The organism is Solwaraspora sp. WMMD406, assembly GCF_029626025.1.
Lineage (GTDB): Bacteria > Actinomycetota > Actinomycetes > Mycobacteriales > Micromonosporaceae > Micromonospora_E.
Window position 1 is genome coordinate 3,396,579 of the sequence record NZ_JARUBF010000001.1, and the last position, 461,373, is coordinate 3,857,951.

Consider the following 461,373-nt stretch of genomic DNA (forward strand, 5'->3'; position numbering starts at 1 on the left):
GGGTGGTAGCCGAGAGTGTGGATGCTGGCCAGGACCCGCTGCCGGGTGGTGGCCGAGATCGCCCGTTTGCCACTGAGCACGTAGGACACCGTGCTGACCGCGACCCCGGCGTGTCGGGCGACGTCGGCGATCGTCACCATGTCGGGCCGTTTGCCGGTGCCCGCCACCGTGGCCGACACCGGCGAGGGGAGGTCGTCGGCCGGTGCGTCAGACCGGCCGCCGGCACCGCCCGCCGGTGGGTGCGACCGAGTGGACACTAGGCACCTCCATCCTTGTCCCCGGCCGGACCACCGTCCGTGGCGTCGGCGAAATTCAGGTAGCTCACGGTAGCGCCTGCGGCACCGAACAGCAGATAGAGGTCCCGTACTCCGGACACACCGTGGAGCTCACCGCGCACCGTCGCCCATTCGTGCCGGCCACCGGTCACCGGCACCGGCAGGGTCCCGGCGACCGGTCCGACCAGCGGGTCGTCCAGCCGCAGGGTCAGGGTCGACCCGTCCGGTCCGCAGTCGGCCCGCCGCTGCGCGACCCGGGCGGTGACGGCGGTCGGACCCGAGCCGAAGTCCACGCCGGCGAAGGCGATCCAGCCGCCCGCCTCGGCCGCGCCGACCGCCGATCCGGTCACGCCGTCGGTGTCGGCGTCGGTGTCGCGGGCGGTGCCGTCGACGTCGTCGGTGGGTTCGATGCCGGCGTAGTCGTCGTTGTCCGCCGCCCACAACGGCCCGGCCAGCGGATCGCGCGGGCCGACGCGCTCGCCGCGTACGGTGAGTGTGGTGGTGGCGACCAGATCGGTGCAGGACCGGCCGATCGCGACGGTGTGCCGGGCGCTCTCCACCACCGGGCGGCCCCGGGTCACGTCCCAGCTGGCCAGGTCGGCGGCGGCGAGCCGGAACCGTACGGGCTCCTGCGCCCCCGGCCCGAGCTCGATCCGGTGGAATCCGCGCAGCTGACGCAGCGGCTGCTTGACCCGCGAATGTCGCTGCCGGGTGTAGAGCTGCACCACTTCGGTCCCGGCGCGGGTGCCGGTGTTGCGCACCGTGACACTGACCTCGACCAGTCCGTCGGCGTCCGTGGTGGCGGCCGACAACCTCAGGTCGCGGTAGTCGAAGGTGGTGTAGCTCAGGCCGTGCCCGAACGGGTAGAGGGGGTCGCCCCGGAAGTAGAGGTAGGTGGCGTCCGAGGCGATGATGTCGTAGTCGAGCAGGTCCGGCAGGTCGGCGGTGCGCCGGTACCAGGTCTGGGTGAGCCGGCCGGCGGGGTCGGCGTCGCCGCAGAGCACTTCCGCCAGCGCCGCGCCGTACTCCTGACCGCCGTGCGCCGACCACAGGATCGCCGGGACGTGCTGGTCGGCCCATTCCACGGCGTACGGGTAGCTGCTGGCCAGCACCAGCACCGTCCGGGGGTTGGCGGCGTGCACCGCGCGCAGCAGCGACTCCTGGCCGGCGGGCAGCGCCAGGTCGGTGCGGTCCTCGGTCTCCCGTCCGCACACCATCGGATGGTTGCCCAGCACGACGACGGCGACGTCGGCGTCGCGGGCGAGGGCCGCCGCGTCCCGGGCACCATCGGCGACCAGTTCGACGGTGAACGCGGTCGCCGTGTCGACGCTGGTGGCGTCGGCCCGCAGCACCCCGTCGGGGTCGACGATCACGAACCGGTCCCGGGCCAGGTGGTGCAGGGCCAGCCGGCCGTCGGCGCGGCGGACCAGCCGGAAGGTCTCGTTGACCACCCAGCCGCCCGGTCCGGTGCGATCGTTGCGCAGCACACCGTCGTCGGCGGCGGCCAGATGACGTCCATTGGCGACGCTGCGCAGGGCGATCACGCCGTCACCCCAGCTGAACAGGTCGAACCAGCTTTCGGGCACCGCCTCGGGGGCGCTGGCCGTCAGCGGACCGCCGTCCGGGTCGCCGCTGGCCCGCAGGTACGCCGTACCGGTGCCGACGCGCAGTGCGATCCGGTCGACGCCTTCGTGCGGGGTGACGGTGGCCGTGTCGAAGCGGGCGGCCAGCCCGTCGCGGGCGGTCACCGCGTACGGCAGGGTCCCGCTGTACCAGTCGGTCAGTACGGTGTCGGCGAGCGGGCCGATCACCGCGATCCGCCGGATCCGGCCGCTGTCCAACGGCAGTAGCGGCGGCTCCTGCGGGCCGACGGGTGCGTTGCGCAGCAGGACGATCGACGCTCGGGCGGCGGCGCGGGCGAGTCGTTGATGTGCCGGGCAGTTGATCACGTCGGTGTCGATCGCCGCGTACGGGTTGCGGTCGGCGGGGTCCAGGTCGCCGAGCCGGATCCGGATCGCCAGGATGTGCCGGACCGCCTGGTCGACGTCGGCCTCGTCGAGCAGTCCCCGGTCCAACGCCTCGGTGATCCGCGCGATGGTGGGGGCCGGATCGGCGTCGTTCTCGGTGAAGCTGTCGATACCGGCCCGCAGCGCCGCCGCGTATCCGGTGACGTGATCGGGAAGGTACGCCTGGGAGCCGGCGATGTTGGTGGCCGCCCCCGCGTCGCCGACGACCAGGACGTCCTGGTCGGTCCAGCGCCGTAGCTCGTCGTCGATCAGCGGGCTGAGGTGCGCGGGCCGACCGTTGACCAGGTTGTACGACGCCATCACCGCGACCGCCGCGCCGGCGGCGATCGGGGCGCGGAAGGCGGGCAGTTCGTATTCGTGTAGCACCCGGGGCGGCAGGTTGCTGGAGGTGGTGTCACGATCGGTCTCGTTGTTGTAGCCGAGGAAGTGTTTCAACGTGGGCGCGGTCCGCAGGTAGGTGGGGTGGTCGCCGCGCAGCCCGCCGGCGTACGCGGTGGCCAGTTCCCCGGTCAGCCACGGGTCTTCGGCGTAGCCCTCCTCGTTGCGTCCCCACCGGGGGTCGCGTAGCGGGTTGACCACTGGTGCCCACACGTTGAGTCCGGCGGTGCCCGGATCCTTGTGGTGGAAGGCCCGTGCCTCGGTGCCGACCGCTTCGCCGACCGCGCTCAGCAGTCGCGGATTCCAACTGGACGCGAGCCCGATCGCCTGTGGGAAGACTGTCGCCGGGCCGAGCCAGGCGACCCCGTGCAGTGCTTCGGTGCCGGTGCGGAACGCCGGGAGGCCCAGCCGCCGCACAGCTGGCTGATGCTGGTGCAGCAGGGCGATCTTCTCCGCGCGGGTGAGCCGGCTGAGCAGGTCGGTGACCCGGGCGGTGAGGGGCTGTTCGGGATCGCGGAACGTGCTGTCGCTCATCGTGGATCGCCTTCCGGGATCTGCGGGGCGCCCGGCGTCCGGTTGGTGGGAAACGGTCGGTGGACCCGTTTCCGGCGCCGTGCGCGGGCAGGCGGCGGTGCGGAGTGGAGCCTGGCCGCCAGCCCGGGAAGCGCCGGCTCGAAGCGCTTCGACGACCGTCCGAAAAATGCCCCACCATCGACACGGTTTCACACGTGTTAACCGCAGAGCCCTTTGAGGTTGACATCCACCCCGGCGGCCGGTCAAGGGGCCATCCGCCACGAATTGATGTCGGTCGTGCGACCGCGCGGCGGCGGGGCGGCGGGCGCGGTCGCCTCAGCCGCCGGGCTTGGTCGGTATCGCCGGCATCCGACCGCTGTCGATCGCCGCGATCGCCCGGGTGGCCCCGCCGGTCGCCGCCGCGCCGCCGGCCAGAGTGGACGCGACCAGTCGCGCGCCGCCGGCCTCCGGTGCCACCGTACGGGCTGCCAGCTGCTCCTGCGCGGCCGGCAGCAGCCAAGCGGCCAACGGAACGTAGTAGCCGCCGAGCAGCACCACCTCGGGGTTGACCAGGTTGGCCAGGATCGACACCCCGGTGCCCAGGTGCCGGCCGATCTCGGCGAGTGTGGCCAGGGCGCGCTCGTCACCGGCGCGAGCCAGGGTCCGTACCCGGTCGATCTCCGGCGCGAAGTCGGTCAGCGGCCCGTCGGCCTCGGCGTCGGGCAGGACCCGGCGGATCAGGGCGGGCACGCTGGCGAGCGCCTCCAGACATCCGTTGGCGCCGCACCGGCACACCGGCCCCTCGGGGTCGAGCTGGATGTGTCCGATCTCGCCGGTGAAGCCACGCGCGCCGTGCAGCAGCCGACCATCGACCACCAGGCCGGCGCCGATGCCGGCACCACCGGTGAGGTGCACCAGGTTGGCGGTGCCGGCGTGCGGTCCGTGCCGGTGTTCGGCCAACGCGGCCAGTTGCGCGTCGTTGTCGACCACCACCTCGTACGCCGGCTCGCGCAGCGCCCGGATCAGGTCGGTGCGCAGGTCCACGTCGCGCCAGCCGAGTTCGGGAGACAGGCAGACCCGCCCGTCGCGGTCGACCAGACCGGGTACGCCGACCGTCAGCCCCAACACCTGGCGACCCTGCCGGGACACCCGGGCCACCGCCCGGCCGGCCAGCGCGGCCACCGTACTCGCCGCCTTCCCGGGGGTGGCGGCCAGGCCGGTGAACGCCCGCCGCCAGGACAGCAGCTCGCCGCCCGCGAGGTCGAGCGCGACGGCGGTGAGGTGGTCCGCGCTGATCTCGATGCCGACCGCCGCGTACGCCGCGCCGTCGATGACCAGCATGGTGGCCGGCCGGCCGATCCGGTGCTCGGTCAGCCCGATCTCACGTACCAGCCGCCGGTCGATCAGATCGGCGACGAGGCTGGAGACGGTCGCCTTGTTGAGCCCGGTGGCGGCGGCGATGTCGGCCCGGGAGCACGGTGCGTGGGCGCGGACGTAGCGCAGCACGACCGCGAGGTTGGTGGCGCGTACGTCGGTCAGGTCCGCTGGTTGCGGGCCGCTCTGCATGGTGATCACGTTACGCCTCGCCGACCTGGGTGATCGGCTCGGCCGTCGGCGTACGGGGGTCGGGTTCCGGGGGTGGGCCGCCGCTGGTGGGTCGCGTCATGTCGGCCTCCCTTGTGGCACCTGTCACCGTCGGCTACTTTGTTTAGTCACCAGACGAACTAACTCTAGCGTGCAAACCGTACCCCCACACCCCCATTACGAGCGGCACGTCACCGGCGGCCATACCGGGACAGCCGCTCGCCGATACGAAGGGAGCGCGCCGTGGATCCATCCCTCGCGAGCGCGGCCACCAACCGACGTCGATTCCTTGGCCTGCTCGGTCTGGGTGCCACCGCGGTAGCCGGTGGTGGACTGCTCTCCGGCTGCAGCCGACCGGCCGGGACCCAGGGCACCGCGACCAACGTCGACGCGATCAGCGCGGTCCTGCCCAAGTACCAACCCCTCGACCTGGTCACCCCGGACATCGCCGGGGTCCGGCCGATCGCCGACGGATACCTCGAGTACCCCGCCCAACTGGTCAAGGCGGTCACCGAGACACCCGGCGCCGGCGGCGAGACGATCAGCGCGATGACCCCGTGGTGGGGCCCGACCCCGCCCGGGATCGACCGCAACACCTACCTGCAGGCGGTGAACGAGCAGCTCGGCGTCCCGGTCGACTTCAGCATCCAGGACGGCAACACGTACGCCGACAAGCTCAGCGCCGCCCTCGGCGCCCGCGACGTACCGGACCTGCTCTGCGCGCCCAACTGGGAGATCGACAAGATCCCGCGCTTCGCCGACGCGGTCTCCACCCTGTTCGAGGACCTGACCGACTACCTGGCCGGCGACGCCGCGCTGGCCTACCCCAACCTGGCCTGCTTCCCGACCGGGGCCTGGCAGTACGCGGTCTGGGGCGGCCGGCTCGCCGCCGTCCCGTGGCCCACCGACGGACCGTTCCCGTACGCGCTGTTCTACCGCAAGGACCTGACCGACACCGCCGGTGTCCAGGCCCCGAAGAACATCGAGGAGCTGTACGAGTTCGGCAAGGCGATGACCGATCCGGGCAACAACGTCTGGGCGTTCGGCTCGGTGTTCAACATGGTGCAGATGTTCTACGGTGTACCCGGTTCCCAGGGCGGTTGGCGTCAGACCGACGGCGGTGGGCTGGAGTTCAAGTACGAGACCGAGGAGTACCGCGAAGCCCTCGAATTCACCACCCGACTGTTCGCCGAGGGACTGGTGCACCCGGACATCGCCGAGAGCCGGGGATCGGCCGACGCCAAGCAGTTGTTCAACAGCGGCCGGATGGTCTGCTACGAGGACGGCATCGGCGCCTGGCGCGGCATGTACTCGGAGCAACGACAGATCACCCCGGCGTACGACATGCGGCCGGTGCCGATCTTCTCGGCCGACGGGCAGGGCGACCCGATCGCCTGGGGTGAGGAGAAGCCGGTCTTCTACACCTTCGTCAAAAAGGGCCTCGGCAAGGAACGGGTCGAGGAGATCCTGCGGGTGCTCAACTGGTGCGCCGCGCCGTTCGGCTCGGAGGAATACCACCTGCGCCAGTACGGCGTCGAAGGCCAGCACCACACCGTCAGCGCCGACGGCAGCCCGGAACTGACCGAGCTCGGCCGCCAGGAAATCGCCGACCAGTACACCTTCATCGTCGGCCGCTACCCGGCGATCGTGCAGACCGCCGACGTACCCGGTTACGTGGAGAGCCTGCTCGCCTACTCCAACGAGACGGTGAAGCACCTGGAGCCCAACCCGTGGGCCGGGATCAAGCTGGAGCTGCCGGCCAACTACTCCCGCGTCGGCCAGCCGACCGAGGACAAGATCCTCGACGTGCTGCGGGGGCGCCGACCGACCAGCGACCTCGACCAGATCACCGAGGAGTGGCGCAGCGGCGGTGGTGACGAGGGGCGCGACTTCTTCCGCAAGGCACTCGAAGACAACGGTCGTTGACAATCCTCCCCGCCCCAACCGACGGGGATTCCCTGGGTCGCCCCAGGGGGTTCCTGCTTCACCGACGACCGCCCCGCCCGAGAGGAGGACTCCCGGTGAGGTCTTACACCGCCTCCACAGGCAGTCACGGAGAGCCCCTCCGCGAGAAGGTTGCGGGCCGCGTCGACGTCCCGGTCGTGGGCCTGCCCGCATCGGCAGGTCCACGACCGGACGGGCAACGGCATCCGCTCGGCCAGTGCGCCGCAGGCGGAGCACGGCCGGGTCGACGGGAACGAGCGGTCCACGACCACCAGGTCCTGCCGGGACCAGACGATGTCCAACGGTGCGGTCATCTTCGCCAGGGTCAGGGCCCGTTTCGCCCAGAAGTTGGTGAACGCGGCCGGTACATCATGTCTTGGCCATTCCCCAACGGAGTCCTGAAGACCGGAGTATCCACGGAAGGAATCCGATGACCTCGGTCGAGACGTCCGTGACCGCCGGCTCCGGTGACGACCAGAGCCGGCGGTCGGCGGACCAGCCCACCCCGGCCGGCGACCGCCGCTCCCGCCGTACCCCGAACAGCCGCCGCACCCGCCGACGGACGGTGCCGCTGCGGGCCCGGCTGCGTCGCGACTGGCCGTTGCTGGCGATGGCGGCCCCGGCCGCGGTGCTGCTGCTGGTCTTCCACTACCTGCCGACCCTGGGCAACGTGATCGCGTTCCAGGACTACAACCCGTGGGTCGGCGACAACGCGTTCGAGGCGTTCGTCTACAGCGAGTGGATCGGCTTCGGCAACTTCGAGACGCTGTTCCGGGATCCGGCGTTCTGGGACGCGGTACTCAACACGTTGACCATCACCGCGTTCCAGTTGGTGTTCTTCTTCCCGCTGCCGATCCTGCTCGCCATCCTGTTGCACAGCATCCTCTCCGGCCGGGTGCGTGGCTTGATTCAGAGCGTGGTCTACCTGCCGCACTTCTTCAGCTGGGTGCTGGTCGTCACGTTCTTCATGCAGATGCTCGGCGGGGCCGGCCTGCTCGCCCAACGCATGCGCGACGCCGGGCTGGAACCGCTGACCATCATGAGCAACCCGGACACCTTCATCGTCCTGGTCACCGCCGAATCGGTGTGGAAGGACGTCGGCTGGGGCGCGATCATCTTCCTCGCCGCGCTCTCCGCGATCGACCAGAACCTGTACGAAGCGGCGGCCGCCGACGGCGCCGGCCGGTGGCGGCGGCTGTGGCACATCACCCTGCCCGGTCTGCGGCCGGTGATCGTCCTGCTGCTGATCCTGCGGCTCGGCGACGCGCTCACCGTCGGCTTCGAGCAGTTCATCCTGCAACGGGAAGCGGTCGGACGGCAGGCCGCCGAAGTGCTCGACACCTACGTCTACTACCAGGCGATCATCCCGCAGCAGTGGGGGATGGGCGCCGCCGCCGGCCTGTTCAAGGGCGTCATCGGGCTGGTCCTGATCATCGCCGCGAACAAGTTCGCCCACCGTCTCGGCGAGCAGGGAGTGTATTCCAAGTGAGCATCGCGACCCAGCTGATCCGGGGCCGGCGCCCGAAGCTCGATCCGACCAACCCCCGTACGGGACCGGGCCGTGGCGGCGGGCGGGGGAGATTCGGCGGGCGGGGCCGACCGGCCCGCCCGGTGTGGGAAGAGGCACCGAGCCCGGTGGGTCAGGGCGTCAAGGCACTCGTCCTGAGCGCGATGGTGCTGGCCGTGCTGTTTCCGCTGTGGTCGGTGCTGGTGACCAGTCTGGCCTCCCGGGAAACGATCAACGCCACCGGTGGCATGGTCGTCGTCCCCCGGGAGATCGACCTGTCGGCATACGTGAACATCTTCTCCGGCGGGCAGATCAGCCGCGCCGTGTGGGTCAGCACCATGGTCACCGTGGTCGGCACCCTGTTCAGCCTGGTGCTGACCGTGCTCGCCGCGTACGGGCTGTCCCGCAAGGATTCGCTCGCCCACCGGCCGCTGTTGTTCCTGTTCCTGCTGACGTTCCTCATCTATCCCGGCATGGTGCCGAGCTACCTGGTGGTCACCGGGCTCGGGCTCAAGAACAGCCTCTGGGCGCTGATCCTGCCCACCGCGATCAGCGTGTTCAACCTGGTGGTGATCCGGGCGTTCTTCATGAACGTGCCCGGTGAGCTGATCGACAGCGCCCGCATCGACGGAGCGGGGGAGTTCCGGATCCTCTGGCAGATCATGCTGCCGCTGTCGAAGGCGGTGATCGCGGTGGTCGGCCTGTTCTACGCCGTCGGCTACTGGAACGCCTACTTCAACGCGGTGCTCTACATCGACGACAACGACAAATGGCCCATCCAGCGGGTGCTGCAGAGCTACATCCTGGCCGGGCAGTCGCCGGCGGTGACCGGAGCGCCGGTGAACATCCCCGGCGTGTCGGCGTACCCGCCGACCCTGGCGGTCAAGATGGCCGTCGTGGTGATCACGGTGCTACCAGCGGTGATCATCTTCCCGTTCGTGCAGCGCCACTTCACCAAGGGCGTGATCACCGGCGCGATCAAGGGCTGACCACGGCCCGGCCGGCCCGGCCCGGCTGATCGGACCGGTCCGGCCGCGCCGGCGAATCGCACCGGCCCGGCCGGGCCGCGAACGCTGTCAGCCGCTGGCGAGCACGGCGGTCGGGACACCGTCAACGGTCCCCATCGGTGCCGGTACACCGTCGATCAGCACCCTGACCGGCGGTTCGGCTCCCGTCACCGGCGGGAACGCGATCCGGCGTACCGGCAGCGGGCCGTCGACCGACGCTCGTACCGTGTCCCCGTCGCGGACCAGCAGCACGACGGTGTCACCGTCGACGTCGCGGATCACCGTCTCGGCGGTCAGACCACCCCAACTCTGCACCGTCACGTCGGTGAACGGGCCGTCCCCGACGGTGTCGCCGACCTCGGTGGTGGCGATCAGCGCACCACGCCGGACGAACAGCGGGATCCGCTCCAGCGGCGTCCGCACCCGCAGATGCCGTCCGCCGGGCCGCACCTCGCCGGTCCAGAAGTCGATCCAGTCGTCGCCGGCCGGCAGGTAGACCTGCCGCTGCCCGTCCGGGTTGATCATCGGGGCGACCAGCAGGTCGGTGCCGAGCCGGTACTCCAACTCGGCGTTCCACGCGGCCGGGTCGTCCGGCGAGTCGACCAGCAACGCCCGCAGCATCGGCGCACCGGTACGGGCGGCGGTCACCGCCGCCGAGTACAGGTAGGGCATCAGCCGGTACCGCAGCCGGATCGCCTCGACCGCCTCGCGGGCGGCGTCGTCGGGAAAGTCCCACGGCAGCCGGCTGGTGGTGCCGTGGAACCGCACCAGCGGCGACAGCGCGCCGAACTGCGCCCAGCGTACGTACAGGTCCGGGGTCGGCGTGCCGTGGAACCCGCCGGCGTCGTGACTCCAGAACGGCATGCCGGACAGGCCGTGCGACAGCCCGCCGCGCAGCGTGCTGGCCAGTCCGGGGTACGTGGCGTTGACGTCCCCGCTCCACTGCGCCGGGTGCCGCTGGCCGCCGAGAAACGACGACCGGGCCCAGACCATGCCGTGCCCGGCGACCTCCCGGGTCACCGCCGCCACCGCGTCGTTGAACAGCAGCGTGTAGACGTTGTGCAGTTCCACGCCGGTCATCCCGTTGTGGGCCACCGCGTCGGCCGGCACCCCTTCGGCGAAGTCGGTCTTGAACACCATCGCGCCCTGGCGCAGCAGGTCACGCAGCAGCCCGGTGAACCACTCGGTGGCCGCCGGATTGGTGAAGTCGACGATGCCGCAGACCGGGTAGGAGCCGTGCCAGACGTCGGCGATGTAGGTGCTGCCGTCGGCCCGGCGCAGGAAGTAGCCGGCCGCGTCGGCCTGCGCGAAGACCGGGCTGCCGGTCATGATGTACGGGTTCATCCAGAGGCTGACCTTGAACCCCTGCTCGGTCAACGTGGCCAGCATGCCGGCCGGGTCCGGGAAGTTGGTGGCGTCCCAGGCCAGGTCCGACCAGGCACCGTCGGCCTGCCAGTAGCAGTCCAGGTGCAGCACGTCGCAGGGGATGCCGCCGGCCCGGATGCGCCGCGCCCGCTCCAGCACCAACTCCTGGGTGTCGACGTAGAAGCCGGACGAGATCCAGGTGCCGAACGCCCACTTCGGTGGCAGCACCGGCCGGCTGGTCAGCTGGTCGTAGCGGTCCAGGATCTCCGACGGGGTGGGTCCGGCGATCACGTAGTAGTCGATCAGGTCGTCCGGCACCAGGATCTGCACGCAGCTGTGTGTCGAGGAACAGATGTCGAACTCGACCGGCATGCCGCTGTCGACCAACACGCCGTACCCCCGGTCGGACAGGTAGAGCGGGACGTTCTTGTGCGAGCGGTCCGACTCGGCACCGAAGGCGTCGAAGTTCCACATCAGCGCCCGCTGCCCGCGTTTGTCCAGCCGGGTGAACTTCTCGCCGAGACCGACGAAGCGTTCGTCGCCGGGGGCGTCGAAGCACTCGTGGTAGGCGGCGACCGCGCCGTCGACCAGGGATCGGCCGAAGGGTAGGGTCCGCAGCCGGCCGCTGATGTCGCGCTCACCGCGGTTCTGGGTGACCAGCAACCTGCCGTCGGCGTCGAGGAAGCGGAGCTGCCAGGGGTCGAGCCGCAGCTCGGCGACCACGCCGCCGGCGTCGATCCGGACCAGGTCACCGTCGGTCGTGACGCGCGCCGGGTGCGCCTGCGGGTGGACCAGCGGCAACGCTCGGGCCGAGCGGCTGCGGGCGTCCGGTGCCGCGCTGAGCCGTACCCGGATCACGCCCTCACCGGCGGCGCTGATCGTCACCGTCAGCGAATCGCCGTCCGTGGTGCTGCCCTTGCAGATCACCCCGGAGCCGTCGGTGTTGACCACCTCGCCCCGCGCCAGCGCGGAGAGACCCTGCTCGCCTGGTGCGCGTACCGGCAGGTCGGGCGGGTCGGCCACGAACGTCTCGTGGGGGACCAGGGGCGGACGGTACGGCATGCGGTCTCCTCGGGGCTGCACGGCGAAAGCTCCCGGGTGGAGCTGCCGGATCGCGGGCGGTTCCTTTAGTTTCTTTGGTAACCCAACAAACTGTCAACGGCGCGCGTAAGTCGTGCGGGTAGGGGTGATCGGACTGTGTCGACGGTCGATCCGATTCGACTCGTGGGCCATGAAACCGCGAATGGTCGACGCGATCCATTGCTCGCGGGAAAGCGGTTGCTTAGCATGAAGCGGCACGGGAGCCGACCCCCGCGACCGCCGTCAGGCGGTCGTCGACCAGCACGGATCACCCACGGCGGACCGATGTTCCTCGGCCGGGCAGCCAGGACGGTCGCCACAAGTGCCGTGCCATCTCCTCCCGGAGTGCACCCATGCGCGATCACCGTCCTCCCTCGACCAGCCGTCCGTCCCGTCGGCGCGTGCTCGCCGTCGCCACCGCCGCGGCCACGGCCGCCAGCGCCGGAATCCTCACCACGATCGTCGCCACCTCGGCCTCGGCCGCCGCCGGCTGCGCCGTCGACTACCGGATCAGCAGCCAGTGGCCAGGTGGCTTCGGCGCCGGCGTCCGGGTGACCAACCTCGGTGACCCCCTCACCTCATGGCGGTTGACCTGGACCTTCGGGTCCGGGCAGACCATCACCCAGGCCTGGAACGCGACCGTGTCGCAGAGCGGTGCCCAGGTCACCGCCGACAACGTCGGCTACAACGGCAACCTCGGCACCAACGCCAGCACCGAGTTCGGGTTCAACGGTGCCTGGACCGGCGGCAACCCGGTGCCGGCGAGCTTCGCGCTGAACGGCACCACCTGCACCGGCGGCGTCGCACCGACCACCGGCGTACCGACCACCGCCCCACCACCCACGACGGCACCGCCGCCGACGACGGCCCCACCACCGACCACGGCCCCGCCCACGACCGCCCCACCACCGACGACGGCACCACCGCCGACGACCCCGCCGCCCGGGCCGGGGGCGAAACAAATGGAGAACCTCGACCGTGGCGTGATCAGCGTCCGGTCCGGCTCCGGCAACCTGGTCTCCTGGCGGCTGCTCGGCACCGAAGCCGCCGCCACCGGCTTTCACGTCTACCGGGGTACCACCCGGTTGACGTCCGCGCCGATCACCACCTCGACCAACTACTACGACGCCGGAGCCGCCACCAGCGCCAGCTACACGGTGCGGGCCGTGGTCGACGGCGTCGAGCAGCCGGCGTCACCGGCGTCGCTGACCTTCGCCAACGGCTACCTCGACGTGCCGCTGCAGGTGCCGTCCGGCGGCACCACGCCGTCGGGGGAGTGGTACAGCTACTCGGCCAACGACGCCAGCGTCGGTGACCTCGACGGCGACGGCCGGTACGAGATCGTCCTCAAATGGGACCCGTCCAACGCCAAGGACAACTCCCAGTCCGGCTACACCGGCAACGTCTACGTCGACGCGTACGAACTGACCGGCACCCGGCTGTGGCGGATCGACCTGGGACGCAATATCCGGGCCGGCGCCCACTACACCCAGTTCCAGGTGTACGACTACGACGGTGACGGCCGGGCCGAGGTGGCGATGAAGACCGCCGACGGCACCCGCGACGGCCGGGGTACGGTGATCGGCTCCGCCAGCGCCGACTACCGCAACTCGTCCGGCTACGTGCTGTCCGGGCCGGAATTCCTGACCATGTTCAACGGTCAGACCGGCGCGGCGATGTCCACCGTCAACTACGTACCGGCCCGGGGCACCGTGTCGTCGTGGGGCGACTCGTACGGCAACCGGGTGGACCGCTTCCTGGCCGGTACGGCGTACCTGGACGGTCAGCGTCCGTCGCTGATCATGTCGCGCGGCTACTACACCCGTACCGTCATCGCCGCCTGGGACTTCCGTGGCGGCGGCCTGAGCCAGCGGTGGGTGTTCGACTCCAACTCCGCCGGCAACGGCGGGTACGCCGGGCAGGGCAACCATTCGCTGTCCGTCGCCGACGTCGACCGCGACGGCCGTGACGAGATCGTCTTCGGTGGCGCCACCATCGACGACAACGGCCGTGGTCTGTGGAACACCAGCCTCAACCACGGCGACGCCGGTCACGTCGGCGACCTCGACCCGGCCCGGGCCGGACTGGAGTACTTCAAGATCCAGGAGGACGGCGGCAAGCCGTCGTCGGCGCTGATCGACGCGCGTACCGGCCAGATCATCTGGCAGACCCCGACCGGTGGCGACAACGGCCGGGGCGTGTCGGCGGACATCTGGGCCGGCAGTGCCGGGGCCGAGTCCTGGTCGTCGGCGGTCAACGAGTTGCGCTCGCCATGGGGTGGCAACGTCGGGCGCAAGCCGTCGTCGGCCAACTTCGTCATCTGGTGGGACGGCGACCCGGTCCGGGAGTTGCTCGACCAGACCCGGATCGACAAGTACGGCACCTCCGGCGACACCCGGTTGCTCACTGGTTCCGGGGTGGCGTCCAACAACGGGACCAAGGCGACCCCGGCGTTGTCGGCCGACCTGTTCGGCGACTGGCGCGAGGAGGCGATCTGGCGGACGTCGGACTCGAGCGCGCTGCGCATCCACGCCACCACCCACTCGACGGACCGGCGTATCCACACGCTGATGCACGACGCGCAGTACCGGGTGGCGATCGCCTGGCAGAACACCGCCTACAACCAGCCGCCCCATCCGTCGTTCTTCATCGGCGACAACATGGCGACCCCGCCGCAGCCCAACGTCTATCTGCGCTGATCATCGGCGGCTGCCCGGGGCGGGAAAGACGTTGGCGGGGGACCGGAACCCAGTCCCCCGCCAACGGACGCGACGACATCCACCCCACGCGTGATCTCGTGCGTCGAACCATCACCTGAGTAGACGATATCCGGCGAGCCGTCGCCTACCGGTGACCAGCTGATGAAGCTGTTGTTTCACGCAATTGATCATCGTGGTTGGTTTCAGCTGGTGCCGGGGCCGCCCGTCCCGGTGGTGACACTGCCAGCCGTGGTGTCCCCGCCAGCCGTGGTGTCCCCGGCCATGGCCTCCGCGACGAGCTCGAAGGAACGCACCCGGTCGGCGACGTCGTAGACGAACGTGGTCAGCATCAGCTCGTCGGCGCCGGTGCGCTCGGCAAGCTCGGTCAACGCCCGCCGGACGGTGGCCGGCGAGCCGAGCGCCTGCCCGTCGTGGCGCTGCCGGACGAAATCGCGTTCCAGATCGGTGTACGGGTAGGCCGCCGCCTCCTCCGGGCTGACCAGTGACTCGGGCCGTCCGGCGCGCAGCCGCAGGAACGCCAGTCCGGACGGGCCGGACAACCACTCGGCCCGCGCGTCGGTGTCGGCGCAGATCACGTTGACCGCCACCATCGCGTACGGCTCGTCGAGCCAGACCGAGGGGCGGAAGTGCTGGCGGTAGAGGGCCAGCGCCGGCAGGGTGTTCGCCGGGCTGAAGTGGTGCGCGAACGAGAACGGAAGACCCAGCGTGCCGGCCAGTTGGGCGCTGAACCCGCTGGACCCGAGCAGCCAGATCGCCGGCATCTGCCCGGCGCCCGGAGTGGCCCTGATCGGCCCCGGGTCACCGCGAAAGTAGCTGATCAGGGTGGCCAGCTCCTGCGGGAACGCCTCGGCGTTCAGCCCGGCCATCGTCCGGCGCAGGGCCAGCGCGGTGGCCTGGTCGGTGCCGGGAGCACGGCCGATGCCCAGGTCGATACGGTCCGGGTGCAGCGCCTGCAAGGTGCCGAACTGCTCGGCGACCACCAGCGGCGCGTGGTTGGGCAGCATCACCCCGCCGGAACCGATCCGGATCGTCGAGGTGGCGGCCGCCAGGTGGGCGAGCAGTACGGCCGGCGCGGAGCTGGCGATACCGGGCATGTTGTGGTGCTCGGCCACCCAGAACCGCCGGTAGCCGAGCTGCTCGACCCGGCGGGCCAGGGTGGTGGTGTGCTGGAGCGCCTCACGGGTGGTGCCACTGGCGGCGACCGGGGCGAGGTCGAGGACGGAGAGCGGTACGTCGGTCACACTCCTGCCCAACCCGGCACCCGGTCGCGATCTTCCCGTCCGTACGGGCCGGGTCGAGCTTCCGGTCCGTACGGACGGGTCGAGGTCAGTTTCGCCAGGTGTCGGTGAGGGTGACGGTCCCGCTGGCCGGCGTGGTGCCGGTCCGGTTGCCGCCACTTTCCCAGGTGACGGTGCCGTCGGCGTTCTTGCGCAGGTACTTGTAGCCGAAGGTGGTGCCGGCGGGCAGGCTGACCGTGCCGCGCCACACCGGGTAGCCGGCCGACGACAGCGGCACCGCCCGGGCCGGGTCCCAGCCGCCGAGCGCGCCGTGGTCGCCGACGACGAAGATGTTCTGGCCCCAGACGGTGGTGGCGGTCACCGCGAACGCCGCCGAGCTGGGTCCGGTCGACGGCGCCGGGCTGGTGCCCGGGCCGCCGGCACCGACGTGGACGGCCAGCGCGTCGTTCGGGCCGACGCTGGCGGTGAACCGGCCGGCGGTGTTCACCGTCACCGTCGGCCCGGTGCAGCCGCCGCCGGAGGTGGGGTCACCGTGCTGTACGTCGCAGTAGGTGCCGGCCGGCAGCGACGTCTGGAAGGTCCGGGTCAACGTCGACCCTTCCTTGTTGATCACCACGAACGCCCGGTCACCCCGACCGAAGGCGATCTGGTCGTTGCCGTTGTCCCACCAGTCGACCACGCCGGTGCCGTGCGCGGCGGTGCGGAACTTCACCATGTTGGCGATCTGCCGCCACTTGTGCTGGCAGCGCCAGCCGTCGGCGTAGCAGGCGACGACCGTACCGCCGTTGGGGGGTCCGGCGTCGAAGTCGCTGAACTCGTAGCCGGAGTGCACGTGGGGTGCGCCGTAGTTCCAGGCCAGGGTGAAGACGCTGGCCAGGGTGTAGGTGGCACCGTTCTTGTAGTTGAGGGTGTCGCCGACGCGTTCGGTGTCGTGGTTGTCGACGAAGACCCCGGCCTGGCCACTCGGCAGGTAACCCCAGCTCGGGCCGATGGTGCGCAGATAGGCCAGGCGTTCGTCGAGGAAGATCCGGCGCAGGTCGCGGGCGTAGCGGAACTCCTGCACGTCGCCGGTGCCGGTGTATTCGCCCGGCTGCACCGCCTCGCCCGCGCCGTGGATGACCTCCTGGATCCAGTACGCGTTCGGGTTGCTCATCTTCGACCGGATGGCCGCCAGGTCGGCGGCGGCGATGTGCTTGGCCGCGTCGATCCGGAAGCCGTCGACGCCGAGCGCGAGCAGGTCCGACAGGTACGCGGCGATCCGGTTGCGGACGTACTCGGTGCCGGTGTGCAGGTCGGCGAGGTCGACCAGTTCGCATTCCTGGACGTCGTAGCGGTTGCGGTAGTCGCTGATCCTGGTCCGGCAGGAGTGGAAGTCCTGCGCCTGGTAGACGCCGGGGTAGTGGTACTTGGCGTAGGTGGTGCCGCCGGTGCCGGTGCCCGAGCCGGCGCTCATGTGGTTGATCACCGCGTCGACGATCACCTTGACGCCGGCGGCGTGACAGGTGTCCACCATCGCCTTGAACGCGGTCCGGCCGCCGAGCCGGCCGGCGATGGTGTAGCTGACCGGCTGGTACTGGGTCCACCACTGGCTGCCCTGGATGTGTTCCTGGGGTGGGGAGACCTGGACGTAGCCGTAGCCCAGCGGGCCGAGGGTGTCGCGGCATTCCCGGGCTACGGAGTCGAAGCGCCAGGAGAACAGGACGGCGGTGACGTCCTTGGTGCCCTGTGGTGCGGCCTCGGCGGACGAGGTGCGGGTCACCGCGCCGGCGGTGACCGCGCCGACGCTCAGGACCAGGGTGAGTACGGCGAGCCCGGTGAGCCACCGGCGGGGCCGAGCACGGCCCGGGGTATGGACCATGGCGTTCCTCCTGGGGACGGGGTGATGGTCTTCTCCGTGGGTTTCACTTCTTGCTGTAAAGCTGTTGAAACTTGCTGGAAATCCTTGCGACAAAAGCTAGACATCGACGAACGCCACGTCAAGAGATCGCAACGGCTAGCCTCGGCGGCGGGTGCGCGGCAGCGGGCCGGCGCCGCAGAACGAGGAGACACCGATGCGGATCGTGGACGCCCGGGTGATCGTGACCTGCCCGGGACGCAACTTCGTCACGCTGAAGATCACCACGTCCGACGGCGTGACCGGCATCGGCGACGCGACCCTCAACGGGCGCGAACTCGCCGTCGCCAGCTATCTCACCGACCACGTCGTCCCCACCCTGATCGGCCGGGACGCGGCGCGGATCGAGGACACCTGGCAGTACCTCTACCGTGGGGCGTACTGGCGCCGTGGGCCGGTGACGATGAGCGCCATCGCCGCCGTCGACACCGCACTGTGGGACATCAAAGGCAAGGTCGCCGGGCTACCCGTCTACCAGCTGCTCGGCGGCCGGTGCCGCGACGGCGTGACCGTCTACGGCCACGCCAACGGCGAGACCGTCCCCGACGTGCTCGCCGAGGTGGCCCGCTACGTCGACCTCGGCTACCGCGCCGTACGGGTGCAGACCGCCGTACCCGGCCTACCGGCGACGTACGGGGTCGGCAAGGACCGGATGTTCTACGAGCCGGCCGACGCCGCCATCCCGACCGAGACCACCTGGTCCACCGAGCGCTACCTGGTGCACACCCCGAAGGTCTTCGCGGCGGTACGCGACGAGTTCGGCCCGCACCTGCGACTGCTGCACGACGTCCACCACCGGCTCACCCCGATCGAGGCGGCCCGGCTCGGCAAGGACCTCGAACCGTACCGGCTGACCTGGATGGAGGATCCGGTGCCGGCCGAGCTGCAGGAGGGCTTCCGGCTCATCCGCCAGCACACCACCACGCCGATCGCGGTCGGCGAGGTCTTCAACTCCATCTTCGACTGCCAGCAGCTGATCAAGGAACAGCTGATCGACTACGTCCGGACCACAGTGGTGCGCGCTGGCGGGATCAGCCACCTGCGGCGGATCTTCGACCTGGCCGCGCTGCACCACGTGCGCAGCGGCTCGCACGGTGCCACCGACCTGTCGCCGGTCTGCATGGCCGCCGCGCTGCACGTCGACCTGAGCATTCCCAACTTCGGGCTGCAGGAGTACATGCGGCACACCGAGGCCACCGACGAGGTCTTCCCGCACTCCTACCACTTCGCCGACGGCTACCTGCACCCGGGCGAGGAACCTGGTCTCGGCGTCGACATCGACGAGGAGGCGGCCGCCCGCTACCCGTACACGCCGGCGTCGTTGCCGGTCAACCGGCTCACCGACGGGTCGATGCACAACTGGTGAACAGGCCCGGGCGCGCCGCCGCCGGTTTCGGGACGACTCACCCCGGTACCGGCAGCGGCGGCAGCGGGCTGTGCAGGATCAGGCAGATGGTGCGCAGCAACTCCACCTCCGGCACGGTCGTCAGCCCGTCCTCGCTGATCACCACGACCGCGCCGGCCACCAGCCGGGACTTCTCCGCTGGTCGCAGGCCGTCGAGCTCGGGCCAGACCGACTCCAGTTCCAACACCCCGCCGGCGGGTACGGTGAACCGCGCCTCGGTACCAGGCAGCGTGTGCGCCACGCCGGCGGCGAAGGCCCGTCGCGCCGCCTCCGGATCCGAGTGCCCGACCCGCGCCAGGATGCCGAACAGCGTCAGCACCGACTGTCGCGCGTCGCGCAGCGTGCGTCGGCCGGTGCCGGGCCGTGTCGTCGGCGACGACGACTCCCGGAGTTCGTCGCCGACCAGCCGCGACAGGCAGTACTCGAAGACGCTGATCCGTCCGTCAGCCCGTACCAGGGTGGCCATCGCGTCGGCGACCGCGTCCCGCTCGGCTGCGGAACGGCGGGTCAACGCCGGGAAGGCGACCTCGGCCAGCGGTAGCCGCAGCAGGGGATGCAGATCCGCGACGGCGTGACCGGCCCGCCAGCTGGCGTCGGCCAGCGGCCTGCCGTGTCGTTGGCCGATCTCCGCGTGCTGGCGGGCCCGGACCTGGGGTTGCGTGGAGAGGAGCAACCCGAGGACGAGCGGTACGACGGCGTCCGGGTCGGCGGGCCTGATCGAGCAGGTCGGCGGGGATGCGGGCGAGCAGGTCGGCGGCGTGCGGATACGCGGACGGTGGTGCGGCACCGATCCGGTCGACGACCTCGACCGGGTCGACCGGGACCCGGGCCTCCGGATCGGGCAGGGCCCCGCCGCGCCCCGCCGGGGCGGCTCCAGCGGCTCCGGCCGTACCGTCGATGGTCAGACCGCCATGGGTGAGCCCCAGCGCCCGGTCCTCGGCCAGACCCGACGGCGGGTTCGCCGCCCATCGCCGGGTGAGCGCGGAGAGTTCGGCCGGGTCGAAGCTGGGATCGAGCGCCGTGATCCGGTCCACGATCGGCGGGTGGGTGGCGAACAGCGCGGTGAACCGGGACCCGGAGCCGAACAGCATGTGGCCGACCTCTTCGGTCTTCGGGCTGCCCAGCGCAGAACCGGCCGGCAGGCCGCCGATCTTCTTCAACGCGCCGGCCAGCCCGGCGGTCTGCCGGGTGAACTGCACGGCTGAGGCGTCGGCGAGATACTCGCGCTGCCGGGAGACCGACGCCTTGATCATCCGGCCGACCAGGACACCGACGTAACCGGCGACGATCATGGCCAACCCGACCAGCGCCAGCGGGTTACGGCTGTCGTTGCTGTTGCGGGACCGGCCGCCGGAGACGAGACCGCCGCGCAGCATGCCGCGCCCGATCACGGCCAGGAACAGGATGCCGAACAGCAACCCCATCAGCCGGATGTTGAGCCGCATGTCGCCGTTGACCACGTGGCTGAACTCGTGGGCGATCACCCCTTGCAACTCGTCGCGGTTGAGCCGCTCCAACGCCCCCCGGGTGACCGCGATCGCCGCGTCCGAGGTGGACCAACCGGCGGCGAAGGCGTTGATGCCCTCCTCGCCGGGCAGCAGGTAGACCTCCGGCACCGGAACCCCGGAGGCGATCGAGATCTCCTCCACCACGTTGCGCAGTCGGCGCAGCTGCGGATCGGTGGTGTCCGACGGCACCAGCACACCACCGAGTTCGCGGGCCACCCGGCCACCGCCGCCGCGCAGCGCCACGCTGCGCACCAACGCGGCCAGCCCGATCACCGCGACGGTGACCAGACTGGTCACCGTGAGCAGGCCGGCGAGCCCCGCCGGCGACATCGACAAACCGTCGAATCCGATCAGGACGGCCAGGTCGACCACGGCGACGATGCCGACCACGGCGAGGACGAACAGCGCGACCAACCGGGCCGAGACACGGCGTACCTGGCGTTGGCGTTCGAAGAAGTTCATGCGGTCAGAAGGTCACCCGGGGTGCCTGCCGCTGCTGCGGATCCTCGGCCTCGAACAGTGCCGCCGGCGCGAACGAGAACATGTTCGCCACCATGCTGGCCGGGAAGCGTTCCCGCTTGTTGTTGTAGGACATCACCGCGTCGTTGTACGCCTGGCGGGCGAAGGCCACCCGGTTCTCGGTGGAGGTCAGCTCCTCGGTCAACTGCGCCATGTTCTGGTTGGCCTTGAGATCCGGGTATGCCTCGGCGAGCGCGAACAGGCGCCCCAGACTCTGGGTCAGGACGTTCTCTGCCCCGGCGAGCTGCCCCATGGCCGCCGGGTCGCCCGGCCGACCGGCGGCGGCGGACTGCGCGTCGACCGCGCCGCTGCGCGCCGCGATTACGGCCTCCAGGGTCTCCCGCTCGTGTTTCAGGTAGCCCTTGGCGACTTCGACCAGGTTGGGGACGAGGTCGTGCCGGCGGGTGAGCTGGACGTCGATCTGCGCGAAGGCGTTGCGCAAGGCGTTGCGGGCGGTGACCAACCCGTTGTGGACGGCGACGCCGTACGCCACCAAACCCACCACGACTATAAGAATTAGACAAAAGAGGGCAATGACGACTTCCATCTCTCCTGCTTCCCTGCTTCGGTCGGGCCGCGTAACGCGCTCGGATGCCGCCGCTGACCGGTTCCGAGCCTACGCCACCTGCGCGAATGCTGACCGCCGGTCAGGTCCGGCTCCGACCACGGTCCAGCAGCAGGAGCACGACCGCGACCGCCAGCCCGACGAGGCCGATGACCAGCAGGATCCGCAGTGCCTCCAGCACCGCGCCGAGCAGCAGCAGGACGACGGCGACGACGCCGATCGCGATGAGCAGGGTCCGCATGGACGACCTCCCGGTTGCGGCGGGCGAGTACCCGCTGTCCCATCGTTCCCACATGTGACCAGGCTGAACCCGAGGGCGCATCCGGGCGGTGGCGGTGACCTCTGCCGTGCGGGCGTCGGATGTGGTTACGGGTCGGCTGGGTCAGGGGGTCCGCCGGGGTCAATGGGTCGGCACGGACGGACCGTCGGTGCCCGCGCGGCTGCCGGCCGCCCCACCTCGATCGCCGCCGTCCGTACTCCTCGCACGTCCGTGGAAGAGGCCGGGCCGGTCAGTCAGCTGGCCGTTCGTCGTGGACCACCTCCTGGACGATATCGCGACCAGTCCCGATCTCGGTCCGGCGCTCACCCGCAGCGAACTGCGGACGCTGCTCGTCACCGGTCACGACACCACGGCCGTGGCGGCCGGCTGGTGCCTGGAGCGGCCTGTACGTACGCCGTCGGTCCGCACGGGTGCGGGCGTTCGGCCAGAGCGCGGATTTCCGCCCGGTGATCCGCGAGACGCTACGCCTACGCCCGGTCATTCCGGTCCTGACCCGGACGCTGCCCGTGCCGGTCTCCACCGATCGCTGCCCGTGCCGGTCTCCACCGATCGCGGCGCGCTGCCGACCGGGGCCCGGATCGGTGTGTCCGCGTGGTCGTTGCAGCGTGACCCTCGCCTGTATCCGGACCCGCTCGTCTTCCGACCCACCAGGTTCGCGGTCGGCACGCCGCTGGCCGACCGGTGGCTGCCGTTCGCGGGGGTGACCGTCGCTGCCTCGGGGAGGAGTCCGCCGTCGTCACGGTCGCGGCGGTGCTGCGGGCGGTGTTCGCCCGTTTTCACGTCGTGGCCGGCGACCCCGGCCCGGCGACCCCGGCCCGGCGACCCCGGCCCGGCGACCCCGGCCCGGCGACCCCGGCCCGGCGACCCCGGCCCGGCGACCCCGGCCCGGTCCATCATGGTGGTGCCCGGCGACGGGGTGCCTGCGCACCTGCGCTGACGGTGCCACTTCGCAGGTCAGAGAGCCGGGGCGGCACCGGCAGTCGACGAACGAACGCGTCCCCGGCGACTGGTGCCGCCGGGGACGCGGGAAGGTCCTTAACCTCTTAGGCCGTGCCCCCGGTGGGATTCGAACCCACACTGTCGGAGGTTTGAGCTCCGCCTCTCTACCGGTTGGAGTACGGGGACTTTGTCGGGTCTGGGGCCTGGCTCCGCTTAGCGTACCCACTACGCTGATGGCGGCGACACCCAACCCGGGGGTGTCGGGTGGCAAGCGTTGGGGGTAGGGGTCCGTGGCCGACACGCAGGCGGGTGCCGAGCGCAGGCGAGTGCTGATAGCTGAGGACGAGGCGCTGATCCGGCTCGATCTAGCGGAGATGCTCGTCGAGGAGGGCTACGACGTCGTCGGCGAGGCCGGAGACGGCGAGACCGCCGTCCGGCTCGCCGAGGAACTCAAGCCCGATCTGGTGATCCTCGACATCAAGATGCCGATCATGGATGGGCTGGCGGCGGCCGAACGGATCGCCGGTGGGCGGATCGCCCCAGTGGTGATTCTCACCGCGTTCAGCCAGCGCGACCTGGTCGAGCGGGCCCGGGCGGCCGGCGCGATGGCGTACCTGGTCAAGCCGTTCCAGAAGAGCGATCTGGTTCCCGCGATCGAGATCGCGCTGTCCCGCTACGCCGAGCTGTCCGCGCTGGAGTCCGAGGTGGCCGGGCTGACCGACCGCCTGGAGACCCGCAAGGTCGTCGAACGGGCCAAGGGCATGCTGATGACCTCGTACGGCATGACCGAGCCGCAGGCCTTCAAGTGGATTCAGCGGATGGCCATGGACCACCGGATGACCATGCGCGACGTCGCGGAACGGATCCTCGCCGAGACGCCGGGCGACGCCGCTGGTCAGCCCGACACCCCGCAGAGCTAGCCAGGGCTGTCCCCCGGCGCGGGGCGGCCCACCGAGACCGACCCACCGAGACCGGCCCACCTGCGGGTGCGATCGGCGCGGCCGCGTGTCCGGCGCGGGTCGTGCGCGCCGTCTCCGGCTCCGTCGGGGTGCCCGACGCCGGACAAACGCGGTGTTGGCGCGACGGGTGTTACAGCCAGACGGGCGATCATGCCACGCTACGTAACGTTTTTGTCAACGGCCCATCCCGGACCTTACGGCGTGCCCGGTAGGTGGGATAACGTCCCGCCCCAAGGCCGGGATAGCGGCTGGGTGCGTGCTTCCCGCAAGAGCCAATCGGCAGTGGGTGGTTCGGGCCAATTGGATCTAGGAGGGTTTCGAGCCTTGAAGCGTAGTCTTGTACGCGTGCTCGGCGGCGTCGCCATGATGGCGCTCGTCGCGGGCGGCGCCGCCTGTGGCAACGGCGACGGCGACACCACGGAAGCTGGCGGCGATGCGTGCGGTAACAAGATCGCCTTTTTCGGGGCGCTGACCGGTCCGTCGGCGGCGCTCGGTATCAACGAGAACAACGGTGTCGCGCTCGCCGTCGAGCAGTACAACGAGGCGAACCCGGACTGCACCGTGGAACTGGTCGGCCTGGACTCGCAGGGCAGCCCGGACCAGGCCCCTGGTCTGGCGCAGCGGGCCATCGACGACGAGAAGATGCTCGGCATCGTCGGCCCGGCCTACTCGGGTGAGTCGGAGGCGGCCGGCCCGCTGTTCGCCGAGGCCGGTCTGGTCACCATCACTCCGTCGGCGACCCGGCCGAGCCTGGCCGACCAGGGCTGGCCGACCTTCTTCCGGGGCGTCGGCAACGACCTGAGCCAGGGTCCGGCCGCCGGTGTCTACATCCGTGACGTGCTGGGCGCGCAGCGGGTCTTCGTCATCGACGACCAGTCGGCGTACGGCGCGGGCCTGGCCGACGAGGTCAAGAAGGTCCTCGGCGACCTGGTCGTCGATTCGGACAAGGTGCAGGGCGAGGGCAAGCAGGTCGACTTCTCCGCCACGGTGACCAAGGTGCGTTCCGCCAACGCGGACGCGGTCTTCTTCGGTGGTTACTACCAGGAAGCCGGTCTGATTCGTAAGCAGCTCACCGATGCCGGCATCACCGCGACCATGGTCGCCGGTGACGGTGTCAACGACCCGGCCTTCGTGACCTCCGCCGGTGCGGCGGCGGCCGAGGGCACCATCCTGACCTGCCCGTGCCAGCCGGCGACCGAGGCTCGGGGCAGCTTCGCCGCCGACTTCGAGGCGCTGCACGGCACCGCGCCGGGCACCTACAGCGACACCGCCTACGACGCGGCGAACATCCTGCTCGAGGGCATCAAGGAAGGCAACACCACCCGCGAGGCGCTGCTCGAGTGGGTGAAGAACTACGAGGGCGAGGGCGTCGCCGCCAGCTACAAGTTCGACGACAAGGGCGAGATGGACGCGGCGCAGGTCGTCGTCTGGGCCTTCAAGGTCGTCAACGGCGAGGTCACGCCGGACCAGGAGATCCCCAAGCCCTGATCTTCCGATCGGCGAGATCAGCTCTTAAGCGGGTGCGGCCGGGAGTTCGCGCTCCCGGCCGCACCCGACTCTTTTCCCAGCCCTCGATGGAGCATCCTCCTTGAACGTCAACGGACTGCTCTCGAACTTCGGAGAGCTCACCACGACCGGCTTGACGCAGGGCGCCATCTATGCCCTGGTCGCGCTGGGGTACACGCTGGTCTACGGCGTGCTGCGTCTCATCAACTTCGCCCACTCCGAGGTCTTCATCGCGGGCGCGTTCGCCGCCTTGTGGACCTGGGGAGCCTTCGGCCTGACCCAGAACTCCGTGGTCAGCGGCGTGGGCCCGATCATCTTCTACTTCCTGATCGCGCTGGTCGCCGCCGGGATAGCCTCGGCGGCCACCGCGACGGTCATCGAACGGGTGGCGTACCGGCCGTTGCGTAAGCGCAACGCGCCACCGCTGGCCTTCCTGATCACCGCGATCGGCGCGTCCATCGTGCTGGCCGAAGCCTTCGGTGTCTACACGCGGCGGTTGCCGCAGGGTTTGCCGAGCATCGTCAGCAACAGTCCGCTGTTCGAGGTCGCCGGAGTACCGATCACCACGGTGCAGTTGCTGACCGTCGTCGCGGCTCTGGTGATGATGATCGGCCTCGACTTCTTCATCAACCGCAGCCGGATCGGCCGTGGGGTCCGAGCGGTCGCCCAGGACCCGAACACCGCCGCGCTGATGGGGGTGAACAAGGACCGGATCATCATGATCATTTTCATTCTGGGTGGCGTGATGGCCGGCGTCGCCGGAGTGCTCTACAACATCCGCATCGGTGTGCTCACCTACAGCGTCGGCTTCCTGCTCGGCCTCAAGGCGTTCACGGCGGCCGTACTCGGCGGAATCGGCAACCTGCGCGGCGCGCTGGTCGGCGGCTTCCTGCTCGGCGTCGTGGAGAACTACGCCTCCGGCTTGTTCGGTACGCAGTGGAAGGACTTCGTGGCCTTCGCCGTCCTGGTCGTCCTGCTGATGTTCCGCCCGACCGGTCTGCTCGGCGAGTCGTTGGGGAGGGCACGGGTATGACGAGCGTGCGAGGCAAGCTGCACGACGTGCGCGGCCAGATTTCCGATCGTTGGCACCACATGCCGAAGTGGGCCCGCTGGGCGTTGATCGCCGCGGTGGTGGTCTTCTTCTACGCCCTGCCCAACGAGGGCTTCTACCAGTACCTCGGTCCGATCCCGACCACCGAGTCGAACTTCGCCCAGGTGCTGTTCACCGTCTCGATCTACGTCCTGCTGGCGGTCGGACTGAACATCGTGGTCGGTTTCGCCGGCCTGCTCGACCTCGGCTACTTCGGCTTCTTCGCCGTCGGGGCCTACACCGTGGCGGTGCTCACCTCGCCCAGCAGCGACCTCCAGACGCTGTGGCAGTGGGAGGTGGCGCTACCGTTGGCCATCGGCATCACCATGATCTCCGGCCTGATGCTCGGCATGCCGACCCTGCGGCTACGCGGCGACTACCTGGCGATCGTCACCCTCGGCTTCGCCGAAATGATCCGGATCGCGGCGGTCAGCTCCGAATTCCTCAAGGGACAGCGCGGGCTCAACCAGATCCCGCACCCGCCCGGCGAGTACGCCGACGGCAAGCCGGTCTTCGGCGTCCTGGACGCCCGCCCGTACTACTGGCTGGTACTCACCGTGATCATCGTGGTGGTGATCCTGGTCGGCAACCTCAGCCGTAGCCGGGTCGGCCGGGCCTGGGTCTCGATCCGGGAGGACGAGGACGCCGCCCAGCTGATGGGCGTGCCGACCTTCAAGTTCAAGCTGTGGGCATTCGCCATGGGCGCGGCGATCGGCGGGCTCGCCGGTGCGCTCTTCGCCGGCAAGCAGAACTTCGTCAGCTCGCAGAACTTCGAACTGCTCAACTCGATCATCATCCTGGCGGCGGTGATCCTCGGCGGTTCCGGCAACATCGTCGGCGCGATCGTCGGTGGCGGCCTCGTGGCGTACCTGATCGAACGCTTCCGGGGTATCGAGCTGTTCGGCGTCGAGCTCTACGAGTACCGGTTCCTGGTCTTCGGGCTCACCCTCGTGGTGATGATGATCTTCCGACCACAGGGCCTGATCGCCAGCCGGCGACGAGCCGCCGAGTTCAAGGACCGCCGTAAGGAGGTGGCCGTCGGTGGCTGACATCGAAGCGACCGGGTCCGGCCCGACCGCCGCGACCCGCGAGCCCCTGCTCGAAGTCGATCACGTCACGCTGCAGTTCGGCGGCGTCGTCGCCCTCGACGACGTGGACTTCACCCTCTACAAGGGGGAGATCCTCGGCCTGATCGGGCCGAACGGGGCCGGCAAGACCACCTGCTTCAACGCGATGACCGGCATCTACCGGCCCACCAAGGGCGAGATCCGGTTCCGTGGCCAGGGGATCGTGGGCAGGAAGCGCCACCAGATCACCAAGATGGGGATGGCACGCACCTTCCAGAACATCCGGCTCTTTCCGGAGATGACCGCCCTGGAGAACGTCCAGGTCGGCGCGGACGCCCACCACAAGACCAGCGTCATCTCCGCGATGCTGCGGCTGCCCCGGCACTGGCGGGAGGAACGCGACGGTCGGGAAAAGGCCCGCGACCTGCTGGACTTCGTCGGCATCGGCCACCGGATCAACGAGATGGCCCGCAACCTGTCGTACGGCGAACAGCGGCGCCTGGAGATCGCCCGGGCGTTGGCGACCGACCCGGTACTGCTCTGCCTCGACGAGCCGGCGGCCGGCTTCAACCCGGCGGAGAAGGAAGAGCTGCTCCAACTGATCCGCCAGATCCGCGACCGGGGTGTCACCGTGCTGCTGATCGAGCACGACATGCGCCTGGTCATGGGGGTCACCGACCGGATCGTGGTGCTGGAGTTCGGAAAGAAGATCGCCGAGGGACTGCCCGCCGACGTGCGGGAGGACCACCGGGTGATCGCCGCCTACCTGGGAGTACCCGACGATGCTGCTTGAGATCGAGGACGTCAGCCTGCTGTACGGGCGGATCCAGGCGCTGCACGGCATCAGCCTTACGGTCGACGAGGGCGAGATCGTCGCCCTGATCGGTGCCAACGGCGCCGGCAAGTCCACCACCATGCGGGCCATCTCGGGGATCCGGCCGATCGCGTCGGGCCGGATCACCTTCGACGGCGAGGACATCTCCAAGCTCCGCGCCGACCTGCGGGTCCGCCGCGGGCTCTGCCAGGCGCCGGAGGGTCGGGGCATCTTCCCCGGCATGACGGTGCTGGAGAACCTCGACATGGGGGCGTACACCCGCAGGGACCGGGCGGGTATCGCCGCCGACCTGGACCGGGTGCTCGGCCTGTTCCCCCGGCTGGCCGAGCGGCGCAGGCAGGCCGGCGGCACCCTGTCCGGTGGTGAGCAGCAGATGCTGGCCGTCGGACGGGCGCTGATGAGCCGGCCGAAGCTGCTGCTGCTCGACGAGCCGTCGATGGGGCTCGCGCCGATGCTGATCCAGCAGATCTTCGACATCATCGTGGAGATCAACCAGCAGGGCACCACGGTTCTGCTCGTCGAGCAGAACGCCCAGCAGGCGCTCTCCCGGGCCCACCGGGCGTACGTGTTGGAGACCGGGAGCATCGTCAAGTCCGGCACCGGCAACGATCTGCTGCACGACCCGGCCGTCAAGGAGGCGTACCTCGGTGTCGCCTGACCCGGCACCGGTACGACCCGAAACCCTCGGAGGAATCGTGACAATCACCCACTCCCGAATCCGTCGGACCGTGGTCGGTGCCATCGGCGCGTTCGCTGTCCTGCTGGCCGCGACCGGTTGCGGTGAGCAGGACAGCACCGAGCAGCCGGGCGGTGCCGCGCCGAGCGCCTCGGCCGACGCCGACCTGGCCGCGCTGGTCCCGGACGAGATCAAGGCCGACGGCAAGATCCTGGTCGGCACCGACGCCTCGTACGCGCCGGCGGAGTTCCTGGACACCGACGGTGCCACGGTGATCGGCTTCGACGTCGACCTGTTCAACGCCGTCGCCGGTAAGCTCGGGCTGACCACCGAGTACGTGCCCAGCCAGTTCGACGACATCATCCCCGGGGTGATGTCCGGCAAGTACGAGATCGGGGTCTCCTCGTTCACCATCAACGACGAGCGCAAGGCGCAGGTCAACATGGTGTCCTACTTCGCGGCCGGCACGCAGTGGGCGGCGCCCGCCGGTGCGCCGGTCGACCCGGACGACGCCTGCGGCAAGCGGGTGGCGGTCCAGGCCGGCACCGTCCAGGTGGAGGACATCGAGGCCCGGTCGGCGGCCTGTACCGCCGCCGGCAACCCCGAGATCACCATCGAGCAGTTCCAGGGACAGGACCAGGCGACCGCCTCGGTGGTCTCCGGCAAGAACGACGCGATGCTGGCCGACTCGCCGGTCTGCGCGTACGCGGTCCAGCAAACCAACGGTGAGCTGGAGCTGGCCGGCGACATCTACGATTCGGCCCCGTATGGCTACGTGGTGGCGCAGGAACAGACCGCGTTCGCTGACGCGCTGGCCGAGGCGTTGACGGCGGTGATCGCCGACGGCAGCTACGAGCAGGCGTTGAGCAACTGGGGCGTCGAGGCGGGCGGGATCACCGACCCGGCCGTCAACCCCTGAGCCGCGTCGTCCACCGATGTCGGTGAATCCCTCTTCCGTTTCGGACGACGACGGCGTGGCACCGTCGTCGTCCGAAACGGGCCGGTCCCGGCCCGAGCCGATCAAGGCGGTGCCGGTACGCCATCCGGGGCGCTGGGTGGCGATCGGTGTGCTCGCCGTACTGGCCGCCATGTTCGTGCACCTGCTGGTCACCAACGACCGGTTCCAGTGGACGTTCATGGTCGACAACATGTTCCGGCCGCCGATCGTCGAGGGGGTCCGGACCACCATCACGATGACCGTGCTGGCGATGGTGATCGGCATCGCCGTCGGCGTGCTGGTCGCCGTGATGCGGCTGTCCGGCAACCCGATCCTGGCCGGGGTCGCCTGGCTCTACACCTGGTTCTTCCGGGCCGTGCCCCGGGTGGTGCTGCTGGTGCTCTTCGGCAACCTCGGGATCCTGTGGGAACGGCTGGAGTTCGGTCTGCCGTTCGACCGGCAGCTCGGAGCGCTGTTCGGGGTCACCGACTTCGAGGCCCGGATCTGGGGCTTCGACGCCCGGACGGCGATCAGCGGCTTCGTCGCCGGGCTGCTCGGGCTGGCGCTGTCCGAGGCGGCGTACATGGCGGAGATCGTCCGTGCCGGCATCCAGTCGGTGGATCCCGGTCAGGCCGAGGCGTGCGCCGCGCTCGGCATGAGTCAGGGGTTGACCCTGCGCCGGGTGGTTCTGCCGCAGGCGATGCGGGTGATCGTGCCGCCGACCGGCAACGAGACGATCGCGATGCTCAAGGACACCTCGCTACTGGCGTTCGTACCGGTGACCAACGAGCTGTTCTTCCAGCTGTCGGCGGTCGGATCGCGGACCTTCCAGGTCTTTCCGATGCTGGTCGCCGCCTGCCTGTGGTATCTGGCGCTGACCAGCGTGCTGATGGTCGGGCAGTTCTTCGTCGAACGCTGGTTCTCCCGTGGCTTCGGCTCGGGATCCGGCCAGCCGACCCGGCAGCGTCCCCGACCGGCCGGCGGGCCGGCGGGCACCGCCACCGCGACGGCCACCCCGACGGCCGGCGCCACCGAGCCGGGAGGGCCCTCATGACCGATCCGACCGGCGGCACCACCGATCGCGCGGCCGCCGCCGACCCTGCTGCTGGCACCGGCCCTGCAGTTGGCACCGGCCCGGACGGCACGATGGTGTACGCCGAGAACGTACACAAGTCGTTCGGGTCGCTGGACGTGCTCAACGGTGTCGACCTGGCGGTACGGCCGGGCGAGGTGTGCTGTGTGATCGGCCCCTCCGGGTCCGGCAAGTCGACGTTCCTGCGCTGCGTCAACCATCTGGAGAAGATCGACGGCGGGCGGATCTGGGTCGACGGGTCACTGGTCGGTTACCGGCAGCGGGGCGACAAGCTGCACGAACTGCCGGCCCGGGAGGTGGCCGCCCAGCGCCAGTCGATCGGCATGGTGTTCCAGCGGTTCAACCTCTTCCCGCACATGACCGCCCTGGCCAACGTGATGGAGGCGCCGCTACGGGTCCGCCGCGAATCGAAGCAGCAGGTCCGGGAGCGGGCGGCGGCGCTGCTGGACCGGGTCGGCCTGGCGGACAAGGCGGCGGCCTATCCGGGTCAGCTGTCCGGCGGACAGCAGCAGCGGGTGGCGATCGCCCGGGCGTTGGCCATGCGGCCGAAACTGATGCTCTTCGACGAGCCGACCAGCGCGCTGGATCCGGAGCTGGTCGGTGAGGTGCTCGACGTGATGCGGGACCTGGCCCGGGACGGGATGACCATGATCGTGGTGACCCACGAGATCGGGTTCGCCCGCGAGGTCGGCGACTCACTGGTCTTCATGGACGGCGGCGTGGTGGTCGAGGCCGGCGAACCCCGGCAGGTGCTCGCCGAGCCCCGGCACGAACGAACCCGGGCATTTCTGAGTAAAGTCCTCTGACCAGGCGGGGTGTCGTCGGCCGCGAGCCGCCGGGCGACCTGTCGTACCCCCCGACTAGAGTCGCTTGACGTGACCGACGACGCGCCCCGCCTGTTGCTTCTCGACGGCCATTCCCTGGCCTACCGGGCGTTCTTCGCCCTACCGGTGGAGAACTTCTCCACCAGCACCGGGCAGCCCACCAACGCGGTCTATGGCTTCACCTCCATGTTGATCAACGTCCTGCGCGACGAGCGGCCGACGCACATCGTGGTCGCCTTCGACATCTCCCGCCGCTCGTTCCGTACCGAGCGTTACGCCGACTACAAGGCCGGCCGGTCGGAGAGCCCGGCCGACTTCGCCGGCCAGGTGAGCCTGGTCCAGGAGATCCTCGCCGCGCTGCGCATCCCGTTCGTCACCAAGGACAACTACGAGGCCGACGACATCATCGCCACCCTGGCCGGCCAGGGCCGCGACGCCGGCATGGACGTGCTGATCTGCACCGGTGACCGGGACGCCTTCCAACTGATCGACGACCGGGTCACCGTGCTCTACCCCCGTAAGGGCGTCTCCGACCTGGCCCGGATGGACCCGGCGGCGGTCACCGCCCGCTACGGTGTCGGCCCGGGGCACTACCGGGATCTGGCCGCGCTGGTCGGCGAGTCCAGCGACAACCTGCCCGGAGTGCCGGGCGTCGGGCCGAAGACGGCCGCCAAGTGGATCAGCCAGTACGGCGGGCTGGACGGTGTCATCGCCCACGTCGACCAGATCAAGGGCAAGGCCGGCGAGAGCCTGCGGGAGCGACTCGCCGACGTGATGCGCAACTACGAGATCAACGGCCTGGTCGCCGACTTGGAGCTGCCGGTCACCGTGGCCGACGCCAAGTGGGCCGGCTGGGACCGCGAAGCCGTCCACCAGGTCTTCGACACCCTGCAGTTCCGGATCCTGCGCGACCGGCTCTATCAATACCTCGACGCCGTCGAGCCGGAAGCCGAAGCCGGCTTCGACCTGGCCGGCGAGGTGCTCGGCGCTGGCGCGGTCGCGTCGTGGCTGGCGACCCATGCCCCGGCCGGGACCGCCGTCGGCGTCGCGGTCGCCGGCACCTTCGGCCGGGGCACCGGCACCCTGACGGCGGTCGCGGTGGCCACCGCCGACGGTGCTGCCGCCTGGTGGGACCCGGCCGGGCTGGACGCCGCCGACGAGGCAGCGGTCGCCGACTGGCTCGCCGACGAGCGGCGGCGCAAGGTGCTGCACGACAGCAAGCCGGCCCGGCTGGCGTTCGCCGCGCACGGCTGGTCGCTGGCCGGCATCGACCGGGACACCGCCCTCGCCGCCTACCTGGCCCGCCCCGACCAGCGCTCCTACGACCTGGTCGACCTGGCGCTGCGGTACCTGCACCGGGAGCTTCGGGTCGACGCCCCGGACGACGGCCAGCTCACCCTCGACGGGCTCGGACCGCAGGGCGAGATCGAGCAGAACCTGATGTTGCGGGCCCGCGCCACGCTCGACCTGGCCGCCGCGATCGACACCGAGCTGGCCCGCGACGGGGACGCCTCGACCCGGCTGCTCGCCGAGGTGGAGCTCCCGCTGGTCGAGGTGCTCGCCGGCATGGAGCAGGCCGGCATCGCCGCGGACACCCAATATCTGACCGAGCTGGAGGCGCTGTTCGCCGCCGAGGTCAAGGCGGCCGCGCAGGCGGCGTACGGGGTGATCGGCCGCGAGTTCAACCTGGGCTCCCCCAAGCAGCTGCAGGAGATCCTTTTCACCGACCTGGGCCTGCCCAAGACCAAGAAGATCAAGACGGGCTACACCACCGACGCGGACGCGTTGCAGTGGCTGTTCGTGCAGACCGAGCATCCGCTGCTGGCGCACCTGCTGCGCCACCGTGACGTGGCCCGGCTCAAGTCGACCGTCGACGGCCTGCTCAAGTCGATCTCCGACGACGGGCGGATCCACACCACCTTCCACCAGACGGTGGCCGCCACCGGCCGGCTCTCGTCCACCGACCCCAACCTGCAGAACATCCCGATCCGCACGGAGGAAGGCCGCCGGATCCGCCGGGCGTTCGTGGTCGGCGCCGGCTACGAGTCGTTGCTGACCGCCGACTACAGCCAGATCGAGATGCGGATCATGGCGCATCTGTCCGGTGACGAGGCGTTGATCGAGGCGTTCAACTCCGGCGAGGACTTCCACGCCGTCACCGCGTCGTCGGTGTTCCAGGTGCCGTTAACCGAGGTGGCCCCGGAGCAGCGTCGCCGGATCAAGGCGATGAACTACGGCCTGGCGTACGGGTTGAGTGCCTTCGGCCTGTCCCAGCAGCTCGGCATCGCCACCGACGAGGCCAAAACGCTGATGGAGGAGTACTTCCGCCGGTTCGGTGGGGTCCGCGACTACCTGCAGACGCTGGTCGCCCAGGCCCGCCAGGACGGCTACACCTCCACCGTTCTCGGCCGCCGTCGCTACCTACCCGACCTGGTCAGCGACAACCGGCAGCGGCGCGAGATGGCCGAGCGGATGGCGCTCAACGCCCCGATCCAGGGCTCCGCCGCCGACCTGATCAAGGTGGCGATGTTGCACATCGACGGCGCGCTGCGCGCCTCGACGCTGCGGTCCCGGATGCTGCTGCAGGTCCACGACGAGCTGGTGTTCGAGGTCGCGCCGGGGGAGCGGGCCGACCTGGAGGAGCTGGTCCGCCGGGAGATGGGCGGCGCGTACCCGCTGTCGGTGCCGTTGGAGGTCTCCGTCGGCGTCGGCGACGACTGGCACAGCGCCGAGCACTGAACCTCCGGCGCCGCCGCCGGAGGGGCGCTGGCGTGCGGTTCTGGCGTGTTGGTGGCGGTCAGTGGCCGACTTTGAGCTGGCCGGCGAGGGTGCCGTGGATGCGGGCGCTGGGCTGGTTGAGTTCGATGATCTCGACGGTCTTGCCCCGGGCGGCGTACTTGGTGGTGATGGCGTCGAGCGCGGCCACCGACGAGGCGTCCCAGACGTGAGCGTGCGACATGTCGATGATCACGCGGTCGGGGTCGCCGGTGTAGTCGAACTGGTGCACCAGGTCGTTGCTGGAGGCGAAGAAGAGTTCGCCGTGCACCGAGTAGATCCGGGTGCTGCCGTCGGGGTCGAGGACACTGGTGACCTCCACCATGTGCGCCACCCGGCGGGCGAAGATCACCATCGCGGTGAGTACGCCGACGATGACGCCGATGGCGAGGTTGTGGGTGATCAGCACCGCGCCGACGGTGGAAGCCATCACGACGAGTTCACCCCACGGCATGCGCTTGACGGTGGCGGGGGCGACGCTGTGCCAGTCGAACGTCGAGACCGCGACGATGATCATCACGGCGACGAGGGCGGCCATCGGGATCCGGGCGACGACGTCGCCCAGGGAGACGACCAGGATCAGCAGGAACACCCCGGACAGGAAGGTCGACAGCCGGGTCCGGGCACCGGACACCTTGACGTTGATCATCGTCTGGCCGATCATCGCGCAGCCGCCCATGCCGCCGAAGAACCCGGTGACGATGTTGGCCACGCCCTGCCCCCACGATTCGCGGGTCTTGTTCGAGCCGGTGTCGGTGATGTCGTCGACCAGCTTGGCGGTCATCAGCGACTCCATCAGCCCGACCAGGGCGATCCCCAGCGCGTACGGGGCGATCACCTGCAGTGTCTCCCAGGTGTACGGAATCTGTGGCAGGCCCAGTGTCGGCAGGCTGTCCGGCAGCGCACCCTGGTCGCCGACGGTCGGTACGGCGAACCCGGCGGCGACCGTGACCACGGTCAGCACGACGATCGCGACCAGCGGCGCGGGCACCGCCCTGGTCAGCCGGGGCAGACCGACCATGATCACCAAGGCGACGGCGACCATCGGGTAGACCAGCCACGGCACGCCGATCAGATAGGGCATCTGGGCGGCGAAGATCAGGATGGCGAGCGCGTTGACGAAGCCGACCATCACACTGCGCGGGATGAACCGCATCAGGCGGGCCACGCCGAGCGCGGCGAGCAGCACCTGCAGTACCCCGCCGAGGATCACCGCCGCGACCAGATGATCGAGTCCGTGGTCACGGGCGAGCGGCGCGACGACCAGCGCGATTGCGCCGGTCGCGGCCGAGATCATCGCTGGCCGGCCACCGCAGATCGCGATGGTGACCGCCATCGTGAACGAGGCGAACAGCCCGACCCGGGGGTCGACCCCGGCCAGGATCGAAAACGAGATCGCCTCCGGGATCAGCGCGAGTGCCACCACCAGACCGGCGAGGACCTCGGTCCGGAACACCTTGGGTGACAACCACGACGGGCGGGACGGACGCAGCCGGAACACGGCGGGCGAAGACGCAGACATTCGACCTTTTCCGAGCAGAGAACGCGACGTGCGCGCGGATGAGGGGGAGCGACACCGACGGTGCGCCGAATCGACCGTCGGAACTCTACTGTCTCGTAAGAGTCGAGTGGTGCCGCTCGTGACGATGATCACCGGTACCGCGTTGCGATACCCTGTGCCGGCCCAGGTGCGACAGAAACGGCAGAGAAGGGGCGGAATCGGCGGCATGCCACCGAGCGGACTGATGCAGATCGGCGAGGTGGCCGAGCGTACCGGCCTGAGCCTGCGCACCATCCGCTACTACGAGGAAGTCGGGATCGTCGTACCGGCCGCCCGCAGCCAGGGAGGGTTCCGGCTCTACACCGACGCCGACGTGGCTCGGTTACGGGTGGTCAAGCGGATGAAGCCACTGGACTTCAGCCTGGAGCAGACTCGGGAGCTGCTCGACGTGCTGGACCGCCTCGCCGCCGAGCCGCCGGGAATCGACGCCGAGGAACGCCTCCGGCTGGTCGCGACGCTGCGTGACTTCCACGACGGGGTACGGGCACGCGCCACCGCGCTGGAGGCGCAGCTACGGACGGCTCGCGAGTTCGCCGCCGAACTGACCGAGCATCTGGCTGTGCTCGGCCAGCCCGCTGGAGCCGGCCGTTGACCGACCCCGCAGCCGGCCGCTGACCGAGGCCAGTCTTCCGTTGCGTTAAGGTTCCGGGGTGTCTGTGGTCTCGACGGGAACCAGCGCCATGAGCGACGTGGTCGCCGAGGCGACGCGGCGGCGTACCTTCGCGGTGATCTCCCATCCGGACGCCGGCAAGTCGACGATCACCGAGGCTCTCGCCCTGCACGCCCGGGCGATCACCTCGGCCGGCGCGGTACACGGCAAGGGCGACCGCCGTGGCGTGGTGTCCGACTGGATGGCCATGGAACAGCAGCGCGGGATCTCGATCACCTCGGCGGCGTTGCAGTTCACCTACCGCGACATGGTGATCAACCTGCTCGACACCCCCGGTCACGCCGACTTCTCCGAGGACACCTATCGAGTGCTGACCGCCGTCGACTGCGCGGTGATGCTGCTCGACGCCGCGAAGGGCCTGGAACCGCAGACGTTGAAGCTGTTCGAGGTGTGCCGGCACCGCCGGGTGCCGGTGATCACGTTCATCAACAAGTGGGACCGCCCCGGACGTGAGCCCCTCGAATTGCTTGACGAGATCGAGCAGCGGATCGGGCTGCGCTGCACCCCGCTGACCTGGCCGGTCGGCGTCGCCGGGCAGTTCCACGGGGTCGCCGACCAGCGCACCGGAGGCATGGTCGAGTTCACCCGTACCCCCGGCGGAGCCACCGCCGTCGTGGAGGAGGACCTCACCGCCGACGAGGCCGCCCGCCGGTACGGCGCCGACTGGACCCAGGCGGTCGAGGAGCTGGAGCTGCTCACCGCCACCGGCGCCGTCCACGACCGGGCCGCGTTCGTCGCCGCGTCCACCACCCCGGTGCTGTTCGGCGCGGCGGTCACCAACGCCGGCGTACGGCAGCTGCTCGACGTGCTCGTCGACACCGCGCCGGCCCCGGCGGCCCGGCCGGACACCAGCGGCAGCCCGCGACCGCTGGACGCCCCGTTCGCCGGGTTCGTGTTCAAGACCCAGGCCAACATGAACCCGGCCCACCGCGACCAGGTGGCGTTCGTGCGAGTCTGCTCCGGCCGGTTCGAACGCGGCATGGTGGTCACCCACGCCGGCACCGGCCGCCCGTTCGCCACCAAGTACGCCCAGCAGGTCTTCGGCCGCGACCGGGACACCATCGACGAGGCCTACCCGGGTGACGTCGTCGGCCTGGTCAACGCCACCGCGCTCGGCATCGGCGACAGCCTGTACGCTCCCGGTCCGGCGGTGACGTTCCCGCCGCTGCCGTCGTTCGCCCCGGAGCATTTCGTGGCGATCCGGGCCACCGACTCGTCGAAGTTCAAACGGTTCCGGCGGGGCATCGAACAGCTCGACGGCGAAGGCGTGGTCCAGGTGCTGCGCTCGGACCGCCGGGGCGAGCAGACCCCGGTGCTCGCGGCGGTCGGGCCGATGCAGTTCGAGGTCGCCACCCACCGCCTCGCCGCCGAGTTCGGCGTTCCCACGGCGGTCGACCACCTGCCGTACAGCCTGGCCCGACGCACCGACGCGGGCAGCGCGGCCGCGCTCAACGCCGCACCCGGCGTCGAGGTGATGACCCGGGTCCGCGACGGCGAACTGCTCGCCCTGTTCCCCGACAAGTGGCGACTGTCCACCGTGCGCAACCGCGACCCGGACCTGGTGCTCGAACCCCTGCTCGCCGACGCCCAGTGACGGCCGGCCCTGACCACACCCACCGGGAGGCTGCGATGTCGGCACGGTTCGCGGAACTGGACTGGCGGGTCACCCCGATGGGGGAGATCAGCCTGCGGCGACGGCGGGATCCGACCGTCGACCAGGACGTGTACGAGGTGAAGCTGGGCGCCGATTTCCTGATGTCGAGCCTGTTCACCGTCGCCGAGGTCGCGCTGGCCCGGCTCGCGCTCGACGCACTCACCGTCGACACCGACCTCGACGTGGTCGTCGGCGGTCTCGGCCTCGGCTACACCGCGTCGACCGTCCTGGACCGCCCGTCGGTACGGTCGCTGGTCGTGGTCGACGCGGTGGACGCGGTCATCGACTGGCACCGCCAGGGTCTGGTACCGCTGGGTCTGCGGATCGCTGCCGATCCCCGGTGCCGGCTGCGGCACGGCGACTTCTTCGCCCTGACCACCGGGCCGGGCGGGTTCGACCCGGACCAACCAGGGCGACGGTGGCACGCGATCGTCGTCGACATCGACCATTCGCCGACGCATCTGCTGCATCCGGGGCACGCGGACTTCTACCAGCCGGACGGGCTGCGTCGGCTGGCCGACCACCTGCATCCGGGCGGGGTCTTCGCGCTGTGGTCCGACGACCCGCCGGACGACGCGTTCACCGCCCGGCTCGCGCAGGTGTACGCCACCGCCCGGGCCGTTGTGGTCACGTTCGCCAACCCGCTGCATGGCGGCACCTCGGCCAACACCGTCTACCTGGCGACCCGCCACTGATCCTCACGCGGGTCACCCTTTGAGTGGTCGTGGGGTCACCCGTTGAGCGGGTCGTGGCCCCAGTTCATCAGCGAGTACCGCCACCGGGTGTCGGTGACGTCACCGGCGGGGCGTTGCGCCAGATGGCGGTGCACGTACCCGACGACTTTGCGCATGTGGGCGTAGTCGTCGTCGGACAACGCCTCCCGTTTGGTCTGCAGCAGCGCGACGATCCGCCGGCCGGACGCGTGCCCGACGGACTCGCCGCCGGCGGCCGAATGCTGTCCGGCGTCCTTGGACTCCGGGGTGCGCAGCCACCGCTCCAGCTCACCCGGGCTCATGTTGACCACCTCGACGAAGGCCCGGTACGCCTGGGCCGCGCCGCCGTCACCACTGGATCGGCCGGGCGGCCGTCGGGTCGCCGTACGGTCACGACTCACGGCGCAACGCCTCCGGTTTGTGCACCGCGTCGCGGCCGGACTTGTCGCTGCGGACCCGGTACTGCGGGTGCTGCGGGTCGGCGACCACGGTACGGCCGGCGGCCTGCCGCCGCGAGGTGATCTCCTCCTCGACGGTGCCCGGTACGGTCACCCCATGGCTGCGCCAGTTGACCCGGTCACCGGGCTCGGCGTGCTCGACCGGACGGCCGGGGCGCTGGTCGGGGCGGTCGCCCTCGCGGGGGCGTTTGTTCCTCGCCATGCCGGCCGGGTACCCACCGTTCGTGCGGGCAATCCCGCCCGGTACTCCGCCTACGGGGTGATTTCGTCGATCGGCAGCTTCACCGGGAACGGGGCGTCGAGTTCGAGCAGGTCGGCGCTCTCGGCGACGAGGGCGTACTCCCGCTCGCCGCTGGCGCCCGGCCGGTCGCCGAGCCGGTACGGGTAGATCCGCACCGGGTCCTGTTCGACCCGCCAGTAGTGGCCGATGCCGACGGCGGCATACCCGGCCGGCCGGTGGAACCGATCCCGGCGGCGGGTCGCCGGGGAGACCACCTCGACGACCAGCAGCACCTCGTCGGGGGTCAGGTAGTGCCGGTCGCGGCTGCCTTCGGCCCGGTGCAGCAACACGTCGGGCTCGTAGGTGTCGCGCGGCCCGACCGCGACCCCGACCGCCTGGGCGGCCCGGTAGCCGTCCGGTGCGTGCCGGTGTAGCCAGGCGCAGAGCAGGGACGAGATGTTCTGGTGACTGAGAGTGGGGGACGGGACCACGGTCAGGACTCCGTCGAGGAGTTCGACGCGGGGGGCGTCGGCGGGCAGGGCGAGGACGTCTTCGATGCGGTAGTCGGCCAGCTGCTGCCGGACCGGGTCCGGCTGCCATGGTGCGGTCCACGCCTTGGTGGACGGCGCTGCGACCAGGCGGCTCGGCTCGGCGCTCACCCGGTCAGCGTACCGCCGCCATGGCGCCGGTGCGGGCAACCGGCGGCGCGGTGGCGGGCTTGTCCGCGACGAAGATCGCGGTGCCCGGGAAGAGCCGGCCGCGCAGCGGACTCCACTGTCCCCAGATCTGCTCGTGCCCGTCCGGCCAGGGCGGCTCGACGACGTCGCGTAGGGCGAAGCCGGCGGCGACGAGTTCGCGGACCCGGTCGCCGACCGTACGGTGCTGCTCGACGTAACTGGGGGTGCCGTCGGCGTCGGTCTCGACGTACGGCCGTCGGTCGAAGTAGGAATGCACCGCGACCAGGCCGCGCTCGCCCGGGTCGTCGAGGAAGATCCAGCGCATCGGGTGGGTGACGGCGAAGACCCAGCGCCCGCCGGGGCGCAGCACCCGGTGCACCTCGCGCATCACGGCGGCCGAGTCGGCGACGAACGGCACCGCGCCGAACGCGGTCCAGACGGTGTCGAAGGCGGTGTCGACGAAGGGCAGGGTCAGCGCGTCGGCCTGGACCAGTGGCACCGCGACGCCGCTGCGGTCGGCGCCGGCGACGGCTTGGCGCAGCATGCCCGCCGACAGGTCCAGTCCGACGGCGTGGGCGCCCTGGCCGGCGAGCCACCGGCTGCCGCCGGCGGCCCCGCAGCCGAGTTCGAGCACGCGCCGGCCGGCGACGGCACCGAGTAGTCCGGCCTCGGCCTCCCGCAGTCCTTCCGGGCACCAGCGCAGGTCGACGTCGCCGAGGAAGTCGCCGTGCTCGGCCTGGTACGCGTCGGCGTCGGCGTCCCACCAGCGCCGGTTGGCGTGCCGAGCCTGACTGTCGGTGACCGCAGTTCGGGTCACCCGTGAATCGTCGCCGTCCGGTGCGGTGGTCACCGTGGGTTCGTCGGAATCCGGCACGGTGGTCACGCTACGTTCGTCGACGGCGGGTACGCCGCCGGGCTGGTGTGCTCCTGAGGTCACCCGGAGACCGTACGGCGAGCCGATGGTGGGAGCGTGCCCGGCCTCGCGTGCTACTCTTGATCACCTTCGAGCATAGTGTGATCTGCGTCACACGACGCCGGAGAATGGCCGTCTATCCCCGCCTGTGGGTCCGTTTTCTCCCGACCGTCGAACTGTGCCGTCGGATAGCTCCCGGGAGGGCTTGCACGCTGTGGTAATGCAACCGGTAGGCTAGAGGATGCGCTCGCGGATCGTGTGCCTCGGCAGGGAGCAGGTTCGCGGTCGGCGGTTACATCCCGATGATGGCAGCGGCGGTCGATGATCCCCCGGTCACGTTCGGTGACCTGGACGTCATCGTCGCGATGTGCCCGCCGGCGGATCCGTGAGCCACGCCAGGTCACCGCGACGACAAACCAGCTGTGACACCCATCCGATCCGGAGCAACCGCCCACATGACGAGCAGCATCGAGGCCACCTCGAGCGCCCCCAAGGTCACCGTCGACGACCTCGGCTCCGAGGAAGCATTCCTCGCCGCGATCGACGAGACCATCAAGTACTTCAACGACGGCGACATCGTGGAAGGTACCGTCGTCAAGGTCGACCGGGACGAGGTCCTGCTCGACATCGGCTACAAGACCGAGGGAGTCATTCCCTCGCGTGAGCTGTCGATCAAGCACGATGTCGACCCCGCCGAGGTGGTCTCGGTCGGCGACCACATCGAGGCCCTTGTCCTGCAGAAGGAGGACAAGGAAGGTCGGCTGATCCTGTCGAAGAAGCGGGCCCAGTACGAGCGCGCGTGGGGCACCATCGAGAAGATCAAGGACGAGGACGGCGTCGTCCGCGGCTCGGTCATCGAGGTGGTCAAGGGTGGTCTCATCCTCGACATCGGGCTGCGCGGCTTCCTGCCCGCCTCGCTGGTCGAGATGCGCCGGGTCCGTGACCTGCAGCCGTACGTCGGCCGCGAGCTCGAAGCCAAGATCATCGAGCTGGACAAGAACCGCAACAACGTGGTGCTGTCCCGCCGGGCCTGGCTGGAGCAGACGCAGTCCGAGGTGCGCACCGAGTTCCTCAACAAGCTGCAGAAGGGCCAGGTCCGCAAGGGCGTGGTCTCGTCGATCGTCAACTTCGGCGCCTTCGTCGATCTCGGCGGCGTGGACGGTCTGGTGCACGTCTCCGAGCTGTCCTGGAAGCACATCGACCACCCGTCCGAGGTGGTCGAGGTGGGCCAGGAGGTCGAGGTCGAGGTGCTCGACGTCGACCTCGACCGCGAGCGGGTCTCGCTGTCGCTCAAGGCCACCCAGGAAGACCCGTGGCGTCAGTTCGCCCGTACCCACGCGATCCAGCAGATCGTGCCGGGCAAGGTGACCAAGCTGGTGCCGTTCGGTGCGTTCGTCCGTGTCGACGACGGCATCGAGGGCCTGGTGCACATCTCCGAGCTGGCCGAGCGGCACGTGGAAATCCCGGAGCAGGTCGTCCAGGTCGGCTCCGACGTCATGGTCAAGGTTATCGACATCGACCTGGAGCGTCGTCGGATCTCGCTGTCGCTCAAGCAGGCCAACGAGGGCTTCGTCGAGGGCGAGGAGCACTTCGACCCGACCCTCTACGGCATGGCCGCGACGTACGACAACGAAGGCAACTACATCTACCCGGAGGGCTTCGACCCGGAGACCGGGGAGTGGCTGGAAGGCTTCGACAAGCAGCGGGAGACCTGGGAGACGCAGTACGCCGAGGCGCGTACCCGCTGGGAGGCCCACACCAAGCAGGTCCAGACGGCCCGTGCCGCCGACGCCGACGCCGCTGCCAACCCGGCCCCGGCCCCGGTGGCCGCCACCGGCGGTGGCACCAGCGGTGGTGGCGGGGGAGCGACGTCCAGCTCCACGCCGTCGCGGTCCAGCGAGGAGCCGTCGGGCACGCTCGCCACGGACGAAGCGCTCGCCGCGTTGCGCGAGAAGCTGGCCGGCGGCAAGAGCTGAGCAGCGGCAAGAGCTGACCAGCGGTAACTGAACAGCACCGAGGTCCCGCCGGGCGTACGCCCGGCGGGACCTCGTCTGTGGTGACCCCGCCGTCGCAGGTGTGCGACGGGCGTCCGGCGACGGGCGTCCGGCGTCTGTCACCCCCGGGCGTTCGCCCTCGCCGCCGGTCGGGTTCACTGTCGAGATGCTCAAGGTGGGACTCACCGGTGGGATCGGAGCGGGCAAGAGCGCGGTCGCCACACGACTGGCCGGCCACGGAGCGGTGGTGATCGACGCCGACGTCCTCGCCCGGGAAGTGGTCGCCCCCGGCACCGACGGCCTCGCCGAGGTCGTCGCGGCCTTCGGCCCGGAGATCCTCGACGCCCGAGGTGCCCTGGACCGGCCGGCGCTCGGTGCCCGGGTGTTCGCCGACACGGACCTCCGTCGACGGTTGGAAGCCGTCGTGCACCCCCGGGTCCGGGCCCGTACCGCCGAACTGACCGCCGCCGCCCCCGCCGACGCGATCGTGGTCAACGACGTGCCGCTGCTCGTGGAAACCGGCCTGACCGGGACGTACCACCTGGTGATCGTGGTGTCGGCCGACGCCGAGCTGCGGATCGACCGGCTGATCCGCGACCGGGGGATGACCCGCGACGACGCGCGGGCCCGGGTCCGCGCCCAGGCCGACGACGCCCGGCGTCGGGCCGCCGCCGACGTCCTGCTGGACAACAGCGGAAGCCGCGACGACCTGGCCGCCGCCGTCGACCAGGTCTGGCACGACCGGCTGGTGCCGTACGAGTCCAACGTACGGGCAGGTCGTCCCGCCGCGCGGCAGCCGTTGGCCGTCCTCGCCGAGCCCGACCCGACGTGGCCGACGCAGTTCGACCGGCTGGCCGCCCGGATCCGGCACGCGGTCGGCGCGGACCGCCGCGTCGACCACGTCGGATCCACCTCGGTCCCCGGCCTGCCGGCCAAGGACGTCATCGACATCCAGCTGACCGTCGGCTCCCTCGACGACGCGGATCGGTGCGGCCCGGCACTTGCCGCCGCCGGGTTCCCCCGGCTGCCCGGCGACTGGTGGGACAGCGCGAAACCGGATCCCGGCGAGGTGCCGGCCGCGCGGCGCTGGCCGAAGCGGCTGCACGGCAACGCCGACCCCGGTCGGGCGGTCAACCTGCACGTACGAGTCGGCGGCTCGCCCGGCTGGCGTTATGCCCTGGCGTTCCGCGACCACCTGCGGGCCGACCCGGCGGCCCGGGCCGACTACCTGGCCGTCAAGCGACGGATCGCGGCGACGGCGCCGACCACCCGGGAGTACGCGGCGGCGAAGGAACCCTGGTTCGACGAAGCCTGGCCGCGCCTGCTGCGGTGGATCGAGCAGACCGCCTGGCAGCCGTGACCGGATCAACCGGCGGGAGGTGGGGCGCTCGCGGCGGGCGGGTCACGCGGGGCGTGACGACGTCGGATGCGCTCGCCGGCTGGTGCCGGGGCAGCTACCCTGACGTCCGGACCCCGGCGCGCCGGTGTGGGCGCTGCCGTCGATCCGCGCGGCCGCCGCGAGCGGCCTACCCTGCAACGGTATCGCGGGTGAGGCGACCCACACAATGACAATATCGAAGCCGGTCGGCGACCGGCCGCGTCCTGTCGGACCCACGGCGTAGGTTGGTTGCCATGGCGCTCGACATCCCGCGACTCGACGGCCGGTTCCAGGTCGTCAGCGACTACTCCCCGGCCGGCGACCAGCCGGCAGCCATCGACGAGCTTGAGCGTCGGGTGCGTCGCGGCGACCGCCACACCGTGCTCCTCGGGGCGACCGGCACCGGCAAGAGCGCCACCACCGCCTGGCTGGTCGAGCGGCTGCAGCGGCCGACCCTGGTGATGGCCCCCAACAAGACGCTCTGCGCCCAGCTGGCCAAGGAGTTCCGCGAGCTGATGCCGCACAACGCGGTGGAGTACTTCGTCTCCTACTACGACTACTACCAGCCCGAGGCGTACATCCCGCAGACCGACACCTACATCGAGAAGGACTCCTCGATCAACGAGGAGGTGGAGCGGCTGCGGCACTCGGCGACCATGTCGCTGCTGACCCGCCGCGACGTGATCGTGGTGGCCACCGTGTCGGCGATCTACGGCCTGGGCACCCCGCAGGAATACCTCGAACGCGCGGTCAAGGTCGCCACCGGCGCCGAGCAGGACCGTGACTCGCTGCTGCGCCGCCTGGTCGACATCCAGTACACCCGCAACGACCTGTCGTTCAGCCGGGGCACCTTCCGGGTCCGCGGTGACACACTGGAGATCATTCCGGCGTACGAGGAGTTGGCGGTCCGGATCGAGTTCTTCGGTGACGAGATCGAGCGCCTCTACTACCTGCACCCGTTGACCGGTGACGTGGTCCGCGAGGTCGACCAGTTGCTGATCTTCCCGGCGACGCACTATGCCGCCGGCCCGGAGCGGATGGAGCGGGCGATCCGCGACATCGAGGCCGAGTTGACCGACCGGCTCGCCGAGCTGGACCGGCAGGGCAAGCTCCTCGAGGCGCAGCGGCTGCGGATGCGCACCACCTACGACATCGAGATGATGCGGCAGGTCGGCTTCTGCTCCGGCATCGAGAACTACTCGATGCACATCGACGGGCGCGACTACGGCAGCCCGCCGCACACCCTGCTCGACTACTTCCCGGACGACTTCGTCACCGTCATCGACGAGTCGCACGTGACGATCCCGCAGATCGGCGGCATGTTCGAGGGCGACGCCTCCCGTAAACGGATGCTGATCGACCACGGGTTCCGGCTGCCCAGCGCCGCCGACAACCGGCCGCTGCGCTTCGACGAGTTCCTGGAACGGGTCGGTCAGATGGTGTTCCTGTCGGCCACCCCCGGCACCTGGGAGATGGAGCAGTCGGCCGGCGAGTTCGTCGAGCAGGTGATCCGCCCGACCGGCCTGGTCGACCCGCAGGTCAAGGTCAAGCCGACCAAGGGCCAGATCGACGACCTGATGCACGAGATTCGGCTGCGTACCGACCGCGACGAGCGGGTGCTGGTCACCACGTTGACCAAGAAGATGGCCGAGGACCTCACCGACTACCTACTGGAGCACGGCATCCGGGTGCGCTACCTGCATTCCGAGGTGGACACGTTGCGCCGGGTCGAGCTGCTACGCGAGCTGCGCAAGGGCGACTACGACGTACTGGTCGGCATCAACCTGCTCCGCGAAGGGTTGGACCTGCCGGAGGTGTCCCTCGTCGCGATTCTCGACGCCGACAAGGAAGGCTTCCTGCGTAGTGGCCGGTCGCTGATCCAGACCATCGGCCGGGCCGCCCGTAACGTCTCCGGCGAGGTCCACATGTACGCCGACAAGATGACCCCGTCGATGGCGGACGCGATCGACGAAACCAACCGGCGGCGGGCCAAGCAGGTGGCGTACAACGAGGCCAACGGCATCTCGCCGGAGCCGTTGCGGAAGAAGATCCACGACATCCTCGACGACATCTACCGGGAGGCCGACGACACCGACGGCGCGCTCGCCGGTCGGTCGGTCGGCGGCTCCGGCCGGCAGATGTCGCGCGGCAAGGGCCCGGTGCCGGAGACCCGCAGCAAGGGCCGGGCCGCCGCCACCCCGTCAAGTGCCGGGATGGCCCGCGCCGACCTGGCCCAACTGATCCAGGAGCTCAACGACCAGATGCTCAACGCCGCCCGCGAGCTGCAGTTCGAGCTGGCCGCCCGGATCCGCGACGAAATCTCCGAGCTGAAGAAGGAGCTGCGGGCGATGGACGTCGCCGGCGTCAGCTGAGCCGACCGCCGGGGCGGTAGAGCTGGGCCAGCTCGGCGCCGGGTCGCTGGTAGGCCCGCCACAGCAGCCCCCAGGTCTCGTCGAGTCCTGTCTCGTCGTGGCGCTGCTCCTCGGCAGGATCGTTGTCGGGAGCTGCCTGCCCGAGCGGTGTTGACGGCTGCGCAGGCCAGCCCGGCTCACCGGGGCGGATCAGCTCCAGCTCGCCCCATTGCAGGTAGAAGTCCCAGGCGTCCTCGACGGTACGGAAGACGCCGACCTCACGGATCTCCCGCTGCGGATGCCGGAAGTAGACCAGCGCCTCGTCGGCGTACTCCAGACCCCAGCCGACGGCCGGAAACTCCGGCGCTCCGTCCGCCGGGTCGACCGGCTCGATCAGCAGGAACTGCGCCGGAACCGAAGTATCGCTCACTGTTCCTCCAAGTTGTCTCTCATGGGATTCCCATATTTCTCGAGGTTTGCCAGACATTCAAGGCTTGAAGTTTGGCGATGGCTCGCTTACCCTCTGTCGCGGATGGAGGTGGACAGAAGTGGCGATGCCTGCAAGTCCCACGATCAGACGCCAACGGCTCGGCGGCGAGCTGCGGCGGCTGCGCCGCGCGGCCGCAATGACGCTGGAGCAGGTGTGCGACCAGCTCAGCTGGGCGTCAACCTCGAAGCTGTCCCGGCTGGAGCTCGGCCAGAGCCGACCCGACCTGGCCGACATCCTGGACCTGCTCGACGTCTACCACGTCGTACCGGCCGAACGGGAGAAGCTGATCATCATCGCCCGCGACGCCGCCGCCACCCGAGGGTGGTGGAAGGCGCTCGGGTCGATGGGTCAACGCCAGCGTGGCTACACCGAGCTCGAAGCCAGCGCTGCCACGATCTTCGAGTACCAGCAACTGTTGGTGCCTGGGCTGCTGCAGACCCCGGAGTACGCCCGGCTGAGGGTCCGCTCCGGTCGCGACGTCTACGGAGACCTCGACATCAACGCTGACACCTTGGCGCGCACCGCCCGACAGGAACTGCTGCGTCGCGAACATCCGCCGCACTACGAGGCGGTCATCGACGAGAGCGCCCTGCTGCGGGCCAGCGTGCCGCCGGAGACCCGGCGCGGCCAGCTGCGCCACCTGACCGCGCTCAGCGAGCTGGACAACGTCACCATCCAGGTGCTGCCGCTCGAAGCGGTCGTGCACGACTCGTTCATGCCGCACACCAGCTTCTCGCTCTACTCGTTTCCTGACCCGGCCGATCCCCGCACCGTCGTGCTGGAGACGTTGACCAGCGACATTCACCTCACCGACGACGAGGACGTGGTCCTCTACGCTCGGATCGGCCGCTGGTTGCAGCAGGCGGCGCTGCCGGTCGATGAAAGCCGGGATCTGCTGGCTAAGCTGGTGGCAGAGAGTTGATTGAATCGCCTGCCGAAAGGGGGTGCGGCATGGAGTCGACCCCAACCGAGTGGCTGCGTTGGCGTAAGAGCAGCCGCAGCAACGCCAACGGTAACTGCGTCGAGGTCGCCCCAGCCGGCGGGGTGGTGGCGGTCCGCGACTCCACCGACCCGACCGGTCCACGGCTGGCCTTCCCCGCCACCGCCTGGCGCTCCTTCGTGGACGGCCTGCGCGGCTGACCGAACAGCTCCGGTGCCTTGCGGTCGTCGGTTACGGAGCTTGGATCGGCACGCGTTGAGGGACATGGTTCGCCAGGCAGTTGAGGAGCTACCCCAGATGTATGACCTGACCGGAGCGGTGTGGCGCAAGTCCAGCCGTAGCAACAACAGCAACAACTGCGTCGAGGTCGCGACCGGCGTACCTAGCCGCGACGGGGTTGTTGCCGTACGTGACAGCAAGGAGCAGGACGGTCCGGCGCTGATCTTCGGCCGTGACGAGTGGAGGGAGTTCCTCATCGGCGCTCACGCGGGCCACTTCGACCTCAAGCCGTGACGTGACTCGCCTACCGACTAGGCCGTTGAGGAGCTAGCTGTCGCGGTGGTGTACGAGCAGCCACAGTTAGGCAGCCTGGCGCTCCTTCGTGCACGGCCTGTACGGCTGACGCTACGCGGCGAGACGCGTCGGAAATCGTCGTATCGACGGCGGACGGCCGGAACCCGAACTCCGTTTGGGCGTGATCCCCCTGCGGGATCATGATCCCGCAGGGGGATCACGCCCAAAAATGGTGTCACCCTCCGAGGCCCAGGCGATCCTCTCCGGTCCCGCACTGGACGAGGCTGTGCGGCGCACAGTACTGTGTGGCACATGGTTGGCGACAGGCTGGAGCTTGAGCTGCGCCGGGGCGTTGTCGTCCTGGCGGTGCTGTCACAGCTGGGCGAGTTCCGCTACGGCTACGAGCTGCGCCAGTCGCTGTCCGACAACGGCCTCCCGATCGAGGAGGGGACGCTCTACCCGCTGCTGCGGCGGTTGGAGAGCCAGAGCGTCCTGGTCAGCGAGTGGCGGACCGAAGGGCAGCCACGCCGCTACTACCGCCGCAGCCCTGCCGGGGAGGAGCTGTACGTCCGGCTCCGGGACTCGTGGCATGGGATGAACGAGGCCATGGGCCAGCTGCTGAAGGGCGACAGGTAGATGCTGACCACCGAGGAACTGATCGACGCGTACGTGGCCGACGTGGCGCGGTTGCTGCCCCGCCGGCAGCGTAGGGACGTGGCGCTCGAACTGACGACGCTGCTGCGCGACGAACTGGCCGACAGCGACGATCCGGTGGCCCGGCTGCGGGCCTTCGGCCGCCCCGCCGAGGTGGCCGCCCGGTACGGGCAGCCACCGATCGCCATCGACCCGGCCGACACCCGCCGCTTCGTCCGACTCGGCGTCGCCGGTGTGCTGGTGATCTGGCTGCTCGGCGTGGCCGCCGCGACCGACGTCGTCGATTGGTACTGGACGTACGGGCTGTCGGCGTTCTGGTGGCCCGGATTCCTCGTCGTGGCGTTCGGCCTCGCCGGCTGGGCGCGGCGTCGGTGGCCGGACCGCTTCGCCTGGCGGCCGCGCCGATCGGCCGCCGGCCGGGTCGTCCGGTCCGGCCGGATCGCCGCCTTCGCGTTCTACGTCGCCGGTACGGTCGTGCTGGTCAACGCCGCCTGGCTGCTGGATCAGCTCGGGGCCGCGCCGCAGGCCGTGCGGGCCCTCACCTTCGACGGTGAGTTCGCCCAGTTCCGTGGCCCACTCGTGCTCGCCCTGCTGATCGCCACACTGGCGCACCACCTCGTGGTCACCATCCACGGCCGGTGGCGGCCGGTCACCCGTACCGTCGGGATGCTCCTCGGACTGGCCATCTGCGCGGTGCTGACCTGGGTGCTGTTCGCCGGACCGGTCTACCTGAGCCCCGAAGCCGACCGTACCGCCAAGTTCTGGGTCGCCGTCATCGTCGCGGTGAGCCTCGTCGACCTGCTGATCGAGGCCGGGCGTCTGGTGCGACAGCGGGCCGCCGGACCGATGGCACCGCCGTTGGGCGCGATCTGAGCTGGCGAACCCACGGCACGACAGCGCGGATACGGGCAGCGGGGCGTCGCGGCGGATTGTTATCGTGCCGGGTCCGCAGCCCACCCCGTACCCGGAGCGCCGCCGATGACGATCAACGAGCACATCACCGCCTTCGCCGGACTGCCGGTGGTCGCGTTCGACCCGCAGACGGCGGCGGAGCACGCCGGCACCCCGGTCGCCTGGCGACTCAGCGCGTCGGAGGAGGACGAGGTCGATTTCGCGCAACTCTTCACCACCTGGCTGGACACCGTCGACCCGGCGAGCGTCGACGCGCTGGTCGTCGGCGACTGGGGTGAACCGTGGGACGTCGCGTTCCCGTTGGAGCTGCTGGTCGACGCCGCACCCCGGCTGACCGACCTGCGAGCCGTCTTCCTCGGTGAGATGACCTTCGACGAGTGCGAGATTTCCTGGATCCTGCAGCCCGACGTCACCCCGCTGCTGGCCGCCTACCCGGCGCTGCAGGTGCTGCGGGTACGCGGTGCGATGTCGCTGCTGTTGCAGCCGGTCCGGCACAGCGGGCTGCGGGAGTTCGCCATCGAGTCCGGCGGACTGCCGGCCGCCCTCACCCGTGCCGTCGCCGCCAGCGATCTGCCGGCCTGCACTCATCTGGAACTGTGGCTGGGCACTCCCGACTACGAAGGTGATACCTCGGTGGACGACCTGGCGCCGATCCTCGACGGCACCCGGCTGCCCGCCCTGCGTACCCTCGGGTTGCGTAACGCCGAGATCGCCGACGCGGTCGCGGCGGCGCTGGCCACGGCGGCGGTGGTGCCCAGACTGGACACTGTCGACCTGTCGCTGGGCACCCTCGGTGACGGCGGGGCCACCGCCCTGCTCGCCGGGCAGCCGCTGACCCACCTGCGCCGACTCGATCTGCACCGGCACTACCTGTCCGACGCGATGATGGTCCGACTACCGGCCGCGCTGCCCGGTGTCGACATCGACCTGAGCGACCAACAGGAGGTCGACGCGCACCGGGGGCGGTACGTGGCGGTCGGCGAATGACCGGTTGTTAACCTCCCCCGATGAGCCACCCCACGCCGCTGGTCGTGGTCGGCAACCCGGACAACCGGCGGGTCGTGGCCTTCCGGGCCGCCGCACACGCCGTTGGCCTGCGGGTAGAGGTGCTGCCGTGGCGGGTGCTCGCGGCCGGCGACGTCGATCTGCCCGACGCCGCCCAGGTGCGCGTCGACTCACCCGGCGAGGACACCGAGGTCGACCGGCTGCTGCGCGGCGCGGACCAACCGTTGGCCCACGGCGAGATCGGCGGCGGTGCCGCCTGGTACGCCGGACTGCGTGCCGCCCTCGGCCGACTGGCGGCGGCCGCCCGGCGCGCCGGAGCGACGCTGCTCAGCGAGCCAGCCGACATCGCCACGATGTTCGACAAACGGGCCTGCCAGCGGCGGCTCGCCGCCGGCCAGGTGGCGCAACCGGCGGCGCTGGACGTCGCGCCGGCCGACTGGGCGGCGCTACGGGCGGCGTTGACGCAGGCCGGCTGGGCCCGGGTGTTCGTCAAACCGGTGCACGGCTCGTCGGCATCCGGGGTTCTGGCCCTGCACGTCGGTGCCGCCCGGGTGCAGGCGGTCACCTCGGTCGAACTCACCGACGACGGCCGGCTGTTCAACTCGCTGCGGGTCCGGACCTACCGCACCGAACGCGAGGTGGCGTCTATCGTGGACCGCTTGGCACCGGACGGGCTGCTGGTGCAGCGCTGGTTCCCCAAGGCCGGACTGCACGGTCGGGTCTTCGACCTGCGCGTGCTGGTGATCGCCGGCGGACCGGGGCACGTGGTGGTGCGCAGCGGCGACGGCCCGTTGACCAACCTGCACCTGGGCAACCGGCGCGGCGATCCGGCGGCGGTCCGGGCGGCGCTCGGCCCGCGGCGGTGGTCGGCGGCGCTCGCCGAGTGCGTGCGCGCGGCCGGCTGCTTCACCGGCAGCCCGCACGTCGGCGTCGACCTGATGATCGGCAGCGACTGGCGACGGCACGCCGTGGCGGAGGTCAACGCCTTCGGCGACCTGCTTCCCGGGGTGTACGACGCCGCCGGGCGGGACAGTTACGCTGCCCAACTGCACGCGATGCGTACCGGCCGGTTCGCCGTCTGGCGGGCCACCGCCGCGCTGGGGAGGGCCGCATGAAGGATCTGATCGGCAGCCACGACCTGCTGTTCGTCACGCTCGACACACTGCGCTACGACGTGGCGGCCGAGTTGCTGGCCGCCGGTCGGACCCCGCACCTGGCCCGCGCGCTGCCCGCCGGGCAGTGGCAGCGCCGGCACAGCCCGGCCAGCTTCACCTACGCCGCACACCAGGCGTTCTTCGCCGGCTTCCTGCCCACACCGGTCGAGCCGGGCAGCCACCCCCGGCTGTTCGCCGCGACCTTCCCCGGTACGACCACCACCGACGAGCAGACCTGGGTGTTCGACGCCCCCGACGTGGTGACCGCGCTCCGCAAGGAGGGCTACCACACGGTCTGCGTCGGCGGGGTCGGCTTCTTCAACCGGGCCTCCCCGCTCGGCGCGACACTGCCCGGACTGTTCACCGAGGCGCACTGGGAGTCGGGTTTCGGGGTCACCGCACCCGGCTGCTTCGAGGCGCAGCTGGACCGGATCGCCGAGATCGTGCCGGCGGTCCCGGCCGATCAGCCGCTGTTCCTGTTCGTCAACGTGGCCGCGATGCACCAGCCGAACCGGCACTACCTGCCCGGCACCGAACGCGACAACCGGGACAGCCACGCCGCCGCCCTGGAGTACGTCGACCGGCACATCGGCCGGCTGTTCGCGCTGGCCAGCTCGCGGGGCCGGCCCTGCCTGACGATCATCTGCGCCGACCACGGCACCGCGTACGGCGAGGACGGCCACACCGGGCATCGGATCGGCCACGAGGTGGTGTGGACCGTCCCGTACGCCGATTTCGTGCTCGCCCCCGGATCGTGGGCCGACGCGGACGTCGTATCGTGACGGCCGCGTCGCTGGACGGTACGCCGTACCAGGACTACTTGTACGGCTACCCGCACAAGACGGCGTACCGGCCGCTGCGCCCGCGCCCGGCGTTGGGTGAGGTCTGGGCGGGGCAGTCCCGCGACGCGCTCATGCTCTATCTGCACCTGCCGTTCTGCGAGATGCGCTGCGGCTTCTGCAACCTGTTCACCCGGTCGAATCCGCCCGCCGACCAGGTCCGCGCCTATCTGGCTCAGCTGCACCGCCAGGCGGCCCGGGTGGCCGCCGCGCTCGGCGACGACGCCCGGTACGCCCGGTTCGCCGTCGGCGGCGGCACCCCGACCTATCTGGCCGCCGACGAGCTGTCGTCGATGTTCGACCTGATCGACCGGTTCCGGCCGGCCGGTACGCCGACGGCGGTGGAGACCTCCCCGGCGACGGCGACCCCGGACCGGTTGGCGGTGCTGCGCGACCGGGGTACCACCCGGATCAGCATCGGCGTACAGAGCTTCCTCGACACCGAGGCGCGGGCTGCCGGCCGCCCGCAGCGGCGGACCGAGGTGGAGCGGGCCCTGGCCGCGATCCGCGACCAGGCGTTCGACGAACTCAACATCGACCTGATCTACGGCATCCCCGGCCAGAGCCGGCACACCTGGGAGCAGTCCCTGGCGGCGGCGCTGCGCTGGACGCCGGAGGAGCTGTTCCTCTATCCGCTGTACGTCCGACCGCTCACGGGTCTGTCCCGACGCGCCGCCGGGCGCGACCAGTCCGCCGACGCGCCGACCGACGTGCCGGATCCAGCGTGGGACACCCAGCGGCAGGCGCTGTACCGGCAGGGTGTCGACCGACTGCGGGCCGCCGGCTACCGGCAGCTGTCCATGCGGCACTTCCGCCGCGCGGACCTGCCGGTCGACGCCGTCCCAGAGTACTCCTGCCAGTCCGACGGCATGGTCGGCCTCGGCTGCGGCGCCCGGTCCTACACCGCCGACCTGCACTACTCGTTCGAGTACGCGGTCGCGGTCGGCCAGGTCCGAGCGATCATCGACGACTACCTACGCCGCCCGGAGTCGGATTTCGACCACGCCGAGGTGGGCTACCGGCTCGACCTCGACGAGCAGCGGCGACGCTGGCTGATCACGTCGCTGCTGCGGGCCGACGGCTGTGACCAGGCGGCGTACGGGGCCAGGTTCGGCAGCCGGGCCGTCGACGACTTCCCGCAGCTGACGGTGCTGCGCGACCGGGGCTGGTTGACGGCGACCCCGGACCGGCTGGTGTTGACCGAGGCCGGCCTGGCCCGCTCCGACCTGATCGGCCCGTGGCTGGTCTCGCGGCGGGTACGGGCGGCGATGAGCAGCCGGGCGGCCCGATGACCGGCCGGTCGTACCTGCCGCTGGTGTCGCCGCGCCCGCCGGGCGGGCGGCTGGACCTGAGCGTCCTCTACCGGGGGCGACTAGCCAGCTGCAACTACGACTGCCCGTACTGCCCGTTCGCCAAGCGCCGCGACGACCCGGCGGCGTTGCGGGCCGACCGGGTCCAATTGGACCGGTTCGTCGACTGGGTCGTGCACAACCCGCACGACGACCGGATCTCGGTGCTGTTCACCCCGTGGGGGGAGGCGCTGACCCGGTCCTGGTACCGCCGGGCGCTGCTGCGGCTGGCCGGGTTGCCGCAGGTGGGCCGAGTGGCGATCCAGACCAACCTGGCCGCCCGACTGGACTTCCTGGCCGACGCCGACGCCGACCAGCGCCGCCGGCTGGCGTTCTGGGCCACCTACCACCCGGGTCAGGTGGACCAGGAGACCTTCCTGCGGCGGTGCACGACGCTGCGTACCGTCGGGGTGCGGTTCTCGGTCGGGATCGTCGGCCTGCCGGAGCACCTGGCGTCGGCGCGGTCGCTGCGGGCCGCGCTGCCCGACGATGTCTACCTGTGGGTCAACGCCGCCGACGGCCATCGCTACGACCCGGTCCAGGAGCAGGCGTGGACCGGCATCGACCCGCTGTTCGGCTACAGCGTGCGGCCGCACGCCTCGGCCGGCCGGTCCTGCCGTACCGGCGAATCGGTGATCTCGGTGGCCGGTGACGGTACCGTCCGGCGTTGCCATTTCGTCGCCGAGCCGCTGGGCAACCTCTACGACGGCTCGTACCGGGCCGCGTTGCGTCCCCGACCGTGCCCGCAGGCGGTCTGCGACTGTCACATCGGCTACGTCCACCTGCGGACCCTGCCGCTGTACGACGTCTTCGCCGGCGGCGTCCTCGAACGGATCCCGGCGGCCGGCTCGGGCCGGGGGAGCACGGTCAGCGGAGCCGTCGGGTGACGGTCAGCGGGATTGTCGGCCAGACGGTCAGCGGGATCGTCGGCTGACGCGGTCGATCGCGGCGAGCACGTCGGCGTACCCGTCCTCGGCGGCGATCCGGTGGGCCAGCCGCCGGGCGCGTTCGGCGTACGCCGGTTGGTCGAGCACCGTGCGGATCGCGTCGGCCAGCCGGTCGGCGGTGAGCCGCCGGGCGGGTATCGGCCCGGCGCCGACACCGAGCGCCGCCAGCCGGGCCGCCCAGAACGGTTGGTCGGCGATGGCCGGCACGGTGACCGCCGGCACCCCGGCGCGCAGCCCGGCCGCGGTCGTGCCGGCCCCGGCGTGGTGCACGACGGCGGCGACCCGGGGCATCAGCCAGTCATGCGGCACCTCGTCGGCGCCGAGCACGTCGTCGCTGACGACGCGCAGGCCGCCCCAGCCGGCCTGGACAACCGCCCGGACCCCGGCTCGCCGCACGGCCGCACCGATCATCGGCCCGATCCGCTCGTCGAGTACCGCCATGCTGCCGAACGTGATCAACACCGGCGGCGGTCCGGCGCGTAGGAACCCGGTCAGTTCCGGCGGCGGCCGCCAGCGGGGATCGCTGGCGGGCCACCAGTAGCCGACCACCTCCAGTCCGCGACGCCAGTCCGCCGGTCGCGGCAGCACCGCCGGGCTGACCCCGTGCAGCACCGGCCAGTGGGTCCGCTCGGCCTGCGCGAGCAGCCGTGCCAGGCTGACCGGCGGCAGGCCGAGCCGTCGTCGCAAACGCCGGGACGAGCGGTCGTACGCCCGGGCGCTGACCGCCGCGCCGGCCCGTCCGAGCAGCCGGTTGCCCTGTCGACCCCACGAGCGGTCACCGAGCAGTACGGGCGGGAAGTCACCGGTCGGTGCCACCGGCTGCAGGAACACGCCGACGCTGGGGATGCCGTGGCGTTGCGCCACCGAATAGCCCAGCGGCGCGGTGGTGGTGGCCAGCAGCAGCACGTCGGCGTCGACGCCGACGTCGAGCAGGCCGTCGCCGAGGTCGTCGAGGTAGCGCCGGCCCTGGCGGGCGAACTCGACGGTGCCGCGTACACCGCCGCCGAGGCGGTGCAGCCGCCGGCCACCGGGTGTGCGTTGCGCCGCGTACGGGTCCCCGGGCAGGGGGCGGAAGTCGAGTCCGGCGTCGGTCACCAGGTCGGTGAACATGTCGTGGGTGGTGAGGGTGACCTGGTGGCCGGCGGCGAGCAGCGCCTGGCCCAGGCCGGTGTAGGGGGCGACGTCGCCTCGGCTGCCGGCGGTGACGATCTCCACCCGCATCTGTCGCCCGCCCGTCAGGCCGGTACGTCGACGAAGTGCTCGACCACGGGTGGCGCGGCGAAGTAGGGGCCGATCAGCTCCCGCCAGCGGGGGAACCGGTCGCTGGCGCGGAAGTTTTCTTCGTGTGCGGCGATCGAGTCCCATTCGACGAGGAGCACGAACCGGTTCGGCGTCTCCACGCCTCGGGTCATCCGTACCGAGCGGCAACCGGGGGTGGCGGCCAGCAGCGGGTGACCGGCCGCGTAGGCGGTGGCGAAGTCGGCTTCCTGACCGGGTTGGACGTCGATGAGAGCGATTTCAAGCACCATGCGGGGAAGGGTCGCACACCGGGTGGTGTCGGCGGCGTCGCCGGTCCGACCTGGGACTTGTCTCTTACCTCGAAGTGGGACAAGACCGGGTGATCTGCTAAACGGCTAGTCTCCTAGGATGATCTAGGAGAGGTGTAAGTCGTCACTCAGGTGCCGGTCGGTGTGTTCAAGACCCGACGGGTACGCCACAATGGCGGCAAAGGGAGGGGAGTATTCCTTCGCGCTGGTGTCGTCAGCACGGTTGACCGGATTCGTCCGACCAACCCGGCACCTGCGGTTCCTGCGCGCCCGGCTCGTCCGGTGCGGTCAGGGGCGGGAGAGACCTCCGTCAGTCACTGCTGTGCGCATCTCCACAGGACCGGGTCGCCGTGACGGCCTGGTCCAGGTCGGTGGTGTCGTGTGTCTGCCGGAGGTCCGAGTTGAATATTCCATCCTGGGTCTGGATGGTCACCCTGGTCGTGATGACCGCAGTGCTGATCGCCGACCTTTTGATCATCGTCCGCCGGCCGCATGAGCCCAGCATGCGGGAATCCGCGCTCTGGACGACGTTCTACATCGTGCTCGCGGTGATCTTCGGCCTCGGGGTCTGGGCGACCTCGGGTGGCCGGTACGCCGGGGAGTTCTTCGCCGGCTACGTCACGGAGAAGAGTCTCTCCGTCGACAACCTGTTCGTCTTCGTGATCATCATGAGCCGGTTCGTGGTGCCCCGGAAGTATCAGCAGAAGGTGCTGCTGGTGGGGGTGGTCCTGGCGCTGATCCTCCGGGGCGGGTTCATCGCCGCCGGTGCCGCGCTGATCTCCCAGTTCTCGTGGGTGTTCTACATCTTCGGCGCGTTCCTGATCTACACGGCGGTCGGGCTGATCCGCCAGGGCGAGCCGGTCGACGAGTTCTCCGAGAACGCCCTGATCCGCTGGAGCCGACGGGTGCTGCCGATCTCGGGCGCCTACGACGGCGGCCGGCTCACCACGATGACGGAAGCCGGTCGGCGGATGTTCACCCCGATGCTGATCGTGATGATCGCTATCGGCACCACCGACGTGATCTTCGCGTTGGACTCCATCCCGGCGATCTTCGGGATCACCCAGGAGCCCTATCTGGTCTTCACCGCGAACGTGTTCGCGTTGATGGGGCTGCGTCAGCTCTACTTCCTCCTCGGCGGGCTGCTGGACCGGCTCGTCTACCTCAGCTACGGCCTGGCGATCGTGCTCGGCTTCATCGGCGTCAAGCTGGTCCTGGAAGCGCTCGCCGACAACTCGCTGTCGTTCCTGAACGGGGGAGAGCCGATCGGCTGGGCTCCGCACGTGCCGATCTGGTTCTCACTCAGCTTCATCTTCATCACCCTGACGGTCACCACCGTGGTGAGCCTGCTCAAGTCCAGCCGGGACCGTAAACGCGAACTCGCCGACATCATGAAGTGACCGCGTGCGGCGACAGCGTGCGCTGACGTGACGCGAGAGGAGGGCCGGCAGGCAGCCGGCCCTCCTCTCGTCGTACGGGTGGTGGTGCCCGCGTCAGCCCTGGTGCTTGCGGCGCGCCGCCGACCGGGCCCGGGCCGTCTGGTCGAGCACCACCTTGCGCAGCCGTACCGCCTCCGGGGTGACCTCCACGCACTCGTCCTCGCGGCAGAACTCCAGCGCCTGCTCCAGCGACAGCTTGCGGGGCGGCACCAAGCGTTCCAGCTCGTCGGCGGTGGACGAGCGCATGTTGGTGAGCTTCTTCTCCTTGGTGATGTTGACGTCCATGTCGTCGGCCCGCGAGTTCTCGCCGACCAGCATGCCCTCGTAGACCGGGGTGCCCGGTTCGACGAACAGGGAGCCGCGTTCCTGCAGGTTGAACATGGCGAAGCTGGTCGCCACGCCGGTCCGGTCGGCGACCAGCGACCCGGTCGGCCGGGTCCGCAGCTCGCCGAACCACGGCTCGTAGGACTCGAAGACGTGGTGCAGGATGCCGGTGCCCCGGGTCTCGGTGAGGAACTCGGTCCGGAAGCCGATCAGCGCGCGCGCCGGCACCAGCCACTCCATCCGGATCCAGCCGGTGCCGTGGTTGACCAGCTGCTCCATCCGGCCCTTGCGGGTGGCCAGCAGCTGGGTGATGGCCCCGAGGTATTCCTCGGGTGCGTCGATGGTCAGCCGCTCCACCGGCTCGCAGGTCCGTCCGTCGATCTCGCGGGTCACCACCTGCGGCTTGCCGACGGTCAGTTCGTACTGCTCGCGGCGCATCTGCTCGACCAGGATGGCGAGCGCCAGCTCGCCACGGCCCTGGACCTCCCAGGCGTCCGGGCGTTCGGTGGGCAGCACCCGTAGCGAGACGTTGCCGATCAGTTCGCGATCCAGCCGGTCCTTGACCAGCCGGGCGGTGACCTTCGAGCCTTTGACCTTGCCGGCCAGCGGCGAGGTGTTGGTGCCGATGGTCATTGAGATCGCCGGCTCGTCCACGGTGATCAGCGGCAGCGGCCGGGGGTCGTCGGCGTCGGCGAGGGTTTCGCCGATCATGATGTCGGGGATGCCGGCGACCGCCATGATGTCGCCCGGCCCGGCGGACTCGGCGGGCTTGCGTTCCAGGCCCTCGGTCATCAGCAGCTCGGAGATGCGCACCTTCTGCAGGCTGCCGTCGGTGCGGCACCAGGCGACGGTCTGGCCCTTGCGGATGGTGCCCTGCCGGACCCGGCACAGCGCCAGCCGGCCGAGGAACGGCGAGGCGTCGAGGTTGGTGACGTGTGCCTGCAGCGGAGCCTCGGGGTCGAACGCGGGCGCGGGGATCGTTTCCAGCAGGGTCCGGAACAGCGGTTCGAGGTTGTCGCTGTCGTCGGGCACCGATCCGTCGGCGGGCTGGGTCAGGGAGGCGATGCCGTCGCGGGCACAGGCGTACACGATCGGGAAGTCGATCTGTTCCTCGTCGGCGTCCAGGTCGAGGAAGAGTTCGTAGGTGTCGTCGACGACCTCTTTGATCCGGGCGTCCGGTCGGTCCACCTTGTTGATCACCAGGATGATCGGAAGGCGGGCCCGCAACGCCTTGCGGAGCACGAACCGGGTCTGGGGGAGTGGACCTTCGCTGGCGTCGACCAGGAGTACGACGCCGTCGACCATGGTCAGGCCGCGTTCCACCTCGCCGCCGAAGTCGGCGTGTCCCGGGGTGTCGATGATGTTGATCACCACGGGTTCGCCCTGGTCCGACACGTACGTGATCGCGGTGTTCTTCGCCAGGATCGTGATGCCCTTTTCCCGTTCCAGGTCCATCGAGTCCATGGCCCGGTCGGGCAGCTCCGCACGGGCGTGCAGTTGGCCGCCCTGGCGCAGCATCGCGTCGACCAGGGTGGTTTTGCCGTGGTCGACATGCGCGATGATGGCCACGTTGCGGAGATCGGAGCGGGTCTGCATGACCCTATCCTCCCGCCTGCGGTTGCCGGCGCGGCATCGGGGGACCAATCCCGGGTGTCGGGTTCACCACGGGCGGGTGTGTCGGGTTCACCACGGGCGGGTCACGCGCGGACCGTGTCGGCGTCGGTCAGCGTCGGTGGGCGGTGGTCGTGCCCGACTTCGTCGACGGGTTCGGGCTGGCGGGCGAGGCGGCTCGGCCACCAGAACCGGCGGCCGATGACCATGGCGATCGCCGGCACCAGCAGGGTCCGGACCAGCAGGGTGTCGAGCAGGACGCCGAAGCCGACGATGATCCCGATCTCGGTCAGAGTGACCAGCGGGAGTACGCCGAGGACGGCGAAGACGGCGGCGAGCAGGATCCCGGCGCTGGTGATCACTCCGCCGGTGACGGCCAGGGCGGTGCGCATCCCCTGCCGGGTGCCGGCGGTCGGGGTCTCTTCCCGGGCGCGGGTGGTCAGGAAGATGTTGTAGTCCACGCCGAGCGCCACGAGGAACAGGAAGGCCAGCAACGGCACGTTGGTGTCGAGTGCCGGATAGCCCAGGACCTGGGTGAACAGGGTGGTGGCGGCGCCGAGGGCGGCGAAGAAGGTGGCGACGACGGTGCCGACCAGGATCAGCGGGGCGACCAGCGACCGCAGCAGCAGGATCAGCACCAGCAGGACCACGATCAGCACCAGCGGGACGACGACCCGCAGGTCCCGCAGGGCGGCCTCGCGGGTGTCCAGGTTCGTCGCGACCGTTCCGCCGACCAGGGCGTCGGCGTCGGGTACGGCGCCGACGGCGGCCCGTAGGTCACGGATCGCCTGGTAGCTCTGTGCGCTGTCCGGTTCGGCGGTGAGGACCACCTCGATGACGGCCAGGTCTTCGCTGCCGTCGGCGGGCCGGGCACCGGCCACGCCGTCGACGCCGGTTGCCGCGTCGAGCACCGCGTCGGCGCGGGCCGGGTCGGTGACGACGACGACCGGGTCGGCGGTGCCGGGCGGGAAGGAGCGGGACAGGGTGGCCAGGCCGTCGATGGATTCGGCGCTGACCCGGAACTGTTCGGTCCTGCTGAGTCCGATCCGGGCGTCGAACAGTCCGGTGGCGAGGACCGCCAGCAGCAGCAGTGATCCGGCCAGGACGGTGCGGGGGCGGCGGGACACCAGGGTGCCGGCTCTGGCCCAGATCCCGGTACGGGTGGGGTCGGGTTGTCCGGGGCGGGGCACGAACGGCCAGAACAGGCCGCGGCCGCAGACCGACAGCGCGGCGGGCAGGACGATCAGGCCGTACAGCATGGCGGTGGTGATGCCGACGGCGCCGGCGACGCCGATGGCGCGGTCGTTGGCGAGTACGGCGGCGAGCAGGGTCAGCAGGCTCAGCACGACGGTGAGCGCGCTGGCGGTGATCGCCGGTCCGGCGGAGCCGAGTGCGCGGCGCAGGGCCAGTCGCCGGTCGGGTTCGCGGCGGAGTTCCTCGCGGTAGCGGGCGATGAGCAGCAGGGCGTAGTTGGTGCCGGCACCGAAGACGAGGACGTCGACGATGCCGGTGGTGGACGGGTCGATGCGCAGGTCGATGGCGCGACTGACGATGGCGATCAGTCCGTTGCTGACGACGTCGGCGGTCCCGACGACGGCCAGTGGCACCAGCCAGAGCCAGGGGCTGCGGTAGGTGATCAGCAGCAGGGTGGCGACGACGGCGACGGTCACCGCGAGCAGGGTGACGTTGGCGCCGTCGAACGCGGCGGCGACGTCGGCCGTGAAGCCCGCGCCGCCGGTGACCTGGGCGGTGAGTCCGGCCGGCAGGTCGGCGCGGGCGTCGGCGCGGAGTTGGTCGACGATGTCGCCGAGCGCTACCGGATCGATTTCGGCGGGGAGCGGTACGGCGACCAGGGCGGCGGTCCGATCGGGGGCGAAGACGGTGGGGCCGACGTCGCCGCCGACGGCTTGGTCGGCGAACGTGGCGCGGGAGGTGTCGATCACGTCTTCGTCGTCGGCGGTGAGTGGCTGGCCGTCGCGGGAGTAGACCACCAGGGCCGGGTTCAGTTGTCCGTCGGGGAGTTGCCGGCGCAGCTCGGCGACCTGGACGGATTCGGCCGTGTCGGGGAGGGCTCCGGTGGGTTCGTTGCCAGTGCGTGGCTCGTCGGCGAAGGTGACGACCAGGCCGGAGAAGGCGACCGCCGCGAGCAGCATCGCCCAGGCGCTCCATCTGCCGCAGATGATCGCGGTCAGGCGGGATCCGATCGATGTGGCCATCGTTACCTCGTTCATCGTGGGCGGCGGCGAAACTACGACGGTCAAGTATTTCGTTCATCGAGACTATAGCGGGGTTGGGATAGGGTTTCGCCAGCGGACGACGGGAGGATCACGGGGTGAGTGCCGGCGTGTGGGGGGCCGGGCCGACCGGCCGGCGGGCTGTGGTGGCGGAGATCATCCGTCGGCTGCGCGGCTACACCGTCGAGGCCGGCCAGGTGGGGCATGCCTTCGCCGGGCTGCATGGTCTGCATGCCACCGACCTGCAGGCGCTGATCGCGGTGATGGACGCCGAGAACACGGGGACGCCGATCACGCCGGGCGGGCTGGCCGTCCAGCTCAGCCTCACCTCCAGTTCCGTGACGGCGCTGGTCGACCGCCTGGAGCGGGCCGGACACCTGCGTCGCGATCGGGATCCGGACGATCGACGGAAGGTGCGGTTGCGCTACGCCGAGCCGGGTGCCCGGCTCGCGACGGAGTTCTTCGCTCCGCTCGGTCGGCGTACGGACGCGGTGATGGCCCAGTTCAGCGATGCCGAGTTGGCGACGATCCGTCGGTTTCTCGACGCGATCGGGGAGACCACCCGGGCGCACCGCGACGAGGTCCGCGCGGCACCGGGCTCGGGCTCGCGTACCGTCGCCGGCCCGCCGGGGGCGGATGTCGACGGTGACGTCGAGGCGGACGTCGACGAGGCCGACGACCCGTCGTGAGGTGTCTCGCCGTACCACATATGTTGGTGACTTTCTGAATACTCTCAGTTATTTCCCCTGGTCAGAGCGTCTCTTGTGACGGTACTCTCGCAGTAAGGCACCGTTGGCGAGGAATCGTCGACCGCCACGGCGACGAGAGGTTTCGTGTCCGCCGGTGGTCTCGCCGCACGGCGGTGCCGGGCGCGGTGATCCCGGTGGCCCGACTGCGCGGGAACACAGTGGACTAATCTCGCCGACATCTTCCGACGACATCGCCCCGGTCGACGACGAGTCGGCCGGCCGATCCCACCTGCGCCGGGGCGGCCCGATCGGTGCGTCCCGGTTGGATCCGAAACGGCTGGAGGGCCTCGGCCCCGTTGTTCGGTGACCCGTCGAACAACGGCGAGCCCGAGCGGCCAGCCGGGGAAGGAGGTACGACCACATGGGAATCTGGACCGATCTCGCCACCTGGCGGGGTCCCACCGTCAACAGCGGAAACGGCACCGGTGCCCTGAACGAACCGGCCGACCGACTCGACGAACACCGGGGCATCGTGGTGCACATCGCCGCCGGCTACTTCGAAGGCACCATCGCCTGGCAGCGTAACCCGACGTCACGGGTGTCGTCGCACTTCGTGGTCGCCAAGGACGGCCGGATCGCGCAGATGGTGGACACCGAGATTCGGGCATGGACCCAACGTGCCGGTAACCGCGCCTGGCTGAGCATCGAGAACGAGGGGTTCCTGCCCGACCGGCTGACCCCGCAGCAGCTGGAGGCGAACGCGCAGCTGCTGGCCCGCTCGCACCGCGAGCACGGCATCCCGATCCGTAACGCGAGCAGTCCCGACGAGCGTGGACTCGGTCACCACAGCATGGGTGCCGAGCACGGCTTCGACTGGGGTCACAGCCAGTGTCCCGGCCCGGCGATCGTCGCGCAGAAGCCGGCCATCGTCGCTCGCGCCCAGCAACTCAACCCGCCGCCGACGCCACAGCGTCCGCGGTGGATCATCGACGACCTCGACGACCCGGGAGACACCGTCATGTACCTCGTGCAGTGCACCACCCAGACCCCGAACCCGATCTTCGTCGTCCACGACAGCGGCAAGGTCCGGCACATCGGCCCGGCGGAACTCGCCTACCTGCGGAGCCTGACCGGCGACCAGACGGTGTCGACGATCACCGAGTCCGAGCCGGGTGCGTGCGCGCGGCTGCTCGCCGAGGCCCGGGTGTCCCAGGGCTTCCTGCAGAACTGAACCGTCGCGCCGACCACCGGATCCTCGGCAACGGCGCCGGGTGGTGGCCTACCGGGCTCGCGTCAGGTCCTCCCACCGTAGGCCGGGGTAGTCCCCGGCCGTGGCGAGGAAATCCTCGAACTGCGCCAGCGTCAGATGACCCGGCATCGGGTAACGGGCCGGGATCGCCCGGAGCGACTCGTCATAACGGGCATACAGCGACATCTCGTACGGGAAGCTCGTGAGATCCCGCCCGAGGTAGCCGCCGTGCCGGGTGGCCCGGTCCAGCACCGCCTGCCACCGGTGCGGCGGCGGCCACCCGACCGCGTCCGGCACCCCGTTCTGGAACAGCGCCAGGTGGATGTCGGCGAACGGCTCCCGGGCGTCCAGATAACCCTCCACATCGCGCAGACTCGGCTCCATGCTGAACGTCATCCAGTACGGCACCGACCCGGTACGCAGGGCCCACCACGGGTCCAGCACGATGAACGATTCGACTAGGAGCCGGTTCGCCGGGATGCCGCGCAGCCGATACCACCAGCGGTAGAGATCGGCGACCATTGGCGACGGTGACGAGGGTCGGTCGAAGACGATGCGCCGGACCCGGTAGCCGTTCGCGGTGGCGAACCGGTCGATGTCCTCGGCCAGCTCCCCGGCGAATCCCCATTCCGCCTCCGGGCTGTCGCTGTCCGGCTGCGGTCCGGTCCATCGGCGCACGGGCGAGTCGTAGCGGGCCAGGTAGTCCGACACCCGGTGGCTACCCAGGTGGAACTCTTCCTCGGTGGCGCCTCCGACCGCCCCGTGCTGGAAGACGTGTCGGTCACCGATCACGGTCGTGCGCCACCGCTGGCGGCAGTCGGCCACGATGATGGTCCCGCCGGGTGCGAGTCGTTGCCGCAGGAAATCCTCGTACGCCGCCCCGAGCGTGCGGCGCTTGTACCGGAAGTAGGTCAACGCCCGCACCATCAGCCGGTCCTGGTTGGCGTCGTGCATGTGGTGCAGCTGGATGTCCGGATTGGCGTCCAGCAGCGCCCGGCCCGGTGTGATTCCCTTGCGCATCGCGCCCGTCGGATCGTCGGGGTGCACCCGCTGCGCCACCGGGATGAAGAAGGTCTGCGGCAGCCACGGCACCCCCAGCGCCGCCCAGAGGTGCACCAGGGCGCCGCTGGAGGAGCCGACCGCGACAGCCGGGTAGCGCCGCACCGGGTACTCGCCGGTGACCCATCGCGACACCTCCTCCACGTCGGTGCGCTTCATCCGACCGGCGCGTACCGCCTCGGTCAGGCCACTGACGATGAAGGCCTTCTCCTTGGCCTTGCGGGGCAGCAGGTCGGTCGCTTTGACCAGCGGTTTGAGCAGAGTCGACTGCCCCAGGGCGGGGAAGGACTCGCCCCGCAGGTACGCGGCGGTGGCCATCAGCATGGCCGACGCGGAGTCGAAGCTAGCCAGGAACCTCGGTGGGGACACCGTCGACACCTCCCGTACACCGGGCCACCTGGTCGAGGAAGCCGTGGATCACCCGGGCGAACTCGACCGGATTGTCGTGGCTCATGGCGTGTACCACGCCGGGAAGCCGCCGTAGCCGGGCGTGGTGGGCCAGTGTGCGCAGGTCGCTGGCCCAGGCGTCGCCGACCAGCGGGTCGCGGGTGCCCCTACAGATCAGCACCGGTGCCGCGACCTGCCGGATCCGGTCCTCCGGCCGCTGTCTGAGCGCCGAAGCGAACGTGCGCACGACCCGTCCGAGCCCGGCCCGCCGGTAGTCGACCACCTGGACACGTTTCAGTCGCCATGACTGAGTGGACTGCTCGGCCCGCCAACGCCACAGCTGGTGACGCCACCGCCGCCGGTCCGGATCGACGATCGGGCTCGCCAGCACCACCGCCGACACCCAGTCGGGTGCCGTGGCGGCGGTTTCGACGACCACTTGGCAGCCCAGCGAAACCCCGACCAGCACGGCCGGGGCGGTGACGACCGCCGGCAGCCAGTCGGCCAGCGCGGCGCCGAGCTCGACGACGTCCGGCACCGGCACGGGCTTGCCGCTGTGCCCGTGGCCCGGCAGGTCAGGAGCGAAGACCGGCCCGGTGGCGGCGAGTCGTCGCGCCAACGGAGCGCACATCCCGGCCGCCACCCCGAGCCCGTGTACCAGCACGATCGGCGGTCGGCGGGCCGCGACGTCGCCGGCCAGCTCCGCCGGCCGATCCCAGCGTCGGTCGACGATGGTCCAGGTCGTCCGCGCGGGCGCACCCGCCCGGACTCGCCAGCTCGCCGGAGCCGGTACCTCGACCTCGCCGACGGTCGACCTGGTCGCCGGCACCGTAGCCGGCGCCGGCGCCAGTAGTCGCTTCGTCGCGTGGCCCCTCGCGCGGCTCATCGCGCGGCCTTTCGCGTGGCCTTTCGCGGGTTGCCGGCTCCGGTGGCGGGTGCCGCCAACCAGCCGTCGTCCACGCGGGCCCCGAGTGGAACAGGCCGCCGGAGGTTGCCGGCGGTGTAGGCGACCGCCTCTGGTACGAAGTGCCTGCGGGGCACGGTCAGCGCGCTCACCCGCTCCGTCACCGCCGGCAGCAGCCGGCCGGCGAGCACCCCGAGCCGGGCACCGGCACCGACGGTGACCTCCCGACGTGGGTGACGGGCCAGCCGTACGACGACGCGGGCCACCCGGTCCGCCCCGACCGGGCGGCTCGGCGGCACCACCTGCCGTCCGGTCCAGTTGGCCGCGCTGCGGAACATCGGCGTGTCCACCGGCCCGGACAGCACCGAGCACACGGCGATGCCCGGCACGTCGGACACCTCCTGGCGGGTGCAGGCGCTCAGCGCCCGAATGGCGTGCGCACCGGCCGCGTACGCGCTCTGCTGCGGTGCCGGCACCCAGCTCAGCACCGACGAGACGTTGATCAGCGTGCCGGTGCCCTGTTCCCGCAGCCACGGCAACGCCGCCCGGACGCCGTGATAGGTGCCGAACAGGTTCGTCCGCACCACCTGGTGCCAGAGCTCGGCGGGTGACTCGTCGACCGGTCCGTACAGGTTGACCCCGGCGTTGTTGACCCACACGTCGATCCGCCCGAACCGGGCCACCGCTTCACGGGCCGCGTCGGCGACGGCGTCGGCGTCGGTGACGTCGACCGGTACGACCAGCACCTGCGCGCCGTGGCCACGGCATTCGATGGCCAGTGCCTCCAGCGCCTGTCCGCGCCGGGCGAGCAGCACCAGGGCGGTTCCGGCGGCGGCGAACCGGTGGGCGCAGGCGCGGCCGATGCCGCTGGACGCACCGGTGACGACCGCGATCTGCTGGTCGAGGTGACGGGACACGTGTCCTCCTGATGTCGAGGGCGGGGTCGAGGTCAGCCGGTCGCCGGTACGCCGAACGGCAGCGCCATCGGCCTGCCCCAGGTACGCCACGGCGGGCAGGTCAGGCCGGGCCGGCCGGCGAGGAACCGGTCGACCTCGTGGTAGAAGGCGGGGGTGTCGGGCAGGTATGGGTGGGCCTCGCGGATCGGGCAGGCGTTGCGGGTGACCGGTAGCCGCCAGCCGTCGGGCATCAGTGGCAGGTCGGTCGCCGAGGTCACCGCGAGCGAGCGCACCCGTGGCGGCAGGGAGGTACGGAGGACGGCGGCGCCGCCGTTGGCCGGGGCGAGCAACTCGCGGGCCGCCGGTGCGTCGGGTTCGAAGTGGAAGTCGACCCAGTCGGAGATCGGCACCAGCAGGCGGAGCAGATCGCTGCCGACCCGACCTGGTCCGTTGCGCCCCGCCGGCAGGTAGTGGGCCGGGCTGTCCGGGAACGGGCCGATCAGGATCAGCGTGTCGACCCGGTCCGTCGCGTCGGTGGTCAGCGCCGCCCAGGCCACCCAGACGGCATGCGAATGGCTGGCGACGACCAGCGGACGGGGCAGGTCGCGGACTTGGTCGGCGAAGGTCTCGACCTGTTCGGCGAAGGGCCGTTGGGTGTCCGACCGCTGGTAGGGGGCGCCGGTGCGGATCGGGCAGGTGGCGCGGCCCTGCGGCTGGCCGTCGCCGGTGCCGGCGTAGGAGAAGTAGAAGGTCTGGGCGCAGGTATAGCCGAGCACATCGGTGCGGGTACCGAAGATGGTGCCCCGACCTGAGGCCGAGTTGATGCCGGACATCAGCAGGATCGATCCGGCGCGCGGTGGTGCCGGATCGGTCGGCCGGACCGTCCGGGTGGCGATGAACACCATGGTCGCGACGAGGAAGGCCGCTGTCGCGGCGACGAGTCGCAGCCGGGGATACGCGGGTGCCGGCCGGGACAGCAGCCGGATCGCCGTCGCGGTCAGCAGCCCGGACACCGGGACCGTCGCCACCGTGAGCGCGGGATACCGTTCGGCGAGCACCCCGACACCAACCAGCAGCACGACGTACGGGATGGTGACCCACACGCGCAGGCCGGTCCGCCAGCTCCGTCGCCAGGCGGACCGCAGCCGGGTGCTGCCCTGCCACGGCATCGGGGCGACGATCGCCGCGACCAGCGCCAGCACCCCGACGCCGGGCCAGAACAGCCGGGAGTAGAGCACCGCGGCGGCGATATAGGTGACCTCGGCGGCGAGCAGCAGGACCGGCAGCACCGCGAGGTAGATGGTGGCGGCCAGCCGGAGCCGTCGCCAGGTGAGCCCACCGAGCATCAGCGCGAGCACGCCGACCCGTACCGCGACGGCGCCGACCAGGCCGGCGGCGAACCACGGTACGGACGGTGCCCTGGTGAGCAGGAGCCGCAGGTCGGTGTAGAGGTCGATCGGGGGCATGGCGACCAGGTGTGCCAGTCCCGGCCATCGGGGCAGCACGCCGGTGACGGCCAGTACGGTCACCGTGCCGGTCGTCACGATCAGGGGCCAGAGACGCGGCGGTTCGTCCTGGCGGTCCGCCCGCCGTTCGTCGCCGCTCCCCGGCCGGTCCCCGCCCATCGCGCCCCTTCGACTTCCGCCGTTTCCGCCGCCGCCCATGCCCGCTCGGCCGGCACGTCGGCCCGTTGACGTCGGCCCGTTGACGTCGGCCCGTTGACGTCGGCCCGTTGACGTCGGCCCGTTGACGTCGGCCCGTCCGCGTCGGGCGACTGCCCGGTGTACCCGGTGGCAAACCCCCGTCTGCCCGGGGATCTGATCGCCGTCCGTGCCGGTTTTCGTCCCCGCTGGTACGGGTACGGGGTTTATCGACTCCGCCCGTCCGTACCGCGAGGTGAGAAGACCATGACCGACTCCCAGCACACCCGACAGGACCCGACGGAGCAGTACGGCCAGCGGCAGGGCCAGCCGACGCAGCAGCAGAACCCGCCCGGGACCAGCGCGAAGATGGACCCACGGCCCGACCACGGCGAAGAGAGCTACCAGGGCACCGGAAAGCTGACCGACCGGCGTGCCCTGATCACCGGCGGTGATTCCGGCATCGGCCGGGCGGTGGCGCTGGCGTTCGCCCGGGAAGGCGCGGACGTGGCCATCTCCTACCTGCCGCAGGAGGAGTCCGACGCCCGGGAGACGATCCGGCTGATCGAATCCGCCGGGCGTCGGGCCGTACCGCTGCCCGGTGACATCACCGACGAGCACCAGTGTCTCGACCTGGTGCGTCGGACGGTGGAGGAACTCGGCGGGATCGACATCCTGGTCAACAACGCGGCGTACCAGATGGCGCAGGAGAAGGGGATCGCGGAGATCTCCACCGAGCAGTTCGACCGCGTGCTCAAAACCAATCTGTACGCCATGTTCTGGATCTGCAAGGCGGCGATCCCGCACATGCCGGCGGGTTCCAGCATCATCAACACGTCGTCGATCCAGGCGTTCGACCCGTCGCCGCCGCTGCTGGACTACGCCACCACCAAGGCGGGGATCGTCAACTTCACCAAGGGTCTCGCCGCCAACCTGATCGATCAGGGCATCCGGGTCAACTCGGTGGCGCCCGGCCCGGTGTGGACGCCGCTGATCCCGGCGACCATGCCACCGGACGCGGTGGAGAAGTTCGGCACCCAGTCACCGATCGGCCGTCCGGCGCAGCCGGCCGAGCTGGCACCGTCGTTCGTCTTCTTCGCCTCGTCGGAGTCCAGCTACACCACGGGCGAGGTGCTGGCGGTCACCGGCGGCCGACGGACGGTTTAGGTCAATAGGAACAAAAGCCGCACCTGTCGAGTCGGCTCACCAGCCGCGCGCCCGCCACTGCGGCAGCGACGGCCGTTCGGTGCCGAGGGTCGAGTCCCGGCCGTGGCCGGGATAGAACCAGGTGTCGTCGGGGAGCCGGTCGAACAGTTTGCGTTGCACGTCGCCGATCAGCGATTCGAACGCCTGCCGGTCGCCCCGGGTGTTGCCGACGCCGCCGGGGAAAAGGGCATCTCCGGTGAAAAGGTGCGGGATTCCGCCCGGATCGCGGTAGAGCAGCGCGACCGAACCCGGCGTGTGCCCGACGAGGTGGACGACCTCCAGGTCGCTTTCGCCGACCCGGACCCGGTCGCCCTCGTCGATCGTGGCGGTGACCACCGGCAGCCCGTCGGCGTCGGCCGGATGGGCCAGGGACCCGGCGCCGGTGGCCGCCACCGTCTCCTCCAACGCCACCCAGTGGTCCATGTGCTGGTGGGTGGTGACGACGGTGGTCAGCCCGGCCGGGCCGATCAGTTCCAACAGCCGGGGCGCCTCGTTCGCGGCGTCGACGAGCACCTGCTCGCCGGTACGGCGGCAGCGCAGCAGATAGGCGTTGTTCGCCATCGGCCCGACCGCCACCTTGGTGATCGTCAACGCGTCCAGTTCCCGTACGTCGGGCGGTCCGCCGGGTGTGACGTCTCCCTGGTAGGACACGCGTCCTCCTGTGCTTCGCGGCCGGTCCGGAAATGGGTTTTCCGGGATGCCGGATGAAGGCTACCGTTGCCGTCAGACGCGTCAGGCAGGACTCAGGAAGGAGGTGGCGGCGGCCATGACGGTGCCCTGCGGTTCGCCCGCCGATCCTTTCACCCGGTGCCCACTCCGCCTCACCGGAGAGCACCCCTCAACCTGACAAGGGTTCTAATGAACTTCGATCTATCGTCCCTTGGCTGGGACGCCTTTTACCGTCATGCCCTCACCCCGTCCGACAGCCGCGATCAACCCGGCCGGGTGGCCCGGGTGGACCGCGGGGTCTGCACCGTACTCGTCGCCGACGGTCCGGTGCGGGCCAGTGTCGCCGGCGCCGTCCTCACCGCCGCCGCCAACGATCCGGTCGCCCTGCCCTGTGCCGGCGACTGGGTGACCGTGCGGACCTGGCCCGATCAGCGGATCACGGTGGAGCGGGTGTTGCCGCGCCGGACCGCGCTGGTACGCCGGACCGCCGACAAGGACTCCACCGGGCAGGTGCTGGCCGCCAACGTCGACGCCGCGGCGGTCGTCGAGCCGATGCATCCCTCGCCCGACGTCGGCCGGATCGAACGGTTCCTCGCCCTGGCCTGGGAATCCGGTGCCCAGCCGCTGGTGGTGTTGACCAAGTGTGACGCCGTCGTCGATCCGGACGTCGTGGTCCGGCAGGTCGCGGCGTCCGCGCCGGGAGTGCCGGTGCTGGCGGTGAGCGCCCAGCGCGGTGACGGTCTGGAGCAGGTGCGCCCGTACGTCGCCGCCGGCCGGACACTGGGGCTGCTCGGGCCGTCCGGTGCGGGCAAGTCGACCCTGGTGAACGCGTTGGCGCAGGCCGAGGTGATGGTCACCCAGACCATCCGGCGGGTGGACGGCAAGGGCCGACACACCACGACGTACCGCGCGTTGATCCCGATCCCCGGCGGTGGCACGGTCCTCGACACCCCGGGCGTCCGGGCGGTGGGGCTGCTGGCCGCCGCCGACGGGCTCGACGAGGCGTTCGCTGATGTCACCGAGCTCGCCGCCGCGTGCCGGTTCGGCGACTGCGGGCACGGCACCGAACCGGGTTGCGCGGTACGGGCCGCGCTGGAGTCCGGTGAGCTGCCGCCGCGCCGGTGGGAGAACTGGCAGCGGCTGCAGCGGGAGGTGGCCTACGAGATGCGCCGGCGTGACGTCCGGTTGGCCGCCGCCGAGCGGGCCAAGTGGAAGCGGATCACCAAGGAGCACCGGGGGCGTGGCCGGCCGGGGTGAGCGCTCCGTCCGGCCGACCCGCTGTCCGGTCAGCTGCCGGCGTCAGGGTTCTCCCGCAGCCACTCGTCCAGGTCGTCGTCGCGGATTGCCTGGTAGAGCGCGGCAACGCCGGACTCGTCCGGCAGGACGACGCTCTGGCCCCCGCGTTGGTCGGTGCCCGCCGACGGCGAGGTGAGCATCGTCAGGTCGCCGCTGCGCAGCTGCCGCAGCGCCCACACGGTGTCGAAGACGGAGGTGCTCTCGTCCACGCTCACCGCGTCGGCGGTGGCCCGCAAAAACGCGTTGAGTCGGCCGGGATCGGTGAGCAGTCCGCTGCTGCCGGCCCGGTCGACCACGGCCGCGATGATCTCCTGTTGGTGGCGCATCCGGGTGAAGTCGCCGTCGGCGAACTGCTTGCGCTGACGGGCGTAGTCCAGCGCGGTGTCGCCGTCCATCTGCCGCAGGCCGGCGTCGAACCGTCGATAGGGCGGATGCACCGAGGTGAACGCCTCGTCGACGGCGATCTCGATCCCACCGACGGCATCGACGATCTCGGCGAAACCGGCGAAGTCGATGAGGACCACGTGGTCGATCCGTACCCCGGTGAAGTCCTCGACGGTGCGGACCAGCAGGGGGGTGCCGCCCGTCGCGAAGGCCGCGTTGATCTTGTCTTCGCGCCCGGCGTCCGGCGTGTCGGGGTCGGGCACGGTGACCCAGGTGTCCCGGGGGATCGACACCATCTGCACGCTGTGCCGGTCGGCGGGCAGGTGAGCCAGGATGATGGTGTCGGTGCGTGACCCGGACGGATCTGGATCGCGGGAGTCGCTGCCGACGATCAGGAAGTTGGTCGCCTCGGTGACGGCCTTGGTCGGCCGTTGCGCCTCCGGCAGCGCGGAGAAGATCTCCACCTTGTCGACCCGCGACTCGACCGACCGGGCGTACAGCCAGCCGCCGGCGGCGACCCCGCCGATCACCAGCAGCAACACCAGTCCGACGATCAACAGGACGAGGCGCAGCCAGCGGGTGCCCCGGCGGGTGGCCGGCGGCCCGGTAGAGGGCCGGGGCGCGCCGGGTTGCGCGGGTGCGGGCGGGTCGACCTCGGTGGTGGCTGCCGGTTCGGACATGAGATCAGACGGTACGTCGCGATCGGCCGGGTCGACACCGCCGGCTCGGATGATTCCCGCCCGGTCCGGTACGGCAGCGGGGGGCCGACCCGTCCCACCCCCCGATCGGACGGGCCGGCCCGCTGACGCGTGGAGAACCCCCTGCTCCACGCGGGGTCGATGACAACCGCGACCCGCTACGTGGAGTATCGGCCGTGTGACGCCATCGTGTGGCGATATTTCGTCGGAAACGGCCGAGGATGCCCCGAACGGGCGACCATGGCGGCGGTGGCGGCGGGCGGTGGCGGTGTTCCGGCCGGTACCAGCTGGGACCCGACGCCGGTCGCCGGTCGGTGGGTCGCCCCCTGCGTCGAGGGCTGCGTCGTCGGCCGGGCCGACAGGTGCGTCGCCACCGGGCCGACCCGTCGACGGTGCGTGACGAGAATGTCGGACCCCGGGGCTACAGTTGCCGGGGCATTCGACGCGCCCCTGGACGCGCCCCGGACGCGCCCTGCTGGGGCCGCCCGGTGCCACGAGCTGGTCTCGACCTGGCACGACGCATTTCCATCAGATCGCATATCCATCAGATCGCATACTTCACCCTTCGGGAGCAGGCGGAAGTGGCCGACCGATTGATCATCCGTGGCGCGCGTGAGCACAATCTCCGTGACGTCAGCCTCGACCTGCCACGCGACGCGATGATCGTGTTCACCGGCCTGTCCGGTTCCGGCAAGTCGAGTCTCGCGTTCGACACGATCTTCGCCGAGGGCCAGCGACGATACGTGGAGTCACTGTCGTCGTACGCGCGGCAGTTTCTCGGTCAGATGGACAAGCCGGACGTCGACTTCATCGAAGGTCTGTCGCCGGCGGTCTCCATCGACCAGAAGTCGACCTCGCGCAACCCGCGCTCCACCGTCGGCACCATCACCGAGGTCTACGACTACCTGCGGTTGCTCTTCGCCCGGGTCGGTGAGCCGCACTGCCCGGTCTGCGGCGAGCGGATCTCCCGGCAGAGCCCGCAGCAAATCGTGGACCGGGTCCTGGCGATGGCGGAGGGCACCCGGTTCATGGTGCTCGCGCCGGTCGTCCGGGGCCGCAAGGGCGAATACGTCGACCTCTTCGCCGATCTGCAGGCCAAGGGGTACGCGCGGGCCCGGGTCGACGGGGTGGTCCACCCGCTCACCGAACCGCCCAAGCTCAAGAAGCAGGAGAAGCACACCATCGAGGTGGTGGTCGACCGACTCACTGTCAAGGCGAGCGCCCGACGCCGGCTGACCGACTCGGTGGAGTCCGCGCTCGGCCTGGCCGGCGGCATCGTCCTGCTGGACTTCGTCGACCTCGCCGAGGACGACCCCGGCCGGGAACGGCGCTTCTCCGAGCACCTGGCCTGCCCCAATGACCACCCGCTGGCGATCGAGGACCTGGAGCCGCGGGTCTTCTCCTTCAACGCGCCGTACGGTGCCTGCCCCGAGTGTGTCGGCCTGGGCACCAAGAAGGAAGTCGACGCCGAACTGGTCGTACCCGACCTGGAGCGCACCCTGCGGGACGGGGCGATCCAGCCGTGGTCCGGTGGGCAGACCCAGGAGTACTTCCTGCGGCTGCTCGCCGCGCTCGGCGAGGCCGAGCACTTCGACCTCGACACCCCGTGGCGCAAGCTGCCGACCCGGGCGCAGAAGACGATTCTCTACGGCTCCGACGACCAGGTCCACGTCCGCTACCGCAACAAGTACGGGCGGGAGCGCTCCTACTTCACCGGCTTCGAAGGCGTGGTGCAGTGGATCGAGCGGCGGCACACCGACACCGAGTCGGACTGGTCCCGGGAGAAGTACGAAGGCTACATGCGCGACGTGCCCTGCGGGTCCTGCGGCGGGGCGCGGCTCAAACCGGAGGTCCTGGCGGTCACCGTGGCCGGCAAGAACATCGCCGAGGTGACCGGACTGTCCGTCGGTGACTGCGCCGACCTGCTGGCCGGGTTGACGTTGACCGACCGGCAGAAGCTGATCGCCGAGCGGGTGCTCAAGGAGATCAACGCCCGGCTGCGGTTCCTGGTCGACGTCGGCCTGGACTACCTGTCGCTGGACCGGCCGGCGGGCAGCCTGTCCGGTGGGGAAGCCCAGCGGATCCGGCTCGCCACCCAGATCGGGTCCGGCCTGGTCGGGGTGCTGTACGTGCTCGACGAGCCGTCCATCGGCCTGCACCAGCGCGACAACCACCGGTTGATCGATACGCTGGTCCGGTTGCGGGGGCTCGGCAACACCCTGATCGTGGTGGAGCACGACGAGGACACCATCCGGATCGCCGACTGGATCGTCGACATCGGCCCGGGCGCGGGCGAGCACGGCGGTCGGATCGTGCACAGCGGCTCGGTCGACGAGCTGCTGGCCAACGACGAGTCGCTGACCGGGGCATACCTGTCCGGGCGGCGGGTCATCCCGGTCCCGGCCAGCCGCCGACCGGTGACCCCCGGTCGGGAACTGGTGGTGCACGGGGCGCGGGAACACAACCTGCGCAACCTGACGGTGCCGTTCCCCCTCGGCCAGTTGATCGCGGTCACCGGGGTCAGCGGCTCGGGCAAGTCGACGCTGGTCAACGACATTCTCTACACCGTGCTGGCCAACCAGATCAACAATGCCCGGTTGGTGCCGGGGCGGCACACCCGGATCAGCGGACTGGACCACGTCGACAAGGTCGTCGGGGTCGACCAGTCGCCGATCGGGCGCACCCCGCGGTCCAACCCGGCGACGTACACCGGGGTGTTCGATCACATCCGCCGGTTGTTCGCCGAGACCACCGAGGCCAAGGTCCGTGGCTACGGTCCGGGACGGTTCTCGTTCAACGTCAAGGGCGGCCGGTGCGAGGCGTGTTCCGGTGACGGCACGATCAAGATCGAGATGAACTTCCTGCCGGACGTCTACGTCCCCTGCGAGGTGTGCAAGGGGGCGCGGTACAACCGGGAGACCCTCGAAGTCCACTACAAGGGCCGTACCATCGCCGAGATCCTGCAGATGCCGATCGAGGAGGCGGCCGACTTCTTCGAGCCGATCCCGGCCATCCACCGGCACCTCAAGACCCTGGTCGACGTCGGCCTGGGCTACGTACGGCTGGGTCAGCCCGCGCCGACGCTTTCCGGCGGTGAGGCCCAACGGGTCAAGCTCGCCTCCGAGTTGCAGAAGCGGTCGACCGGACGGACCGTGTACGTCCTCGACGAGCCGACCACCGGGCTGCACTTCGAAGACATCCGCAAACTGTTGACCGTGCTCTCCGGCCTGGTCGACAAGGGCAACACGGTCGTGGTGATCGAGCACAACCTCGATGTCATCAAGACCGCCGACTGGCTGATCGACATGGGTCCCGAAGGCGGCTACCGGGGCGGTACGGTGGTCGCCGCCGGTACCCCGGAGGAGATCGCCGAGGTGCCCGAGAGCCACACCGGGGCGTTTCTCCGTCCGGTGCTCGGGCTCACCGGTGCCGCCGGCGGGGCGTCCGCCGCGTCCGCCCGCGCCGCCACGGCCAACGGCGCGTCCGGCCGTGCGGCCCGTGCAGCGGCCAAGACGTCGGCAACGGCAGCGGCCAAGACGTCGGCCAAGACGTCGGCAACGGCAGCGGCCAAGACGTCGGCCAAGACGTCGGCAACGGCAGCGGCCAAGACGTCGGCCAAGACGTCGGCAACGGCAGCGGCCAAGACGTCGGCAACGGCGAAGCGTGGCTCCGGCGCGCGGCGGGCCACCGGATCGGCTGTACAGCGTTGACACAGCGATCGCACAGCGGGCTCCAGGACTCACCCAGAATCATGGTCCCTGCCGGCATTTCGGGATGAACCGATCGTGACGTGTCCCCGTGTCTACCGGCGTGGCCGCGGACGACCAGCCGTGGCAACTGATCAGAGAGGTTTCCCGTATGACTGAGCACCAGACGACGACCGATCCCCGGATGACCAGCCGCCGCCATGTGCTGCTCGGCGTGGGCGGGGTCGGGGCGACCGTCGCGTTGGCCGCCTGCGGCACCGACACCGACGACGCTTCGGAGACCCCGAATACGCCGATCGACGGCGGTGCGACGACCGGCGGTGCGACGGGCGGTACCACCGACGGCGACGCGTCGGCGTTGACCACCACCAGCGAGGTGCCGGTCGGTGGCGGCGTGATCTTCGCCGCGCAGGGTGTCGTGGTGACCCAGCCCACCGAAGGCGAGTTCAAGGCCTTCAGCAACATCTGTACGCACCAGCAGTGCCCGGTCGCCAATCTCGACGGTGGGACCATCAACTGCACCTGCCACTTCAGCGCCTTCTCCATCTCCGACGGCTCGGTCGTCTCCGGACCGGCACCGGCACCACTGGAGGAGAAGTCGGTCACCGTCGACGGCGAGAACATCTCGGTGGCCTGATACGGGACACGACGCGCGGCCGCCCGCATCCACGGTGTCCGGCGGCCGCGCGGACCGACCGTACTGTCACCGCCCTGCACTACGCTGACGGTGATGGCAGATCCGTCCAGCTACCGTCCCGCCCCCGGCACGATCCCGGACGCCCCGGGGGTCTACCGCTTCCGTGATCCCGGCGGCCGCGTCATCTACGTCGGCAAGGCCAAGAGCCTGCGGAGCCGGCTCAACTCGTACTTCGGCGACCTCTGGCAGCTGCACCAACGGACTCAGCAGATGGTGACCACCGCCGCGTCCGTCGACTGGGTGACCGTCGGCAGCGAGGTCGAGGCGCTGCAGCTCGAATACCTGTGGATCAAGGAGTACGACCCACGGTTCAACGTCCGCTACCGCGACGACAAGTCCTATCCCTACCTGGCCGTGACACTCGACGAGGAGTTCCCCCGGCTGCAGGTGATGCGCGGTGCCAAACGCAAAGGCGTGCGCTACTTCGGACCGTACTCGCACGCCTGGGCCATCCGGGAGACCCTCGACCTGCTGCTGCGGGTGTTCCCGGCCCGGACCTGCTCGGCCGGGGTGTTCCGCAACGCCGCCCAGATCGGCCGGCCGTGCCTGCTCGGTGACATCGGCAAGTGCTCGGCACCGTGCGTCGGCCGGGTCGACGCGGCCGAGCACCGGGGAATCGTCGAGGAGTTCTGCGACTTCATGGCCGGGCGCACCGACAGCATGGTGCGCCGGCTGGAACGCGACATGCGCGCAGCTTCGGACGCCCTGGAGTTCGAGCGGGCCGCCCGGCTGCGCGACGACGTGGCCGCCCTGCGCAAAGCCATGGAGAAACAGACCGTGGTGCTCGGCGACGGCACCGACGCCGACGTGGTCGCCTTCGCCGAGGATCCGCTCGAAGCGGCGGTGCAGGTGTTCCACGTCCGGGGAGGCCGGGTTCGGGGCCAACGCGGCTGGGTGGTGGAGAAGGTCGAGGAGTTGACCACGGCCGACCTCGTGCACCACTTCTGCACCCAGGTGTACGGTGCCGAGCAGGGCGAGACCGACGTTCCCCGCGAGCTGCTGGTGCCCGCGCTTCCGCCCGACGCCGACGCCCTCGCCGACTGGCTCACCACCCGCCGTGGCTCGCGGGTCAGCCTGCGGGTGCCGCGACGCGGCGACAAGCGGGCCCTGATGGAAACCGTCGCCCGCAACGCCGGCGAGGCGTTGACCCGGCACAAGCTGCGCCGGTCCAGCGACCTGACCACCCGTGGCCAGGCCCTCGAAGAGATCGCCGAGGCGCTGGCGCTGTCCGCCGCCCCGTTGCGGATCGAGTGTTTCGACGTCTCCCAGATCCAGGGCACCGACGTGGTGGCCAGTCTCGTGGTCTTCGAAGACGGCCTGCCGCGTAAGGGGGAGTACCGCCGGTTCGCCGTCCGGGGCGCGACCGACGACCTGTCCGCGATGAGCGAGGTGCTGCGCCGCCGGTTCGCCCGCCACCGTGGCGCGGGCGAGCCGGCCCGGCCGGACGGTCCCGCCGGCGTGGACCCGGAGACCGGGCGGCCGCGCCGGTTCGCGTACCCGCCGCAGTTGATCGTGGTGGACGGCGGCGCGCCGCAGGTGCAGGCCGCAGCGCTCGTCCTCGCGGAGCTGGGCGTCGACGACGTCGCGCTGTGCGGGCTGGCCAAGCGGCTGGAGGAGGTCTGGTTGCCCAACGAGGAGTTCCCGGTGATCCTGCCGCGCACCTCGGAAGGGCTCTACCTGCTGCAGCGGATCAGGGACGAGGCGCACCGGTTCGCCATCACCTACCACCGGCAGCGCCGGTCCAAGCGGATGGTCGCTTCCGGGTTGGACCAGGTGCCGGGCCTGGGCGAGGTCCGGCGTAAGGCGTTGCTGCGGCACTTCGGATCCGTCCGCAAACTCGCCGCCGCCAGCGTCGACGAGATCGTCGAGGTACCCGGGATCGGGCGGCGGACCGCGGAGACGATCGTCGCGCTGCTCGCCGGGTCGTCGGATAACGTCGCCAATCGCCCTTAGAATCCGTACGTGGTGCCGGTCGACGCGCGCTCGCGCGTCAGCACCGCAGGGCGGGAGGACCGTGAGGCACAGCAGCCTGAGCTCGGGTGACGACGTGACCCGGCAGACCACCGATGCCGCCCCAGTGCCCGGTGACGACCTGGCCGACGCCGGGGCCGACGCGGACCTGCCCGGTGACGATCTGGCCGGTGACGACCTGGCCGGCAGCGCGATGCACGACGGCGGACCCTCCGTCGTGTCCGGTGAACCGACCGAGGCCCGCCTCGTCGTGGTCACCGGCGTGTCCGGCGGGGGCCGCAGCACCGTCGCCAGGGCGCTGGAGAACGTCGGCTTCTACGTGGTCGACAACCTGCCGCAGGCGTTGATGCTGGACATGGCCGAGTTGGCGATGCGGGCCGGCGGGGCCGCCCGGCACACCGCCATGGTGCTCGACGTCCGCAGCCGGGCGTTCTCCACCGACCTGGCCGGGGCGATCCGGGCCTTGAAGGACCGTGGCTACCAGCCCCGGGTCGTCTTCGTCGACGCCGCCGCCGACGTGCTGATCCGCCGGTTCGAAAGCGTACGGCGCTCGCATCCGTTGCAGGGCGACGGACGCCTGGCCGACGGGATCGCGGCCGAACGTGAACTGCTGGCCGAGGCCCGCGAACAGGCCGACGTGATCATCGACACCAGCCACCTCAACGAGAACCAGCTCCGTCGCCGGGTCGAGGAGCTGTTCGGCGGGGAGGACGCCCGGCGGCTGCGGGTCACCGTGTTGTCCTTCGGCTTCAAGTACGGCCTCCCACCGGACGCCGACTTCGTGATCGACGCCCGGTTCCTACCCAACCCGTACTGGGTGCCCGAACTGCGGGAATACACCGGCCGGGAGGCGTCGGTCAGCGGCTACGTCCTCAGCCAGGCCGGGGCGGACGACTTCGTCCGCGGCTACGCCGAGCTGATCAACGCCACCACCACCGGCTTCGAACGGGAAGGCAAGCGCTACCTGACCGTGGCGGTCGGTTGCACCGGCGGCAAGCACCGCAGCGTGGCGATCGCCGAGGAACTCGCGGTCCGCCTGCGCCAGGCCCGGCTGTCGGTCAACGCCCAGCACCGCGACCTGGGGCGCGAGTGACGGCACTGCGGGTGGTGGCCTTCGGCGGCGGGCACGGCCTGGCGGCGTCGCTCCGCGCGCTGCGCCACGTGACCGGCCAGTTGGAGCTGGAGATCACCGCCGTGGTGACGGTCGGCGACGACGGCGGATCCAGCGGCCGGCTGCGGGCCGACCGGGGCGCGCTGCCCCCGGGTGACCTGCGCCAGGCCCTCGCCGCGCTGGCCGGCCCGGGGGCCGACGACCAGTTGACCGCCGAGCTGTTCCAGCACCGGTTCGTGCCGGTGCCCGGCGAGGCGCCGGCCGGCGACCGCCCCGATCCGCTGACCGGGCACGCCGTCGGCAACCTGGTGCTCTGCGGACTGATGGAACTTCTCGGTGACCCGGTGGCCGCCCTGGACCACGTCGGCCGGCTGCTCGGCGCGACCGGACGGGTGCTGCCGATGTCCTGCGAGCCGGTGTCGATCGAGGCCGACGTGCGTGGCGGTGACCCGTACCGGCCGACCGAGGTGGTCACCATCCGGGGGCAGCACGCCGTCGCGGTCACCCGGGGGCGGGTCGAATCGGTGCGGCTGCTGCCCAAGACGCCCGGCGCCTGCTCGCCGGCGGTCCGGGCCGTGCAGACCGCCGACTGGCTGATTTTCGGACCGGGGAGCTGGTACACGAGCGTGATTCCGCACCTGCTGGTGCCGGACCTCGCCGCCGCGATCGTGGCGAGCCCGGCCCGCCGGCTGGTGACCCTCAACCTCGCCGCCGAGAAGGAGACCCTCGGGTTGTCGGTCGCCGATCACCTCGCCGCGTTGAGCTGGTACCTGCCGGAACTGCGGGTCGACGCGGTTTTGGCGGACGGCAAGGCGGTCGGCGACCCCGAGCCGGTGAGGCGTGCGGCAGAATCGCTGGGTGCGTGTTTGACGCTCGCCCCGCTGGCGGTCGCCGACGGCAGCCCCCGGCACGATCCCGCCGCGCTGGGGGCAGCCCTGGTGCCTGTCCTGGGTTCCGCTCGTTAAGCACGTACGTATCGGCACACGTCGGAACCGGCCCCGTGAGGTGAAGTGACAATGGCGATGACCGCTGCCGTCAAGGACGAGCTCAGCCGGGTCGACGTACCCAAGCCGTGCTGCCGGCGCGCCGAGATGGCGGCGCTGCTGCGGTTCTCCGGCGGGCTGCACATCGTCGCCGGCCGGGTCGTCGTCGAGGCCGAACTCGACACCAACTCGGTGGCCCGCCGGCTGCGTCGGGAAGTGGCCGACGTCTACGGCTATCCGAGCGAGATCCACGTACTCAGCCCCAGTGGTCTGCGGAAAGGGAGCCACTACATCATCCGGGTGGTGTCCGACGGTGAGGCGTTGGCGCGCCAGACCGGGCTGCTCGACGTACGCGGCCGTCCGGTGCGGGGGCTGCCGCCGCACCTGGTGTCGGCCAGCGTGTGCTGCGCGGTGTCCGCCTGGCGGGGGGCGTTCATGTCGCACGGATCACTGACCGAACCGGGGCGCTCCAGTGCGTTGGAGATCACCTGTCCCGGGCCGGAGTCGGCGTTGGCTCTGGTCGGCTCGGCCCGCCGGATCGGCATCACCGCCAAGGCGCGGGAGGTGCGCGGGGTGGACCGGGTCGTGGTCAAGGACGGCGACGCGATCGCCGCGCTGCTCACCCGGATCGGCGCGCACGCCAGCGTGCTGGCCTGGGAGGAGCGGCGGGTACGCCGGGAGGTGCGGGCGACGGCCAACCGGTTGGCCAACTTCGACGACGCCAACCTGCGCAGGTCGGCGCGGGCGGCGGTGGCCGCCGCGGCCCGGGTGACCCGGGCGTTGGAGATCCTCGCCGACGACGCGCCCCGGCACCTGACCTCGGCCGGCCGGCTGCGGCTGGAGCACCGGCAGGCGTCCCTGGAGGAACTGGGCGCGTTGGCCGATCCGCCGCTGACCAAGGACGCGATCGCCGGGCGGATCCGGCGGCTGCTGGCGCTGGCCGACAAGCGGGCCCGCGATCTCGGCATTCCGGACACCGAGGACGCGGTGACGGCGGAGATGCTCGTCGGGTGAACACCTGTCGGGAACCCGGGTGAGCGGACGCCCCGGCGCAACGCGGCACGGGCTTCTCGGATAGGGTCAGCAGTGTACGGCGACGGGGCCGGCACCCGGCCCTCCCGCCGCGACCACCGCCTCGGGTGTTCCGCCCGAGCCGCGTACGGCTGCGGCGTGACCGGCCGAGTTGATCAGATCGGCGCCCGGCCCGCCACGCGGTCGGCGCACACCAATCCGTCCGGCTCCGGCCCGGACGGGCGAGAAGCAAGGAGATGGGACCTGTGACCATCCGGGTTGGCATCAACGGCTTCGGCCGTATCGGCCGTAACTTCACGCGGGCGGTGCTCGCCTCCGGCGCGGACATCCAGATCGTCGCCTTCAACGACCTGGGTGACACCGCGACCACCGCGCACCTGCTCAAGTACGACAGCATCCTGGGCCGGCTGCCGCAGGAGGTGAAGGCCAGCGGTGACGAGATCACCGTCGGTGGCCACACCATCAAGGCGCTCGCCGAGCGGGACCCGGCCAAGCTGCCCTGGGGCGACCTCGGCGCCGACGTGGTGATCGAGTCGACCGGTTTCTTCACCGACGCCACCAAGGCCAAGGCGCACGTCGACGGCGGCGCCAAGAAGGTCATCATCTCGGCCCCGGCCAAGAACGAGGACTTCACCGTCGTGCTCGGTGTCAACGACGACAAGTACGACCCGGCCAACCACACGATCATCTCGAACGCCTCCTGCACCACCAACTGCCTCGCCCCGATGGCCAAGGTGCTGCAGGACACGTTCGGCATCGAGCGCGGTCTGATGACCACGATCCACGCGTACACCCAGGACCAGAACCTGCAGGACGGCCCGCACTCCGACCTGCGTCGGGCCCGTGCCGCCGCGCTGAACATCGTGCCGACCTCGACCGGTGCGGCCAAGGCGATCGGCCTGGTGCTGCCGGAGCTCAAGGGCAAGCTGGACGGCTACGCGCTACGGGTGCCGATCCCGACCGGCTCGGCCACCGACCTGACCGTCACCGTCGGCCGGGAGACCACTGTCGAAGAGGTCAACGCCGCGGTCAAGGCCGCCGCGCAGGGCCCCCTCGCCGGCATCCTCACCTACACCGAGGACCCGATCGTGTCGGCCGACATCGTCACCGACCCGGCGTCGTGCATCTTCGACTCCGGTCTGACCAAGGTGATCGGCGACCAGGTCAAGGTCGTCGGCTGGTACGACAACGAGTGGGGCTACTCCAACCGTCTGGTGGACCTGGTCAAGCTGGTGGGCGCGTCGCTGTGAGCCAGGTATCCACTCTCGACGATCTGCTCGCCGAGGGTGTGTCGGGTCGGCGCGTGCTGCTGCGCGCCGACCTGAACGTCCCCTTCGCGAAGGACGACCTGGGGGTCATCGCCGACGACGGCCGGATCCGGGCGGTGCTGCCCACCTTGACCGCGCTGCGTGACGCCGGCGCGGCCGTGGTGGTCTGCTCCCACCTGGGCCGCCCCAAGGGCGCCCCGGACCCGAAGTACACCCTCGCCCCGGTCGCCGCCCGGCTCGGTGAGCTGCTCGGCACGCCGGTCGCGTTCGCCACCGACACCGTCGGCGAGTCGGCGCGGGCCACCGTCGCCGACCTGGCCGCCGGCCAGGTCGCGCTGCTGGAGAACCTTCGCTTCAACCCGGGGGAGACCAGCAAGGACGCCGACGAGCGGGGCGCGTTCGCCGACCAGTTGGCGGCGTTCGCCGACGCCTACGTCGACGACGCGTTCGGCGCCGTGCACCGCAAGCACGCCAGCGTGTACGACGTACCGGCGCGGCTGCCGCACGTGGCCGGCAAGCTGGTGCACCGCGAGGTCGAGGTGCTCGGCAAGCTGACCGGCGCGCCGGAGCGGCCGTACGTGGTGGTGCTCGGCGGGTCGAAGGTCTCCGACAAGCTCGCCGTCATCGAGGCGCTGCTGCCCACGGTCGACAAGCTGCTGGTCGGCGGCGGCATGTGTTTCACCTTCCTCAAGGCCCAGGGCCACGAGGTCGGCAAGTCGCTGCTGGAGACCGAGATGGTCGACACCTGCCGTGAGCTGCTGGAGCGCGGCGCCGGCAAGATCGTGCTGCCGGTCGACGTGGTGGCCGCCACCGCGTTCGCCGCCGACGCCGACCACGACGTGGTCGACGCCGCCGCGATCCCCGCCGACCGGCTCGGCCTGGACATCGGCCCGCGCAGCGTCGCCGCGTTCGCCGAAGCCCTCGCCGGAGCGCGGACGGTGTTCTGGAACGGCCCGATGGGCGTGTTCGAGCTGGCACCGTTCGCCGCCGGCACCCGGGGCGTCGCCGAGGCGATCACCAAGGTCGACGGCTTCACTGTCGTCGGCGGCGGCGACTCGGCGGCCGCCGTCCGCACCCTCGGTCTCGACGAGTCCGCCTTCGGGCACATCTCGACCGGCGGGGGCGCCTCGCTGGAGTACCTGGAGGGCAAGACCCTTCCCGGCATCGCCGCCTTGGAGAAGTGAGAGCAGTGCCTGAGACCGTTGCCCGCCGGCCGCTGATGGCCGGCAACTGGAAGATGAACCTCAACCACCTGGAAGCCATCGCGCTGGTCCAGAAGTTGGCGTTCAGCCTCAACGAGCAGCAGCTGACCGACGTCGAGGTGGTGGTGCTGCCACCGTTCACCGCGCTGCGTAGTGTGCAGACGCTGATCGACGGCGACAAGCTGGCCATCGGCTACGGCGCGCAGGACCTGTCGCCGCACGCCGGCGGGGCCTACACCGGGGACATCTCCGGGGCGATGCTGGCCAAGCTGGGCTGCCAGTACGTCACCGTCGGCCACTCCGAGCGGCGGGCCTACCACAACGAGGACGACTCGGTGGTCAAGGCCAAGGTCGCGGCGGCGCTGGCCAACGGGATCACCCCGATCCTGTGTGTCGGCGAAGGACTGGACGTGCGGGAGGCCGGCGGCCACGTCGCGCACTGCAACGACCAGCTGGCCGCCGCGCTCGCCGGGTTGACCGCCGAGCAGGTGGTCAAGGTCGTCGTCGCGTACGAGCCGGTCTGGGCGATCGGCACCGGCAAGACCGCCACCCCGGCCGACGCACAGGAGGTCTGCGGCGCGGTCCGGTCCCGGCTGGCCGAGCTGTACGACGAGGCCACCGCCAACCAGACCCGGATCCTGTACGGCGGTTCGGTCAAGGCGGCGAACGTCGCGGCGATCATGGCCGAGGCCGACGTCGACGGTGCCCTGATCGGCGGTGCCAGCCTGGACGCCGAGGAGTTCGCCCAGATCGTCCGGTTCCCGGAGCACATCGCCCGCTAGCCAGACCGGGAGGCGGTCGGCACGCGCGTGTCCGGCCCGCTATCCTTGTCTGGCCCGCGTGCCGCCCCACCCGGGCCCGTCCGGTTCGTCCCCACGACGTCCGGCGACCGTGATGAGAGGACTGACCACTGCCATGCCGATCGAGTTCGCGTACGTGTTGATCGTGTTGCTGGTGATCACGAGCGTGATGCTCACCATGCTCATCCTGCTGCACAAAGGTAAGGGCGGCGGCATGTCCAGCATGTTCGGTGGCGGGGTGAGTAGCAGCCTCGCGGGTTCCTCGGTCGCCGAGAAGAACCTGGACCGCTACACCGTGCTCACCGGCATCGTGTGGTTCGCGTGCATCGTCGGCCTGGGCCTGTGGCTCAAGGTCGCGATGAACTCGGGTGTGTGATTCGTCGCTGTCCGTCGTAAGATTCGCGCGGCCCGTTTGTCGACGGGCCGCGCATTCTTTTCCGCTTGACCCCCACTCAACCCGCTTCACCCCGCTCAACCCCGTCGCGTCACCACGCCCCCGGTGATGACACCCCCCTTCGACGACAGGAGCGATCATCGTGGCAAGTAGCAGTGTGATCCGTGGCAGCCGGATCGGTGCCAGCCCGGCCCGACCGACCGAACGTGCGGAGCCGGCTCCCCGCCGCCAGACCACCTACTGGTGTGCCAACGCGCACGCGGTCGACGTAAGGCTCGCGGCTGACGCGGCGGCACCGGAGACGTGGGAGTGCCCGAGGTGCGGGCTGCCCGCCGGACAGGACCGGCACAACCCGCCGGCCCGGCCGCGTAGCGAGCCGTACAAGTCGCATCTGGCGTACGTGAAGGAGCGGCGGAGCGAGGCCGACGGCGAGGCGATCCTCGCCGAGGCGCTCGCCGCGCTGCGGGCCCGGCGCGGCGAGTCCTGACCCGGCGCTGTTCCTGGCTGCCGGCTGTTTCTGACCTGCGGCTGTTTGTCGACCCGCCGCCGTTTGTCGACCCGCCGCTGCGCGGCCGGCACGACGCGGGGTGGTATTTTCACGTCGAGTCACCAAGTTGACCGGCGCGGTCGGATGCATCATCCTCTCAGACTGAGGTGAGCTTTCCGCCTCGGGCACGGATAGGGGACACGACACTGATCAGTCAGACTTTGACGTTCGCCAAGCATCGCACGCCCAATTCCGTGCGGGTGGCCGCGCGCTGGGCGATGCTGGAGACGCGGAACGCGACGAGCCGACTCACGCTCCCTGTCGTCGAACGGTGCGACTACGACAACGTATACCACTGCACGGTGCGTAAGACGGGCAGCCAGTGGGTGAAATCCCTGCTCAGCGACCCGGTCGTGTATCGCCATTCCGGATTGCTGTTGTTCGACCAGCGCATCAACCGGAAGCGCTGGCCGCACGCCGTCCCCACCAGCCGGGTCGTCTCGTCGCTGTTCATCTCCCGGGACGGCTTCAACGCCATCCCCAAGCCGGACAAATACCGGGCGTTCTTCGTCATGCGCGATCCGCGTGACATCATCGTCTCTGGTTACTTCTCGTGGCGGAACTCGCACACCCCGATGGGTGACGTGCTGCGGCACCGGAAGGTCCTCCAGGAAACGCCCAAGAAGGAAGGTCTGCTCTACGTCGTCAATCACATGGCGAAGAGCAAACTGTTCGCCTCGATCAAATCGTGGGCGGTCGCGCCCAGCGTGGAGACCGTCCGCCTGTTCCGCTACGAGGACCTCGTCGGCGCGCGGCAGACCGACGAGGTGGATCAGCTGCTGCGGCACTGCGGGATCGTCCTTCCGCCAGCGCAGTTGACGGCACTGCTCGACCGCCACGACTTCTCCCGGATGCGCAAGAAGCGGCGCGAGGCCGGCCCGACCGCCCACTACCGCAAGGGCAAGGCCGGCGACTGGCTCAACCATTTCGACGACGACATCTACGAAGCCTTCGCCAAGGCCACCGGTAACCTCGTCGAGCTCTGCGGCTACCCCAGCCGGGAGGAAGCGCTCCGTACGCGCGACGCGGCCGAATAGTCGTTGCCGCTGACCGTCGCCGGGGCGGCGCGCCGTCGCCGATTCGGCGGCGGTCAGTCGGCGGCGGTCAGTCGGCGGCCGGCACCAGCACGGTGGTGCCGGACCAGCTGATGGGCGCGTTGCTGATGTGGTGCCACGGTTCGCCGTTCTCGTCGAGGCCGGTCAGCTCGGCCAGGTAGTGGCCGAAGCCGTACCCGCCGGTCCGCAGGGTGGCGACCGCCCACGGGTGGAGCTGGTCGGCGACGCGGTCGGGGTGGCGCTGGTCGAACGGGACCTCGATGACGCCGAGCAGGTCGTAGCGTTCGTCGGCGGTGCCGGGGTCGACCACCCGGCACAGCGAGAATCCGTACCGCTCGGGCTGCTCACCGTCCACCCAGCTGAGTTGTCCGGCCACAGTGTGTCCTCCTTGATCAACTGCCTAGGGTTCGTGGCGCAAGCATCGCGCTGAAACTCGCTTATATCAACCCCTTGTGTTGTTCATGATCACCTGGTGTGATGTCGTGGTCACCATCCAAACGCGAGGGAGACCACCGATGGCACGTGCACCGAGGACCCGCAAGGCACCCGCCAACCCTGCCATGTCGCCGACCGTGCAGGCCATGGAGCTCGGCATCCGGCTGCGCGAGCGCCGCGAGGAGCTCGGCATGACCGCCGTCGGCGTCGGCCGCAGCAGCGGCATCACCCAGGCGTACGTCTCCGGAGTGGAGATCGGCAAGGTCAAACTCCCCGCCGACCGCCTCGCCCAGCTCGTCAAGATCTACGAGATCGACGACCAGGAGGCCGCCGAGCTGGAAGCGCTGCGAGTCGGCGCGATGGCCCGCGCCTGGTGGCACACGTACAAGCAGCTCTTCCCGGCCGAGTTCCTGCGCTTCCTCGGCTACGAGGCCGGTGCCGACCACGTCCGCACCTACCAGAGCGAGCTGATCGACGGCCTGCTGCAGACCGAGGCGTACGCCCGCGCGATCCTGCGCGGCGGCAACACCTACGTCCGGCTCACCGAGACCGAGCAACGCATCGAGGTACGGATGGCCCGGCAACGCCGGCTCACCGAGGACCCGCCGCTGCGGATCACCGCGATCTTCGGTGAGGGCGCGATCCGCCAGCAGGTGGGCGGCCCGGCGGTGATGCGTGCCCAGCTCGACCACCTGGCCGATCTGATGACCCGGCACCCGGAGCAGATCCAGATTCGAATCATGCCGTTCTCGGCCGGTGCGTACCCGGCGCTCGGTGCGCCGTTCGTGATCCTGTCGTTCCCGTCGGCCCGGGTGCCGGACCTGGTCTGGCAGGAGGTGCTGACCTCCAGCGACATCATCGACCAGTCCACCCGGGTCGCCGACTACACGATCACTTTCGGGGAGACGCTGGAGCGGGCGTTAAGCTTCGAGGAGTCCCTCGCCCTGATCCGCCAGGTCGCCCAGGAGATGAGATGACCGAGCACACCCCCACCCGTGGCTGGTTCACGTCCTCCCGTAGCGCCAGCAACGCCGCCTGTGTCGAGGTCCGCCTCACCGCCGACACCATCGGCGTACGCGACTCCAAGGACCGCGGCGGCCCGGCGCTCGCCTTCGACCCGGCCGCCTGGACCGGTTTCCTCACCACCCTCAAGGCCGCCGCGCCGGGCTCGTAACCTTCGCGGCTATCGCCAGAACATCAACCGCCGACGACGCCACGGAGTCACGGCGTAGGCGGCCAGTCCGACAGCCAGCAGCGTGGCGCTGAGCACGAGGCTGGGCACATCGTCGTACGGCCGTGCGCTGAATTCCAACCACCGGTACTGATCGTTGCCGCCGAACCCCCAGTACCACAGGACGACGGCGATGACCGAGGGCAGCGTCCAGGCCAGCCGCCAGCCAAGGACCGCTCCGGCGACCAGTGCCAGGCCGAACCACGCGATCCACCCCCGCGCCATGATCGCAACGACGGCCGGCTGCATGGCGAGTGCGGAGATGCCCAGGAAGATCACTGCGGAGCCGACACCCGACCCGGCGAGGTAGAACCGTTGCATGGACCGTAGCCGTCGGGTGGCTGCCAGCTCCAGGCCCGCGAGGGGACTGGCCAGCCCGATGACCGGCAGGACAGCGGCACCCATGACGAGCAACCGCCACAACGGAATGATCGCGCTGTCCTGCCCGGCTGCCTGTGGCAGCGGTGTCTTGACCGTGCCGAACCAGGCGGCCAGTGCGCCGAGGAGCACTACAACGCCGAGAATGGAAGCCGCTGGCCGGGCCGAGAGGAACAGTTTGACCGGGACAGTGCCAGCGGGCACCTCAACGTCATGGCTGGCAGTAGCGTCCATGAAGGTCGTTCACCTCTTCGTCCGCCCATCGGAACTGATCGGAAAGGGAGCCGCCGTCGGCGATCTCGCGTCCGTTTGCCCAGGCCTCTTGTAGCTCCGCAGGTGCGTTGGTCTGGTAATCCGGGCTGCTCTGCCCGACCAGGTACGCCTCCAGCCAGGCGCTGACTGCCTCGAACCGCCCTCGGTCGGACGGGATTAGATTTTCCCAGTCGCAGGACTCATATTTGAATGTCGAGGACACGATCGCCGTACCGATGCCGCCCGCGAAGGACCATGTGCTTCCCTCGAAAATGTAGAAGATCGGCGGCGCCCCATCGTAGCCGAGGCGCCACTGCCCGTCGGGCCAGAGAATCCAGACCTTCTGTAGACCGGCCTGATTGATGCGTGGCGGGCGGACGAAGCTTTCTGGCAGCTGATCGATCCGCGCGTTGACCTCCCGCAGTTGGGGCAGGTACTTCTCGTGCTCCGGCCAGATACACAAGGTAGTTGTGCCCTCGACGCACAGAACGTCATCTCCTGGTTGCTTCCGGTCCGTTACCGCGTTCGTGGCGACCACGATCACGAGGAGCGGCAACACCGCAGGGACCAGCAGCAGCGTCCTCGACCGTCGCGGTGCGCGGGAGTTCGGCAGGCAGAGCATCGTCAGCAGTAGGACTGTGACTGATGCCAGCCGTAGGGCGAGCAGTCCGGGGTCAACTGTCATCTCCGGCCGGCCGGAAATCACGACGAATCCAAATCGGTCGAGAAATGCGGTCAAAAACAGGAATCCCATTGCCGCCGTCAGTGCTGCGAACACCGAACCGAGCAACTTCCCGCATACCCAGCCAAGGGCGGTCGAGGTCAAAATAACGAAGACTCCGAGTAGCGCGTAGCCCAGCCAGAGATGCACGCCGGGTGGAAACGTCCGGGCCGTGACCGCGAAGGCGACCGCCTGACCGATCAGGTACGGGACCAACAGGACAACGACGGTAGCGCCCAGCCGGTTCGCTTCCAGCCGGGCCGGGTGGACGTGCGAGGCCGTCAGCTGTTCCTCAATCCTGTGTCGCTTCGGCGCGCTCGCCGCCCAAGCTGCGGCACCGGCACCGACCACACCGAGCAGGTACGCGGGTGCCAGCGCTGCGGCACCGGTCTCCGGCCAGACACCGACCCAGTGGCGGTTGCGCAGGAACAGTGCCGTCAGGTCGATGGCGACGAACACTGGCAGCGCCCACCGGAGCGGAGAGTTCCGGACGTGCAACCACAGCCCGCTCACAGGCTTCGCTCTCCTTCGGGCAGTAGATGCATGTACGCCCGCTCCAGCGGGGAGTGCCCGGGGAGCCCGTCGTGGCCCAGCGTCGACAACTCGGCCACCGATCCGTCGAACCTGGCCACCCCGCCGTGCATCACTATCACCCGGTCACATACCGCCGCGACGTCGTCGATGAGGTGGGTGCTGAGCACCACCACCGTCTCGCCCAGCCCTGCGACGATCTTGCGAAACTGAAGCCGTTGACGCGGGTCCAAGCCGACGGTGGGCTCGTCGAGCAGCACCACCCGGGGACGTCCGACGATTGCCCAAGCGATGCCGGCGCGCTGGCGCATACCGCCGGAGAGACTACGCATCCTCGACCGCCGTCGATCAGTCAGGTCGACCATCTCCAGCGTCTCGCCGACCGCCTCCCGCCACCGGTTCGACGGAATCCCGCGCATCCAGGCCGCATAGGTCACAAAGTCGACGACCTTCATCTGCGGGTCGAATCCGAAGTCCTGCGGCAGATAGCCGATGTGGTCTCTGATCCTGCGGGCTGACCGCTCGCCGTCGATCTCGACGTCGTCGATGAGTATCCGGCCGTTCCGGGGTGGCATGATCGTCGCCAGGGTTCGTAACAAGGTTGTCTTACCCGCTCCGTTGGGGCCCAGTAGCGCGGTGATTCCAGGTCTCAGCGTGACACTGAGGTTTTCGATGATGGTTGAGGTCCCGTAGCCCTGGGCTAGCCCATCGAGCACGATCGTCACTTGGGACTCGCAATCACAGATCCGAGGATTGGCGCAGCAACTATTGCCTTCTTGGACTTGCGCCAGACCAGTCCGGGTTGTCGGAGCCGGCCACAGTAGGCACATCGGCCCTGGCAGAATAGACCCGTTGGGAGGCGATCGTCTCGCCAGGAGGCGACATGGCTGAACGCGGCTTCGTGTCACCCCGGTACGTGTCATCGGGCAGCGCGGACCATGCCGGCGGAGCGGGCCTAAAGGTCCCGGCAGGGCTTGCGGCGTCCCACGCCAGGTACTTCGGCGACGCCGGGCGGGCCTGGATCGCGGCGCTGCCACAGCTGACCACGGCCATCATGGACGGTTGGGGACTGCGTCATGACGGGCCGCCGAGCTGCGGCGCGATCGCCCTGGTGCTGCCCGTCACGCAGGCCGACGGCTCACCCGCGATGCTGAAGCTGCAGCCGATCGACGAGGAGACCGTCGGCGAGCCGGTGGCGCTGCGGACCTGGGCCGGCGACGGCGCGGTACAGCTCCTGCGGCACGACGCACACTCCGGCACGATGCTGCTGGAACGGCTCGACGCCGACCGTACCCTGGCGGTCGTCCCCGACGACCTGGCCGCGTTACGGATCCTCAGCCAGCTGCTCGCCCGGTTGACCTCGGTGGCCGCCCCGCCCGACGTACGCCGCCTCGCCGACGTCGCAGCCGGCATGCTCGACCGGGTGCCGCAGGCGCTGGTACGGCTACCCGCCGCCGCCCATCCGCTGGTCCGGCGGTGCGCGGCGGCCGTCCAGGAGCTGCTGCCGGAGGCCGGGGACCGGCTGCTGCACTGGGATCTGCACTACGACAACGTCCTCGCGTCCCGGACCGACCCGGCCGGGTTCGACTCGGCCGGGTCCGGCGGTCGGGAGCCGTGGCTGGCGATCGACCCGAAACCACTCGCCGGAGACCCCTGCTTCGAGCTGCTTCCCGCCCTGCACAACCGCTGGGACGATGTGGTCGCCACCGGCGACGTGCCGCGTGCGGTCCGCAGACGCTTCGACCTGCTGACCGAGATACTCGGCGTCGACCGGCAACGGGCGATCGGTTGGACGCTGGGTCGCGTACTGCAGAACCTGCTCTGGGAATCGGGAGCCGGCGGCCCGGCATGGCACAGCGCGCCGGATCGCGCCATCGCCCACGCCCTGCTGCGCGCGGGCTGACCGGAGTGTTTCGCCGGCGGCGACCCGCCGATCAGTCGATCGTGGCGATGAGACGTCGCAGCGCGGCGCGGGCAGGCGGACCCCAGGTCGGCTTGCCACCGGGGCGGCTATGGTCCCCGGCGTCGCCGATCAGGATGCCGCTGAGCGCGCGGGCGATCGCCCAGCCACGGGCCCGGCGCATAGTGGAGGTGTCCAGGCTCGGCTGGTACGCTGCGTAGAAGTGGTCGATCGTGTCGTCGGGGAGCAGGATCCACCCGGCGGCGAGGTCGTACGCCGGGTCGCCCGCACAGAGGTCACCGAAGTCGATGACACCGCAGATGGTGCCGTCGGCCGTGAGGACGTTCGCCGGGTGCAGGTCGGTGTGCAGCCACAGCTCCGGGCCTGACCATCCGGGTGCGGTGACCGCGTCCTGCCAGACAGCGTGGACGGTGTCCGGGTCGTCGATCAGCCCGTGCTCGGTGACTTCGGCGAGCCCACTGGCGAACCGGTCGGTGTGGTTGGTCAACGGCCCGCCCCGGCCGCTACCGCTGAGGGTGGGTAGGCCGTCAGGAGCGGGTTGGTGCAGTGAGGTCAGAAAGGTGGCCAGGGACTGTGCCGCGTCGCGGGCACGGGTGACCGGGGCAAGGTCGGCGGGTGTTCCCGGGACCCAGGTGGTGACGAGCCAGGGCCGAGGGAAACGCTCAGATGGCTCGCCGAGCCGCTGCGGTACGGGAACCGGCAGCGGCAGGTGCGGCGCCAGCGTGGGCAGCCAGGCGTACTCCTTGTAAAGCAACATGTCGGCGGTGACGGTCGCCCAGGGCAGCCGGACGGCGAGGTCGTCACCGAGGCGCCACATCTGGTTGTCCCAGCCGCGCGCGACCAGCCGAACCGGCCGGTCGGCGAGATCGGGGCACTGATCGCGGAGCAGACCCCGGACCAGCTCGGCGGTGATCTCGACCTCGACGTGGTCCACGGGAGTAACAGTAGTCGCACCGGCGGTCCGATTTGATGTCTAGCGCAATTTACTTGATCTGTCTATCTGGTTAGGCTAGGCTGCGTGAAGCGGGCTGACCTGATTAAGAAGATCGGCACGGCGGCGGCTGAGGCCGGCAAGGAGTTCGAGCTGCTTCGTGAAGGCGGGAGTCACTCCATCTTTCGCTGTGGCGGTCAGAAGGTTGTGATACCCCGACACCGAGAGATCAACGAATACACGGCACGGGGCATCATGAGCGATCTCGACGATCAACTCGGGGAGGACTGGTGGAAGTGACGACCTACTCCGTGGTCTGCCGGCGGGTCGGCAACTGGTGGGCCATCACCGTGCCTGAACTCAAGGGTGTGCACACCCAGGCCCGGCGACTCGACCAGGTCGCTGCGATGGCTCGAGAAGCGATCGCGTTGCTGTTGGACATCGACCCAGTCATGGTGGAAGTCGATGTGCGTCCCGAGCTTCCCGGTACGGTATCGGTGGCTCTGGACGCCAGGCGGGCAGCCCGGGAGGCGGACGAGAAGGCCGAACGGGCGACCGCCACAGCGGTACTGGCGCTGCTGCGTGACGGCTATACCGTCCGGGATGCAGGCGCGCTTCTCGGACTGTCACCCCAACGTATTTCGCAGATCGCCGCACGGAACACTACAACTCCCACATCATCGGCGGCATAAAGCTGGCCGCTCGGCTTGACGCTGGACCCGTTGGGCGGGCTCGGTACACGTGGTCCATCGTGGGTCGTGCCGCTGGAATTCCAAGAGCCGTGCACCGCTGCTGGTGGTCCGGATGACGTACCCGGCGACGCGGATCCTCACGGTAGGCCCATCTGGAATACCCAGGCGGGTCGTGCGTGCCTGTGGCTGATCGGATGCGCGTGGTCTGACATGGCGTCGGCGTGTCGAGTCGATGGCGGGTAGTGGATCACGCCGGGCGCGGTGCGCCCGGTCAGCAGGTCGAGTGGAACAGGCCGCCCACCGGCTGCGTCGCGGCCAGCTCGTTGTAGTGCTGCACCGCTTGCGTCGTCTCGGCGACGTACGGCGTGATGCCGTGGAGGTCGAGAAGCTCAAGGGTGCGCGGGTCGACCCGAAGCTGGAGCTGCATGCCACGGGACAGGACGATCGCGGTCGCGCCGTTGCGCAGCAGTTCCTCGACGTCGTCGGGTTGAATCCCGGGACTGTGCCGGGTCCCGGTCTCGGACCAGTCCCAGGCCCGGCCGCCGCCGGGGTAGAGCATGAAGTCCTTGCCGGTTCCGAGGCCTTCGACGTCCATCTGTCCCCACGAGATCGCCAACACCCTGGGGGAGCGCTTCGTGGCATCGGTCAACGCAGTCTCCGCTTCATCCGCTGTGGCCACCATCGTGCTGCTGGGCCCTACCGTAACCGTCGCCCCGCCGTCGGCACCGGACCGAACGGGTGCGCCGGTGGCGTGCCGGCGCACCCGGACCGAGGCGGGGGAGGGCTCGGTCAGAACGGGCTGAGCACGACTCCGGCGGAGCGGGGGTCGCCGTCGTGGACGAGCGATTCGAACGCGCCGACGTCGTCGAAGGCAAACGCGTACGCCTTTCCGTCGCGCATGTTGGCGTGGATGATCCGGGCGTACTGGTTGGTCGGGGTGTTGCGGTAGAACTCGGTGGCGTTGGTGCTGGGCTGGGTGTGGATGGTGCCGAGGGTGCCCCGGTTGAGTGCGGCGCACAGCGTACGGGAGATCGGCCCGACCACCTGGTCGTTGGGGGCGGGCAGGTCACCGTCGCAGCCCCACACGCTGGCAGACGAGGGCCGGTTGAACGAGGCGACGACCTGTCCGGCGCTGTTGGTGAAGGTCATCACCCGGCCCGAGGTCCGGCCGTAGTAGCGGATGTCGGGGCGGTCGCCGAACGGTACGACGGTCAGTGTCCGACTGGTGTACGTGTTCCACGCCGAGGCGATGTACGAGTCCAGGTAGGTGGGGCTGAACAGGCCGGCGCCGGTCGCCTTGCCGGGTGCGAGCACCCGCAGCACGGTGCCGTCGCCCCGGGTCTGCACGGTGTTGGCCCAGCCGGACTGGGCGCGGACCCCGTTGATGATCGCGTTGCGGCCGCCCGCGACCACGTCGCCGGTGCGCTTGGTGGCACCGCTCGCGCCGGTCACGGTGACCGCGTGCGGCACCGCGAACATGTCCACTTGGGAGCTGTTGAGCCACAGGCCGGCGTCGTTGTAGGTGAACTCGCTCCAGTCGAACAGGATGTCGCGGTTGGGGTCGCCGCCGGCCCAGGGGGCGGGCTGCACCAGGCCGGTCGGGGTGAGGAAGAACTTCAGCTTCGCGCCGAAGGAGAAGTAGACCCGGCCGGAGAAGCCGCGCGGGAAGCGGATCGTCGTGCTGCCCCCGTTGGTCGGTCCGCCGATCGAGGCGTCGGGGGCGGGTGACGGCGGGATCTGCCCGCCGGTCCAGGGGATGAACGTGCCGGCCTGGTTGACGTAGCCGAGGCGGCCGGAGGAGAGCTGGACACCGATGACGTACAGGTGGACGGAGCCGGCCCGGCCGGTGTTGTTGGTGACGGTGACCGGCAGCAGCGCCGGGCCGATTGCCTGGGCGGGGGTAGCGGCGACGAGGCCGGTCGGAACGGCGGTGATCAGGGCCGCTGCGACGGCCAGCAGTCTTCTTCGGACAACCACGAGGGACTCCTCCGGTCGGATCGGACGGTGATCGGACGGTGATCGGACGGTGATCGGACGGTGATCGGACGGTGATCGGACGGGGTGAGAGAGCGCTCTCCGAGAAGAGTCTTACTGTTAACACTGTTTGTCAATAGATGTACGGCGATGTGGTGACCTGGGTCGTCGACATCGGTTACCCGGTTGCCGGACGAGTCAGTGGTCACCGACGATGACCGTCATGGCGACAGACGAACGGCCGATGGACGCCGTTCGGCGGCGTGAGCTCGCCCGGCGGGTGCTCGACGGCTACCCGAGCGGCCCCGACGCTCCGATCCAGGCGACCGCCCACGCCCTGACGAAGATCGACCGTGCCGTCGCCTTGGTCCTCGTCGAAGGCGTCAGCGACCAGATCGCGGTCGAGACGGCAGCGGTCGGCCGTGGCCGGGACCTCGACGCCGAACGGGTGGTGGTCGTGCCGATCGGCGGCGCACACGCCATCGGCCGGTTCCTGACCAGCGTCGGCCCACAGCTCACGCGGGTACGGCTCGGCGGGCTGTGTGACCTGGCCGAGGTCAACATCGTCCGGCGGGGACTGGCCGCCGCCGGGATCGGTGCGCCCCGAACCCACGGCGACCTCGCCGAACTCGGGTTCTTCGTCTGCGTCGACGACCTGGAGGACGAACTGATCCGGGCGCTCGGAGTCGATGGGGTCGAGCCGATCCTGGCGGCGCAGGGCGACCTCGGGTCGTTTCGCACCATGCAGGGCCAGCCCGTCTGGCGTGACCGGCGACCCGAGGCGCAGCTGCGCCGATTCATGGGCAGCGGCTCGCGTCGCAAGTCACGGTACGCCCGGCTGCTCGTCGAGGCGGCGATCGCCCGAGACGTGCTGCCGCAGCCCCTCGACCGGCTACTCGCCTCGGTCGGCCCGCACTGGAGAGCGCACCAATAAGACGGTGGCCGCCGGACGGGAACGTCCGGCGGCCACCACATCACAGGTTTCCGAGGCTAGCCAGCCGAGGTCGGCGCGGTGACCAACTCGGCGGCCGCTGCCTGGTCGAGCAGCCACCAGGTGCGCCGCACACCGCGTACCCCCGCTGCCGGCACCGTGACCGGGTCGGCGCCGCCGTACGCGCGGCCGACCGCCGCCGCCTTGTCCGCCCCGGCGGCGACCAACCACACCTCGTCGGCGGTGTTGATCGTCGGCAGGGTCAACGTGATCCGGGTCGGCGGCGGCTTCGGGCTGTCCCGGACCGCCGCGACCGGGCGGGTCTCGCCGGTGACCGGATGGTCGGGGAACACCGACGCCACGTGCCCGTCTTCGCCGACGCCGAGCATCAGCACGTCGAAGCGGGGCAGCGGGGCCGTACCCGGGCCGGCGGCCACCCGGTCGAGCACGGCGGCGTACCGGGCGGCGGCGGCCTCCGGGTCGTCACCATCCGGGCCGTCCGACGCCGGCATCGCGTGCACCCGTCGGGGGTCCAGCGGCAGGACGTCGAGCAGCGCCGCGCGGGCCTGGGTCTCGTTGCGGTCCGGGTCACCGGCCGGCAGGAACCGCTCGTCGCCCCACCACAGGTCCACTCGGGACCAGTCGACGGCGAGCCGGGCCGGCGACTCGCCGACCGCGCGCAACACGGCCGCCGCGACCCGCCCGCCGGTCAGCACCACCGAGGCCTCGCCCCGATCGGCCTGGGCGTCGATCAGCCGTACGACGAGCCGGGACGCCACCGCGCTGGCCAGCACGGTGGCGTCCGGGTGCACCACCAGCGTGGAGTCGCTCACGAGCCGCTCCGGGCTGGTTCCGCCGCAGCCGCCACCGGCTCGGCCGGCTTCGCCGGGTCCTTCCAGATGTGCACCCGCTTGCTGGGCCGCGCCGACAGCTCCGGCAACCCGGCGAGGGTGCCGAGCGCCTCCGAGTAGACCTGGTCGGCGTCGAGCCGGCGCAGCTCCTCGGCGAGTTCCTCACCGAGCGGACGCCGGACCAGCGGCATCTGCCGTTCCTGCTGCCCGGTCCGGGTGAACAACGCCGAGCCGTCCTCCCGGACGATGCTGAGCCCGTCGCCGTTGGCGCAGGCCAGCTCTACCGTGCGCATCCGAGGTGACTCGGTGGTTTCCTCCCATCGGGGGGTGATGCCGAGCCGGGCCGCCAGCCAGCTGATCATCAGCGCGGCGGTCGGGTCGGCCCGGGGCGCGGTCACCGTCGCGCCGATGATCTGCGCCTCGGTGGTGTCGAACGCCCCGGCCACCAGGGTGCGCCACGGGGTGATCCGGGTCCAGGCCAGGTCGGTGTCGCCGGGCGCGTAGTCGACCGCCCGCTGCAGCAGCGCCTGCACCGGATTGGGGGCCTGGGCGGAGTCGGTGATCCGCCGGTCGGCGACCACCCCGAGGTAGTCGTTGGCGATCTGCTCCGGCGGTTCGCCGTGCCACCAGGTGACCACCGGGACGTCGGGCACCAGCAGCGGCATCACCACCGACTCGGCGTGCAGCGCCAGCCGACCGGAGGTCCGCATCACCACCGCCTCGCACGGACCCAGCCGGCCACCGACGACGACTTCGGCGTCGAGCCGGCTCTGCTTGCGGTCGATGTCGGAACGCACCACGACCAGCAGCCGGCACGGGTGGGCGGCGGCGGCGATGGTGGCCGCCGCTTCCGCTTCCCGTACCCGCTTCTCGTCGACCACGACGATCAGGGTCAGCGCCATCCCGCTGGCCACGCCGCCGGCGCTGCGTCGCTCGGCGGCCAGTGCCTTGACCACCTCGTTGCCGGTGGTGTCCCACAGGCTGATCATGCTCTCCTCCAGGACCGGCCCTCGCGGGCCAGCATCTCGTCGGCGGCCCGGGGACCCCACTCGCCGGCCCGGTACGGTTCCGGCTGGGTGCCCTGCCAGGCCTCTTCGAGGGGGTCGATGACCCGCCAGCTCTGCTCCACCTCGGCGGCGTCCGGGAACAGCGTGCGGTCGCCGATCAACACGTCGAGCACCAGCCGTTCGTACGCCTCCGGGCTGGCTTCGGTGAACGCCTCGCCGTACTGGAAGTCCATGGCGATGTCGCGGACCTCCATGGTGGTGCCGGGCACCTTGGCGCCGAACTTGAGCACCACGCCTTCGTCCGGCTGGACCCGGATGACCAGCTGGTTGTGACTGAGCATCTCGACGTCGGTGCGGTTGAAGGGCAGGTGCGGTGCTGTCTTGAACATCACCGCGACCTCGGTCACCCGCCTCGGCAAACGCTTTCCAGCGCGCAAATAAAACGGTACCCCCGCCCATCTGCGGTTTTGGATGCCCAGCCGCATCGCCACGTACGTCTCGGTGGTCGAATCGGCCGGCACGTTCGGCTCCTCCAGGTAACCGACGGCCCGTTGCCCGGCCACCCAGCCCTTGAGGTACTGCCCCCGTACGGTGCCGGCGGAGACGTCGGCGGGCAGGCTGATCGCCCGCAGCACCTTGAGCTTCTCGGCCCGGATCTCGGCGGCGTCGAAGCTGGTCGGCTCCTCCATGGTGACCAGGGCCAGCAGCTGCAGCAGATGGTTCTGCACCACGTCACGGGCCGCGCCAGTGTCGTCGTAGAACCCGGCCCGGCTGCCGATGCCGACGTCCTCGGCCATGGTGATCTGCACCGAGTCGACGTACTTGGAGTTCCACAGCGGCTCGAACAGGTTGTTGGCGAACCGCAGCGCCATGATGTTCTGGACTGTCTCCTTGCCCAGATAGTGGTCGATCCGGAACACGTCGTCGCGGGTGAAGACGTCGTCGACCAGGTCGTTGAGCGCCTTGGCCGACGGCAGGTCGTAGCCGAACGGCTTTTCCACCACGACCCGCCGCCAGCCACCGCACCGCTCGTTGTCGGCCATCCCGGTCCGGGCCAGCTGCTTGAGCACCTGCGGGAACGACGACGGCGGGATGGAGAAGTAGAACGCGGCGTTGCCGTGGATGCCGTGCGACTGGCGGAGCCCGTCCAGGCAGGCCGAAAGCTGGTCGAACGCCGCGTCGTCGTCGAACGAACCGCCGACGAACCTGATGTTGCCGGCCAGCCGCGCCCACACCTCTTCCCGCCACGGGGTACGGGCGTGTTCCTTGGCCGAGTCATGCGCCAGCGACTCGAAGTCGCCGTCGCTCCAGTCCCGCCGGGCGAAGCCGACCACCACGAAACCGGGTGGCAGCAGGCCCCGGTTGGCCAGGTCGTAGATGCCGGGGAGTAGTTTCTTGCGGGCCAGATCACCGGTGACGCCGAAGATCACCAGAGCGCAGGGCTCCGGGATGCGCGGCAGCCGCCGATCCTGCGGGTCGCGCAGGGGATTCACGTCGCCTCCTCAGTCCGTTTCTTCCGGACCAATTGTCAGCTGGGCAGGTTTCGAATCGTGTCCAGGAGTTGGGCGACACCGGCGGCCCGATCGGTCAGGTGCAACCGCAGCAGCGGCCGTCCCCGTCCGGCCAGGGCCTCGCGGTCCCCGGCGGCCTGCGCCGCCTGCAGTTCCCCGAAGCTGTACGGGCGGCCGGGCACCGGCAGGTCGTCGGCGACCGCCCCGGTGATCTGCAGGAACGAGCCGACCTGCGGACCCCCCTTGTGGTACTGGCCGGTGGAGTGCAGGAACCGTGGCCCCCAGCCGAAGGTCACCGGCCGGCCGGCCGCCCTGGCCAGCAGCGGGCGGACCGCCGCCGCGTCGGCGTCACCGAAGCGGTCCAGGTAGGCCATCACCGCCAGGTAGCCGTCGTCACCGATCCCGTCGATCAGCCAGCGCAGCGCGCCGGCCAGCTCACCGGGCAGACCGGCCGTCCCGTACACCTCGATCGCCCCGTCCACGTACGCCGGAGCCTCCGACGGGGGTCCGGCGTCCAGGATGCGGTTGGTGTTCTCCTTGGACTCGGTGACGTTCGGCTGGTTGAACGGGTCGATGCCGAGCACCCGTCCGGCGACGGCGGTGGCGTACTCCCAGACCAGGAACTGCGCGCCGAGCGGGCCGTTGACCGCCAGGTCGGGCCGCACCCCACCGCCGGGAACCCCGCCCGGCTGGCCGGAACCGCCGTAGGTGACGGTGAGCACGTCCGACCCGGTGACGCCGGGGGAGTCCGGTGCTTCGACGACCACCGGCAGGATGCCGACGCCGTCCTTGCCGGTGGACTCGGCGATCAGCTGTTCGATCCAGTCGCCGAGTCCGTCGATGCCGGTGCCGTCGGAGACCAGCGCGATCTTGTCCCGGCCGGTGGCGGCGGCGGCACCGAGCGCCGCGCCGAGCGCCAGCCCGGGATTGTCCCGTTCCTGCCCCAGCGCCTCGGCGAGGGCGTCGGCCTGGTCGAGCAGTTCGACCACGTCGACCCCGGCCAGCGCCGACGGGACCAGCCCGAACGCGGTCAGCGCCGAGTAGCGGCCGCCGACCTCCGGATCGGCGAGCACCACGAAGGCACCCATCTCCTCGGCGGTGGTCGCCAACGGCGAACCCGGGTCGGTGACGATGACGAACCGGCGGCCGGCCTCCGCCTCGCTGAGTCCGGCGTCGAGAAACGCCTGCCAGTACGCCCGCCGGTGACTGTCGGTCTCCACCGTCCCGCCGGACTTGCTGGCGACCACCACCACGGTGCGGTCCAGCCGGTCGCCCAGCGCCGCCCGTACCTGGTGCGGGTCGGTGGTGTCGAGCACCGTCACCGGCTTGTCCATGGTGCGGGAGATCACCTCGGGAGCCAGCGACGAGCCGCCCATGCCGGCCAGCACCACGTGGTCGAGGTCACCGAGTTCGGCGCGCAGCTCGGCCAGCTGCGGCAGCAGGTCCCGGCTGCGCCGGAAGGTGTCCAGCCAGCCGAGTCGGATCTTGGCCTCCGCCTCGGCCTCCGGCCCCCACAGCGTCGGGTCCTTCGCCATCAGCAGGCCCGCGACGTCGTCGCCGACCAGTGCCGCCCGGGTGGAGGCCGCCGCGCTGGCGTCGACGGCGTCGGCACCGTAGACACTCAACCCGGCGGCGGCCTCCACCCCGCCGTCGAAGAAATCGCTCATGCGTTGCCTCCGGCCTGCTTGGCGGCGGCGGCGTTGTCCTTCGCCGCCGCGTTCGGTTCCCCGGCACCGGCCGCCGCCGCGTCCAGCGACGACCGCACCCCGTCGAGCAGCTCCTGCCAGCTCGCCTCGAACTTCTGCACGCCCTCGGACTCCAGCACCTTGACGACGTCGTCGAGGTCGACGCCGACGGCGGTCAGGTCGTCGAGGACCTGCCGGGCCGCCGGGTAGGAACCGGTGACCGTGTCACCCCGGGTCTCGCCGTGGTCGGCGTAGGCGTGCACCACCGACTCCGGCATCGTGTTGACGGTGCCGGGGGCGATCAGCTCCTCGACGTAGATGACGTCACGGTAGGCCGGGTTCTTCGTCGAGGTCGACGCCCACAGCGGACGCTGCGGGTGGGCGCCGGCGTCGGCCAGGGCCTGCCAGCGGGCCGACGAGAAGATCTCCGCGTAGCGCTCGTAGGCGAGCTGGGCGTTGGCGATGGCGGCCTTGCCCTTGAGCGCCTTCGCCTGCTCGCTGCCGATCTTGTCGAGCCGCTTGTCGACCTCACTGTCGACCCGGGAGATGAAGAACGACGCCACCGAGCCGATGATGGTCAGGTCGTGCCCGTTGGCCTTGGCCTGCTCCAGCCCGGCGAGGAACGCCTCCATCACCGCGACGTAGCGGTCCAGCGAGAAGATCAGCGTCACGTTCACGCTGATCCCCTCGGCCAGGGTGGCGGTGATCGCCGGCAGCCCGGCCTCGGTCGCCGGGATCTTGATGAACAGGTTCGGCCGGTCCACCAGCCACCACAGGGCCTTGGCCTCGGCGACGGTCTCGGCGGTCCGGTACGCCAGCCGGGGGTCGACCTCGATCGACACCCGGCCGTCGACGCCGCCGCTCGCCTCGTACGCCGGGCGCATCACGTCGCAACCCCACCGTACGTCGTACGTGGTGAGCATGCGGACCGCCTCGTCGACGCTGACGCCCCGGGCGGCCAGGTCCCGCAGCTGCCAGTTGTACTCGTCGGCGTTGGCCAGCGCGGCGGCGAAGATGGTCGGGTTGGTGGTCACGCCGGCGACGTGCTTCTCGCGGCGCAGCTGGTCCAGGTTGCCGGTGCTGAGCCGTTGCCGGGACAGGTCGTCGAGCCAGACCGCCACGCCCGCGGCGGTGAGCTCGCCCAATCGGTCCGTCATCAGGAGCCTCCTCAGTTTCCGGTGGTGGTGCCGGTGATGGCGCCGACCCGGGTCAGCGACGCGTGTGCCGCCGCTACCACCGCGTCGGCGGTGAAGCCGAACTGCTCGAACAGCACCTGGTACGGCGCGCTCGCCCCGTAGTGTTCAATGCTGACCGACTCGCCACAGTCGCCGACCAGACCGCGCCAGGACATGCCGATCCCGGCCTCGACGCTGACCCGGGCCTTGACCCCGCGCGGCAGCACGGACTCGCGGTATGCCTCGTCCTGCTCGGTGAACCACTCCTGGCAGGGCATCGACACGACCCGGGTGGGGGTGCCTTCGGCTTCGAGCCGCTCGCGGGCGGTGAGCAGCAGCTGCACTTCCGAGCCGGAGCCCATCAGGATCACCTCGGGCTGGGCGTTGCCGGCCTCGGCCAGCACGTAGCCGCCCTTGCGGACCCCTTCGGCCGAGGCGTACGTCTCCCGGTCGATCACCGGCACCGCCTGGCGGGTCAACGCCAGCGCGGTCGGCCGGTCGGTGTGCTCCAGCGCGACCCGCCACGCCCAGGCGGTCTCGTTGGCGTCCGCCGGGCGGACCACGTCGAGGCCGGGGATGGCGCGCAGCGCCGACAGGTGCTCGATCGGCTGGTGGGTGGGGCCGTCCTCGCCGAGACCGATCGAGTCGTGCGTCCAGACGTAGACCACCGGCAGCTTCATCAGCGCGGCCAGCCGGACCGCCGGGCGCATGTAGTCGCTGAACACCAGGAACGTGCCGCCGTACGGGCGGGTGCCGCCGTGCAGCGCGATGCCGTTGAGGATCGCCCCCATGGCGTGCTCGCGGATGCCGAAGTGCAGGGTGCGGCCGTACTCGTGGCCGGGGAACTCCTTGGTGGCGTACTCGGCCGGGACGAACGACGGCTCGCCCTTCATCGTGGTGTTGTTGCTCTCCGCCAGGTCGGCCGAGCCGCCCCACAGTTCCGGCAGCTCCGGCGCGAGGGCGCTCAGCACCTTGCCGGAGGCGGCCCGGGTGGCGACCCCTTTGGGGTCCGCCGGCCAGTCCGGCAGCGCGTCGGTCCAGCCGTCCGGCAGGGTACGGGTGGCGAGCCGGTCGTGCAGCGCCTTGTGCTCCGGGTTGGCCTGCGCCCAGGTGTCGTAGGCCTCGGTCCACTTCGCGTGTGCCTGCCGACCCCGGTCGAGCACCTCACGGATGTGGGTGAGCACCTTGTCGTCGACCGCGAAGTGCTGGGCCGGGTCGAAGCCGAGGAGTTCCTTGGTGGCGGCGACCTCGTCGGCGCCGAGCGCCGAGCCGTGGATCTTGCCGGTGTTGCGCTTCTTCGGTGCCGGCCAGCCGATGATCGTGCGCAGCGCGATGAACGACGGGCGGTCGGTCTCGGCACGGGCGGCGGTCAGCGCCGCGTACAGCGCCTCGACGTCCTCGTGGTACTCGCCGTCGCCAGCGGAACCGGCCCGCCAGTCGACGGTCTGCACGTGCCAGCCGTACGCGGCGTAGCGGGCGGCGACGTCCTCGCTGAGCGCGATCCGGGTGTCGTCCTCGATGGAGATCTGGTTGTCGTCGTAGATGACGGTCAGGTTGCCGAGCTTCTGGTGACCGGCGAGCGCGCTGGCCTCGTGGGTGATGCCTTCCTCGATGTCGCCGTCGGAGGCGATCACCCAGATGTTGTGGTCGAACACCGACTCGCCGGCAGCGGTGTCCGGGTCGAGCAGGCCGCGCTCACGGCGGGCCGCCATCGCCATCCCGACGCCGTTGGCCAGGCCCTGGCCGAGTGGTCCGGTGGTGGTCTCGACGCCCCGGGTGTGACCGTGCTCCGGGTGCCCCGGGGTCAGCGAGCCCCACTGCCGCAACGACTTGAGGTCCTCCAGGCTCAGCCCGTACCCGGAGAAGTAGAGCTGGATGTACAGGGTCAGGCTGGAGTGCCCGGCGGAGAGCACGAACCGGTCCCGGCCGGCCCAGTCCGGGTCGCTCGGGTCGTGCCGCATCACCCGGTTGAACAGCAGGTACGCCGCGGGGGCGAGGCTCATCGCGGTGCCGGGGTGACCGTTGCCGGATTTCTCCACGGCGTCGGCGGCCAGCAGCCGGGCGGTGTCGACCGCGCGGCGGTCGAGGTCGGACCAGTTCAGGGGGGCATCGTTCGGTGTAGCGGCCACGGTGGGTGTGCTCCTCGTCCAGCAGGTAGGCGGAACCCTCGGCACGACCCTATCGAGCAGGGTTGAACACGCGCCCGCCGATCTCGACAACCGGATAGCCGTGGGCCCGCCGGTCGGTGGTCGGGTCCGCCGGTCGCTGGTCGTCATGCCCGGTGGATCGGGCCTGGTGAGGTGGCCGCGAGCACCGTTCATGGGTCGGCCGGGCAGGCAAAATGCCTGCGCGTAGGCTGTCGAGGGTGCGCCGGCCGGCAGGTCGCCGCCAGTTGTGAGGTCACCCGCGCCGATGCCGGAAGGTGCAATCCGTGAGCATGGTCACCGAGCGCCCCGCCTACGACCGGGCGCGGGTCGCGTCCGCAGCCGTCACCGCCGATCCCGAGCGGATCGCCGGTGCCGACGCGGGGGTGGCAGACGCGGGGGTGAGAGCGGACACGGGGAGCGCGCTGGCCGTGGCCGGTCCGTCCGGATCCGCCGGCCCGCAGCGGGATCCGGCTGGTGGCCGCCCGACCGACCTGCTGGCGGTGGTGCGTGCCTACGTCTCGCTGACCAAGCCGCGGATCGTCGAACTGCTGCTGATCACGACGGTGCCGGCGATGATGCTGGCGGCCGACGGGCTGCCTTCGCTGGGACTGGTCGCGGTGGTGCTGGTGGGTGGTTCGTTGGCGGCCGGTGCGGCGAACGCCCTCAACTGCTTCATCGACCGTGACATCGACCAGTTGATGCGTCGGACGAAGCGTCGGCCGTTGCCGACGCATGTGGTGACACCTCGGCACGCCCTGGTCTTCGGGCTGACGCTCGGCGCGGTGTCGGTGACGCTGATGGCGGTGTTCACCAACTGGCTCGCCACCGGCCTGACCCTGGCCGCGATTCTGTACTACGACCTGGTCTACACCCTGTGGCTGAAGCGCACGACCCCGCAGAACACCTTCTGGGGTGGCATCTGCGGCGCGGCGCCGGTGCTGATCGGCTGGGCGGCGGTCACCGGGACGCTGTCTCCGGCGGCGTGGGGGTTGTTCGCGGTGGTGTTCTTCTGGCAGTTGCCGCACTTCTACGCGTTGGCCATCAAGTACCGGGCCGACTACGCGCGGGCCGGGATCCCGATGCTGCCGGTCGTCGCCTCGGTGCGGCGGGTCAACCTGGAGATCGTCGGGTTCACCTGGTTGACCGTCGCGTCGTCGCTGGCGGTGTGGCCGCTGGGAATGTCGGCGGTGTACGGCGTACCGGCGGTGGTGGTCGGCGCGGTCTTCCTCGTGGAGGCGCACCGGTTGCACTCGCGGTCCCGGCGTGGGCAGCCGGTGCGGCCGATGCGGTTGTTCCACTGGTCGACCACGTACCTGACGGTGTTGTTCGTCGCGGTCGCGGTGGACGCACTGCTCTGACCGACCTGGCAAATGTCCTTTATGTGTGATTTGTCCGCCGCTGGCCGTAGGTGCCGGAACTCGTTGTTGATCTGTGATCCGGTCGACTATTTGTCTGATTTGCGCCTGTGGTTTGCCCTATTTTGAAGGTCCGAATCGGTATTGGCTACCGGGATGCCGTGCTAAACCTTCAGGTAATTGGAGTCACAAAAAGCCGACATCTGATCGGCGAACCGCCGTTGGTCTGCTTACGCTTCCGCCATGGCAGATGGTTCCGATACGACGCTGACGACCGAGTCCGCTCCCACGGACACGCCCACCGGGCTGGTCGCCGGCATCCGGTCCTTCGCCGCCGGCCACGGCGGCGCGAAGGCGGTCATCGAATATGTCGGCAAACGTGGCGCACGGATCGTCCTGGTGGGTCAGGACGGCGCCTGGGCCGACCAGTTCGCAGACGGCACTGATGTGGCACGTGAGGCCTGTCTCAAGGCCGGAGTCGAGGTCGAAAACGAGTGGGAGCGGGAGCTGATGGACCAGATGCGTCCCAGCAACGACCTCTGGCGGTCCATGTCCCGACGCAGCCTTGCCCGCTGATCCGTACAACGAACCACGACCGGAACCGTGACTGGAGCCGCAGGTCCGTGACTGGCGAACCCCACCACAGCTCCCTGACCGGAGCGACCGAGCCGAAAGAACAGGTGACGAGCGCGACCCGGGCGACCGCCCGGGTCGCGCTCGTCACCTGTGCCGAGTTGCCCGACCTCGACCCGGACGACCGGCTGGTGATCGCACCGCTCGCCGCCGCCGGGATCGCCGTGGACGCGGTGCGGTGGGACCACGACGCCGACTGGGACTCCTACGACCTGACGGTGCTGCGATCCCCGTGGGACTACGTGCCGCGCCACGGTGAGTTCCTCACCTGGGTCCGTCGGGTGCCCCGCCTGGTCAATTCCGCCGACACGGTCGTCTGGAACACCGACAAGGGGTACCTGTCCGAACTGGCGGCGGCCGGCGTCCCCGTCGTGCCGACCCGGTGGCTGGTCCCCGGCGAGTCATGGCAACCAGCCGAGCCCGGCGAGCAACCAGCCGAGCCCGGCGAGTACGTGATCAAACCGGCGGTGGGAGCCGGCAGCGTCGACGCCGGCCGCTACCGGTTCGACCCGGCAGGCCTTGCCGGATCGCACGCCGACCTGGCCCGGGCGCACGTCGCGCGGCTACACGCCGACGGCCGGGTGGTCATGGTCCAGCCGTACCTGCCAGCTGTGCGGACGTACGGCGAAACCGCGTTGATCTTCTTCGGCGGACCCGACGGTCCGCGCTACAGCCACGCCATTCGCAAAGGCCCGATGCTGGACGGCCCGGATCGCCCGGTCGAGCAGCTGTACCGGCCGGAGCGGATCAGCGCGCGGACACCGTCGGCAGCCGAACGCCACGTCGCCGAGCAGGTGCTCGCGGCGATCCCCGGCGGACCGGCGGAACTGCTCTACGCCCGAGTGGACCTCATTCCCGGTCCGGACGGCTCACCACTGCTGGTCGAGCTGGAGCTGACCGAACCGTCGCTGTTCCTGGCCCACGACGCCGGCGCGGCCGACCGCTTCGCCGCCGCCATCGCCCACCGAGTCCGTCGGTCGCCGCGCTGACGCGGGTCCGGCGTCGGGATCCGGCGTTCAGACCCGTGTCGGGATCCGGGGTGGCGCGGCCGGTCGCACCGCCAGCGGCGCGGCGGTGGCGCTGTCGGCACCCCACCCGATCGCCCGGAACGCCTCGGGCCGTCGCGCCCGCAGCCACAGTGCCCAGCCGACCCCCGACAGCGCGGTCAACGCGTAGCCGGCCGGGAACCACCAGCGCAGCGGCGAGTCGGCCGGTAGGCCGAGCAGGTCACCGAAGCTGACCACGGTGGCGGTCAGGATCAGGCCGAGAACGGCGGCGGCCAGGCCCGGCGCCAGCCACCGCCGCCAGGCGGGCTCACCACGATGGTGTCCCAGGAAGTACCCGATCACCGCGAGCGACGCCGCGGTCATCAGGATCAGTACACCGAGGCCGCCGGTCACCGTCATCCAGAAGAACAGGTGGGTGATGGGGTCGAGCCCGGCGAAGGCGTATGTGACGATCACTGTGACCGCCAGGGTGCTCTGCACCAGGGAACCCAGCTTCGGTGCCCCGGTGCGCCGGTTGGTCCGCCCGAGAGCCGCCGGCAGCACCCGCTCGCGTCCGAGCGCGAACAGATATCGGGCGACGGTGTTGTGGAAGGCGAGCAGCGCGGCGAAGAGGCTGGTCAGGAACAACAACCGTCCGGCGTCCACCAACGGCTGGCCGAGGTACGGCCCGACCAGCGCGAACATCAGTTCGGTGCCGTGTTCGCGGGCCCGATCGACAACGGCGTCCGGTCCGGCCGCCACCGACATCGCCCAGGCCGAACCGGCGTAGCAGGCGCCGGTGATCGCCACTGCCAGATAGGTCGCCCGCGCCACGGTCCGGCGCGGATCCCGGGTCTCTTCGGCGAACACGGTGCTCGCCTCTATGCCGACGAAGCCGGCGATGCCGCCGACCAGCATGGCCGCGACGCCGGGATCGAACAGTTGACGCGGGTCGAAGGCGCTGGCCGTGATCGCGCCCTCCGCCGGGTGGGTGACCATCACCGCGCCGTAACCGAGGACCACGGCGAGTTCGGCCAGCAGCAGCCCGGCCAGGACGCGACCGTTGAGATCCACCCGGGCCAGCCCGAGAACGGCCGTCGCCGCCCAGCCGACCAGCGCGCAGACCCACCACGGTACGGCGGTCCCGAAGGTGGCGCAGACCTCGGCGGCGACCACGCCGAACGCCCCGTACAGGCCGATCTGCATCGCGTTGTAGGCGACGAGCGCGACGAACGCGGCGGCGATGCCCGGGATGCGGCCGAGTCCGTGCGCGACGTAGCTGTACATCGCTCCGGCGTTGACCACGTGCCGGCTCATGGCCACGTAGCCGACCGCGAAGATGCCCATCACCACGGCGATGAGCAGGTACGCCATCGGCACGGCGGTGGTGCCGGTGACCGCGAAACCAGTGCTGGCACCGCCGGCCACGACGGTGAGCGGGGCCGCTGCGGCGAGGACGAAGAACAACACCTGCGGTACGCCGAGCCGGGCCCGGGCCAGGGTCGCCGCGACGGTGCCGGATCGAGCGGATCGGAAATCAGACACGCGGAAGCTCCGATGACGAGTCAGGGGAAAGGGGGCATGGCGACAGCGGGCGGCCACGCCGAAGGCAACGATGGTGCGGGCGGCCGGCTACTCGCCGCGGGTCCAGGAGAGGAACCGGTCGAACAGGTCGGCGGGGGAGATGCCCGGCAGGTCGTGGGCGGCCTGTGCCATCCGCTGTGCCGCGTACGTGCCGAGTGCGACCGGGTCGTGTTCGGCGACGAGTTGGCGGCGGGCGCTCGGGCAGGGCCAGTCCAGGGTGCAGCGGGCGCAGATCCAGGACGGCCGGACCGGCAGGTGTGGGTGCTCCTGCGGCACGTCGCCCCCTCGCTGACCAGGGGTGCGGCAGCCACGGCACGGGGGGACCGCGACTACCGCACCCGGATCGTCGTGCCAGCGGTTGTGCCCCGGCACAGGCGTAGCCTCGCCGGTACTCTCCGCGATCGGGACCCGTCGGCGGTCTTCAGCGGTCTTCAATCAGCTGGCCAGGCGACTTCGGTCAGCTGGTGGCGATCAGCGGCCGTCCCTCGCCGGGCGCGCCGCCGACCGCCGCTTCGCCGGTCGCGGGCTCGCCGGTCGCGGGCTCGCCGGTCGCGGGCTCGGCGGTCGACGGGTCGACGTCGCGTCGCCGGGTGGACCAGAGTGCGGCCAGGGTCGCCAGCCAGACCAGACAGGCACCCAGCATGTGTGCGCTGACCAGGGCGACCGGCAGGTTGGTGACGTACTGCACGATTCCGATCAGGCCCTGGGCGAGTTCGACCCCGATGAGTACGCCGGCGGCCCGGACCGCCGTGGCCGGCGCGCCGACCGCGCGCAACGCGAACCACCAGGCCACCGACAGGCCGATGAGCAGGGCGACCGAATCGGCGTGCAGCTGCGACATGGTCTGCGGATCGAGTCCGGTCCGCGTCGCCGTCGCGTCCCCGGCGTGCGGTCCGCTGCCGGTGACCACCGTGCCGAGCACGAGGACGCCGAAGCTGACCGTCGTGATGACGAAGGCGAGGTGCCGCAGCGGTCGCGCGACGGTGTCGTGGGTGGTCGGGCCGCCGGCCCGGGTGCGGCGCCACAAGGCGTACGCGACCGCGAGCGCGACCATCGACAGCATGAAGTGCAGCGCGACCACCCACGGGTTGAGCTGCACCCGGACGCTGATCCCGCCGATGATCCCCTGCAGGATCACCAGCCCCAACACGGCGAGGGTCAGACCCCGCAGATCGCGCCGACGGGGTCGGGCCAGCAGGACGGCGACCAACGTCGCCAAGGCGACCAGGCCGACGACGATGCCCAGTACCCGGTTGCCGAACTCGATCACCCCGAGGATGCCCATCTCGGGGGTGGTGACGTAGGAGTCCTCGGTGCAGCGGGGCCAGGTGGGGCAGCCGAGACCGGACCCGGTGAGCCGTACTCCGCCACCGGTCACCACGATCGCGACGTTGGCCACCAGCGAGGCGAGGGTGAGCCGCCGGAGCAGGGCGGCGGAGGCGGACAATCGGCCGGAACTGGTCACGGCGGCAATCGTACGCAGCGGGCCGGCCAGGGGAATCCGGGGCGGGCACCTCGGGTGCGCCGGATCACCGGAGGGTGCGTTTGCGGGCGGCCGAGGAATTACGTAACGTTGGCGTAGTGAAAAACAGGGCGGCTGGCGCGGACAGCGGGGCGGTGAACGGCGGCGCGGTGACCGGTGCGGTCGCCGTCGGCCCTGACGGCCGTACCCGTGACCGGGTGGTCACCCTGTTGCTCGAGCGCGGCGCGGCGACCGCCGCGCAGCTCGGCGCCGAACTCGGCCTGAGCCCGGCGGCGATCCGACGGCACCTCGACGCGATGCTCTCCGACGGCGACGTGACGGCCCGGGACGCGCCGCCGCGTGACCATCGTCGCCGGGGCCGGCCGGCCAAGGTCTTCCGGCTCACCGACGCCGCTCGATCGCGGCACGGCCACTACCGATACGACAGCATGGCCGCCGCCGCCCTGCGCTGGATCGCCCGGTACGGCGGTGACCAGGCCGTGGACGAGTTCGCCGCGCAGCAGGTCGAGGGACTCGAAGCGCGATGCCGGGCCGCCTTGGAAGGCGCCGGGGAGGACCCGCTGGCCCGCGCCGAGGCACTCGCCGAGGCGCTCAGCGCCGAGGGATACGCTGCCAACGCGTCGACCATCGCGTCCGGCGGACAGTTGTGTCAGCACCACTGTCCCGTGGCGCATGTGGCCGCCGAGTTCCCGCAGTTGTGCGAGGCTGAGACCGCGGTGATCTCACGCCTCGTCGGCACCCACGTGCAACGCCTGGCCACCATCGCCCACGGCGACGGAGTGTGCACCACGCACATCCCCGACCCGCGGCGGTCCGAGACCGGCCCGAGCGCCGCCACCGTGACCATCACCAGCACGACCGATCGTTCACCCGACCACGTCACCAGCACTGTGAGGACAGATAGATGACCGAGCAGACCGTCGCGCCCATCTCCCAGGAGGAGCACCTCGCGGCCCTCGGCCGGTACGAGTACGGCTGGGCCGACCGCGACGTGGCCGGTGCCGCCGCCCAGCGGGGCCTCAACGAGGCGGTGGTGCGCGACATCTCCGCCAAGAAGAGCGAGCCGCAGTGGATGCTCGACCTGCGGCTGAAGGGCTTGCGGCTGTTCGGCCGCAAGCCGATGCCCGCCTGGGGCGCCGACCTGACCGGCATCGACTTCGACAACATCAAGTACTTCGTGCGCTCCACCGAGAAGCAGGCGACCAGCTGGGACGAGCTGCCCGAGGAGATCAAGAACACCTACGACAAGCTGGGCATCCCGGAGGCCGAGAAGCAGCGGCTGATCGCCGGAGTCGCCGCCCAGTACGAGTCCGAGGTGGTCTACCACAAGATTCGTGAGGACCTGGAGGAGCAGGGAGTCCTCTTCCTGGACACCGACACCGCCCTCAAGGAGCACGAGGAGATCTTCAAGGAGTACTTCGGCACCGTCATCCCGGTCGGGGACAACAAGTTCGCCGCCCTGAACACCTCGGTCTGGTCCGGTGGCTCGTTCATCTACGTGCCCAAGGGCGTCCACGTCGAGATCCCGCTGCAGGCCTACTTCCGGATCAACACCGAGAACATGGGCCAGTTCGAGCGGACGCTGATCATCGTCGACGAGGGCGCGTACGTGCACTACGTCGAGGGGTGCACCGCGCCGATCTACTCCTCCGACTCGTTGCACTCGGCAGTGGTGGAGATCGTGGTCAAGAAGAACGCCCGCTGCCGGTACACCACCATCCAGAACTGGTCGAACAACGTCTACAACCTGGTCACCAAGCGGGCCGTCTGCCACGAAGGCGCCACCATGGAGTGGATCGACGGCAACATCGGTTCCAAGGTGACCATGAAGTACCCGGCCGTGTTCATGACCGGCGAGCACGCCAAGGGCGAGGTGCTCTCGGTCGCGATGGCCGGCGAGGGACAGCACCAGGACGCCGGCGCCAAGATGGTGCACGCCGCGCCTAACACCTCCTCGACGATCGTCTCCAAGTCGATCGCCCGGGGCGGTGGCCGCACCTCCTACCGGGGACTGGTCCAGGTGCTGGAGGGGTCGCACCACAGCCGCTCGACGGTCAAGTGCGACGCCCTGCTGGTCGACGCGATCTCCCGGTCGGACACCTACCCGTACGTCGACATCCGTGAGGACGACGTGTCGATGGGGCACGAGGCGACCGTCTCCAAGGTCAGCGAGGACCAGCTGTTCTACCTGATGAGCCGGGGCCTGAGCGAGGACGAGGCGATGGCGATGATCGTCCGTGGCTTCATCGAGCCGATCGCCAAGGAACTCCCGATGGAGTACGCCCTGGAGCTCAACCGTCTCATCGAGCTGCAGATGGAAGGCGCGGTCGGCTGAGCCGGCCGGCTCGCCGTACCCACGCCGTCGTCACCGTACCGGCCCGCCCAGAACAGGAAGAGATGACTATTCAGGCCTCCGCGCCGCCGAAGACCAAGTCGCAGGCGTTGCGCTCCTACGATGTCGCCGACTTCCCGGCCCTCACCGGCCTGGAGGAGGAGTGGCGGTTCACCCCGCTGAAGCGGCTGCGCGGTCTGGCCGCCGGCGCTCCGGCGGCCACCGCGTCGGTCGACCACGAGTACGCCGACCTGCCCGCCGGTGTGGCGGTACGGCGGACCGACCGTACCGACCCCCGGGTCGGCACCGTGCTGACCCCGTTCGACCGGATCAGCGCCCTGGCCTACGAGCAGGCCACCGAGGTCCTGGTGGTGGAGGTCGCACCGGAGGCCACCCCGACCGAGCCGGCGGTGGTCCGGATCGTCGGCACCGGCGCGCACGGCGTCGCCTACGCGCACACCCTGGTCGACGTCGGCCGGTTCGCCGAGGCGACCCTGGTGCTGGACCAGGTCGGGTCGATCACCCTCGCCGACAACGTCGAGGTGATCGTCGGCGACGGAGCGAAGCTGACCCTGGTCACCGTCGCGGACTGGGCACCCGACGCGGTGCAGGCCGAACACCTCAAGTTCCGGCTCGGCCGCGACGCCCGGGTGACCCACGTCCAGGTGACCCTCGGCGGCGACCTCGTCCGCCAGTTCACCAGCGTCGAGTACACCGGTCGCGGCGGCGAAGCCGAGCTGTACGGCCTCTACTTCGCCGACGCCGGCCAGCACCTGGAGCACCGGCAGCTGGTCGACCACACGGTGCCGGACTGCCGCAGCAACGTCGGCTACCGGGGCGCGCTGCAGGGCGACGACGCGCACACCGTCTGGGTCGGCGACGTGTTGATCCGGGCCGGGGCGACCGGCACCGACACCTACGAGATCAACCGGAACCTCCTGCTCACCGACGGGGCACGCGCCGACTCGGTGCCCAACCTGGAGATCGAGACCGGCGAGGTGGCCGGGGCCGGGCACGCCAGCGCCACCGGCCGGTTCGACGACGAGCAGCTGTTCTACCTGATGGCCCGGGGCATCCCGGAGGCCGAGGCACGCAAACTGGTGGTCCGGGGCTTCTTCGCCGAGCTGCTCAACAAGATCCCGGTGGCGGAGCTGCGCGAGCGCCTCGGCGACGCGATCGAACGCCGGCTGCGGCGCGCCGAGGCCGGCGACGCCCCGAACGGCGACGCCCCGAACGGGATCCGGTCGGCCGGCCCGACCGGCGACCCCGCCGGACCGGCCGTCCCGGGCCAACCCGTACCCGGCCAGCCCGGTACGGCGGCGAACGGAATCCGGTGACCATGGTCGATCTGATCCGGGTCTGCGCCACTACGGAGATCCCCAAAGGCACCGCGGTCAGCGCCGACATCGAGGGCGTCCAGGTCGCCGTCGTACACACCGACGAGGGTTCCTTCCACGCCGTACACGACGAGTGCTCGCACGCCGCGGTCGCCCTGTCCGAGGGCGAGGTGGACGGCTGCACCCTCGAATGCTGGCTGCACGGCTCCCGGTTCGACCTGCGGACCGGGGCGCCGACCGGGCTGCCCGCCACCGAACCCGTACCCGTCTTCCCCGTCGAGATCCACGACGGCGACATCTACGTCAGTCTGACGCCGAGCAATGGAGTAGCCGCACCATGAGCGTTCTGGAGATCCGTGACCTGCAGGTGTCGGTCAAGCTGCCGGAGGGCGAGCACAAGCCGATCCTGGCCGGGGTGACGCTGACCGTCCGGGCGGGGGAGACCCACGCCATCATGGGCCCGAACGGCTCGGGCAAGTCGACCCTGGCCTACTCGGTCGCCGGCCACCCCAAGTACGAGATCACCGGCGGTGAGGTGCTGCTCGACGGGGCCGACGTGCTGTCGATGTCGGTCGACGAGCGGGCCCGCGCCGGGCTCTTCCTCGCCATGCAGTACCCGGTGGAGGTGCCGGGCGTCTCGGTGGCCAACTTCCTGCGTACCGCCAAGACCGCGGTCGACGGCACCGCGCCGAAGCTGCGCACCTGGGCCGGCGAGCTGCGCGGCGCCATGGAGCGGCTGCAGATGGACCCGGCGTTCGCCCAGCGCAACGTCAACGAGGGCTTCTCCGGCGGCGAGAAGAAGCGGCACGAGATCATGCAGCTGGAGCTGCTCAACCCCAAGATCGCGATCCTCGACGAAACCGACTCCGGGCTGGACATCGACGCGCTGCGGGTGGTCAGCGAAGGCGTCAACCGGGTACGCGGGTCGGGCCGGACCGGACTGCTGCTGATCACCCACTACACCCGCATCCTGCGCTACATCAAGCCGGACTTCGTGCACGTCTTCGTCGGCGGCCGCATCGTCGAGCAAGGCGGCCCGGAGCTGGCCGACAAGCTCGAGGCCGAAGGCTACGAGCGGTACGTCGCGGGCGCGGGCGCGGCCACGGCCTGACGCCGCGGTCCCTCCCAACCCGCAGAAGGGCGGCCTGACGCCGATGAGCACCATAGCGATCTCCCGGGACACCTCACCGCAGAGCGGCCCGCCGGCCCTCGACGTCGAGGCCGTCCGCGCCGACTTCCCGATCCTCGGCCGGGAGGTCAACGGCCATCCGCTGGTCTACCTGGACAGCGCCAACACCTCGCAGAAACCCCGGCAGGTGCTCGACGCGCTGACCGACTACTACCAGCGGCACAACGCCAACGTGGCCCGCTCGGTGCACACCCTGGGTACCGAGTCCACCGAGGCGTACGAGGGTGCCCGGGCCACGGTCGCCGCGTTCGTCGGCGCGGCCAGCCCGGACGAGGTGGTGTTCACCAAGAACTCCACCGAGGCGATCAACCTGGTGGCGTACGCCTTCTCCAACGCCTCGGCCGCGGGTCTCGCCGGCACCGGCACCGACCCCCGGCTGCGCCTCGGGCCCGGCGACGAGGTGGTGATCTCCGAGATGGAGCACCACTCGAACATCGTGCCGTGGCAGCTGCTCTGCCAACGTTCCGGTGCCACGCTGCGCTGGTTCGGGCTCACCGAGGACGGCCGGCTCGACGAGTCCGACCTGGACCAGATCGTCACCGAGCGGACCAAACTGGTCTCCCTGGTGCACATGTCCAACATCCTCGGTACGGTCAACGACCTCACCGCGATCACCCGCCGGGTCCGCGAGGTCGGCGCGCTGCTGCTACTGGACTGCTCGCAGTCGGTGCCACACCGACCGGTGGACGTCGCCGAGCTCGACGCAGACTTCATCGTCTTCACCGGACACAAGATGTGCGGCCCGACCGGGATCGGCGTGCTGTGGGGGCGGGCCGCCCTGCTGGCGGCGATGCCGCCGGTGCTCGGCGGCGGCTCGATGATCGAGACGGTGGCGATGAGCGGATCGACGTTCGCCCCGCCACCGGCCCGGTTCGAGGCCGGCACCCCGCCGATCGCCCAGGCGATCGGCCTCGGCGCGGCCGTCGACTACCTGTCCGCGCTCGGCATGCCGGCCATCGCCGCGCACGAGGAGCTGATCACCTCGTACGCCCTGGACGCCCTGGCCACCGTACCGGGACTGCGGATCGTCGGACCGGCCGAACCGGTCGGCCGCGGCGGCACGATCTCGTTCGCGCTCGACGGCATCCATCCGCACGACGTGGGTCAGATCCTGGACGCACAGGGGGTCCAGGTACGGGTGGGTCATCACTGTGCCCGGCCGGTCTGCGTCCGCTACGGTCTGCCGGCCACCACCCGGGCGTCGTTCTACCTCTACACCACCATCGGTGAGGTCGATTCGCTGGTGCGTGGGCTGGAACAGGTGCGGAAGGTGTTCGACTGATGGAGCTCGAGCAGCTGTACCAGGAGATCATCCTGGACCACTACAAGCACCCGCAGGGCCGTGGACTACGGGAGCCGTACGCGGGCGAGGCGCACCACGTCAACCCGACCTGCGGTGACGAGGTGACCGTCCGGGTGGCGTTGGACGCCGACACCCACGTCGGGGTGTCGCACGACGGCCAGGGCTGTTCGATCAGCCAGGCCTCGGCGAGCGTGCTCTACGACCTGGTCGACGGCCGGTCGGTCGAGGAGGCGTTCGCCGTGCACGGCGCCTTCGTCGAACTGGTGTCCGGTCGTGGCACGGTCGAACCGGACGAAGATGTGCTGGGCGACGGGGTGGCGTTCGCCGGTGTGGCGCGTTACCCGGCTCGGGTCAAGTGTGCGTTGCTGCCGTGGATGGCGTTCAAGGACGCGGCGGCGCGTGCCGGTGTGGGCGCGAGCCCGGAGGTGAAATGATGAGTTCCGACCAGACCATGACCGAGGCGACGCCTGACGCGGCGGCCACCGGTGGCGGCAGCGCCCCGGAGACCACCGCGAACGGCGGGGCCCCGGCCGGCAAGCCCGCTCTCGCCGACATCGAGGAGGCGATGAAGGACGTCGTCGACCCGGAGCTCGGCATCAACGTGGTCGATCTCGGCTTGGTGTACGGCGTACACGTCGACGACGACAACGTGGCGACTCTGGACATGACGCTGACCAGCGCTGCTTGCCCGCTGACCGACGTGATCGAGGATCAGGCCCGGCAGGCGCTGACCACGGGTCCGGGCGGTGGGCTGGTGTCCGACATCCGGATCAACTGGGTGTGGTTGCCGCCATGGGGCCCGGACAAGATCACCGACGAGGGTCGGGACCAGCTGCGGGCCCTCGGCTTCAACGTGTGATCTCGCCCCGTGACGGTGCTGGTGCCGTACCCGGTCCGGCTAACGCACCAGGCCGACCAGCGCCCGCTTGAGGTGTCCGTCGTGCCGATGGTCGACCCAGCCGACCGCGCTGATCGGCCGACCCTGGCGGCGCGCCTCGTCGCAGTAGTCGAGCACGTCGGTGGCCGGCTGGTAGTCGGTCACCGCCAGGGCGGCGTTGGCCCGTAGCTTGTAGGCCGCGTCCTCGGCGTCGCGGACCGCGACGCGGCCGTCGTCGTCGCGTCGGGCGGCCACGGTGATCCGCCAGCCGAAGATCTGCACCAGCACGATCCCACTCGGGGCGTCGGGCGGAATGCTCACCTCGGCGTTGGCCCGCGCCAGCGCCTCGGCTACCTCGCGCTGGTAGGTGCCGGCCCAGGCCGCCTGGGCGTGCTGGGGCCGCATCACCGCCAGCAGGTCGGCTTGTGCCTCGGCGGGTAGCGCGGTGAGCAGCGCGGCGGTGGTCGCCTGCGGCAGCCGGTCGGCGACCGCCCGGACCTGGTCGGCCGGCAGCCCGGTGAGCAGCCGTACGGCGCCGGCGGTGGGCATGCTCGCCGTCAGCTCGGCGAGCTGTTCGGTGGTGAGCAGTGCTATCAGGCGGGCCCGCAGCTCGTCCCCGGCGGCGGGCAACAGCCGGGTCAGATCGACCGGTTCCATCGCCGCGACCACCACCGGCAGCCGGTCGGCGGGCATCGCCGCCAGCAGCCCGACGGCCTGCCGCGGTGGGGTGCTGCGGACCATCGCGATCAGCTGGGTAACGGGCATCATCCCACCGGGCAGCATGTTGTTTCGCTCCAATGATCAGTTGAACCAAACGCGCCTGATGTGCGTAGCACCCCAGGTAGGGGTGATACATCAACCCGTTGGTGGACTTGCCCCTCGTTCGGCCAGGTCTGCCGGCATCTACGGCTGGCCGGACCACCGCACGACCTGCGAGGGACGCCTCCACCGCTGATCGTCGGCCTCCGGCGGGTCGTCCTCGCGCGGGGTCGGGTCGGCGTCCCGCTCGTGTCGGCACGGAACGCGACACGAGCTCGACTCGGCTACCCTGCGGCCATGATCGCGCGCCTACGCTACCTCGACGAGCAGCTCAAACGGCAACTGTTGACAGTCGTGGGCGTGCTGGTGCTGTTCGGCGTCACGGTCAGCGCGGTGGGTGGGTTGTTCCTGCGGTCGGGGCAGGAACCCGATTTGGCCGCCCGTACGGCCGCCGTGGCGTTTCTCGACCGGCTCACCGACGGGCCGCAGGACGCCGCGTACGACCTGCTCTGTACCACCACACAGGCCGACCTCAGCCGTACCCGGTTCCTGGAGTGGTCGCGGGGGCTGGGGATCGAGGACTACTGGATCGGCGCGGTCCGGCCGATCGAGGCGGCGAGCCGACCGGAGTTGGCGACGGTCGGCGTCCGGATCACCACCACCACCGGCGTCGCGCAGGTGATCATGCTCGAGGTCGCCGTCAACCGGGGAAGCTGGCGGGTCTGCGCGGGTCCGTTCGCCCGCTGACGCGCGGACCGGTGCCGGCCGCTGGTGCGCCAGCCCGGCTCTCAGGTCACCGGGCCCCGGCGAACGTGTCGCAGCTGGTCGGATCTCCACTGGTGAAGCCCCGTCCGAACCACTCCTGGCGTTGGGCAGAGGTGCCATGGGTGAACTGGGACGGTTCCACCGGGTTGCCGGCTCGCCGGGCGATCGCGTCGTCGCCTATCGCCGCGGCGGTGTCCAGCCCTTCCTGGATGTCGCGTTCGGTGACACTGGTGAAGATGCGCTGCCCACTGGCGTCAGCTGTTCCGGTGGCGTTGTGGGCCCAGGCACCGGCGAAGCAGTCGGCCTGCAGCTCCATCAGCACGGACAGCTCGTTGGCCCCGCCCGGGTCACGTTCCTGCTGCCGGCGGACCTCATCGGCGATACCGAGCAGGGTCTGGACGTGGTGGCCGTACTCGTGGGCGACCACGTACGGCTGGGCGAACTCGCCGCCGGCGCCGAGCCGCTCGGCGAGCACCTGGTAGAAGGTCAGATCGAGGTAGACCCGTCGATCGGCGGGGCAGTAAAACGGCCCCACCCCGGAGTCGGCCGATCCGCAACCGGTGTCGACGAACCGCTCGAAGAAGACCGTCTCCGCCGGCTGGTAGGGCCTACCGAAGTGCTCCGGGAGGGCGGTGCGCCAGTACGCCTGCACCGAGTTGACGTACAGCGTGTTGCGGCAGTCGAGCTGGGTCAGCGCGTCGTCGGCCGCGCACCGTTGTTCCAGCGCGGCGTCGCCACCGGTTTCGCCGCCACCGCCGTCACCCGTCAGCGCGTTGAGGCCGAATCCGCCACCCACGAGGGTGATCAGGAGGGCCACCACCACCCCGACCAGCGTGCCGCGACCACCGCCGCCGATCGGGATGCGAAGGGGGACTCCGCCCGATCCGCCGCCGGCACCTCGTTGATCCCGCACCTGACTGGTGTCGATCCGCGCGTTTCGATTGAGCTTCAACACCGACCCCGATCGTCGAGACGTGGCGCATCCGCCGGGCGTGGTACCGGCGGGCGACGGGCAGGTGCCGGGCGGGGTGGCCGACCGGCGTCCGCTTCCTACCCGATGATCTTGTCTGATAATCCGTTGGGAGCGACGTCGGTCGCGACGCTACGATGGGGGACGTGCTGCTCTGCGAAGGCTGAACCGCCCGGCGCCGACGGAGGATTCACCCGTCGGCGCATTGTCGTGTCCGCAAGTCAGCCTTTGACATCGGGGAGCGAAGAACGATGATCACCGCTACGGGCCTGGAACTACGCGCGGGATCGCGGATCCTGCTGTCGGACACCACCCTGCGGGTGCAGCCCGGCGACCGGATCGGTCTGGTCGGCCGCAACGGTGCCGGAAAGACCACCACCCTCAAGGTGCTGGCCGGGGAGGGCCTGCCCTATGCCGGGCAGGTCGAGCGGCGCAGCACGGTCGGATACCTGCCGCAGGATCCCCGTACCGGCGATCTGGGCGTGACCGCCCGCGACCGGGTGCTGTCCGCACGGGGGCTGGACACGTTGATGGCGCAGATGTCCGAGCTGGAGGGCCGCCTCGCCGAGGGCGGCACCGACGACAAGCTGGTACGCCGTTACGGCGTACTGGAGGATCAGTTCGCCTCGCTGGGCGGGTACGCGGCCGAGGCGGAGGCGGCGCGGATCTGCGCCAACCTCGGTCTGCCGGATCGGGTCCTCAACCAGACCATCGGTACGCTCTCCGGCGGCCAGCGCCGACGGATCGAGCTGGCCCGCATCCTGTTTCGTGACGCGGCTGAGAACGGCGGCGGGATCCTGCTGCTGGACGAGCCCACCAACCACCTCGACGCCGACTCGATCACCTGGCTGCGCGGGTTCCTCGCCGGACACAAGGGCGGGCTGATCGTCATCAGCCACGACGTGTCGCTGCTGGAGGCCGTGGTCAACAAGGTCTGGTTCCTCGACGCCACCCGATCAGTGGTCGACGTCTACAACGTCGGGTGGGCGGCGTACCAGCAGCAACGGGAGACCGACGAGCGCCGCCGCCGCCGCGAGCGGGCCAACGCCGAGAAGAAGGCCGGCGCGCTGATGGCGCAGGCCGACAAGATGCGCGCCAAGGCCACCAAGACGGTCGCCGCCCAGAACATGGCCCGGCGGGCGGAGAAGCTGCTCTCCGGTCTGGAGGAGGTGCGGGTCGCGGACAAGGTGGCGAAGGTGCGTTTTCCGAGCCCGGCACCCTGTGGCAAGACACCGTTGACCGCCGCCGGTCTGTCGAAGTCGTACGGGTCGCTGGAGATCTTCTCCGGGGTCGACGTCGCGGTCGACCGGGGTTCCCGGGTGGCGATCCTCGGCCTCAACGGTGCCGGCAAAACAACCCTGTTGCGCATACTCGGTGGTCTGGTGCAGCCCGACTCGGGGGCGGTGGCACCCGGACACGGTCTTCGTATCGGCTACTACGCCCAGGAACACGAGACCCTGGACGTCGAGCGGTCGGTGCTGGACCACATGCGTAGTGCCGCGGTCGAGCAGTCGGATACCGAACTGCGAAAAATTCTCGGAGCCTTCCTGTTCAGTGGTGAGGACGTCAACAAGCCGGCCGGTGTCCTCTCCGGCGGCGAGAAGACACGGCTGGCGTTGGCCACCCTTGTCTGTTCCGGTGCGAACGTTCTGCTCCTCGATGAGCCGACCAACAACCTGGATCCAGTCAGCCGCGAACAGGTTCTCGATGCGATAGCTCGGTATCCGGGCGCGATCGTGCTGGTGACCCACGATCCGGGTGCCGTGCTGGCGCTGAAACCGGACCGGGCGATTCTCCTGCCCGACGGTGACGAGGACACGTGGAGCGACGACCTGCTGGAACTCGTGGAACTTGCATGAACTGCAGCACGGGTGGGCCTTCGGGCTCACCTGCTCCATATCGGTGAACGTCATTTCGGTTAGCGTGAATCGTCATGAACACCGGTATGTGGATCATGCTTGACGCCGGTCGGCGGGACGTCGACGCCATTGGGTTGATGGTCGTATCGGCTAACTGGCACGCTGTGCGTGTCGCTTGGCCAACAGTTCATATCTAGCGCATGATCGGCGGAGGCGGTCTAATAGGTGGGACCGCATCGAACCGCTCAGTCTGGGACGTGAGGAATCAACATGGCAGCCACCGGCACAGCCGCCAGCACCGAGAAGGGTCGCCGGATCGTCGGAGCCGAGCGTCAGACCCTGGCCAAGGACCTGGTCAAGCGGTACACCTCCGGCGAGAGCATCCGCGCCCTGGCGGCCTCCACCGGCCGTTCCTACGGTTTCGTCCACCGGGTGCTCACCGAATCCGGAGTGCAACTGCGCCAGCGTGGTGGCGCCCGGCGTCGTAAGAAGCAGCAGTGAAACACCCGCCCCGTGGCGTCCGCCGTCGCCTCGGTCAGAGCCCCCGCTGACCGTGTCCGACGGCGTACGCCTCGAATACGCCGGGCCGGTCGCGACGGTGACGTTGGACCGGCCCGACGTGCTCAACGCCCAGACTCCCGCCATGTGGCGGGCGCTGTGGGCGATCGGCCGCGAACTACGCGGCGACGTCCGCGTCGTGGTGGTGCGCGGTGCCGGTCGCGCCTTCTCGTCCGGACTCGACCGGTCGTTCATTGTCGCGCCCCCGGTGGCCGTCGGCGAGCCCGAGGAGTGCGCCGCCCAGATCGCCACCTTCCAGGAATCCTTCACCTGGCTGACCCGCCCTGATCTGATCACCGTCGCCGCCGTGCACGGGCCGGCCGTCGGGGCCGGATTCCAACTCGCCCTCGCCTGTGATCTGCGGGTCCTTACCGACGACGCCCGATTCTGCATGGCGGAGGTGACCCTCGGGCTGGTGCCCGACCTCGGCGGCACCCGACGTCTCGTCGATCTGGTCGGCTACAGCCGGGCTTTGGAGATCTGCGTCACAGGTCGGTGGATCGACGCGGGAGAAGCGGATCGGATCGGTCTGGCCAATCTGGTGGTACCGGCCGACCAGCTCACCCCGGCCGTGGCCGATCTGACCGCGGCGGTGCTGGCCGGACCCCGGGACGCGATCGTCGAGATCAAGGCGTTGCTCACCGGGGCGGTGGGCCGTACCCCCGCCGCGCAGCTGCGCGCCGAACGTGAGGCCCAGACCCGGCGCCTGCGTGACCTCGCCGGGCTCGGCGAGTAACGCCGATCCTCCGTCTGTTGTCCGCCGAAGGCCGGATGGTCGTTGTCCGCCGAAGGCCGGATGGTCGTTGCCCGCCGCTGCCGCCGGTAAGGGGTCGTCGGGAAGGTGTCGGTTACCGATGTGGTTGTCGTAGGTGTCCGGGAGACTGACATCCGGGACGCGGACGGCAGGAGGTGGCGGGTGTCGAGTTCGATGGCTGGCGGCGGTGGCATGGGTGCCGGTTGGGGGATGTTGCGCTCCATGCGCGACAGCGACCAGGTGCGTCGGCACCGGGTCAACCGTGGCACCGCCCGCCGGATCGTCGCGTTCGCCCGGCCGTACCGCCGAGATATGGTCGTCTTCCTGATCACCGTCGTGGCGGCCGCCGGCATCGGGGTGGTCACCCCGGTCCTCGCCGGCGACGTGATCAACGCGATCACCGCTGGCGGCGCGGACGCCGGCGGCACCGTCGTCCGTCTCGCGTTGTTCATCGCCGGGCTCGCCGTCGTCGACGCCCTGCTCTCACTCGCGCAGCGCTGGTACTCCGCCCGGATCGGCGAAGGCATCATCCTCGATCTGCGCACCAAGGTCTACGACCACGTCCAGCGCATGCCGCTGCAGTTCTTCACCCGGACCCAGACCGGGGCGCTGGTCAGCCGACTCAACAACGACGTGCTGGGTGCCCAGCGGGCGTTCACCTCCACGCTGTCCGGCGTGGTCAGCAACGTCATCCAACTGGTCCTCACCGCAGCGGTCATGTTCACCCTCTCCTGGCAGATCACCGCGCTGTCACTGGTGCTGTTGCCGATCTTCATCATCCCGGCGCGCCGGGTCGGCCGACGGCTGGCCGAGATCACCCGTGAGTCCTACGATCTCGACGCGAAGATGAACGCCACCATGACCGAGCGGTTCGGGGTCTCCGGGGCCCTGCTGGTGAAGCTCTTCGGCCGGCCCGAGGTCGAAGCACGTCGGTTCGCCGACCGGGCCGACCGGGTCCGCGAGATCGGCATCCAGTCCGCGATGTACTCGCGGACCTTCTTCGTGGCGATGTTGCTGGTCGCCTCGCTCGCCCAGGCACTGACCTACGGTCTCGGTGGTTGGCTGGCCGTCACCGGCGCAGTCAGCGCCGGCACCGTCGTGACCCTGGCGTTGCTGCTGACCCGGCTCTACGGTCCGCTCACCGCGTTGAGCAACGTCCGGGTGGACGTGATGAGCGCGCTGGTCTCCTTCGACCGGGTCTTCGAGGTCCTCGACCTCGCCCCGTCGATCGCCGAGCGGCCCGACGCGGTGCCGGTGCCGCCCGGCTCCGGTCGACTCGAGTTCCGCGACGTCCGGTTCCGCTACCCGAGCGCCGCCGAGGTGTCCCTGGCCTCGCTGGAGGACGTCGCGACCCTCGACCGGACCACCTCCGAACCGGTACTGCGCGGTGTGTCGTTCACCGTCGAACCTGGACAGATGGTCGCGCTGGTCGGTCCGTCCGGAGCAGGCAAGAGCACCACCGCCATGCTGGTCTCCCGGGTGTACGACGTCACCGACGGCGCGATCCGGGTCGGCGGGGTGGACGTCCGCGACGCCACCCTCGACTCGCTGCGCGACACCATCGGCGTGGTCACCCAGGACTCGCACCTGTTCCACGAGACCATCGCCGAGAACCTGCGCTATGCCAGGCCCGACGCCACCGACGACGAGATCTGGGCGGCGCTGCGCGGCGCACAGGTCGCCGACCTGGTCGAGGCGCTGCCCGACGGGCTGGACACGGTCGTCGGTGAGCGGGGATACCGCTTCTCCGGCGGCGAGAAGCAGCGCATCGCCATCGCGCGGCTGCTGCTCAAAGCCCCGTCGATCGTCATCCTCGACGAGGCCACCGCCCACCTCGACTCCGAATCCGAGGCCGCCGTCCAGCGCGCCCTGGCCGTGGCGTTGACCGGTCGTACGGCGATCGTCATCGCCCACCGGCTGTCCACCGTGCGCGACGCCGACCAGATCCTGGTGCTGGACGAGGGCCGGATCGTCGAACGCGGCCGGCACAGCGAGCTGATCGGTGCCAACGGACTCTACGCCGAGCTATACCGCACCCAGTTCGCGGTCACGGACTCACCGGCACCGTACGTCGACGACACCGGTCCGGACCCGGTGACCGCCGCCGCCTCCGGTCGTTCCGTCGGTGTCGAGCCATGACGGTCCGTCAAGCCTGGCCGGGCGTGAGCGCACCCCGCGCGGGTTCACCCCGGCCGGTCCGTCACGGCCCGCCGCAGCATGCCGTACTCGTACGCCAGCCGGTCCAGCTGATAGTGGGCGTTGAGCCCACTGGGATTGGGCAGCACCCACAACCCCGCTCCGGCCAGCGTCTGCGGCTGTGGCCCCACGACCGCCTTCGGTCGGGCGTAGCCGACGCGGTACGCGGTCACCCCGACCACCGCCACCCATCGGGGACGGTACGTGGCGACCAGTTCGGTGAGCCGGGCAGCTCCGGCGATCACCTCGGCGCGGCTCAGTTCGTCGGCGCGCGCGGTGGCCCGAGCGACCAGGTTGGTCACGCCCAGCCCGTACGCGGGCAGCGTCGCATCCTCCGTCGCACGGAGCTGACGGTCGGTGAAGCCGGACCGGTGCAGCACCGGCCAGAAGCGGTTGCCGGGCCGGGCGAAGTGGTGCCCGGTCGCCGCCGAGTACAAGCTCGGGTTGATCCCGCAGAACAGTACGTCGAGGTCCGGGCCGAGCACGTCGGGCACCGTACGTCCGGCGGCCTCGGCCAGCTCGCGGACGGTCGGATTCCTCGTGGTCGGATCGCCGGGCGGCGTCGGCGTGGGCATCTCAGGGGTACGGCAGGGCGCCACCGTCGACCGGCAGCGTGATGCCGGTCAGGTAGCTCGCCGCCGGGGACAGGACGAAGGCGGCCACCCGGCCGAACTCCGCCGGCGTGCCCAGCCGGCCGAGCGGGATCGCGGCCTCCGCCCGCTCGCGGGCCTGCTGCGGATCGTCCGCCGACGCGAACAGTTCGACGTTGCGGTCCGTCATGATCCGGCCGGGTAGCAGACTCACCAGGCGCACGCCGCGTCGGGCGTACCCGTCGGAGAGTTCCTTGGCCACGGCGGCGAGACCGGGTCGCAGCCCGTTGGAGATGCCCAGCCCGGCCAGCGGCATCCGTACCGAGGTCGACAGCACCAGCGCGATCGCGCCGCCAGCGGGCAACTCTGCACCGATCGTGCGCACCGCCCGTACGGTGCCCAGGAAGACGGTGTCGAAGGCGTGCCGCCACTGGTCGTCGCCGGCCGCCGCCGCCACGGCCGGAGCCGGTCCGCCGACCGAGATCAGCGCCCCGTCGAGGCGGCCGTACCGGTGTGCCGCTGTCTCGACCAGGCGGCGGGCGGTGTCCGGTGCCGCTAGGTCGGCGGTGACCCCGACCGCGCGGTCCGGTCCACCCAGTCGGGCCACCGCGTCGTCCAGCCGGTCGGCGTCGCGGGCGGCGAGCACTACCCGGGCGCCCTCGGCGACCAGGCATTCGGCGGTGGCGAAGCCGAGTCCCCGCGATGCGCCGGTGAGCACGTACACCCGGTCGGTGAGGCTCAGATCCATCCCCGGATCCTGCTACACGGGACGTTCTCGACCGCCGCCGCCCCCCGGCGATCCACGCCGATCTGGGGTCAGGACCGGCCGAGTCGCCGGACCTGTCCGGCGATCTGCACCACGAGGCCGCCGGGAACCCGACGCAACGCCGGCAACCGGCGTGTGCGCGGCGCGGAGCGGCCGTCGTAGCGCCATCCGGCTTCCCGTTCGGCGAGCTCTCCCGCCGCGAGGCGAGGCAGCGCGCCGGCGTCGGCCAGGGCGCGGGCGAAGTCCCAACCATCCCGCCAGCCGCCGTCGGGGGATCGGGCAGCGGCCCAGGTGACGAAGTCTGCCGGCCACCGGGGTCCGAGCGCGGCGGCCAGCAGCGGCCAGTGCCGGGCCACCTCACCGGCGCGCTTGCGCAGCAGTGCGGCACGGGCCACGGCCAACCGGGACTGGTCGAAGCCGGCCGGGTCCGCTGCCCCGTGTACCAGGGCGGCCACCAGCGCCCGCTGTGCGGCGGCGAGGTCGTCGGCGGACGTCGGGTCGGTCACGTGATCGGTGCGACGCCCGCCGCGCGGGCGATCGCGTCGAGTTCGTCGCGGAGCGCGTCGGCCGGCGGGTAGTGGCCGTCGCGTTCGAGCAGCACCGCCGGCGGCCGTCGCCGGGCGCAGAGTTCGCCGAGCAGGTCCAGCACCTGCGGGGGTACGGCCTCGGTGTGCGTGTCGTGGTAGATGCCGTCCTGGTCGGCGGCACCACCGGCGACGTGCACGTAGGCGACCCGCTCCAGTGGCAGCCGGTCGAGCACGTCGACCGGGTCGGTGCCCCGGTTGCGGGCGTTGGCGTAGACGTTGGCGACGTCCAGCAGCAGCAGCGCGTCGGACCGTTCGCAGATCTCGGTGACGAAGTCGGGTTCGTCGAACTCGTCGTCGGGCCAGTCGAAGATCGCCGCGATCGGTTCGAGGGCGATCGGGACCGGGAGTTCGTCTCGGACCCTGGCCACGTTGGCGACCATCGCGTCGACCGCCGCGCGGGTCCGGGGCAGCGGGAGCAGGTGTCCGGCTTCCACTCCGGCGGAGCGGACGAACGCGATGTGTTCGCTGACCAGCGGCGCGTCCAGCAGTTCGGCGGCGCGGGCCAGCCGGGTGACCCGGTCCGGCTCGACCGGTTCGGCGCTGCCGAGCGAGAGTCGAACCCCGTGCGGTACGACGGTCACCCCTCGCGCGCGCAGGGCCGCCAGCTCCGCGTCGATCGGCCCGTTCGGTGGGATCGACTCGGCGATCACTTCGGTGAACCGTAGGCCGGGCAGGCCGGCGACGACGCCGGCGATCTCCGGTCGCCAGCCGATGCCGAGTCCGTAGTCGGCGGTCATCCTCCGCAGCCGCCCCCGCAGCCGCCGCCTCCGCAGCCGCCACCTCCGCCGTCGCCCCCGCCGTCCGAGCCGCCTCCGCCGTCGCCGCCGCCGGTGGAGGTGCGTTCGATCTCGGCTTCGGCGGCGAACGCCGGGTCCATCGACCACAGCGCCATCGCGCCGAACAGTCCGACGCCCATGGCGGCACCGTCGGCGCCGTAGGACGAGTACGCCGGCTTGCGTGCTGGGGCGAGATAGCTGTGCAGGTTCCGCATGTTCCGCAGGGCCGACCGGCCGGTCCGGGTCGTCCGGGGGACGGTGAACCACAGCACCAGTCCCACCGGGACGGTGACCGCGAGGAGCAGCAGCAGGTAGCCGATCGGACGTCCGTTGGCGATCCCGGCGACCAGGCGGACCACTCCGACCGCTGCCAGGACGAGCATGGCCGCCGCCAGCCGTCGGGCGGTCCGCCGCTGGGGCCCGGTCACCGCGAGTCCGGCCGTTTCCAGTCCTTCCCGCAGTTGCTGAACGGACTGCGCGACCCAGTGGTCGGTGGCGAGGTCACGGGCGCGGACCTGGTTGGTCGCCGCGTGGTACACCGCCCGGTCGAGGTCGGTGGCGCCGACGGGCAGGGGACCGGCGGTGGCCAGGTGGCCGCTGTGGGCCATCGCGATGGCTCCGGTATTGCGCAGTTTCGCCAACGTGGCGTACCGGGCCAGTCGCTCCCCGCCGTTGAGGAACGCCACCTGCGCCCCGGTCAAGGTCGAGTACACGACGTCGCGTCCGCCGAGGACGGTCCGGCGGAACACCAGGTTGGCCACGAACAGTCCCAGCGCGGCCAGCCCGAACATCTGCAGGAAGAGGGGGCCGGGGATGCCCCAGGTGTCTGCTGCCATCGTGCTGCCTCCGTTGCCCGATGTCGACGAGCTCCGCTGCGCCAAGGGATACGCGGCGGATCGCGGCCTCATTGTGCAGCAGCCGTGCCAGCGGCCGACATCGTGCGGTTAGCCGTGCCAGCGGCCGACGTCAGCCGGCGGGATGCGGGGTGGGCCGGCGGACCGCCTCCTCGACGAGGTCGAGCACGGCACCGAGGTCACCGGCGGGTCGACCCATCGCCAGGTGCAGGACCAGGCCGTCGTAGGCGAGCTCAAGGAAGCGGGCGAGCACGTCGATCGGTACGTCCTCGCGAAGCACTCCGGCGTCGCGTTGCCGGTGCAGCCGGTCCCGGGTGGCTTCGGCGATCGCCGCCGATCGGGCGGCCCAGCGTCGGGCGAAATCCGGATCGGTCCGCAGCCGGCGGGACACCTCGAGTTGACTGCCGAGCCACCCCGCCGTGTCCGGGGACAGCGCCCGCCCGAGTAGGTCCCGCATGACCTGGACGAGGCCGTTGCGGGCGACCGTCTCGACCATCGCGGCGGCGTCGTCCTCGGCGACGGCGAGGAACAGCGAGTCCTTGTCTCGGAAATGGTGGAATATCGCACCCCGGGACAGACCGGTCGCTTCTTCCAGCCGCCGGACCGTGGCACCCTCGTAGCCGTGCCGGGCGAAGCAGACGCGCGCGGCGGCGAGGATCTCCTGGCGGCGCGCGTCGAGCTGGACCTGACTCACCCGAGGCATGGTGTGATCGTGTCAGGTGCGCGGATAGCGTGCAATCCGTACGTACGGCTTGCTAGCTGGGTCAGTTAACACAACAGGACTGTCGGCGGATGCGTACTGTCGCGTAAGGTGCGGCCCGTGCCACTCCTGCTCCTGGATCTGGACAACACCCTGCTCGACCGGGCCGGGCCGTTCCGTGTGTGGGGTCAGGCGTTTCTCGCCTCGATCGGGGCACCGCCCGACGACATCGACTGGCTGGTGTCCGTCGACGCGGACGGACTGACCGACCGGTGGGACCTCGCCGACGCGATCCGGGACCGATACCGCCTGCGGATGTCGGCGATCGACCTCGTCGAGGCACTGCACGACGGCGTGGTCGAACACACCCGCCTCGACCCGCTGGTCGCCTGCACCCTACGGATCGCCCGCGACGCCGGGTGGATTCCGGTCGTGGTCAGCAACGGAGCCGTCCGGCAGCAGGAAACCAAGATTCGCCGTACCGGCCTGGACCGCTACGTCGCGGACTGGGTGATCTCCGAGGCGGCCGGGGTGAGCAAGCCCAATCCTCGGATCTTCGCGCTCGCGGCACAGAGCGTCCGGATGCGGCTGCGCGGGGCCTGGATGATCGGCGACAGCCCGGAGGCCGACATCGGTGGTGCCGCCGCCACCGGCCTGCCGAGCGTGTGGCTGCACCGGGGACGCAGCTGGATGGACGACCGGTTCGCCCCGACCCGGGAGGCAGCCGGGGTGATCCCCGCCGTTGCCACGGTGCTGGCCAGCTGACCAGCCCTCGCCAATCCCGCGCCTACTGCAGGTAGCTTTCCACCTCGCCGGTCGGGCGGGGCGCGACGTAGTCCGGGTCGGTGCCGGCCTGCCGCGCGGCCCGGCGTCGACGCAGCAGATCCCAGCACTGGTCCAGGGCTTCCTCGACGGCGCGGAGCCGGTCGTGTTTCTGGTCGGCCGACAACTCGCCGGCGGTGAACCGGGTGCGCAGCTCGTGCTCCTCGTCGACCAGCTCGTGGATCCGGGCCAGTACCGTCCTGTCGTCCATGCCAAGAGCTTGGCACACGACGGCGGCGGGCGGTGACCGGACCGGTCACCGCCCGCCGCCGTCTCACCTCGGCCGGGAGCTGGTCTCAGCCGGCCAGCATCTTGCGCAACACGTACTGCAGGATGCCGCCGTGCCGGTAGTAGTCGGCCTCGCCCGGGGTGTCGATGCGGACCACCGCCTCGAACTCCACGCCGCTGTCGGTGCGTACCGTGACCGTACGCGGGGTGGTGCCGTCGTTGAGCGCGGTCACGCCGACGATGTCGAACGTCTCGGTGCCGGTCAGCCCGAGCGACGCGGCGTCCTGACCGGCCGGGTACTGCAACGGCAGCACCCCCATGCCGATCAGGTTGGAGCGGTGGATCCGCTCGTACGACTCGGCGATCACCGCCCGTACGCCGAGCAGCATGGTGCCCTTGGCGGCCCAGTCCCGCGACGAACCGGAGCCGTACTCCTTGCCGGCCAGCACGACGAGCGGGACGCCGGCCCGCGCGTACGCCACCGAGGCGTCGTAGATGGTGGTCTGCTCACCGGTCAGGTGGTCGACGGTGAACCCGCCCTCGACGCCCGGCACCAACTGGTTGCGCAGCCGGATGTTGGCGAAGGTGCCCCGGATCATCACCTCGTGGTTGCCGCGCCGCGAGCCGTACGAGTTGAACTCGTGCCGGGGCACCCCGTGTTCGGTGAGGTAGCGACCGGCGGGGGAGTCCGCCTTGATCGACCCGGCCGGCGAGATGTGGTCGGTGGTCACCGAGTCGCCCAGCTTGGCCAGCACCCGGGCCCCGGTGATGTCGGCCACCGGCCGTGGCGTCGGCGCCATGCCCTCGAAGTACGGCGGCTTGCGCACGTAGGTCGACTCGTCGGCCCAGGTGAACGTGTCGCCGGTCGGGGTGGGCAGCGACTGCCAGCGTTCGTCACCGGCGAACACGTCGGCGTACGCGGCTCCGAAGCCGGCCGCGCCGATCGCGCCGGCCCGGACCTGCTCGATCTCGGCGTTGCCGGGCCAGATGTCGCGCAGGTACACCGGCTCGCCGTCGGAACCGGTGCCCAGCGGCTCGGTGGCCAGGTCGATGTCCATCGTGCCGGCGAGGGCGTAGGCGACCACCAGTGGCGGCGAGGCCAGGTAGTTCATCTTGACGTCCGGGTTGATCCGGCCCTCGAAGTTGCGGTTGCCGGACAGCACCGACACGACGGTCAGGTCGTGCTCGTTGACGGCGGCGGAGATCTCCTCGGGCAGCGGCCCGGAGTTGCCGATGCAGGTGGTGCAGCCGTAGCCGACCAGGTGGAAGCCGAGCTTCTCCAGGTACGGGGTGAGCCCGGCCCGCTCGTAGTAGTCCATGACGACCTTCGAGCCCGGCGCCAGGGTCGTCTTGACCCACGGCTTGCGGGCCAGGCCCCGGTCGACGGCGTTGCGGGCCAGCAGCGCGGCACCGAGCATGACCTGCGGGTTGGAGGTGTTGGTGCAGGAGGTGATCGCGGCGATCACCACCGCGCCGTGGTCGAGTTCGAACTCGGTGCCGTCGGCGCCGGTGACCCGGACCGGCTTGCTGGCCCGACCGCCGGCGCCGAGCGAGGCGCTGATCAGCTCGTGCGGCTTGTCCGCCGGGTCGTCGGCGCCGTCGACGGCCGGTGGATCGCTGGCCGGGAACGACTCGACGCTGGCCTCGTCGGCGTGGCCGGCCACGGTCGGCGTCGGCTCGTCGGAGACGTAGTCGGTCAGCGCGGAGCGGAACATGGTCTTGGCGCTGCCCAGCGGCACCCGGTCCTGCGGGCGCTTCGGCCCGGCCAGCGACGGTTCGATCGCCGACAGGTCGAGCTCGAGGCGCTCCGAGTAGTGCGGTTCGGCGGCCGGGTCGTGCCAGAGACCCTGTTCCTTGGCGTACGCCTCGACCAGGGCGACCTGGGCGTCGTCGCGGCCGGTGAGTCGCAGGTAGGTGATGGTTTCGGCGTCGATCGGGAAGATCGCGACGGTCGAGCCGTACTCGGGTGACATGTTGCCGATGGTGGCCCGGTTGGCCAGCGGGACGGCGCTGACACCGGGGCCGTAGAACTCGACGAACTTGCCGACCACGCCGTGCTGGCGCAGCATCTCGGTGATGGTGAGCACCAGGTCAGTGGCGGTGGTGCCGGCCGGTGCCTCGCCGGAGAGCTTGAAGCCGACGACCCGGGGGATCAGCATGCTGACCGGCTGGCCGAGCATGGCGGCCTCGGCTTCGATGCCGCCGACGCCCCAGCCGAGTACGCCGAGTCCGTTGACCATGGTGGTGTGCGAGTCGGTGCCGACGACGGTGTCCGGGTAGGCCTGACCGTTGCGTTCCATGATCGTGCGGGCCAGGTATTCGATGTTGACCTGGTGCACGATGCCGGTGCCGGGCGGCACCACCTTGAACTCGTTGAACGCGGTCTGTCCCCAGCGCAGGAACTGGTAGCGCTCCTTGTTGCGGCCGTACTCCAGCTCGACGTTGCGGGTGAAGGCGTCCTCGCGGCCGAACAGGTCGGCGATGACCGAGTGGTCGATGACCAGTTCGGCCGGCGCGAGCGGGTTGACCTTGGTCGGGTCGCCGCCGAGGTCGCGGACGGCTTCCCGCATGGTGGCCAGGTCGACCACGCAGGGGACGCCGGTGAAGTCCTGCATCAGCACCCGGGCCGGGGTGAACTGGATTTCGACGCTCGGCTCCGCGGTCGGGTCCCAGCCGCCGAGTGCCCGGATCTGTTCGGCGGTGACGTTGGCCCCGTCCTCGGTGCGGAGCAGGTTCTCCAGCAGGATCTTCAGGCTGTACGGCAGGTGTTCGTGACCCGCCACTGTGTTGATCTTGAAAATCTCGTAGCTCGCGTCGGCGACGCGTAGCTGGCTCTTCGCACCGAAGGTGTCGAGGCTCGCCACGTCGGACTCCTTACCGCTGTGTCGCTGGTCGTCCTGGCAGTCTTTCGTACGGATCGCCGCGCTGTCCGGGTGAGGTGACGCTTACCCCGGGAGCGGCCTCGGCTCCGTATCGAAACCGTACGTTATCAAAACCGTACGTCCGTCTTGCTATTGCTGCAACCCCGGTGCCGGGTGCTGGGACACCGGCCGCCCGCCCGCCGCTGTCTGCTCCGGAGCCCGCCGCCCGTTCCGGACGGGACGGGTTTGCCGTCGAGACCGCCCGGGCACCTGGGGTGGCGTGGACACCTCGACCCGACTCGACGCGTTGACCGACTTCTTCGACCGGTACGGCGCGGCGGTGACCGCTGGCGACCTGCCGGCCATCGCCGGCTGCTTCGCGTCGCCGGCGATGGTGGTCGCGGACGGGTACAGCTTCTCGTTCTCCTCGCCGGCGGCGGTGGCACTGTCGTTCGTCGGTGCCGCACCCGACTACCAGCGACAGCGGATCGTCGCCGCGCACGCCCGCTTCGCGGAGGTCCGGCCGGTCAGCGTCGGCCTCGTCGCGGTAGGGGTCGAGTGGGAGTATCTGGATGCCGCCGGTCGATCGGTGCCGGGGCGGCATTTCCACTATCTGTTGCGTCTCGGTCGCGATGGGGTGCGTATCTGTACTGTTACCCCACTCGACTAAGACCGTGTGTCGTTTGGGGTTGTTGAAGTTCAAGGTCATTCGTTGACGTGGTGTGGATGACGTGGAGAAGTACTGCCCCGACGCGTTGTGGCACCTCGCGCGGCCGTTGCTGCCGCCGCACCCGGAAAGGCACCAGGGCGGCGGCCGGCGGCGGACCGATGACCGGGCGATGCTCGCGGCGATCCTGTACGTACTGGAGTCCGGCTGCTCGTGGCGCAAGCTGCCCGCCTCGTTCCCGGTCCACTGGCGCACCGCGCACCGCCGGTTCGCCGAATGGGTCGAGGCCGGGGTGATGACCGCCCTGCACCGGGCGACGCTCGATGTCCTCGGCGCGGCCGGGCGGATCGACTGGTCGAGGGTGAGTGTCGACAGCATGCACGTACGCGCGGTGAAAAGGGGGACCTGACCGGGCCCAGCCCGGTGGACCGGGGCAAGCCCGGCTCCAAGATCCACGCCATGAGCGACCGGGGCGGGTTGCCGCTGCACGTGGGCGTCTCCGCCGCGAACCTCAACGACCACCGGATGCTCGAGGACATGGTCGACGGCGTCACACCAGTGCGTCAACCGGTCGGCCGGCCGCGTCGACGACCGGCCAAACTCCACGGCGACAAGGGCTACGACTACCCCGAATGCCGCGACCTGCTGCGCGCACGCGGCATCGTCGCACGGATCGCGCGCAAGGGCGTCGAGTCGTCGAAGCGGCTGGGCCGGCACCGCTACGTCATCGAACGCTGCCTCGAGTGGATGACCCGGTTCCGACGGCTGGTCCGCCGCTACGACCGCAAGGCTTCCCACTACCTCGGATTCCTCCACCTGGCATGCGCTCTGATCTGCTACCGCCGCGCCGACCGACTCAACCTGTTGACCAGCAACAACCCCTACTGACACACGGTCTAAGCGAGGGTCAACTAACCCTTTTGCGCAGCGGGTCTGAATCGCTACTCTCTCGCGGGACGTCGTTGCGCTAAGGGGGCCATCGTGGACGGCAGACACGTCGCGCGTACCGTGTGGACCCCCGCCAACGTGATTGCTATGGCACCGTGGGTAGTCGTCCTGAGTGGACTCGGGGTGATGGTGCTCATCTTCCTCGTGGCGGCGGGCTGCGTACCGATGCAGTCGCGGGCCACCGGTGAAGTACCGCCGCCGGATCTCGTCACCCCCGCGCCCGAGCCCCGGCCGGCCGCGTCACCGCCGATCAACACCGGTGGGCAGCTCGTCGCCGTCGCGCCGCCGCCGTCCGGCCAGGCGATCCTGGCACCCGCGCCGCCGTCACCGTCGTTGACGCCGTCGGCGCCGGTGATGCCGCCGCCGGCGGCCAGCACGCCACCGGCTGCCTCCGCGCCGGCGCCACCGCCGGCCACCACGGCCGCGCCGCCTCCGCCGCCACCACCGGTCGAACCGAAACCGAATCATGATCTGGTCGGCCGGTACCGGGTGCTCGACCAGTATGGCGACGCCTTCATCGCCGAAGTGCTGGTGGTCAACACGTCGAGTCGAGATCAGGACTGGACGGTGACGTTGCGGTTTCCCCGAAACGTCGGCCGGCTCTACGCCGCGTGGGTCGAGGGGGCACCGCAGGCGTCGATGACTCGATCGGGATCCGACTATGTGTTCCGCGGCGGTGTTCCGGTCGGCGGACGTTCCTCGGTCCCACTGCGATTCCACTTCGAGCGGCACGGTTCCGGAGCGAGACCAGACCGCTGCGCGGTGAACGGCGCCGGCTGCCTGATTCGCTGATCCGTCGGCCTCTCGACCTCTCGACCCATCCGAACGTCGCCCCCCTGGGGTGGGTGCCGGGTGCCCGGTTCGGGGCACCGATTTGCTCGGATCCTGCAATATCCCTGCCGGTTTCGATCAGCTTTGCAAGGCGTTGCAGAATCTTGCAGCAAGGGCTAGCGTGCGGTCATCCTCCACAGGAAGGCCGTCGATGGAAGCCGCACCCTCCCGTCCGCGTACCCCCCGCCTGTCCCTGTTCGCCCTCGCCGCCGTGCTGGTCGCGACGCTCGTCGCCGTTCCCGCCGCCGCCCGTCAGACGGCACCGGCAACCGGACTCAGCCCCACCGGTGCGCCGCAGTGGGCCGGCGAACCGTCGGCGGCGACCCTGGCCGCAGCCGCCGCTGGCGCCGGTGCCGACGACCGGGCCCGCAACGAGCAGTTCTACTTCCTGCTGCCCGACCGGTTCGCCAACGGCAACCGGCGCAACGACCGGGGCGGGCTGCGCGGCGACCGGCTCACCACCGGCTACGACCCGACCGACAAGGGGTTCTACCAGGGTGGCGATCTCAAAGGCGTGATCGACAACCTGGACTACATCGACGGACTCGGTACCACCGCGATCTGGCTCGCCCCGGTCTTCGCCAACCGCCCGGTGCAGGGCAGCGGCGACGACGTCTCGGCCGGCTACCACGGCTACTGGATCACCGACTTCACCCAGGTCGACCCGCACTTCGGCACCGTCGCCGACCTCAAACGCCTGGTCCGGCTGGCCCACCAACGCGACATCAAGATCTATCTCGACGTGATCGTCAACCACACCGCCGACGTCATCTCCTACGCCGAGGACACCTACGGCTACGTCGACAAGGCCACCGCCCCGTACCGTGACGCGCAGGGCCGCCCCTTCGAGGACCGCCACTACGCCGACGGCAGCCGCGCCTTCCCCGACGTCGACACCGACTCGTTCCCGTACACGCCGGTCTTCGCCGACCGGGCGGACGCCCGGGTCAAGGTCCCGGCGTGGCTCAACGACCCGACGATGTACCACAACCGGGGCGACAGCACCTTCGCCGGCGAGAACAGCGAGTACGGCGACTTCTTCGGCCTCGACGACCTGTGGACCGAACGCCCCGAGGTCGTCGCCGGCATGACCGAGATCTTCGCCGACTGGATTCGCGACACCGGCGTCGACGGCTACCGCCTGGACACCGTCAAGCACGTCAACCTGGACTTCTGGCCGCAGTTCAGCCAAGGCGTCACCGCCGCCGCGCAGCGGGCCGGTAAATCCGACTTCTTCATGTTCGGCGAGGTCTACTCCGCCGACGCCGACGTCACCTCCACCTACGTCCGCCAGGGCGGACTGCCCGCCACCCTCGACTTCGGCTTCCAGGAAGCCGCCCGCGCCTACGTCGCGGCCGGCGAATCCGCCGGCACCCTCGCCGACCTGTACGCCCGCGACCCGCTCTACACCGCCCGGGACACCGACGCCGGCCGGCTGCCGACCTTCCTCGGCAACCACGACATGGGCCGGATCGGCACCTTCATCGCCGACGGCGACACCGACCCGGCCAGCCATCTGCGCCGGGACCTGCTCGCCCACGAGCTGATGTTCCTCACCCGTGGCCAGCCGGTGATCTACTCCGGCGACGAACAGGGCTTCACCGGAGCCGGCGGCGACAAAGACGCCCGGCAGACCATGTTCGGCTCCCGGGTCGCCGACTACCTCGACGACGACCTGCTCGGCACCGACCGTACCCACGCCGACGACCAGTTCGACCGCGACCACCCGATCTACCGGGGCATTTCCGCTCTCGCCGACCTGCGCGCCGCGCACCCCGCGCTGCGCGACGGCGTCCAGATCACCCGGTACGCCGCCGACGGTCCCGGCGTCTTCGCCTTCTCCCGCATCGACCCGGCCGACCGCGTCGAATACGTCGCCGCCGTCAACAACGCCACCACCGCCCAGCAGGTCACCGTCGACACCTGGTCGGCCGGCGCGCACTTCCGGGGCGTCTACGGCCAGACCGGCGCGGTCGCCGCCGCCGACGACGGCCGGATCACCATCACCGTGCCCGCGCTGTCCGCCGTCGTCTACCGGGCCGGCAACGCCATCGGCGTCCCGCCGGGCAAGCCCGGCGTCAGCCTCACCGCACCGGCTGACGGGGCCGCCGTCGCCACCCGCGCCGAGATCGACGCCACCGTCGTCGGTGACCCGCTCGCCGAGGTCACCGTCGCCGTCCGGGTCGGCACCGGCCCGTGGACACTGCTCGGCCGGGCCGGCCACGCCCCGTACCGGATGCACCACGACCTCACCGGTTTGGCAGCCGGCACCCGGGTCGAGTACAAGGCTGTGGTGCGCGACGACAAGGGCCGGACCGCCACCACGAAGACCACCGCGAGGGTGGGCACCCCGCCGCAGGGTGACTCCCGCGACTGGCTGGTGGTGCACTACCAGCGGCCGGCCGGCGACTACGCCGACTGGGGCCTGTACGCCTGGGGCGACATCGACCCGGACTGGCAGACCCCGTGGCCGACCGGCCAGCCGTTCGTCGGCGAGGACAGCTACGGGCGGTTCGCCTGGGTGAAGCTGGCACCGGGCGCGACGTCGGTCGGTTTCCTGGTGGTCGACGCCGACGGCGTCAAGGACGTCGAGGCGGACCGCGTCGTCGATGTCTCCGCCGCCGGTGAGGTCTGGCTCAAACAGGGCGATCCGACCATCTATCCCAGCCGTCGCGACGCCACCGGGGAGCCGGACCCGCCGGTCGACGACGGTGCCGCCGTCCTGCACTACAGGCGCGCCGACGGCGACTACACCGGCTGGGGCCTGCACGTCTGGGACGGTGCCGCCACCCCGACCGACTGGGCCGACCCGCTGCCGCCGGCCGACCGCGACGACTTCGGCGTCACCTTCCGGGTGCCGCTGGCCGACGGCGCCACCGGACTGAGCTACATCGTCCACCGGGGCGACGACAAGGACCTGCCCACCGACCAACGGCTCGACTTCGCCACCGTCGGCCGGGAGGTGTGGCTGCTCGCCGGCGACCCGCGCCGGCTGCTCCCACCGGCCGCCACCGCCGACCGGGACCTCGACCTGACCGCACGACGGGCGCACTGGATCGACCGGTCCACCATCGCCTGGGTCACCGGCCCGACCGACGGCAAACGCTACGACCTGGCCTGGGCACCGGACGGCGGCCTGGGCGTCGACGGCGACGAGCTGACCGGCGACCACTCCTCGATCCGGCTGACCGCGCAGCGCAACGGGCTCACCGAAGCCCAACGGGCCGCGATGCCGCACCTGTGGGCGCACCGGGCCTTCACTATCGACAGACGCGACCATCCGAAGCTGCGGGGCGCGCTGCGCGGCCAGCTCGCGGTCACCGAACGCGACCACGAGGGCCGATTGCTCGCCGTCACCGGGGTGCAGATCCCCGGCGTCCTCGACGACCTGTACGCCACCGCCACCACCGCCCCGCTCGGCGTCACCTTCACCGGGCGGCGGCCCACCCTGTCGGTCTGGGCGCCCACCGCCCGTACCGTCGCCCTGGAGCTGTTCGACCGACCCGACGTCGCCCCGCGTACGGTGCCGATGCGCCGCCACGAGCAGACCGGCGTCTGGTCGGTACGCGGCGAACCGGACTGGTACGGCCGCTACTACCGCTACCGGGTCGACGCCTGGCAGCCCGCCGCCGGGCGGATGGTCACCGCCTCGGTCACCGACCCGTACGCGGTGGCGCTGGCCGCCGACTCCACCCACAGCCAGATCGTCGACCTGGCCGACCCGGCGTTCGCCCCGCCCGGCTGGGCGCGGCTGCGCAAACCGGCGGCGGTGCCGGCCGGCCGTACCCACATCCAGGAGGTGTCGGTCCGCGACTTCTCCATCGCCGACGACAGCGTTCCCGCCGGGCGGCGCGGCAGCTACCTCGCCTTCACCGATCCGGACACCGCCGGCATGCGGCACCTGACGTCGTTGGCCGACGCCGGCGTCACCCACCTGCACCTGCTGCCCACGTTCGACTTCGCCGCCATTCCGGAGCGCCGCGCCGACCAGGCCAGCCCGGACTGCGACCTGGCCGCGCTGCCGCCGGACTCACCGCGCCAGCAGGAGTGCGTCGCGGCGGTCGCCGACCGCGACGGCTACAACTGGGGCTACGACCCGCTGCACTACACGGTGCCCGAAGGCGGCTACGCCACCGATCCGGACGGCGCGGCGCGGACCAGCGAGTTCCGGCGGATGGTCGCCGGGATCAACGACGCCGGGCTGCGGGTCGTGCTGGACGTGGTCTACAACCACACCTCGGCCGCCGGGGTCGACCGGCACTCGGTGCTCGACCAGATCGTGCCCGGCTACTACCACCGGCTGCTCGACGACGGCAGCGTGGCCACCTCCACCTGCTGCGCCAACACCGCCCCGGAACACGCCATGATGGACCGGCTGGTCGTCGACTCGGTGGTCACCTGGGCCAGGGCGTACAAGGTGGACGGGTTCCGGTTCGACCTGATGGGCCACCACCCCAAGGCCAACATCCTGGCCGTACGGGCGGCGCTGGACACGCTGACGCCTGCCCGCGACGGGGTCGACGGCCGGAAGATCCTGCTCTACGGCGAAGGCTGGGACTTCGGCGAGGTGGCCGGCGACGCCCGGTTCGTCCAGGCCACCCAGCTCAACATGGCTGGCACCGGGGTCGGCACCTTCACCGACCGGCTGCGGGACGCGGTACGCGGCGGCGGTCCGTTCGACGTCAACCCCCGGGTGCAGGGCTTCGCCACCGGCCTGTTCACCGACCCCAACGGTGACCCGGTCAACGGCAGCGCCGCCGAGCAGGAGGCCCGGCTGCGTCAGCGGCAGGACGTGATCAAGGTCGGGCTGACCGGCAACCTGGCCGGGTACGAGTTCACCGGCGCGTCGGGGGACCCGGTCACCGGCGCCGACGTGGACTACAACGGCGCGCCGGCCGGCTACACGGCGGCACCGGGGGAGGCGGTGACCTACGTCGACGCGCACGACAACGAGATCCTCTATGACGCGTTGGCGTACAAGCTGCCGGCCGGCACCTCGGCCGCCGACCGGGCCCGCGCCCAGGTGCTCGCCCTGTCCGCGGTGGTCTTCGCGCAAGGGCCGGGGTTCGTCACCGCCGGCAGTGAGCGGTTGCGGTCGAAGTCGCTGGACCGCAACTCGTACAACTCGGGGGACTGGTTCAACCAGATCCGCTGGGACTGCGCCGCCGGCAACGGGTTCGGCGCCGGACTACCGCCGGCTGCCGACAACGCCGACAAGTGGCCGTACGCCGGCCCGCTGCTCGCCGATCCGGCGCTGGTCCCGGACTGCGCCACGATCGAGGCGACCGCCGCCCGCTACGCCGAACTGCTGCGCGTGCGCCGATCGTCGCCGGTGTTCGCCCTGGAGACCGCGCGGGAGGTGCAGCAGCGGGTCAGCTTCCCGCTGTCCGGCCCGGCCGAAACCCCCGGGGTGATCACCATGCGGCTGCGCTCGGCCGGGCTCGACGAGCGCTGGCAGTCGATCACGGTGATCTTCAACGCCACCCCACGGACGGCGACCCAGCGGCTGCCGGAGCTGCGCCACACCGCGACGCGGCTGCATCCGGTGCTGCGTGACTCGGCCGACCCGGTGACCCGCTCGGCGGCGTTCGACCGGTCGACCGGCACCTTCACCGTGCCGCCCCGTACGGTCGCCGTCTTCGTCCAACCCGGCTGATCCCGGCCCGCCGGCGGGCCGGGCGGGTCGGGTCGGGCTGGCGGATCCGCCAGCCCGACCCGACCCGCAGGCGTGGCCGGTGTCACCTGGTCAGGGCAGCCGGTCTGGGCGCGGGTCAGGGCAGTCGCGGTCCGGCGTCGCGCTGGGCGGCGAGCCAGGCTTCCACCTCGTCGGCCTGCCGGGGCAGCCCGGCCGACAGGTTCACCGCGCCGCCGGCGGTGACCAGCACGTCGTCCTCGATCCGGATGCCGATGCCGCGCAGTTCCGCCGGCACCAGCTCGTCCTCGGGCTGGAAGTAGAGTCCCGGCTCGACCGTCAGCACGTATCCTTCGCCGAGTTCGCCGTCGCGGTAGCGTTCCTTGCGGGCCCGGGAGCAGTCGTGCACGTCGATGCCGAGCATGTGTCCGAAGCCGTGCAACGTCCACCGGCGGTAGACGGTCGACTGTGTGTCGAGCGCCTCGTCGACACTCACCGGCAGCACGCCCAGTTCGGCCAGCCCTTCGGCGAGGACCCGCATGCAGGTCTGGTGGACGTCGCTGAACTTCACTCCCGGCTTGATGAACTCCATGCCGGCCTGCTGGGAGGCGTACACGATGTCGTAGACCTGTCGCTGCAGGGCGGTGAACCGGCCGGAGACCGGCACGGTCCGGGTCACGTCGGCGGTGTAGAGGTGTTCGCCCTCCACACCCATGTCCATCAGCAGCAGCTCACCCGGTCGGGTACGGCCGTCGTTGCGGATCCAGTGCAGGATCGTGGCGTGCGCTCCGGCGCCGACGATCGAGCTGTAGCCGACGTCGTTGCCGTCGTGCCGGGCCCGCAGCGCGAAGACTCCTTCCAGCAGCCGCTCGGCGACCGGCCGGTCCGTCGGCAGCACCCGGGCGACGTCCTCGAAACCCCGGACGGTGGCGTCGATCGCCGCCTGCAGCTGGGCGATCTCCCATTCGTCCTTGACCAGCTTGGCCTCGGAGATCGCCGTCGCCAGCTCCCGGTCGCGGGCCCCGGCGTCGTCGCCGCTGTCGTACGGCAGCACCGCGGCGTCCACCCGCGCGTCGAATCCGCGCAGCACCCGGGCCCGGGCCGGGGCGACGCCGGCGAGCGCCTCCGGCAGCGCGCTCAGCGCCACGGTTTCCAGGCCCAGCTCGGTCGACTTCTCGGCGAGGGTACGGCGGCGGCCGACCCACAGTTCGCCGTCGCGGCTGCGGAAGAACTCGTCGGTGTCGCGCGACGAGCGCTGCCGGGTGTAGAGCACCGCGTCGTGCCCGTCGGCGGTCGGGTGCAGCACCAGGACGCTGTCGGGGTCGTGGTCGCCGGTCAGGTACGCGAAGTCGCTGCCCGGCCGGAACGGGTAGTCGGTGTCGTTGGCCCGTACCTTCTCGGTGCCGGTCGGGATGATCAGGGTCTCGCCGGGGAAGGCCGCCGCCAGCGCGGCCCGGCGCCGGGCGTAGTGGGGTACCTGCGGGTGTGGTCCGACGGGCAGCGGGTCGTCGCTCCAGCCGGTCCGCATGAACTGCAGCAGCTTCTCCGGGTAGTCCGGATCGTGTGACTCCGTGCGGGGCTGCTCGGCGACCACCTCGGCCGCCATCTCCGTCTCCGCGCCAGCGGGGTCGCCGGTCGCGGTGACCTCGATCTGATCTTCGCTCATCTGCCGTCCTCCCACGGTTGGGCGTACTCGACGGTACCGCGTGACCGGCCCGTGGAAAGATGTCTGCCATGTGCGGACTCCTGGCCTTTTTCAGCGCTCGCGGTGACGCCGGCGCGCACCGCGACGCGATCGCCCACGCGTTGGAAAGCCTGCATCACCGTGGCCCGGACGAGACCGGTGTGGAGGTGGTCGGCGACCCGTCCACGGGATGGGCGGACGCGGTCTTCGCGCACAAGCGGCTGGCCATCATCGACGTGGCCTCCAGCCAGGAACCGCTGGCCTACGCCGACGGGCGTTACCTGCTGACCTTCAACGGCGAAATCTACAACTACATCGAGCTGCGGGACCAGTTGGCGCGCGAGTTCGGGGCCCGGTTCGCCACCGCCGGTGACGGCGAGGTGATCGTCGCCGGCTACCACTACTGGGGCGAGAAGGTGCTGCACAAGCTGCGCGGCATGTTCGCCTTCGTGATCTGGGACCGGCAGACCCGCCGGGCCTTCGGCGCCCGCGACTACTTCGGCATCAAGCCGCTGCACTACCTGCAGACCCCGGACGGGATCTACCTCGCCTCGGAGAAGAAGGCGCTGCTGCCGTTCTCGGCCGCCGCGACCGCCGGGGACGCCGGGGTCGACACCGCAAACCTGTCGCACTATCTGACCCTGCAGTACGTTCCCGAACCGCGCACGCTGCACTCCGGGATCAGCCGGATCGGCTCCGGGGAGTGCCTGACCTGGTCGCCGCCGACGTTGGACCCGGCCGGCGGGACGGCACCGGGCCCGGCCGGCGGGGTGCAGGTGCGCCGCTGGTACCAGCCGATTTTCCGGCCCACCCCGACCCCGGACCCGCAGCGGCTCTACGACGAGATCCGCGAGACGCTGCGGGAGAGCGTACGGATGCACATGCGGTCGGATGTCCCAGTCGGCGCGTTCCTGTCCAGCGGGATCGACTCGACCGCCGTGGTGGCCCTGGCCCGGGAGTTCAACCCGAACATCCTGACCTTCACCGTCGGCTACGACGTGCCGGGCTACTCGGAGATCGAGGTCGCTCAGGACTCGGCCCGGCACCTGAACGTCACCACGATCCCGACCAAGATCGGGCCGCAGGACATGATGGAGGCGCTGCCCCGGATCGTCTGGCATCTCGACGACCCGGTGGCCGACCCGGCGCTGGTGCCGTTGTACTTCGTGGCGAAGAAGGCCGCCGAGCACGTGACGGTGGTGCTGTCGGGGGAGGGCGCGGACGAGTTCTTCGGCGGCTACACCATCTACCGGGAGCCGCTGTCGCTCGGTGCCGTGCACGGCTTGCCGGATCCGATGCAGAAGGGACTGCGGGCGGTCTCGAAGGTGATCCCGCAGGGGGTCAAGGGCAAGAGCTTCCTGGAACGGGGCACGACGCCGATCGAGGAGCGCTACTACGGCAACGCGCGGATGTTCACCGAGGAGGAGAAGCGGCATCTGCTGCGCCGCTACGACCCGTCGGTGCGGTACACCGACGTCACCGCGCCGATCTACGCCGAATGCGCGCAGCTCGACGACGTCACCAAGATGCAGTACGTCGACCTCTACACCTGGCTGCGCGGCGACATCCTGGTCAAGGCGGACCGGATCTCGATGGCGCATTCGCTGGAGGTGCGGGTGCCGTTCCTGGACCGCGACGTGTTCGACGTCGCGGCCAAGATCCCGGTGGAGCTGCGGCTGCCGCCGCGCTCGGACGCCACCAAGTACGCGATGCGTCAGGCGTTGGCGACGGTGGTGCCACCGGCGATCGTCAACCGGCGCAAGCTCGGTTTCCCGACCCCGACGCGGGTCTGGTTGCGGGGCGAGATGTACGAGTGGGCCCGGCACGTCTTCGCTACCTCGGGTGCCGGCGAACTGCTCGACCTGTCGTACGCGATGCGCCTGCTCGACGAGCACAAGCGGGAGGAGGCGGACCACTCCCGCAAGGTCTGGACGGTGCTGGTCTTCTGCATCTGGCACGCGATCTTCGTGGAGCGGTCCCTGGATCCGGGCATCCAGCGCAACCAGTCGGCGCTGTTGACCAAGCCGGTGGTCGGGTCGATGGTGTCCTGACGTTCTCGACCCGGAACGCGCCGGTGCCCGGCAGCGCGCGAGCGCTGCCGGGCACCGGCTTGTTTCGTGTTGGCCGTGCGGGTGGCCGCGTGGCGTGGATCAGGAAGCCGTGCAGCTCACCGTGGGTGTACCGGAGGTGCCGTTGGCGGTGAACCCGAACGTCGTCGAGGCGTTCGGCGCGAGCGTGCCGTTCCACGACGCGTTGCGGACGGTGATGCTCGATCCGCTGAGGGTGTGGGTGCCGCTCCAGACGCTGTTGATCGTGACGCCGCTACCCAGGTTCCAGTTGGTGCTCCAGCCACCGATGCTGGCGGTGCCGGTGTTGCGGACGGTCACCTCACCCTGGAAACCACCGCTCCACGAGCCGACGGTCCGGTAGGTGGCGGAGCAGCCGCCGGACGGCGCCGGGGTGGTGGGGGCCACGGTGGTCGGGTTCGGGCCCGGCGTGGTGGGGTTCGGACCCGGGGTGGTCGGGGCCGGGGTCGGCGTCGGGTTCGGGTCGATCGGGGTGCCCCGGATGCCGGTCACCTGGCCGTTGCCGCCGTCGAAGGTCACGTCGGAGCAGCCGTAGAAGTTCTCCTGGCTGTCCGAGCGCACCCAGTGCGAGTAGATGATGTGCCGGCCGCTCTTGTTGCTCGGCAGCCGCCCGCTGAAGTAGTAGTGGCCGTCGTTGGTGCCGACCGCGCCGCGCTGCGGCGGGTTGGTGACGGTCAGGAACGGGGTGGCCTCCAGGTCACTCCAGGCCAGCGGCCGGGTCGGGCTCCAGCTGTCCTTGGTCACGTAGAAGTAGAACGTGCCCGGGTGGTGCGCCCAATTGCTGTACTTGAACTCCATGGTGGCGCCGGCGGTCAGGTGGGTCAGCGGCCAGTCGTTGCGGGCCAGGTTGAAGCCCGAGAAGCCGGTGTTGCCACCGGCGCAGAGCTGGCCGTCCGGGATGAACCCGGTGGTGCGGCCGGCCGCGTCGGAGCGCAGCACGCTGAACCAGTTGTACAGCGAGTTGGAGCCGCTCTGGTTGACGGCCGCGGAACAGGCCGGGTTGGTCGGGCGGATCTGACCGGTCTGGTCGAGGCCGTCCACCCAGCACAGGTACGTACGGCTACCCGGCGTCATCGCAGCACCGTGCGCGGAAGCCGAGTTAGGGGTCACCACCGTCAGTAGACCGGCGGTGAGCGCGGAGGCGGCAGCGACGACCGCCACTCTGCGTAGAACGTTCACCGAGAACTCCTTTGATTGCCCGTTCGCGTGGTCGATCTGATGGCGGACCTGCGGACAAGGCGATGGGTCGGACAATGCGTAAGGTGCCCGAACGCGAGGAGGAACGGCCGTCGACCGGCCTGCGTCGGCAGGCATCAGTGACGGAGCGTCCGATGGGACGGGTGCACGCCCGCGTGGTTCCCGGCTAGACCAATTGCGGTACGTCAGCCCCCGTACCGCGTCGGTAATCGATATCCCATCATATCCGCGCCAGGAACGCAATAGTCGGCCCTCTATGTCCAGGTCAACGGCCGCATCGACGCCGCCAGCTGTCGAACCGACCGCCACCGGGTTGTCCCGCCACCGTCCAGTCCCGCCACCGTCCAGTCCCGCCACCGTCCAGTCCAGGCAGCGGCCGCCGTGGTGCCGGCCAGCGCCGCGTGGTGCCGGCCAGCGCCGGCCGGGCTGGCACACTGCGAGGTGATCAGCTGCTGGAAGGAGGAGACAATGCGGTACGCGGCGGTGCTCGGTGAGGCCCTGATCGACCTGCTCGACAGCGAGTGTGACGGCGCGCCCGTCTACCGGCAGGTGATCGGTGGAGCACCGCTGAACGTGGCGGTCGGCGTGGCCCGGCTCGGTGGCGCGGTCGAGTTCGTCGGTTCGCTCGGCGACGATCCGCTCGCCGAGCGGATCCGGGCTTTCCTGACGGCGGCCGGGGTCGGCGGGCGGGGCGTCGTCACGCTGGGTGTGCCGACGACGCTGGCGGTGGCGACGTTCTCCGGCGCGGAACCGGACTTCCGGTTCTACGGCGATCCGCCGTCGTACGGACTGCTCGCCCCGACCGACGTCGACGAGCGGCTGACCGGCGACGCCGCCGTCCTGTACTGCGGTTCCATCGCGCTGCTGTGCGAACCGATGCTGGCCACCGCCCGCCGGTCCTGGGCCGCCGCCGGTGGTCTGCGGGTCTTCGACCCCAACGTCCGGCCCCGGTTGCTGCCCGACGCGGCCGCCCTGGCGGACTTCCGGTCCGTGGTGGCCGAGTTCGCCGCCACCGCAGACCTGGTCAAGCTCAGCGCCGCCGACGCCGAACTGCTCTACGACGGTGCCGACGCGGCGACCGCCGCCAAGCTGTTGCGCGACCTCGGCGCGGGCGCCGTCGTGGTCACCCGGGGCGCGGTGGGAGCCCTGGTGGACGCGGCCGGGCAGCAGCTGGCCGTACCGGCGCCGACGGTGGCCGCGATCGACGCCACCGGGGCCGGTGATTCGGTGATGGCCGCCCTGATCGCCGAGCTGCTCGCCACCGGGGCGCCGGCCGACGCCGCCGGCTGGGCCACCCACGTGGAGTTCGCCCTGCGCGTGGCCGGCCTGGTGTGCGAGTCGCCAGGGGGAGCGGTCTCCATGCCCACCCGCGAGGCGGTCGCCCGGCGGTTCGCCTGACCGTCCGGGCTCTCGCCGGACCTCCGGGCCCGCCGGACCGTCGCGTGCGTCCGAGGTGGGTCAGGCGCGGTTGGCCAGTTCGGCGTAGCCTCGGGCCACTGCCGGGGCCGCCACCAGCGGGTCGTACGGCGCTTGTGCGGCGACCCGCTCGATCGGGGCGTCGTCGGCGTGTCCGGCCCGGATCAGCCACTCCAGCGCGACCAGTTCGCTGTGCTGGGCGGCGACGAAGTCGCGTCCGACGCGGTCGCCGTGTCCCGGCACCACCACGCTGTCCGGGCCGAGTTCGCGCAGCAGTTCGGCGAGGGTGTCCGGCCACTCCAGCGGGTAGGCGTCGGTGAACGACGGTGGCCCGGACTGCTCCACCAGGTCACCCGCGACCAGCACGTCCGCGTCCGGTATCCGGACCACCAGGTCGCCCACGGTGTGACCGCGTCCGGGGTGCCACAGCTGGACCGTACGGCCGCCGAGGTCGACAGACTCGGTACGGGCGACGGTGTGATCGGGCGGCCGGACCGTCGCGTGCCGCAGCGCCTCGGCCAGCCGGGGATGGGTCGGGGCCATTTCCTGGTACGCCTCGGTGCGAATGGTCTCGACCGGCCGGTGCAGCAACCGGGCGGTCTCCTGGTGGGCCCAGATGGCGGCCGGCGGATCGCCGGCGACGAGCTCGTTGCCGAAGCAGTGGTCGAAGTGGTGGTGGGTGTTCACCACCGACCAGGGCAGGCCGGTGACCTGTCGGGCGGCCCGGATCAGCTCGGTGGCCTCGTCGGGGGTGCTGAGGGTGTCGACGACCAGTGCGGCCGCGTCGCCGACGATCAGGGTGACGTTGACGTCGAGGCCGGGTTGGCGAAGCACGTACACCCGGTCGGCGACCTCGGTGAAGCCGACGCTCACCTGGCCACCGCCCGGTTTCCAGCCGGCGGCGTGCCGCCACCGTCCGGGCCGCCACCGTCCGTGGTCTCCGTGCCTGGCGGGGGCGGGCGGTCGAACGCGCCCTCGACGAACCGGTGCCGGTCGACCAGGACCCGATCAACGGTTCCTTCGGCGACAGTGGTGGATCCCTCGGTGACCACGACGTCGAAGCCGAGCCGCCGGCCGTCCACGGTGGCGAGTTCGGCGTGCGCCGCGACGGTGCGGCCGACCGGAGTGGGTGCCCGGTGGTCCAGTTCGACTCGGGTGCCGACGGTGGTCGTCCCGGTCGGGAGCCGGCTGGCGGTCGCGGCTACGGTCGCCGCCTCGGCGAGCGCCAGGACCCGGGGTGTGCCGAGCACCGGTACGTCGCCGGAGCCGAGGGCCTGGGCGGTGTCGGCATCGGTGACGGTCAGCTCCACTCGGGCGGTCATCCCTGGTACGAGCCCGCTGTCCGGCGTCTGCTCCATGAGCTGTCAGCCTAGGCGCTCGACCCGCGGTGGGCCACGAACACCGACCGCGCGTCGAGCGTGGGCCAGGTTTCGCAGACTCCGCTGTGGGGCGGGGCGGCCCGGTCTTCCGGGCCGCCCCACTACAGCTGTTGTCGCATGCGCGACGAGGTGATTGCGTGCGGCGGCGCGCGGTTGCCATTCTGTGACTCCTACGCAGAAGGGTGTCACAGAATGATCATTTATCCCAAGTGGACCGGTGACACCGACAGCCTCGGGCAGATCAAAGACCGACTGGAGATCGAGGAGACCGTGGCGACCCTGCTCCTCCAGCCGGGGCAGCAGGCCGACGGCTACGACGGTACGGCGGTGCGAGCTTCCCACCCTCCGGTGGACAACTACGTCATCGGTCATGGCGTGGCGGGCCTGCCCCACTGGTTCTCGGGCGACGTCCTGGCCGGCAACCTGGTCGCCCGCGGCCTTCAGACCGGCGACCGGATCTGGCTGGTCTGCTGCTCCGCCGCGGAACCACTCACGGTGGACGACAGCGCCGCGCAAGAGCTAGCCACCGGGCTCGGCAAGCTCAACGTCCCGAACGTCGTCATCTTCGCCTCCCGTGGGTACGTCAACTGGAACGCCGGCGGACCGCTCCTGATCAGGGACTACGTCACCAGTGACGTCGAGGTCAAGAAGGCGGGGAAGGCGTGGACGAGGGCCGAGGACAAGGCGTGGAACGCGTACGTGGCTGACCTGAGAAAAGCCATCACCGGCGCCCTGGCGAAGGTCCCCGCCGATCATCTCGTCACCGTCCACGGCCTGATCGACGCCTTCGCCACATCCGCCACGAGAAACGCCAGCGACCTGTCAGGGCGTGTGGCGAAGGCAGCGCCCAAGGTCGACCCGGAAGCGGCGCGGAAGGTCTACGTCACGGTCGTCAACGATGCGTCGCCGCGCGAGGATCCGAGCCGCGCCGAGCAGCACCGGCGGTGGTCCGAGGCCCTGCGTGGACTGCTCGCGGACGTGCACACGCAGGTGACCGACCTGCTGCGCGGCAAGGCCGCCGCCGGACAGGAGGTCAGCCAGGCGCGCGCCACCCTGTACGCCGCGCTCGGTAAAGCCTGGCCCGCCTACAGCACCGGATACTACGACCGCCTTCGCGCTCTGGCCGCGTCGAGCGGCAAGTCGATGCCCTGGGAACAGTTCACCAGCTGACCGGCGACGTCGTGTCGGGCAGCCGAGGGATATCACTCATCCGGGCTCTCTTGATGAGCGTCGGGACCATGTCGCTGACCCGCCCTGAGCGGCGGTGCCACGAACCTGCGCCGGGGAGACGCCAAAGTACTGTTTGAAGTCCCGGGCGAACTGGTCGGGGCGCAGGTATCCGTGCACGGCCATGATGGTCTTGACTGGTGTGTCAGCCATCGAGGGATCTCGCAGGCTGCGGTGCGACGCCTCGAGGCGTAGCCGTTTGAGCAGCTGCATCGGTGTGGTCCCGGCTTCTTGGAACACCTTGTAGAGGTAGCGCGGTGACACGTTGGCGATCTCGGCGAGCCGATCGGGGTCGAAGGTCGGGTCGTTGAGGTGCCGACGAAGGATGGTGCGGAACGATGCCATGCGCAGTAGTTGTCGGGTGCGTGGAGTGAATCCGAACGGCTGGCTGAGCCGCTGGCGGATCAAGCCGACCGCGCATTCATGGAGGGCGGCTGCGAGAGCTGGTTCGTCTTCCTGATCGACGGAGGTGCCAGCCAGTTCGATGAGGAATTGTGCAACCAGGCTACGTCCGGGCAGGCTTCTCGGCAGGGCTGTGCCGACGAGCGGCGCGACCACGGCGCGGGCCATCGGTATCAGTGCTCGCGGAAACGTCAGCATGACCAGCTGCATCGACGTCGGGCCGGTCGGGTGCGTGGCCTGCCATGGGCGGGACAGGTCGTATAGCGCGATGTCCCGGGCACGGAACAATACTTGTGTGCCTGCCTGATCCATCCGGGCACCGCCGTTGACACTCAGGAAGATTCGGTAGCATTCGGGGTCGCGAACTCTGATCAGACGGTCGGTTCGGTGCCCGGCTAGTTCGGTGTCGGCAGCCCAGGTCACCGCCTCGATCTTGAATTCGCCGATCTCGGTGACTGCCATCACCGCGACCAGCTTGCCTGGCGCGCGGCCGTGGATGGCCACCGGGGCGAGTTCGGCAGCGACACCCGCCTGGACGTGTTCGTACCGGTCGAGCGGGTGCACCGACCTGGTGTCGTACAGTACATACATCGAAATTCCCTGCTGCTTCAGCGTCACGGTATATCCAGTATGGAGCGGACGCGGCGACGCGGAGTTGGCTGTGGATGCACAACCGGTCGTGGACTCTTGATCACGGCAGAGGCTGGCCAGCGCGAACTCCGATCGCACGACCGGTAGCGCCTCCTGAGCCGCGTACGTGTCGTACCGCAGGTGTCGTTGTGCCGCCGGGCATCGTCACCGCAGTGCGGATTGTGGCGCGGCGTCAGAGAGTGAAGAAGTTCTTGAGTAGGGCCGCACGCCGTGTCCGTCGTCCAGGGTTGTTCTGGCCCTGAACAAAACGCCCGTATCAATGCTTTTCGGGCGTCGCACAAATTGTCCGTCGACGACTCGGACAATTTGTGCGACCTTAGTATCGGGTCGTAATGATAACTATTCACGATTGCATATGGTGATAGATCTGGCAGCCGAGAAACCTTGACATTGCAGATGTGGTCCGCCTGAGGATCCACGACGTATCTATGCGTTACCGCTGAAGATCGCATTCGTTTGGACATCGACCGTTGTTGTGCGGTCGGCCGGGCCGCCCGACGTCGAAGGGATGCGAGTTGTCTGGATTTCCCGTGCACCCCGTGATTGAGGCCCAGAAAGCTTTGAAATCGCTCTACCGCCGTGGATTCAGAGGCTATGCGAATCGAATGGATCTAGGGGTAGTGTGCCCCTGTAAGCTCCATGTCAGGTTCCTCGATCCTAGTCCGGAGAATGCCGTACGGTATGCGAATTCGCTTATGAAGTGGGCTGACTCGCTCCCGTGTGGGAGTAGCGCCGCAGATGACGGGGACCGAGAATGGAAGTGGGGACCGCACGGGAAGCAGGGGCAAGGGTGGAGGCCAGAATCGTCCTACGAGTCGTTCCCCGAGGAGGATGGAACGGCGGGGAGCGACGAAGCTGGGCCGACCTGCATGCTGATACGCAACGTATCGGAGCGGAAATCCTTGCTATCAAAGATCCGGCCAAGGTCGCGGACATTTCGACCTCCTGTGACCCTTCCAAGGGCGTCATCGAAGTTGAGGCCTACATTGAGGCGGCAAAGGAGGGTGCTGCGGTCGATTGGCTTGTGAGCGCCTTCGCCGCAGCGATGGAGGCCGTCGAACGCGGTCGGCCTGAAGGTCAGCGGCAGATCGAACTGATCAAGCGCCTTCTATACATAGAGTATTTGGATGATGGCGGATAAATATACATGACCAACTCCCGGTCACCGATGCGGTGACCGGGAGCTCGTGTCAGGTGTCCGTGGGGCGGGGGAGTGGGCTCAGGCGGTGGTCGTGGGGCGCTTCGCGTGCGTGACGAAGGCAGACCAGGCGGCCGGGCCGAACGACAACGTACCGCCGTCGCGGTCCTTGGTGTCGCGGATCAGGACCCGATCGGGAAGGTTGTCGGCGACCTCGACGCAGTTGCCGGTGCCGGTGCTGCGGGTGCTCTTACGCCAGCGTGGCTCACTTGTGTTCATGCAGCGTCCTCAGGATCAGGTCTCGGGACTGGACCACGGGCAGGGCCAGCGCGTCAATCTCCTCCCAGGCTAGTTCCAGGTGTGCCAGATCGCTACGGGCGGCCGCGACGTGGCCGGTCAGCTGGTCATCCATGTAGGCCGTCCGGCGACCGTCCGGCATGCCGGCGATGACGAAGGCACCAGCGAGCCCGACGTGGAGGCCCTCCGACTCGGCCGGGATCACCCGGACGCGCACGTGCGGCCGGTGGCCGACGTCCACCAGATGCCCGAGCTGATCCTTCAGCACCTCGCCCGGCCCCCGCCGCAGCACCACCTCGCCGATGATTGCCGACAGCCCGACCGGGTCCTCCCGGTCGATCGTGGCCGCCTGACGTTCCCGCCGCTTGGCGACCAACGCATCCACCTTCCCGGCGTTCGACGGCACCGCGGCGAAGACCGCGCGCATGTACGACTCGCACTGCAACAACCCGGGCACCAGCATCGGCTCCCAGCTGCGCAGCAAGGTCGCCCGGCGCTCCTGTTCGAACCAGGAGCGCAGCCAGGGCTGCCGGTCCTCCCGCGCGTCCTTGGCCGCCCGCTGGATCTCGTCACCGGTGCCGAAGAACCCGTCCAGCCGCTCCGCCGTGCCCTCCTGCGGAATCAGTTTGCCCGACTCGAACTGCTGCACCAGCGACTTCGACACACCGATCGTCGCCGCGAGTCGATCTTGCGCCATCTTGCGGTCGGTGCGTAACTCGCGTAGTCGCGCCGACAGGGTCGTAAGGTCATTCACGATTATCACCTCAGCTGGTGGAGTGACAGGGGCGCTATCGCTTGTGGATGGCTGCAGAGAGCTTCCCCGAATAGCGTTCGAAAGTCCAGGGTGGAAGGGACCCCGGGGGTTGAGGGCGGCCGCTTCCCCCGCCACGGCACCAACCCTCGGGGTCCCTTCCGCCCAGCTTCCACCAGGGGGATCCCCAATGCGACACGACGACGGCATCGGCAACGCGAACGGATCACGAGTGGTCCGCAACCTCGCGGCAGCCCGACGGCGAAATCTGCCAAACCGAATCCCCGGCCAACACGACACGACCGACGGGCCATGGCGGCTGTCGATGCGGAACATGCCACCGCGTCGACCGGCATCCCCGATGTCCGTACGCGCCGTCGAATTGATCAACAGACACATGCCGTCGCGGATCACGCTCGACTGCCGTACCTGCGGCACCGCCGCGTTCTGCCAGAAGTTCCGACGGGCGTTCGCCGTACTGCATCGGGTCGACGCCGCCAGGGCGCGGCGGGTGCGCGTCGTCCTGGAGTACGCCGGGCTGTGGCCGGTCGGGGCACCCGAACCGCCAACGACCGAATACGCGCCGGTACGGGTCTGCCCCGGCGACATCGTCGACGTCCGGGCCGCCGACCACGTCGACGGCGTACGGCCGATCAAGCTGGAGGTCGGCGAGGTCGGCCCCGACCTTCCGTGGCAGTCCTGGATCGTCCTGATGGGCAAGGAGATCAGCGACGACCCGCAGCACGCCGGTGAACTAATCATGGTCCGGCCGTACAAGGACGCGCTGGCCCGGCCGGGAGTCGTCGTCCGGCGGTGACGCCGGCTACCGTCGCAGGCATGAGCGGTGTACGCGACGACGTCGACATCCGTCAGGTCACCGAATGGGTCGCCGACGCCCGCCGGATCGTGGCGTTGACCGGAGCCGGCATATCCACCGACTCCGGCATACCCGACTTCCGGGGACCCAACGGCGTCTGGACCCGCGACCCCGAGGCGGCCAAACTGTTCACCCTCGACGCGTACGTCGCCGACCCGGCCATCCGCCGACGGGCCTGGCAGGGCCGCCGCGACCACGCCGCCTGGACCGCCGAACCCAACACCGGCCACGCGGCGTTGGTCGAGCTGGAGCGCGCCGGCAGACTGGCCGCCATCGTCACCCAGAACATCGACGGGCTGCACCAACGGGCCGGCAACTCACCGGACACCGTGATCGAAATCCACGGCACGCTGTACGAGGTCGAATGCCTCGGCTGCGCCGACCGTACCGGCATCGGGGAGGTCCTGGACCGGGTGGCCGCCGGCGAGGACGACCCGGCCTGTCGGCACTGCGCCGGCATCCTCAAGACGGCGACGATCTCGTTCGGCCAGTCGCTGCACGGACCGACCCTGCGGCGGGCGGCGCGGGCCGCCGCCGACTGCGACCTGATGCTCGCCGTCGGCACCTCGCTGACGGTGCAGCCGGCCGCCGGGCTGGTCGAGATAGCCGCCGAATCCGGTGCCCGCGTCGTGATCATCAACGCCGCGCCGACACCGTACGACGGAATCGCCGACGCGGTGGTGCGCGAACCGATCGGTACGGTCCTGCCGGCACTCGTCTCGGGCTGACCGGCTCTCGGATTGAGTGACTCTCGGGTTGAGCGACGCGACTCGGTCGGATCGGGACCAACGTCCCTGGTGACCGTCGCCGAACACGCCAGCCCGGGTGAAGCGACTCTGCTGGTGCTGCGGGGCCGGGTCCGGCTGGTCGCCGGAGACCGGTCCTGGCCGGGCGAGACGGGCGACCTGCTGGTCATCCCGGACGCCCGGCACGCGCTGTACGCCGACGAGGACTCGGCGGTGCTGCTCACCGTCGCCCGCTGACCGAACGCGCACCGCCGCCCCGGGTAGTCGTACCGCACGGACGGCGCGAGGGAACCCTCATTGTCGTCACGTCCCCGATTTGACGACAATGAGGGTTCCCTCGCGAAGGTTCCCGCTTGTCGGATCGGTTCAGGACAGACGCGGTCCGGCGTCACCCGACTGGCGACCGGCCGACGGGTCGGCTGTGGTGCGGGCGGCGCGGGCCCGCTCAATCAGCTCGGCGGCCAGCCACCAGGCCTCGGCCACGTCCCGGTCCTTGGCGCTGGCGCTCGGACCGCCCGCCGTGTCGGCGTGCACCGTGGCCAGCCCCAGCATCCGCTGCATCGGACCCCGTACCACCCGGATCGACTGCATCCGGGCGTACGGCACCACCGTCATGTGCCGGGTCAACAGTCCGCTGCGCACGCTGAACACCTGATCGGCCAGACCCGCGCCGAGCTTGGGCTGGGCGAGAGGGTTGAGCCAGCGGGCCCGGCGCGGCGGCGCGGTCAGCGGCAGGGTGTCCAACGCCAGCCCCGACACCACCTCGGTGAGGATGTGGTTGGCGGTGGGCAGGTCGCCGACCGGCAACAACCGGTCGGCCTGTCCGCCCTGCTCGTCGCCGACGGCGTAGCCGGCGACGTGCAGCCGCAGCCGGAGCCACTTCTTGGCCCGCCACAACAGCGGCCAGGTCACGCTGATCGCCTGGACCCGGTGCAGCGGCACCGTCTGCGACCGGGTTTCGGTCAACCCGTGCCGTACCCGCAGGCCGACCTCGTCGCGGGCGAGCCGGAAGTTCCAGTCGCTGAGCACCCGTCGTACCGGCTGCAGGATCACACCGGCCATCGCGGTCAGGGTGCTGGCGACGGCGATGAACGACCACTGGGCGTCGGTCGCGAACTGGGCCACCACGAACGCCACACCGAACGGCAGGAACATGGTCTGCGGCGTGAGCAACTGGCTGATCAGCAGATCCCGGTTGACCACGGTGTGCAGCAACCGGCCCGGCGGTGGGCCGGAGGTGTCCGGCAGCTCCGGTACGGGTTCGCCGTCGACCGGAGCGGGACCGCCGCGCCCGGACAACGCGAGCAGCCGGGCCCGCAGCGCGGCGGCGTCGGCGACGGTCAGGTACGCCAGCGGCGCTTCGGTCTTGCCGCCGCCGACGACTTCGAGCCGCAGCTCGGCCAGCCCGGTCAGCTGGGCCAGCAGCGGACGGACCACCTCGACGGCCTGCAGACGCTCCAGCGGAATGGCACGGGTCCGCCGCCAGATCAGCCCTTCGTAGATCCGCAACTCCCGGCCGACGATGTGGTAGCCGGTGTTGTACCAGCTCACCACCGCCATCGCGAGGTAGCCGAGCAGGCAGAGCGCGACCAGTAGTGCGAAGCGCCCGACCCCGACCCGGCCGAGGGTCTGCCAGGACAGCCCGACGATGATCACGACCAGGGCCTTGCCGCCCTGCAGCACCGGGCTGAGCGGATGCAGCCGCTTTCGGGGCTCCTCCGCCGGCACCGGCGGTGGGTAGGGCTGGCCGGGCATCGGGTACGGCTGCCCCGGCCCGGTGTACGGCGGCATGGCGTACGGCGCCGCCGGGTACGCCTGCGCCGGGTAGGGCGGCGGGCCGTACGGCCCGGCGGTCTGCTGCGGCTCCGGCGGCGGGGAGTCAGCCGGCGTCACCGGCTGGTGCGGCTCGACGGGCTGGTTCACAGCCCCTCCGCGCGAACCTCGCCGAGCGCGGTGAGCCGATCCCGCAGCCGGGACGCTTCCGCCGGCGGCAACCCCGGAACCCGGGCGTCACTGGCCGCAGCCGCCGTGTGCAACTGCACCGTGGCCAGGTCGAAGGCCCGTTCCAGCGGGCCGGCGGTCACGTCGACGAACTGCATCCGGGCGTACGGCACGATCGACAGCCGGCGGATCAGCAGCCCGTGCCGGACCAGCAGATCGTTGTCCCGCTCGGCGTACCCCCAGGCGAGCACGGCCCGGACCGTGGTGATCGTCCGCATCACGGTGAGCAGCACCGCCGCGCCGAAACCGACCCCGACCAGCCAGTAGCCGGTGATCGCCCAGCCGATGCCGAGCCCGGCGAGCAGCAGACCCATGCCGATGGCGAGGCGGATCAGTTCCACCCAGATCAGGTCACGGGACACCGGCTGCCAGTGCACCGTGTCCGGCCAAGGCTCCAACGGGCTGATCGGCGCGTCCGGTACGGCAGAGGGTTCGCTCACCCTTACGAGCGTAGGCGATCAATCGAGTGGTGCCACCTCGCGCAGGAATCCCCGTACCGCCAGGAACTCGCCGAGCCGCTCCCGATGCTGTCCGCACGCCAGCCAGGTCTTGCGGCGCTGCGCGTCGTGCAGCTTGGGGTTGTTCCACCGCAACGCCCAGATCGCCGACGCGCGGCAGCCCTTGGCCGAGCAGACGAGCGGGACATCAGGCCGGTCGGACTGGTCGGGCAGGCCGGCTCCGCCGGCGGTGCCGGCAGAGCCGGAATCATCGTGGTGGCTCACCGGAACCAGTCTAGGAAGCGCCGACGGACATGCCCCGGCGGGCGGCGCGGCGAAGAAGACGGCGGCGCGGCAGAGAAGACGGCCGAGACGACCACAGACTGGTCGGGCCGAAGGTGTAGCGCGCCGGGCGGCCACGGGGGAAGCCGCCCGGCGACGGCTGAATCGTACACACGCCAATCCCCCCTGTGTCTACCCACCCTGCGGTGCTTTCTCGGCCCCTGCCCAGCCTTTCCGGCAGACGTGCGAGGCTTAGTACGGCACGACCCATTCCAGACTGATGACGCCAGATGCTGTGGAGGACCGGTGGCCCAGCCGACCACGCCCGAATCGTCGACATCGACCGACCCGTCGCCGCAGCCCGGCGCTACTCCGGCCGAGGACGCCACGCTGCTCGAACGGGCGATGTTCGAGGTTAAGCGAGTGATCGTCGGGCAGGACCGGATGGTCGAACGGATGTTCGTCGCACTCCTGGCCCGAGGACACTGTCTGCTCGAAGGCGTGCCCGGGGTCGCCAAGACACTGGCCGTGGAAACCCTCGCCACGGTCGTCGGCGGCAGCTTCGCCCGGATCCAGTTCACCCCGGATCTGGTCCCCGCCGACCTGGTCGGCACCCGGATCTACCGGCAGTCCAGCGAGAAGTTCGACGTCGAACTCGGACCGGTGTTCGTCAATTTCCTGCTCGCCGACGAGATCAACCGGGCCCCGGCGAAGGTGCAGTCCGCGCTGCTGGAGGTGATGAGCGAACGCCAGGTCTCCCTCGGCGGCCAGACCCACCTGGTGCCGGAGCCGTTCCTGGTGATGGCCACGCAGAACCCGATCGAGCAGGAAGGCGTCTATCCGCTGCCCGAAGCCCAGCGGGACCGCTTCCTGATGAAGATCGTCGTGGGCTACCCGACGGACGCCGAGGAACGGGAGATCGTCTACCGGATGGGCGTCAGCGCACCCGAACCGAAGGTCGTCTTCCGGCCGACCGACCTCATCGACCTGCAGCGCAAGGCCGACCAGGTGTTCGTCCACAACGCCCTGGTCGACTACACCGTACGGCTGGTGCTGGCCACCCGTACCCCGGCCGAGCACGGCATGCCCGACGTCGCCCAGCTGATCCAGTACGGGGCCAGCCCCCGCGCCTCGCTCGGCATCGTCCGGGCCACCCGGGCGTTGGCGCTGCTGCGCGGCCGTGACTACGCGCTGCCCTCCGACGTGCAGGACATCGCCCCGGACATCCTGCGGCACCGGCTGGTGCTCAGCTACGACGCTCTCGCCGACGACGTACCGGCCGACCACGTCGTGTCGCGCATCATGTCGACCGTACCGTTGCCGTCGGTCGCCCCCCGGCAGAACGCGACGCCGATGCCCGGCCACCCGCACAGCGCGCCAGGTAACGGTCCGGGCGTGCCGGGCGGACCGGTCGGCACCGGCCCGTTCCCACCGCAAGGTGGCACCCACCCGGCGCCGACCGGCGGCGGCCACTGGCCCGGGCAGCTGCCGTGACCGGACCGGCACCCACGACGGCGGGCCGATCCACCGCAGCGCCGACGGCGGGCCGGTCCACCGCAGCGCCGACGGCGGGCCGGTCCGAGGCGGTGCTCTCCCGGCTCTACCTGACCGTCACCCGCAAACTCGACGGCCTGCTGCAAGGCGACTACGTCGGGCTGCTGCCCGGGCCGGGAAGCGAAGCCGGCGAGTCCACCGAGTACCGCCCCGGCGACGACGTCCGGCGGATGGACTGGCCGGTCACCGCCCGCACCACCGTGCCGCACGTTCGCCGTACAGTGGCCGACCGGGAACTGGAGGCGTGGATCGCCGTCGACCTGTCGGCGAGCCTCGACTTCGGCACCGCACGATGTCTCAAACGGGACCTGGTGATCTCGGCGGCGGCGGCGATGGCCCACCTGACCGCGCGCGGCGGCAACCGGATCGGCGCGGTCATCGGCACCGGTGACCCGGCCCGGGGCGGGCTCACCACCCGGCTGCCGGCCCGACCCGGCCGGCGGGAGGCCCACGGCCTGCTGCGGGCGATCGCCAACACGCCGTCGCGGCCCGGTCGCAGCGACCTCGGCGCCCTCATCGACATGCTGAACCGGCCCCCCCGACGCCGGGGCGTGGCGGTGGTGATCTCCGACTTCATGGCCCCGCCCGACCAGTGGGGTCGGCCGCTGCGCAAGCTGGCGGTCCGCCACGACGTACTCGCCGTCGAAGTGGTCGACCCGCGTGAGCTCGAACTGCCCGACGCCGGTGTGCTGGCGTTCACCGACCCGGAGACCGGCGAGGTGCACGAGGTGCAGACCGCCGACCCCCGGCTGCGCCGACGGTACGCCGAGGCCGCCGCCGCCCAGCGGTACGCGATCGCGCACACCCTGCGCGGCGCCGGAGCGGCACATCTGCGCCTGCGCACCGACTCGGACTGGCTGCTGGACATCGTCCGGTTCGTCGCCGGGCAGCGGCACGCCCGTACCCGTGGCGTCGCCCGCCCGGCACCCGCCCCGCGCCCGGAAAGCGAAGCTCGATGATTCGTTTCCTGCAGCCCTGGTGGCTGCTTGCCCTGCTGCCGGTCCTCGCCCTCGCCGGGGCGTACGTGTGGCGACAGTTCCGCCGCAAGACGTACGCGGTCCGGTTCACCAACGTGGAGCTGCTGCGCGCGTTGGCCCCCCGAGGCCTGGGCTGGCGCCGGCATCTGCCCGCCGTGGCGTTCCTGCTCAGCCTGATGGCGTTGGCCTCGGCGATGGCCCGGCCGTCGATCGACGCCGAGGAGTCGTTGGAACGCGCGACCGTCATGCTCGCCATCGACGTGTCACTGTCCATGGAGGCCGACGACGTCGCGCCGAGCCGCATCGAAGCGGCGCAGCTGGCCGCGAAGGAGTTCGTCGCGGAACTGCCGGAGGGTTACAACATCGGACTGGTCGCGTTCGCCAAGTCCGCGAACGTCCTGGTCGCACCGACCAAGGACCGCCCGGCGGTGACCCAGGCGATCGACGGTCTGGTGCTGGCCGAGGCGACCGCGACCGGTGAGGCGGTCTTCACCTCGCTCGAAGCGATCCGGATGGTGCCCACCGACGGCGCGCAGGGTCCGCCACCGGCGCGTATCGTGCTGCTCTCCGACGGATACCGCACCTCGGGCCGGTCGGTGGAGGAAGCGGCAGCGGCCGCCGCCGCGGCCAACGTGCCGGTGTCGACGATCGCGTTCGGCACCGACGCCGGCGAGGTGCAGATCGGCGGCCAGGTGCAGCGGGTGCCGGTGGACCGGTTCGCCCTGGCCGAGCTGGCCGACGCGACCAACGGATACTTCTACGAGGCCGCGTCGGTCACCGAACTCAACGAGGTCTACGCCGACATGGGCAGCTCGATCGGGCAGCGGACCGTGCCGCGTGAGATCACCCAGTGGTACGCCGGAGTGGCGCTGCTGCTGGCACTCGGCTCGGCCGTGCTCAGTCTGCTGTGGACGTCACGGCTGCCCTGACCGGCACCCGGGCTCACCCTGACCGGCACCCGGGCTCACTGGGTGCCGCTGGCCAGCACGAAGATGACGGCGATCCAGACGGCGACGAGGGTGAAACCCAGCGGGGCGACGTAACGGTTCATCGTGGGCGGGCTCCGGCGACGGGCCGACCACCCCCGACGGAGGGTGACCGGCAGGCGGGCTGACGGGCGACACGGGTAGATCGCACGGGCGCACCGGGAGCCGCGCCGAGGTCAGCGCGCTCGACCGGTGACCCGGCGGCGACTCGGAGGATCGCTATCTCGCACAGCGATCACCTCCACATGTCGTCCGGCCGTTGAACCGGGCAAGATCGTACACCCGGACCGGCGCGCCGGCACAATCACGCCACGGAGCCGGCACCCCCAGGTTACTGCTTACCAGGCGGTAGCACCTAGTCTCCAGAATCGGATCCATCACGACGAGGGGGGAACGTGGCCCGCACCGTACTGGTCACCGGCGGTAACCGGGGTATCGGCCTGGCGATCGCGCAGGCGTTCGTGAAGCAGGGCGACCGGGTCGCGATCACCTACCGGTCGAGCTTCGAGGAGCAGGCCGGCCTGTTCGGCGTACGGTGCGACGTCACCGACGCCGACTCCGTCGACCAGGCGTTCGGGGCGGTAGAAGCCGAGCTCGGGCCGGTGGAGGTGTTGGTCGCCAACGCCGGCATCACCGACGACACGCTGCTGATGCGGATGTCCGAGGAACAGTTCACCTCGGTGCTGGACACCAACCTGACCGGCGCGTACCGCTGCGCGAAGCGGGCCTCGACCAAGATGCTGCGGGCCCGCTGGGGCCGGCTGGTCTTCATCTCGTCGGTGGTCGGGCTGCTCGGTTCGCCGGGCCAGGTCAACTACGCCGCCAGCAAGGCCGGCCTGGTCGGGATGGCCCGCTCCATCACCCGGGAGCTCGGCACCCGCAACATCACCGCCAACGTCGTCGCCCCCGGCTACGTCGAGACCGACATGACGGCGGCGCTGCCGGAGGAACGCAAGGCCGAATACCGCAAGGCGATCCCGGCCGGGCGCTTCGCGTCCGTCGACGAGGTCGCCTCGGTGGTGACCTGGCTCGCCGGCGACGGGGCCAGTTACGTCTCCGGGGCGGTCGTCCCGGTCGACGGCGGCCTCGGCATGGGGCACTGACACACCCGACATCGCGACCTTCGACCTTCGACCTTCGAACGGAGAACCCTGTGTCCGCACTGCTGGCCGGCAAACGGCTGCTCGTCACCGGCGTCATCACCGACCAGTCGATCGCCTTCTCGGTGGCCAAGCTGGCCCAGGAGAACGGTGCCACGGTCGTGCTCACCGGCTTCGGCCGGATGTCGCTGGTACAGCGGATCGCCAAGCGTCTGCCGGTCGAGGCCCCGGTGATCGAACTCGACGTCACCAGTCCGCAACACCTCGCCGGCCTCGCCGACCGGGTCCGGGAACACGTCGACGGGCTCGACGGCCTGGTGCACTCCATCGGGTTCGCCCCGCAGAGCTGCCTCGGCGGCGGTTTCCTCGACGCCCCCTGGGAGGACGTGGCGACCGCCCTGCACGTCTCCACCTACTCGTACAAGTCGCTGGCGATGGCGGCGTTGCCGCTGATGGGACCGGGCAGTGCGGTCGTCGGACTCACCTTCGACGGCACCGTGGCCTGGCCGGTCTACGACTGGATGGGGGTGGCAAAGGCCGGCCTGGAGTCCGCCTCCCGCTACCTCGCGGTGCATCTCGGTCCCAAGGGCATCCGGAGCAACCTGGTCTCCGCCGGTCCGCTGCGCACCATGGCGGCGAAGTCGATTCCGGGCTTCGAGGCGTTCGAGAACGCCTGGACCGAGCGGGCTCCACTGGGCTGGCAGCTGACCGACCAGGAACCGGCGGCGCGGGCCTGCCTGGCGCTGCTGTCGGACTGGTTCCCGGCCACCACCGGCGAGATCGTGCACGTCGACGGCGGCTACCACGCCGTCGGCGCCTGACCGCGCGCCACCCGTGATCGGCCGGCCGGGTCGGCCCTGGGGTGGCTGCCGGGCCGCCGGGCCCGACCAGCGACAATGTGAGCATGTCGTACGACGCACTGGTCCTGGTTTCGTTCGGTGGCCCGGAACGCCCCGACGACGTGATGCCGTTCCTGCACAACGTCACCCGGGGACGTAACGTGCCGCCGGAGCGCCTCGCAGAGGTCGCCGAGCACTATCAGCACTTCGGCGGGGTGTCGCCGATCAACCAGCAGTGCCGGGACCTGCTCGCCGCGATCCAGGCCGACTTCGCCGCCAACGGGCTGGACCTGCCGGTCTACTGGGGTAACCGCAACTGGCACCCGATGCTCGCCGACACCGTCGCGCGGATGCGCGACGACGGGGTGCGCCGCGCGCTCGCCTTCGTCACCAGCGCCTACGGCGGCTACTCGTCGTGCCGGCAGTACCAGGAGGACATCGCGGCGGCCCGCGCCGCAGTCGGCCCGGACGCCCCGGTGATCGACAAACTGCGCCAGTTCCACGACCACCCCGGCTTCGTCGAGCCGCACGCCGAGGCGGTGCGCTCCGCGCTGGACACCATCGACCCCGCGCTGCGTGGCCGCACCAGGCTGATCTTCACCGCCCACTCGATCCCGAACTCGATGGCCGCGGCGGCTGGTCCCGATGGCGGCCGGTACGAAGCGCAGCTGGCCGAGACCGCCAGGCTGGTCGCCGCCGCGGCCGCCCCCGATCTGCCGTACGACCTCGTCTGGCAGAGCCGCAGCGGCCCGCCGCAGGTGCCGTGGTTGGAGCCGGACGTCAACGACCACCTGTCCGCCCTCGCCGAGCGCGAGGTGGCCGCCGTGGTGGTCAGCCCGATCGGGTTCGTCTCCGACCACCTGGAGGTGGTCTGGGACCTGGACACCGAAGCGGCGGCGACCGCCAAGGATCTCGGCCTGGTCTTCGTCCGGGCCGGTACGCCCGGTGTGCACCCCAGGTTCGTCAGCATGGTGCGCGAACTCGTCGACGAGCGGATCCATCAGGACGAGCGGATCCATCAGGACGAGCGGATCCACCGGCCGGAAACCGGGTCGCGACAACGGCTGGGTACGCTGCCGATCTGGGACACCTGCCCGGTGAACTGCTGCACCCCCGCCATCTCCGCCCCCGCCACCTCCCCTCGGAGCACCACGTGATGGATCGCAAACCCGTCGAGAGCTGGCTCACCGACATGGACGGTGTGCTGGTGCACGAGGGCCAGCCGGTGCCCGGCGCGCCCGAGTTCATCAACCGGCTCCGGTCCTCGGGTAAACCCTTCCTGGTGTTGACCAACAACTCGATCTACACCCCTCGGGACCTGCAGGCCCGGCTCACCCGGATGGGTTTCGACGTACCCGAGCAGGCGATCTGGACGGCCGCGTTGGCGACCGCGCAGTTCCTGGCCGCGCAGCGGCCGGGCGGCACCGCGTACGTGATCGGTGAGGCCGGGCTGACCACCGCCATGCACGCGGTCGGCTACATCCTGACCGACTACGCCCCGGACTACGTGGTGCTGGGGGAGACCCGGACCTACAGCTTCGAGGCGATCACCAAGGCGGTCCGGCTGATCAACGACGGGGCGCGGTTCATCTGCACCAACCCGGATCCGACCGGGCCGTCCATCGAGGGCGCGTTGCCGGCCGCCGGTTCGGTCGCCGCGATGATCTCCAAGGCGACCGGGGTGGAGCCGTACTTCGTCGGCAAGCCGAACCCGATGATGATGCGGTCGGCGCTGAACACGATCGACGCGCATTCGGAGAGCACCGCGATGATCGGCGACCGGATGGACACCGACGTGCTGTGTGGGCTCGAAGCGGGGCTGCAGACCATCCTGGTGCTGACCGGGATCAGTAGCCGGACGGACATCGACCGATACCCGTACCGGCCGTCCCGGATCGTGCCGTCGGTGGCCGACCTGATCGACGAGATCTGACCCGCCCCGGTCAGGGATCGGATCTGACCCCTCCGGGTCAGGGGCGCAGCGGGGCGTTGCAGGCAGCCACCAGCGCCTGACGGCAGGCGGCGGTGAGCGGGCGGAGCGCGGCGTCGCGCTGCTGGGCCTCGTAGCCGTTGACCGCTCCGCCGGGCGCGACGTGTTCGGCGAGCGCCAGCACCTGGTCGAGCACACTGGCCCGGGCGAACAACCGCCGGGCCCGGGGGTCGAAGCCGGGCGGCAGGTCCATGCCGGCGTCCGGGCGGCGCAACGCCGCGAGCGCACCGGCGAGTTCGGGACGCCAGTGGGCCACGTCCAGCCGGGTCAGCGCGGCGGTGGCTTCGGCGAGCGCGCTGGACAGCTCCGCTTCGGCCTCCGCCGGCCCGGGATCGGCGTACCCGTTCCCGTTGGGCAGGTCGTTCGGCAGCGGGTGGACGCGCCATAGCACCGTTTCGAACGTGACGCCGGAACCGGAGGTGTGCGTGCGGACCTCGGGGATCACGCCGAGACCTCGGGCGACGACGGCCTCGCCGGCCAGCAGCGCGGCACCGGCGAACTCGCCGGGTCCGGGGAGTCCACGGGGATCGCCCGGCGCCGGCAGCACCAGTCGGATCTCGTCCGGGGCCAACTTGGAGAAGCAGGACAGCGCGTCGCGCAACGGCAGATCGGTCCAGGCGCCGGGTGCGTCGGCGACGAGGTGTTCCTCGTCGCCGGCGATCTCGTCGGCGATCTCGTCGTAGGACACCAGGCCCGCGCGCCATGCGCGAACCCAGGTGACGAACCGGCTGGAACGACGCGTCGCGAGGGTCGCCGCGCCTGCTGCGGGGGACATGCACGCTAGGGTACGTGCCACAGTGCCGGTTGTCTCGATGCCCGCTGTGCGACTCCCCGGCCGGGTGCCCGGGCGGCGCTTTCCGGCGCGTCGGCGTCCGGTCGGGCCGGCCCGGCGGTTAGCCTGCCGGGCGTGGGTGGTGATCGGCGGTACGGCGACGACGTGTTGGCGGGCAACTGGCGTCGACGTCGCACGGTGCCCGAGGTGGACGCCGAGCCGGACCTCGTCGTGGAGGACGCCGATTCCGGCTTCTGCGGGGCCGTGGTCGGATTCGAGTCCGGCGCGGTGACGCTGGAGGACCGGCACGGACGCCGACGGCACTTCCCCCTCGCCCCGGCGGCGTTCCTGCTCGACGGGCAGCCGGTGACGCTGCGCCGTCCGGCACCTGCCCCGACCGCGCCGCGTCAGCGGCAACGGACCGCGTCCGGGTCGATCGCCGTGGCCAACCAGCCCGCCCGGGTGGCCCGGGCCAGTCGGATCTGGGTCGAAGGCGTGCACGACGCCGCCCTGGTGGAACGGATCTGGGGTGACGATCTGCGGGTCGAGGGTGTGGTCGTCGAACCGCTCGACGGCATCGACGACCTGGCCACCCGGGTCGCCGAGTTCGCCCCCGGTCCTCGGCGGCGCCTCGGCGTCATGGTCGACCATCTGGTGCCGGGCTCGAAGGAGAGCCGGATCGTCGCGGCGGTCGACTCGCCGTACGTGCTGGTCACCGGCCACCCGTACGTGGACGTGTGGCAGGCGGTCAAACCGGACCGGGTCGGGCTGCGGCAGTGGCCCCGGATCCCGCCGGGTCAGCCGTGGAAGGACGGGGTGTGCGCGGCCGTCGGCGTGGCGGAGCCGGCCGAGATGTGGCGCCGGATCCTCGCCAGGGTGCGCGGCTACCAGGACGTCGAGACACCGTTGATCAACGCCATGGAGCGCATGATCGACTTCGTCACCGTACCGCCGCCGGGTTGACCCGCCGGGACCGGCGCAGCCGTCGCGTCCGGTCGGACCTGCCGGCTCAATCGGACCTGCCGGCTCAGCCGGGCTGGTCGGGCTGGTCGGGGTCGCGGGTCAGGACGAAGGTGGCGATGTCCAGCGCCCTCGGGTGACCGGCCGGATCCCGCCGTACGGCGAGGATCTCCCCGTGCTGGGTGCCGGCGGTGCCCCGCCAGCGGTCCGGGCCGTCCGGCGTGAACCGCGACGTCTGGGCCGGGCCTCGGCCGAGCTGGGTGATCACCAGTTCGCCGGGCCCGGCGTCCCAGCTGGCCTGAAACTCGCGTCCCATCCACCACCAGCGACCGCAGATCGGGGCCACGGGTGGTGCCGGCGGCCGGCCGGGTAGCCACGGTGCGACCGGCTCCGGTTCGCGGTCGAGTACGTCGGCGAGTACCCGCAGGCCGAGTTCGCGGATGCTGCCGTCGGCGAAGCCGTACGAGTTGGCGAAGGCGACGACTCCGGTCCTGGTCGGCCGGTGGACGGCGAGCAGCGCGACGTAGCCGGGCATGGAGCCGCCGTGGCCGGCGAAGACTCGTTCTCCGACCCGGTACAGCTCGGGGCCGAGACCGTGGCCGCCGGTCCACCGCTCCGGGTCGTCGATCGCGACCGGTCGGCACATCTCGGTCATCGTCTCCGGGGCGAGTACGGCCGGATCCGGGTCGGTGAGGAAGGCGGCCCACCGGCTGAGGTCCTCGACGGTCGACCAGAGCTGTCCGGCGGGTGCCATCGCCCCGGTGTCGGTGCGGGGTTCCTCGGCCAGGGTGCCGTGCCAGGGATGCACCACGTAGCCGGGGGCGAACGGCGCGGCCGGGTGGTAGCTGGTCCGGGACATGCCGAGCGGGTCGAGGACGCGGTCGCGGACCAGCTCGCTCCACGGTGTCGACGTGAGCCGCCGCGTCATCGCGCCGAGCAGCCCGTACGCGAGGTTCGAGTAGTGGTAGGCGGTGTGTGGCCGCAACGCCACCTTGTCCGGGGTGAGGGTGGCGAGCAGACCGGCGAGGTCGGTGCCGGTGGTCCGCTCCCACCAGGCGTCGCTGTCCGGTTCGCGTTGCAGGCCGGCGGCGTGTCCGAGGAGTTGACGCAGGGTGATCCGGGTGAACGGGACGTCCGGCAGGTGCGCGCGCAGCGGATCGTCGAGGTCGACGACGCCGGCGTCGCGCAACTGCAGCACCAGGGCGGCGGTCATCGTCTTGGTGATGGAGCCGATCCGGTACTGCAGGTCGCGGTCGGGTACCGGATGACGTCCGGCGCTCGCGACGTGCGCCAGCCGGCCGTGGCGGAGCACACCGAGGACGACCGACGGCGTACGGCCCCGGGCCTGCGCCTGCGCGACCGTGGTGTCGATCATCGTGACGCTCTCGGCGGAGATGGTCGCGGTGGGCACGGTGGGTGACTCCTCTGCGTGATCGAGCTATCGAATCAGAGTGACGGTTCGCGGGGGTGTCGTCGATTGATGTCCGATTTGCCGGGCTGTCGGTCGCCGAGGCGTGCGAGCGCATGTCACGATCGGTACGTGGAACCCGTCCTGTGGATCGTATTGGGCGTCGTACTGGCGATCGCTGAGCTGTTCACCGCGACGCTCTTCCTCATCATGTTCGCCGCCGGCGCGTTCGCGGCGGCGATCGCCGCCGCGCTCGGTGCTCCGGTGCTGGTGCAAGCGCTCGTCTTCGCCGCCGTGTCCGCGTTGAGCGTGCTCGCCGTCCGTCCGATCATCCAGCGGCACCGCCAGTCGGCGCTGAGCACGGGTGATGAACCGTTCGGCGTCGAAGCGATCGAGGGCGCCTCCGCGCTCGTGCTGGAACAGGTCGACGCGGACAGCGGCCGGGTCAAGATCGACGGCGAGTCCTGGAGCGCTCGATCCTACGACGGGACGCAGGTCTTCGCCCCCGGCGAACGGGTACGCGTCATCGAGGTCAAGGGGGTGACCGCCATGGTGTGGCGGGACGACGTCATCGACCGCGAACTGCCGTAGAACACCCAAACCGAAAAGGTGAGCAACGATGGAGCTTGCGATCGCGGTGCTGGTCGGGGCGATCGCCCTGATCACAGTGATCACCCTGATCCGCGCGGTGCGGATCGTTCCGCAACAACGGATGGACGTCGTCGAGCGGCTCGGCCGCTACCAGCGCACCATGACCCCCGGCCTCAACCTGCTCGTACCGTTCGTCGACACCGTCCGCGCCAAGGTCGACATGCGGGAGCAGGTGGTCAGCTTCCCGCCACAACCGGTCATCACCTCCGACAACCTGGTCGTCTCGATCGACACCGTGCTCTACTTCAAGGTCGTCGAGCCCCGGGCGGCCACCTACGAGATCGCCAACTTCCTGCAGGCCATCGAACAGCTGACCGTCACCACCCTGCGGAACGTGATCGGCTCGCTCGACCTGGAACGCGCCCTGACCAGCCGTGAGGAGATCAACCGGCACCTGTCCGGCGTCCTCGACGAGACCACCGGACGCTGGGGGATCAAGGTCACCCGGGTGGAGATCAAGGCGATCGAGCCGCCGCCGAGCATCCGCGACTCGATGGAGAAGCAGATGCGCGCCGAACGGGACCGCCGCGCGGCGATCCTCACCGCCGAGGGGCACAAGCAGTCCCAGATCCTCAGCGCCGAAGGTGAGAAGCAGGCCGCCGTGTTGCGCGCCGACGGTGACCGCCAGGCCCGCATCCTGCAGGCCGAGGGGCAGGCCAAGGCGATCCGTACGGTCTTCGACGCCATCCACCAGGCCAACCCGAGTCAGAAGGTGCTCGCCTACCAGTACCTGCAGGCGCTGCCGCAGATCGCCAACGGCCAGTCCAACAAGATGTGGATCGTGCCGGCCGAGCTGACCAAGGCCCTCGAAGGTCTCGGCGGCGCGCTCGGCGGGTTGAGCCAGATGGTCGGCGACGCACCGTCCCAGCAGGTCGACTCCGGCGCCGTCGAACGCGAGGCGGCCGAAGCGGCCGAGGCGGCCGCCGCCGAAGCGCAGCGGGTCAACGACGAGGTACGTGCCGCCGAGCAGGTCACCCGGGGCGGCAACGCCCGGCCGGCCGGGTTGCCGGCACCCGAGCCGGTGCCCGCCTCTGAACTGTTCGACGGCATGACCGCCGACCGTCACGCCGAACCGGATCGCGGCTGACCTCGCAGCCGACGGGCATAGACCTCGACGAGCCGGGCGAGCTGGTCGCATCGGTCCGCGAAATCTGAAGAATCCCCGCATAACGGTCCCGGTGCCTGTCACGATCAGTCGGTCAGTGACCACAGGCGTCGGGACCGCCGCGTTCCGGCCGTACGGGAAGGCGACGTCGATGACGCGTGCCGTCCGGAACACCCGACCCCGTACCACCGCCGCCGCCACCGCCGGTCGGTCCGGGCCGATGCGGGTCGTTTCGCGCAGCGACGCGGGGATCGCCGTGGTGGCGGCCGCCGCCCCCGAACAAGCCCCCGCTGGCCCGGCCACCAACGCCGCCTGGGCGTGGTCGGTGCGCCGGTTCAGCCGGCTGGCGATCTGGGTGCTGCCGCTGTACGCCGTCGCGTTCGCGGTCAGCAGCCTCAGCGGCCTGCGGGGCGGCAACCCGGCACCCGACCTGGTCGACGGGCGTCCCGTGTACCTGATCGCCTGGGTGATCGCCAGCTGGCTCGGTCTGGTCGCGCTGGTCGCGGTCGCCGGGATCCACGCGGCGGCCCGCAGCCGGGGCACGGCGGTCGCCGCGCTGCTGGTCGGTCTCGCGGGCGCCGCGCTGATGGTGCCGTTCGCCGGACTGCCGGACGGCACGATCGTCTACGGCACCTCGGCGCGCGCACTGGCGTTGGTCGGTGCCGCGCTGTACAGCCTGGGCTGGTTCCTGGCCGGCGGGGCGGTGCTGCGCTCGGACCTGTTCAACCGGCTCGACGGTTGGCTGTTGATCGTCGCCGCGCCGCTGCTGGGCATCGTCGGGCTGTTCTCCGGTCCGCTGCAGACCGTCGGAGCGGTCTTCGCGCTCACCGCCGGGATCGGGCTGGCCTGGTCGGCGGGACGGATGGTGCCGGTGGTGCACGCCCGGGCGAGCACCACCGGCTGACCGAGAGCGCCGGCCGGGCCGTCGGCCGCGTGTGTCAGCCGGCGTGCGTCGGTCGTGTGTGTCAGCCGGCGTCGGTCGCGTGCCTCAATCGCTGTCGTCGTCGCGGGACAGCTCCCAGAACGCGACCGCGGCGGCGGTCGCCACGTTGAGCGAGTCCACCCCTCGGCGCATCGGGATCGACACCCGTACGTCCGCGCCGCGCAGCGCCGCCGCGCTCAGCCCCGGCCCTTCGGCACCCAACAGCAGCGCCGGTCGGCTCCGGTCAGCGGCAGTCAGCCGATGCACCGGTACGGCGTCCGGCGCCGGCGTCAAAGCCAGCAGCCGGAACCCGGCGGACCGGATGGTGTCCAACGCCGCCGGCCAGTCGCCCGCCCGGGCGTACGGGACGGCGAAGACCTCGCCCATGCTGACCCGTACCGACCGGCGGTAGAGCGGGTCCGCGCAGGTGGGGGAGAGCAGCACCGCGTCCATGCCGAGCGCGGCGGCGCTGCGGAACAACGCCCCCAGATTGGTGTGGGTGTTCAGCCCTTCGAGGACGACCAGTCGCCGGGCACCGTCGAGCAGCCGCTCGACGGTGGGCAACGGCCGCCGGTGGAACGAGGCGAGCACGCCCCGGTGGACGTGGAACCCGGTGATCGACTCCAACAGCGGCGGTGTTCCGGCGTAGACCGGCGCCTCGGCGGGCAACTCGGCCAGCTGGTCGACGCGCTTGGCGTCGACCAGCACCGACCGGAGCCGGTAACCGGCCCGCAGCGCGCGGTGGACGACCAGCTCCCCTTCGGCGATGAACAGCCCGTTCGGTGGTTCCCAACGGGTGCGGAGCTCGACGTCGGTCAGCGCACGGTAATCGGCGATCCGCTCGTCGCCCGGGTCGGTGATCTCCACTACTGGCACACGGGGCATTCTGCCTGCCGTACCGGTACCGTCTCCGAGGTGTTCCCAACCGTACGTGAGGTGCTGGCGCTGGAGCCGGTGCGCCATGGCGGGCCCCGGGTTGTCGCCGCCGAACGAGCGCTCGATCAGCCGGTCCGCTGGGTGCATGTCACCGAGGTTCCGGACATCGCCACCCTGCTGCGTGGCGGTGAGTTGGTGCTCACCACCGGGATCGGGCTGCCGGCCGACGACGCGGGGGTTCGCGCGTTCATCGCCGATCTGGCCGAGGTCGGGGTGGCCGGGCTGGTGGTGGAACTCGGCCGCCGCTACGGCACAGCGGTGCCCCGGGTGATGGTCGCCGCCGCCGAACGGCGTGGTCTACCCCTGGTGGAACTACGTCGGGCGACGCCGTTCGTGCTGATCACCGAGGCGGTGCACGCGCTGATCGTGGACGCGCAGATCGGCGAGTTGCGGGCCACCGAGGAGATTCACCAACGGTTCACCGAACTCTCCGTCGAGGGCGCGGAGGCCGCCGAGGTGGTACGCCAGGCGGCCGAGCTGGCCGGTGCGCCGGTGGTGCTGGAGAACCTGTCGCGTCGGGTGCTGGCCTTCCACAGCGCGGGGGAGAACGCCCGGCTGCTGCTCGACGGCTGGGAGCAGCATTCCCGCCGGATCCAGCCGGCCGGGCGGACGGCGTACGATGCCGACTCGGGTTGGTTGGTCACCATGGTCGGCGCGCGCGGGCAGGACTGGGGCCGGCTGCTGCTGCGGTGCCCGGCGCAGGTGCTCACCCCCGCCGGCCGGCCACCGGTGCGGCTGTCGATCCTGGTGGAGCGGGCCGCCTCCACCTTGGCGTTGGGCCGGCTGATCCGCCGGGACGCCGAGGGCTTGGAGCGTCAGATTCACCGTACGTTGCTGACCGCCCTGCTCGACGGGTCGCAGCCGGTGGACGAGGTGGCGCTGCGGGCCCGGGCGCTCGGGGTCCTGCTGGATCGGCGGCGGCTGGTCGGGGTCGTGGTGCGGTTCCGGGAATTGGACGGCGTCGACGACGACGCCCCGGCCGAGGCGGCCCAGGCCCGGTTGCGCGATCTCGCCGAGGCGGTCGGCCTGGCGCTGCGGGAGGCGGGCCTGACCGGCCTGTCCAGCTCGATCGACGACAATTCGGTGGGTGCGCTGGTGGCGGTGCGCGACGCCGCGCCAGCGGGCACTGTGTCGGCGGGCACTGTGTCGGCGGGCAGCATGCCGGTGGACGCTGGCCCGGTAGGTGCCGGGCCGGTGGACGTGGCGCTGGACGCCTTCCGACTGGCGCTGTATCGGGTCCGCCGGTCCGAGCCGTTTGCGGTGGTGGTCGCCGCCGGTAGCGCGGTGGACAGCATCCGGGAGGCGCGGCGGTCGCTGGTCGAGGCGCGGCAGGTGGCCGAGGCCGGGCGGCGGGACCGCCGGACGGACCAGGTGTTGCGGCTGCCCGACGTCGGCCTGGCCGGGTTGTTGCATCTGTTGCGGGAGGAGCCGCGCCTGCAGGTCTTCGTCGAGCGTGAGTTGGGCGCGTTGCTGACCCACGAGGATCGCCACCCGCGCGATCCGCTGCTTCCCACGCTGCGCGCGTACCTGGAGTGCGGCCGCAACAAGTCGGCGGCGGCCGCGGCGGTCCATCTGTCCCGGCCGGCGTTCTACGAGCGGCTGGCCCGGCTGGCCCGGATTCTCGACGCCGATCTGGATTCGGTACAGACCTGCCTGTCGCTGCATGTCGCGTTGCTGGCCCTCGACGCGGTCCGGGCCCGTCCGCCGGTCTGAGTCCGACCCCGGAGCCCGCGTCCGCGCAGTCTGAGTCCGACGGTCGTCCCGACCTGCTCGCCTCGCTCGCCGTCACCGGCGAGCCGGGCCGGATGCTCCACCACAGCGTCCAGCACAAGCTGATGGCGCTGCCCGATCCGGTACGGGTCTTCCCGGCACACGGCACGGATCGGCCTGCGGCAAGAACCTGTCCACCGAGCGTTCCTCGACGGGAGCAGCGGCCACCAACTACGCCTGCGTGCCGATGGACGCGGTGCTCAACCGTCGCGGGCATGTGCGGGGTGCGCTCAACGTCCCGGCCGACGGTCGGTTCGCCGAGACCGCCGGCAGCGCGTGGTCGCTCCCGGCACGCAGGTGCTGGTGGTGGCACCGCAGGACCGCGAGGAGGAGATCGTCGTCCGGCTGGCCCGGTTCGGGTTCGACACCGTCGGCGGCTATCTGCGTGAGCCGGAGCAGGTGTTCCTGCGGATGATCGATCAGCTGGACCGGGGGAGTCGGCTGACCGTGGCGCAGTTGGTCGCCGCGTTGGCCGGCGATCGGCCGCCGGTCGTGCTCGACGTGCGCAACTCCGGCGAGCGCTCCTCCGGCGCGATCGACGGGTCGCTGCACATCCCGCTGGCCGAGTTGTCCCGGCGGAGCACCGAGGTGCCGACCGACCGCCCGGTGGTGGTGCACTGCGCCGGGCTTACCGCTCCTCGGTGGCTGCCAGCCTGCTGCGCGCCAACGGTCATCCGGACGTCTCCGACCTGCTCGGCGGCTACCAGGCGTGGCGAGCCGCCCAGACGCCGGCCGAAGTCGTCTGAGCGCTGCGGCGTCGTCTGAGCGCTGCGGCGACGGCGGTCAGGCGAGGGACAAGAACAGCTTTTCCATCTGTTCCAGGTTGGCCTTGCGGTCGGCGAGGTCCGCGTCGGGGTCCATGCACTGTTCCAGTCCACTGGCGATGACCTTGAATCCGGCACGGTCGAGCGCGCGGGAGACCGCCGCGAGTTGGGTCACCACCTCGGCGCAGTCGCGGCCGGACTCCAGCATGGCGATCACACCTCGGATCTGCCCCTCGGCTCGCCGTAGCCGCTTGACCACATCCGCCGTGGTCTGCTCTTCGACCCGCATCGTCTGCTCCTCCCGCTCAGGTTCGCAGGATACACCTGGGGGTATGTATTGCAGATGTACGGTCATCCGAACATGCTGGGATCACATACCCCCATGGGTATATTGATCCGGGAGGGAGAATCCGTGGAGCTCGTCTCGTTCCGTACCCCAGGGCTGGGCGACCAGTCCTACCTGTTCACCCACGAAGGCAAGGCAATCCTGGTCGACCCGCAACGCGACATCGACCGGTTCCTCGACGCCGCCGCCCAACGCGACGTCGACGTCCGGTTCGTGCTGGAAACACACCTGCACAACGACTACGTCTCCGGTGGGCCGCAGGCGGCGCGCCGCACCGGTGCCGAACTGGTCCTGCCCGCCGGTGCCGCACCCACCTACCGCCACACCCCCGCCTTCCACCTCGAAGACATCAAGGCCGACAACCTCACCCTGCGGCCCGTCCACACCCCCGGGCACACCCCGGAACACACCAGCTACCTGGTGCTGATCGACGGCGAACCGGTAGCCGTCTTCTCCGGCGGCAGCCTGCTGGTCGCCTCCGCCGGCCGGCCCGACCTGCTCGGCCCCGACCGCGCCCGTACCCTGGCCCGGCTCCAGCACGGATCCCTGCACCGACTCGCCGGCCTGCCCCGGGCGGTCGCGCTCTACCCGACCCACGGCGAGGGCTCGTTCTGCGCCACCACCACCGGTGCCGGCCGGCGTACCTCCACCATCGGCGACGAAGTCGACGACAACCCGCTGCTCGGCATCGCCGACCCGGAGGACTTCGCCGACCGGCTGCTCGCCGATCCCATGCCGATCCCGACCTTCTACCAATATCTGGGACCTGCCAACATCCGGGGCGGGAAACCGATGCCGACCATCGCCGTACCCGAGGTCACCGCCGCCGAACTGCCGACCGCCGCCGAACTGCCGGCCGATGACGCCACCCGCCTCGTTGACGACGCCACCCAGCTGGTCGACGTCCGGCCCCGCCACGTCCAGGCCGGCGGCCTCGTACCCGGCTCGGTCGGCATCACGCTCACCGACGACTTCGGCAGCTGGGCCGGCTGGTTGCTGCCGTACGGGGCACCGATCGTGCTGGTCGCCGAACCCGAGCAGGACGTCACCGAGGCCGTCGTCCAACTCGCCCGCATCGGCGTCGACGCCGTCCGCGCCGTCTACCGGCCCGCGTCCGCCGACCACCTCGGTCCCGGTTACGAACTGCTCGACCTGGCCGCCTTCCAGCAGCGGCTGGCCGGGCCCGACGCCCAACTTCTCGACGTACGGATGCCGACCGAACGGGCGAAGGTCAGCTGGCCGGGAGCCGTCGAACGGTTCCTCGCCGACCTGGTCACCGACGGCATCCCCGCCGAACTCGACCCGCGACACCCGGTCCTGGTCGCCTGTGGCAGCGGCCGTCGCGCAGCCATCGCCGCCAGCCTGCTCGTCCGGGCCGGCTACCGGGCCGCCGTGCTCGACGGTGCCGGCGTCGCCGACCTGACCACCGACTGACACCACCACCCCAGGGAGACGACATGCCCCCCACCGCCACCCGTCCGAGCATCGACGTCCCCGCCGCACGGGCGTTGCTGGCGGCCAACGCCGACACCCTCGTCGTCGACGTGCGGACCCCGGCCGAGTTCGAGACCGCCCACATCGACGGGGCGATCAACCTGCCGCTGGACCAGGTCTACGCCCACCTGAACCGGATCGTCGCCGACCGCGGTGGCCGGATCCTGCTGATCTGCCAGTCCGACAACGGGCCGACCCGGCCTACGGCAAGCTCGCCGGTGCCGGCAGCGATCATCGGGAGGTGGTCGGCGGATCAGACATAGCAGGGAACGACCCGGTCGCGGTAGAAGTGGCTCCGCGAACCCCAGTCCTGATCCACCCACACACCGTCGCAGGCACCGTAGACCCACTTGCCGATCTCGGTGGTGTAAGCGCTGGTGGTGTAGAACCTGACCTCGATGAGTGCCCCCACCGGTGGGGATGGGAAGTTGGCCTCAGCGGGGGCGCTGAGTACCAGGCTGGTCGACATCACCGTCACTGCCGCGACGATGGCGTTGCGAAGGAACTTGAGCATGCGCCAGATCCTTCCTGGAAACGTGATTACCTCTCGTGAGAATAGAAATTCCGTTCGCGATCATCAATGCTTTGCAAGATGTGACAAAGCCCCGCACGCGATGAGCTCACAGCAAGGCGGTGAGGACCTTCGCGTACGCGGCCGGCACGAAGTGCGGGCCGCCGGGCAGCAGCACGTCGGAGGCGTCGACCGCCGGCCACGCCTGTTCCGGCACCGCCGCCATCAGCTCACCGACCAGCGGCGCGTCGCGCCACTGCGGCGCCGACGCCAGCATCCGCAACGCGACCAGGGACTCCTCGACCTCGCCGACACACTCGAACGGCTTGTGCCCGTCGACGCCGAGTAACTCCCGGTAGCCCGCCAGCTGGGCCGGGTCGGCCAGCAGGTCGACGCCGAAGATGCCGACCAGTCGGTCGCGCGCCATGAACGGCGCGAACGCCAGGAACACGAACCGGCACTTCGGGCACGCCCCGCACCAGCGTTCACTGCGGTCGCGCAACTTGAACGCCGCGTTGCAGCTGGTCACCACCGGGTCGTAGCCGGTCGACGCCGCGTACAGCTTGGCGATGTGCAGCTCGGAGAGGGTCCGCAGCAGCGAGAAGTACGGCTCGCTCAGCCCGGCGTGGCCCTGCAGGGCGGCCCGCAGCAACCCTTCGGCCTCGACGCCCTTGGACCACTGATGGTTGATCTCGTGTCCGTTCCAGATCAGGTTCGGGTCGGACGCGGAGCGCTCGTTGGACATCACCACCGGGCCGAGGCCGTGCAGGACCGCCGTACCGACCGCGATCAGCGAGTTGATCGCGGTGACCGGGATGTGACCGTTGTACGCCCCGGCCGCGTTGAGGTCGAACAGTCGCAGGTCCAATGCCCGGCGGGCGGCCAGCGCCGGCAACCCGGACGCCGCGTTGACCGCGACGATCACCGGATTGGGGTTGACCGAGAACGGCACCGGGTCGAACCCGGCCCGACACAGCGCCTCCAGGGTGACGATCGAGTCTTTGCCGCCGCCCACCGCCGACAACGGCCGCCGGTCACCGGTGTCCACCGGCGTCGGCGCGCTCGGCACCCCGTCCGGCACCACCGGTGCCAGGTCGAGCACGTGCGGCAGGGCGTTGCGGTACGCGTACTCGGCCAGGCCCTTGGTGTAGACGGCGGTGACCAGCGCCACCGCCTCGCCCCCCAACGGGGCCGGCGCCACCAGCCGCGCCGGTGCCGCCACCTTGTAGTAGCTGACCCCGGCGACCAGGTGCAGCAGTTCCAGCACCCGGCGGAACGTCGACCCGGGCCCGCTCGGCGGCGGGGTGCCGTCGGGCATCGGAAAGGTGATCCGCTCGACGAAGGTCAGCTCCGCGCCGTCGTCGCCGGTGAGCGCGTAGCCCAGCTCGGCCACCCCGGTCGCCGGGTCGAACTCCAACGTGGGAAAGGTGAACGTGGTGAATCGTCCTAGCTCGTCACGGGTCACCCGTACCTCCTCCACTGATCACCGACCAGACATACTAGTCCCGGTTCGCGCCCCCGATCCGGTGCCTGATGAGATGCTTCGTAGTGGAGGAGATGACCGGTGCGCCTGGCTGACCTGCGTGGCCGATCCGTCGCGGTGTGGGGCACCGGCCGCGAGGGACGGGCCGCGGTGACCGCGATCGCCGCCCAGTCCCCGGCGGCGCTGGTCGCCGTCGACGACAGCGCGACGGCAGCCCCGCCCGACTGGGACGCCGACCTCGCTCCGGTGCACACCGGCGAGGACGGCTTCGCCCGGCTGGCCGCCGCCGACGTCGTGGTCCGCTCCCCGGGTGTGCCGCAGACCCACCCATGGGTGATCGAGCTGCGCCGACGCGGTGTGCCGATCACCGGCGGCACCGCGCTGTGGATGGCCGATCACGCCGCCCGGACCGTCGGCGTCACCGGCAGCAAGGGCAAGTCCACCACGTCCAGCCTGATCAGCCACCTGCTGACCGCGCTGGGTCGGCCGAACGCGTTCGGCGGCAACATCGGCGTACCGCTGCTGGCCATGCCCGAGGCCGACCTGTACGTGTTGGAGCTGTCCTCGTACCAGTGCAGCGACCTGACCGACTCGCCCCGGATCGCCGTGCTGACCTCACTGTTCCCGGAGCACCTGGACTCGCACGGCAGCGAGGAACGCTACTACTCCGACAAGCTCAACATCGTCGCTCATGGTCCGGAAACGATCATTTACAACGGTACGGATCCGAGGCTTACCCGGCGGCTGCTCAACGAGGAGGCGATCGCCGCCGGACTGCCCGACGGCTACCACCTCGCACCCGGCCCGGACGGTCGGCCGTACCTGCACCGGCGGGCCGAGCCGCTGTTCGCCCGGGCGGTGCTGCCGCTGGCCGGCCGGCACAACGAAGGCAATTTCTGCGTGGCGTTGGCGGTGCTCGAGGCCCTCGGCGTCGACTGCGTCGCTGACCGGGACGCGGTCGCCGACGCGGTCGCCGGTTTCGCCGGCCTGCCGCACCGGCTCGCCGAGATCGCCGACCCGTCCGGGCTGACCTTCGTCGACGACAGCATCTCCACCAGTCCGTACTCGGCGATGCACGCGATCGACGCGTACGCCGGCCGCCCGTTGACCGTCATTGTCGGCGGTACCGACCGGGGGCTGGACTACACGCCGCTGCGCGAGCACCTCGCCGAGTGTGAGTTGACGGTGATCGGCGTACCGGACAGCGGCCCCCGGATTCTCGACACCCTGGCCGGGCTGCCCGGGGTCCGGACCGCGCGAGCCGACGACCTTCCGACGGCGGTCGCGCTGGCCCGCGAACTCACTCCCGCCGGCGGGGTGGTGCTGCTGTCGCCGGCCGCGCCCAGCTACGGGCACTTCCGCAACTTCGAACACCGCTCCGAGGTCTTCGCCGCCGCTGTCCGCGACACGGCCCCGACCGTCGCGGCTTAGCCCGCTGTCCCTGCCCGGCCCGCCGCCGCCGGAGGCGTGACTCGATCTCCGCGTGATCCCCCAGCGGGATCACGATCCCGCTGGGGGATCACACTGAAACGGAGAGCCGGTCCTGGGCAGGCGCCGACCGCGCCCGCTGGAGGCGGTCCGGCACCCACCATCGACCAGCCAATCGACGGAGTGTCAGGTCAAGCCCGGGCGGCTGCTACACGATGGCAGTTGCTCCTCATCCGGTCACGGTGGGAAGGTTCTCTCATCGACGACCCAGGGAGCGTGGTGCGCCAGATGACCGCCGACGACCTGCTGGCCCGGCACCGGGCGGTCATGCCCGGCTGGATGCCGATCTACTACGCCGAACCCCTGGAGATCGTCGCCGGCTCCGGCAGACGGGTCACCGGTGCCGACGGGCGCAGCTACCTGGACTTCTTCGGCGGCGTGCTGACCAACATGATCGGCTACGACATCCCGGAGATCCGTGACGCGGTGCAGCGCCAGCTCGCCACCGGTGTCGTGCACACCTCCACGCTGTACCTGATCCGCCACCAGGTCGAGCTGGCCGAACGGATCGCCGCGCTGTCCGGCATCGTCGACGCCCGGGTCTTCTTCACCAACTCCGGCACCGAAGCCAACGAAGCGGCGCTGCTGGCCGCCACCAACTTCCGCCGGTCGCACCAGATCCTCGCCGTCCGCAACAGCTACCACGGCCGCTCGTACGCCACGATGGGCATCACCGGGCACCGCAGCTGGTCGGCGAGCGCCCTCAACCCGCTGCAGGTCGCCTGGCTGCACTCGGGTGACCGGCTGCGCGGCCTGCTGGCCCGGCTCGGCCCCGACGCCCACCTCGACGCCGCCGTCGAAGACCTCCGCGAGATCCTCGCCACCCAGACCGCCGGCGACGTCGCCTGCCTGATCGCCGAGCCGATCCAGGGTGTCGGTGGCTTCGTGCACGGCCCCGACGGTCTGCTCGGCGCGTGGAAGAAGGTCCTCGACGAGTCCGGCATCCTGCTCATCTCCGACGAGGTGCAGACCGGCTGGGGGCGTACCGGCGAACACTTCTGGGGCTACCAGGCGCACGGCGTCGTGCCGGACCTGCTCACCTTCGCCAAGGGCATCGGCAACGGGTTCGCCCTGGCCGGTGTGGTCGGCCGCGCCGACGTCATGGACGCCGTACCGGCGATCTCGTTCTCCACGTTCGGCGGCAATCCGGTCAGCACCGCCGCCGGCGTCGCCGTCCTCGACTACCTGCGGGACCACGACCTGCAGGCCAACGCCGCCCGTACGGGCGAAGTGCTGCGCACCGGGCTGACCGAGGCCGCCGCCGCGCATCCGATCGTCGGCGAGGTACGCGGCAAGGGCCTGATGCTGGCCGTGGAGTTCGTCCGCCCCGGCACCCGCGACCCGGACCCGGCCGCGACCACCGCCGTGTTCGAGGCCTGCCGCGCCGGCGGTCTGCTGGTCGGCAAGGGCGGGTTGTACGGCAACGTGCTGCGGATGGGTCCACCGTTGACCCTCACCGAGGACGAGGCCCGGGAAGGCCTGGCGATCCTGGTCGACGCGATCGCGTCGGTCTCAGCCACCGTCGTCGGAGGTATGGCATGAACCGGATCGCGCATTTCGTCGACGGTGTCCGTACCGCCATGGACGTCGGCGGCGATGGTCGGCACGGTGAGGTGTTCGACCCGGCGACCGGGCAGGTCGCCGCCACCGTCGGGTTCGCCTCCGCCGCGCAGGTCGACGAGGTCGTGCGGGTGGCGGCCCGGGCGGCCCGCGACTGGCGGGACGTGTCGCTGTCGCGGCGGGCCAGCGTGCTGTTCGCCTTTCGTGAGATCATCAACGCCCGGCGTGACGAACTCGCCGCCGTGATCACCGCCGAGCACGGCAAGGTCCTCGCCGACGCCGCCGGCGAGGTGCAGCGCGGCCTAGAGGTCGTCGAGTACGCCTGCGGCATCCCGACGCTGCTCACCGGCGGCTTCAGCGAGAACGTCTCCACCGAGGTCGACTCGTACAGCCTGCGTCAGCCGCTCGGCGTGGTCGCGGTGATCTCGCCCTTCAACTTCCCGGCGATGGTGCCGCTGTGGTTCGTGCCGATCGCCGTCGCCTGCGGCAACGCCGTCGTGGTCAAACCGTCCGAGAAGGACCCGTCGGCGGCGGTGCTGCTCGCCGAATGGTTCGCCGAGGCCGGACTGCCGCCCGGGGTCTGCAACGTCGTGCACGGCGACCGCGAGGCCGTCGACGCACTGCTGGACCACCCAGGCGTACGCGCGGCGTCGTTCGTCGGCTCGACCCCGGTGGCCCGGCACGTCTACACCCGGGGCACCGCTGCCGGCAAACGTGTCCAGGCCCTCGGCGGGGCGAAGAACCACATGGTGGTGCTGCCCGACGCCGACCTCGACCTGGCCGCCGACGCGGCGGTCAACGCCGGCTTCGGCTCGGCGGGGGAGCGGTGTATGGCGATCTCCGCCCTGGTGGCGGTGGAGCCGGTCGGCGACGATCTGGTGGCCCGGATCGTCGAACGGCTCGGCCGGATCCGGACCGGTGACGGCCGTCGGCCCGGCTGCGACATGGGGCCGCTGATCACCGCCGCGCACCGCGACCGGGTCGCCGGGTACGTGGCCGCCGGTGCCGCCGAGGGCGCGAAGATCGTGGTCGACGGTCGGGGCGTGCCGGTCGACGGGGACGAGCGCGGGTTCTGGCTCGGTCCGACCCTGTTGGACCAGGTGACCCCGCAGATGTCGGTCTATACCGACGAGATCTTCGGCCCGGTGCTGTCGGTGCTGCGGGTCGACTCCTACGACGCCGCGTTGGAGCTGGTCAACGCCAACTCCTACGGCAACGGTACGGCGATCTTCACCAACGACGGCGGTGCCGCCCGGCGCTTCCAGCACGAGGTGGAGGTCGGGATGGTCGGCATCAACGTGCCGATCCCGGTGCCGATGGCGTACTTCTCGTTCGGCGGCTGGAAGGCGTCGCTGTTCGGCGACAGCCATGCCCACGGCCGCGACGGGGTGCACTTCTTCACCCGCGGCAAGGTGGTGACCAGCCGCTGGCTCGACCCCCGCCACGGCGGCGTCAATCTCGGCTTTCCGACCCAAACCTGAGTATCGCCGGCGCGCCGTCGGATATGTCGGTATGCGGAATTCGGGGATGATGTGTCCGCCGGACGATGCATGCGATATCCGGCGAACCGCACCGTTTGTCGACCGCACCGTTTGTCGACCGCACCGTTTGTCGATGGTGGCTGGATCGACAGTGGGCAGCCGGCGGGATTCCTGATCGACACACATCGTATCGATGTGAATGCGCAAGGTTCCGTTCTTGACTGTGAAACCTGCTGCGCTAACATCGGGGCGGGCCAATTTTGATGGCACGATGTCACTTGTGGACATGTAATCGATCGAGTGTCATCGACGCGTTCCGCCGATTGGGCCAAGTGGACGGGTAGGTATTCGGGTCCGGCGGTATCAGGTGTGTACCGGTCACGTGGGGACGGCATGGCGTACATCGAGTACCACGAGGCGCTGGAAGCTCTGCGCGCCGGGCTCGCACGGGCCTCGGCCGGTCGAGGTGGCACGGTCCTCGTCGTCGGTGGTCTCGGAAGCGGAAAGAGCGCCCTGCTGCACGAGTTCTCCCAATGCGCCGCGATCGACGGCGCACGGGTCGTTCGCGCCTCGGGCGCCTCGCCCGAACGCTCACTTCCGCTGGGTGTCGTGGACCAGCTCGTACAGAGCGCGCAGCTGGGGGAGCCCGCAGACCAGCTGCTTCGGCTGATCGGCGGCTGCGACACCGGCCACGATCACCCCAAGGGCCACGATGTCGGCAGCGACTGTCGATGCGCCCGGACCTCCAGCGAACTCGCGAAGCTGCTCCTGCGCCCGGGTCCGGGACGGTCCACCAAGGATGGACCTGTTGTCGTTTGTGTCGACGACGCCGAGTTCACCGATCCCTGGTCGATGAGAGTGCTCGTCGCGGTCGACCGCCGACTCAGAAACGCCCACGCCATGCTGGTGCTCACGGTTCGAAGCCCAACCCAATTCGCGATCCCGTTCCTGGCCTCGGAGATGAGTCGTCCCCACCGCGAACGCATCGGGCTCGCGCCAATGTCGGTGGAGAGCGTGGAAAACCTGTTCGCCAAGGCTTTCGACGCGGACGTCGCCGCCCGGATCGCGTTGCCGTGTCATCGGCTCAGCGCCGGAAATCCGCTCCTGGTCAACGCGCTGCTCCGCGACCACCAGGAACGAGCGCTCCCGGCCCGGCCCGGTGCCGGCCATCCGAGGGTTCCACCCGACGAGAGCAGAGCGACCGCCCATCCAGATCCGGACCCGTACCAACCGATGGTGGCCGGACCCCATTACCGGCAGGCGGTCGTCGAAAGCGCCCACCGCTGGGAACGCCAACTCCTGGACTGCGTACGCGCGTTGGCCGTCCTCGACGAGCAGTGTCCGCCACCGACACTCGGCCGGCTCCTCGGCCTCGGCACGGTCACGGCGGCGAGTCTGCTCCGGACCGCGACGACAGCCGGTCTGGTGATGAACGACCGCCTGCGGCATCCGGCCGCGATCGAGGCAATCCTGGCCGACATGACGGCGCAGGAGCGCGCCGAACTGCACCGCCGAGTCGCCGAGTCGATGTTCCATCGGGGAGCGCCTGCCGTCGACGTCGCACACCACCTGCTCGCGGCGGACGGCAAGGGTACGCACTGGGTCGCACGGGTGCTGCGCGAAGCGGCCGAACACGCCCTGGCCGCAGAGGACCCGATGCACGCCGTCCGCTGCTTGGAACTGGCACTGGCCTGCGCAGGCGGAGCCGAGGACCGGCTCGCGGTGGCCAGCGTCCTGGTCCGGGCACTGGAACAGGTGAACCCGTCGGCGACCGCCGCCCACCTCGAACCGCTCTGGGCCGCCGCGCACCAGGGCGAATTCCGCGACCGCGATCTGCTGACGATGGCACGCCTCGCGCTCTGGCAGGGCGCCCACGACCGGGTCGGGCAGGTACTCCGGGCCGCCACCGAGACGAACCGGCTGCTGGAGACCAAGACCGAGGCCGAGCTGCGCATCACGTACCAGTGGTTCCACGGTTCCCGACAGGACTGGCCGGCACGCACCCCGGACGAGTCGCACGATCCCTGGCCCGACCTGGCCCGGTCCCTGACGAGGGTCTGGCACGGTAGCGCGGCGAGCGCGGTCGTCGGTGCCCGGCAGCTACTGCAGAGCTACCGCCTCGGCGAAGTCGCGATCGAAGTCGTGGCGACCGCGCTGCTGGCGCTCGCCCACGGCGGCGAGCCCGACCAGGCGACGCTCCGGTGCGACCGGCTGATCGGTCAGGCAGAGCGACGCGCCGCGATCACCTGGGAGGCGCTGCTCCGAGTGGTACGGGCCGAGATCGCCCTGGTGCGCGGTGAGCCGGCGATCTCGGTCGCCCAGGTCGACGCGGCCCTGCACCGGCTGCCGGCCCCGCGCTGGGGGGTGCTGATCGCCTATCCGCTGGCCACTCTCGTGATGGCGCACACCGCCCTCGGCTCGCACGAGACCGCCGCGCGGGTGCTGGCACAGCGGATCCCGGAGGCTGCCGACGACACCGTGTGGGGTCTGCGCTACCGGTACGCGCGGGGACGTCTGAAACTGGCCACCGGCGCGGTCCTGGCAGCCGCCAACGACTTCCACACCTGTGGGCGGCTGATGCGCAGGTGGGGGGTGGACGGCCCGGTGCTGGCCACCTGGCGGCTCGATCTGGCCGAGGCCCAGTTCCGCCTGGGCCGCTCCGACATCGCCCGCGACCTGATCCAGCAGCAACTCGCTCGCAGCGGCGGTGACTCGCGTATCCGAGGACTCGCGCTGCGGGTGCTCGCCACCGGCAGCGAACCGTGGCAGCGAATCGCACTGCTCCGCGAGTCGATCGACCGCCTCCGGGCCGCCGGAGACCGACTCGGGCTCATCGCCGCGCTGACCGACCTCGCCCAGGCACACGAGCAGCTCGGCGACGGCGAGCAGGCCCGGACGACGGCCCGTCAGGCCGACCATGAGCGGCGGGCGGCCGCCGGAGCCAGCAGCGACCAGGAACGACGGGCCAGCAGCGACCAGGAACGACGGGCCAGCAGCGACCAGGAACGACGGGCCAGCAGCGACCAGGAACGACGGGCCGGTCGCGGGCTCACCGGCGACCACGGTGCGGAGCCGGCCGGGACACGGATGGATGTCGGCGGTCCCACGCCAGCCGCCGACACCGTCGTCGGCGCGCGACCGGCTGCCGAGGACGCGTCGGCCGATCCTTCGCCCGCACCACTTTTGTCTGTGTTATCCGACTCCGAACGCCGGGTCGCCGAACTGGCCCGGTTCGGCTACCCGAACCGAGAGATCGCCTGCCGCCTGTTCATCACCGTCAGTACCGTCGAGCAGCATCTGACCAGGATCTACCGCAAGCTCAAAGTCAAGCGCAAGGCCGACCTGCGCGCCCTGCTCACCTCCACCAGCGCCCTGTCGCAGCCCACCGACAACTAGGAGTGCCGTACATGCCCGCGATGTCGACCTGCCGCGTCTGCGCCGGTCCCGTGGAGGAGTTCTTCGACTTCGGGCGGCAACCGCTGTCCGACGCCTTCCTGCCACCGGAACGGACGGAGGACGAGTTCTTTTATCGACTCGCCGTGGGCATCTGCCAGACCTGCACGATGGTACAGCTCATGGAGGAGGTGCCACGCGAGCGGATGTTCCACGAGGACTACCCGTACATCTCCCGTGGATCGGCCGTCATGCGGTCGCACTTCGAGACGCTCGCGCGGCGCTTCCTCGCGGGCGAACTCCACCGGCCCGACCCCTTCATCGTCGAGATCGGTTGCAACGACGGGACGATGCTCGGCACCGTCGCCGACGCCGGGGTACGCCACCTCGGGGTGGAACCGTCCGGCGGCGTGGCCGCCATGGCCGCACAGCGCGGGGTACGGGTCCGCACCGACTTCTTCGAGGCGTCGGTGGCCGCTGACATCCTGGCCAACGACGGGCCGGCCGACGTCATCTACGCGGCCAACACCCTGTGTCACATCCCCTACATCGACTCCATCCTCAAGGGGGTACGGGAACTCCTCGCCCCGGACGGCGTCTTCGTGTTCGAGGACCCCTATTTCGCCGACATCGTCGAACGGGCCTCCTTCGACCAGATCTACGACGAACACTTCTTCCTGTTCGCCGGTGGCTCGGTGCAGGCGATGGCCGCCCGGCACGGGTTGGAACTGGTGGACGTCGAACGGCTTGCGGTACACGGCGGCGAGGTCCGCTACACGCTGGCCCGCCCGGGCACCCGTACGCCGTCGCCGGCCGTCGCCGACCTGCTGGCGGCGGAACGTCGGGAAGGCCTCACCGAGCCGGCCACGCTGCGGCGCTTCGGTACGCGGGTCGAACGGATCCGCCAGCGGCTGACCGAGGTTCTCGACGACTGTCACGCCCGGGGCCAGCGGGTGGTCGGCTACGGCGCCACGGCCAAGAGCGCCACCGTGCTCAACTTCTGCGGGATCGGCCCGGACCGGATCGACTTCATCTGTGACACCACCCCCGCCAAGCAGGGGCGACTGACCCCGGGCTCGCACATCCCGGTGCGCGGGCCGGAAGCCTTCGCCAGCCCCTACCCGCCGTACGCGCTGCTGTTCGCCTGGAACCACGCCGACGAGATCATGGCGAAGGAGACCGCCTTCCGGGCGGCGGGTGGGCAGTGGCTTCGGTACGTCCCCGAGGTTCACCTTGCCTGACGGCGCACCGCCCACCCGTGACGCGCCGTCGGCCGGGTCCGGCGGTTCTCCGCCGGTCGGATCCGGCGGTTCTCCGCCGGTCGGATCCAACGGTTCTCCGCTGGTCGCGATCCTGGGCGCCGGTGGCTTCGTCGGCTCGGCCGTGTCCGCCCTGCTGAGCCGGCGGGACGTACGGTTGCGGCTGGTGTCCCGGCGCCTGCCCGCGTCGCCGCCCGGTCCGGCGCCGGTCGAACGTCTGGCGCGGGATCTGACCGACCCGCGTCAGGTACGCGAGGCCGTCGCCGGGGCCGACGCGGTGCTGCCGCTGGTGCTCTACGCCGGACGGGGCACGTGGCGGCTGACCGATGACGAGCCGGCCGCGCGAGAGGTCAACGTGGGGGTGGTACGGGGTGTGCTCGCCGCGCTGGCCGAGCCGCCCGCCCGGGGGACCCGGCCCGCGCCCGTCGTGGTCTTTCCGGGGTCCACGTCCCAGGTGGGCCCCGGTCCGGAGTGGATCGACGGCTCGGAGCCGGATCGGCCCGTCACCGGCTACGACCGACAGAAGCTCGCGGCGCAGCGGGCCGTGGAGGCGGCCACCGCCGAGGGTGTCGTGCGTGGCGTGACCCTGCGCCTGCCGACCGTCTTCGGGCCGGCGCGGGCACCGGAGGTGGTCGACCGTGGGGTGGTCAGCGCGATGATCCGGCGGGCGCTGGCCGGGCAACCGCTGACCGTCTGGGCGGACGGGGCGGTACGGCGCGATCTGCTGTTCGTCGACGATGTCGCCGAGGCGTTCGTCTTGGCGCTGGACCATCCGGACGCGCTGGCCGGCCGGCACTGGGTGCTCGGCAGCGGGCACGGGACCACCCTGCGGGAGCTCTTCACCGCCGTCGCCGCCTTGGTCGGCGAGCGGACCGGGACGCCGCCGGTGCCGGTCGAGTCGGTACCGCCACCGGCGGGCGCCTCCGAGATGGACCTGCACAGCCTGGTGGTTGACGCGTCGGCCTACCGCGAGGTGACCGGCTGGCAGCCCCGCACCGCGCTGCCGGAGGCGTTGCGTCGCACCCTCGACCATCTGGTAGGCGGCACGCCATGACTCGTCCCTGCGGCACGCCATGACCCGTCCGCACGGCACCCTCGCCGGATCGGACAACCCCTATCGTTGGTCATGTCGCCCCCTATCGCATTGACCTTCCACGTTGCGGTGAAGCATCCTGTCCCAGCGGTCACGGACGGTACGCGGAATTCGCACGGCAGGCGTTTGTCGGACGGTTCGATGAGAGCGCGGTGAATTCGACATCGGCGACGACATGATGCCGAGCACTGACGGACGGTGGCGATCAATGAGACGCGGATCGTGAAAGCGCAACCGCTGGCCGTCGAGGGCGCCTACGTGTTCACTCCACGGAGCTACCCGGACGAGCGTGGCGTGTTCGTCTCGCATTTCCAGGGATCGGTGTTCCAGGAGACGGTCGGGTACCCGCTTTTCGCCGTCGCGCAGGTCAGCCACAGCCGTTCCCGACAGGGCGTGGCCCGAGGCATTCATTACACCCGTACGCCACCCGGTGCCGCCAAGTACGTGCACTGCCCCAACGGTCGGGCGTACGACGTCGTGGTCGATCTGCGGGTCGGCTCCCCGACCTACGGACGGTGGGACGCGGTGGAGCTGGACCCGCTGACCCATCGCGCTGTCTACCTTCCGCCCGGGGTGGGTCATGCCTTCGTCGCGATGGAAGCCGACACGGTGATGACCTATCTGCTGTCCCGGGAGTACGACCCGGACAACGAACTGGCGGTGTCGATCGAGGATCCGACGATCGCGTTGGACCTGCCGGCAGCCGTGCCGCCGGTGTTGTCGGCTCGCGACCAGCGGGCCCGCACCGTGGCCGAGGCACGGGCCGAGGGCCTGCTTCCCGAGTACGCGACCTGCCGCGCGATCGAGCAGACCTTCCACCTGCGGTGACCGACATGACGCGACGAAGCCTGGTGACCGGCAGGACGCGACGAGGTGAGATGCCATGACCAGCCGGGCCGCTACCACGACCGGGACCAGCCTGGTCGAGTCGATGCTCGCGACCAGTGGTCGGTTCGCCCGGATCGGGGACTTCGACCGGTGGCTCGGCGACATGCGCGAGTCGACGTTCATGTCCGTCGAGCAGGTGGCGCTGGAAGACCTGCGCGGTTGGGGACAGGACCCAGCTACCGGCAACCTGCGGCACGAGACCGGCAAGTTCTTCACGGTCGAGTCCCTCGCGGTCGACTTCCCGGCCGGCCCGGTGTCCAACTGGAGCCAGCCGATCATCAACCAGCCCGAGATCGGCATCCTCGGCATCCTGGTCAAGCGGATCGACGGCGTACTGCACTGCCTGATGCAGGCCAAGCGGGAGCCCGGCAACCAGAACGGCATCCAACTCGCGCCGACCGTGCAGGCGACCCGCAGCAACTACACCCGCGTGCACCAGGGTCGACCGGTGCCGTACCTCGACTATTTTCTCCACCCGGTCGGCCACCGGGTGATCACCGACGTCCGCCAGTCGGAGCAGGGCGCCTGGTTCTACCAGAAGCGCAACCGCAACATGGTCGTCGAAGTCAGCGCCGACGTGCCGGTACTCGACGGCTTCTGCTGGTTGACGATGGGACAACTACACGGACTGCTCCGCGTACCCGACCTGGTCGGGATGGACGCGCGGACGGTCCTGGCCTGTCTGCCGCTGGGTGGCCCCGGCTGGGGTGCGATCCTGCCCCACGCCGACGAGTTCGGATCCGCTCTGGCCCACTCCTGTGACCCGGAGAGCGGCTCGCAGCGCTCCCTGACCGACATCCTGAGTTGGGTCACCGGGATGCGCTCCCGGACCGAGATCCAGGCCCGGCTCGGGCCGCTGGTCGCGGCCGAGGGCTGGCGGCGGACCGACGGCCGGATCTCGCACGAGTCGGGCCGGTTCTTCGACGTGATGGGGGTACGGGTCCGGGCTGGCGGACGTGAGGTGGGTCAGTGGATGCAGCCGATGATCCAGCCCCGCAGCGACGGGATCATCGCGTTCCTCGTCCGACCGATCGACGGTGTCCTGCACATGCTGGTCTCCGCCCGCCCCGAGCCCGGCTTCGCCGACGTGATCGAGCTGGCGCCGACCGTACAGTGCCTGCCGGGCAACTACGGGCACCTGCCGGTCGAGCGGCGGCCGCCGTTCCTGTCCGAGGTGCTGGCGGCGCGGCCGGAGCAGGTCAGGTTCGACGCCGTCCTCTCCGAGGAGGGTGGCCGTTTCTACCACGCCCGCAACCGCTACCTGATCGTGGAGACGGACGCGCCGATCCGCCCCGATCGTGACGACTATCGCTGGTTGACCCTGGCGCAGCTCACCGAGCTGCTCCAGCACAGCTTCTATCTCAACGTCCAGGCCCGTAGCCTGGTCGCCTGCCTGCGGAGCCTGCTCACAGGCTCGCCAGCACGTCCCGAACCGCCTCGATGACCTTGTCCTGAAGGCCGGTCGGCAGCGACGGGTACATCGGCAGGGAGAAGATCTCGCCGGCCAGCCGTTCGGTGACCGGCAACTGGCCGGTGCGGTACCCGAGGTGCGCGAAGCCGGTCATCGTGTGCACCGGCCACGGGTAGCTGACGTTGAGCCGGATGTCGAAGGCCGTCAACCGTTCGATGATGTCGTCCCGCCGGGGATGGCGGACCACGTACAGGTAGTAGACGTGGTCGTTGCCGTCGGCCACCGCCGGCAGCACCAGGTCGGTGTCGCCGAGGCCGTCGACGTAGCGTTGGGCCACCATGCGCCGCCGGGCGATGTAGTCGTCGAGCCGACCCAGCTTACGCCGCAGGATCTCGGCCTGGACCTCGTCGAGTCGGCTGTTGTGTCCCGGGGTCTCGACGACATAGTAGGTCTGCTCCATGCCGTAGTAGCGCAGCCGGCGTAGCGCGCCGTCGGCGCTGTCCGCGTCGGTGATGACGGCTCCGCCGTCGCCGTACGCCCCGAGCACCTTGGTCGGGTAGAAGGAGAACGCGGCCGCGTCGCCCATGGAACCGGCCACCTGCCCGTGATGGCGGGCGCCGTGCGCCTGCGCACAGTCCTCGAGGAGCACCAGACCGTGCTCGGCGGCGAGCCGGCGCAGTGGCGCCATGTCGACGCACTGCCCGTAGAGGTGGACGGGCAGCAGGCAGCGGGTACGGGACGTGATGGCGGCCGCCACCTGATCGACGTCCATGAGGTAGGTGTCGGGTGACACGTCGACGAAGACCGGGGTGGCGCCGACCGCGTCGATGGCCACCACTGTCGGCGCGGCGGTGTTGGAGACGGTGACGACCTCGTCGCCCGGTCCGACGTTGAGCGCCTGGAGCGCGAGCTTGAGCGCGTTGGTGCCGTTGTCCACCCCGACGCAATGACCGACGCCGTGGTACGCGGCGAATTCGCGCTCGAAGGAACGGACGCTTTCGCCGAGGACCAGTCGGCCCGAACGGAACACCGTCTCGACGGCGTCGAGAATGTCGTGCTTCTCGCTCTCGTACTCCGGCAGGTAGTCCCAGACGAGCGTGGCCATCGTCGATCCTCCGTCGAGGCGTAGGGGTTGCCGTATGTGATCGACCTGGATGAACGCGCGGGATCGACCTGATCCGAGCGGCATCGTCGCCGGATCGACTGACAACTCGGGCACCTTACCCCGAGGTGCGGAGTGCGCAAAACCCCTACTCGATAGGGGTGGGTAGGGGGTATCGGGTCGTCAGTGGGCTGTTTAGCCTGCATCGACCGGGCTCGGCCTGCTGATCGCCGGTCGGACCTGGGCGGCATGAGGTACGCAGTCGACAGCTTGGGGACACCAGCAAATGTCTGAACACGTGCTTGTCATGAGCCACCCGGATCACGGCCACGTCATTCCCAACGTGGCGGTGGTGACCGAGTTGGTGGACCGGGGACATCGGGTCACCTATCTCACCGGTGCGCAGACGGCGTCGATCGCCGAGTCGGCGGGCGCGACCGTCCTGCGGTACGACTCGCGTTACAAGCGGGCCGACTTCACGAGCGTCGCGAACGATCCCCGCTATCTGTTGAATCTGCTCCTCGACGAGAGCACCGAAATGCTGCGGACCGCCGACAACGAGCTCGGCGCCGATCGGCCGGACCTGGTCGTGTACGACACCTCGATCCTCTACGCCGGCCGGATCCTGGCCCGCAAATGGCAGTTGCCGGCGGTCCAGCTGATCCCGATGTTCGCGTCGAACGAGAGCTTCTCCTACCTCAGCGCGATCTACAGCGGTGACGGTGCCCCGGCCGCCGGTGGGCCGCCGTCGCCTCCGCCGTGGCTGGCCGAGATCATGGGCCGGATCGGGGCGCTGAGCGCGTCACACGGGGTACGCGTCGCACCGCAGGAGCTGTGGTGGGGAGTGCAGGACCTCAGCTTGGTCAACATCCCCCGGGAGTTCCAGTACGCCGGGGACACCTTCGACGACCGGTTCGTGTTCGTCGGCCCGTGCGTCGGACGCCGGGACTTCCTCGGTGACTGGAAACCGCCGACGGACGAGCTGCCGGTGGTCCTGATCTCCCTCGGCGCGGTCTTCAACGGACATCCGGACTTCTTCCGTACCTGCGTGGAGGCGTTCACCGGGGCACCGTGGCACGCCGTGATGACCGTCGCCGACGGGATCGACCCGGACGAGTTGGGGCCACTGCCGTCGAACGTCGAGGTCCATCGGTGGGTCCCGCACCTCACCGTTCTGGAGCACGCCAGCGTCGCGGTCACCCACGGCGGCATGGGTACGGTCATGGAGGCGTTGCTCAGCGGCACGCCGATGGTCGTCGTACCGACCTCCGCCATCGACGCGGTCACCGCTCGTCGCCTCGACGAGCTCGACCTGGGACGCACCCTCGGCCAACAGGAGTTGACCGCGCGCCGGCTGCTGGAGCTGATCGCGGAGGTGACCGCGAGCCCGGCGATCCAGGACGCGACGCGGCGGATGCGCCAGCACGTCCAGGCCGCCGGTGGCGCCCGGCGGGCCGCCGACGAACTCGAGAACCACCTGGCTCGGCAGCGGACATGAACTCGCTGCTGGAGCTGCGGATCCTTGGGCCGTTGACGGTCCGCAAGGGTGACCAGACAATCAAGATCAGTGGCATGCGGGATCAGGCGGTGCTGGCCCGGCTCGCCCTCGACGCCAACCGGGTCGTCAGCGTCAGCCGGCTGATCGCCGCCGTGTGGGACGGCTCGCCACCGCGCAGCGCCCGGTCCCAGATCGCCATCTGCGTGTCCCGGCTGCGTGCCGCGCTGGGCGAGCGGATCGGGGCGGGTGAGGCCGACGACCAGGCGATCGTGACGGTCAGTCCGGGTTACCTGTTGCGGGCGGATCCCGAGCGGATCGATCTGCACCGGTTCAGCGAGTTGGTCGGTCGGGCGCGGGCCAGTGTGGACCGGGAACGGGCGACGCAGCTGCTGGTCCGCGCGTTGGGTCTGTGGCGGGGAACCCCGTTCGAGGGCATGTACGGGCTGCGGGCCGAGGCGGCGGCGTTGGAGGAGGCCCGCCTCGAAGCGACCCACGCGTACGTCGACCTGGAACTCGAACTCGGCAACCACGACCGGGTGATCATGGATCTGATCCCGCTGGTGGCCCAGCATCCGCTGCGGGAACGCTCCCGCGCCCAGCTCATGCTCGCGCAGTATCGGGCCGGGCGGCGGGCGGAGTCGTTGCGGACCTATCAGGAGGCCCGCCGTCACCTCGTCGAGCAGGTGGGCCTGGAACCCGGCCCGGAACTCAAGTACCTGCACGATCAGATCCTGCGTGACGCGCCGACGTTGATGTTGCCCGTGCCCGCGCTCCGGTCTGCGGTCGCACGAACGTCCCGGCCCACCGCCGACCCGCCGGTACGCCAGCTGACCCGCCGGTACGCCAGCTGACCCGCCGGTACGCCAGCTGACCCGCCGGTACGCCAGCTCGGGCGGGCTGCCGCCTCGGGCGGGCTGGTCGGCTCGGCGTCGGCCGGGTCATCGGCCGCTGGTGCCCGTCCGATCCAGGATCCGATCCAGCGCGTTGACCAGGACGGCACTCGACGGTGGGGCGTCCGCGCACCGCCAGGCGACGTGTCCGTCCGGGCGGATCAGGACCGCCCCACGAGAGGACAGACCGTACGCACGCGCCCACTCGGGACCGGACAGCGCCGTGGCGCCGTCCGCCGAGATCTCCACCGTGGTGATCGCTGTCGCGGCGGCGCCGCCCGCCTCCTTGGCGCTCTGTGCCCACCCGCTGCCGGCCGGCGTCATCAGGGTGAACTCCGGGCCGATGAGGTCGAGGGTGGACACCCGCGCGCCGGCCCGGGAGAGCCAGACGTGCGGGGCCCGGTGTCCCGGCCGCGCGGTGGGCACGTAGGTACGGTACGGGTCGGACGGCTGCGGCGGGTCGGTGCCGTCGGGCAGGACCGCCGGTGATTCGTAGCGGTAGCCCAGGATCATGCCTTCGGCCCGCCGCCGGTCGGCCTGCCGCTCGCCGGCCTCCCGCATGCCGAGCCGCCCCTCCATCATCTCCACGGTGATCAGGGCGTTGTTGAGACTCTCGTCGACGGTCCACTCCGCGACGGGTCGGCGTTCCCGGGCGTAGCTGTCGAGCAGGCCGTCGCCGGCCGCGTCGCGCGACACGGCGGCGAGCTTCCAGCCGAGGTTGTGCGCGTCCTGGATGCCGCAGTTCATCCCGAAGCCGCCTTGCGGCGTGGCGACGTGCGCGGCGTCGCCGGCGAGGAAGATCCGGCCCCGGCGGAACTCGTCGGCCACGATCGCCTGCTGCAGCCAGGGCATCGTGCCGATGATCTCCACCGGCAGGTCCGGGATGCCGACCGCCGCCCGGACGAAGGCCAGGCAGACGTCCTCGGTGAAGTCGTCGGCGCTCTGCCCCAGCTCGGGTTCGTAGGCGGTCTGGATGATCCAGCGGCGCTCGTTGTCCACGGCCTCGACCGCGCAGCCGACCTCGCCCCGGACGAAGTAGAGGGCGCCGAGCCGGTCGTGCAGCAGGTCCCGCAGGTCGACGTCGAACATGATGCTGAGCATGTGGCCCAGCGGCGGCGGTCCGGCGACGCCGATCCCGAGCGAGGATCGGATGCCGCTGCGGCCGCCGTCGGCGGCGATCGCGTAGCGGGCCCGCGCCAGGCGTCGGCCGTCGGCGGACTCCACCACGGCCTCGACGCCGTCGGTGACGGTCCGCAGCTCGGTCATGGTCGTCGCGAAGCGGACCTGCGCGGTGCGCTGATCCGTGGCGAGCGCGCGCAGGATGACCTCCAGCCGATCCTGCGAGCAGATGTAGGTGTAGGTCGGGCTCTGCGGCGCGTCGTCGTGGATGGGCGCGACGGCCCGCCGGAAGTCCGGTGCCGTCAGGGCGGAGCCGACGCCCAGCGCGAGGCTGTCCGCGCGCGGCAGTCCGGCCCGCTCCACCGCATCCTGAATTCCCCAGGACCGGAAGATTTCCATGGTGCGCGTCGAAACGAGTCGAGCTTTGGGAAAAATGGAAGTGTCGGCGTGTCTTTCGACGAGAAGAGATGTCACCCCGTGGCGGGACAGTTCGATCGAGGCGGACAGGCCTGCGGGCCCTCCACCGACAATGAGAACCTCGACGTCGACCGTCTCCATGTGTCGCATCTTCTCACGAGATCTGAGCCATCGTCAATGCGACGAAATAGCGATGATATTGACGTAATATTCGTCGCCGATATCCTCAATCTCGTAACAAGGTCGGTTGCGATTCGCAGGACCGTCGGGGGCGGGACTTCGGCCAGGGGTCGCGTTTCATCGTCGGTCACGACAACGCGGGAGACAGCATGCTCTTCGCCGAGGGATCGGTCGCGCTGGTCACCGGCGGCTCACGCGGCATCGGTCGGGCCGTGGCGCTCGACCTGGCCAGGGAGGGTGCCCACGTCCTGGTCAACTACTCCCGGTCCGAGCAGGACGCCAAGGAACTGGTCGCCCGGATCAGCCAGGAGGGCGGCAGCGCGGCGGCCCTGCACGCCGACGTGACCGACGAGTCGAGCGTCCGGGACATGTTCCGTGCCCTGCGGTCCGAACACGGCCGGCTCGACGTCCTGGTCACCAGCGCGGGCATCACCCGCGACAAGCACCTGGTGGCGATGAGCCTCGGCCAGTTCCAGGAGACCATGGACGTCAACGTGCAGGGCACCTTCCTCAGCTGCCGCGAGGCGATGCGGATCATGCAGCACCAACGGCGCGGGGCGATCGTCACGCTCTCCTCGGCGAGCGGACTCGACGGCGGTTTCCCCGGACAGGCCAACTACGTCGCGTCGAAGGGTGCCATCATCGCGTTCACCAAGGCGCTCGCGTACGAGGCCGCGCCGCACGGGGTACGCGCCAACGTCGTGGCGCCCGGATTCGTCGCCACCGACATGACCCGCGTGCTGCCCAGTCAGATCCGCAAGCAGTACGAGTCGCGGATCCGATTGGGCCGGATGGCCCGGCCCGAAGAGATCGCGGGCCTGGTCACGTTTCTCGCATCGGAAAAGGCGTCGTACGTGACAGGTGAGGTTCTGGTCGCCAACGGCGGCGGTCTCGGCTGAGGTCATCGGGTACCTGAGAAAATGGAGGCTATGGATGACTCTGGATGACATCCGGGCGCGCGCGGCCGCACGTCGCGACGCGTGCGCACAGATAAAGAAGATGATCGTCACGCGTCTGGACATTCCGATCGACCCCGAGTGGATCACCGACGACCAGCCGCTGTTCGGCCGTGGCCTGGAGCTGGACAGCCTCGACGTCCTCGAGCTCTACGTGGCGATCGAGGCGGAGTTCGGGGTGGCGCTCTATGACAGCGAGCTGTCGATCTTCGGCTCGGTGTCCCGACTCGCGGAGACGATCAATCCGGATCTGCTGCCCGCCACCGGGTCATGAGGGTCCGTACCCGGGCCACGTCCGCCAACGGGCACGCCACCGCCGCGTCGGTGGCGCTGACCAACGACCAGATCCGGACCCTGATCCCGCACCGCTGGCCGATGTTGCTGCTCGATCGCATCGAGAGCATCGAAGCGGGCGAGCGGGGGGTGGCCATCAAGAACGTCGCCGCGACCGAGCTGTGGTTCCAGGGCCACTTCCCGGAGGAAGCGGTCCTGCCCGGCGTCGTGGTGATCGAGGCGATGGCGCAGCTCGCGGGCGCGGTCTTCGCGCTCGCCGGGGCCGGCCGGATCAGTTACCTGACCGGGGTGCGGTCCATGCGGTTCCGTCGCCGGATCGTTCCCGGTGACCAGATCGTGCTCTCCGCCGAGCGGACCGCCGGCGCGGGGGGCATTGGCGAATACCGGGTCGTCGCACGGGTCGACGACCAGGTCGCGGCGGAAGGGTTGATCACCATCACCGACCCCGCCGCAGGAAAACCAGTTGGAGAGGCTTGATGATGAATTCCGCGCTCACGGACGTCCATCCTGACGGCACGGTCTTCGGCAAGGTCGACGACGCCGAGGTCCCGCTGCGCTATTCCACCCTGGAGACCGAGTACGAGGCGGTCCGGGAACGGGCCGCGGTCATCGACCTGAGCCCGGTGTCGCTCATCGAGGTGCGCGGCGACGCGGCCGTGGACTTCGTCCAGCGGATCCTCGCCCGCGACGTGGAGTACCTGACCGCCGAACGGTGCATGAGCAGCCTGGTGCTCGCAGCTGACGGTCGGATCGTCGACCAGGTGGTGGTCTGGGGCCGCGAGGACGGGATGATCCTGGAAAGCTCCTGCGGCGCCGGATCCCGCCTGCTGGCGTACCTCGAGTCCCAGGACCACGACGGGGTCGAGATCGTCGACCGGTCGGACGATCTCGCGCTCGTCGCCTTCGAGGGCCCGTACTGCTGGGGGGTCATCGGTCGGCTGATCGACGGAGAACTGGCGGCGCTGCCGTTGGAGTCGGTCGCCGACACCACCTGGGACGGCGTGGACGTCGTCTTCGGCCGTACAGGCAGCACCGGTGAGTACGGCTACAAGATCATCGTGCCCCGTGCCGACGCCGCGAAGCTGTGGAGCCTGGCCGTCGAGCACGCCACGCCCGTCGGGCTCGAAGCCCTGGAACTGGCCATGATGGAGGTGCGCCAGCCGGTGCTGCGGCACGAGGACGGCCACCAGGCCAGCGTCCTCGAGCTCGGCGCCAACTGGCTCGTCGACTTCACCAAGGAGTCCTTCGTCGGCAGGGACGCGCTGCTGCGGGAGTTCGAAGGCACGCCGGGAGTGCGTACGGTCGGCTTCCGCTGTGGCAGCGCGCTGCCCGCCGCCGGCACCCGCGTACTGGCCGCCGGCGAGGAGATCGGGCAGGTCGTCTACGCCACGCACAGCATCGGCATCGGCGAGACCCTCGGCCTGGCCCGGGTGGCACCCGAGTTCGCGGCGGCCGGGCTGCACCTGACCGTAGGCGACGCCGAGGCGGTCACCCTCAGCAGCCCGTACGTGACGCCCAAGAGCTGGAGCATCCCGGTCCTCTGAGCCACCGGACCGGATCGCTGGGAGAGAGGACGCACATGGCGCTTCCCACGGTCGTCATCACCGGCCTCGGGGTCATCTGCGCGATCGGCCGGGACCCCGACGAGTTCTGGCTGCGGCTCGCGTCGGGCACCGGCGGCATCAGCCTGATCGGCGACCCCGCCTTCGCCGCGTTCGAGGCGCGCCACGCCGGCCAGGTGCCCGACGAGTGGATCACGTCGCAGCTGGTCGCCGACGAGGCCGGCCTCGACCGGACGGCGCAGCTGGCGATGGTCGCGGCGCGGCAGGCGCTCCGCCAGGCGGGTCTGGACCTGCCGGCGGGTCTGGACCTGTCAGCGGGTCTGAACCTGCCTGCGGGTCCCGACCAGCCGGCGGCCGGGACCGACCGGTTCGGACTGGTCCTCGGCAAGTGCCAGGCCACTCCGGACCCGGCCGACAAGTATCAGCCGATGCATCGGACCGCTGACCTGGTGGCCGACCGGATCGGGGCGTACGGTCCCCGGATCCTGGTCTCGACCGCCTGCGCGGCCGGCGGCAACGCGGTCGGCCTGGCCCGCGACAAGATCATCACCGGTGAGGCGGACCTGGTCCTCGCCGGTGGCGTCGATCCGCTGCTGTTCGGCACCTACGCCGGCTTCGCCGGCCTGCAGGCGCTCAGCTCGGGAGTGTGCGCGCCGTACAGCCGCTCCGACGGCCTGAACCTCGGCGAAGGCGCGGCGTTCGTCCTGGTCGAACCGCTGGAGCGGGCACTGGCCCGAGGCGTCGAACCCCTCGCCGAGGTCGCCGGTTACGGACTGTCCGCCGACGCCTACCACGCGACCGCCCCCGACCCCACCGGCCGGGGCGGCGCCAGCGCGGTCCGGCGGGCGCTGGCCGACGCCGGCGTGGGTATCGACGACGTCGACTACGTCAACGGCCACGGCACCGGTACGCCCGCCAACGACACCATGGAAGCCAAGGTCATGCGGGTCGTCTTCGGCGACCGGGCCGCGCGTGTGCCCACCAGCAGCATCAAGTCGTTCCTCGGGCACACCCTGGGCGCGGCCGGCGCGGTGGAGACGGTCGCCAGCGTGCTGGCGCTGCGCCACGACACCGCCCCGCCGACCATCGGCTTCGACGACGAGGCGGCTGCCCGCGAAGGGCTGGACTTCGTCCCCAACACCGCCCGGAAGATGCCGATCGACGTGGTCGTCTGCAACAACTACGCCTTCGGCGGCAACAACGCCTCACTGGTGCTGACCACCCCCGGCCGGCCCCGCGCCGACCAGCCGGGCTACGACGCCGCCGCCCCGGTCGTGATCAGCGGTCTGGGCCCGGTCACCGGCCTCGGCATCGGGATCGGCGAGATCAGCGAGGCGGTCGGCACCGGCCGGACCGCGGTCGGGCAGGCACCGGACCTGACCAGCCGCACCTACGCCCCCCGCCCGGTCTGGCGGCACATGAACCACCTGTCCCGGATGGCCATCGCCGCGTCCCGGCTGGCCTGGGAGGACGCGGCCCTCAAACTGCCCCGTACGGCGCTCAACGACGTCGGTGTGGTCTTCGCCACCGCCGCCGGATCCGTGGAGAGCACCGACGACTTCGACCAAAGCGTTGCCGTCGACCCGGGCAAGGCGTCGGCGCTAAGCTTCTCCAACGTGGTGCTCAACGCCACCGGCGGCGCGGTCTGTCAGGCGCTGGGCCTGCGCGGCCCGACCACCACGATCTGCAACGGCGGCGCGTCCGCGTCGATCGCGCTCGACTGCGCGGTGGAGATGATCCGGGCCGGCAAGGCCGAGGTGGTGCTGGTCGTCGCCGCCGACGAAACCGCCCGGCCGCCCGCCGAGGGCAGCACGGTCTCGCCGTACGACGTCTCCCGCGACGCCCCGGTGCCGGGCTCGGCGGCGGTCGCCCTCGTGGTGGAGTCCGCCGCGCACTGCGCGGCACGCGGCGGCCGGCCCTACGCGACCGTCGTCCGGACCCGGCACGCCACCGCCGCCGGCGGCACCGAACGCGACAGCGTGCGCCGCAGCCTGGCGACGATGACCCAAGAGCCCGGCATCGGCTTGGTGCTCGGCGCGGCCACCGGCGGAGCGCACGACGCCACCGAGGCGGCCGAACTGCTCGACGCCCTTCCCGGTGCGCTGCTGACCACCTCCGTCGGGCAGACCGGTGACTGCCAGGCGGCGACCGGCGCGATGAACATCGCCCTCGGTGCCCTGGCCATCCGCGATCGGGTCGCCCCCGCTGTGGCCGGGCTGCGGCGTCCGGAGGCCGGTGCGATCGAGTCCTACCTGACCAAGCCGGACATGCCGCCGGCGGTGGACCGGACCCTGGTGCTCACCGCCGCGCCCGGCTCGGTGCGCGGTGCCGTCCTGCTGGGGCCGGCGTGACCGGCGGCCCGTTCAACCCTGCTGCCGGCGCTGGCGTGACCGGCGGCCCGTTCGACTTGGCCGAGACGGACCGGCTGCTGACCACCACCCGCGCGGTCCGGCGTCGGCTCGACCTCGACCGGCCCGTCCCACGGCACCTGGTCGAGGAGGCCCTGGACATCGCCGTCCAGGCGCCGACCGCCAACAACCACCAGAACTGGCGCTGGCTGGTCATCACCGAACCCGACGTCAAGCAGCGGATCTCCGAGATCATCGCGCTGTCCTGGCAGTTCCACCGCGACGAGTCGTGGACCCGCTCCGGGCGGCAACGCAACACCGCGCAGGCGCGACGCAACACCGAATCCGCCGCCGCGTTGCAGGACATCCTGCCCCGCGTACCGGTGATGATCCTGCCCTGCGTGCTCGGCCGACCGCCGGACACGGCGGCGATCGACGCCGAATGGGCCCGGTTCCGGGCCGGCAAACCGGCCGGCGACCCGGCGCACGACGTACAACTCGGGCCGATGCGGCACAGCATCTACTACGGCTCGATCTTCCCGGCGATCTGGTCGCTGCAACTCGCCCTGCGCAGCCGGGGGTTGGGCAGCACCATCACCTGCATGCACCTGCCGTACGAGCGGCAGGTGGGACAACTCCTCGGCATCCCGTCCGGGGTCACGCAGATCTGCCTGCTGCCGGTCGCCTACACGGTCGGCACCGACTTCCGGCCGGCCAAGCGGCGCCCGGCCAAGGAGCGCACCTTCTGGGAGAGGTGGGGAGCGTGACCAACCACAGCGCGGACGTCGTCATCGTCGGCGGTGGCATCGCCGGTGCCGCCGCCGCCTGCGACCTGTCCGCCCACGGACTGTCCGTCGTGCTGCTGGAAAAGCAGATTCGATACCAGGACCTGGTACGCGGTGAGTGGCTCGCCCCGTGGGGTATCGCCGAGGCGCAGCGGCTCGGCGTCGACGATGCCTTCGTGCTGGCCGGAGCCTGGGAGATCCGCGAGTGGGTGCAGTGGGACGAGGTCGTGCACCCCGACGAGGCGCAGGCCGTCGACATGTGCAGCTTCATGCCGGGTGTCGGCGGGCCGTACTCGTTCCCGCACCACCGGGTCTGCGAACTGATGGCCGAGCAGGCGGCGGGGAACGGTGCCCGGGTCGTGATGGGCGCGTCGCGGATCGCGGTCACCGCCGGCACCGAACCGACCGTCGCCTACCGTGACGCCGTCGGCGAACACCGGATCACCACCCGGATGGTCCTCGGCGCGACCGGCCGGGCCTGCACGGTCGGCCGGCAGGTCGGCGTCACCATGAGCAACGCGATCCACCACTGGGGAGCCGGCCTGATGGTCGACGGCCTCGACGACTGGCCGGCCGACGTCCAGGCGATGGGCACGGCCGGTGACGTGATGTTCATGATCTTCCCGCAGGGCTACGGCCGGGCCCGGCTGTATCTCAACTTCGCCACCGGCCAGCAGACCCGCTACCGGGGGCCCGGCGGCGTGGACCGGTTCCTGGCCGCGTTCGAGTTGGACTGCCTGCCCGACAAGGGTGCCGCCGTCGTCGCCGCCAAAGCCGACGGGCCGCTGGTCGCCTGGCCGTCGGTGTCGATCGTGCCGGAGCGCCCGCCGCTGGCCCCGGGCGTGGTACTGATCGGCGACGAAGCCGGCAACGCCGACACGGTGCTCGGCACCGGCCTGTCGTGCAGCCTGCGCGACGCCCGTACGGTGTGCGAGCTGCTGCGCGGCACCGACGACTGGTCACCGGCGACGTTCGACCCGTACGTGGCCGAGCGCGAAGCGCGGATGAAGCGGCTGCACTTCGGCGCCAACATCATGGCGAAACTGCACGTCGAGTTCGGCGAGGCGGCGGTGGAACGCCGCCGGCGGGCGCGGGCGCTGATGAACCAGAACGACGCCCTGCAGGTGACCGGCCTGCTGAACATGGTGCCGCCGGAACAGGTGCCGGACTTCGGGTTCAGTGAGTTCTTCGCCGAACGGCTGCTCAGGGAGACAGTGTGATCAACAAAAAGGTGACGGTGAACGACGTCGAGATCGCCCTCGTCGACGAAGGCGCCGGCGAACCGGTGCTGCTGCTGCACGGCTTCCCCGACTCGTCGTACCTGTGGCGGCACCAGATCCCGGCCCTGGTCGACGCCGGATACCGGGTCATCGCACCCGACCTGCGGGGCTTCGGCGAGTCGAGCAAACCGCAGGAGATCGAGGCGTACGACATGCGTACCGTCCTCAACGACCTGGTCGGCATCACCGGGCAGCTCGGCATCCAGCGGGCCCACGTCGTCGGACACGACTGGGGCGCGGCGCTGGCCTGGATGTACGCGTTCCTCATGCCCCGCCGCGTCGACCACCTGGTGGTGCTGTCGGTCGGACACCCCGGCATGTTCGCCAACCCGAGCATCGAGCAGCGACAGAAGTCCTGGTACATGCTCTACTACCAGTTCCCGGGCGTGACCGAGGAACTGTTGCGCCGCAACGGCTGGCGGCTGTTCAAGCAAATCATGGGCCGGGAGGGTGACTACACCCGCTACCTGCGGGACCTGGCCCGTCCCGGCGCGCTGACCGCCGCACTGAACTGGTACCGGGCCAACCGGTCCCCGGAGGCGGAGCTGCGGACCCAGACCAACTTCCCGCCGGTGCTCGCCCCGACGCTCGGCATCTGGTCCGACGGGGACAAGGCCATGGAGGAAGAGGGCATGGCCAACTCCGGCAAGTACGTCAAGGGGCCGTGGCGCTACGAACGGATCGAGGGTGCCAGCCACTGGATTCCGCTCGACGCGCCGGACAAGACCACCGAGCTGATCCTCGGCTTCCTCGGCACCCACGAGAGTGCCGAGCCGCAGCGGCGTCGCCGCCGGCTCTGACCGCCGGTCGCGTTGGGAGGAGACGTGCTCGCGTTCCTGTTCCCCGGGCAGGGGACCCTGCGGGTCGGCATGGGCGGCTGGCTGCGTCGCCACCCGGCGGCCGCGTCCGTCTTCGAGCAGGCCGACGCGATCCTGGAGATGCCGATCAGCCGGCTCTGCGCACGCGGGCCGGTCGACGACCTCGTCGCCACCGAACACGCCCAGCCGGCGGTGACGGTCTGCAACCTCGCCGCGTTGGCGGTGCTGCGGGCCGAGGGCCACGCCCCGGACATCGTCGCCGGGCACAGCGTCGGCGAACTCAGTGCCTTGTACGCCGCCGACGTACTGGACCTGGCGACGACGCTGCGTCTGGTGCGCGTACGGGCCCGGCTGATGGCCGAGGTCAGTGGCACCGGTGCGATGGCGGCCGTGCTGGGTGTGCCGCTGCCGCAGGTGCAGCGGTTGGTCGAGACCGTCAGCTCCGACGCCGAACCGCTGACCGTCGGCCTGGTCAACGCTCCCGACCACGTGGTGGTTTCCGGCGCGGCGCCGGCCGTCGACCGGTTCCGCCAGTCGTTGGGCGCGACCGGCAAACTGGCACCGCTCAAGGTCAGCAACGCGTTCCACTCGCCGCTGATGGCCGAGGCGCTCGGCGAGTGGGAACGGGTCGTTCGTGACCAGCCGATGCGGACGCCGACCGTGCCGGTGGTGCCCAACGTGACCGCCACCCCGACCACCGATGCCGAGGTGTTGCGGGAATCGGTGATCAGCCAGCTGGTCGGGCGGGTGCGCTGGGCGGAGACGATGCGGCGGCTGCCGGCCGACGCGACCTGCGTCGAGGTCGGGGACAGCCGGGCGTTGGCCGGGTTCGCCCGTGGCGCGGGTCTGCGCTGTCTGAGTTTGAGTGACCCGGCCAGCGTACGGCGTCTCGCCGGGGCGGTGACGGCGTGACGCCGCGGGAGGGTGACGGCGTGACGCGGTGGGGCTGCGCGGTGGTCGACTTCGGCGGGCTCACCCGCCCACAGCAGTTGATCGACGGGATGGACCTGCACGAGGTCTACACCCGGGGGGAACGGATCCGTTCCGGGGCGGGTCGCGGCCTGCGGCACTGGGCCGGGCGGCTGGCCGCGAAGCGGGCGGTCCTGGACGTCCTCGGCGTCACCGCCGGGGCCGCCCACCTGGGCCAGGCCGAGGTGTTGCCCCGACCGACGGCGCTCTGCGACCGGTCGGCCCGCTGCCAGCACGGCCACCCCCCGGCCGTACGGCTGCACGGGATGCTCGCCGACCGCGCCCGGCGGCGGGGGATCGAGCAGATCCGCCTGTCCATCACCCACACCGCCGACACGGCTCTCGCGGTGGCGCTGGTCGGCCCCCGGCTATCCGACGACGACCCGCCGGAGGCCGCCGTGACGACCATGACGGACGCGAGCATGCCGCCGGAGGCGCGATGACGACCAAGCTGGCCCGGATTGCCCGCGCCCATCTCGACGCGTGGCAGTCCGGCGACGCCGACGCGGTGGCCGGCTCGGTCGACTCCTACCAGGACCCGGACACCGCCGACGCGATCGCCGGCGCCGACCTCGCCCGCCACGCGACCGAGTTCCTGCACACGTTCCGCAACGCCCGGTTCGAGGTAGGGCACGCGGTCGCCGACGAGACGGTCGCCGTCCTGGGGTGGACGATGGCCGCCGAGCATCGAGCACCGTACCGTGGGGTGCCGGCGACCAACACGTCGTTGTCGGTCAGTGGCGTGGACACGGTCACCCAGGTAGGCGAGACGGTACGGGTCGCCCGGCGGTTCGACCGGCTCGCCGTGCTCGAGGCGCTGGGCTACCAGGGCCAGGCGTTGCCGGTCGACGAGTCCGACCGGCAGTTCGGCACCAGCTCGCGCACCCTGTCGGGGCGGACCGCCCGGCCCGGAGCCCTGGTCCTGACCTCCCTGCAGGTCCGCGACGACGCCGAGAGCGCCGAGGTGGATCTGCTGGTCACCCCGATCGTGACGGCGCTGCGGGCCTCGCGTGGCTTTCTCGGCATGTCGACCTTCGACGTCGGCGACCGCAAGTTCACGGTGTCCACCTTCGACAGCCCAACGTCGGTACGGGCCGTGCACGCCCGCCCGCACCAGCGGGCCGTCCGGCGGTTCTTCCAGGGCGGACTGTGTCTGCGGTCGATGACCAGCGTCTGGGAAGCGACGTCCGTGCACGACTTCGCCCGCTGTCCGCGATGCGGCGCGGTGGTGGCGGTACACAAGGAACCACTGTGTGAATGCGGTTGGTCCGTCCCCGACGATTCCCTTCTGTGAGCGGAGCCAGAAATGTCGTTCAGCTTCGACTATCAGCCGGCCGGCGACGCCCGACCTCCGGTGGTCTTCATGTCGGCGCTGTTCGCCGGCGGTTGGATCTGGGACCACCCGTACACGGCGTTGGCGCGCTCCGGCCGGGGTGTGCTGCGGACCCGGGAGGCGATCTGCGCCCTCGACAGCAAGATCGCCGGATCGATCGAACGGCTCGGTGAGGAGCTGCTGGCCGCCGTCGACGCGGCCGGGATCGGCGAGTTCGTGCTCTGCGCGAACTCGCTCGGCGGGCTCGTCGCCATCGACATGGCCAGCCGCTACCCGGACCGGGTACGCGGCATCGTGGTCAGCGGGGCACCCGGGCTCACCCCCGACCCGGACGTCGGCCTCAACATCGACCGTCGGGCCAGCGTGCAGCTCGCCGGCGAGGAGTTCCGCGAGCGGATGCTGGACGCGCTGTTCCACCGGGGCCGGCACTTCACCGAGGACCAGATCGAGCAGACCGCGCAGCTGCTGCGCCAGCCGGCCGCGATGGTCAGCATGGCCCGTAGCCTCAAGGCGACCCGGCGGTTCGCCGTCACGCCGGCCGTCGACCAGGTGCCCTGCCCGGCGCTGTACGTGTGGGGCCGCTACGACCGGATGACCCCGATCGACCCGTGGCTGGCGCTGCTGTCCGAGCGGCCGAACACCGAGTTCGTCGTGGTCGAGGAGTGCGGCCACATTCCGATGGCGGAACGCCCCGACGAGTACACGTCGGTGCTGGAAGGCTTCCTGAGCCGGCGGGCGGGGCTGCCGGTATGACGAGGATTCGCGCTATGACCGGGCCTGCGGCATGACGGGTCTGCCGGCGCTGGTCGGCGTGGACATCGCCGAGGTCTCCCGGGTGGCTCGCGCGGTCGCCGACCTCGGTGACAGCTACACCCGGCACGTGATGACCCCCGCCGAGCGGGCCGCCGCCGGTGACGACGCCGTCGCCGTGACGGCCAGCGTGGCCATGAAGGAATGCCTGATCAAGGCCGTCGGCGGCCGGCCGGCCGGGTTCAGCTGGCACGACTTCGACCCGGTCACCGGCCGACGGGACGATTCCGCCCGCCCGGTCACGCGGCTGCTCGACGAAGCCACCGGTCCGGTCGCGCAACTGCTCGACGAAGCCGCCGAACGGCTACGTGCCGTCACCGACTTGCCGCTGCGCCACGAGGTCGTCCACCACGTACGGGGAGCCAGCCGCCGGGCCGCGTTGGCCCGGTTGACCTCGGGCGACGCGGCCACGACACCGGTCGTCGGCGTTGCCAGATGGGGCTGCCACGGCGACGCGGTGATCGCGTTGGCATTACTGGTTGTCGACAATCGAGAAGAACGGTGATGAACATGACCGACGAGGTGCTGGTCGCTGCGGGCGAATCGGTGCAACAGGCGCTCGACGCCGCCGGACCGGGTGCCACCATCCGGCTCGCCGCCGGCGAACACCCCGGCAACCTGTGGATCCGGCACAGCGGTGTCACCCTGATCGGCGCGGGAGCCGGCGCCACCGTCATCACACCCGGCGAGGTCCGGCCGGCGCAGTTGCCGCCGCTGCACGACGCCCCGCCGGACGTGGTCAACGGCATCGGCATCCACGGCGACGGCGTACGGGATGTGCGGGTCCAAGGGCTGACGGTGCGCGGCTTCTCCGGTGCCGGCGTCTACGTCCACTCCGCGCACGACGTGCACCTCGAGGACGTCCACGCCGAGAGCAACGCCGTCTGGGGCATCTACCTGCGGGAAAGCAGCGGGCTGGAGGTGCTGCGCTGCACAGCCTCCGGCAGCCAGTACGCCGGGATCGGCGTCAGCTTCTGCCCGGCCGCGCGGGCCCACATCAACCAGTGCGAGACCTACGCCAACGCGTTCGGCGTCTTCGTCGACAACTCGTCCTTCGTCAAGGTGCTGCGCGGCACCAGCCACGGCAACGCGGCCGGTGTGCTGCTGCTCAACCAGGTCTACGCCGGTGAGCTGCCCGGCGGCGTCAGCGACTGCCTCGTCGCCGACAACGACATCTACGACAACACCCTGGCCAGCGGCGGCAACCCGGAGGGTCTGGGCGCGGCCGGCCCGCCGATCTCCGGCGTCGGCCTGTCGATGATCGGCACCACCCGGGTGACAGCGGTCGGCAACCGGATCCGTGGCCACCACCCGGGCGGCCCGTCGGTGATGGGTGCCGCCGTCGTGGTCGGCTCGTCCAAGGAATGGGGCGGCGACGACCCGTACGACAACTACCTGCTCTGGAACGAGGTGCTGGGCAACGCCCCGCTGGACATCGCGATCGCCGACGGCATCCCGTCCCAGCATCTGGCCAACAACACGGCGTCGCTGACCGCGCCGGAGAAGATCGACGGGTGCACCGCGCCGGAAGTCCCGTGACCGCCACGATCGTCTGCGAAGGGCTGACCAAACGGTACGGCGAGCACCTCGCCGCCGACGACATCAGCTTCTTCATCGAGCCGGGGGAGGCGTACGGCCTGCTCGGCCCGAACGGGGCCGGCAAGACCACGACCATCTCGATGCTGGTCGGACTGTTGCGGATGGACGCCGGCTCGGTCCGGATCGGTGACCACGACTTGGCGGCGGACCCGATCGCCGCCAAGTCGCTGGTCGGCTACGTACCGCAGGAGATCGCGCTGTATCCGGAGCTGACGGCTCGGGAGAACCTGCGCTACTTCGGCCGCCTGTACGGGCTGCCCCGCCGTCGGCTCCACCAGCGCATGGACGACGTCCTGGACTTCGTCGGTCTCGCCGACCGGGCCGGCGACCGGGTGGAAACCTACTCGGGCGGCATGAAACGCCGGCTCAACATCGGCGTCGCCCTGCTGCACGAGCCGACGGTGCTGATCCTCGACGAGCCGACCGTCGGCGTCGACCCGCAGAGCCGCATCGCCATCCTCGACGGCGTCGAGCGGCTCGTCGCCGACGGCATGAGCCTGCTCTACACCTCGCACTACATGGAAGAAGTGGAACGGGTGTGCCGCAGGGTCGGCATCATCGACCACGGTCGGGTCGTCGCCGAAGGGACCCGCCGCGAGCTGGTCTCCCGGGTCGGCGAATCCGACCGGATCGAACTGGTCCTCGACGGCGACGTCGACGGCGCGGCCGACGCCCTCCGTACCGTCGACGGGGTGACCGAAGCCCTGGTCACCGGAGCGACCACCGTCCGGCTACTCGCCACCGGCGGCCGGCACCTGCTACCGGCGATCATCGCCGCCGTCGGCGACACCGCGACCATCACCGGCGTCGAGGTGTCCGAACCCGACCTGGAAGCGGCGTTCCTGCACCTCACCGGCAACAAACTGCGGGACTGAGCATGATCCGCGCCTTGTTGGTGATCGCCGCGCACGAACTGCGTACCCGGCTGCGGGACGGCACCGCCATCCTGATCGCGTTCGTCGCACCGGTCGCCCTCGCCTCGATGTTCGCGCTGGCCCTCGGCGGCGACGACCCACCGCTGCGGGCGACCGTCGGCATCGTCGACCTCGACGGCGGCGAGTTCCCGGCCAGCGTACGACGCGAAGCCCTCGCCGCCGACGAACTCGACGGCATCCTGACCCTGCGGTCGTACGCCGACGAAACCGACGCCCGCCGCGACCTCGACGACGGCGAGATCGGCGCGGCGATCGTCTTCCCCGCCGGGTTCAGCGACAGCGTACGGGCCGGCGACGGCGGCGAGGTCCGGGTGCTGCGTTCACCCGAGGCGCCGCTGGCCGGGGTCGTCGCCAGCAGCATGGTCGACCGCATCTCGGCCCTGGTCGACGCCCGTACCCTCGCCGTCAAAGCGTCGCTCGCGGCCGGCGTACCCGCCGACGAGGTGCAGCTGTTCGTCGAGGAGAACGGCGCCGACGGGCCGGCGTTGAGCCTCGCCGGCGACCCGGTCTCCGGCGGCACCGTCGACCTCGGCGTCTACTACGGCTCCGGCATGGCGGCCCTGTTCGTCTTCTTCGTCGTCGGCACCTGCGCCCGCAGCCTGCTCACCGACCGGCAACTCGGCACCCTCAGCCGCCTGCAGGCCGCGCCGATCCCGGCGTCGGCGATCGTCCTCGGCAAAGGCCTGGTCGGTTTCCTCCTCGCCCTGGCCAGCTTCTGCGCCACCTGGCTGTCTTCGGTGCTGATCTTCGGCACCACCTGGGGCGACCCGGTCGGTGTGCTGGCTATCGGCACCGCCCACGTGCTCGCCGCCACCGCCATCGTCATGCTGGTCGCCGCCGGAGCCCGGACCGACTCGCAGGCCGACGGCTTCGTGCTCGGCATCGCGTTCGTCTTCGCGCTGCTCGGCGGCAGCCTCGTGCCGCTCTACGACCTGCCGGAGCTGCTGCAGGGCCTGGCGATGGTCACCCCCAACGGCTGGACCTCCACCGGGCTCGCCCGGCTGGCCGGCTCCAGCGACGGTGTCACCGCCGTAGCGACCCCGGTCGCCGTCCTGGCCGGTATCGCGTTCGTCGCCGGGGCACTGGCCGTGCTCCGCTTCCGCAAAGGGCTCATCCGATGAGATCACGGCCCGTCAGGGCGCGGCCACGGGCCGTCCGGGCGCTGATCGTCGCCAACCTGCTGCGCCAGTCACGCGACCGGGTCGGCCTGTTCTTCATGGTCGTCATGCCGTTCGTGACGATCGCCTTCGTCGGCCTGGCCCTCGGCGGCAGCGCCTCCGGGCAGGAAAAACTCCCCGTCGGGGTGGTCGCCCAAGACTCCGACCCGGTCGCCGCCGCCGTGCTGCGCGAGCTCACCGCCCGACCCGATCTGGAGGTACGGCGGATCGCCGACCCGGCCCAGGTACGCGCCGACGTACGAGAAGGTGCGCTCGCCGCCGGCCTGGTCATCACCCCCGGTGAATCCGAACTGGAACTGGTCGTCACCCAGACCAACGGCAGCGGCATGGCCGCCCGCAGCGCGCTCGACGTCGCCGTCGGCAAAATCTCGGCGGTACGGGAAGCGGTGCGCGCCGCCGAAGCCGCCGGTGCCAGCCCACAGGAGGCCGAAGCGCTGGTCGAGGCCGCACGGCAGGAGTCGGCGTCGGTGGCCGTACGGACCGCCGACGACGGCGACACCACGCCGCGCGGCTTCGCCTACACGGCACCCGCCAACGTCCTCCTGTTCACCTTCGTCAACTCGATGGCGGTCGCGGCCGCGCTGGTGGAAAGCCGCCGCCTCGGCATGGTCCGCCGCAGCCTCGGCGCCCCGGTCCGCCGTTCGGCGATCCTGCTCGGCGAGGCGCTGAGCCGGTTCATCGTGGCGATCACCCAGGCGATCCTGATCATCGTCGTGAGCGCGCTGCTGTTCGGCGTGTCCTGGGGGGACCCGCTGGCCGTCGCCGTCGTCGTCGGCGCGTTCGCCCTGGTCGCCACCGGTGCCGCCATGCTGGTCGGCAGCCTGGCCAGGTCGGGCGCGCAGGCCCCGGCGATCGGCCCGCCGGTCGGCATCTTCCTCGGCATGCTCGGCGGCTGCCTCTGGCCCCGGGAAGTCGCGGGGGAGACCCTGAACCTGATCGGCTACGTCACCCCGCACGCCTGGGCGTTGGACGCCCTGCTGGCGGTGACGGTCCCCGGTCGCGGCCTCGCTGACGTGACGACCGAGGTCGCGGTGCTGCTCGCCATGGCGGTCGGGCTGCTCGGTGCGGCACTGCTGGTGTTCCACCGCCGCGCCCTGTCCACGACCTGACCACGCCGTACCGGGACAGGACGGGCCGGTTGGGTTGGTCGGCGTCGATAGCATGTGGGCTTCTGGTTGCGGGCTGTACGCAGAGGAGCCGACGCGAGAGGCGATCCGGATGTCCGACGACGAGGTGCGGACCGTCACCACGCGGGAGTTTGTCGATGAGCTGGTGATGGTCACCCGACAACGGGACGCGTCAACCTATCTCTATCTCAACCTGGAAGCCGGCGGCCGGATCTGGGTGCAGTGGGAGCAGCCGGGCGTCGATCATCCTCGCCGATACCGGGTCGTCGACCCGACCGGGCCGGCCTGCCCGCACTGCACGATCCTCGAAGGCGTCGCGCGGCTGGCACCGGTGCTGCCGCTCGACGGGCTGCGCCTCGGGCGGTCGCGACCCCAGTACGAGGCGGTCCTGGCCACCGGACGACTGCCGTCGATGGCGTTCGGCCGGCGAGCGTGGGACCCGTCGGCCAGCTGGGCCGGCGACTGCCACGCCGCCGTCGGTGACCCGCACACCCCTGCTGACTGCGCCGCCCATCGCAGACCTTCCGACACTGCAGACGTCGGCGATCCGCTCACCATGGTCGACCCGCTGCCGCTGGCCGTACAGCAGCGGTATCCCGACCCCGACACGGCCGTCCGGGACGTCGCGGCCCGGCTCAGCGTGGCCCGGGACTGGCGTGACGCCGCCGACGAGGTCGCCGGCCGGCGGGCCGAAACCGAGGCGACCCGGGCGTTCCTGGCGCGCTGCCCACTCGCCCTGCCGCTGTCGGACGCGATGGTCTTCGCGCTGCGTCCCGGTGAGCCGGCCAGCACCAGCACGCTGCTCGACCTGCTGGCCGCTGCCGGTCGCAAGCAGAGCGGTGCCGGCCTGGACGAGTATCGGTATCACCGCTTCGCCTGCCTGATGCCTGAGCCGACGACGGGCCGGCTTCCGACGTTCCGTGGGGCGTTCGACGTGTCGTCCGGTGAACCGGTCCGTACGCTGCGGCTGCCAACCGGGAGCGCACCGTTGAGCCGACGCGGCCGTGGCATCCTGCTGCTGTTCGAGGCCCGGCACACGATGAACGTCCACATCGTACCCGGCCCGGACGCCGCGTCGCCTGGTTACTGGCAGTCCGAGGCCGCGCTGCACGTCTTCGAGTTCGGACTGCTCAGCGCACTTGGCGGCGGCTACGAGGCGGCGGTGGACGCCTTCCTCGCCACGCTGCGCCGTACCGGTGATCTGCTCGACCGCCCGGAGCGGGTGCTCAACCGGCGGCAACGCAAGGCACTGGCCGAGCCGTTCGGCGACATCGACGACTTCGAGCTGCACCTGTGGGCTTTGGTCGCGTACCGCAACGCGATCTACCTCGCGTTGGGCAGCCAGGAGGCGTTCGCCGAGCACCTACGGCTCCAGGACCAGCTCCGGACTCGAGGACGGTAGGCGACTACGCCAGCTTTAGGCGCGCTAAGCGCCATGATCAACCAAGTACGGACTCGATCCTGGACCGAGGTCTGGGTACGCCGCCGGCCACGAGGGTACGCTGACCCGGTCGCGGCTCTCTCGGGAGCTGCGCCCTTTCATTGAGGCATGCCGGTAGGGTCGGCATTGTCGTCGGGGCTGTTGGTCGCAGCTTTCTCGGGAGCTGTCCTTCGTTGAGGTGTGCGCAGGATGGTGCGGGTGACTCTGGACCTCCAGAGTCACCCGTACCAATTGAGCCGGTGAGTTGAGTCAGCAGGGAAGAGCGCCGGTCTGCAGGGCGGTGGTGAGGGTGCCCCGTTGGTCGGCGGCGTTGACTTCGTCAGCGGTCAGCCGAGGTCGTGCTCGTCCGGGCTGGTGTTGAGGACCCAGGCAAGCGGCATCGTCGCGTGCACCGTGAAGCGATCACCGGCCAGGCGATGCATGGTGACGGTCTGGGCCGGATCCTGGTCGACGATCCAGTACTGCGGGATGCCGGCTGCCGCGTACTCATTACGCTTGGTGATCAGATCAATGCCTTCTGAACCCGGCGACATGATTTCGACGACGAGCAGTACGTCTGCGACCGGCAGCCAGACGGCGTCGGACTGCGGCTTGCTCCACACGACCGGGTCGGGGATCCGTCCACCGACCGTGCCACCGCGACCTGGGATGCGCAGTCCGACCGCCTGGGCGATCCGCTCCGCCGGGACACCGGCGGAGGCAAGCCACACCGTGAGCCGGGTCGCGATGATCGCATGAGCGTACCCAGGCGGCGGCATGATCGAGAGTGCTCCCTCGGGGCTGATCTCATATCGATGAGATTCGTCCGCAGCCATCATCGCGGTGAGGTCGTCGAGCGTCACCACCGTAGGCATGTGCCTGCCGACTGCCTCCGAACTCATGCCCGCATAATACGCCGTCCGGCGCTGCTTGACGTGCGCGACCAGCCGCTGTGTGGTCAGCTGACGCTGGCCCAGGCGGTCGTGTCTCGATAGCGATCGTTGGCTCGCATGGGGCCCGTCCGGCGAAGGTCCTGCGGTCGCGGGCCGCGCTCACCGACATGATCAACCAGGGTACGGACTCGATCCTCTTCTGCGACCTCGGTACGCTTCGGGAGCGTGCCGGCCGGTCGCTTGACTTTGTTCGGTCAGGGTCGTCCGATCACCGGGCACGGTCCGGCGATCTTGTAGCCTCTTCGTCCGTCTTGTCGTTGCCCGCCGCGAGGGGTCCGTCGTGACGGCCGTGAGCGTGGACCTCTCGCGGAGCTGTTTTCCCTGTTCAGATGCCGTTCGATAGTGGACGATCGCGGCTTTTTGGTGGTCGGGGAGCCCTCTGTCGGGGGACCTCTCGCGGGGCGGTTGTTCCGCCGCAGGTCAGGAGGGGTAAGATTTGGACCCTGTCGCAGCTCTCTCGGGAGCTGCCCTTCATTGAGGCCCGCCGGTGACGTCGATCGCGTCCTGCATGGTGCCGTTGTCGCAGCTCTCTCGGGAGCTGCCCTTCATTGAGGCGAGGCGGACGCGCTGGTGACCGCCACCTGGCGCGACGGTCGCAGCTCTCTCGGGAGCTGCCCTTCATTGAGGCCTGGCTGCAACCTGGCCACCAACTGGGTGGCCGGATCGGTCGCAGCTCTCTCGGGAGCTGCCCTTCATTGAGGCCTGACACGCCAGCGCTTGCCGCGCCCGTGCTTCGCGTCGCAGCTCTCTCGGGAGCTGCCCTTCATTGAGGCATCGCCGGTACGCCGGGGCCGACGCCGGCGGAAGTCGCAGCTCTCTCGGGAGCTGCCCTTCATTGAGGCTTCATGTCGATCAGGCCATCGGCGTTGATGTCCTGGTCGCAGCTCTCTCGGGAGCTGCCCTTCATTGAGGCACCCGCCTGCTAACCGAGCAGCAGACCGTCAGGGGGTCGCAGCTCTCTCGGGAGCTGCCCTTCATTGAGGCCCAGCTCCGACGGTCCCAGGTGCACCTGCAGGGAGTCGCAGCTCTCTCGGGAGCTGCCCTTCATTGAGGCCAGGTGATCAGTCTGGTGGTGGACGATGGCGCGACCGGGTCGCAGCTCTCTCGGGAGCTGCCCTTCATTGAGGCCTGGCCGGTGGGTGATGGCGGCGGGGCACTGGACCGTCGCAGCTCTCTCGGGAGCTGCCCTTCATTGAGGCGCCACCGGCGACCGACGGCTCACCCGCGCCCGCCGCCGGTCGCAGCTCTCTCGGGAGCTGCCCTTCATTGAGGCCGATTATCCAACATCGAATCAACCGGCAGGTTGTATCAAGTCGCAGCTCTCTCGGGAGCTGCCCTTCATTGAGGCTCGGCGACCAACGCGGCCCCGGCGGTGACGACACCGGTCGCAGCTCTCTCGGGAGCTGCCCTTCATTGAGGCGAGTCGCTCGGGCTCGACGCGCACAAGATGTCCAAGTCGCAGCTCTCTCGGGAGCTGCCCTTCATTGAGGCTACGGAACGATCAGCGCATGGTGGGTGCCGGCCGCCGGTCGCAGCTCTCTCGGGAGCTGCCCTTCATTGAGGCACTAGTGGCATGACGACGACGTACCCCTGGACCTCCCGTCGCAGCTCTCTCGGGAGCTGCCCTTCATTGAGGCTCGTCCGCGTCGACGCCGGCGCTGCTGGCGCAGACCGTCGCAGCTCTCTCGGGAGCTGCCCTTCATTGAGGCGGTGTCCATCGGGTCGCCTCCATGCGGCGATCAAGGTCGCAGCTCTCTCGGGAGCTGCCCTTCATTGAGGCTCGTCGATCAGCTTCACGGCCGGCGCCAGGTCGCTACGTCGCAGCTCTCTCGGGAGCTGCCCTTCATTGAGGCTCGTCGTGTCCGGAGGAGATCACCACGGCGCGGCCGGTCGCAGCTCTCTCGGGAGCTGCCCTTCATTGAGGCTGGGCGCGTGCGTCGGTGTTGGCGAGCACGCCGGCCGTGGTCGCAGCTCTCTCGGGAGCTGCCCTTCATTGAGGCCTCACATCGGATCGGCGGCGGCCGAGGTCGTCTGTCGCAGCTCTCTCGGGAGCTGCCCTTCATTGAGGCCTCACATCGGATCGGCGGCGGCCGAGGTCGTCTGTCGCAGCTCTCTCGGGAGCTGCCCTTCATTGAGGCACCGAACCATGCGAAGGGTGCGAGCTGTGACCGACGCCAGTCGCAGCTCTCTCGGGAGCTGCCCTTCATTGAGGCTTACGCCAGCAACGCCAGCGATATTCGTTATATCCGGTCGCAGCTCTCTCGGGAGCTGCCCTTCATTGAGGCTTCGGCGCCGTCGCCGAGGTACGCGACATCGGATACGAACGTCGCAGCTCTCTCGGGAGCTGCCCTTCATTGAGGCGCAGCCGCACGGAATGCCCTCACTGTGGCGGCGGTCGCAGCTCTCTCGGGAGCTGCCCTTCATTGAGGCATCTCCCGCACCACTACACCAGCTCCGGTCGACCCGGTCGCAGCTCTCTCGGGAGCTGCCCTTCATTGAGGCTGACTTTACGATCATGTTGGAATCGTAATTAAATGTCGCAGCTCTCTCGGGAGCTGCCCTTCATTGAGGCGGCGTTCGGCAGGGTCGCGGCGTACCGGCGGTGCTGGGTCGCAGCTCTCTCGGGAGCTGCCCTTCATTGAGGCCTGTAGCCCCAGTTCGCGTCGTCGCTGTACTTCGTGTCGCAGCTCTCTCGGGAGCTGCCCTTCATTGAGGCCTGGGAGCCGCGTCGCCGTGAGGTGAGGACGAGTCCGTCGCAGCTCTCTCGGGAGCTGCCCTTCATTGAGGCCCCAAGACGGTCGACTTCGGCGACCTCGACCAGCAGGTCGCAGCTCTCTCGGGAGCTGCCCTTCATTGAGGCGAGGTGCGGGAGCAGTCCCCGGCGTCGGGGGTGTGGGAGGTCGCAGCTCTCTCGGGAGCTGCCCTTCATTGAGGCACCTCTACCCGCGCGGGGTGGTGGCGCAGCGCGTTGTCGCAGCTCTCTCGGGAGCTGCCCTTCATTGAGGCTGGTCCTGCCAGTCGTACACAAACCTCGGTACGGGTCGCAGCTCTCTCGGGAGCTGCCCTTCATTGAGGCGCCGAGCGGAATCTGCGGCTGGCGCAGGTGTCGGTCACGTCGCAGCTCTCTCGGGAGCTGCCCTTCATTGAGGCCCGGTGGGCGAGTTCGTGGGCGGTGGTCCGGTCCAACGGTCGCAGCTCTCTCGGGAGCTGCCCTTCATTGAGGCCCGGTGCGCTGGGTGATCGAGACGCAGCAGCATCAGGCGTCGCAGCTCTCTCGGGAGCTGCCCTTCATTGAGGCGAGGCCGCACCATAGCGACGGGCCCGCCGATCTTCTCGCGTCGCAGCTCTCTCGGGAGCTGCCCTTCATTGAGGCTGTCGTTGAGTGCACCACGTGATGCGCACTCGGCGACGAAGTCGCAGCTCTCTCGGGAGCTGCCCTTCATTGAGGCCTGCAGGAGGTCGCCGGCGAACTAGTGCGGGCCGTCGCAGCTCTCTCGGGAGCTGCCCTTCATTGAGGCTACCCCCGGGCCGACGTGGACACGCTGCTCGCCGGGAGTCGCAGCTCTCTCGGGAGCTGCCCTTCATTGAGGCCTACCTGGAGGGTCGGGTCGGGACACTCGCGGAGGCGTCGCAGCTCTCTCGGGAGCTGCCCTTCATTGAGGCCGCTCAGCCGCGATCCGGGTGTCCGATCGAGGGTCGTCGCAGCTCTCTCGGGAGCTGCCCTTCATTGAGGCCGGGCGTCGGATGTCGACGCGTGGGTGGCGACCTGGTCGGTCGCAGCTCTCTCGGGAGCTGCCCTTCATTGAGGCGAGTTGCCGGCAGTGCTGACGTCCAGCTCCATCCGTCGCAGCTCTCTCGGGAGCTGCCCTTCATTGAGGCCAGACCGACTTCAACCCGTACCACGACCAGCCCGCACCCAGTCGCAGCTCTCTCGGGAGCTGCCCTTCATTGAGGCCCCTCCGGGGGTCCGTCTCAGCGCTCCACCGGGGCGCGCTGTCGCAGCTCTCTCGGGAGCTGCCCTTCATTGAGGCCCGGGCCGCTGGCACACCGTGATAGCGCCGACAGGTCGCAGCTCTCTCGGGAGCTGCCCTTCATTGAGGCGGGCACTTGCGCGGGGGCAGGGGCATCAGGACTCCTGCGGTCGCAGCTCTCTCGGGAGCTGCCCTTCATTGAGGCCGCTTGAGGGTGGCGGGCGGCACCACGGCGACCGGCCGTCGCAGCTCTCTCGGGAGCTGCCCTTCATTGAGGCATGACCCTCAACCCGTGCAACCCGGCGCTACTCGCCCTGTCGCAGCTCTCTCGGGAGCTGCCCTTCATCAAGGCAGGGGGATGGTGGCGTGGGTGGGTAGGACCACGCCGGTCGCGGCTCTTGAGAGCTGTCAATCGTTAAGACCGTGTGTCAGTAGGGGTTGTTGCTGGTCAACAGGTTGAGTCGGTCGGCGCGGCGGTAGCAGATCAGAGCGCATGCCAGGTGGAGGAATCCGAGGTAGTGGGAAGCCTTGCGGTCGTAGCGGCGGACCAGCCGTCGGAACCGGGTCATCCACTCGAGGCAGCGTTCGATGACGTAGCGGTGCCGGCCCAGCCGCTTCGACGACTCGACGCCCTTGCGCGCGATCCGTGCGACGATGCCGCGTGCGCGCAGCAGGTCGCGGCATTCGGGGTAGTCGTAGCCCTTGTCGCCGTGGAGTTTGGCCGGTCGTCGACGCGGCCGGCCGACCGGTTGACGCACTGGTGTGACGCCGTCGACCATGTCCTCGAGCATCCGGTGGTCGTTGAGGTTCGCGGCGGAGACGCCCACGTGCAGCGGCAACCCGCCCCGGTCGCTCATGGCGTGGATCTTGGAGCCGGGCTTGCCCCGGTCCACCGGGCTGGGCCCGGTCAGGTCCCCCTTTTCACCGCGCGTACGTGCATGCTGTCGACACTCACCCTCGACCAGTCGATCCGCCCGGCCGCGCCGAGGACATCGAGCGTCGCCCGGTGCAGGGCGGTCATCACCCCGGCCTCGACCCATTCGGCGAACCGGCGGTGCGCGGTGCGCCAGTGGACCGGGAACGAGGCGGGCAGCTTGCGCCACGAGCAGCCGGACTCCAGTACGTACAGGATCGCCGCGAGCATCGCCCGGTCATCGGTCCGCCGCCGGCCGCCGCCCTGGTGCCTTTCCGGGTGCGGCGGCAGCAACGGCCGCGCGAGGTGCCACAACGCGTCGGGGCAGTACTTCTCCACGTCATCCACACCACGTCAACGAATGACCTTGAACTTCAACAACCCCAAACGACACACGGTCTAAGTGCGGACGGGGCGGTGGGGTCGCCTCGGGGTACCCGAGGCGACCCCACCGTCGTGGGTTGGGTCAGTGGGGGAGGGTGCCGGACTGCAGGGCGGTGGTGAAGGTGCCCCACTGGGAAGTGCTGAACGTCAGGGTGGGGCCGGTGCGGTCCTTGCTGTCGCGTACCTCGGCGTGGCCGGCGTGCCGGCGGGCCTCGACGCACGCTCCGCCGTTGCCGCCGCTGCGGCTGGAGGTGAACCAGGGGGTGTCGGGCTTCATCGCAGGTGCTCCTCGATCGGGATCGACTGCTCGCGGACCTCGCGGAAAATTCGACGGTACTCGGCCAACTCGTCCGGACGCTCCAGGTAGCGAGCGCCCACATGGGACTCGACGTAGGCGATGTCGGGGTCGTCGGGGTCGGCGAAGTCGAGCAGAATGAACGGGCTGACCATCGCGGCGTGGGCACCGGCGGACCACGGCAGGACGCGGATCTCCACCCGGACCCGTCGACCCACGCTGGCCAGGTGGGCGCGTTGCTCGGCCATCACCGCCGGGCCGCCGACCTCACGGGCCAACGCGCCAGCACCGAGGACCGCGACGATCCTCGCCGGATCGGCCCGGTCGTAGTAGGAAATCTGCCGATCGAGCCGCAGCGACACCAGCCGCTCGATCTGCTGCTCGGATGCCTGCCGGTCGGCCGCCCGGAACACGGCGCGCATGTAGTCCGGCGTCTGGAGTAGACCGTGGATCAGCTCAGGGTCATACAGATGGATCTCGGTGGCGGCGGCTTCGAGGCCGAGATAGAGCTGAAACCAATCCGGTACGGCGTCACCGTGCGACTCCCACCAACCGTGCTCGTCACACGCGGCGGCCAGGCGGGTCAACGCGTCCGTCGTCTCCGGGTCGGCACCGTAGAACCAGCACAGACCCCGGACCGTGTTCATCTTCACCGGGAACTTGCCGTTCTCGATGCGCCACAACGTCGTACGGGAACAGACCTTGGCCCGCTCCACTTCCTGCTCGGTGCGGGCCGCCTCCTCGCGCAGTCGGCGCAGTCGTCGCCCCAGCTGACGGCGCACCACAGTCGGTCCGGTGACCGGCATCGCTTCACCTTCCTTTCGTCCGACACACCCACCACCCATGCCGATGTTTCAAAATGAAACACCGGACCGGGTTGGCCGCCGAATTCGCACGTCAGAGCTGTGACAGATCGGCGTCCACGATCGAGTGTGCCGTACGCGGGCGGAAAATGTGGTCCGCCACCAGGGTGGAATCGACGCGGGTTCGCTGAGAAAGTTGATCAAAGCTGAGCGGCGGTCGCCAAGCCGGCCGATCATCCGCACCGCTCATTCGATCCTGCCGGTGGGCTGACGTGACGCCCCTTGATCAGGTCACGGCTGGTGCCAGGCGGCGGCGATACACCGACGTTCGGATGATTGCCGATCCGATCACCGCTTCGCCACTATGGGTGCCGACTTCTCACGTTAGGCGGGTCGTTGGTCTATTCGCTCTCGCAGGTCCCAACTGGTCAGGTGGTGTGGATCAGGCACCTACGCGTGAGTGACTGGGAACAGGGATTATTGACAGCAACTGATGCTCCGGCGGTCGTCGTTCACCGTACCGCCGGGTTGTCGGGCCAGCAGGCGACCGTCGCCGCCGTCCTCGACGAGCTGGAGGCGACCGCCGGCCAGCTTTTCCCCGCCTGGCTGCCCGGAGCCGAAGGGATCACGACGTCTGCCGGTGCCGCGCCGGTCGCCGTACGCAGGCTCGCTGTCGCCCACGCCGCCGCGACCGGCCAGTCCGGCCCGTTCCTCGCGGACCTGGCGGCCGCCGCGCTCACCGGGTCGGCGGCCCACACCCGGCGGCATCCGCCGGAGGTACGGGCACGCGGGCTGGCCCGGGTCATCGCGGCCAGCTTCGGCCGGCCGGCGTGCGCGTTGGTGCTACGGCCGCCCGATCATCTTGACGAGGCGGCCACGCTGGCGCTGGCCCAGGCGGCGCAGTGGCTGGTCGACCACGGTCGGCTGACTGTATGGATCGACAGCGATTCGCCGTACGGCATCGAGAGCCAGCCGCGTGCGACGGAGCCTCCGTCGGTGGCCCGGCCGCGTCGTGAACCGCGCGCCGGAACCCGACGGACGAGGGACGTCGTCGGCAGGCCGCATCCGAGCAGTCGCGCCGAGGTGGTGCTCGAAGCCGCCTTGGCCCGCCGGACCTGGGCGGCCGGCCGCGCCTGGAACCACACCATCAGACCGGGTCCGCTGGTCAACCCCGTCCGGGTCGACCTGCTGTGGAAACGGGAACGGTGCGTCGTCGAGATCGACGGAGACGACCACCGTACGCCGGCGAAGTTCACCGAGGACCGGCACCGCGACGTGATGCTCCAGATCAACGGGTACGCCGTACTCCGTTTCACCAACACCCAGGTGCTCGACGACATCGACAACGTGCTCGTGCTCCTGCAGCAGTTCCTCGCCACCCGTCGCCGTATCAGAAAAGGACCCTGACATGTCGGACGAGAAGTTGACCTCGGTGGAGACGGCCGCTCTCTTCATTCTCCTCACCGAGGCCGGCGAAGCGCTGAACGTGAAGCTCGCCCAGGAGCATGGCTGCAAGCTGGAGAAGCGTTCGCGCGAGAAGCTGGAAAAATTGAGACTGATCAAGGTCGGGGGCACCCCTCGCCGGCTCGTCCTGCGGCTGACCGAGGCGGGTCGGGATCGTTGCCGCGCCGAATTCGCCGCCGGATCGCCGCCACCACGGTCGGGGCCTATGGGTGGCGCGCTCTACGCACTCCTGCTGACGGTGGATCGTTTCCTCACCGCCCGGGGGCTCAGCCTCGGTGACTTCGTGACCGCCTCGAACGCGCCGGTCGCCGAGGACCTACCGGCCGTGCCCGCCGCGTCGGCGGCTGCCGAGCCAACAAGCGCCGAGCCGGCGTTGGACGGGCCGGCGTTGGACGGGCCGGCGTTGGACGAGCCTGCCGTCGAGGAGCGGGTACGGGCGGCGTACCACAAACTCGCACCCCGGACCGGCGACCTGGTCAACCTTGCCGACCTGCGCGACCTGGTCGTCGACCTCGACCCGGCCGACGTCGACGCGGCCCTGCGCCGGCTGCACCGCCGACCCGGTGTCACCCTCGTGCCGGAAGCCAACCAGAAGGCCCTCGACGCACGGACCCGGGCCGCCGCCGTCGTGGTCGGTGACCAGCCCAAGCACATGATCACCATGGCGGCATCATGACCGAAGCGGCGCTGAAAGCACTCACCCATCTGCAGTTCAGCTACACCCCGACCATGAACGACGTCTGGCGGCCGGCGGCGTCCCACGTCGACGGGCTGCACACGGACGTGCTCCGGACCATCCTCGACGGCCTGGCACTGGCCAAGAAAAGCCGGGACACCAGCCCTATCGGTGTCGCCGTGCAGGGCCAACGCGGCGCGGGCAAGACCCATCTGCTCAGCCGGGTCCGCGAGCTGACCCAGCTCGACGGCGGCTACTTCTTCCTGATCAACCTGCTCGACGCCAACGCCTTCTGGCGCAGCGCCGCAGTGTCGATCGTCGACGGCCTGCACCAGCCGGTGGACGACGACGGCACCACCCAGCTGCAGATGTTCCTGCACCGACTCGCCGACGGCCTCGAACTGTCCGTGGTGACCCGGATGGCGGTGACCGGCCGGGCCCCGATGACCGTGGACCGGCTCAACGAGTTCGTGGCCGCCCTGACCTGGTCCCACCGCCGGATCGGGATCGGCTGCCGGGACACCGCCCGCGCGCTGACCCTGCTCGCCGGCATCGACCCGCGAGCCCAAGACGTCGCCAACTCGTGGCTGCTCGCCGGCGACGAGGCGGAGCCCGGTGAACGGGCCGCCTGGGGGATCCGGCCGGCCCGGCGGCTGCCGCAGGAGATCGTCTCGGATGTGTCACGCCTGCTGGCGCTGACCGGCCCGTCGGTCATCGCGGTCGACCAGGTCGACGGCCTGATCGCGCAGGTCGCCAACCGCAGCCACGTATCCGGGCCGCCCAGCACCGGTGCGGAGGAGGACGGCTGGCGGGCAGCGGTCTCGATCGACCAGGTCGCCAGCGGTCTGATGGAGCTACGGGAGCTGACCCAACGGACGCTGACGGTGCTGTCGTTGCTGCCCGTTTCCTGGGCGTTGATCAAGAGCCACGCCGTCGACACCGCCCAGGACCGGTTCCGGGAAACCGCACCGCTCGAATCGATCCCGGACGCCGACCTCGGCCGCACCCTGGTCGAACGCCGACTCGCGGCGCACTATGCCGACGTCGGGTTCGTGCCGCCGTACCCGAGTTGGCCGGTGCGACCCGAAGCGTTCGCCGACGCCCCGGATTTCACCCCACGGCAGCTGCTCATCAACGTCGAGAAGCACATTCGCGCGTGCGTACGCGACGGCCAGGTCACCGAGATGACCACGCTCACCACGCTCACTCCGGCCGCCGCCGGGAAGCCGACTGCCGGGAAGCCGACTGCCGGGAAGCCGACTGCCGGGAAGCCGACGTCGTCGACACGTACGCCGACGACACCGACAGCTGACGGCTCGCCGTTGGGCAGGCTCGATCAGCGGTACGCCGAACTGCGCGCGAAGGCAGACACCGCCGGACTGCTCGACCCGGCCAACGAGGACACCCAGGTGCCGCAGCTGCTCGCCGCCGGGCTGCGCGCGTGGACCTGGGAAAGCGCGGACACCGACTTCGACCAGGACACCATCCCGGCCCGCCGGCCGGTGCTGCACGCCCGGCTGCGACGCACCCTCGACGACACGACCGGCGACGAGGCCCACTGGGCGTTTCGGGCCATCGCCGCGCAGCACTACAACGGCGAGCTGGCCCGGCTGCGCAACGCCTGCGTCGCCGCCGGGCTGGCCCACGGGGTCGCCAACCGGCGACTGTTCATCCTGCGCAACGACGAGTGGCCACGAACACCTGCCGTACGCAAGGCGGTGGACGATTTCGTCGCCGCCGGTGGCCGGACGCTGCCGGTCACTGACGACGACCTGCGCAGCCTGGTCGCGCTGCACGCGTTGCTCGCCGAGGAACCGGACGGACTGCAGGCCTGGCTGGCGGACCGGCGTCCCGCCTCCCGTACCGCCTTGTTGTCGACCGCGCTCGCCGACGCCGTCCGCGAACCGGCCGCCGACGAACAACCGACCGTTGAACCGGCCGGCGTCGTACCCGATCGCGAACCGGCCGCCGACGGACCCGGGGTGCGGCTGCGGGTCGGCGTCGACTTCGACAACGGCGATCCCGTACGGGTGGAACTGGCCGCGCTGCGCAAGCACATCGCCGTCTACGCCGGCTCCGGATCCGGCAAGACCGTCCTGATCCGGCGACTGGTCGAGGAGTGCGCGCTGCTCGGCGTATCCGCGATCGTCCTGGACCCCAACAACGACCTGGCGCGGCTCGGCGACCCGTGGCCGGAGCAGCCGGCCGCGTGGGGTGACGGCGACGCGCGGGCCGCCGCCGACTACCTTGACGCAACCGACGTCGTGGTGTGGACGCCGGGCCGCGAGGGTGGCCGACCGTTGACGTTCCAGCCGCTTCCCGACTTTTCTGGCGTCAACGACGATCCGGACGAGTTCACCCAGGCAGTGGACAGCGCCGTCGACGCCCTGGCCCCGCGCGCCAAGGTGGCCGCCAACACCGCCAAGGCGATGCGTGGACAGGCCGTACTGCGGCAGGCGCTGCGCCACTACGGCCGACACGCTGACACGTCGACCCTCACCGGGCTGATCGCGCTGCTCCGCGATCTGCCGGACGGGGTGAGCGAGCTGACCGGAGCGGTAGCGATCGCCGCCGACCTCGCCGAAAACCTGGAGGCGGCGCGGATCAACGACCCGATGTTCGGCGGTACGGGGGAGTCTGCCGACCCCGGAACGCTGCTCACCCCGGCTCCGGGTAAACGCGCCCGCGTCTCCGTGATCAGCTTCATCGGACTGCACGGCGAGGAGAAACGGCAGGGCTTCGTCAACCAGCTGCAGCTGGCGCTGTTCTCCTGGATCAAGCGGAACCCGGCCGGTGACCGACCGCTGGGCGGTCTGCTGGTGATGGACGAGGCGCAGACCCTCGCGCCCTCCGGGCCGATCACGCCCTGCACCCGCAGCACACTGATGCTCGCTTCCCAGGCCCGTAAGTACGGCCTCGGCCTGGTCTTCGCCACCCAGGCACCGAAGGGCCTGCACAGTCAGATCCCCGGTAACGCGGCGACCCAGTTCTTCGGGCTGCTCAACGCTCCGGTGCACATCGAAGCGGCCCGCGAGATGGCCCGCTTCAAAGGCGGTGACGTGCCGGACATATCGCAGCTGACCAGCGGACAGTTCTACGTCGCGGTCGAGGGGCAACCGTTCCGCAAGACCCGTACGCCGCTCTGCCTCACCCACCACCCGGCCAGCCCACTGACCGCCGAAGACGTCCTCACCCGCGCCCAGCAGCCTTCATCTCCAGCGCATAACAAAGAGTCGGCCGAGTGACGTCAAGGGGAGAAGGTGCAGGAGAGAAGGTGCAGGAAGGGATGCAGCGAACTGCTCAGAGGTTGGGCGCATTGCGCGACCAAGCCTTAATGAAGGGCACCCCCACCTGCGTCTACAGTCTGGCCGACTCCAGAGCGATCGGCAACCCGACCTGCACCTGCCAGGCTGTGTCTGGTGGCGTCATGCCACCTGGTGCGCGGTCATCTGCCGAGCCCGACAAGGCTGCGGATGGCGGCCATCGCGGGGATCAGCACCGAAACCAGCTCACCTGCACGGCGTACGTGAGTGCCGTCAGCGTTCGGGCTCTCCGGCGCTTGCGGAGCGGTGGCATCGGCCGGGGTGGTCTGTACGAACACTCCGACGTTCGACCCGTTGATAGAGATCAAGGGCTGCTGGCGCACAGGCGGTACCTCGACTTTCGACGTTGGACTGTACGATGGCGACCGTACCACAGCGCTGAGACTAGGTGATGAGGTCGGGTTGAGCGCTCTACGCTACCAAGTACATTCTTAGTCGCCAGGCTGCTCGCCGCAGGCGCAGCGTCGTCTGTGGAGCCGTACGCTACGAGGTCACTTAGGTGACAGCTATGAAGGGAATTTGAGTGCGTTCGTTGGATCTTGATGTGTTGCTGGCCGCCGGGTCGCCCGGCGGGTCGAGCTGTTTGACGTCGACGACCACGTTGGAGCCGGCCGGTGGCCGGCACACGTCGGTCGCGCCGGCCAAGTTCGCCCCCGAGCGCGGGAAGGGGTCCGTGTACGCGTACGAGCAGCGGTTCCTCGGTGACGAGAGCCGTTACGCCGCGATCATCGACAGCAAGCAATCCCAGCTCAACCGCGCCGAGCAGGCCCTTGCTCAGGCCATCGAGGATGGACATCCGCTGCTGTCGCGGGTGCCGCACGTGCAGGTCACCTACGAGCGGGACGGCGCGGTCGAGCGCTACTACGACCTTACGCTGCCACATAGGATCTTCGACGGTCACATTCGCGCCGGCACGATCGACGGGGTGCCGACGACGCAGACTCCGGCGTACCGGGCGGTGCGCGACGCCAGCCCGGCCAACGCGCGGGCGCTGCTGGAAACCAGCCCGATCACGCTGGTCTTCGGCGGCTGGGATTCGAGCCGGCGCAGCCGGCAGGGCCGCTGGCGTAGCGCCCTGGTCGGGGAGATCGTCGGTTTCGTCGCGGCGAGCCGGGACGACACCGGCGTGTTGAGCGCGCCACGGCCCGCGTTGCGCGGTGGCGCGCGGGTCGACCCGGTCGGCATGCAGATCAACCTCGACAAGAAGACGATGACCGAGACGGCGACCCGGCAGCAGGCCGAGTTGAGCCCCGGCACGTACAGCAAGATCGTCAAAACTGCCAACGCGATCAAGGTCGGCACCGCGGAGTCGGCGTCCGCGCTCGGTCTCGGTGGCATCCCGCCGACCCTGGACCAGCTGGCCGGCGTCGCCTGCGACACCATCATCCGTACGCACGTGTTGTCGTTCGCGACGCTGCGGCAGATGCGCTTCGGGGCCGGCGTCGACGGCGACGCCGCCTGCCGGGCGCTGCTGGCCGCGTTGGCGCTCAACGCGCTCGCCCGCTCCGACGCCGAACTGTGCCTGCGGGCCAACTGCGACCTGGTCGAAGCCGAGCAGCCGAAGGTCCGGCTCGACCAGCGCGGCGGGTCGTTCGCCGACGTCGAGCCGCTGAGCATCGACGCCGCCGACCTGCTGCTCGGCGAGGCCCTCGCGCACGCTGAGAAGGTCGCCGACGTCACCTGGTCGGGCCTGGCGATGCGGGTCGTCGGCAACCCGGACATCGTCTCCGGCGCGCTCGAAACGGGTGACGACGCGTGAGCTTCGCGATCGTCGCCGAACCGGTCCTCGGCGTCTACAAGGGGCACGTCGGCAGCGGTGAGCTCGACCCGCTGCCGTCGCCGGCCCGGCTGCACGCCGCCCTGCTCTGCGCTGCCGCCCAAGGGGTGCGAGCGGTCGCCGACGGCGACAGTCTCCAGCCGTGCGACACCGACCGGGAGGCGCTGCGCTGGCTGGAGGCCAACCCGCCGGACGGCATCGCCGTGCCGCAGACCCTCCCCAACGGCGGCGGCGCGGCGACGGCGTACCGGCAGGAGGGTTTGATCGTCAAGGAAGGTCGCGGCCCGCTGGCGGAGAAGCTGGTCGGCAAGCCGGCGGTGACCGGTGTCGCGGTGACCGGACGGTACGCGTGGACGTGGGAGCAGCCGCCACCGGAGCCGGTGGCCGCCGCGTTGACCGCGCTCTGCCCCGAGGTGCCCTACCTCGGCACGACCGAGTCGCCGGTACGGCTCGTCGTCGCCGACGCCGAGCCGACGCACCGGCTCGACCCCGACGCGGACCTGTTCACCGGCGACGGCCTCGACCTGGCGGTGGCGACCGCCGGCCGGTCCGACGCCCTCGAAGCCGCGCACCGGGAGACGACGGCCGTGCCGCCGGTGAAATCCGACGCGCACCGCTCCAGCGAGAAGACGGTCGCGCCGCCGACCGTGACCGCCGGCGTCGAACTCGGCCGCTACACCCCGCGAACCTCGCCGCCTCCGCTGACGCCGTGGACGTCGGTGCTGCTGTTCCGCATGCGTGAGCCGGTCCCGCCGCAGCTGCGGGTGCGGTACGCGGTCGCCGTACACCGGGCGTTGATCTCGCTCGTCGGCGACGGCGCGCCCGCGATCCTCACCGGTACCTACGCGGACGACGCGCGACAACCGGTCAACCGCTGCGCGATCCAGTTCGTCGGCCCGAACGCGCCGCACGTCGGCGGCACCGCGATGGCGCTGCTGCTGCCCCGCGACGCCGACGACATCGACCTGACCCTGATCCGGATGGCGGCACACCACCTGCGGCAGGTCAAGGTCGCCGCCGGCCCGTTCACCCTCGACCCGCCGGTCGAGGTCGCGGCCGACGAGTTCTGGCCGGAGCCGGCCGCCGGCACCCAGCGGTGGTGGCAGACCGACCCGGTCGCCGTACCCGACAGTCGGCCGCCACGCGGACACGTCCGGAACTGGACGCTGGCCGACGCCGCCGCGTTGTCGGTCGCGCTGGTCTGGCGCGACGAGTTCGAGTCGGTGCCGGAACGGGGCGAAGCGCGCTATCAGGCGTTGGCGCGGGCGGCAGCCGAGCGCGGGGTCCGGGTCGAATCAGCGGTACGGGTGATGGACGGCGACGTCGGCCGGTACGTCCACAAGGTCCACAGTGACACGATCATCCAGCCGTACCGGGCGGTGCTCAACCTCGGCAACCTGACCGGCCCTCGGACGATCGCCGCCATCGGACAGAGCCGCCACCTCGGCGGCGGCCTACTCGTGCCCCGGGACCTGCCGGAGGCCATCGCCCGCCGGCTGGCCCGGTGAGCGTCGGCCGCGCCGACTTCGGCGCCTTCTTCGCCGCCGTCCGCGCCGGACAGCAGCCGTTCCGCTGGCAGGAGCGGCTGCTCGACCACCTGCTGGCCACCGGCCGCTGGCCGGACCAGCTGGTCGCGCCGACCGGCGCCGGCAAGACCAGCGTCATCGACGTACACGTGTTCGCCGTGGCGATGATGGCCGCCGGCCACCCCGTACGGGTGCCGCGCCGGCTCGCCCTCGTCGTCGACCGCCGGGCCCTCGTCGACGACCAGCACCGCCACGCGACGACGATCGCCGACCTGCTGGCGGCCGCCCGAGACGACCGGACCGTGCTGGCTCGGGTCGCCGCCGCACTCGGCGGCCTGCGTACCGGGCAGGTGGATCCGACCGCGAGTCCGCTGACGGTGGCGTTGCTGCGCGGCGGCGCACCACCGTCACGGTCCTGGCTGGACGAGCCGGTTGGTGCCGCCGTGCTCTGCGCCACCCCGGACATGTGGGGTTCGCGGCTGCTGCTCGCCGGCTACGGGTCGCGGGCACAGGCCCGGCCGCGCGAAGCCGGACTGCTCGCCTACGACACCGTCGCCGTCGTCGACGAGGCGCACCTGTCCCGGCAGCTGGTGACCACCGCCCGCCGGGTCGCCGAGCTGGCCGTCGTCGCCGACGAGCAGCTCGGCGTACCGGTGCTGCAGGTCGTCGAGACCACCGCCACGCCGCACGCCGACGCCGGGGTCGCGGTCGGCGTCGAAGCCGACGATCTGGCCGTGGACGCGCCGCTGCGGCAGCGGCTGACCACCCCGAAGCCGGTCACCCTGCTGCCGGTCCCGACCTGGCCGATCCCGCGCAGCGGCCCGGCCGCCAAGGCGGGCGTCGCGGCGCTCGCCGACGAGGCGGTACGGCTGCGCGAGGCGCACGGCGCGACGGTCGGCTGTTTCGTCAACACCGTCGCGGTCGCCGCCGCCGTCGCCGCCGAACTGCGGGCGCGTGACCTCAAGGTCGAGCTGATCTGTGGGCGGCTGCGGCCGTACGACGTGGATCGGCTGCGGCCGCCGGCGTCGAACCTGCTCAGCCTCGGCGGTGACCCGACGGTCGACGTCCTGGTCAGTACGCAGAGCCTCGAAGTCGGTGTCGACCTTGATCTGGCGGCCGCCGTGACCGAGCTCGCTCCCGGTGGGGCGCTCGCCCAGCGGGCCGGCCGGGTCAACCGGCTCGGCGTCCGTCCCGCCACCGAGGTCAGCGTCGTGGTGCCGGCCGGCGAGCTGCCCGACGCGGCCCAGTCCGGGCCGTACCAGCGGGACGACCTGGCGGCCGCCCTCACCTGGCTGGCCGGGCGGGCCGCCGACCCGGCGGGCCTCGCCCCGTGGGCGTTGCGCGACCCACGGCCGCCGGCCCCGGCGCTGCGTCGCGACCTGCTGCAACGGCTGGAGTTGGCCCAGGCGTGGCACCTTGCTCGGACCAGCGACGACCTCGCCGCCGCGCCGGACGACCTCGACCTGTGGCTCTCCGACGACCTCGACGCAGCCGACCACGAGTTCGGCATCGTCGTGCGACGGGCGCTGCCAGCCGACACCTCAGACGCCGTACGGCTGATCGAAGCCCTGCCGCCCCGCCCGCACGAGGTCTTTCCGGTGTCGATCCGGCAGTCGCCGGAGATCAGCAGGCGGATCGACGACATCGCTACGGCAGCTGTCAGGGCCCGCCGGGACCCGCCGCCCACGCCGATACTGGTCCGGCCCGGAGAGTCCGCGCCGCGCCCGTTGACCGCCGGAGAGCGGATCCGCCCTGGTGATCAGCTGGTCATCGACGACACGACCGAGCTGTTCACCTCCGGCGTCGTCGACCCGGCCGGCACCGAACGCGTCGACGACGTGCTCGACGCCCTCGCCGACCCGAAACCCGGCGACATCGTGCTCCGGATCGAACGCGACACCGCCGCGCACCGCCGGTTCCTCGACGCCGTCGCCGCCACCATCGTCGACCAGGACGACCCGGAGAGCCATGGTGCCGTGGAACCCGACCCGGAGGAGGTCGCCCAGCTGCTGCGGATGCACCGCGACGAGCTGACGCCGCGCCCGATGGTGATCGCGGCGGCCGCCCTGCTCGACCGGCCGGAGACCGAACGGGCCGGGGCTCAGGTGATCCCGCACTGGCAGGATTCCGATGACGGCAAGCCGGAACTCGCCCGGCTGATCGTCGTCGACCTGCGCAAGGCCACCGTCGACGACGAGTTGCGCCAGACGTGGACCCCGCGCCGCCGGAAGGTGCTGCTGAGCCAGCACGCCGACGCCGTCGCCGAACGCGCCGAAACGGTCGGCGACCGGCTCGGCCTTCCCGCCGAACTGGTGGCGGTGCTGAGGCTGGCCGGCCTGCACCACGACGACGGTAAATCGGATGAACGCTTCCAAAAGCGGCTCGCCGCCGACCCGACCGAGCTGCTGGCCAAGAGCAAAGTACGGGACGCACGACGGGACCGGAAGCTGCTGAAGGAGTCCCGGCTGCCGACCGGATGGCGCCACGAGCAACTCTCCGTCGTCCGGGCCTGGCCGAACCTGTCCACCCAGGACGATGCCAACCGAGAGCTGATCGCCCGGCTGGTCGGCACCAGCCACGGACACGGCCGGCACGGCTTCCCCCACACCGCCGGGCAGCTCGTCGGCACTGTCGACACCACCGCCATTGACGCTACCGCCGTCAACGCCACCGCCGTCGACCTGTTCGACGAAGGCCGGTGGGACGAACTGATCGAACGCACCCATCGCCGGTGGGGGGTGTGGGGCTGCGCCTACCTGGAAGCGCTGCTCCGCGCCGCCGACGGGCAGGTATCCGCGGAGGGATCGTGACCGACTTCGTACTGCCGCACGCCGACCCGTACACGATGTTGTCGCACATGGCGCTGTACGGGCTCGCGGCCATCGCCGAAGACGCCGGCCTCGACGACGTCCGGCTCTCCTGGACGCCCGGCATGAACCGCCGTCCGGTGCTCAGCGCCCCGCAGGCCACCCCGGAGACGATCGGCGACATCGTCCGCCGGCACGCCGCCCGCCACGACGACCCGGACGCCTGGCCCAGCCGGCAACTGCGCGACGGCGAGCCCCGAGCCCTGATGAGCCCCCGGATCAGCGTCATCACCACCGACGACGGCTGGCGATCACTGCAGGACCGGCGGCACGCCGTCCTCGACCAGCTCACCCAGGCGCGGGCGCTGCTCGACCTGCGGCTGATCGCCGCACTCGGCGAACCGGCCTACTGGAGCCGCAACGGCAAAGGCGACCGGCTGCAGGACGACGGTGCCAGCCGGCTGGAGATGCAGCCCCGCAACCAGGGCTCCGAATTCGTCGGCAACCGGCTCCGGCCACTCGCCGCAGCGGTCGCCGCCCGTACCGCCGACGAGATCGCCGACGGCCTGACCGGCCGCCGGGTCCGCGACGAAATCGGCAAAGACCAACCCGCCAGCCGTACGCCGACCGGCTTCGCCGCCCCCGGCCCGACCGACAACGCCCTCGCCTGGTGCGCGCTCTGGGGCATCTCGCAGTTCCCCATCGCCCAGCGCGTCAACGCCACCGCCACCGCCAGCATCCACCTTGGACGGGCCACCGGCGGCTGGTTCTGCGTACCCGTGTGGACCGGGCGGTGGCGCACGGCCCGGCACCGGACGGTCCTCGCCAGCGGACAGCTCACCAGGTTCGCGGCGGCCGGGCTGTCACCCAAGGCGCTCGGGATGCCGTCGGGCAGCACACCGGTCGACGGTGAACCCGCCCGAGGGTGGCTGGCGGCCCGAGGTGTCACCTCCGTCGTCCGGTTCCCGGTGCAGCGCTTCGGCAGCGACAGCGCCCCCGAACGCCGGGCCATGCGCGGCGAGCTCATCAAGACCGAGCGGCCACTCGTCGTGAGACGCTGACGATGACGACGCCGGAACTGCTCCCGATTAGCCTGGTGGCGCACCAGGCGTTCTGCCCTCGCCGGGCCTGGCTGGAAGCAGCCGGCGAGTCGACCGACACCCACCAGGTGCAGGTCGGCGTCCAAGCCCACACCCCGGCCGACGACCCGACCGGGTCGCGGTCGCGACGCTACCGGGCCGTCGACGTCGTCAGCCACGAGCTCGGCGTGTACGGGCGCTGCGACACCGTCGAACTCGACGACGACGCCGCGATGACCGTCGTCGAACACAAGGCCACCCCGGTGCGCCGAAGGCCGGAAGTCACCGAACCGATGCGGATCCAGGTCGCCCTCCAGGCTCGGGCGCTGGCCGACATGGGCTACCCGGTGGCCGGGCAGGCCGTCTACTTCACCAACCATCGGGTACGGGTCGACATCACCCTGTCGCCGGCGGATGTCGCCGCCGCCCGGGAGATGGTGGCGGCCACCGCGCGTACGCTCGACGCCGAGCAGGCCCCGCCGCCGCTGGAAGACGACCGGCGGTGCTCCCGCTGCTCGCACATCAGCGTCTGCCTGCCCGACGAACGTCCGCTCACGCCGGTGACCCGCCGGATCGTCGTCGCCGACCCGGACACCCAGGTGCTGCACCTGACCACGCCAGGGTCGCGGGCGTACGTCGAGCGTGGCCGGATCGAGGTCAGCAAGAGCGGCGAGAAGATCGGGTCGTTTCCGATCGAACGGGTGCAAGGCTTGGTGGTGCACGGCAACGTCGACCTGTCCAGCGGCCTCATCCGGGAAGTGCTGTGGCGCAGCCTGTCGGTGGTGTGGTGCACCAGCAGCGGCCGGGTCACCGGATGGGCCAGGGCAGCCCAAGGACCCAACGGCAGCCCGCGACTGTTGCAACACGTCGCCTCCCACAACGGGCGCATCGACCTGGCCCGGCAGTTCGTCACCGCGAAGATCGCCAACCAGGCGACGTTGCTGCGCCGGCTCGGCGACGCCCCGGACACGGTGGCCCGCCTGCGTGAGCTGCAACGGCAAACCCTCGACGCGCCGTCGTTGGCTGACCTGTTCGGCATCGAAGGCGAGGCCGCCGCCAGCTACTTCGACCGGTTCCTGACCATGTTCCGGCCGAAGGTCGTCGACACCGAGCAGCTTTCCTTCTCCGTACGGACCCGACGCCCGGCCCGCGACCCGATCAACGCAGCGTTGAACCTCTGCTACGGGCTGCTGACCGCCGACGCCCTCCGGGCGGTCGTCGCCTGCGGGCTCGACCCGCACGCCGGGTTCCTGCACAGCTCCGGCCGCAACAAGCCGGCGCTGGCGCTCGACCTGGTCGAGGAGTTCCGGGCGGTGGTCGCCGACTCGGTCGTCATCACCGCGTTCAACAACGGCGAGATCCGCGCCCGCGACTTCTCCACTGTGCTGGGCACCACCCGGATCAGCGCGAACGGGCGCAAGGCGCTCATCGCCGGCTACGAACGCCGGATCACCAGCACCTTCCGGCATCCGATCTTCGGCTACGAGGTGACCTGGCGACGCGCGATGGAGATCCAGGCGCGCCTGGTGCTCGGCGTGATCGACGGGACGCAGCCCCGGTACGAGGGGATCAAGATCCGATGAGCCTGGACGACGTACGGCGCTACTTGATCGCGTACGACGTCTCCGACGACGTACGGCGGACAAAGGTCGCCAAGAAGCTCGAATCGTACGGCGACCGCGTCCAGTACAGCGTGTTCGTCGTTGACGCCCGTCCGGCGAAGATCCTGCGGCTGCGGGACGCGCTCACCGACATGATCAACCAGGGTACGGATTCGATCCTGTTCTGTGACCTGGGTACGCTTCGGGAGCGTGCCAGCCGATCGCTTGATGTGATCGGCCAGGGTCGCCCGATCACCGGGCACGGTCCGGCGATCCTGTAGTCCCGCCGTCCGTCCTGTCGGTGCCACCTCCGCGAGAGGTCCGTCGTGACGGCCGTGAGCGTGGACCTCTCGCGGAGCTGTTTTGCCTGCTCAGATGCTGCTCTATAGTGGACGGTCGCGGCTTTTGGGCGGTCGGGGAACCCTCTGTCGGCGGACCTCTCGCGGGCCGGTTGTTCCGCCGCAGGTCAGGAGGGGTAAGATTTGGACCCTGTCGCAGCTCTCTCGGGAGCTGCCCTTCATTGAGGCTGAGTGGCTAGACATTATGGAGCGTGTCAGAGGTGAGTCGCAGCTCTCTCGGGAGCTGCCCTTCATTGAGGCGCATCACGTCGATAGCCGACATCACCACTCCATCCAGTCGCAGCTCTCTCGGGAGCTGCCCTTCATTGAGGCACCCGGACATGACGATGGGGCCGGCGTGCGGGCCGAGTCGCAGCTCTCTCGGGAGCTGCCCTTCATTGAGGCTTTCGGTTTGCGTCGTCGAGACTCGCGCCGTGCTGTCGCAGCTCTCTCGGGAGCTGCCCTTCATTGAGGCACGTCATCGTCGGTCGGAGCAGCCGGCCCCCACGTGTCGCAGCTCTCTCGGGAGCTGCCCTTCATTGAGGCTGCACGCTCGGATCGTCCATGGTGCCACCGGTCACCGGTCGCAGCTCTCTCGGGAGCTGCCCTTCATTGAGGCTTGATTCCACCCCACCACACACCGAAAACACGCAGTCGCAGCTCTCTCGGGAGCTGCCCTTCATTGAGGCGATTCTGGTTGACGCCTTCCATTTGGACGGGGTCGTCGCAGCTCTCTCGGGAGCTGCCCTTCATTGAGGCCAGGACGAGACCCGACCGGTCGGGCGAAGGCGTGGTACGTCGCAGCTCTCTCGGGAGCTGCCCTTCATTGAGGCATGAATCGGATTTTGATGAAAAGGGACGAGTCAAGGCAGGTCGCAGCTCTCTCGGGAGCTGCCCTTCATTGAGGCTGGGGCAGCCAGTCGTCGGCCGCGCCGGCGAACCGGAGTCGCAGCTCTCTCGGGAGCTGCCCTTCATTGAGGCATCTCGTCGTCGCCGCGCCGGCGCATGAACTCCGGTCGCAGCTCTCTCGGGAGCTGCCCTTCATTGAGGCATCCAGCAACACACCTCGCCCGTGCTACTAGACGGTCGCAGCTCTCTCGGGAGCTGCCCTTCATTGAGGCGAATTGCCGCCGGTCCTCGGTCGGCGGCAGGACGGTCGCAGCTCTCTCGGGAGCTGCCCTTCATTGAGGCCTTAGTCGGGCTGTCAAGGGCGTGACTCTGCGTGAGGTCGCAGCTCTCTCGGGAGCTGCCCTTCATTGAGGCTCCCACCTGTACCGGTGGTGGCCGGACGTGCTGTTGAGTCGCAGCTCTCTCGGGAGCTGCCCTTCATTGAGGCCTACCACACCAGAACGTACTTCTGCCCCACTATCATAAGTCGCAGCTCTCTCGGGAGCTGCCCTTCATTGAGGCAAGATCACCATCGAGACAGGAGACGGATCATGAAGTCGCAGCTCTCTCGGGAGCTGCCCTTCATTGAGGCTCCGACGCGAACCGCTGTGCGTCTGCGAAGACGAGAGCCACGTCGCAGCTCTCTCGGGAGCTGCCCTTCATTGAGGCGTCTCCCACTCGAACTGCGCCGAGCTGGTCTGGCCGTCGCAGCTCTCTCGGGAGCTGCCCTTCATTGAGGCATCAACACACGTACCGGCGCGATGATTAGAACTCGGTCGCAGCTCTCTCGGGAGCTGCCCTTCATTGAGGCTACAGCAACAGTCGAGAATCTGTTCGACTGTTCAAGTCGCAGCTCTCTCGGGAGCTGCCCTTCATTGAGGCGTCAGCCCGCCGCCCGTCGGGGTGGTCAGCGTCTGTCGCAGCTCTCTCGGGAGCTGCCCTTCATTGAGGCATTCGGCGGTGATCAGGTGGCTTCCAGCACCGGGAGTCGCAGCTCTCTCGGGAGCTGCCCTTCATTGAGGCGCACGCCGCGCCGAGTCTGGCGGAGATCCGGGTGAGTCGCAGCTCTCTCGGGAGCTGCCCTTCATTGAGGCATGACCAGGTCACCCGGACCGACGGACGCCCGGTCGCAGCTCTCTCGGGAGCTGCCCTTCATTGAGGCGGGGCGAGACCCTGCGCGAGTTCTTCGAGTTCATGTCGCAGCTCTCTCGGGAGCTGCCCTTCATTGAGGCGAGACATGCGGCGTTTCAGTGGTGGCCACGACATGTCGCAGCTCTCTCGGGAGCTGCCCTTCATTGAGGCCGCACCGAACAGCCGGCGGGCGGTGGGTCGGATGAGTGTCGCAGCTCTCTCGGGAGCTGCCCTTCATTGAGGCGTGCTGGCGCTGCCGTGCATCGGCGTGGCAGCCCCGGTCTGTCGCAGCTCTCTCGGGAGCTGCCCTTCATTGAGGCGTCGAGCAGATCGACGCCACCGCCGGGCAGCGCGGCGAGGTCGCAGCTCTCTCGGGAGCTGCCCTTCATTGAGGCCGGTCTCCCTCCTGTCGCACCTGAACGCGGGTACCAGTCGCAGCTCTCTCGGGAGCTGCCCTTCATTGAGGCTTGTCTTGGTCGTGTTGGAGATACCCGAACTGAAGTGTCGCAGCTCTCTCGGGAGCTGCCCTTCATTGAGGCGCAAGCCGACGGTGGAGAACGGGGCCGTCAACTTCGTCGCAGCTCTCTCGGGAGCTGCCCTTCATTGAGGCCCGGCCGCCGGCAGACCGTCAGCCGGGGGCGGGGTGTGTCGCAGCTCTCTCGGGAGCTGCCCTTCATTGAGGCTCGACGCAATGGACCTGACGCTCGGCGTGGTCCGGGTGGTCGCAGCTCTCTCGGGAGCTGCCCTTCATTGAGGCCAGCTGTTGGGTCAGCAGGGTGAGGTGGCGCCGTGGTCGCAGCTCTTTCGGGAGCTGCCCTTCATTGAGGCTGGCCATGCAACGACGGCAGCGACGCGGGCGGGTGCGTGGTCGCAGCTCTCTCGGGAGCTGCCCTTCATTGAGGCGTGTTCGCCCCGCCATGGGTGGGTGTCCGGTGGCGGCAGGTGGTCGCAGCTCTCTCGGGAGCTGCCCTTCATTGAGGCCAGGGGTCAGACGGCCGCTGGTACTGCTGGGTCGTCGCAGCTCTCTCGGGAGCTGCCCTTCATTGAGGCCCGGCAGCCCTGCACCACTGTAGATGTGCGTCGATGGTCGCAGCTCTCTCGGGAGCTGCCCTTCATTGAGGCGAGCACGTCCGCGCCGGCTGGCTGCTGCTGCGCCCCTGTTGCAGCCCTCTTGGGAGCTGCCCTTCATTGAGGCGCCCATGCGCTTACACGGACCCTGGGGTTGAGCATGGTCGCAGCTCTCGGGGTGTTGCCCTTCGTTGAGACGTCTCGTGGATTTCGGGGCAGTCGTTTTCGCTGTCCGGCGGCGTTCGACTGCGGAGAATGACATCGATGACGGTATTCGTTGTTGGGTGCCCGCGAGTATGTGATCTGGCCTCACCGAGGTGAGGCTTATCCACGTCACCCGCGAGAATAACGTGGATAAGCCTCACCTCGGTGAGGTCAAAAATCGTGATGGGGTGGCGGTGCCGTCGCTGGCACGTGGACTCGCTGAAGGCGTGGCGGGTCAACCGTGAGCTGGGAAGTTGCAGCGTGGCCAACCGGCGTACGGCGAGCGCGGGTGCCGGTGGAGACCCGATAGCCGGGTTACAGTTCGGGGTCGACGCCGTTGGCATGGCGGCGCTGGGCTTCCCGGACTCCGGTGTGGGTGAGGGCGGACTTGTAGACGGCGATCGACACCATCCGGCCGTCGCGGCCCGCGCCGACGACGGTCGCCAGGATGCCGATCACGGGGGAGTGCGGGTCGTCGTGGCCGTACCGGATGTCGGAAACCCGTACGCGCATGGCGCGGTCGCCGTACACCCAGTCGGCTTTGCCGAGATGCAGCGTCTCGCCGACGCGCAGCGGTTCCTCAGACGGCATCGGGGTCGCCATCCGTCTCGTCTTCCGCGTCGTCCCCGAGGCCGTATTCCATCAGCGGCTCAGGTGAAGACAGGCCGGACAGGTGGAGCACGGCTCGGATTCGTCGCGCCGTGACGCCATCCCAGCGGTCCAAGATCGCCAGCGCGCGCAGAAACGGTCGGCAGGGTGCCGCCACGTCGCATCGCCGACATTCACCGATCCGACTCGGCAGGTGCAGCGTGGCGTCGTCGCGTGCCTGCGCGATCGTCCGCGCCGTCGACGGGCTGTGCGGGCCGCCGGTGCGGGCCTCGGGCGGTGCCGGGGTGACCCCTCGGGCGGCGGCCAGCCGGAAACGTCGGTCCTGGTTGATGTCGGTTGTGCCAGGGGTACGGCGAGGCAGCGGCGGCCGGTTGGGGGTCGGCTCCGACGACCGCGACCTGCCGCCAAACGAGGTGTATCGGGCGAGGCGGGGCGTACCGCCGATCCCGTCGTTTCTGAGCACGGTGATCCTCCCTCGTGGATAGGCAATCACATTCGCTTCCCGATCCACCCTGGACTCCGCAGCGGTCCTGTGGAAGGTTGATTGGCGGCAACGAACTTGAACGTCTCCACACCCGCGAAGGAAGGACCTGTAACCATGAGCACCTACGGTGGCGTGGCGCGAATCCTGAAATTCATTCGTAACCATTCGGGCATGACACAAGACCAGCTGGCCGATCGGATCAACGTATCGTCGTCCTTGATCGCGAAGTTCGAGACCAACCGGGCCATCCCCAAGCCGGACACCGCGCGGCACCTGGACGCCCTGTTCGACGGGGGCGACATGTTCCAGGAGCTGGCCGCCGAGGCGCGGGCCAACCTCGGCAAGCCGATCTGGGTCCGCTCCTGGCTGGAACACGAGAGCAACGCGACGATGGTCCGCTCGTTCCAGCCATTGTTCGTGCCCGGTCTGCTGCAGACCGAGGAGTACGCCCGGGCCATCCTGACCTACGCCGGCACCCGGGTCGCCGACATCGAGGCCGCCGTCGACGCCCGGCTGGGCCGGGCCGGTGTGCTGCACCGCTCCGACATGCCGTGCCGGCTGTTCGCGGTGATCGACGAGGCAGTGTTACGCCGGCCGGTCGGCGGCCCGGAGGTGATGCGCGACCAGCTCCAGGCGATCGTCAAAGCGTGCGCCGGACCGACCGTCGAGGTGGCGGTGGTGCCGTCCACGGTCGGTGCCTACCCCGGCCTCAACGGGCCGCTGGCGATCGCCACCGTCGAGGGCCGCAACGTCGCCTTCCTGGACGGGCCGATGGGCGGCCAGGTGATCGAGGACTCCGACCAGGTCGCGATGCTCGAAGAACTCTGGGAAGGCGTCCGGGGTTACGCTCTGCCGCGACAGCCGTCCCTCGATCTGATCACGGAGGCCGCAGAGGCATGGAACTGACCGACACCCCCCGCTGGCGCACGTCCCGCCGCAGCAACGGCCAGGGCGGCGACTGCGTCGAGGTCGCCGACAACCTGCCCGGTCGGATCCTGGTCCGCGATTCCAAGGACCGGTCCGGGCCGACGCTGACCTTCGGCCCGGCCGCCTGGCGTTCCTTCGTCACCGACGTGTCCGACGTGTCCGACGTGTCCGACGGGCCCGAGCTGCGCGCCGACCACTGACAGTCGAGACCTGACTCCCGCTCGTCGCGGGCCGGCAATCACGCTCGATGTGAGCGCCATTGTTGTCAAAACGCCATCGTGACAACCACAGCGCTCACATTGATCCTGATGCCGGGCGGGGTCTACCGCTGACGCCAGCGGGCCAGGGCGTACAGGGCGAAGCACAGGTGCGGTCGCGGCGAGGCGTGGCGCTGCTCGGTCAGCAGTTCCGGCAGTAGGGTCGGATCGAGCAGGTCGGCCACGGCGTCGCCGTCGAGGCGGGCCAACGCCGCCAACGCCGCCCCGTCCCCGTGGAACGCCGTCTGGTCCACGTAGAAGGGTCCGGTCGGCGGCCGGGGTCCGCGCGTCCAGTAACGGGCGGGTGGCCGCGACGCGGTCCGTCCGCCGTACCCCTGCTCGGGGTAGTCCAGCAGCCGGGGCCAGAGCCGGCTGATGGCGTACCGATGCCAGCGGTCGCCGAGCTGCGCGCGGACCGGCAGCCCCCGCACGGCGTCGGTCCACGTCGGATCGAGGTACGGCACCCGCCACGCGGGGTGCCCGCCGATCGCCGCCAGATTGGTGCCGATCTTGCGGCGACCGTACTGCGTGTGGAAGAAGTCGGCGGTCGCCCGCGCCAGGGTGCCGGTCGTCGGCAGCACCCGGTCGATCCGGGCGCGCAGCGCCGCCGGGCGCAGCGCGTCGGCGAGTTCGGCCGACAGTCGGCGGTGCTCGTCGGCGCGGAACGGGTGGGCGAACCGGCGCAGCAGATGGTCGGTGGCGTGTCCCGCGCCCCGATACGCCAGCCGCAGCGCGGCAGCACCGACCGGCGGCAGATAGTAGCCACGGGCGAATTCGCCGTGGTAGCCGAGCAGCACCGGCGGGTTTGGCGGAGTCGGTGTGCTGAGGTGTGCCATGCCGGCCCAGTTGCTGATCGGCAGTAGACCGCCGGTGGCGCGGGCGGTCCGCTCCGTCCCGGCGTCGAGGTCCCCCGCCGGTACGGCCCGGACGGTGTACGGCAGCCCCAGATCGGTGGCGATAGTGGTCGCCACCTGCCGGTCGAAGGACCCGGCGACGCCGGAGACGAGCAGGTGCGGACGGTGCCCGTCGGCGAGCAGCGCGGCCAGCAGCAGTCGGGCGTCCAACCCGCCGGACATGGACAGCGTGCAGTCGACAGCACTGTGCCCGTCGGTTCCGGCAGGCGCGGAAACGGCCCGCCGTACGCTGTCGCGCAGTGCCCGCACCGCGTCGTCCGGTGTGGTGGGCGACGGCATCCGGATCGCCGGGCCGGCCGACACCCGGGCGCCGTCGCGGTCGAGGGTGACCACCGCGCCGGCCGGGACCCGCCGCACGTGCCGGTCCAGGGTTTCGTCGCCGAGCAGGTGCCCGACGGCGAGGTAGTCGGCGACCGCCTCGTGGTTCCAGCTCAGCGGACGTCGTGCCGCGGCCAGGACGTCGTCGACGGTGCGCCCGTGCGTCAGCGGTGACCGGGTGTCGTAGAAGTGGTCGACGACGCCGGACCGGGAGCTGATCAGGGTCACCTGGTCCGGATCGGTCACCGCGATCACGAAGTCACCGGGCAATACGGTCAGCGCGGCCGCCTGACCGGAGCCGATCAGGTCGGTGATCCGCTGTGGGTTTTCCGCGCAGTGACCGAAGACGGTCACCTCGTCGGTGCCGGCGGTCATGCCGCGCTACTTTCACCTGCCGCCGCGAACTCGTCGGCCGCGTCGGGATCGTCGGCCGGGTCGAGCTGTTCCAGGACGGTGTCGGCGACGGCCAGCACCCCCAGGGTGCAGAAGCGGGTCCGGGTGCTGGTGAAATCGCTGTTCTCGGCCCACTTGTTGGCCGGTGCGCCGCCGCCGCAGAGCGCGAAGTAGCCGCAGGTTCGTGCGCAGGCACGCCGGCCCTGTTCGACCTGGGCGGCCAGCCGGGCGAACCCCGGCCGCCAGCGGTCCAGGGCGAAGCCAGGCTCGGTGACGTTGCCGAGGACGAAGTCGCCGTGGTCGGCGGCGCGCCAGCCGAGCAGCTCGGGGGAGAAGGAGCCGACGTCGCCGTTCGCGCCGACGGTCACGATCGCCAGGGGTTCGCTCTGGGTGTTGCCGATCGGCAGCTGGTGGGACACGATGTGCGTCCGCATGGCGGCCAACTCCCGTACCCGGATGCCGGTCTCGGCCGACCAGGTGGCGACTCGGCGCAGGAAAGCCCGGTAGGCGGCGTCGAAGTCGGCCAGCCGGTGCAGCGTCGACGTGTTGCCGCCTTCGGTCTCCTCCGGGTTGAGCCCGATCGAGCGGGGCCGCAGCTCGGCCAGGTAGTCCAGCCACAGATCCTGGTGACGCAACGTCTGTGGGGTCACCACGGAGATCACGTCGAAGGGTATGCCGGCGGCGTGCAGCCGCCCGGCTCCCCGATGGGCGCGGGCGTGGGTGCCGCGTCCCTGCCGGGTCCGCCGGTGGACGTCGTGGATCACCGCCGGCCCGTCGATGCTGACCCCGACCCGGATCTGTTCGTCGCGCAGCAGCGCGCACCAGGCGTCGTCGATCAGCAGACCGTTGGTCTGCAGCGAAAACCCCACCCGGGTGTACGGGCCCAGTTCGCGGCGCAGGATCTCGTTGGCCTGCCGGTAGAAGTCGCGGGGGGCGGTCAACGGTTCACCGGCGTGCCAGCGGACCTCGACCTGCTCGGCAAGGATGCCGGAGCCGGTCAGGGTGTGGGCGGTCGCTTCGACCACGTCCAGCGGCATCAGGGTGCGCCGCTCCCGGTCCGGCAGGTAGCAGTAGCCGCAGTTGATGTTGCAGTAGCCGGTGGCTTGCAGGACGACCTGCCGGACCGGGCCGAGACGTGGGGCGTGGGCCGGGGCGATGTCCGGGCCGAGAGCCGGGTTGTTGGGTGGGCGCGGCATCCGGTTCACCCCGCCGGGCTCGGTGCCATCGCGCGGGCGCTGAGCGCGTTGGCGGTCAGCATCGACACGTCCGGTAGGCCGACGTCGTTGGTGGCTCCGTCGTGCAACACGTCTTGGGTGTTGACCACGTACGCCTGTCCGGGTCGCAGGCGGATCCGCACCACCGGGTAGCCGCCGAAGGCCGCGAAGAACGCGTTCTTGAGTGCGTGGGTGGTGATCGGCACCGGGTGGCCGGTCTCCCGCAGCAGCCGGATCAGGTCGACGACCCGCAGGTTGACAAAGTGGACGTACCGGTGGGCGAAGCCCAGGTTGACCCCGGCGAGCAGGTACGACAGGTGCCGTTCGGTGAGCGGGTAGTCCTGGTGGTTGTCCAGGTGCAGGCCCATGAAGACCCGTTCGGCGTAGTTGTAGGCGGTGGACAGCTGCTGCGGGGAGTGCACGACGGTGTCGGCCGGGCCGTGGTCGCCGCAGGTGATGCCGGCGCGCTGGTAGAGCGTGTCGAGGAGCAGGTCCCGGGCGGCCCGTACGGTGGCTGTCCGGCGTTCGGCGTCCGCCGGCGTGTCGGCCGGGTCGGCGAGCAGCGGCAGCATCCGCTGCTGGATGTCCGTCAACGCCGCCGGGTCGAGATCGATCAGGGTGAGCATTTCGTGCAGCTGGGTGTCGGGGGTCGGCCGCAGCAGGTCGAATTCGGCGGTGGTGAGGGGCCGCCAGTCGTCGCGGGGAACGATCGCCGACGCCGCCGCCGGCACGTTCGCGCAGTCGGCCAACGAGCGGGTCCCCGAGCTGATCGCGATGTCGGTGGACTCGTGTACGTCGGACAGGACGTTGAGGGTGATGCCGGGAATGAGCACGGTGCCGCTCCAGCTTTCGATCGGTTTCGGGGTGGCTTGCGAAGTGGGCGGTGACGGGGTGGTGGTGGCTTTCGGCGGAGGGCCGGCGCGTGCGGGGCGCCGGCCCTCCGCCGACGCCGGATCAGGCATCGGAGGCGAGGTCAGTCGCCCCAGGTGGAGTAGCCCGACTGGCAGGAGCCACGGCTGCCGGACCGCTCGGCGGTGCGGATGCGCTGGACACGGTCCTCGACGGACCGCAGCTGGCCGGTGTCGCTGGACACCGAGATCGGGACCGTACGGGCGGCGGAGGACGCGAGGACCCGCTCCGCCAGTTCGGCCTGCCACTGGTTGATCGCCACGGTGTTCTCCCTCGGAGGTAGGTGACTGTGGTGCTCCTAGGAAAGCGACGTCTCCGCTTCCGGCGAAAGCACACGGCTGCTGGCCTACCGCTTCCGTACCGCTTCCCTTCTGCTTCCATACCGCTTCCGTTGCCCGCGCGGCCCGTCGAGGTGGGGGCGCGGGGTGGACCGGGTCGAGGTCCTCCGGGCGGCCGCGTTACAGGTAACGGTTTGAAAACTTCGCCCACGGTCTTGACAAGGAGGGGGGTTCAGTAAGAACTTTTACCACTAACAGTTAACACTCTTTCCCGAAAGGTTGGCGCCGATGGCTGACAGCGAGGTGGAGATCCCCGCGCGGACCGCGGTGGTCGACGCCCCGGGGCCGGCCGACTCGGTGCTGGCCCGGGTACGGCTCACCGACTTCACCGGAGCGTTGCGGCGGGTCGCCGACCAGGTGCTCACCGACCCGGCGGCGGCCGCCCGCGCCACCATCGTCGAGCTGGCCGAACGCAGCGGTACGTCACCGGCGACGGTGACCCGCTTCTGCCGGGCGCTCGGCTTCGACGGCTACGCCGACCTGCGGCTCGGCATCGCCGCCGAGACCGGCCGGGCGCGCGCCGCCGGCTGGACCGTCGACATCGGACGCGAGATCCAACCCACCGACCCGCTCGACCGGGTGCTCGGCCAGATCATGGCCGCCGACACCCAGGCCATGAACGACACCGCCGCCCTGCTCGACCTGGCCGAGGTCGACAAGGCCGCCAACGCCGTCGCCGCCGCCAGCCGGGTCAACATATTCGGTGCCAGCGGCAGCGCCCTGGTCGGCGAGGAGATGCAGTTCAGCCTGCACCGCATCGGCGTACCGGCGTGGGCCTGGACCGACCTGCACAACGGGCTGGCCAGCGCGGCGCTGATGCGCGACGGCGATGTGGCCCTCGGCATTTCGCACACCGGCCAGACCCGGGAAACCATCGAGATGGTCGCCGAGGCCGGCAGCCACGGCGCGACGACCGTCGCGCTGACCAGCTTCCCCCGCTCCACCCTGGCCGAGCTGGCCGACATCGTCCTGCTCACCGCCACCCAGGCGACGACCTTCCGGCCGGACGCGTTGTCCGCCCGGCACCCGCAACTCGTCGTGCTCGACCTGCTCTACGTCGCCGTCGCGCAGCGGACCCACGACCGGGCGCACGCCGCGTTCCGCCGGACCGCCCGTGCCGTCGACGGACACAAGGCCGTTGACGGACACAAGGCCGTCGACGGACACAAGGCCGTTGACGGACACAAAGCCGTCGATGGTCAGAAGTCCGTCGACAGTCACAAAGCCATGAACCCGATCATCCACCGCCCCGCCGAAACCCCCAGCTGAGGAGCGCAGATCATGTCCCTTTTCCCGGATTCCGCCCGGATCCCGTCCGCCGTCGCCGGTGCCTCGGTGCGCCGCCGGACCCTGCTGCGTCGGGCAGCCGCCGCCGGTCTGCTGGCCAGCCCGGCCGCCGGCCTGCTCGCCGCCTGCGCGGGCAGCACGCCGGACAGCGGCAGCACCGAGTCCGGCACCAAGAGCCCGGACAACCCGTTCGGCGTCGCCGACAACAGCAGCGTCGACGTCGTCGTGTTCAACGGCGGCCTTGGTGACGAGTACCCGGAGTTCGACAAGACGCTCTTCGTGGCCAAGCACGACAGCGTGACGGTCAACCTCAGCTCCACCCAGAAGATCAAGACCGAGCAGCAGCCGAAGTTCTCCACCACCCCGGCCGACCTGATCAACAACTCGGGCGCCGACCTGATGGCGATCGACACCCTGATCAACGAAGGCGCGCTGACCGAGCTGACCCCGCTGCTGGACGCGCCGAGCTGGGACGACCCGGACGTCAAGGTCCGCGACACGCTGCTGCCCGGCACCGTCGACGACGGTACGTTCGACGGCGAGTACTTCCAGCTCAACTACGCGTACACGGTCTTCGGTCTCTGGTTCGACCAGGCGCTGTTCGACCGCAACGGGTGGGCGTTGCCGACCAGCTTCGACGAGTTCTTCACCCTCGCCCCGAAGATCAAGGCGGCCGGCGTCGCGCCGTTCGCGTTCGCCGGCAAGTACCCGTACTACATGCGGTGGCCGATCATGACCTGGATCTGGTTGGCCGGCGGCCGCCAGGCCGTCGTCGACATCGACAACCTCGCCGAAGGCGCCTGGCAGACCGACGCGGTCACCGCCGCGATGAGCGCCGTCGAGAAGATGGTCAAAGACGGCTACACGCTGACCGGCAGCGACACGCTGACCCACACCGAGTCGCAGCAGGCCTGGCTCGACGGCAAAGCGGCGTTCCTGCCCTGCGGCACCTGGCTGGAGAACGAGATGCGCTCCACCATCCCGACCGGCTTCCAGATGACCATCGCCCCGGTGTGGAGCGTCGGCGCGAACGACGCCGCCCCGTACGGCACCGTGCAGGCCGGCTCCGGCGAAGGCTGGATCGTGCCGAAGAAGGCCGCCAACGCCCCCGGCGGGATGGAGTTCCTGCGGGCCATGCTCTCCAAGGAGGGAGCCAGCAAGTTCGCCGAACTGACCAGCTCGCTTGCCTCGGTCAAGGGCTCCGGCGACAACGTCACCACCTCCACCGCGCTCACCTCGGCCAACGAGATGATGACCAACGCCCCCGGTGACCTGGTGTCGTTCCGCCACCCCGACTGGTACGCCGACGTCGACAAGGTGGAGCAGAACGCGATCGGTGAGCTGATGGCCGGGCGGATGACCGCCGCCCAGTTCCAGGCGGCGCTGCAGGAGGCGTCCGACGCCGTCGCGGCCGACGACTCGATCAACAAGTTCACCCGGTCCTGACCCGGAGACCGCGGCCCGGTAATCGGTCGGTCCAGGAAGGAAGCGACAGGTCATGCGGCACGGGAAGGCCCGGTTCGTCACCGGATTTCTGGCACTGCCGGTAGCGCTGTACGTGTTCTACGTCGTCTGGCCGTACGCGCAGGCGGTTGGCTACTCGATGACCAACTGGGGTGGCTACTCCGACACCCAGGAGTTCGTGGGCCTGGCCAACTACGTCCGGCTCTTCGGCGACGAGCTGATCCGTACGGCGTTCTGGCACAACGTGTTCTTCCTGGTCACCCTGCCGCTGTTCACCATCGCGCTGGCCCTGTTCCTGGCGTTCCTGCTCAACGTGGGCGGACGCGGGGACAGGGCCGGCGTCCGGGGAGTACGCGGATCCGGCACCTACAAGATCATCTTCTTCTTCCCGCAGGTGCTGTCCCTGGTGCTGATCGCCATCATGTGGGGCGCCATCTACCGGGGCGACAGCCAGGGACTGCTCAACGGCATCCTGATCAGGATCGGGCTGGTCGACGCCGAGGCGCCGCTGAAGTTCGTCTCCGACCCGACACCGTTCCTCGGCGTACCGGCGGTGCTGTGGTGGCTGCTGCTGATCGCCGTCTGGGGCGGCGTCGGCTTCTACATGGTGCTCTTCTCCGCCGCAATGCAGTCCATCCCCAAGGACATCTTCGAAGCGGCGATGCTCGACGGCGCCAGCCGGGTCGCCAGCTTCCTGCGGATCACCCTGCCGCTGCTGCGCGACAGCATCTCGGTGGCCTGGGTCTACCTCGGCTTCATCGCCCTCGACATGTACGCCCTGGTCTTCGTGATGACCCCCAACCAGGGCGGCCCCGACCACGCCAGCGAGGTCTTCGCCTCGGTCATCAACTTCACCGCCTTCAGCAAGGGCCAGTTCGGGTACGCCTGCGCGATCGGTGTCTCGCTGGCCATCTTCACGCTGCTGCTCGCCGCCGTGCAGCTGCGGATCACCCGCCGCGAGCGGATCGAATACTAGGGAGGGCCGCGATGAGCACGATCACCAATCCACCGACCGGCGCGGCCACCCCACCGCCCCCCACCGTCACCGGGGGACGCCGTACCGCCAAGCCGTTGCCGCCCCGACGACGGCCCGGCGCGGTCTCCGATACCTTCTTCAACGGCTTCTCCCACCTGTTCCTGCTGGTGTGGGGCGCGATGGTGGTGCTGCCGCTGCTGTGGGTGGTGATGTCGTCGTTCAAGGACGACGCGCAGATCATCCGCGACCCGCTGTCGTTGATCCCCGATCAGCTGCACTGGGACAACTTCGCTCGCGCCTGGGTCGACGGCGGAATCGGCGACTTCTTCGTCAACACCCTCGTCATCGTCGGCGGCGGCGTGTTCCTGACCATGCTGCTCGGCTCGATGGCCGCGTACGTGCTGGCCCGCTACGAGTTCCCCGGCAACCGGTTCATCTACTACATGTTCCTGTCCGGGCTGACCCTGCCGGTGTTCATGGCCGCCGTACCGCTGTACAAAGGCGTGTACAACACCGGGGTCGTGCTGCCGCTGCTCGGCCCGAACAGCCACCTCATGCTGATCCTCGTCTACACCGCTTGGTCGTTGGCGTTCACCGTGTTCTTCATGCACTCGTTCTTCAAAACGCTGCCGGACACCGTCGCCGAAGCGGCGATGGTCGACGGGGCCTCGCACTCCACCCTCTTCTTCCGGATCATGCTGCCGATGGCCCGACCCGGTCTGATCAGCATCGGCATCTTCAACGTCATCGGCCAATGGAACCAGTGGTACCTGCCGTACCTGCTGATGCAGCCCAGCGGCGGCGAGGCCAAGAACCAGGTCATCGCCCAGGGTCTGATCGACCTGTCGGTCAACCAGGGCTACCAGTCCGACTGGTCCGGCCTGTTCGCCGGCGTCACCATGGCCATGCTGCCGGTCCTGATCGTCTACATCATCTTCCAGCGGCAGGTGCAGTCCGGCCTCACCGGCAGCGTCTCCAAGTAGCCGGCACCAGCTGGCAAGCGGCCGGCCACAGATGTCGCAGCCGGCGGTCACAATGGCCGGGTGCTGGTGGCGGTGACGGCGGGACCTGGCGGCGGCGGATCACTGCGCCCGCTGCGGCCCGACGGGCACCCCGCCGGCTCGGTCGAGCTCGTCGCCGACCTGGCAGCCGCGATCACCAGCTATCCCGATCCCGGTACGGCCGGTCCGCCCCGATGGGTGTGGGCCGCCACCGGCGGGATCTACCCCGGCCTGCTACGGGCCGGCGTACGAGTCGACCGCTGCCACGACATCGAGCTGACCGAGGCCCTGCTGCTCGGCCACGCCGGCCGCTGGGGCGAACCCCGGTCGCTGGCCGCCGCGTACGCCCGGCTCACCGGCGCGCCGGTACCCGCCGATCCACCCGCCCACGTGGCCACCCCGCCCGGCCACGACCAGCCGGCGCTCTTCGACGACCTGCCGGCGGTCGCGCCCCGTACCGACCCGCTGCGCACCCTCGCCGAGGTCTACGCCGACCAGCTTCGCCGGATCGCCGAGACCAGCCACCCCGACCGGTTCCGGCTGCTGGTCGCCGCCGAGTCGGCCGGTGCGCTGGTCGCCGCCGAAATGGGCGCGACCGGGCTGCCCTGGCGGGCCGACCTGCACGACGCGCTGCTGACCGAGCTGCTCGGCGCGCCGTCGCCGGTCGGCGGACCGCCCCGGCGGCTGGCCGAACTGTCCGCCCGGATCGCCGTCGCGTTCGGTCTGCGGCACCTGCACGCCGACTCACCAGCCGAGGTGCTGCGGGCCTTCGCCCGCGCCGGCATCAGCGTGCCCAACACCCGGGCCTGGGTGCTGCGCGGCGTCAACCATCCGGCCGTACCGCTGCTGATCCAATACAAGGAACTGCACCGGATCTGGACCGCGCACGGCTGGGCCTGGCGGGAGGCGTGGGTCCGGGACGGCCGCTTCCGACCCGAGTACGTCCCCGCCGGGGTGGTCTCCGGCCGCTGGGCCACCCGGGGCGGCGGCGCCCTGCAGATCCCCAAGGTGATCCGCCGGGCCGTGGTGGCCGACCCCGGCTGGTGTCTCGTCGTCGCCGACGCCGCCCAGCTGGAGCCACGGGTGCTGGCCGCCATGTCGGGCGACGCGCGGCTGGCCGCCGCCGGCAGCGCCGGTGACCTGTACGCCGCGCTGGCCCACGACGCGTTCGGCGGCGACCGGGACCGGGCCAAGGTGGCGCTGCTCGGCGCGATGTACGGCCAGACCGGTGGGGCCGCCGTACCGGCCCTCGCCGTGCTGCGGCGCAACTACCCGGTCGCCTTCGACTACGTTGAGGCGGCCGCCCGTACCGGCGAATCGGGTGGCCTGGTGCGCTCCTGGCTCGGCCGCACCTGCCCGCCGGCCAGCGTCGGCCCACAGTTCGACCAGGGCGCTGAGCCGGCCTTCGTCGAGACGCCGGACGGCCCACCGGCCGCAGGATCCGTCGGCGGGGCCGGCGCGCGGGCCCGTGGCCGGTTCACCCGCAACTTCGTCATCCAGGCGACCGCCGCCGAGTGGGCGCTGATCCTGCTCGCCACCGCCCGACAAGCCATCACCGGCACCCCGGCCGAGCTCGTCTTCTTCCAGCACGACGAGGTGGTGGTGCACTGTCCGGCGGAGCAGGCCGAAGAGGTCGCCGCCGGGCTGCGGCAGGCGGCGGAGCGGGCCACCCGGCTGCTGTTCGGCGACACCCCGGTCCGGGTGCCGCTCGACGTCGACATCGTCACCTGTTACGGCGACGCGCGGTGAGGCCGAGCGCGCCCGGCGACACCTGTTCGGCGCTTGATCGTTGGGATCGTTGTGCGTTCCATCGAGTCGGCGGCGGGCGTGCCGTCTCCGGTCGGTGCGACATGACCGGTCGAGCAGCGTGGCGGGGGTGGCTCAGCTGAGTCGGATCGCGGGGATGATCATTGCCGCTGGTGGTGGTCGTCGAATCGGTGGGCCGGAGGCCCTGCTGTATCGCGGCGACCAGCTGCTGGTCGAGCGGGCGCTGCGCATCGTCCGGGAAACCGGCTGCGATCCGGTGGTGGTGGTCCTCGGGGCCGCCGCCGACCAGGTCCGCGAGGAGGCTGACCTGAGCGGCGCCACCGTTGTGGTGAACCGGGCCTGGGGCACCGGGCTCGGTTCGTCGCTGCGGGTCGGCCTCGACGCGTTGAAGGACGCCGACGTCGAAGCGGTCGTGGTGTTCCCGGTCAACATGCCGGGGATCACCGCCGACGCGTTGCGCCGGGTGGCCGCGCTGCCGTACCCGGAGGTGCTGGTCTGCGCCACCTACGCCGGGCTGCGCAGCTACCCGATGGTGTTCGGACGCCGACACTGGTCGGCGATCGCGACGCTGGCCAACGCCGACGGCGGTGCCCGACCGTACCTGCTCGCCCACAAGGGCGAGGTGGTCGACATCGCCTGCGACGGGATCGCCGTCGGCGGTGCGGTGGACACTCCCGAGTCGGTGGTGGCCTGGGGGCTCGCCGTACCGGTGCAGCGCACGCCTGCCTGATCGGCGGCTCAGCCGAACCTGTCCAGCTGACCGGCGGCTCAGCCGCCGGTGAAGTGTCGGTACAGCGTCGGCATCAGCAGCCCGACGATGGCCAGCACCGAGACGACGGTGAACACGCCGCGCAGCACGACGACCTCGAAGGTGCTGCCCGCCGTGAGGGAATACTTGTTCGGTGGCCCGATCATCTTCCACATCCGCCGGCCGATCGGGATCGGCCACAGGATCGGCACCCCGGCCTTGGTGACCAGGTCGCCGAGTATGTGTACGAAACAACCGACCCCGACCGCCAGACCGAGCATCGGGTAACCCCTGCCGCCGGGCAGGTGCAGGTAGGTGAACCAGGCGGCGGCGAGCGCGACCAGGGTCACGATCACCCAGCCGGCGCGTTTGGCCCATTCGTCGAACAGTCCACGCAGGGCGAGGCCGATCATGAAGAACAGGATGCCGATGACGGCCCACTTGCCGTACGCGGTGCACAGTGCCGTGGTGCCCCAGCCGACCAGCACGGTGAACGGGATGGTGTGGGTGAGGGTCCGGTGTCCGTTGTTGCGATGTGGATCCTTGCTGAGCTTCGTCGCGTGGTAGACGCCCAGGGAGACCTTCTCGATCACCTCCGCGACGAACAAGGACACCACCCCGAAGGTACGGGCGACGGTGGCACCGCCCTGATTGCGGGTGACCTTGCCGGAGAGGTCCAGATCGGGGAAGAGCGCCCCGCCGGCGCAGACGGCGGTGCCCACCGCGATCGCCAGTGGCGACTGTTCGTAGCCGGCGAACTGGTCGAGCGCCCAACAGCCGGCCAGCCAGACGGAGGCACCGGACAGGGCATGGGACGGACCCATCATGGTTGAGCTTCCTCCAAGGTCATCTTCGCAGCGGAGGTCACTCTGTCAGACGCGCACCGGTCGGACAATCACCGCACCCACCACTATGGCCGTGGAGCGTGTCGCGACGATCGGCCACAGCTCGCCACCCGATGCCCATAGTAGACACAAGCGGACCGGACCGCTCAGATCACCCGGGTGACGTTTTCCGTGTCGACGCGGGCGTCGAGTCGGTCCGGGTTGAGGTTGACGCACAGCACCACCGACGCGCCGACCGCGAGTGGCGCGAGCAGCCAGTACAGCGGATGCTCGTGCTGGCCGGCGTCGACGAGCACCCGGTCGCCGGTGGTGATGTCCTGCTGTGCGGCGATCTCCACCGCCAACGATTCCCACTCGGCGTAACTGGTGCCGTCGACGCTCGCCGGGTCACCGGGGCGCACCAGCGTGTAGGCCGGGGCCCGGCCGACGTACCGACCGGCCTCGGTCAGGAAGGCACCGTAGCCGTCCGGCGGGTCGCCACCCGGCGTGGCCTTCGCTCCGACGTCGAGCACGAAACGGTGCCGCGCGGCGGGCACCTCCTCCAGCCAGTCGTCGACCCGGCCGCGCGCGGCGAACACCACGTCCAGCGGCTCGTCGGCCCCGGGTTCGAGCACCGGCAGCCCGGCGGTCGCGGACAGCCGGATCGACACCGAGACACCGATCGACCAGGTGCCCAGGAGCACGGCCGCGCTCTGCCAGTGCGGTGGCAGCAGCACGGCGGCCCGGTCACCGGCGGCCAACCCGCAGCCGTCGCCCAGCAACGCGGCGGTCCGCGCCGCCCAGGCGCCGAGCGCGGTCGCCGACAGCTCGGTCCGTTCGCCGGTCGCGTCGTCGTAGTAGGTCAGCAGCGGTGGGCCCGAACCATTGCCGACGGTGCCCGTACCGGGCCGGCTGGTGACGGCTGACGCGTCCATCGAGACTCCTTCGGCCACGGACGGTGTGACGGGCGGGACCGCCTGCGACCCTACCGGTTCGGGGCGCTGGGAACCCGTAACCGGGTCGCCACGTCGCGCAGTCGCGGCCAGGTCGGTGCCGGAGGACGGTCCCGGGCACGACGACGGTCGCAGATCCGACTCAGCAACCGGTCCACCTCGGCCGCGTCCAGTCGGCGACGAGGATCGCGGCGCAACGGGCCGGCCAGGACCGGGCGCAGCGGCCCGGCCCGCGGCGCCGGATCGGGCGGTACGGTGGCCAACGCGGTCAACGTCGCCATCGGCGTCGACCGGGCGTACGGTGAACGACCCTGCACGGCGGCGTACAGCGTCGCGCCGAGCGACCACAAGTCGGCGGCCACGCTGGACACACCGTCGCGGGCCCGTTCCGGGGCCATGTACTGCGGTGATCCCACCACGGCTCCGGTGACGGTGATCGACCCGTCGCCGTCGAGGGTGGCGAGTCCGAAATCGGTCAACACCACCCGGCCGTGCTCGCCGATCAGGACGTTGTGCGGCTTGACGTCGCGGTGCAGCACACCGGCGCGGTGGGCGGCGCGCAGGGCGGCGAGCACCTGCCGGCCGATCTCGGCGACCCGGACCGGTGCCAGCGGCCCCTCGTCGGCGACGACCTGGTGCAACGATCGGGAACGGACGTGCTCCATGACGATCAGCGGCGAGTCGTCGACGTGCCGTACGTCGTAGATCCGGACCACGTTCGGATGGTTGAGCCGGGCGGCGCTGCGAGCCTCGCGCAGTGTACGGTGCCGCAGTTCGGTGCGTTCGGTGTCGGTCATCCAGCCCGGCGGGAGGACCTCCTTGACGGCGACCTCACGCCCCAGGACCTCGTCGCGGGCCAGCCAGACCCGTCCCATGCCGCCGCTGCCGACCGGCCGGAGCAGTTGGTACCGGTCGGCGATCAGATCCGGTCGCACGATCCGGTCTCCCATCGTCATGTCCCGATCGCACACGGTAATCGCTGGTGTGACGACGACACATCAGCTGGAAACCCGGCGAACCTCCACCGTTCAGCTGTCCCGCGTCCACCAACAGCCGAACGACAGCGCCCGGACGCCGACGGGGGTGCCCCACGGCGCGCGATGCGCGCGGGACACCCCCGGTCGGTTCGGTCGGTCAGGAAGCGCTGCCGACGGCGAGCAGGTTGCCGTCCGGTACGACGATCTTGTGCGCGCCGCCGGCGAGCTGGGCCGCCGCCCGGCGCGTGTTGAAGCTCGGCGCCTCCCGTACCGCCGTCGCGTAGGCCGCCGCCGTCTGGGCGGCGATCGTCGACCAGCCGTACCGTCGGATCACCTGCTGGCGGGCCGCGCGCGCCACCCGCCGCGCGAACACCTCGTCGACCAGCAGCGCGTGCACCGCCTCGGCCAACCCGTGCGAATCCTGCGGCTGGAACCGCATGCCGGTCACACCGGGCTCGACGATCTCGGCCAGGCCGCCGGTCGCCGACACCGCCAACGGCGCTCCCGCCGCCGCCGCTTCGAGAGCCACCATGCCGAACGGCTCGTACAGGCTCGGCACCACGGTCGCGTCGGTGGCCCCCAGCACCGCCGGGAGCTGCGCCTCGGTCATGAACCCGGCGAAGTTGATCAGGTCGGCGACGCCGAGCCGCTCGGCCTGTGCCTGCAGCTCACCCCGGTACGGCCCGTCCCCGGCGATGATCACCCGCAACCCGGCGTGCCGCTGGCGCAGCCACGGCAGGGCGGCGATCAGGTGCTGCACGCCCTTCTCGTAGACCAGCCGGCCGGCGAAGCCGATCAGCGGACCGTCCGCCGCGTACTTCTCCCGTGCCGCCGCGACCGCCCGCGCCGAGGAGCGCCACACCCGGTCGTTCACCCCGTTGGCGATCACGTCCACCCGGGCCGCCGGCAATTCCAGTAGCTGGCTGACCTCCCACCGCATGTACTCCGAGCAGGTGATCACCCGACACGACTCGTGGCCGAGCCAGTGCTCGATGGAGTGGATGGACTTGTTCATCTCGTTGGGCAGCCAGCCCTGGTGGCGGCCGGCTTCGGTGGCGTGGATGGTGGCGACGAGGGGGATGTCGAGGTGTTCCTTGAGGGTGATGGCGGTGTGGGTGACGAGCCAGTCGTGGGCGTGGATGACGTCGTATTCGGCGGACTGGGTGGCGCGTAGGGCGGCGCGGGTGAGGGTGTGGTTGAAGGCCATGGTCCAGGCGAGGAGGCTGGGGGTGGCCAGGGGGAACAGGGGTGGGTCTTCGGCGGCGCGGATGATGCGTACGCCGTCGGCGTATTCCTCGAGGGGTGCGCCGGGGGCGTGGCGGGTGACGACGGTGACCTCGTGGCCGGCGTTGGCCAGGGCGACGGACAGGGCGTGCACGTGCCGGCCCAGCCCACCCACCACCACCGGCGGGTATTCCCAGGACAACATCAACACCCGCTGCGCCCGTGGTGCGCGGATGTCGATCACGTCGGCGGTTGGTGACATCGACAGACCCCCCTCAAAATGTTCTGCGCCTGGGCATGCGCGATCAGACACCATTAGCGGGTGCTGACGCGTCGTTGGGTTGCGGCCAATACTGCCCGCAAAGGGATAACCAGGGAAGACGTTCGCGTTGCGCTGGTGTAACGAGCACGGATCAGACTTGTCGGACCCGTAGTAGTTCGGCCATCGACCACGCCTGGAACGGACAGCCGGTCGCCCCGTGCGGCGGATCTCCGTCAGCCGTTTCGCTGACCGAACCCAGGCCGTACTCGCCCAGGTGCGCGGTCAACCCGGCGAAGACGTCCGCCACCTCCAGCCCGGCCCGGCGGGCCGCCGACACGTACGGGCCGACCAGCCACGGCCACACCGTGCCCTGGTGATAGGCGCCGTCGCGCTTGGCCGGCCCGCCCCGGTGCCGGCCGAGGTAGCCGGCCGAGTCCGCAGCCAGGCTGCGCAGCCCGAGCGGCGTCAGCAGCGCCTGACCAATCGCCCGGATCGTCGCCGGCTCCGGCTTCAACGGGGCGTACGGCAGCGACCAGGCGAGCAGCTGGTTGGGGCGCAACGCGTCGTCGTCGGCGTGCGGATCGCCGCCGAGCGGATACTGCGCCGGAGCGTCCAACACGTCGTAGAGCCACCCGGACGGGGCCGGATAGCGGGTCCGGAACGACTCGTACGCCTGTGGGTAGGTCGTCGCGGCCGGCCCGGAATCGGCGTCGACCAGCGAGGCCAACTCGTTCACCGCCGCCAACCCGTTGACCCACAACGCGTTGACCTCCACCGGCTTGCCCTCCCGGGCGGTGATCGGCACCCCGTACACGCGAGCGTCCATCCAGGTCAGTGCCTCACCGCTGGCGCCGGCGGTGAGTAGCCCGTCGGCCGGATCGACCTGGATGCCGTAGCGGGTACCCCGTAGATGCGCCGCGATCACCTCCCGCAGCGCCGGTAGCAACTCGGCGGCCAGGTCGATGTCGCTGGTCGCGGCGACGTGCCGGTCCACCGCGTGCAGGAACCACAGGGTGCCGTCGACGGTGTTGTACTCGACGTGGCCGGTGTCGGCGGTGTTGGCCAGCATGCCCTCGGACAGCGTCGCCGCGTAGCCGCGCAGCAGCTCCCGGCCCTCGTCGGACCGTCCGGTGGCCAGGAACAGCCCTTCGTAGGAGATCATCGTGTCCCGCGACCAGCTGCCGAACCACGGATAGCCGGCGACGACGTCCGGGCCGGTCGACGTGCGCACCACGAACGTGTCGGCGGCCAGCGCCAGCGTGGCGTCCACCTCGTCGGCCGGCTTGGCGGCGGCCACCACCGTCTGGTTGCGTTTGCGGGCGGCGTCGACGATTGCCGATGCCGGCTCCGGCCGCTGCTCCAGGTGCTCCGCCCAGGCGGTCACCTCGGCCACCGCGCCGGGGCCGTCCAGCACGGCGGTGAAGCTGCCCGCGTACCACAGGTCCTCCTCCGGACGCAGCCCCCGGGCCGCCTCCTCCCGGTGGTAGACCCCGTCCCACCAGGTGCCGGCCGGCACCCAGTCCGGGCCGCTGATCCGGTACGCGCCCTCGATCACCACGCCCCCGTCGACGTTCTCCATCCGGGGTGGGGGAGCGTCGGCGTACCGCTCACCGTGCGCGTCCCGCCACGTGGTCACCGCAGCCAGGGTCAACGTCACCGGGCCGCCGCTGACCAGCCGGTGGGTGACCGCCACGCACGGGCTGCCGTGGCGCATGGCGATCTCGCGTTCGATCACGATGTCGCCGATGCGCCACCGCCAGCGCGGCACGCCGTCGGTCAGGTCGAAGCGTTCCAGCAGGTTGTAGCCAGGTGGGTCCACCGCGCCGGAGGACCACTCGTGCACGCCGAGGCGGATCTGCGCCCCAGTGGGCAACGTCACCGCCGGGTCCAGGCTGACCAGCCCGACCCGCCGGACCGCCGGGGTGGCTCCGGCGACCACCAGCAGGCCGTGGTAACGGCGGGTCCGCAGGCCGCTGACGGTCCCCATCGCGTAGCCGCCACGACCATCCGTGACCAGCCATTCCCGGCTGGCTCCGGCGGTGAGGTCGGCGCAGAGCTGCGGTCCGAAGGTGATACCGGGCAACGTTCCTCCATTGCTGATGAGCCGACGAGCGAGTGCGGGCGGAGCGGGGTGCCGGTGGGGCGACGAGCGGGTTCTACCGGAGCGAGGTGCGGGCGGAGCGGGGTGCGGGGCCGGGGGGACCGACGAGGTGGCGATCCGACAAGTGCCGGAAACACGTCCCAGGGAGAATGTCCGTCATGGTCAACTCCAGGCGAACGTATCGTGATCCGGAACGCACCCGGTTGGCGGAGGCCGACGCGGGTGAGCTGCCGTGGCGGGCATGGGGACCCTATGTCTCAGAACGGGCATGGGGAACGGTACGGGAGGACTACAGCGAGCACGGTACGGCGTGGGACTACTTTCCGCATGATCATGCCCGATCGCGTGCGTACCGCTGGAACGAGGATGGCATGGCCGGCGTCTGCGACGACCGTCAGACATTCTGCTTCGGGTTGGCCCTGTGGAACGGTGTGGATCCCATTCTTAAGGAACGCATGTTCGGCCTCGGCGGCGACGGCGGCAATCACGGTGAGGACGCCAAGGACTACTGGTGGTACGAGGACTCCACGCCCACCCACTCCTGGATGCGCTGGCGCTACCACTATCCGCAAGCCGCCTTCCCCTACGATGACCTCGTCGCCGTCAACGGTATGCGCGGCCGCGAGGAGACCGAGTACGAACTGGTCGACACCGGCGTCTTCGACGACGACCGCTACTGGGCGGTGACTGTCGACTACGCCAAGGCCGGCCCGACCGATCTGTGCATCGAGATCACCGTCGCCAACCGGGGCGACCAACCGGCCCGGTTGCACGTGCTGCCCAGCCTGTGGTTCCGCAACACCTGGGCCTGGGGACTGCCCGGCCGTGACCAGATCCCGGTGCTCACCGGCGACGACTCCCGCCTGGTCGGCCACCACTCGGTGCTCGGGCAGCTGGTGCTGCAGGGCGACGGCCAGCCGACCCCGCTGCTGTGCGACAACGACACCAACGCCGAACGGCTCTGGGGACAACCGTCGCGTACCCCGTACCCGAAGGACGGCATCAACGACCACGTCGTCGACGGCGCCGACACCGTCAACCCCGAGCGCACCGGCACCAAGGGCGCGCTGCACTACGTGCTTGACGTCCTACCCGGCTGCGAGGACCGGATCCGGCTGCGGTTGACGTTGACCGCACCGCCACCGGGCAACGCCCCGCCGCCCCGGCTCAACCTCGGCGCCGGGCACGCCGCCACCCTCGCCGCCCGGCACGCCGAAGCCGACCAGTACTACGACACGGTGATCCCGGCCGCCGCCACCGACGACGAGCGGCTGGTCGCCCGACGCGCCCTGGCCGGGGTGCTCTGGGGCAAACAGTTCTACCACTTCGACGTTGCCCAGTGGCTGTCCGGCGATCCGGCCAGCCCGCCCCCGCCGCCGGGGCGGGCGCACGGACGCAACGCCGCCTGGTGGCACATGAACAGCTTCGACGTCATCTCGATGCCGGACCCCTGGGAATACCCCTGGTACGCGGCCTGGGACCTGGCGTTCCACTGCTCCACCCTGGCCCGGGTCGACCCGCAGTTCGCCAAGGACCAGCTGCTGTTGCTGCTGCGCGAGTGGTACATGCACCCCAACGGGCAGATCCCGGCGTACGAGTGGGCGTTCGCCGACGTCAACCCGCCGGTGCACGCCTGGGCCGCGCTGCGGGTGTTCGAGATCGACGGCCGACGCGACTTCGAGTTCCTCGCCCGGATCATGCACAAGCTGCTGCTCAACTTCACCTGGTGGGTCAACCGCAAGGACATCAACGGCAACAACGTCTTCGAAGGTGGCTTCCTCGGGCTGGACAACGTCGGCCCGTTCGACCGCTCCGCCGCGCTGCCGGTCGCCGGCATCCTGGAGCAGTCCGACGGCACCGGCTGGATGGCCACGTACGCGCTGAACATGCTCGACATGGCACTCACCCTGGCGGTGCACGACCACACCTACACCGACATCGCCACCAAGTTCCTGGAACACTTCGCCTACATCGCCGCCGCCGCCTACGACCAGGGGCTGTGGGACGAGGAGGACTCGTTCTTCTACGACCAGCTGCGGCTGCCCGACGGCGACACCCTGCCGTTGAAGGTCCGCTCGGTGGTCGGACTGCTGCCGCTGGCCGCCACCACCACCTTGCATTCGGGCACCCTGGCCCGGCTGCCGGAGCTGGGCGCGCGGCTGCGCTGGTTCCTGACCAACAAACCGGAGTACGCCGACGTGATCGGTGCCCGCCGGCTGGCCGGCGACGGCCGGCAACACCGGCTGCTGTCGATGGTCGGCCCGGACCAGATCGTGCGGATCCTCGCCCCGATGCTCGACGAGGAGGAGTTCCTTTCCCCGTACGGGCTGCGCACCCTGTCGCGGCGGCACCTCGACGAGCCGTTCACCGTCTCGCTCGGCGGACAGGACTTCACCGTCGGGTACGAACCGGCCGAGTCGACCAGCGGACTGTTCGGCGGCAACTCCAACTGGCGCGGCCCGATCTGGATGCCGACCAACTACCTGCTGGTCTGCGCGCTGCGGGACTTCGCCACCTTCTTCGGCGACGACCTGCTGATCGAATACCCGACCCGGTCCGGCGCGAAGCGCACGCTCAACGCCATCGCCGACGACCTGTCGCACCGGCTGATCTCGCTGTTCCTGCGCGACGAGTACGGTCGGCGGCCGATCTACGGGGCGGCGGAGAAGTTCCAGCAGCATCCCGACTGGCGGGACCTGATCGCGTTCCCGGAGTACTTCCACGGCGACAACGGGGCCGGTTTGGGCGCTTGGCACCAGACCGGCTGGACGGCGCTGGTCGCGGACCTGATCCTGACCACCCGATCCGATGGGAAGGACTGAACGGACCGCCGGGGTCGGCGCGGCCGGTTCGACGGGCCGCGCCGACCCCGGCGGTCCGTTCGGCGGGCCGCGCTGTCAGGCGCCGACGTACGCCGCGAGGTGTTCGCCGGTGAGCGTCGAGCGGGCGGCCACCAGATCGGCCGGGGTGCCCTCGAAGACGATCCGGCCGCCGTCGTGACCGGCGCCCGGTCCCAGATCGATGATCCAGTCGGCGTGGGCCATCACCGCCTGGTGGTGCTCGATGACGATCACCGACTTGCCGGTGTCGACCAGCCGGTCGAGCAGGCCGAGCAACTGCTCCACGTCGGCCAGGTGCAGGCCGGTGGTCGGCTCGTCAAGAACGTAGACGCCGCCGTCAGTCGCCATGTGGGTGGCCAGCTTGAGCCGCTGCCGCTCGCCACCCGAGAGCGTGGTCAGCGGCTGACCGAGACTGAGGTAGCCGAGTCCGACGTCGGCGAGCCGGCGCGCGATGGCGTGCGCGGCCGGCGTCCGGGCCTCGCCGGCGCCGAAGAACGCCTCGGCGTCGGTCACCGACATCGCGAGCACCTCGCTGATGTCCCGACCGCCGAAGTGGTATTCCAGCACCGACGCCTGGAACCGTCTTCCGTCGCACTCCTCGCAGACCGACGCCACGCTGGCCATCATCGCCAGGTCTGTGTAGACCACCCCGGCGCCGTTGCAGGTCGGGCAGGCACCCTCGGAGTTGGCGCTGAACAGTGCCGGCTTCACCCCGTTGGCCTTGGCGAACGCCTTGCGGATCGGTTCGAGCAGCCCGGTGTACGTCGCCGGGTTGCTGCGCCGGGAGCCACGGATCGCCGCCTGGTCGATCGACACCACACCCGCGCCGGCCGGGATCGAGCCGTGGACGAGTGAACTTTTGCCCGAGCCGGCGACCCCGGTGACGACCACCAGCACCCCGAGCGGGATGTCGACGTCGACCGTGCGCAGGTTGTTGGTGCTCGCGCCCCGGATCTCCAGAGCGCCGGTGGGCGTACGGACCTTGTCCTTGAGCGCGACCCGGTCGTCGAGGTGCCGGCCGGTGAGCGTGCCGCTGGCGCGCAGCCCTTCGACGGTGCCTTCGAACACCACCTCGCCGCCGGCCGTACCGGCACCGGGACCGAGATCGACGACGTGGTCGGCGATCGCGATCGCTTCCGGCTTGTGCTCCACGACCAGCACCGTGTTGCCCTTGTCGCGCAGCCGCAGCAGCAGGTGGTTCATCCGGGCGATGTCGTGCGGGTGCAGACCGATCGTCGGCTCGTCGAAGACGTAGGTGACGTCGGTCAGCGACGACCCGAGGTGGCGGATCATCTTGGTCCGCTGCGCCTCGCCACCCGACAGGGTGCCCGACGGACGGTCGAGGCTGAGGTAGCCCAGCCCGATCTCGACGAACGAGTCCAGGGTGTGGGTCAACGCCGTCAACAGCGGCGCGACCGAGGGCTCGTCGAGGCGGCGCACCCACTCGGCCAGGTCGCTGATCTGCATCGCGCACGCGTCGGCGATGTTGATCCCGTCGATCCTCGACGAGCGGGCCGCCTCGGCGAGCCGGGTGCCGTCGCACTCCGGGCAGGTGGCGAAGGTGATCGCCCGCTCCACGAACGCCCGGATGTGCGGCTGCATCGCGTCGACGTCCTTGGACAGGAACGACTTCTGGATCCGGGGGATCAGCCCCTCGTACGTCACGTTGATGTTGTCGACCTTGATCCTGGTCGGCTCCTTGTACAGGAGCGCGTCGAGCTCCTTCTTGGTGAACCTGCCGATCGGCTTGTCCGGATCGAAGAACCCGCAGCCGGCGAAGATCCGGCCGTACCAGCCGTCGACGCTGTAACCGGGGATGGTCAGCGCGCCCTCGTTGAGCGACTTGGTGTCGTCGTACAGGGCGGTCAGGTCGAAATCACTCACCGAACCCCGACCCTCGCAGCGCGGACACATCCCACCGAGCCGGCTGTACGTCGCCTTGACCGCTTTGCTGCCGGCACCGCGCTCGACGGTGATCGCGCCGCTGCCCCGTACCGACGGGACGTTGAACGAGAACGCGCCGGGCGGACCGATCTGCGGCTGCCCGAGCCGGCTGAACAGGATCCGCAGCATCGCGTTGGCGTCGGTGGCGGTGCCGACCGTGGACCGGGCGTCACCGCCCATCCGCTCCTGGTCGACGATGATCGCGGTGGTCAACCCGTCGAGCACGTCGACGTCGGGCCGGGCCAGCGTCGGCATGAACCCCTGCACGAAAGCGCTGTACGTCTCGTTGATCATCCGCTGCGATTCGGCGGCGATCGTGGCGAACACCAGCGAACTCTTGCCCGAACCGGAGACCCCGGTGAACACCGTCAGCCGCCGTTTGGGCAGCTCGACACTGACGTTCTTGAGGTTGTTCTCGCGGGCACCGTGCACCCGGATCAGATCGTGCCGGTCGGCGGCGTGCGTCGGCGGCGAATCCGGGTCGGTCCTCGGGGGCGTACGCATCGGGAGGTCTCCATCAGTCACGCGGGACGGCTACGGCGTCGGGTCACGGTGTCGAGCGGGCGCGAGTCACGGTGCCATCCGGGTAGGACGGAATCCGTCCGCCGGGCGACGACTCAGGCCCGCTGCTGGATGCGGATCATGTTGCCAGCGGGATCACGTACGGCACAGTCACGCACCCCGTACGGCTGCTCGGTCGGCTCCTGGACGATGTCGGCGTCGCCGGCCTGCAACCGGTCGAAGGTGGCGTCGAGATCGGTGGTGGCCAACACGATACCGGCGTAGGTGCCCTTGGCCATCATCTCGGTGATGGTGCGCCGTTCGTCGTCGGTGATCCCGGGATCGGCGGCCGGCGGATGCAGCACGATCGACGTGTCCGGCTGATCGGCGGGACCGACGGTGATCCACCGCATGCCGCTGTAGCCGACGTCGTTGCGGACCTCGAAACCGAGCAGGTCGCGGTAGAAGGCCAAGGCGGCGTCCGGGTCGTCGTGCGGCAGGAAGGACGAGGCAATGGTGACGTTCATGGTGATCACGCTAGTTGCGGCTGCCTGGCCTGCGCTTCTCGATTCCTGATCGGTCTGGTGACCTGTTTGGCGACACACGACGGCATCCCGGCGGCGGCACCGACCGCCTGGCTGCGGTAGACGCTGGGCGGAACCCCGACCAATTCGGTGAAGCGAGTGCTGAAGGTGCCCAGCGACGCACAGCCGACCGCGAAGCAGACGTCGGTGACGCTGAGGTCGCCACGGCGCAGCAGCGCCATCGCGCGCTCGATCCGCCGCGTCATCAGATAGGTGTACGGTGACTCGCCGTACGCGAGGCGGAACTGCCGGCTGAGGTGGCCGGCGGACATGTGCACGCCGCGAGCGAGCGCCTCGACGTCCAGCGGCCGGGCGTACTCCCGGTCGATCCGGTCACGCACCCGGCGGAGCCGGGCGAGGTCACGCAGGCGCCGCGTCTCGTCGGATGTGCTGCTCACCTGGGCGATCGTGCCACGCCGGGCCGCTGTTGCCCAGTGTCACCGGGCGCGGCGGTCGTACCCGGTCAACCGACCAGGGTGCCGACGGCGACCAGCAGGTACAGCCCGCCGCCGCAGGCCACGGCGAGCCCGGCGATCAGCGGCATCCGGGCCATCAGGCGTCGTACGGGTGCCCAGCCGCCGCCCCGGCCGGCGAGGCTGGCCCAGCCCCGGATGGTCAGCGCGCCGACAGCGGTCAACGTCGCCGCCATGCCGATGCCGAAGACCGCGACCAGCACGACGGCGTCGACGGCTCGTCCGGTGAGCAGGCCGCTGACCAGCACCAGGAACGCTGACGGGGAGGGAAGCAGCCCACCGGACAGGCCGATGGCGATCAGGCCACGGCGTGACCACGGGTCGGTCAGCGCGGCATGGTGATGGTGATGGTGTCGGCCGGTCGGGCGGACCCGTACCGCCACGGCACCGGCCTCCTGTCCACCCATCTGGCGATGACCGTCGTGGTCGGCGTGGCTGTGGCCGTCGTGGTGATGGTGGTCGTGGTCGGCGTGGCTGTGGCCATCGTGGTGATGGTGGTCGTGGTCGGCGTGGCTGTGGTCGTGGTGATGGTGATCGGTGCCCCGCAGGTGCCGGTAGGCCAGGTGCAGCCCGACGCCGATCACCACCGTCCCGGCCAGGACCTGCATCCACGCGGTGACCCGCTCGGTGCCGACGCTGGCGAACCCGGTCAGCGCCACCCAGGCGATCGCCAGCACCAGCACGGACAGCGTGTGCATGATCGCCACGATCAACCCGAGGCGCAGCGCGTCACGGTACCGTCCCCGGGTCCCCACCAGGTACGCCGCCGTAATGGACTTGCCGTGCCCCGGGGCCACCGCGTGCGCGGCACCGACGCCGAGCGCGACCAGCAACGCCAACCAGAACACGGCACCGCTGTCGAACATGGCGATCAGGCGTGCCTCGAATCCGTTGATCCCGGTCACCGGGTCCTCCTTCTGCGTGATGCCCGCCGCGCGATCGCCACGGCGAGTCCACCAAGGACGGCGGCGCCGGTACCCAGCGCCAGCGGAGCCGCCGCGCTTCGGTGTCCGTCGTCGGTCAGCGAGACCCGGTGGGTGGTACGGGTGGACGTGAACAGCACCTGCGCCGGGGTCATCGGCCCGGCGGCGGTGAGCATGGTCCGGTACGCGGTGTGCAGGTCGGTCAACGCGGCGAGCCTTACCTCGATCTCGGACACCGGCGCGGGGCAGGCGAACCGTAGCCGGGCACCCTGCCGCAACAGGTCCTCCAGTGGCAGGACGGTCGCCGGGCAGGCCGACCCGGACTGGCGGACCTCGATGTGGTCGGTGAGGTACCGCCGTACGGCGGCCGAGCGGGCCAGCTTCTGCTCGCCGGTCAGCCCGGTGTCGACCGGACCGGCGGTCGGATCCTCGAACGCGCCCAGCGACTGACCGAGTGCCACCCAGTCGTCCTCGGCGGCCTGCCAGGTGATGGCCACCTCAGCGCCGTCGACGTCGACGCGGGCGGTGGCCGGCGGACCGAACGGGTGCGCGGCGACCGGCGCCGGCGTCGTGAGCGCGACGGCGGCGACGGCCAAGGCGGTCGCGGCCACGCCGAGCAGGGCGGATCGAATCCTCACGAGGTTCTCCCTGACCCGGGTACGTCCCCATCGGGGCGAGGTCGACCCCTCGGCGGCGGGGACGTACCCGGGCGGATAGCGGGTGTGGTTACTTGGTGACGGTGATCAGCGGGCTGGTGATCTGCTGGTTCTCGCTGACCAGGTAGATGTGGTGGGTGCTGCCGTTCTTCGCGGTCGCCGGGATGGCGAACCGCTGGTCGATCCGGCCCAGCTCGTCGGCGACCAGGTTCATCACGAAGACACCGTTGCGGCCGTCGGCGGCCTTGGTGTTGCGCAGGTGGACGGCGACCTTCTCGTCCGGGTCGTAGCCGGCGGCCGAGATGGTGACCAGGCCTTCCATCGGGACCGTGGTGCGGTCGACGGTGACCTGCTCGCCGGTGGTGTTCTCCGGGGTGCGGATTTCGTTGACGGTGCGCTCACCGGCGGCGTTCTTGCGGATCAGGAATCCGTCGTGGTGCTCGCCGTTGGCGTAGCGGGCCTCGAACCGGATGCTGTCCGCCTCGACGTCGATCATCTGGTAGAGCTGGGTGTCCTGCGAACTGCTGATCACCTCGGCGCCGTTGCCGGTCCAGTTGGTGCCGCCGTTGAGGGTGTACATCTTGCCGCCGGAGACGGAGACGACGTAGACGGTGCCGTTGTGCACGGCGGCCGACTGGCGGGCGGTGGCCACGTTGCCCCGACCGTACGAGTGGTCGTGGCCCTGTAGCACCAGGTCCACGCCGTAGCGCTCGAACAGCGGACCCCACTGGGCCCGGACGTTGGGGTTGTTGCGGCTACCGGTGGTGGAGTAGACGGGGTGGTGGAAGGTGACGACCGTCCACTTGTGCGGGTTGCTCTCCAGGACCTGCTCCAGCCACGCGGTCTGCGCGGCCATCAGCGTGGCGTTGCTCTGGTGGTTGGAGTCCAGGCCGATGAACCGCACACCCTGGTAGTCCAGGTAGTACGCGGTCTGCTTGAGCTCCTCGTTACCCGGGCCGTTGTCCGGGTACGGGAACTGCGGCCGCCAGAACGTCGACAGGCCACCGCTGTACTCGTGGTTACCGGGGATGGAGATGTTGGGCACCTGCTGGTTGACGAAGCCGTCGGCCTTGTGCCACTGGCCCCACTGCTCTTCGCTGTTGGCGTTGTCGATCAGGTCACCGGCGTTGACGATCAGCTTGGCCTCCGGCCGGTCGGCGAACGCCTGCCGGAACACCCGAGGCACCGCCGAGTCGACGTTGTTCTGCGCGTCGCCGTAGTAGATGAACGAGAACGGGTCGAACCCGTCGGCGGCGGTGGTGAAGTCGATCCACTCGCTCCAGTTCGTGCCGTCGCCGACCCGGTAGGTGTAGCGGGTGTCCGGCTTCAGCCCGGTGAACTCGACCTCGTGGTAGGTCGACGCGTAGCCGAGCGTGGTGTTGACCGCGCTGGTGTTGCTGGCCATCACCTTGCTGACGACGGCGTCGGCGGCGGGCACCCCGCCGACCAGGGCGCGCGGGGCCTCCAGGATCTCGGCCTGCGCCCAGTCGGCGGGCGCGTCGGCCCGCCAGGTCACCTTCTGCGAGGTGGCCGGGGTGGTGGTGGGGATGAGGATGATCCGGTCCGGGACCGGGGTCGGCTTGTGGATCTCGGCGGCCGGGTAGCGGACCGGCGGTGCGTCGCCGATCGCCGGGCTGACCGCGAAGCCGCCGACCAGCGTGGCCGCGGCACCGACAGCGACGAGCTGCGCGGTCCGGGACTTGCTGCTCCAGGCTCTTCTGACGTTCACGGGTGAGGTCCCCCTCAAGGATCTCGACTGACCCGCCGACGGAGATGCGGCGGGACACCCCGCATTCGTTCGTGCCTGGTCAGCCGGCATTCGACGCCGAAGTGGCCGACCGATGAACTCATGATCGACGTGCGTTGGTGGTCACCCCGGCGGTGCCTTCTGGTCATTCGGTGGCCATCCGCCGTTGCGCCGAAGCCGCCGCCGGCCGGTCTACGCTGCGCACCAGTTGTCGTTCGAATACCCAGGTGAAGAGGCAGATGGCCCCGATCACGCGCCGACCCGACCCCGCTCCGGCCGCTCCTGTCACGCCGACGCGACGTCCCCGGACGGCGGCGGTCGCGGCGGTGGCACTCGTCGCGTCGCTGAGCCTGACCGGGGCCGCACCGCCCTCGGCGGCGGTACGCAAGGACGACCGGTTCCTCACCGCGCAGACCCCGGGCGTGCTGCACATCGAGGCTGGCGAATGTTTCAGTGACCCGTTCCACTACGCCCGGGTCGGCGAGGTGGTGGTCGTCTACACCCCGTGCGACCAACCGCCGGTCGACAACCAGGTGTACGGCTTCGTCGAAGCAGCCGACGGGCCGTGGAACCGCGACGCCGTCGCCGACCTCGCCTGGCGGCGGTGCGGTGCGGGGTTCACCCACCACTGGTCCACCCGGGCCGAGTCCGGACTGGACTACTTTCCGGTGCTGCCGACCGAGGAGACCTGGGCGGACGGCGACCGTACCGTGATGTGCGTGGTCTACGACCCGGCCGGCCGGTTGGCCGGCTCCGTGCTACCGTCGGCTCGCTGACCGCCCGAGATGTCCCTCGAAACGGTGTCCTCCAAGGTGGACACATTTCACTCGAAGAAGATCGGCAGCAGCGTGATCGAGTTGACCGCGCCATGCGTCACGATCAGCGCCCAGATGTTGCGGTAGCGGGCCCAGAGGTAGCCGACGAACAGGCCGAATCCACCGTTGAAGACCAGGACGACGGCCACGACCTCGGCCAACGGCCCGTCGCCGATCCGGTGTGTGTGCATCGCCGCGAATGCCACCGCGGTGACGACGATCGCCGGCCAGCGGCCGAGTAGCGCCTCCAAGCGGGTCTGCAGCACCGCCCGGTAGAAGACCTCCTCCACGACGCCGGCGGTCAGGAAGGTGAGCACCATCGCCCCGGCGAGGAACACCGGGTCGTAGTCGCGGTAGCCGGACAGGTCGTCCGGACCCCGCAGCGGGCTGTAGTAGGACAGGTATCCCCAGGCAACCATCGCCGGCAGCGGCCCGAGCCAGTACCACCCGGCCGGGATGGCGCGCCGGTGCTCCACCGCTCCGGGTGACGGTGCCGCCAAGCTCCGCAGCACCCACCACGTCCCACCGATCAGCAGCGCGACCTTGACCGGGCCGTACCAGACACTGGCCGGCCCCAGCCCGAACGCCAGCAGCGGAAACGCGACGGCGATCGCGAGGAGCGCAAGGGTCTGCCGGACGAGGGCGGTCCGGGCGTCGTCGGCGACCAGCGGCAACGTCGGCAGGCGGGCGGGCACCAGCCGGGTCAGCAGCACCCCGACGAGCAGCGGAATCACCACCGCCGAGAGCGGTACCGCGCCGGCTTCGGCGTCCGCCGAGATCCGAATCTCGGTGCGGCCGGTGAGCAGCAGCCAGGCCAGGGCACCGCCGATCGCGGTCAACCCGGCTGCCAGCACACCCAGGGCCACCGGGCCGACAGTTGACGGAATCGCGCCGGCCGGCGGCCGGTCCTCGCCGACCGTGTCCATTGCCGGCAGTCTAGTCGGGGCGGACCACCCGGCCGGACGCGCGCCGCAGGGGTGGGACGCCCGGCCCGTCGGTAGTCTGACGGCATGGCTGTCACCTCGCAGATGGTTCCCCTTGGTACGCCCGCGCCCGACTTCGCGTTGCCGGACACCGGTGGAGTCGTGGTCCGCCGCGACGACTTCGCCGAAGCGCCCGCGCTGCTGGTCGCCTTCGTGTGCAACCACTGCCCGTACGTCCAGCACGTCGAGGCGGCGTTCGGCAAGCTCCTCACGGAATATCCGGCGTTGGCGGTGGTGGGCGTCTGCACCAACGACGCCGAGGCCTACCCCGACGATGCGCCGGAGCGGCTGGCCGCCCAGGCGGACCGGGCGGGCTGGACGTTCCCGTACCTGGTCGACGCGAGCCAGCAGGTCGGCCGGGCGTACCAGGCGGCCTGCACCCCGGACTTCTTCCTCTACGGCGCCGACCGCACCCTCGTTTACCGGGGCGCGTTCGACGGCTCCACGCCCGGCAACGGCAAACCGGTCACGGGTGCGGCGTTGCGGGCCGCGATCGAGCTCGCCCTCGCCGGCGAGGCGGTGCCCGAACCGCACCAGCCCAGCATGGGATGCTCGATCAAGTGGCGGGACTGAGCGAGGTGGCCGGGCCGCGGTAGCCCCCCGAGCGCAGCCGCGGCAGCCCGCCGGGTAAACCGGATCCGACGGTGGCGCGTCCACCTGCCATGACTCGTCTGCGCGTACCGCTGATCGTCTGTCTCGCGGCCCTGCTCGTGGCGACCGGCTGCACATCCTCCGGCGGCGACGGTGCCGGCTCGCAGGGATCCGTCCCCGTCGTCACCGCCACCCAGCCGGCCGGCCCAGGGCTCCAGAACGGCCCTGACCGTGGCGGTCCGCCGGATCCCACCGGCGGCTCCGGCGCGGGTCCGGCAGTCACCCTGGCCGACGGCCGCTACGTGGTGCGGTACGGCTGGGCGGTGCCACGGCATCCGGCCGAAGTGCGTCACGACGTCCGGCCGCCGGTCGCGCACCGACCGCAACCGCCGCTGCCCTACCTGGCGGAGATCCACGCGGCGGACCATCCGGTCGCCGACCCGCCGTACAGCCGCATCTCGTTCTACTTCCGTGCCGGCTTCCCGTCGTACGAGGTGAGCTACGTGCCACGGGTGGTCTTCGCCGGCAGCGGTGACGATGTGCCGCTGCCCGGCAACTGCTATCTGCGGATCCGGTTCGTCAGCGCCCAGGCCCACGACGAACAGGGCCAGGTGACGGTCCGCCGGTCACCCACGCCGTACCTCGGTTGGTCCACCCTGCGCGGGTACGGCTTTGCCGGCGACTTCGAAGGCCAGGTCACCTACGGTCTCGGGATCCAGGTGGCCGGGGACGGCGACCAGGTGCTGCCGATCCGCGTCGGCGAGCTGACCCGCGACGGGTTTCACATCGTCGCGATCGACGTCCAGCGGGAGTGACCATCCGCCCGCGAGGCGCGATGATGTCAACCGGAGGTGGACGCCGTGTTCGACGTCGTGGTGGTCGGTACGGGCATCATCGGACTCACCAGCGCCACCCGGATACGACAACAAGGGCTTCGGGTGTTGCTGGTCGGTGCCGACCCACCGGAGCGGACGGTCTCCGCGATCGCCGCGGCGGTCTGGTATCCCACCCGTACCGAGGGCACGACCGCCGTGCTGGACTGGGCCAGGCGCACCTTCGACGAGTTCGCCGAGCAGGCCCGCCAGGCGGTGCCGGGCGTCGTCATGCGGCCCACCCGGATGCTGCTGCGCTCCACCGTCGACGTCCCACCCTGGTGGGGTGCGGCCGTACCTGACCTGCGGTACTACCCGATCGCCGAGCCGGGATCGGCCGGCTCGGGGCCTGCCGACGGTGGACCTGCTGGTCGGCCGGACGCGGTGGTCGCCGAGTGGCGGTGCACGATGCCGACGGTGGAGATGCGTCCCTATCTGAGATGGTTGGCGGAGCGGTTCCGGGCCGCCGGGGGAGTGACGTCACGCCGTGGCCTGGCCACGCTGGCGCAGGCGGCCGAGACGGCACCGGTGGTGGTCAACGCGACCGGGCTGGCGGCCGGCCGGCTCGCCGACGACCCGGCCGTGCATCCGGTACGCGGCCAGGTGGTGCTGATGGCCAATCCGGGGATCGTCACCTCGGTGCGCGACGAGCGGCATCCGGACGGCCCGACGTACGTGCACCCGCGCGGTCGGGACGTCGTCCTCGGCGGAACCTTCGAGCCGTACGCCGATTCGCTGCTCCCGGACCCGGCGGTGGCCCGGGCGATCGTCGCCCGCTGCACGGCGATGGTGCCCGAACTCGCCGGGGCGCGGGTGCTCGACCACCTCGTCGGGCTGCGTCCGGCCCGGCACGGCGGTGTCCGGTTGGCGGTCGATCCCGCCCCGCCGAGGGGTGTGGCGCGTCTGATCCACTGCTACGGCCACGGCGGTGCCGGGATGACGCTCAGCTGGGGATGTGCCGACGAGGTCGCCGCCCTGGCCACCGCGTGCTGAGGAGACGGCCGACGCGGTCACGGTGCGACCCGTGCCGGTGGGCGGCCGCCGGTTCACGGTGGCCGCGCACCGGCGTCACGGCGGCGTTCCCCGGACGATCGCCACCGCGATCCGGCAGAATTCGGTCATGTCGGGTTGAAAGGCTGCGGCGATGTCCGGGTGCAGGCCGGAGCGGGTCTCGTCGAGCAGTCGTCGACACACCTGCTCCACCGGTTCACCGGCGTAGTCCTGCCGGATCCGGGCGGTCGCTGCCTGCATCGCGGAGGTGAGTTGTTCCTCCAACGGATCGTGCAGATGACGGGTCGCCGCAGGAAGACTGGCAGGGTCGAGTGTGACGTTCGGCTCGGACATCGGAGTTCCTCCCACGCCCGCAACGTACCCGGCGAGGGGCGACCGGCAAACGTGATCGGCGCGGCGCGGATCCGGGCCGTCAATCCAGAACCGCCACCTTGACCAGGTACGACGGCTCGTCCGCAGGCTCCTCGCGGTAGGAGATCTGGCGGATCTGCCGGTCGTCGACGAACAGCGCCACGTCGACCAGAACGCCGAGATGGGCCACGGCGCCACGAGGCACCCGATGCTTGTCCTGCAGGACGTCGCCGATCCCGCCGAGGAAGTTGGTGGCGTCGCCGGACGGAAGCCGTGGCGGGCGGCGGACCACCACCTCCAGGGCCACCGGATCGGTACGCGGGGTCCAGCCGCTGTGTTGAGCGGCGGTGCAGGCCGCGCTGAGCAGGGTCCGGACCCGGGCCGCCTGCCGGTTGCCGGCGGAGAAGATCGACAGCGCCTCGCTCTTGAGCGGCGGCAGACCGGGAACCTCGAATGCCAACGCGAGCGCCGGTTGGTCACTCACCGCGGCACCTCCTCGCTATTGAACTGTGCTGCCCGTACCGGGCAGGGATGAGCTGTGCTGCCCGTACCGGGCAGGGATGAGCTGTGCTGCCCGTACCAGGCAGTGAACGACCGTGCCGTGCCGCCAGTGGCGGCGGCGCCGGAGACAAGCGCGTGTCGGCGTCGACGGCGACCGAGCCGTAACGAAAACTACCGACTCCGTTAACACCCCGCCCAGGGTCCGTTCGTTCACAGTTCCGGATCCAGGGTTGTGAGCACTGAGGATCGACTCAGCCGCGACGAGACCCCGGTGGACACTCCGGCGTCGGGTCGAACGATCGGGTGCCGCCCGGCCGCCGGCGAGCTACCGTACCTGCGTCAGAAGATCTTCGAAGCGTGGCTGGCGACGCTGACCGCGTCGCCGCCGACAACGCGGGAGACGACACCCGGTGGACATTTGGTTCGGCCTGCTCGGGCCGATGGAGGTACGGCGCGACGGCACCACACTGACGATCGTGTCGCGCCGGCAACGCCATCTGCTGGCGGCGCTCCTGCTGGAACCGAACACCGTCGTGCCGCTGGACCGGTTGATGCAGGCGACCTGGGACGACGCCCCACCGTTGACCGCGCGGACCCAGGTCCACCACTGTGTCTCCGTGTTACGTCGGGCGTTGGGGCCCGAGGAGCGAATCGTCACCCATCCGACCGGATACCTGTTACGGGCCGACCCGCACGAGGTCGACGCGGCGTCGTTCGACCTGGCCGTCCAGCAGTCCCGGGAACACGCCGACCGTGGCCGGTCGGTGGAGGCTGCTGCGACGCTGCGACAAGGCTTGTCGTATTGGCGGGGCCGGGCGCTGGCTGGCATGGACAACCCGATGCTCGCCGCTGGTGCTCGGGTCCTCGATGAGCGTCGGATCCTGGCCCGTGAGCGACTCGTGGAGCTCGAACTCGCGCTCGGCCGACATCGGGAGATCGTGCCCGAGCTGCGGTCCTGGCTGCACGAGTCGCCGTTGCGACAACGGCTCGCCGGGCTGTTGATGACCGTGCTGCACCACTGCGGCCAGCAGGAGGAGGCGCTGATGGTGTACCACGATCTGCGCGCGCTGCTGGTGGAGCGGCACGGCCTCGAACCCGGGCCCGAGCTGCAGGCGATCCAACGGGCGATCCTCGTCTCCGATCAACCGCTCGCCGGTGGCGTGGGCACCGGTACCGACCAGCCGGTCGCCGGTGGACCGGTACTGGATCACACCGGTCCGGAGCCGGTCGGTGCCGACCATGCCGATCCGGACCGCCGGGACCGGCTCTGCCAGTTGCCGCCAGCGCCCTCCGACGTCACCGGTCGACGTGACCTGGTCGCCACGATCGCCTCGGCGCTCACCGGTCCCCGCGACGGTCTGCCGATCGTGGTGCTCTCCGGAACTCCCGGGGTCGGTAAGTCGACCCTCGCCCTGTACGCCGCGCACCAGGTCAGGAGTCGGTTTCCCGACGGCCAGATATACCTGGAACTGGGCAGCGACTGCCCGGACGCCGTCGGGCCGTCGGCGCTGCTCGGCCGGTGTCTGCGGGCACTCGGCGTACCGGACTCCGCGCAGCCGCACAGCGTGGCCGAGCGGTCGGCCCTGTATCGGGACCGGCTGGCCGACCGGCAGGTGCTGGTGGTGCTGGACGACGCCGTACGGGCGGCTGACGTCATTCCGCTGCTGCCGGGAGCCCGTGACTGTGCCGTCCTGGTGACCAGCCGTCATCGGATGCCGGAACTGGCCGGGGCGACCCATCTCGCCGTCTCCACGTTCGCCCCCCAGGAAGCGGTGACACTGCTCCGCCGACTCGCGGGGGCCGGCCGGATCGACGCCGAACCGGAGACCGCCGCCGAAATCGTCCAACTCTGCGGCCACCTGCCGCTGGCCGTCCGGGTGGCCGGTGCCCGGCTCGCCGTCCGCCCCGGCTGGCGGCTCGCCCAGCTGGCCCGACGGCTACGTGACGAACTGGCGCGCCTCGACGAGCTGTCGACCGGGGAGCTGCAGGTCCGGGCCAGCTTCGCGGTGGCCTACCGGGAGTTGCCGCAGCCGGCCCGCCGGTTGCTGCGCCGGCTGAGCCTGCTGCGCGTCGTCGACCTGCCGGTGCTCGCCGCCGCCGCCGTGCTGGATTGCCCGATCCGCCCGGCGGAGGCCCTACTGGAACGCCTGGTGGACGCGTCGTTGATGGACGCGGCCGAAGACCGGTCCGGACAGTTGCGGTATCGGATGCACGACCTGATCCGCCTGTACGGGCGGGAGCGGGCCATGGCGGAGGAGAGCCCGGCGCAGCGCGACGCGGCCGTGGCCCGGGTGGTCGCGGCGTGGCTGGCCCGAGCCGAGGAATGCGACGACCAGCTCGCCACCCGTACCCTCGCGCCGATCCGGACCGATGCGATGCGATGGCGGCCGACCGGCGACCGGCTGGCGGCGACGGAATCGGCCCGGAGCTGGTTCGAGGCGGAACGGGCCACCGTACCGGTGCTGATCCGGCACGCCACGGCGCTGCGGCTGACGTCGTCCGCGTGGCAGCTGGCCGCCGCCTGCCAGGCGTACCACGAACTGAGCGGCGCCTACGACGACGCGCTGGACGTCCACCAGATGGCGCTCGCCGCCTGCGCGGCGACCGGGGACCGACTGGGTACTGCGGTGATGTTGCGTAACCGGGCCGACCTGTGGATCGCCCGGCCGGGCGCCGACCGCCAGGACAAACTGCGGGACGCGCGGTCTGCCCTGGAGATCTTCCGTGAACTCGGGGTGGACGCGGGTGCCTGCGACGCGTGGTATCTCTGCGCCGACGTTCATCGGGCCACCGGGGCACACCGCCGGGCCCGCCAGTGTCTCGACGCGGCGCTGACGGCGGCGACCAGAGCCAACTATCTGCTCGGCGAGTGCCACGCGGTGGCCCACCTGGCCGTCGTCTGCCGCGAGCAGGGACGTCCGGAGGAAGCGATCACGCTCGCCGAACGCTATCTGGCCCTGGTCGGCCAGGTGCACGGGCACCGCGAGCGCAGCGTGGCGCTGAACGTGATCGGACTGGTCTGTCGCGATCTCGGGCAGGTCGACCGGGCCGAGACCGCGATCCGCTCGGCCCTGGAGATCTCCCGGTTGGCGGGAGACCCGGCGCAGGAGACCTACACGCTGGTACGTCTCGGCCAGCTGCTGGTCCGCCGGGACCCGCCGCAGGCGGCGGTGGTGCTGCGCGACGGGCTGGCGCGTAGCCGCGCGCAGGGCCTGGGCTTCGGCGAGGCGGTGGCTCTGGCCGGTCTCGGTGAGCTCGCCCTGGTCGAGGGCCGTACCGCGGACGCGATCGCCGAACTGACCCGGGCGGTCGAGATGTTGCACCAGCTCCGGGCGGCTTTCGTCGCGGCGCAGGCGTCGCGGACGCTCGGCCAGGCCTACCACGAGCACGGCGATCCGGCTGGCGCGAGTCGATCCTGGACCGCCGCCCGTGAACTGTTCGACCAGATCGGGAACGAGGACGCCGTCAGGCAACTGGACCGCCAGCTCGGCGCGTCGACGGGTGGCGTCGGCGCCGCCGGCTGACCGCCCGCCTGCCCGCCTGCCCGCGTCTGCGGGGCGAGGCGGGGCCGGACGCCTTTCTCGGCGAATGGTCTGGCAGCTGCGGATCCTGCTGGCCAGACGGCCAGGAGAACCCCCGTCGCCGGCAGCTGGCAGACCGGCTCCACTCGTCGGCGTCGCGCCTCGTCCGCATCGCCAAGGACCACCGTAGCGGCGCCGGCTCGGGTCCCGGTGTCGTCCCGCTGTCGAGCCGCTACCGAGCGGCGGTCGGTTTGCGATGGGAACTCCGGGGTAGCGCAGGTACCAGGGAAGACCCGAGCGGAACTCGAGGAGCACAGGATGGACGACCGGACCAAGGTATCGGTGATCTACTACAGCGCCACCGGAACGACGTACGCGATGGCGCAGGCAGCGGTCGAGGCGGCGGAGAAAGCCGGTGCCGAGGTGCGGTTGCGCAAGGTTCGAGAGCTGGCGCCGGATGAGGCGATCCGGTCCAACTCCGGATGGCACGCCCACCGACTGGAGACCCAGGACGTGATGGAAGCCGAGATCGACGACCTCGACTGGGCCGACGCGGTCGTGTTCGGCACCCCGACCCGGTACGGGGTGATGGCCGCGCAACTCAAGCAGTTCATCGATTCCAGTGGGCCGTTGTGGGCCAAGGGCGCACTTGTCGACAAGGTGTTCTCGGCGTTCTGCTCGACCGCGACCGCGCACGGCGGGCAGGAGGCGACACTGACCTCGCTGTTCAACGTCTTCTACCACTGGGGCGGCATCGTGGTCACACCCGGTTACGTCGAGCCGAGTCAATTCGTCGGTGGGAACCCGTACGGCGGGTCGCACACCAGCAACAACGGCGAGATCCCGCCGGACGAGGCCGCCCTGACCGCGACGTCGTTGACCGCGCGGCGGGCGACCGAGCTCGCGACCGTCCTCAAGCGGGGCCGCGCGGCGAGCTGACGCCAACCGGACTGGCCCCGGCGATCTGGTCCGGCGGACGCGGTGCGCAAGGGAAAGGGGGACCGGCGGTCCGAACGGGGGCTCTCGACCCGCCCGGGACCGCCGGTCCCCCTCCTGCTACCCCGCCGGGCGGCGACTATGCGTACGGGACTCCGCCGACCTCCGGCGCGGGCGTCTCGGTGAGCAGACCGGTCAGCAGGTCACCGAGGATGATCGACCCGTCCGGACTGAGTACGGACTCCGGGTGGAACTGCACACCGGCGAAGCGGTCCGACCGCAGCGCGTGCACGGCACCGTCCGCGCCGTCCCGGCTGCACCGCGTCCGACCGTACGGGGTCGGCACGGTGTCGGCGTCGGCGAACGCGGTGAAGCTGGCGTAGAAGCCGACCCGACGCGGCGTACCAAAGAAGTCGATCTCCCGCTGCAGTCCCTGGTACGGCATCGGCCGGCGGCGTACCGGCAGCCCCAACCGGTCGGCCAGGAGTTGATGACCCAGACAGACGCCGAGCAACGGGTGCCGGTGGCGCAACGCCCGCTCCACCAGCCGACCCAGTTCGCGGATCCGGGCCTCGGTCGGATCGCGGGGATCGCCCGGCCCGGGCCCGACCAGGACCAGTTCGCCGGCGGCCAGGTCCAGCGCACCGGCCTCGGTCCACGGCACCACCACGACCTCGACCCCCAGTGCCCGCAGCAGATGCGTCAACATCCCGGTGAAGCTGTCCTCCCCGTCGACCATCACGATCCGGCGGTCGGCGAGCGCGGGTCGGGTCAGCGCGCCGGGTGCCCGCTGATCAAGCCAGAACCGGGCCAACCGGTCGTTGCGGGCGGCCAGCGCCCGACGTACCGCTGGATGATCGAGCTCGACCACGCCGGTGGTGGCCGCGTCACCGACGGCGGTGATGGTGGAGTGCCTGGCGGTGTCCGCCGCCCGAGGACCGGGGGCCAGACCCAGCGCCGTGAGTACCGCTGCGGCCTTGGCGTACGTCTCCGCGACCTCCCCGGCCGGGGAGGAGTGCCGGACCAGCGTCGCTCCGACCGGGACCGCGATCCGCCCGTCCAGGCTGATCTCGGCGGCCCGGATCAGGATCGGCGCGTCCAACGTCTGTTGCCCGTGCCGGTCGTGGCCGAGCAACGCCAGCACACCCGCGTAGTAGCGGCGTCCCTGCGGCTCGTATCGCGCGATCACCCGGCACGCGTTCTCGATCGGGCTGCCGGTGACCGTCGGGGCGAACATCGTCTGGCGGAGCACCTCCCGTACGTCGTGGCAGTTGCGTCCGGCCAGCAGGTACTCGGTGTGGGTCAGCCGGGACATCCGCTTGAGGTACGGCCCGATCACCTGGCCCCCGTGCTCGGCCACGGTGGCCATCATCTTCAGTTCCTCGTCGAGCACCATGTACAGCTCGTCGACTTCCTTCGGGTCGTCGAGGAAGGCCCGGAGCGTCTCGGCGTCGGGAGGTCCGTCGGGGTGCCGCAGGGTGCCGCTGATCGGGTTCATCATCGCCAGGCCGTCGGTGACGCTGACATGCCGTTCCGGGGTGGCACCGACCAGGATCCGGGTGCCGGTGTAGACCAGGAACGTCCAGTACGCCCCGTGTTCGTCGCGCAGCAGCCGGCGGAGCGCGCACAGGCCGGCGGTCAACGCCGCTGACCGCAGCCGCCCCGCCTCGGCCCTACCGTCGGCGTCGGCACCGTAGTCGTCGTCGCGGCGGCCGTCGTCGGCCAGCCGGGCCTGGAACACCCGACGCAGGACGAAGTTGGCGCCCGCGCCCGCGCCGATCTCCTCCCGCAGAACCCGCCGTACCAGGTCGGCGTAGGCGTCGTCGGCGATGTCGAAGCCGGCGGCGACGGTAGCCGGCGCGGCGGTCGGCAGGGCCGCGACGAGGTCGGCCATCGGCAGCCGACGGTAGCCCTCGACGAGCAGGCACTCCAGCGGAGCGCCGTCGTCGACGTGGGCGAAGCCGCGTTCGCCGATCTGCCGGTAGGGGACCACGGCCAGGGTCGCGGTGGCCGGATGGGGCCCGGTGGGCAGCGGGACGTCGGCGAGCCGATCGACCTGCTGCCGTACGCCGGTCAGCAGTTCGGCCTGTCCCTGGTCCGCGCGGTGCAGCAGCGCGAACGGACCAGGGTCGACTGCCGCGTCGACGCTGGCCAACACGTCGGCGAGGGAGGTGGGAGGAGATGTCAACATGGGTTCCTCGGGACGGGGCGGCCCGACAAAGGGCCGTACGGGGAACCCGGCTGGCCGCCTCGACGGGCGGCCGGTGGATACGCGCTAGACGCGGGGCGGGGCCGCCAGATCGGCGGTCCGCCAGCAACGATTGAGCGCGAGCATGCCGACAGCGTACCGGTCGGGTCGGCCGCTGGGTACCGTGATGCGCGATGAGCATCCTCGCACTCGATCTCGGCACCTCGTCGGTACGTGGCCTGATCCTCGACAACGCGGCGGTGCCGCTGCCGGGAGCCCTGGCCCGGCGGAAGGTGGCGTTGGCCGTCGACCGTGACGGCGCCGCCACCCTGGACCCCGCCGACTACCTGGCCGCGTTGATCGACTGCGTCGACGATCTCGCGCAGGCGGGCCGGCTCGACGGCGTCGAACTGGTCGCCACCGCCGCCCAGTGGCACTCGGTGCTGCCGTTGGACGCCACCGGCGCGCCGATCGGACCGTTGATGACCTGGCTGGACACCCGGCCGACGGTGCTGCCCGGCGCGCCCCGACCGCAGGACGACGCGGACTTCCACCGCCGTACCGGCACGTGGTGGCACCGGTTCTACTGGACCGTACGGCTGCCGTGGCTGCGCCGGCACGGGGCCGACCGCCCGGTGCGCTTCGTCGGTCTGCCCGAGTTCGTCTTCGCCGACCTGCTCGACACGGCACCGATGTCCGTCTCGCAGGCATCCGGTACCGGCCTGCTCGACCTGGTCACCCTGGACTGGGACGCCGAGGCGTGCCAGCTCGCCGGGGTACGCTCGGGTGAGCTGCCCGACCTGGCCGCCGCGGACTGGCGTGGCCGGCTGCGGGACGGGTACGCCCGCCGCTGGCCGGCGCTGGCGGAGGTGCCCTGGACAGCGGCGATCGGTGACGGTGCCGCGTCCAACATCGGGTCCGGGTGCGTCGACGCGAGCAGGGCGGCGGTCACTGTCGGCACCTCCGCCGCCGTACGCCTGGTGCAGGCCGCCCCGGCCGGGGTACCGCTTTCGCCGTTGCCGGACAACCTGTGGCGATACCGGGTCGACCACACCCGCATCGTGACAGGTCGGGCGTACTCGGCCGGTGGCAACCTCTACGGCTGGGCGAACCGGGAGCTGCGGCTGCCGCGCGGCGCCGAGCTGGACCGGGCGTTGGACCTGATCGAACCCGGTGAAGGCGTACCGGCCGACCCCCGTTTCGGCGGTGACCGCCCGCCCGGCCGGGCCCCGGCCGGTGCCGGTGAGCTGCGCGGACTCGGGTTCGGCACGACGGCGGTGGACATCCTCGCCGGCCTGATGGAAGGGGTCTGCAAGCAGGTCGCCGGCGACCTGGACAGCCTGGAGTCTACGGTGGATGGATCGGTCGACGAGGTGATCCTCGGCGGCGGCGCGCTCGCCGCCTCCCGATGGTGGCGGCGAGCCTTCGGAGTGGTCCTCGCGCCCCGGCAGGTGCGGTACATGCCGGATCCCGAGGTGGGAGCCACCGGAGCCGCGCTGGTGGCCCTCGGCCGCCTCGACGGCCCGGGACCGCTCACCGACATCGGCCAGACGGACGATGCCGACTCGGCGACTAAGTCAGCGCCCGGTCAGCCGCTGTATCCTTCGTGAGTCTTCCCGCAGGTCGCCGCGTTGACAGCGCGACAGAGCCTGATTGGATGGACTCCGCTCCTCGGCCCGGCCGGCGTCGAGGACAGCGCGAGGAGGCGTGGTGGTTGCTCCCGGTGGCCCATCCGACAGCATGGTGCCCAACCATCGCCGCCGGCTGACCGACAACGGTGGCGTGGTACCCCACCGGCGCCGACTGCGGTTGCGCCCCCGGGACTGGCGGATGGGCACCAAACTCACCGCCGTGTTGATCATCCCGTCGGTCGCCTTCCTGGTGGTCGCGTCGGTGCAGACCGGATCGCTGGTCGGTCAGGCCACCGTGCTCAACGGATTCGCCAGCCAGGTCGAGGTCGGCAGCCAGATCACCGCGCTGGTCCACGAACTTCAGCAGGAACGTGACCGTTCGGCCGGGGAACTCGCCGCGCGGCAGGACGCGCCCGCCCGGTTCGACCCGGTGGTGAGCGCCGAGACGCTGCAGGCGCACTACGACGCCGTCGACCGCCGGATCACCGACTTCCGGGCCGCCGCCGAGCCGCTGGTCAGCGCGGACGCCGCCTGGCAGGTGGCCTACAGCCGGGTCAGCGAGTCGCTGGACCAACTGCCGTCCCTGCGGGCCTCGGTCTCCGGCGGCGTGGTCGGCGCGGACACCGTCTTCGGCAACTACACCCGGGCGATCGACGCGCTCCTCACCCTGCTCGCCGAGCCGTCCCCCGGGGTGGACCGACCCGATCTGACCCAGGCCGTGCTGCGGTACGTCCAGATCGCCCGGGTGAAGGAGTTCGGATCCCAGATCCGGGCCCGGCTCTACGCCGCCGCCCGCGTCGGCCAGTACGGACCCGAGGACCTGGTGGAGCTGACCGATCTACGGGCCCAGCAGCTGACCGCGCTCGCCGAGTTCCGGGTGACCGCGACCAACACCCAGATCGCCCGCTACCAGCAAGCCACCGCCGACGCACGGTTCGGGGCCGCCGTCGCGCTGGAGGAGACCACGATCGCCGGTGGCGCGGCGAGCCCGGCGGTACTCGAGCCGGACCAGTGGTGGACCGCCAGCCAGGACCGCCACCAACTGCTGCGCGAGGTCGAATCGGCCGTCCTGGACAACGCGATCAGCCAGGCCGACGCGCGGAGCACCCAGCAACTGCGGCAGACCCTGCTGGTCGCCGGCGCGGTGCTCGGCGTCTTGTTCATCGCGCTGCTCACCTCGGTGGCGATCGGTCGGTCCATCGCCCGTTCGCTGCGGACCCTGCGGAGCCAGGCGCTCCAGGTCGCGCAGCTCGACCTGCCGGACGCGCTGCAGCGGCTCCGTTCCGTAGAGGCCGGCGTGCCGCAGATCGAGGTGGCACCCGCCGCGGTCCGTACCCGCGACGAGGTCGGCGAGGTGGCGGAGGCGTTCGTCGCGGTGCACCGCAGCGCGGTCACCGTCGCCGTCGAACAGGCGGTGATGCGGCGCAACGTCAACGCGATGTTCGTCAACCTGGCGCGGCGTAGTCAGGTGCTGGTCGAACGCCAACTCGAACTGCTCGACGAACTCGAACGCGACGAGGGCGACCCGGACCAGTTGGACAACCTCTTCAAGCTCGACCACCTCGCCGCCCGGATGCGCCGTAACGACGAAAGCCTGTTGGTGCTGGCCGGCACCGAGGCCAGCCGCCGCTGGAGCCAGCCGGTGGCCCTGTCTGCTGTCACCCTCGCGGCCGGCGCCGAGATCGAGCACTATCCCCGGATCCGGCACGACGTGGAGGAGCACCTGTACATCGTCGGGCACGCCGTCGGTGACCTCGTCCACCTGCTGGCCGAGTTGCTGGAGAACGCGACCGCATTCTCCCCGCCGTACACCAACGTGCACGTCACCGGATACGAGTACGCCCCGAGCGCGGTCCTGATCGAGGTCACCGACGAAGGCATGGGCATGTCCGCCGAGGCGCTCGAGCAGGCCAACGCGACCCTCGCCGAACCCCCGGCGGCGGACGTGGCCGCCTCGGAACGGATGGGACTGTTCGTGGTCAGCCATCTGGCGGCCCGGCTCGGCGTACAGGTGCGGTTGCGGCCCGCCGAGCGTGGACTCGTCGCCAACGTCTGGCTGCCAGCGTCCGTACTCGCCCCCGCACCGCACACCGACGACCAACCGGGCAGGAATCCCGCCGCCGCCGGTCGCCGGGCCAGCGATTATCCGACCCGGGAGATCCGAGCGGTCGGGGCGGCGCTGCGCGCCAGCGTGGGCGAACCGGTCGCGGGTCGGGCACCCGGGGCACCCGGCGGCTATCCGCCCGCCTTCGCCGCCCCCTCGTTCACCGTGCCCGCTCCACCGCCGGCGAACCGGCCCGAACCCGCCCGGCACCCGGTGTCCGGCGACCACCCGCCGCGCCTGGTGCCGGCACCCCGGGCGGCGCCGGCGTTGCCGGCGGCCCCAGCGGCCGGCCCGGACCGCACCGGCACGGTCCGGCGCGGAAACCGGCGGAACACACCGACCCGGGCCGAGGACATCCTCGCCTCCGCTGCCGGTGGTGCCGCCGCCAGCGGCAGCGTCTGGTGGGAGCGGCAGCGGGGACCCGTCGCCCCACTGCCACCGACTCCGGCCCCGGCCGTGGTGCCGGTCACGGCGGGCACCAGCAGCAAGGGCCTTCCGGTACGGGTGCCGATGGCATCGTTGCCGGTGGCCGCCGAACCCCCCGTCCCCGCGCCACGGGACGAACCGGATCCGGATGCGGTGAGCAGCATGCTCTCCAGCTTCTATGGCGGCATCCGGCGGGCCGAAGCAGAGCAGACCACCGAGATGACCCTGGCGCCGGTCGGCCGCCGGGGCGAGGAGGAACAGCAGTGACGACGCTCAGCCAAGAGGCACGTGACCTGAGCTGGTTGGTGAGCGCGTTCGCCGAACGCGTTCCGGGGGTGGCGCACGCGATCGTCGTGTCCTCCGACGGGCTGCTGGTAGCCGTGTCGGATCATCTGCCCCGAGACCACGCCGACAAGCTCTCTGCGGTCACCTCCGGGTTGATGAGCATCACGACCGGAGCCGCCCAGATGTTCGACAACGACGTGGTCAAGCAGACCGTGGTCGAGATGGGCCGAGGGTACTTCTTGATCATGAACATTCGGGACGGCTCGATCCTCGCCACCCTGGCCGCCAGCGACGCCGACATCGGGGTCGTCGGCTACGAGATGGCCAGGCTCGCCAAGCAGGCGGGCGAGATGTTGACCCCGGCGTTGCGCGCCGAACTGCAGCAGGCGCTGCCACGGTGATCGGCGTGGTACGGTGATCGGCCAGGGCACGGCCGCGTCGGTGGGCCCGTCGCCGGTACGGTCGGCCTGACCGGCACTGCCTCGGTGTGCCGGCCTCGGTGCGCGTCGGCCAGGCCTCGCCGGGGACGTCAGTCGACCAGGTCGGCGACGAGGGACGCCAGCATCAGGTCGAGCTGGATCGACAGCGCGGCCTCGACGGTCCCCTCCTGGCGGTGCCCGGCCAACTGCCGGCGTAGCCGGGCAACGTGATCGCGGATCTCGGCTACGCTGGTCCCCTCGGCGACCGTCGCGCGGAGCCTGTCGGCCGTGTCCCGCAGGTCGGCGGCGGCGTCGGCGCGGATCCGCCCGGTCGTCGACGCGTCCGCGACCAGCAGGTCGAACTCGTCGACGAGCAACGCGGCGTTGGCCAGCAGATCGGGCGTCGCCATGGTGGGGTCCGGTGATCGACCGGCCGACGACGGCGTCGGGGTGACCGCGACGGGGGAGGGCGGACCCGCGAGCTGCTCGTGGGCGGATGGCGGTGACACCAGGAAGGCGGTCGCCACGATCGCGAGCGCCATCACGGCGGCGGCTGCCGCTCCGCAGAGCCCGACCAGGGCCAGCATCGACCGGGGCCTGGCCCCGGTCCGGCCGGGCCACCCGGCGGCCGGGTCGTCGCGTTCCGGGTCGTACCGTTCCGGGTCGTACCGGTACCGGTCGAGATGGACGTCGGCCTCGTCGTACCGGTCCAGATGGACGTCGGCCTCGTCGTTCCGGGCCGAGGCCAGCCCGTGCGGTCCGACCGGCGCCTCGACCAGCGTACGACCGCCTCGCGGCTGACGGGCTGCGGTCGGTCTCGGCAGCGGAAACTCGACCACGACACCGAGCGCGTCGCGCAGCGCCACGGCGACTTCACTGGCGGCCGGCCGGCTGGTCGGCTCCTGACCCAGACAGGACAGACAGAGATCGGTCACCGCGGTCGGCAGGCCGTCGACAGCCGGCCGAGCCGGCAGGTCGTAGCGGCTCAGCCGGGCGGCTGCCTCCTGCCAGTTCCGCACCGCGACCGGCGGCGACCCGGTCAACATCTCGTAGCAGAGCGCGCCCAGGGCGTAGACGTCGGCGGCGGGATGCGCGGGTCCGTGCTGGAGACGCTCCGGGGCGGCGTACGTCGGGGTGCCGAGGAGCCAACCGCCGTCCGGTTCCGGCCTGCCGTCGGCGACCGCTGCGATACCGAAGTCGAGGATCTTGGCGCCGCTGGTGGTCAGCATGATGTTGCCGGGTTTGATGTCGCGGTGCACCACGCCGATCCGGTGCGCGGCGGCAAGACCGCTGGCGACCTGCGCGGTCAGCCAGGCCGCAGCCGGCCAGGGCAACGGGCCTCGGGTGAGCCGGGCGGCGAGATTTTCTCCCTCGACCAGTTCGAGAACGAGGTAGGGCAGCGGTGGATCGCCACCGTCGATGTGCGCTTCGCCGTAGTCGTACACCTGGGTGACGTTCGGGTGGGTGATCCGGGCGGCGGCGCGTGCTTCCCGTCGACACGCCGCTCGCAGACCGGCGGCGATCGGCGGGGTCAACACCTTCACCGCGACGGGCCGGTCCAACAGGTCGTCGCGGGCGCGCCAGACCTCGGACATCCCGCCCAACCCGATCCGTTCGCTCAGCACGTACCGCCGGTCGAGTCGGAGGCCGCAAGGGAGGACCATGGCCCCAGTCTGTCCCTGGCCCGGCGCCCCGCGCGTGGTTTCGCTGTCACCGACCGACAGGTTCCATCCGTCGGCTGACCCGCCCGTCGAGCTGGCTCTCGGGTCGCGTCAGCCGCAGCCTTCGATCCGGTTCAGATCGCGTGTTCGGCGATCACCTGCCGGTACCAGCGGGCGCTGCTCTTGAAGATCCGCCGCTGGCTCGGGTAGTCGACGTAGATCAGTCCCCAGCGCTGGTCGTACCCCTCAGCCCATTCGAAGTTGTCCATCAACGACCAGACGTGATAGCTCTCCACGGGTACCCCGGAGCTCATCGCCCGGTGCACGGCCGCGAGATGGTCGCGGATGAAGTCGATCCGGCCCTGATCGTGCACGGTGCCGTCGTCACTCAACCGATCCGGCGTGGGCAGCCCGTTCTCGGTGATGGTCACCGGCACCTCGCCGTAGTCGCGGTGCACCCGGGTCAGGACGTCGTACATGCCGTCCGGGTGGATCTGCTGCCAGCTCGCCTCCGACGTCGGCCAGCGTCGCACCGTCGTACCGCTGCCGGTGACGTACAGCGGTGTGTAGTACTGGACCGCGAGCAGGTCGATCGGGGCCGAGATGACGGCCAGGTCGCCATCCTTGACGCCTCGGCGCATCCGGCTGTCCGGCCCCAGGTCGTGCAGCACGTCCGCCGGGTAGCTGGCCAGGAAGATCGAGTCGAGGTAGAGCCGGTTCTCGTAGCCGTCGTAAAGCCGGGCCGCCGCGGCGGCCTGCGGGCTGTCGTCGGCCGGGTAGCACGGGTGCAGGTTCAACGCCGGCCCGATCCGGCCGGCCGTGTTCGTCGCGCGTAGTGCCTGTACGGCGAGCCCGTGTGCCAGCTGCAGATGGTGCGCGACCAGGTACGCGGCCTGCGGGTCCGGCAGTCCGGGCGCGTGGTGTCCGGTGAGGTATCCGTTCTGGACCACGGTCTTGGGCTCGTTGATGGTCAACCAGACCGGTACGTCGGTGCCGAGCGCCTCGAACAGGATGGTGGCGTACTCGGCGAAGCGGTAGGCCACGTCGCGCGATTCCCAACCGCCGGCGTCCTGCAGCGCCTGCGGTAGATCCCAGTGGAACAGGGTGGCCATCGGTTCGATGTCGCGTTGCCCGCAGGCCGTCGACCAGTCGTCGGTAGAAGTCCAGGCCACGCTGGTTGGGGCGGCCGGTGCCGTCGGGCTGGATCCGGGGCCAGGCGATGGAGAACCGGTAGCTGTGCAGGCCGAGTTCCCGCATCAGGTCCAGGTCGTCGGCGTACCGGTGGTAATGGTCGGCGCCGACGTCGCCGGTCTCCCCGCCCCGGATCCGCCCCGGGGTGTGGCTGAACGTGTCCCAGACCGACTCGCCACGGCCGTCCTCTTTGGTCGCACCTTCGATCTGGTACGCCGAGGTCGCCGCACCCCAGCGGAACCCGGCGGGGAAACGCAGTCCGAGCTGTCGCTGCGTACCCGCTGTCGGCTCGACGGCCGGATCGTCGGACCCGCCGGCGGTGGCCGACGGCGCTTCTGGCCGAGCGGACCGTTCGGCGGTGGAGGCACCTGCGGTGGAGGCACCTGCGGATCGGTCGCCGGCGGAGCGGGCGGCGGCGGATCGTTCAGCCCGGCGCGACAGATGACGGCGGGTGAGTACGGCCATCGGGCTCTCCTCGAAAGTGGTGGTCCCATCCACTGCTGGTGCTTCAGTGGCGCTTCCGAGGCGGCGGTAGCGTCGCGAATCCGGGGATGGGCTGGGGCGTGCGGGCGACGACATCGGCCGTACGGGTACGGCGATCGTCGCGACCCACGAGCCGCGCCGGCGCGACAAGGGCAGGTGCCGGTATCGCTCGGCGGTCGACCGGTCGGGCGAGATCAGGTGGCGGGTCGACCGATTCCCCGCCGAGGTGGGGAAAGCAATGTGGGGACGGGGAGGGCAACCCCCGTCCCCACCATCAGTTGCTCACACGCACGAGCGGTTTGGCGTCCAGGTCGTGCGTGTCGCGCGGGAGCCGGGCCACGCGAGTGGCTCTGGTTCCACCTCCTCTCGCGGTGGTGTCTCGAGCCGTCGACGAAAGTCCGGGCTGGCCCGTCGACAGCTGTCCGACCGTAGCGGTGTGCCCCCGCCGGGGCGGCGGTCCACCGCAGACATGATGTTGTCCTCTGCCACGTTGCTACTTCCATCGATGGAAGCGCTCCCATCGACGTTGGTTTTGGACTGTAGTCTCCGTCACGGGTTTGTGAAAGACCCAAAACGAGATCGAAACATGTCGTCGTCGGTCGGTGTCGGGTCGCACGGTGGGCCTGTCGGTCATCGTGGCAGGTCAGAGCTGTTCCACCGAGGCTCAGCGGAGATGCCATCGGCGGGACACTTGCTGCGGGAGCGCTCCCATGTAACACTGGCGACCATCGCGGGTGGGAGCCAACAGACCGCGCGAAGCGGGCCGCCGAGGGCAGCCGACCACAGGTCGGGACGGCGCGTCGCAGTCAACCGGAGCCGCCGCTGCGGCGCACTCCGTCGTTAGGCATCCCCGGTCCGGGACGGGTCCCCACACATCCGGCGCCATGCGTCCCACGCGCTGCTCCACGACATCGCCCACCGCGCATAAGGCGCCAAGCCGAGGCGTACCCCTGTTCGACTCGGCCTGGTTCGCGAGGAGAACCCCGCACATGAGATTGACCGCGACGAGACGACGGCTGGCGATACTCGCCGCCGGCGTGATGGTCGTCGGAGGTGTCGCCGTCGTCCCCGGCGTCGCCAACGCGGCCACCGCCTGCAACGTCGTCTATGCGACCAACGACTGGAACAACGGCTTCACCGCCAACGTGACGATCGAGAACCTCGGTGACCCCCTCACCGGTTGGACCTTGCGTTTCGAATTTCCCGGCAGTCAGCGGGTGACCCAGGGCTGGTCGGCCAACTGGACACAGTCCGGCAACGTGGTGACCGCCACCAACGCCGCCTGGAACGGCAACCTGGCCACCGGTCAGTCCACGAACATCGGCTTCAACGGTTCGCACACCGGGTCCAACCCCAAGCCGACATCGTTCTCCATCAACGGCGTGACCTGCAACGGCGCGCAGCAGAACCAGCCGCCGACCGTCGGTCTGACCGTCCCGGCCGGCCCGTTCGTGGCACCTGCCGACGTGCCGCTGACCGCCACCGCCAGCGACCCCGACGGCACCATCGCCCGGCTCGAGTTCTACCGCAACGGCCTGCTGGTCAACACCGACACCACCAGCCCGTACCAGTACGTGCTGGAAGACCTGCCGGCCGGCAACTACACGGTGCAGGCCAGGGCGTACGACAACGCCGGTGCCAGCGCCACCGCCGAACGCGCGTTCACCGTCGGCCAGGCCAACCCCGGACCGACCCTGGTGGCCACCCCGTCGTCGGTGAGCGTCGAGGAGGGCGGCAGCGCCACCTTCAACCTGCGGCTGAGCTCCGCGCCGACCGGCAACGTCCCGGTCAGCCTGGCGATCTCCGGTGACAGCAGCATCACCCGTACGCCGTCGTCGGTCACCCTCACCCCGAGCAACTGGAACACCGGGGCGACGGTCACGGTTTCGGCCGCCGAGGACAGCGACACGGTCAGTGGTACGGCCACGATCACCGCCACGGCGAGTGGACTGGCCCCCTTGGCCATCGTGGTCACCGAGATGGACAACGACTCGCCCGGTGGCGGCGACAACGAGTACATCGAGCGCTTCCTGGAGCAGTACGGCAAGATCAAGAACTCGGGCTACTTCAGCCCCGAGGGCGTGCCGTACCACTCGATCGAGACGCTGATCGTCGAGGCGCCCGACCACGGCCACGAGACCACCTCCGAGGCGTTCAGCTTCTGGATCTGGCTGGAGGCCAACTACGGCCGGGTGACCGAGAACTGGGCGCCGTTCAACAACGCGTGGACCGTGATGGAGCAGTACATCATCCCGGGCACCGCCGACCAGCCGACCGCTGGCGTCGCCGGCACCGCGCAGTACGCCGCCGAGTACCTGCAGCCCAACCAGTACCCGTCCCGGCTCAACCAGAACGTGCCGGTCGGCACCGACCCGCTGCGCAACGAACTGCAGTCGGCCTACGGCACCGGTGAAATCTACGGCATGCACTGGCTGCTCGACGTCGACAACGTGTACGGCTTCGGCCACTGTGGCGACGGCACCACCCGCCCGGCGTACATCAACACCTTCCAGCGCGGCCCGCAGGAGTCGGTCTGGGAGACCGTGCCGCAGCCGTCCTGCGACACCAAGGTCCACGGCGGCCCCAACGGCTACCTCGACCTGTTCGTGGCGGAGGACAACGCTCCGGCCTCGCAGTGGAAGTACACCAACGCCCCCGACGCCGACGCCCGGGCCATCCAGGCCGCCTACTGGGCGCTGATCTGGGCCGAGGAGCAGGGCAACGAGGACGAGATCGCGCAGACCATCGCCAAGGCCGCCCGGATGGGTGACTACCTGCGGTACGCGATGTTCGACAAGTACTTCAAGCGGATCGGTAACTGTGTCGGCGCGACCAGCTGCCCGGCCGGCACCGGAAAGGACTCCGCGCACTACCTGATGTCCTGGTACTACGCCTGGGGTGGCGCGACCGACACCTCGGCGGCGTGGTCGTGGCGGATCGGCTCCAGCCACAACCACTTCGGCTACCAGAACCCGTTCGCGGCCTGGGCGCTGACCAACGTTCCCGAGTTGCGTCCGCGTGGCGCCACCGCCGTTCAGGACTGGACCCAGAGCTTCACCCGGCAGATGGAGTTCTACGAGTGGCTGCAGTCCGCTGAGGGCGCGATCGCCGGTGGTGCCACCAACAGCTGGAACGGCTCGTACGCCCAGCCGCCGGCCGGCACCCCGACCTTCTACGGCATGTACTACACGGAGCACCCGGTCTACCACGACCCGGGCAGCAACGAGTGGTTCGGCATGCAGGTCTGGTCGCTGCAGCGGGTCGCCGAGGTCTACTACGTCACCGGTGACGCCCGGGCCAAGCGGATCCTCGACAAGTGGGTGCCGTGGGCCATCTCGCACACCGAGATCGGCACCGGCGGGGACTTCTCGATCCCGTCGACCATGGAGTGGACCGGCGCGCCGGACACCTGGAACCCGACCAACCCGGGCGCCAACAACAACCTGCACGTCGAGGTCGTCGGTACCGGTCAGGACGTCGGTGTCGCCTCGGCGTACGCCCGGACCCTGATGTGGTACGCGGCCGCCTCCGGCGACACCGAGGCGCGCGACACCGCCAAGGGCCTGCTGGACGCGTTGTACGCCAACGCCGACGCCCAGGGCTCCTCCACGGTGGAGACGCGGGGCGATTACCGTCGCTTCGACGACGTCTACAACGCCTCCACCCAGCAGGGCCTCTACGTCCCGAACGGCTGGTCCGGGACCATGCCCAACGGCGACGTGATCGAGCCGGGTGCCAGCTTCCTCGACATCCGCTCGTTCTACCTGGACGACCCGGACTGGCCGAAGGTCGAGGCGTACCTCAACGGTGGGCCGGAGCCCGAGTTCCGCTACCACCGGTTCTGGGCACAGGCCGACCTGGCGATGGCGTACGCCGACTTCGGTCACCTGTTCCCGGACGCCTGATGGACCGGTGTCCGGGTGGGCGGCCGGCCCCGTCCCCCCGGACACCCTGAACACGCCTGAACCGTTCCACCAGCTCCATTAGGTACCACCGCACCACCGCACCGGTGCGGCGTCGGGCTCCCCGAGTCCCGATGCCGCACCGCCCAGACGGCCTGATTCCCACGGTCAGGCCCGCCCGTGGTGGGTCGGCCCGGATTGGCCAACGCAGCGATCCGGGCCGGCCCGCCACACCCCTGTCTCAGGCAGGTTCTCCCGCTCAGCGGCGGTAGCAGCGCCAGCTGAACGCGTCGCGGTCGTCCAGAGCGGCGGCGGTCACCTCGCCGCCGTACCGCCGGGCGCAGGCGCGTGCCACGTCGATCACCGGATCCTCGCCGCGTCGGGTACAGCGCCAGTTGTCCTGCGCCGGACCGGGCCAGTCCCGCAACCGGGCCATCGACTGCCAGCCGTACTCGTCCTTGCAGTAGCCGTCGAGGATCGGGTAGAGCTCCTCGTTGCTCGCCGGTCCGAGCAGCACCGGTTCGACCGGCGCGGCCGGGGTGGTCGCCACCGGAGTCGGGGCGGCGCTGGTCGCCGGAGTGGACGGTGCGGGCGCCGTACGCGGCTGGTCGGCTGGCACCTGCCCGCCGTCGGACCCGACCCCGGAGGCCGGCGCGTCCACTGTCGGAGTCGGTGACGGCGTCGGCGTCGGCGGTGCCGCGGTGGCGTCGTCGGGTGCCGATGGACTGACCGGTGTCAGGACGTCGGAGGAGTCGGCCGGACTCCACAGCAGCCCGCTTCCGGAGACGAACGGGGCAGAGCAGAGCAGGACCACCGCGGCGACTCCGCCGGCCGCGACCAGCCAGCCGTACCGGCGGGCGACGTCAAGGAATCGGTCCGGCTCGTCGACAGGAGCCCGGGGTGGCTGCGGCGTCGACGCTGGCGCGGGGGCGTCGGGCGCGCGGTGCTCCGCCGCCACGTCGTCCGTCCCGCCGGCAGCTCCACCGTCCGTCCCGTCGCCCACCGCGCCGCCGAATTCGACGGTGGCGGCGTCGCCGCTGCCGTTCACCCACGGGGCGACTCGAAGTCCTTCGCGCGGCCGGGTCGGATCGGGGCCGGTCGGTCCATCGGCTGGCCTGAGCGGCGGTGCCGAGCGGGGCCGCAGCACCGGCTGCTCGGCGGTCGGTTCGTCGAATCCGCTGGTGTCCTGGCCGCTCGTCGCCGACCGGGTTCTCGGTCGGATGACGGGCTGTTCGACAGTGGCCTGCGTGGCGGCGTCGATCGCCGACCGGTCCGCGATGACCGCGAGTTCCACGGTGGGTTGCTCGATCGCTGGTGGATCCGCAGGTTCAGTGACCGAACCGTCGCGTTCGGTATCTGGTTCATCGCGCTCGGTCGTGCCGGCAGGTTCGGTATGTTCCTGTGCCACAGCGACGCCGGCCTCCTTGTACGGGTACGTCCGAAGACAGCGTGGTCACTCTAGTCACCGGCGGACCATGGTGGGTCAGACGGGAAGCCGACCCGGCTCGGTAGGTCGGCCCGTCAGTCCTCGCCAGACAGTTCGAGCAGGTCAGGTGCCCGGCTGCATCCAGCGGTGGAGATCACCGTTCCGGCTGCCCCGAGGGTAGCGTCGGACCCGGGAGAGGCTGCTTCCCCGTGGCGGCCTCTCCCGCTGTGTACCCGGCCCCGGTCGCCGGACCTGCCGGCATCGACGGCGGTGCGGTGGGAACCTGCGGATGCCGCAGACCGGGATGACCAGGCGGAAGTGCCCGCTGGATGACCCACCAACTGACCGCGAGACACGCCGCGACCAGCGGCCAGGTGAGCGCGGCGCGGGCCACCACCAACGCCATTACCTGGTCGGCCAGATAGAGGGGGACGAAGACGGCCACCCGGATCACGTACTGGCTGACCCAGATCCAACTGCCCCGGCCGTAGGCCCGCAACAGTGCCGGATCCCGACGCCATCGGGCGCGTTGACCCAGCATCGTGCCCACCACCACCCCCAGCAGCGGCCAGCGGACCGCGATGCTGACCATCCACACCAGCGCGCTGGCGGCATTGGACAACAGCTGGAGCAGGAAGAAATCGCTGGCCCGGCCGGTGCGCAGGACGATCAGCGCGGCCACGCAGACGGCGAGTAGGCCGATCAGCACCGACCGGGGTCGGTCGCCGCGCCGGAGGCGTACGACGGCGATGATCCCGCCGACCACCAGGGCGGCGACCACACCGGGCCAGATCGACTGGCCGCCGAGCCACCAGCCGACCCCGAAGGCTACCGGCGGCAGCGTGGCGTCGATCGCACCACGCCGCCCACCCAGCAGCTGGGTGAGTGACTCCGCACGGACATCGTCAGGGGCCCGCCGCGCCATGTCCGCCTCCCACTGATCACCTTAGGCGAGCCTAACCGAGTTTCGGTTCGGTGGGTCGGGCTGGTCGGCCGGTCCGCCGTCGCCAGCGCAGCGGACCCGGACGCAGCGACCAGACCAGGCGGCGCCACCACGATCGTCCCTGCCGCAGGGCCGTGACGTAACCCGCCGCCAGATCGCCGGCCCGCGCGGCCTGCGCCTCGTCGGCCTGACCTGGCGCGAACGCGCTGACGTTGACCAACCGCGACAGCTCGTCCAGCGACGGTGGGTCGGCACCGGCGGCCGGCACCGCGTCCGCGTGTCGCGACACCTCGGTCGCCGACAGCTGCGGTCCGGCGGGATGCCCGGCCAGCCGCAGCGCGTCGAGTACCTCCAGCCAGGCGCCGGCGATTCGGTCGGCCGGTTCGCCGTCGGTCAGCCGATGCCGGCGCAACCGCCGCCGCAGCGCCGGTACGGCGACCGCCCACCCCGCCACGCCGAGCAGCGGGACCAGGCCACCAGTCATGCCGATCAGCCATCCGGGCGGTGCCCGGCGCGACGGCGGTGCCGTGGCGGCCTCCGGCGCTGGTGTCGGGTCCGGCTCCACCGCCGCCAACGGAGCCGGGGTCGGTGGTGGAGTCGACTCGTCGGGCAACGGCCGGAACTCCTCCTCGACCGGCTGGGGCGTCGCGTCCGGGCGGGGCAGCGGATCGAAGGCGACCCAGCCGATCCCGGCGAACAGCACCTCGGGCCAGGCGACCGCGTCGACGCCGTACACGGTGCCGCCACCAGGCGGCCCGACGAAGCCGACGACGACCCGCGTCGGCAGCCCCATCAGCCGGCCGAGGACCGCGTACGCGGCGGCGAACTGCTCCGAGGTGCCCCGCTGGCCGCCGGCGTCGCGGGGACCCAGCAGGAAGAACTCAAGATTCGGGTACGCATGACCGCTCGGCGCGTCGGCGACCAGTCGATAGTGGTCGGCGAGAAACTGCTCGATGGCCAGCGCCCGCTGGTAGGGGGCACCGTTGTCCCGCGCCAGCTCGCCGGCCAACCGCCGCAGGTCAGCCGGCACGCCATCGGCCACCCGTACCGTACGAGCCACCGTCTCGCCGGCCGGAACGTCTGCGGTGGTCAGAGTGTTCAGCGCCGGACGCGGCGGAACCGAGCCGACCGTGTAGGCCAGACCGGGGGAGAGTCCGTCCGGATGGATCAGTGTGCCGCTGTCGGCGTCGTACGCCACCCGAAGGCCGTCGACGCGAACCGCGGTTGCGGCGGCCGGTAGCAACCGACCGGAGAGCTCACCGATGGTGACCTCCTGCCGGACGGCGTCGCCAGACAACTCGGACAACTCGGCCGGATCGTCGTCGATCGTCACCGACGCCGGCGGCGGCAGGACCCGCCCGGCGTTGCGGTAGGTGCCGCCGACCCGCCAGGTGACCCCGTCGTAGTCGTGCAGCACCGCCAACCGTAGGCGCAGCGACCGGTCACCCGGCGTGGTAGCCGGTCGCGGGTCGGCCGCCGCCGGTGCCGACGGTTCCGACGCGACCCGTACGTCGAACAACGGCTGGTCCGGATTGAGCGCCCAGCCGGAGATCCGGGTCAACGGGTTCTCGTCCAGGGAGTCCACCGCCGGCGGCGTGACATAGCGACGTGGATCGACCGACGTCGTGGCGATCCGGGTCAGTAGCACCGGCGCGATCAGCATCACCACCACCAGGACGCCGATCACGCCGGCCAGGGAAGCCATCGTCGCCCGACGCCGGAGCCGGGCCAGCGGACCGCGTGGCGCCTCGGCCGGTACCGGGTGCTCCGCCGGGTGCGCGGTCGGCGCCGCCACCACCGGTGCCGGGTGCCCGGTGACGGCCAGTCCGATCGCCGCCGCGACGGCGAACGCCAGACCGGGCCAGCCGGCCGGGTCGGCGTTCGGGCCGACCACGAAGACCCCGGCGCCGAACAGCAGCAGCGGTGGCAGGTAGCCGAGCAGCACCCGGCCGGCACGCACGGCGATCTCGGTCGCGGTGAATCCGGCCAGCCAGGCGGCCACCACCGGGACGAGCACCGTGTCGGGCACCGGTTCCATCGGGATCATCGCGGTCAGCAACCGGGGGATCCCGTTGGCGGCGGCCTCCGCCAGCAGCGGCGCGACCGGACCGGGCAGTCCCGCGCGCCGTGCCGACCACCAGCCGACGACCAGCAGATAGCCGGTCATCGACGCCACCGACAGTGGTGCCACCTGCCAGTTGGGTAGCCGCCGGGCGAGCATGCCGACTCCGACCGCGCCGATCCCCGCCCCGGTCATCAGCCAGACCAGGACAGGGCCGTCGTAGATCCGCCCGAGCAGCGTCGCGGACGTCGTGATCAGGGCGATCAACACCACCGGTACGCCGACCCGTCGGGCCGACCCGGCCAGCCGTGCGGCGTTCACCGTACGCCCACGGAATCCCAGCCGGCGGCGAACTCGGCACCGTCGGCCGCCTCCAGCACCAGCACGCCCGCCACCTGATCCACCGTCCGGGCCGCCGCGCCCGGACCAGCCGCCGGGCCGGGGCCGGGGGAGCCGGCGGTCGGCGGGTCGGCTCCGGTGATCCGCCCGACCAGGACCGAGGCGAACGCGCCCCGCAGCGCGCCGACCCGGGCCACCGCGTCGGCGTCCCCGGGCCCGGTGACGAAGACCAGCGTGTCGCCCGGCCGCAGGTCGCGGAGCTGGTCGCACACCTCGACCAGCCGGTCCGGACCGGCGAGCCGGTCGGTGGCGACCAGCGACACCTCGGCCAGCCGGTCCAACGGGTGCCGACTGGCCGCTGACGCGGCGACGCTGTTCCGGGTCGGTGTCGTGGGCCGCGCGGCGGGAGGGCCGACGTCGGGTGCGTCGACCACCATCCGCAGCGCCACCGGCAGGTCGGCCCGGATCGCGGCGGCGACCACCGAGGCGACCGCCTCGCAGGCCGCCTCGAACGTGGCCGACCCGCCGTCGCGTACGTCCGGATGCGCGACCGCCCGGTTGTCCAGCAGCAGCACCAGGCGCGGCAGGCTGGTGTCCACGTGTTCCCGGACCATCAACCGACCCACCCGTGCCGTGGTGCGCCAGTGCACCCGTCGCAACTCGTCGCCGACGACGTACTCGCGCAACGAGTCGAAGGTGATGGTGCCGTGCGGCACCTGGTCCGCCTGACCGTCGAGGCTGCGGGTACTGCCGACCGGTACGGCGTCCATCGGATGCACGCGGGGCCGAACCCACACCTGGATCGGGTCGCCGTGCGTACGGGCGAACGACATCAGCCCGAACGGATCCTGGCGCCGTACCCGCAGCGGCCCGATCGTCAACACCCCGCGCCGGTCGGTCGGCACCGGATAGCGCACGGTGGTCCGCGCGCCGGTGGCCAGCCGTACCAGGGGAACCGGAAGCCAGTCCGGGCCGCAGCGTTCCTCGGTGAGTACGGTGACCGCCCCCCACCGCCGGACCGGTCGGACCACGAGGGTCACCACACAGGCCGCACCGCGATCGACCCGGTCGGGTGCCGCGCTGCGGCTGACCGCGAACCGCGGCTGCCACAGCACGTGACCCACCGCGTAGGCGACGGCGGTCAGGCCGGCGGTGCCGAGCAACGCGAGTTCCGGATATCCCAGGACGGAGCCGATGGTGGTGAGCAGCGCGGCGGCGACGACCAGACCGAGGCAGCGGGCAGTGATGATCATCGGCGCGGCGGTCAGGCGGGCGCCGGGGTCGGCGCTGGCGGGGACGTGGGCGCGGGCCGGCCGGCCGGCAGCGGCACCGGCACCGAGCCCACCGCCTCGGCGAGCACCTCGCTCGCGCTCGCCCCGCGCAGCCGTGCGTCGGAGGTGAGCAGGACCCGGTGGGCGAAGACCGGCTCCACCAGTGCCTTGAGGTCTTCGGGCAGGACGTAGCCACGACCGTCGGTCAACGCGTACGCGCAGGCCGCCCTGGTCAGCGCGATCACGCCGCGTGGGCTCACGCCCACCCGTACCTGGGGGTGGGTCCGGGTGGCGGTGGCCAGCCGCACCGCGTAGCCGTAGAGCGGGTCGGCGATGTGGACCCGCTGCGCCATCCGGATCAGTTCGCCGACGGTGGCGGTGTCGGTCACCGGGTCGAGCGCCTCCGGTGACCGGATCGTCGCGCCGCGCAGCACCTCGATTTCGGTCTGCTCGTCGGGGTAGCCGACCGACAATCGGACCAGGAACCGGTCGAGTTGCGCCTCGGGCAGCCGGTAGGTGCCGTCCATCTCGACCGGGTTCTGGGTCGCGACCACCAGGAACGGTCGGGGCACCGGGTGCCGGATCCCGTCGACGGTGACGGTGCGTTCCTCCATCACCTCCAGCAGCGCTGACTGGGTCTTCGGCGACGCCCGGTTGATCTCGTCGGCGATCACGATGTTGGCGAACACCGGCCCGGGATGGAACTCGAAGCCCTGGGTGGACTGGTTGAAAATGGTGACCCCGGAGACGTCGGAGGGCAGCAGGTCCGGCGTGAACTGGATCCGTCGCCAGTGCCCGTGCACGGTGGCCGCGATCGCCCGGGCCAGCGTCGTCTTGCCCACCCCGGGCACGTCCTCCAGCAGGACGTGTCCCTGGGCGAACAACGCGGTCAACGCCAGCCGTACGACCTGGGGCTTGCCCAGGACGACGGTGGATATCCCGTCGGCGAGGCGTGCGGCGATCGAGGCGAAGCCCTGCACCTCGGACGGGGTCAGGGGCGCGGTCGCTGTCACTGCGGTCGGTCTCCTCGGCGGTCGGGCAGGGCGGGTCAGCAGCTGGGCAGGACGTCGAGGTCGTCGTCGCCCGGCAGATTGAGCCAGGCCCAGGGAATGTAGTTCTGCCCCTCGTACTCGACCCGGATCCACCAAGTGCTCGCCTTGTGGCCGTTGTAGATCCAGGCGTCGACGTGTTCACCGGCTCGCCGGCACAGCGCGGTCAGCCGGGTGCCGTTGGGTACCCAGCCGACCTGCCGGTCGTTGTCCTGCTCCGGTACGGCGAAGATCTCGTTGCCGTTGCGCCCGGCCACGTCATCGTCGCAGTAGGTGCGTTGCGCGCCGTCGGGCCCGTTGACGCAGGTGGCCACGCCGATCAGGTCGGCGGTGGACCGGGAGTGCGTGGCGCTGCCGGTCCCGGCGGCGTTGGTGGCCCGTACGGTGAAGTTGTACGGCCGACCCGGGTAGAGCCCGGTGACCCGGATCGAGTCGCAGGCGCCGGCCACCGGCTGGCCGCCGTCGGCCAGTGCACTGCAGGTCACCTGGCCGCCACCGGCGTCGACGGTGAAGGTGAGGGTCACCGAGGTAGCGTCGGCGGTGGCACCGGTCACCATCACCTGGGCGACGGCGACGGTCCGGGCCGTGGTACGCGCCGCCGGCCCGTCGCCCGCCTCGTTCACCGCCAGCACGCTCACCTCGACGTTCGCTCCGTCGCCGAGGCCGGTGACAGTCGTCTCGGTGGCTCCGGAGACCTCGATACGTCGGTCGCCGACGACGACCACGTAGCCGGTCACCGGGCGGCCGTTCTCCACCGCTGGTGACCAGGTGACCCGGATCGCGCCCCGCTGGTCGGCCACCGTGGACGCCTGCAGCTGTCCCGGCTCGCCCGGAGCGGCGTACGGCACCACCGTCTCGCTCAGCGGTGACGGCTCCGAGTTGGCGCCCCGGTCGTTGGTCGCCACGACGGTGAAGGCGTACTGCGTGCCGTAGGTCAAAGCGCCGGCCGGAAGCACGAGTTCGGTGCTGGTGGAATCGCCGACGGCGGCGGCCGACTCGGCGGAGATCGCGGTCACGGTGTACGCTGCGATGGCGGCGCCCCGACCGTTCGCCGCCGCCCAGCTCACCGCGACCGTACCGTCCGGTCGGGCCTGCGCCGTGACGCTCGGCGGGGCGTCGGGGACCTCGGCGGTCGGGGTCACCGGGTTGGACCGGCGGGCGGGACCGGCTCCTTCCGCGTTGACCGCGTACACCGAGAACCGATAAGTCTCGCCGTTGGTCAGCCCGGTCACGTCGAAGGACCGTTGGTTCGCTCCGACGTCGAAGACCTGTCCGGCACCTTCGACGACGTACCGGATGATGCTGGCGCCGTTGGCCGATGCCGCCCGCCAGCTGACCCGGGCGCTGGCGTCGCCAGCGGCGGCGGTGACGTCGCGGGGCGCGCCAGGAGGGCCGACGGTCGGTTCGACCGGCGGTGGTGGAGGTGGCGGGACCGGCGGCGGATCGCCGCCCAGGATGTCGTTGGCGTACTTGTCGACCTCACGCACCTCGTGGTCGTCGGTCACCACCCGGGCGGTGGCCGAGTCGGGCGCGTTGATGAACAGGTGGTTCTCCCGGACCTCTAGGTCGAGTGGGCCGCTGGGGTGCGAGAAGGCGATCGCGGGTAGCGGCTCGCCGGACTCGGTGAACGTGTGGATCTGCCCGGCTCGTTCGTCCGCGCAGTAGATCCGACCCGCCCAGCTGACAGCGGCCCGCAACGCCGTGCCGCTGCCGGGTACCGCGAACTCGCGGATCTCGTCGTCGCTGACCAGCAGCACCCGCCGGGCGTCCGGGTCGGTGACCGCCACCTGCGCGCCGACCGACCGGGACGGCATGATCCCCGGTCCGCGCAGGTCCAGTGGGACCTGTCGCCGTTCGTCGCCGCGCAGCACGGTCAACACCCCGGCGGTACGGTTGAGCACCGCTACACCGTCGTCGAGCGCCGAGATCGTCAGTTCGTTGCTGGGTGGCGCGACGGCCACGGTGCGGATCAGCGCCGGTCCGGCGCCACTGGCGTCCGGGCCGGCCGCCGTCGGGCCGGCCGCCGTCGGGCCGGCCGCCGTCGGGCCGGCCGCCGTCGGGCCGGCCGCCGTCGGGCCCGCCGGATCGTCGCCGCTGATCGTCGCCGAGGTGTCGGGAGTCTCCGGCAGCGGCGCGGCGGTGATCGCCGAGACGGTTCCTTCGCTGGGTACGCCGATCCAGAGCCGGCCGTCGCCGTCGAACGCGCCACCGGTGATGCCGGGCGGATAGTGGATCGCTTCGCCGACGGGCCGCAGCGACCGTGGATCCAGTTGCCGGACGACGCCCTGGACCGCGTCGATGACGAAGGCCGCGTCGTCGTGCATCGCGACGCTGACGCCGAGCCCGGTGGTGCTGCGGGTGGTCGCGCCGATCTGCAAGGTGGCGAGGTTGAGCGAACTGATCTGGCCGGTGGCCAGGTCACGCAGGACGAGGAACTGGTCGGTCTGCACGACGTGCGTCCGGTGGCTGCGTGACTCGGCGACCTCCACCCGGGTGTCCACCCGGCCGGTCAGTCCGTTGACCCGGGCGAGTTCGCCCCTCGTCGAGCTCCACAGCCACGAACTGGCGTCGTAGCCGGCGACCGCGTGGTCGGCGGCACCGAGCCCGAGTACGGTCAGGCCCATCCCGGCGACCAGGGCGGCCACGGTGCCGGCGGTGACCACGACGCCGCGACCGCGTAACGGACGCGGTCTGGCCTTTTCGGTCGATTTCCTGGTGCTGCTGTCCGTGGTGGCCACAGCCGGCCGCCTCTCCCACCCGAATGCTTCGACGGTGCCGTCGCCTGCTCGAACCGCCGCTGCCTGTACACGCTGTCACCGGTCGACTGTCGCCAGCGGACCGGACGCCATCTTATGGCGCTACCAGCGGATGAAGAAACCGCGTCCGGTGGGCTGTGGACAACGGAGGCGCCGAGGGCCGACGACAGCGACGCTTCTTCATGTATCCGCAGGTCGTCGCCACCGAACCGGGCGATCGAATTGACCATGATCGGCGGATGCGAACCTGCGCTAGTCGGTGCGGGCGGCGTTGCGGTCGGTGCACACCTGGGCCGACGGGGCGTATTCGTCGGTCGAGTAGACGGCCAGCACCGCGAAACAGTAGTCGAGGTCGGGACTGAGGCCGTTGATGGTGAACAGAGTCTGACCGGGATTGATCGTGGCCAGCGCGCCGAGTTGTGCGCCGGCGCGTCCGCTGGCGACGATGAAGGGCACCGAACCGGCGGTCGGGTCGGTCCAGGTGAGGGTGACCGCCACGCCGTCGTCGGTGAGTGCCACCTCCGTCGGCGGGTCGCCGGCGGCCGCTGGCGGGTTCGGGGCCGGGTCCCGCCGGGGGGTCGATCGTTCACCGTCGAACAGGACCACGACGCCGACCACGACCGCCACCGCGGCGGCGAGGACGGCTGCGGCCGCGGAGCCCGCCGCCACGAGGGTCGGCAGCGTCCGGTTCACCGCCGGGCTCGTGGAGGTGGTCACGATCATCGGTGTCGCGTCGGGCGCGGCCGGTTCCTGGGTGGACGGTCGCCGGGTGGATGGTCGCTGGGCGGCCGGTGCCGGTGCGGCCGGTGGGTAGGCGAGGTGGTCGGTTACCGCCGGACCGGTCATCGGGTCCGGAACCGGGCCGGTCAGGGTCTCGGCAGTCGATCGGGCAAGGTGGTCACGCGCGGCGGCGACCAGCCGGTGATCGGCGCCGAGGACGGCCGGTCCGGCCGCCACGACCCGGCCGAAGTTGCGTCGAGCCTCGTGGCGGTTGCCGAGTTCCTCGGCTATCTCGCCGAGGTCGTAACTGATGGTGAGCATCGCCGGGTGGTGTCCGCCGAGCCGGATCTCGCCCCCGGCCAAGGCCTCTTCGAGGATTCGCCGGGCCGCCGCCGGATCGTCGGCGCGACGGTGCAGTCGCGCGAGGAGCCGGGCGGTGTTCAGGACCTCGGGCTCGTCGTCACCGAAGGCGGCGCGGGCCGACTCCAACGCCCGGGTCAGGTAGTCGATGGCGGCGACGAGATCCCCGGCGTCGTGTAGCGCGACGGCGTTGTCGCGTACCGAAGCGAGTAGTGCTGGCTGGGTCACCCCGCCATGCTGCCGGCCGGACGTCGGACGCGCCAGCGTGCCGGGCACCGTGTCGCGTCTTATATCGCTGATCCGGAGAACTGTCACGGCATAACGGTCCGATGTGATCAGTCCCACAGGGTCAGTTGGGATTATCCGTGATCGATGTCGTAATCCGTCGGCCGTCGGGCAGATGCCCGAGTGCTGACTCAGGCAAGTCAAGGTAATTGGTCAAGAACGTTCACACGACCGTAACTGAGCGCCGTTAGGTTTCTCCGAGGAGTGACATCTATTGATGGAAAATATTCGCTCCTAGCTGCCGTAACGGTGGATCCTCCGGCGGCCAGCACCAATCCGAGACCACTGCTCATGAAGCGGGAGTCTGATGAGTACTGCACTCGACATGCGTGACCTGGTGATCGCCTACGACGCATGTGGCGAGATCGAGCCAAGTCCCCGGATCGCCAGCGCAGCCCGCCGAGGCGGCGGGATCGGTGTGCTCGACCTGGCCGGCGGGGGTGCTCGGACGCTGCGGGCCCTCGAACAACTCGCCTCCTGGTCCACCGAGCCGATAGCCGTCCGGGTGCCGGCCAGATGTCTGGCCACGATCGACGACGTCGAACGGGCAGCCGCCGGACGCATCGACCTGGTCGTGGTCACCGGCGAACTGCCCTGGTCACTCCCGGACCTGGTCACCCGCTACCGGGTGCTCGCCGAGGTCACCAGCATCGCCGCCGCCCGTACGGCGGTCGCGGCGGGCGTGCACGGCCTGATCGCCCGGGGGTCGGAGTCAGGCGGCGAGGTCGGCGAACTCAGCACGTTCGTCCTGCTGCAGCAGCTGACGGCGGCTGACGACATCGAGGTGCCCGTCTGGGCCGCCGGCGGCATCGGCCCGTACACCGCCGCCGCCTGCGTCATGGGCGGCGCCGCCGGTGTCGTGCTGGACAACCAACTGGCCCTGATGCCCGAGTCCGACCTGCCCGCCGACGTACAGGCCCTCTTCCGGCGGATGGACGGATCAGAGAGTGTCCTGACCGACGGATACCGTGGCGTACCCCGGAAGATGCGACCCGGCGCACCCACCAACCCGAGCCGGGCCGACCTGATCCCCATCGGACAGGACGGATGGCTCGCCGCCGAATTCGCCCGCCGGTTCTCCGACACCGCCGCCGCGGTACGTGGCCTGCGCGCGTCTATCGTGGACGCCGTCACCGACACTGAGTCGGCCACCGCCGTCGGGCCCGGCGCACCCCTGGCCGCCAGTCTCGGCCTGCGGGTCCCGATCGCCCAGGGACCGATGACCCGGGTCAGCGACGAACCCGGGTTCGCCGCCGCCGTCGCCGCCGACGGCGCGTTGCCGTTCATCGCGCTCGCGCTGGCCACCGCCGAGCGCACCGAGGAGATGCTCACCGAGACCGCCGCGCGGCTCGGCGATCGACCCTGGGGCGTTGGCGTTCTCGGCTTCGCCCCCGACGAGATCCGTACGGCCCAGATCGACGTGATCCGCCGGATCCGGCCCAGTTGCGCGATCATCGCCGGTGGCCGCCCCGCCCAGGCCAAGGAACTCGAACGGGAAGGGATCACCACCTTCCTGCATGTGCCGTCGCCCGGACTGCTCCGGCAGTTCCTGCGCTCCGGGGCCCGCCGCTTCATCTTCGAAGGCTCCGAGTGCGGCGGTCACGTGGGCCCGCGCGCCAGCTTCCCCCTGTGGGAGGCGCAGCTCGCCGTACTCGACGAGCATCTCGCCACCGCGTCGCCGCAACAGGCAGCCGAGGTGCAGGTCTTCTTCGCCGGCGGCATCCACGACGACCGGTCGGCCGCCATGATCGCGGCCCTGACCGCTCCGCTCACCCGTCGTGGTGTGCAGGTGGGCGTCCTGATGGGCACGGCCTACCTGTTCACCCGCGAGGCCGTCGCCCATGGAGCGATCCAGCCGGCGTTCGCCCAGATGGCACGGCAGGCCACCCGGACCGCCCTGCTGGAGACCGCCCCGGGACACGCCACCCGATGTCTGCACAGCACCTTCGTCGACGACTTCCACGCCCTGCGGACCGAGCTGGAGTCCGCCGGCGTCGAGAACCGCCAGGTGTGGGAGCACCTCGAACTGCTCAACGTGGGCCGACTGCGTATCGCGAGCAAGGGCAAACGTCGAGACGGCGACGCCCTGGTCGACGTCGACGAACCGACCCAGCTCACCGACGGACTGTTCATGGCCGGGCAGGTCGCGGTGCTGCGCGACAGCGAGACGACCGTCTCCGAGCTCCATGCCACGGTGACCGAGCAGGCGGTGCGCTACCACGCCGGCCGGGCCGAGACGTTGCGCGCCGCGTTGACGCCGCCGCCCCCGCAGACCGACGCCGCGCCGCTGGACATCGCCATCGTCGGCATGGCCTGCATGCTGCCCAACTCGCCCGACCTCGCGGCGTTCTGGCGGACCGTACTGGACAGCGACGACGCGATCACCGAGGTGCCGGCGGACCGCTGGGACACCAGCATCTACTACGCCCCCGAGGTCGGGCCCGGAGAAGCCGGCCGGATCAGCGTCTCCAAGTGGGGCGGCTTCCTGGCCGAGGTGCCGTTCGACGCCATCGGGTACGGCATCCCGCCGGCGGCCCTGGCCAGCATCGACCCCACCCAGCTGCTGGCCCTGGAGGTGTCCCAGCGCGCCCTGGCCGACGCCGGCTACACCGCGGGTGGCGGCGGGGTCGACCACTCGCGTACCGGGGTGGTGTTCGGCGCCGAGGCCGGCAGCGACATGGGTCACGCCCAGACGCTGCGAACCATGCTGCCGGCCTACCTGCCGGAGATCCCGGGTGAACTGGCCGAGCAGCTGCCGACCGTCACCGAGGACTCCTTCCCCGGCGTGCTCGCCAACGTCATCGCCGGCCGGGTCGCCAACCGCCTCGACCTCGGTGGCCCCAACTACACCGTCGACGCGGCCTGCGCCTCGTCGCTGGCCGCAATGGACGCGGCCTGCAAGGAACTCGCCAGCGGTGGCAGCGACCTGATGATCTGCGGCGGGGCCGACCTGCACAACGGCATCAACGACTTCCTCATGTTCACCTCGGCGCACGCGCTGTCGCCGACCGGCCGGTGCCGTTCGTTCGACAGCACCGGTGACGGCATCGCGCTCGGCGAGGGCGTCGCCGCCGTCGTACTCAAGCGGCTCTCCGACGCCGAACGCGACGGCGACCGGATCTACGCCGTGATCAAGGGTCTCGGCGGGTCCAGCGACGGCCGGGCCCTCGGCCTGACCGCGCCCCGGGCCGAGGGGCAGCGTCGGGCCCTGGACCGGGCGTACCAGCAGGCCGGCATCTCCCCGGCCCAGGTCGGTCTGGTGGAGGCGCACGGCACCGGCACCGTCGTCGGCGACCGGACCGAGCTGGAGACGTTGACCCGGATGTTCACCGACGCCGGCGCCACCGCCGGCAGCTGCGGCCTCGGCTCGGTGAAGTCCCAGATCGGCCACACCAAGTGCGTCGCCGGTCTGGCCGGCGTGATCAAAACCGCGCTGGCCCTGCACACCGGGATCAAGCCGCCGACCCTGCACCTCACCCGCCCCAATCCCGCCTGGCACCCGGAGCAGAGCCCGTTCGCGTTCTACTCCGAAGCCCGGCCCTGGGTCGCCCCCGCCGCCGAGCGGATCGCCGGGGTGAGTGCCTTCGGGTTCGGTGGGACCAACTTCCACGTCGTGCTGAGCGCGTACGCCAACGCGCCGGAGCCCCGGCACGCCCGCGACGACTGGCCGGCGGAGCTGTTCTGCTTCCGCGCCGGCGACCGGTCCGGGGCGTACCAGGCGATCCGGTCGCTGCTGGGCACCATCGACACCCGCGACTCGCTGGGTCGGCCCTGGCGGTTGCGCGACCTCGCGGCCGCGCAGTCGCGCGAGACCGAGAACCGGGGTGGACAGGTGCAGGTCGCCGTCGTCGCGGCGGATCTCGACGAACTGGCCACGCTCCTACGGCGGGCGCTCGACGGCGACCACGATCCGGCGCGCGGTCTTTACCAGCCCGCTTCCGCCGCAAATCTCGACGGCAAGGTGGCCTTCCTCTTCCCGGGCCAGGGCAGCCAGCGTCCGGGGGCGCTCGCCGAACTGTTCGTCAGCTTCCCCGAACTGCGGCGGTTCCTCGACATCGGCCGTGACTACGCCGAGCGACTGTTCCCGCCGACCGCCTTCGACCCCGGGCTCGACCGCGAACAGCAGGAGCGGGTCCGGGACACCCGGATCGCCCAGCCCGTCCTGGGCATCGGTGGACTGGCCGTGCATCACCTGCTGGGCCGGGTCAACGTCCGTCCCGACCTGGCCGGCGGGCACAGCTACGGCGAACTGGTCGCGCTCAGCGTGGCCGGCGCCTTCGACGACCGGACCCTGCTGAACCTGAGCCGGGAACGCGCCGACGCGATCCTCTCCGCCGCCGGCACCGATCCGGGCACGATGGCGGCGGTCGCCGGTACGGCCGAGGAGATCTCGGTGGCACTCGGTGCCGCCGGACTCGCCGATGAGGTCGTGCTGGCCAACCACAACGGTCCGAAGCAGGTGGTCATCTCCGGTTCGACGGCATCGGTGCAGCGGGCGGTGAGCGCGCTGAAGGAGCGTGGGCTGACCGCCCGGCCGATCCCCGTCGCGTGCGCGTTCCACAGCCCGGTCGTCGCTGGCGGGGTGGAGACGTTCCGCGGCGTGCTGCGCGACCAACCGGTCGCGGTGCCGGCCTTCCCGGTTTGGTCCAACCGCACCGCCGCGCCGTACCCCACCGGCCCGGAGCAGATCCGCGACGAACTCGCCGCGCAGATCGGCGCGCCGGTGCGGTTCGTCGAGCAGATCGAGTCGATGTACGCCGCCGGGGCCCGGATCTTCGTCGAGGCCGGACCGGGCCAGGTGCTGAGCCGGCTGGTCGACGCGGTGCTCGGTGACCGCCCGCACCTGGCGGTCGCCTGCGACGCGCCCCGCTCCGGCGGCCTCCGCGGCTTCCTGTCCGCCCTCGCCGAACTGGCCTGCGCCGGCGTTCCGGTCCAGACCAGCTGGCTCTACCACGGCCGGCGCATCGCGCCGGTGACGCCGGCGGCTTCGACCTCCCGGCCCATCTGGACGGTCGACGGACAGCTCGTCCGCGACCAGCATGGCCGCCCGCTGCCCGGCGGCATGACGCCTCCCCGACGAATCAAGGAGCTGTCGATGAGTACATCCACCGACATGGGCAATGGGAACGGCAACGACGCCAGCTACGAATACGGAAACGTCCTCGACGTCAGCAACGGACACGGCAACGGCAACGGAGCTGTCGCCGGCAACGGCAACGGTGCTCTCGTCCCGAACGGCATCGGCAATGGAAACGGCTCGGGCAACGGGCACGCGCCCGCTCCCCGCGACGGTCGGGAGGACCTGGTCAGTGAATTCCTGCGGACCAGTCGGGACCTGATCGCCTCGCAGCGCGACGTCATGCTCGCCTACTTCGGTGAACGGCCGGCGCTCACCAACGGGTGGTCCGCGCCGGAGCCGTACCAGTCGACGACGGCCGTCCAGCCGGCTGTCGCGGCGCGAACCGCGATCTCGCCCCCGGAGGCCGCCCGGCCCGCCCCGGCCGCGCTGACCGCCGCCGCGCCGCCTGCGGTGGCCCCACCGGCCCCGGCCGCGCCGGCTGCGGCGCCGGTGTCAGCGGCCCCCGCCGCACCGCCGGCACCGGTCGCGGTGGTGGCCGCTCCGGTGCCGGTCGCCGCGCCTGCTCCGGCTGCGGTGCCCGCCGCTGCGGTCGCTGTCGCGGCTGCTCCGGCTCCGGTCGCGCCCGCGCCGGTTGCTGTCGCGGCTGCTTCGGCTGCTTCGGGGGTGGGTGTGGTGCAGTTCCAGGAGGCGATCCTGGCGGTGTTGAGTGAGCGTACGGGTTATCCGGTGGATCTGATCGAGTTGGATTTGGATCTTGAGGCTGATCTGAGTATCGATTCGATCAAGCGGGCTGAGGTCGCTGGTGAGGTGGCGACGCGGTTGCGGTTGTCGGTGGATGGTGACGAGTCGGAGTTGGAGGATCTGGTCAAGGCGCGGACGGTGCGGACGATGGTGTCCTGGCTGACCGACCGGATGGCCGCCGATTCTCCGGCTGCGGTCGCTGTCGCGGCTGCTCCGGCTCCGGTCGCGCCCGCGCCGGTTGCTGTCGCGGCTGCTTCGGCTGCTTCGGGGGTGGGTGTGGTGCAGTTCCAGGAGGCGATCCTGGCGGTGTTGAGTGAGCGTACGGGTTATCCGGTGGATCTGATCGAGTTGGATTTGGATCTTGAGGCTGATCTGAGTATCGATTCGATCAAGCGGGCTGAGGTCGCTGGTGAGGTGGCGACGCGGTTGCGGTTGTCGGTGGATGGTGACGAGTCGGAGTTGGAGGATCTGGTCAAGGCGCGGACGGTGCGGACGATGGTGTCCTGGCTGACCGACCGGATGGCCGCCGATTCTCCGGCTGCGGTCGCTGTCGCGGCTGCTCCGGCTCCGGTCGCGCCCGCGCCGGTTGCTGTCGCGGCTGCTTCGGCTGCTTCGGGGGTGGGTGTGGTGCAGTTCCAGGAGGCGATCCTGGCGGTGTTGAGTGAGCGTACGGGTTATCCGGTGGATCTGATCGAGTTGGATTTGGATCTTGAGGCTGATCTGAGTATCGATTCGATCAAGCGGGCTGAGGTCGCTGGTGAGGTGGCGACGCGGTTGCGGTTGTCGGTGGATGGTGACGAGTCGGAGTTGGAGGATCTGGTCAAGGCGCGGACGGTGCGGACGATGGTGTCCTGGCTGACCGACCGGATGGCCGCCGATTCTCCGGCTGCGGTCGCGCCACCCGTACCGGCACCGGCGGCGGCGCCCGCCGCTGCGGTAGCTCCGTCACCCGCGCCCGTCGCCCCGGTGGCCACCGCACCAGTGGCCACCGCCCCGGCCGTCGACAGCCAGGACACGACATCCGCCGGTCTCGGCATCGCCCCGCGACGACTGGTCGCCCAAGAGGTTCCCGGTGGCGGTGCGGTCGTCGCGCCGGCTGCGCTGTCCGGCACCCGGTTCCTGATCACCGGTGGAGCTCCGGTACTCGGACCGCTGGCGGAGCAGCTCGGCTCGTACGGCGCGGCGGGACGGACCGGCTCGATCCACGAGGACGACCCCGACCAGTTCGCCGGCTACGACGGCGTGGTCATCCTCGACGGGCTCAGCCCGGGTGGCGGCCCGCTGCTGCCCGGACTCTTCCCCTTCATCAAGAAGGCGCTGGCCAGCGGAGTCCGGTGGCTGGTGGCCGCCGGCACCGCCGGACCACGCAGCGACGGGATGGCCGGCCTGTTCCGTACCATCAGCCGTGAGTACCCGCAGGTGTCGGTGAGCTACGTGGAGGCACCGGCGGACGCCGAAGCCGCCGCGCTCGCGACCGGGCTCGTCACCGAACTGCTGTCCGGTGGACAGACCCCGGTCGTCACCTGGACCGCACAGGGCCGTACGGCGTTCGACCTGGCCGCCGTCGGTCTCGGTCCGCTGGCGGCCGGCGGTGCCGGCCCGGCCGGGGACGGCGTCGCGGAGGCCCAGGCGATCGGTCTCGACCAGGACTCGGTCGTGGTCATGTTCGGTGGCGCGCGCGGAATCACCCCCTGGTTCGCCCGCGCTCTGGCGGCCGCGAGCCGATGCCGGATCGAACTGGTCGGGCGAACCCCGCTGCCGGACGGAGCCGAGTCACCGACACTGGCCGCGGCGGCGGACAAGCCGGCGCTGCGGGCCGCCCTGATCGCACAGGGAATGCGCTCCCCGGCGGAGATCGACCGGCTGGCCAACCAGATCCTGGCCGCCCGTGAGGTCCGGGCCACCCTCGACGAACTGCGCGAACTCGGCAGCCAGGTGCGTTATCACAGCGTAGACGTCAGCGACGAGACCGCGACCCGGCAGCTGCTCAAGGAGATCCACGGTGAGTTCCGCCGGATCGACGGCGTGGTCTACGCCGCCGGCCGGATCGAGGACAAGCTGATCGCCGAGAAGGACCCGGAGTCGTTCAGCCGGGTCTACCAGACGAAGGTCCTGGGCGGCACCACCGTACTCGACGCGATCCGCGACGTCGCTCCGCTGCGCTTCGTGGTCCTGTTCGGCAGCATCGCCGCCGCGTACGGCAACCGGGGACAGAGCGACTACGCCGCCGCCAACGACGCGTTGGACCGGATCGGCGGGCGGTGGGCGGCCGACAGCGGGGTTCGCTGCCTGACGGTGCATTGGGGGCCCTGGGCGCCGGGCAGCGTCCACGGTGGCATGGTCAGCGCCGAGCTGAGCCGGGAGTACGCGCGGCGCGGCATCGAGCTGATCGACCCAGAGGAAGGCGCGCTCAGCCTGCTGCGGGAGCTCGCCTGGGGTGACCCGGCGGTCACCTCGGTCGTCTACACCGCCTCGGGCTGGTGAGCATGAGCACCGATCCCCGCGAGACGATCGCCATCGTCGGGATGGCCGCTCTCCTGCCGGGCGCGCCTGACCTGGACGCCTACTGGCGCAATCTGGTCGACGGCGTCGACGCGATCACCGACGTGCCGCCGCACCGGTGGGACGAGGAGTTCTACGATCCCGACCAGGCGCACCGGCCGGACCGGCTCTACTGCCGGCGCGGCGGCTTCGTCGACGACCACGCCACCTTCGAGCCGCTGCGGTTCGGCATCATGCCGACCTCGATCGGCGACATCGAACCCGACCAGCTGATCACGTTGCAGGTCGCCGCCGCGGCCATCGACGACGCCGGCGGCCAGGACCGGCTGCCGGACCGGGACCGGATCGGTGTCCTGCTCGGCCGGGGTGGCATCCTCAGCCCGGCCCAGGCCCGGTACGCCCAGCGGGTCCGGATGTCGAGTCAGGTCATCGGCATCCTCAAGGAGCTGATCCCGGACCTGCCGCCGGAGAGCCTGGACCGGGTCCGGCGCAAGTTCGACGAACGACTCGGCCCGCAGCAGCCCGAGGGCACCATCGGCCTGGTGCCCAACCTGGCCGCGTCGCGGGTGGCGAACCGGCTCAACCTGCGCGGCCCGTCGTACACGATCGACGCCGCGTGCGCGTCGTCGCTGATCGCCGTCGACCAGGGGATGACCGAACTGCGTGCCGGCCGGCTGGACGCGGTGCTGGCCGGCGGCGTCCACCATGTCCACGACATCAGCTTCTGGTCGGTGTTCAGCCAACTGCGGGCGCTGTCGCGCCAGGGCGAGATCCGCCCGTTCGACAGCTCCGCCGACGGGCTGCTGATCGGTGAGGGCACCGGGATCGTGGTGCTCAAGCGGCTGTCGGACGCGCTCGACGCCGGCGACCGGGTCTATGCCGTGATCCGGGGCAGCGGGGTCTCCAGTGACGGCCGTTCGGCCAGCATGTTCAACCCGGCGAGCAGCGGACAGTCGCTGGCGATCAGGCGGGCGTGGCAGTCCGCCGGCCTCGACCCGACCGACCCGGACGCGGTGGGTCTGCTGGAGGCGCACGGCACCGGCACCCCGACCGGGGACGCCGCCGAGCTGGTCACCGTCGCCGACGTCTTCGGCTCGTACCGGGGTGGTCCCCGGCCGGTGATCGGCTCGGTGAAGTCGATGATCGGGCACACGATGCCGGCGGCCGGGATCGCCGGGCTGATCAAGGCGACGCTCGCCGTTCACCGTGGGGTGCTGCCCCCGACGCTGCACTGCGGTGAACCGCGTGCGGAGATGGCCGCGACCCGATTCGCGCCGATCGCCGCCGCACAACCGTGGGAGGGTGACGGACCGCGCCGCGCCGGCGTCAACGCGTTCGGCTTCGGCGGCATCAACGCCCACCTGATCATCGAGGAGCCGTCGGCGAGCGTCGCCGCTTGGTCCGCCGGTCCGGTACCGTCGCCGGCCGCCGCCCCGGCGAACCCGACCGCCGCCGGTGCCACCGGTCCGACGGTCGCTCCGGCGACCGTGGACGAACCGGAGCTGGTGCTGTGGCTGGCCGCCGAGCAGCCGGCCGGGCTCGCCGCGCTGCTGGACCGTGACGACGCGGCGGTACGCGAGACCGGGCTGGCCTTCGCCCGGGACGCCCGTGCCGTCGAGGCTCCGGCCTGCCGCCTGGGCGTGGTGAATCCCACCGACAAGCGGCTGGCCACCGCCCGCCGGGCGGTCGAGCGGGGTGATCCGTGGCGGGGCGCCCGCGACATCTGGTTCACCTCTCGGCCGCTGCTCGGACCGAACGGCGGCGGCAAGCTGGCGTTCGTGTTCCCCGGACTGGAGGCCGAGTTCACTCCCCGTACCACTGATCTGGCCGCCCACTTCGGCCTGGCGGACCGGGAATGGTCCGCCGCCGACCTGGGCCGGCACGGGGCCGGGCTGATCGAGGTGGGCCGGTTCCTCAACGACGTGCTCGCCCGGATCGGCGTACGGCCGGATCTGGTCGGCGGGCACTCCATCGGTGAATGGGCGGCCGCCGCGGCGACCGGCCAGGTCAGCACCACCGACATGGACGGCTTCCTGAAGCTGTTCGACGCGGACTCGGTCGCGGTGTCCGGCTACGTCTTCGCGGCGATCGGTGCCGGTGCCGAGCAGGTGACGCCGCTGCTCGCCGACTGCCCGGGCGTGGTCCTGTCGCACGACAACGCGCCGGCGCAGTCGGTGGTCAACGGGCCGGAGAGCCAGGTCGACCTGCTGGTCGACGAACTACGTCGGCGCAACGTCCTGTGTCAGAAGCTGCCGTTCCGGTCGGCGTTCCACACCCCGATCTTCGCCGAGGGGCTGCGGTCGATCGGCGCGGCGCTGCAGTCCTGGAAGGTGCACCCGACATCGGTGCCGGTGTGGTCGGCGACGCTGGCCGCGCCGTTCCCGACCGACGAGGAGCAGGTCAACGAGATCTTCGTCCGGCACATGATGGAACCGGTCTGGTTCCGGCAGACCGTCGCGGCCATGTACGCGGCGGGCACGCGGGCATATCTCCAGGTGGGTGCGGGTCAGCTCGCGTCACTGATCAGTGACAACCTGCGGGGCAAGGACCACCTCGCCATGCCGGTCAACGTCGGCCACCGTACCGGCCTCGACCAGTTGCGCCGGGTGGCGACCGCGTTGTGGGTCGAGGGCGCGGCCCCGGACCTCGCGGCCCTGTCGCCGCGTCCGCCGGTGGCCAGCGTGGCGCCGGCCGCGCCAGCGTCGAACGGCTCGAACGGCGCGAAGCCGGCCGGCGGATCGGCCACCGCGAGTGGCTCCTCGTCCGGTGGTTCCTCGTCCGGTGGCGGTGCGTCCAGCGCGCCCCGGCGGGGGCCGAGTATCCGGCTGGACCTCGGCGGACCGTTGGTACGGCTGGGTCCGGGGGCGAGCGAACTTCTGGGACTCGGCAGCCGGCCGGCGGCACCAGCCGCCCCGTCGCCCGGGGAACCGACCCGACCGACGGCACCCGCCGTACCAGCCGCGCCCACCGCACAGGCGGTGCCGGCCGCGACCGCGCCGGCACGACCGGCGGACCCGGTTGAACCGGCGGATCCGTCGCCGGCCGGCAACGGCACCACGACCCAGAATCCGGGCGCTCTGACGGCGTTGCATCAGTTGGCCGGACGGTCCAAGGCGGCCGCCGAACTCGCCGCGCTGCTGCGTGACGCCGCCGATGGCGCGGTCAGCGTGCTGGACGCCGCCACCCGACCCGGCGCGTCGGGCGCTCCAGCCGCCGCGCCGCCGGCTGCCACGCCGCCCGCCGCCGCGCCGGCTCCCGCGCCGCCCGCCGCCGCGCCGGCTGCCACGCCGCCCGCCGCCGCGCCGGCTGCCACGCCGCCCGCCGCCGCGCCGGCTCCCGCGCCGCCGACTCCGGCTCCGGTGGCGCGGCCGAGTCTGCCGGTCCGTACGGAGATCGCCCGCAACATCCTGCGGGTCTCCGTCGACACCATGCCCTACCTGCGGGACCACTGTTTCTTCGTCCAGCCCGACGACTGGCCGCACGCCGAGGACCGCTGGCCGGTGGTACCGGCCACCACGGTCGTGTACCACATGATGGACGCGGTCGCCCAAGCCGTACCGGGGATGCGGGTGGTAGGGGTGCGCGACGCCCGGTTCAACCGGTGGACGATCGCCGCGCCCGGTCAGGACGTGGAAATCAGCGTCAAGGTGGCCGGTCCGGACCAGTACGCGGTCACCTTCGGCAGCTACGCCCGGGCGACCGTCGAGGTGGCCGCCGTCTACCCGGCACCGGTCGAGCCGCCGTGGACCCACGACCCCGCCACCGAGAAGCCGCCGAGGATCAGTGCCGAGGAGATGTACTCCGAGCGGCTCATGTTCCACGGGCCGCAGTTCCAGGGCGTGACCGCCGTACACGCCCTCGGCGAGATGCACGTCCGGGGTGTGGTGACGGCACCGGTGCCCCCGGGAGCCCTGCTCGACAACGCGTTGCAGCTGATCGGCAACTGGCTCATCACCACGCAGCCGTTCCGTACCGTGGCCCTTCCAGTCGGCCTCAACCGGGTCCGGTTCTTCGGCCCGCCGCCAGCGCCCGGTACGGCGTTCGAATGCGTCGCCCGGGTCCGGTCCATCGACGACACGCAACTGGTGGCCGACACCCAGCTGTTCATCGGCGACCGGGTCTGGGCGCAGATCGACGGCGCGGTCGACCGTCGGTTCGACAGCCACCCGCAGGCCAGGCCGGCGGAACGGTTCCCGGAGCGCCACCCGATGTCGCTGCGGCAGCCCGAAGGCTGGACGGTGGTATTCGACGCCTGGACCGACCTGGTGACCCTGTCGATGGCGTCGCGCGGCATCCTCGGTACGGCGGCGTTCGCCGACTACGAGCGTCAGCCGGCGAAGACCCGTAAGCAGTGGTTGCTCGGCCGGATCGCGGCCAAGGACGCGGTGCGGTTCCGGCAGTGGGAGGCCGGGCACACCGACGTCTACCCGATCGAGTTGACCATCGCGAACGATCCGAATGGCCGTCCCCGGGTGGATCTGCGGCCCGGCCGGGGACTGCAGGAATGCGACCTGTCGCTGGCGCACAGTGCCGAGATCGCGGTCGCGATTGCCGGGCCGGCGCGACCCCGCCCGGACGCGCCCGGCGTCGGCATCGACGTCGTCGAACTCGTCGAGCGGCCGGAGAGCACCCTGCGGTACGCGCTGTCCGACCCGGAGTTGGCCCTGCTCGACCGGATCGCCACTGCCAGCGGCACCGACCGGCAGTACTGGTTCGCCCGGTTCTGGGCGGCCAAGGAAGCGGCAGGTAAGGCCGAGGGGACCGGGTTGGACAACGCTCCGAGGCGGCTACGGGTCACCGCCGTGGACGGCGACACGCTGATGGTCGCGGTCGCCGGACGGACCTACCGGGTTGTCTGCCGTGAGATTGAGAACCCGGCTGATCTGCCGCCCCGGCGGTACGTCGTGGGCTGGACCCACGGCCCAGAAGGCCACTGACCGTACGCCGATTCCGACAGCACACCGCCACGACAAGGAGAACACCCATGCCCGCGGACCACGACACCATCCTGGCGGAAATCTCCCAGATGCTCCGCGCGGTGCTCGCCGGGGTCGAGCCCGAGGACGAGATCACCCGCGACACCAGCTTCCGCGACGACCTCGAGATGGAAAGCATCGACGTGATCGCTCTCGCCGGCCGGCTGCAGGCACGGTACGGCGACGCGGTCAACTTCGCGCAGTACGTCGCGTCGCTCGACATGGATTCGGTACGGGCGCTGCGGGTCGGTGAGCTGGTCGACCACATCTCGGCCGAGCTCGACAAGAACCCGTCGCCGACGGCGGCCGCGGTGCCGGCGCAGGTGGCCGGCCAGTGACCATGGTCCGGGCCAACGGCCTGGTGATGCACGTCCAGCAGCTGCCCCCGGCCGCTGGGGGCACCTCGGCCGCTGGCGGCACCGCCCGGCCCGGTCCGTCGGCCGGCACGGGCGCGCCGCCCGGGACCGGCACGGGGGTAGTGGACGCGGCGGCGAGCGACGGTACCGCCGAACCGTCGGCGCCGTCGGTCACCGCAGTGCCGACGGCCGTGCTGATCCACGGCATCGGCTCGGACAATCTGGCGAGCTGGTACCTCAGCCTCGCCCATCCGCTGACCGCCGCCGGGTTCCGGGTCGTCATGTACGACCTGCGTGGGCACGGCCGCACCGAGCGCCCGCCCACCGGCTACCGAGTCGACGACCTCGTCGACGACCTCGCCGCGCTCCTCGACCAGCTCGGGGTACGGGAACCGGTGCACCTGCTGGGCAATTCGCTCGGCGGCACGATCGCGTTCAGCTTCGCCGCCCGGCAACCGGCGCGGGTGGCCTCCATCGTCGCGGTCGAGGCGGCCCCGCCCACCGCCGACTGGCTGGCCCGGGTCGGTCGGCAGCTCGCTCGGGCCGCCGCACCGGCCACGGCCGACGACGACACGGCCCTGGTCTCTCAGCGGGGCGAGCGGGGTGCGCGGTACGCGGCAGCCGTACGGCAGCTGCTCGCCACCACCACCGCCGGTCGGGACCTGCCCGCCAGCACGGCGCTCGGCCCGGCTGACCTGAGCGCTGTCGGCTGTCCGGTGCTCGGCGTGTTCGGCAGCGACTCGGCGGCGATCGATCTCGCCCCGGTGGTGGCCGAACTGCTGCCGCAAACCCGGCTCGTGGTGGTACCGGGGCATCGGCACGCGGTCCTGGTCACTGCCCGCGACCAGGTACGGGAACTGGTGCTGCCCTGGCTCGCCCAGCGGGTCACCAGCGGCGACGCACCAGTAGCGACTGGCTCACCGGCCCTGCGTCGCTGAACCAGCTCGACAACCAGGCGGTGAACCAGCTCGACATGAGGCGTGAACCGCTCGACACCAGGCGTCAACCGCTCGACACCAGGCGTCAACCGCTCGACATGAGGCGTGAACCGCTCGACACCAGGAGGTTTCCCCATGAGTAGTGCTGCACCCGGACGGGCGATCATCATCAGCAGTGGCCGGTGCGGGTCCACGCTGCTGTCCGACCTGATCGTCGCCGAACCGGAGACGCTGTCGGTCCAGGAGTTCTTCATGGCTACGCCGGCCTGGGCGAAATCCGGCACGGAGATCACCGGGGAGGCGTACTGGGCGGTGCTCAGCAGCCCGAAGCCGGAGCTCAGCACCTTGTTCACCATCGGCCTGCCGCCCAAGGAGGTGCGCTATCCCAGCGACGGCCGCTGGTCGGGGGCGCTGGCTGAGCTGCCTCAGCTGCTGGCGATCACGCTGCCCAAGCTGACCGACGACCCCGACGCGCTGTTCGACGAGCTCGCCGACCAGGTTCCGGCGTTCCCGGTGCAGTCGTTCGCCGCGCACCACCGGATGTTCCTGGATCTGCTCACCAGGCTGACCGGTAAGCGCCGGTGGGTGGAGCGCTCCGGCGGTTCGAGCCAGATCGCGCCGTACCTGTTGCGGTCCTTCGGCGACACCAAGATCGTGTATCTGACCCGGAACTGGCCGGACACCGCGCGGTCGATGAGCCGGCACCCGTCGTTCCAGCTCATCCAGCTGCGCCTGGAGTTCGTCTCTCGATGCGGCATCGATCCGTTCCAGATGACCCCGGACCAGAAGGTGCCGGCGGAGCTGGAGCACCTGCTGCCGGACCGGATCACCGCCGATCTACTGCGTGAACGCGGCGAGGACAGCAAGCGTTACCTGGGCCTGTGCGCCTTCATGAGCGCCCAGGCCGAACAGGCGCTGGTCGACAACCCGCCGGCCCAACTGCTCACGATGCGCTACGAGGACCTGGTCGCCGATCCGGTGCCGGAACTGAACCGCCTCGGTGAGTTCCTCGACTTCGCTGATCCGGACGACTGGGCGCGGCAGGTCGCCGGCCAGGTGAGCCGGGGCGGTGCGGTGCGCCAACCAGCTGTCGCCTGATCAACGAAGGTGTCCACCCCAACCACACCACTGTAGAGGGAGAGAACGGTTGATGCGTAGGTTACGCCCATCTGCGGGCCGGTCGGTCGCCGCCGCCGTGCTCGTCGGGCTGGTCCTGGCGGCAGGACCAGCGGCGGCGGCACCGGTGGCGGGTCCCGATTCCGCAGCTGGCACCGACGGCCATGGCGGGCATCACGGCGACCTCCGGCACGAGGCGACGCTGCTCGCCAAGGCGCCGGTCGACGAGTGCTTCGTCGACATCGGCATCGACTACCCGGCGGGACCACCGTGCGAGACGGGGCAGCCCAAGGTCAACCAGTCCTACGTCTGGGGCATGACCCGCTACAAGCATCGGTTGTGGTTCGGCACCGGCGCCAACATCAACTGCATGACGAGCGGCAACAACCTGCGCAACACGCAGCCGACCCGTAACGACGACTGGGTCTGCGAGTACGGCCAGAGCCAGATCGCCCGCTACAACCCGGATCTGCCGCCGACGCTCGGCGACCACCGTGCTCCGCGCATCTACACGTACGACACCAAGAGCCGGCAGATGGTCGAGCGCACCGACGCGGTGCGCAACGCCTCGTCCGACGACGCGTACCGGCTGACCACCACCGCCGGCCTACGCTCGGCCGGCAACCACCGAGGCGTCGTACTGCTCGGCGGCCCGGCGCTCGGCGCGACGCTCAACCTGTTCGCCTTCAACGCCGACACCGGGGCGTTCCTGGGTTCCCGCAACTTCACCCAGTACGGCAACATCCGCCACTTCCTGGTGGCCGACAACGAGCTCTACACCGGGGTCGGCGTCGGGCCGAACGGCGGTGAGCGGGGCCTGGTGCTGCGCTGGACCGGCAGCAAGTCGGATCCGTTCAGCTTCGTCGAGGTGGCGAACCTGCCGGCGCAGGCCGTCGACCTGGCCGCGCACCAGGGTCGGATCTACGTGACCACCTGGGTCGGTGCGGAAGCCACCATGGCGCAGGCCACCGCTGGTCCGTTCTCGCCGACCGCCGACATCGCCGACCCGGTCACCGCCGACGACCCTGAGCCGGCGAACGTCGCTGGCGTGTGGATGAGCCCGAAGCTGTCCGAGAACGGCCCGGGCCTGGACCCCTCCGACGCGGACCGGTGGACCCGGGTGTGGAGCGTGTTGGACTACGAACCGGACCCGATCATCGCACGCACCTACGGGCTGGGTGGCCTCGCCTCCTACGGCGGCTACCTCTACTGGGGCACCATGCACGTGCCGCTGAAGTCCACCACTGTGCACCTGGCCGTCTACCCACCCACCGACGAGCAGGGTGTCCGTGACTCGGTTCGCAACACCCAGCGCGCGATCGGCATTTTCCGGGGCAGCTTCAAGGGCCACGGCCACGGCCATCACGGCCACACATCCGGTGGACCCGGCCACGGTGGACCCGGGCACGGCCACGGCCAGCGGATCGACCTGCTGTACGGCGCGGCTGAACTTCCCGCCTACGATCCGGCGGCCGCCGACGGCGCCGGCGCCTGGGCCACGGTGCCGACGGGCTACACCCCGCTGTACGGGGCGTCCGGATTCGACAACCCGTTCCTCAACTACACCTGGAAGATGGTGGTGGCCGGTGGCCGGCTCTACGTCGGCACCATGGACTGGAGCTACATGGCCAAGGAACTGGCGGACGCGCCGGAGCTGCCCGAGGAGCTTCCGTACGGTGCCGACCTGTGGATGTTCGAGTCTCCGCACCGGGCGGCGACCGCCGTGGACACGAGCGGACTCGGAAATTATCTCAATTACGGGGTCCGCAGCATGGTGGTGGACGGGTCCACGGTATACCTCGGTATGGCCAACCCGATGAATCTGCGGACCGATTTGACCGACGATGTACCTGAGGGTGGTTGGGAGTTGATCAAGTTGACTCCCAAGCACCACTGACCACGTAACGACCGAAAGTAGGTAGGCGATGGCACGGTACCGGCACCGGCTGGTGGCTCCTGTCCTGATGGGCGCGCTTGTCGCGCTGATCGCGGGCTGCACCTCGGTGCCGGACCGGGCGTCGCCGTCGTCGCCGTCGTCGCCGTCGGTATCGCCGGAATCGTCCGCGCCGGACGACTCCGGCGACACCGGCGATGACGGTCGACCGGATACCGGCGACCCGGCCGGCCGGCCGGCCGACCTGCCGCCGGCCGGCTCGTCGGAGCAGACGATCACCGTCGACGGCTACGAGCGGACCTTCCGTCTCTACCGGCCCGGTGGTCTGGCCGAGGACACCCCGGCACCGTTGCTCGTCATGCTGCACGGTGTGCTCGGCACCGGCCAGCAGGCCGAGTCGTGGTACGGCTGGAACGCGGTCGCCGACCGGGAGGGGTTCGTGGTCGCCTACCCGGACGCGCGCAACCGCGCCTGGGCGGTGACCGACGAGTGCTGCGGCGCGTCTGCCCGGGACGGGATCGACGACGCCGGGTTCGTCCTGGCCGTGGTGGAATCCCTGCGGCAGCGGATGACCCTCGACCCGGACCGGCTCTACCTGTCGGGGATCTCCAACGGCGGAATGCTCGCCTACAAGCTGGTCTGCGAATCCTCGGTGTTCGCGGCGGTGGCGGTGGTGGCCACGACCATGCTCACCGACTGCTCGGCCGCCGTACCGATCTCCGTCCTACACATTCACGGCACCGCTGACGACACGATCCCCTACACCGGCGGTACGGGCCGGCGGGAGGGCGCGTCCCGGGGCCGGGTGCCGGACACGGTCGACGGCCCGCCGGTGCCGGATCTGGTCCGCCGATGGCAGCGGATCGACGACTGCGCTCCGGCCCAGACCCGTACCGAGGCGACGGTGACCACGTCGACCGCCTCCTGCCCGGGTGGCCGCGACGTCACGCTGATCACCATCGACGGCGCCGGCCACCAGTGGCCCGGTTCGTCGCCCGGCGCGGCCAGCCGGCTGCTCGGGCTGGATCCGCCCGCGACCGAAATCGACGCCACCACCACCAGTTGGAATTTCCTCGCCGCCCACGCCAAGCCGGCGTGACCCGCAAGCCGGCCCGCCCCCGTCGAGCGACCTGATCGAACCGCCCACCCAGGAGAGGCCCAGATGCCGAACACCGCCCCTGACCCTACGGTCGAGGTCGTTGACCTGGTCAAACGTTTCCCTGGTCAGGACCGCAACGCGATCGACGGGCTGTCGTTCCAGGTGCCCGTCGGTGAGGTCTTCGGGCTGCTGGGCCCGAACGGGGCGGGCAAGTCGACCACGGTCGGCGTGCTCACCACGACGATCCGCGCCACCAGCGGCACCGCCCGGGTGGACGGGGTGGACGTGTCGCGGCACCCGGTGGCGGCCCGCACCCGGTTCGCCGTCGTGCCCCAGTACAACAACCTCGATCGCGCGCTGACCCCCCGACAGAACCTGCTCTACCACGCCGCCTACCACGGGGTGTCCCGCGCCGAGCGGCAGCAGCGCGCGCAACGCCTGCTGACCGAGTTCGGCCTGGAGAAGCAGGCCGACGCCCGGGTCGACTTCTTCTCCGGTGGGATGGCCCAACGGCTGATGATCGCCCGGGCGCTGATGCACGACCCCCGGGTTTTGTTCCTCGACGAGCCGACCAACGGCCTCGAACCGCAGGCCCGGCTGCTGATCCGTACCCGCATCCGGCAGCTGCGGGAACGCGGGGTCACCGTCGTGTTGACCAGCCACGAGATGGCCGAGGTGGCGGAACTGGTCGACCGGGTCGCGATCGTGGACCACGGGCGGCTGCTCACTCTGGACACCCCGGCCAACCTGGTTCGCCAGATCGCCGGGCGGTCGACGCTCGACCTGGTGGTGGTGCCCGGGGCGGGCGACGAGGCGGGGTCGGTGGTGGACGCGCTGCGGGACATCGAGGGTGTCCGCAGCGCGGAACTGACCGGCGGAGGTGGACCGGTCGCCGGACCGCCCGGTCAGCGGGCCGGCGGCAACGGGCTCGCGGCACTCGCAGCCGCCGGATCGGATCCGCGGATCGCGGCGAAGATCGCGGCGGCCCGTTCCGACCCCCGGATCGCGGCACGGCTCGCCGCAGCCGCCGGCGCCGGTGTCGGCGCCGACACCGGCGCGGGTGCCGGTGCCAATGGTGGCGCGAGCGGTCGGGCCGGCGGCGCCGGGGGTGCGGCCGCTGTCACGACCGCGTCCGGGGCCGCCGCACCGACCGGTGAGCATGCCGGGTCGTGTCGGTTGCGCCTGCACCTGGACGCCGACCCGGCCGGGGTGCTGGGTCCGGCGCTGGCCGTGCTGAGCGCTCGTTCGGCCCGACTCGTAGACGTGCACATCGGGCGGCCGGGCCTGGAGGACATCTTCCTCACCCTGACCGGGAAGGACATCCGTTGACCCTCGCCGATACCGCTGATACCGCCGACGCCGCACCCCCCGCCGACTCCGCAGGTCCGCGCCGTACCGGCACCGGGCCGGCCCGCCCACCGGTGGCCCGGGCGTTCGCCGCCATCGTCTGGCGTGACCTGTTCGTCGCCGGCAAGGACCTCTGGTTCCTGCTCGCCCAGGTGCTGATGACGCCCCTGTTCATGCTCTTCATCTTCACCCGGGTGCTGACCATGCAGGGGATCGTCGGCGTCGGATTCGCCGACATCCTGTTGCCCGGCACGGTGGCGCTCGCGACGTTCACCACGTCGCTGCAGAGCGTCGCCGTACCACTGGTCAAGGAGTTCGGCTTCACCCGGGAGATCGAGGACCGGCTGCTGTCGCCGTTGCCGACCGCCCTGGTCGCCGTGGGCAAACTGGTGGTCGCCACGCTGCGCGGTCTGCTCGCCGCGGTGCTGGTCTATCCGGTGGGTGCGCTCGTCGTGGGCACGGCACCCGGCCGATGGTCGTCGGTGCCGCTCGCGTTGCTGATCGTCCTGCTGGCCGGTTGGGTCGGCGCCGCGCTGGGAATGACGCTGGCGACGGTGCTGCCGCTGCAGCGCATCCAGGCGACGTTCTCGCTGTTCATCACGCCGATCATCTGGACCGGCTGCGTGCACTACCCGTGGCAGCGGCTGGCGGAGATGCCGTGGTTCCAGGTCGCCACCGCGATCAACCCGATGACGTACGCCGCCGAAGGGCTGCGGGCGGCGCTGGCACCGCACGTTACCCACCTTCCGGTCTGGGTGTGCCTGCTGGTGCTGGGCGCGGTCGCCACCGTCGCCACGGTGGCCGCGCTCCGGACGTTCACCCGGCGGGCGATCAGGTGATGCGGTAGATCCGCTGGGCGTTGCCGGCGAAGACGGCGCGACGCTGCGACTCGGACAGCCCGGCGCACGCCGCGTGCACCACGCCCAGCCATCGTCGGTAGCCGGTGGCCAGGGTCGCCACCGGCCAGTCCCCGCCGAACAGGCACCGGTCCGGCCCGAACACGGCTAGGGCGTGGGCCAGGTACGGCACCAGGTCGGCACCGCGCCAGCCGGTTCCCGCCTCGGTGGCCAGGCCGGACAGTTTGCAGACGACGTTGGGCAGCTGGGCCAGCCGGGCCAGTTCGTCGCGCCAGCCCGGACCCGGTCCACCCGGCATATCGTCGGGTTCATCGGCGTCGTCCGGTCCGGTCGACTCGGTGGCGACCGGCGGCTTGCCGAGGTGGTCGAGGACGAAGGTCACCTCGGGCACCTGCGCGACCAGGCTGGTCACCTCGGCCAGTTGATGGTGCCGGACGCACAGGTCGAAGGTGAGTCCGCAGTCGCGCAGCAGCCGTACGCCGCGCAGAAAGGCGTCGGTGCGCAGGAAGCCCGCCGGCTCGTCCTGGACGTTACGCCGGATCCCGGTCACCAGCGGGTGAGCGCGGAGCGCGGCTAGGCGGTCGGCGGCCCGGTCGCCGTGTTCGACCGGCAGGTGAGCTACGACAGCCTGGAGCGATGGCCAGTCGGCGGCGAGCTGTTCGATCCACCGCACCTCGTCGTGGGCGCGGGCGTCGCTGCGCCCGGCTTCGACGACGACCGCCGCGTCCAGACGGAATCCGCTGGTCGCCAGGTTGGCGGTAGCGGTGGTCAGGTCGGCCGGCAGGTAGCTGCGCCGCAACGCCGGCACCTGCCGCAGCCACGGATACTCGAACCGGTCCGGATCCCACAGATGCAGATGCGCGTCGACGACCGGGATGGGCGTGTCAGGTCGTGATCCGGTGGTCTGCTGCGTTCCAGAGGGCATTCCGCTCCCGAATGGCGTGTCCGATGATCGACGGTCCGACGGCGAGTCCGGGCCACCTCGATCCTGGACCAGATCGGTCAGTGGGTAAAGGGGAGGTTGATCACCACAAGATGGTGACTTAATGAGTTAAAAGATGGCATGTCACGTTACGGTCAGTTCCAGGATTCGGCGTACGGCTGCTGGCCGACCCGACGGTCGAGACCTTCTCTGACCGGTCGGCGCGGTCGGCTGATCGTGGTTGGTGGAGGTCGGTCATGGCGGAGCGGACCAGCGTCGAGAAGTCACCGTCGCGGCCGACCGTACGGCCCGAGACACCCGGCACCAGCAGATACCCGGGACCGGTACGCCGTACCGTCGCCGGCGACTCGCTTGCCCGGCTGCTGCGGACCACCGACGCCAAGCAGATCGGCCTGCTCTACCTCGCCACCTCGTTCGGGTACTTCGTCGCCGGCGGCGTGATGGCGCTGCTGATGCGGGCCGAACTGGCCCGTCCCGGGATGCAGCTGCTCTCCCCGGAGCAGTACAACCAGCTGTTCACCATGCACGGCACGATCATGATGCTGCTGTTCGCCACCCCGCTGGTGTTCGGGTTCGCCAACTATCTGGTGCCGTTGCAGATCGGCGCCCCGGACGTGTCGTTCCCCCGGCTCAACGCCCTGGCGTACTGGCTCTACCTGTTCGGCGGGCTGTTGGTGATGGGCGGGTTCCTGACCCCGGGCGGCGCACCCGACTTCGGCTGGTTCGCGTACACGCCGTTGAGCCTGAGCGAGCACACCCCCGGCGTCGGTGCCAACATGTGGATCGTCGGACTGGTGGTCTCCGGCCTCGGAACGATCCTCGGCTCGGTGAATCTGATCGCCACCATCCTGACGCTGCGGGCTCCCGGGATGACGATGTTCCGGATGCCGATCTTCACCTGGAACATCCTGATCACCGCGCTGCTGGTGATCCTGGTGTTCCCGCTGCTGGCCGCCGCCCTGCTGGCGCTGCTCGCCGACCGGCTGCTCGGCGCGCACGTCTACGCTCCGGCCACAGGTGGTCCGCTGCTGTGGCAGCACCTGTTCTGGTTCTTCGGCCACCCCGAGGTGTACATCGTCGCGCTGCCGTTCTTCGGCATCATCAGCGAGATCATCCCGGTCTTCTCCCGCAAACCGATCTTCGGCTACAAGGGCCTGGTCGCCGCGACGATCGCGATCGCGGCGCTGTCGATGAGCGTCTGGGCGCACCACATGTTCGGCACCGGGCAGGTGCTGCTGCCGTTCTTCTCGCTGCTCAGCTTCCTCATCGCCGTCCCCACCGGGATCAAGTTCTTCAACTGGATCGGCACCATGTGGAAGGGGCAACTGACCTTCGAGACCCCGATGCTGTTCGCCGTCGGCTTCCTGGTGACCTTCCTGCTCGGCGGGTTGACCGGGGTACTGCTGGCCAGCCCGCCGATCGACTTCCAGGTCACCGACACCTACTTCGTGGTGGCGCACTTTCACTACGTGCTGTTCGGCACGATCGTGTTCGCCGCGTTCGGCGGCATCTACTTCTGGTTCCCCAAGATGACCGGTCGACTGCTCGACGAGCGACTCGGCAGGGTGCACTTCTGGACGATGTTCATCGGGTTCCACCTGACGTTCCTGGTCCACCACTGGCTCGGCAGCGAGGGCTTTCCCCGCCGGTACGCCGACTACCTGCCGACCGACGGCTTCACCACGCTGAACACGATCTCCACGATCGGCTCTTTCGTCCTCGGCACCTCCACGCTGTTCTTCATCTGGAACGTCTGGAAGTCGTACCGCTTCGGCGAGCGGGTCGTCGTCCACGATCCGTGGGGCTTCGGCAACTCGCTGGAATGGGCCACCACCTGCCCGCCGCCGCTGCGTAACTTCGACCAGCTGCCCCGGATCCGGTCGGAACGGCCCGCCTTCGAGGCCAAGTACGGCACGTTCGTCGCGGATCTCGGCCGGGACCTGCCACAACGTGACACCGAACCGCCGCAGCATCTCGTCGACGAACTGCGCCGCGAGGACGGCGGTGGCCGACCCGCACCGGCCGGTGCCGCCCGAGGGCCGGCCGAGGTGTCCACCTTCCGACCGGATCCGGTGTCGGGTGCTCGGGCGGTCCAGGTGCCGCCCCTGGCGGAGGTACGTCGGCCGAGCTTCGAACACACCACTGAGCCAGAGGACTTCCTCGGCGCACAACGCGGACCGCAGGAGCGCCGTTGGCGGCTTCCTTCCGCTGGCCCGGGATCCGCCGGCCCGGGCTCCAGCGGCCCGGGCTCCAGCGGGCCGGGATTCGACCCGGACCCGGCCGCCGACGACGGACCGGACGCCGACCCGGCGACTGATCGCAACGACTGATCGCAACGACTGATCGGAGGGACTGATCGGGTCGGGACGTCGGGGGTGTAGCCATCGATGACGTCGGGTACCCGTATATTTCGTGGGTTCGCGCCGTCGACGCCGGCGCGATGGCGTTTCGGCCCGCCACCGGTCCATGACCGGCCGTACGACAAGGGGCGTCCGCGCGCCCGGCGGATGGACGGGCGGACCGTCGGGCGGATCATGGCGTCGGGCGGCCCACGGTGCGGCCGGTAGCCGCGAAGGTGAACCCCGGACACCGATTCTTCGTTGGTGGGGATATGGCACCGAGGCGGGCGGCGCCGGTGACCATTCGGTGACGGAGGAACAGTGACGGTAGACGTACGCAACGAGACGGTCCGGTCGGCCCACGCGCCGACGATCGGGCTACTGGTCCAGCTCGGCCTGCTGACAGCGCTCGCGGGCACGGTCGGACTCGGCGTCGCGGGCTGGCTGGCGGCGCTGGCGTACGGCGTGGCGACCTGGGCGCTGCTCACCCGGGCGCTGCAACGCTCCGACGTGGCCGGTTGGGGGCCGGCGGACACCGTCACCCTGGCGCGCGGCACGCTGGTCGGGGTGGTGACCGCGCTGGTCGCCGACTCGTTCTTCGACCCGGTCCCCGTCGCGCTGCTGGTCGCGCTCGCAGCGGTCGCGTTGGCCATGGACGGCGTCGACGGTCAGGTTGCCCGCCGCACCGGTACGTCGTCGCGGCTCGGCGCCCGGTTCGACATGGAGACCGATTCGGCGCTGGTGTTGGTGCTCAGCGTGTTCGTGGCGGTCTCGGTCGGCTGGTGGGTGCTGGCGATCGGGGCGTTCCGCTACGTCTTCGCGGCAGCCGCCCGAGCCTGGCCCTGGCTGCGGGCACCGCTGCCGCCGAGGTACGGACGCAAGGTGGTGGCCGCTGCCCAGGGCATCGCGTTGGTGGTTGCCAGCGCGGGTGTCTTCCCGGTCGGCTGGACGGCCGTCGGGCTAGCTGCGGCGTTGGCGACGTTGATCTGGTCCTTCGGCCGCGACGTGCACTGGCTGTGGCGTACCCGGGCGTCGGTCACCAGCCCGTGGTGACCGGCCCTTCGGTGTCCCGTCCATCATTGACCGACTTTTCGGTGACCGACCGCGTGGCGGCCGACCGCGTGGCGGTCGCCGACCGGACCGCGTAGACGTCACCGGAGTTGGCGGCGTGTGGCAATGACCGCAGGTGCGTGGCCATCTCGGCTTCCGGCAGCCAGCGGTCGAAGGTCAACCGCTGACTTTCGCCGAGCGCCACGTCGAACCGGTAGTCGCCGAGCTCCGCGAGCCGCCGCAGGCACTCCAGCGCGGCCTCCCGCTGGATGGTGGTGAACTCGAACGAGAGCGCGGGCAGAGCGTCGGTCAGACCCGCGAGCACCGCCGCTTCGAAACCCTCGACGTCGATCTTGGTGAAGGCTGGTCGGCCGTGGTCGGCGATCAGCTGGTCCAACGTGGTCGACGGTACGTCGATCCGGCCGTCCCACACCTGGTCCTCCCAGCCACCGGCCCCGTCGGCGGCGGCGACGAAGGTGGCCGACGCGGTGGAGACCGTCGGGTTGGCCGAGTTGACGTACATCTCGACCGTTCCCGGCCGGTCGCCGCAGGCAGCCTCGACCACCGTGACCAGGGGATCGCCGTCGTACAGCGCGCGGATCGCCTGGGCGCACAGCGGCTGTGGTTCCACCGCCACCACTCGGGCACCGAGCCGGCGGAAGCTGCCGATCCGGTCGCCGACGTGCGCGCCGATGTCGAAAACCAAGCCGCCGGGGCGGACGAAGCGGCCGTACAGCCGGTCCATCGCGGCGTCGCGGACCGGGTCCTGGTAGTAGAACTCCAGCGAGCGGCGCAGCTCGGCCATCGCGGGATCCGCGAGCAGCACGGCCAACGACGCCGGCGGTCCCGGCGCGGCACCGCTCGGATCGGTCGGATGGGTCGGATGGGTCGGATCGGTCGAGGTCACCGCCAGATGGTACGCCGGGCGGTGGCCTCAGCCACCGGAGACGAACCGTTCGCGGGTGAGAAACGCCAGCTGGGCGCGCTTGTCGGCCAGGTCGAGCTGGGCGTCGAAGACGAACCCGAGCCGCTGCCACCGGCGCAGCGCGCGGTCGTTGCGCACGTCGGGCTCGACCACGATCCGGGTACGGGTGGGATCGGCGAACAGGTAGCGGTTCAACGCCCCGGCCAGCGTACCGGTGAACCCGGCGATCGGCGGCTCGGCGGCGGCCAGGAACAGGTGGATTCCGATGTCGCCCGGCGCGACCGGATAGTGCTCGCCGAGTGGATCCTCGGCCGGCTCGTAGGTCTGGAAGATGCCGACCGGCACCTCGTCGATCCGCATCAGATAGGCGTGGTGGGTTTCCAGGCCGTCGATGAACTCGTAGACCTCGCCGACCTCGGCGCGGGAGTACGTCGTCATGCCCCAGAACCGGGCGCGGGGCTCGGTGACCCACCGGTGCACCAGGTCCAGGTGTGCACGGGGGTCGAGCACGACCAGATCGAACCGCCCGATCCCGGCCAGGGTCTCCGCGTACACGGTGGCGAGCATCGTGGCGTCGGCCGGGTCGGCTGGGTCGGCCGGTGTCCACCGTACCGGGGCCACCGGGATCAGCCCGCCGGCCGCCCACAGCGGCAGCTGGTCGGCGAAGTGCCGGTCGTCGGGCCGCCCCGAGGCGCCGAACGGGACGATCCACCGGCTGGCCGCCCGGTCGCCGAGGTCCCACACGTAGCGGGCGACCGGACCCCGCCAGCAGACGTCGGAGACACCCGGGACGCTCGACGTGGCCAGCACGCAGTTGCTGTCACCGCCGAGCGGCACCGGCGTCGGCAGCGCACCGGCCGCCGGATCGTCGGCCGCGTCGGCGGAGTCGGGGAACACCCGGATCGGGTGCAGGACGTGCCGCCGCCCCCACGGCTCGGCCGCTGCGCCAGGTACGGAACCCGACTCCCGCTCGGCCGCCGTGCTCGCGGCCACCTCGGCGAGGGCGGCCACCGCGACCGGCTCCACCCGCCCACCGAGTCGGTGCAGTCCGTCCACCACCTGATCGAGCGCCAGCCCGATGCGCGCCGTCGGATCGGTCCACGGCGCGAACAGCTCGTCGAAACCGGTCGGGGTCCGCAGCGGACGCAGGCACTGCTCGTCGGCCAGCCGCCGGACCAGGGCACCTCGCCACGCGGCGTACGCTCCGGCGTCGGTGCTGTCGGCGGCCATCCGCCCGTCCCAGTCGCGCAGCTGGTCGCGTAGGTGACGGACGGCCGCGGGGTGGTCGGTGAGGTCGAGTCGGTCCAGCAGTCGTCGCGTGACGGTGCGCGCCGTGTGGTCGTCGACGTGTACCTGGGCCGGGTCGACACCGGCGGTGACCAGCTCACGGATCCGGCGGGCCCGATGCGGTGGGGCGAAGTCGACCCCGAGCGCCTCGGTGTCGTCGCGTCGCCGGTCGTTGGCGTTGACCGCCAGGTCGGACACGGTGTCGACGGGTGTCGCGGCGTAGCCGGGCCGCCAGGCGTACCGGGGATCCCAAGCTGGCACCGGGATCCGTCGGCATGTCTCGTCGCGGACCGGGACGCGGCCGGCGACGAGCCGGCGGACCGCGCCGGACCGGTCGGCGACCAGCACACTGTTGACCGGTTCCACCCAGTGCCGCAGCGCGGCCACCACGTCGTCGACGGCGCGGGCCCGTAGCAGCGGCAGCAGCGCGTCGAAGCCCAACGCCGCGTCCACCCGGCTGGGGGTGCGGAGACTGATCCCCGCGTCGCCGCCCGGGTCGAGGTCGATGACCGGGCCGCGTGCGGTCTCGATGACGTCGATCTCGACGTCGGACCCGCCACGTACCGCGATCCGCTCCACGTGGCGGGGCACGGCGGCCCAGCCGGTCGCGTCCCGGGCCAGCAGTTGCCCGTCGACCCGGCGGAACTGTTCCCGGTACAGGTCCTGGTAGTCGGCCATCGCGTTGGTGATCGCCCAGGCGACGTCGCCGGCGTGCCCGAAGTGCGGCAGCCCGGGTACGCCCGGGAAGGCCAACCCGATCACGTCGAACTCGGGGCAGCTGAGCTGTACCTGCTGGTAGACGTTGGGCAGTTCGATGATCCGGTGCGGGTCGCCGGCGATCACCGGTGCTCCGCCGTCGGCCCGGTCTCCGGTGACCACCCAGGCGTTGCTGCCCGATCCGGCCGGCCCTTCCATGGTGAACAGGTCTATGGCGTCCGGCCCGAGGGTGGCGCTGACGTGTGCCCGCCACAGCTTGTTGCCGAAGGTGCCGAACAGCATGTGCTGGACCAGGAAGATCCCGAGTGGCGTCCAGGGCTGCCACGGCTGCGGCCGGGTGCCGGACGCGGCGAACTCCGGCGAGGCCGCGGCCGCCGCCGGCAGGGCGTCGTTGACGCCGTCGACGTAGGCGCCGACCCAGCGGCGGGTGGCGGGTTCGAGGCGGTGGAAGCACCGCCGGGCGGTGTCGTCGAGACGCACCCGGCGGGCGAACCGGTCCCAGCTGACCTCGGTCGGGCCGAGGCGGCTGGCGAGGGTGCCTTCGGAGCGCCAGTGTTCGACTTCGATCTGCCAGGCCCGGTCGGTGGCGGCGGTGTGCCCCTGCAGGTAGGCCAGGTCGTCGACGGTGCCGGCCCACAGGTGCGGTACGCCGTACCTGTCGCGGTGCACCAGCCCGGTCGCCGCGCGGGACGTGTGATCGGTAGCCGTCCGCGACGCCTGATCAGGTCCCGGCGGGGACGTCTGATCGGTCCCCGGCGGAGTCGCCTGAGGGGACGTGTGTGTCGTCACGAGGTCGTCACCAGCGCGGGTGCGATCGGGTTGTCCTGGGTGCCCGCGTAGATCAGCGACCCGGACTGGTCGGTGAGGTCGACCATCTGCAGTGTGTTGCGCAGCTGCAGCCGGTTGAGGCAGGAGTGCCGGAAGGTCGGCACGAACAGGTCGAGCCGGTCCCGCAGCTCCGGATGGTCGGCGCCGTGCTCGCGGACGCAGTCGGCGACCAGCCGCCAGAACGTCACCGCCGGCAGCACCTGGTCGGAGTCGAGGATGGCGGCGAGGAAGCGCAGGAAGCCGTCGAACACGTCGGTGAAGATGGCCAGGACCCGGAAGTCGTCGTCCACCGGCATCCGGATCCGTTCGACGGCGTCCGGCAGTGCCCGGTCGTGCATGGCGACGACCTCTTCGCCGATGTCCTTCATGAACACCCGGACTGGTACGTGGCCGTCCAGCACCAGGATCAGGTTCTCCCCGTGCGGCATGAACGCCAGGTCGTAGCGGAGCAGGCAGTGCAGCAGCGGACGCAGGTACGCCCGCAGGTACGTGGTCACCCACTGCTCGGCCGGCAGGCCCGACGCGGCGATCATCGCGGTGACCAGGTGGTCGCCGGCGCGGTCGCGGTGCAGCAGGCTGGCCATGGTGGCCAGCCGCTGACCGGGGCCGATGCGGGGCACCGGGCTTTCCCGCCACAGCGCGGCGAGCATCCGCTGGTACGCCGAGACCGGCCCGCCGCTGCGGTGGTACGCGTCGCCGGTGTAGCCGACCGAGGCGAGTTCCCGCAGCACCTCGAACCCGCAGTCGCGCAGCGTGTCGTCTCCGGTGACCAGGTCGGCGACCCAGTCGTTGATGGGGGGAGTGGCCCGCATGTACGCCGGGGAGAGCCCGCGCATGAAGCCCATGTTCTGGATGGACAGCGCGGTCTTGACATAGTGCCGGTGCGGGTGGTCCAGGTTGAAGAAGGTCCGGATCGACTGCTGGGCGCGGTAGCGGTCGGGTCCGGTGCCGACCGGGACGATGGCGCGGGCGGCCACGTCGGCGGCGAAGGTGACGCCGACCTTGTGTTCCCACTGCCAGGGATGCACCGGCAGATACCGGTAGCCGGCGGGGTCGAGGCCGAGGTCGCGGAGCCGGTCGGCGAACCGCCGCAGCGTCTCGGGGCCGAGTTCGGCGGCGTAGTGGGCCTGTTCGTCGACGCCCCGGCCGGCGGTGAAGGTGCTCAGGTCGGTGCGGACCGCCAGCCACACCAGGTGCACCGGGGCGCCGGCCTCCGGGGCGTACGCGGCGTGGTCGGCCAGCCCGAAGCCGATCCGACCGTTGTTGGCCACGAACAGCGGGTGGCCCTCGGTCATCGCCGACTCGATGGTCTGGAAGTCGGCGTCGACCAGCTCGGCGGCGGTGTGCCGCTGGTGGTGGTGCTTCCAGGCGGATCCGGCGAGGGTGGCGCTGATCTCCTCCAGGTAGGTGCCGAGCAGCTTCGGCGGGATGCCCAGTACGTCCCGTAGTTCGATCACCAGGTCGAGGGCGTCGAGTGGCGCCGGTTCCCCGTCGACGTCGCGTACCAGCGTGGCGGCGTCGATCATCCAGTGCTCCAGGGCGTACCGGCGGGCCTGGAACCGGTAGCTGACCCGGTCGCTGGTCGCCAGCTGCCAGCCGGTGCCGTCCGGTGCCGGTGTCGGCGTGATCAGCCGTTCGTGGCTGAACTCGGCGATCGCCTTGGCGACCAGGCGACGGTGGGCGGCGGCCATCGCCGTCGGGTTGAGGTACGCCGGTGGGTTCAACGGGGCTCCTTGCCGAGCGGGCTGGCGGCGAACTCGGCCCGGGTGCAGAAGCTGAGCCGGGCGCGTTTGTCGGAGAGCTGGATCAGCCGGTCGACCACGAAACCGGCTTCGGCGTTCTTGGCCGCGATGGCTTCGTTGCGTACGTCGGGTTCGACGACGACCCGCTGGTGGGCCGGTTCGGCGAAGATGAACGTCATGACCGCGCGCATCACCGTCGAGGTCAACCGGTGCAGCGGGCGGTCCGGGGGCGCCACCAGGACGTGCATTCCGACGTCGCCGGGTGCCACCGGGTAGTGGGTGGCGAGTTCACTGTGCGCCGGGTCGTACGTTTCGGTGAGGAACAGCGGTACGTCGTCGAGCCGGCCGAGCCAGGCGTGGTGGTGCGGGTTGGCGACGATCCGTTCGTACTCCCGTCGGACGGCGTCGAGGTCGGCGTCGGGCATGCCCCAGAAGATCGACCGGGGATGGGTGATCCAGGCGTGTAGCAGGGTCGCGTGGCGCTCGACGTCCAGTGGCTCGACGGTCACCGTACCCAGTGGGGTGGTCGACGCGAAGACGGTCGTGGGGGTGGTCATCGGCTGAGCGCCTCCTGCCCGACCCGGCTGGCGACGGCCTCCGCCACGGGGTCGTCGAGCTGGCCGGCCGCCGGGGCGTCGAGTTGGCCGGCCGCCGGGGCGTTGTGGGGGACCTGGTCGGCGGCGGGGTCGTCGCCGTCGTCGGGGAGTGCCCCGAAGTGCTGGAACGCGATCTGTCGCTCGACCGGGTAGACCTCGCGGCCGAGCATAGTCGCGATGATGACCGAGTTGCGGTACGGGCCCATGCCGAGGTCGGGCGCGGTCAGGCTGTGGGTGTGCTCCTCGGCGTTCTGCACGAAGATCTCGCTGTCCGCGTGGTCGATGGTGTAGCCGAGGGCGACGTCGTAGCGTCCCCGCGCGTCCCAGCGGATCCGGTCGCGGACCGGGTCGAGGAAGTTCGGGGCGGCCGGTCGGTAGCCGGTCGCCAGCACCAGCCCTTCGGTGGTGAGGCCGAAGTCGCGGCCCTGCTCCTGGTGGCGCAGCCGCAGCCGGTACCGGCCGGCGTCGGCGTCCCAGCTCGCCGAGGTCAGCGCGGTGTCGGTCAACAACGTCGTCGGCAACGGGCCGGCGACGTCCTTGCGGTAGAGAGTGTCGAAGATGGTGTCGACCAGGTCGCCGCTGATTCCCTTGTAGAGGCTGCGCTGGTCGCGGTTGAGCCGGTCACGACGGTCGGCCGGCAGCGCCCGGAAGTAGCGGACGTATTCCGGTGAGGTCATCTCCAGGGTGAGTTTGGTGTACTCCATCGGGAAGAACCGGGGGGAGCGGGTGACCCAGTTGAGCTGGTAGCCGGTCTGGTCGATGTCCTCGAGCAGATCGAGGTAGATCTCGGCGGCACTCTGGCCGCTGCCAACGACGGTGATCGACCGCAGCTGGCGCAGCGCGTCCTTGTTGGGCAGATACTGGGCACTATGGATCGCGGGGCCGGGCAGGTCGCGGGCCGACTCCGGCAGGTGTGGCACGGTGCCGATACCCAGGACCAGCCGTCGGGCGTGCATCGTCTCGGTCGCGCCGGTCGCCGCCCGGCGAACCCGGACCCGGTAGTGGCCGGCGGTGGCGTCGTAGTCGACCCGTTCGACCCGGTGACCGAAGCGGACGGTCGGCAGCTGCGCTGCCGCCCACCGGCAGTACGCGTCGTACTCGGCCCGCAGCGGGTAGAAGTTCTCCCGGATGTAGAAGCGGTACAGCCGGCCGGTCTGTTTGAGGTAGTTGAGGAACGAGAACGGCGACGTCGGATCGGCCATGGTCACCAGGTCGGCCAGGAACGGCACCTGGATGCTCACGCCGTCGATCATCAGCCCGGGGTGCCAGGCGAACTCGTCGCGCTGTTCCAGGAACACCCCGTCGAGTTCGGCGATCGGGGCGGTCAGGCAGGCCAGGCCGAGGTTGAACGGGCCGAGTCCGACGGCGACGAAGTCATACGTTCGCATTGGCGCGTACCTCCGGTACGACGGATGTCGGTGCGACCAACGCGGCCCGCTGCCATTCCTCGTCGAGCAGGTCCTGCCCGGTACGGCGGATCAGGCTGATGACCTGTCGTAGGTCTTCGCCGGTGGTGTTGGGGTTGAGCAGGGTGAACTTGAGCCAGTAGTGCCCGCCGATGGTGGTGCCGGCGATGATCGCCGCCCCTTCGGCGAACAGCCGGTCCCGCAGCTGGGGCATCAGCCGGTCGCAGTCGGCGACCGGCAGCCAGGCCGGTCGGTAGCGGAACAGTACGGTGCTCAGCGTCGGTGTGGTCGCGACTTCGAAGTCGAGGTCGTCGACGAGGCAGCCGTACGCCTCCCGGGCCAGGTCGACGACCCGGTCGAACATCTCGCCGAGCTGGTCGGCGCCGATGGTGCGCAGCGTCATCCACAGCTTCAACGCGTCGAACCGGCGGGTGGTCTGCAGGCTCTTGTCGACCTGGTTGGGCACGGTCGCCGTACGCGGGTTGAGGTAGTCGGCGTGGACGGCGATCCGGCACATGACGGTCGCGTCCCGGACCACGATGGCGCTGGAGCTGACCGGCTGGAAGAAGCTCTTGTGGAAGTCGACGGTGACCGAGTCGGCGAGCTCGATGCCGTCGAGCAGGTGCCGTCGGCGTCGGGACACCAGCAGCCCGCAGCCGTACGCCGCGTCGACGTGCAGCCAGATGCCCTGCGTACGGCAGAGGTCGCCGATCGCGCCGAGCGGGTCGACGCAGCCCCGGTCGGTGGTGCCGGCGGTGGCGACGACCGCCATCGGCAGGCCACCTCCGGCGCGTACCTGGTCGATCGCGGCGGCCAGCGCGAGGGGGTTCATCCGTCCGGTGCCGTCGGTGGCGACCGGGACGACCGCGTCGGCGGCCAGTCCGAGCAGGCCGGCGGATTTGCCGACGCTGAAGTGGCTTTCGGCGGTGGCCAGGATGCGCAGCCGGGGTAGCAGGGTGCCCCGGTCGACCGGTTTGCTGGCGTCGACCTGCTGGCTGGCGTCGACCTGCTGGTCGGCCAGGCATTGTTCCCGGGCGAGGAGCAGGCCGTGTAGGTTGGACTGGGTGCCTCCGCTGGTGAAGACGCCGTCGGCGCCGGGTCCGAACCCGATGCGGCCGGCGGTCCAGTCGATCATCCGGCGTTCGATGAGGGTGCCGGCGCTGCTCTGGTCCCAGGTGTCGACCGAGGAGTTGACCGCGGCGAGCAGCAGTTCGGCGCTGAGCGCGGGCAGGGCCACCGGGCAGTTGAGGTGGGCCAGGTAGGTGGGTTCGTGGAACCAGATCGCGTGGTCGAGGTAGAGGTTGGCGATCTCGTCGAGCGCGGCGCCGGTGACGCCGAGCGGGGCGTCGAGGTCGATGGTGTCGACCATCGCCTGCAGCTGGTGGACGCTCGCGCCGGAGTACGGTTGGCGGACCGCGCGTACGCGGTCGGCGAGGACAGCCACGGTCTGGTCGATGCTGGACACGTAGGCGTCCACCGTGTGCCGGCCGAACAGATGTGGGTACATGGACCCCTCCAAGACCGCCTCCATAAGGGTAACCTAACCTAACTCAAGGCGAGGCTACTGGGAGGGCCGGTGAAACGGAACTGGGAAGGGCTGGTTCTCAAGGCGTTGGGGGGCCGGGACTTCCGTCTCACGGTCCTGCGCCATGAGGCGGTCAACGGGCACTACCAGCGCATACGCGTGAACGACGGGGGTTTGCTGGCCAGTTGTGAGCTGCATCCCACCATGTGGATTCGGCTCTGGTTCGACAACGACGGACGTCCCCACCAGCGGGCATATACGCTCGTCGACCCGGATCCGGTCGGCGGTGAGTTCAGCCTGGAGTTCGCCATTCACGACGGCTGCGCCGCCCGCTGGGTGCAGCAGGTCACGGTCGGTGACACCATCGAAGCCACCGTGCAGGGCAGCGCCTTCGCGTTGCCCGATCCGCCGCCGGCGCAGCTGTACGTCGTGGGCGACCCGGCGTCGCTGCCGGCGGTGAACAGCCTGCTGGACGCCGCCGAAAAGGTACCGGCCGCCCTGTGGCTGGAGTACCAGCACGACGGCGAGCGCGAGCTACCGCTGCGGACCCGCCCCGACGACCAGGTCACCTGGGTGCCCCGGCGCGACGGCGGTCAGCACCTGGTCGACACCGTACGCTCGGCGCTGCCGGCCGTGACCGACGCGCTCTACTGGGTGGCCTGCGAGGCGCGCAGCACCCGGGCGATCACCCGGCACCTACGCCGTGACCTCGGCGTCGACAAGCGACGGGTGTCGGCGCTCGGCTACTGGAACGCCGGATGAACCCGGGCGAGACGACGGGGCGGCCGGACCAGGCCGATGGGCCCGGTGCCCGGCTCGACCCGCCGCGTGCGCGGCTGGGCACGCTGACCGCGCTGTACGTCACCCAGTTCCTGGGGTTCGGCTTCATCACCATCGGGTTGTCCAGCATCCTGCGGGCCGGCGGGACGTCCCTGGACACCCTGGCCCTGCTCAACCTGATCGGGCTGATCTGGCCGGTCAAGTTCCTCTGGGCACCGATCCTGGACCGGTACGGGCCACGCCGGGGCGGGCACTACCGGTCCTGGCTGCTGGTGCTGCAGAGCGGCATGGTGCTGGCCCTGCTGGCGCTGCTCGCGACCGATCCGGCCACCGGGCGGATCGGCCCGATCGTCGCCATCTGCGCGGCGTTCGTGTTCCTGTCGGCGACCCAGGACATCGCCGCCGACGCGGTCGCGGTGCGGCTGCTGTCCGAACGTGTCCGGGGCGCGGGCAACGGGATCCAGGTCGCGGCCAGCTACGTGGGCAACATCCTCGGCGGTGGTGCGTGCGTGGTCGTCTACGACCGGTACGGCTGGCCGGCGGCGATCGGGCTGCTGGCCGGGTTGACCGCTGTCGGCCTGGTGGTCGTCTGGCGGTTCCGCGAACCGGACCGGGTGGCCCGACCGGTCGACGCCCGGCAGGCGTACGGTGCCCTGCTGTCGGTGCTCGGCCAGCCCGGCTGCCGTAATTGGGCGCTGGGCGTGGTTCCGTTGCTTTACGTCGGGGCGGGTGCGGCGTACGCGATGGTCACGCCGTCGCTGGTCGACGCGGGCTGGTCGCTGCAACGGATCGGTTTCGTCACCGGCATCGTGACCAGTGTGCCGGCGGTGATCGCCGGTCTGGTCGCCGGTGGCCTGGTCGCCCGGATCGGGCGGGCCGGTGTCCTGGTGCTGGGCGGGGTCAGTTTGGCCGGTGCGACGCTGCTGCTGTTGCCGCTGCTCACCGGCCGAGCCCCGGCCGGGTTCACCACTGTCGCGCTCTGCTTTTTCATGGCCGCCTACACGGTCGCGAACGTGGCGCTCTACACGGTCAACATGGACTACTCGCGACCGGTCACCGGCGGTACCGATTTCACCGTGCTGTCATCGTTCGGCCTGATCTGTTCCTACCTGGCCGGCGCGGTCGCGTTGGCGACCGCGGCCCGGGTCGGCTACCCGGCCGTCGCGGTCGCCGCGATCGTCCTGATGGTCGCCGGGGTCGGCCTCGGCGTGCGCCACCAGCGGCGCCATCCACGCCGGCCGGAAACCGTGGAGACCGTGGTACGGGTGCCGTCCGAGCCGCTGCACAAGGTCCCCGGCTGACGTGCCGCCGATGCGTCCGGCCGTCGCCGCTCAGAAGGGCAGCGGTCGGACGAACATCGCGTGCGCCCGCCAGCCGGGGAACGGCACGAGGTCGCCGACGTGCTGCCAGCCGCGGATCCGCATGCTGCGTTGCACCTTGACGTTGGTGTCGGCCACGGCCAGTGAGACCCGTTCCTCGGTACGGCTGGCCAGCAACTCCGACAGCAGCTGGAGGCCGATCTGGTGGCGTTGGAACTCGGGCAGCACGAACGCCTCGCAGACCGCGAAGGTGCGTCCGTCCCATTCGCGGACCAGTTCCGGATCGGTGTCGGTGTGCAGGTCGCGCCACCAGAGGGTTTCCGGCGGGAGCGGGCAGCCCATCACGGTTCCGACCATCCGGTCGTCGACGTAGCCGACGGTGGCCGCGAAGCCGGGTGCCTGGGCGGTCCACTCCAGACGTTGTTCGACCGACGGCTCGGTGTGGTCGATCAGGTGCAGGTCGGTGGCGTGCACCTGCCGGTAGATCGCGGCCAGTTCGGTGATGTCGACCTGATCGGTCAACCGGACCCGTTGCTGCGGTGCTGCGGTCCCGGCGGTGGCGTGCTGCGCGTCGACGACGGCCATCGTTCTCCCTCCAGAGGTTAGCCTAACCTAATAGCGGGATCGGGTTTCCGCAACGTCACCTGATCCCGGCCGGGCCCACCGTCCGTACCGGACTCGACGTGTCGCCGGAGCAACCGCCGCAGGCCGATGCCGGTCGCCGCGACCACGACCGCGTTGCGGACCGCCAGCAGGATGGTGCCCGGCCAGGCCGGCTCCGCGATCACGTCACCGTAGAACCAGGGGAAGTAGGCGGCGGTCAGCGCGGTGGCCAGCACGATCAGCGCGCACGGCACCCGTTGCGTGGTGTCGCGGCGGGTGAGACAGACCGCCGCCAACGCGATCAACCAGAGCAGGTACTGCGGCGAGAACACCCGACTCGTCACCACCGCGACCAGCACGGCCAGCAACGCCAGGTCGAACCCGACCGTCGCGGTCCAGTCGATCCACCGCCCCCTGGTCAACCACCACAGGCCCAGCCCGGCCAGGCCGGCGAGCGTCGCCACCGGCAACACGACGGTCACCGCGCCCACCGCCGCCGCGTCGAGTTCCATCGCGCCGTACACGTAGTCGACGGTGATCGTCGGATCCCACAGCCGGGCCACCATCAGCGGGGTGGCCCCGACCGACTCGACCTGCAGACCCCGGTCGACCTGGTTGCCGGAGAACCCGGACCAGGCGTCCGCATAGAGTACGGTCAGCACCGTCCCCAACCCGACCAGCGCGGCGACGAAGCCGACCAGCATCGGCCGCAGCCCCCGTACCGGTCTGGCGGTGATCAGCAGCAGCGCCGGCCACACCTTGGCCAACGTGCCGACCGCGACGAGCGCGCCGGCGAGCCCCGGCCGGCGTACCGTCGCGGCCAGGGCGACGACCGCCACGGCGGTGACGAAGATGTCGTACCGGCCGTAGGTCAGCAGGTTGAGCAGCGGTACGGCCAGCACCCAGCACCAGACGCCGAGCAGCCGGCCGCCGCCGCGAGCCAGCCGGAGCAGGGCACCGAGGATCACCAGGTCGGCGGCCATCGCGAACAGGACGAACACCGCGGTGTAGGCGGTGACCGTCTTGCCGGCCAGCAACCGTACGGCGGTGAACAGCACGGCCGCGCCCGGCGGGTATTGCCACATCGGATCGTCGGCCGGCACCTGACCACGCAGCAGCGGGCCGCTCCAGTCGCGGTAGAACGCCACGTCGGCGAAGACCCCGCCGACGTCCAGCCCGGGGACGACCTCGGTCGCGACCAGCAGCAGTACGGTCCGGGAGGCCAGCCAGGTGCCGACGACCGCCCCGATCGCCCACGACCGACGTCGAAAACCCATGATCGTCACTCTACAGTGGTCGACCGCTCCGGCGGCTCAGGGCGTCGGTGCCGGCGGCGGCGTCCACAGTGCTGGCCCCGGCCGACCGCGCAGCACCCGCAGCACCACCGACGGCCGGGCCAGGGTCGAGATCGGAGCCACCAGGTGCAGCACGTCGGTCAACACCCGGGCCACGTACGGGTCCCGGTTGGCCACGTCGGCCGCGCGGTCCAGATACCAGCGGGACAACCGGCTGCCCTGTTGCGGCACCGCGCCGACCGTCGTCGGGTAGCGCGCGTCGGCACCGGTGGCGATCAGCCACGCGGTCTCGCTGCCCGCCGCCAACCGCGCCTGCGCCGCCCGGCCGAACACCCCGGGATGCTCCCGCAAATGCGCGGCGAGCGCCACACCGGACTGGGCGGCCACGCTCATTCCCTGGCCGTAGACCGGATTGAAGGTGCAGGCCGCGTCGCCGACGACCACGAAACCCTCCGGCCACCGGGACATCGACTCGTAGCGCCGCCGGTGGTTGGCCGTGCTGCGGTAACCATAAATCGGCGAATCCGGGCGCGCGTCTGAAATCGCCTCGTACAGCACCGGGCTGCGCATCCCCCGGACGAACTCCAGGAACCCGGCCTCGTCGGTCGGTGGCTGGTCGTCGCCCATCCCGCCGAGCGTCACCATCCACCGGTCGTCCTCGATCGGATAGAGCACCCCGCCCCGCGAATCGTGCGGTGCCCGCGGCATCAGCACGATGTTCTTCCAGCCGTCGGCCACCCCCGCCGGCAGGACGTACCGACGGCTCGCGTAGCCGAGCCCGGATTCGATCCGGCTCTCCGCCGGTTCGCCGTACCCGAGTTCGGCCAGCCAGCGAGGCGTACGCGACGCGCGTCCGCTGGCGTCGACCACCAGATCGGCGGCCAGCGACACCTCCTCCGATCCGCTCCCGGCCGGCCGGTCGCCGTCCGACCTGGTCTCGGCCGGTCGGTCGCCGGGCGACCTGGATCCAGCCGGCCGCAGCCGTACGCCGGCGATCGCGTCCCCGGCCGGGATCAACCCGACGGCCTCGTGGCCGTCGAGGAACCGGACCGTCGGCTCGGCGGCCAGCCGCCGCCGGACGACCCAGTCGAGCAGTTCCCGGCTGACCCCGACCAGCTGATGCGTCGGCGGGAACCGTTCCCGCCACCCGGTCGGGGTCAGATACAGCACGTCGGTGGGGGCGGCCACCGGCACCGCGCCCCGCTCGTGCAGCTCGGCGATCAGCCCGGGAAACAGCTCGTCCAGCGCCCGCTGACCGGCGGTGATCAGGACGTGCAGGTGGTGGGCCTGCGGCACACCCGTGCGGATCTCGGGGCCGTCCGGGAACCGGTCCCGGTCGACCACGGTCACCCGCTCGACGTGATCGACGAGAGCACGCGCGGCACACAGCCCGGCGAGGCTGGCACCGATCACGACTGCATGCGCTGGCTTACGTACGGAACGAGACATTCCTCCATGGTGGCCGACCGTCGGTCCGGCCGTCGTGCCCGGTCGCCGACGTCGACCTCAGCGGTGCAGCCGGCGATACACCGGTGCCAACCGCCGGTGCAGGTCCCGGTAGATGTCGAAGATCTCGTCGTAGCGGGCCCGGTGCGCCGCCGTCGGGGAGTAGACGTCGGCGTGCCGGATCAACGCCGGAACGTCGGCGAAGGAGATCGCCCCGGTGCCGACCGCGCCGATCCAGCCGGCGCCGCGCGCGTTGACCGCCACCGGATTCGCGTCGCGTCGGACCTCGATGCCCAGGACGTCGGCGAAGATCTGGCACCAGGCCGCCGAGCGGGCACCGCCGCCGGTGATCGTCAGCGAGGTCACCGGGGAGCCGAGGAACCGGTCGACCGCCCCGGCCAACCAGCGGGTGTTGAGCGCGACCCCTTCGAACACCGCCCGCAGCAGGTCGGAGCGGTTGGTGTCCAGCGAGATGTTGAGAAACGCCGCCCGCAGGTGCGGATCGTCCACCGGCGCGCGTTCGCCGTACAACCAGGGGGTGTAGAGCACACCGTTGGCGCCGGCCGGCACCGTCGGGATGATCACGTCGAAGGCGTCGAAGATGGACCCTTCGTCACGGCTGAGGTGGCCGGCGCCGACCAGCGGATCGTCGTACTCGACGATCTTCTCCTTCAGCCAGGTCAGGTTGGCGCCGGCGGTGGCCTGCAACGCGGTCATCAGATAGCGGTCGGGGACAGCGCACGGCACCGACGCGATCTGGGCGAACACGTCGGTCTTCTTGGCCGGGACGTGGGCCGCGATCCACGACGAGGTGCCTAGGTAGAGGTGCGGGTCGTTGTCGGCGGTCGTCCCCGCGCCGACCGCCGCTGCCGTGTTGTCGATCGCGCCGGCCACCACCCGTACCGTCTCCGGCAGGCCCAGATGCGCGGCGGCCGGCGGACACAGCGTGCCGATCACCTCCGTACAGGCCACGATCGGCGGCAACTTGTCCGCGTCGATGCCGCAGTCGGCGACCAGGGCCGGCGAGTAGCGGATGTCGCCGGGCCGGCGGTTGTCGGTCACCCAGGAGGTCAGGATCGAATCGGCGGTGGCCACCGTGCGGCCGGTCAGCTTGAGGTTGAGCCAGTCGAGCGCGTTGAGGAACGTCGCCGTCCGCTCGTAGACGTGCGGCAGTTCGTCGCGGACCAGCAGCATGTGCGCCGCCGGGTCCTTGCCGGTGGTGGACGGCATGCCGCCGGTGAGCCGCAGCCAGCGGGCGATCCGCCGGACCGACAGTCCGCCGTACGCCGGGAAGCCGCCGAACTGTCGACGCAGGTTGCCGGCTCCGCGCATGTCCAGCCAGGTGATGCACGGGGTCAACGTCTCGCCGGCGGCGTCGACGGCGATCGTTGCCTCGCCCTGGGTGGAGCAGCAGAGCGTGCCGACCGCCCGCAGCTGGTCGGGATGGTCCCGGCCGAGGTCGGCGACGACGGCCGCCAGCGCGTCCCACCACGTCTGCGGATCCTGTTCGGCGCCGCCGCCGGGCAGCACCCGCAACGGCAGCGGCCGCTGCGCCCAGCCGGTGACGGTGCCGTCGGCGGCGACCAGCGCCGCCTTCATCCCGGAGGTGCCCAGGTCGACGGCGAGGACCTGCGGCGGTACGGCCGGCACCGGGTCAGACTCCCTCGACCTGCGCGAACACCTGGTCGAACCGGTCCAGGGCGGTGTCGATCACCTCGTCGGTGTCGGCCATCGACGTGTACATCCGGGAGCCGGCCAGGGTGATCACCCCGTGCGCGGTGTACGCCGCGCCCATCTGCTCCATCAGCCGCTTGCGGGCCTTGTTCTCCTTGAGCAGCTTGATCGGGTTGCGCATGTCCATCAGCATCACCCCGCTGCACTCCAGGTGGACGATGGATCCCTGGTTGTAGGCCACGTACGGCAGACCGTACCGGTCGATCAGCCGTTGCAGCCCCCGGGTCAGCCGGTCACCGGCGCGCCCGGCGATCACCGGCGCGTTGGTCCGGGCCAGCTCGGCGATCGCGAAGTACCCGGCCGCGCAGGACAGCGGGTTGGCCGACAGGGTGCCGCCGACCTGGATGTGCGCGCCGCTGCGGCCGTCCAGCCCGGAACCGAACACCGCCATCACGTCGGCCCGGCCGCCCACCCCGCCGGCCATCGGGTAGCCGCCGGCGACCGCCTTGCCGAGCACCGTCAGATCCGGGGTGACGCCGAAATAGCCGGCGGCCCCGCCCAGGCCGAGCCGGAAGCCGGTCACCACCTCGTCGAAGACCAGCAGCGCGCCGAACTCGTCGCACAGCTGGCGGACCTTGGCGTTGAAGTCGTAGGGGACCGGCCGGGTGCCGGACTCCGGGCCGAGCGGTTCGACGATCACCGCCGCCGTACCGCCCCGGACCCGGTTCTCGATCAGCTTGCGGCGCAGCTGGCCCAGGTCGTGCGGAAACGCCTCGCGGGTGCTGTTGGTGGCGCCGAACGGGATGCCCTTGGCGTTCATCCGGTAGGTCCCGGGCACCCGCAGGCCGTACACCATGGTGTCGGACCAGCCGTGATAGGCGCCGCCGACCTTGATCACCATGTTCTTGCCGGTGAACGCCCGCGCCCCGCGTACGGCGGCCATCACCGCCTCGGTGCCGGAGCCCAGCGACCGGTACATCTCGACGTGCGGCAGGTAGCGGTGGATGATCTCGGCCAGCTTGAGTTCGTACTCGTGGAACAGTCCGGTGACCGGGCCGGATTCGCGGATCACCTCGGCCACCTGGTCGTTGACCGGGCCGTAGTTGCTGCCGAGGATCGTCGGGCCGCCGGCCTGCAGGAAGTCGATGTAGGTGTTGCCGTCGCGGTCGGTCAGGTAGGCCCCGTCGGCTTTGTCGATGGTGAGCGGGAACGGATAGTTGAACGCCAGGTTGTGCTGCACCCCGCCGGGGATGCGGCGTTTCGCCCGGTCGGTGACCTCCTTGCTGGCCCGGCACCGGTCGTCGAAGTAGCCTAGGACGTCGAGCAGCGCGTCGTGCCGCAGTCCGCGCAGCGGCTGGGCGACCAGCGCCTTGAGCCGGCGCATCGTGTCGTCCACGTCGAGATACGCACTGATCGCGTACCCGAGTCGGGCCGATTCGCCGCCCGGTGTCTCGGCGGTCGTCGTGTCGGCGGCCGCCGTCTCGTGCCGCTGTTGGCCGGCGGCGGCGATCTGGGCGGCCAGTGCGTCGGCGCTCGGCAGCTGTTCGTCGGCCGGTACCCGTACCGGCGGCACGGCGTCGGTGATCTGCGCGCCGATCCGTTTCTCGTCGGCCCGCAACTTGGTGAAGGCGATCTCCCGGATCGCCGTCGGGATCGTATACACCTTGCCGGCCTCGCTGGTCAACGCCATCAGATAGGCGATGGAGACCTTCTCCAGCAGCGCCATGTTGAACACTGCCCGGTCCGGGTCGGTGCCCAACGCCACCACCCCGTGGTTGGCGATGATGAACGCGTTGTCGCCGGAAGCGACCTTCTTCTGCACGTTGCGGGCCAGCCAACCGGTGCCAGACGGGGCGTAGTCGACGATCGCCACCTCCCGGCCGAGGAAGCGGACCTGCTCGTCGGTGAGCGCCGGGATCGGTGTACGCAGGAACGCCAACGCCGACGCGTACGGCTGGTGGGTGTGCACGACCGCGTTGACGTCGGGCCGCTGCCGGTAGATGTTGGCGTGCATCCCGGCCTCGATCGACGGGGCGAGCGCGGTGCCGGCGTCGTCGGGGACGTGCGTGCCGTCGAAGTCGACCAGGCAGATGTCCTCGACCCGCATCTTGTCGTAGTCGTAGTTGCTCGGCGTCACCGCGTAGAGCCGGTGGCCGGGAACGCGGACCGAGACGTTGCCCTCGGTGGCCTTGAGATAGCCGCGCGCCAGCATGGTCCGGCACATGTCGACGACGTGCTGACGGGAGGTGCGATGCTGCACGGGATCTCCTCCGACCGGGCTGGACGCTGGGGCGCACCGCTATCGTCGCCGTCGAATGGGTGGCGATCATCGTCTCGCCGACAGCGGAAAACCGCCGCCGATTTGTCACCGCGTGACAAACGCGCCGTGACAAACTGGCCCGGTGGGTGCGGCTTCGCTCTCCTCGACCCCCTGGCACCGGTTGCCCGCCGACCTGGTGCCGGCGATGCGCCCCCGCCTGCCTGCGGTCGTCGACGCGGTCTCTGTGGCGGTGACCGAGGCGACCCCGACCTTCGCCGCGATCGACGACGACAAGCTGCGCCGTGACGTCCGTACCGCCGTCGCCGTCGCCCTGGAGCGCTTCCTCGACCTGGTCGGCACCGAGGACCCGGCGCTGCCGTCCCCGGTCCGGGAGGTCTTCGTCGCGTTGGGGGCCGCCGAGGCCCGCGAGGACCGTGGCCCGGAGGCGCTGTTGGCGGCGCTGCGGGTCGCGGGCCGGCTGATGCTACGGGAGGTCTGCGAATCGCTCGCCCGGGTCCGGGCGGTCGACACCGCGCTGCTCGTCGACCTCGCCGACGCGGTCAGCGCGTACGTCGACGAGCTGGCCGCCGCCAGCACCGACGGCTTCGCCCGGCAGGTCCGGGAGCAGGCCGGCGAGCGGGACCGCCGTCGCCGGCAGCTGGCCGAACTGCTGCTGCGGGGCGGGGCACCGGCCGCCGAGGTCGTCGCCGCCGCGACCGCCGTCGGCTGGCCCCAGCCGGACGCGGTGGTGCCGGTGGTCCTGCCGCTGGAACACGCCCGGGACGCCCGGCTGCGCTTCGCCGCCGACGGGATCGTGGCCGAACGCGGCCGCGACGCCGTCCTGCTGCTGCCGGCCGGTCCCCGTACCGACCGGTCGGTCCTCACCGACGCGCTGCGCGGGCGGGGCGCGGCGGTGGGGCCGCCGCTGGGCTGGGCCGAGGTGCCGCAGGCGGTACGCCTGGCCGAGCTGGCCGCCGCGCTCGTGACGCCCACAGCTGGTCCGGTCTTCGCCGTCGACCACCTCGCCACCCTGGCCGTACGCGGGGAGCCGGGTGCCCTGGCGGTGCTCGCCGCCCACCGGCTCGCGCCGTTCGCCGGGCTGCGCACCAGCCAACGCGACGCACTGCTGACCACCCTGCACAGCTGGCTACGGCACTGGGGCTCCCGGGCGGCGGTGTCGGCCGACCTGTTCGTCCATCCGCAGACGGTCAGCTACCGGATCCGACGCCTGCGGGAACTGCTCGGCGACGACCTGGACGATCCGGATATCCGCTTCGCACTTCTCCTGGTCCTGGCGGCCCGGCACCGCACCGCGCCGGCCAGCGGCGACTCGCACAGGTGACACACAGGAAGCGGAAAGTGCCGACACAGCGGGCCTGCGCATGATCGGAACCATGACGATGGCGAACGCCCAGTCCCGCGTCGAGCTGCGCCGCCCCGACGGCAGTCCGCTGCGGGTCCTGGTGGTGGACGACGAACCCGCCCTGGCCGAACTACTGACCATGGCGCTGCGCTACGAAGGCTGGGATGTGCGTGGCGTCGGCGACGGCACGGCCGCCGTCCGTACCGCCCGCGAGTTCCGCCCCGACGCCGTCGTCCTGGACATCATGCTGCCCGACGTCGACGGCCTGGAGGTGCTCCGGCGGCTGCGCTCCGACGCGCCGGAACTGCCGGTGCTGTTCCTCACCGCCAAGGACGCGGTGGAGGACCGGGTCGTCGGACTGACCGCCGGCGGCGACGACTACGTCACCAAACCGTTCAGCCTGGAGGAGGTCGTGGCCCGGCTGCGCGGGCTGATGCGCCGGGCCGCGCGGACCGGCCCGCAGTCCGACGCGGTCCTGACCGTCGGCGATCTCACCCTCGACGAGGAGAGCCACGAGGTACGCCGGGCCGGTGACCTGATCACCCTCACCGCCACCGAATTCGAGCTGCTGCGTTATCTGATGCGCAACCCGCGCCGGGTGCTGAGCAAGGCGCAGATCCTGGACCGGGTGTGGAACTACGACTTCGGCGGGCAGGCGAACGTCGTCGAGCTGTACATCTCGTACCTGCGCAAGAAGCTCGACGCCGGCCGCCCACCGATGATCCACACCATGCGCGGCGTCGGTTATGTCCTCAAACCCGCCGACTGACCGGGCCGGCCAGCGCTGGCGTGGCTGGTGGCGTGCGCGGCGGCGTAGGCGGTGGCGTCGCCCGGGCGGCTGGTCGCTGCGGGCCCGGCTGGTGGCCGCGATGCTCACCCTGCTCGCCGCCGCCTGCCTGGTGGTCGGGGCCACCACCGCGATCACCCTGCACGACGCCCTGTACGGGCGGATCGACGCCCAACTCGACGCCGCCGCGACCCGGGCACCCCGTGGCTTCGACCCGTTCCTCCCGGCATATCCGACGCTCCCGCAGCCGCCGACCGGCGGGGCCGGTGTCGACTGTGATCCGTACCGGGATCCGGGCTTTCCCTCCGGCCAGGTGATCGGCACCCTCGCGGCCCGGATCTGCGGTGCCGAGGTCAGCGTACGGGTGCTGCTCGACCAGGGGGAGGACCAGCCGGACCTGAGCGCCTTCGACAGGGCGCTGCGCGCCGTACCGGTGGCTGGCGGACCCCGGACCCTCGACCTGGGTGAGCTGGGCGACTACCGGGTGGTCGCGCAGCGTCTGCCCGATGGTGCGGTCCTCGTCACCGGCCTGCCGCTGGCCGACACCCAGGCCACTCTCTATCTCGTCGTCGGCACCGTCGCGCTGGTGACGGTCACGGTGCTGCTGCTGGTCGGGATCGCCGGCACCGCGCTGGTCCGCCGCGAGTTGCGTCCGTTGTCGGCGATGGCCGCCACCGCCGGCCGGGTCTCGGAGCTGCGGCTGGACCGGGGCGAGGTGGTGCTGCCGGACCGGGTCGACGTCGCCGACACCGATCCCGGCACCGAGGTCGGCCGGGTCGGCGCGGCGCTCAACCGGATGCTGGACCACGTCGGCCACGCCCTCGCCGCCCGGCACGCCAGCGAGACCCAGGTACGCCAGTTCGTCGCCGACGCCAGCCACGAGCTGCGCACCCCGCTCGCGGCGATTCGCGGGTACGCCGAACTCAGCCGGCGCAGTGGCCTGGCCGCGCCGCCGGAGCTCGCCCACGTGCTGCGACGGGTCGAGTCCGAGGCGCAGCGGATGACCCTGCTGGTGGAGGATCTGCTGTTGCTGGCCCGCCTCGACGCCGGCCGGCCGCTGGAGCGGCAGCCGATCGACCTGACCATGCTGGTGGTCGACGCGGTCAGCGACGCGCACGTCACCAGCCCGGACCACGACTGGCGGCTCGACCTGCCGCCCGAGCCGGTGACCGTGGTCGGTGACCCGGCCCGGCTGCAGCAGGTGTTGGTCAACCTGCTGGCCAACGCGCATACCCACACCCCGGAAGGCACCACCGTCACGGTCGCCGTGGCCGTGGAGCCGGGAACCGTCGTGTTGCGGATCGTCGACACCGGACCGGGCATCCCGGCCGAGTTGCTGCCGCACGTGTTCGAACGGTTCGCCCGGGGTGACAGCTCCCGGTCGAGGGCGGCCGGCAGCACCGGACTCGGGCTGGCCATCGTGCACGCGGTGGTGACGGCGCACGGCGGTACGGTCACGGTCGACAGCGTGCCGGGTCGGACCGAGTTCACCGTACGGCTGCCCGGGCCGCCGACGTCGGAGCCGGCCGCCGACCGCTGATCTCCTTCCTCCTTTGCCTGCCGGCACGCGCGGGTGCACAAGACGAATTGTGGCTCGTTGCGCTCCAGCCTGGACTGTCGGCCACCAAAGACGGGAAGATGGCGCGGAGGAAACGCAGCCGTCGCCCGACGGTAGTCGATCCGGACGCGACTCGAAGGAGCGGGAATAGTGAGCAACAATGGTGTTCCACGAACCCTGAGATATCTTCGCGCGGCCAACGGCGGTCTGACCCAGGAACAGTTGGCACAGCGGCTGCACGTGTCGACGTCCTTGATCGCCAAGTTCGAGACGGGGCGACAGATCCCGAGGCCCGACACGGCGAAGAAGATCGACGACCTGTTCGGCAGCGCGCCGTTGATCGACGAGACGGCCGCCGAGGCCCGCCGGACCGCAGCGCCGGACTGGTTCCGGCCGCTGGCCGAGGTGGAGAAGGAAGCACTGACGCTTCGCCAGTTCGAGCCGAACGTCATCCCCGGGTTGCTGCAGACCGAGGAGTACGCGCGGGCGATCTTGCGCAGCGGCACGCTGACCCCGGCGAAGGCCGACGAATACCTGGCCGTGCGGATGGCCCGACAGTCCGACGTGTTCGGTCAGGACGACCCGCCGGTCTGCCAGTTCATCATCGACGAGAACGGCTTACGGCGCGGTGACCCGATGATCCTGCGCCCTCAGCTCGAACACCTCGCCGAGGTGGGAACCGATCCGCGCGTCCTCATCCAGGTCGCGCCGGCCAGCGCCGGGTGGCATCCCGGGCAGAACGGCCAACTGACGTTGGCGTCGTTGCGGGACGGCTCGTCGGTGGGCTTCGTCGACGACCAACTCGCCGGCCGGTTGGTGACCGACCCCGAGCTGGTTGCTGATCTTGAACATGCCTGGCAGGCTATTTCTGGCGTCGCGCTGCCTTGCGACCAGTCGAGAGACCTGATCATGAAGTTGGTGAAGGAGCTATGACTCAACCAGCGTGGCGCAAGTCCAGCCGGAGCAACGGCTCGACCAGCAACTGTGTCGAGGTGGCCGACAACCTGCCGGGCCGGGTGTTGGTCCGGGACACCAAGGACCGTAGCGGCGGCACTCTGACCTTCGCCCCGTCCGCGTGGCGTTCGTTCGTCGAGGCGGCAAAGTAGCACCGCTGACGGCCTGACGTCTCCCGCTGTGGCGGGACAGTCGATGAGCGCCGGCCCTGCTTCTGCGGGGTCGGCGCTTCGCTTGTTGGCTGGTGTGGTTGCCGTCTGGTTTTGGCTGGTTTCTTGGCTTCTGGGGGCTAGCCGTTGATCGGGTCAGGCGTTTCGGTGGCCCGTCGATCATCCACTGTGGCCGGTTGCTGTTGGTGAGTTTTGGGGGTGTTTTCTGGTTGAGTGGTGGGTTTGTGGTGGCTGTTTGTGTTGATCGTTTACAGGTGTCGGGGGTGGTGTTTAGACCGTGTGTCAGTAGGGGTTGTTGCTGGTCAACAGGTTGAGTCGGTCGGCGCGGCGGTAGCAGATCAGAGCGCATGCCAGGTGGAGGAATCCGAGGTAGTGGGAAGCCTTGCGGTCGTAGCGGCGGACCAGCCGTCGGAACCGGGTCATCCACTCGAGGCAGCGTTCGATGACGTAGCGGTGCCGGCCCAGCCGCTTCGACGACTCGACGCCCTTGCGCGCGATCCGTGCGACGATGCCGCGTGCGCGCAGCAGGTCGCGGCATTCGGGGTAGTCGTAGCCCTTGTCGCCGTGGAGTTTGCCCGGTCGTCGACGCGGCCGGCCGACCGGTTGACGCACTGGTGTGACGCCGTCGACCATGTCCTCGAGCATCCGGTGGTCGTTGAGGTTCGCGGCGGAGACACCCACGTGCAGCGGCAACCCGCCCCGGTCGCTCATGGCGTGGATCTTGGAGCCGGGCTTGCCCCGGTCCACCGGGCTGGGCCCGGTCAGGTCCCCCTTTTCACCGCGCGTACGTGCATGCTGTCGACACTCACCCTCGACCAGTCGATCCGCCCGGCCGCGCCGAGGACATCGAGCGTCGCCCGGTGCAGGGCGGTCATCACCCCGGCCTCGACCCATTCGGCGAACCGGCGGTGCGCGGTTCGCCAGTGGACCGGGAACGAGGCGGGCAGCTTGCGCCACGAGCAGCCGGACTCCAGTACGTACAGGATCGCCGCGAGCATCGCCCGGTCATCGGTCCGCCGCCGGCCGCCGCCCTGGTGCCTTTCCGGGTGCGGCGGCAGCAACGGCCGCGCGAGGTGCCACAACGCGTCGGGGCAGTACTTCTCCACGTCATCCACACCACGTCAACGAATGACCTTGAACTTCAACAACCCCAAACGACACACGGTCTTAGGGTCGCGGGGCAGGTCAGGTGCTGTTTTCCTTTCGTTAGGTGGGTGTGATGTCGGGTCGTGGTGGTGGGTTCGGGTGGTGGGTCGGGGTTCGTGGTCGGGTGGCGGTGGTGACGGTGGTGGTGGTGTCGGCGTCGTTGTTGGCGGCGCCGGGGGTGGTGGCGGCTCCGGTGGGGTCGGCGGGGGATCCGGGGGTGGGGCAGCGGTCGGTGCCGGTGTCGGAGGCGAGGGTCGCGGCTGGGGCTGGGGTTGAGCCGGGGTTGCCGGGGTTCGTGCCGCGTGAGCCGGTGTGGCCGGTGGCGGTGTCTGGTGTGGTGGATGTGCCGGCGGTCGATTCGGTGCCGGTGGGTGGGTCGGGGTTCGCGGTGGGTCCGGCGCCGTCGGTCGAGGGTGGTTCGGCTGGCCGGCCGGGGTCCGGGTCGGGGGCTGGGGATGGTTCTGGGTCGGTGTCGCGGGTGGGTGTGGAGGTGTTGGATCGGTCGGTGGCGGTGTCGGCGGGTGTGTCGGGTGTGTTGTTCCGGGTGGTGCGGGCGGATGGTGGGTTGGTGGCGGGTCGGGTGGGTGTGGAGGTGGACACGTCGGGGTTTTCGGGGGCGTTTGGTGGGGATTGGGGTGCGCGGTTGGGGGTGGTGGCGTTTCCGGGGTGTGTGGTGACGTCGCCGGAGGGTGTGGGGTGTGGGGTGGGGCGGCCGGTGGTGTCGTCGCGGTTGGATAACGGGTCGGGTGTGGTGTCGGCGGTGGTGGAGGCGGTGCCGGGGGTGGATCAGGTGCGGCGGGGTGGGGTGTTCGCGGGGTTGGGGGAGTCGTCGACATTGTCGTCGGGTGGTGCGGTGGTGTTCGCGGTGACGGGGGTGCAGTCGGGGGAGACGGGGGATTTCACGAAGACGCCGTTGTCGGTGTCGGCGGAGTGGTCGTCGGGTGGGTCGTCGGGGGATTTCGGGTGGTCGTACGGGATGGGTGTGCCGCCGGTGCCGGGTGGGTTGGAGCCGCAGGTGGGGTTGGGGTACAGCTCGGGTGGGGTGGACGGGCAGACGGCGGGTCGGAATGTGCAGGCGGGTGCGGTGGGTGAGGGGTGGGATCTGCGGGCGGGTGGTTATATCGAGCGGGCGTACAGGTCGTGTGCGGATGATCTGGAGAATCCGGCGCACTATACGGAGGCGAACGGGGATTTGTGTTGGCGGTTGCCGAATCTGCGGTTGGTGTGGGGTGGGAAGTCGACGGAGTTGGTGCGGGACGGGTCGGGCAGGTGGCGGTTGGCGGATGATGACGGGGAGATGGTGCAGGCGTTCGCGGGGTCGAACAACGGGGATCAGGGCGACTTGCCGTCGAACACGGGTGAGTATTGGCGGTTGACGACGCAGGACGGCACGCAGTATTACTTCGGGTTGGAGACGGTGCCGGGCAATGTGCAGACGAATTCGACGGCGACGGTGCGGGTGCGGGCGAACAATCAGGGTGAGCCGTGTTTCGACCTGGGTGGGTTCGCGGTGTCGTCGTGTTGGCAGGCGTGGCGGTGGTCTCTGTCGTATGTGGTGGATGTGCACGGGAACGCGATGGCGTATTTCTATGAGAAGGAGGTGCAGCGGTCGGGGTTCGGCGCGGGTGGGACGCAGTCGTATGACCGGGCGGTCCGGTTGACGCGGATCGATTACGGGGTGACGGCGTCGACGGGGTTCGCGGGTGATCCGCCGGCGCGGGTGGAGTTCACCTGGTCGGACCGGTGTGTGTCGTCGTGCGGGAGCGCGCCGTCGTCGCCTGCGGCGGCGAACTGGCCGGACACGCCGTGGGATCTGTACTGCGGGGTGTCGGCGTCGTCGTGTCCGTCGAATCCGGCGCCGTCGTTCTGGTCGGACAAGCGGTTGACGTCGGTGTCGACGTCGGTGCGGACGGGGCCGGGGGCGAACCGGCGGGTGGTGGATTCGTGGGTGTTGGAGCAGTTGTTCCCGGCGACGGGGAACAGCACGTCGGCGGCGTTGTGGTTGCAGTCGATCACCCGGACGGGGTCGTCGCGGACGCCGGCGGTGGTGTTGCCGCAGGTGCGGTTCGGGGGGACGCGGCGGGATCAGCGGGCTGATTATGATCCGAACGCGGGGATGGCGCAGCCGCGGAAGTATCGGGTGTCGCAGGTGTTCACCGAGACGGGTGGCCGGATCGACGTCACGTATCTGAGTCCGGGGTCGGGGTGTCAGTTCGGCGGTAGCTTTCCGGATCCGGACAACAACATCCACCGCTGTTTTCCGAAGTATTGGAAGCCGGAGGACAACAGCGCGGGGTTCGGGTGGTGGAACAAGTACATCGTGACGCGGGTGGTGGAGAACGATCTGGTGGGTGGGTCACCGCCGGTGGTGCACGACTACCAGTACACGTTGGGCTCGGCGTCGGGGTCGGCGCAGGTGTTGTGGGGGCACGAGAACGGGGCGGCGGTCTACAGCAGTTCGTTGCCGTACCGGTCGTGGTCGGATTGGCGGGGTTACACCGACGTGACGACGACGGTCGGCCCGACGAGCGGCGGCATGCGGTCGCAGACGCGACGGGTCTACTTCCGGGGGCTGAGCTTCGATCTCACGGACACGGGTGAGGACCGGGTGTCGACGGTGAGCAACTCGCTGTCCGAGGTGGTCCGGGACGACCTGTGGCGGCGGGGTCAGCTGTTGGAGGAGATCGTCTTCGACGGGGCCGGCGGTATCCCGCTGTCGAAGTCGGTGTACACGGTCGAGGGCTGGCAGACCGGGGCACGGACCTACCCGGCGCATTGGGCGGTGCCGACGGTGCACCATTCGGTGCTCGTCCGGGTCGGGGTGGAACGGCATTTCACGTGGGTGACCGACACGGCGAGTTGGCGGGAGTCCGAGACGGAGCATTCGTGGCATCAGACGTTCGGCTACCGCACCGAACTGTCCGATCTCGGTGACCCGACCGTCACCACTGATGACCGCTGTACCCGTACCTGGTACAGCAGCAACATCAACACCAACCTGTATCTGGTGGGGGTGGCGAACCGGACCCAGCTCGCGGAGGGTCCCTGCAAGGTGGCGCCGACGTCCGGGCAGGTGTTGTCGGAGTCGCGGGTGTTCCACGACCACGCCACCACCCACGGCGCGGCCCCGACGAAGGGGGGTGTCCCTATGGGTTCTGTCAAGCAGCGAGGCGGGGTTCGTCCGCCGGTTTGGGCTGGTATGGCCGTTGGGTGCGGAGCATGGCGTGGAGGACGTCGACGCGGCGGCGGGCGAGGCAGATGAGGGCGGCGTTGTGTTTCTTGCCCTCAGCGCGTTTGCGGTCGTAGTAGGCGCGGCTGAGCGGGTCGGCGAGAGCGGCGAACGCGGACAGGAAGAACGCGCGTTTCAGCTGCTTGTTGCCGCCCTTGGGTGGGTGTTCGCCACGGATGCTGGTGCCGGAGCGGCGGGTGACCGGGGCCAGGCCGGCGTAGGCGGCCAGGTGGCCGGGGGTGGGGAACGAGGTGCCGTCGCCGACTTCGAGCAGGATGCGGGCCGCGGTCCTGACGCCGATGCCGGGCATCGAGGTCAGGACCGGGGCAAGAGGGTGCGCATCAAGCATCCCTTCGACCTGTTCGGCGACCTGGTCGCGTTGGCGCAGCAGGTCACGCAGGTTGTCGGCGAGTCGGGGAAGGACGGTCTCGGCGGCGGTGGTGCCGGGAACCACGACGGTCTGCGCGTCGAGCGCGGTGAAGATCTGGTCGACCAGGCGGGCGCCCATGCGTGGCGCGCGGGCCTTGACGATCTCGGTGAGTTTCGCCCGGCCTGCCTTGCGGATGCCGGTGGGTCCGCCGCACCGCGAGATGGCTTCCAGGACGGCGGGGTGCTGCAGTTTCGGGCCGAGGACGCGTTCCAGGGGTGGGTGGATCTGGGTGAGCAGGCCCCGGATGCGGTTGGCGACGCGGGTGACCTCGCCGGCGAGGTCGTCGTCGTAGCCGACCATCACCTCCAGCTCGGCCAGGGCGTCGTCGCCGGTGTCGACCCGGCGCAGGGTGTGGGGCAGGGTGCGGGCGGCGTCGGCGATGACGTAGGCGTCGCGGGCGTCGGTCTTCGCGGTGCCGGGGTGCAGGTCGGCCAGGCGGCGCATGACCAGACCGGGCAGGTAGGCGACCTGGTGGCCGCAGGCGCGGGCGACCGCGACGGGCAGCGCGCCGATCGAGGCGGGCTGGTCGACCACGGCCAGGATCTGGCCGTGCCGGGCGAGTTTGTCGAACAGTTTCCGCAGCCCGGTTTCGGTGTTGGGCAGCGTCGCGTCGTGCAGCCGCTTGCCGTCGCGGTTCAACGCGACCGCGTGGTGTCCTTCCTTGCCGACGTCGAGTCCGATGAAGACGCCGAACCCGTCGTGCACAGCTTGCCTCCTCACGGCGATGGCCTGGCTCGGCCGCTGGTCATAGCGTCGGACTGCCGGCATCCACGTTACGGAGAGACCTACCCCACGACGGGGTGGCCGGGTCCCTATCAGCGGTCCGCCGACGCCACCCGGCTCGGCGACAACACCCCCCGGATCATGCGTACGACAGGGGCATTCAGTCATACCGAGCCGGGCGACCGAGCAGTCCCCGGCTGGGGACGATCAAAAAGACCTCCGATCTCCGGAAGCGTCAAGTCGTCGGTTCGCCGTCAGGTGATGAACTGGAAGATCTTGCCGGTCTCCAGCGGCTGTGGGGTGCCGGTGAAGCGGTGAACGCCGACGGAGAACAGCACGTCGTCGGGTGCGGTGAAAGCCTGTTCGGCGAACCCTGCGTCGGCCAGCCACCTTCGGACCGCCGGTGTCAGGTCGGGTGCTCGTCGTGTCCTGGTCCAGATCACTGTGGCGTCGGCAGCGCAGATCTGCGGCAGCGCGTGAATGGTGGTGTGGGCGTCGGCGTCGCTGATGTTGCCCAGGACGCCTGCCATGATGACCAGGTCGGCGGGCACCGCCTGCCGGTATGAGGCGAGGTCACCGGCGTCGGCCTGCCCGACGGTCACCGTGTCGAGGCCTTCGGCGATTGCTCGGGTCCGGGCCGCGGCGACGTTGCGCGGTTCGTACTCGAGCAGCGTGGCGCTGACTCGCACGGCGTCCTGGCGCGACGCCAGCACGGTGAGAATGTCGTGACCTTGGCCGGCGCACATGCTGAGCACGGACACCGGTTCGCCAGGTCGCTCATCGAGCCACGCGGCGATGTGCTGCTGGACCAGCTTCAGTCGGCGTGCCAGGGGCGAGCCGGGGTCGGTGTAAGGGCTGTGCCAGGCGTACCAGTCCTTGCCGTCGTTCATGGGCGCCGAGTTTGCCAGTGTCACTGCGCAGCGGCGGGTGCGGGCATGCCGATCGTGGGGAAGGCCTTGCCGGGGTGGTAGAGCTGTCCTGTTGCGAGGCAGTGGTGCAGGCAGCCGAGGAGCCGGTTGAACAGGTGGCGTAGTGCGGCGGGATGTCGGTCGCCGTGGTCGCGGCGGCGCTGGTAGTGCTGTTTGGCGGGTTCGGCGTGGGTAGCGGCGACGAAGGCCCACAGATATCCGGCGGCGGCGAGCCGATCGTTCTTCACCTTGCGGTGGGTGATGGAGATGCTGCGCCCGGACGCGCGGGTGACCGGGGCCGCGCCGGCGTAGGCCTTCAGAGCGCGGGCATCGGCGAACCGGGCGCGGTCGTCGCCGATCTCGGCCAGAACGCGGGCACCGGTCACGTCGGCCAGACCGGGGAAGCTTGTCACGATCGCGTGGTCCGGGTGCTGGCGGAACGCTTCGCTGGCGGCCTCGGCAAGCGAATCAACACTGGCGCATTCGACGTTCAGCGTCGCGAGCAGTGCCAGCGCCTGGATGCCCATGGCTTCCTCCACGACGTCCGGCTGACGCAGTTGCGGACGGCGCAGCGCCTGCTGCAGCTCGGCGGCCAGGTCCTCGACGCCACGCCGTCGGCCGCCGCGGCGTAGGGCGGCGGCGATCCGAGTTGTGGACAGCTTCGCCGCAGCTGCGGGCGTGGATGCGGCGGCCAGCACCGCACGGGCGTCCGCGCTGGTCAGGTTGCCCTTCCTGCCGTTGAACGCGGCGAGGAACGTGGGGAAGTACTCCCGCAGCAGTGACCGCAGCTCGTTCGAGGCCCGGGTTCGCCGCCAGGTGGCGTCCTGGTGGGCCCGGGCCAGCACCGCGACCGCCTGAACCAGTTCGCTGTCGTGCGGCAGCGGCCGGTGAGCGTGGGCGTCGGTGCGCAGGATGTTGGCCAGCACCACCGCGTCGGCGTGGTCGGACTTCTTGCGTGACACCGAGTGCCGCTCCCGGTAGCGGGCCACCGCCATCGGGTTGATCGAGTACACCCGCCGCCCACTTACGCGCAGCGCCGCGACCAGCAGGCCACGCGGGGTCTCGATCGCCACCGGGATCGGCTCCTCGGCGCTGTCACCGGCGGCGGCCAGCATCTCGACCAGCGTGGTGAATCCGTCCACGTCGTCGCCGATGCGACCCTTGGCAACCAGGCGACCGTGCTCGTCGACCAGGGCAATATCGTGATGCCGTTCTGACCAGTCGATGCCGCAGTACACCGCCAACTCCTACTCCTCCCTCGCCTGCCCATCGGGCATGCAACCCTGGCGGAAACGCGCGGCGCCCTAATGACGAGGCTCTGTGGCCTACCCTCCGATGAGCCGTTCGCGATCCCAGCGACCCGCACGGTCCCGGTCTTCGCAGTAAGAGCTCGTCGGCTCCCGGTATGCGAGGTGTTCGCCGTGCGGGCGGGCTGCAACCACGATCAACATCCTGCCCAAGGTCACGAGGTGGTCCGGCACCGCCGAGATCCGCCGGTCTTGCACGAGACCTGACACGGTCCAGAGGTGTGCAGGCGTGAACTCAGCGAGCCGGACCACCACACGAACGACTCGCCGAGCCCACGCTGCCGATCTTTTTGGAGACCTCAAGGGCCGGGTAACGGGCAGGCATCCCGTGGTCCACGGCGGGCCGTTCGGGATTCATTAGGTAACGAGGTGACCCGTGTCGAGCAGGTCGCCGACTTCACCGGTGGGAGTCCGGACTGGGTGATGGTCGCCACCGCCGACTACGACACGTGGGGCCGGATCGAGGTGGCGGGTGACGCCCTGGGCCGGGAGACGACCACGACCTACGTCCACAACAACAACGACCTGCTCGGCACCGTGATCACGACGAACCCGGCCGGCCACGAGACGACGGTCACCCTGGACACCACCCGTGGGCTGCCGACCAGCGCGGTCGACGCGAACGACAAGACGACCACGGCGTGGCTCGACGCTCTCGGCCGGCTCACCCACGTGTGGGCACCCGAACGCGGCACCAACGAGACTCCGGACACCGAATACGTGTACACCGTCTCCCTGACGGCGCCGGCGACGATCCAGACCAAAACGTTGAGCCCCACGGGCGGTGTGGTGTCCGCGTTCGACATCTCCGACGGGCTGCTCCGCCCCCGCCAGACCCAGGCGACCGCCCCGGACGGCAAACGGACCATCGTCGACACCCGGTACGACGGCCGGGGCCTGCCGGTCAAGACGTCGACGTTCTACAACAACGCCTCGGGTCCGACCGGGACGCTGGTCGGTTTCGCCGACACCGCTGTCGACACCCAGACCCGCACCGTGTACGACGGCGCCGGGCGGGCGACCCGGGACCAGTTCTGGTCGGCTGACAGCCTGCAGTGGGAGACCGTGACCGGCTACGGCGGTGACCGGGTCACCGTCACCCCACCCGCCGGCGGCACCCCCACCACCACCCTCCTCGATGTCCGGGGCCGGCTGACCCACCTACGGCAGCACGACGGCGCCACCACGGCAACCGCGTTCCAGGAGACCAGCTACGGCTACAACCTGCGCGACGAACTGACCTCGGTCACCGACCCCGCCGACAACCAATGGACCTACGACTACGACCTGCTCGGCCGCCGCTGGCAGACCATCGACCCGGACGCGGGCACCTCGACCAGCGTCTACGACAACGCCGGGCAGCTGGTCACCACCACCGACGGCCGGGGCGAAACCCTCTGGTACGGCTACGACACCCTCGGCCGCCCCACCGAACTCCGCGACGACAACCCCACCGGCACCCTGCGGGCCTCCTGGCTCTACGACACCTTGGGAGCCGGTCTGCTGACCTCGTCCAGCCGGCATATCGGCGCCGACACCTACACCAGTGCGGTCACCGCCTACGACGACGGCTACCGACCCCTCGGCACCACCGTCACCATCCCCGCCGCCGAGACCGGACTCGCCGGCACCTACACCACCAGCCACAGCTACCACGACAACGGCGCCCCTGAAACCACCACCATCCCCGCCGTCGGCGGCCTCCCCGCCGAAACAATCGAATACGGCTACCACACCGCCTCCGGCCTACCCACCACCCTCACCACCGAAAACGACACCTACGTCGCCGCGACCAGCTACCACTACGACGGCCAGATCGCCCAACGCATCCTCGGCACCGGCGCCGACCGGGTACGGGTCTCCTCACCAGTCGAGCCCGGCACCCGCCGCCTCGCCGCCTCCCAGGTCGACACCGAACACCCCACGACCCCGAACACCTGGGACGACGCGGCCACCACCACCTACACCTACGACCCCGCCGGCAACATCACCTCCATGGCCGGGAAAACAGCAGGTGTCGCGGACCAGACCGAATGCTTCATCTACGACAACTTCCGACGCCTCACCGACGCCTGGACCCAGACCACCGCCCCCTGCACCACCCCCCAACGGACCGGCGCCGACCCTTACCGGCAGCAATGGGAATACGACGACGCCACCGGCAACCGGGAAACCGAAACCACCTGGACGGCGACCGGATCCACCACCGCCACCTACACCTACCCCACCCCCACCAGCCCCCACCCGCACGCCGTCGACGAGGTCGACTACGACGGTGAGACCACCCGCACCGACACCTTCACCTACACGACGGGCGGGCACACCGAGCAGCGGACCGTCGACGGTGTCACCCAAACCCTCTACTGGGACGCGGAGGGCCGTCTCGCCGCGACCACGCAGACCGGCCTCGACACCACCTACGTCTACGACACCTCAGGCAACCGGCTCCTCCGCCGCGACGCCACCGGCACCACCCTCTACCTCGGCCACACCGAACTCCGCCGCACCAACGCCAACGGCCAGATCGACGGCACCCGCTACTACCACCACAACGGTGCCACCGTCGCCGTCCGCACCGTCACCGGCCTCACCTGGCTGATCCCCGACCACCACGGCACCCACCAGATCGCCATCGACCCCACCACCCTCGACCTCACCCACCGCCGCACCCTGCCCTTCGGCGACACCCGTGGCACTGCACCCACCAACTGGCCCGGCGACAAAGGCTTCGTCGGCGGAACCAAGGACCCCACGGGCCTGACTCACATAGGCGCACGCCAGTACGATCCCGCCCTCGGTCGGTTCATCTCCGTGGATCCCATCATGGATCTGGGCGATCCGCAGTCGATGAATGGCTACGCATACGCAGGAAACAGCCCGATTTCGTTTAGCGATGCCGATGGCCTCCGTCGAATCGAAGTGGCTGGGGCCGGAGGAGGGGCCGCCGCGGCTCGAGGCGGAGGTGTCACGTTCGGCCTTGGAGGCGCACCTCGCCCCAGCGCTGCCAGACGAGCCGCCGCGGCCAGGCCGCCAGCACCGGCACGCGGAAGCTCCATCTCGAGCTCCCTCACAACACAGGAACTCAAGGCTCTCCGTCAACAAGGCCAAAGTAAGGCTGCGCCTTCTCGGCCCACCAAGCCGACCCCCAGAAATACCAGCACTGGCGCAAGCAAGAAGTCGACCAATGTGCCGGCCAAGGTCGGGGGGCAGACCGTCAAGCATAGGTCGGATACGCAGACGCAAATCAAAGATATCTCTGTTGCTGAAGATGGGCCCATCCAAGGACTTTACGTTCCTCAAAACAGCCCCAGTCGCTCTTGTGGTCCTGGCAACAGCTTCGCTCCTGGAACACCCGTCCTTCTCGCCAACGGCACCACCAAACCAATCGAACAGATCAAAATCGGCGACACCGTCCTCGCCACTGACCCTGAAACCGGCGAGACCGCCCCCAAACAAGTTACCGACACCATCACCGGTCACGGCGACAAGAACCTCGTCTCCGTCACCCTCCAAACCGGCGACAACGAGCCGACCGCCACCCTCGTCGCCACCGACAAACACCCCTTCTGGGTCCCCGAACTCCAGGAATGGGTCGACGCGACCAACCTAAAAGCAGGCCAACTACTACAAACCTCGGCCGGCACCTGGGTCCAGATCAGCGCCGTCCGCCAATGGACCGAAACCCGCACCGTCCACAACCTCACCGTCGCCGACATCCACACGTACTATGTGCTCGCCGGGGACACGCCCGTCCTGGTCCACAACTGCGGAACGACGGATTTCTTTACGGTCCAGGGTGCGGATGACGCTGCTCGTCTCGGTTCTGGAGGGCATCCCTTCCCGACCGCGCCTGAGCGAGCGCACTTTGGTCCGGGTGTGTACGCGTGGGGTCGTGAAGCGGAGGTAGTCGCGTACGCCGCCAACAAGCCGGGCGCCCAAATCATGCGATTCTCCATCGACAACAGAGCGCTGGCCGGGCTTAGGCAAGCGCATCTTGGGACGATGTCGGATGATGCGGCGACAGCCTTCATGGAGCAGAATAGCCTCTTGTGGGGCGGCAACGCTGGGCATGGGCTCGACTACATCTCCAGACCCACTGCCAGGGGAACCGAACACTTCTTTTCATCGGGGATCTTCGACTTATTGGGATTCGGGTGATGGACTTGGGTAGCACATACACCTACAGAGTGCTTCGTTCGTCGTGGGGAATCTTTATCTCAATCACGGCTGATGCGTTCAAGGGCGAGGGGGGCAGCGATGGTGCTGTCCCCCTCGGGGAAGGCGTCTTCCTTGCGGATGCCACACAAGGTGCCGGACTTTCGCGCGACGTTATGGACATGCTCGCGAGAGGGCTAGGGCTGCTTTCGACTGAGATTGCATCGACCGGCTCGGGGGAGCGAATAACGGTTGTGGTCCAAGAAATTAGATATAACGATTGTGACTTTCAGGAGGAAGGGCTCGCGGCGGCGATACACGGCTGGGCTATTGCTGAGTTTGGGCTTCCCAAGAGAGATATCGCCGTCACTTTTGACAGGGAGGCAAATCGGTACGTATTCGATTTGCCGAATCCTGGCGATACGGCTAAACCCGCATCACCGACAAATACGTGAATCAGACGTTCTCTTAGTGAATCAGTGCTGCGAGGTAGATGTTCAGGAATTGCTGGCGGTCCTCGCTGCGGTGAGGAGCAATTCTCGCGACTCGTCCTCGCTCAGGCAGGCCGAGCGGATGTTGTCGTAGGCTTGGGCGTACAGGTCGACTTCGGTCTGCTTGTCGAGGAAGAGCGCGCCGGTGAGCATCTCGTGGTGGACGATGGTGGGTTCACTCGCATCGGGGAAGTCGAGGATGGTGAAGGGCGTGCAGGTTGCCGTACCGGCAGGTAGTCCTGCGGCAAACGGCAGGACGCGGACCGAGACGTTGGGTAGTTGGCCTGCGTCGACGACCCGGCGCAGTTGGTCTGCCATGATCTCGGGCGTTCCCACCGTACGAAGCAGTGCGGATTCGTCGAGGACGACGTCGACATCTGGCGGCGTCGGATAAATCCGGGTCAGAACGCTCGCCCGAGCGAGTTGGGCAGTGACAACGTCGTAAGTGACGTGCGCGTTGCTGACATTCGCATCGATGACCGTGGTGGCGTACTCCTTGGTCTGTAGCAGGCCGGGGATGAGTTGGATGTGGAAGATGCGCAACCGACTCGCGGTCTCCTCGAACCCCGCGTAGACGTCGAACCCCGGCGGCAGGCTGGCGTAGTCGTGCCACCAGCCTTTCTCCCGGGTTTTGGCGGCGAGGCCGACGAGCGCCTCGGTCATCGAGGGTTCAGCGCCGTAAAGTTCGCAGAGCAGCGCCACGTCCTCTGCGCGCACCGGCATTTCGCCGCGCTCCATCCGGTACAGCTTGATTGCCGGCCACCGCAACATGCCAGCCGGCGATGTCGGCGACACGTGGTCCTGCCGTTCGCGGAGTCTGCGTAGCTCCTGGCCGAGCCGGCGGCGCGGCACCGACGAGTTCGAGATGGGTGCGGTCACCGTTGGTCTCCCTGTGTGCGCATGTCGTGATCTGCGAAGCCACACAGTAGGAGCCGGGACGGGACGTTGAAACGTCCCAGCGGACGTTATTGCCGCCACATTAGTGGCCCTGAAACGTCCCTATCGTGTCCGGTACCGTGGCGGTGTGAGTCAACGTCTGCGTTCCGCGATGCTGCGAGCCCAACTGGACAGCGCAGCCCTGGCCGCTGCGGTGGGCGTTGACGTCAAGACCGTCAACCGTTGGCTCACCGGCCGGATCCCGCACCAACGCACCCGGCTGGCGGTTGCGGACGCACTCGGGGAAGACGAGGCCGATCTCTGGCCACGCGTGCGGCCGGACCTGGCCGCTGGAGCGGACAGCACCGCCGAGGTCGTCGGTGCCTACGCACACCGGGCCGACATTCCACACCAGGTGTGGACCTCGCTGTTGGCCGGCGCGACCAAGCAGATCGACCTGCTCGGCTACGCGTACCCGTTCATCATGGAGATGCTGCCGGACACGATGAACCGCATCGTCGACAAGTGCGCCAGCGGTGCCCGGGTCCGGATGGCGTTCGCCGACCCGGACTGCCCGCACGTCGCTGAACGCGACGACCTCGAACAGATCGGCGGTACGCTACCCGGTCGCATTCGCAACGCGCTCAACTTCTGCGAACCGCTGCATGATGTGCCTGGTGTCCGTATCGGTCTGCACGGCGTGCACCTGTACAACTCGGTCTTTCGTTTCGACCACCAGATGATCGTCACTCCACACCTGTACCGGGCGCGCGGCTACCAGCATCCGGCCCTGCACCTGCGGGAGCTGTCGCCGCACGGGATCTTCGCCGCGTACGCCGACCAGTTCGAACAGGTCTGGCAGACCTGCACCCCGTACCCGCCGCAGGAGGTGTCGTGACCCGCCGCCGGGACCACTACCGCGACCCGGACGCGCCCAGCGCCAACAGCATCGTTCCCGGCGGATCCGCGATCGTCACCGACGATCGCGGGCGGGTGCTGATGCAGCGTCGCGCCGACTCCGGCAACTGGTCACTGCCCGGCGGCACGATGGACGTCGGTGAAACGCTGCAGCAGTGCGTCATCCGTGAAGTCAGGGAGGAAACCGGTCTCGACATCGAGATCGTCGCTCTGCTCGGCGTCTACACCGACCCGGATCACGTGATCGCCTACGCCGACGGCGAAGTCCGGCAGCAGTTCAACGTCACCTATCTCGGCCGGATCGTCGGCGGCACCATCGCCGTCAGCGACGAGTCGACCGAGGTCCGGTTCGTCGACCCCGCCGACTTCGACCACCTCCCGATCCACGACACGGTACGGCTGCGCCTGCGCCACCACGCCGAACAGCGGACCACCCCGTACCTCGGATAGTCGCCGGTCGGGGCCTGAACCTCGCAAAACATCGGCGGGAACCAATGCAGTCGGCTCGCCGACCAATGTGTCGGTACGGCGGTCGTCGTACCCGCCGGAGGCGACGCGGCAGCCGACCTCGCCGGGCCGGCGAGCGCCGGTGCGGATCAGTGGAGAGAGGTCACAGATGGACCGTCGGGACATGCTGGGGGTGGCGACCGTCGCGGGCGCCGGACTGCTCGCCGGGGCCGTCGTGCCGGGGGCAGCGTCCGCCGCGCCAGCGAGCACGGCTACCGCGCCGGCCAGCGCCGCTGGCTGGCGCGAGCCGACGCCGGAACACCCGCTCCGGGTGCAGATCGTCATGTTCGACGGGGCCGAGGAGCAGGACTTCATCGGCCCGTACGAGGTGTTCTCCCTCGCCGGCGGGATGAGCGGCGGTGCCGTCCAGACCACCTACGTCAACGTCGACGGGCCGCGAATGGTGACCGCCGCGTTCGGCACCAAGGTCGCCGTCGAGCACGGCTGGTCGCCCCGCGCCGCCGACATCATCGTCGTACCCGGCGGTGGGTTCCGTCGCCCGGACGGCCCGGGGATCTGGTCGGAGATCAACCGGGGTGTGCTGCCGCGTGCGCTCGCCGACGCCCGGCGACGCGGCCTGATCATCTCGTCGCTGTGCACCGGGGCGATCATCCTGGCCGCCGCCGGACTGACCACCGGCCGGCCCTGCACCACCCACAACGGCGCCAAGGCCGAGTTGACCGCCCGAGGGGGAGTGGTCAAGAACGCCCGGGTGGTCGACGACGGCGACCTGGTGACGGCGGCCGGGATCACCTCCGGGTTGGAACTCGCCCTGCATCTGGTCCGCCGCCGGGTCAGCGCCGACCTGGCGGTACGCGCCGAGGAGGTGCTCGAATACCAGGCGCGCGGCACCGTCTGGACCGCGTGACGGCAGCGTTTCCGATCGGATTCCCCGCCGTATCGCCTTAACGATTGTTCGGTATGAGCAAAAAGGTATGTCACGCTGCCCTTGACCGGACACTTCGGACGCCGCACGCTCATCACAAGAGTCGATCCCCCGGGCCGTAGGCGCGACCCCGCCTGCCCTGCCGCGCGGATCGGCGGACGCAGCGACGGCAGGGGAGGCCCGGATGCGTACCCGATGGACGACAGCGGCGGTCACACTGGCGATGGTCGGCGGCCTGCTCGCCGGCCTGCCCGGCGCGTCGATGGCACACGACCCGGACACGCCGGCCGGGCGCGCCACGGCGGTCGAGTTCATGGCCCAACGGGAGCCGACCCAGGACCTGGCGCCGCTCGCCCAGGTCACCTGCAGCGGCGGGCAGGCCAGCGGTTACCCGTGTCGCAACGTCGACCTGCTGGCCTTCCTGCCGCTCAGCCAGATGGGCGGCAGCCAGGCCAACGACATCTGGGGCTGGACCGACTCGTCGACCGGCAAGGAGTACGCGATCGTCGGGCGCCGTAACGGCACCTCGTTCGTCGACATCTCCAACCCGGCCGCGCCGGTCTATCTCGGCAACCTGCCGGCCTACCAGAACCGGACGGCGATCTGGCGCGACATCAAGGTGTACCGCAACCACGCCTTCATCGTCGCTGACGTCAGCGGGCACGGCATGCAGGTGTTCGACCTGACCCGGCTGCGCACGGTCACCAGCCCGCAGACGTTCACCGCAAACGCGCACTACAGCCGGTTCGGCAACTCGCACAACATCGCGATCAACGAGCAGACCGGCTACGCGTACGCGGTCGGGTCGAACACCTGCAGCGGTGGCCCGCACATGATCAACATCGCGAATCCGACCTCGCCGGTCTACGCCGGCTGCGTCAGTTCCGACGGCTACACCCACGACACCCAGTGCGTCGTCTACCGTGGACCGGACAGCGCATACACCGGGCGGGAGATCTGCGTCAACTCCAACGAGGACACCGTCACCATCGTCGACGTGACCTCCAAGTCGAGCCCACGCCAGATCGTCCGGGCGTCGTACTCCGGCCGGCAGTACACCCACCAGGGCTGGCTCACCGACAACCACCGCTACTTCCTGCTCGACGACGAACTCGACGAGACCCGACGCGGCGGCGGCACCAAGACCTTCGTCTTCGACCTGTACGACCTCGACGCGCCCCGGCACATCGGCACCCACACCTCGTCGGCGGCGGCCACCGACCACAACCAGTACGTCAAGGGCAACTACAGCTACCAGGCCAACTACCGGGCCGGGCTGCGCATCCTGGACCTGCGCAACGTCTCCAGCGGTACGTTGACCGAAGCCGGCTACTTCGACATCTACCCGTCGAGTAACACCGCCTCGATGAACGGGGCGTGGAGCGTCTACCCGTACTTCGCCAGTGGCACCGTCGTGGTCTCCGGGATCGAGCAGGGCCTGTTCGTCCTGCGCCCGAACCTGCCGACCATGATGTCGGCGGCAGACCGGCCGGTGACCGTCGACCGTCGGATCCCCGCCTGATGACCGTCGGATCCACCCGTCGACCGATCCCGCCGGCCGCGACGCCAGCGGGGTCGGTCGACCCGTCATCCGCGTCCCCTGACCTACCGGCCGCCGACCCGTCCGCGCCTACCAGCCGATCCGGCGGGGGCCTGCGGGTCGGGGTCGTCGCCCTGTTCGTGGTGCTCGCGGCGGCGGCCTTCGTCGCCGGCCGGGCGACCGCCCCCGCCGGCACCCCCGCCCGAAGCGCCGGAGCCAGCCCCGCCCACGCCGGCCACGACGTCGGCGGACTCAGCGTGACCCAGTCCGGCTACACCCTCGTGCTGTCCGGCGCACCGACCGCCGCCGGTGTCCCCGGCGAACTCGCGTTCCAGATCACCGGCCCCGACGGCCAGCCGGTCACCGCGTACCAGCGCAACCACGAACGTGACCTGCACCTGGTGCTGGTGGGCCGCGACTTCGGCGGCTACCAGCATCTGCACCCCGCCCAAGACGCCGACGGCACGTGGCGGGTGCCGGTCACCATGCCGTCCGCCGGCAGCTACCGGGCGTTCGCCGACTTCGTCCCGGCCGGCGAGCAGACACCTGTCACCCTCGGCGTCGACCTGCTGGTCACCGGCGAGTTCACCCTCCGCGAACCGCTGCCACCCGACGAGGCGACGGTGCTGGTCGACGGCTACACGGTCACCCTCGACGGCGGGCTGCGGCCGGGGCAGGCCAGCCAGCTACTCGTCTGGCTGGGACGTGACGGGGCGTCGGTGCCGGACCTGGAGCCCTACCTCGGCGCGTACGGACACCTGGTCGCCGTACGCCACGGTGACCTCGGCTACCTGCACGTCCACCCGGCACCCGCGACCGCCCCCAGCTCGGTGGTGGCGTTCGCCGTGGCGGTGCCGTCGGCCGGCACCTACCAGCTGTACTTCGAGTTCCAGCACGGGGGAGTGGTCCGCACCGCCGAGTTCACCCTCACCGCGTACTGACCGCCCCGCTCACCGGGCCCGGCGGCGGGACGACCGGCGGCGGTCCGACGGCCGTCGGCGGTACGGGTACGACCTCGTACCCGTACCGCCGTCACCGGCCCGGCCCACCGCGCCGCCTGCGCCGCCGCGCCTCAGGCCGCGGTGATCAGCCGCAGCGTCTCGTCCAGGTAGCGGCGCGACGCCAGCAGCCGGGGATGCGGATCACCGGTACCGCAGTACTCCACACTCACCGCGTCACAGCGTCCGGAGTCGACCAGCGAGCGCAGCCAACGATGGTTGTCCACCTCGCCGCCGGCGGCGTCCACCGAGAAGTCCGCCACGCCGCCCCGAACCACGCAGTTCTTGAGATGGAAGTAGACCGGCCAGTCGTCGAGCACACCGAGGATCCCTGGTTCGCGGTCGGCGACACTCAACGCCGCCGCGTTGCTGGGGTCGACGGTGACGGTCATCCCGGGACGGTCGACGCGGCGCAGCAGCCGGGCGGTCGCCGCCGCCGTGTCGTGCACCGTGTTCGGATGGATCTCCACCCCGATCCGGACACCGCGGCCGGCGGCGTGCTCGGCCACCTCCTGGTAGGCGGCCGCGACCCGGTCGTAGTCGTCGTCGGTGGCGATCGCGCTGCCGTTGCGCCGCCAGTCCTCGTCCCACCGTGCGGCGTCGTGCACCAGCCAGCCGCCGGAGCCGTTGATCATCGGCACGCCGGTCGCCGCGCACGCGTCGATGATCGAACGGACCCGATCGATGGTGGCCCGCCGTACCCGCTCGTCCCGGTCGGCGAACATGCCCCAGTAGCCGGCGCATTCCACCGCCAGGCCGGCCTGCCGGGCCTGCTCGACCGCCCGGACCAGCTCCGCGCCCGGATCCGCGCTGTCGAAATGGCAGGCGGCCAGCTCGACCGCCGGCCAGCCCTGTAGCCGGGCCACCCGGAACACGTGCTCGCGCGGATAGTCGCGCAGCGCGTAGCTGTGCAGCACGGGCCGCACGTCAGCGCCCCGACACCGGGGCCAACGCGGCGGCCGTCCCCACCTGGATCGGTACCGGCCCGGTCGCGGTGGCGGCGACGTCGGCGATCGCGTACAGGATCTCCACGTCGGTGACACCGCGACGCAGGCTCAATTCCGGCGGTACGGGCGCACCGGCGGCGCACGCCATCAACGTCCGGTACTGGCTGACGTACGGGTCGACGGTGACCAGTTTGGACTGGTGCCAGCCGGTGCCGTTGCAGTAGTCGACCGTACCGCCGCCGTTCATCGCCCAACCACCGTTGACCTGCAAGATGCCCTCGGTGCCCACGAGCGAGTAGCCGGACACCTCGGCCGATGCCGGTTGCTGGTCGAAGGTGAACGACGTCTCCAGGTGCAGGTACCGCTGGTCGTCGAACCACAGCGTCGCCTGCGCGTACAGCTCGGTGCGTTCTGGATCGTCGATCGGGTACGCGGTGGCCTGGCAGCGCACCGGGTCGGCGCCGAACAGGTCGACCGCCGTCAACACCGGGTAGATGCCGAGATCGGCCAGGCAGCCCAGCCCGCCCTCGCTGCGCCGGCCCCGCCAGTCGTACTTGCGCCACCCCAGCCGGGCGGCGACCATCGCCCGCGGCTCGCCGATCGCGCCGGTCCGCACCAGCCGCGCCGCCTCGATGTTGGCGGCGTTGTGCTTGGCCATGTAACCGACCAGGGCCGTGGTGCCGGTCTCGTCGGCGGCCTCGGCGATGGCCCGGGCCGACTCGACCGTGTGCCCCAGCGGCTTGTCGACGATGGTGGGAATCCCGGCGCGCAGGGTCCGCAGCGCGTACGGCTCGTGCAGGTGGTTCGGGGTGGCGATGTGGACCGCGTCGAACCCGGTGGCGAAGAAGCGTTCCACGTCGGTGGTCAGCAGCGCGTCGGGGCAGAGGTCGGCCACCGACCGCAGGGCCAGCGGGTCCGGGTCGAGCACCGCCGCCACCCGGGCGTCCGGCATGGCGGCCAGCGCGGGGGCGAGGGCGATGCGGGTGAGCGCGCCGGCTCCTACGATGCCGATCTGGTAGACCATTGCATGCTCCTTCCAATCGATGCTGCACTGATCGACGACGATGGACTGCGGTGGGTGGTGGCGGGGACGGCGACGGCGGCATCGGCTGCCGGTTGCCGGGCCCCGTAGAGGACGTGGGTGCCGGCGTTTCCGGCGGTGTCGCTGGCGCTGGCGGCGAGGTTTCCGGCGCTGCCGGCGATGTTGCCGGCCAGGTGTCCGAGCAGAGCGTCGAGACCGTCACGCAGGCTGTCCCAGCGCCGGTCGGCCAGCGCCGGCAGGTCGTCCCGACGGTGCGGGCGGGCCGCCGGCCGGTCGCCGCGCCAGCGGCGCAACACCCGGCCGAGCAGGTCCAGCCCGACGCGGAGCTGACCGGCGTGCCCGTCGAACAGCTGTGGCAGTGTCCCGGCGTCGGCGGCGGCCCGCAGCATCTGGTAGCCGAACGCCACCTCGTCCGGGTTGATCAACACACCGGTCCCGCCGCCGGCCCAGGACAGCCGGGTCTGGCACCACGCCCCGTCGGACCAGTGCAGGACGTGCAGTCCGGGTGCCAGCACCCCCGCCCGGGACAGGGCACCGGCCAGCCAGGCGTGGTCGTACCCCCACGCGTACTGCTGCGATCTGGTGGCCCCGGGAGTGTCCCGTGCTTCGTCGGCGACCAGCGCGGCGGGCACGGACCACAGCTCGCCGAGTCGGGACAGCATCGCCATCGCCAGCATGTCCTCGCTGCTGCCGTACGGTGTGTCCGGGTAGAACAGCGGACCCCGCCGCCGTACGTGGTCGAGGACCGGCGCCTGACGGGTCAACAGGCCGACGGTCCTGCCGGTGACCAGGGAGCCGAACGCGGTCACCGACAGCAGGTCGTACCGTCCGTCGTGGACCGCCCCGGCCAGCCGCCGTGGCCGGCCGTGGCCGGCCGTCGCACCGCTTGCCAGCCACTGGCCGGGGTCGGCCACCGGCACCACCCGGGGGCAGGCGGCGACGGCCCGCGCGGTCCGGTCCAGGACCCCGGTCAGCGCGGGCAGCGCGTCCGGTGCCAGCGCCGTGTCGTCGTCGAGGAACAGCAGGTGGCGCCGGCGGACCGGCGAGCTGTCCGGCAGCGCGGCCAGCGCGTCGAGCCCGGCGTCACGGGCGGCCGCGGCGGTGTACCGCGACCGCCCGCCGATCGACCGGGCGGTGCCGGCGGCGGTGGCGTCGACGATCAGGTACGGCCGGCCGGTGCCGGCCAGGTAGCTGCCGATCTGCCCGGCGGCGGCAGCGGTCAGCCCGTTGTCGACGACCACGAACGAGACCGGCCCGGTGGCGGAGCGCGCGACGCTGTCCAGACACCGCCGTAGCCTGGCCACCCGATCGCCGACGACCGGCGAGTAGGTCGGCACCAGCACGGTCACCCCGTCCGCCGCGCCGTCGCGGTGGCTGGCGGCACCTCCGCCGCCGGCCACCGCTGCGGCCGGTCCCGCGTCGCCGGCCACCGCTGCGGCCGGTCCCGGCCGACACATCAGCTGGAAGTATGTCGGGTCCATCGCCTGACCTACTGGTAACGGCTGATGAAGCCGCGCCGCTGGAACGTGCGCAGCATGGCCGAGGTGAAGACCAGCGCGAGCGTCATGAACACCACGGTCGCGAACGCCGCGACACCCAGCTGCCCCCAGGTCGCGCCGTCACCGGTCATCGCCGCCCGAGCCGCGTCGAACACGTACCGGGGCGGCAGCAGCGCCGACAGCGGCTGCAGGAAGCCGGGCAGCACGCTCGTCGGATACAGCGCCCCGGACAGCGGCAGGACCACGAACAGCAGCCCCCAGACGAGCGCCTCGGCGGCCGCGCCGAAGCGCAGCACCAGGCCGATCACGACGAACGCCAGCGCCCAGCCGTTGAGCAGCAACAGGGCGATCACCGGCAGGATGTCCAGCCCGATCGGTGCCAGGTCGAACCCGTACAGCACGACCGCGGCGACCGTGACCGAACTGACCCCGATCACCACCTTGAGCATTCCCTGCAGCGCGGTGCCGGCCAGCCATTCGACCGGTCGCAGCGGGGTGGTCAGCAGACTCGGCAGCTGGCGCGACCACGCCTCTTCGTTGAACCCCGACGAGACCGCGATCTGCGCCTGGTAGACGACGTGCCACATGATGATGCCGGCGATGACGGTCAGCGCGGTACGGGTGGCACCGGTGGGTGCCTGCTGTTGCATGAACAACGCGATCGAGCCGTAGAGCACGGCGTCGACGACCGGCCAGACGACCATGTCGAACAGGCGCGGCGGGTTGCGCAGGGTGACGTGGATGTGCCGGCTGGCCACGGCGACGGTACGCCGTAGCGACGCCACCGGCGGACTCAGAGTGGTAGCGGTCACGGGGTCACGCTCCGGGGCTGGTCGAGGTCATGGCCGTGGCCTGCTTTTCGGCGTTGAGGTGCAGATAGACGTCTTCGAGGGTGTTCTGGCCGAGCCGGGCCGCGATGACCTCGGTGGCTTCGTCAGCCACCACCCGGCCGGCGGCGAGGAACACCACCCGCTCGGCGAGCCGTTCGACCTCGGTCATGTTGTGGCTGGTGACCAGGAGAGCGGTGGACCGTTGGCGGCATTGTTCGAACAGCTCGTTGCGGACCCGCAGCGCCACGTCCGGGTCGAGCGACGCGGTCGGCTCGTCCAGCACGATCAGCGCCGGGTCGTGCATGGTCGCCTTGACGATGCCGACCAAGGTCCGCTGTCCGCTGGACAGTTCGGTGCCCTGCTGGCCGGCGAGGTGTTCGATGCCGAACCGGCGCAGGCCCGCCAGCGCCTGTCCCTTCGGATCCCGGGAGCCGTACAGCCGGCCGTACATCACCAGATATTCGAGTACCTTGATGTGGGTGGGCAGGGGTAGATAGCCGGAGGCGTAGCCGACCCGGTCGAGCACGGACCGCCGACCTCGGACGGTCCGCTGGCCTAGCAGTTCCACGACGCCGTCGTCGGGTCGCACCGCGCCGAGGCAGGACATCAGGGTGGTGGTCTTGCCGGCGCCGTTGGGGCCGACCAGGGCGACGCGTTGGCCCGCCGCGACCGTCAGGTCGACGCCGTCGACCGCCATCCGGTCGCCGTACCGTTTGCGCAGTCCGGTGACGCGTAGCAGCGGTGTGGTGTTCATCGTCGTGCTCCTTTCGCTGGTGCCGACCATCAGGTCGGCTGTTGACGTGATTGCGCGGCCGTCGCCGACGCCGTGGCCGTCGCAGGCTTGGCTGTCGCCGACGCCGTGGCGGGCTGGGCCGTGGCCAGATTCGCCAGCAGCACGCCGACCTCGGCCAGGGTGGATCGGCAGGCGTCGGCCTGACTCAGTTGCACCGGCCGGTGGGTGGTGGTCACCGCGACGACTCGGCAGCCGGCCGCCCGGGCGGCGGCCACCCCGTGCGGCGCGTCCTCGACGACGACGCAGTCCTCGGGCGCCACGCCGAGCCGTCGCGCCGCGAGCAGGTATCCGTCCGGTGCCGGCTTGCCACGCTGGACGTCTTCGTCGAAGACCGCCACCGGCGGCGGTGGCAGGCCGGCGGCGCTCATGCAACGCCGCACGAACCACTCGCTGCCGGAGGTGGCGATCGCCCACGGCACCGCCGGCAGCGTCCGCAGGAGCGCGGCGGCGCCGTCGACCGGGCGGACCTGGCCGATCCTGGCCAGTACGGCGTGGTCCAGCGCCGCCCGTTCCCGATCCGGGTCCAGGTGGGGCGCGACGGACCGCAAGGTGTCCGCGCTGCGCCGCCCGTACGTCTCGACCAACACCGTGGCCGGGTCCAGGCCGTGTCGCAGCGCCCAGTCACGCCAGATGTCGGCGAACAACGCGCCGGTGTCGAGCAGGACTCCGTCGACGTCGAACAGCACCGCGCGCATGTCAGCCTCCATCCGATGTGGGGTGTTCGTCGCCGTGGCTGTGGCCGTGGCCGTGGCCGTCACCGTCCGATCGGGTCGTCCCGGTGGCCGACACCGTGACCAACAGGCTCCGTCCGGCCAGGCTGCGGTGGGTGGCGGCCGCCACGTCGTGCAGCGCCTGCGAGGTGGCCCGCAGCGGATCCGTCGCGTCCGGTGCCGGGCCGGGGCCGGCGTCGACCACGACGACCGCGGTGTGCGGATCGGGAAAGACCGCCTGAAACGAGTGGTGGTTCCAGGCGGGTCCGGTGTGGACCTCGCACCGGCGTCCGGTAGCGGCGGCGAACGTGGCTGCCGACGGCAGGCGCTCGACCTGCCCGTACGCCACGACGTGCAGCCGGTGGATCCCGCCGCGGTCAGCCAGCCAGGCCGCCGCCAGTTGGGGCAGCGCCGCGCCGGTCGCCGCCGCGCCGAGCCCATCGGCGTCCCGGCGGCCGGTGTCGGCGGCCGGCTGCCCGGACGTCACGCCGAGCAGGCGCTTGTACGCGGTCACGTTGGTGTGTTCCACCGGCCGTAGTCCGGCCCGTAGCGCCAGGCAGGCGACGAACACCCCGGCGGTGTACATGGCGGACATCAGCCCGGCCAGTCCGACCGGATGTCGGTCGAGGTCGAGGACGACGTCCGCGTCGCCGGGGTCCGTCGCCTCGACGCGCGTCGGACCGGTCGCCACGTCCACCCACGGGCGGAACGTCGTCGACTTGCCGCACAGCACCTGGCGGCCGAGTTGCGTGAGCCACCGCCGCAGCCCGTCGCCGGCCCAGCGTGGTGGCACCAGCAAGATCCGGACCGTACCGGTGACCGGTGCCCGGACGGCGAGCGCCGCCGCCCGGGCACCGAGACTCCGGTGGTCGCGCAGCAGGTCGCCGTACGCCGCCGGCAGCTGGTCCGGTGCGGTCAACGCGGCCGGGACCAGGAAGCCGGTGGACAGCGGAGCTCCGAGCATCGCGACATGCTCGGGGTCGCCGCCCGGTGCCAGTGGGAAGGCTCCCGGCCCGGCCCGGTCCCGCAACCAGACCACCGGCCGGTCCGTCCGGCCGGTCAGCGCGGGTGTCACCCGCGCCAGGTGGCTGGTCTCCAGTGTGCCGCCGGACGCCGAGATGGCCAGGTACGCCGACGGGGCGTGGTCGGATCGGTGGCCCACGGCGGCGCGGATGGCCTGCGGACGCAGGTCGTCGAGCACCCGTAGGTCCCGTTGGCGGGTGGGCAACTCGGCGACGGCCTGTGCCGCGAAGCTCCACCCGCCGGTGCCGAGCACCAGCACGCCGCCGGGCCACGGTCCGGCGTGGTCCGCGCGGCCCGTCAGGCCCGCGCGCACCGCCGCCACCGTACGGGCGACCTCCGGCCAGGCCGCCGGGGTGACCCAGCCGAGCCGGGGTACGCCGTCGAGCACGCACCGTTCGGTGATCAGCCGGGCAGCGGCGACGCGTCGGTCCGGGGCGACACGTCGATCCGCCACGCTCTCGCGTCCGGTCGAGGTGTCCGGGCCGGCCGTCGGCGCCGTTGCCGCCGCTCGCCGCACCGCTGACCACAGCTCGCCGGCGGACAGCTCCGCCAACGCCGCCGACTCGGTGGGCGGCGCGGCGGTGCCGGCGGGCCGCCGCCCGGTGGTCGTCCGCTCGATGGTCGTCCGTTCGACGGTCGTCACCGGGCACCGTCCCAGGCCGGGAGATCGCCAGCGGTCATCCGTCGCACGGAGTGGCCCCGCTCACTCAGGTCCACCACGACCCGCAACGCCGGCTCGCCCCCGAGTCGTCCGGTGACGGTCAGCTCGTCGAGCACCGCTGGCGCGGCGTCCAACGACACCACGTGGCTGATCAGCGGGGCGAGATCCAGCGTTCCGCCGGCGTCGGTGAAGCTCGCCTGGATCGCGGCCTGGAAGTCGTCCCGGTCGGCGCCGCGTGACCCGACGAGGACCGCCTCGCCGCCGCCCGGGAGCCGGACCGGCTGCCGCACTCCACGGCTGCGGATCGGTTGCGCCGGCAGACCCTGACCGTCCGGGGTCCGGATCACCGCCCCGGGCAGGAACCCGCCGTACAGGTGGACCGAGGCGCCGGGAGCGAGACACGGCCACAGGGTGGCGAGTGTGCGCGGGCCGGTGTCCCCGCCGGTCGTCATGATCACCGCGTCGGCGCCGGCGCCGCCGGTGCGTGCCGTGACCCAGCCGGCGAGCCGGTCGTCCAGCGTGGCGCAGTCGACCGCGTCGATCACGCCGCGATCGATGGCAGTGACCAGTCGGCCGGATCCCCGGTTGGCCAGCAGCACCTGGTCGGCGCCCCACCGCCGGGCCAGTAGCACGTGCAGCAGGCCCGACACACCGGCCCCGATGACCAGGACCCGTCGACCCTTCCACTGGTCGTGCTCACCGGCGAGGCGCATCGACCGCACCGTGCAGGCCAGTGGCTCCACCAGCACGCCGGCCGCCGTCGGTGCCGTCGGCAGCTCGATCAGCTGCCCCCGGGCGGCGAAGTGGCTGTCCCAGACCGCCACCTGCCGGAACACTCCCGGCAGGTTGTGGCCGAGCTTGTCGTGCTCGTCGTACGGATGGTTCGGATTGACGGTGAACACCGAGCCGACCGCCGGATCGGTGACGTCCGCGCCGACCTCGACGATCCGGCCCACGCACTCGTGGCCGAGCACGCCCGGCTCACATCCGCGCTCGCCGCGCAGGATCTGCAGGTCGGTGCCGCAGATGCCGGCGTACGAGATCTCGGCGACGAATTGTTCGCGCCCACACCGGGGTCGGTCGTAGCCGCGCAGCGACACGCCGCTCGCCCCGATCGGTTTGTGCAGTTCGCGGGCCCGGTCACCGAGGCAGTCGAGGAACCGGCCCATGCCGATCAGGCTGTCGTCGTCGTCGAGCGAGGGTGAGACCAGCGCTTCGACGTCGCTGGCGGTCCAGCCGGTGAACCAGCCGCCGGTGGGCAGCAACTCCCGCAGGTGGGACCGCAGCGCGGCGAACCACGGCTCGCCGACTCCCCGGGCGAACCCGCCCATGACGACGACCTGCCGCAGGCCCAGCTGCGCCGACAGCTGCAGCAGGTAGAGCGCCAGCGGCCGGGTGGCGGTGGCCAGCACCGCGGTGGTGAACGCGTCGCCGTCGTTGGCGGCGGTGGCGATCGCCTCGGCCGTGATCCGCTCGGGATCCCCGGCGGTGATGGTGGCGAGCGTGGACGCCCGCCATCCGGTCGGGTCGGCGGTGGCCTGCCGTACCGTGGCGCGGACCGTGGCGGGTCCGCCGACGTACGAGCAGAGGTCGCCGGTGTTGCCGCACTCGCACCACGGCAGCTGCGCCGCTGGTGGCCCCGAACTGACCGGGACGTGTCCGACCTCGCCGCCCAGCCCGTCGGCGTCCTGCACCAGCTTCGACTCGATCGGCAACGCGTCGTCGAACACCTTGACGGCGACGCCGGTGCTGATCGTGACCAACGCGAACCGGCCCAACCGCCGGTACCGCCACGCCGCCGCCGCGATGTCGTTGGCGATCTCGATGGTGGCCCAGTCGAGCCGCTGACGCAGCGCGGCGGCCAGGTCGAATCCGGTGCTGGGTTCGTGCCAGAGCATGCTGGCGTTGCGGACGACGCCACCGGAGTCCACGGTGGCGCCGATCGCCACGCCGACGCGACGCAGCCGGTCGGGGTGGCTGGCCCGCAGCCGGTCGACCTCGGTGGCGATCCGGTCGAGGTGCCGGTCCCGCGCACCCAGTTTCGGGGTGGGGAAGCGCACCGTGCCGGGCAGCAGCGCACCGTCGCGGTGGACGCCGATCCGGGTGGTCGTTCCTCCGATGTCGACCACGATGCTGGCGGTCATCGCACACCTCCCACGGTACGGACCCGGTCACGCAGCTCGGCGCAGACCGTGCGCAGCAGATCGACCGGCACGTCGTCGAGCGAGTCGATGAACTCGCCGACGCCGATCGCGCTGGGGACGACCAGATGCAGCTTGCCGCCCTTGTGGGGCACGACGTCGTCGCGCAGCTTGCGCCAGAGCAGGTCCGGGTCGCACGCGTCGTCGTGGATGGGTAGTCCGGCGGCCTGGAGCAGATCGAGCAGTCGGTCCAGATCCGACCAGGACAGCTGGCCCAGGTGGGCGGCGATGGCCGACGACAGGGCCATGCCGATGGCGACGGCCTCGCCGTGCCGCAGCCGGAACCGGGTCACCGCCTCGAGCATGTGTCCGAACTCGTGGCCGAAGTCCGGCAACCGGCGTAGCTCCTCCTCGAAGGGGTTGGCTTCGAGTTGCCGCAGCATGGTGGAGATCGAGCCGTCGAGCACCGCCCGTACCTGCGGGGTGTGCACCCCGGCGGCCAGGTCGCCGTGGTGCTGCTCGATAAGCTCGAACAGCGACTTGTCGCAGACGACGCTGATCTTGATCGCCTCGGCGAGGCCGCACCGCAGTTCCGCCGCGCTCAGGGTGCGCAGGAACTCGGTGTCGCAGACGCAGGCCAGCGGTGGGTGGTAGGCGCCGAGCAGGTTCTTGTGGCCCCTGACGTTGACGCCGACCTTGAGCCCGATCCCGGCGTCGATCATCCCGACCAGCGTGGTCGGGATCCGGACGTACGGGGTGTCGCCGTGGTACAGGTAGGCGGCGTATCCGACGATGTCCAGCACGGTGCCACCGCCGACGACGAGGATCCGGTCGTCGCCGCCGAGGCCCAGACCTTGTGCGGCGTGCAGCACCCGGCCGACCTGATCGAGGGTCTTGGCCCGGTCCGTGGCGCGGACCGGCACGATCGTGAACCGGGACAGGTAGCCGTGCGCTTGGTAGCGGGCCAGCAACCGGTGCACGGTCGCCAGCTGACGCGGGGTGTACGGGTCGACCGCGACCAGCGCTTGTCCGCCCGGTGGCAGCAGATCGGCCAGTGCCCAGCTCTCCGGGTCCATCAGCCGGTCGGCGAAGCGGACCGGGAAGCTGGCCGGTACCTGTATCTGCGAACTCGCCCGGGTCACCCGCCCCGACCGCGGCTCGCTGCGCAGCGGGTGCCGCTGTGCGCGCGACCTCCTTCTGGCCCAGCCGCTGTCGGGCACCGCTGGCAGCCCGGCCAACGTGGTCGTCAGCAGGGTCCGTTCCACGGCGACGAGCTCACCTCCGTCACCGTCGGTGGGCAGCGGCACCGCCACCGTGCCGCCGGCCACCGCGTTGCGGCTCGCCGACCAGCGCAGCACCGCCGCGCTGTCCGGCAGGGCGGTCAGTACGTCGCCGGCGATCTCCGGGTGCAGGGCGGTGGCCGTCCCGGTCAACCGCCGCAGCGCATCGGTGCCCAGCACCCCGATTCGGTGCGCGACCCGCGCGGCGAGCAGGATCGACCAGATCCGGCGCAGGTGCGCCGGTACGGCCGCCGGAGCCAGCGCGAGCCAGTCGGACCCGAGCCGCCACATGGCCTGTCCGGGTCCGATCCGGTCGACCAGGCGGACGACCGCGGCGAGAGCCTCGGCGCGGGCCTGGTCACTGGCGACGCCGTGCTGCGCCATCCGGTCCAGCACCTGGCCGTCGAGCGTGCCGAGGAGCAGCGTGGTGGCGTTGTCGGCGGCCCGAGCCGGGACGTCCGTCGGGCGGTGGGCGAGAACGGCGCGTTCGTCGACGATGACGTGGCTGGCCCGCTGCAGGGCGCTCACCGGTGCGTCGCTGAGCCCGACGCGGACGCCGTGGCCGACGGCCGCGACCGTGGCGGCGAGGTCGTGGTGGACCCGCAGGGCCGGCGTCCACCGGCGGTACGAGGCGGCGGCGACCGCGACGATCTCGCCGATGCGCGCACCGCCGACGGCCAGGAAGACGTCCCGGCGGCCCAACTGCGCCCGGGTCGCCGCCTCGACGACGTCGTCGCAGGCACCGAGTCCTTCGGCGTCCTGGTCGGTCGCTTCGACCAGCAGGTAGTCGTCGAGCCGGCCGGCCGCGCGGGCGGCCTGGAGATAGTCGGTCAACTGCCGGGCCCGCGTCCCGGCCATCGGATCCAGGACCACGACGAGCCGCCGGGCGGGGCCCCACGCCGCCGCGAGCACGTCGTCGCCGGGGGCGAACAGGTCCGGTGCCACGTCCAGCCGGAACGACGCCGTGACCTGGGTCCGCAGACACATCAGTTGGTCGTCGACGGCGGGGGTCGGTGTGTGGTGGGCCGATCTGATCGGGGTCATCCCGTCACCTCCGTGATCTGGCGCTCGCCGGGCCGAGAACCGGCAGCGGCCCGGCCGGGTCAGGCATCGGCCGGCCCGGACGTGGCGTCGTCGACCGACTTCGTCAGCAGCTCGATCAGCGGCGTGCGGGGCAGGCAGTTCTCCAGCCGGAAGGACCGCATCATCTCGTCGATGTCGCTCTCGGTCATGCCCCGGAACAGTTCGCCGAACTCCGGAAGCATGGCCTGGGAGAACAGGGTGTGCGGGATGAGCCGGTTGATCTGGAAGTCGGCCCCCCACGGGAACGGGCACCAGTCGGGGAATTCGCGCGCGATGACAGCCCGTACCGGTTCCAGCACGTCGGCGATCCGGGCGAGGTCGCCGCCCCACAGGTCGACGGCGAGTCGGGCTTTCTTCTCCACCACCGGTCGGATCCGACGCATCCAGAGGCTGTCGGCGGCCACGGTCAACGGCGACACCACGCCGATGTCCTTGTACCCCCAGTACACCCAGCTGGCCTGGTGCTTGTCGTAGATGTCGAGCTGGTCGGCCAGCAGATTGAGTCGCATCTGGTCCAGTTCGGCCTCGCCGGTGAACACCGCGTTGAATTCGCCGACGACGATCGGCGTACCGGTCTGCTGCATGTAGTCCACCCGGTCGAGGAAGCCACCTTCGACCGCCGCCTTGTCCCAGAACTGCACCGGCGGCTCGGCCGTGGCGCCGCTGCCTTCTTCCGGCGCGACGACGTGCATCAGCTCGAACGATCCCGGGTAGCGGCTACCGGGCATGAATCCGGGCGGCGGGTAGTCGTGCGGCGAGTAGATGACGTTGGGCATCGGCTCGCCGAAGAAGTGGAAGTCCATCGCGTACCGGTTGCCGTCGAGGAAGATGATGTGCTTGTCGTCGACCTCGCGAATGGTTTCGACGAGCCGCCGGTATACCGGGCCGACCCGCTTGGCGGTGGGGTCGGCCGGCTCGTTGAGCGGGTTGTAGCCGATGACCCAGGGCTCGTCGCGGTAGTGCGTGGCGATGGCCCGCCACAGGTTGGCCACCCGGTCCTGGAAGTGCGGGTGCCGCCAGAAGTGGGCGACGTGGGTGGGGTTGTCGGAGTGCCAGTCTTGGTTCTGGTAGCCGGGCACCGCGTGCAGGTCCAGCATGGTACGGATGCCGTGTCGCGCACACAGCGCGATGACCCGGTCCAGGTGACGGAAACCGTCCGGCTTGATCTCGAATGGCCGGTCGTCGCTTTCCAGGAACTTGTAGTGGAACGGTATCCGGACCAGATTGATGCCCAGTGACGCGAGGTAGGCGGCGTCGGCTTCGGAGAAGAAGTTCTCGATGAACCGCTCGTAGAAGTATGTGGTGAGGTCCGGCCCGAGCACATGGCGGATCGCGGTTTCCTGGCCTTCCTCGTGGCCGGGGAAACCGGTGATCCAGTTCTCCATCAGCAGCCATCCGGCGAGCCCGATTCCACGGAGTACGACCGGGTCGCCGTTGTCGTCGACGATGTGCGAGCCACTCACCTTCAGGAACGGCGTGTGCTTCGTTGACATTTCCCGACACCTCCTGCTGTCCCGTCTGTTCGCGAACGATCTCGTTCGCTGCCGAGGACGTTAGGAGTGGCCGTGGCGCCGGCCAAGGTAGCGATCGGGTGGGCGGCATAGGTGTAGACCAAGGTCGTACGACCCGTACGACCATCGACCGCAGGCGATGCGCAGGTCAGGCGACGCGCCGGCGGTCGGCGTTGCCAGACGATCGTCGGTGCCGGGCGTGATCGGTGCGACGAGCCGGTCGACGGCGGCGGGTCGGCGAGGAGGCGACGATGAGTATCGATGCTGCTCTGGTGACTACGGCGGCGGTGCGACTGACTACGGTGGCGGTGCGACTACGCCCCAGGACGGTGGCCCTCGCCTGGTCGGAGTCCCGCCCGCTGGTGCAGGCCATGTTCCAGCTGCGGTTCATGGTCGCGGCCGTGCTCGCGGTCGCCGCCAGCGGGCTCAGCGTCCACCCGGCGCGGCTGGCGGCGGCGGCGGTGGCCTGGCTCTGTGCGACGTGGCACGTGTACCTCCTGAACGGCGTCAGTGATCGGGTCGCGGATCAGGCGAACGCCTCGCGCCGACCGGTCGCGTGTGGTCGGTTGCCCAGCGGCCACGCGACCGCGCTGCTGTCGATTCTCGCCGGGTGCTCGCTGGTGTTCGGTCTGCTGGCCGGTTGGCGGGTCATGCTGTTGGCGGCTGCGATGATGTGCCTCGGGAGCCTCTACTCGATGGGCCGGCGGGCGGCGAAGTTCAGCGTGCCGGGTTCGATGGCGGTGATCGCCGCCGGCGGGCTGGCCACCTACCTCGCGGGGTGGTACGCCGCCGGTGGCGGTGTGCCCAGTGGATCGGTCCTCATGGTGGCGATGGTGATGTCGCTGTGGATGAGCCTCGCCGGGATGACGAAGGACCTGCCCGATGTGTGTGGCGACCGGCTCGCCGGCCGACGGACGCTCCCGGTCGTGCTCGGCGAGCGCCGCGCCCGGTCGGTGATGGCGTTGATGGTGACGGGGCTGGCGCTGACCGTGATGGCGATTGCAATCCATTTCGGGGTGATGGTTCCCTTCGCGGTTACGATCCTGATCGGAGCGAGTGCGGTCGTTGTCGCGTTGATTGGCCGACATTGGTCGGTTGAAAGCCGAATTCGTGCGCCGTACCGACGGTTCATGGTGACCCAGTACGGCGCCCACCTCGGTGTGCTGGTCGAGAGCCTCCTGTGACATGACGACGATTGACGGTGCCGTGGTCATGGGTATAGTTGAGACGCTCGATCAACTGATCGGCGACACGCGGGACATCGGGACGCGGGACATCGGGACGCCGGACATCGTGATTCGCTGTCCCGACAGTCAGGATCTTGACGTCCGTCACGCCGCTGACCCGGAAGGCCGGTGCAGTGCCGCATACTCCGGATCGTTCTCAGGAGCCGGACGACGGCGAGCACGCCACTGCCGAGCACGCCACCGTGGTGGACGAGATTCGCGAGGCCTACCTGCGCGAACTGCAATCGCGTGGCAGCGTGCTGATCCGCGATCCCGCCCACACCGCGGAGCTGGCCCGACAGGTGGGCCACATCATCGAGGACGTGGTGCACCGAGCCGACTCCGCGACCAGCACCTCGATGGGCGCGACCGGCGAGGCGCGACTCTTCTCGGTCGAGGTGGGTGCGAGTCGGGCCCGCAGCGGGATCCATCCCAGCGAGTCGCTGCGGGCGGCGTCCCTGCTATTCGAGGTGGCGTTGCCCCTGCTGGCCGGGCGGATCGCCCGCGACACCCGGGACCGCGACAAGGACTGCCGCGACGGCATCCATCAGGTCATGATGATCAGTCGGGCACTGCACGAGGCGGTGATGGACCGGGTCGCTCTCGCCTCACTGTCGTACGTCGACTTCCTGATCGAGAAGCTGCAGGCCTCCCGCCAGGAGGAACGTCGACGCATCGCCCGCGAGTTGCACGATCGGGTGGGCCACGGCATGGGTCTGGCGATGCAGCAACTGGACCTCTTCCAGTTCTACTCCGTCAGCGATCCACAGTTGGCACCGGACAAGCTCAGCAACGCGTTGTCGTCGTTGACCGAGGCGCTGCGGACCGTCCAGCAGCTCTCCGCCGAGCTCCGGCGTTCGGTCGGCAGCGCGACCATCGAGACGGCGTTGCGGGCGTACCTGCACGCCAACGTGCCACCAGAGATCGTCGCCACCCTGCGGATCTCCGGGGACGTGAAGACCCTTCCGTCGAACGTGAGCGAGGAGTTGTACCTGATCCTGCGCGAGGCGACCCGCAACGCGCTACGGCACGCCCGGGCGACATCGGTGATGTTGACGATAGCCGTCGGGGAGGACGTCGTCACCGCGTCGGTCGTCGACGACGGGTCGGGCTTCGACCCCACCGGCCCGTCCGCCACCAGCGGCGGCGGCCTGCCGTCCATGGCGGAACGAGCCGAACTGCTGCGCGGCAGCCTGCACGTCGACAGCGCCCAGCAAAGCGGTACGACGGTGACCGTACGGGTACCACTCACCTCGGGCGCACTGTGAACGCCGGGACGATCCGGATCGTCCTGGCCGACGATCACACGCTGTTCCGGGAAGGGATCCGGGAGATGCTGTCGACCGATCCCGGTCTCGCCGTCGTGGGATCGGTGGCCAACGGTGACGACGCCGTGGCCCTGGTGGTCCGACACCGCCCCGACGTGCTGCTGCTCGACGTGGAGATGCCGGGCCCCGGGGCGGCCGGAGTCATCCGGCAGGTCCGACGGTGTTCACCGGAGACCCACGTGATCGTGTTGACGATGCACGACGACTCGGCGATGGTCCACCATCTGCTCGACAGCGGAGCCTCCGCCTACCTGGCCAAGTCCAGCCTGCGGATCGAACTGGTCGCGGCGGTTCGCTCGGTGGCCGAACAGTCTGACTCCGTCCTGCTCGCGGTGTCCCGTCGGACCGTCGAAGGACTCGAACAGCAGCGTCGGAACAGTCAGCACGGTCTGCTGACCGATCGGGAGGTCGACGTGCTCACCCTGACCGCCCAGGCGTTGAGCAACGGGCAGATCGCGGCGCGATTGCACGTCACCGAGGCGACCGTCAAGCGGCACTTGACGAACATCTACGCCAAGTTGGGTGCGGTGTCCCGAATCGACGCCGTCCGAAAAGCAACCGCCGCACGGCTGATCACTCCTGCCGACGAGGACGCGCCCCGCGGCGGCTGAGCCGCGCGGCCCTTGATCGGAACACCCTGTCGTCACAGCCGCGCGGCCCACCGCTCGCGGGATGTGCGGGACCGTCTTGTGGAGAACCTTCAGATGTGTAGTGACGAGACACGCTTCCGCGTGGTCGTGAACGCGTCCGCTCAGCTCGGCATCTGGCCGATCGGCCGACCGCCGCCCCGTGGCTGGCAGGTGACGGCGATGGCCGGAGCGGTCCGCCGCTGTCAGGACTTCATCGACCAGATACCACCGGCCGGGGCCCGTGAGCTGGCCCACGCCCGCCAGCCCGGTCCGGGACCGGCGGCATCGTCGAGATCCATCGTCGAGTTGTTCGACCGCACCGCGCGTGCCGCCGCGACCGTTCTGGTGCTGCACGAGGCGGGCCGGCAACTCACCCTGGGCGAGCTGCGATCCCGTAGCGTCGCCGTCGCCGACGAACTCAGCGGCATCGGCGTCGGCGGCGGCGACCGGGTCGCCGTCTGCCATCCGGTCGGCATCGACTTCGTGGTGGCGATGCTCGGCGTCCTGCGTGCCGGCGGTATCTGCGTGCCGGTCGACGTCGAGGCGTCCATCGAGCGACGCGACGCTATCCTGTCCGACGCCGGTGTGTCCGCGATCCTGGCCGGGGGCCGGCCACGCCGGTTCGACTCCGGCCCGGCCGGAGAATTCGCCTGGCAACCGCAGCCGGGTGACGCCCTGGTCGTCTATCCGTCCGACGTCGGACCCGATCCGGTCGGCGTCGTCTGGCGGCACTCCCAGCTGCGGGGGCTGGCGGTGGGAGAGCCCGCCGGCGTGTTCGACGGCGGGTCGGTTCTGGTGCGACACCGGCCCGACGACGGGCTGCTGCTGCTCGAACTGGTGTGGTCGTTCGGCACCGCGGCGAGCGCGGTCATCTTCGACGACACCACCAGCGCTACCGGTGGTCGCCGACCGCGGGCGTCGACCGGTGCCCCGGACATCGCGTTCAGCGCCGCCCCGATCGACCATCCGGGGGAGCGCCGGACGTTGTTGTGGCGCGGAGGTACGGCCGGCGCGCCGGTGCAACTGTGGGGTCTGGGCGACAGTACGGTGGTCGCCACCGGCGCCTCCGCCGACGGCCCGGGGCGCCCACTGCCCGGGGTCCGCTTCCTCGTCCTGGACCACGATCTGACCATGGTGCCGACCGGGGCGACCGGACGTCTGCACGTCGCCGGCTGGCCGGTCGGTGGTGGATATCTCGGCCGCCCGGGGCTCACCGCGCAACGGCTCATCCCGGACCCGTCGGGCCCGCCGGGTAGCCGCATGGTGGACACCGGGATCGTGGTGCGGCGCCGCACCCGTGATCTGGTCACCTTCGGCTGACGGTGGGTTCGCCGCCGACGGCCGCCCGGCGGTCGCCGACAACTGGACCGCGCGATCTACCGTTGTGGGAGCAGACGTCAGAGGGGCGAGGTAGACACGTGGGTCGTTTCGTCAAACATCTCCTGTTGTCATTCGTCGTGTCGCGGATCAGCCGGCTGGTGCGTCGCGGCCGTGGCCATGGCTACGGCCACGGCCACGGTTCGGCGGTGAGTCGGCTGCTGCACGAGGCCGAGCGTCACCTGAACCACCGGATGCGGCGCGGCCGGGGAGATCACGGCGGCGGCGGGCACCATGGCTACCACGGGCATTACCGCCACCGTGGCTATCACGGGCATTACCGCCGCAAGGGCTATCACGGGCATTACCGCCGCAAGCACTGGTGACACCGGCCCGGCCGGCCGACGGATCCGCCACCCGGATCCGTCGGTCACCTGCCTCGCTCAGACGTACACCCTGGTCAGGCACTCGGCCACGCAGACAGGACCGCCGCCGTCCCGGTCGCGCTCGACGGTGACCTGATAGCGGACCTGTACGCCACCGGCGACGTCGGTGACGTCGAGCACGTCGACGACGGCGCGGAGCCGTGATCCGGCCGGCACCGGAGCGGGAAACCGGACCCGGTTCAGCCCGTAGTTGACCGACATGCGGGCACCCGACACCGCGACCCGGCCGGCGACCAGCGCCGGCAGCAGCGACAGAGTGAGGAAGCCGGGCGCGACGGTGCCGCCGGACTGTCTGTCGGCGGCCCGGTCGGGATCGACGTGAATCAACTGGTGGTCCCCGGCGGCGGTGGCGAACCCGTCGATCCGGTCCTGATCGACCTCGATCCACTCGCCGGGTCCGAGTGAGGTTCCAGCGGCGCGTCGCAGCGCGTCGATGGAGTCGAAGGCCATGCCGGTCTCCTCCTACCTGGTCGTCCGGCGGTCGCCGGATCCGCCGCTGCCGGGAAATGCTAACGGTGGATCGGGCACAATTCCTGCGGCGCACGTACCGATGGACGGGCGGGTGCCGGACGGGAGGTGACGGTGCGGGTCCTGCTGATCGACAACTACGACTCCTACACGTACAACCTCTTCCAGCTGATCGCCGCGGTCGCCGGTCAGGAACCGATCGTGCTGGCCAACGACGATCCTCGGCTGTCCGCCGTGGACCGGCTCGACGTATGGTGTGTGGTGGTCTCCCCGGGTCCCGGCCGCCCGCAGCACGTGACCGACCTCGGCTGGGGATGGGAGCTGCTGGAAACCCATCCGGACCTGCCGGTGCTCGGCGTCTGCCTGGGACACCAGGCGATCGCCTTCCACGCGGGGGCGACGGTGCGCGAGCGACTGCCGCGACACGGCCAGGTTGACGAGGTACGCCATGACGGCGACGAGTTGTTCGCCGGCGTCCCCGAGCGGTTCGCCGCAGTCCGCTACCACTCGCTGCAGGTCACCGCCCCGCTGCCGGAGTCGCTGCGGGCGACCGCATGGGCCGGCGACGGCACCGTGATGGCGCTGCGGCACCGTCGACTGCCCCGGTGGGGGGTGCAGTTCCACCCCGAGTCGATCGGTACGACGTACGGCGCCGTGCTGATCGGCAACTTTCTGCGACTCGCCCGCGCCCACCAGCTGCACCGGCCCTGCCACGGAGCCGGGGATCCGACCGTACCCGAGCTGGTCCGCCACCAGATACCTGAGCCGGCCGCCCCAGTCGAGCGGCCTGAACCGCCCGCCCCAGTCGAGCGGCCTGAACCGCCCGCCCCGGTCGATCGACCTGCGCCGTCGCTGGTCCGCGACGTCGCCGTCATCGACGCCGAGATCGACACCGAGGCGGCCTTCGCCGCGCTGTACGCCGAGCAGCCGTACGCCTTCTGGCTCGACAGCAGCCTCGTGGCGGCGGGGCGGTCCCGTTTCTCGTTTCTCGGTGACGCCTCGGGTCCGCTTTCCGAGGTGCTCACCTACCGGGTCGGCGCCGGTGCGGTCGACGTCGTCCGCGCCGGGCGGCCGGTGCGATCCGAACCCGGCGGCATCTTCGACGTGCTCGACCGGCGGCTGGCCCGCCACCGGCTGCCCGACGACGATCTGCCGTTCGACTTCGCCGGCGGATACGTCGGCTACTTCGGTTACGAGGCGAAGGCCGACTGCGGGGCCACCACGACCCACCGGGCGGCCACCCCGGACGCGGTGTGGATCTTCGCCGACCGGTTGGTCGTCGTCGACCATCAGGAAGGCAGGACCTATCTGGTGGCGGTCAGCGACGGACCGGTCGAACGGGTCGCGGCCGGCCACTGGATCGCCGCCACCACCGAGCGGCTGCGTGGTCTCGTCGCGGACCGGCCCGCTTCGATGTCGACGCGAGCGCCCGGACCCGTGTTCGACCAGGTCGACCGCGACGGCGGCCGACCGGATGTGCGGCAGTGGGTACGGCTGTCCCGGACCCGCCCGGAGTACCTCGTCGACGTCGAGTGCGCCCTGGTCGAGCTGCGGCGCGGCGAAAGCTACGAGATCTGCCTGACCAACCGGCTCCATTTGCCGCGGGTGGATGACCCGTTGGCCTACTACCGGCTGCTGCGCCGGGGCAACCCGGCACCTCACGGTGCCTACCTGCGTCTGGGCGCGGTGAGCGTGGCGAGCTGTTCCCCGGAGCGGTTCCTGCGCGTCGAGCGCGACGGCCAGGTGCGCAGCAGCCCGATGAAGGGGACCGCCGCCCGCGACGCCGATCCCCGCCGCGACGACGAGCTGCGCCGGTCGTTGACGACGTCGGCGAAAACCCGCGCCGAGAACATGATGATCGTCGACCTGCTCCGCAACGATCTCGGCCGGGTTTGCGAGATCGGCTCGATCGAGGTGCCCCGGTTCATGGTGACCGAGTCGTACGCCACGGTCCACCAGCTCGTCTCCACGGTCGGTGGCCGGCTGCGTCCCGACGTGAGCGCGGTCGCGTGCGCCCGGGTCTGCTTCCCCGGCGGCTCGATGACCGGGGCACCCAAACTCCGGACGATGGAAATCATCGACCGGCTGGAACACGAGGCGCGTGGCGTCTACTCCGGCGCGCTCGGCTACTTCGGCCTGGGCGGCGGCGCCGACCTCAGTATCGTGATCCGCACCGCCGTCACCACCGAGCACGGCACCACCATCGGTACGGGCGGGGCGATCGTGCTCGACTCCGACCCTGCCGAGGAGTACGCCGAGACCATGCTCAAGGCGCGGGCGCTGCTCACCGCGTACGGTGTGGCGACCCGTTCGGCCCGTTGACCTTCGGCTGGCGGACGGCGACCAGGGCGGTCGGCGACGAGGTACAGGGCGGCGACCAGGATCCGGACGGGGTCAGGACGGGGTCAGGATGCAACTGGACGGCAGGCCGGTGACGGTGGCCGAGGTGGGCGCCCTGGCGCTGCACAATCACGGCCACTTCACCACGATGACGGTCGCCGACGGGGGAGTGCGCGGTCTTCGGCTGCACCTGGACCGGCTCCGCGACGACTGTCGGACCGTGTTCGACAGCGACCTCGACCCCGACCGGGTACGGACGCTGATCCGGGCCGCGCTCGCCGGGTATCCGCCTGGGCCGAGGATCGTCCGGGTGACCGTCTTCGACCCCGACGGCGGCCTGTCCGCGTCCGCCGGCCGGGCCGACCGGCCCCGGATCCTGGTCACCACCCGGCCGGCGGCCACCGAGACGCCACCTGCCCCGCTGCGGCTCGGTAGTCGCCGCTACCAGCGTGACCTGCCGCAGGTGAAACACACCGGCCTGTTCGCGGCGGTGCACCACCGGCGGCGCGCCCAGTCGGCGGGCTTCGACGACGCGCTGTTCGTCGACTCGGACGGTCGGATCGGTGAGGGACCCACCTGGAACATCGGCGTCGTCCGCGACGGTGAGGTCGTCTGGCCGGCCGGTCCGTGCCTGCCCGGCGTAACCATGCGGCTGCTGACGGCGGCGGCCGGAACGATCGGTCTGCGCTGCCGGTCGACGCCGATCGCGGTCGAGGAGCTGGATCACCAGCACGGCGCGTTCGTCACCAACGCCGCGATCGGGCTGCGACCGGTCGCCGAGGTCGACGGCCGGCCGCTGGCCGCCACACCTGTCGTGGACCTCCTGGGCCGGGCGTACACCGACGTCGCGGCCGAACCGTTGGCGCCCGCCCCGCCGCCGTAGCGCCCCGCCGCCGTAGCCCCCCTTCCGCCGTAGCACTGTGCCACGCCGCGCCGGAGAGCCTTCTCGTGGCCGGCACATCGGTGAACCAGCCATGTTGGACCCAACTGCCTGGTCAGTCCATTCACGCTGGCCATCCTGGACCCGCCGTACAGGAGTGTCGATCACATGTGGTAAGCGCGCGCGCCGTAGGCTGGCCCGCATGACCCCTGGGCACAGCCGTTTCGTGGGTGCGGGCGTCCGTCGAGGACGATCGGCGGCGATCTGTACGCAGGCGCGGCGTGACCGTTGGCATCGACGGTCCGCTGCCCTTCAAGCCTGGGTCGGAGTCAAGCCCAACCAGCCGCTGCTACCGGTGGTCCGCCGGGCGTTCCCGATCTTGGGGCACCTGCACCGATATCCGATCTACGAGCTCAAGATCGACAAGATGTTCGTGGCGCGGATCGGCGGTGGCGATCCGGCCGCGCTGTCGGTCCTTGGCGCGATCATGTCGATGAGCCCGGGGCTACGGCTCAGTACGGTGGCCGAAGGCATCGAAAACGACCGGCAGCGCGCCGAGTTGGCCGTCCTGGGCTGCGACTACGGTCAGGGCTATTCCCTGTCGAAGCCGGTGGACGAGATCGCTCTGCGGGCCCTGCTGCAGGCGTCGCCGGTACCGTAGCGATCACCCGGCGCGGATGACTCTGTTCCCCGACCGGATCCAAGTGATCCGTACGTCTGCGGACGTCGGCCGCGGCACCGCATCCTCGAATCAGCAGGTAATTGTCGCAGCTGAACAGAGGGGACAGGCCATGCCATTCGTGACGGTGGGGCGCGAGAACTCCGCCCCGATCGACCTCTACTACGAGGACCACGGCGCGGGCCAGCCGGTGGTGTTGATCCACGGCTTCCCGTACAGCGGTTCGTCCTGGGAAAAGGAGGTGGAGCCGCTGCTGTCCGCAGGTTACCGGACCATCACGTACGACCGACGTGGTTTCGGCAACTCCAGCCAGCCGGCGATGGGCTACGACTACGACACCTTCGCGGCGGATCTCGACGTCCTGATGCGCGAGCTCGACCTGCGGGACGCGATCCTGGTCGGGCACTCGATGGGGACCGGGGAAGTGATCCACTATCTTGGTGTCTACGGTTCGCAGCGGGTCAGCAAGGCCGTCGTCATCAGCCCGCTCGCCCCGTTCCTGTTGAAGACGCCGGACAATCCGGAAGGGGTGGACCAGAGCCTGTTCGACGGATTCAAGAACGCGGTGATCCAGGACCGGTTCGCCTACCTGACCAGCTTCGTCACGAACTTCTTCAGCTGGGACGAGAACAAGGGCAAACGGGTTAGCGAGGACGCGTTCAAGGCCCACTGGCAGGTGGGTGCCCGCGCGTCCGCGATCGCGACACTGCACTGTGTCGACGCGTGGCTCACCGATTTCCGACCGGATCTGCCCCGGATCGACGTCCCGCTCCTGATCATCCAGGGGGACAAGGACGCCGTCCTGCCGTACGAGGTGACCGGAAAGCGCCTGGCGCCGATGGTGCCGGGCAGCCAGCTGGTCACGTTGCGCGGCGCGCCGCACGGGATTCCGTGGACGCACGCCGACGAGATCAACAAGGCGATCATGGAGTTCATCGGTACCAGGACCATGGCGATGGCCGGTGCCCGATGACGTAGCGCGTGCGCGACGTCTTACGTAGCGCGTGCGCGTCGTCGTGGGTGACGCCGGCAGGCGTCACCCACGACGACGCGGCAGGTCACCAGGTCGCGCAGTAGCCCACGCTGAAGGTGCTGGCTCCCGGCTTCAACGTCTTGTTCCACCGCACGCCGTTGATCCGGTACAGGTTGTCCGCCAGGCTCTCCCGTTCGAAGTTCCAGGCCGTGTAGATGTCACCGTCGAGCTCGACGACCCCGCTCCAGTCGACCGGCTCGTCGCTGTCGTTGGTCGCGACGATCTCGGCGCAGTAGCCGCCACCAGTGTCCGAATCCCATTCGGTGAACCGCCGGACCGTGATGTCGACGTTGGAATCCGACACCAGCTGGCCGACGCCCCAGCGGGCGGTCGTCTGATAGCCGATGCCCTCCTGCTCGGCCCAGTTGCGGATCGACGTACGGGCCCCGTCGGACGCGTCGTTGACCTGGAAGTCCAGGCCGTGGAACGTGCCGACACCGCCGTACTCCAGCAGACTGATCGCCGCCTCGACGGTGTAACCGGTGTCGGTGCGTACCGTCGCGCTGTCCAGCCGGGCCGCCTGGAACCCTTCGTCACCGGTGCCGAAGGACACCACGTTGTCGGCGTTGATCCGTACCTGCATGTCGTCGTAGCGGTACGGCCCGTTCTTGACGTTCCCGGCGTCGACGTAGATCTCCACCGAGTCCTGCGTCCACGGGTCGGAGCCGGAGACGTCCACCACCGGGTCGGCCACCTCGGCCAGCACGTACAGCGTCTGGTCCCGCCACAGCGTCCGGACCGTGGCGACCGCCCCGTCGGTGCCGGACACCTGCTTGTCGGTGGTGACCACTGTGGCGTCGGCCCACCCGGGGTCGACGGCACCGTCGACGACCGGCGCGACCGGGGCCTGCTTGACCTCCAGGTAGGACAGCTCCTCGATCAGGGTGAGGGTGCCGACCGCGCCCGGCGTGTTCCACCCGGACGTGGTGCCGTCGACCGTGACCTGGACGTCCAGGGTGAGCGTGTCGCCCTCGGCGGCGTCGGTGACGGGCAGGTGCGCGACGATGTCGTACCCGCCGGCCCGTTCGGTCGCCACCGCCGGCACGTCACCCGAGCCGTCGCGCGACACCTGGTACGTCTGACCGTCGAGCACGAACTCGACCCGGTCGTCACCGTCGGTCGTCGCGTCGGAGACCGTGACGTACGCCGTCAGATGGTCGGCCGACCAGCGCAACTGGAACCCGGCCACGTCCTCGATCTGGTGCAGCGGCAGTTTGCTCCACTCCAGGTCGGAGGTGGCACCCGGGGACAGCGCGACGTCACCGGCGAAGACGTTCGCGGTGCGCAGCCGGGCCGGCAGCTCGGCGTCCACCGCGCCGTAGTACGCCGGTTTGGCCTGGAAGCCGTCGTCGAAGATCAGCGGCGCGCCGTTGCCGGACCGCCACGACCGACCGTCGTTGAGGCCCCAGACCGTGACGATCGACAGCTCGTCGCCGTACGCCCGAAAGATCCGGAACGCGTCCCGGAAGAAGTAGCCCTGTTCGATCAGCCGGGCTTCGGTCACCGGCGTGCCGGTGGTGACGTCGAGCTCGGTGACCGCCTGGGTCACCGGCAACTCGGCGAACGTCTCCAGCGCCGCCTCCAGGCTGGCGACCGGCGTGGCGAGCGACACGTGGAACTGGTGACCCACCCCGTCGATCGGCACCCCACGGGAGATCAGCCGCTGCACCAGCGCCTTGTACCGGCCCTGCTTGCCGCTCTGCTCCGTGTTGTAGTCGTTGATGTACAAGGTCACCGGGTCGGTGCCGGCGACCGCGTGGACGTCGTTGAACGCCTCCTCGGCGTACTCGAACGACAGGTCGATGAACTCCTCGCCGAGGATCCGGTACCACTCGCTGCGGCGCAGCCCGTCGGCGTACTCGCCGCTGTCGCTGACCACCTCGTTGACCACGTCGAACGCGTTCAGCGGGTTGGTGTCGGAGCCGAACGGGCCGTACCGCTCACTCAGCGACTCGGCCACCGCGAAGATGTGCTCCCGCATCCGGTCCCGTAGCACCTGCTGGTCGGCCGCCGAGGTGGTCAGCGGCTCACCCGCCGCGTCCTGGAAGAACCACGCCGGCGTCTGGCTGTGCCACACCAGCACGTGCCCGTAAAGACCGAGGTCGTTGGCCTGGGCGAAGTCCATCATGGCGATCGCCTGCTCGTGCGGGCGGAAGGCGCGCTCCTCGTCGTACCATGCCTCCGGCTTCATGTGGTTCTCCGGCGTGATGTTGTTGAAGTGCCGGGTCAGCAGCTGCGCGGCGGTGCCGACCGTCTCGCGGCTGTCGATCGCCACGCCGACCGGGAAGTCGGTGGTCTCGTGGATTCCGGTCAGGTCCTCGATCACCGGCGGTTCGGGCACCCGTACGACGATGTCGTCGACCAGGAAGTCGCTGGTGTTGCCGACCACGTCGGCACCCTGCCAGCTGGTTTCGAAGTACAGCGCGGCGCTGTCGAACGTGGGCGCGGTGAAGGTGGCCGACACCTCGGTCCAGCCCGTGTTGGTGATCGACTCGAACTGCGCGAGGGTGCTGAAGGACTGGCTGCTGCCGGCCGTACTCGCCAGACTCAGCCAGATCTCGTCGGTGGCCTGGCCTTCGGCGAACCGCAACCACGCGGTGAGCTCGTAGGTGACGCCGGTCTCGAAGAGCGTGGTCACGTCCCGGCTGATGCCGGCGCCCTGGTTGACCCGGTCGGTGACGGCAGCGGCGGCCGCGCCGGCGTGCGCGACGTCGGTGAGCTCGACCGTCGGAGCGCCCGCACCGCTGTCGCGCGGCCCCCAGCCGTCGAGGCCGTCCTCGAAGTCGGTGTCGATGACGATCGTGCCGGGTTCCGGTCCGCCCGGTCCGTCGGCGGGGGCGGTGATCAGGATGTCGTCGACGAAGTAGGCGGCCGTCGCGTCGGCTGCCTCCAGGTAGACCTGGTATTCGGCCGGGTCGGCGTCGCCGGGAACGGTGAACGTCCCGGTGACCGTGGTCCACTCGTCGGCGGTGATCGTGGTGTCGCCGATCCAGGTGTAGTCCGGCTTCATGACGAACCGGAACCCGGAGGAGGCCGGTCCGTCGGGTGCCAGACGCGCCCGCAGGGCGAAGGTGTGGGTGAGTCCGGGGGTGAAGATCCCGGCGGGGCTCTGCAGCCCGTCGAACCCTTCGGTCCGGTCGCTGACCGCCAGCACCTTGCCGTCGGCGTCGTCGACCACGTCCAGGGTCGGGTCGCCACTGGCCGTCCAGCTGCCGGTGGTGCCGTCCTCGAAGTCGACGGCGCTCACCGTGACCACGTCCGGCTGGCTGCCCGGTCCGGTGATCAGCACGTCGTCCAGCAGGTACGGGGTGGTCCCCTCGGCCTCGACGTAGAGGGTGGCCGAGCTCAGCCCGGCGGGCATCGTGTACGTGCCGCCGATCTGGACCCAGCTGTCGGCGGTGGTGACGACGTTGTCGCCGATCCAGGTGTAGCTGTTGTCGCCGCCGTCGGCGGGGGTGGCCTCGACGGTGAAGTGGACGCCGGCCGAGCCCTCCGTGGCGGCCGGGAGTTTCACCCAGGCCGTGACCGAGTACGCCACGCCGGGGTCGAACAGCGCGGTCGCGCTGGTCGCCGCACCCTGCCAGTCGGCGGTACGGCCGGTGACCGACAGGCTGTGCGCGCTGTCCCGGCCCTCGGTGGTGATCGCCAGCGTGGCCGCGCCACGTGCGCTCCACGGCGTGTACGTGTCCGACTCGAAGTCGTTGGCGAGCAGGACGTCGGTGGCCGCGCTCGGGGCGGCACCGTCGGTCGGGGCGGCGGCGACGGCGGCGGGCACCGACCCGGCCAGCGCGGCCAGACCGAACGCGACGAAACCGGCGAGCAGCTGTGATGATCGAGCGGGGGGAGACCCGGGGGGCATATGTCGCTCCTTGGGCGGACAAGACGGCACGTAGAGGACGGTGCCCGGGAGACGTGCCACTGCATCCAGGCTTGTGGATGCTAACCGGGGCCGGTCGGCGTCCACCGGTGTCATGGAGATCCGTTATCCGGAAGTTATCTGAAAACCGACCGAAATATTTCGGGTCCGGCGCTTGCCCTAGCCGGCCGGCGGACAGTTGTTGCTCGTCCGGGTGACGGTGTATTCGACGTCGTCGTGTGTGATGCCCGACGGCTCGCCGTCGAAGTAGGTCTCGACCTTCTGCCAGCCCCGACGTTGCTCGTAGTGCAGATGCGGCGCACCCGAGGCTCCGGTACTGCCCAGCAGCCCGATCTGCTCCCCCTGGGCGACCCGTTGCCCCGCCCGCACCAGCGGCGGTTCGAGCAGGTGCAGGTACTGCGTCTCCCACTTGCCGCCATGGTCGATCTTCACCCAGTAGCCGCCGCCCCGTCCACGTGGACCGTCCGGATCCTCCGGGGTCCGTCCGCCCAACGATCCGTTGATCCCCGCCACGGTGACCGTCCCGGCGGCGGACGCCAACACCGGCCGCCCCCAAGGTTCGCCGTCGAGCGGGAACAGGTCGACGTCGTAGTCGTCGTGCCCGGGGTAGGTGCCGAGCTGCCAGGTTTCCCCGCAGGGCACCGGAAGCTGGAACAGCGGACGCGGGCCCGGGGGCGACAACATGGGTACGGCGACCGCCGCGACGGCGGCCACGGCCGCCACCAGGCCGGCCGCCACGACGATCCAGGTGACCCGCCGGCGAGCGCTCCGGCGGCGGCGGGTGTCAGTGGTCCGGGTGCCATACGGGGTGGTCACGCCTCCAAGCGTGACAGACACCCCGACGTTGCCGCCCGTAGCGGCGGCGCGGCCGTGGCAGGGGACGCCACGGCCGCGCCGCCGTCAGGTCTGGTGGCGTCAGGTGCCGGACAGGATCGCGAAGCCCCGGTTCCAGTTCTTGGCGTCCGTGGTCGGGTCGTAGTTCTTCTCGATGTTGCCGGCGGCGTCGACCGAGAACCAGAAGACCTTGGTGCCGTACGGCACCGTCAGGGTCTCCGCGCCCTCCCGGACCCCGGCGGCGGCGTACAGGGTGGACTCGTACGTCGGTTTGCCGCCGTCGAGGGTGTAGAAGACCGCCGCTGGTTCGCTCACCTCGAACTGGATGTCGACCATGCCCTCGGTCGCGCCGGGGGAGACCACCAGCGCGCTGGTCGGCCGCTTCTTGTCCTTGTCGTAGTCGCGGGCCACCCGCATCAGTTCGACCAGCCCGTTGGAATACTCCAGGGTCTGCTCGTGCGCCTCGGTCCAGGTGGGCTGGAACGAGGTGCCGACCTCGAAGTTCCAGGCGTAGATGCCGTACTTGTACCAGAGCATGTCCCCGGAGTTGCCGGCCGCCGAGTAGAGCACGTCGGCGATCGGCCCGGTCCGGGCCGGGGTCACCGCCAGGTTGCGGTGCCGCTTGATCGCGGTCAGAATCCGCGCCGACGATCCCCAGAAGAACGACTCCTCGGCCAGGTTCGGGCGCGGCGCGGAGAGCCGGCCCGGCGTGGCGTAGGAGCCGGGCGACCACATGAAGTAGTTGCCCGACGAGTGCAGGTTCATCGAGAACTTGATGTTGGGTCGGCTGGCCAGCCAGTCCAGGTTCTTGTTCTCCGGTTCCGACAGCTCGCTCGGGCCGGCGTAGACGTCACTGGTGCAGCTGGTCGACGCGCCCGAATAGCCGTCGAAAAGGCTGTACTCGGAGTAGTTGCGGTTGTTGTCCACGCCCCACGAGTTGCGGGCCAGCGCGTCGGTGGCCCCACCAGCGGCGCAGTGGTTGGTCATGCTGCGCCGTTGCGAGGCGAAGTCGTAGAACGAATAGTGCCCGCCGTCCGGGTTGATCGACGGGGCGATCCAGATGTCGAGCGTACGCAGCAGTCGCTTGGTGTTCTCGTCGGTGGCGTGGTTGCGCAGCAACCGCTCGGCGGTCTCGATCGTCACCAGCGGCGGCACCCATTCCCGGGCGTGTTCCTGGGCGTAGGCGAGCACCCCGGTGCGGGAACCGTCCCGGTACTTGCCGATCCGCAGCGCGTACACCGGGTGCGGGTCGCGGGAGACGGTGGCCGGCGCGCTCAGGTTGTCGCTCAACGCCGTCGGCGCGACCGGCGCCACCACGCCGTCGCCGACGCTGCCCCGATAGGTGTACGCGGTGACCAGGTCGCCCGCTGCCGCGTTGACCGCCGCCGCGACCTGGGCGGCGGTGCTGGTCACCGTGCCGGCGGCGTCGGTGCCCAGACCGACCCGTACGGCGGACCCGGTGACCGTGACGCTGAGCGTCTGGTCGGCGGCGCCGGGGTGGGCGAACTCGACGGTGACGTCGTTGCCGCCTTCATGGCCCCAGGCGTGCGAGTCGATCGCCACCCGGTTGGCGGTGGCGTTGCCGAGCACCGCCTGCGCCTTGCGTCGGTAGCCGTTGGTCTGGTACGGCAGTTCGACGACCTCGGCGAGGTGGGGGAACTCGTCAGCCAGTCGCTTGATCCGGTCGTACAACTCGGTCGGGGTCAGGTAGCTGGTGACGAAGTCCTTCTGATAGCCCGGACCTTCCGGCGCGTCCCCGGAGATCGGCAGCCACTCCTTGACCTGGGCGACCGCCACGTCACCGGTGGGGCTGGTGATCTGGATCCGGTCGGGTCGGGCGGTGACGACGGCCGCGCCCCGGTGGTAGAGGTACACCCCGGCGTCGACGAAGCGCGAGATGTTCTGGGTGCCGCCGGAGCCGAGGTCGGTGCCGGGGCCCGAGTCGCGGACCACGCTCAGCGTGCTGCTGGAGGTCTGGCCCTGGGCCCATTTCGCCTCGACGGACAGCACCTGGTTGGTGCCGGAGGTGTAGTAGTCCGCCCGGATGATCCTGATGTCGGAGGCGCTGGAGTTCTGCTCGACCTGGGCGGTGAACGCCTGGTTGTCGGCTTCGTGCGCCGCGATGATCGACTCCCGTTCGGCGAGCCGGTCGTCGGTGTCATCGGAGTCGTACAGGGTCCGGCCGATCCGGTAGCCGGCCGACCGGAGCCCGGCGACCTCGTTGGGTGTCACCACCGCGTGCACCACGATGCCCGCCTCGGTCGCGGAGATGTGGTGGTCCAGGTCGACCCCGGTGGCGACCAGTTCGTCGAGTTCGTCGCGGTCGGCCACCATCACCTCCACGACGCTGGCCTGTTCGCCGGCGATCCGTTCGAGGGTGACCGGGACCGGCCGGTCCTCGTCGGGTGCGGCGGCGGTCACCGCGGTCGCGGGACTGGCCAGAATGACGCAGGCGGCCACCACGGCGATCGCCGCGACCAGGTTCCGGCGGGTCCGGGACGGGTGGCCCGGATGCGGAGCGGTCCGAAACGGCGAGACGAGGTTTCTTCGTGCCTGTGGCAGGTAAAAGGGGGACATTGTGCGCTGCCTTTCACGTGCGGTGCCACTGATCGAGTGGCATGCAGGGCGAAGTACCGACATCCGCGACGGACCGGAGGGGTCGACGGCCTGACACGGCCGCGTCGTTCGGGGCTGCCAGCACTCCGTCCCCGGCATGCGGCAACCGTCAGGGGCATCAGGGCGAAGGGCGAATCAGCAGGCGGCGGCCGGTATGATGCGCCCATCCTGGACGTGGACGTAGTGATCTGTCAATGGGTGTCCGGTCTGGTCACCCGTTGTGACAACCGTCGGTCGGGCCGCCGGGTGACGGACCGCGCGAACCCGGTCCGGCACTCGGTCAGGTGCGCGTCCGGCACCCGGTCCGGCACCCGGTCCGGTACGTGTCCGACAAGGACCAACTCGACTGGCTGGAGTGCCCGGCGTGGCCCACACTGACGCGGTGAACGAACAAGCGGTAGGTACGCGGCCCGGCGCGGTACGCAGCGCGGTGGTGGTCAACCCGGCCAAGGTCGACGACCTCGACGCGTTGCGGGCGACTGTCGACGGTGCGCTGGCCGAAGCGGGCTGGGCCGAGCCGCTGTGGTTCTCGACCACGGTCGACGACCCGGGGGAGGGGCCGACCCGGCAGGCCGTCGACGCCGGTGTCGAGGTCGTCTTCGCCTGCGGCGGTGACGGCACCGTGATGTCCTGCGTCGCCGGACTGGTCGGTACGGACGTGGCGCTGGCCATCCTGCCGGCCGGCACCGGCAACCTGCTCGCCGCCAACCTCGGCCTGTCCACCGACCTCGCCGCCGGACTGGAGGTCGCCGTCGAACTCGGCCGGCGTCGACTCGACGTCGGTCAGCTCGACGACCGCTACTTCGTGGTGATGGCCGGCATGGGCTTCGACGCGAAGATGCTGGAGGCGACGTCGGAGAAGGCCAAGGCCCGGATCGGCTGGCCCGCGTACGTCGTCGGGGCACTGCGGCACCTGCGCGACCGGCCGATGCGCATCCAGTTGCGGGTCGACGACGAGCCGGTGATCCGGACCCGGGCGCGGACCGTGCTCGTCGCCAACGTCGGCCGGTTGCAGGGCGGCGTCACCCTGCTCGCCGACGCCGAACCCGACGACGGCCTGCTCGACGTGGCGGTGCTGACTCCCCGTACGGTCGGGCATTGGTTGACGCTGGGCTGGGCGCTGCTGCGCCGCCGGGACCGGGTGCCGCGGATGCGGGTCCACCGGGGTCGGGAGATCACGATCTCCAGCGACCGGGACCAGCCCCGCGAACTCGACGGCGATCTGATCGCACCGGGTCGCCGCCTCGTGGTCAGGATCCGGCCGGGCGCGCTCCTGCTGTGCGTGCCCCGCCCGGCCGGTGACCCGGACCTGACCGTCGACGCCGGCGCGGCGGCCCGGCGCGGGGCGGATCTCGTCGAACGGGCCCAGGACGAGCACTGACCAGGTCCCCGTGCCGGGGCAGGTGTGGCCGGCGACGGTCGGGGTACCCGCCGTCTTGTGGCCCTGAACACACCGGTACGGGTGCCCGCCACCGGCGTCGTCCTCGACGCCGACGTGACGGTGCCGCCGGACGCGCGGGCGGTGGTGGTGTTCGCGCACGGCAGCGGTAGCTCCCGGCTGAGCCCGCGCAACCGTACGGTCGCCGAGCGGCTCACCGCCGACGGCCTGGCGACCGTGCTGACCGACCTGTTGACCCGCGAGGAGGCCGGCGTGGATGCGGTCACCGCCGAGTTGCGCTTCGACGTGTCGTTGCTGGCCGGGCGACTCACCGAGGTCGTCGACTGGGTCGGTGACCAACCCGGTCTCGGCGCTCTGCCGCTGGGTCTGTTCGGGGCCAGCACCGGCGCTGCCGCCGCGCTGATCACCGCCGCCGCCAGGCCGGACCGGGTACGGGCGGTGGTGTCCCGGGGAGGCCGCCCTGATCTGGCCGGCGACGGGCTGCCCGAGGTGCGTGCCCCGGTGCTGCTGATCGTCGGGGAGCGGGACCCTCAGGTCCGGCAGCTCAACGCGGTCGCCGCGACGGCGTTGCCGGCGTTGCCGGTGCCCCCGGTCCTGCGGGTCGTGCCGGGCGCGACGCACCTGTTCGTGGAACCCGGCACCCTCGAACAGGCCGCCGCGATGGCCGCCGACTGGTTCGGCACCCACCTCGCCTGACCGCGTCCCTGTCGGCCGCGCGCAGTGGGGTCGCCGGGGGCCAGGATTCACCTGGCCGAAACCCGTCGGGTGCCGGCCGTCGGTACTCTCCGAGCATTCTCGACGACATCGACCCGTTCATCGGCACCGCCGCGACCGATCTGCCCCGGCCTCGTGGCCTGGCCGCCACCTGGTGGTGGCCGAAACCGCAGGTGGGCAACACTCATCCGGGTGCCACGTCGCCGCTGGGCATGGTGTCGGCCTGCGCGTACTCGGGTGCCTATCCGACCGGCTACGGTCGCTACGCCAAAAACACCGAGGGCGTACCCGAGGAGATGTTCGACCGGCTGCAGGCGTCCGGGTTCACCCACTTCCAGCAGTCCGGCACCGGGGCGATCCGTAAGTACTACAACTACGTCCGGGTCACCCCGATGTTGGAGCCGCTCGACGCACTCGGGCAGGCCTGGCCCCTGCACGACGAGGTCGCCACGGCCGGCTACTACGCGGCGACCCTGGACACCGGGGTGCGCTGTGAGATCACCGTCGGCGAAAAGGTCGCGGTGCACCGCTACACCTTCCCGGAGCACCGCAACGCCCGAGTCGTGATCGACCTGTCCTGCGGCGGGCTGGACATCGAGATCGGCCGTACGGTGCCGCTGCGAGCCCAGGCCGAAAGCATGGGGCACGGCCGGGCGCAGGGCACCGTGGTGATGGAAGGCGTCCCGCTGTCGGTCTACCTGGAGGTCGACAGCCCGGGTTGGCGGCAGATGCTGTGGTACGACCGGCGGCTGATCGACGGCGGCACCCGGCTGGACTTCGACAGCATCCGGCACACCACGCTGCGCCCGTTCGGCATGCTGTTCATGGGGCCGGTCGCCGCCGGGCAGACCGTCGAGGTGCGGCTCGGCTTCTCGCTGCGCGGCTGCGACCAGGCCCGGCAGAACCTGGAACGGGAATGCTGGCTGGCCCAGCCCGGCTTCGACGAGGTGCACGCTGCCACCCGGGTCCGGTGGGCGCAGCACGTCGACCGGGTCCAGGTCGACGGCGGTACGCCCGCCCGCCGTACGGTGATGGCGACCGCGCTGTACCACTCGCTGATCAAGCCGTGTTTCGCCGACGACGAAAGCCCGTTCTGGCCGACGTCCGGCCCGTACGCGTTCGACATCTGCACCATGTGGGACATCTACAAGACGCAGCTGCCGCTGCTCGCCGCGATCGTCCCGCACCGGGCGAGCGACCTGCTGGAGTCGCTGATCCGGGTCTGCGAGGAGGAAGGCAACTTCCCGATCGGCTACCGGATGGCGCGCGGCGCCGACCGGTTCTTCCGGCAGGCGAGCGCCCTGGCGCACACCGCGTTGGCCGACGCCCACGCGCTCGGCCGGCCAGGCGTCGACTGGAGTTGGGCGTTGGCGCACATGGTCGACGACCTGCGCCGACTGTACGGCGAGGACTTCTTCGAACACGGCCTGGTGCATCCGATCTCGCACACCCTCGACCTCGCCTACGCGTACCACTGCACCGCCCAGGTGGCGCGGGCGCTCAACGACCAGCGGCTCGCCGACGACCTCGACCGGCGCAGCCGGCAGTGGGTCAACGCCTTCGACCCGGCGACCGGCCTGCTGCGCGACTCGGAGTTCTACGAGGGCGGCAAGTGGAACTACTCGTTCCGGCTGCTGCACGACATGGCTTCGCGGATCGCCCTGGCCGGCGGCGACACGGCGTTCGTCGACAAGCTCGACCGGTTCTTCGGCTTCGGGGCCGCGCCGGTCGTGCAGCCGGGTCGGCGTCCGCCGCTGACGGAGATGGCCGCCGGGTACGCGCTGCACCGGTTCGAAGGGCTGAACAACGAACCCGACATGGAAGCCCCCTGGGCCTACCACTACGCCGGCCGGCCCGACCGGACCGCCCAGGTGGTGAAGTCGGCGTTGACCTGGCAGTTCGGCACCGGGCCGGGGGGTCTGCCGGGCAACGACGACTCCGGCGGGCTCAGCTCCTGGTACGTGTGGGCCTCACTCGGGCTGTTCCCGGTCGCCGGGCAGAGCCTGTTTCTGATCAACACCCCCGCGTTCGAGCGGGCCGCCATCCGGGTCGGCGATGAGGAGTTCGTCATCGAGACGACCGGCCACCGCGAGACGCCGATCGGCGTCGACGGGGTCGACGCCGAACCGGCACCGCAGTACGTCCAGTCGGCCACCTTCAACGGCGAACCGCTGCACACCACCCATTTGAACGCCGCCGACGTGCACCGCGGCGGCCGGTTGCACCTGCGGTTGGGGCCGCGGCCGTCGGGTTGGGGATGCGAGAGCCGTCCACCGTCCCTGCCCGCGCCGCGCGCCAGCCCGAAGGAAAACCCATGACCAGACCGTCCCGCCGCCTCGTCATCGTCGTCCGCGCCGACCCGGTGATCTGCGGCCATTCGGGGGAGGCCCGTAACCTCGCCGAGGTCGCGTTGACCCGTGGCTTCGACGACGTACGGCTGCTGACCTGGCCGATTCCGGCGCTGCAGGCGGCCGGGTTGCCGCTGAAGCCGCTGGACCGGCTGCTGCCGTACAGCCCGGGGATCACGGTGGAACGGCCGGAGCCGGTCGGCGACTACCGGGTGCCCGACGGCCGGCACCTCGCCGGGCTGACCGGCCGCCTGGTCGAACTGCTCGCCGACGGTGTGCCGACGGTGTGCCTGTCGATGTATCTGGTGCCGCACACGACGGTGGTCAACGACGCGGTGGCGGCGGCGCGGGCGGCCGGCTTCGCGCCGGACGTACGCACGATCGCCAAGGCGGTCGGCTCCGACGTCACCAACGTGATCATGTCCTGCCTGCGGGAGGGGCAGCTCGGTGCCGCCACGGTCCTGTTCACGACGTTCCTGGCCAGTGACGAACTCGTCGCGGTGTCGGACTACACCCGGGACGAGATCGTCGCCTCGGCGGAGCAGGTCGACGCCCGCTGCGGCACCCGGTTCGCCGAGGAGTGCCGCCGCCGGGTGACCGTCAGCTATCCGCCGATCGACACCTCGGCGTACCTCGATCCGGATCCGGCGGCGGTGGACGCCGCGCTCGCCCGACGGGGCCTGAAACGGGGCGGCTACCTGCTGTTCCTGTCCCGGGTGGCCCGGGCCAAGGGCATCTACGACCTGGTCATCGCGTACGGGCAGATGCGCTGCCGCGAACAGGTGCGGCTGGTCGTCGCCGGCACCGGGCCGGCGCTGGAGCACGTACAGGCGATGTCGAAGGAAGACGACCAGATCACCTTCCTCACCGACGTCGACGACACCGAGAAGCCGCTGCTGATGGCCGGGTGCGCGGCGTACGTGCTGCCCACCAAGCCGGAGCCGGACTTCGTCGAGACGTTCGGCATCGCGTTGGCGGAGAAGATGCTCGCCGGTGGCGGGCCGATCGTGACGACCCTGACCGGTGGCACCGGCGAGGCGGTCGGTGACACGGCCGTCATCGTCGAGCCGGGGGACATCGTCGCGCTGGCCGAGACGGTCGACCGGGTCGTGTTGGAGATGCCGGCGGAGGAGAAGGCCGACCTGGAGCGGCGCGCCAGGGCGTACGCGATGGCTTTCGACCGGGTCGCCGTCTTCGACGGCTTGTTCGACGCGGCGTCGCACCCGGTGGCGCCGGTGCCGACTCCGGTGCCGGCACCGGTGCCGATCTCCACGCCGACGACGCTCTCGCCGATCCCACCGGCCGTGTCGACGATCCCACCGGCCGTGTCGACGCTCCCGCCGGGCGTCCCGACCGGGTGAATCCGGGGGGATCCGGCGGCCGGTAGCCCGCTCGTCAAGCCAGACTCACGTCGAGGGACGACGCGGGGGGTGACGATGTCGGCGACGGCGCGGGCCTTCTTCGCAGCGCTCGACAGCGGGGCGTCGCGGCCGGTGCCGCCGGGACTGGACGGCACCCTCCGCTTCGACGTACGCGACGACGACCGCGACGTGCCCGACCGCGACGTGCCCGACCGCGACGATGAGGATCGCGACACGCATTGGCGGCTGCGGTTTCACGGCGGCCAGGTGCACGCGGAGGAGTCCGACGCCGACGCCGACTGCGTGGTCTCGATCGACAGCGCATTGTTCGACCGGATCCTGCGCGGTGAGGAGCGGATCGAGCCGGCGTTCATCCGGTACGCGTACACCGTCGAAGGGCTGTTTCCGCTCCTGCTGGGCGTCCGGTGGATCCTGCCGGACACCGTTGGGGCACGCCGTCCCCGCGAGCTGACCCGGCGTCGCCCGGAGTCGGTCCGCACGGAGTTGGCCCGACGCGGCGACGGTGACTGGTGAAGGACCTCGACCGCGCCAGCATCCTGGACGGCAACATGTTCATGGTCAGCGACGGCCGGGGTGACATTCTGCCCTCGACCGACTCACCCAGCGGCTTGTTCAACGACGACACGCGGTACCTGTCGACCTGGGACCTGACCATCGACGGCCAGCGGATGCACGCCCTGTCCGTTGACGACCTGCACTACTACGAGCTGCGCTTCTTCCTCGTCCCCGGAGAACCGACCCACTACGTCGACGCGGACATCTCGGTGATCCGGCAGCGGTCGGTCGGCGGCGGGGTGTTCCTGGAACAACTGACCGTGCTCAATCATCGCAACGTGGACGCCGAGCTGCGGATCCGGCTCGACATGGGCACCGACTTCGCCGACATCACCGCGCTCGCCGACGTCCGCAAGAAGGGCAAGACCTCCACGACGGTCGAGCAGCGGACTCTGCGCCTGCTTTACCAGCGGGAGAACCTGCGCCGCGAGGTCGTGATCACCAGCAGCGCTGACGGGGTGGTCGACGACCACGGGATGACCTTCGACGTACGGATCGCACCGCACGAGGCGTGGCACACCACATTTCAGCTGATTCCCTGGACGAGAGGCGCCCAGGGGCGCGACATCCGGGTGGCGGCACCGGTCTACGACGCACCTGCCAAGGTGGAACTGGGCCGGGTGCTCGCCGACTGGTTGGCGTCGGCGCCGACGCTGTCGTGTGATTCGGCGGCGCTCGACGAGGCGTACCGGCGGAGCTTGATCGACTTGGAATCGCTGCGGTTCGTCGGCAACTCCCGGGGCGAGCTGGTCCTCGGCGCCGGTCTGCCGTGGCTGATGAGCATTTTCGGCCGGGACAGCCTCATCACCTGCCTGCAGGCGGTGCCGTTCGTTCCGCAGCTGGTGCCCGGGGTGTTGCACACCCTCGCTGATCTGCAGGGCACCCGGTTCGACGACTTCGCCGAGGAGGAGCCGGGCAAGATTCTGCAGACGTTCCGGCTCGGCGAGCGGGCCGGCTTCGCCGAGGTCGCTGCCTGTCCCTACTACGGGGCGGCGGACACCACTCCGCTGTTCGTCGTCCTGCTCGACGAATACCGTCGCTGGACCGGTGACGACGACCTGCTACATGAGCTGGAGTTCCACGGCCGCAACGCCCTCGCGTGGATCGACGAGCACGGTGACCTGATGGGCGACGGATACCTCTGGTTCACCCGCCGCAACGAGCGTTTCGGCATCGAGAACCAGTGCTGGAAGAACACCCCCGACGGCATTTCGTACGGCGACGGTCGACTGCCGGCGGGTCCGCGCACCACCTGCGAACTGCAGGGGTACGCGTACGACGCGAAACGGCGCGGTGCCCGACTGGCCCGCGAGGTGTGGAACGATCCGGCGTACGCCGACCGGCTCGAACGCTCGGCCGAGGAGCTGAAGCAGCGGTTCAACCAGGACTTCTGGATCGCCGACCGTGGCTACTACGCGCTCGGGATCGACGCCGACCACGCTCACATCGACGCGTGCGCCTCCAACATGGGACATCTGCTGTGGAGCGGCATCGCCGATCATGACAAGGCCCGGCAGGTCGCCGAGCGGTTGATGGACCGGCGGATGTTCTCCGGCTGGGGTGTGCGAACCCTTGCCGAGGGGGAGGGGCGTTACAGCCCGGTCGGCTTTCACACCGGCACGATCTGGCCGTTCGACAACTCGCTGATCGCCCTCGGACTGCGCCGGTACGGGCTCGACGACGAGGCGGCCCGGATCGCCGGTGCGATGATCGACGCGGCCCGCTTTTTCGGCGGCCAGTTGCCGGGCGCGTTCGCCGGCTACGACCGGGCGTTGACGAAGTATCCCGTGCGCCTCCCGGCCGCCTGCAGCCCGCACTCGTGGTCGGCGGGCGCGACGCTGATGCTGCTGCGTACGGTGCTCGGCCTCGAACCGAAGGGTGAGCACGCGATCGTCCGACCGCATCTGCCGGCGGGGATCGGCCGGATCGAACTGCTCGACATCCCCGGCCGGTGGGGCTTCGTCGACGCCTTCGGCCGCAGCCGCTGACCCCGCCCGCGCCGTTACGGTCTGCCGGTCGGGCCCTCCTGTTCTATTCTCATGCTCCAGAGCACCTCCGGTGAGGCTTGAACTGTCACGGTTATCTCACGGGCCGAGGAATACCCGATGCGGTTCCCGGAAGGCGTTATTTCGGTTTCGCTACAGGTGATCGGAAGTTGTACATCGTCATTCAGACTTATCTCAAGGATTCCGCCAATGCAGTCAACGTTGACCCAGATGGCACCAGCTTCGGCTCGTACCGTGCCGGCTGCCGTGGCCCCACTTGTCGGTGACACCGTAAGCAAGGTCTCCATCCCTGGTTGAGGGCTGGGAGGGGCCTCGATCTCCGGGAGTGGCAGCGTGGCCGGAGTCTCCGGCGTGCGTGGCTCCGGTGTGGGTGGCGTTGCATCTTCGTTACCGCCGGTGCATCCGCCAATCCCAACAACAATGCTCAGCGTCGACGTAGCTGCGAGATGTGTGCACTTCCTCAAATTCATCAACGAATATACCCTACGCAAGTCGAATAAAAAGTGCGCCGCCGATGGTCCATGATGGAATCGGCGACGCCCTTGTAGGGGTTCCTACCCGCGCCAAACGTTCCAGCCGAACCTGCTGGCGAGACGCCAGGGACGACCGGAGCCCCGATACCCGGTTCGCGGCGGGATCGGGGCTCCGGTACGGCCTACGGCTTTGCGCGGATCGCGCGATGGTTCAGGGCTTGCCGGTCACGTCGGTGACGAACGCCGACCACGCGGTGGGGCTGAAGGTGAGCGTTCCGCCGTCGCGGTCCTTGGTGTCCCGGACGAGGACGCGGCCGGGAAGGTTGTCAGCCACCTCGACGCAGGTAGACCCGCCGTTTGCGGACCTGCTGGACTTCCGCCAGTTCGGTTCCCGGGTCATGTCCATGTCTCTGCCACTTCCTTGATCATCTTGACTGCCGCTGAATGCGGCAGGGCCTCGCTCCGTATAGCGTCCCATCGGGCATGGAGCGCTGCAACCTTCTCGGGATGGTCGGTGATCCCGGCTTCCAGGGCTGCGTCGGTGTGGGCGGCTTCGGCACCGTCCGGACTTCGGGCGAGGATGAACGCGCCAGCCAGGCCGGCGTGCAGCCCGGCACCGGATGGGATCACCTGTAGGTGAACGTGGGGCAGCTGAGCTGCCTCCAACAGGCGCTCGCACTGCTCCCGCATCATGGCGGCGTCTCCAAAATCCCGCCGGAGCGCCTGTTCGTCCAGCAGGAAGAACGCCAGAGGTGGCGTCGGCTCACGGCGCAGGACCGCTTGCCTTTCCATCCGCGACGCTAGCCGTTGCTCGATCTCCACCGCCGTCGACAGTCCACCCCACGACAGAATCGCCCGTGCGTACGCCTCGGTCTGGAGCAAGCCAGGAATCATCGATGGCTCAAACCAGCGAAGCATCACCGCCTCGCGCTCGATCTCGATCCACTCGCGGAGCCACACCGGGGCGGTCTCCCCGAGCAGGAAGTTCGTGTAGAAGTGGGTCAGCGTCGTCCCGTAGCGGCCGTCCACCCTGGTGAGATAGTCCGGCAGTGCCGCGCGGCTGCCGCGTTCGATCGCACTCACGTGCTGCGCCGAGTACCCGATGCTCGACCCCCACTGCTCCTGTGTCATGCCTGCTGACTCGCGGCAGCGACGAAGACTCATGATCAGATACTCGCTTGGGCTCATCGTCTTCATGTTCTCCAGGCCCTCTCCAGAACCGCGCGACAATTCCTCAGGTGGCACTGTTTGACCTCCATGCATGGCGTTCGGGTGATTCGTTCTCTCTGATCCGCCGATCCATCTTCTCTTTTGAGGGCCTGTCAGTCCAGGGTGGAAGGGACCCGGCGGGTGGGTGTGTTCACACTCCCCGAACGCCACGGCACCATCCGCCGGGTCCCCACTCCACCGGACTCAAGGGGGACGATGTGCGGCACGACGACGGGATCGGAAACGCGAACGGATCGCGGGTTGTGCGTAACCTCGCGGCGGCCCGGCGGGGACGGCTTCCGATTCGCAACCCCGGTCATTACGACACCACCGCAGGTGTGTGGCGGCTGGCCCGGAACGTGCCGCCGCCCCGGCCGGCGTCTCTGGTGGCGAACCGGGCGGTCGCCCTGGTCAACCAGCACATGCCGGTACGTGCCACGGTGGAGTGTCGAAGCTGCGGCACGCCCGCTTTCTGTGAGCGGTTCCGGCGGGCGTTCGCCGTACTGCAGCGGGTCGACCCGGGGCGGGCGAAGCGGGTCCGCGCCGTTTTGGCGTACGCCGGGTTGTGGCCGGTCGGGGCGTCGGAGCCGCCGGTCGCCGCCTACCTGCCGGTGCGGCTGCGCCCCGGTGACGTGGTCGATGTCCGGGCGGCGGACCATCTGGACGGGCTGCGCCCGGTGCGGCTGACGGTGGCCGAGATCGGCCCGGACGTGCCGTGGCAGTCCTGGATCATCGTGATGGGGCCGGAGATCAGCGACGATCCGGAGCGCTCCGGCACGCTGGTGATGGTGCGCCCGTACAAGGACGCGCTCGTACGTCCGGGTGTGCTGACCCGGAAGGTGCCGACGTGCGCCTACTGCCACACCGTACCGGCAGCCGTGATCATCGAGTGTCGTGGCGACGGCGACGTGCCCGCATGCGGGGAGTGTGAACCCGTCGCCAACAGGGGCTGCCCGACCCGGCCGATCGACCCCAGTCCTGAGGGTGAGTGAGCCCGTACGGCCGCGACTGCCGGCCGCCGGTGACGTGGTGCTGCTGAACCGTGCGGCGAGCGTCCAGTTCGCCGCGCGACCGATCCGCTTCCGGGTCATCCGCCGCGACGAGCGGCAGACGTACCACGGGTGGTGCTGGCTCGATGGCTACGAGTTGGACGCGGCCGGCGACGCGGTCGAGCGCCGAGAAGTGTTCGTCCAACTCGCTGGACTCCGGCGGCTTACTCCGAAGCGGTGACGACACACTGCGGCGTCCACCTCAGCGATACAGCGGTCACCAAGATCAGTTGATGTGGATACGGACGACACGCCGATGGAATCCAGGTTTTACGACAAATGATCTTCAGGTCCTATGGGTGCGCGGTCCAAGTAGGCGAAGGCAGTCGGTACTGGAAGACGGCGTGGGTCCTCGGTAGGTCCTTCTCGCCACATAGGGCAGACCGGCAGCGCCAACGGATCGAAGCTATGCCCCGGCCCGCCACGCACGCAGTGCCTGAACTGCTGCCACGGTGTGCGGGTGTTCGTCGCCGAGTATCCGCACTCGGTCGGTGACGACCTTTTCCTGGATGGTGATGGCGTCGGTGGTGCGGCCGGCCTGTCGGTAGGAGGCGGCGAGGTTGGCGTGGGCGGTGAGCGTGTTCGGGTGGTCGTGGCCGAGGAGCCGCACGGAGTCGGTGACGACCTTTTCCTGGATGGTGATGGCGTCGGTGGTGCGGCCGGCCTGTCGGTAGGAGGCGGCGAGGTTGGCGTGGGCGGTGAGCGTGTTCGGGTGGTCGTGGCCGAGGAGCCGCACCCGGTCGGTGACGACCTTTTCGAGGATGGTGATGGCGTCGGTGGTGCGGCCGGCTTGTCGGTAGGAGGCGGCGAGGTTGGCGTGGGCGGTGAGTGTGTTCGGGTGGTCGTGGCCGAGGAGCCGCACCCGGTCGGTGACGACCTTTTCGAGGATGGTGATGGCGTCGGTGGTGCGGCCGGCTTGTCGGTAGGAGGCGGCGAGGTTGGCGTGGGCGGTAAGTGTGTTCGGGTGGTCGTGGCCGAGGAGCCGCACCCGGTCGGTGACGACCTTTTCGAGGATGGTGATGGCGTCGGTGGTGCGACCGGCCTGCCAGTAGGAGGTGGCGAGGCTGGCGTGGGCGGTGATCGTGTCCGGGTGGTCGTGGCCGAGGAGCCGCACCCGGTCGGTGACGACCTGTTCGAGGATGGTGATGGCGTCGGTGGTGCGGCCGGCCTGCCAGTAGGAGGTGGCGAGGTTGGCGTGGGCGGTGATCGTGTTCGGGTGGTCGTGGCCGAGGAGCCGCACGGAGTCGGTGACGACCTTTTCTTCGATGGTGATGGCGTCGGTGGTGCGGCCGGCTTGTCGGTAGGAGGCGGCGAGGTTGGCGTGGGCGGTGAGCGTGTCCGGGTGGTCGTTGCCGAGGAGCCGCACCCGGTCGGTGACGACCCGTTCCTCGATGGTGATGGCGTCGGTGGTGCGGCCGGCCTGCCAGTAGGAGGCGGCGAGTTCGGCGTGGGCGGTGATCGTGTTCGGGTGGTCGTCGCCGAGCAGCCGCACCGCGTCGTCGACTATTCGGTGCCAGTAGCCGATAGCGAGGGCGTGCAGTCCGGACCGCAGGAGGCTGGTGCCGGCCCAGTGCAGCAGTGGATGTCCGTCGGAATGCCACAGCAGGTCACCACCGAGGCCAGCTAGGGTAGTGGTGTTGGTCCGCAGCACATCCACGAGTGTGGTGGTGGAGTAGTCGAGCTCTGGCCATAGTTGCAGCAGCGCGTCGGCGGCAGCCCGTACAACGGTTGCCGGGTCGATCGTGCTGGCTTCCTGGGTGGCGCGGGCGGTCAGCGCGTGGACCCGTACAGCTCGGGCTCCGTCAGCGGGGGCGTGGGTCAGCAGGCCGTAGCGGTGCAGTGTCCGTAGCGCCAGGGCCGACTGGTCGGCGGTGACGGCTCGGTCGACCTGCTCGGACAGGTAGGCGGTGACCGCAGCGGTTTTCCACAAGTCGTCGGGGTGGCCGTCGGGGCTGAGCATGGCGGCCAACGCCAGGGCTGGGCGGGCCAGCCCGACTGGATTGGCCTGGTCGGCGGCGTCCAGGGCGAGTAGGAGCGTGACCGCGACTGGCCGGCCGTAGTCGTCGGGGTCGCTGTCGGCGGGCATCACCTCCGCCAACGGCGCGGCGGCGGTGTAGCGAGCCAGATACGCCGTGCACCCGATCGCCTGGTCGATCATGTAGGCCGTGGCGTGGGACAACGCCAGGGGCAGGTGCCCGAGGGCGGCGGCCAGGTCAGCGGCACCCGCGTCGAGCAGCCCTGGACGTTCGGCTTCGGTGAGCCGGGTGGTCAGATACGCCAGGGATTCGTCGGGGCTGTACACGCCGATGTCGATGCTTCGCCGGCCGCCGCTGGCCAGGGCGGCGTCGCGCCGGCGGGTCGTGGCGAGTGTCCAGCCGGTCGGCCGGTGCGGCGGCCACCAATCGCGCAGATGAGCCGGGTCGGTGATGTCGTCCAGGATGATCAGCCAGGTCCGGTCGGTGGTGTGCAGCCATTCGCGGAACGCGGCGGCGTCGGCGGCCGGATCCGTACCGTCGGCTCCCGGCACGCCGACCCGCAGCGCGGCCCGCGCGTAGCCGGTGATGATCTGTTCCGGGCTGCCTGCCAGCACCCACGCGACCAGATCTGTGTCCCGCTCGATGACGGCCTGGTGGGCGAACCACGCGGCCAGCTGTGACTTGCCGACCCCACCCTCACCGGCGAGGACTCGCGTACCGGTCCCGGCCGGGCGGGCGTCGCGTTGGGTCAACACCACGTCGGCTCCGTGATCACGGGCGTCCTGGATTCTCGCCCGGACACTGTCGCGGGGCTGGAACGCCGACGCCATCGGCGGCGGCTGCCCCACCTGGACCGGCCAGGTCACCGCCGCCGCAGGGGCATAGTGGTGATGTTCGTGGAACTCGGGCCGGACGTCGCCCTGGATGATGCCGGAGTTGGCGACACCCGCACGGTCGGCGTTCGCCGTACCGGAATCGGAGACGGTGGCTGCGGCGGGCGGATCGTGCGGTGCGGTCACGGTCGGGGCCGGCGCTGCACCCCGGTGTTGGCCGTCGAGCCGGGACCATGCGCCGTCGCATTCCCGGAACGGATCACGCGCGCCGGACGATCGTCACCGACCACGTCCACGCCCGTGTTGGCTCGCCCGCCACCGGTCGCGCGGGCAGCGCCCGTGTCCCGTACCTCGTCCGGCTCCACCATCGACACACCTCTCGATCCCGGCGCGGGCAACAGGTACGGCGCGGCCAACGCGGTCAGCGCCGCCACCGCGCCGATACTGCTGGCCAGCTTGTCCGCCTTGTCCAGACCCACCATCACCAGATACACCACCAGCCCGGCGACGATCACGCCGAACGCCACGCGCCCGGCCCACACCCACCGCTGGCTCCGACGAGGCACCACGACCCCCAACCCATCACGACCGACGCCACACGACTGCCCGCCAGTCTACGAGCCCGCCGCATCCTCATGGGACGGCCCGCCGAGGGGGGCGGGCCGTCCTGGTTGGTATCGCCGCTGGTACGGCTACGGCAGCGTGTCCAGCACGAGGCTGCCGATCCCGGAGCCGAGCGCCTCGGCGCGGTTGCTGTCGGAGACGCCGTCGGCGCGGTTCGTCAGCACGGCGACCACGATCCCGTCGTCGGGGTACATCTGCAGGTAGGCCGTCGACCCGGTGGCGCCGCCGTTCTTGCCGACCCGCAGGTGTCCGTCCTCGGTGTTGATCAACCAGCCGTAGGCGTAGCCCCATCCGGTGTCTAACCAAATGGGTGGAGCGCAGCGGTCAGCTCCGCCTCGGTTGGTTTCGCCACAAGCGCGCCGGTTTGCTCCCTCCTCAGTTCCGGAGCTCCTCAGGCCGTTTGAGGGATCAAGCGGGCAGCCTCGCTGATCAGAGCAGGGAGTTCGGCGGGCGTGTGAAGGGTCGCCAGGTCCTCGACGGGTATCCACTTCGCGCCAGCGACTTCGTCGACTTGGGCCGTAAGGTTGCCGCCGGTGGCTTGGCAGACGTAGACGAAGTCGATGTGTCGGTGTGGTCCGACCTTGCGGTCTTCGATGTCCATCTCGATGATGGCGTACGGGCTTGGGATACTGCGTACGGCGGGGTGCCGGAATGGCGGTGGGCCGAGGATGTCGGCGATGATCCCGGTTTCCTCGTGCACCTCGCGGAGTGCCGCTTCGGCGGGGTCTTCGTTGGGGTCGATGTGCCCGCCGGGGTACAGCCAGAGGTCGATCTTGTTGTGGTGCACGAGCAGGACGTGACCGTCGTCGTTGAAGACGATGGCCGAGCTGGTGAAATGACGGATCATGCTTGGGTATCTCCCTGGGCGATCTGGGCCACGCGGTCGGCCATCCACCCTACGGTCGCGTCCGTCATTCCGGGGTGCACTGGGAGTTGAACGGTGGTCGTGGCGAGGTGTTCAGCGTTGGGGCACTGGCTGGCATAGGGCTTAAAGATGGGCTGGTGGTACAGCGGCCGGTACCGCCACCGGATCGAGTCGGGTGGAAGGCCTGCGGCTTCGAACCCTGCGACGACCTGCGGGATGCGGTCCTTGATGGTGAGGACGAGGTTGTAATAGTTCGGCTTGTCCTGGACTCCGTACGGCAGCTCCCGTAACAGGCCGCCTGGGGGTAGCGCGGCGAGGACGCGTTGGGCGTTGCGGCGGCGTCGGTCGAGTTGACCGTCGAGCATTTTGAGCCGGCGCAGGCCGATAGCGGCCAGAGGGGCGGCGAGCTTGTAGTTGACACCGTGGGCGGTGCCATGCAGATGGCCGAGGTGGGTGTACCAGTCGATGCGTTCGCCAAGTTCCTCGTCGTCGGTGAGGACGAAGCCTCCCTCGCCTGTGGACAAGAGCTTGCGGTCGTGGGTGGAGAGGCAGCCGACGGCACCGTGGGTGCCGGCGAACTGGTTGCCGACTCGGGTGCCGTGGGCTTGGCACGCGTCCTCGATGACAGGCACTCCGGCTTGGGCGAGTAGGTCTGCGCTGGCTCGCTCGTCGTTGGGGTAGCCCCAGAGCGGCAGGGAGATGGCGGCGCGGGTGCGTTCGGTGAGCTTGCGCTGGAGATCGGCGGGATCGAGGGCAAGGGAATCGGGCAGGGTGTCGACGGGGACGGGTGTGGCTCCGCACGTGAGCACCGGCATGGCGGTCGGCAGGGGTGCGGTGGCCGGGACGAGGACTTCCGCGCCGGGGCGGACGCCGAGGGCGATGAGCGCGGCGTGCAGCGCGGAGGTTCCCGAGTTGACGGCGATGGCGCGGCGAGCGCCGAAGCGCTTGGCGAGCGCGTGTTCGTAGATTGCGAGGACCGGGGCACCGCCGGAGAGGCGGCCGTCGTCGAGCGCGGCGCGGATCTCGTCCAGTTCGCCGCAGGGTGAAGGGGAGTACCGGTCGTCGACGGGGTTGAGGACGTCGTGGCTGCTAGTTGTCATAGGTCAGCACCACCCTGATGGTTTCCTCTGGGCGCTGGGCGATCAGCTGGTACGCCTTGGCCGCCTCGCTGAAGGGGAAGCGGTGAGATACCAGGCTGTCGACATGCACCTGCCCACTGATGACCAAGTCCCGGGCGGAGGCGTTGAGTCGCGGCAGGTCCCAGGCGGGGTGGGCGCGCTGTGGGCAGCCGTTCACGGTCATGGAGGAGACCAGGGTGATGCGGTTGCGGTGGTACTCCTCGCCGAGTCGTAGGCCGTCCTGATCGCCGTGGTAGGAGGCGACAGTCGCGACTCGGCCGCCTACCCGGACGCAGCGGATCGCCTCGTGCAGGCCGCGGTAGGAGCCGGAGGCTTCGATGGCCACGTCCGCGCCCTGCGGGCTGCAGAGTTTACGGACCTGCACGGCGACATCGTCGTCAGTGGCGGCGTGTACGGGTGTGATGCCGAGGGAGTCGGCGGTGTCCAGACGCAGCGGGTAGTGGTCCACTCCGATGACCTTGGCAGCTCCGGCGAGTCGCGCGAGTTGGCCGGCGAGAAGGCCGACAGTGCCGAGCCCGACTACGACGACGATATCGCCAAGGCGTACCTCAGCGTCGTGTACGCCCCCGAGGGCGACCCGCGCCAGGATGAAGAAGATAGCGCGTTCGGCTTCGGCGCCGGTCGGCAACCGGCTTGCGAGGGCAGCGTCGGCCGGAACGATGTGCGTGGTCCCATGCGGGCGGTCGAGGGTGACGAGGTCGCCGACGCTTACTTTGCCGACAGCGGCCTCGCCGACGGCGGTGACCCGCGCGATGGTCTCGTAGCCCGGCGCTACTGGGAAGTCTCGGCCGGCGCCGTCGAGGAAGATGCGTCGATGCGGGTCCCAAGACCGGTGTAGCGCGGCGGCGTCGCCGGCCATCCAGGCCATCTCGGTGCCGTGGCTGATGCCGGAGAGGACCGATTCGGCGTAGACGTCGTCGGGGCCGAGCGCGGGCAAATGCTCGCGAACGATCTCGACCTGACCCGGTCCTGTGATCATGATCCTGCTGCAGGGAGGCTCGTCGGCAGTGCGTGGTTGTACGACTTCGGGTTCGGTCATGATCTCTCCAGGGTTGGTAGACGGCGGAGGCGCGTGCTGGCGTCTTCGTCGCCGAAGGCGTCGAACTCGCAAAACGCGAGGCTGGCCACGGCGGTAGAGGTGTGACGAACTCTGATCGTCCAAATCCATCGCCGTAGTTGTCTGTGTGACTAGCCTGCGGGTCCGGACCGTCCCCTGACGATGCGTGGACGTCCTAGTGTTGTCCGAGTTTCAGCTCGTCTGCGCTCGCCGTCGCCTACTACGCTGCCAACTGCGACTATGACACTCGGTGCATAGCTAGCCTGGGGGCAATCCCGTGGAGACGGTACGGCGGTGGACGGGCCGCGAGGCAAGAGCATTGCGCCTTGCTCTGCGTATGAGCGTGCGCGGCTTCGCGGAACACCTCGGCGTCAATCCGGCGGCCATCTCCAATTGGGAGAAGCGTGGCAGCGCGACCCGCATGCGCTACGAGACCCAGCAGATGCTCGATGTCGATCTGGCACGGTCGCCGATCGAGGTCAAGCAGCGGTTTGCCCAAGCGCTCAAGGCGTCAGTGGCCGCAGGCCCGAACGGCGCGCCCGTACTTGCCGACGGTGGCGCCACGTCCGCAAAGCCAGATCTTGGCACCCGTTCCAGGGAACGGACCAAGGCCATCCTCGCGGCGCTCAGTAGGCAGCAGCCCGATGACCTCGTCTACACACCTCCGGCCGACGTCCAGCGGCAGATTGCGGACCTCCTCGTCTCGACCGCTCGCGTCTACCTGGTCACCGGCCCCCCAGGTTGTGGCAAGACCAGCTTCGTCCGCCATCTGGCGTCTCATGTTCCCGGAGTGGATTTCCAACTGCTGAGCGCAGACTCGTGGACCGAGGACATCGACCTAGCGCGGGAGATCCTCCGCTACGGCTCTCTGCCGGCGGGCGTGGATCCGCTGTTGACCCTTGAAGACGAGAGCCAGAGCCTGTGCAGGCCGCTGCTCGTTCTCATCGACGGTCCGCAGTCCCGCGCCGTCGTGGACAAGGTCTGCCGGCAACTCGACGGCACGCTGCGGCAGGTGCTCTCGGTCAACTTGAGGTTCCTTCTCGTACTGCGTACACCGCCGGATGTCGAACTCGCGCCCTACCCTGTCCTGGCCGCAGCGGTCATGCACGGTCAGGGTCGCGGTGTCGGCCCGTCGCTGCGTCTGGACCGCTGGGATGCCGGTACAGCCCGGAACGTGTGGAACGCGCAGCGGCATGCGAACGAGCCCCCGTTCGACGCCCTGCCCGCGCGGATCCGCAACTTGGTCCGCCTGCCGCTGTACATGAGCCTCATCCGGGCCGCCAAGTCGACTGAGCCATTTGGGCAAGCCAACGCCTACCGGCTTGTGGACTTCTGCGTCGCCTCGATCCTGAAGGCAGCGGGCCTGGACGTCGAGCGCGCGACGGCGGATCTGACCGCACTGGCGCGACGGCAACTCGCTGCGGCATGGACGCATCACCTGCTTCCTACGATCGAAGACGACCCGCCGGGTAGTGCCGATGGCCTCTCTACGTCGTCGGTCGCCAGACTCGTGCGGTCCGGACCGTTCGGCAGCCTTACATTCCAGCACGACGTCATTCGTGAGTACCTTTTCGCGCGGTGGCTCGCCCAGCACATCGAGTCCCACGGACGCTCGGCCGTCACGATCGAGTTGCTCAACGACCTGGCCGCTCGCACCAACACATCAGCTGACCTGCGAGGCGTCCTGGAGTTCTTCTTGCAAGGCTTGGATGCGGCATCACCGGAGCTGCTGGCCGCCGTCGCGCAGTCACCGTCGATCAACCTCACCGCAACGTTGCCGCTGATGCTCGACCTCACCGGCGAGAGTGCGTCCTTTGCCACGGCCGAGGTGCTGCGCGCGTGTGCCTCCCGATGCCTGCACGACAACGGCCTGCCCCTCGCCAGAGCCCTCCTGCGGACCAGCGCAGCCGTCACGGCACTCGGCGCGGAGTATCCCCGATGGATGCTGCGGGTTCTACGCCGATTCGGCCCGGCCGTCTGGTCCGACATCGTGGCGCGCGTCGAGACGCAGCTGCCTATCGCGGCCGCCCACGACTTCGTCCGCCTTACGCAGCTCGACATCGTAGAGGACGCGGTGTTCCTTGCCCGACACTTCTACGTCTTCCTCACCGCTGACGACAGTACCTCCCATCAGCTGAAAACACTCCTGGCCCATCCCGACTGGCGAGCCCGCGCTGCCCTCGCCGAGGGGATCCGAGCAGGCCAGGTGATCCCCCGGCATACCGTGATCTCGATCATGGAGTCGTTGACCGCAGACCGCGATTACAAAGTCCGCGCCGCCGCCGCCGAAGCCGCTGGCCGGTCGACCGCGCCCGGTCTGGAACACCTACTGTCCACGCTCCTCGACGACCGCAACTGGCACGTCCGCGAACGTCTTCTCCAAGGGCTGTCCTTCAGAGTTGGGGACGAGGACTCGGCCGCCGACCTTGTCTTCCGGCGTCAAGAAGCATGGCGGACCGGCCCTCGAAACGTCCGAGTCGCCGCCCAGCGACTTCTTCTTGAACGCGGCAAGAGGCCTCTGCAAGACGAGGACTCCTCCCGCAGCGCTTTGTTCGGCCTGCTCCGCGAGATCCGTACAGGCACCCTGCGGCTACCCACGAACGTCCAGTCAGCTCTGATCCGTCAAGGCGTCGCCTCGAAGGACTGGGTCGTACGCACCGAAGCCAACCTGCTCGAACACCACGGCACAGCCACAAGCGTTGCCGCAGGTCTCGGCAAGGAAGCCTTCCGGCGTCTTCGAGGCGGATGCGCCCTTCAGGTCGCGCTCGACGTCCGGGACCTTGACCACGCGATCACCGTCGGGCGGGCCGTAGCCAGCGCGGGAGTGCAATTCATCGAGATCGGCGACCCGCTCATCAAGAGCGTCGGCGTCCAGGCCATCAGCGCGGTCAAGCAGCGAATCCCTGGTGCATGGATCGTCGCCGAGATGATGTCCGCAGACTGGGGACGCGACCAGGTGGTTCTCGCGACCGAGGCCGGAGCCGACGTCGTACTACTCATCGGACCCGCCAGCATCGCCAGCGTGTCCGCAGCAGCCGAAGCGAGCAGACGGCTGGGCGTCCCCATTGTGATCGACGTGCCCGAGGGCCGGCTGGTCCAAGGCTGGGTGCAGGACATGGAACGCGCGGGAGTCGACGGCTTCGCCATCACCACGAACATCGACTTGGGCGTGGCCGGCTCTCACCCTCTCGACCAGGCACAATTCATCAGGTCGTGGACGAGGCTGCCGGTCGCTGTCTCCGGTGGTTTCGAACCTACCGACCTTGAGGCTAGGCGGCGACGATCCTGGGACATCCTCGTCGTCGGTCGCGGAGTCACCGATTCCCTGGATCCCGCCGTCGCCGCACGGGACCTCGCGGCTTCGATCGAACTCACCGAAGGACACAGCTCGTGATTATCGCGCCGCTCACGGTAGACCGGATTCCCGACCTGGAGACACTGCTGGCCCTAGGAGAGCCGTACGTCAGGCTGCGAGGCTCATCGGACTACTGGCTGTATGCCACGCTGTTCGCCAACACCTGCCCACTCGCCATCATCGACGGGCAGGTCGTCGGCAGCGTGATCGCTTTCCGAAGCCAGGTCGACCCATCACAGATCTATCTGCAAGACGTGATAACGCACCCCAGCCACCGTCGTCAAGGGGTCACACGGGCGCTCGTGGAGGAGGTTCATCGTCAAGGCGTTCTCTGGGGATGCCGGCGTCTGTTCCTCACCTCGGAACCCGACAACCACGCCGCGCACAGCGCATGGCTCGGCTTGGGCTTTAGCAACCGCTCAGGTGACACGACCGAGCAGGGCGTCTCCGTGATCTACGACTTCAAGGGGCCGGGGAAGCATCGTGCCGTGTATGAGCGACCGATCGGCAGCTAGATTCGGGTGCCACGCGGGCGGCGGCTGGACGGCACGATGTCGGGTGAGTCGGCGCTGACTTGGCCTGGTGGAGGACGCGAGCGGTGACGACGCCGGGACGGCCCGCCGAGGGTGGCGGGCCGTCCTGGTTGGTATCGCCGCTGGTACTGCTACGGCAGGGTGTTCAGCACGAGGCTGCCGATCTCGGTGCCGAGCACCTCGGACCGGTTGTTGTCGGCGACCCCGTCGGCGCGGTTCATCAACACGGCGACCACGATCCCGTCGTCGGGGTACATCTGCAGGTAGGCCGTCGATCCGGTGGCGCCGCCGTTCTTGCCGACCCGCAGGTGTCCGTCCTCGGTGTCGATCGACCAGCCGTAGGCGTACCCCCATCCGGTGTCCACCCACATGGCGTCGAGCGAGTCGCCGGAGACGATCTGCTCGTCGACCAGCTTGTCGGCGAAGCGCGCCAGGTCGGCCACCGACGATTCCATGCCGCCGCCGAGGACCTTCCAGCTCACCTCGTCACCGCCGTACTCGTCGTTGCTGCCGTCGTACAGGGTGGTCCGCCGTACCGAGGTGTCCGACAGATCCTCCGGACGCAGCGTGCCCAGGTCGTACGCGGCGGTCAGCTCCGTCTCGACCAGTTCCGCCACCGGCGTGCCGGTCGCTCCCTCCAGCGCCGCGCCGAGAATGGTGTAGCCGTGCGTGCTGTAGTGCGACGTGCCGACCGGGCAGACCAGATCACTGTCCCAGAAGGCGGCACCGGCGGCGGTGGCGTTGGCGTACCAGGAGGTAGCCAGGGTGTCGTCCTCCGCCTGCCACTGGGCGACGTCGGCCGCGTCCGCGCCGTCGTCGGCCTCCGTACCCGCGTAATGCCGTACGCAGGACCGGTTGCTGGCCACCTGCTCCACCGTGTATGCGTGATGGTTGGGAAGCCCCGGCACGTGATCCCGGACGTCGTCGTCGGGTTCGATCTGCCCGTCCTCGGCCAGCCGCATGGTGAGTACGCCACCGACGCCCTTGGCCACCGAGGCGATCCGCATCACGTGCCCCGAGTCCAGCCACACGTCGTCGTCGACGTTGGCGTGCCCGAACCCGCGCAGGTAGAGGAACTTGCCGTCCTGCATGACCGCCACCGACACGCCGGGCATGTCCAGGCTGTCCATCTCGGACTGGATCAGGTTGTCCACGGAGCGGCGCAGCTTCCAGCCGGGCCGGTCGGAGTTCTGCCGCCAGATCCCGGCGTAGCGGGTGCCGTCGGCCGTCTCGTACCGTTCGAAGTTGATCACCCGGTAGCCCTCGTCGGCGTACCGGTGCCACCAGTTGACGTACTCCTGGCGGGTCAGATCACTGCGTACCCACCAGCCGCGATGGTTGACGTTCTCCACCCAGATGCCGGCGTACCGCTGGCCGGCGGGGGTGATCGCCGAGTCGACGACCAGCGACCGGTAGACCCCCTGGTAGGCGTCGACCGCGTCCTGATACTCGGTCCGGGTGATCCCGGCGAGCAGCTTCCAGGCCAGGTTCTCGGCGTTGTCCACCCAGGTCACCGAGTAGCGGGTGCCGGCACCGGTCGGGTAGATGTCGACGTCGACCGGCAACCGGGTGCGCCGCTGCTCCTTGTAGTAGGCGAGGTACTCGTCGCCGGTCAGGTTGTACTTCATCGACCAGCCGTAGCCTTCGACGTTGCGTACCCAGGCGGCGGCGTAGTAGCGAACGTCGTCCTGGACGTAGGTCTCGAAGTCGACGAGCCGCATCCGGTCGTCCGCCGCCTTGACGAACTCGGTGTCGAACTCGGCCTTGGTCAGCTTGGTCCGCACCAGCCAGCCCCGGCCGTCGAGGTTGCGCTGGAACACCGCGCCGATGCGCCGCTCCTTGCCGTCCATGTCCACGTCGAGGTCGATGACCAGGTAACCGGCGGCAGCGTACTCGTCGAATCTGACCTGGAAGTCGGCGGGCGTCATGTCCCGTAACGACACCCAGCCGACCTCGTCGGGGTCGAAGGCCGCCGACGGCAGACCGGGATGGGCCGCCGCCGGGGTGACGGCGATGCCGGCCAGCGCGACCGCCGTCGTGACGGCGGCCACCGAGGCGAGTACGCGGCGAAACGGGCCGCGTGGGGGTCCGGATCTCATCTCCTGCTGCTCCTCTCACGGGGTCCGACAGGTGCCGGACACCGATAGGAGGACCAGCCACCGCGACCGCCAACAACTTTCGCGCCACCGGGCGAACTGCGTAACTAGTTGGCATTTGCACCGTTTAACCCGACGTACGCCGTGGTGCGGCCGCAGCCGGCGGCCGTACCCGGTGTGTGCCCGGTGCACCCCCGGCGTGCGCGTCCTGGACCGCGAGCGAAGGAGCCAGCCCGTGACCCGCGTGATGACCGTGGTCGGCACCCGGCCGGAGATCATCCGGCTGTCCCGGGTGATGGACCGGCTCGACCGTACGGTGGAGCACGTGCTCGTGCACACCGGGCAGAACTGGGACACGTCGCTGTCCGACGTCTTCTTCACCGAGCTGCGCCTGCGCGCGCCGGACCGGTCCCTCGGCGTCGACACCACATCCCTGGGCCGGGTGCTCGGCGGCGTGCTGGTCGGCGTCGAGGACGCGATCACCGAACACCAACCCGACGCGCTGCTGATCCTCGGCGACACCAACAGCGCCATCGCCGCGCTGATGGCCCGCCGGATGCGGGTGCCGGTCTACCACATGGAAGCCGGCAACCGCTGCTTCGACCTCAACGTGCCGGAGGAAACCAACCGCCGCCTCGTCGACCACGTCTCCGACTTCAACCTGGTCTACACCGAACACGCCCGGCGTAACCTGCTCGCCGAAGGCCTGCACCCGCGCCGGATCCTGCACACCGGCTCACCGATGCGCGAGGTCCTCGACCACTACCAGGCCGACATCGCCCGGTCCACCGTGCTCGACCAGCTGGCCCTCACCCCCGGCGGATACTTCGTCGTCAGCGCCCACCGCGAGGAGAACGTCGACCGCCCCGACCGGCTGCACCGGCTGCTCGACTGCCTGCGGGCGGTCCGCGACGAATGGCGGCTGCCGGTGCTGGTCTCCACCCATCCCCGTACCCGCAAACGGTTGGAAGCGTTGGCGACCGACCCGACCAGCCTCGACGGCATCACCTTCCACGAACCGTTCGGCCTGTTCGACTACGTCAGCCTGCAGCGCGCCGCCCGGTGCACGCTGTCCGACAGCGGCACCATCAGCGAAGAGGCGGCGATCCTCGGCTTCCCGGCGGTGACCCTGCGCAACTCGATGGAACGGCCCGAGGCGCTCGACGCCGGCGGCATCATCATGACCGGACTCGACCCGTACGGGGTGCTGGAGGCGGTCCGGGTGACCGTCGACCAGGTGGCCGCCGCCGGGGTGCCGTGCCCGGCGGACTACCAGGTGCCCGACACGTCGCGGCGGGTCGTCGACTTCATCCTGTCCACCGTCCGCCGGCATCACGAGTGGGCCGGGCTGCGGCGGTGACGGCACGGCCCGGACGGACCGGGGGAGAAGCGATGGCGACCGAGGCGACCCGATACGCCGGAGCGGACGCCGATCTGCCGGGTGCTGACCTGCCGGACGCCGATCTGCCGGACGCCGACGTGCCAGTGGCCACCTACCGGGTGGTCGCCACCGCCGGGTCGTTCGAGCCCGGGTTCCGGGGCGGCGGCCCGATCCGGTCGCTGCGGTTCATCCTGGACACGCTGCCCGACGACCTCGACGTCACGTTGGTGACCCGCGACCGGGACCTGGGAGCCTCGACGCCGTACCCGGGGCTGTCCGGTGAGATTGTGCGCCGTGACGACCGCAGCGCGGTCTTCTACCTCGACCCGGTCGATCCCCGGCACTGGGTACGGATGCTCCGGCTGATCCGGTCGCGGCCGGTCGACCTGCTGTACGTCAACAGTCTGTGGTCGCTGTTCTCGGTCGTGCCGATCCTGGCGGTCGCGCTGCGGCTGATCCGGGTCCGGGCGATCCTGCTCGCGCCACGGGGTGAGCTGTCACCGGGTGCGCTGGCCATCAAGCGGGCCAAGAAGCGGCTGTTCCTGGCGCTGTGGGCGCCGGTGCTGCGTCGGCTCGACGTACGGTGGCAGGCCTGCAGCCACCTGGAGGAGGAGCAGATCCTGGCCCACCTGCCGTGGGCGCGGGTCATGGTCAACGGCAACGAGAGCCCGATCCCGGACCGGCCCGCACCGCCGGTCGTCCCGCACCACGGACCGCTGCGGCTGGTCTTCGTCGGGCGGGTGTCGCCGATGAAGAACCTGGAAGTCGCGCTGGCGGCGGTGGCCGCCGTACGCCAGCCGGTCGAGTTTGACGTGTTCGGCCCGATCGAGGACGAACGGTACTGGGCCCGCTGCCGGGACGTGCTGGCGTCGACGCCGGGACATGTACGGGTCCGCTACCTCGGCGAATTGGCGGCCGACGAGGTGTTGGACACCTTCAGCCGCTACGACGCGTTCCTGTTTCCGACCCTCGGCGAGAACTACGGCCACGTGATCCTGGAGAGCCTGGCGGCCGGATGCCCGGTCGTCTGCTCCGACGCGACACCGTTCAGCGCGTTGATCTCCGACGCCGCCGGAGTGGTCGTCGACCCGGTGACGACCGCCGAGCTGACCGCCGTGGTGGAGCGGCTGGCCGCCCGCCCGGCCGGGGAACGGGCCGAGGCGAAGGAGATCGCGGCACGGCGCTACCGGCGGTGGCGGCAGGAGGCCCAGGACCTCAACGTGCTGGACCACGCCCGGCAGTTCTGCGGCTGAAGGAGACGGACTGGTGTTCAGTCGAACCAGGACGGTGGTTCGCCGGGTGCGCGACCATCTGGCCGCCACCCGGGACCCGGAGGCGTTCGTCCGGTCCCTCGGGGTCAACCTGACCGGCCGGGTCAGATTCTACGGGGTCAGCCGGGCCATGTTCGGCTCGGAGCCGTGGCTGATCACCATCGGGGACAACGTCTACATCACCTCCGAGGTGCAGTTCGTGACCCACGACGGCGGTACGTTGATCCTGCGCAAGGACCATCCGGAGCTGGACTGGACGGCCCCGATCACCATCGGCGACGACGTCTACATCGGCATGCGCGCGATGATCCTGGCCGGGGTGACCATCGGCAACCGGTGCGTCATCGGCGCGGGATCGGTCGTCACCCGCGACATCCCGGACAACACCGTGGCCGCCGGGGTGCCGGCCCGGCCGCTGCGCAGCACCGACGAATACCTGGAGCGGCTGCGCGCCAAGTCGCTCGGTATCGGACACCTGCCCGTCCCGGCCAAACACGAGGCGATGAAACGGATCTACGGCGTGACCACCGGCTGAGCCGGCCGCGCGGTCGAGCCGGCCACGCGCGCTTGACCGTCACGCCCGCCGGTAGGCGACCCGTGGGGTGGGGAACTGGTGCACACCGCCGAGTGTGACCGCGCCGAGAGTGCCGGCGACGCCGGCCACCTCGTACCCGAACCGGTCACCGGACATCGCCGCCGCGCTGGTCCCCAGGTTGAGGACGGTGGCGCTGCCGACGCCGCTGGTCCGCACCGTCGGCGGGGTGGTCCCGGTGACCTGCCAGACGATGCCGTACCAGTGCCAGCCGGCGGGCAGCAGCACGGGCGCACCCAGCGTGGACTCCTTGACCCCGATGGTGTTCACCGCGAGGGTGCCGAAGTCGGCGATCGGGCCGCCCGACGCGGGCCGGCCGGTCGTCGGGTCGTGGGCGTAGACGCCGTGGCGCAGCACACCGGTGCCGGCGGTCGTCACCTCGACGCACACCCGGTCCACCGGGGTGGCTTCGGCCAGATACACCGGGTAGAGCAGGAGCCGCTGGAACGCGCCGGTCCAGGTGGTCGTCTGGGTCTTGCCGGCCAACGGCAGGAAGTAGCTGCCGACGCCGTACGTCGCCCCGGGCAGCGGCTGCGGGCTGGCCTGGTCGAGTTCCGCGCGCCACAGCCCGTAGCCGGGGGAGACCGGCACCTGGTACGGGATGCCGTCGGTCGGTACCCGCTCCGGCACCGTGAGGTTGGTCGGACCTGCCGTGATCAACCGTCGGTACGCCAGCGTCGGCGCCGCCATCCGGGCCTGGGCGACGGTGCCGACCCGTTCGATGATCACGAAGTCGTGGTCGCCGGTGGAGACGACGATCTCGGTGGCCGCCGAGGGCGGGGCGAGATAGCGCCGGTACGCCGTACCGGTCACCGATTGGCCGGCCTGCAGGGTGCGGCCCCAAACCAGCTGGGGATAGTTCTTCTTCAAGCTGGAGCTGACGAACCAGCTCTTGGCCGTGGTGTACCGGACCCGGGTCTCGGGTTGCCCGTCGTCGATCGGCAGCAGTCCGACGGCGATGCCCCACTGCTGCGCCCCGGCGCTGGTGACCGCCCACTGGGTCATGCTGGCCACCGGCATCGTCGGATCCCGCAACACCGCCGGGGTGAAGTCGGTCAGGGTGGCGAGGGTGTCGATGGTGGCCCAGGCTGACCAGTTGAGGCCGCCGGCGACGCCGACGTTCGGCACGAACTGGCGGCGGCTGCCGCCGGCCGGGGCGGTCAGCGCCGAGCTCTGGGTGACGCCGGCGTTGAGGGTGAACCGGTCGAGCGCGGTCACCGTCTGGGTGACCAGCAGTCCGCCGGTCGACCAGCGGTAGAGGTTGTCGATCCGGCACAGCGACGGGATCCGGGCCATGATCGTGGCGATCGGGGTGCCGACGTTCGCCTGCGCGGTGTCGATCATGCCCCGGTAGGAGGGGATGACGTACGACTCGCGGATCCGCAGCTCCTGGCCGGTGGACCGGCCGTCGGGCACCGGTCGGCCGTCGAGTTCGACGGTCACGACGTGCGAGTGGGTGGCCGGTCGGATCTGCACGTCGGGCGTCACGCTGGTGATCGGTACGGTGGTCCGGTTGGTGGCGCCCGCGACGTGGGTCAGCGGTGCCGCCGGCCGGGCCCGTACCCCTTGGGCGATGCCGTCGACGATCGTGTACGGGTTGCCGAACAGCAGACTGTTGGCGTTGGTGACGGCCAGCAGGGTGAAGGTCCGGGTGCCGTCGGTCCATCGGGAGCCCACGTCGGCGGCGGTCTTGCGGTGGGCGGTGACGGTGATCTGGCAGCCGATGTTGTAGCCGTGGTTGCCGCCGACGTACGACCAGCCGGTGTTGATCGGGCAGTTGTCGTCGGAGGTGTCGTGGATCCGGGTGCCGACGGCGGACATGACCGGCCACACCTGGGCGTCGGTGGCGCTCGACGGCACGAGGGTGACCTGCGGTAGCCCGGAGTGCCACATGCCGACCATCGCTTCGGCGTAGGCCAGGTTTGCGGGCATCACCAGGTCCCGGGTGGCGTCGAACCGCGATCTGATGGACATCAGGGCGTTGGATCGGTACACGGTCAGGCCGGTCATGGTCGGCACCCTCACAACTCAGAGCAATTGTGCGACTACTATGCGCTGCCGTTGTGGGGTGGCGGTGAGTCGTGTCGGCTCCCTGACTGGACAAAATGCGCTTTGCACCCGTAACGGATAGTCGTCCTCGCTCGATGTACCGGTGAGCGGGCCACGTACCGAGGGGATTGCATGCGCGTTCCGACCGCCGAGCCGACTGCCCCGGTCAGCCCGGTCAGCCCGATCGCTGCGGCCGCTCCGGTCGGCGAACCCGACACACCACGCCAGCGGGAACGCGCGATCACCATCGGCATCGCCACCGCGATGGTGGCGAAAGGCGTCGGGCTGGCCGCGCCACTGGTCATCACCCCCGCCTGCTTCCGATACCTCGGCGAACAGCGCTACGGCCTGTGGATGGCGGTCACCGCGCTCACCGGGATGGCCTGGTTCGCCGACCTGGGGCTGGGCAACGGCCTGCTGACCCGGCTCAGCCACCTCGGCGACGACGTCCGGCAGCAGGCCAGGGAAATCTCCAGCGCGTTCGCCACCGTCGGCGCGGTCGCGGCGGCCCTGCTCGGCGGACTCGTCCTGGTCGACCCGTCGGTGCCCTGGGACCGGCTGTTCGGCGTCACCGACCCGACCGTCGCCGCCGAGACGTCCGCCGTGGTCCTGCTCTGCTTCGGTGCCTTCGCCGTCAACATCCCGTTCTCGTTGATCCACCGGATCCAGTACGCCGACGGACAGGTCGTGCAGAGCAGTGTCTGGCAGTCGGCCGGATCCCTGGCCGCCATGGTCGGCGTCCTCGTCGCCATCGCCGCCGGCTGGGCTCCCCTCGGGGTCATCGCCTGCGCGGTGCTGGCCGTACCAGTGACCAACGCGCTCAACACCGTGGTCTACTTCGGCATCCAGCAGCCCGCCAAGCGGCCGCGCCCGCGCCTCGTACACCGGGCGACCGCCGCCGGCCTGCTCCGGCTCGGCCTGCAGTTCTTCGCCCTCACCGCCATGTCGTCGGTCGCGCTCAACATGGACAGCCCGTTGGTGGCCAACGTCCTGGGACTCACCGTGGCGGCGCACTACGCGGTCGCCGTGAAGCTCTTCGGCGTCCTGTCGGTGTTCGTCGGACTCGTCGGGATGACGCTCTGGCCGGTCAACGGCGCCGCGCTGACCCGCGGCGAGGTTACCTGGGTACGCCGGCACACCCGCCGGATGGTGGCGCTCTACGCGACGATCGTCGGGACGGTCGGCGTCGCGCTGGTCGCCTGGGGCCACCAGCTGATCGACCTGTGGGTCGGCGGTGTCGACCCGTCGACCGTGTCGGTCGCGGTCCTCGCCGGACTCGCCGGCTGGTCGGTACTGGTGGCGGTCACGTCCCCGCTGATCCTGGTCCAGAACAGCATCGGCCTGCTCCGTCCGCAGTTCCTCGGCTGGGGATCGTTCCTGCTGCTGGCGACCGCACTCAAGATCTGGGGACTGCACCACGTCGGGCTCGTCGCCGTGCCGACGGCGGCGTGCGTCGCCTACCTGCTCACCATGGCGCCAGCCGCTGTCGTCGGCTACCGGCGGGCGCTGCGCGTCAGCCAACCACACCACGACCGGGACGTGCCGGCCCGGTCGCCAGACAAAGGGGAGCCACGTGTCCGAGCCGGTGGTTGACGACCACGCTGTCGACAACGCTGCGGTCGACGACGACCCCGGTGGCGCCGATCGCCGTACGGGCGGCTGCCGGGTGCTGCGGGTCGTCAGCGCCCTCAACTACGGCGGTACGGAGATCCGCACCGCCGAACTGCTGCCCCGCCTCGCCGAAGCCGGCACCGAGATGCATCTGGTGACGCTCAGCGACCGGATCGGTCCGGGGCCGCTGGCCGGCGTCGTCGACCGGTGCGGCGGCTCGGTCACCCCGATCCCGCTCGACCAGCGGTTTCCCCTCCGGTTCCACCGTCTGCTGCGCCGCCTGCGCCCCGACGTGGTGCACGTCGACTGCGCCAACTTCTCCGGCGTGCCGCTCACGCTCGCCCGACTCGCCGGAGTGCCGGGCCGTGTCGCCCACTTCCGGGGCGACGACAACCAGCCCCGTACCCTGCCCCGGCGCGTCGTCCGGTGGGCCGGCGGGCGGCTGCTGCGGGCCGGCGCCACCGACATCCTCGGCGTCTCGCCGAGCTCGCTGACCTTCGGCTACCGCCCCGACTGGGCCGACGACCCCCGCTGCCAGGTCGTCCTCAACGGACTCGACCTCGACCGGCTTCGCCAGCCCAGCGACTGCGACCTGCGGACCATGATCGGCGCCGGGGCGGGGGACCTGGTCTGCGTCAGCGTCGGGCGGGGCTCCCCGGAGAAGCGACGCTGGCTGATCCCGCCCGTCCTGGCCGCCCTGCGCGCCGAGGGGGTGTCCGCGCACGCCGTACTCGTCGGTCCGGGCGAGGCCGGCGACGACGCCCGGGTCCGGGCGGCCGCCGCCGCCGGCGTCGCCGACCGGGTCCACCTGCTCGGCGCGCGCGACGACGTGGGCGGACTGCTGCGCCAGGCCGACGTGGTCATCCATCCCTCCTGCCTGGAAGGAATGCCCGGGGGCGTCCTGGAACCGGTCGCGCTCGGCATCGGGACCGTGGCCTGCGACCTGCCCGGGGTGCGGTTCATCCGCGACCACCTGCCCGGCGTCACCATCGTCGACATCGACGCCGCGCCACAGGTGTGGGCGGCGGCGGTGCTCGTCGCCGCCGCGCACACGACGGCGACCGATCCGACCGACGCGGTCGACCGATTCGACCGCAGCGTCTTCGCCATCGACACGGCCGCCGCCACCCACCTGGAGATCTACCGACGCCACAGACGGCATCGGACCAGCCCCACGCCACAGCCTCAGCACGTACGACCCCAGGGTCGGCCGCCGGTCGACTCGGAACGGTGAGAACGATGAACGACCAGACCGTGGTGGCGGCCGGAGTCGCCGCCGGGGCGGACCCGTCGACGCAGGCCGGGCCGGCCGAGCCGACGAAAAGGATCCCCCGGCCGCTGCTCGTCGGCGCGTACGCGTTCCCGCACGGGGACGCCACCTCGAACCGGCTGCTGCAACTGGCCCGCAGCGCCGCCCCGGAGGGCACCCGTACGCTGGTCGTCAACGACTGGCCGTGCGAGGTCCCCATCCCGTCCTCGACCTGCGAGGTGGCCGGCGTCGACCTGATCACCCTGCGGGTCCGGGGCGCGAACCGGCTCACCCGGATGGCCGCCCGCCTGGCCCGCCCGGTCCGGGTGCTGCGCGCGGTGCACCGCCGCGACCTCGGCCGGGGCGACGTCTCCGTCGTGCTGCTACCGATGGCCATGATGACGCTCGGCAACTGGGCGGCGCTGCGGCTGGCCCTGCGCTGCCCGGTGGTGGTCGACGCCAGTGAGCGGCACGACCGCCGCCAGTTCCGGCGTGGCTGGCTGGAGCCCTACTTCGTCCGGCACCGCTGGTCGACCTTCCTGGCGACCCGGTTGGTGGGTCGGGCCACGACGGTCTCGACCACCCTGGCCGCCTACCTCCAAGGGCACGGCATGGACGTGCTGGTGGTTCCGCCGCAGGTCGACTGTGACGAGTTCGCGCCGCCGCGGCCGCCGCCGCTCGACGCGGGACTGCGTCTGCTCTACGCGGGGACCCCGGCCCGTAAGGACATGCTCGACGTGATCCTGCGTGGCATCAGCCGGCTCGCGCCGGACGACCAGCGGCGGGTCAGTCTCACCATCGCCGGGGTCACCCGGGACGACGCCGCCGCCCGGTCCGACCTCGACCCGGCGGTGCTGGACGCCGTGTCGGCCGAGGTTGTCTTCCTCGGCCGGGTACCTCGGGACACCGTCCTGGCGTTGCTGTCCACCTCGCACTTCTCGTTGCTGGTCCGGCCCACCGGCGGCTACGCGGCCAACGGATTCCCGTCGAAGGTGCCGGAGAGCCTTGCCGCCGGGTGCCCGGTGATGCTTAACCACACCAGCGACCTCGCCGACTATGTGCGGGACGACGTCGAAGGTCTGGTACTCGACGGCAACGGCTCGGACGACGTCCGCCGGGCCATCGAGCGGGCGCTCCGGTTGCGCGACGACCGATGGGCGGCGATGAGCCGGGCCGCCCGGACCCGGGCCCGTGACTCGTTCGACCATCGTGCCTGGCGGAGCCGGGTCAGCGCGTTCGTCGGCCGCCGGCAGCGCCGGCCCCCGCCAGGCGGGCGGTGACCCGGGTACGCGGCCGGCTCGGCCGGTCGCCGACCTGAGCCGGGCGTCGCCGGCCCGGCCGCTGACGTGGTCGTCGCTGCTGGTCCGGTCGCTGGTCCGGCCGCTGGTCCGGTCGCCGGTCCGACGGCAGATGCGCCAGCACGGCGGCCACCGCCAACCAGAACACGTACGGGTAGGTGTGCCCGGTGCCGAACATCGCCGATTCGGTGACCTGGATGAGCAACCCGGTCACGATGAGCCAGATCAGACCCGAGTTGGCCTGGCTCACCGGGGCGCGCAGCACGGCCCGACCGGCCGCTAACAGGAGCAGCAGCAGGGGAACGGCCGCCGCCAGGCCGAGTTCCAGCAACAGTTGAAGATAACTGTTGTGCACCACCCCGGCGGCCAAGCCGGCGATGCTGTCGTAGCTGGCCAGCTCGACCAGGTGGTCGCGGGACGCGTAGCCGAAACCCAGCGCGGGGTGATTCTGCCACCACAGGTCGATGGTGGCCTCCCACATCCTGGTCCGGCCGTTGCTCAGGTCGTCGCCGTCGGTGAACCGGGTGGCGATCTGCTGTCCGAAGGCCGACCCGGTGAGCCTGGGCAGCAGATCGAACAGGTGCGCCACCAGGAGCGCCGCCGTGCCGCCGACGGCGAGCCGGGCGAACGGTCCGATCCCGTGGCGGAGCACGATCCAGAGCGCTCCGACGAGCACGGCGACCAGCCCGGTGCGTGACTGCGACAGCAGCAGGGCGGCCGCCGCCGGTACGACGCCGAGCAGCTCGACCCACCGGCCGGACTGCCGATAGAGCGCCCACCCGAGGGGGATGGTCAAGGCGCTGACCATCCCGAGCATGTTGGGATTGTGGAACACACCCTCCAGCCGCACACTGCCGTCGATGGCGGGGACGAGTGTGTCGTCGACGTAGCCGTACCCGATGCTGGCCACCGTGGACATGCCGAGCACCAGGTAGATCGTGCGCAGATCGCCCACCATGGTGGACCGGTCGGGCCACCGGCGACGGATCACCACATGCACCAGCATGGTCAGCAGCAGCAGCGCGACGCCCCGCTGGAGGGTTTCCAGCGGGACCACCGACCAGGTGGAACTCAGGATCGCCAGGCCGGCCAGGGACCAGAGCGCCCCGACGAACACGGCCGTCCAACCCGTGACCCGCCCCACCGGGCGGCCCCGGACACACAGCGCCCAGAGGATGAGGCAACCGACCGCCACGTACCGGCTGTAGTAGCTGGCGTCCACCAGCATCTGCACGTTGGATGACGCGCAGACCAACAGCACCATGGTCAGCCCGAGCAGCCAGCGCCAGCCGTCCGTTCGCCAGGCCAGGACGAGCAGCGCGAACACCGCCGCAGCGCCGGAGGCGATCAGAAGGTCGCCGAGGGTGAGGACGGTGACGAGACCGACGAGACAGGCCGTACCGGCGTACAGGGCCAGTCGGCTCATACGCTCCACCACATGATGTCCTTCGTCTCCGGCCGGCTCGCCGCCAGCGATCTCTTCGTTGGCGCGGGGTCAGACGGGGACGCTCGGACGGTCGGCCGGGGTCTGCCCACCGGACCACCGGTTCCGGGCCGCGTGCATCGTCGTGATCATGTCCGGCCAGCTCGGCGGGCGGTAGCCGGTGGCCTGCGCCAGCGCCTGCGCCCGCATCGACCGGTCGCACCCGAACCCGTCGTCGGGTACGAGTTCACCCCGCCAGCCGTACACCTCGGCGACCAGCCGGAGCAGGTCGTACTTGGAAATCGGCTCGGCGGCCAGGTGGTAGAGGCCGGTCAGGTCCGTTCGGGGCAGGACGACCGTTCGGAGCAGCCGGGCGAACTCGACGGTCGTCACGCCGCTGTAGATGGCCCTGGTGAAGCCGCGTACCAGCCCCGGCTGAGTGAGGAACCAGTCCAGCAGGGAACGGTTCGTGGTCAGTTCGTGTCCGATGATCGAGGTACGCAGCGTGAGCGCGCTGCCGCCGGTGACCTCACCCAGCAGCTTGGACCGCCCGTACAGGTCCGGTGGGTCCGGTAGGTCCCGCTCGACGTACCCGCCCCGGTCGCCGGAGAAGACGCAGTCGGTGCTGACGTGGACCAACCGGCTGTCGCGTTGGGCGCACGCCTGCGCGAGCAGGTGGGGGAAGAGCGCGTTGAGGGTCACCGTGTGGACGGCGTCCTGCACGTCGGGGCGTTGCTTGATGACGCCGACGCAGTTGACGACGACATCCGGTCGCAGTTCGTCGAGAACCCGACGGACCTGCCCGAACCGGGTGGCATCGACGTCGGGGACGATCCGCCGTAGCAGGTCGGCCGGGGAGTGCGCGGCCAGGTCCGCGACGTCGCGGGCGGTGCCGTACACGTCGAGTCGCGGAACGTCACTGAGCTCCCGGACCAGCGCGTGTCCGAGCATGCCGGTGGCGCCGACGATCAGGATCCGCCGGGTCACCGTCTCGGTGTCGCGCCGGTCGTCCGCCGCGTCACCCCGCCGGCCGTCCGCCCGGTCGTCCCGCCGTCGCGGCACCCGGTCCGGTCGCGGGCCGGGTCCTGCCGGGCCGGTCATGCCGGTACGGCGGCGACGGCCGCGGCGTCGAGCTGTGCCCGTACCTCGGGCAGGGTCAACAGCAGGTCCTCGATCTCCGGTACGGACAGCCGTCGGGCGTTGTGCGAGTTGTAGTCGGCCAGTCCGCCACGGTCGACGTTGCCCTCGTCGAAGTAGAGCGCGTAGTTGAGGTCACGACTGTCCACCGGCACCCGGAGGAATTGGCCGAGGTCGTCGGCGTAGGCGAGTTCCTCCCGGCTGGCGAGGGTCTCGTACAGCTTCTCGCCGTGGCGGATGCCGAGCACGGTGTACTTCGCCGGTACGCCGAACAGGTTGCACAGTGCGGTCGCCAGGTCGCCGATCGTGCAGGCATCCGCTTTGCGGATGAAGACGTCACCCGGCTGGCCCTGCCGGAACGCGTGTTCGACCAATTCGACCGACTGGGCCAGCGACATCAGGAAGCGGGTCATCGTCGGCTCGGTGACGGTCGGCAGCCCGCCGCGACAGATCTGGTCGATGAACAGCGGGATGACCGAGCCCCGGGAGTACATCACGTTGCCGTAGCGCACGCAGCAGACCCGGGTCCGGGCGGCGGGGTTGTTGCGCGAGTGCGCCTGCGCCACCTTCTCCATCAACGCCTTGGTCATGCCCATAGAGTTCACCGGGTAGACCGCCTTGTCGGTGCTGAGCAGGACGAGTGCCTCGACGCCGACCCGTTCGCAGGCGTCCACCACGTTGGCGCTGCCGAGCACGTTGGTCCGGACGGCTTCGAGTGGGAAGAACTCGCAGGACGGCACCTGTTTGAGGGCTGCGGCGTGGAAGACGAACTCCATGCCCCGGGCGGCTTTGAGCACGCTGTCGTAGTCGCGGACGTCACCGACGTAGTAGCGGACCCGGTCGTCGCCGATCCGGTGGCGCATCGCGTCCTGCTTGGACTCGTCGCGGCTGAGGATCCGGATCTCCGCCGCACCGGCGGCGAGCAGCCGGGACACCATCGTCCGGCCGAAGGATCCCGTGCCGCCGGTGATCAGGAAACGTCTGTCCGATAGCGAGGTAACCACATCTGCCCCTTGTCCTGTGTTCCCGTCGGGCCGTCCTCGGGGACTCGGGATCTCGTCGAACCGGAACATACCGCTCTATAAGCCATGTTGTTACCTTTTCCGGCAAAGCCCTCGGATGCCGGTGTGCATCGCCGGTTGGTGGTAGGCGGACGCGGTAAGTGGCTGGTCGGCGGGGTCGCCGGCCTGACCTGTTTGCCATAAAAGAGGCTTATGAAGGTTTCGCAGATGGTATGCGTACTACATGGCCAAATCTGATGATCGTGGCAAGCGTGCGCGCGCCGAGCGAGCGCGAGTCGAAAGGCCCGCGCCCGCCAGCGTCCCGATCGCCGTCCCTCCGGTCGGCGCCGCGCCCGCCCCACTCGTGGCCGGCGGCCGGAAGACCGTCGTCCGTACCTGGACCGGGCGCATGGGCGATCTGAACCGCCGATGAAGCGGGTTCTGCTGTTGGGCGGCCGCGGATTCCTAGGCCGGCACATCCGTGCCGAGCTCGCGCCCCACATGATCGTCCGGTCGCCCACCCGGCAGGAATGCGATCTCGTCGAGACGGAGTTGCCGGCCCTGGCCGACCTGGTCGACCGGGAACGACCGGACGTCGTGGTGGCGGCCGCCGGCCGAATCGTCGGCTCCGGGTACGACTTCACCCAGGCGCACGCGGTGGCGACCGCCAAACTGATCGAGGCGATGGCGTCCGCCGCACCCGGCGCCCGCCTCATCCGGATCGGCTCGGCGGCCGAGTACGGCGCGGTACCGCACGGCGTCGCGGTCGGTGAGGGGTATCCCGGGGTGCCGGTGAGCGAGTACGGCGTCAGTCACCTGGCGGCGACCCGGTTGGCCGAACTGGCGGGCGCGGCGGGCCGGCTCGACACGATGGTGCTGCGGGTGTTCAACCCCGTCGGGGCCGGGATGTCCGCGGGCAACGTCCTGTGTCGGGTGGCGGCCTTGATCCGCGCGGCGGTCGACGACGGCGCCGACGACATCGCTGTCGGCCTGCACGACACCTACCGGGACTTCGTCGACGTACGGGACGTGGCGGCGGCGGTGCTGGCCGCGACGCGTTGCCAGCCAGGACCGCAGCGGGTGTTCAACGTGGGCAGTGGGCGGGCGGTGGCGACCCGCGACGTCGTCCGGTCGCTGGCCGACGTGGCCGGCTTCACCGGCGGTATCCGGGACGGCAGCTTCACCCCGGACGCCAGCCGTTCGGCCTCGGTGCCATGGATGTGCGCCGACATCGAGCGCGGCAACCGGGTCCTGGGATGGGCACCGGCGTACGACCTGCGCACGTCGTTGACCGCCCTGTGGCACGCCGACCGGCCGGAGCCGCTTCGGCCGCCGGCCGCTACCCGGCCCCGCGCGGAGACGGCACGGCCTGGTGCGCAGACCGCTCGGGTCGGCGCGGAAGCGAGGTGACGCCATGCGGATCGGCATGCTGACCCAGTGGTACGACCCCGAGCCGGGGCCGGCTGCGCTACCCGGCATGCTTGCCCGAGCCCTGGCCGGCCGGGGGCACGAGGTACGGGTCCTCACCGGCTTCCCCAACTATCCGAACGGTCGGTTGGCCGCCGGCTACCAGCTGGCACGCCGGCTCGACGAGGTCGACGACGTCGACGAGCGGGTACACATCCGCCGGGTCGCACTCTATCCCAGCCACGACCGCTCCGCCCTGCGGCGGTTGGTGAACTACGGCTCGTTCGCCGCCTCCGCGCTCGCCTCCGGCAGGGACGTGCTGCGGGGCCTCGACGCGCTCTGGGTGGGCAACTCGCCGATCACCGTCGCCCTGCCGATGTGGTACGCACGGTACGTGCACCGCGTCCCGGTGCTGCTGCACGTGCTCGACGTCTGGCCGGACAGCGCGGTGGCCAGCGGCTTCATCGGCGACGACCCGACGTCCCGGATGGTCCAGCGCGGGATATCCGGCTGGTGCGACGCGATGTACCGCAGCGCGACCCGGGTCGCGTGTGTCTCACCCAGCGCCGTAGACCTGCTCGCCCGGCGCGGCGTACCGCCCGAGAAGCTGGTTCACGTTCCGATGTGGGCCGACGAGACCCTGCGGACCCGTTCGGGAGACCTCCGCGCCCGCCTCGGACTGCGGCCGGACCAGGTGGTCCTCGTCTACGCCGGCGCGCTCGGCGCCGCCCAGGGCCTCGACTCGTTGATCGACGCCTGCGCCAGGGTCGGTGATCCCCGGCTGGTCTGCCTGATCGCCGGATCCGGCACCGCCGAAGACCGGCTGCGGCGACGGGTTGAACAAGTCGGCGCGACGAACGTCCGCTTCCTGGGGCGGCTGCCCCGGGAGCGGATGCCGGCCCTGATGGCCACCGGCGACGTGCACTACGTGAGTCTGCGCCCCGGCGGCATGTCGGCGTACACGATGCCGAGCAAGCTGCAGGCGATCCTGGCCGCCGGGCGTGCTCTGCTGGTGGCGGCGGAGGGCGACGCCGCCGCGGTCGCGCACGACAGCGGGGCGGGCCGCACCGCGCGGCCGGGCGATCCCGACTCGATCGCCGACGCCCTACGGGAACTCTGCGGGTTGGGTCGGGAGAAGCTCGAACTGCTCGGCCAGGCCGGCCGGGTGTACTACGACCGGTACTTCTCCGTGGCGGCCGGAGCCGAGCGGGTCGAACGGGTGCTGCGCGAGTCGGTGGCCGGCAGACGGTGACGGCGGCGGGCCGGCACGACTCGTCCGCCGTACGCCAGGGTCGACCCGGACCGCCCGGCTACGCCGAGCTGTCCGCGCGTTGCTCGACGGCCCCACCTGATCCACCGACCGCCCCCGGACCTGTCGCCGTCGCATCATCTGCCGTCGGATCATCCGCCGGGGTCCCGGTCGCCGATGTCCCGTCCGCCGGGCGGGCCAGGTTGGGGCCGGCGGCCAGACAGGCGACGCCACCGAGCGCCGCCAGCGCGGCCAACAGCAGCAGCGCGGCGCGCGCCGAGCCGGCCGTGACCACCTCGCCGACCTGGGTGTGCAGCAGGGTGCCGACCACGGCGGCGCCGAGCATCGACCCGATCTGCAGCGCCGTGATCAACACCCCGGATGCGGCACCGGCCAGCTGCGGCCGTACGTCGGACAGGGCGACCACGGCCAGCGGCGTGAACAGAAACGCGTTGCCGACGCCGATCACACACATCGGAGCCACGAACGCCGGCCAGGTCGCGCCGTCGCGCATCGCGAGCGCCGCCCAGGCCATCCCGGCGACCGTGCACACCGCCCCGACCAGCAGCAGATATCGGCCCTGCACGCGGTCGGCGAGCTTGCCGGCGACTGGGTCGAGCAGGGTGGAGAACAACGAGGCCGGCACGATCATCAACCCGGCCGCCCACGGGCTGAGGCCGAGCACCTGCTGGAAGTACAGCGACAGCACCAGCACCAGACCGATCACGGTGCCGGAGGTGGTCAGCGAGAAACCGTTCATCAGCGGGAAGTTGCGCTGCCGGAACAACGTGAACGGCACCAACGGCTCGCGGTCCTGTCGCCGTCGCTGCTGCGCCAGGAAAGCCGCGACGAATCCTCCGGACCCGGCGAGCGTCGCCCAGATGCCGACGTTCCAGCCGTACCGCTCGCCTTGGCTGACGCCGAACGCCAGGCAGAACAACGCGGCCGAGGCCAGCGCCACGCCGGTGACGTCGAGCCGGTGCCGGGTCCGCTGGGTGACCTCCGGTAGCACCAGCGCGCCGATCACCAGCATGAGCAACCCCAGCGGTACGTTGAGGTAGAAGATCCACCGCCAGTCCAGGGCGCTGACCAGCACCCCGCCGGCCGCCGGTCCGCTGATCGCGGCCACGCCGCCGACCGCCCCCCGGATCCCGAACGCGGTCCCGCGTCGCTCCGGCGGGAAGACCTCCACCAGCAGCGCCAACGTCTGCGGGGTCAGCAGGGCGGCACCGAGTCCCTGCACGGCCCGTGCGGCGATCAGCTGCCCCGGGCCCTGCGCCAGGCCGGCGGCGACGCTCGCCGCGGTGAACACGGCCACACCGATCAGGAAGATCCGCCGTCGGCCGTACAGGTCACCGAGGCGTCCGGCGGTGATCAACGCGACCGCCAGCAGCAGGATGTAGGCGCTCAGCGACCACACCACCTGGTCGGCGGAGGCGTCGAGGTCGGCCATGATGCTCGGCACCGCGACGGCGAGCACCGCGACGTCGAGCTGGGTCAGGAAGTACGCCAGCGCGAGTACCGCGAGCACCGCCCATGGGTTGCCGCGCAGCCTGGCCCCCGTCGGGGGCTGGGTCGGTGGCCGGGTCGGGGCGCTCACGCGGCCGGCTCCAGCCAGATCATCGGCGGGATCTTGTTGGTACGGTCCACCCGGTGCAGCCGGGCCACCCGCTCGACGGCGACCGCCCCCGGCTGGTGGCCGGCGACGACGCCGAGATCGAAGAACTGGCGCAGCAGCCGCTGCCGTACGGCGTCGGCGGTGGCGTCACCGGTGAAGTGCACGGTCACCCGGCTGACCGAGTGCCGTTCGCCGGGCGCGCGGGTCAGCACCAGCTGCGCGTCACGGACCCCCGGCTCGCCCCGTACCACCTCCAGGACCATGCCGATTCCGACCAGCGCGCCGTGAAGTTTGATCGCGTCGTCGGCCCGGCCGAGCACCCGCAGCCCATCCGGTCGGCCGCAGGCGCACCGCTGCGCCGCCACCCGGTCCCCGAGCCGGTAACGGACGGTCGGCACCGTCCACCCGTCACCCACTCTGGACAGCAGCGCGCCGTCGTCGTCCGGTTCCAGCACCTGATCGGGCATCAGATGCAACACCGACGTGCCGCACTCGGGGGTGCCGGTGGCGATGACGTACGTCTCTACCGAGCCGTAGTTGCCCCACAGCCGCACCGGGCCGAACGCCTCTCGTACCACGGTTGCCTTCTCCTCGGTCCACGGTTCGGCCATCCAGATGATCTTCTCTATGGGTGATCCGCCGCCGGCGTCGAGCACCCCACGGGCGAAGTCGGCCAGGGCGGTCGGGGTACCGGCGACCGCGTTGACGCGTAGCCGCCGCAGCGTCGGCAGCCACTCGCCGACCTCGTCCGGGGCGATCGGCCCGAACGGGGCGACGTCGCTGCCGCTGCGCTGCGCCAACGCCTGCATGTAGTAGTGCGAGGCCCACAACCGTCCGGGGGTGAACAAATTGAGCAGGAAGTCCCCTGCGCCCAGCGGGCGCCACTGACGGAGCAGCCGGTCGAGTCCCTGATGGTAGGCGACGAAGGTGAGCTTGGGCCGCCCGGTCGTGCCGCCGCTGGACATCAGCACCCCGCCGCCCGATCGGGTCACCGCCCGGGACACCGCGAGGATCTCGTCCGGGCCGGTGATGGCCAGATCAGCCAGCCGAGTGGCGTCGGCGGGCACCGCCGGACCGCCGCTGGCCGCGATCAGCCGTGCCTGGTCGAGCAGCCCGGACCACGGCACCATGCCGATCACCGTCGCGGCGGCGGTCATCGCCGGCTCCGCTCGGCGGCCAGCCAGCCGGCGTGCCCGGCCAGGTACGCCTGGAACCGGGCCTGCACGATCTCGCGTCCGGCGGCGTCCTGCTCCGGGATGCCGTTGAAGCCCACCGCGCCGTCCAGTTCGATCTCCGAGACCCAATGCCGTTCACCGTCGTGGAGGAAATCCAGTGTGAAGTATGGCGTCGGTAGCCGCTGCGCCGCGTACGCGACCGCGTCGGCGAGTTCGGCCGGCAGACCCGAATAGCCCCGCTCGTGCCGTCCGCCGGTGGACTTGGTGACCATCAGGCAGTAGCCCTCTTTGACGCCGTACAGCACGGTGTGCGCCTGCCCGTCGACCACGTACACCCGCTGTTCGCGGACGCCGGGCAGGTAGGGCTGGGCGACCAGCGCGGTGTCGGATCCGCCGGCCAGACCGATCACGCCTTTCAGGTCGTGCGTGTTGTGCACCACCGAGATACCCAGGCCCATGCCCCAGTAGGCGGGTTTGACGATCAGCGGGAACGGCAGGGCGGCCAGCGCCGCGTCGTTGCGGCCGGCCATCGCCTCCCGGCCGCTGCCGACCCGGACCGTCGGCAGCATGGGGATCGGGCTGTCGGCCAGGTGCAGCACGGTGGCGAGCTTGTCTTCGCCGAGGTAGGACAGGTCGGGCGGGATCGGCAGGTAGAAGCCGAGCCGTTGCAGGATGGTGAACAGGAACACCTGGTTGCAGACGTCCTGGGTCTGGTGCGGCAGCGAGTACAGCGAGGTGACGAAGATCGTGTCGGCTGGCGTCACCAGGTCGCCGTCGAGGTAGACCTTCGGCTGCTTCGGGTCACTGGCGTCGACCGCGACCTCTTCGGGCTTGTTCAACGTGAGGTCGAGGCCGAGACCGGCGGCGACCTTCCGGTACGGCCCCCACACGGCGTCCTCTTCGGCCTGCCGTAGCCAGGCGGTGCCCCGATCGGGATAGATCCAGCTCAGTCGACGCGCCGTGGTGGGCGCGGCCGTGTCGTCGGTCAATGCCTTCTCCTGTGCGGGTGCGCCGGCGGGCAGACGGGCGGGCAGGTGGGCGGGTTCAGGTGCCGACCGGGTCGCCGACGAAGGCGGCCACGGTCCGGGCGAAGCGGTCCGGTTCCTCGACGAACGGCAGGTGACCACTGTGGTCGAACATCTCCAGCCGGGCCTGCGGTATCGCGTCGCGGAGCCAGCGGCCCAGGTCACCGGGGTAGACCTGACTGCGGGTGCCGTGGATCAGCAGGGTCGGCACGGGGATCGACCGGATCCGGTCACGCCAGTCGGCGGCGATGGCCTCGCGGAGCAGCGCCGCGACGGCGTCCGGCTCGCAGTCGCAGGCCTCGTCGGTCAGCACGGACAGCGTCGCCGGATCAGGACCACCCCGGTCTGCGGCGGTGTCGCCGTCTCCGGCAGTGTCGACGGCTCCGCTGTCCTCGCCGTCTCCGGCGTCCTTGGTGTCTGCGGTGTCCTCGCCGTCCGCGGCGGCGAACGAGTTACGGACCAGCCCGGCGGCGAACGCGGGATAATCGCTGGTGACGCTCTGCACGATGGCGGAGGCACCAGCCGCGTCCAAGGCGCCGAACGCGCCGTACGGCCAGTCGTCGTCGACCAACAGCCGAGGAGTCTGTTCGACGGAGACCAACCGCCGGACCCGGTCGGTGCCGAACCGTTCCAGGTAGCCGTAGGTCACTGTCGCGCCCAGTGACCAGCCGAGCAGCGTGATGTCGGTCAGTCCGAGTTCGTCGATCGTGGTGTGCAACTGCGCGACGGCGTGCGCCAGGCTGGCGGGCCGCCCGGCGGTGGAGTTGTCGCCGTGGCCGGGCAGTTCGACCACCACCACCCGATGTCGGGCGGCGAGTCTGCTCACGGCGGCGCCGAAGAACTCGGCCGTGGCGGCCAGACCGGGCACCATGACCACCGCCGGCCGCTGGTCGTGCTGTCGATCGAGCAGTTCGATCACCGGACACCTCCGGTCAGGCCCAGCAACGTCCGTAGCATCGGTTTGTCGACCTTGCCGACTGGTGTCCGGGGAATCGCCGGCACGATCCGTACGGTCCCGGTCAGCCCACGTGCCGCGAGGATCTCCGTGACGGCTTTGGTGACGTCGTCGTCGGAGTGTCCACCGGCGGCGATCGCGGCCACCGCCACCTCGGCGCGGAATTCGCCGGGGTGTACGGCCAGGCAGACGGCTGCCGCCACGGCGTCGGCGGTGCTCAGTTCCCCGTCGAGGACCGGCGCGGGCAGCGGTCCGTCCGTAGCGGCCAGCGTCTCGGACACCCGACCCAGGATCCGGTAGCCGCCGTCGGTGGTTCGGATGGCCACGTCGCCGGTCCAGAACTCGGGCCGGCGGAAGGTGCGGGCGTTCGCGTCGGGTGCGTCGACGTACCCTTCGCTGGTGCAGTCGGAGTAGAGCACCAGCTCACCGATGTCGGGGCGGCCGGGCACGAAGGGCTCCAGCCGGGTGCCGACGCCGCGTACCGGCCGCATCAGTCCGTCGCTCTGCAGCACGTCGGCCATGTTGCCCAGCGCCAGCCCGAACTCGGTCGAACCGTAGATCTGCCGGATGTGGATGCCGAGCACGTCGGCGGCGTCCCGGACGGTCGCCGGGTCGAGGTAGGCGCCACCGCACAGCGGCCGGCGCAGTGCCGGCAGCGGCGACCGACCCCGCCGACGGGCGGCACCGATCAGGTCGGCGTAGTGCTGCGGCAACGCGCTGGTCACGGTCGCCTGGTGCGCGACCAGTTGGTCCAGTAGGACGTCTGCCGGGGCCTGCGGGTCGGCCAGCACCAGTTCGGCACCGGTCAGCAGTGCGGCGAACACGTGCAGGTCGGTGGCGTGCGCGACGTCGAGGGTGTGTCGGCAGAAGAACACGTCGTCGTCGCGGATGCCGGTGTCGGCGAGCCAGCGGCGGCGTTCGGTGACGAACCGGTCCTGCCGCCAGGCCATCATCTTGGGGAAGCCGGTCGAGCCGGAAGTCCACAAGAGCCGGAAGACGGCGGTCGGGTCGGTCGGGACGGCCGGGTCGAGCGGGGTGGCGGCGGTGAGCGGGTCGAGGTCGACGGTGGCCAACGGGCCGTACTCGCCGGTGCGGCCCGTGGTGCCGACCGGCCGGTGCCGGTCGGTGACCAGCAGGACGGGACGGGCCCGGGTCCGGGCGGCGTGTACGCCGACGTCGTCGAAGTTCGGCAGCAGCGGTACGTAACGGGCGCCGAGCCGGGCCACCGCGAGGATCAACGCGACGTACTCGATGCTGTTGCGCAGCACCACCGCGACGGCGTCGCCGGGTCGCACGCCCCGGGCGACGAGGCCGCCGGCGACGCGGTCGGCCAGGTCGACGAGCCCGGCGTACGTCGTCGACCGTCGATCGGTGGTACGGATCGCGACCACGTCCGGACGTCGTGTCGCGACCTCGCGGACCGCCTGGTACAGCCCGGCGACGGTCACCGCGCCAGCCATCCGGCGTAGGTGGCGAACCGCCAGTCCTTGGCCAGGCAGTCCACTGTGCTGAACCCGGCGTCGCGCAACCAAGCGAGCTGGGTGTCGACGTCTATGCAGATGTCGTGCTTCATTCGTTCGCGTCCGGCGGCCCACTCATCGGCGGGAGTGCCGGCGGCGTGGACATGGCTCTCGTGTTGCCGGTCGTACATCTGCTCCAGCTCGGGAGCCGGGGCGAGCACCTGCTCGACATTGACGAATATGCCACCAGGGCGTAAGACCTGCGGAATCCGGTGGAATAGCTTTTTCTTGTCGTCGTGCTCCAGATGATGAATGGCCAGTCCGGAGACGACCGCGTCGAACGGACCGGCCGGCAGTGGATCCGTGAGTCCGGAGACCACGAACTCGGTGCCTCGACCACCGTCGAATCGCTGTCTGGCTTGTGCGAGCATTCGTTCGGAGTGGTCTACCAGCGTGATCGACGAGTCGGGTATCCGTTCCCGCAGGGCGGCGCTGAGCAGTCCGGTTCCCGCCCCGAGGTCGAGAATTCGCGGCTGGTCGGACACGGACATGGCGACGGCGCTCACCGCGCTCGTGTAGAGCAGGTCGAATGACGGGATGAGTTGGCGCCGCAGCGCGTCATAGGTGGTGGGATTCCATAGCTCGGACGTCACGATCATCCCCAGTGAGCCGCGCTCGGCGAGCATGTGCCCGGGCCGTGCTGTGATTGGACGTTGGACGTGTTGCGCCCGGCCGAAATTGTCACAGATCGACGCTCATCTGCACCTCCCCGTACCGGTTGCGTACGCAGAAAATAGCAAGCAGTGAGTCAGTATGAGAAGAAGTTGATCTATGGAAAGAGGAGTGATCTGGATCACACAAATATTTGTCCGACGGCGCTGGATTCCCGTTTTCGCTGGTTGCGGCCACCCTGCCGCGACCGCGCTCGGTTGCGCTCATCATCGGTCCGGCGTGTCGTCACCCCACATCGCCCCTGGCAACAGGATCGGTTCGGATCGAATCGGATCAGATCACTGTCACTTCACTGACCGGACCCCTGGCGACGCCACCCGGTCTGGCGTCGGCCGGCACCGACGCCGTACCGTGTGCTGACGCCGTACCGTGTGTTGCCCGTTTCTCCCGCGTACCGCCGCTGACCAGCGCGCCTGTCCCGAACCCCGGGTGAGGGCCAAAAACCTTTGTGTGGTTCCTACAAACTGTGGCCAAGGGCTTCGGTGCTCGCGCTATGGCGCCGCCGGCCGGCAGACGGGAGGGTGATCACTGTCGGGAGTCGCATCCGCGACGCGTTGATCGTAGGCCTACCGGAGGGGTCGATCGGGTGTTCAGCCGTGTTGCCATCGTCAACCGTGGAGAGGCCGCCATGCGGCTCATCCACGCGGTCCGGGAGCTGGCTGCCGAGACCGGGACACGAATCGAGACCGTCGCCCTGTACACCGACGTCGACCGAACCGCGACGTTCGTCCGGGAAGCGGACATCGCCTACGACCTGGGTCCGGCGTCCGCGCGACCGTACCTCGACCTGGCGGTCCTGGAACGCGCGTTGGTGCAGACCGGAGCCGACGCCGCGTGGGTCGGCTGGGGCTTCGTCGCCGAGGCCCCGGCGTTCGCCGAACTCTGCGAGAAGGTCGGGGTCACGTTCGTCGGACCCAGCGCGGACGCCATGCGTCAACTCGGCGACAAGATCGGTGCGAAACTGATCGCCGAGGAGGTCGGCGTCCCGGTCGCCCCTTGGAGCCGAGGTGCCGTCGAGACGCTGGACGCCGCGCTGGCGGCGGCCACCGAGATCGGCTACCCGCTGATGCTCAAGGCGACCGCCGGAGGTGGCGGTCGCGGCATCCGGGTGGTCACCAACGAGGCCGAACTCGCCGACGCCTACGAGCGCACCAGCCAGGAAGCGGCCCGCGCGTTCGGCAGCGGCATCGTGTTCCTGGAGCGGCTGGTCACCGGTGCCCGACACGTCGAGGTCCAGGTGATCGCCGATGGTCAGAGCACCGCCTGGGCGCTCGGCGTACGCGACTGCTCGGTCCAGCGACGCAACCAGAAGGTCATTGAGGAGTCGGCGTCACCGGTGCTCAGCCCGGCGCAGGCCGCCGAGCTCAAGGCGTCGGCCGAACGGCTCGCCGTCGCGGTCGGCTACCGGGGCGCGGCCACCGTCGAGTTCCTCTACCACCCGGGCGACCGCATGTTCGCCTTCCTCGAGGTCAACACCCGGCTGCAGGTCGAACACCCGATCACCGAAGCCACCACCGGATTCGACCTGGTCAAGGCCCAACTGCACGTGGCGTCGGGCGGACGCCTCGAAGGCGAGCCGCCGGTGGAACGCGGACACGCCATCGAGGCCCGGCTCAACGCCGAGGATCCCGACCGCGACTTCGCGCCGTCCCCCGGTCGCATCGCCCGGTTGGATCTGCCGGCAGGTCCCGGCATCCGGGTCGACACCGGGGTCAGCGAGGGCGACACCATCCCCGCCGCCTTCGACTCCATGATCGCCAAGATCATCGCGTACGGGCGGGACCGCGACGAGGCACTCGGCCGGCTCCGCCGGGCGATGGCGAACACCACCGTGATCATCGAGGGTGGCGCGACGAACAAGAGCTTCGTGATCGACCTGCTCGACCAGCCCGAGGTGATCGACGCCAGCGCGGACACCGGCTGGATCGACCGGGTCCGTGGCGAGGGTCGGCTCGTCGCACAGCGCCACGTCGCCGTCGCGCTCGCCGCCGCCGCCATCGAGGGCTACGAGGCCGACGAGCACGTCGAACTGCAGCGGCTGCTGGCGACGGCGTCCGGTGGACGCCCCCAGGTACGGCACGCCAGCGGCCGACCCGTGGACCTCAAACTGCGGGGCGTCAGCTACCGCGTACGGGTGGCCCGCACCGGCGCGCACCGGTTCCGGGTCGGCATCGAGGCCGGCGACAGCGTCCACACCGCCGACGTCGAGCTGGACCGCTTCGACCGGCATACCGGACAGATCGTCGTCAACGGTGCCCGCTTCCGCCTGGCGACCGGCACCCACGGGCCGATCCACCTGGTCGAGGTCGACGGGGTGACCCACCGGGTCAGCCGCGACGAGGGCGGCGTGCTACGCGCCCCCATGCCCGCGTTGGTCGTCGCCACCCCGGTCGAGGTCGGTGCCGAGATCGAACAGGGCGCCCCGGTGCTCGTGCTGGAAGCCATGAAGATGGAGACGGTCCTGCGGGCACCGTTCAAGGCCCGACTCAAGGAATGCGCCGTCTCGGTGGGCAACCAGGTGGAGGCCGGCGCGCCGCTGCTGCGGCTCGAGCCGATCGCCGACGACGCCGCCGGTGCGGGCGCGGCGACCGGCCCGGCCGCCGCGACCGTCGAACTGGACATGCCCGTCACCACCCGGCAGATCCCGGCGGTCGAGCGGTCCCGACGCGGCCAGGAAGACCTGCGCGGCCTGCTCCTCGGCTTCGACGTCGACCCGCACGACGACCGCCGGGTCCTCGACGGCTACCTCGCCGCCCGGCAGGCCGCCACCGAGGACGGCTACCGCCCGTTGGCCGAGGAGATCGACCTGATCGAGGTCTTCGCCGACCTCGCCGAGCTGAGCCGCAACCGGCCGGCCGGCGACGACGGCGTCGACAGCCACGGCCAGGGTCACGTGCACAGCGACCGCGAATACTTCCACACCTACCTGCAGAGCCTCGACGTCGAGCGGGCCGGACTTCCCGACGCCTTCCAGACCAAGCTCGCCAAGGCGCTCAGCCACTACGGCGTCGCCGACCTGGAGCGCTCGGCCGATCTGGAGTCCGCCGTCTTCCGGATCTTCCTCGCCCTGCAACGCGCGTCCGCCGACGCCACGGTCGTCGCGACGCTGCTGCGCGCCTGGCTGCGCGAGCCGCCGCCGAGCCTGTCGCTGCACGAGCCCGCGGGTCTGGCGCTGGAACGGCTGGTCGCCGCCACCCAGGTCCGCTTCCCGGTGGTCGCCGACCTGGCCCGTGGCGTGGTGTTCGCCTGGTTCGCCCAGCCGCTGCTGCGGCGCAACCGAGCCCGCGTGTACGCCAAGGTCCGGGCACACCTGCGTCACCTCGACGTGAATCCCCAGTCACCGGACCGCGCCGACCGGATCGCCGAGATGGTCCGCAGCACCGAACCACTGGTCCGGCTGCTCGGCCAGCGGATCGTCCGGGACCACCTCGACAACGCGGTCATGTTGGAGGTGCTGACCCGGCGATACTACGGCAACAAGGGAATCGCCGACATCGGCGTCCGACAGGTCGGCGGGTGCGCGTTCGTGGTCGCCGAGCGGGTCGATTCGAGCGTGGTCAGCGCGGCGGTGGGCTTCGCCGCGCTCGGCACCGCCCTGGACGGGCTCGCCGAATTGGCCAACGGCAAGGAGTCCATCGACGCTGACATCTATCTGGCCTGGGAGAACCAGCCGGACGACTTCGACGCCACGGTGGCGGCGCTGCTGGAGGTCATCACCGCGCACCCGCTGCCGCATCAGGTCCGCCGGGTCACCACCACCATCGCGGGTCGCGCCGGAGCGGTGATGCACCACCACTTCACGTTCCGTCCGTCAAGCCGGGGGATGGTCGAGGAACGGCTCATCCGAGGGCTGCACCCGTACATCGCGCAGCGCATGCAGCTGGAACGGCTGCGCAAGTTCGACCTGACCCGGCTGCCGTCGTCGGACGAAGAGGTCTACCTGTTCCGGTGCGCGGCGCGGGAGAACTCGTCGGACGAACGGCTCGTCGCGTTCGCGCAGGTACGCGACCTGACCCAGCTGCGCGATCACGACGGCCGGCTGGTCTCCCTGCCGACCACCGAGGACACCGTCGCCGCCTGCCTCGACTCGATCCGCCGCGCCCAGTCGCTGCGTCCGTCGAAGACGCGGTTCACCACCAACCGGATCATTATCTACGTCTGGCCGCCGAGCGAACTCACCCGAGCCGAGATGGAGATGATCGCCGAGCGGGTCCGGCCGACGACCGCCGGTGCCGGCCTGGAGGAGATCCTGTTCATCGGCCGTCAGCGCGACCGCAGGACCGGCGAGCTGGCCAAGATCGCCGTACGGATCGTCTTCGACGCCACCGGCGGCGCCCAGCTGAGCGTCGGGGAACCGCCGGTCGAGCCGGTCGAACCACTCGACGACTACCGGCTGAAGGTGCTGCGGGCGAGCAGCCGCAACACGGTCTACCCGTACGAGCTGACCGGCAGGCTCGGCGACTTCGTCGAGCACGATCTCGACGGTGACAACGCGTTGGTGCCGGTCGACCGACCCAAGGGGCGCAACAGCGCGGCGATCGTCGCCGGGGTGGTCACCACGGTCACCCCCCGGCATCCGCAGGGCGTCACCCGGGTCGTGCTGCTCGGTGACCCCACCAAGTCGCTCGGTGCCCTGTCGGAGCCGGAGTGCCGCCGGATCATCGCCGCCCTGGACCTGGCCGACCGGATGCGGGTGCCGCTGGAGTGGTACGCGCTGTCCGCCGGGGCCCGGATCTCGATGGAGTCGGGCACCGAGAACATGGACTGGGTGGCCGCCGCGCTCAAGCGGATCGTCGAGTTCACCCAGGACGGCGGCGAGATCAACATCGTGGTCGCGGGCATCAACGTCGGCGCCCAGCCGTACTGGAACGCCGAGGCGACGATGCTCATGCACACCAAGGGCATCCTGGTCATGACGCCGGACTCGGCGATGGTGCTCACCGGCAAGCAGTCGCTGGACTTCTCCGGTGGCGTCTCCGCCGAGGACAACTTCGGCATCGGCGGCTACGACCGGGTGATGGGCCCGAACGGGCAGGCGCAGTACTGGGCGCCGACCCTGACCGCCGCGCGGGACGTGCTGCTGGCCCACTACGACCACACCTACGTCGCGCCAGGCGAGTCCGCGCCCCGGCGGGCGACCACCACCGACCCGGTCGACCGGGACATCTCCACCTTCCCGCACACGGTCGCCGGCAGCGACTTCGCCACCGTCGGGGAGATCTTCTCCATCGAAGCCAACCCGGACCGGAAGAAGCCGTTCGACATCCGGACCGTGATGCGGGCACTTGCCGACCAGGACCACCCGGTCCTGGAACGCTGGGCCGGGATGGCCGACGCCGACACGGCCGTGGTGCAGGACGTCCACCTCGGCGGCATCCCGGTGTGTCTGCTCGGCATCGAGTCGCGCACCGTGGCCCGCCGGGGCTTCCCACCCACCGACGGCCCGGACACCTACACCGCCGGGACGCTGTTCCCGCAGTCGTCGAAGAAGGCCGCGCGGGCGATCAACGCGGCCAGCGGCAACCGACCGCTGGTGGTGCTGGCCAACCTGTCGGGCTTCGACGGCTCGCCCGAGTCGATGCGCAAACTGCAGCTGGAGTACGGTGCTGAGATCGGCCGGGCGATCGTCAACTTCCGTGGGCCGATCGTGTTCTGCGTGATCTCGCGATACCACGGCGGCGCGTTCGTGGTCTTCTCGAAGGCGCTCAACCCCAACATGACGGTGCTCGCCCTCGAAGGCTCGTTCGCCTCGGTGCTCGGCGGTGCTCCCGCCGCCGCCGTGGTGTTCTCCGGTGACGTGGACGCCCGTACCGCGCGTGACCCGCGGGTACGGGAGCTGCAAGCCCGGGTGGCCGCCGCGTCCGGTACCGACCGCGCCGCGTTGACCGCCGAGCTCGACGAGCTGCGCTCCTCGGTACGGGCGGAGAAGCTGGGCGAGGTGGCCACGGAGTTCGACCGGATCCACAACATCCAGCGGGCCGTCGAGGTCGGCTCGGTGGACGCGGTGATCCGGGCCGCCGACCTGCGTCCACGCGTCATCGAGGTGATCGAGTCCCACCTGGGTCAGGGGTGACCAGGGCCGTCAGGGGTGACCAGGGCCGATGGCGGTCCCTTCCGGACCGCCATCGGTGAACCCGGCTCTCGGAGCGCCGATCGAATCGGTCGGCGGGTGCCGCTCGGTCCCGGTAGGACACGTCCTACCGGGACCGAGCGGCTGATCCGACCGGCATGGCTGATCGGCGACTGATCCGGAGTGATCGTCGTGCTTGGTGCAGATCGGTACGCTCTGCTGACAATCGCCAGTTCGCCGGCCAATGAGCATCAGAAGGCGCAATGCCCGCGAGTCGGCGTTGAGGTCTATTCACAGGCCATCCTGTAGAAGTGCAACCCGATAACACAGGAGATCGTTTCTGTGAAGGTCGCGAGCGGTCTGCGGTAGTCGGTGTGCAGGATCCGCCATGTCTTCAGGTTCGCGACGACCTGTTCCACAACCCAGCGGATCTTGTTGACCTGCCTGTTGTATTCCTTCTGCCATTCCGCGAGCTCGCCACCTTTGGGCTTCTTGTACGGGGTGATCATGCCGTTGCCGACGTAGCCCTTGTCACCGATCCAGTCTCCGGGATTCAGGGTGACGAGGACCCCGGTGTCGTTGATCGCGTACGAGTCGTGGTGGTTGCCGGTGACGGGATCGGAGATCCAGGCGAGCGCGCCGTCGAGGGTGCAGGCGACCTGGACGCTCATGCCCGTGGTCTTGTGCTTGCCGGAGTACAGACAGCGGTGCGTGCGCCATGACCAGCAGGGAAGCAGGGTGCCGTCGACGATGTACTGGTCGGTCGGGCTGAGGTCGTCGGCTGTCGGTACGAACTCCGTCAGCACGCGATCGAGGACCGGGGTGATGCCGGTGACCGCTCGCGAGATCGTCGGCTGGGAGACGCCGTGTGCTTCGGCGATCTCCGCTTGGACGCGGTTGCGACGCATGTAGGTCAACGCGACGACGACAGCGCGGTAGAGACCAAGGACCGGGGGCCACGGCTCCACATCCAGATCCTGGCATTCCGCTCGGACCAGCACGCAGAGGTCGCGGATCTGGTCCGTGGTGAAGCCAGTGGTATGATACATGTTCGGCGGTCCGCTTTTCTTTGTGATGTTGTGTGGTAACTCCATCCTACGGAAGAGCGGATCGTCCTTTTATTGGGGGTCTACTGTAGCGGGTCGGAGGCCTGCTGAATAAGCCTCGTTGTGGACAAAAGGTGAGGATGGCGTTCTCGCGACTACGCCGCTCATTCAGGTCCAAGGGGTCATTCTCGCGATCCTCTTGCCAGACATATTGATCATGTGAATAAATGGCTGCACCAGGCGCTAGGGCGTCCCACCATCAGGGAACGTCGTGCCTCCACGTGAGCGACCGTGACCCCGACGACAGCTCTTTGGACTGTCCCGACCCACTCCGCCGATCCCGCGTGAAGCCTGACATCCGAGGGTGGTCATGCCTGCATGCCCCGATGATCTCCAAGAGATCCATCCCCTGTGGCCGGCGCAGGCAGGAATCTGGCACGCGGTCGCACAGGATCCGGGCGCTCCGACCTATCGTGGTGGCGAATACCTCGACATCGATGGCGCGATCGATGTGGACATGTTCGTCGTCGCGTTGCGCATGGCCGTCGAGGAGACGGACACCCTGCACCTGCGGTTCGGAGAACGCGACGGTGTGCCGTGGCAGGCAACGGGTCCTCCCTCGGCCTGGGAACCGACGCTGCTCGACGTCAGCGACCTCCCGGATCCCGTCGCGGTGGCGACCAGCTGGATGCGAGCCGACGCCGGTCGTCCGTTGGACCTTGCCGGCGGACCGCTGTTCGCCATGGCGGTGATAAAGGTTGCTCAGCGGAGATACTTCTGTTATATGCGCTGTCACCACATCGCGGTGGACAGCGCGAGCGGCGCCCTGTTCATCCGCCGCATCGCGGAGATCTACACCGCCCTGCACGAGGGACGCGAGCCCGGACCCCGATGGTTCGGGTCGCTGCGTGCCCTGCTCGCCGAAGAAGCGGCCTACCTCCGATCCGACGAATTCCTGGTGGACCGACGCTATTGGCGGGAACGTGGGACCGGGCGCCCCGGACCGACCCTGCTCGGTGCGGCACCTCGCCCGCCCACCCGGCCTCCGCTGCGGATCAGCGCGGTGTTGCCGGCCGAGGTGGCCGCCGAGGTACGTCGGGCGGCGGACTCGTCCGGGCATCGGTTGTCCCGCCTGGTGATCGCGGCGGTGGGCGGCTACCTGCATCACCTGCGGGGCGCCCGCGATGTGCTCGTCGGGATGCCGGTCGCCCGCCGGGTGACCCGACTCGCCCGGACGACCCCGGCGATGCTGACCAACGTACTGCCGTTGTGGCTGCGTACGGATCCCGCCGCGCCGATCGGTGACCTGGTGGCCGACACCGCCGCCGAGGTCGACCGGGTCCTGCGCCATCAGCGCTACTGGGGTGAGGATCTGCGGCGCGAGTGGGAAGCCGCAGCCGGTCGGCGACAGCTGTTCACTCCGTCGATCAACGTGATGTCGTTCGACCTGCGGGTCAGCTTCGCCGGTCACCGGGCGACCGTCCACAACGTGTCCCAGCGCCACGTCGAGGACTTGGCGCTGGCGGTGTACGACCGCCGCGACGGTGCGGATCTACGGGTCGAATTCGAGGCTAACCAGGACACGTACGAGCTGGAGACGCTCGACGCGCTGCATCGTGGTTTCGTCGGATTCCTGGAGAACTTCGCCGTGGGGCTGGCCGCCGCCCGTTCACTAGGCCGGGTCGGACTGGGAAAACCCGACGCGGCCGCGCCGGCGGCGGCGCTCGACAGGCCGGTGTCCGGCGGTCCGGTCCTCGGCGGTCCGGTGCTCGACAGGCCGGGGCCCGACCGTCCTCGTCGACCCGACGGCGTGGGGCCGGTCGACGGCGCCACCATCTTCGAGTCGCAGCGGATCGCTGATCCGCAGGCGGTGGCCCTGGTGTACGGCGAACGGTCGACGACGTACGCGCAGCTGGACCTGACGGCGAACCGGCTCGCCCACCTGCTGCTCGACGTCGGGGTCGAACCGGGCCGAATCGTCGCTCTCGCCCTGCCCCGCGACGCGGACTGGTGCGCCGCGATCCTCGCCTGCTGGAAGGTCGGAGCCGGCTACCTGTCGCTCGACCTGGCCTATCCGCGCGCCCGGCTGGACTGGATGGTGGCCGACTCCGCGCCCTGTTGCGTCGTCACCCGCTCCGCCGAGCGGCCACTGCTGCGGGCGGACGGCGTACCGGTGCTCGCCGTGGACGATCTCGCGCCGTTGCTGGCCACCCGCCCGGCCGACCCGCCGGGCATCCGCCGCCGATCCGACGGCCCCGCGTACGTCATGTACACCTCTGGTTCGACGGGTCGACCCAAGGGCGTCGTCGTGCCCCACACCGGTGTGACCGCGCTGGTACGGACGCATCGTGAACGCCTCGGTGCCGGTCCCGGCAGCCGGGTCCTGCAGTTCGCCTCCGCCGGCTTCGACGCCTCGTTCTGGGAGGTGACGATGGGCCTGCTCACCGGTGGCACGCTGATCCTGCCACCGGACGGGGTCCAGCCGGCGGTCACCGATCTCGGTGATCTGCTGCGCGCGCAGGGTGTCACCCACGCGACGCTCCCACCGTCGACGCTCGCGGCGCTCGCCCCCGACGCCATCCCGCCATCGACGGTGCTGATCAGCGCGGGGGAGGCGTGTCCGGAAGATCTCGCCGCGCGGTGGGCCGGTGACCGGACCATGATCAACGCCTACGGTCCGACCGAGGTCACCGTCTGTGCCAGCATGAGCGAGCCATTGACCGGCGTCGGGATTCCCGACATCGGCACGGCACTACCCGGGACCCGGCTGCACGTACTCGACCCTGATCTGCAGCCGGTGCCGGGCGGCATCCAGGGCGAGTTGTACGTCAGCGGCTCCGGCCTGGCCGATGGCTACCTTCGTCAGCCCGGCCTGACCGCGACGCGATTCGTCGCCGACCCGTCGGGCGCGCCGGGAACCCGCATGTACCGCACCGGCGATCTGGTGCGACGCCGTGCCGACGGCAGCCTCCAGTACCTGGAGCGCGCGGACGACCAGGTGAAGATCCGCGGATTCCGGGTGGAGATCGGCGAAGTCGAAACCGTGTTGCGCGACCACCCGGACGTCGCCCAGGCGGCCGTGGTGGCCCGGGTGGAGCAGGGAGAACTCGCGGCCTACGCCGTCGCCGCCCCGGGCCGGACCCCGCAACCCGCCGAGCTACGAGCACACACCGCCCGGCGACTGCCGCCCTACCTGGTGCCCGCCCGGGTCACGATCCTCGCCGACCTTCCCCGAACGCCGCACGGGAAGCTCGACCGCCAGGCGCTACGCGACGGGCCGCCCTCCGTCGCCGACGATCAGGATCCGCCTGTCGCCGACGATCGGACTCCGGGTGCGGTGCAACCGTCCGCGTCACAGGTGTCCCAACTGTGCCGGCTGTTCGCCGAGGTACTCGACGTCTCGGCGGTGGACCCGGACGACAACTTCTTCGAGCGGGGCGGGCACTCGTTGCGCGCGGCACGGCTCATCGCCCGGATCCGCGCCGACCTGGGTGCGCGGCTGACGGTGGCGGCGTTGTTCGACC

General features: G+C 70.5%; 354 protein-coding genes, 1 tRNA gene, 12 pseudogenes and 2 CRISPR repeat arrays (2 of these 369 running past the window's edge). Of the genes and pseudogenes, 209 read left to right on the forward strand and 158 right to left on the reverse strand.

Translation table 11 applies throughout. The features are described 5' to 3' along the window. The 3 genes from O7632_RS15250 to O7632_RS15260 form a co-directional block, all read right to left on the reverse strand. Window positions 1-257 carry the start of a LacI family DNA-binding transcriptional regulator gene (locus O7632_RS15250; RefSeq protein ID WP_278115022.1) on the reverse strand. It extends 1,006 nt beyond the left edge of the window, so only the first 257 of its 1,263 coding nucleotides appear in the window; it begins with the start codon at window positions 255-257; its stop codon lies off the left edge, out of view. Continuing rightward, window positions 257-3,214, reverse strand: a complete 2,958-nt coding sequence (locus tag O7632_RS15255) for a glycoside hydrolase family 3 protein (RefSeq protein ID WP_278115023.1) — start codon at window positions 3,212-3,214, stop codon at window positions 257-259. Before O7632_RS15255 ends, O7632_RS15250 begins: the two co-directional genes overlap by 1 nt. A gap of 315 nt (window positions 3,215-3,529) precedes the next feature. Beyond that, complete coding sequence (locus O7632_RS15260; protein WP_278115024.1) at window positions 3,530-4,759, reverse strand: ROK family transcriptional regulator; 1,230 nt, start codon at window positions 4,757-4,759, stop codon at window positions 3,530-3,532. Between the two features lie 261 nt (window positions 4,760-5,020). Here O7632_RS15260 and O7632_RS15265 point away from each other — a divergent pair, with 261 nt between their 5' ends. The 3 genes from O7632_RS15265 (at window position 5,021) to O7632_RS15275 (ending at window position 9,217) form a co-directional block, all read left to right on the forward strand. Next, window positions 5,021-6,703 carry an extracellular solute-binding protein gene (locus O7632_RS15265; protein WP_278115025.1) on the forward strand — a complete coding sequence of 561 codons (1,683 nt, stop codon included), beginning with the start codon at window positions 5,021-5,023 and terminating at the stop codon, window positions 6,701-6,703. A 448-nt stretch (window positions 6,704-7,151) separates the two neighbouring features. Then, window positions 7,152-8,210, forward strand: coding sequence for an ABC transporter permease subunit (locus O7632_RS15270; protein ID WP_278115026.1), 1,059 nt, complete (start codon window positions 7,152-7,154; stop codon window positions 8,208-8,210). Continuing rightward, window positions 8,207-9,217, forward strand: a complete 1,011-nt coding sequence (locus O7632_RS15275) for a carbohydrate ABC transporter permease (RefSeq protein WP_278115027.1) — start codon at window positions 8,207-8,209, stop codon at window positions 9,215-9,217. The genes O7632_RS15270 and O7632_RS15275 overlap by 4 nt, the downstream gene beginning before the upstream one ends. Window positions 9,218-9,304: 87 nt before the next feature. Here the strand turns inward: O7632_RS15275 and O7632_RS15280 are convergent, their stop codons facing one another. Next, window positions 9,305-11,662, reverse strand: coding sequence for a TIM-barrel domain-containing protein (locus tag O7632_RS15280; protein ID WP_278115028.1), 2,358 nt, complete (start codon window positions 11,660-11,662; stop codon window positions 9,305-9,307). A 371-nt stretch (window positions 11,663-12,033) separates the two neighbouring features. Between O7632_RS15280 and O7632_RS15285 the strand changes: the two genes are divergently transcribed. Further along, window positions 12,034-14,379, forward strand: a complete 2,346-nt coding sequence (locus O7632_RS15285) for a cellulose binding domain-containing protein (RefSeq protein WP_278115029.1) — start codon at window positions 12,034-12,036, stop codon at window positions 14,377-14,379. A 203-nt stretch (window positions 14,380-14,582) separates the two neighbouring features. Here O7632_RS15285 and O7632_RS15290 read toward each other — a convergent pair whose 3' ends face one another. Next, window positions 14,583-15,641, reverse strand: coding sequence for an LLM class flavin-dependent oxidoreductase (locus tag O7632_RS15290; protein ID WP_278115030.1), 1,059 nt, complete (start codon window positions 15,639-15,641; stop codon window positions 14,583-14,585). A gap of 85 nt (window positions 15,642-15,726) precedes the next feature. Then, window positions 15,727-17,496 carry a carbohydrate-binding module family 20 domain-containing protein gene (locus O7632_RS15295; protein ID WP_278115031.1) on the reverse strand — a complete coding sequence of 590 codons (1,770 nt, stop codon included), beginning with the start codon at window positions 17,494-17,496 and terminating at the stop codon, window positions 15,727-15,729. 193 nt (window positions 17,497-17,689) lie between these two features. Here O7632_RS15295 and manD point away from each other — a divergent pair, with 193 nt between their 5' ends. Next, window positions 17,690-18,898, forward strand: a complete 1,209-nt coding sequence (gene manD / locus O7632_RS15300) for a D-mannonate dehydratase ManD (protein WP_278115032.1) — start codon at window positions 17,690-17,692, stop codon at window positions 18,896-18,898. A 37-nt stretch (window positions 18,899-18,935) separates the two neighbouring features. On the opposite strand, the gene O7632_RS15305 is transcribed toward manD, so the two are convergent. The 4 genes from O7632_RS15305 to O7632_RS15320 form a co-directional block, all read right to left on the reverse strand. Continuing rightward, window positions 18,936-19,448: a hypothetical protein gene (locus O7632_RS15305; protein WP_278115033.1), complete on the reverse strand. Its 513-nt coding sequence runs from the start codon at window positions 19,446-19,448 to the stop codon at window positions 18,936-18,938. Beyond that, entirely contained in the window at window positions 19,381-20,907 is a 1,527-nt protein-coding gene (locus O7632_RS15310) for a M48 family metallopeptidase (protein ID WP_278115034.1), read from the reverse strand. The genes O7632_RS15305 and O7632_RS15310 overlap by 68 nt, the downstream gene beginning before the upstream one ends. Window positions 20,908-20,911: 4 nt before the next feature. Continuing rightward, window positions 20,912-21,511, reverse strand: a complete 600-nt coding sequence (locus O7632_RS15315; protein WP_278115035.1) for a LemA family protein — start codon at window positions 21,509-21,511, stop codon at window positions 20,912-20,914. A 100-nt stretch (window positions 21,512-21,611) separates the two neighbouring features. Then, on the reverse strand, window positions 21,612-21,770 hold the full coding sequence (locus tag O7632_RS15320) for a hypothetical protein (protein ID WP_278115036.1): 159 nt from the start codon (window positions 21,768-21,770) through the stop codon (window positions 21,612-21,614). A 394-nt stretch (window positions 21,771-22,164) separates the two neighbouring features. Between O7632_RS15320 and O7632_RS15325 the strand changes: the two genes are divergently transcribed. After that, on the forward strand, window positions 22,165-22,746 hold the full coding sequence (locus O7632_RS15325; protein WP_278120064.1) for a cytochrome P450: 582 nt from the start codon (window positions 22,165-22,167) through the stop codon (window positions 22,744-22,746). A 114-nt stretch (window positions 22,747-22,860) separates the two neighbouring features. On the opposite strand, the gene O7632_RS15330 is transcribed toward O7632_RS15325, so the two are convergent. After that, a tRNA-Leu gene (locus O7632_RS15330) sits at window positions 22,861-22,934 on the reverse strand. Between the two features lie 104 nt (window positions 22,935-23,038). On the opposite strand from O7632_RS15330, the gene O7632_RS15335 reads away from it, so the two are divergent. The 10 genes from O7632_RS15335 to polA all read left to right on the forward strand — a co-directional run bounded on the left by O7632_RS15335 (window position 23,039) and on the right by polA (window position 34,474). After that, entirely contained in the window at window positions 23,039-23,668 is a 630-nt protein-coding gene (locus O7632_RS15335) for a response regulator (RefSeq protein WP_278115037.1), read from the forward strand. A 363-nt stretch (window positions 23,669-24,031) separates the two neighbouring features. Further along, a complete protein-coding gene (locus O7632_RS15340) occupies window positions 24,032-25,195 on the forward strand; it encodes a branched-chain amino acid ABC transporter substrate-binding protein (RefSeq protein ID WP_278115038.1) in 1,164 nt (387 codons plus the stop codon). A gap of 100 nt (window positions 25,196-25,295) precedes the next feature. Further along, entirely contained in the window at window positions 25,296-26,246 is a 951-nt protein-coding gene (locus O7632_RS15345) for a branched-chain amino acid ABC transporter permease (RefSeq protein ID WP_278115039.1), read from the forward strand. After that, window positions 26,243-27,352, forward strand: a complete 1,110-nt coding sequence (locus tag O7632_RS15350) for a branched-chain amino acid ABC transporter permease (protein ID WP_278115040.1) — start codon at window positions 26,243-26,245, stop codon at window positions 27,350-27,352. Before O7632_RS15345 ends, O7632_RS15350 begins: the two co-directional genes overlap by 4 nt. A gap of 1 nt (window position 27,353) precedes the next feature. Further along, the gene (locus tag O7632_RS15355) at window positions 27,354-28,163 is read left to right on the forward strand and encodes an ABC transporter ATP-binding protein (protein ID WP_278120065.1); all 810 of its coding nucleotides are present in this window, start codon (window positions 27,354-27,356) and stop codon (window positions 28,161-28,163) included. After that, complete coding sequence (locus tag O7632_RS15360) at window positions 28,153-28,863, forward strand: ABC transporter ATP-binding protein (RefSeq protein ID WP_278115041.1); 711 nt, start codon at window positions 28,153-28,155, stop codon at window positions 28,861-28,863. Before O7632_RS15355 ends, O7632_RS15360 begins: the two co-directional genes overlap by 11 nt. A gap of 37 nt (window positions 28,864-28,900) precedes the next feature. Next, complete coding sequence (locus O7632_RS15365; RefSeq protein WP_278115042.1) at window positions 28,901-29,800, forward strand: ABC transporter substrate-binding protein; 900 nt, start codon at window positions 28,901-28,903, stop codon at window positions 29,798-29,800. Between the two features lie 55 nt (window positions 29,801-29,855). Next, window positions 29,856-30,872 (forward strand): amino acid ABC transporter permease, encoded by a 1,017-nt coding sequence (locus O7632_RS15370; RefSeq protein ID WP_278115043.1) that lies wholly within the window; start codon window positions 29,856-29,858, stop codon window positions 30,870-30,872. A 92-nt stretch (window positions 30,873-30,964) separates the two neighbouring features. Further along, the gene (locus O7632_RS15375; protein ID WP_278120066.1) at window positions 30,965-31,717 is read left to right on the forward strand and encodes an amino acid ABC transporter ATP-binding protein; all 753 of its coding nucleotides are present in this window, start codon (window positions 30,965-30,967) and stop codon (window positions 31,715-31,717) included. Between the two features lie 69 nt (window positions 31,718-31,786). Further along, window positions 31,787-34,474 (forward strand): DNA polymerase I, encoded by a 2,688-nt coding sequence (polA, locus tag O7632_RS15380; protein WP_278115044.1) that lies wholly within the window; start codon window positions 31,787-31,789, stop codon window positions 34,472-34,474. A gap of 58 nt (window positions 34,475-34,532) precedes the next feature. On the opposite strand, the gene O7632_RS15385 is transcribed toward polA, so the two are convergent. Beyond that, window positions 34,533-36,032 (reverse strand): SulP family inorganic anion transporter, encoded by a 1,500-nt coding sequence (locus O7632_RS15385; RefSeq protein WP_278115046.1) that lies wholly within the window; start codon window positions 36,030-36,032, stop codon window positions 34,533-34,535. A 205-nt stretch (window positions 36,033-36,237) separates the two neighbouring features. Between O7632_RS15385 and O7632_RS15390 the strand changes: the two genes are divergently transcribed. The 3 genes from O7632_RS15390 to O7632_RS15400 all read left to right on the forward strand — a co-directional run bounded on the left by O7632_RS15390 (window position 36,238) and on the right by O7632_RS15400 (window position 39,090). Then, complete coding sequence (locus O7632_RS15390; protein WP_278115048.1) at window positions 36,238-36,663, forward strand: MerR family transcriptional regulator; 426 nt, start codon at window positions 36,238-36,240, stop codon at window positions 36,661-36,663. An 88-nt stretch (window positions 36,664-36,751) separates the two neighbouring features. After that, the gene (locus O7632_RS15395; RefSeq protein WP_278115050.1) at window positions 36,752-38,335 is read left to right on the forward strand and encodes a peptide chain release factor 3; all 1,584 of its coding nucleotides are present in this window, start codon (window positions 36,752-36,754) and stop codon (window positions 38,333-38,335) included. Between the two features lie 35 nt (window positions 38,336-38,370). Then, window positions 38,371-39,090: a spermidine synthase gene (locus O7632_RS15400; RefSeq protein ID WP_278115051.1), complete on the forward strand. Its 720-nt coding sequence runs from the start codon at window positions 38,371-38,373 to the stop codon at window positions 39,088-39,090. Between the two features lie 35 nt (window positions 39,091-39,125). Here the strand turns inward: O7632_RS15400 and O7632_RS15405 are convergent, their stop codons facing one another. From O7632_RS15405 to O7632_RS15420, 4 genes are all read right to left on the reverse strand, one after another. Then, window positions 39,126-39,419, reverse strand: coding sequence for a DUF3140 domain-containing protein (locus tag O7632_RS15405; RefSeq protein ID WP_278120068.1), 294 nt, complete (start codon window positions 39,417-39,419; stop codon window positions 39,126-39,128). A gap of 79 nt (window positions 39,420-39,498) precedes the next feature. Continuing rightward, window positions 39,499-39,768, reverse strand: coding sequence for a DUF2945 domain-containing protein (locus tag O7632_RS15410; protein WP_278115053.1), 270 nt, complete (start codon window positions 39,766-39,768; stop codon window positions 39,499-39,501). 50 nt (window positions 39,769-39,818) lie between these two features. Next, window positions 39,819-40,445 carry a Uma2 family endonuclease gene (locus O7632_RS15415; RefSeq protein WP_278115055.1) on the reverse strand — a complete coding sequence of 209 codons (627 nt, stop codon included), beginning with the start codon at window positions 40,443-40,445 and terminating at the stop codon, window positions 39,819-39,821. A gap of 4 nt (window positions 40,446-40,449) precedes the next feature. Continuing rightward, window positions 40,450-41,313 (reverse strand): class I SAM-dependent methyltransferase, encoded by an 864-nt coding sequence (locus O7632_RS15420; protein ID WP_278120070.1) that lies wholly within the window; start codon window positions 41,311-41,313, stop codon window positions 40,450-40,452. Window positions 41,314-41,831: 518 nt separating this feature from the next. On the opposite strand from O7632_RS15420, the gene rpsA reads away from it, so the two are divergent. The 3 genes from rpsA (at window position 41,832) to uvrB (ending at window position 47,120) form a co-directional block, all read left to right on the forward strand. After that, window positions 41,832-43,352, forward strand: coding sequence for a 30S ribosomal protein S1 (gene rpsA / locus O7632_RS15425; RefSeq protein WP_278115056.1), 1,521 nt, complete (start codon window positions 41,832-41,834; stop codon window positions 43,350-43,352). 184 nt (window positions 43,353-43,536) lie between these two features. Continuing rightward, a complete protein-coding gene (gene coaE, locus O7632_RS15430; RefSeq protein WP_278115058.1) occupies window positions 43,537-44,730 on the forward strand; it encodes a dephospho-CoA kinase in 1,194 nt (397 codons plus the stop codon). A gap of 272 nt (window positions 44,731-45,002) precedes the next feature. Continuing rightward, window positions 45,003-47,120 (forward strand): excinuclease ABC subunit UvrB, encoded by a 2,118-nt coding sequence (gene uvrB / locus O7632_RS15435; protein WP_278115059.1) that lies wholly within the window; start codon window positions 45,003-45,005, stop codon window positions 47,118-47,120. Here the strand turns inward: uvrB and O7632_RS15440 are convergent. After that, on the reverse strand, window positions 47,113-47,529 hold the full coding sequence (locus O7632_RS15440) for a hypothetical protein (RefSeq protein ID WP_278115061.1): 417 nt from the start codon (window positions 47,527-47,529) through the stop codon (window positions 47,113-47,115). The two genes, uvrB and O7632_RS15440, sit on opposite strands and share 8 nt — an antisense overlap. Before the next feature lie 124 nt (window positions 47,530-47,653). Here O7632_RS15440 and O7632_RS15445 point away from each other — a divergent pair, with 124 nt between their 5' ends. The 10 genes from O7632_RS15445 to O7632_RS15490 all read left to right on the forward strand — a co-directional run bounded on the left by O7632_RS15445 (window position 47,654) and on the right by O7632_RS15490 (window position 55,842). Continuing rightward, window positions 47,654-48,511 carry a helix-turn-helix transcriptional regulator gene (locus tag O7632_RS15445; protein WP_278115063.1) on the forward strand — a complete coding sequence of 286 codons (858 nt, stop codon included), beginning with the start codon at window positions 47,654-47,656 and terminating at the stop codon, window positions 48,509-48,511. Between the two features lie 29 nt (window positions 48,512-48,540). Then, on the forward strand, window positions 48,541-48,729 hold the full coding sequence (locus O7632_RS15450; RefSeq protein ID WP_278115065.1) for a DUF397 domain-containing protein: 189 nt from the start codon (window positions 48,541-48,543) through the stop codon (window positions 48,727-48,729). A gap of 97 nt (window positions 48,730-48,826) precedes the next feature. Further along, window positions 48,827-49,042 (forward strand): DUF397 domain-containing protein, encoded by a 216-nt coding sequence (locus tag O7632_RS15455; RefSeq protein WP_278115067.1) that lies wholly within the window; start codon window positions 48,827-48,829, stop codon window positions 49,040-49,042. Window positions 49,043-49,354: 312 nt separating this feature from the next. Then, complete coding sequence (locus O7632_RS15460) at window positions 49,355-49,678, forward strand: PadR family transcriptional regulator (protein WP_278115068.1); 324 nt, start codon at window positions 49,355-49,357, stop codon at window positions 49,676-49,678. Continuing rightward, window positions 49,679-50,569 (forward strand): hypothetical protein, encoded by an 891-nt coding sequence (locus O7632_RS15465; protein WP_278115070.1) that lies wholly within the window; start codon window positions 49,679-49,681, stop codon window positions 50,567-50,569. It abuts the gene before it with no gap. 105 nt (window positions 50,570-50,674) lie between these two features. Next, complete coding sequence (locus O7632_RS15470; RefSeq protein ID WP_278115071.1) at window positions 50,675-51,595, forward strand: STM4015 family protein; 921 nt, start codon at window positions 50,675-50,677, stop codon at window positions 51,593-51,595. A gap of 20 nt (window positions 51,596-51,615) precedes the next feature. Further along, a complete protein-coding gene (locus O7632_RS15475) occupies window positions 51,616-52,728 on the forward strand; it encodes an STM4014 family protein (protein WP_278115073.1) in 1,113 nt (370 codons plus the stop codon). Further along, complete coding sequence (locus O7632_RS15480) at window positions 52,725-53,549, forward strand: STM4013/SEN3800 family hydrolase (RefSeq protein ID WP_278115074.1); 825 nt, start codon at window positions 52,725-52,727, stop codon at window positions 53,547-53,549. The genes O7632_RS15475 and O7632_RS15480 overlap by 4 nt, the downstream gene beginning before the upstream one ends. After that, complete coding sequence (locus O7632_RS15485; RefSeq protein WP_278115076.1) at window positions 53,546-54,898, forward strand: STM4012 family radical SAM protein; 1,353 nt, start codon at window positions 53,546-53,548, stop codon at window positions 54,896-54,898. Before O7632_RS15480 ends, O7632_RS15485 begins: the two co-directional genes overlap by 4 nt. Beyond that, window positions 54,895-55,842: an STM4011 family radical SAM protein gene (locus tag O7632_RS15490; RefSeq protein WP_278115077.1), complete on the forward strand. Its 948-nt coding sequence runs from the start codon at window positions 54,895-54,897 to the stop codon at window positions 55,840-55,842. Before O7632_RS15485 ends, O7632_RS15490 begins: the two co-directional genes overlap by 4 nt. Before the next feature lie 27 nt (window positions 55,843-55,869). On the opposite strand, the gene O7632_RS15495 is transcribed toward O7632_RS15490, so the two are convergent. Beyond that, entirely contained in the window at window positions 55,870-57,123 is a 1,254-nt protein-coding gene (locus tag O7632_RS15495) for a glycosyltransferase (protein ID WP_278115079.1), read from the reverse strand. Between the two features lie 14 nt (window positions 57,124-57,137). Then, on the reverse strand, window positions 57,138-57,431 hold the full coding sequence (locus tag O7632_RS15500) for an antibiotic biosynthesis monooxygenase (protein ID WP_278115081.1): 294 nt from the start codon (window positions 57,429-57,431) through the stop codon (window positions 57,138-57,140). Between the two features lie 419 nt (window positions 57,432-57,850). On the opposite strand from O7632_RS15500, the gene O7632_RS15505 reads away from it, so the two are divergent. Further along, window positions 57,851-58,849 (forward strand): TerC family protein, encoded by a 999-nt coding sequence (locus tag O7632_RS15505; protein ID WP_278115082.1) that lies wholly within the window; start codon window positions 57,851-57,853, stop codon window positions 58,847-58,849. Window positions 58,850-58,942: 93 nt separating this feature from the next. On the opposite strand, the gene typA is transcribed toward O7632_RS15505, so the two are convergent. Together typA and O7632_RS15515 are read right to left on the reverse strand one after the other, a co-directional pair. After that, window positions 58,943-60,808, reverse strand: a complete 1,866-nt coding sequence (gene typA / locus O7632_RS15510; protein ID WP_278115083.1) for a translational GTPase TypA — start codon at window positions 60,806-60,808, stop codon at window positions 58,943-58,945. Window positions 60,809-60,909: 101 nt separating this feature from the next. Beyond that, window positions 60,910-63,039, reverse strand: coding sequence for an MMPL family transporter (locus O7632_RS15515; RefSeq protein WP_278115085.1), 2,130 nt, complete (start codon window positions 63,037-63,039; stop codon window positions 60,910-60,912). A gap of 116 nt (window positions 63,040-63,155) precedes the next feature. On the opposite strand from O7632_RS15515, the pseudogene O7632_RS15520 reads away from it, so the two are divergent. Together O7632_RS15520 and O7632_RS15525 are read left to right on the forward strand one after the other, a co-directional pair. After that, window positions 63,156-63,650 (forward strand): annotated as a pseudogene (locus O7632_RS15520) (MarR family transcriptional regulator); the annotation flags it as partial. A 517-nt stretch (window positions 63,651-64,167) separates the two neighbouring features. Beyond that, entirely contained in the window at window positions 64,168-64,977 is an 810-nt protein-coding gene (locus O7632_RS15525; RefSeq protein WP_278115088.1) for a peptidoglycan recognition family protein, read from the forward strand. A gap of 48 nt (window positions 64,978-65,025) precedes the next feature. Here the strand turns inward: O7632_RS15525 and O7632_RS15530 are convergent, their stop codons facing one another. The 4 genes from O7632_RS15530 to O7632_RS15545 are packed head-to-tail and all read right to left on the reverse strand — an operon-like array spanning window position 65,026 to window position 69,866. Further along, window positions 65,026-66,423 (reverse strand): hypothetical protein, encoded by a 1,398-nt coding sequence (locus tag O7632_RS15530; RefSeq protein ID WP_278115091.1) that lies wholly within the window; start codon window positions 66,421-66,423, stop codon window positions 65,026-65,028. After that, window positions 66,398-67,327 (reverse strand): alpha/beta hydrolase, encoded by a 930-nt coding sequence (locus O7632_RS15535; RefSeq protein WP_278115093.1) that lies wholly within the window; start codon window positions 67,325-67,327, stop codon window positions 66,398-66,400. Before O7632_RS15535 ends, O7632_RS15530 begins: the two co-directional genes overlap by 26 nt. Beyond that, window positions 67,324-68,262 (reverse strand): SDR family NAD(P)-dependent oxidoreductase, encoded by a 939-nt coding sequence (locus tag O7632_RS15540; protein ID WP_278115095.1) that lies wholly within the window; start codon window positions 68,260-68,262, stop codon window positions 67,324-67,326. The genes O7632_RS15535 and O7632_RS15540 overlap by 4 nt, the downstream gene beginning before the upstream one ends. A gap of 32 nt (window positions 68,263-68,294) precedes the next feature. Then, on the reverse strand, window positions 68,295-69,866 hold the full coding sequence (locus O7632_RS15545; protein WP_278115096.1) for a hypothetical protein: 1,572 nt from the start codon (window positions 69,864-69,866) through the stop codon (window positions 68,295-68,297). 282 nt (window positions 69,867-70,148) lie between these two features. Here O7632_RS15545 and O7632_RS15550 point away from each other — a divergent pair, with 282 nt between their 5' ends. Beyond that, a complete protein-coding gene (locus tag O7632_RS15550) occupies window positions 70,149-71,048 on the forward strand; it encodes an SDR family oxidoreductase (RefSeq protein WP_278115098.1) in 900 nt (299 codons plus the stop codon). Window positions 71,049-71,084: 36 nt separating this feature from the next. Here the strand turns inward: O7632_RS15550 and O7632_RS15555 are convergent, their stop codons facing one another. Further along, the gene (locus O7632_RS15555) at window positions 71,085-71,738 is read right to left on the reverse strand and encodes an MBL fold metallo-hydrolase (protein ID WP_278115099.1); all 654 of its coding nucleotides are present in this window, start codon (window positions 71,736-71,738) and stop codon (window positions 71,085-71,087) included. A 207-nt stretch (window positions 71,739-71,945) separates the two neighbouring features. Here O7632_RS15555 and rsgA point away from each other — a divergent pair, with 207 nt between their 5' ends. After that, complete coding sequence (gene rsgA, locus O7632_RS15560; protein WP_278115100.1) at window positions 71,946-73,013, forward strand: ribosome small subunit-dependent GTPase A; 1,068 nt, start codon at window positions 71,946-71,948, stop codon at window positions 73,011-73,013. A 29-nt stretch (window positions 73,014-73,042) separates the two neighbouring features. Here the strand turns inward: rsgA and O7632_RS15565 are convergent, their stop codons facing one another. Continuing rightward, window positions 73,043-74,116 (reverse strand): LCP family protein, encoded by a 1,074-nt coding sequence (locus tag O7632_RS15565; RefSeq protein WP_278115101.1) that lies wholly within the window; start codon window positions 74,114-74,116, stop codon window positions 73,043-73,045. Window positions 74,117-74,715: 599 nt separating this feature from the next. Between O7632_RS15565 and uvrA the strand changes: the two are divergent. From uvrA to O7632_RS15625, 12 genes and pseudogenes are all read left to right on the forward strand, one after another. Then, window positions 74,716-77,619 (forward strand): annotated as a pseudogene (gene uvrA / locus O7632_RS15570) (excinuclease ABC subunit UvrA); the annotation flags it as partial. A gap of 373 nt (window positions 77,620-77,992) precedes the next feature. Continuing rightward, a complete protein-coding gene (locus O7632_RS15575) occupies window positions 77,993-78,478 on the forward strand; it encodes a Rieske (2Fe-2S) protein (RefSeq protein WP_278115103.1) in 486 nt (161 codons plus the stop codon). A gap of 93 nt (window positions 78,479-78,571) precedes the next feature. Then, window positions 78,572-80,491 (forward strand): excinuclease ABC subunit UvrC, encoded by a 1,920-nt coding sequence (gene uvrC, locus O7632_RS15580; protein WP_278115104.1) that lies wholly within the window; start codon window positions 78,572-78,574, stop codon window positions 80,489-80,491. Window positions 80,492-80,702: 211 nt separating this feature from the next. Beyond that, window positions 80,703-81,602: an RNase adapter RapZ gene (rapZ, locus tag O7632_RS15585; RefSeq protein WP_278120072.1), complete on the forward strand. Its 900-nt coding sequence runs from the start codon at window positions 80,703-80,705 to the stop codon at window positions 81,600-81,602. Further along, window positions 81,599-82,585 (forward strand): uridine diphosphate-N-acetylglucosamine-binding protein YvcK, encoded by a 987-nt coding sequence (gene yvcK / locus O7632_RS15590; RefSeq protein ID WP_278115106.1) that lies wholly within the window; start codon window positions 81,599-81,601, stop codon window positions 82,583-82,585. The genes rapZ and yvcK overlap by 4 nt, the downstream gene beginning before the upstream one ends. 51 nt (window positions 82,586-82,636) lie before the next feature. Continuing rightward, entirely contained in the window at window positions 82,637-83,617 is a 981-nt protein-coding gene (whiA, locus tag O7632_RS15595) for a DNA-binding protein WhiA (protein ID WP_278115107.1), read from the forward strand. A 263-nt stretch (window positions 83,618-83,880) separates the two neighbouring features. After that, window positions 83,881-84,885, forward strand: coding sequence for a type I glyceraldehyde-3-phosphate dehydrogenase (gene gap, locus O7632_RS15600; RefSeq protein ID WP_278115109.1), 1,005 nt, complete (start codon window positions 83,881-83,883; stop codon window positions 84,883-84,885). Then, on the forward strand, window positions 84,882-86,087 hold the full coding sequence (locus tag O7632_RS15605; protein WP_278115111.1) for a phosphoglycerate kinase: 1,206 nt from the start codon (window positions 84,882-84,884) through the stop codon (window positions 86,085-86,087). The genes gap and O7632_RS15605 overlap by 4 nt, the downstream gene beginning before the upstream one ends. Before the next feature lie 35 nt (window positions 86,088-86,122). Continuing rightward, on the forward strand, window positions 86,123-86,887 hold the full coding sequence (gene tpiA / locus O7632_RS15610) for a triose-phosphate isomerase (protein ID WP_278120073.1): 765 nt from the start codon (window positions 86,123-86,125) through the stop codon (window positions 86,885-86,887). A 133-nt stretch (window positions 86,888-87,020) separates the two neighbouring features. Beyond that, window positions 87,021-87,281, forward strand: coding sequence for a preprotein translocase subunit SecG (gene secG / locus O7632_RS15615; RefSeq protein WP_278115112.1), 261 nt, complete (start codon window positions 87,021-87,023; stop codon window positions 87,279-87,281). Between the two features lie 160 nt (window positions 87,282-87,441). After that, on the forward strand, window positions 87,442-87,786 hold the full coding sequence (locus O7632_RS15620) for an RNA polymerase-binding protein RbpA (RefSeq protein ID WP_278115113.1): 345 nt from the start codon (window positions 87,442-87,444) through the stop codon (window positions 87,784-87,786). Between the two features lie 206 nt (window positions 87,787-87,992). After that, a complete protein-coding gene (locus O7632_RS15625; RefSeq protein ID WP_278120074.1) occupies window positions 87,993-88,883 on the forward strand; it encodes a sulfotransferase domain-containing protein in 891 nt (296 codons plus the stop codon). A gap of 67 nt (window positions 88,884-88,950) precedes the next feature. On the opposite strand, the gene O7632_RS15630 is transcribed toward O7632_RS15625, so the two are convergent. Beyond that, entirely contained in the window at window positions 88,951-89,277 is a 327-nt protein-coding gene (locus O7632_RS15630; protein ID WP_278115115.1) for a hypothetical protein, read from the reverse strand. A 139-nt stretch (window positions 89,278-89,416) separates the two neighbouring features. Between O7632_RS15630 and O7632_RS15635 the strand changes: the two genes are divergently transcribed. Together O7632_RS15635 and O7632_RS15640 are read left to right on the forward strand one after the other, a co-directional pair. Then, window positions 89,417-90,313, forward strand: a complete 897-nt coding sequence (locus tag O7632_RS15635; RefSeq protein WP_278115117.1) for a helix-turn-helix transcriptional regulator — start codon at window positions 89,417-89,419, stop codon at window positions 90,311-90,313. Beyond that, window positions 90,310-90,510, forward strand: a complete 201-nt coding sequence (locus tag O7632_RS15640; protein ID WP_278115118.1) for a DUF397 domain-containing protein — start codon at window positions 90,310-90,312, stop codon at window positions 90,508-90,510. Before O7632_RS15635 ends, O7632_RS15640 begins: the two co-directional genes overlap by 4 nt. 9 nt (window positions 90,511-90,519) lie before the next feature. Here the strand turns inward: O7632_RS15640 and O7632_RS15645 are convergent, their stop codons facing one another. From O7632_RS15645 to O7632_RS15655, 3 genes are read right to left on the reverse strand one after another with little or no spacing between them, the layout of a single operon-like run. Then, window positions 90,520-91,149, reverse strand: coding sequence for a hypothetical protein (locus O7632_RS15645; RefSeq protein WP_278115120.1), 630 nt, complete (start codon window positions 91,147-91,149; stop codon window positions 90,520-90,522). Between the two features lie 7 nt (window positions 91,150-91,156). Continuing rightward, window positions 91,157-92,431: a hypothetical protein gene (locus O7632_RS15650; RefSeq protein ID WP_278115122.1), complete on the reverse strand. Its 1,275-nt coding sequence runs from the start codon at window positions 92,429-92,431 to the stop codon at window positions 91,157-91,159. Next, a complete protein-coding gene (locus O7632_RS15655; RefSeq protein ID WP_347403630.1) occupies window positions 92,428-93,174 on the reverse strand; it encodes an ATP-binding cassette domain-containing protein in 747 nt (248 codons plus the stop codon). Before O7632_RS15655 ends, O7632_RS15650 begins: the two co-directional genes overlap by 4 nt. 158 nt (window positions 93,175-93,332) lie before the next feature. On the opposite strand from O7632_RS15655, the gene O7632_RS15660 reads away from it, so the two are divergent. Then, complete coding sequence (locus O7632_RS15660; RefSeq protein WP_278115124.1) at window positions 93,333-94,352, forward strand: aminoglycoside phosphotransferase family protein; 1,020 nt, start codon at window positions 93,333-93,335, stop codon at window positions 94,350-94,352. A 31-nt stretch (window positions 94,353-94,383) separates the two neighbouring features. On the opposite strand, the gene O7632_RS15665 is transcribed toward O7632_RS15660, so the two are convergent. After that, complete coding sequence (locus O7632_RS15665; protein WP_278115126.1) at window positions 94,384-95,304, reverse strand: aminoglycoside phosphotransferase family protein; 921 nt, start codon at window positions 95,302-95,304, stop codon at window positions 94,384-94,386. Window positions 95,305-95,388: 84 nt separating this feature from the next. Between O7632_RS15665 and O7632_RS15670 the strand changes: the two genes are divergently transcribed. Together O7632_RS15670 and O7632_RS15675 are read left to right on the forward strand one after the other, a co-directional pair. After that, window positions 95,389-95,601: a type II toxin-antitoxin system HicA family toxin gene (locus tag O7632_RS15670; RefSeq protein ID WP_278115127.1), complete on the forward strand. Its 213-nt coding sequence runs from the start codon at window positions 95,389-95,391 to the stop codon at window positions 95,599-95,601. Then, window positions 95,592-95,993 carry a type II toxin-antitoxin system HicB family antitoxin gene (locus tag O7632_RS15675; RefSeq protein ID WP_278115129.1) on the forward strand — a complete coding sequence of 134 codons (402 nt, stop codon included), beginning with the start codon at window positions 95,592-95,594 and terminating at the stop codon, window positions 95,991-95,993. The genes O7632_RS15670 and O7632_RS15675 overlap by 10 nt, the downstream gene beginning before the upstream one ends. 271 nt (window positions 95,994-96,264) lie before the next feature. Here the strand turns inward: O7632_RS15675 and O7632_RS15680 are convergent, their stop codons facing one another. After that, window positions 96,265-96,642, reverse strand: a complete 378-nt coding sequence (locus O7632_RS15680) for an Mth938-like domain-containing protein (RefSeq protein WP_278115131.1) — start codon at window positions 96,640-96,642, stop codon at window positions 96,265-96,267. A gap of 140 nt (window positions 96,643-96,782) precedes the next feature. Next, on the reverse strand, window positions 96,783-97,970 hold the full coding sequence (locus O7632_RS15685; RefSeq protein ID WP_278115133.1) for a beta-1,3-glucanase family protein: 1,188 nt from the start codon (window positions 97,968-97,970) through the stop codon (window positions 96,783-96,785). Between the two features lie 220 nt (window positions 97,971-98,190). On the opposite strand from O7632_RS15685, the gene O7632_RS15690 reads away from it, so the two are divergent. Next, window positions 98,191-98,901, forward strand: coding sequence for a TOPRIM nucleotidyl transferase/hydrolase domain-containing protein (locus tag O7632_RS15690; RefSeq protein ID WP_278115134.1), 711 nt, complete (start codon window positions 98,191-98,193; stop codon window positions 98,899-98,901). 56 nt (window positions 98,902-98,957) lie between these two features. On the opposite strand, the gene pgl is transcribed toward O7632_RS15690, so the two are convergent. From pgl to tkt, 6 genes are read right to left on the reverse strand one after another with little or no spacing between them, the layout of a single operon-like run. Continuing rightward, on the reverse strand, window positions 98,958-99,731 hold the full coding sequence (gene pgl, locus O7632_RS15695; protein ID WP_278115136.1) for a 6-phosphogluconolactonase: 774 nt from the start codon (window positions 99,729-99,731) through the stop codon (window positions 98,958-98,960). After that, on the reverse strand, window positions 99,728-100,738 hold the full coding sequence (locus O7632_RS15700; protein ID WP_278115137.1) for a glucose-6-phosphate dehydrogenase assembly protein OpcA: 1,011 nt from the start codon (window positions 100,736-100,738) through the stop codon (window positions 99,728-99,730). The genes pgl and O7632_RS15700 overlap by 4 nt, the downstream gene beginning before the upstream one ends. Next, a complete protein-coding gene (gene zwf / locus O7632_RS15705) occupies window positions 100,735-102,249 on the reverse strand; it encodes a glucose-6-phosphate dehydrogenase (protein ID WP_278115139.1) in 1,515 nt (504 codons plus the stop codon). Before zwf ends, O7632_RS15700 begins: the two co-directional genes overlap by 4 nt. 35 nt (window positions 102,250-102,284) lie before the next feature. Continuing rightward, window positions 102,285-103,934 carry a glucose-6-phosphate isomerase gene (locus tag O7632_RS15710; protein ID WP_278115140.1) on the reverse strand — a complete coding sequence of 550 codons (1,650 nt, stop codon included), beginning with the start codon at window positions 103,932-103,934 and terminating at the stop codon, window positions 102,285-102,287. Continuing rightward, a complete protein-coding gene (gene tal, locus O7632_RS15715; RefSeq protein ID WP_278115141.1) occupies window positions 103,931-105,109 on the reverse strand; it encodes a transaldolase in 1,179 nt (392 codons plus the stop codon). The genes O7632_RS15710 and tal overlap by 4 nt, the downstream gene beginning before the upstream one ends. Window positions 105,110-105,120: 11 nt before the next feature. Further along, window positions 105,121-107,256 (reverse strand): transketolase, encoded by a 2,136-nt coding sequence (gene tkt / locus O7632_RS15720; RefSeq protein WP_278115142.1) that lies wholly within the window; start codon window positions 107,254-107,256, stop codon window positions 105,121-105,123. Between the two features lie 446 nt (window positions 107,257-107,702). On the opposite strand from tkt, the gene O7632_RS15725 reads away from it, so the two are divergent. The 3 genes from O7632_RS15725 to O7632_RS15735 all read left to right on the forward strand — a co-directional run bounded on the left by O7632_RS15725 (window position 107,703) and on the right by O7632_RS15735 (window position 110,251). Then, window positions 107,703-108,632: a heme o synthase gene (locus O7632_RS15725; protein WP_278120076.1), complete on the forward strand. Its 930-nt coding sequence runs from the start codon at window positions 107,703-107,705 to the stop codon at window positions 108,630-108,632. 240 nt (window positions 108,633-108,872) lie between these two features. Beyond that, on the forward strand, window positions 108,873-109,205 hold the full coding sequence (locus O7632_RS15730; RefSeq protein WP_278115144.1) for a hypothetical protein: 333 nt from the start codon (window positions 108,873-108,875) through the stop codon (window positions 109,203-109,205). A 104-nt stretch (window positions 109,206-109,309) separates the two neighbouring features. Further along, window positions 109,310-110,251 carry a hypothetical protein gene (locus tag O7632_RS15735; RefSeq protein WP_278120077.1) on the forward strand — a complete coding sequence of 314 codons (942 nt, stop codon included), beginning with the start codon at window positions 109,310-109,312 and terminating at the stop codon, window positions 110,249-110,251. 27 nt (window positions 110,252-110,278) lie between these two features. Here the strand turns inward: O7632_RS15735 and O7632_RS15740 are convergent, their stop codons facing one another. The 3 genes from O7632_RS15740 to O7632_RS15750 form a co-directional block, all read right to left on the reverse strand. Further along, window positions 110,279-111,793, reverse strand: a complete 1,515-nt coding sequence (locus O7632_RS15740) for an APC family permease (RefSeq protein WP_278115146.1) — start codon at window positions 111,791-111,793, stop codon at window positions 110,279-110,281. An 87-nt stretch (window positions 111,794-111,880) separates the two neighbouring features. After that, window positions 111,881-112,108 carry a flavin reductase gene (locus tag O7632_RS15745; protein WP_278115148.1) on the reverse strand — a complete coding sequence of 76 codons (228 nt, stop codon included), beginning with the start codon at window positions 112,106-112,108 and terminating at the stop codon, window positions 111,881-111,883. Window positions 112,109-112,289: 181 nt separating this feature from the next. Then, window positions 112,290-113,315, reverse strand: coding sequence for a COX15/CtaA family protein (locus O7632_RS15750; RefSeq protein ID WP_278120079.1), 1,026 nt, complete (start codon window positions 113,313-113,315; stop codon window positions 112,290-112,292). Window positions 113,316-113,449: 134 nt separating this feature from the next. On the opposite strand from O7632_RS15750, the gene O7632_RS15755 reads away from it, so the two are divergent. The 8 genes and pseudogenes from O7632_RS15755 (at window position 113,450) to O7632_RS15790 (ending at window position 120,335) form a co-directional block, all read left to right on the forward strand. After that, window positions 113,450-114,223, forward strand: a complete 774-nt coding sequence (locus tag O7632_RS15755; RefSeq protein WP_278120081.1) for an ArsR family transcriptional regulator — start codon at window positions 113,450-113,452, stop codon at window positions 114,221-114,223. Further along, window positions 114,220-115,650, forward strand: coding sequence for a Fe-S cluster assembly protein SufB (gene sufB / locus O7632_RS15760; protein WP_278115150.1), 1,431 nt, complete (start codon window positions 114,220-114,222; stop codon window positions 115,648-115,650). Before O7632_RS15755 ends, sufB begins: the two co-directional genes overlap by 4 nt. Before the next feature lie 62 nt (window positions 115,651-115,712). Continuing rightward, window positions 115,713-116,837, forward strand: a pseudogene (gene sufD / locus O7632_RS15765) (Fe-S cluster assembly protein SufD); the annotation flags it as partial. A gap of 158 nt (window positions 116,838-116,995) precedes the next feature. Further along, on the forward strand, window positions 116,996-117,325 hold the full coding sequence (locus tag O7632_RS15770; RefSeq protein WP_278120082.1) for a non-heme iron oxygenase ferredoxin subunit: 330 nt from the start codon (window positions 116,996-116,998) through the stop codon (window positions 117,323-117,325). Further along, window positions 117,322-118,095: a Fe-S cluster assembly ATPase SufC gene (gene sufC / locus O7632_RS15775; RefSeq protein ID WP_278115152.1), complete on the forward strand. Its 774-nt coding sequence runs from the start codon at window positions 117,322-117,324 to the stop codon at window positions 118,093-118,095. Before O7632_RS15770 ends, sufC begins: the two co-directional genes overlap by 4 nt. Window positions 118,096-118,138: 43 nt before the next feature. Beyond that, entirely contained in the window at window positions 118,139-119,455 is a 1,317-nt protein-coding gene (locus tag O7632_RS15780) for a cysteine desulfurase (RefSeq protein ID WP_278115154.1), read from the forward strand. Beyond that, on the forward strand, window positions 119,455-119,910 hold the full coding sequence (gene sufU, locus O7632_RS15785) for a Fe-S cluster assembly sulfur transfer protein SufU (RefSeq protein ID WP_278115156.1): 456 nt from the start codon (window positions 119,455-119,457) through the stop codon (window positions 119,908-119,910). The genes O7632_RS15780 and sufU overlap by 1 nt, the downstream gene beginning before the upstream one ends. Continuing rightward, window positions 119,910-120,335 (forward strand): metal-sulfur cluster assembly factor, encoded by a 426-nt coding sequence (locus tag O7632_RS15790; RefSeq protein WP_278115158.1) that lies wholly within the window; start codon window positions 119,910-119,912, stop codon window positions 120,333-120,335. The genes sufU and O7632_RS15790 overlap by 1 nt, the downstream gene beginning before the upstream one ends. Before the next feature lie 39 nt (window positions 120,336-120,374). Here the strand turns inward: O7632_RS15790 and O7632_RS15795 are convergent, their stop codons facing one another. Continuing rightward, a complete protein-coding gene (locus tag O7632_RS15795) occupies window positions 120,375-121,118 on the reverse strand; it encodes a hypothetical protein (protein WP_278115160.1) in 744 nt (247 codons plus the stop codon). A gap of 291 nt (window positions 121,119-121,409) precedes the next feature. Here O7632_RS15795 and O7632_RS15800 point away from each other — a divergent pair, with 291 nt between their 5' ends. Continuing rightward, complete coding sequence (locus O7632_RS15800) at window positions 121,410-121,859, forward strand: hypothetical protein (protein ID WP_278115161.1); 450 nt, start codon at window positions 121,410-121,412, stop codon at window positions 121,857-121,859. A 46-nt stretch (window positions 121,860-121,905) separates the two neighbouring features. Here O7632_RS15800 and O7632_RS15805 read toward each other — a convergent pair whose 3' ends face one another. Further along, window positions 121,906-122,829 (reverse strand): neutral zinc metallopeptidase, encoded by a 924-nt coding sequence (locus O7632_RS15805; RefSeq protein WP_278120083.1) that lies wholly within the window; start codon window positions 122,827-122,829, stop codon window positions 121,906-121,908. Window positions 122,830-123,098: 269 nt separating this feature from the next. Here O7632_RS15805 and O7632_RS15810 point away from each other — a divergent pair, with 269 nt between their 5' ends. The 4 genes from O7632_RS15810 (at window position 123,099) to O7632_RS15825 (ending at window position 128,157) form a co-directional block, all read left to right on the forward strand. Continuing rightward, on the forward strand, window positions 123,099-124,706 hold the full coding sequence (locus tag O7632_RS15810) for an ABC-F family ATP-binding cassette domain-containing protein (protein ID WP_278115163.1): 1,608 nt from the start codon (window positions 123,099-123,101) through the stop codon (window positions 124,704-124,706). Window positions 124,707-124,976: 270 nt separating this feature from the next. Further along, the gene (locus tag O7632_RS15815) at window positions 124,977-125,207 is read left to right on the forward strand and encodes a helix-turn-helix domain-containing protein (RefSeq protein ID WP_278115165.1); all 231 of its coding nucleotides are present in this window, start codon (window positions 124,977-124,979) and stop codon (window positions 125,205-125,207) included. Window positions 125,208-125,253: 46 nt separating this feature from the next. Beyond that, a complete protein-coding gene (locus tag O7632_RS15820; RefSeq protein WP_278120085.1) occupies window positions 125,254-126,000 on the forward strand; it encodes an enoyl-CoA hydratase/isomerase family protein in 747 nt (248 codons plus the stop codon). A gap of 192 nt (window positions 126,001-126,192) precedes the next feature. Beyond that, a complete protein-coding gene (locus O7632_RS15825; RefSeq protein WP_278120087.1) occupies window positions 126,193-128,157 on the forward strand; it encodes an ABC transporter ATP-binding protein in 1,965 nt (654 codons plus the stop codon). A gap of 44 nt (window positions 128,158-128,201) precedes the next feature. On the opposite strand, the gene mug is transcribed toward O7632_RS15825, so the two are convergent. The 6 genes from mug to O7632_RS15855 form a co-directional block, all read right to left on the reverse strand. Beyond that, window positions 128,202-128,789, reverse strand: coding sequence for a G/U mismatch-specific DNA glycosylase (gene mug, locus O7632_RS15830; protein WP_278115166.1), 588 nt, complete (start codon window positions 128,787-128,789; stop codon window positions 128,202-128,204). Between the two features lies 1 nt (window position 128,790). Continuing rightward, window positions 128,791-129,552, reverse strand: coding sequence for an SDR family oxidoreductase (locus O7632_RS15835; RefSeq protein WP_278115168.1), 762 nt, complete (start codon window positions 129,550-129,552; stop codon window positions 128,791-128,793). A 68-nt stretch (window positions 129,553-129,620) separates the two neighbouring features. Beyond that, on the reverse strand, window positions 129,621-130,076 hold the full coding sequence (locus tag O7632_RS15840) for a hypothetical protein (RefSeq protein WP_278115169.1): 456 nt from the start codon (window positions 130,074-130,076) through the stop codon (window positions 129,621-129,623). After that, window positions 130,073-130,894 carry a DUF692 domain-containing protein gene (locus O7632_RS15845; RefSeq protein WP_278115171.1) on the reverse strand — a complete coding sequence of 274 codons (822 nt, stop codon included), beginning with the start codon at window positions 130,892-130,894 and terminating at the stop codon, window positions 130,073-130,075. The genes O7632_RS15840 and O7632_RS15845 overlap by 4 nt, the downstream gene beginning before the upstream one ends. Next, window positions 130,891-131,769: a TIGR04222 domain-containing membrane protein gene (locus O7632_RS15850; RefSeq protein WP_278115173.1), complete on the reverse strand. Its 879-nt coding sequence runs from the start codon at window positions 131,767-131,769 to the stop codon at window positions 130,891-130,893. Before O7632_RS15850 ends, O7632_RS15845 begins: the two co-directional genes overlap by 4 nt. Window positions 131,770-131,899: 130 nt before the next feature. After that, entirely contained in the window at window positions 131,900-132,490 is a 591-nt protein-coding gene (locus tag O7632_RS15855) for a TetR/AcrR family transcriptional regulator (RefSeq protein ID WP_278115175.1), read from the reverse strand. 117 nt (window positions 132,491-132,607) lie between these two features. Between O7632_RS15855 and O7632_RS15860 the strand changes: the two genes are divergently transcribed. Continuing rightward, window positions 132,608-133,252, forward strand: a complete 645-nt coding sequence (locus tag O7632_RS15860) for an HAD-IA family hydrolase (RefSeq protein WP_278115177.1) — start codon at window positions 132,608-132,610, stop codon at window positions 133,250-133,252. Between the two features lie 22 nt (window positions 133,253-133,274). Here the strand turns inward: O7632_RS15860 and O7632_RS15865 are convergent, their stop codons facing one another. After that, window positions 133,275-133,520, reverse strand: a complete 246-nt coding sequence (locus O7632_RS15865; RefSeq protein WP_278115179.1) for a DUF2630 family protein — start codon at window positions 133,518-133,520, stop codon at window positions 133,275-133,277. A gap of 85 nt (window positions 133,521-133,605) precedes the next feature. Further along, entirely contained in the window at window positions 133,606-136,401 is a 2,796-nt protein-coding gene (locus O7632_RS15870) for an aconitate hydratase (RefSeq protein ID WP_278115180.1), read from the reverse strand. Between the two features lie 277 nt (window positions 136,402-136,678). Between O7632_RS15870 and O7632_RS15875 the strand changes: the two genes are divergently transcribed. The 4 genes from O7632_RS15875 (at window position 136,679) to pulA (ending at window position 144,500) form a co-directional block, all read left to right on the forward strand. Continuing rightward, window positions 136,679-137,068: a hypothetical protein gene (locus tag O7632_RS15875; RefSeq protein WP_278115182.1), complete on the forward strand. Its 390-nt coding sequence runs from the start codon at window positions 136,679-136,681 to the stop codon at window positions 137,066-137,068. 61 nt (window positions 137,069-137,129) lie between these two features. After that, window positions 137,130-137,953, forward strand: a protein-coding gene (locus tag O7632_RS15880; protein ID WP_278119771.1) for an IS5 family transposase whose coding sequence is annotated in 2 segments (ribosomal slippage) — window positions 137,130-137,469 and window positions 137,469-137,953 — 825 coding nt in all. Because the reading frame shifts where the segments join, the coding sequence is not laid out codon by codon here. Window positions 137,954-138,100: 147 nt separating this feature from the next. Further along, complete coding sequence (locus tag O7632_RS15885) at window positions 138,101-138,805, forward strand: cellulose binding domain-containing protein (RefSeq protein WP_278115184.1); 705 nt, start codon at window positions 138,101-138,103, stop codon at window positions 138,803-138,805. 190 nt (window positions 138,806-138,995) lie between these two features. Then, a complete protein-coding gene (gene pulA / locus O7632_RS15890) occupies window positions 138,996-144,500 on the forward strand; it encodes a pullulanase-type alpha-1,6-glucosidase (RefSeq protein ID WP_278115186.1) in 5,505 nt (1,834 codons plus the stop codon). Between the two features lie 115 nt (window positions 144,501-144,615). On the opposite strand, the gene O7632_RS15895 is transcribed toward pulA, so the two are convergent. Next, window positions 144,616-146,082 carry an aminopeptidase P family protein gene (locus O7632_RS15895; RefSeq protein WP_278120089.1) on the reverse strand — a complete coding sequence of 489 codons (1,467 nt, stop codon included), beginning with the start codon at window positions 146,080-146,082 and terminating at the stop codon, window positions 144,616-144,618. A gap of 128 nt (window positions 146,083-146,210) precedes the next feature. Here O7632_RS15895 and asnB point away from each other — a divergent pair, with 128 nt between their 5' ends. Beyond that, window positions 146,211-148,211, forward strand: a complete 2,001-nt coding sequence (gene asnB / locus O7632_RS15900) for an asparagine synthase (glutamine-hydrolyzing) (protein ID WP_278115188.1) — start codon at window positions 146,211-146,213, stop codon at window positions 148,209-148,211. 99 nt (window positions 148,212-148,310) lie between these two features. Here the strand turns inward: asnB and O7632_RS15905 are convergent, their stop codons facing one another. Further along, window positions 148,311-149,366 carry a lytic polysaccharide monooxygenase gene (locus O7632_RS15905; protein ID WP_278120091.1) on the reverse strand — a complete coding sequence of 352 codons (1,056 nt, stop codon included), beginning with the start codon at window positions 149,364-149,366 and terminating at the stop codon, window positions 148,311-148,313. Window positions 149,367-149,912: 546 nt separating this feature from the next. Between O7632_RS15905 and O7632_RS15910 the strand changes: the two genes are divergently transcribed. After that, the gene (locus O7632_RS15910) at window positions 149,913-150,842 is read left to right on the forward strand and encodes a carbohydrate kinase (RefSeq protein ID WP_278115190.1); all 930 of its coding nucleotides are present in this window, start codon (window positions 149,913-149,915) and stop codon (window positions 150,840-150,842) included. Window positions 150,843-150,902: 60 nt separating this feature from the next. On the opposite strand, the gene O7632_RS15915 is transcribed toward O7632_RS15910, so the two are convergent. Beyond that, the gene (locus O7632_RS15915) at window positions 150,903-151,733 is read right to left on the reverse strand and encodes an MBL fold metallo-hydrolase (RefSeq protein ID WP_278115192.1); all 831 of its coding nucleotides are present in this window, start codon (window positions 151,731-151,733) and stop codon (window positions 150,903-150,905) included. A 95-nt stretch (window positions 151,734-151,828) separates the two neighbouring features. Further along, window positions 151,829-152,218, reverse strand: a pseudogene (locus O7632_RS15920) (hotdog domain-containing protein); the annotation flags it as partial. A 138-nt stretch (window positions 152,219-152,356) separates the two neighbouring features. On the opposite strand from O7632_RS15920, the gene O7632_RS15925 reads away from it, so the two are divergent. Continuing rightward, window positions 152,357-153,409: a hypothetical protein gene (locus O7632_RS15925; protein ID WP_278115193.1), complete on the forward strand. Its 1,053-nt coding sequence runs from the start codon at window positions 152,357-152,359 to the stop codon at window positions 153,407-153,409. 36 nt (window positions 153,410-153,445) lie between these two features. Here the strand turns inward: O7632_RS15925 and O7632_RS15930 are convergent, their stop codons facing one another. Beyond that, on the reverse strand, window positions 153,446-154,597 hold the full coding sequence (locus O7632_RS15930; protein WP_278115195.1) for an AraC family transcriptional regulator: 1,152 nt from the start codon (window positions 154,595-154,597) through the stop codon (window positions 153,446-153,448). A gap of 712 nt (window positions 154,598-155,309) precedes the next feature. Here O7632_RS15930 and O7632_RS15935 point away from each other — a divergent pair. Beyond that, complete coding sequence (locus O7632_RS15935) at window positions 155,310-155,660, forward strand: hypothetical protein (protein ID WP_278115197.1); 351 nt, start codon at window positions 155,310-155,312, stop codon at window positions 155,658-155,660. Window positions 155,661-155,738: 78 nt separating this feature from the next. Here O7632_RS15935 and O7632_RS15940 read toward each other — a convergent pair whose 3' ends face one another. Next, window positions 155,739-155,936: a DUF397 domain-containing protein gene (locus O7632_RS15940; protein WP_278115199.1), complete on the reverse strand. Its 198-nt coding sequence runs from the start codon at window positions 155,934-155,936 to the stop codon at window positions 155,739-155,741. Further along, window positions 155,923-156,708 carry a helix-turn-helix transcriptional regulator gene (locus O7632_RS15945; RefSeq protein ID WP_278115201.1) on the reverse strand — a complete coding sequence of 262 codons (786 nt, stop codon included), beginning with the start codon at window positions 156,706-156,708 and terminating at the stop codon, window positions 155,923-155,925. The genes O7632_RS15940 and O7632_RS15945 overlap by 14 nt, the downstream gene beginning before the upstream one ends. Before the next feature lie 394 nt (window positions 156,709-157,102). Between O7632_RS15945 and O7632_RS15950 the strand changes: the two genes are divergently transcribed. From O7632_RS15950 to O7632_RS15960, 3 genes are all read left to right on the forward strand, one after another. Further along, complete coding sequence (locus tag O7632_RS15950; protein ID WP_278115202.1) at window positions 157,103-157,522, forward strand: hypothetical protein; 420 nt, start codon at window positions 157,103-157,105, stop codon at window positions 157,520-157,522. A 20-nt stretch (window positions 157,523-157,542) separates the two neighbouring features. Beyond that, on the forward strand, window positions 157,543-158,310 hold the full coding sequence (locus tag O7632_RS15955; RefSeq protein WP_278115203.1) for a Sir2 family NAD-dependent protein deacetylase: 768 nt from the start codon (window positions 157,543-157,545) through the stop codon (window positions 158,308-158,310). Window positions 158,311-158,379: 69 nt separating this feature from the next. Continuing rightward, window positions 158,380-158,565 (forward strand): hypothetical protein, encoded by a 186-nt coding sequence (locus O7632_RS15960; RefSeq protein ID WP_278115205.1) that lies wholly within the window; start codon window positions 158,380-158,382, stop codon window positions 158,563-158,565. Between the two features lie 129 nt (window positions 158,566-158,694). Here the strand turns inward: O7632_RS15960 and O7632_RS15965 are convergent, their stop codons facing one another. The 3 genes from O7632_RS15965 to O7632_RS15975 all read right to left on the reverse strand — a co-directional run bounded on the left by O7632_RS15965 (window position 158,695) and on the right by O7632_RS15975 (window position 161,051). Continuing rightward, entirely contained in the window at window positions 158,695-160,119 is a 1,425-nt protein-coding gene (locus O7632_RS15965; protein ID WP_278120093.1) for a PH domain-containing protein, read from the reverse strand. 128 nt (window positions 160,120-160,247) lie between these two features. Continuing rightward, window positions 160,248-160,769 carry a PH domain-containing protein gene (locus O7632_RS15970; protein WP_278115206.1) on the reverse strand — a complete coding sequence of 174 codons (522 nt, stop codon included), beginning with the start codon at window positions 160,767-160,769 and terminating at the stop codon, window positions 160,248-160,250. 18 nt (window positions 160,770-160,787) lie between these two features. Continuing rightward, window positions 160,788-161,051 (reverse strand): hypothetical protein, encoded by a 264-nt coding sequence (locus O7632_RS15975; protein WP_278115208.1) that lies wholly within the window; start codon window positions 161,049-161,051, stop codon window positions 160,788-160,790. Between the two features lie 303 nt (window positions 161,052-161,354). Here O7632_RS15975 and O7632_RS15980 point away from each other — a divergent pair, with 303 nt between their 5' ends. The 7 genes from O7632_RS15980 to O7632_RS16010 all read left to right on the forward strand — a co-directional run bounded on the left by O7632_RS15980 (window position 161,355) and on the right by O7632_RS16010 (window position 168,437). Continuing rightward, window positions 161,355-162,542 carry a MoxR family ATPase gene (locus O7632_RS15980; protein ID WP_278115210.1) on the forward strand — a complete coding sequence of 396 codons (1,188 nt, stop codon included), beginning with the start codon at window positions 161,355-161,357 and terminating at the stop codon, window positions 162,540-162,542. Between the two features lie 92 nt (window positions 162,543-162,634). Further along, complete coding sequence (locus O7632_RS15985; protein WP_278120095.1) at window positions 162,635-163,561, forward strand: DUF58 domain-containing protein; 927 nt, start codon at window positions 162,635-162,637, stop codon at window positions 163,559-163,561. After that, window positions 163,558-164,508: a VWA domain-containing protein gene (locus tag O7632_RS15990; RefSeq protein ID WP_278115212.1), complete on the forward strand. Its 951-nt coding sequence runs from the start codon at window positions 163,558-163,560 to the stop codon at window positions 164,506-164,508. Before O7632_RS15985 ends, O7632_RS15990 begins: the two co-directional genes overlap by 4 nt. A 452-nt stretch (window positions 164,509-164,960) precedes the next feature. Then, complete coding sequence (locus tag O7632_RS15995) at window positions 164,961-165,668, forward strand: beta-ketoacyl-ACP reductase (RefSeq protein WP_278115214.1); 708 nt, start codon at window positions 164,961-164,963, stop codon at window positions 165,666-165,668. Window positions 165,669-165,718: 50 nt separating this feature from the next. Continuing rightward, complete coding sequence (gene fabI, locus O7632_RS16000; protein WP_278115216.1) at window positions 165,719-166,486, forward strand: enoyl-ACP reductase FabI; 768 nt, start codon at window positions 165,719-165,721, stop codon at window positions 166,484-166,486. Window positions 166,487-166,569: 83 nt separating this feature from the next. Further along, window positions 166,570-167,661, forward strand: a complete 1,092-nt coding sequence (locus O7632_RS16005) for a ferrochelatase (RefSeq protein ID WP_278115218.1) — start codon at window positions 166,570-166,572, stop codon at window positions 167,659-167,661. Further along, window positions 167,661-168,437, forward strand: coding sequence for an HAD-IIA family hydrolase (locus O7632_RS16010; protein WP_278115220.1), 777 nt, complete (start codon window positions 167,661-167,663; stop codon window positions 168,435-168,437). Before O7632_RS16005 ends, O7632_RS16010 begins: the two co-directional genes overlap by 1 nt. Window positions 168,438-168,474: 37 nt before the next feature. On the opposite strand, the gene O7632_RS16015 is transcribed toward O7632_RS16010, so the two are convergent. Beyond that, on the reverse strand, window positions 168,475-169,269 hold the full coding sequence (locus tag O7632_RS16015) for a hypothetical protein (protein ID WP_278115222.1): 795 nt from the start codon (window positions 169,267-169,269) through the stop codon (window positions 168,475-168,477). A 132-nt stretch (window positions 169,270-169,401) separates the two neighbouring features. Here O7632_RS16015 and O7632_RS16020 point away from each other — a divergent pair, with 132 nt between their 5' ends. Next, a complete protein-coding gene (locus O7632_RS16020; protein WP_278115224.1) occupies window positions 169,402-170,229 on the forward strand; it encodes a DUF3097 domain-containing protein in 828 nt (275 codons plus the stop codon). Between the two features lie 64 nt (window positions 170,230-170,293). Here the strand turns inward: O7632_RS16020 and O7632_RS16025 are convergent, their stop codons facing one another. After that, complete coding sequence (locus O7632_RS16025; RefSeq protein ID WP_278120096.1) at window positions 170,294-171,601, reverse strand: serine hydrolase domain-containing protein; 1,308 nt, start codon at window positions 171,599-171,601, stop codon at window positions 170,294-170,296. 165 nt (window positions 171,602-171,766) lie between these two features. Here O7632_RS16025 and O7632_RS16030 point away from each other — a divergent pair, with 165 nt between their 5' ends. The 3 genes from O7632_RS16030 (at window position 171,767) to O7632_RS16040 (ending at window position 174,294) form a co-directional block, all read left to right on the forward strand. Continuing rightward, a complete protein-coding gene (locus O7632_RS16030; protein ID WP_278115226.1) occupies window positions 171,767-172,225 on the forward strand; it encodes an NfeD family protein in 459 nt (152 codons plus the stop codon). Between the two features lie 28 nt (window positions 172,226-172,253). Further along, window positions 172,254-173,372: an SPFH domain-containing protein gene (locus tag O7632_RS16035; protein WP_278115227.1), complete on the forward strand. Its 1,119-nt coding sequence runs from the start codon at window positions 172,254-172,256 to the stop codon at window positions 173,370-173,372. Between the two features lie 169 nt (window positions 173,373-173,541). Then, entirely contained in the window at window positions 173,542-174,294 is a 753-nt protein-coding gene (locus O7632_RS16040) for a hypothetical protein (RefSeq protein ID WP_278115229.1), read from the forward strand. An 84-nt stretch (window positions 174,295-174,378) separates the two neighbouring features. Here O7632_RS16040 and O7632_RS16045 read toward each other — a convergent pair whose 3' ends face one another. Next, window positions 174,379-175,188, reverse strand: a complete 810-nt coding sequence (locus O7632_RS16045; protein WP_278115230.1) for an RNA methyltransferase — start codon at window positions 175,186-175,188, stop codon at window positions 174,379-174,381. A gap of 39 nt (window positions 175,189-175,227) precedes the next feature. Between O7632_RS16045 and O7632_RS16050 the strand changes: the two genes are divergently transcribed. Together O7632_RS16050 and O7632_RS16055 are read left to right on the forward strand one after the other, a co-directional pair. Then, window positions 175,228-176,961, forward strand: a complete 1,734-nt coding sequence (locus O7632_RS16050; protein WP_278115232.1) for a PucR family transcriptional regulator — start codon at window positions 175,228-175,230, stop codon at window positions 176,959-176,961. Window positions 176,962-177,324: 363 nt separating this feature from the next. After that, window positions 177,325-177,783 carry a rhodanese-like domain-containing protein gene (locus O7632_RS16055; RefSeq protein WP_278115234.1) on the forward strand — a complete coding sequence of 153 codons (459 nt, stop codon included), beginning with the start codon at window positions 177,325-177,327 and terminating at the stop codon, window positions 177,781-177,783. An 18-nt stretch (window positions 177,784-177,801) separates the two neighbouring features. On the opposite strand, the gene O7632_RS16060 is transcribed toward O7632_RS16055, so the two are convergent. Continuing rightward, window positions 177,802-178,071: a metal-sensitive transcriptional regulator gene (locus O7632_RS16060; RefSeq protein ID WP_278115235.1), complete on the reverse strand. Its 270-nt coding sequence runs from the start codon at window positions 178,069-178,071 to the stop codon at window positions 177,802-177,804. Window positions 178,072-178,194: 123 nt separating this feature from the next. Between O7632_RS16060 and O7632_RS16065 the strand changes: the two genes are divergently transcribed. After that, window positions 178,195-179,562 (forward strand): MBL fold metallo-hydrolase, encoded by a 1,368-nt coding sequence (locus tag O7632_RS16065; RefSeq protein ID WP_278115237.1) that lies wholly within the window; start codon window positions 178,195-178,197, stop codon window positions 179,560-179,562. A gap of 23 nt (window positions 179,563-179,585) precedes the next feature. Continuing rightward, window positions 179,586-179,885 (forward strand): rhodanese-like domain-containing protein, encoded by a 300-nt coding sequence (locus O7632_RS16070; protein WP_278115239.1) that lies wholly within the window; start codon window positions 179,586-179,588, stop codon window positions 179,883-179,885. Here the strand turns inward: O7632_RS16070 and O7632_RS16075 are convergent. Both O7632_RS16075 and O7632_RS16080 read right to left on the reverse strand, forming a co-directional pair. Then, window positions 179,876-180,136 (reverse strand): hypothetical protein, encoded by a 261-nt coding sequence (locus O7632_RS16075; RefSeq protein ID WP_278115241.1) that lies wholly within the window; start codon window positions 180,134-180,136, stop codon window positions 179,876-179,878. The genes O7632_RS16070 and O7632_RS16075 overlap by 10 nt on opposite strands. Before the next feature lie 106 nt (window positions 180,137-180,242). Then, entirely contained in the window at window positions 180,243-181,598 is a 1,356-nt protein-coding gene (locus O7632_RS16080) for a hypothetical protein (protein WP_278115243.1), read from the reverse strand. A gap of 99 nt (window positions 181,599-181,697) precedes the next feature. On the opposite strand from O7632_RS16080, the gene murD reads away from it, so the two are divergent. The 8 genes from murD (at window position 181,698) to O7632_RS16120 (ending at window position 194,222) form a co-directional block, all read left to right on the forward strand. Further along, window positions 181,698-183,047 carry a UDP-N-acetylmuramoyl-L-alanine--D-glutamate ligase gene (gene murD, locus O7632_RS16085; RefSeq protein WP_278115245.1) on the forward strand — a complete coding sequence of 450 codons (1,350 nt, stop codon included), beginning with the start codon at window positions 181,698-181,700 and terminating at the stop codon, window positions 183,045-183,047. A 285-nt stretch (window positions 183,048-183,332) separates the two neighbouring features. Next, complete coding sequence (locus tag O7632_RS16090) at window positions 183,333-184,646, forward strand: aminotransferase class III-fold pyridoxal phosphate-dependent enzyme (protein WP_278115246.1); 1,314 nt, start codon at window positions 183,333-183,335, stop codon at window positions 184,644-184,646. Next, window positions 184,643-186,145 (forward strand): CoA-acylating methylmalonate-semialdehyde dehydrogenase, encoded by a 1,503-nt coding sequence (locus tag O7632_RS16095; protein WP_278115247.1) that lies wholly within the window; start codon window positions 184,643-184,645, stop codon window positions 186,143-186,145. The genes O7632_RS16090 and O7632_RS16095 overlap by 4 nt, the downstream gene beginning before the upstream one ends. Window positions 186,146-186,538: 393 nt before the next feature. Further along, window positions 186,539-189,541, forward strand: a complete 3,003-nt coding sequence (locus O7632_RS16100) for a LuxR family transcriptional regulator (protein ID WP_278115248.1) — start codon at window positions 186,539-186,541, stop codon at window positions 189,539-189,541. Window positions 189,542-189,561: 20 nt separating this feature from the next. Continuing rightward, window positions 189,562-190,779, forward strand: coding sequence for a class I SAM-dependent methyltransferase (locus O7632_RS16105; protein ID WP_278120098.1), 1,218 nt, complete (start codon window positions 189,562-189,564; stop codon window positions 190,777-190,779). Between the two features lie 100 nt (window positions 190,780-190,879). Beyond that, on the forward strand, window positions 190,880-191,851 hold the full coding sequence (locus O7632_RS16110; protein ID WP_278120099.1) for an NAD-dependent epimerase/dehydratase: 972 nt from the start codon (window positions 190,880-190,882) through the stop codon (window positions 191,849-191,851). A gap of 261 nt (window positions 191,852-192,112) precedes the next feature. Beyond that, on the forward strand, window positions 192,113-192,718 hold the full coding sequence (locus O7632_RS16115) for a dTDP-4-dehydrorhamnose 3,5-epimerase family protein (protein WP_278115250.1): 606 nt from the start codon (window positions 192,113-192,115) through the stop codon (window positions 192,716-192,718). A gap of 55 nt (window positions 192,719-192,773) precedes the next feature. Further along, on the forward strand, window positions 192,774-194,222 hold the full coding sequence (locus tag O7632_RS16120) for an NDP-hexose 2,3-dehydratase family protein (RefSeq protein ID WP_278115251.1): 1,449 nt from the start codon (window positions 192,774-192,776) through the stop codon (window positions 194,220-194,222). Here the strand turns inward: O7632_RS16120 and O7632_RS16125 are convergent. Continuing rightward, window positions 194,185-195,294 (reverse strand): DegT/DnrJ/EryC1/StrS family aminotransferase, encoded by a 1,110-nt coding sequence (locus O7632_RS16125; RefSeq protein WP_278115253.1) that lies wholly within the window; start codon window positions 195,292-195,294, stop codon window positions 194,185-194,187. The two genes, O7632_RS16120 and O7632_RS16125, sit on opposite strands and share 38 nt — an antisense overlap. 304 nt (window positions 195,295-195,598) lie before the next feature. Between O7632_RS16125 and O7632_RS16130 the strand changes: the two genes are divergently transcribed. Continuing rightward, the gene (locus O7632_RS16130) at window positions 195,599-196,789 is read left to right on the forward strand and encodes a macrolide family glycosyltransferase (RefSeq protein ID WP_278115255.1); all 1,191 of its coding nucleotides are present in this window, start codon (window positions 195,599-195,601) and stop codon (window positions 196,787-196,789) included. Beyond that, window positions 196,786-197,640, forward strand: coding sequence for an AfsR/SARP family transcriptional regulator (locus O7632_RS16135; protein WP_278115256.1), 855 nt, complete (start codon window positions 196,786-196,788; stop codon window positions 197,638-197,640). The genes O7632_RS16130 and O7632_RS16135 overlap by 4 nt, the downstream gene beginning before the upstream one ends. A gap of 87 nt (window positions 197,641-197,727) precedes the next feature. Here O7632_RS16135 and O7632_RS16140 read toward each other — a convergent pair whose 3' ends face one another. Then, entirely contained in the window at window positions 197,728-199,365 is a 1,638-nt protein-coding gene (locus O7632_RS16140; RefSeq protein WP_347403577.1) for an FAD-dependent monooxygenase, read from the reverse strand. A gap of 179 nt (window positions 199,366-199,544) precedes the next feature. Between O7632_RS16140 and fabG the strand changes: the two genes are divergently transcribed. The 18 genes from fabG to O7632_RS16230 all read left to right on the forward strand — a co-directional run bounded on the left by fabG (window position 199,545) and on the right by O7632_RS16230 (window position 216,791). Further along, the gene (gene fabG / locus O7632_RS16145; protein WP_278115260.1) at window positions 199,545-200,294 is read left to right on the forward strand and encodes a 3-oxoacyl-ACP reductase FabG; all 750 of its coding nucleotides are present in this window, start codon (window positions 199,545-199,547) and stop codon (window positions 200,292-200,294) included. A gap of 34 nt (window positions 200,295-200,328) precedes the next feature. Further along, window positions 200,329-200,625 (forward strand): phosphopantetheine-binding protein, encoded by a 297-nt coding sequence (locus tag O7632_RS16150; protein ID WP_278115262.1) that lies wholly within the window; start codon window positions 200,329-200,331, stop codon window positions 200,623-200,625. Next, entirely contained in the window at window positions 200,622-201,122 is a 501-nt protein-coding gene (gene fabZ, locus O7632_RS16155) for a 3-hydroxyacyl-ACP dehydratase FabZ (RefSeq protein WP_278115263.1), read from the forward strand. Before O7632_RS16150 ends, fabZ begins: the two co-directional genes overlap by 4 nt. A 2-nt stretch (window positions 201,123-201,124) precedes the next feature. Then, window positions 201,125-202,189 (forward strand): glycine cleavage T C-terminal barrel domain-containing protein, encoded by a 1,065-nt coding sequence (locus O7632_RS16160; RefSeq protein WP_278115264.1) that lies wholly within the window; start codon window positions 201,125-201,127, stop codon window positions 202,187-202,189. A 35-nt stretch (window positions 202,190-202,224) separates the two neighbouring features. After that, a complete protein-coding gene (locus tag O7632_RS16165; protein ID WP_278115266.1) occupies window positions 202,225-204,558 on the forward strand; it encodes a beta-ketoacyl-[acyl-carrier-protein] synthase family protein in 2,334 nt (777 codons plus the stop codon). Further along, window positions 204,555-205,322, forward strand: coding sequence for a nitroreductase family protein (locus O7632_RS16170; RefSeq protein WP_278115267.1), 768 nt, complete (start codon window positions 204,555-204,557; stop codon window positions 205,320-205,322). Before O7632_RS16165 ends, O7632_RS16170 begins: the two co-directional genes overlap by 4 nt. Next, complete coding sequence (locus tag O7632_RS16175; protein ID WP_278115269.1) at window positions 205,319-206,560, forward strand: FAD-dependent oxidoreductase; 1,242 nt, start codon at window positions 205,319-205,321, stop codon at window positions 206,558-206,560. The genes O7632_RS16170 and O7632_RS16175 overlap by 4 nt, the downstream gene beginning before the upstream one ends. Beyond that, complete coding sequence (locus tag O7632_RS16180; RefSeq protein ID WP_278115271.1) at window positions 206,557-207,420, forward strand: alpha/beta hydrolase; 864 nt, start codon at window positions 206,557-206,559, stop codon at window positions 207,418-207,420. The genes O7632_RS16175 and O7632_RS16180 overlap by 4 nt, the downstream gene beginning before the upstream one ends. Before the next feature lie 24 nt (window positions 207,421-207,444). Then, window positions 207,445-208,350, forward strand: a complete 906-nt coding sequence (locus tag O7632_RS16185; protein ID WP_278115273.1) for an ACP S-malonyltransferase — start codon at window positions 207,445-207,447, stop codon at window positions 208,348-208,350. Further along, the gene (locus O7632_RS16190; protein ID WP_278115275.1) at window positions 208,347-208,850 is read left to right on the forward strand and encodes a hypothetical protein; all 504 of its coding nucleotides are present in this window, start codon (window positions 208,347-208,349) and stop codon (window positions 208,848-208,850) included. Before O7632_RS16185 ends, O7632_RS16190 begins: the two co-directional genes overlap by 4 nt. Next, window positions 208,847-209,701: an ester cyclase gene (locus O7632_RS16195; RefSeq protein ID WP_278115277.1), complete on the forward strand. Its 855-nt coding sequence runs from the start codon at window positions 208,847-208,849 to the stop codon at window positions 209,699-209,701. Before O7632_RS16190 ends, O7632_RS16195 begins: the two co-directional genes overlap by 4 nt. A gap of 12 nt (window positions 209,702-209,713) precedes the next feature. After that, window positions 209,714-210,493 (forward strand): alpha/beta hydrolase, encoded by a 780-nt coding sequence (locus tag O7632_RS16200; RefSeq protein WP_278115279.1) that lies wholly within the window; start codon window positions 209,714-209,716, stop codon window positions 210,491-210,493. Window positions 210,494-210,524: 31 nt separating this feature from the next. Continuing rightward, window positions 210,525-211,055: a 4'-phosphopantetheinyl transferase superfamily protein gene (locus tag O7632_RS16205; protein ID WP_278115280.1), complete on the forward strand. Its 531-nt coding sequence runs from the start codon at window positions 210,525-210,527 to the stop codon at window positions 211,053-211,055. 5 nt (window positions 211,056-211,060) lie between these two features. Continuing rightward, window positions 211,061-212,089, forward strand: a complete 1,029-nt coding sequence (locus O7632_RS16210; RefSeq protein ID WP_278115281.1) for a right-handed parallel beta-helix repeat-containing protein — start codon at window positions 211,061-211,063, stop codon at window positions 212,087-212,089. Continuing rightward, window positions 212,086-213,024 carry an ABC transporter ATP-binding protein gene (locus tag O7632_RS16215; RefSeq protein WP_278115282.1) on the forward strand — a complete coding sequence of 313 codons (939 nt, stop codon included), beginning with the start codon at window positions 212,086-212,088 and terminating at the stop codon, window positions 213,022-213,024. The genes O7632_RS16210 and O7632_RS16215 overlap by 4 nt, the downstream gene beginning before the upstream one ends. Before the next feature lie 2 nt (window positions 213,025-213,026). After that, window positions 213,027-214,205, forward strand: a complete 1,179-nt coding sequence (locus tag O7632_RS16220) for an ABC transporter permease (protein ID WP_278115284.1) — start codon at window positions 213,027-213,029, stop codon at window positions 214,203-214,205. Continuing rightward, window positions 214,202-215,371, forward strand: a complete 1,170-nt coding sequence (locus O7632_RS16225; protein WP_278115286.1) for an ABC transporter permease — start codon at window positions 214,202-214,204, stop codon at window positions 215,369-215,371. The genes O7632_RS16220 and O7632_RS16225 overlap by 4 nt, the downstream gene beginning before the upstream one ends. Window positions 215,372-215,480: 109 nt before the next feature. Further along, window positions 215,481-216,791: a hypothetical protein gene (locus O7632_RS16230; RefSeq protein ID WP_278115288.1), complete on the forward strand. Its 1,311-nt coding sequence runs from the start codon at window positions 215,481-215,483 to the stop codon at window positions 216,789-216,791. A 365-nt stretch (window positions 216,792-217,156) separates the two neighbouring features. Here the strand turns inward: O7632_RS16230 and O7632_RS16235 are convergent, their stop codons facing one another. From O7632_RS16235 to O7632_RS16250, 4 genes are all read right to left on the reverse strand, one after another. Next, on the reverse strand, window positions 217,157-217,672 hold the full coding sequence (locus tag O7632_RS16235; RefSeq protein WP_278115290.1) for a Uma2 family endonuclease: 516 nt from the start codon (window positions 217,670-217,672) through the stop codon (window positions 217,157-217,159). 535 nt (window positions 217,673-218,207) lie between these two features. Further along, a CRISPR array of direct repeats spans window positions 218,208-222,085; the repeat unit is 36 nt; unit sequence GTCGCAGCTCTCTCGGGAGCTGCCCTTCATTGAGGC. 76 nt (window positions 222,086-222,161) lie between these two features. Next, a protein-coding gene (locus tag O7632_RS16240; protein ID WP_278119771.1) for an IS5 family transposase occupies window positions 222,162-222,985 on the reverse strand; the annotation gives its coding sequence in 2 pieces (ribosomal slippage) (window positions 222,162-222,646 and window positions 222,646-222,985; 825 coding nt in all). 127 nt (window positions 222,986-223,112) lie between these two features. Next, a complete protein-coding gene (locus O7632_RS16245; protein WP_278115291.1) occupies window positions 223,113-223,307 on the reverse strand; it encodes a DUF397 domain-containing protein in 195 nt (64 codons plus the stop codon). Then, entirely contained in the window at window positions 223,304-224,131 is an 828-nt protein-coding gene (locus O7632_RS16250) for a DUF5753 domain-containing protein (RefSeq protein WP_278115293.1), read from the reverse strand. The genes O7632_RS16245 and O7632_RS16250 overlap by 4 nt, the downstream gene beginning before the upstream one ends. Before the next feature lie 453 nt (window positions 224,132-224,584). On the opposite strand from O7632_RS16250, the gene O7632_RS16255 reads away from it, so the two are divergent. The 3 genes from O7632_RS16255 to O7632_RS16265 are packed head-to-tail and all read left to right on the forward strand — an operon-like array spanning window position 224,585 to window position 229,513. Next, window positions 224,585-225,535 (forward strand): DUF559 domain-containing protein, encoded by a 951-nt coding sequence (locus O7632_RS16255; RefSeq protein ID WP_278115295.1) that lies wholly within the window; start codon window positions 224,585-224,587, stop codon window positions 225,533-225,535. A gap of 1 nt (window position 225,536) precedes the next feature. Then, window positions 225,537-226,268, forward strand: a complete 732-nt coding sequence (locus O7632_RS16260) for a hypothetical protein (RefSeq protein WP_278115296.1) — start codon at window positions 225,537-225,539, stop codon at window positions 226,266-226,268. After that, the gene (locus tag O7632_RS16265; RefSeq protein WP_278115298.1) at window positions 226,265-229,513 is read left to right on the forward strand and encodes an ATP-binding protein; all 3,249 of its coding nucleotides are present in this window, start codon (window positions 226,265-226,267) and stop codon (window positions 229,511-229,513) included. The genes O7632_RS16260 and O7632_RS16265 overlap by 4 nt, the downstream gene beginning before the upstream one ends. 200 nt (window positions 229,514-229,713) lie before the next feature. Here the strand turns inward: O7632_RS16265 and O7632_RS16270 are convergent, their stop codons facing one another. Further along, window positions 229,714-229,914, reverse strand: a complete 201-nt coding sequence (locus O7632_RS16270) for a hypothetical protein (protein ID WP_278115300.1) — start codon at window positions 229,912-229,914, stop codon at window positions 229,714-229,716. A gap of 200 nt (window positions 229,915-230,114) precedes the next feature. On the opposite strand from O7632_RS16270, the gene cas7u reads away from it, so the two are divergent. Genes cas7u through cas2 form a run of 6 tightly spaced genes read left to right on the forward strand, consistent with a single transcriptional unit; the run spans window position 230,115 to window position 238,662 of the window. After that, entirely contained in the window at window positions 230,115-231,350 is a 1,236-nt protein-coding gene (gene cas7u, locus O7632_RS16275; RefSeq protein ID WP_278115301.1) for a type I-U CRISPR-associated RAMP protein Csb1/Cas7u, read from the forward strand. Beyond that, a complete protein-coding gene (gene csb2, locus O7632_RS16280; protein ID WP_278115303.1) occupies window positions 231,347-232,876 on the forward strand; it encodes a type I-U CRISPR-associated protein Csb2 in 1,530 nt (509 codons plus the stop codon). The genes cas7u and csb2 overlap by 4 nt, the downstream gene beginning before the upstream one ends. Beyond that, on the forward strand, window positions 232,873-235,704 hold the full coding sequence (cas3u, locus tag O7632_RS16285) for a type I-U CRISPR-associated helicase/endonuclease Cas3 (protein WP_278115305.1): 2,832 nt from the start codon (window positions 232,873-232,875) through the stop codon (window positions 235,702-235,704). The genes csb2 and cas3u overlap by 4 nt, the downstream gene beginning before the upstream one ends. Next, window positions 235,701-236,762 carry a hypothetical protein gene (locus O7632_RS16290; RefSeq protein ID WP_278115307.1) on the forward strand — a complete coding sequence of 354 codons (1,062 nt, stop codon included), beginning with the start codon at window positions 235,701-235,703 and terminating at the stop codon, window positions 236,760-236,762. Before cas3u ends, O7632_RS16290 begins: the two co-directional genes overlap by 4 nt. Window positions 236,763-236,764: 2 nt before the next feature. Beyond that, window positions 236,765-238,363 carry a CRISPR-associated endonuclease Cas1 gene (gene cas1, locus O7632_RS16295; protein ID WP_278115308.1) on the forward strand — a complete coding sequence of 533 codons (1,599 nt, stop codon included), beginning with the start codon at window positions 236,765-236,767 and terminating at the stop codon, window positions 238,361-238,363. Then, a complete protein-coding gene (cas2, locus tag O7632_RS16300) occupies window positions 238,360-238,662 on the forward strand; it encodes a CRISPR-associated endonuclease Cas2 (protein WP_278115310.1) in 303 nt (100 codons plus the stop codon). The genes cas1 and cas2 overlap by 4 nt, the downstream gene beginning before the upstream one ends. A gap of 210 nt (window positions 238,663-238,872) precedes the next feature. Next, window positions 238,873-242,004: direct repeats of the CRISPR family, unit length 36 nt; unit sequence GTCGCAGCTCTCTCGGGAGCTGCCCTTCATTGAGGC. A gap of 321 nt (window positions 242,005-242,325) precedes the next feature. Here cas2 and O7632_RS16305 read toward each other — a convergent pair. Both O7632_RS16305 and O7632_RS16310 read right to left on the reverse strand, forming a co-directional pair. Next, window positions 242,326-242,601, reverse strand: coding sequence for a hypothetical protein (locus O7632_RS16305; RefSeq protein ID WP_278115311.1), 276 nt, complete (start codon window positions 242,599-242,601; stop codon window positions 242,326-242,328). After that, complete coding sequence (locus O7632_RS16310; RefSeq protein ID WP_278115313.1) at window positions 242,591-243,082, reverse strand: hypothetical protein; 492 nt, start codon at window positions 243,080-243,082, stop codon at window positions 242,591-242,593. The genes O7632_RS16305 and O7632_RS16310 overlap by 11 nt, the downstream gene beginning before the upstream one ends. A gap of 135 nt (window positions 243,083-243,217) precedes the next feature. Between O7632_RS16310 and O7632_RS16315 the strand changes: the two genes are divergently transcribed. Together O7632_RS16315 and O7632_RS16320 are read left to right on the forward strand one after the other, a co-directional pair. Beyond that, window positions 243,218-244,009, forward strand: a complete 792-nt coding sequence (locus O7632_RS16315; protein WP_278115314.1) for a helix-turn-helix transcriptional regulator — start codon at window positions 243,218-243,220, stop codon at window positions 244,007-244,009. After that, the gene (locus O7632_RS16320; protein WP_278115316.1) at window positions 244,000-244,230 is read left to right on the forward strand and encodes a DUF397 domain-containing protein; all 231 of its coding nucleotides are present in this window, start codon (window positions 244,000-244,002) and stop codon (window positions 244,228-244,230) included. Before O7632_RS16315 ends, O7632_RS16320 begins: the two co-directional genes overlap by 10 nt. A gap of 122 nt (window positions 244,231-244,352) precedes the next feature. On the opposite strand, the gene O7632_RS16325 is transcribed toward O7632_RS16320, so the two are convergent. The 4 genes from O7632_RS16325 to O7632_RS16340 all read right to left on the reverse strand — a co-directional run bounded on the left by O7632_RS16325 (window position 244,353) and on the right by O7632_RS16340 (window position 248,297). Continuing rightward, window positions 244,353-245,894 carry a hypothetical protein gene (locus tag O7632_RS16325; RefSeq protein WP_278115318.1) on the reverse strand — a complete coding sequence of 514 codons (1,542 nt, stop codon included), beginning with the start codon at window positions 245,892-245,894 and terminating at the stop codon, window positions 244,353-244,355. After that, window positions 245,891-247,108 carry a cyclophane-forming radical SAM/SPASM peptide maturase GrrM/OscB gene (grrM, locus tag O7632_RS16330; protein ID WP_278115319.1) on the reverse strand — a complete coding sequence of 406 codons (1,218 nt, stop codon included), beginning with the start codon at window positions 247,106-247,108 and terminating at the stop codon, window positions 245,891-245,893. The genes O7632_RS16325 and grrM overlap by 4 nt, the downstream gene beginning before the upstream one ends. 5 nt (window positions 247,109-247,113) lie before the next feature. Beyond that, window positions 247,114-247,959 carry a hypothetical protein gene (locus O7632_RS16335; protein ID WP_278115321.1) on the reverse strand — a complete coding sequence of 282 codons (846 nt, stop codon included), beginning with the start codon at window positions 247,957-247,959 and terminating at the stop codon, window positions 247,114-247,116. Window positions 247,960-248,099: 140 nt separating this feature from the next. Further along, complete coding sequence (locus O7632_RS16340) at window positions 248,100-248,297, reverse strand: hypothetical protein (RefSeq protein ID WP_278115323.1); 198 nt, start codon at window positions 248,295-248,297, stop codon at window positions 248,100-248,102. A gap of 304 nt (window positions 248,298-248,601) precedes the next feature. On the opposite strand from O7632_RS16340, the pseudogene O7632_RS16345 reads away from it, so the two are divergent. From O7632_RS16345 to O7632_RS16370, 6 genes and pseudogenes are all read left to right on the forward strand, one after another. Beyond that, window positions 248,602-249,510 (forward strand): annotated as a pseudogene (locus tag O7632_RS16345) (MurR/RpiR family transcriptional regulator); the annotation flags it as partial. Between the two features lie 144 nt (window positions 249,511-249,654). After that, a complete protein-coding gene (gene ngcE, locus O7632_RS16350) occupies window positions 249,655-251,106 on the forward strand; it encodes an N-acetylglucosamine/diacetylchitobiose ABC transporter substrate-binding protein (protein ID WP_278115324.1) in 1,452 nt (483 codons plus the stop codon). Between the two features lie 52 nt (window positions 251,107-251,158). Then, the gene (locus tag O7632_RS16355; protein WP_278115326.1) at window positions 251,159-252,100 is read left to right on the forward strand and encodes a sugar ABC transporter permease; all 942 of its coding nucleotides are present in this window, start codon (window positions 251,159-251,161) and stop codon (window positions 252,098-252,100) included. Between the two features lie 179 nt (window positions 252,101-252,279). Further along, a complete protein-coding gene (locus O7632_RS16360; protein ID WP_278120101.1) occupies window positions 252,280-253,083 on the forward strand; it encodes a carbohydrate ABC transporter permease in 804 nt (267 codons plus the stop codon). Window positions 253,084-253,143: 60 nt separating this feature from the next. Further along, window positions 253,144-254,850 carry a bifunctional 3'-5' exonuclease/DNA polymerase gene (locus O7632_RS16365; RefSeq protein ID WP_278115328.1) on the forward strand — a complete coding sequence of 569 codons (1,707 nt, stop codon included), beginning with the start codon at window positions 253,144-253,146 and terminating at the stop codon, window positions 254,848-254,850. Between the two features lie 154 nt (window positions 254,851-255,004). Further along, on the forward strand, window positions 255,005-255,598 hold the full coding sequence (locus tag O7632_RS16370; RefSeq protein ID WP_278120103.1) for a nucleotidyltransferase family protein: 594 nt from the start codon (window positions 255,005-255,007) through the stop codon (window positions 255,596-255,598). A 38-nt stretch (window positions 255,599-255,636) separates the two neighbouring features. Here O7632_RS16370 and O7632_RS16375 read toward each other — a convergent pair whose 3' ends face one another. The 5 genes and pseudogenes from O7632_RS16375 to O7632_RS16395 all read right to left on the reverse strand — a co-directional run bounded on the left by O7632_RS16375 (window position 255,637) and on the right by O7632_RS16395 (window position 261,939). Then, entirely contained in the window at window positions 255,637-256,443 is an 807-nt protein-coding gene (locus tag O7632_RS16375; protein WP_278115330.1) for a metal-dependent hydrolase, read from the reverse strand. A 164-nt stretch (window positions 256,444-256,607) separates the two neighbouring features. Further along, window positions 256,608-257,375 (reverse strand): TIGR03089 family protein, encoded by a 768-nt coding sequence (locus tag O7632_RS16380; protein WP_278115332.1) that lies wholly within the window; start codon window positions 257,373-257,375, stop codon window positions 256,608-256,610. A gap of 155 nt (window positions 257,376-257,530) precedes the next feature. After that, window positions 257,531-258,343, reverse strand: a pseudogene (locus O7632_RS16385) (serine/threonine-protein kinase); the annotation flags it as partial. Window positions 258,344-258,527: 184 nt separating this feature from the next. After that, the gene (locus tag O7632_RS16390) at window positions 258,528-259,856 is read right to left on the reverse strand and encodes a glycosyltransferase family 4 protein (protein ID WP_278115334.1); all 1,329 of its coding nucleotides are present in this window, start codon (window positions 259,854-259,856) and stop codon (window positions 258,528-258,530) included. A 151-nt stretch (window positions 259,857-260,007) separates the two neighbouring features. Continuing rightward, complete coding sequence (locus O7632_RS16395) at window positions 260,008-261,939, reverse strand: amylo-alpha-1,6-glucosidase (protein ID WP_278115336.1); 1,932 nt, start codon at window positions 261,937-261,939, stop codon at window positions 260,008-260,010. A 176-nt stretch (window positions 261,940-262,115) separates the two neighbouring features. Between O7632_RS16395 and O7632_RS16400 the strand changes: the two genes are divergently transcribed. After that, the gene (locus tag O7632_RS16400; RefSeq protein ID WP_278115338.1) at window positions 262,116-264,779 is read left to right on the forward strand and encodes a glucosidase; all 2,664 of its coding nucleotides are present in this window, start codon (window positions 262,116-262,118) and stop codon (window positions 264,777-264,779) included. Window positions 264,780-264,854: 75 nt separating this feature from the next. On the opposite strand, the gene O7632_RS16405 is transcribed toward O7632_RS16400, so the two are convergent. The 6 genes from O7632_RS16405 to O7632_RS16430 all read right to left on the reverse strand — a co-directional run bounded on the left by O7632_RS16405 (window position 264,855) and on the right by O7632_RS16430 (window position 271,607). After that, window positions 264,855-267,245, reverse strand: a complete 2,391-nt coding sequence (locus tag O7632_RS16405) for an excinuclease ABC subunit UvrA (RefSeq protein WP_278115340.1) — start codon at window positions 267,243-267,245, stop codon at window positions 264,855-264,857. Window positions 267,246-267,358: 113 nt separating this feature from the next. Then, the gene (locus O7632_RS16410) at window positions 267,359-267,769 is read right to left on the reverse strand and encodes a VOC family protein (protein WP_278115342.1); all 411 of its coding nucleotides are present in this window, start codon (window positions 267,767-267,769) and stop codon (window positions 267,359-267,361) included. Between the two features lie 5 nt (window positions 267,770-267,774). After that, a complete protein-coding gene (locus O7632_RS16415) occupies window positions 267,775-268,224 on the reverse strand; it encodes a helix-turn-helix transcriptional regulator (RefSeq protein WP_278115344.1) in 450 nt (149 codons plus the stop codon). A 65-nt stretch (window positions 268,225-268,289) separates the two neighbouring features. Beyond that, window positions 268,290-269,204 (reverse strand): hypothetical protein, encoded by a 915-nt coding sequence (locus tag O7632_RS16420; RefSeq protein ID WP_278115346.1) that lies wholly within the window; start codon window positions 269,202-269,204, stop codon window positions 268,290-268,292. Continuing rightward, window positions 269,201-269,860, reverse strand: coding sequence for a hypothetical protein (locus tag O7632_RS16425; protein ID WP_278115347.1), 660 nt, complete (start codon window positions 269,858-269,860; stop codon window positions 269,201-269,203). The genes O7632_RS16420 and O7632_RS16425 overlap by 4 nt, the downstream gene beginning before the upstream one ends. Window positions 269,861-269,948: 88 nt before the next feature. Further along, complete coding sequence (locus O7632_RS16430; RefSeq protein ID WP_278115349.1) at window positions 269,949-271,607, reverse strand: metallophosphoesterase family protein; 1,659 nt, start codon at window positions 271,605-271,607, stop codon at window positions 269,949-269,951. A 257-nt stretch (window positions 271,608-271,864) separates the two neighbouring features. Here O7632_RS16430 and O7632_RS16435 point away from each other — a divergent pair, with 257 nt between their 5' ends. Continuing rightward, window positions 271,865-272,401 (forward strand): hypothetical protein, encoded by a 537-nt coding sequence (locus O7632_RS16435; protein ID WP_278115350.1) that lies wholly within the window; start codon window positions 271,865-271,867, stop codon window positions 272,399-272,401. A 47-nt stretch (window positions 272,402-272,448) separates the two neighbouring features. On the opposite strand, the gene O7632_RS16440 is transcribed toward O7632_RS16435, so the two are convergent. Then, complete coding sequence (locus tag O7632_RS16440) at window positions 272,449-273,366, reverse strand: CPBP family intramembrane glutamic endopeptidase (protein ID WP_278115351.1); 918 nt, start codon at window positions 273,364-273,366, stop codon at window positions 272,449-272,451. A gap of 84 nt (window positions 273,367-273,450) precedes the next feature. Here O7632_RS16440 and O7632_RS16445 point away from each other — a divergent pair, with 84 nt between their 5' ends. The 3 genes from O7632_RS16445 to O7632_RS16455 all read left to right on the forward strand — a co-directional run bounded on the left by O7632_RS16445 (window position 273,451) and on the right by O7632_RS16455 (window position 275,879). Further along, window positions 273,451-273,996, forward strand: coding sequence for a thioredoxin family protein (locus O7632_RS16445; RefSeq protein ID WP_278115353.1), 546 nt, complete (start codon window positions 273,451-273,453; stop codon window positions 273,994-273,996). Window positions 273,997-274,085: 89 nt separating this feature from the next. Beyond that, on the forward strand, window positions 274,086-274,829 hold the full coding sequence (locus tag O7632_RS16450) for a hypothetical protein (RefSeq protein WP_278115355.1): 744 nt from the start codon (window positions 274,086-274,088) through the stop codon (window positions 274,827-274,829). A gap of 45 nt (window positions 274,830-274,874) precedes the next feature. Continuing rightward, window positions 274,875-275,879, forward strand: coding sequence for an FAD-dependent oxidoreductase (locus O7632_RS16455; RefSeq protein WP_278115357.1), 1,005 nt, complete (start codon window positions 274,875-274,877; stop codon window positions 275,877-275,879). 75 nt (window positions 275,880-275,954) lie between these two features. Here the strand turns inward: O7632_RS16455 and O7632_RS16460 are convergent, their stop codons facing one another. Both O7632_RS16460 and O7632_RS16465 read right to left on the reverse strand, forming a co-directional pair. After that, a complete protein-coding gene (locus O7632_RS16460; RefSeq protein WP_278115358.1) occupies window positions 275,955-276,230 on the reverse strand; it encodes a hypothetical protein in 276 nt (91 codons plus the stop codon). Between the two features lie 79 nt (window positions 276,231-276,309). Continuing rightward, window positions 276,310-276,732 (reverse strand): hypothetical protein, encoded by a 423-nt coding sequence (locus O7632_RS16465; RefSeq protein ID WP_278115360.1) that lies wholly within the window; start codon window positions 276,730-276,732, stop codon window positions 276,310-276,312. Between the two features lie 427 nt (window positions 276,733-277,159). Between O7632_RS16465 and O7632_RS16470 the strand changes: the two genes are divergently transcribed. Next, window positions 277,160-280,273 (forward strand): BTAD domain-containing putative transcriptional regulator, encoded by a 3,114-nt coding sequence (locus O7632_RS16470; protein ID WP_278115362.1) that lies wholly within the window; start codon window positions 277,160-277,162, stop codon window positions 280,271-280,273. Window positions 280,274-280,588: 315 nt separating this feature from the next. Next, window positions 280,589-281,209 carry an NAD(P)H:quinone oxidoreductase gene (wrbA, locus tag O7632_RS16475; protein ID WP_278115363.1) on the forward strand — a complete coding sequence of 207 codons (621 nt, stop codon included), beginning with the start codon at window positions 280,589-280,591 and terminating at the stop codon, window positions 281,207-281,209. Between the two features lie 136 nt (window positions 281,210-281,345). Here wrbA and O7632_RS16480 read toward each other — a convergent pair whose 3' ends face one another. Beyond that, window positions 281,346-283,394 carry an anthranilate synthase family protein gene (locus O7632_RS16480; protein ID WP_278115365.1) on the reverse strand — a complete coding sequence of 683 codons (2,049 nt, stop codon included), beginning with the start codon at window positions 283,392-283,394 and terminating at the stop codon, window positions 281,346-281,348. 194 nt (window positions 283,395-283,588) lie between these two features. Between O7632_RS16480 and O7632_RS16485 the strand changes: the two genes are divergently transcribed. From O7632_RS16485 to O7632_RS16495, 3 genes are all read left to right on the forward strand, one after another. Continuing rightward, complete coding sequence (locus O7632_RS16485) at window positions 283,589-285,004, forward strand: FGGY family carbohydrate kinase (protein ID WP_278115367.1); 1,416 nt, start codon at window positions 283,589-283,591, stop codon at window positions 285,002-285,004. 97 nt (window positions 285,005-285,101) lie between these two features. Then, window positions 285,102-287,822 (forward strand): nitrate- and nitrite sensing domain-containing protein, encoded by a 2,721-nt coding sequence (locus tag O7632_RS16490; protein WP_278115369.1) that lies wholly within the window; start codon window positions 285,102-285,104, stop codon window positions 287,820-287,822. Further along, window positions 287,819-288,241 carry a roadblock/LC7 domain-containing protein gene (locus O7632_RS16495; RefSeq protein WP_278115371.1) on the forward strand — a complete coding sequence of 141 codons (423 nt, stop codon included), beginning with the start codon at window positions 287,819-287,821 and terminating at the stop codon, window positions 288,239-288,241. Before O7632_RS16490 ends, O7632_RS16495 begins: the two co-directional genes overlap by 4 nt. A 128-nt stretch (window positions 288,242-288,369) precedes the next feature. On the opposite strand, the gene O7632_RS16500 is transcribed toward O7632_RS16495, so the two are convergent. Both O7632_RS16500 and O7632_RS16505 read right to left on the reverse strand, forming a co-directional pair. Then, window positions 288,370-289,923, reverse strand: coding sequence for a serine/threonine-protein kinase (locus tag O7632_RS16500; RefSeq protein WP_278115373.1), 1,554 nt, complete (start codon window positions 289,921-289,923; stop codon window positions 288,370-288,372). A 131-nt stretch (window positions 289,924-290,054) separates the two neighbouring features. Continuing rightward, window positions 290,055-291,576: pseudogene (locus tag O7632_RS16505) on the reverse strand (GH1 family beta-glucosidase). 1,007 nt (window positions 291,577-292,583) lie between these two features. On the opposite strand from O7632_RS16505, the gene O7632_RS16510 reads away from it, so the two are divergent. Continuing rightward, entirely contained in the window at window positions 292,584-295,499 is a 2,916-nt protein-coding gene (locus O7632_RS16510; protein ID WP_278115375.1) for a glycoside hydrolase family 48 protein, read from the forward strand. A 256-nt stretch (window positions 295,500-295,755) separates the two neighbouring features. On the opposite strand, the gene O7632_RS16515 is transcribed toward O7632_RS16510, so the two are convergent. From O7632_RS16515 to O7632_RS16545, 7 genes are all read right to left on the reverse strand, one after another. Next, window positions 295,756-296,790: a hypothetical protein gene (locus O7632_RS16515; protein ID WP_278115377.1), complete on the reverse strand. Its 1,035-nt coding sequence runs from the start codon at window positions 296,788-296,790 to the stop codon at window positions 295,756-295,758. A 286-nt stretch (window positions 296,791-297,076) separates the two neighbouring features. Next, a complete protein-coding gene (locus O7632_RS16520; RefSeq protein ID WP_278115378.1) occupies window positions 297,077-297,847 on the reverse strand; it encodes a DUF3159 domain-containing protein in 771 nt (256 codons plus the stop codon). 31 nt (window positions 297,848-297,878) lie between these two features. Further along, entirely contained in the window at window positions 297,879-300,248 is a 2,370-nt protein-coding gene (locus O7632_RS16525; protein ID WP_278115380.1) for a transglutaminase domain-containing protein, read from the reverse strand. After that, complete coding sequence (locus O7632_RS16530) at window positions 300,245-301,519, reverse strand: DUF58 domain-containing protein (protein ID WP_278115381.1); 1,275 nt, start codon at window positions 301,517-301,519, stop codon at window positions 300,245-300,247. Before O7632_RS16530 ends, O7632_RS16525 begins: the two co-directional genes overlap by 4 nt. Before the next feature lie 11 nt (window positions 301,520-301,530). Further along, window positions 301,531-302,550, reverse strand: coding sequence for a MoxR family ATPase (locus O7632_RS16535; RefSeq protein WP_278115383.1), 1,020 nt, complete (start codon window positions 302,548-302,550; stop codon window positions 301,531-301,533). 35 nt (window positions 302,551-302,585) lie between these two features. Further along, window positions 302,586-305,210, reverse strand: coding sequence for a fibronectin type III domain-containing protein (locus tag O7632_RS16540; protein ID WP_278120105.1), 2,625 nt, complete (start codon window positions 305,208-305,210; stop codon window positions 302,586-302,588). A 384-nt stretch (window positions 305,211-305,594) separates the two neighbouring features. Next, window positions 305,595-306,737 carry a tetratricopeptide repeat protein gene (locus tag O7632_RS16545; RefSeq protein ID WP_278115386.1) on the reverse strand — a complete coding sequence of 381 codons (1,143 nt, stop codon included), beginning with the start codon at window positions 306,735-306,737 and terminating at the stop codon, window positions 305,595-305,597. A gap of 277 nt (window positions 306,738-307,014) precedes the next feature. Here O7632_RS16545 and O7632_RS16550 point away from each other — a divergent pair, with 277 nt between their 5' ends. From O7632_RS16550 to O7632_RS16590, 9 genes are all read left to right on the forward strand, one after another. Beyond that, on the forward strand, window positions 307,015-315,012 hold the full coding sequence (locus O7632_RS16550) for a type I polyketide synthase (protein WP_278115387.1): 7,998 nt from the start codon (window positions 307,015-307,017) through the stop codon (window positions 315,010-315,012). A gap of 2 nt (window positions 315,013-315,014) precedes the next feature. Continuing rightward, window positions 315,015-319,967, forward strand: coding sequence for a type I polyketide synthase (locus tag O7632_RS16555; protein ID WP_278115389.1), 4,953 nt, complete (start codon window positions 315,015-315,017; stop codon window positions 319,965-319,967). A 47-nt stretch (window positions 319,968-320,014) separates the two neighbouring features. Further along, a complete protein-coding gene (locus O7632_RS16560) occupies window positions 320,015-320,344 on the forward strand; it encodes an acyl carrier protein (protein WP_278115391.1) in 330 nt (109 codons plus the stop codon). 2 nt (window positions 320,345-320,346) lie between these two features. After that, window positions 320,347-321,300 (forward strand): alpha/beta fold hydrolase, encoded by a 954-nt coding sequence (locus O7632_RS16565; protein ID WP_278120107.1) that lies wholly within the window; start codon window positions 320,347-320,349, stop codon window positions 321,298-321,300. A 135-nt stretch (window positions 321,301-321,435) separates the two neighbouring features. Next, on the forward strand, window positions 321,436-322,398 hold the full coding sequence (locus O7632_RS16570) for a sulfotransferase domain-containing protein (RefSeq protein ID WP_278115392.1): 963 nt from the start codon (window positions 321,436-321,438) through the stop codon (window positions 322,396-322,398). 52 nt (window positions 322,399-322,450) lie between these two features. After that, window positions 322,451-324,313 (forward strand): hypothetical protein, encoded by a 1,863-nt coding sequence (locus O7632_RS16575; protein WP_278115393.1) that lies wholly within the window; start codon window positions 322,451-322,453, stop codon window positions 324,311-324,313. Window positions 324,314-324,341: 28 nt separating this feature from the next. After that, window positions 324,342-325,409, forward strand: a complete 1,068-nt coding sequence (locus O7632_RS16580) for a PHB depolymerase family esterase (RefSeq protein ID WP_278115395.1) — start codon at window positions 324,342-324,344, stop codon at window positions 325,407-325,409. 63 nt (window positions 325,410-325,472) lie between these two features. Continuing rightward, the gene (locus tag O7632_RS16585; RefSeq protein WP_278115396.1) at window positions 325,473-326,738 is read left to right on the forward strand and encodes an ABC transporter ATP-binding protein; all 1,266 of its coding nucleotides are present in this window, start codon (window positions 325,473-325,475) and stop codon (window positions 326,736-326,738) included. Next, a complete protein-coding gene (locus tag O7632_RS16590; protein WP_278115398.1) occupies window positions 326,735-327,595 on the forward strand; it encodes an ABC transporter permease in 861 nt (286 codons plus the stop codon). Before O7632_RS16585 ends, O7632_RS16590 begins: the two co-directional genes overlap by 4 nt. Here the strand turns inward: O7632_RS16590 and O7632_RS16595 are convergent. Next, a complete protein-coding gene (locus O7632_RS16595) occupies window positions 327,588-328,538 on the reverse strand; it encodes an amidohydrolase family protein (RefSeq protein ID WP_278115400.1) in 951 nt (316 codons plus the stop codon). The two genes, O7632_RS16590 and O7632_RS16595, sit on opposite strands and share 8 nt — an antisense overlap. 254 nt (window positions 328,539-328,792) lie before the next feature. Between O7632_RS16595 and ctaD the strand changes: the two are divergent. Both ctaD and O7632_RS16605 read left to right on the forward strand, forming a co-directional pair. After that, window positions 328,793-330,781: pseudogene (gene ctaD / locus O7632_RS16600) on the forward strand (cytochrome c oxidase subunit I); the annotation flags it as partial. 435 nt (window positions 330,782-331,216) lie between these two features. Next, a pseudogene (locus O7632_RS16605) lies at window positions 331,217-331,930 on the forward strand (CDP-alcohol phosphatidyltransferase family protein); the annotation flags it as partial. A 100-nt stretch (window positions 331,931-332,030) separates the two neighbouring features. On the opposite strand, the pseudogene O7632_RS16610 reads toward O7632_RS16605, so the two are convergent. The 7 genes and pseudogenes from O7632_RS16610 to O7632_RS16640 form a co-directional block, all read right to left on the reverse strand. Beyond that, window positions 332,031-332,750: pseudogene (locus tag O7632_RS16610) on the reverse strand (FkbM family methyltransferase); the annotation flags it as partial. A 129-nt stretch (window positions 332,751-332,879) separates the two neighbouring features. Continuing rightward, entirely contained in the window at window positions 332,880-333,437 is a 558-nt protein-coding gene (locus tag O7632_RS16615; protein WP_278120111.1) for a GNAT family N-acetyltransferase, read from the reverse strand. 51 nt (window positions 333,438-333,488) lie between these two features. Beyond that, window positions 333,489-335,546, reverse strand: a pseudogene (locus O7632_RS16620) (penicillin acylase family protein); the annotation flags it as partial. Window positions 335,547-335,659: 113 nt separating this feature from the next. After that, window positions 335,660-337,393, reverse strand: coding sequence for an IucA/IucC family siderophore biosynthesis protein (locus O7632_RS16625; protein ID WP_278120112.1), 1,734 nt, complete (start codon window positions 337,391-337,393; stop codon window positions 335,660-335,662). Window positions 337,394-337,422: 29 nt separating this feature from the next. After that, a complete protein-coding gene (locus tag O7632_RS16630) occupies window positions 337,423-338,001 on the reverse strand; it encodes a GNAT family N-acetyltransferase (RefSeq protein WP_278115403.1) in 579 nt (192 codons plus the stop codon). A gap of 149 nt (window positions 338,002-338,150) precedes the next feature. Continuing rightward, window positions 338,151-339,428, reverse strand: a pseudogene (locus tag O7632_RS16635) (SidA/IucD/PvdA family monooxygenase); the annotation flags it as partial. Further along, a complete protein-coding gene (locus O7632_RS16640; RefSeq protein WP_278115407.1) occupies window positions 339,415-340,953 on the reverse strand; it encodes an aspartate aminotransferase family protein in 1,539 nt (512 codons plus the stop codon). The pseudogene O7632_RS16635 and the gene O7632_RS16640, both read right to left, overlap by 14 nt. A 69-nt stretch (window positions 340,954-341,022) precedes the next feature. Here O7632_RS16640 and O7632_RS16645 point away from each other — a divergent pair, with 69 nt between their 5' ends. Both O7632_RS16645 and O7632_RS16650 read left to right on the forward strand, forming a co-directional pair. Next, on the forward strand, window positions 341,023-341,733 hold the full coding sequence (locus O7632_RS16645) for a siderophore-interacting protein (RefSeq protein WP_278115409.1): 711 nt from the start codon (window positions 341,023-341,025) through the stop codon (window positions 341,731-341,733). After that, entirely contained in the window at window positions 341,730-343,052 is a 1,323-nt protein-coding gene (locus tag O7632_RS16650; protein ID WP_278115411.1) for an MFS transporter, read from the forward strand. Before O7632_RS16645 ends, O7632_RS16650 begins: the two co-directional genes overlap by 4 nt. 30 nt (window positions 343,053-343,082) lie before the next feature. Here the strand turns inward: O7632_RS16650 and O7632_RS16655 are convergent, their stop codons facing one another. The 5 genes from O7632_RS16655 to O7632_RS16675 are packed head-to-tail and all read right to left on the reverse strand — an operon-like array spanning window position 343,083 to window position 350,348. Next, window positions 343,083-343,655, reverse strand: coding sequence for a GNAT family N-acetyltransferase (locus tag O7632_RS16655; RefSeq protein WP_278115412.1), 573 nt, complete (start codon window positions 343,653-343,655; stop codon window positions 343,083-343,085). Window positions 343,656-343,672: 17 nt separating this feature from the next. Then, the gene (locus tag O7632_RS16660) at window positions 343,673-344,950 is read right to left on the reverse strand and encodes a glycosyltransferase family 87 protein (protein WP_278115415.1); all 1,278 of its coding nucleotides are present in this window, start codon (window positions 344,948-344,950) and stop codon (window positions 343,673-343,675) included. Window positions 344,951-344,986: 36 nt separating this feature from the next. Further along, window positions 344,987-346,417: a hypothetical protein gene (locus tag O7632_RS16665; protein ID WP_278115416.1), complete on the reverse strand. Its 1,431-nt coding sequence runs from the start codon at window positions 346,415-346,417 to the stop codon at window positions 344,987-344,989. A 57-nt stretch (window positions 346,418-346,474) separates the two neighbouring features. Continuing rightward, window positions 346,475-348,064 (reverse strand): FGGY-family carbohydrate kinase, encoded by a 1,590-nt coding sequence (locus tag O7632_RS16670; protein ID WP_278115418.1) that lies wholly within the window; start codon window positions 348,062-348,064, stop codon window positions 346,475-346,477. A 4-nt stretch (window positions 348,065-348,068) separates the two neighbouring features. Next, window positions 348,069-350,348 (reverse strand): aminotransferase class III-fold pyridoxal phosphate-dependent enzyme, encoded by a 2,280-nt coding sequence (locus O7632_RS16675; RefSeq protein WP_278115420.1) that lies wholly within the window; start codon window positions 350,346-350,348, stop codon window positions 348,069-348,071. Window positions 350,349-350,490: 142 nt separating this feature from the next. Here O7632_RS16675 and O7632_RS16680 point away from each other — a divergent pair, with 142 nt between their 5' ends. The 5 genes from O7632_RS16680 to O7632_RS16700 all read left to right on the forward strand — a co-directional run bounded on the left by O7632_RS16680 (window position 350,491) and on the right by O7632_RS16700 (window position 355,162). Beyond that, the gene (locus O7632_RS16680) at window positions 350,491-351,690 is read left to right on the forward strand and encodes a helix-turn-helix domain-containing protein (RefSeq protein WP_278115422.1); all 1,200 of its coding nucleotides are present in this window, start codon (window positions 350,491-350,493) and stop codon (window positions 351,688-351,690) included. A 52-nt stretch (window positions 351,691-351,742) separates the two neighbouring features. Continuing rightward, complete coding sequence (locus O7632_RS16685) at window positions 351,743-352,480, forward strand: response regulator transcription factor (protein WP_278115424.1); 738 nt, start codon at window positions 351,743-351,745, stop codon at window positions 352,478-352,480. A 100-nt stretch (window positions 352,481-352,580) separates the two neighbouring features. Continuing rightward, on the forward strand, window positions 352,581-354,038 hold the full coding sequence (locus tag O7632_RS16690) for a HAMP domain-containing sensor histidine kinase (RefSeq protein WP_278120114.1): 1,458 nt from the start codon (window positions 352,581-352,583) through the stop codon (window positions 354,036-354,038). A 168-nt stretch (window positions 354,039-354,206) separates the two neighbouring features. Next, window positions 354,207-354,989 (forward strand): helix-turn-helix transcriptional regulator, encoded by a 783-nt coding sequence (locus tag O7632_RS16695; RefSeq protein ID WP_278115426.1) that lies wholly within the window; start codon window positions 354,207-354,209, stop codon window positions 354,987-354,989. Further along, on the forward strand, window positions 354,986-355,162 hold the full coding sequence (locus O7632_RS16700) for a DUF397 domain-containing protein (protein ID WP_278115427.1): 177 nt from the start codon (window positions 354,986-354,988) through the stop codon (window positions 355,160-355,162). The genes O7632_RS16695 and O7632_RS16700 overlap by 4 nt, the downstream gene beginning before the upstream one ends. A gap of 300 nt (window positions 355,163-355,462) precedes the next feature. On the opposite strand, the gene O7632_RS16705 is transcribed toward O7632_RS16700, so the two are convergent. Next, window positions 355,463-356,286, reverse strand: a protein-coding gene (locus tag O7632_RS16705) for an IS5 family transposase (protein WP_278120115.1) whose coding sequence is annotated in 2 segments (ribosomal slippage) — window positions 355,463-355,947 and window positions 355,947-356,286 — 825 coding nt in all. Because the reading frame shifts where the segments join, the coding sequence is not laid out codon by codon here. 113 nt (window positions 356,287-356,399) lie between these two features. On the opposite strand from O7632_RS16705, the gene O7632_RS16710 reads away from it, so the two are divergent. Then, window positions 356,400-359,588 (forward strand): hypothetical protein, encoded by a 3,189-nt coding sequence (locus O7632_RS16710; protein WP_278115429.1) that lies wholly within the window; start codon window positions 356,400-356,402, stop codon window positions 359,586-359,588. Here O7632_RS16710 and O7632_RS16715 read toward each other — a convergent pair. The 3 genes from O7632_RS16715 to O7632_RS16725 all read right to left on the reverse strand — a co-directional run bounded on the left by O7632_RS16715 (window position 359,485) and on the right by O7632_RS16725 (window position 362,860). After that, complete coding sequence (locus O7632_RS16715; protein ID WP_278115430.1) at window positions 359,485-360,690, reverse strand: IS110 family transposase; 1,206 nt, start codon at window positions 360,688-360,690, stop codon at window positions 359,485-359,487. The genes O7632_RS16710 and O7632_RS16715 overlap by 104 nt on opposite strands. Before the next feature lie 272 nt (window positions 360,691-360,962). Continuing rightward, complete coding sequence (locus tag O7632_RS16720; protein ID WP_278111929.1) at window positions 360,963-361,598, reverse strand: class I SAM-dependent methyltransferase family protein; 636 nt, start codon at window positions 361,596-361,598, stop codon at window positions 360,963-360,965. A gap of 20 nt (window positions 361,599-361,618) precedes the next feature. After that, entirely contained in the window at window positions 361,619-362,860 is a 1,242-nt protein-coding gene (locus O7632_RS16725; RefSeq protein WP_278111931.1) for an IS110 family transposase, read from the reverse strand. A 432-nt stretch (window positions 362,861-363,292) separates the two neighbouring features. On the opposite strand from O7632_RS16725, the gene O7632_RS16730 reads away from it, so the two are divergent. Together O7632_RS16730 and O7632_RS16735 are read left to right on the forward strand one after the other, a co-directional pair. Beyond that, window positions 363,293-367,081 (forward strand): polymorphic toxin-type HINT domain-containing protein, encoded by a 3,789-nt coding sequence (locus O7632_RS16730; RefSeq protein ID WP_278115431.1) that lies wholly within the window; start codon window positions 363,293-363,295, stop codon window positions 367,079-367,081. A gap of 5 nt (window positions 367,082-367,086) precedes the next feature. Next, window positions 367,087-367,533, forward strand: a complete 447-nt coding sequence (locus O7632_RS16735) for a hypothetical protein (RefSeq protein ID WP_278115432.1) — start codon at window positions 367,087-367,089, stop codon at window positions 367,531-367,533. A 42-nt stretch (window positions 367,534-367,575) separates the two neighbouring features. On the opposite strand, the gene O7632_RS16740 is transcribed toward O7632_RS16735, so the two are convergent. Continuing rightward, entirely contained in the window at window positions 367,576-368,448 is an 873-nt protein-coding gene (locus tag O7632_RS16740) for a helix-turn-helix transcriptional regulator (protein ID WP_278115434.1), read from the reverse strand. A 169-nt stretch (window positions 368,449-368,617) separates the two neighbouring features. On the opposite strand from O7632_RS16740, the gene O7632_RS16745 reads away from it, so the two are divergent. From O7632_RS16745 to O7632_RS16765, 5 genes are all read left to right on the forward strand, one after another. Next, complete coding sequence (locus O7632_RS16745; protein WP_278120118.1) at window positions 368,618-369,343, forward strand: XRE family transcriptional regulator; 726 nt, start codon at window positions 368,618-368,620, stop codon at window positions 369,341-369,343. After that, window positions 369,340-369,813: an NUDIX domain-containing protein gene (locus tag O7632_RS16750; RefSeq protein WP_278115435.1), complete on the forward strand. Its 474-nt coding sequence runs from the start codon at window positions 369,340-369,342 to the stop codon at window positions 369,811-369,813. Before O7632_RS16745 ends, O7632_RS16750 begins: the two co-directional genes overlap by 4 nt. Window positions 369,814-369,979: 166 nt before the next feature. Then, the gene (locus O7632_RS16755) at window positions 369,980-370,738 is read left to right on the forward strand and encodes a DJ-1/PfpI family protein (RefSeq protein ID WP_278115436.1); all 759 of its coding nucleotides are present in this window, start codon (window positions 369,980-369,982) and stop codon (window positions 370,736-370,738) included. A 202-nt stretch (window positions 370,739-370,940) separates the two neighbouring features. Beyond that, window positions 370,941-372,278: a choice-of-anchor B family protein gene (locus O7632_RS16760; RefSeq protein WP_278115438.1), complete on the forward strand. Its 1,338-nt coding sequence runs from the start codon at window positions 370,941-370,943 to the stop codon at window positions 372,276-372,278. Next, entirely contained in the window at window positions 372,278-373,237 is a 960-nt protein-coding gene (locus tag O7632_RS16765; protein WP_278115440.1) for a hypothetical protein, read from the forward strand. Before O7632_RS16760 ends, O7632_RS16765 begins: the two co-directional genes overlap by 1 nt. Before the next feature lie 131 nt (window positions 373,238-373,368). On the opposite strand, the gene O7632_RS16770 is transcribed toward O7632_RS16765, so the two are convergent. The 10 genes from O7632_RS16770 to O7632_RS16815 are packed head-to-tail and all read right to left on the reverse strand — an operon-like array spanning window position 373,369 to window position 386,796. Continuing rightward, the gene (locus O7632_RS16770) at window positions 373,369-374,211 is read right to left on the reverse strand and encodes a sugar phosphate isomerase/epimerase family protein (RefSeq protein ID WP_278115442.1); all 843 of its coding nucleotides are present in this window, start codon (window positions 374,209-374,211) and stop codon (window positions 373,369-373,371) included. Window positions 374,212-374,221: 10 nt separating this feature from the next. Further along, entirely contained in the window at window positions 374,222-375,265 is a 1,044-nt protein-coding gene (locus tag O7632_RS16775; protein ID WP_278115443.1) for a Gfo/Idh/MocA family oxidoreductase, read from the reverse strand. Further along, window positions 375,241-376,764, reverse strand: a complete 1,524-nt coding sequence (locus O7632_RS16780; RefSeq protein WP_278115444.1) for a glycosyltransferase family A protein — start codon at window positions 376,762-376,764, stop codon at window positions 375,241-375,243. Before O7632_RS16780 ends, O7632_RS16775 begins: the two co-directional genes overlap by 25 nt. A gap of 8 nt (window positions 376,765-376,772) precedes the next feature. Continuing rightward, window positions 376,773-377,594 carry an ABC transporter permease gene (locus O7632_RS16785; RefSeq protein WP_278115445.1) on the reverse strand — a complete coding sequence of 274 codons (822 nt, stop codon included), beginning with the start codon at window positions 377,592-377,594 and terminating at the stop codon, window positions 376,773-376,775. A gap of 4 nt (window positions 377,595-377,598) precedes the next feature. Beyond that, window positions 377,599-378,366, reverse strand: coding sequence for an ABC transporter ATP-binding protein (locus tag O7632_RS16790; protein ID WP_278115446.1), 768 nt, complete (start codon window positions 378,364-378,366; stop codon window positions 377,599-377,601). Window positions 378,367-378,395: 29 nt separating this feature from the next. After that, window positions 378,396-379,100: an HAD-IA family hydrolase gene (locus O7632_RS16795; protein WP_278115448.1), complete on the reverse strand. Its 705-nt coding sequence runs from the start codon at window positions 379,098-379,100 to the stop codon at window positions 378,396-378,398. A gap of 1 nt (window position 379,101) precedes the next feature. Next, window positions 379,102-380,781, reverse strand: coding sequence for a hypothetical protein (locus O7632_RS16800; protein ID WP_278115450.1), 1,680 nt, complete (start codon window positions 380,779-380,781; stop codon window positions 379,102-379,104). Next, window positions 380,778-382,943 carry an ROK family protein gene (locus O7632_RS16805; protein ID WP_278115452.1) on the reverse strand — a complete coding sequence of 722 codons (2,166 nt, stop codon included), beginning with the start codon at window positions 382,941-382,943 and terminating at the stop codon, window positions 380,778-380,780. Before O7632_RS16805 ends, O7632_RS16800 begins: the two co-directional genes overlap by 4 nt. Next, a complete protein-coding gene (locus O7632_RS16810) occupies window positions 382,940-385,264 on the reverse strand; it encodes a hypothetical protein (RefSeq protein ID WP_278115453.1) in 2,325 nt (774 codons plus the stop codon). The genes O7632_RS16805 and O7632_RS16810 overlap by 4 nt, the downstream gene beginning before the upstream one ends. 59 nt (window positions 385,265-385,323) lie before the next feature. Continuing rightward, the gene (locus O7632_RS16815; RefSeq protein WP_278115455.1) at window positions 385,324-386,796 is read right to left on the reverse strand and encodes a cellulase family glycosylhydrolase; all 1,473 of its coding nucleotides are present in this window, start codon (window positions 386,794-386,796) and stop codon (window positions 385,324-385,326) included. 269 nt (window positions 386,797-387,065) lie between these two features. Between O7632_RS16815 and O7632_RS16820 the strand changes: the two genes are divergently transcribed. From O7632_RS16820 to O7632_RS16840, 5 genes are all read left to right on the forward strand, one after another. Then, the gene (locus tag O7632_RS16820; RefSeq protein ID WP_278115456.1) at window positions 387,066-387,998 is read left to right on the forward strand and encodes a UbiA family prenyltransferase; all 933 of its coding nucleotides are present in this window, start codon (window positions 387,066-387,068) and stop codon (window positions 387,996-387,998) included. A 137-nt stretch (window positions 387,999-388,135) separates the two neighbouring features. Further along, on the forward strand, window positions 388,136-389,308 hold the full coding sequence (locus tag O7632_RS16825) for an ATP-binding protein (protein WP_278115458.1): 1,173 nt from the start codon (window positions 388,136-388,138) through the stop codon (window positions 389,306-389,308). After that, complete coding sequence (locus O7632_RS16830) at window positions 389,305-389,979, forward strand: response regulator transcription factor (RefSeq protein WP_278115461.1); 675 nt, start codon at window positions 389,305-389,307, stop codon at window positions 389,977-389,979. Before O7632_RS16825 ends, O7632_RS16830 begins: the two co-directional genes overlap by 4 nt. A 93-nt stretch (window positions 389,980-390,072) precedes the next feature. Continuing rightward, window positions 390,073-391,317 carry an AMP-binding protein gene (locus O7632_RS16835; protein WP_278115462.1) on the forward strand — a complete coding sequence of 415 codons (1,245 nt, stop codon included), beginning with the start codon at window positions 390,073-390,075 and terminating at the stop codon, window positions 391,315-391,317. A 98-nt stretch (window positions 391,318-391,415) separates the two neighbouring features. Continuing rightward, window positions 391,416-391,700 carry a hypothetical protein gene (locus O7632_RS16840; RefSeq protein WP_278115463.1) on the forward strand — a complete coding sequence of 95 codons (285 nt, stop codon included), beginning with the start codon at window positions 391,416-391,418 and terminating at the stop codon, window positions 391,698-391,700. A gap of 57 nt (window positions 391,701-391,757) precedes the next feature. Here O7632_RS16840 and O7632_RS16845 read toward each other — a convergent pair whose 3' ends face one another. Then, entirely contained in the window at window positions 391,758-392,210 is a 453-nt protein-coding gene (locus O7632_RS16845) for a MaoC family dehydratase (protein WP_278115465.1), read from the reverse strand. Between the two features lie 132 nt (window positions 392,211-392,342). Here O7632_RS16845 and O7632_RS16850 point away from each other — a divergent pair, with 132 nt between their 5' ends. The 4 genes from O7632_RS16850 to O7632_RS16865 all read left to right on the forward strand — a co-directional run bounded on the left by O7632_RS16850 (window position 392,343) and on the right by O7632_RS16865 (window position 397,100). Then, the gene (locus tag O7632_RS16850) at window positions 392,343-394,550 is read left to right on the forward strand and encodes a chorismate-binding protein (protein ID WP_278115467.1); all 2,208 of its coding nucleotides are present in this window, start codon (window positions 392,343-392,345) and stop codon (window positions 394,548-394,550) included. Window positions 394,551-394,638: 88 nt separating this feature from the next. Continuing rightward, window positions 394,639-395,451, forward strand: coding sequence for an aminotransferase class IV (locus O7632_RS16855; protein WP_278115469.1), 813 nt, complete (start codon window positions 394,639-394,641; stop codon window positions 395,449-395,451). A gap of 199 nt (window positions 395,452-395,650) precedes the next feature. Continuing rightward, a complete protein-coding gene (locus O7632_RS16860; protein ID WP_278115471.1) occupies window positions 395,651-396,109 on the forward strand; it encodes an EAL domain-containing protein in 459 nt (152 codons plus the stop codon). A gap of 130 nt (window positions 396,110-396,239) precedes the next feature. Beyond that, window positions 396,240-397,100: an alpha/beta hydrolase gene (locus O7632_RS16865; protein ID WP_278115473.1), complete on the forward strand. Its 861-nt coding sequence runs from the start codon at window positions 396,240-396,242 to the stop codon at window positions 397,098-397,100. 85 nt (window positions 397,101-397,185) lie between these two features. On the opposite strand, the gene O7632_RS16870 is transcribed toward O7632_RS16865, so the two are convergent. From O7632_RS16870 to O7632_RS16880, 3 genes are all read right to left on the reverse strand, one after another. Beyond that, a complete protein-coding gene (locus O7632_RS16870) occupies window positions 397,186-401,019 on the reverse strand; it encodes an endo-1,4-beta-xylanase (protein WP_278115475.1) in 3,834 nt (1,277 codons plus the stop codon). 177 nt (window positions 401,020-401,196) lie between these two features. Next, a complete protein-coding gene (locus O7632_RS16875; RefSeq protein ID WP_278115477.1) occupies window positions 401,197-401,853 on the reverse strand; it encodes a M23 family metallopeptidase in 657 nt (218 codons plus the stop codon). Between the two features lie 99 nt (window positions 401,854-401,952). Then, the gene (locus tag O7632_RS16880; RefSeq protein WP_278115479.1) at window positions 401,953-404,448 is read right to left on the reverse strand and encodes a M14 family zinc carboxypeptidase; all 2,496 of its coding nucleotides are present in this window, start codon (window positions 404,446-404,448) and stop codon (window positions 401,953-401,955) included. Between the two features lie 421 nt (window positions 404,449-404,869). Between O7632_RS16880 and O7632_RS16885 the strand changes: the two genes are divergently transcribed. The 6 genes from O7632_RS16885 to O7632_RS16910 all read left to right on the forward strand — a co-directional run bounded on the left by O7632_RS16885 (window position 404,870) and on the right by O7632_RS16910 (window position 412,873). Beyond that, window positions 404,870-405,868 carry a diacylglycerol kinase family protein gene (locus tag O7632_RS16885; RefSeq protein ID WP_278115481.1) on the forward strand — a complete coding sequence of 333 codons (999 nt, stop codon included), beginning with the start codon at window positions 404,870-404,872 and terminating at the stop codon, window positions 405,866-405,868. Window positions 405,869-405,925: 57 nt separating this feature from the next. Continuing rightward, window positions 405,926-406,582 (forward strand): dienelactone hydrolase family protein, encoded by a 657-nt coding sequence (locus tag O7632_RS16890; protein ID WP_278115483.1) that lies wholly within the window; start codon window positions 405,926-405,928, stop codon window positions 406,580-406,582. Between the two features lie 119 nt (window positions 406,583-406,701). After that, window positions 406,702-408,918 (forward strand): glycoside hydrolase domain-containing protein, encoded by a 2,217-nt coding sequence (locus tag O7632_RS16895; protein ID WP_278120120.1) that lies wholly within the window; start codon window positions 406,702-406,704, stop codon window positions 408,916-408,918. Continuing rightward, window positions 408,915-410,309 carry a glycosyltransferase gene (locus tag O7632_RS16900; protein WP_278115485.1) on the forward strand — a complete coding sequence of 465 codons (1,395 nt, stop codon included), beginning with the start codon at window positions 408,915-408,917 and terminating at the stop codon, window positions 410,307-410,309. Before O7632_RS16895 ends, O7632_RS16900 begins: the two co-directional genes overlap by 4 nt. Before the next feature lie 75 nt (window positions 410,310-410,384). After that, on the forward strand, window positions 410,385-410,843 hold the full coding sequence (locus O7632_RS16905) for an SCP2 sterol-binding domain-containing protein (RefSeq protein WP_278115486.1): 459 nt from the start codon (window positions 410,385-410,387) through the stop codon (window positions 410,841-410,843). After that, window positions 410,840-412,873, forward strand: coding sequence for a glycogen debranching N-terminal domain-containing protein (locus O7632_RS16910; RefSeq protein ID WP_347403578.1), 2,034 nt, complete (start codon window positions 410,840-410,842; stop codon window positions 412,871-412,873). Before O7632_RS16905 ends, O7632_RS16910 begins: the two co-directional genes overlap by 4 nt. A gap of 702 nt (window positions 412,874-413,575) precedes the next feature. On the opposite strand, the gene O7632_RS16915 is transcribed toward O7632_RS16910, so the two are convergent. Beyond that, complete coding sequence (locus O7632_RS16915) at window positions 413,576-413,770, reverse strand: DUF397 domain-containing protein (protein WP_278115488.1); 195 nt, start codon at window positions 413,768-413,770, stop codon at window positions 413,576-413,578. Further along, window positions 413,761-414,609: a helix-turn-helix transcriptional regulator gene (locus O7632_RS16920; RefSeq protein WP_278115490.1), complete on the reverse strand. Its 849-nt coding sequence runs from the start codon at window positions 414,607-414,609 to the stop codon at window positions 413,761-413,763. Before O7632_RS16920 ends, O7632_RS16915 begins: the two co-directional genes overlap by 10 nt. Window positions 414,610-414,836: 227 nt before the next feature. On the opposite strand from O7632_RS16920, the gene O7632_RS16925 reads away from it, so the two are divergent. Beyond that, window positions 414,837-415,565 (forward strand): hypothetical protein, encoded by a 729-nt coding sequence (locus O7632_RS16925; RefSeq protein WP_278115491.1) that lies wholly within the window; start codon window positions 414,837-414,839, stop codon window positions 415,563-415,565. A 16-nt stretch (window positions 415,566-415,581) separates the two neighbouring features. Beyond that, entirely contained in the window at window positions 415,582-415,803 is a 222-nt protein-coding gene (locus O7632_RS16930) for a hypothetical protein (RefSeq protein WP_278120124.1), read from the forward strand. 225 nt (window positions 415,804-416,028) lie between these two features. Here the strand turns inward: O7632_RS16930 and O7632_RS16935 are convergent, their stop codons facing one another. The 6 genes from O7632_RS16935 to O7632_RS16960 all read right to left on the reverse strand — a co-directional run bounded on the left by O7632_RS16935 (window position 416,029) and on the right by O7632_RS16960 (window position 422,038). Beyond that, entirely contained in the window at window positions 416,029-418,617 is a 2,589-nt protein-coding gene (locus O7632_RS16935) for a tetratricopeptide repeat protein (RefSeq protein ID WP_278115493.1), read from the reverse strand. Then, a complete protein-coding gene (locus O7632_RS16940; RefSeq protein ID WP_278115494.1) occupies window positions 418,614-418,973 on the reverse strand; it encodes a hypothetical protein in 360 nt (119 codons plus the stop codon). The genes O7632_RS16935 and O7632_RS16940 overlap by 4 nt, the downstream gene beginning before the upstream one ends. A gap of 150 nt (window positions 418,974-419,123) precedes the next feature. After that, window positions 419,124-419,543, reverse strand: a complete 420-nt coding sequence (locus O7632_RS16945; RefSeq protein ID WP_278115495.1) for a serine hydrolase — start codon at window positions 419,541-419,543, stop codon at window positions 419,124-419,126. Further along, entirely contained in the window at window positions 419,447-419,902 is a 456-nt protein-coding gene (locus O7632_RS16950; RefSeq protein ID WP_278115496.1) for an NUDIX domain-containing protein, read from the reverse strand. Before O7632_RS16950 ends, O7632_RS16945 begins: the two co-directional genes overlap by 97 nt. Then, window positions 419,899-421,020 carry a DegT/DnrJ/EryC1/StrS family aminotransferase gene (locus tag O7632_RS16955; RefSeq protein ID WP_278115498.1) on the reverse strand — a complete coding sequence of 374 codons (1,122 nt, stop codon included), beginning with the start codon at window positions 421,018-421,020 and terminating at the stop codon, window positions 419,899-419,901. Before O7632_RS16955 ends, O7632_RS16950 begins: the two co-directional genes overlap by 4 nt. Further along, complete coding sequence (locus O7632_RS16960) at window positions 421,010-422,038, reverse strand: zinc-binding dehydrogenase (RefSeq protein WP_278115499.1); 1,029 nt, start codon at window positions 422,036-422,038, stop codon at window positions 421,010-421,012. Before O7632_RS16960 ends, O7632_RS16955 begins: the two co-directional genes overlap by 11 nt. Window positions 422,039-422,453: 415 nt before the next feature. On the opposite strand from O7632_RS16960, the gene O7632_RS16965 reads away from it, so the two are divergent. Together O7632_RS16965 and O7632_RS16970 are read left to right on the forward strand one after the other, a co-directional pair. Next, window positions 422,454-425,510, forward strand: coding sequence for an orotidine 5'-phosphate decarboxylase / HUMPS family protein (locus tag O7632_RS16965; RefSeq protein WP_278115501.1), 3,057 nt, complete (start codon window positions 422,454-422,456; stop codon window positions 425,508-425,510). Further along, complete coding sequence (locus O7632_RS16970; protein ID WP_278115502.1) at window positions 425,507-425,986, forward strand: GNAT family N-acetyltransferase; 480 nt, start codon at window positions 425,507-425,509, stop codon at window positions 425,984-425,986. The genes O7632_RS16965 and O7632_RS16970 overlap by 4 nt, the downstream gene beginning before the upstream one ends. Before the next feature lie 149 nt (window positions 425,987-426,135). On the opposite strand, the gene O7632_RS16975 is transcribed toward O7632_RS16970, so the two are convergent. Beyond that, window positions 426,136-428,103 (reverse strand): serine hydrolase, encoded by a 1,968-nt coding sequence (locus O7632_RS16975; RefSeq protein ID WP_278115504.1) that lies wholly within the window; start codon window positions 428,101-428,103, stop codon window positions 426,136-426,138. A 232-nt stretch (window positions 428,104-428,335) separates the two neighbouring features. Here O7632_RS16975 and wecB point away from each other — a divergent pair, with 232 nt between their 5' ends. Genes wecB through O7632_RS16990 form a run of 3 tightly spaced genes read left to right on the forward strand, consistent with a single transcriptional unit; the run spans window position 428,336 to window position 431,287 of the window. Further along, window positions 428,336-429,460, forward strand: coding sequence for a UDP-N-acetylglucosamine 2-epimerase (non-hydrolyzing) (gene wecB, locus O7632_RS16980; protein WP_278115505.1), 1,125 nt, complete (start codon window positions 428,336-428,338; stop codon window positions 429,458-429,460). A gap of 32 nt (window positions 429,461-429,492) precedes the next feature. Then, on the forward strand, window positions 429,493-430,734 hold the full coding sequence (locus tag O7632_RS16985) for a glycosyltransferase (protein ID WP_278115507.1): 1,242 nt from the start codon (window positions 429,493-429,495) through the stop codon (window positions 430,732-430,734). 13 nt (window positions 430,735-430,747) lie between these two features. Then, window positions 430,748-431,287, forward strand: coding sequence for a DapH/DapD/GlmU-related protein (locus tag O7632_RS16990; RefSeq protein ID WP_278115509.1), 540 nt, complete (start codon window positions 430,748-430,750; stop codon window positions 431,285-431,287). Between the two features lie 39 nt (window positions 431,288-431,326). On the opposite strand, the gene O7632_RS16995 is transcribed toward O7632_RS16990, so the two are convergent. Next, a complete protein-coding gene (locus tag O7632_RS16995) occupies window positions 431,327-433,354 on the reverse strand; it encodes a hypothetical protein (protein WP_278115511.1) in 2,028 nt (675 codons plus the stop codon). A gap of 171 nt (window positions 433,355-433,525) precedes the next feature. Here O7632_RS16995 and O7632_RS17000 point away from each other — a divergent pair, with 171 nt between their 5' ends. Genes O7632_RS17000 through O7632_RS17010 form a run of 3 tightly spaced genes read left to right on the forward strand, consistent with a single transcriptional unit; the run spans window position 433,526 to window position 437,533 of the window. After that, the gene (locus O7632_RS17000; RefSeq protein WP_278115513.1) at window positions 433,526-434,986 is read left to right on the forward strand and encodes a lipopolysaccharide biosynthesis protein; all 1,461 of its coding nucleotides are present in this window, start codon (window positions 433,526-433,528) and stop codon (window positions 434,984-434,986) included. Beyond that, window positions 434,967-436,238 (forward strand): glycosyltransferase, encoded by a 1,272-nt coding sequence (locus O7632_RS17005; RefSeq protein WP_278115514.1) that lies wholly within the window; start codon window positions 434,967-434,969, stop codon window positions 436,236-436,238. Before O7632_RS17000 ends, O7632_RS17005 begins: the two co-directional genes overlap by 20 nt. Before the next feature lie 5 nt (window positions 436,239-436,243). Continuing rightward, the gene (locus O7632_RS17010; RefSeq protein ID WP_278115516.1) at window positions 436,244-437,533 is read left to right on the forward strand and encodes a glycosyltransferase; all 1,290 of its coding nucleotides are present in this window, start codon (window positions 436,244-436,246) and stop codon (window positions 437,531-437,533) included. Here the strand turns inward: O7632_RS17010 and O7632_RS17015 are convergent. The 3 genes from O7632_RS17015 to O7632_RS17025 form a co-directional block, all read right to left on the reverse strand. Next, on the reverse strand, window positions 437,481-438,977 hold the full coding sequence (locus O7632_RS17015) for an O-antigen ligase family protein (RefSeq protein WP_278115517.1): 1,497 nt from the start codon (window positions 438,975-438,977) through the stop codon (window positions 437,481-437,483). The genes O7632_RS17010 and O7632_RS17015 overlap by 53 nt on opposite strands. A gap of 69 nt (window positions 438,978-439,046) precedes the next feature. Next, window positions 439,047-440,075, reverse strand: coding sequence for an SDR family oxidoreductase (locus O7632_RS17020; RefSeq protein WP_278115519.1), 1,029 nt, complete (start codon window positions 440,073-440,075; stop codon window positions 439,047-439,049). Then, entirely contained in the window at window positions 440,072-441,115 is a 1,044-nt protein-coding gene (locus tag O7632_RS17025; protein WP_278115521.1) for a polysaccharide biosynthesis protein, read from the reverse strand. Before O7632_RS17025 ends, O7632_RS17020 begins: the two co-directional genes overlap by 4 nt. Window positions 441,116-441,541: 426 nt before the next feature. Here O7632_RS17025 and O7632_RS17030 point away from each other — a divergent pair, with 426 nt between their 5' ends. Next, window positions 441,542-442,522, forward strand: coding sequence for an NAD(P)-dependent oxidoreductase (locus tag O7632_RS17030; protein ID WP_278115523.1), 981 nt, complete (start codon window positions 441,542-441,544; stop codon window positions 442,520-442,522). Between the two features lie 4 nt (window positions 442,523-442,526). Further along, window positions 442,527-443,771: a glycosyltransferase family 4 protein gene (locus O7632_RS17035; RefSeq protein WP_278115524.1), complete on the forward strand. Its 1,245-nt coding sequence runs from the start codon at window positions 442,527-442,529 to the stop codon at window positions 443,769-443,771. 58 nt (window positions 443,772-443,829) lie between these two features. Here the strand turns inward: O7632_RS17035 and O7632_RS17040 are convergent, their stop codons facing one another. From O7632_RS17040 to O7632_RS17065, 6 genes are read right to left on the reverse strand one after another with little or no spacing between them, the layout of a single operon-like run. After that, complete coding sequence (locus tag O7632_RS17040) at window positions 443,830-445,368, reverse strand: DHA2 family efflux MFS transporter permease subunit (protein WP_278115525.1); 1,539 nt, start codon at window positions 445,366-445,368, stop codon at window positions 443,830-443,832. Continuing rightward, the gene (locus O7632_RS17045; RefSeq protein WP_278115528.1) at window positions 445,365-446,543 is read right to left on the reverse strand and encodes an AMP-binding protein; all 1,179 of its coding nucleotides are present in this window, start codon (window positions 446,541-446,543) and stop codon (window positions 445,365-445,367) included. Before O7632_RS17045 ends, O7632_RS17040 begins: the two co-directional genes overlap by 4 nt. Further along, entirely contained in the window at window positions 446,540-447,550 is a 1,011-nt protein-coding gene (locus O7632_RS17050; RefSeq protein ID WP_278115529.1) for a hypothetical protein, read from the reverse strand. The genes O7632_RS17045 and O7632_RS17050 overlap by 4 nt, the downstream gene beginning before the upstream one ends. A 55-nt stretch (window positions 447,551-447,605) precedes the next feature. Next, window positions 447,606-448,505 carry an alpha/beta hydrolase gene (locus tag O7632_RS17055; protein WP_278115531.1) on the reverse strand — a complete coding sequence of 300 codons (900 nt, stop codon included), beginning with the start codon at window positions 448,503-448,505 and terminating at the stop codon, window positions 447,606-447,608. Further along, window positions 448,502-450,001 (reverse strand): AMP-binding protein, encoded by a 1,500-nt coding sequence (locus O7632_RS17060; RefSeq protein ID WP_278115532.1) that lies wholly within the window; start codon window positions 449,999-450,001, stop codon window positions 448,502-448,504. The genes O7632_RS17055 and O7632_RS17060 overlap by 4 nt, the downstream gene beginning before the upstream one ends. Beyond that, the gene (locus tag O7632_RS17065; RefSeq protein ID WP_278115533.1) at window positions 449,986-450,654 is read right to left on the reverse strand and encodes a class I SAM-dependent methyltransferase; all 669 of its coding nucleotides are present in this window, start codon (window positions 450,652-450,654) and stop codon (window positions 449,986-449,988) included. Before O7632_RS17065 ends, O7632_RS17060 begins: the two co-directional genes overlap by 16 nt. Window positions 450,655-451,319: 665 nt before the next feature. Here O7632_RS17065 and O7632_RS17070 point away from each other — a divergent pair. Beyond that, the gene (locus O7632_RS17070; RefSeq protein WP_278115535.1) at window positions 451,320-456,806 is read left to right on the forward strand and encodes a carboxyl transferase domain-containing protein; all 5,487 of its coding nucleotides are present in this window, start codon (window positions 451,320-451,322) and stop codon (window positions 456,804-456,806) included. A 284-nt stretch (window positions 456,807-457,090) separates the two neighbouring features. Here the strand turns inward: O7632_RS17070 and O7632_RS17075 are convergent, their stop codons facing one another. Then, entirely contained in the window at window positions 457,091-457,852 is a 762-nt protein-coding gene (locus tag O7632_RS17075; protein ID WP_278111118.1) for a transposase family protein, read from the reverse strand. A gap of 367 nt (window positions 457,853-458,219) precedes the next feature. Between O7632_RS17075 and O7632_RS17080 the strand changes: the two genes are divergently transcribed. After that, a protein-coding gene (locus tag O7632_RS17080) for a non-ribosomal peptide synthetase (RefSeq protein ID WP_278115537.1) crosses the window boundary here: on the forward strand, window positions 458,220-461,373 show its 5' portion. Its footprint extends 11,069 nt past the window's final position; only the first 3,154 of its 14,223 coding nucleotides appear in the window; the start codon lies at window positions 458,220-458,222; the stop codon falls past the right edge of the window.

Bases quoted from the DNA above. Each gene is read 5' to 3' on its own strand.
- O7632_RS15270 (WP_278115026.1), top strand. From the start codon at position 7,152: ATGACCTCGGTCGAGACGTCCGTGACCGCCGGCTCCGGTGACGACCAG.
- O7632_RS16835 (WP_278115462.1), top strand. From the start codon at position 390,073: ATGTGTAGTGACGAGACACGCTTCCGCGTGGTCGTGAACGCGTCCGCT.
- O7632_RS15535 (WP_278115093.1), bottom strand. From the start codon at position 67,327: ATGAGCCGCGCGAGGGGCCACGCGACGAAGCGACTACTGGCGCCGGCG.
- O7632_RS16460 (WP_278115358.1), bottom strand. From the start codon at position 276,230: ATGTCCGAGCCGAACGTCACACTCGACCCTGCCAGTCTTCCTGCGGCG.
- O7632_RS15490 (WP_278115077.1), top strand. From the start codon at position 54,895: ATGACCGGCCGGTCGTACCTGCCGCTGGTGTCGCCGCGCCCGCCGGGC.
- O7632_RS16685 (WP_278115424.1), top strand. From the start codon at position 351,743: ATGACGATGGCGAACGCCCAGTCCCGCGTCGAGCTGCGCCGCCCCGAC.
- asnB (WP_278115188.1), top strand. From the start codon at position 146,211: ATGTGCGGACTCCTGGCCTTTTTCAGCGCTCGCGGTGACGCCGGCGCG.
- O7632_RS16815 (WP_278115455.1), bottom strand. From the start codon at position 386,796: ATGTCAACGAAGCACACGCCGTTCCTGAAGGTGAGTGGCTCGCACATC.
- O7632_RS16865 (WP_278115473.1), top strand. From the start codon at position 396,240: ATGCCATTCGTGACGGTGGGGCGCGAGAACTCCGCCCCGATCGACCTC.
- O7632_RS16585 (WP_278115396.1), top strand. From the start codon at position 325,473: ATGCCGAACACCGCCCCTGACCCTACGGTCGAGGTCGTTGACCTGGTC.
- O7632_RS15460 (WP_278115068.1), top strand. From the start codon at position 49,355: ATGGTTGGCGACAGGCTGGAGCTTGAGCTGCGCCGGGGCGTTGTCGTC.
- O7632_RS16710 (WP_278115429.1), top strand. From the start codon at position 356,400: ATGTCGGGTCGTGGTGGTGGGTTCGGGTGGTGGGTCGGGGTTCGTGGT.
- O7632_RS15465 (WP_278115070.1), top strand. From the start codon at position 49,679: ATGCTGACCACCGAGGAACTGATCGACGCGTACGTGGCCGACGTGGCG.
- O7632_RS16795 (WP_278115448.1), bottom strand. From the start codon at position 379,100: ATGCGCGCGGTGCTGTTCGACGTCGACGGAGTCCTGCTCGACACCGGC.
- O7632_RS17015 (WP_278115517.1), bottom strand. From the start codon at position 438,977: ATGAGCCGACTGGCCCTGTACGCCGGTACGGCCTGTCTCGTCGGTCTC.
- O7632_RS16440 (WP_278115351.1), bottom strand. From the start codon at position 273,366: ATGGACACGGTCGGCGAGGACCGGCCGCCGGCCGGCGCGATTCCGTCA.
- O7632_RS15450 (WP_278115065.1), top strand. From the start codon at position 48,541: ATGGAGTCGACCCCAACCGAGTGGCTGCGTTGGCGTAAGAGCAGCCGC.
- O7632_RS16400 (WP_278115338.1), top strand. From the start codon at position 262,116: ATGGTCAACTCCAGGCGAACGTATCGTGATCCGGAACGCACCCGGTTG.
- O7632_RS16205 (WP_278115280.1), top strand. From the start codon at position 210,525: ATGACGGGTCTGCCGGCGCTGGTCGGCGTGGACATCGCCGAGGTCTCC.
- wrbA (WP_278115363.1), top strand. From the start codon at position 280,589: ATGGACGACCGGACCAAGGTATCGGTGATCTACTACAGCGCCACCGGA.
- whiA (WP_278115107.1), top strand. From the start codon at position 82,637: ATGGCGATGACCGCTGCCGTCAAGGACGAGCTCAGCCGGGTCGACGTA.
- O7632_RS16655 (WP_278115412.1), bottom strand. From the start codon at position 343,655: ATGGCCGTCGTCGACGCGCAGCACGCCACCGCCGGGACCGCAGCACCG.
- O7632_RS16700 (WP_278115427.1), top strand. From the start codon at position 354,986: ATGACTCAACCAGCGTGGCGCAAGTCCAGCCGGAGCAACGGCTCGACC.
- O7632_RS15525 (WP_278115088.1), top strand. From the start codon at position 64,168: ATGGGAATCTGGACCGATCTCGCCACCTGGCGGGGTCCCACCGTCAAC.
- O7632_RS16265 (WP_278115298.1), top strand. From the start codon at position 226,265: ATGACCGAAGCGGCGCTGAAAGCACTCACCCATCTGCAGTTCAGCTAC.
- O7632_RS16845 (WP_278115465.1), bottom strand. From the start codon at position 392,210: ATGGCCTTCGACTCCATCGACGCGCTGCGACGCGCCGCTGGAACCTCA.
- O7632_RS15500 (WP_278115081.1), bottom strand. From the start codon at position 57,431: ATGGTGCTTGAAATCGCTCTCATCGACGTCCAACCCGGTCAGGAAGCC.
- O7632_RS15395 (WP_278115050.1), top strand. From the start codon at position 36,752: ATGAGCGACGTGGTCGCCGAGGCGACGCGGCGGCGTACCTTCGCGGTG.
- O7632_RS16165 (WP_278115266.1), top strand. From the start codon at position 202,225: ATGGCGCTTCCCACGGTCGTCATCACCGGCCTCGGGGTCATCTGCGCG.
- O7632_RS16260 (WP_278115296.1), top strand. From the start codon at position 225,537: ATGTCGGACGAGAAGTTGACCTCGGTGGAGACGGCCGCTCTCTTCATT.
- O7632_RS16720 (WP_278111929.1), bottom strand. From the start codon at position 361,598: ATGAACGACGGCAAGGACTGGTACGCCTGGCACAGCCCTTACACCGAC.
- O7632_RS16570 (WP_278115392.1), top strand. From the start codon at position 321,436: ATGAGTAGTGCTGCACCCGGACGGGCGATCATCATCAGCAGTGGCCGG.
- O7632_RS15350 (WP_278115040.1), top strand. From the start codon at position 26,243: ATGACGAGCGTGCGAGGCAAGCTGCACGACGTGCGCGGCCAGATTTCC.
- O7632_RS16370 (WP_278120103.1), top strand. From the start codon at position 255,005: ATGATCATTGCCGCTGGTGGTGGTCGTCGAATCGGTGGGCCGGAGGCC.
- O7632_RS16160 (WP_278115264.1), top strand. From the start codon at position 201,125: ATGAATTCCGCGCTCACGGACGTCCATCCTGACGGCACGGTCTTCGGC.
- coaE (WP_278115058.1), top strand. From the start codon at position 43,537: ATGCTCAAGGTGGGACTCACCGGTGGGATCGGAGCGGGCAAGAGCGCG.
- O7632_RS16860 (WP_278115471.1), top strand. From the start codon at position 395,651: ATGACCCCTGGGCACAGCCGTTTCGTGGGTGCGGGCGTCCGTCGAGGA.
- O7632_RS16550 (WP_278115387.1), top strand. From the start codon at position 307,015: ATGAGTACTGCACTCGACATGCGTGACCTGGTGATCGCCTACGACGCA.
- O7632_RS15790 (WP_278115158.1), top strand. From the start codon at position 119,910: ATGAGTTCCGACCAGACCATGACCGAGGCGACGCCTGACGCGGCGGCC.
- O7632_RS16040 (WP_278115229.1), top strand. From the start codon at position 173,542: ATGACGCGTGCCGTCCGGAACACCCGACCCCGTACCACCGCCGCCGCC.
- O7632_RS16975 (WP_278115504.1), bottom strand. From the start codon at position 428,103: ATGAGATCCGGACCCCCACGCGGCCCGTTTCGCCGCGTACTCGCCTCG.
- O7632_RS16580 (WP_278115395.1), top strand. From the start codon at position 324,342: ATGGCACGGTACCGGCACCGGCTGGTGGCTCCTGTCCTGATGGGCGCG.
- O7632_RS16150 (WP_278115262.1), top strand. From the start codon at position 200,329: ATGACTCTGGATGACATCCGGGCGCGCGCGGCCGCACGTCGCGACGCG.
- O7632_RS16390 (WP_278115334.1), bottom strand. From the start codon at position 259,856: ATGTCACCAACCGCCGACGTGATCGACATCCGCGCACCACGGGCGCAG.
- O7632_RS16915 (WP_278115488.1), bottom strand. From the start codon at position 413,770: ATGGACATGACCCGGGAACCGAACTGGCGGAAGTCCAGCAGGTCCGCA.
- O7632_RS17035 (WP_278115524.1), top strand. From the start codon at position 442,527: ATGCGGATCGGCATGCTGACCCAGTGGTACGACCCCGAGCCGGGGCCG.
- O7632_RS16540 (WP_278120105.1), bottom strand. From the start codon at position 305,210: ATGGGCCTGACCGTACTCGGGCTCGGTGCCGCCGACCACGCGGTCGCC.
- O7632_RS15470 (WP_278115071.1), top strand. From the start codon at position 50,675: ATGACGATCAACGAGCACATCACCGCCTTCGCCGGACTGCCGGTGGTC.
- O7632_RS15260 (WP_278115024.1), bottom strand. From the start codon at position 4,759: ATGCAGAGCGGCCCGCAACCAGCGGACCTGACCGACGTACGCGCCACC.
- sufB (WP_278115150.1), top strand. From the start codon at position 114,220: ATGACCGAGCAGACCGTCGCGCCCATCTCCCAGGAGGAGCACCTCGCG.
- O7632_RS16880 (WP_278115479.1), bottom strand. From the start codon at position 404,448: ATGTCCCCCTTTTACCTGCCACAGGCACGAAGAAACCTCGTCTCGCCG.
- O7632_RS15955 (WP_278115203.1), top strand. From the start codon at position 157,543: ATGAGCGGTGTACGCGACGACGTCGACATCCGTCAGGTCACCGAATGG.
- O7632_RS16305 (WP_278115311.1), bottom strand. From the start codon at position 242,601: ATGCCGTCTGAGGAACCGCTGCGCGTCGGCGAGACGCTGCATCTCGGC.
- O7632_RS16380 (WP_278115332.1), bottom strand. From the start codon at position 257,375: ATGGACGCGTCAGCCGTCACCAGCCGGCCCGGTACGGGCACCGTCGGC.
- O7632_RS15410 (WP_278115053.1), bottom strand. From the start codon at position 39,768: ATGGCGAGGAACAAACGCCCCCGCGAGGGCGACCGCCCCGACCAGCGC.
- O7632_RS16965 (WP_278115501.1), top strand. From the start codon at position 422,454: ATGAGCGTGCGCGGCTTCGCGGAACACCTCGGCGTCAATCCGGCGGCC.
- O7632_RS15925 (WP_278115193.1), top strand. From the start codon at position 152,357: ATGCGCGACGAGGTGATTGCGTGCGGCGGCGCGCGGTTGCCATTCTGT.
- O7632_RS16500 (WP_278115373.1), bottom strand. From the start codon at position 289,923: ATGGTCCTCCCTTGCGGCCTCCGACTCGACCGGCGGTACGTGCTGAGC.
- O7632_RS15295 (WP_278115031.1), bottom strand. From the start codon at position 17,496: ATGGTCCATACCCCGGGCCGTGCTCGGCCCCGCCGGTGGCTCACCGGG.
- O7632_RS16650 (WP_278115411.1), top strand. From the start codon at position 341,730: ATGAACCCGGGCGAGACGACGGGGCGGCCGGACCAGGCCGATGGGCCC.
- cas2 (WP_278115310.1), top strand. From the start codon at position 238,360: ATGAGCCTGGACGACGTACGGCGCTACTTGATCGCGTACGACGTCTCC.
- grrM (WP_278115319.1), bottom strand. From the start codon at position 247,108: ATGCCGCGCCCACCCAACAACCCGGCTCTCGGCCCGGACATCGCCCCG.
- O7632_RS16015 (WP_278115222.1), bottom strand. From the start codon at position 169,269: ATGTCCCCCGCAGCAGGCGCGGCGACCCTCGCGACGCGTCGTTCCAGC.
- O7632_RS15965 (WP_278120093.1), bottom strand. From the start codon at position 160,119: ATGCCGCCGTACACCGGGCCGGGGCAGCCGTACCCGATGCCCGGCCAG.
- O7632_RS16195 (WP_278115277.1), top strand. From the start codon at position 208,847: ATGACGACCAAGCTGGCCCGGATTGCCCGCGCCCATCTCGACGCGTGG.
- O7632_RS16805 (WP_278115452.1), bottom strand. From the start codon at position 382,943: ATGACCGCCAGCATCGTGGTCGACATCGGAGGAACGACCACCCGGATC.
- O7632_RS16520 (WP_278115378.1), bottom strand. From the start codon at position 297,847: ATGGCGCGGCGGGCCCCTGACGATGTCCGTGCGGAGTCACTCACCCAG.
- O7632_RS16625 (WP_278120112.1), bottom strand. From the start codon at position 337,393: ATGGCCGCCGCCCACCGTCGCCTGGTCGCCAAGGCGATCGCCGAGTTC.
- O7632_RS15815 (WP_278115165.1), top strand. From the start codon at position 124,977: ATGGCAGCCACCGGCACAGCCGCCAGCACCGAGAAGGGTCGCCGGATC.
- O7632_RS15895 (WP_278120089.1), bottom strand. From the start codon at position 146,082: ATGGCGGCCGAGGTGGTCGCCGAGCAGCCCCGCACGGAGTCACACGAT.
- O7632_RS15810 (WP_278115163.1), top strand. From the start codon at position 123,099: ATGATCACCGCTACGGGCCTGGAACTACGCGCGGGATCGCGGATCCTG.
- mug (WP_278115166.1), bottom strand. From the start codon at position 128,789: ATGCCCACGCCGACGCCGCCCGGCGATCCGACCACGAGGAATCCGACC.
- O7632_RS15255 (WP_278115023.1), bottom strand. From the start codon at position 3,214: ATGAGCGACAGCACGTTCCGCGATCCCGAACAGCCCCTCACCGCCCGG.
- tal (WP_278115141.1), bottom strand. From the start codon at position 105,109: ATGACGGACCGATTGGGCGAGCTCACCGCCGCGGGCGTGGCGGTCTGG.
- O7632_RS16560 (WP_278115391.1), top strand. From the start codon at position 320,015: ATGCCCGCGGACCACGACACCATCCTGGCGGAAATCTCCCAGATGCTC.
- O7632_RS15480 (WP_278115074.1), top strand. From the start codon at position 52,725: ATGAAGGATCTGATCGGCAGCCACGACCTGCTGTTCGTCACGCTCGAC.
- O7632_RS16485 (WP_278115367.1), top strand. From the start codon at position 283,589: ATGAGCATCCTCGCACTCGATCTCGGCACCTCGTCGGTACGTGGCCTG.
- O7632_RS16125 (WP_278115253.1), bottom strand. From the start codon at position 195,294: ATGGCCACGCTCGTCTGGGACTACCTGCCGGAGTACGAGAGCGAGAAG.
- O7632_RS15565 (WP_278115101.1), bottom strand. From the start codon at position 74,116: ATGTCCGAACCGGCAGCCACCACCGAGGTCGACCCGCCCGCACCCGCG.
- secG (WP_278115112.1), top strand. From the start codon at position 87,021: ATGCCGATCGAGTTCGCGTACGTGTTGATCGTGTTGCTGGTGATCACG.
- O7632_RS16995 (WP_278115511.1), bottom strand. From the start codon at position 433,354: ATGACCGGCCTGACCGTGTACCGATCCAACGCCCTGATGTCCATCAGA.
- fabG (WP_278115260.1), top strand. From the start codon at position 199,545: ATGCTCTTCGCCGAGGGATCGGTCGCGCTGGTCACCGGCGGCTCACGC.
- O7632_RS16555 (WP_278115389.1), top strand. From the start codon at position 315,015: ATGAGCACCGATCCCCGCGAGACGATCGCCATCGTCGGGATGGCCGCT.
- O7632_RS15575 (WP_278115103.1), top strand. From the start codon at position 77,993: ATGACTGAGCACCAGACGACGACCGATCCCCGGATGACCAGCCGCCGC.
- O7632_RS16220 (WP_278115284.1), top strand. From the start codon at position 213,027: ATGATCCGCGCCTTGTTGGTGATCGCCGCGCACGAACTGCGTACCCGG.
- O7632_RS16140 (WP_347403577.1), bottom strand. From the start codon at position 199,365: ATGCGACACATGGAGACGGTCGACGTCGAGGTTCTCATTGTCGGTGGA.
- O7632_RS16565 (WP_278120107.1), top strand. From the start codon at position 320,347: ATGGTCCGGGCCAACGGCCTGGTGATGCACGTCCAGCAGCTGCCCCCG.
- O7632_RS16135 (WP_278115256.1), top strand. From the start codon at position 196,786: ATGAACTCGCTGCTGGAGCTGCGGATCCTTGGGCCGTTGACGGTCCGC.
- O7632_RS16950 (WP_278115496.1), bottom strand. From the start codon at position 419,902: ATGATCCGTCATTTCACCAGCTCGGCCATCGTCTTCAACGACGACGGT.
- O7632_RS16325 (WP_278115318.1), bottom strand. From the start codon at position 245,894: ATGACCGCCGGCACCGACGAGGTGACCGTCTTCGGTCACTGCGCGGAA.
- O7632_RS16375 (WP_278115330.1), bottom strand. From the start codon at position 256,443: ATGATGGGTCCGTCCCATGCCCTGTCCGGTGCCTCCGTCTGGCTGGCC.
- O7632_RS16200 (WP_278115279.1), top strand. From the start codon at position 209,714: ATGTCGTTCAGCTTCGACTATCAGCCGGCCGGCGACGCCCGACCTCCG.
- O7632_RS16225 (WP_278115286.1), top strand. From the start codon at position 214,202: ATGAGATCACGGCCCGTCAGGGCGCGGCCACGGGCCGTCCGGGCGCTG.
- O7632_RS15865 (WP_278115179.1), bottom strand. From the start codon at position 133,520: ATGGACGACAGGACGGTACTGGCCCGGATCCACGAGCTGGTCGACGAG.
- O7632_RS15400 (WP_278115051.1), top strand. From the start codon at position 38,371: ATGTCGGCACGGTTCGCGGAACTGGACTGGCGGGTCACCCCGATGGGG.
- rapZ (WP_278120072.1), top strand. From the start codon at position 80,703: ATGCACGACGGCGGACCCTCCGTCGTGTCCGGTGAACCGACCGAGGCC.
- O7632_RS15550 (WP_278115098.1), top strand. From the start codon at position 70,149: ATGACCGACTCCCAGCACACCCGACAGGACCCGACGGAGCAGTACGGC.
- O7632_RS17030 (WP_278115523.1), top strand. From the start codon at position 441,542: ATGAAGCGGGTTCTGCTGTTGGGCGGCCGCGGATTCCTAGGCCGGCAC.
- O7632_RS15445 (WP_278115063.1), top strand. From the start codon at position 47,654: ATGCCTGCAAGTCCCACGATCAGACGCCAACGGCTCGGCGGCGAGCTG.
- O7632_RS15710 (WP_278115140.1), bottom strand. From the start codon at position 103,934: ATGAGCGATTTCTTCGACGGCGGGGTGGAGGCCGCCGCCGGGTTGAGT.
- O7632_RS16615 (WP_278120111.1), bottom strand. From the start codon at position 333,437: ATGCTCGCCACCGTGTACGCGGAGACCCTGGCCGGGATCGGGCGGTTC.
- O7632_RS16250 (WP_278115293.1), bottom strand. From the start codon at position 224,131: ATGCCGGTCACCGGACCGACTGTGGTGCGCCGTCAGCTGGGGCGACGA.
- O7632_RS16105 (WP_278120098.1), top strand. From the start codon at position 189,562: ATGTCGACCTGCCGCGTCTGCGCCGGTCCCGTGGAGGAGTTCTTCGAC.
- O7632_RS16100 (WP_278115248.1), top strand. From the start codon at position 186,539: ATGGCGTACATCGAGTACCACGAGGCGCTGGAAGCTCTGCGCGCCGGG.
- O7632_RS15990 (WP_278115212.1), top strand. From the start codon at position 163,558: ATGATTCGTTTCCTGCAGCCCTGGTGGCTGCTTGCCCTGCTGCCGGTC.
- O7632_RS16315 (WP_278115314.1), top strand. From the start codon at position 243,218: ATGAGCACCTACGGTGGCGTGGCGCGAATCCTGAAATTCATTCGTAAC.
- O7632_RS15545 (WP_278115096.1), bottom strand. From the start codon at position 69,866: ATGGGCGGGGACCGGCCGGGGAGCGGCGACGAACGGCGGGCGGACCGC.
- O7632_RS16095 (WP_278115247.1), top strand. From the start codon at position 184,643: ATGAACCGGATCGCGCATTTCGTCGACGGTGTCCGTACCGCCATGGAC.
- tpiA (WP_278120073.1), top strand. From the start codon at position 86,123: ATGGCCGGCAACTGGAAGATGAACCTCAACCACCTGGAAGCCATCGCG.
- O7632_RS16090 (WP_278115246.1), top strand. From the start codon at position 183,333: ATGACCGCCGACGACCTGCTGGCCCGGCACCGGGCGGTCATGCCCGGC.
- O7632_RS15940 (WP_278115199.1), bottom strand. From the start codon at position 155,936: ATGAACACAAGTGAGCCACGCTGGCGTAAGAGCACCCGCAGCACCGGC.
- O7632_RS15855 (WP_278115175.1), bottom strand. From the start codon at position 132,490: ATGCCTCGGGTGAGTCAGGTCCAGCTCGACGCGCGCCGCCAGGAGATC.
- O7632_RS15885 (WP_278115184.1), top strand. From the start codon at position 138,101: ATGGCACCGTGGGTAGTCGTCCTGAGTGGACTCGGGGTGATGGTGCTC.
- O7632_RS16810 (WP_278115453.1), bottom strand. From the start codon at position 385,264: ATGACCCCGATCAGATCGGCCCACCACACACCGACCCCCGCCGTCGAC.
- O7632_RS16760 (WP_278115438.1), top strand. From the start codon at position 370,941: ATGCGTACCCGATGGACGACAGCGGCGGTCACACTGGCGATGGTCGGC.
- O7632_RS16245 (WP_278115291.1), bottom strand. From the start codon at position 223,307: ATGAAGCCCGACACCCCCTGGTTCACCTCCAGCCGCAGCGGCGGCAAC.
- O7632_RS16855 (WP_278115469.1), top strand. From the start codon at position 394,639: ATGCAACTGGACGGCAGGCCGGTGACGGTGGCCGAGGTGGGCGCCCTG.
- O7632_RS15835 (WP_278115168.1), bottom strand. From the start codon at position 129,552: ATGGATCTGAGCCTCACCGACCGGGTGTACGTGCTCACCGGCGCATCG.
- O7632_RS15280 (WP_278115028.1), bottom strand. From the start codon at position 11,662: ATGCCGTACCGTCCGCCCCTGGTCCCCCACGAGACGTTCGTGGCCGAC.
- O7632_RS16665 (WP_278115416.1), bottom strand. From the start codon at position 346,417: ATGTCTCGTTCCGTACGTAAGCCAGCGCATGCAGTCGTGATCGGTGCC.
- O7632_RS15845 (WP_278115171.1), bottom strand. From the start codon at position 130,894: ATGACCGCCGACTACGGACTCGGCATCGGCTGGCGACCGGAGATCGCC.
- manD (WP_278115032.1), top strand. From the start codon at position 17,690: ATGCGGATCGTGGACGCCCGGGTGATCGTGACCTGCCCGGGACGCAAC.
- O7632_RS16010 (WP_278115220.1), top strand. From the start codon at position 167,661: ATGGATCGCAAACCCGTCGAGAGCTGGCTCACCGACATGGACGGTGTG.
- O7632_RS16445 (WP_278115353.1), top strand. From the start codon at position 273,451: ATGGCTGTCACCTCGCAGATGGTTCCCCTTGGTACGCCCGCGCCCGAC.
- O7632_RS16775 (WP_278115443.1), bottom strand. From the start codon at position 375,265: ATGGTCTACCAGATCGGCATCGTAGGAGCCGGCGCGCTCACCCGCATC.
- O7632_RS16005 (WP_278115218.1), top strand. From the start codon at position 166,570: ATGTCGTACGACGCACTGGTCCTGGTTTCGTTCGGTGGCCCGGAACGC.
- O7632_RS15700 (WP_278115137.1), bottom strand. From the start codon at position 100,738: ATGATCAGCCTGTGGGACACCACCGGCAACGAGGTGGTCAAGGCACTG.
- O7632_RS16360 (WP_278120101.1), top strand. From the start codon at position 252,280: ATGGTGGTGCTGCCGCTGCTGTGGGTGGTGATGTCGTCGTTCAAGGAC.
- O7632_RS16320 (WP_278115316.1), top strand. From the start codon at position 244,000: ATGGAACTGACCGACACCCCCCGCTGGCGCACGTCCCGCCGCAGCAAC.
- O7632_RS15285 (WP_278115029.1), top strand. From the start codon at position 12,034: ATGCGCGATCACCGTCCTCCCTCGACCAGCCGTCCGTCCCGTCGGCGC.
- O7632_RS16070 (WP_278115239.1), top strand. From the start codon at position 179,586: ATGCCCCCCACCGCCACCCGTCCGAGCATCGACGTCCCCGCCGCACGG.
- O7632_RS15515 (WP_278115085.1), bottom strand. From the start codon at position 63,039: ATGGCCACATCGATCGGATCCCGCCTGACCGCGATCATCTGCGGCAGA.
- sufC (WP_278115152.1), top strand. From the start codon at position 117,322: ATGAGCGTTCTGGAGATCCGTGACCTGCAGGTGTCGGTCAAGCTGCCG.
- O7632_RS16745 (WP_278120118.1), top strand. From the start codon at position 368,618: ATGCTGCGAGCCCAACTGGACAGCGCAGCCCTGGCCGCTGCGGTGGGC.
- O7632_RS15780 (WP_278115154.1), top strand. From the start codon at position 118,139: ATGAGCACCATAGCGATCTCCCGGGACACCTCACCGCAGAGCGGCCCG.
- O7632_RS16450 (WP_278115355.1), top strand. From the start codon at position 274,086: ATGACTCGTCTGCGCGTACCGCTGATCGTCTGTCTCGCGGCCCTGCTC.
- O7632_RS16870 (WP_278115475.1), bottom strand. From the start codon at position 401,019: ATGCCCCCCGGGTCTCCCCCCGCTCGATCATCACAGCTGCTCGCCGGT.
- O7632_RS15660 (WP_278115124.1), top strand. From the start codon at position 93,333: ATGGCTGAACGCGGCTTCGTGTCACCCCGGTACGTGTCATCGGGCAGC.
- O7632_RS16530 (WP_278115381.1), bottom strand. From the start codon at position 301,519: ATGATCATCACTGCCCGCTGCCTCGGTCTGGTCGTCGCCGCCGCGCTG.
- O7632_RS16120 (WP_278115251.1), top strand. From the start codon at position 192,774: ATGACCAGCCGGGCCGCTACCACGACCGGGACCAGCCTGGTCGAGTCG.
- O7632_RS17060 (WP_278115532.1), bottom strand. From the start codon at position 450,001: ATGGCTGGCGCGGTGACCGTCGCCGGGCTGTACCAGGCGGTCCGCGAG.
- O7632_RS15690 (WP_278115134.1), top strand. From the start codon at position 98,191: ATGGCGACAGACGAACGGCCGATGGACGCCGTTCGGCGGCGTGAGCTC.
- O7632_RS15390 (WP_278115048.1), top strand. From the start codon at position 36,238: ATGCCACCGAGCGGACTGATGCAGATCGGCGAGGTGGCCGAGCGTACC.
- O7632_RS16355 (WP_278115326.1), top strand. From the start codon at position 251,159: ATGCGGCACGGGAAGGCCCGGTTCGTCACCGGATTTCTGGCACTGCCG.
- O7632_RS17000 (WP_278115513.1), top strand. From the start codon at position 433,526: ATGCGCGTTCCGACCGCCGAGCCGACTGCCCCGGTCAGCCCGGTCAGC.
- O7632_RS16210 (WP_278115281.1), top strand. From the start codon at position 211,061: ATGACCGACGAGGTGCTGGTCGCTGCGGGCGAATCGGTGCAACAGGCG.
- O7632_RS16905 (WP_278115486.1), top strand. From the start codon at position 410,385: ATGTCGGCGACGGCGCGGGCCTTCTTCGCAGCGCTCGACAGCGGGGCG.
- O7632_RS16690 (WP_278120114.1), top strand. From the start codon at position 352,581: ATGCTCACCCTGCTCGCCGCCGCCTGCCTGGTGGTCGGGGCCACCACC.
- O7632_RS16960 (WP_278115499.1), bottom strand. From the start codon at position 422,038: ATGATCACAGGACCGGGTCAGGTCGAGATCGTTCGCGAGCATTTGCCC.
- O7632_RS16790 (WP_278115446.1), bottom strand. From the start codon at position 378,366: ATGAACACCACACCGCTGCTACGCGTCACCGGACTGCGCAAACGGTAC.
- O7632_RS16985 (WP_278115507.1), top strand. From the start codon at position 429,493: ATGGCGACCGAGGCGACCCGATACGCCGGAGCGGACGCCGATCTGCCG.
- O7632_RS15850 (WP_278115173.1), bottom strand. From the start codon at position 131,769: ATGGCAGCAGACACCTGGGGCATCCCCGGCCCCCTCTTCCTGCAGATG.
- O7632_RS16230 (WP_278115288.1), top strand. From the start codon at position 215,481: ATGTCCGACGACGAGGTGCGGACCGTCACCACGCGGGAGTTTGTCGAT.
- O7632_RS16405 (WP_278115340.1), bottom strand. From the start codon at position 267,245: ATGCGTACGCCCCCGAGGACCGACCCGGATTCGCCGCCGACGCACGCC.
- ngcE (WP_278115324.1), top strand. From the start codon at position 249,655: ATGTCCCTTTTCCCGGATTCCGCCCGGATCCCGTCCGCCGTCGCCGGT.
- O7632_RS16820 (WP_278115456.1), top strand. From the start codon at position 387,066: ATGAGTATCGATGCTGCTCTGGTGACTACGGCGGCGGTGCGACTGACT.
- O7632_RS15730 (WP_278115144.1), top strand. From the start codon at position 108,873: ATGGCAGATGGTTCCGATACGACGCTGACGACCGAGTCCGCTCCCACG.
- O7632_RS16660 (WP_278115415.1), bottom strand. From the start codon at position 344,950: ATGGGTTTTCGACGTCGGTCGTGGGCGATCGGGGCGGTCGTCGGCACC.
- O7632_RS16640 (WP_278115407.1), bottom strand. From the start codon at position 340,953: ATGTACCCACATCTGTTCGGCCGGCACACGGTGGACGCCTACGTGTCC.
- O7632_RS15950 (WP_278115202.1), top strand. From the start codon at position 157,103: ATGCCGTCGCGGATCACGCTCGACTGCCGTACCTGCGGCACCGCCGCG.
- O7632_RS15310 (WP_278115034.1), bottom strand. From the start codon at position 20,907: ATGAACTTCTTCGAACGCCAACGCCAGGTACGCCGTGTCTCGGCCCGG.
- O7632_RS16025 (WP_278120096.1), bottom strand. From the start codon at position 171,601: ATGATCGACACCACGGTCGCGCAGGCGCAGGCCCGGGGCCGTACGCCG.
- rpsA (WP_278115056.1), top strand. From the start codon at position 41,832: ATGACGAGCAGCATCGAGGCCACCTCGAGCGCCCCCAAGGTCACCGTC.
- O7632_RS15800 (WP_278115161.1), top strand. From the start codon at position 121,410: ATGATCGCGCGCCTACGCTACCTCGACGAGCAGCTCAAACGGCAACTG.
- O7632_RS16755 (WP_278115436.1), top strand. From the start codon at position 369,980: ATGGACCGTCGGGACATGCTGGGGGTGGCGACCGTCGCGGGCGCCGGA.
- O7632_RS15375 (WP_278120066.1), top strand. From the start codon at position 30,965: ATGGTGTACGCCGAGAACGTACACAAGTCGTTCGGGTCGCTGGACGTG.
- O7632_RS16130 (WP_278115255.1), top strand. From the start codon at position 195,599: ATGAGCCACCCGGATCACGGCCACGTCATTCCCAACGTGGCGGTGGTG.
- uvrB (WP_278115059.1), top strand. From the start codon at position 45,003: ATGGCGCTCGACATCCCGCGACTCGACGGCCGGTTCCAGGTCGTCAGC.
- O7632_RS15360 (WP_278115041.1), top strand. From the start codon at position 28,153: ATGCTGCTTGAGATCGAGGACGTCAGCCTGCTGTACGGGCGGATCCAG.
- O7632_RS16900 (WP_278115485.1), top strand. From the start codon at position 408,915: ATGACCAGACCGTCCCGCCGCCTCGTCATCGTCGTCCGCGCCGACCCG.
- O7632_RS17010 (WP_278115516.1), top strand. From the start codon at position 436,244: ATGAACGACCAGACCGTGGTGGCGGCCGGAGTCGCCGCCGGGGCGGAC.
- O7632_RS16630 (WP_278115403.1), bottom strand. From the start codon at position 338,001: ATGACCACCCCCACGACCGTCTTCGCGTCGACCACCCCACTGGGTACG.
- O7632_RS15640 (WP_278115118.1), top strand. From the start codon at position 90,310: ATGACCGAGCACACCCCCACCCGTGGCTGGTTCACGTCCTCCCGTAGC.
- O7632_RS15795 (WP_278115160.1), bottom strand. From the start codon at position 121,118: ATGCCCGTTACCCAGCTGATCGCGATGGTCCGCAGCACCCCACCGCGG.
- cas1 (WP_278115308.1), top strand. From the start codon at position 236,765: ATGACGACGCCGGAACTGCTCCCGATTAGCCTGGTGGCGCACCAGGCG.
- O7632_RS15825 (WP_278120087.1), top strand. From the start codon at position 126,193: ATGGCTGGCGGCGGTGGCATGGGTGCCGGTTGGGGGATGTTGCGCTCC.
- uvrC (WP_278115104.1), top strand. From the start codon at position 78,572: ATGGCAGATCCGTCCAGCTACCGTCCCGCCCCCGGCACGATCCCGGAC.
- pulA (WP_278115186.1), top strand. From the start codon at position 138,996: ATGGAAGCCGCACCCTCCCGTCCGCGTACCCCCCGCCTGTCCCTGTTC.
- O7632_RS17045 (WP_278115528.1), bottom strand. From the start codon at position 446,543: ATGACCGCCGCCGCGACGGTGATCGGCATGGTGCCGTGGTCCGGGCTG.
- O7632_RS17075 (WP_278111118.1), bottom strand. From the start codon at position 457,852: ATGTATCATACCACTGGCTTCACCACGGACCAGATCCGCGACCTCTGC.
- O7632_RS15455 (WP_278115067.1), top strand. From the start codon at position 48,827: ATGTATGACCTGACCGGAGCGGTGTGGCGCAAGTCCAGCCGTAGCAAC.
- O7632_RS16410 (WP_278115342.1), bottom strand. From the start codon at position 267,769: ATGAACGTCACCATTGCCTCGTCCTTCCTGCCGCACGACGACCCGGAC.
- O7632_RS16780 (WP_278115444.1), bottom strand. From the start codon at position 376,764: ATGGACCCGACATACTTCCAGCTGATGTGTCGGCCGGGACCGGCCGCA.
- O7632_RS16575 (WP_278115393.1), top strand. From the start codon at position 322,451: ATGCGTAGGTTACGCCCATCTGCGGGCCGGTCGGTCGCCGCCGCCGTG.
- O7632_RS17020 (WP_278115519.1), bottom strand. From the start codon at position 440,075: ATGACCGGCCCGGCAGGACCCGGCCCGCGACCGGACCGGGTGCCGCGA.
- O7632_RS15320 (WP_278115036.1), bottom strand. From the start codon at position 21,770: ATGCGGACCCTGCTCATCGCGATCGGCGTCGTCGCCGTCGTCCTGCTG.
- O7632_RS16955 (WP_278115498.1), bottom strand. From the start codon at position 421,020: ATGACAACTAGCAGCCACGACGTCCTCAACCCCGTCGACGACCGGTAC.
- O7632_RS16435 (WP_278115350.1), top strand. From the start codon at position 271,865: ATGGCCCCGATCACGCGCCGACCCGACCCCGCTCCGGCCGCTCCTGTC.
- O7632_RS15315 (WP_278115035.1), bottom strand. From the start codon at position 21,511: ATGGAAGTCGTCATTGCCCTCTTTTGTCTAATTCTTATAGTCGTGGTG.
- typA (WP_278115083.1), bottom strand. From the start codon at position 60,808: ATGCAGACCCGCTCCGATCTCCGCAACGTGGCCATCATCGCGCATGTC.
- O7632_RS16075 (WP_278115241.1), bottom strand. From the start codon at position 180,136: ATGCTCAAGTTCCTTCGCAACGCCATCGTCGCGGCAGTGACGGTGATG.
- O7632_RS16595 (WP_278115400.1), bottom strand. From the start codon at position 328,538: ATGCCCTCTGGAACGCAGCAGACCACCGGATCACGACCTGACACGCCC.
- O7632_RS16510 (WP_278115375.1), top strand. From the start codon at position 292,584: ATGAGATTGACCGCGACGAGACGACGGCTGGCGATACTCGCCGCCGGC.
- O7632_RS15635 (WP_278115117.1), top strand. From the start codon at position 89,417: ATGGCACGTGCACCGAGGACCCGCAAGGCACCCGCCAACCCTGCCATG.
- O7632_RS16035 (WP_278115227.1), top strand. From the start codon at position 172,254: ATGGAGCTTGCGATCGCGGTGCTGGTCGGGGCGATCGCCCTGATCACA.
- fabZ (WP_278115263.1), top strand. From the start codon at position 200,622: ATGAGGGTCCGTACCCGGGCCACGTCCGCCAACGGGCACGCCACCGCC.
- O7632_RS15385 (WP_278115046.1), bottom strand. From the start codon at position 36,032: ATGTCTGCGTCTTCGCCCGCCGTGTTCCGGCTGCGTCCGTCCCGCCCG.
- rsgA (WP_278115100.1), top strand. From the start codon at position 71,946: ATGAACTTCGATCTATCGTCCCTTGGCTGGGACGCCTTTTACCGTCAT.
- O7632_RS15910 (WP_278115190.1), top strand. From the start codon at position 149,913: ATGCGGTACGCGGCGGTGCTCGGTGAGGCCCTGATCGACCTGCTCGAC.
- O7632_RS15495 (WP_278115079.1), bottom strand. From the start codon at position 57,123: ATGCGGGTGGAGATCGTCACCGCCGGCAGCCGAGGCGACGTCGCCCCC.
- O7632_RS15475 (WP_278115073.1), top strand. From the start codon at position 51,616: ATGAGCCACCCCACGCCGCTGGTCGTGGTCGGCAACCCGGACAACCGG.
- O7632_RS16765 (WP_278115440.1), top strand. From the start codon at position 372,278: ATGACCGTCGGATCCACCCGTCGACCGATCCCGCCGGCCGCGACGCCA.
- O7632_RS16060 (WP_278115235.1), bottom strand. From the start codon at position 178,071: ATGCGGGTCGAAGAGCAGACCACGGCGGATGTGGTCAAGCGGCTACGG.
- sufU (WP_278115156.1), top strand. From the start codon at position 119,455: ATGGAGCTCGAGCAGCTGTACCAGGAGATCATCCTGGACCACTACAAG.